The 456,805-nt window shown below is 65.4% G+C and carries 411 protein-coding genes, 7 tRNA genes, 1 other RNA gene, 2 pseudogenes, 2 riboswitches and 1 other annotated feature (2 of these 424 running past the window's edge); of the genes and pseudogenes, 212 read left to right on the top strand and 209 right to left on the bottom strand.

The window, feature by feature from the left end:
• The 4 genes from folP to ABC728_RS24255 form a co-directional block, all read left to right on the top strand.
• Nucleotides 1-626 carry the 3' portion of a dihydropteroate synthase gene (gene folP / locus ABC728_RS24270; protein ID WP_416620142.1) on the top strand. The gene continues 364 nt to the left of window position 1, outside the view, so only the last 626 of its 990 coding nucleotides appear in the window; its start codon lies off the left edge, out of view; the stop codon is at nt 624-626.
• Nucleotides 627-688: 62 nt separating this feature from the next.
• On the top strand, nt 689-2,059 hold the full coding sequence (gene glmM / locus ABC728_RS24265; protein ID WP_416620143.1) for a phosphoglucosamine mutase: 1,371 nt from the start codon (nt 689-691) through the stop codon (nt 2,057-2,059).
• A gap of 9 nt (nt 2,060-2,068) precedes the next feature.
• Nucleotides 2,069-2,869: a bifunctional hydroxymethylpyrimidine kinase/phosphomethylpyrimidine kinase gene (gene thiD / locus ABC728_RS24260; protein WP_416620144.1), complete on the top strand. Its 801-nt coding sequence runs from the start codon at nt 2,069-2,071 to the stop codon at nt 2,867-2,869.
• On the top strand, nt 2,866-3,300 hold the full coding sequence (locus ABC728_RS24255) for a DUF3293 domain-containing protein (RefSeq protein ID WP_416620145.1): 435 nt from the start codon (nt 2,866-2,868) through the stop codon (nt 3,298-3,300). Before thiD ends, ABC728_RS24255 begins: the two co-directional genes overlap by 4 nt.
• Here ABC728_RS24255 and ABC728_RS24250 read toward each other — a convergent pair whose 3' ends face one another.
• The 3 genes from ABC728_RS24250 to ABC728_RS24240 all read right to left on the bottom strand — a co-directional run bounded on the left by ABC728_RS24250 (nt 3,301) and on the right by ABC728_RS24240 (nt 7,437).
• Entirely contained in the window at nt 3,301-4,854 is a 1,554-nt protein-coding gene (locus tag ABC728_RS24250) for a PepSY domain-containing protein (protein WP_416620146.1), read from the bottom strand.
• Between the two features lie 3 nt (nt 4,855-4,857).
• Nucleotides 4,858-6,924 (bottom strand): TonB-dependent receptor family protein, encoded by a 2,067-nt coding sequence (locus tag ABC728_RS24245; RefSeq protein WP_445376524.1) that lies wholly within the window; start codon nt 6,922-6,924, stop codon nt 4,858-4,860.
• A gap of 117 nt (nt 6,925-7,041) precedes the next feature.
• Nucleotides 7,042-7,437 (bottom strand): hypothetical protein, encoded by a 396-nt coding sequence (locus tag ABC728_RS24240; RefSeq protein WP_416620148.1) that lies wholly within the window; start codon nt 7,435-7,437, stop codon nt 7,042-7,044.
• A 207-nt stretch (nt 7,438-7,644) separates the two neighbouring features.
• Between ABC728_RS24240 and ABC728_RS24235 the strand changes: the two genes are divergently transcribed.
• Together ABC728_RS24235 and ABC728_RS24230 are read left to right on the top strand one after the other, a co-directional pair.
• Entirely contained in the window at nt 7,645-8,346 is a 702-nt protein-coding gene (locus tag ABC728_RS24235) for an RluA family pseudouridine synthase (protein WP_416620149.1), read from the top strand.
• A gap of 27 nt (nt 8,347-8,373) precedes the next feature.
• Nucleotides 8,374-9,132, top strand: a complete 759-nt coding sequence (locus ABC728_RS24230; protein ID WP_416620150.1) for a sulfite exporter TauE/SafE family protein — start codon at nt 8,374-8,376, stop codon at nt 9,130-9,132.
• A gap of 43 nt (nt 9,133-9,175) precedes the next feature.
• Here the strand turns inward: ABC728_RS24230 and ABC728_RS24225 are convergent, their stop codons facing one another.
• Nucleotides 9,176-10,012, bottom strand: coding sequence for an MlaA family lipoprotein (locus ABC728_RS24225; protein WP_416620151.1), 837 nt, complete (start codon nt 10,010-10,012; stop codon nt 9,176-9,178).
• A 240-nt stretch (nt 10,013-10,252) separates the two neighbouring features.
• Between ABC728_RS24225 and ABC728_RS24220 the strand changes: the two genes are divergently transcribed.
• The 8 genes from ABC728_RS24220 to ABC728_RS24185 all read left to right on the top strand — a co-directional run bounded on the left by ABC728_RS24220 (nt 10,253) and on the right by ABC728_RS24185 (nt 20,462).
• On the top strand, nt 10,253-11,599 hold the full coding sequence (locus tag ABC728_RS24220; RefSeq protein ID WP_416620152.1) for a lipopolysaccharide biosynthesis protein: 1,347 nt from the start codon (nt 10,253-10,255) through the stop codon (nt 11,597-11,599).
• Nucleotides 11,596-12,747 carry a hypothetical protein gene (locus tag ABC728_RS24215; protein WP_416620153.1) on the top strand — a complete coding sequence of 384 codons (1,152 nt, stop codon included), beginning with the start codon at nt 11,596-11,598 and terminating at the stop codon, nt 12,745-12,747. Before ABC728_RS24220 ends, ABC728_RS24215 begins: the two co-directional genes overlap by 4 nt.
• Before the next feature lie 156 nt (nt 12,748-12,903).
• On the top strand, nt 12,904-14,637 hold the full coding sequence (locus ABC728_RS24210) for a fatty acyl-AMP ligase (protein WP_416620154.1): 1,734 nt from the start codon (nt 12,904-12,906) through the stop codon (nt 14,635-14,637).
• Entirely contained in the window at nt 14,618-15,583 is a 966-nt protein-coding gene (locus tag ABC728_RS24205) for an NAD-dependent epimerase/dehydratase family protein (RefSeq protein WP_416620155.1), read from the top strand. The genes ABC728_RS24210 and ABC728_RS24205 overlap by 20 nt, the downstream gene beginning before the upstream one ends.
• Before the next feature lie 213 nt (nt 15,584-15,796).
• Nucleotides 15,797-16,048, top strand: coding sequence for an acyl carrier protein (locus tag ABC728_RS24200; protein ID WP_416620156.1), 252 nt, complete (start codon nt 15,797-15,799; stop codon nt 16,046-16,048).
• Between the two features lie 2 nt (nt 16,049-16,050).
• Nucleotides 16,051-17,265: a serine palmitoyltransferase gene (gene spt / locus ABC728_RS24195; RefSeq protein ID WP_416620157.1), complete on the top strand. Its 1,215-nt coding sequence runs from the start codon at nt 16,051-16,053 to the stop codon at nt 17,263-17,265.
• A gap of 310 nt (nt 17,266-17,575) precedes the next feature.
• A complete protein-coding gene (locus ABC728_RS24190) occupies nt 17,576-19,762 on the top strand; it encodes a TonB-dependent receptor (protein ID WP_416620158.1) in 2,187 nt (728 codons plus the stop codon).
• A gap of 19 nt (nt 19,763-19,781) precedes the next feature.
• The gene (locus ABC728_RS24185; protein WP_416620159.1) at nt 19,782-20,462 is read left to right on the top strand and encodes a Fe2+-dependent dioxygenase; all 681 of its coding nucleotides are present in this window, start codon (nt 19,782-19,784) and stop codon (nt 20,460-20,462) included.
• Nucleotides 20,463-20,528: 66 nt separating this feature from the next.
• Here ABC728_RS24185 and ABC728_RS24180 read toward each other — a convergent pair whose 3' ends face one another.
• Genes ABC728_RS24180 through ABC728_RS24170 form a run of 3 tightly spaced genes read right to left on the bottom strand, consistent with a single transcriptional unit; the run spans nt 20,529 to nt 23,364 of the window.
• A complete protein-coding gene (locus tag ABC728_RS24180) occupies nt 20,529-21,536 on the bottom strand; it encodes a uroporphyrinogen decarboxylase family protein (protein WP_416620160.1) in 1,008 nt (335 codons plus the stop codon).
• Nucleotides 21,533-21,988, bottom strand: a complete 456-nt coding sequence (locus ABC728_RS24175; RefSeq protein WP_416620161.1) for an adenylyltransferase/cytidyltransferase family protein — start codon at nt 21,986-21,988, stop codon at nt 21,533-21,535. The genes ABC728_RS24180 and ABC728_RS24175 overlap by 4 nt, the downstream gene beginning before the upstream one ends.
• The gene (locus ABC728_RS24170; protein WP_416620162.1) at nt 21,985-23,364 is read right to left on the bottom strand and encodes a hypothetical protein; all 1,380 of its coding nucleotides are present in this window, start codon (nt 23,362-23,364) and stop codon (nt 21,985-21,987) included. The genes ABC728_RS24175 and ABC728_RS24170 overlap by 4 nt, the downstream gene beginning before the upstream one ends.
• Before the next feature lie 519 nt (nt 23,365-23,883).
• On the opposite strand from ABC728_RS24170, the gene ABC728_RS24165 reads away from it, so the two are divergent.
• A complete protein-coding gene (locus ABC728_RS24165; RefSeq protein WP_416620163.1) occupies nt 23,884-25,512 on the top strand; it encodes a DEAD/DEAH box helicase in 1,629 nt (542 codons plus the stop codon).
• A 10-nt stretch (nt 25,513-25,522) separates the two neighbouring features.
• Here the strand turns inward: ABC728_RS24165 and ABC728_RS24160 are convergent, their stop codons facing one another.
• Nucleotides 25,523-25,699, bottom strand: a complete 177-nt coding sequence (locus ABC728_RS24160; protein ID WP_445376523.1) for a hypothetical protein — start codon at nt 25,697-25,699, stop codon at nt 25,523-25,525.
• Nucleotides 25,700-25,791: 92 nt separating this feature from the next.
• Here ABC728_RS24160 and ABC728_RS24155 point away from each other — a divergent pair, with 92 nt between their 5' ends.
• Nucleotides 25,792-26,727 carry an IS110 family transposase gene (locus ABC728_RS24155; RefSeq protein ID WP_445376268.1) on the top strand — a complete coding sequence of 312 codons (936 nt, stop codon included), beginning with the start codon at nt 25,792-25,794 and terminating at the stop codon, nt 26,725-26,727.
• Between the two features lie 183 nt (nt 26,728-26,910).
• Here the strand turns inward: ABC728_RS24155 and ABC728_RS24150 are convergent, their stop codons facing one another.
• Both ABC728_RS24150 and ABC728_RS24145 read right to left on the bottom strand, forming a co-directional pair.
• Nucleotides 26,911-29,088 carry a TonB-dependent siderophore receptor gene (locus tag ABC728_RS24150; RefSeq protein ID WP_445376522.1) on the bottom strand — a complete coding sequence of 726 codons (2,178 nt, stop codon included), beginning with the start codon at nt 29,086-29,088 and terminating at the stop codon, nt 26,911-26,913.
• Between the two features lie 137 nt (nt 29,089-29,225).
• On the bottom strand, nt 29,226-29,561 hold the full coding sequence (locus tag ABC728_RS24145; protein WP_416620028.1) for a DUF1491 family protein: 336 nt from the start codon (nt 29,559-29,561) through the stop codon (nt 29,226-29,228).
• A gap of 90 nt (nt 29,562-29,651) precedes the next feature.
• Between ABC728_RS24145 and surE (ABC728_RS24140) the strand changes: the two genes are divergently transcribed.
• Nucleotides 29,652-30,482 carry a 5'/3'-nucleotidase SurE gene (surE, locus tag ABC728_RS24140; protein ID WP_416620027.1) on the top strand — a complete coding sequence of 277 codons (831 nt, stop codon included), beginning with the start codon at nt 29,652-29,654 and terminating at the stop codon, nt 30,480-30,482.
• Nucleotides 30,483-30,523: 41 nt separating this feature from the next.
• On the top strand, nt 30,524-34,015 hold the full coding sequence (dnaE, locus tag ABC728_RS24135) for a DNA polymerase III subunit alpha (protein WP_416620026.1): 3,492 nt from the start codon (nt 30,524-30,526) through the stop codon (nt 34,013-34,015).
• 52 nt (nt 34,016-34,067) lie between these two features.
• Here dnaE and ABC728_RS24130 read toward each other — a convergent pair whose 3' ends face one another.
• Nucleotides 34,068-34,694: an FMN-dependent NADH-azoreductase gene (locus tag ABC728_RS24130; protein WP_416620025.1), complete on the bottom strand. Its 627-nt coding sequence runs from the start codon at nt 34,692-34,694 to the stop codon at nt 34,068-34,070.
• Nucleotides 34,695-34,935: 241 nt separating this feature from the next.
• Between ABC728_RS24130 and ABC728_RS24125 the strand changes: the two genes are divergently transcribed.
• Together ABC728_RS24125 and ABC728_RS24120 are read left to right on the top strand one after the other, a co-directional pair.
• The gene (locus tag ABC728_RS24125) at nt 34,936-36,327 is read left to right on the top strand and encodes an amidase (protein ID WP_416620024.1); all 1,392 of its coding nucleotides are present in this window, start codon (nt 34,936-34,938) and stop codon (nt 36,325-36,327) included.
• Nucleotides 36,328-36,580: 253 nt separating this feature from the next.
• Nucleotides 36,581-36,883: a hypothetical protein gene (locus ABC728_RS24120; RefSeq protein WP_416620023.1), complete on the top strand. Its 303-nt coding sequence runs from the start codon at nt 36,581-36,583 to the stop codon at nt 36,881-36,883.
• Nucleotides 36,884-36,913: 30 nt separating this feature from the next.
• Here the strand turns inward: ABC728_RS24120 and ABC728_RS24115 are convergent, their stop codons facing one another.
• The 5 genes from ABC728_RS24115 to erpA all read right to left on the bottom strand — a co-directional run bounded on the left by ABC728_RS24115 (nt 36,914) and on the right by erpA (nt 41,044).
• The gene (locus ABC728_RS24115; RefSeq protein ID WP_416620022.1) at nt 36,914-38,086 is read right to left on the bottom strand and encodes a PQQ-dependent sugar dehydrogenase; all 1,173 of its coding nucleotides are present in this window, start codon (nt 38,084-38,086) and stop codon (nt 36,914-36,916) included.
• Nucleotides 38,087-38,217: 131 nt separating this feature from the next.
• On the bottom strand, nt 38,218-39,303 hold the full coding sequence (locus ABC728_RS24110; protein WP_416620021.1) for an isoaspartyl peptidase/L-asparaginase family protein: 1,086 nt from the start codon (nt 39,301-39,303) through the stop codon (nt 38,218-38,220).
• A gap of 99 nt (nt 39,304-39,402) precedes the next feature.
• Nucleotides 39,403-39,705: a hypothetical protein gene (locus ABC728_RS24105; RefSeq protein WP_416620020.1), complete on the bottom strand. Its 303-nt coding sequence runs from the start codon at nt 39,703-39,705 to the stop codon at nt 39,403-39,405.
• Between the two features lie 88 nt (nt 39,706-39,793).
• On the bottom strand, nt 39,794-40,579 hold the full coding sequence (locus ABC728_RS24100; protein WP_416620019.1) for an exodeoxyribonuclease III: 786 nt from the start codon (nt 40,577-40,579) through the stop codon (nt 39,794-39,796).
• Between the two features lie 84 nt (nt 40,580-40,663).
• Nucleotides 40,664-41,044, bottom strand: a complete 381-nt coding sequence (gene erpA, locus ABC728_RS24095; RefSeq protein WP_416620018.1) for an iron-sulfur cluster insertion protein ErpA — start codon at nt 41,042-41,044, stop codon at nt 40,664-40,666.
• Between the two features lie 105 nt (nt 41,045-41,149).
• Here erpA and dgt point away from each other — a divergent pair, with 105 nt between their 5' ends.
• The 7 genes from dgt to scpB all read left to right on the top strand — a co-directional run bounded on the left by dgt (nt 41,150) and on the right by scpB (nt 48,688).
• Nucleotides 41,150-42,472: a dGTP triphosphohydrolase gene (dgt, locus tag ABC728_RS24090; RefSeq protein WP_416620017.1), complete on the top strand. Its 1,323-nt coding sequence runs from the start codon at nt 41,150-41,152 to the stop codon at nt 42,470-42,472.
• Between the two features lie 154 nt (nt 42,473-42,626).
• A complete protein-coding gene (argS, locus tag ABC728_RS24085; protein ID WP_416620016.1) occupies nt 42,627-44,372 on the top strand; it encodes an arginine--tRNA ligase in 1,746 nt (581 codons plus the stop codon).
• A 12-nt stretch (nt 44,373-44,384) separates the two neighbouring features.
• Complete coding sequence (locus ABC728_RS24080; protein WP_416620015.1) at nt 44,385-45,617, top strand: SPOR domain-containing protein; 1,233 nt, start codon at nt 44,385-44,387, stop codon at nt 45,615-45,617.
• A complete protein-coding gene (gene nagZ / locus ABC728_RS24075; RefSeq protein WP_416620014.1) occupies nt 45,607-46,635 on the top strand; it encodes a beta-N-acetylhexosaminidase in 1,029 nt (342 codons plus the stop codon). The genes ABC728_RS24080 and nagZ overlap by 11 nt, the downstream gene beginning before the upstream one ends.
• A gap of 3 nt (nt 46,636-46,638) precedes the next feature.
• Nucleotides 46,639-47,325 carry a site-2 protease family protein gene (locus tag ABC728_RS24070; RefSeq protein WP_416620013.1) on the top strand — a complete coding sequence of 229 codons (687 nt, stop codon included), beginning with the start codon at nt 46,639-46,641 and terminating at the stop codon, nt 47,323-47,325.
• Nucleotides 47,322-48,107: a segregation and condensation protein A gene (locus ABC728_RS24065; RefSeq protein ID WP_416620012.1), complete on the top strand. Its 786-nt coding sequence runs from the start codon at nt 47,322-47,324 to the stop codon at nt 48,105-48,107. The genes ABC728_RS24070 and ABC728_RS24065 overlap by 4 nt, the downstream gene beginning before the upstream one ends.
• Nucleotides 48,104-48,688: an SMC-Scp complex subunit ScpB gene (scpB, locus tag ABC728_RS24060; RefSeq protein WP_416620011.1), complete on the top strand. Its 585-nt coding sequence runs from the start codon at nt 48,104-48,106 to the stop codon at nt 48,686-48,688. Before ABC728_RS24065 ends, scpB begins: the two co-directional genes overlap by 4 nt.
• 25 nt (nt 48,689-48,713) lie before the next feature.
• Here the strand turns inward: scpB and ABC728_RS24055 are convergent, their stop codons facing one another.
• Entirely contained in the window at nt 48,714-49,484 is a 771-nt protein-coding gene (locus ABC728_RS24055) for a GGDEF domain-containing protein (RefSeq protein WP_416620010.1), read from the bottom strand.
• Between the two features lie 186 nt (nt 49,485-49,670).
• Here ABC728_RS24055 and ABC728_RS24050 point away from each other — a divergent pair, with 186 nt between their 5' ends.
• The 8 genes from ABC728_RS24050 (at nt 49,671) to ABC728_RS24015 (ending at nt 57,552) form a co-directional block, all read left to right on the top strand.
• Nucleotides 49,671-50,585, top strand: a complete 915-nt coding sequence (locus tag ABC728_RS24050; protein ID WP_416620009.1) for a cell envelope integrity EipB family protein — start codon at nt 49,671-49,673, stop codon at nt 50,583-50,585.
• Nucleotides 50,586-50,631: 46 nt separating this feature from the next.
• On the top strand, nt 50,632-51,501 hold the full coding sequence (locus ABC728_RS24045) for a D-amino-acid transaminase (RefSeq protein ID WP_416620008.1): 870 nt from the start codon (nt 50,632-50,634) through the stop codon (nt 51,499-51,501).
• Nucleotides 51,498-52,229: an HAD family hydrolase gene (locus tag ABC728_RS24040; RefSeq protein ID WP_416620007.1), complete on the top strand. Its 732-nt coding sequence runs from the start codon at nt 51,498-51,500 to the stop codon at nt 52,227-52,229. Before ABC728_RS24045 ends, ABC728_RS24040 begins: the two co-directional genes overlap by 4 nt.
• Before the next feature lie 87 nt (nt 52,230-52,316).
• Nucleotides 52,317-52,568 carry an RNA chaperone Hfq gene (gene hfq, locus ABC728_RS24035; RefSeq protein WP_416620006.1) on the top strand — a complete coding sequence of 84 codons (252 nt, stop codon included), beginning with the start codon at nt 52,317-52,319 and terminating at the stop codon, nt 52,566-52,568.
• Between the two features lies 1 nt (nt 52,569).
• A complete protein-coding gene (gene hflX, locus ABC728_RS24030; RefSeq protein ID WP_416620005.1) occupies nt 52,570-53,889 on the top strand; it encodes a GTPase HflX in 1,320 nt (439 codons plus the stop codon).
• Complete coding sequence (locus ABC728_RS24025; RefSeq protein ID WP_416620004.1) at nt 53,886-54,704, top strand: inositol monophosphatase family protein; 819 nt, start codon at nt 53,886-53,888, stop codon at nt 54,702-54,704. The genes hflX and ABC728_RS24025 overlap by 4 nt, the downstream gene beginning before the upstream one ends.
• A gap of 76 nt (nt 54,705-54,780) precedes the next feature.
• Nucleotides 54,781-56,322 carry a CYTH and CHAD domain-containing protein gene (locus ABC728_RS24020; RefSeq protein ID WP_416620003.1) on the top strand — a complete coding sequence of 514 codons (1,542 nt, stop codon included), beginning with the start codon at nt 54,781-54,783 and terminating at the stop codon, nt 56,320-56,322.
• 102 nt (nt 56,323-56,424) lie between these two features.
• A complete protein-coding gene (locus tag ABC728_RS24015; RefSeq protein WP_416620002.1) occupies nt 56,425-57,552 on the top strand; it encodes an aldose epimerase family protein in 1,128 nt (375 codons plus the stop codon).
• Between the two features lie 61 nt (nt 57,553-57,613).
• Here ABC728_RS24015 and ABC728_RS24010 read toward each other — a convergent pair whose 3' ends face one another.
• Nucleotides 57,614-58,708 carry an extracellular solute-binding protein gene (locus ABC728_RS24010; RefSeq protein ID WP_416620001.1) on the bottom strand — a complete coding sequence of 365 codons (1,095 nt, stop codon included), beginning with the start codon at nt 58,706-58,708 and terminating at the stop codon, nt 57,614-57,616.
• A 235-nt stretch (nt 58,709-58,943) separates the two neighbouring features.
• Here ABC728_RS24010 and ABC728_RS24005 point away from each other — a divergent pair, with 235 nt between their 5' ends.
• Nucleotides 58,944-59,768 carry an FkbM family methyltransferase gene (locus ABC728_RS24005; RefSeq protein ID WP_416620000.1) on the top strand — a complete coding sequence of 275 codons (825 nt, stop codon included), beginning with the start codon at nt 58,944-58,946 and terminating at the stop codon, nt 59,766-59,768.
• On the opposite strand, the gene smpB is transcribed toward ABC728_RS24005, so the two are convergent.
• Complete coding sequence (smpB, locus tag ABC728_RS24000; protein WP_416619999.1) at nt 59,769-60,242, bottom strand: SsrA-binding protein SmpB; 474 nt, start codon at nt 60,240-60,242, stop codon at nt 59,769-59,771. It lies immediately after the preceding gene.
• 73 nt (nt 60,243-60,315) lie between these two features.
• The gene (dapA, locus tag ABC728_RS23995; RefSeq protein ID WP_445376521.1) at nt 60,316-61,191 is read right to left on the bottom strand and encodes a 4-hydroxy-tetrahydrodipicolinate synthase; all 876 of its coding nucleotides are present in this window, start codon (nt 61,189-61,191) and stop codon (nt 60,316-60,318) included.
• A gap of 129 nt (nt 61,192-61,320) precedes the next feature.
• Between dapA and ABC728_RS23990 the strand changes: the two genes are divergently transcribed.
• The 3 genes from ABC728_RS23990 (at nt 61,321) to ABC728_RS23980 (ending at nt 64,771) form a co-directional block, all read left to right on the top strand.
• On the top strand, nt 61,321-63,237 hold the full coding sequence (locus ABC728_RS23990) for a lytic transglycosylase domain-containing protein (protein ID WP_416619997.1): 1,917 nt from the start codon (nt 61,321-61,323) through the stop codon (nt 63,235-63,237).
• Nucleotides 63,238-63,330: 93 nt separating this feature from the next.
• Nucleotides 63,331-63,555, top strand: a complete 225-nt coding sequence (locus ABC728_RS23985) for a hypothetical protein (protein WP_416619996.1) — start codon at nt 63,331-63,333, stop codon at nt 63,553-63,555.
• A gap of 553 nt (nt 63,556-64,108) precedes the next feature.
• Entirely contained in the window at nt 64,109-64,771 is a 663-nt protein-coding gene (locus ABC728_RS23980; protein ID WP_445376520.1) for a helix-turn-helix domain-containing protein, read from the top strand.
• A gap of 365 nt (nt 64,772-65,136) precedes the next feature.
• On the opposite strand, the gene ABC728_RS23975 is transcribed toward ABC728_RS23980, so the two are convergent.
• Entirely contained in the window at nt 65,137-66,459 is a 1,323-nt protein-coding gene (locus tag ABC728_RS23975; RefSeq protein ID WP_416619994.1) for a tetratricopeptide repeat protein, read from the bottom strand.
• A 138-nt stretch (nt 66,460-66,597) separates the two neighbouring features.
• Here ABC728_RS23975 and ABC728_RS23970 point away from each other — a divergent pair, with 138 nt between their 5' ends.
• Entirely contained in the window at nt 66,598-66,825 is a 228-nt protein-coding gene (locus tag ABC728_RS23970; protein ID WP_416619993.1) for a 2TM domain-containing protein, read from the top strand.
• A 31-nt stretch (nt 66,826-66,856) separates the two neighbouring features.
• Here ABC728_RS23970 and rsmA read toward each other — a convergent pair whose 3' ends face one another.
• Genes rsmA through lptF form a run of 5 tightly spaced genes read right to left on the bottom strand, consistent with a single transcriptional unit; the run spans nt 66,857 to nt 72,338 of the window.
• Nucleotides 66,857-67,705 carry a 16S rRNA (adenine(1518)-N(6)/adenine(1519)-N(6))-dimethyltransferase RsmA gene (gene rsmA, locus ABC728_RS23965; RefSeq protein WP_416619992.1) on the bottom strand — a complete coding sequence of 283 codons (849 nt, stop codon included), beginning with the start codon at nt 67,703-67,705 and terminating at the stop codon, nt 66,857-66,859.
• Nucleotides 67,702-68,721, bottom strand: coding sequence for a 4-hydroxythreonine-4-phosphate dehydrogenase PdxA (gene pdxA / locus ABC728_RS23960; protein WP_416620032.1), 1,020 nt, complete (start codon nt 68,719-68,721; stop codon nt 67,702-67,704). The genes rsmA and pdxA overlap by 4 nt, the downstream gene beginning before the upstream one ends.
• Nucleotides 68,722-68,738: 17 nt before the next feature.
• On the bottom strand, nt 68,739-70,055 hold the full coding sequence (locus tag ABC728_RS23955) for a peptidylprolyl isomerase (protein WP_416619991.1): 1,317 nt from the start codon (nt 70,053-70,055) through the stop codon (nt 68,739-68,741).
• A gap of 53 nt (nt 70,056-70,108) precedes the next feature.
• Nucleotides 70,109-71,203 carry an LPS export ABC transporter permease LptG gene (lptG, locus tag ABC728_RS23950; RefSeq protein ID WP_416619990.1) on the bottom strand — a complete coding sequence of 365 codons (1,095 nt, stop codon included), beginning with the start codon at nt 71,201-71,203 and terminating at the stop codon, nt 70,109-70,111.
• A gap of 4 nt (nt 71,204-71,207) precedes the next feature.
• Nucleotides 71,208-72,338: an LPS export ABC transporter permease LptF gene (gene lptF / locus ABC728_RS23945; RefSeq protein ID WP_416619989.1), complete on the bottom strand. Its 1,131-nt coding sequence runs from the start codon at nt 72,336-72,338 to the stop codon at nt 71,208-71,210.
• A 225-nt stretch (nt 72,339-72,563) separates the two neighbouring features.
• Here lptF and ABC728_RS23940 point away from each other — a divergent pair, with 225 nt between their 5' ends.
• The 6 genes from ABC728_RS23940 to cysS all read left to right on the top strand — a co-directional run bounded on the left by ABC728_RS23940 (nt 72,564) and on the right by cysS (nt 79,346).
• Nucleotides 72,564-74,057, top strand: coding sequence for a leucyl aminopeptidase (locus ABC728_RS23940; protein WP_416619988.1), 1,494 nt, complete (start codon nt 72,564-72,566; stop codon nt 74,055-74,057).
• A gap of 86 nt (nt 74,058-74,143) precedes the next feature.
• The gene (locus tag ABC728_RS23935) at nt 74,144-74,653 is read left to right on the top strand and encodes a hypothetical protein (RefSeq protein ID WP_416619987.1); all 510 of its coding nucleotides are present in this window, start codon (nt 74,144-74,146) and stop codon (nt 74,651-74,653) included.
• A gap of 21 nt (nt 74,654-74,674) precedes the next feature.
• The gene (locus tag ABC728_RS23930) at nt 74,675-75,124 is read left to right on the top strand and encodes a DNA polymerase III subunit chi (protein ID WP_416619986.1); all 450 of its coding nucleotides are present in this window, start codon (nt 74,675-74,677) and stop codon (nt 75,122-75,124) included.
• 114 nt (nt 75,125-75,238) lie between these two features.
• Nucleotides 75,239-76,405: an adenylate/guanylate cyclase domain-containing protein gene (locus tag ABC728_RS23925; protein WP_416619985.1), complete on the top strand. Its 1,167-nt coding sequence runs from the start codon at nt 75,239-75,241 to the stop codon at nt 76,403-76,405.
• Between the two features lie 55 nt (nt 76,406-76,460).
• Complete coding sequence (locus tag ABC728_RS23920) at nt 76,461-77,819, top strand: glutamate--tRNA ligase (protein WP_416619984.1); 1,359 nt, start codon at nt 76,461-76,463, stop codon at nt 77,817-77,819.
• Between the two features lie 150 nt (nt 77,820-77,969).
• Nucleotides 77,970-79,346, top strand: coding sequence for a cysteine--tRNA ligase (gene cysS / locus ABC728_RS23915; RefSeq protein ID WP_416619983.1), 1,377 nt, complete (start codon nt 77,970-77,972; stop codon nt 79,344-79,346).
• A 440-nt stretch (nt 79,347-79,786) separates the two neighbouring features.
• Here cysS and tkt read toward each other — a convergent pair whose 3' ends face one another.
• Complete coding sequence (gene tkt / locus ABC728_RS23910; protein WP_416619982.1) at nt 79,787-81,775, bottom strand: transketolase; 1,989 nt, start codon at nt 81,773-81,775, stop codon at nt 79,787-79,789.
• A 345-nt stretch (nt 81,776-82,120) separates the two neighbouring features.
• Between tkt and ABC728_RS23905 the strand changes: the two genes are divergently transcribed.
• From ABC728_RS23905 to ABC728_RS23885, 5 genes are all read left to right on the top strand, one after another.
• Nucleotides 82,121-82,375, top strand: a complete 255-nt coding sequence (locus ABC728_RS23905; RefSeq protein ID WP_416619981.1) for a DUF4164 family protein — start codon at nt 82,121-82,123, stop codon at nt 82,373-82,375.
• A gap of 3 nt (nt 82,376-82,378) precedes the next feature.
• Nucleotides 82,379-82,717, top strand: a complete 339-nt coding sequence (locus tag ABC728_RS23900; protein WP_416619980.1) for a cell division protein ZapA — start codon at nt 82,379-82,381, stop codon at nt 82,715-82,717.
• Between the two features lie 13 nt (nt 82,718-82,730).
• Nucleotides 82,731-82,888, top strand: a non-coding RNA gene (gene ssrS, locus ABC728_RS23895) — 6S RNA.
• Between the two features lie 38 nt (nt 82,889-82,926).
• On the top strand, nt 82,927-83,547 hold the full coding sequence (locus tag ABC728_RS23890; protein ID WP_416619979.1) for a 5-formyltetrahydrofolate cyclo-ligase: 621 nt from the start codon (nt 82,927-82,929) through the stop codon (nt 83,545-83,547).
• Nucleotides 83,548-83,610: 63 nt separating this feature from the next.
• Complete coding sequence (locus ABC728_RS23885; RefSeq protein WP_416619978.1) at nt 83,611-84,453, top strand: TIGR00282 family metallophosphoesterase; 843 nt, start codon at nt 83,611-83,613, stop codon at nt 84,451-84,453.
• Between the two features lie 69 nt (nt 84,454-84,522).
• Here the strand turns inward: ABC728_RS23885 and ABC728_RS23880 are convergent, their stop codons facing one another.
• Genes ABC728_RS23880 through ABC728_RS23870 form a run of 3 tightly spaced genes read right to left on the bottom strand, consistent with a single transcriptional unit; the run spans nt 84,523 to nt 88,932 of the window.
• Complete coding sequence (locus tag ABC728_RS23880; protein WP_416619977.1) at nt 84,523-85,515, bottom strand: formyltransferase family protein; 993 nt, start codon at nt 85,513-85,515, stop codon at nt 84,523-84,525.
• Nucleotides 85,516-85,519: 4 nt separating this feature from the next.
• The gene (gene trpE / locus ABC728_RS23875; protein WP_416619976.1) at nt 85,520-87,034 is read right to left on the bottom strand and encodes an anthranilate synthase component I; all 1,515 of its coding nucleotides are present in this window, start codon (nt 87,032-87,034) and stop codon (nt 85,520-85,522) included.
• A 5-nt stretch (nt 87,035-87,039) separates the two neighbouring features.
• Nucleotides 87,040-88,932 (bottom strand): peptidylprolyl isomerase, encoded by a 1,893-nt coding sequence (locus ABC728_RS23870; RefSeq protein WP_416619975.1) that lies wholly within the window; start codon nt 88,930-88,932, stop codon nt 87,040-87,042.
• Nucleotides 88,933-89,222: 290 nt separating this feature from the next.
• On the opposite strand from ABC728_RS23870, the gene tpiA reads away from it, so the two are divergent.
• The 13 genes from tpiA to ABC728_RS23805 all read left to right on the top strand — a co-directional run bounded on the left by tpiA (nt 89,223) and on the right by ABC728_RS23805 (nt 103,166).
• On the top strand, nt 89,223-89,978 hold the full coding sequence (tpiA, locus tag ABC728_RS23865; protein ID WP_416619974.1) for a triose-phosphate isomerase: 756 nt from the start codon (nt 89,223-89,225) through the stop codon (nt 89,976-89,978).
• 195 nt (nt 89,979-90,173) lie between these two features.
• Entirely contained in the window at nt 90,174-90,500 is a 327-nt protein-coding gene (gene secG / locus ABC728_RS23860; RefSeq protein WP_416619973.1) for a preprotein translocase subunit SecG, read from the top strand.
• 172 nt (nt 90,501-90,672) lie between these two features.
• On the top strand, nt 90,673-92,301 hold the full coding sequence (locus ABC728_RS23855; RefSeq protein ID WP_416619972.1) for a CTP synthase: 1,629 nt from the start codon (nt 90,673-90,675) through the stop codon (nt 92,299-92,301).
• A 194-nt stretch (nt 92,302-92,495) separates the two neighbouring features.
• Nucleotides 92,496-93,332 carry a 3-deoxy-8-phosphooctulonate synthase gene (gene kdsA / locus ABC728_RS23850; RefSeq protein WP_416619971.1) on the top strand — a complete coding sequence of 279 codons (837 nt, stop codon included), beginning with the start codon at nt 92,496-92,498 and terminating at the stop codon, nt 93,330-93,332.
• Between the two features lie 110 nt (nt 93,333-93,442).
• Nucleotides 93,443-94,087, top strand: a complete 645-nt coding sequence (locus ABC728_RS23845) for a lysophospholipid acyltransferase family protein (RefSeq protein ID WP_416619970.1) — start codon at nt 93,443-93,445, stop codon at nt 94,085-94,087.
• 105 nt (nt 94,088-94,192) lie between these two features.
• Nucleotides 94,193-95,473: a phosphopyruvate hydratase gene (gene eno, locus ABC728_RS23840; protein ID WP_416619969.1), complete on the top strand. Its 1,281-nt coding sequence runs from the start codon at nt 94,193-94,195 to the stop codon at nt 95,471-95,473.
• 223 nt (nt 95,474-95,696) lie between these two features.
• Nucleotides 95,697-96,038 carry an FtsB family cell division protein gene (locus tag ABC728_RS23835; RefSeq protein ID WP_416619968.1) on the top strand — a complete coding sequence of 114 codons (342 nt, stop codon included), beginning with the start codon at nt 95,697-95,699 and terminating at the stop codon, nt 96,036-96,038.
• A gap of 198 nt (nt 96,039-96,236) precedes the next feature.
• Entirely contained in the window at nt 96,237-97,253 is a 1,017-nt protein-coding gene (gene pdhA, locus ABC728_RS23830; RefSeq protein WP_416619967.1) for a pyruvate dehydrogenase (acetyl-transferring) E1 component subunit alpha, read from the top strand.
• Nucleotides 97,254-97,275: 22 nt separating this feature from the next.
• The gene (locus ABC728_RS23825; RefSeq protein WP_416619966.1) at nt 97,276-98,667 is read left to right on the top strand and encodes a pyruvate dehydrogenase complex E1 component subunit beta; all 1,392 of its coding nucleotides are present in this window, start codon (nt 97,276-97,278) and stop codon (nt 98,665-98,667) included.
• 20 nt (nt 98,668-98,687) lie between these two features.
• A complete protein-coding gene (locus ABC728_RS23820) occupies nt 98,688-100,055 on the top strand; it encodes a pyruvate dehydrogenase complex dihydrolipoamide acetyltransferase (RefSeq protein ID WP_416619965.1) in 1,368 nt (455 codons plus the stop codon).
• Nucleotides 100,056-100,120: 65 nt separating this feature from the next.
• Complete coding sequence (locus ABC728_RS23815; protein ID WP_416619964.1) at nt 100,121-100,621, top strand: GNAT family N-acetyltransferase; 501 nt, start codon at nt 100,121-100,123, stop codon at nt 100,619-100,621.
• 22 nt (nt 100,622-100,643) lie between these two features.
• Nucleotides 100,644-102,044 carry a dihydrolipoyl dehydrogenase gene (gene lpdA, locus ABC728_RS23810; RefSeq protein ID WP_445376519.1) on the top strand — a complete coding sequence of 467 codons (1,401 nt, stop codon included), beginning with the start codon at nt 100,644-100,646 and terminating at the stop codon, nt 102,042-102,044.
• A 165-nt stretch (nt 102,045-102,209) separates the two neighbouring features.
• A complete protein-coding gene (locus ABC728_RS23805; RefSeq protein WP_416619962.1) occupies nt 102,210-103,166 on the top strand; it encodes an endonuclease/exonuclease/phosphatase family protein in 957 nt (318 codons plus the stop codon).
• Nucleotides 103,167-103,222: 56 nt separating this feature from the next.
• On the opposite strand, the gene ABC728_RS23800 is transcribed toward ABC728_RS23805, so the two are convergent.
• Together ABC728_RS23800 and ABC728_RS23795 are read right to left on the bottom strand one after the other, a co-directional pair.
• Entirely contained in the window at nt 103,223-103,405 is a 183-nt protein-coding gene (locus ABC728_RS23800; protein WP_416619961.1) for a hypothetical protein, read from the bottom strand.
• Between the two features lie 74 nt (nt 103,406-103,479).
• Nucleotides 103,480-105,306 carry an alpha-amylase family glycosyl hydrolase gene (locus ABC728_RS23795; protein ID WP_416619960.1) on the bottom strand — a complete coding sequence of 609 codons (1,827 nt, stop codon included), beginning with the start codon at nt 105,304-105,306 and terminating at the stop codon, nt 103,480-103,482.
• Between the two features lie 257 nt (nt 105,307-105,563).
• On the opposite strand from ABC728_RS23795, the gene lipA reads away from it, so the two are divergent.
• Nucleotides 105,564-106,523 carry a lipoyl synthase gene (gene lipA / locus ABC728_RS23790; protein ID WP_416619959.1) on the top strand — a complete coding sequence of 320 codons (960 nt, stop codon included), beginning with the start codon at nt 105,564-105,566 and terminating at the stop codon, nt 106,521-106,523.
• Between the two features lie 18 nt (nt 106,524-106,541).
• The gene (locus tag ABC728_RS23785; RefSeq protein WP_416619958.1) at nt 106,542-106,982 is read left to right on the top strand and encodes a type II toxin-antitoxin system RatA family toxin; all 441 of its coding nucleotides are present in this window, start codon (nt 106,542-106,544) and stop codon (nt 106,980-106,982) included.
• A 54-nt stretch (nt 106,983-107,036) separates the two neighbouring features.
• On the opposite strand, the gene ABC728_RS23780 is transcribed toward ABC728_RS23785, so the two are convergent.
• The 3 genes from ABC728_RS23780 to lipB form a co-directional block, all read right to left on the bottom strand.
• The gene (locus tag ABC728_RS23780) at nt 107,037-108,356 is read right to left on the bottom strand and encodes an NAD(P)/FAD-dependent oxidoreductase (RefSeq protein ID WP_416619957.1); all 1,320 of its coding nucleotides are present in this window, start codon (nt 108,354-108,356) and stop codon (nt 107,037-107,039) included.
• A gap of 87 nt (nt 108,357-108,443) precedes the next feature.
• Nucleotides 108,444-108,653 (bottom strand): hypothetical protein, encoded by a 210-nt coding sequence (locus ABC728_RS23775; RefSeq protein ID WP_416619956.1) that lies wholly within the window; start codon nt 108,651-108,653, stop codon nt 108,444-108,446.
• A gap of 1 nt (nt 108,654) precedes the next feature.
• A complete protein-coding gene (lipB, locus tag ABC728_RS23770) occupies nt 108,655-109,335 on the bottom strand; it encodes a lipoyl(octanoyl) transferase LipB (protein ID WP_416619955.1) in 681 nt (226 codons plus the stop codon).
• A gap of 172 nt (nt 109,336-109,507) precedes the next feature.
• On the opposite strand from lipB, the gene cimA reads away from it, so the two are divergent.
• Together cimA and ABC728_RS23760 are read left to right on the top strand one after the other, a co-directional pair.
• Nucleotides 109,508-111,133: a citramalate synthase gene (gene cimA / locus ABC728_RS23765; protein ID WP_416619954.1), complete on the top strand. Its 1,626-nt coding sequence runs from the start codon at nt 109,508-109,510 to the stop codon at nt 111,131-111,133.
• A 49-nt stretch (nt 111,134-111,182) separates the two neighbouring features.
• The gene (locus ABC728_RS23760; RefSeq protein WP_416619953.1) at nt 111,183-111,986 is read left to right on the top strand and encodes an RNA methyltransferase; all 804 of its coding nucleotides are present in this window, start codon (nt 111,183-111,185) and stop codon (nt 111,984-111,986) included.
• Nucleotides 111,987-112,097: 111 nt separating this feature from the next.
• Here the strand turns inward: ABC728_RS23760 and ABC728_RS23755 are convergent, their stop codons facing one another.
• Nucleotides 112,098-112,967, bottom strand: a complete 870-nt coding sequence (locus ABC728_RS23755) for an ATP-binding protein (RefSeq protein WP_416619952.1) — start codon at nt 112,965-112,967, stop codon at nt 112,098-112,100.
• Nucleotides 112,968-113,181: 214 nt separating this feature from the next.
• Between ABC728_RS23755 and yajC the strand changes: the two genes are divergently transcribed.
• The 4 genes from yajC to ABC728_RS23735 all read left to right on the top strand — a co-directional run bounded on the left by yajC (nt 113,182) and on the right by ABC728_RS23735 (nt 116,967).
• Nucleotides 113,182-113,529, top strand: coding sequence for a preprotein translocase subunit YajC (yajC, locus tag ABC728_RS23750; RefSeq protein ID WP_416619951.1), 348 nt, complete (start codon nt 113,182-113,184; stop codon nt 113,527-113,529).
• A 262-nt stretch (nt 113,530-113,791) separates the two neighbouring features.
• Entirely contained in the window at nt 113,792-114,166 is a 375-nt protein-coding gene (locus tag ABC728_RS23745) for an Mth938-like domain-containing protein (RefSeq protein ID WP_416619950.1), read from the top strand.
• Between the two features lie 158 nt (nt 114,167-114,324).
• Nucleotides 114,325-115,701, top strand: coding sequence for an adenylate/guanylate cyclase domain-containing protein (locus tag ABC728_RS23740; RefSeq protein WP_416619949.1), 1,377 nt, complete (start codon nt 114,325-114,327; stop codon nt 115,699-115,701).
• Between the two features lie 75 nt (nt 115,702-115,776).
• Nucleotides 115,777-116,967, top strand: coding sequence for a vWA domain-containing protein (locus tag ABC728_RS23735; RefSeq protein ID WP_416619948.1), 1,191 nt, complete (start codon nt 115,777-115,779; stop codon nt 116,965-116,967).
• A gap of 59 nt (nt 116,968-117,026) precedes the next feature.
• Here ABC728_RS23735 and ABC728_RS23730 read toward each other — a convergent pair whose 3' ends face one another.
• Nucleotides 117,027-118,697 (bottom strand): methyl-accepting chemotaxis protein, encoded by a 1,671-nt coding sequence (locus ABC728_RS23730; RefSeq protein WP_416619947.1) that lies wholly within the window; start codon nt 118,695-118,697, stop codon nt 117,027-117,029.
• Nucleotides 118,698-119,089: 392 nt separating this feature from the next.
• Here ABC728_RS23730 and ABC728_RS23725 point away from each other — a divergent pair, with 392 nt between their 5' ends.
• From ABC728_RS23725 to ABC728_RS23715, 3 genes are all read left to right on the top strand, one after another.
• Complete coding sequence (locus tag ABC728_RS23725) at nt 119,090-120,541, top strand: NADP-dependent isocitrate dehydrogenase (RefSeq protein WP_416619946.1); 1,452 nt, start codon at nt 119,090-119,092, stop codon at nt 120,539-120,541.
• A gap of 335 nt (nt 120,542-120,876) precedes the next feature.
• Nucleotides 120,877-121,182 carry a GcrA family cell cycle regulator gene (locus ABC728_RS23720; RefSeq protein WP_445376665.1) on the top strand — a complete coding sequence of 102 codons (306 nt, stop codon included), beginning with the start codon at nt 120,877-120,879 and terminating at the stop codon, nt 121,180-121,182.
• Between the two features lie 320 nt (nt 121,183-121,502).
• The gene (locus ABC728_RS23715) at nt 121,503-123,371 is read left to right on the top strand and encodes a methyl-accepting chemotaxis protein (protein WP_416619944.1); all 1,869 of its coding nucleotides are present in this window, start codon (nt 121,503-121,505) and stop codon (nt 123,369-123,371) included.
• Nucleotides 123,372-123,447: 76 nt separating this feature from the next.
• Here the strand turns inward: ABC728_RS23715 and hmpA are convergent, their stop codons facing one another.
• On the bottom strand, nt 123,448-124,659 hold the full coding sequence (gene hmpA / locus ABC728_RS23710) for an NO-inducible flavohemoprotein (RefSeq protein ID WP_416619943.1): 1,212 nt from the start codon (nt 124,657-124,659) through the stop codon (nt 123,448-123,450).
• 175 nt (nt 124,660-124,834) lie between these two features.
• On the opposite strand from hmpA, the gene ABC728_RS23705 reads away from it, so the two are divergent.
• Nucleotides 124,835-125,290: an RrF2 family transcriptional regulator gene (locus ABC728_RS23705; protein ID WP_416619942.1), complete on the top strand. Its 456-nt coding sequence runs from the start codon at nt 124,835-124,837 to the stop codon at nt 125,288-125,290.
• Nucleotides 125,291-125,559: 269 nt separating this feature from the next.
• Here the strand turns inward: ABC728_RS23705 and ABC728_RS23700 are convergent, their stop codons facing one another.
• Nucleotides 125,560-126,777, bottom strand: a complete 1,218-nt coding sequence (locus ABC728_RS23700; RefSeq protein ID WP_416619941.1) for an NADP-dependent isocitrate dehydrogenase — start codon at nt 126,775-126,777, stop codon at nt 125,560-125,562.
• A 162-nt stretch (nt 126,778-126,939) separates the two neighbouring features.
• Nucleotides 126,940-127,539, bottom strand: a complete 600-nt coding sequence (locus ABC728_RS23695) for an LOG family protein (RefSeq protein WP_416619940.1) — start codon at nt 127,537-127,539, stop codon at nt 126,940-126,942.
• Between the two features lie 259 nt (nt 127,540-127,798).
• Here ABC728_RS23695 and ABC728_RS23690 point away from each other — a divergent pair, with 259 nt between their 5' ends.
• The 3 genes from ABC728_RS23690 to ABC728_RS23680 all read left to right on the top strand — a co-directional run bounded on the left by ABC728_RS23690 (nt 127,799) and on the right by ABC728_RS23680 (nt 130,031).
• Entirely contained in the window at nt 127,799-128,263 is a 465-nt protein-coding gene (locus tag ABC728_RS23690) for a c-type cytochrome (protein WP_416619939.1), read from the top strand.
• A gap of 82 nt (nt 128,264-128,345) precedes the next feature.
• The gene (locus ABC728_RS23685; RefSeq protein ID WP_416619938.1) at nt 128,346-128,999 is read left to right on the top strand and encodes a cytochrome b/b6 domain-containing protein; all 654 of its coding nucleotides are present in this window, start codon (nt 128,346-128,348) and stop codon (nt 128,997-128,999) included.
• Between the two features lie 57 nt (nt 129,000-129,056).
• Nucleotides 129,057-130,031, top strand: coding sequence for a LysM peptidoglycan-binding domain-containing protein (locus ABC728_RS23680; RefSeq protein ID WP_445376664.1), 975 nt, complete (start codon nt 129,057-129,059; stop codon nt 130,029-130,031).
• 162 nt (nt 130,032-130,193) lie between these two features.
• Here the strand turns inward: ABC728_RS23680 and ABC728_RS23675 are convergent, their stop codons facing one another.
• The 3 genes from ABC728_RS23675 to ABC728_RS23665 form a co-directional block, all read right to left on the bottom strand.
• Nucleotides 130,194-130,658, bottom strand: a complete 465-nt coding sequence (locus ABC728_RS23675; RefSeq protein WP_416619936.1) for a GNAT family N-acetyltransferase — start codon at nt 130,656-130,658, stop codon at nt 130,194-130,196.
• Nucleotides 130,655-131,056, bottom strand: a complete 402-nt coding sequence (locus tag ABC728_RS23670; RefSeq protein WP_416619935.1) for a response regulator — start codon at nt 131,054-131,056, stop codon at nt 130,655-130,657. Before ABC728_RS23670 ends, ABC728_RS23675 begins: the two co-directional genes overlap by 4 nt.
• 131 nt (nt 131,057-131,187) lie before the next feature.
• Nucleotides 131,188-133,530, bottom strand: coding sequence for a response regulator (locus ABC728_RS23665; RefSeq protein WP_445376518.1), 2,343 nt, complete (start codon nt 133,528-133,530; stop codon nt 131,188-131,190).
• Between the two features lie 300 nt (nt 133,531-133,830).
• Between ABC728_RS23665 and ABC728_RS23660 the strand changes: the two genes are divergently transcribed.
• A tRNA-Ser gene (locus ABC728_RS23660) sits at nt 133,831-133,920 on the top strand.
• 189 nt (nt 133,921-134,109) lie between these two features.
• Here the strand turns inward: ABC728_RS23660 and ABC728_RS23655 are convergent.
• Nucleotides 134,110-134,946 (bottom strand): SDR family oxidoreductase, encoded by an 837-nt coding sequence (locus tag ABC728_RS23655; protein WP_416619933.1) that lies wholly within the window; start codon nt 134,944-134,946, stop codon nt 134,110-134,112.
• A 105-nt stretch (nt 134,947-135,051) separates the two neighbouring features.
• Here ABC728_RS23655 and ABC728_RS23650 point away from each other — a divergent pair, with 105 nt between their 5' ends.
• A complete protein-coding gene (locus ABC728_RS23650) occupies nt 135,052-135,945 on the top strand; it encodes a LysR family transcriptional regulator (protein ID WP_416619932.1) in 894 nt (297 codons plus the stop codon).
• A 353-nt stretch (nt 135,946-136,298) separates the two neighbouring features.
• Nucleotides 136,299-137,375 (top strand): PA0069 family radical SAM protein, encoded by a 1,077-nt coding sequence (locus ABC728_RS23645; RefSeq protein ID WP_416619931.1) that lies wholly within the window; start codon nt 136,299-136,301, stop codon nt 137,373-137,375.
• A 120-nt stretch (nt 137,376-137,495) separates the two neighbouring features.
• Here ABC728_RS23645 and rlmH read toward each other — a convergent pair whose 3' ends face one another.
• The 4 genes from rlmH to ABC728_RS23625 are packed head-to-tail and all read right to left on the bottom strand — an operon-like array spanning nt 137,496 to nt 140,351.
• The gene (gene rlmH, locus ABC728_RS23640) at nt 137,496-137,954 is read right to left on the bottom strand and encodes a 23S rRNA (pseudouridine(1915)-N(3))-methyltransferase RlmH (RefSeq protein WP_416619930.1); all 459 of its coding nucleotides are present in this window, start codon (nt 137,952-137,954) and stop codon (nt 137,496-137,498) included.
• On the bottom strand, nt 137,954-138,394 hold the full coding sequence (gene rsfS / locus ABC728_RS23635) for a ribosome silencing factor (RefSeq protein WP_416619929.1): 441 nt from the start codon (nt 138,392-138,394) through the stop codon (nt 137,954-137,956). Before rsfS ends, rlmH begins: the two co-directional genes overlap by 1 nt.
• Before the next feature lie 12 nt (nt 138,395-138,406).
• Nucleotides 138,407-139,096 carry a nicotinate-nucleotide adenylyltransferase gene (locus tag ABC728_RS23630; protein ID WP_416619928.1) on the bottom strand — a complete coding sequence of 230 codons (690 nt, stop codon included), beginning with the start codon at nt 139,094-139,096 and terminating at the stop codon, nt 138,407-138,409.
• Nucleotides 139,077-140,351, bottom strand: a complete 1,275-nt coding sequence (locus ABC728_RS23625) for a glutamate-5-semialdehyde dehydrogenase (RefSeq protein WP_445376517.1) — start codon at nt 140,349-140,351, stop codon at nt 139,077-139,079. The genes ABC728_RS23630 and ABC728_RS23625 overlap by 20 nt, the downstream gene beginning before the upstream one ends.
• A 99-nt stretch (nt 140,352-140,450) precedes the next feature.
• Between ABC728_RS23625 and ABC728_RS23620 the strand changes: the two genes are divergently transcribed.
• Nucleotides 140,451-140,696 carry a hypothetical protein gene (locus ABC728_RS23620; protein WP_416619927.1) on the top strand — a complete coding sequence of 82 codons (246 nt, stop codon included), beginning with the start codon at nt 140,451-140,453 and terminating at the stop codon, nt 140,694-140,696.
• Nucleotides 140,697-140,756: 60 nt separating this feature from the next.
• On the opposite strand, the gene ABC728_RS23615 is transcribed toward ABC728_RS23620, so the two are convergent.
• Complete coding sequence (locus ABC728_RS23615) at nt 140,757-141,959, bottom strand: pyridoxal phosphate-dependent aminotransferase (RefSeq protein ID WP_416619926.1); 1,203 nt, start codon at nt 141,957-141,959, stop codon at nt 140,757-140,759.
• Nucleotides 141,960-142,199: 240 nt separating this feature from the next.
• On the opposite strand from ABC728_RS23615, the gene ABC728_RS23610 reads away from it, so the two are divergent.
• The 3 genes from ABC728_RS23610 (at nt 142,200) to ABC728_RS23600 (ending at nt 145,784) form a co-directional block, all read left to right on the top strand.
• A complete protein-coding gene (locus tag ABC728_RS23610; RefSeq protein ID WP_416619925.1) occupies nt 142,200-142,838 on the top strand; it encodes a hypothetical protein in 639 nt (212 codons plus the stop codon).
• Nucleotides 142,839-142,924: 86 nt separating this feature from the next.
• Nucleotides 142,925-145,180 (top strand): excinuclease ABC subunit UvrB, encoded by a 2,256-nt coding sequence (gene uvrB, locus ABC728_RS23605; protein ID WP_416619924.1) that lies wholly within the window; start codon nt 142,925-142,927, stop codon nt 145,178-145,180.
• Nucleotides 145,181-145,352: 172 nt separating this feature from the next.
• Nucleotides 145,353-145,784 (top strand): OsmC family protein, encoded by a 432-nt coding sequence (locus ABC728_RS23600; RefSeq protein WP_416619923.1) that lies wholly within the window; start codon nt 145,353-145,355, stop codon nt 145,782-145,784.
• A 23-nt stretch (nt 145,785-145,807) separates the two neighbouring features.
• Here the strand turns inward: ABC728_RS23600 and purU are convergent, their stop codons facing one another.
• Nucleotides 145,808-146,680, bottom strand: a complete 873-nt coding sequence (purU, locus tag ABC728_RS23595; RefSeq protein WP_416619922.1) for a formyltetrahydrofolate deformylase — start codon at nt 146,678-146,680, stop codon at nt 145,808-145,810.
• 193 nt (nt 146,681-146,873) lie between these two features.
• Between purU and ABC728_RS23590 the strand changes: the two genes are divergently transcribed.
• From ABC728_RS23590 to ABC728_RS23575, 4 genes are all read left to right on the top strand, one after another.
• Nucleotides 146,874-147,308 (top strand): MerR family transcriptional regulator, encoded by a 435-nt coding sequence (locus ABC728_RS23590; protein WP_416619921.1) that lies wholly within the window; start codon nt 146,874-146,876, stop codon nt 147,306-147,308.
• Nucleotides 147,309-147,463: 155 nt separating this feature from the next.
• The gene (locus ABC728_RS23585; protein WP_416619920.1) at nt 147,464-148,606 is read left to right on the top strand and encodes a thiolase family protein; all 1,143 of its coding nucleotides are present in this window, start codon (nt 147,464-147,466) and stop codon (nt 148,604-148,606) included.
• A gap of 25 nt (nt 148,607-148,631) precedes the next feature.
• On the top strand, nt 148,632-150,974 hold the full coding sequence (locus tag ABC728_RS23580) for a 3-hydroxyacyl-CoA dehydrogenase/enoyl-CoA hydratase family protein (protein WP_416619919.1): 2,343 nt from the start codon (nt 148,632-148,634) through the stop codon (nt 150,972-150,974).
• A 391-nt stretch (nt 150,975-151,365) separates the two neighbouring features.
• A complete protein-coding gene (locus ABC728_RS23575; protein ID WP_416619918.1) occupies nt 151,366-153,159 on the top strand; it encodes an acyl-CoA dehydrogenase C-terminal domain-containing protein in 1,794 nt (597 codons plus the stop codon).
• A gap of 73 nt (nt 153,160-153,232) precedes the next feature.
• Here the strand turns inward: ABC728_RS23575 and ABC728_RS23570 are convergent, their stop codons facing one another.
• Complete coding sequence (locus ABC728_RS23570) at nt 153,233-154,924, bottom strand: hypothetical protein (protein WP_416619917.1); 1,692 nt, start codon at nt 154,922-154,924, stop codon at nt 153,233-153,235.
• A 147-nt stretch (nt 154,925-155,071) separates the two neighbouring features.
• Nucleotides 155,072-156,304 (bottom strand): MFS transporter, encoded by a 1,233-nt coding sequence (locus ABC728_RS23565; protein ID WP_416619916.1) that lies wholly within the window; start codon nt 156,302-156,304, stop codon nt 155,072-155,074.
• A 102-nt stretch (nt 156,305-156,406) separates the two neighbouring features.
• Between ABC728_RS23565 and ABC728_RS23560 the strand changes: the two genes are divergently transcribed.
• The 7 genes from ABC728_RS23560 (at nt 156,407) to ABC728_RS23530 (ending at nt 163,682) form a co-directional block, all read left to right on the top strand.
• Entirely contained in the window at nt 156,407-157,288 is an 882-nt protein-coding gene (locus ABC728_RS23560; protein ID WP_416619915.1) for a LysR family transcriptional regulator, read from the top strand.
• Between the two features lie 206 nt (nt 157,289-157,494).
• Nucleotides 157,495-158,154, top strand: a complete 660-nt coding sequence (locus ABC728_RS23555) for a hydrolase (RefSeq protein ID WP_416619914.1) — start codon at nt 157,495-157,497, stop codon at nt 158,152-158,154.
• Between the two features lie 88 nt (nt 158,155-158,242).
• Nucleotides 158,243-158,491 (top strand): DUF1427 family protein, encoded by a 249-nt coding sequence (locus ABC728_RS23550; RefSeq protein ID WP_416619913.1) that lies wholly within the window; start codon nt 158,243-158,245, stop codon nt 158,489-158,491.
• Nucleotides 158,488-160,440 (top strand): amidohydrolase, encoded by a 1,953-nt coding sequence (locus ABC728_RS23545; protein ID WP_416619912.1) that lies wholly within the window; start codon nt 158,488-158,490, stop codon nt 160,438-160,440. Before ABC728_RS23550 ends, ABC728_RS23545 begins: the two co-directional genes overlap by 4 nt.
• Nucleotides 160,441-160,444: 4 nt before the next feature.
• Nucleotides 160,445-160,864 (top strand): DoxX family protein, encoded by a 420-nt coding sequence (locus ABC728_RS23540; RefSeq protein ID WP_416619911.1) that lies wholly within the window; start codon nt 160,445-160,447, stop codon nt 160,862-160,864.
• Complete coding sequence (locus ABC728_RS23535; protein WP_416619910.1) at nt 160,861-162,441, top strand: MFS transporter; 1,581 nt, start codon at nt 160,861-160,863, stop codon at nt 162,439-162,441. Before ABC728_RS23540 ends, ABC728_RS23535 begins: the two co-directional genes overlap by 4 nt.
• The gene (locus ABC728_RS23530; protein WP_445376516.1) at nt 162,438-163,682 is read left to right on the top strand and encodes an alginate export family protein; all 1,245 of its coding nucleotides are present in this window, start codon (nt 162,438-162,440) and stop codon (nt 163,680-163,682) included. Before ABC728_RS23535 ends, ABC728_RS23530 begins: the two co-directional genes overlap by 4 nt.
• Here ABC728_RS23530 and ABC728_RS23525 read toward each other — a convergent pair.
• From ABC728_RS23525 to ABC728_RS23515, 3 genes are read right to left on the bottom strand one after another with little or no spacing between them, the layout of a single operon-like run.
• Complete coding sequence (locus tag ABC728_RS23525; RefSeq protein WP_416619908.1) at nt 163,645-165,249, bottom strand: peptide ABC transporter substrate-binding protein; 1,605 nt, start codon at nt 165,247-165,249, stop codon at nt 163,645-163,647. The genes ABC728_RS23530 and ABC728_RS23525 overlap by 38 nt on opposite strands.
• Nucleotides 165,246-166,586, bottom strand: coding sequence for a winged helix-turn-helix domain-containing protein (locus ABC728_RS23520; RefSeq protein ID WP_416619907.1), 1,341 nt, complete (start codon nt 166,584-166,586; stop codon nt 165,246-165,248). Before ABC728_RS23520 ends, ABC728_RS23525 begins: the two co-directional genes overlap by 4 nt.
• 57 nt (nt 166,587-166,643) lie before the next feature.
• Nucleotides 166,644-167,471, bottom strand: a complete 828-nt coding sequence (locus tag ABC728_RS23515; protein ID WP_416619906.1) for an alpha/beta fold hydrolase — start codon at nt 167,469-167,471, stop codon at nt 166,644-166,646.
• Between the two features lie 210 nt (nt 167,472-167,681).
• Between ABC728_RS23515 and ABC728_RS23510 the strand changes: the two genes are divergently transcribed.
• Nucleotides 167,682-170,174 carry an ATP-binding protein gene (locus ABC728_RS23510; protein WP_416619905.1) on the top strand — a complete coding sequence of 831 codons (2,493 nt, stop codon included), beginning with the start codon at nt 167,682-167,684 and terminating at the stop codon, nt 170,172-170,174.
• Nucleotides 170,175-170,199: 25 nt separating this feature from the next.
• On the opposite strand, the gene ABC728_RS23505 is transcribed toward ABC728_RS23510, so the two are convergent.
• Nucleotides 170,200-171,729 carry a YifB family Mg chelatase-like AAA ATPase gene (locus ABC728_RS23505; RefSeq protein ID WP_416619904.1) on the bottom strand — a complete coding sequence of 510 codons (1,530 nt, stop codon included), beginning with the start codon at nt 171,727-171,729 and terminating at the stop codon, nt 170,200-170,202.
• Between the two features lie 323 nt (nt 171,730-172,052).
• Between ABC728_RS23505 and ABC728_RS23500 the strand changes: the two genes are divergently transcribed.
• Both ABC728_RS23500 and ABC728_RS23495 read left to right on the top strand, forming a co-directional pair.
• The gene (locus ABC728_RS23500; protein ID WP_416619903.1) at nt 172,053-172,511 is read left to right on the top strand and encodes a (2Fe-2S)-binding protein; all 459 of its coding nucleotides are present in this window, start codon (nt 172,053-172,055) and stop codon (nt 172,509-172,511) included.
• Between the two features lie 3 nt (nt 172,512-172,514).
• The gene (locus tag ABC728_RS23495) at nt 172,515-174,755 is read left to right on the top strand and encodes a xanthine dehydrogenase family protein molybdopterin-binding subunit (RefSeq protein WP_416619902.1); all 2,241 of its coding nucleotides are present in this window, start codon (nt 172,515-172,517) and stop codon (nt 174,753-174,755) included.
• Between the two features lie 43 nt (nt 174,756-174,798).
• Here the strand turns inward: ABC728_RS23495 and ABC728_RS23490 are convergent, their stop codons facing one another.
• A complete protein-coding gene (locus ABC728_RS23490) occupies nt 174,799-175,581 on the bottom strand; it encodes a rhamnogalacturonan acetylesterase (RefSeq protein ID WP_416619901.1) in 783 nt (260 codons plus the stop codon).
• A 214-nt stretch (nt 175,582-175,795) separates the two neighbouring features.
• Between ABC728_RS23490 and ABC728_RS23485 the strand changes: the two genes are divergently transcribed.
• From ABC728_RS23485 to ABC728_RS23475, 3 genes are all read left to right on the top strand, one after another.
• Nucleotides 175,796-177,163, top strand: a complete 1,368-nt coding sequence (locus tag ABC728_RS23485) for an RsmB/NOP family class I SAM-dependent RNA methyltransferase (protein ID WP_416619900.1) — start codon at nt 175,796-175,798, stop codon at nt 177,161-177,163.
• 102 nt (nt 177,164-177,265) lie between these two features.
• The gene (gene lepB / locus ABC728_RS23480; protein ID WP_416620030.1) at nt 177,266-177,982 is read left to right on the top strand and encodes a signal peptidase I; all 717 of its coding nucleotides are present in this window, start codon (nt 177,266-177,268) and stop codon (nt 177,980-177,982) included.
• Nucleotides 177,983-178,247: 265 nt separating this feature from the next.
• A complete protein-coding gene (locus tag ABC728_RS23475; protein WP_445376291.1) occupies nt 178,248-179,183 on the top strand; it encodes an IS110 family transposase in 936 nt (311 codons plus the stop codon).
• Between the two features lie 106 nt (nt 179,184-179,289).
• Here the strand turns inward: ABC728_RS23475 and ABC728_RS23470 are convergent, their stop codons facing one another.
• From ABC728_RS23470 to ABC728_RS23460, 3 genes are read right to left on the bottom strand one after another with little or no spacing between them, the layout of a single operon-like run.
• Nucleotides 179,290-179,931, bottom strand: coding sequence for a GntR family transcriptional regulator (locus ABC728_RS23470; RefSeq protein ID WP_416622080.1), 642 nt, complete (start codon nt 179,929-179,931; stop codon nt 179,290-179,292).
• Nucleotides 179,928-180,572 (bottom strand): isochorismatase family protein, encoded by a 645-nt coding sequence (locus ABC728_RS23465; RefSeq protein ID WP_416622081.1) that lies wholly within the window; start codon nt 180,570-180,572, stop codon nt 179,928-179,930. Before ABC728_RS23465 ends, ABC728_RS23470 begins: the two co-directional genes overlap by 4 nt.
• Nucleotides 180,573-180,575: 3 nt before the next feature.
• Entirely contained in the window at nt 180,576-181,817 is a 1,242-nt protein-coding gene (locus ABC728_RS23460; protein WP_416622082.1) for a CaiB/BaiF CoA transferase family protein, read from the bottom strand.
• 264 nt (nt 181,818-182,081) lie between these two features.
• Here ABC728_RS23460 and ABC728_RS23455 point away from each other — a divergent pair, with 264 nt between their 5' ends.
• The 4 genes from ABC728_RS23455 (at nt 182,082) to ABC728_RS23440 (ending at nt 189,615) form a co-directional block, all read left to right on the top strand.
• Nucleotides 182,082-182,993 (top strand): hydroxymethylglutaryl-CoA lyase, encoded by a 912-nt coding sequence (locus tag ABC728_RS23455; RefSeq protein WP_416622083.1) that lies wholly within the window; start codon nt 182,082-182,084, stop codon nt 182,991-182,993.
• Nucleotides 182,994-183,053: 60 nt separating this feature from the next.
• Nucleotides 183,054-185,111 carry a hydantoinase/oxoprolinase family protein gene (locus tag ABC728_RS23450; RefSeq protein ID WP_416622084.1) on the top strand — a complete coding sequence of 686 codons (2,058 nt, stop codon included), beginning with the start codon at nt 183,054-183,056 and terminating at the stop codon, nt 185,109-185,111.
• A 28-nt stretch (nt 185,112-185,139) separates the two neighbouring features.
• Nucleotides 185,140-187,020 (top strand): hydantoinase B/oxoprolinase family protein, encoded by a 1,881-nt coding sequence (locus ABC728_RS23445; protein ID WP_416622085.1) that lies wholly within the window; start codon nt 185,140-185,142, stop codon nt 187,018-187,020.
• Between the two features lie 345 nt (nt 187,021-187,365).
• Complete coding sequence (locus ABC728_RS23440) at nt 187,366-189,615, top strand: TonB-dependent receptor (RefSeq protein WP_416622086.1); 2,250 nt, start codon at nt 187,366-187,368, stop codon at nt 189,613-189,615.
• 65 nt (nt 189,616-189,680) lie between these two features.
• On the opposite strand, the gene ABC728_RS23435 is transcribed toward ABC728_RS23440, so the two are convergent.
• The 3 genes from ABC728_RS23435 to ABC728_RS23425 are packed head-to-tail and all read right to left on the bottom strand — an operon-like array spanning nt 189,681 to nt 192,350.
• A complete protein-coding gene (locus ABC728_RS23435; protein WP_416622087.1) occupies nt 189,681-190,751 on the bottom strand; it encodes a phosphotransferase in 1,071 nt (356 codons plus the stop codon).
• A gap of 19 nt (nt 190,752-190,770) precedes the next feature.
• A complete protein-coding gene (locus ABC728_RS23430) occupies nt 190,771-191,556 on the bottom strand; it encodes an SDR family NAD(P)-dependent oxidoreductase (RefSeq protein WP_416622088.1) in 786 nt (261 codons plus the stop codon).
• Between the two features lie 29 nt (nt 191,557-191,585).
• A complete protein-coding gene (locus ABC728_RS23425; protein ID WP_416622089.1) occupies nt 191,586-192,350 on the bottom strand; it encodes a glucose 1-dehydrogenase in 765 nt (254 codons plus the stop codon).
• Nucleotides 192,351-192,659: 309 nt separating this feature from the next.
• On the opposite strand from ABC728_RS23425, the gene ABC728_RS23420 reads away from it, so the two are divergent.
• The 6 genes from ABC728_RS23420 to ABC728_RS23395 all read left to right on the top strand — a co-directional run bounded on the left by ABC728_RS23420 (nt 192,660) and on the right by ABC728_RS23395 (nt 197,088).
• The gene (locus ABC728_RS23420) at nt 192,660-193,226 is read left to right on the top strand and encodes a hypothetical protein (protein ID WP_416622090.1); all 567 of its coding nucleotides are present in this window, start codon (nt 192,660-192,662) and stop codon (nt 193,224-193,226) included.
• 134 nt (nt 193,227-193,360) lie between these two features.
• Nucleotides 193,361-194,515 carry an ABC transporter ATP-binding protein gene (locus tag ABC728_RS23415; protein ID WP_416622091.1) on the top strand — a complete coding sequence of 385 codons (1,155 nt, stop codon included), beginning with the start codon at nt 193,361-193,363 and terminating at the stop codon, nt 194,513-194,515.
• Between the two features lie 46 nt (nt 194,516-194,561).
• Nucleotides 194,562-195,482 (top strand): ABC transporter permease subunit, encoded by a 921-nt coding sequence (locus tag ABC728_RS23410; protein ID WP_416622104.1) that lies wholly within the window; start codon nt 194,562-194,564, stop codon nt 195,480-195,482.
• A complete protein-coding gene (locus ABC728_RS23405) occupies nt 195,482-196,315 on the top strand; it encodes an ABC transporter permease subunit (protein ID WP_416622092.1) in 834 nt (277 codons plus the stop codon). Before ABC728_RS23410 ends, ABC728_RS23405 begins: the two co-directional genes overlap by 1 nt.
• A 144-nt stretch (nt 196,316-196,459) precedes the next feature.
• Entirely contained in the window at nt 196,460-196,834 is a 375-nt protein-coding gene (locus ABC728_RS23400; protein WP_416622093.1) for a PRC-barrel domain-containing protein, read from the top strand.
• Nucleotides 196,835-196,884: 50 nt separating this feature from the next.
• Nucleotides 196,885-197,088, top strand: a complete 204-nt coding sequence (locus ABC728_RS23395; RefSeq protein WP_416622094.1) for a hypothetical protein — start codon at nt 196,885-196,887, stop codon at nt 197,086-197,088.
• Nucleotides 197,089-197,203: 115 nt separating this feature from the next.
• Here ABC728_RS23395 and parE read toward each other — a convergent pair whose 3' ends face one another.
• Entirely contained in the window at nt 197,204-199,195 is a 1,992-nt protein-coding gene (gene parE, locus ABC728_RS23390) for a DNA topoisomerase IV subunit B (RefSeq protein WP_416622095.1), read from the bottom strand.
• A gap of 102 nt (nt 199,196-199,297) precedes the next feature.
• Here parE and ABC728_RS23385 point away from each other — a divergent pair, with 102 nt between their 5' ends.
• Nucleotides 199,298-199,702, top strand: a complete 405-nt coding sequence (locus ABC728_RS23385; RefSeq protein ID WP_416622096.1) for an acyl-CoA thioesterase — start codon at nt 199,298-199,300, stop codon at nt 199,700-199,702.
• Nucleotides 199,703-199,745: 43 nt separating this feature from the next.
• Here the strand turns inward: ABC728_RS23385 and ABC728_RS23380 are convergent, their stop codons facing one another.
• The 4 genes from ABC728_RS23380 to ABC728_RS23365 all read right to left on the bottom strand — a co-directional run bounded on the left by ABC728_RS23380 (nt 199,746) and on the right by ABC728_RS23365 (nt 202,526).
• Nucleotides 199,746-200,432: an MOSC domain-containing protein gene (locus ABC728_RS23380; protein ID WP_416622097.1), complete on the bottom strand. Its 687-nt coding sequence runs from the start codon at nt 200,430-200,432 to the stop codon at nt 199,746-199,748.
• The gene (locus ABC728_RS23375; protein WP_416622098.1) at nt 200,429-201,085 is read right to left on the bottom strand and encodes a MarR family winged helix-turn-helix transcriptional regulator; all 657 of its coding nucleotides are present in this window, start codon (nt 201,083-201,085) and stop codon (nt 200,429-200,431) included. The genes ABC728_RS23380 and ABC728_RS23375 overlap by 4 nt, the downstream gene beginning before the upstream one ends.
• A gap of 71 nt (nt 201,086-201,156) precedes the next feature.
• Nucleotides 201,157-201,558 (bottom strand): GFA family protein, encoded by a 402-nt coding sequence (locus tag ABC728_RS23370; RefSeq protein WP_416622099.1) that lies wholly within the window; start codon nt 201,556-201,558, stop codon nt 201,157-201,159.
• A gap of 11 nt (nt 201,559-201,569) precedes the next feature.
• A complete protein-coding gene (locus ABC728_RS23365; RefSeq protein ID WP_416622100.1) occupies nt 201,570-202,526 on the bottom strand; it encodes an alpha/beta fold hydrolase in 957 nt (318 codons plus the stop codon).
• A gap of 136 nt (nt 202,527-202,662) precedes the next feature.
• Here ABC728_RS23365 and mnmA point away from each other — a divergent pair, with 136 nt between their 5' ends.
• A complete protein-coding gene (gene mnmA, locus ABC728_RS23360) occupies nt 202,663-203,799 on the top strand; it encodes a tRNA 2-thiouridine(34) synthase MnmA (protein WP_416622101.1) in 1,137 nt (378 codons plus the stop codon).
• A 184-nt stretch (nt 203,800-203,983) separates the two neighbouring features.
• Here the strand turns inward: mnmA and ABC728_RS23355 are convergent, their stop codons facing one another.
• The 3 genes from ABC728_RS23355 to ABC728_RS23345 all read right to left on the bottom strand — a co-directional run bounded on the left by ABC728_RS23355 (nt 203,984) and on the right by ABC728_RS23345 (nt 206,027).
• On the bottom strand, nt 203,984-204,262 hold the full coding sequence (locus ABC728_RS23355; protein ID WP_416622102.1) for a hypothetical protein: 279 nt from the start codon (nt 204,260-204,262) through the stop codon (nt 203,984-203,986).
• Nucleotides 204,263-204,277: 15 nt separating this feature from the next.
• A complete protein-coding gene (locus ABC728_RS23350) occupies nt 204,278-204,910 on the bottom strand; it encodes a pyridoxamine 5'-phosphate oxidase family protein (protein ID WP_416622103.1) in 633 nt (210 codons plus the stop codon).
• A gap of 181 nt (nt 204,911-205,091) precedes the next feature.
• Nucleotides 205,092-206,027, bottom strand: coding sequence for an IS110 family transposase (locus tag ABC728_RS23345; RefSeq protein WP_445376291.1), 936 nt, complete (start codon nt 206,025-206,027; stop codon nt 205,092-205,094).
• Between the two features lie 444 nt (nt 206,028-206,471).
• Here ABC728_RS23345 and mscL point away from each other — a divergent pair, with 444 nt between their 5' ends.
• Entirely contained in the window at nt 206,472-206,879 is a 408-nt protein-coding gene (mscL, locus tag ABC728_RS23340; RefSeq protein ID WP_416622256.1) for a large conductance mechanosensitive channel protein MscL, read from the top strand.
• A gap of 67 nt (nt 206,880-206,946) precedes the next feature.
• Here the strand turns inward: mscL and ABC728_RS23335 are convergent, their stop codons facing one another.
• The 3 genes from ABC728_RS23335 to ABC728_RS23325 all read right to left on the bottom strand — a co-directional run bounded on the left by ABC728_RS23335 (nt 206,947) and on the right by ABC728_RS23325 (nt 209,440).
• On the bottom strand, nt 206,947-207,894 hold the full coding sequence (locus ABC728_RS23335) for an ABC transporter substrate-binding protein (RefSeq protein ID WP_416622257.1): 948 nt from the start codon (nt 207,892-207,894) through the stop codon (nt 206,947-206,949).
• Entirely contained in the window at nt 207,891-208,661 is a 771-nt protein-coding gene (locus tag ABC728_RS23330; RefSeq protein WP_416622258.1) for an ABC transporter permease, read from the bottom strand. The genes ABC728_RS23335 and ABC728_RS23330 overlap by 4 nt, the downstream gene beginning before the upstream one ends.
• A complete protein-coding gene (locus ABC728_RS23325) occupies nt 208,658-209,440 on the bottom strand; it encodes an ABC transporter ATP-binding protein (RefSeq protein ID WP_416622259.1) in 783 nt (260 codons plus the stop codon). The genes ABC728_RS23330 and ABC728_RS23325 overlap by 4 nt, the downstream gene beginning before the upstream one ends.
• A riboswitch (TPP riboswitch) is annotated at nt 209,433-209,539 on the bottom strand. It overlaps the preceding gene by 8 nt.
• A gap of 98 nt (nt 209,540-209,637) precedes the next feature.
• On the opposite strand from ABC728_RS23325, the gene ABC728_RS23320 reads away from it, so the two are divergent.
• The 10 genes from ABC728_RS23320 (at nt 209,638) to ABC728_RS23275 (ending at nt 217,945) form a co-directional block, all read left to right on the top strand.
• Complete coding sequence (locus tag ABC728_RS23320) at nt 209,638-210,144, top strand: nuclear transport factor 2 family protein (RefSeq protein WP_416622260.1); 507 nt, start codon at nt 209,638-209,640, stop codon at nt 210,142-210,144.
• A gap of 52 nt (nt 210,145-210,196) precedes the next feature.
• Complete coding sequence (locus ABC728_RS23315) at nt 210,197-211,372, top strand: acetoin utilization protein AcuC (RefSeq protein WP_416622261.1); 1,176 nt, start codon at nt 210,197-210,199, stop codon at nt 211,370-211,372.
• A gap of 31 nt (nt 211,373-211,403) precedes the next feature.
• Nucleotides 211,404-211,898 carry a DUF192 domain-containing protein gene (locus tag ABC728_RS23310; protein WP_416622262.1) on the top strand — a complete coding sequence of 165 codons (495 nt, stop codon included), beginning with the start codon at nt 211,404-211,406 and terminating at the stop codon, nt 211,896-211,898.
• Nucleotides 211,899-212,026: 128 nt separating this feature from the next.
• Nucleotides 212,027-212,572, top strand: a complete 546-nt coding sequence (locus tag ABC728_RS23305; protein WP_416622263.1) for a hypothetical protein — start codon at nt 212,027-212,029, stop codon at nt 212,570-212,572.
• A gap of 257 nt (nt 212,573-212,829) precedes the next feature.
• Complete coding sequence (locus ABC728_RS23300) at nt 212,830-213,750, top strand: DMT family transporter (protein WP_416622264.1); 921 nt, start codon at nt 212,830-212,832, stop codon at nt 213,748-213,750.
• 85 nt (nt 213,751-213,835) lie between these two features.
• A tRNA-Pro gene (locus tag ABC728_RS23295) sits at nt 213,836-213,912 on the top strand.
• A 38-nt stretch (nt 213,913-213,950) separates the two neighbouring features.
• The gene (locus ABC728_RS23290; RefSeq protein ID WP_416622265.1) at nt 213,951-214,256 is read left to right on the top strand and encodes an ETC complex I subunit; all 306 of its coding nucleotides are present in this window, start codon (nt 213,951-213,953) and stop codon (nt 214,254-214,256) included.
• Between the two features lie 22 nt (nt 214,257-214,278).
• Nucleotides 214,279-214,355, top strand: a tRNA-Arg gene (locus tag ABC728_RS23285).
• Nucleotides 214,356-215,388: 1,033 nt separating this feature from the next.
• Entirely contained in the window at nt 215,389-217,323 is a 1,935-nt protein-coding gene (locus ABC728_RS23280; RefSeq protein WP_416622266.1) for a flagellin N-terminal helical domain-containing protein, read from the top strand.
• Between the two features lie 358 nt (nt 217,324-217,681).
• Nucleotides 217,682-217,945, top strand: coding sequence for a hypothetical protein (locus ABC728_RS23275; RefSeq protein ID WP_416621984.1), 264 nt, complete (start codon nt 217,682-217,684; stop codon nt 217,943-217,945).
• Between the two features lie 50 nt (nt 217,946-217,995).
• On the opposite strand, the gene ABC728_RS23270 is transcribed toward ABC728_RS23275, so the two are convergent.
• The 9 genes from ABC728_RS23270 to ABC728_RS23230 all read right to left on the bottom strand — a co-directional run bounded on the left by ABC728_RS23270 (nt 217,996) and on the right by ABC728_RS23230 (nt 224,670).
• Nucleotides 217,996-218,367 carry a hypothetical protein gene (locus ABC728_RS23270; RefSeq protein WP_416621985.1) on the bottom strand — a complete coding sequence of 124 codons (372 nt, stop codon included), beginning with the start codon at nt 218,365-218,367 and terminating at the stop codon, nt 217,996-217,998.
• A gap of 142 nt (nt 218,368-218,509) precedes the next feature.
• Nucleotides 218,510-218,950 carry a phosphoribosyl-AMP cyclohydrolase gene (hisI, locus tag ABC728_RS23265; protein ID WP_416621986.1) on the bottom strand — a complete coding sequence of 147 codons (441 nt, stop codon included), beginning with the start codon at nt 218,948-218,950 and terminating at the stop codon, nt 218,510-218,512.
• On the bottom strand, nt 218,947-220,155 hold the full coding sequence (metC, locus tag ABC728_RS23260) for a cystathionine beta-lyase (RefSeq protein ID WP_416621987.1): 1,209 nt from the start codon (nt 220,153-220,155) through the stop codon (nt 218,947-218,949). Before metC ends, hisI begins: the two co-directional genes overlap by 4 nt.
• Nucleotides 220,152-220,784 carry a GNAT family N-acetyltransferase gene (locus ABC728_RS23255; RefSeq protein ID WP_416621988.1) on the bottom strand — a complete coding sequence of 211 codons (633 nt, stop codon included), beginning with the start codon at nt 220,782-220,784 and terminating at the stop codon, nt 220,152-220,154. The genes metC and ABC728_RS23255 overlap by 4 nt, the downstream gene beginning before the upstream one ends.
• A 30-nt stretch (nt 220,785-220,814) precedes the next feature.
• Nucleotides 220,815-221,675 (bottom strand): 3-mercaptopyruvate sulfurtransferase, encoded by an 861-nt coding sequence (gene sseA, locus ABC728_RS23250; protein WP_416621989.1) that lies wholly within the window; start codon nt 221,673-221,675, stop codon nt 220,815-220,817.
• A gap of 43 nt (nt 221,676-221,718) precedes the next feature.
• Nucleotides 221,719-222,111 (bottom strand): DUF1801 domain-containing protein, encoded by a 393-nt coding sequence (locus ABC728_RS23245; protein WP_416621990.1) that lies wholly within the window; start codon nt 222,109-222,111, stop codon nt 221,719-221,721.
• A 15-nt stretch (nt 222,112-222,126) separates the two neighbouring features.
• Complete coding sequence (locus ABC728_RS23240; protein ID WP_416621991.1) at nt 222,127-222,855, bottom strand: alanyl-tRNA editing protein; 729 nt, start codon at nt 222,853-222,855, stop codon at nt 222,127-222,129.
• 26 nt (nt 222,856-222,881) lie between these two features.
• On the bottom strand, nt 222,882-223,883 hold the full coding sequence (locus ABC728_RS23235) for a cysteine synthase A (protein ID WP_416621992.1): 1,002 nt from the start codon (nt 223,881-223,883) through the stop codon (nt 222,882-222,884).
• A 109-nt stretch (nt 223,884-223,992) separates the two neighbouring features.
• On the bottom strand, nt 223,993-224,670 hold the full coding sequence (locus tag ABC728_RS23230; protein WP_416621993.1) for an NUDIX domain-containing protein: 678 nt from the start codon (nt 224,668-224,670) through the stop codon (nt 223,993-223,995).
• A 72-nt stretch (nt 224,671-224,742) separates the two neighbouring features.
• Between ABC728_RS23230 and ABC728_RS23225 the strand changes: the two genes are divergently transcribed.
• The 3 genes from ABC728_RS23225 (at nt 224,743) to ABC728_RS23215 (ending at nt 226,679) form a co-directional block, all read left to right on the top strand.
• Nucleotides 224,743-225,996, top strand: a complete 1,254-nt coding sequence (locus ABC728_RS23225; protein WP_416621994.1) for a bifunctional alpha/beta hydrolase/OsmC family protein — start codon at nt 224,743-224,745, stop codon at nt 225,994-225,996.
• A 90-nt stretch (nt 225,997-226,086) separates the two neighbouring features.
• Nucleotides 226,087-226,335: a hypothetical protein gene (locus ABC728_RS23220; protein ID WP_416621995.1), complete on the top strand. Its 249-nt coding sequence runs from the start codon at nt 226,087-226,089 to the stop codon at nt 226,333-226,335.
• Between the two features lie 92 nt (nt 226,336-226,427).
• Nucleotides 226,428-226,679 carry a hypothetical protein gene (locus ABC728_RS23215; protein WP_416621996.1) on the top strand — a complete coding sequence of 84 codons (252 nt, stop codon included), beginning with the start codon at nt 226,428-226,430 and terminating at the stop codon, nt 226,677-226,679.
• 59 nt (nt 226,680-226,738) lie between these two features.
• Here the strand turns inward: ABC728_RS23215 and ABC728_RS23210 are convergent, their stop codons facing one another.
• From ABC728_RS23210 to ABC728_RS23190, 5 genes are all read right to left on the bottom strand, one after another.
• Nucleotides 226,739-227,041, bottom strand: a complete 303-nt coding sequence (locus tag ABC728_RS23210; RefSeq protein ID WP_416621997.1) for an SCP2 sterol-binding domain-containing protein — start codon at nt 227,039-227,041, stop codon at nt 226,739-226,741.
• 99 nt (nt 227,042-227,140) lie between these two features.
• Nucleotides 227,141-227,752 (bottom strand): LysE family translocator, encoded by a 612-nt coding sequence (locus ABC728_RS23205; RefSeq protein WP_416621998.1) that lies wholly within the window; start codon nt 227,750-227,752, stop codon nt 227,141-227,143.
• Nucleotides 227,753-227,841: 89 nt separating this feature from the next.
• The gene (locus ABC728_RS23200; RefSeq protein WP_416621999.1) at nt 227,842-229,203 is read right to left on the bottom strand and encodes a sensor histidine kinase; all 1,362 of its coding nucleotides are present in this window, start codon (nt 229,201-229,203) and stop codon (nt 227,842-227,844) included.
• On the bottom strand, nt 229,193-230,623 hold the full coding sequence (locus ABC728_RS23195; protein ID WP_416622000.1) for a sigma-54-dependent transcriptional regulator: 1,431 nt from the start codon (nt 230,621-230,623) through the stop codon (nt 229,193-229,195). The genes ABC728_RS23200 and ABC728_RS23195 overlap by 11 nt, the downstream gene beginning before the upstream one ends.
• A gap of 155 nt (nt 230,624-230,778) precedes the next feature.
• The gene (locus ABC728_RS23190; RefSeq protein WP_416622001.1) at nt 230,779-231,312 is read right to left on the bottom strand and encodes a SixA phosphatase family protein; all 534 of its coding nucleotides are present in this window, start codon (nt 231,310-231,312) and stop codon (nt 230,779-230,781) included.
• A gap of 205 nt (nt 231,313-231,517) precedes the next feature.
• Here ABC728_RS23190 and ABC728_RS23185 point away from each other — a divergent pair, with 205 nt between their 5' ends.
• The 6 genes from ABC728_RS23185 to ABC728_RS23160 all read left to right on the top strand — a co-directional run bounded on the left by ABC728_RS23185 (nt 231,518) and on the right by ABC728_RS23160 (nt 240,854).
• Complete coding sequence (locus ABC728_RS23185; protein ID WP_416622012.1) at nt 231,518-233,644, top strand: RNA degradosome polyphosphate kinase; 2,127 nt, start codon at nt 231,518-231,520, stop codon at nt 233,642-233,644.
• 15 nt (nt 233,645-233,659) lie between these two features.
• Nucleotides 233,660-235,189 (top strand): Ppx/GppA phosphatase family protein, encoded by a 1,530-nt coding sequence (locus ABC728_RS23180; protein ID WP_416622002.1) that lies wholly within the window; start codon nt 233,660-233,662, stop codon nt 235,187-235,189.
• A 186-nt stretch (nt 235,190-235,375) separates the two neighbouring features.
• On the top strand, nt 235,376-237,685 hold the full coding sequence (locus ABC728_RS23175; protein ID WP_416622003.1) for a sensor histidine kinase NtrY-like: 2,310 nt from the start codon (nt 235,376-235,378) through the stop codon (nt 237,683-237,685).
• A 5-nt stretch (nt 237,686-237,690) separates the two neighbouring features.
• Nucleotides 237,691-239,097 (top strand): nitrogen assimilation response regulator NtrX, encoded by a 1,407-nt coding sequence (ntrX, locus tag ABC728_RS23170; RefSeq protein WP_416622004.1) that lies wholly within the window; start codon nt 237,691-237,693, stop codon nt 239,095-239,097.
• A gap of 136 nt (nt 239,098-239,233) precedes the next feature.
• Nucleotides 239,234-239,719, top strand: a complete 486-nt coding sequence (locus ABC728_RS23165) for a carboxymuconolactone decarboxylase family protein (protein ID WP_416622005.1) — start codon at nt 239,234-239,236, stop codon at nt 239,717-239,719.
• A gap of 154 nt (nt 239,720-239,873) precedes the next feature.
• Nucleotides 239,874-240,854 (top strand): arsenic resistance protein, encoded by a 981-nt coding sequence (locus tag ABC728_RS23160; RefSeq protein ID WP_416622006.1) that lies wholly within the window; start codon nt 239,874-239,876, stop codon nt 240,852-240,854.
• Between the two features lie 405 nt (nt 240,855-241,259).
• On the opposite strand, the gene ABC728_RS23155 is transcribed toward ABC728_RS23160, so the two are convergent.
• Nucleotides 241,260-242,915: a pectate lyase gene (locus tag ABC728_RS23155; RefSeq protein ID WP_416622007.1), complete on the bottom strand. Its 1,656-nt coding sequence runs from the start codon at nt 242,913-242,915 to the stop codon at nt 241,260-241,262.
• Between the two features lie 101 nt (nt 242,916-243,016).
• Entirely contained in the window at nt 243,017-243,172 is a 156-nt protein-coding gene (locus ABC728_RS23150; protein ID WP_416622008.1) for a hypothetical protein, read from the bottom strand.
• Nucleotides 243,173-243,206: 34 nt separating this feature from the next.
• On the opposite strand from ABC728_RS23150, the pseudogene ABC728_RS23145 reads away from it, so the two are divergent.
• From ABC728_RS23145 to ABC728_RS23125, 5 genes and pseudogenes are all read left to right on the top strand, one after another.
• Nucleotides 243,207-243,560: pseudogene (locus tag ABC728_RS23145) on the top strand (ATP-binding cassette domain-containing protein); the annotation flags it as partial.
• 448 nt (nt 243,561-244,008) lie between these two features.
• Nucleotides 244,009-245,241 (top strand): HlyD family type I secretion periplasmic adaptor subunit, encoded by a 1,233-nt coding sequence (locus ABC728_RS23140; RefSeq protein WP_445376515.1) that lies wholly within the window; start codon nt 244,009-244,011, stop codon nt 245,239-245,241.
• Nucleotides 245,238-246,065 carry a hypothetical protein gene (locus tag ABC728_RS23135; protein ID WP_416622010.1) on the top strand — a complete coding sequence of 276 codons (828 nt, stop codon included), beginning with the start codon at nt 245,238-245,240 and terminating at the stop codon, nt 246,063-246,065. The genes ABC728_RS23140 and ABC728_RS23135 overlap by 4 nt, the downstream gene beginning before the upstream one ends.
• A gap of 383 nt (nt 246,066-246,448) precedes the next feature.
• Nucleotides 246,449-246,958: pseudogene (locus tag ABC728_RS23130) on the top strand (IS5 family transposase); the annotation flags it as partial.
• Between the two features lie 1,060 nt (nt 246,959-248,018).
• A protein-coding gene (locus ABC728_RS23125) for an IS3 family transposase (protein WP_445376514.1) occupies nt 248,019-249,247 on the top strand; the annotation gives its coding sequence in 2 pieces (ribosomal slippage) (nt 248,019-248,313 and nt 248,313-249,247; 1,230 coding nt in all).
• Nucleotides 248,300-248,416 (top strand) — a sequence feature (AL1L pseudoknot). It overlaps the preceding gene by 117 nt.
• Nucleotides 249,248-249,803: 556 nt before the next feature.
• On the opposite strand, the gene ABC728_RS23120 is transcribed toward ABC728_RS23125, so the two are convergent.
• From ABC728_RS23120 to ABC728_RS23105, 4 genes are all read right to left on the bottom strand, one after another.
• Nucleotides 249,804-250,958, bottom strand: a complete 1,155-nt coding sequence (locus tag ABC728_RS23120; protein ID WP_416620365.1) for a site-specific integrase — start codon at nt 250,956-250,958, stop codon at nt 249,804-249,806.
• 168 nt (nt 250,959-251,126) lie between these two features.
• Nucleotides 251,127-251,378, bottom strand: a complete 252-nt coding sequence (locus ABC728_RS23115) for an AbrB/MazE/SpoVT family DNA-binding domain-containing protein (protein WP_416620366.1) — start codon at nt 251,376-251,378, stop codon at nt 251,127-251,129.
• A gap of 409 nt (nt 251,379-251,787) precedes the next feature.
• Nucleotides 251,788-252,531, bottom strand: coding sequence for a substrate-binding periplasmic protein (locus tag ABC728_RS23110; protein ID WP_416620367.1), 744 nt, complete (start codon nt 252,529-252,531; stop codon nt 251,788-251,790).
• An 86-nt stretch (nt 252,532-252,617) separates the two neighbouring features.
• Entirely contained in the window at nt 252,618-252,926 is a 309-nt protein-coding gene (locus ABC728_RS23105) for a hypothetical protein (RefSeq protein WP_416620368.1), read from the bottom strand.
• Between the two features lie 146 nt (nt 252,927-253,072).
• Here ABC728_RS23105 and ABC728_RS23100 point away from each other — a divergent pair, with 146 nt between their 5' ends.
• Entirely contained in the window at nt 253,073-253,966 is an 894-nt protein-coding gene (locus ABC728_RS23100) for a dienelactone hydrolase family protein (RefSeq protein ID WP_416620369.1), read from the top strand.
• A gap of 107 nt (nt 253,967-254,073) precedes the next feature.
• Nucleotides 254,074-255,051 (top strand): aspartate carbamoyltransferase catalytic subunit, encoded by a 978-nt coding sequence (locus ABC728_RS23095; protein WP_416620370.1) that lies wholly within the window; start codon nt 254,074-254,076, stop codon nt 255,049-255,051.
• 28 nt (nt 255,052-255,079) lie between these two features.
• Here the strand turns inward: ABC728_RS23095 and ABC728_RS23090 are convergent, their stop codons facing one another.
• From ABC728_RS23090 to ABC728_RS23070, 5 genes are all read right to left on the bottom strand, one after another.
• Nucleotides 255,080-256,696 (bottom strand): peptide chain release factor 3, encoded by a 1,617-nt coding sequence (locus ABC728_RS23090; protein WP_416620371.1) that lies wholly within the window; start codon nt 256,694-256,696, stop codon nt 255,080-255,082.
• Nucleotides 256,697-256,811: 115 nt separating this feature from the next.
• Nucleotides 256,812-258,260, bottom strand: a complete 1,449-nt coding sequence (locus tag ABC728_RS23085; RefSeq protein ID WP_445376513.1) for an NTP transferase domain-containing protein — start codon at nt 258,258-258,260, stop codon at nt 256,812-256,814.
• Nucleotides 258,261-258,411: 151 nt separating this feature from the next.
• Nucleotides 258,412-259,122, bottom strand: coding sequence for an XdhC family protein (locus ABC728_RS23080; RefSeq protein WP_416620374.1), 711 nt, complete (start codon nt 259,120-259,122; stop codon nt 258,412-258,414).
• Complete coding sequence (locus ABC728_RS23075; protein WP_416620375.1) at nt 259,119-259,451, bottom strand: XdhC family protein; 333 nt, start codon at nt 259,449-259,451, stop codon at nt 259,119-259,121. The genes ABC728_RS23080 and ABC728_RS23075 overlap by 4 nt, the downstream gene beginning before the upstream one ends.
• Nucleotides 259,452-259,520: 69 nt before the next feature.
• Nucleotides 259,521-259,973, bottom strand: a complete 453-nt coding sequence (locus tag ABC728_RS23070; RefSeq protein ID WP_416620376.1) for an SRPBCC family protein — start codon at nt 259,971-259,973, stop codon at nt 259,521-259,523.
• Between the two features lie 236 nt (nt 259,974-260,209).
• On the opposite strand from ABC728_RS23070, the gene ABC728_RS23065 reads away from it, so the two are divergent.
• From ABC728_RS23065 to ABC728_RS23045, 5 genes are all read left to right on the top strand, one after another.
• On the top strand, nt 260,210-261,424 hold the full coding sequence (locus tag ABC728_RS23065; protein ID WP_416620377.1) for an ABC transporter ATP-binding protein: 1,215 nt from the start codon (nt 260,210-260,212) through the stop codon (nt 261,422-261,424).
• A 97-nt stretch (nt 261,425-261,521) separates the two neighbouring features.
• A complete protein-coding gene (tatA, locus tag ABC728_RS23060; protein ID WP_416620378.1) occupies nt 261,522-261,740 on the top strand; it encodes a twin-arginine translocase TatA/TatE family subunit in 219 nt (72 codons plus the stop codon).
• A 6-nt stretch (nt 261,741-261,746) separates the two neighbouring features.
• Nucleotides 261,747-262,373: a Sec-independent protein translocase protein TatB gene (gene tatB / locus ABC728_RS23055; RefSeq protein ID WP_416620379.1), complete on the top strand. Its 627-nt coding sequence runs from the start codon at nt 261,747-261,749 to the stop codon at nt 262,371-262,373.
• On the top strand, nt 262,370-263,170 hold the full coding sequence (gene tatC, locus ABC728_RS23050) for a twin-arginine translocase subunit TatC (RefSeq protein ID WP_416620380.1): 801 nt from the start codon (nt 262,370-262,372) through the stop codon (nt 263,168-263,170). The genes tatB and tatC overlap by 4 nt, the downstream gene beginning before the upstream one ends.
• A gap of 325 nt (nt 263,171-263,495) precedes the next feature.
• Nucleotides 263,496-264,242, top strand: coding sequence for a DUF2189 domain-containing protein (locus ABC728_RS23045; protein ID WP_416620381.1), 747 nt, complete (start codon nt 263,496-263,498; stop codon nt 264,240-264,242).
• A 65-nt stretch (nt 264,243-264,307) separates the two neighbouring features.
• Here ABC728_RS23045 and ABC728_RS23040 read toward each other — a convergent pair whose 3' ends face one another.
• From ABC728_RS23040 to ABC728_RS22975, 14 genes are all read right to left on the bottom strand, one after another.
• Complete coding sequence (locus ABC728_RS23040) at nt 264,308-264,625, bottom strand: 2Fe-2S iron-sulfur cluster-binding protein (RefSeq protein ID WP_416620382.1); 318 nt, start codon at nt 264,623-264,625, stop codon at nt 264,308-264,310.
• Nucleotides 264,626-264,667: 42 nt separating this feature from the next.
• Nucleotides 264,668-265,468 carry an enoyl-CoA hydratase/isomerase family protein gene (locus ABC728_RS23035; protein WP_416620383.1) on the bottom strand — a complete coding sequence of 267 codons (801 nt, stop codon included), beginning with the start codon at nt 265,466-265,468 and terminating at the stop codon, nt 264,668-264,670.
• A 5-nt stretch (nt 265,469-265,473) separates the two neighbouring features.
• Complete coding sequence (locus tag ABC728_RS23030; protein ID WP_416620384.1) at nt 265,474-266,631, bottom strand: cytochrome P450; 1,158 nt, start codon at nt 266,629-266,631, stop codon at nt 265,474-265,476.
• 66 nt (nt 266,632-266,697) lie between these two features.
• Nucleotides 266,698-268,098, bottom strand: coding sequence for a sulfatase-like hydrolase/transferase (locus tag ABC728_RS23025; protein ID WP_416620385.1), 1,401 nt, complete (start codon nt 268,096-268,098; stop codon nt 266,698-266,700).
• Between the two features lie 20 nt (nt 268,099-268,118).
• Nucleotides 268,119-270,290, bottom strand: coding sequence for a TonB-dependent receptor (locus ABC728_RS23020; protein WP_416620386.1), 2,172 nt, complete (start codon nt 270,288-270,290; stop codon nt 268,119-268,121).
• A gap of 303 nt (nt 270,291-270,593) precedes the next feature.
• Nucleotides 270,594-271,274 (bottom strand): TetR/AcrR family transcriptional regulator, encoded by a 681-nt coding sequence (locus tag ABC728_RS23015; protein ID WP_416620387.1) that lies wholly within the window; start codon nt 271,272-271,274, stop codon nt 270,594-270,596.
• An 83-nt stretch (nt 271,275-271,357) separates the two neighbouring features.
• On the bottom strand, nt 271,358-272,023 hold the full coding sequence (locus ABC728_RS23010) for an RraA family protein (RefSeq protein ID WP_416620388.1): 666 nt from the start codon (nt 272,021-272,023) through the stop codon (nt 271,358-271,360).
• A complete protein-coding gene (locus ABC728_RS23005; RefSeq protein ID WP_416620389.1) occupies nt 272,016-272,693 on the bottom strand; it encodes an RraA family protein in 678 nt (225 codons plus the stop codon). The genes ABC728_RS23010 and ABC728_RS23005 overlap by 8 nt, the downstream gene beginning before the upstream one ends.
• Nucleotides 272,686-273,087: a RidA family protein gene (locus ABC728_RS23000; RefSeq protein WP_416620390.1), complete on the bottom strand. Its 402-nt coding sequence runs from the start codon at nt 273,085-273,087 to the stop codon at nt 272,686-272,688. Before ABC728_RS23000 ends, ABC728_RS23005 begins: the two co-directional genes overlap by 8 nt.
• A 17-nt stretch (nt 273,088-273,104) precedes the next feature.
• Nucleotides 273,105-274,124: a DODA-type extradiol aromatic ring-opening family dioxygenase gene (locus ABC728_RS22995; RefSeq protein WP_416620391.1), complete on the bottom strand. Its 1,020-nt coding sequence runs from the start codon at nt 274,122-274,124 to the stop codon at nt 273,105-273,107.
• Complete coding sequence (locus ABC728_RS22990) at nt 274,117-275,151, bottom strand: amidohydrolase family protein (RefSeq protein ID WP_416620392.1); 1,035 nt, start codon at nt 275,149-275,151, stop codon at nt 274,117-274,119. The genes ABC728_RS22995 and ABC728_RS22990 overlap by 8 nt, the downstream gene beginning before the upstream one ends.
• Before the next feature lie 19 nt (nt 275,152-275,170).
• Nucleotides 275,171-275,776 carry an RraA family protein gene (locus ABC728_RS22985; RefSeq protein ID WP_416620393.1) on the bottom strand — a complete coding sequence of 202 codons (606 nt, stop codon included), beginning with the start codon at nt 275,774-275,776 and terminating at the stop codon, nt 275,171-275,173.
• Nucleotides 275,777-275,874: 98 nt separating this feature from the next.
• Nucleotides 275,875-277,179, bottom strand: a complete 1,305-nt coding sequence (locus ABC728_RS22980; RefSeq protein ID WP_416620394.1) for an MFS transporter — start codon at nt 277,177-277,179, stop codon at nt 275,875-275,877.
• 72 nt (nt 277,180-277,251) lie between these two features.
• On the bottom strand, nt 277,252-278,898 hold the full coding sequence (locus ABC728_RS22975; protein ID WP_416620395.1) for an acyl-CoA synthetase: 1,647 nt from the start codon (nt 278,896-278,898) through the stop codon (nt 277,252-277,254).
• Nucleotides 278,899-279,101: 203 nt separating this feature from the next.
• Nucleotides 279,102-279,211: riboswitch (SAM-I-IV-variant riboswitch) on the top strand.
• Between the two features lie 74 nt (nt 279,212-279,285).
• On the opposite strand from ABC728_RS22975, the gene ABC728_RS22970 reads away from it, so the two are divergent.
• Entirely contained in the window at nt 279,286-279,561 is a 276-nt protein-coding gene (locus ABC728_RS22970) for a hypothetical protein (protein WP_416620396.1), read from the top strand.
• A 34-nt stretch (nt 279,562-279,595) separates the two neighbouring features.
• Here the strand turns inward: ABC728_RS22970 and ABC728_RS22965 are convergent, their stop codons facing one another.
• From ABC728_RS22965 to ABC728_RS22930, 8 genes are all read right to left on the bottom strand, one after another.
• The gene (locus tag ABC728_RS22965) at nt 279,596-280,219 is read right to left on the bottom strand and encodes a helix-turn-helix domain-containing protein (protein ID WP_416620397.1); all 624 of its coding nucleotides are present in this window, start codon (nt 280,217-280,219) and stop codon (nt 279,596-279,598) included.
• Nucleotides 280,216-280,563, bottom strand: a complete 348-nt coding sequence (locus ABC728_RS22960; RefSeq protein WP_416620398.1) for a hypothetical protein — start codon at nt 280,561-280,563, stop codon at nt 280,216-280,218. Before ABC728_RS22960 ends, ABC728_RS22965 begins: the two co-directional genes overlap by 4 nt.
• 26 nt (nt 280,564-280,589) lie before the next feature.
• On the bottom strand, nt 280,590-282,365 hold the full coding sequence (locus tag ABC728_RS22955; protein WP_416620399.1) for an ABC transporter ATP-binding protein: 1,776 nt from the start codon (nt 282,363-282,365) through the stop codon (nt 280,590-280,592).
• 103 nt (nt 282,366-282,468) lie between these two features.
• Complete coding sequence (locus ABC728_RS22950) at nt 282,469-282,810, bottom strand: PilZ domain-containing protein (RefSeq protein ID WP_416620400.1); 342 nt, start codon at nt 282,808-282,810, stop codon at nt 282,469-282,471.
• Nucleotides 282,811-282,812: 2 nt separating this feature from the next.
• On the bottom strand, nt 282,813-284,000 hold the full coding sequence (locus ABC728_RS22945) for a PP2C family protein-serine/threonine phosphatase (RefSeq protein WP_416620401.1): 1,188 nt from the start codon (nt 283,998-284,000) through the stop codon (nt 282,813-282,815).
• 8 nt (nt 284,001-284,008) lie between these two features.
• On the bottom strand, nt 284,009-284,770 hold the full coding sequence (locus ABC728_RS22940; protein ID WP_416620402.1) for an ATP-binding protein: 762 nt from the start codon (nt 284,768-284,770) through the stop codon (nt 284,009-284,011).
• Nucleotides 284,771-284,782: 12 nt separating this feature from the next.
• The gene (locus ABC728_RS22935) at nt 284,783-285,088 is read right to left on the bottom strand and encodes an STAS domain-containing protein (RefSeq protein ID WP_416620403.1); all 306 of its coding nucleotides are present in this window, start codon (nt 285,086-285,088) and stop codon (nt 284,783-284,785) included.
• Nucleotides 285,089-285,106: 18 nt separating this feature from the next.
• Nucleotides 285,107-285,937, bottom strand: coding sequence for a protein phosphatase CheZ (locus tag ABC728_RS22930; RefSeq protein ID WP_416620468.1), 831 nt, complete (start codon nt 285,935-285,937; stop codon nt 285,107-285,109).
• 505 nt (nt 285,938-286,442) lie between these two features.
• Here ABC728_RS22930 and ABC728_RS22925 point away from each other — a divergent pair.
• The 3 genes from ABC728_RS22925 to ABC728_RS22915 all read left to right on the top strand — a co-directional run bounded on the left by ABC728_RS22925 (nt 286,443) and on the right by ABC728_RS22915 (nt 290,754).
• The gene (locus tag ABC728_RS22925; RefSeq protein WP_416620404.1) at nt 286,443-287,435 is read left to right on the top strand and encodes a hypothetical protein; all 993 of its coding nucleotides are present in this window, start codon (nt 286,443-286,445) and stop codon (nt 287,433-287,435) included.
• Nucleotides 287,436-287,531: 96 nt separating this feature from the next.
• Nucleotides 287,532-288,692: a sialidase family protein gene (locus tag ABC728_RS22920; RefSeq protein WP_416620405.1), complete on the top strand. Its 1,161-nt coding sequence runs from the start codon at nt 287,532-287,534 to the stop codon at nt 288,690-288,692.
• Between the two features lie 103 nt (nt 288,693-288,795).
• Complete coding sequence (locus ABC728_RS22915) at nt 288,796-290,754, top strand: O-linked N-acetylglucosamine transferase, SPINDLY family protein (protein WP_416620406.1); 1,959 nt, start codon at nt 288,796-288,798, stop codon at nt 290,752-290,754.
• A gap of 95 nt (nt 290,755-290,849) precedes the next feature.
• On the opposite strand, the gene ABC728_RS22910 is transcribed toward ABC728_RS22915, so the two are convergent.
• From ABC728_RS22910 to ABC728_RS22900, 3 genes are read right to left on the bottom strand one after another with little or no spacing between them, the layout of a single operon-like run.
• Nucleotides 290,850-291,281, bottom strand: coding sequence for a RidA family protein (locus tag ABC728_RS22910; protein WP_416620407.1), 432 nt, complete (start codon nt 291,279-291,281; stop codon nt 290,850-290,852).
• A gap of 10 nt (nt 291,282-291,291) precedes the next feature.
• Nucleotides 291,292-292,455: a dipeptidase gene (locus ABC728_RS22905; RefSeq protein WP_416620408.1), complete on the bottom strand. Its 1,164-nt coding sequence runs from the start codon at nt 292,453-292,455 to the stop codon at nt 291,292-291,294.
• Nucleotides 292,455-293,894 carry an amidohydrolase family protein gene (locus ABC728_RS22900; protein ID WP_416620409.1) on the bottom strand — a complete coding sequence of 480 codons (1,440 nt, stop codon included), beginning with the start codon at nt 293,892-293,894 and terminating at the stop codon, nt 292,455-292,457. The genes ABC728_RS22905 and ABC728_RS22900 overlap by 1 nt, the downstream gene beginning before the upstream one ends.
• A 410-nt stretch (nt 293,895-294,304) precedes the next feature.
• Between ABC728_RS22900 and ABC728_RS22895 the strand changes: the two genes are divergently transcribed.
• Both ABC728_RS22895 and ABC728_RS22890 read left to right on the top strand, forming a co-directional pair.
• Nucleotides 294,305-295,333, top strand: coding sequence for a phosphoglycerate dehydrogenase (locus tag ABC728_RS22895; protein ID WP_416620410.1), 1,029 nt, complete (start codon nt 294,305-294,307; stop codon nt 295,331-295,333).
• An 84-nt stretch (nt 295,334-295,417) separates the two neighbouring features.
• Nucleotides 295,418-296,179 (top strand): GntR family transcriptional regulator, encoded by a 762-nt coding sequence (locus ABC728_RS22890; protein ID WP_416620411.1) that lies wholly within the window; start codon nt 295,418-295,420, stop codon nt 296,177-296,179.
• Between the two features lie 41 nt (nt 296,180-296,220).
• Here ABC728_RS22890 and ABC728_RS22885 read toward each other — a convergent pair whose 3' ends face one another.
• The 6 genes from ABC728_RS22885 to ABC728_RS22860 all read right to left on the bottom strand — a co-directional run bounded on the left by ABC728_RS22885 (nt 296,221) and on the right by ABC728_RS22860 (nt 301,644).
• A complete protein-coding gene (locus tag ABC728_RS22885) occupies nt 296,221-297,786 on the bottom strand; it encodes a methyl-accepting chemotaxis protein (protein ID WP_416620412.1) in 1,566 nt (521 codons plus the stop codon).
• Between the two features lie 182 nt (nt 297,787-297,968).
• Entirely contained in the window at nt 297,969-298,661 is a 693-nt protein-coding gene (locus ABC728_RS22880) for an ATP12 family chaperone protein (protein ID WP_416620413.1), read from the bottom strand.
• 5 nt (nt 298,662-298,666) lie between these two features.
• Nucleotides 298,667-299,335, bottom strand: a complete 669-nt coding sequence (locus tag ABC728_RS22875; protein WP_416620414.1) for an HAD-IA family hydrolase — start codon at nt 299,333-299,335, stop codon at nt 298,667-298,669.
• Nucleotides 299,336-299,342: 7 nt separating this feature from the next.
• The gene (locus ABC728_RS22870; RefSeq protein ID WP_416620415.1) at nt 299,343-300,380 is read right to left on the bottom strand and encodes an RluA family pseudouridine synthase; all 1,038 of its coding nucleotides are present in this window, start codon (nt 300,378-300,380) and stop codon (nt 299,343-299,345) included.
• The gene (gene crcB, locus ABC728_RS22865) at nt 300,377-300,757 is read right to left on the bottom strand and encodes a fluoride efflux transporter CrcB (RefSeq protein ID WP_416620416.1); all 381 of its coding nucleotides are present in this window, start codon (nt 300,755-300,757) and stop codon (nt 300,377-300,379) included. Before crcB ends, ABC728_RS22870 begins: the two co-directional genes overlap by 4 nt.
• Nucleotides 300,754-301,644, bottom strand: coding sequence for a hypothetical protein (locus tag ABC728_RS22860; protein WP_416620417.1), 891 nt, complete (start codon nt 301,642-301,644; stop codon nt 300,754-300,756). Before ABC728_RS22860 ends, crcB begins: the two co-directional genes overlap by 4 nt.
• Nucleotides 301,645-301,808: 164 nt before the next feature.
• On the opposite strand from ABC728_RS22860, the gene ABC728_RS22855 reads away from it, so the two are divergent.
• The 5 genes from ABC728_RS22855 (at nt 301,809) to hemB (ending at nt 307,437) form a co-directional block, all read left to right on the top strand.
• Nucleotides 301,809-302,288 carry a glutathione peroxidase gene (locus ABC728_RS22855; protein ID WP_416620418.1) on the top strand — a complete coding sequence of 160 codons (480 nt, stop codon included), beginning with the start codon at nt 301,809-301,811 and terminating at the stop codon, nt 302,286-302,288.
• 76 nt (nt 302,289-302,364) lie between these two features.
• The gene (locus ABC728_RS22850) at nt 302,365-303,753 is read left to right on the top strand and encodes an aspartate aminotransferase family protein (protein WP_416620419.1); all 1,389 of its coding nucleotides are present in this window, start codon (nt 302,365-302,367) and stop codon (nt 303,751-303,753) included.
• Nucleotides 303,754-304,043: 290 nt separating this feature from the next.
• On the top strand, nt 304,044-305,258 hold the full coding sequence (hemA, locus tag ABC728_RS22845; RefSeq protein WP_416620421.1) for a 5-aminolevulinate synthase: 1,215 nt from the start codon (nt 304,044-304,046) through the stop codon (nt 305,256-305,258).
• Between the two features lie 266 nt (nt 305,259-305,524).
• Complete coding sequence (locus ABC728_RS22840) at nt 305,525-306,292, top strand: Hpt domain-containing protein (protein ID WP_416620422.1); 768 nt, start codon at nt 305,525-305,527, stop codon at nt 306,290-306,292.
• Between the two features lie 137 nt (nt 306,293-306,429).
• Nucleotides 306,430-307,437: a porphobilinogen synthase gene (gene hemB / locus ABC728_RS22835; protein WP_416620423.1), complete on the top strand. Its 1,008-nt coding sequence runs from the start codon at nt 306,430-306,432 to the stop codon at nt 307,435-307,437.
• A 25-nt stretch (nt 307,438-307,462) separates the two neighbouring features.
• Here hemB and ABC728_RS22830 read toward each other — a convergent pair whose 3' ends face one another.
• The 4 genes from ABC728_RS22830 to ABC728_RS22815 all read right to left on the bottom strand — a co-directional run bounded on the left by ABC728_RS22830 (nt 307,463) and on the right by ABC728_RS22815 (nt 310,540).
• Entirely contained in the window at nt 307,463-308,059 is a 597-nt protein-coding gene (locus tag ABC728_RS22830) for a hypothetical protein (RefSeq protein WP_416620424.1), read from the bottom strand.
• A 59-nt stretch (nt 308,060-308,118) separates the two neighbouring features.
• Entirely contained in the window at nt 308,119-309,024 is a 906-nt protein-coding gene (locus tag ABC728_RS22825; RefSeq protein WP_416620425.1) for a YheT family hydrolase, read from the bottom strand.
• A gap of 79 nt (nt 309,025-309,103) precedes the next feature.
• Nucleotides 309,104-309,958 carry an alpha/beta fold hydrolase gene (locus tag ABC728_RS22820; protein ID WP_416620426.1) on the bottom strand — a complete coding sequence of 285 codons (855 nt, stop codon included), beginning with the start codon at nt 309,956-309,958 and terminating at the stop codon, nt 309,104-309,106.
• Nucleotides 309,959-310,057: 99 nt separating this feature from the next.
• On the bottom strand, nt 310,058-310,540 hold the full coding sequence (locus ABC728_RS22815) for a flavin reductase family protein (protein WP_416620427.1): 483 nt from the start codon (nt 310,538-310,540) through the stop codon (nt 310,058-310,060).
• Between the two features lie 167 nt (nt 310,541-310,707).
• Between ABC728_RS22815 and ABC728_RS22810 the strand changes: the two genes are divergently transcribed.
• The 4 genes from ABC728_RS22810 to ABC728_RS22795 all read left to right on the top strand — a co-directional run bounded on the left by ABC728_RS22810 (nt 310,708) and on the right by ABC728_RS22795 (nt 315,426).
• Nucleotides 310,708-311,871, top strand: a complete 1,164-nt coding sequence (locus ABC728_RS22810; RefSeq protein ID WP_416620469.1) for a flagellar motor protein MotB — start codon at nt 310,708-310,710, stop codon at nt 311,869-311,871.
• Between the two features lie 245 nt (nt 311,872-312,116).
• On the top strand, nt 312,117-313,670 hold the full coding sequence (locus ABC728_RS22805) for a circularly permuted type 2 ATP-grasp protein (protein WP_445376512.1): 1,554 nt from the start codon (nt 312,117-312,119) through the stop codon (nt 313,668-313,670).
• Between the two features lie 14 nt (nt 313,671-313,684).
• Nucleotides 313,685-314,656 carry an alpha-E domain-containing protein gene (locus ABC728_RS22800; RefSeq protein WP_416620428.1) on the top strand — a complete coding sequence of 324 codons (972 nt, stop codon included), beginning with the start codon at nt 313,685-313,687 and terminating at the stop codon, nt 314,654-314,656.
• Between the two features lie 23 nt (nt 314,657-314,679).
• The gene (locus tag ABC728_RS22795) at nt 314,680-315,426 is read left to right on the top strand and encodes an arginyltransferase (protein WP_416620429.1); all 747 of its coding nucleotides are present in this window, start codon (nt 314,680-314,682) and stop codon (nt 315,424-315,426) included.
• A 21-nt stretch (nt 315,427-315,447) separates the two neighbouring features.
• On the opposite strand, the gene ABC728_RS22790 is transcribed toward ABC728_RS22795, so the two are convergent.
• The 3 genes from ABC728_RS22790 to ABC728_RS22780 are packed head-to-tail and all read right to left on the bottom strand — an operon-like array spanning nt 315,448 to nt 318,934.
• Nucleotides 315,448-317,154 carry a GMC oxidoreductase gene (locus ABC728_RS22790; protein WP_416620430.1) on the bottom strand — a complete coding sequence of 569 codons (1,707 nt, stop codon included), beginning with the start codon at nt 317,152-317,154 and terminating at the stop codon, nt 315,448-315,450.
• Nucleotides 317,154-317,708: a gluconate 2-dehydrogenase subunit 3 family protein gene (locus tag ABC728_RS22785; RefSeq protein ID WP_416620431.1), complete on the bottom strand. Its 555-nt coding sequence runs from the start codon at nt 317,706-317,708 to the stop codon at nt 317,154-317,156. Before ABC728_RS22785 ends, ABC728_RS22790 begins: the two co-directional genes overlap by 1 nt.
• Nucleotides 317,705-318,934: a 3-keto-disaccharide hydrolase gene (locus tag ABC728_RS22780; protein ID WP_416620471.1), complete on the bottom strand. Its 1,230-nt coding sequence runs from the start codon at nt 318,932-318,934 to the stop codon at nt 317,705-317,707. The genes ABC728_RS22785 and ABC728_RS22780 overlap by 4 nt, the downstream gene beginning before the upstream one ends.
• On the opposite strand from ABC728_RS22780, the gene ABC728_RS22775 reads away from it, so the two are divergent.
• Nucleotides 318,933-319,130, top strand: a complete 198-nt coding sequence (locus ABC728_RS22775) for a hypothetical protein (protein ID WP_416620432.1) — start codon at nt 318,933-318,935, stop codon at nt 319,128-319,130. The two genes, ABC728_RS22780 and ABC728_RS22775, sit on opposite strands and share 2 nt — an antisense overlap.
• 75 nt (nt 319,131-319,205) lie before the next feature.
• Here ABC728_RS22775 and ABC728_RS22770 read toward each other — a convergent pair whose 3' ends face one another.
• The 7 genes from ABC728_RS22770 to flgB are packed head-to-tail and all read right to left on the bottom strand — an operon-like array spanning nt 319,206 to nt 324,843.
• Entirely contained in the window at nt 319,206-321,407 is a 2,202-nt protein-coding gene (locus ABC728_RS22770; RefSeq protein ID WP_416620433.1) for an ATP-binding protein, read from the bottom strand.
• Nucleotides 321,408-321,451: 44 nt separating this feature from the next.
• Entirely contained in the window at nt 321,452-322,531 is a 1,080-nt protein-coding gene (flhB, locus tag ABC728_RS22765; protein ID WP_416620434.1) for a flagellar biosynthesis protein FlhB, read from the bottom strand.
• A 16-nt stretch (nt 322,532-322,547) separates the two neighbouring features.
• On the bottom strand, nt 322,548-323,312 hold the full coding sequence (fliR, locus tag ABC728_RS22760; RefSeq protein ID WP_416620435.1) for a flagellar biosynthetic protein FliR: 765 nt from the start codon (nt 323,310-323,312) through the stop codon (nt 322,548-322,550).
• On the bottom strand, nt 323,312-323,602 hold the full coding sequence (gene fliQ, locus ABC728_RS22755) for a flagellar biosynthesis protein FliQ (protein WP_416620436.1): 291 nt from the start codon (nt 323,600-323,602) through the stop codon (nt 323,312-323,314). Before fliQ ends, fliR begins: the two co-directional genes overlap by 1 nt.
• Before the next feature lie 18 nt (nt 323,603-323,620).
• Complete coding sequence (gene fliE / locus ABC728_RS22750; protein WP_416620437.1) at nt 323,621-323,935, bottom strand: flagellar hook-basal body complex protein FliE; 315 nt, start codon at nt 323,933-323,935, stop codon at nt 323,621-323,623.
• Between the two features lie 41 nt (nt 323,936-323,976).
• Nucleotides 323,977-324,390: a flagellar basal body rod protein FlgC gene (flgC, locus tag ABC728_RS22745; RefSeq protein ID WP_416620438.1), complete on the bottom strand. Its 414-nt coding sequence runs from the start codon at nt 324,388-324,390 to the stop codon at nt 323,977-323,979.
• Between the two features lie 48 nt (nt 324,391-324,438).
• Entirely contained in the window at nt 324,439-324,843 is a 405-nt protein-coding gene (gene flgB / locus ABC728_RS22740) for a flagellar basal body rod protein FlgB (protein WP_416620439.1), read from the bottom strand.
• A gap of 358 nt (nt 324,844-325,201) precedes the next feature.
• On the opposite strand from flgB, the gene ABC728_RS22735 reads away from it, so the two are divergent.
• Genes ABC728_RS22735 through fliP form a run of 4 tightly spaced genes read left to right on the top strand, consistent with a single transcriptional unit; the run spans nt 325,202 to nt 327,002 of the window.
• Complete coding sequence (locus ABC728_RS22735; protein ID WP_416620440.1) at nt 325,202-325,570, top strand: EscU/YscU/HrcU family type III secretion system export apparatus switch protein; 369 nt, start codon at nt 325,202-325,204, stop codon at nt 325,568-325,570.
• Complete coding sequence (locus tag ABC728_RS22730; RefSeq protein WP_416620441.1) at nt 325,567-325,911, top strand: hypothetical protein; 345 nt, start codon at nt 325,567-325,569, stop codon at nt 325,909-325,911. The genes ABC728_RS22735 and ABC728_RS22730 overlap by 4 nt, the downstream gene beginning before the upstream one ends.
• On the top strand, nt 325,912-326,244 hold the full coding sequence (locus tag ABC728_RS22725) for a flagellar biosynthetic protein FliO (RefSeq protein WP_416620442.1): 333 nt from the start codon (nt 325,912-325,914) through the stop codon (nt 326,242-326,244).
• Entirely contained in the window at nt 326,241-327,002 is a 762-nt protein-coding gene (gene fliP / locus ABC728_RS22720) for a flagellar type III secretion system pore protein FliP (protein WP_416620443.1), read from the top strand. The genes ABC728_RS22725 and fliP overlap by 4 nt, the downstream gene beginning before the upstream one ends.
• A 71-nt stretch (nt 327,003-327,073) precedes the next feature.
• Here fliP and ABC728_RS22715 read toward each other — a convergent pair whose 3' ends face one another.
• The 3 genes from ABC728_RS22715 to recA form a co-directional block, all read right to left on the bottom strand.
• A complete protein-coding gene (locus ABC728_RS22715) occupies nt 327,074-327,925 on the bottom strand; it encodes an AAA family ATPase (RefSeq protein WP_416620444.1) in 852 nt (283 codons plus the stop codon).
• 106 nt (nt 327,926-328,031) lie between these two features.
• Nucleotides 328,032-330,707, bottom strand: coding sequence for an alanine--tRNA ligase (gene alaS, locus ABC728_RS22710; RefSeq protein ID WP_416620445.1), 2,676 nt, complete (start codon nt 330,705-330,707; stop codon nt 328,032-328,034).
• Between the two features lie 253 nt (nt 330,708-330,960).
• Entirely contained in the window at nt 330,961-332,037 is a 1,077-nt protein-coding gene (gene recA / locus ABC728_RS22705; RefSeq protein WP_445376511.1) for a recombinase RecA, read from the bottom strand.
• A 226-nt stretch (nt 332,038-332,263) separates the two neighbouring features.
• Between recA and ABC728_RS22700 the strand changes: the two genes are divergently transcribed.
• The 10 genes from ABC728_RS22700 to ABC728_RS22655 all read left to right on the top strand — a co-directional run bounded on the left by ABC728_RS22700 (nt 332,264) and on the right by ABC728_RS22655 (nt 341,091).
• Nucleotides 332,264-332,608: a hypothetical protein gene (locus ABC728_RS22700; RefSeq protein ID WP_416620447.1), complete on the top strand. Its 345-nt coding sequence runs from the start codon at nt 332,264-332,266 to the stop codon at nt 332,606-332,608.
• Nucleotides 332,602-333,420 carry a tetratricopeptide repeat protein gene (locus ABC728_RS22695; protein ID WP_445376510.1) on the top strand — a complete coding sequence of 273 codons (819 nt, stop codon included), beginning with the start codon at nt 332,602-332,604 and terminating at the stop codon, nt 333,418-333,420. The genes ABC728_RS22700 and ABC728_RS22695 overlap by 7 nt, the downstream gene beginning before the upstream one ends.
• Nucleotides 333,372-333,968, top strand: a complete 597-nt coding sequence (locus ABC728_RS22690) for a glycosyltransferase family 9 protein (RefSeq protein WP_445376509.1) — start codon at nt 333,372-333,374, stop codon at nt 333,966-333,968. The genes ABC728_RS22695 and ABC728_RS22690 overlap by 49 nt, the downstream gene beginning before the upstream one ends.
• Before the next feature lie 62 nt (nt 333,969-334,030).
• On the top strand, nt 334,031-336,691 hold the full coding sequence (locus tag ABC728_RS22685; RefSeq protein WP_416620449.1) for a PAS-domain containing protein: 2,661 nt from the start codon (nt 334,031-334,033) through the stop codon (nt 336,689-336,691).
• Nucleotides 336,688-337,119, top strand: coding sequence for a response regulator (locus ABC728_RS22680; protein ID WP_416620450.1), 432 nt, complete (start codon nt 336,688-336,690; stop codon nt 337,117-337,119). Before ABC728_RS22685 ends, ABC728_RS22680 begins: the two co-directional genes overlap by 4 nt.
• Nucleotides 337,116-337,877: a 5'-methylthioadenosine/adenosylhomocysteine nucleosidase gene (locus ABC728_RS22675; RefSeq protein ID WP_416620451.1), complete on the top strand. Its 762-nt coding sequence runs from the start codon at nt 337,116-337,118 to the stop codon at nt 337,875-337,877. Before ABC728_RS22680 ends, ABC728_RS22675 begins: the two co-directional genes overlap by 4 nt.
• An 84-nt stretch (nt 337,878-337,961) precedes the next feature.
• Complete coding sequence (locus ABC728_RS22670) at nt 337,962-338,507, top strand: hypothetical protein (RefSeq protein WP_416620452.1); 546 nt, start codon at nt 337,962-337,964, stop codon at nt 338,505-338,507.
• A 242-nt stretch (nt 338,508-338,749) separates the two neighbouring features.
• Entirely contained in the window at nt 338,750-339,229 is a 480-nt protein-coding gene (locus tag ABC728_RS22665; protein ID WP_416620453.1) for a Dps family protein, read from the top strand.
• A gap of 73 nt (nt 339,230-339,302) precedes the next feature.
• Nucleotides 339,303-340,193 (top strand): DUF481 domain-containing protein, encoded by an 891-nt coding sequence (locus ABC728_RS22660; RefSeq protein WP_416620454.1) that lies wholly within the window; start codon nt 339,303-339,305, stop codon nt 340,191-340,193.
• 31 nt (nt 340,194-340,224) lie between these two features.
• Entirely contained in the window at nt 340,225-341,091 is an 867-nt protein-coding gene (locus ABC728_RS22655; protein ID WP_416620455.1) for an alpha/beta hydrolase, read from the top strand.
• 10 nt (nt 341,092-341,101) lie between these two features.
• On the opposite strand, the gene ABC728_RS22650 is transcribed toward ABC728_RS22655, so the two are convergent.
• From ABC728_RS22650 to ABC728_RS22640, 3 genes are all read right to left on the bottom strand, one after another.
• Entirely contained in the window at nt 341,102-341,860 is a 759-nt protein-coding gene (locus tag ABC728_RS22650) for an ABC transporter ATP-binding protein (RefSeq protein ID WP_416620456.1), read from the bottom strand.
• Nucleotides 341,857-342,615: an ABC transporter permease gene (locus ABC728_RS22645; protein ID WP_416620457.1), complete on the bottom strand. Its 759-nt coding sequence runs from the start codon at nt 342,613-342,615 to the stop codon at nt 341,857-341,859. The genes ABC728_RS22650 and ABC728_RS22645 overlap by 4 nt, the downstream gene beginning before the upstream one ends.
• A 206-nt stretch (nt 342,616-342,821) precedes the next feature.
• Nucleotides 342,822-343,841 (bottom strand): ABC transporter substrate-binding protein, encoded by a 1,020-nt coding sequence (locus tag ABC728_RS22640; RefSeq protein WP_416620458.1) that lies wholly within the window; start codon nt 343,839-343,841, stop codon nt 342,822-342,824.
• A gap of 517 nt (nt 343,842-344,358) precedes the next feature.
• Here ABC728_RS22640 and ABC728_RS22635 point away from each other — a divergent pair.
• Nucleotides 344,359-344,616 carry a hypothetical protein gene (locus ABC728_RS22635; protein WP_416620459.1) on the top strand — a complete coding sequence of 86 codons (258 nt, stop codon included), beginning with the start codon at nt 344,359-344,361 and terminating at the stop codon, nt 344,614-344,616.
• Between the two features lie 122 nt (nt 344,617-344,738).
• Here the strand turns inward: ABC728_RS22635 and ABC728_RS22630 are convergent, their stop codons facing one another.
• The 5 genes from ABC728_RS22630 to ABC728_RS22610 form a co-directional block, all read right to left on the bottom strand.
• Nucleotides 344,739-347,423, bottom strand: a complete 2,685-nt coding sequence (locus tag ABC728_RS22630) for a valine--tRNA ligase (protein ID WP_416620460.1) — start codon at nt 347,421-347,423, stop codon at nt 344,739-344,741.
• A gap of 101 nt (nt 347,424-347,524) precedes the next feature.
• Nucleotides 347,525-348,094, bottom strand: coding sequence for a DUF2497 domain-containing protein (locus tag ABC728_RS22625; protein WP_416620461.1), 570 nt, complete (start codon nt 348,092-348,094; stop codon nt 347,525-347,527).
• A 209-nt stretch (nt 348,095-348,303) separates the two neighbouring features.
• Complete coding sequence (locus ABC728_RS22620) at nt 348,304-349,695, bottom strand: TolC family outer membrane protein (RefSeq protein WP_416620462.1); 1,392 nt, start codon at nt 349,693-349,695, stop codon at nt 348,304-348,306.
• Between the two features lies 1 nt (nt 349,696).
• Nucleotides 349,697-349,954 carry a rhodanese-like domain-containing protein gene (locus tag ABC728_RS22615; RefSeq protein WP_445376663.1) on the bottom strand — a complete coding sequence of 86 codons (258 nt, stop codon included), beginning with the start codon at nt 349,952-349,954 and terminating at the stop codon, nt 349,697-349,699.
• A gap of 101 nt (nt 349,955-350,055) precedes the next feature.
• Nucleotides 350,056-350,721 carry a protein-L-isoaspartate O-methyltransferase family protein gene (locus ABC728_RS22610; protein WP_416620464.1) on the bottom strand — a complete coding sequence of 222 codons (666 nt, stop codon included), beginning with the start codon at nt 350,719-350,721 and terminating at the stop codon, nt 350,056-350,058.
• A gap of 217 nt (nt 350,722-350,938) precedes the next feature.
• Between ABC728_RS22610 and ABC728_RS22605 the strand changes: the two genes are divergently transcribed.
• Nucleotides 350,939-351,012, top strand: a tRNA-Cys gene (locus ABC728_RS22605).
• Between the two features lie 96 nt (nt 351,013-351,108).
• Here the strand turns inward: ABC728_RS22605 and ABC728_RS22600 are convergent.
• The gene (locus ABC728_RS22600; protein WP_416620465.1) at nt 351,109-351,720 is read right to left on the bottom strand and encodes an NUDIX domain-containing protein; all 612 of its coding nucleotides are present in this window, start codon (nt 351,718-351,720) and stop codon (nt 351,109-351,111) included.
• A gap of 183 nt (nt 351,721-351,903) precedes the next feature.
• On the opposite strand from ABC728_RS22600, the gene ABC728_RS22595 reads away from it, so the two are divergent.
• Both ABC728_RS22595 and ABC728_RS22590 read left to right on the top strand, forming a co-directional pair.
• Nucleotides 351,904-351,979 (top strand) — tRNA-Asn (locus ABC728_RS22595).
• Between the two features lie 95 nt (nt 351,980-352,074).
• A tRNA-Asn gene (locus tag ABC728_RS22590) sits at nt 352,075-352,150 on the top strand.
• 206 nt (nt 352,151-352,356) lie between these two features.
• Here the strand turns inward: ABC728_RS22590 and ABC728_RS22585 are convergent.
• Nucleotides 352,357-352,848 (bottom strand): MarR family winged helix-turn-helix transcriptional regulator, encoded by a 492-nt coding sequence (locus ABC728_RS22585; RefSeq protein ID WP_416620466.1) that lies wholly within the window; start codon nt 352,846-352,848, stop codon nt 352,357-352,359.
• Between the two features lie 73 nt (nt 352,849-352,921).
• Between ABC728_RS22585 and ABC728_RS22580 the strand changes: the two genes are divergently transcribed.
• Nucleotides 352,922-353,818, top strand: coding sequence for a branched-chain amino acid aminotransferase (locus ABC728_RS22580; RefSeq protein WP_416620467.1), 897 nt, complete (start codon nt 352,922-352,924; stop codon nt 353,816-353,818).
• 154 nt (nt 353,819-353,972) lie between these two features.
• Here ABC728_RS22580 and ABC728_RS22575 read toward each other — a convergent pair whose 3' ends face one another.
• The 4 genes from ABC728_RS22575 to kynU all read right to left on the bottom strand — a co-directional run bounded on the left by ABC728_RS22575 (nt 353,973) and on the right by kynU (nt 357,881).
• The gene (locus ABC728_RS22575) at nt 353,973-354,908 is read right to left on the bottom strand and encodes an IS110 family transposase (protein WP_445376291.1); all 936 of its coding nucleotides are present in this window, start codon (nt 354,906-354,908) and stop codon (nt 353,973-353,975) included.
• 254 nt (nt 354,909-355,162) lie between these two features.
• A complete protein-coding gene (gene kynB, locus ABC728_RS22570; protein ID WP_416621192.1) occupies nt 355,163-355,798 on the bottom strand; it encodes an arylformamidase in 636 nt (211 codons plus the stop codon).
• Nucleotides 355,795-356,646, bottom strand: coding sequence for a tryptophan 2,3-dioxygenase (gene kynA / locus ABC728_RS22565; protein ID WP_445376508.1), 852 nt, complete (start codon nt 356,644-356,646; stop codon nt 355,795-355,797). The genes kynB and kynA overlap by 4 nt, the downstream gene beginning before the upstream one ends.
• Nucleotides 356,643-357,881: a kynureninase gene (kynU, locus tag ABC728_RS22560; RefSeq protein WP_416621194.1), complete on the bottom strand. Its 1,239-nt coding sequence runs from the start codon at nt 357,879-357,881 to the stop codon at nt 356,643-356,645. Before kynU ends, kynA begins: the two co-directional genes overlap by 4 nt.
• Before the next feature lie 141 nt (nt 357,882-358,022).
• Between kynU and ABC728_RS22555 the strand changes: the two genes are divergently transcribed.
• Nucleotides 358,023-358,487, top strand: coding sequence for an Lrp/AsnC family transcriptional regulator (locus ABC728_RS22555; protein WP_416621195.1), 465 nt, complete (start codon nt 358,023-358,025; stop codon nt 358,485-358,487).
• Between the two features lie 31 nt (nt 358,488-358,518).
• Here the strand turns inward: ABC728_RS22555 and ABC728_RS22550 are convergent, their stop codons facing one another.
• The 11 genes from ABC728_RS22550 to ABC728_RS22500 form a co-directional block, all read right to left on the bottom strand.
• Complete coding sequence (locus ABC728_RS22550) at nt 358,519-359,511, bottom strand: dipeptide epimerase (RefSeq protein WP_416621196.1); 993 nt, start codon at nt 359,509-359,511, stop codon at nt 358,519-358,521.
• Nucleotides 359,512-359,613: 102 nt separating this feature from the next.
• Nucleotides 359,614-361,017, bottom strand: coding sequence for a leucyl aminopeptidase family protein (locus ABC728_RS22545; protein ID WP_416621197.1), 1,404 nt, complete (start codon nt 361,015-361,017; stop codon nt 359,614-359,616).
• On the bottom strand, nt 361,014-361,994 hold the full coding sequence (locus tag ABC728_RS22540) for an asparaginase (RefSeq protein ID WP_416621198.1): 981 nt from the start codon (nt 361,992-361,994) through the stop codon (nt 361,014-361,016). The genes ABC728_RS22545 and ABC728_RS22540 overlap by 4 nt, the downstream gene beginning before the upstream one ends.
• Nucleotides 361,991-363,640 (bottom strand): dipeptide ABC transporter ATP-binding protein, encoded by a 1,650-nt coding sequence (locus ABC728_RS22535; RefSeq protein WP_416621199.1) that lies wholly within the window; start codon nt 363,638-363,640, stop codon nt 361,991-361,993. Before ABC728_RS22535 ends, ABC728_RS22540 begins: the two co-directional genes overlap by 4 nt.
• A 3-nt stretch (nt 363,641-363,643) precedes the next feature.
• A complete protein-coding gene (locus ABC728_RS22530; RefSeq protein ID WP_416621200.1) occupies nt 363,644-364,471 on the bottom strand; it encodes an ABC transporter permease in 828 nt (275 codons plus the stop codon).
• Complete coding sequence (locus tag ABC728_RS22525) at nt 364,471-365,484, bottom strand: ABC transporter permease (protein WP_416621201.1); 1,014 nt, start codon at nt 365,482-365,484, stop codon at nt 364,471-364,473. The genes ABC728_RS22530 and ABC728_RS22525 overlap by 1 nt, the downstream gene beginning before the upstream one ends.
• On the bottom strand, nt 365,481-367,049 hold the full coding sequence (locus ABC728_RS22520; protein ID WP_416621202.1) for an ABC transporter substrate-binding protein: 1,569 nt from the start codon (nt 367,047-367,049) through the stop codon (nt 365,481-365,483). The genes ABC728_RS22525 and ABC728_RS22520 overlap by 4 nt, the downstream gene beginning before the upstream one ends.
• Nucleotides 367,042-368,622 (bottom strand): class I adenylate-forming enzyme family protein, encoded by a 1,581-nt coding sequence (locus ABC728_RS22515; RefSeq protein WP_416621203.1) that lies wholly within the window; start codon nt 368,620-368,622, stop codon nt 367,042-367,044. The genes ABC728_RS22520 and ABC728_RS22515 overlap by 8 nt, the downstream gene beginning before the upstream one ends.
• Nucleotides 368,623-368,743: 121 nt before the next feature.
• Complete coding sequence (locus tag ABC728_RS22510; RefSeq protein WP_416621204.1) at nt 368,744-369,202, bottom strand: MaoC/PaaZ C-terminal domain-containing protein; 459 nt, start codon at nt 369,200-369,202, stop codon at nt 368,744-368,746.
• A gap of 50 nt (nt 369,203-369,252) precedes the next feature.
• A complete protein-coding gene (locus tag ABC728_RS22505; RefSeq protein WP_416621205.1) occupies nt 369,253-371,001 on the bottom strand; it encodes a CocE/NonD family hydrolase in 1,749 nt (582 codons plus the stop codon).
• Complete coding sequence (locus ABC728_RS22500) at nt 370,998-373,028, bottom strand: serine hydrolase domain-containing protein (protein WP_416621206.1); 2,031 nt, start codon at nt 373,026-373,028, stop codon at nt 370,998-371,000. Before ABC728_RS22500 ends, ABC728_RS22505 begins: the two co-directional genes overlap by 4 nt.
• A gap of 172 nt (nt 373,029-373,200) precedes the next feature.
• Between ABC728_RS22500 and ABC728_RS22495 the strand changes: the two genes are divergently transcribed.
• Entirely contained in the window at nt 373,201-373,914 is a 714-nt protein-coding gene (locus tag ABC728_RS22495; RefSeq protein WP_416621207.1) for a TetR/AcrR family transcriptional regulator, read from the top strand.
• Between the two features lie 60 nt (nt 373,915-373,974).
• Here ABC728_RS22495 and ABC728_RS22490 read toward each other — a convergent pair whose 3' ends face one another.
• Nucleotides 373,975-376,116 carry a TonB-dependent receptor gene (locus ABC728_RS22490; RefSeq protein WP_416621208.1) on the bottom strand — a complete coding sequence of 714 codons (2,142 nt, stop codon included), beginning with the start codon at nt 376,114-376,116 and terminating at the stop codon, nt 373,975-373,977.
• 480 nt (nt 376,117-376,596) lie between these two features.
• Nucleotides 376,597-379,080 carry a glycogen/starch/alpha-glucan phosphorylase gene (locus ABC728_RS22485; RefSeq protein WP_416621209.1) on the bottom strand — a complete coding sequence of 828 codons (2,484 nt, stop codon included), beginning with the start codon at nt 379,078-379,080 and terminating at the stop codon, nt 376,597-376,599.
• 228 nt (nt 379,081-379,308) lie between these two features.
• On the opposite strand from ABC728_RS22485, the gene ABC728_RS22480 reads away from it, so the two are divergent.
• Entirely contained in the window at nt 379,309-380,835 is a 1,527-nt protein-coding gene (locus ABC728_RS22480; RefSeq protein WP_416621210.1) for an alkaline phosphatase D family protein, read from the top strand.
• A gap of 14 nt (nt 380,836-380,849) precedes the next feature.
• Here ABC728_RS22480 and ABC728_RS22475 read toward each other — a convergent pair whose 3' ends face one another.
• The 10 genes from ABC728_RS22475 to ABC728_RS22430 all read right to left on the bottom strand — a co-directional run bounded on the left by ABC728_RS22475 (nt 380,850) and on the right by ABC728_RS22430 (nt 391,093).
• Nucleotides 380,850-381,902 carry an oxidoreductase gene (locus tag ABC728_RS22475; protein ID WP_416621211.1) on the bottom strand — a complete coding sequence of 351 codons (1,053 nt, stop codon included), beginning with the start codon at nt 381,900-381,902 and terminating at the stop codon, nt 380,850-380,852.
• 51 nt (nt 381,903-381,953) lie between these two features.
• Nucleotides 381,954-382,745, bottom strand: coding sequence for an MBL fold metallo-hydrolase (locus ABC728_RS22470; protein ID WP_416621212.1), 792 nt, complete (start codon nt 382,743-382,745; stop codon nt 381,954-381,956).
• Between the two features lie 4 nt (nt 382,746-382,749).
• Entirely contained in the window at nt 382,750-383,544 is a 795-nt protein-coding gene (locus ABC728_RS22465) for a TatD family hydrolase (RefSeq protein ID WP_416621246.1), read from the bottom strand.
• Nucleotides 383,544-385,094: a methionine--tRNA ligase gene (metG, locus tag ABC728_RS22460; RefSeq protein ID WP_416621213.1), complete on the bottom strand. Its 1,551-nt coding sequence runs from the start codon at nt 385,092-385,094 to the stop codon at nt 383,544-383,546. The genes ABC728_RS22465 and metG overlap by 1 nt, the downstream gene beginning before the upstream one ends.
• A 32-nt stretch (nt 385,095-385,126) precedes the next feature.
• Nucleotides 385,127-386,248, bottom strand: coding sequence for a DNA polymerase III subunit delta' (locus ABC728_RS22455; protein WP_445376507.1), 1,122 nt, complete (start codon nt 386,246-386,248; stop codon nt 385,127-385,129).
• Nucleotides 386,245-386,889, bottom strand: coding sequence for a dTMP kinase (gene tmk, locus ABC728_RS22450; protein WP_416621215.1), 645 nt, complete (start codon nt 386,887-386,889; stop codon nt 386,245-386,247). The genes ABC728_RS22455 and tmk overlap by 4 nt, the downstream gene beginning before the upstream one ends.
• Nucleotides 386,886-388,067 (bottom strand): D-alanyl-D-alanine carboxypeptidase family protein, encoded by a 1,182-nt coding sequence (locus ABC728_RS22445; RefSeq protein ID WP_416621216.1) that lies wholly within the window; start codon nt 388,065-388,067, stop codon nt 386,886-386,888. Before ABC728_RS22445 ends, tmk begins: the two co-directional genes overlap by 4 nt.
• Before the next feature lie 160 nt (nt 388,068-388,227).
• A complete protein-coding gene (locus ABC728_RS22440) occupies nt 388,228-389,178 on the bottom strand; it encodes a septal ring lytic transglycosylase RlpA family protein (protein WP_416621217.1) in 951 nt (316 codons plus the stop codon).
• Nucleotides 389,179-389,244: 66 nt separating this feature from the next.
• Complete coding sequence (locus ABC728_RS22435; RefSeq protein ID WP_445376506.1) at nt 389,245-390,240, bottom strand: lytic murein transglycosylase; 996 nt, start codon at nt 390,238-390,240, stop codon at nt 389,245-389,247.
• Between the two features lie 70 nt (nt 390,241-390,310).
• Nucleotides 390,311-391,093, bottom strand: a complete 783-nt coding sequence (locus ABC728_RS22430; RefSeq protein WP_416621219.1) for a YdcF family protein — start codon at nt 391,091-391,093, stop codon at nt 390,311-390,313.
• Between the two features lie 294 nt (nt 391,094-391,387).
• Between ABC728_RS22430 and ABC728_RS22425 the strand changes: the two genes are divergently transcribed.
• Nucleotides 391,388-392,728, top strand: coding sequence for a putative bifunctional diguanylate cyclase/phosphodiesterase (locus ABC728_RS22425; protein ID WP_416621220.1), 1,341 nt, complete (start codon nt 391,388-391,390; stop codon nt 392,726-392,728).
• A gap of 75 nt (nt 392,729-392,803) precedes the next feature.
• On the opposite strand, the gene ABC728_RS22420 is transcribed toward ABC728_RS22425, so the two are convergent.
• From ABC728_RS22420 to ABC728_RS22390, 7 genes are all read right to left on the bottom strand, one after another.
• On the bottom strand, nt 392,804-394,036 hold the full coding sequence (locus ABC728_RS22420) for a peptidoglycan DD-metalloendopeptidase family protein (protein ID WP_416621221.1): 1,233 nt from the start codon (nt 394,034-394,036) through the stop codon (nt 392,804-392,806).
• Entirely contained in the window at nt 394,033-394,689 is a 657-nt protein-coding gene (locus ABC728_RS22415; RefSeq protein WP_416621222.1) for a protein-L-isoaspartate(D-aspartate) O-methyltransferase, read from the bottom strand. Before ABC728_RS22415 ends, ABC728_RS22420 begins: the two co-directional genes overlap by 4 nt.
• Nucleotides 394,686-395,468, bottom strand: a complete 783-nt coding sequence (surE, locus tag ABC728_RS22410) for a 5'/3'-nucleotidase SurE (RefSeq protein ID WP_416621223.1) — start codon at nt 395,466-395,468, stop codon at nt 394,686-394,688. The genes ABC728_RS22415 and surE (ABC728_RS22410) overlap by 4 nt, the downstream gene beginning before the upstream one ends.
• On the bottom strand, nt 395,461-396,735 hold the full coding sequence (gene serS / locus ABC728_RS22405; RefSeq protein WP_416621224.1) for a serine--tRNA ligase: 1,275 nt from the start codon (nt 396,733-396,735) through the stop codon (nt 395,461-395,463). The genes surE (ABC728_RS22410) and serS overlap by 8 nt, the downstream gene beginning before the upstream one ends.
• A 111-nt stretch (nt 396,736-396,846) precedes the next feature.
• Complete coding sequence (locus ABC728_RS22400; RefSeq protein WP_416621225.1) at nt 396,847-398,169, bottom strand: ATP-binding protein; 1,323 nt, start codon at nt 398,167-398,169, stop codon at nt 396,847-396,849.
• A gap of 41 nt (nt 398,170-398,210) precedes the next feature.
• Nucleotides 398,211-398,915 carry a response regulator gene (locus ABC728_RS22395; protein WP_416621226.1) on the bottom strand — a complete coding sequence of 235 codons (705 nt, stop codon included), beginning with the start codon at nt 398,913-398,915 and terminating at the stop codon, nt 398,211-398,213.
• 87 nt (nt 398,916-399,002) lie between these two features.
• Nucleotides 399,003-399,848 carry a phytoene/squalene synthase family protein gene (locus ABC728_RS22390; protein ID WP_416621227.1) on the bottom strand — a complete coding sequence of 282 codons (846 nt, stop codon included), beginning with the start codon at nt 399,846-399,848 and terminating at the stop codon, nt 399,003-399,005.
• A 208-nt stretch (nt 399,849-400,056) separates the two neighbouring features.
• Here ABC728_RS22390 and ABC728_RS22385 point away from each other — a divergent pair, with 208 nt between their 5' ends.
• From ABC728_RS22385 to hpnE, 3 genes are all read left to right on the top strand, one after another.
• Nucleotides 400,057-400,683: a superoxide dismutase gene (locus ABC728_RS22385; RefSeq protein WP_416621228.1), complete on the top strand. Its 627-nt coding sequence runs from the start codon at nt 400,057-400,059 to the stop codon at nt 400,681-400,683.
• Nucleotides 400,684-400,908: 225 nt separating this feature from the next.
• A complete protein-coding gene (locus tag ABC728_RS22380; protein WP_416621229.1) occupies nt 400,909-402,663 on the top strand; it encodes a squalene/phytoene synthase family protein in 1,755 nt (584 codons plus the stop codon).
• Nucleotides 402,660-403,934 (top strand): hydroxysqualene dehydroxylase HpnE, encoded by a 1,275-nt coding sequence (gene hpnE / locus ABC728_RS22375; protein WP_416621230.1) that lies wholly within the window; start codon nt 402,660-402,662, stop codon nt 403,932-403,934. Before ABC728_RS22380 ends, hpnE begins: the two co-directional genes overlap by 4 nt.
• Nucleotides 403,935-403,995: 61 nt before the next feature.
• Here hpnE and ABC728_RS22370 read toward each other — a convergent pair whose 3' ends face one another.
• Complete coding sequence (locus tag ABC728_RS22370; RefSeq protein ID WP_416621231.1) at nt 403,996-405,405, bottom strand: class II 3-deoxy-7-phosphoheptulonate synthase; 1,410 nt, start codon at nt 405,403-405,405, stop codon at nt 403,996-403,998.
• A gap of 250 nt (nt 405,406-405,655) precedes the next feature.
• Between ABC728_RS22370 and ABC728_RS22365 the strand changes: the two genes are divergently transcribed.
• The 4 genes from ABC728_RS22365 (at nt 405,656) to ABC728_RS22350 (ending at nt 409,750) form a co-directional block, all read left to right on the top strand.
• Nucleotides 405,656-407,011 (top strand): AmpG family muropeptide MFS transporter, encoded by a 1,356-nt coding sequence (locus tag ABC728_RS22365; RefSeq protein ID WP_416621232.1) that lies wholly within the window; start codon nt 405,656-405,658, stop codon nt 407,009-407,011.
• A 1,941-nt stretch (nt 407,012-408,952) separates the two neighbouring features.
• Entirely contained in the window at nt 408,953-409,156 is a 204-nt protein-coding gene (locus tag ABC728_RS22360) for a hypothetical protein (RefSeq protein WP_416621234.1), read from the top strand.
• A gap of 77 nt (nt 409,157-409,233) precedes the next feature.
• Nucleotides 409,234-409,308, top strand: a tRNA-Met gene (locus tag ABC728_RS22355).
• A 163-nt stretch (nt 409,309-409,471) separates the two neighbouring features.
• Nucleotides 409,472-409,750 (top strand): hypothetical protein, encoded by a 279-nt coding sequence (locus ABC728_RS22350; protein WP_416621235.1) that lies wholly within the window; start codon nt 409,472-409,474, stop codon nt 409,748-409,750.
• Nucleotides 409,751-409,843: 93 nt separating this feature from the next.
• Here ABC728_RS22350 and ABC728_RS22345 read toward each other — a convergent pair whose 3' ends face one another.
• Nucleotides 409,844-410,791: a hypothetical protein gene (locus tag ABC728_RS22345; RefSeq protein ID WP_416621236.1), complete on the bottom strand. Its 948-nt coding sequence runs from the start codon at nt 410,789-410,791 to the stop codon at nt 409,844-409,846.
• A gap of 293 nt (nt 410,792-411,084) precedes the next feature.
• Between ABC728_RS22345 and ABC728_RS22340 the strand changes: the two genes are divergently transcribed.
• Nucleotides 411,085-412,881 carry an acyl-CoA dehydrogenase gene (locus ABC728_RS22340; protein ID WP_416621237.1) on the top strand — a complete coding sequence of 599 codons (1,797 nt, stop codon included), beginning with the start codon at nt 411,085-411,087 and terminating at the stop codon, nt 412,879-412,881.
• A 599-nt stretch (nt 412,882-413,480) separates the two neighbouring features.
• On the opposite strand, the gene ABC728_RS22335 is transcribed toward ABC728_RS22340, so the two are convergent.
• Nucleotides 413,481-414,017: a sigma-70 family RNA polymerase sigma factor gene (locus tag ABC728_RS22335; protein WP_416621238.1), complete on the bottom strand. Its 537-nt coding sequence runs from the start codon at nt 414,015-414,017 to the stop codon at nt 413,481-413,483.
• Between the two features lie 411 nt (nt 414,018-414,428).
• On the opposite strand from ABC728_RS22335, the gene ABC728_RS22330 reads away from it, so the two are divergent.
• On the top strand, nt 414,429-415,487 hold the full coding sequence (locus ABC728_RS22330) for a glycosyltransferase family 2 protein (protein WP_416621239.1): 1,059 nt from the start codon (nt 414,429-414,431) through the stop codon (nt 415,485-415,487).
• A 110-nt stretch (nt 415,488-415,597) separates the two neighbouring features.
• A complete protein-coding gene (locus tag ABC728_RS22325; RefSeq protein ID WP_416621240.1) occupies nt 415,598-417,223 on the top strand; it encodes an ArnT family glycosyltransferase in 1,626 nt (541 codons plus the stop codon).
• A gap of 68 nt (nt 417,224-417,291) precedes the next feature.
• On the opposite strand, the gene ABC728_RS22320 is transcribed toward ABC728_RS22325, so the two are convergent.
• From ABC728_RS22320 to ABC728_RS22300, 5 genes are all read right to left on the bottom strand, one after another.
• A complete protein-coding gene (locus ABC728_RS22320; RefSeq protein WP_416621241.1) occupies nt 417,292-417,600 on the bottom strand; it encodes a DUF4387 domain-containing protein in 309 nt (102 codons plus the stop codon).
• Nucleotides 417,600-418,985 (bottom strand): acyclic terpene utilization AtuA family protein, encoded by a 1,386-nt coding sequence (locus ABC728_RS22315; RefSeq protein ID WP_416621242.1) that lies wholly within the window; start codon nt 418,983-418,985, stop codon nt 417,600-417,602. Before ABC728_RS22315 ends, ABC728_RS22320 begins: the two co-directional genes overlap by 1 nt.
• A 145-nt stretch (nt 418,986-419,130) precedes the next feature.
• Nucleotides 419,131-419,898, bottom strand: a complete 768-nt coding sequence (locus tag ABC728_RS22310; RefSeq protein ID WP_416621243.1) for a class II aldolase/adducin family protein — start codon at nt 419,896-419,898, stop codon at nt 419,131-419,133.
• 33 nt (nt 419,899-419,931) lie between these two features.
• Nucleotides 419,932-420,966: an AbrB family transcriptional regulator gene (locus ABC728_RS22305; protein ID WP_416621244.1), complete on the bottom strand. Its 1,035-nt coding sequence runs from the start codon at nt 420,964-420,966 to the stop codon at nt 419,932-419,934.
• Nucleotides 420,967-420,984: 18 nt separating this feature from the next.
• On the bottom strand, nt 420,985-422,319 hold the full coding sequence (locus ABC728_RS22300) for a CitMHS family transporter (RefSeq protein ID WP_416621247.1): 1,335 nt from the start codon (nt 422,317-422,319) through the stop codon (nt 420,985-420,987).
• Nucleotides 422,320-422,719: 400 nt separating this feature from the next.
• Here ABC728_RS22300 and ABC728_RS22295 point away from each other — a divergent pair, with 400 nt between their 5' ends.
• Entirely contained in the window at nt 422,720-424,870 is a 2,151-nt protein-coding gene (locus ABC728_RS22295) for a TonB-dependent receptor (RefSeq protein WP_416621245.1), read from the top strand.
• Nucleotides 424,871-425,006: 136 nt separating this feature from the next.
• Nucleotides 425,007-426,083, top strand: coding sequence for a tartrate dehydrogenase (locus tag ABC728_RS22290; protein WP_445376505.1), 1,077 nt, complete (start codon nt 425,007-425,009; stop codon nt 426,081-426,083).
• A gap of 124 nt (nt 426,084-426,207) precedes the next feature.
• On the opposite strand, the gene ABC728_RS22285 is transcribed toward ABC728_RS22290, so the two are convergent.
• The 9 genes from ABC728_RS22285 to ABC728_RS22245 form a co-directional block, all read right to left on the bottom strand.
• On the bottom strand, nt 426,208-426,990 hold the full coding sequence (locus ABC728_RS22285; RefSeq protein WP_416621399.1) for an SDR family oxidoreductase: 783 nt from the start codon (nt 426,988-426,990) through the stop codon (nt 426,208-426,210).
• A gap of 3 nt (nt 426,991-426,993) precedes the next feature.
• Entirely contained in the window at nt 426,994-428,004 is a 1,011-nt protein-coding gene (locus tag ABC728_RS22280; protein ID WP_416621398.1) for a zinc-binding dehydrogenase, read from the bottom strand.
• A 58-nt stretch (nt 428,005-428,062) separates the two neighbouring features.
• Nucleotides 428,063-429,175: a CaiB/BaiF CoA transferase family protein gene (locus tag ABC728_RS22275; RefSeq protein ID WP_416621397.1), complete on the bottom strand. Its 1,113-nt coding sequence runs from the start codon at nt 429,173-429,175 to the stop codon at nt 428,063-428,065.
• 159 nt (nt 429,176-429,334) lie between these two features.
• The gene (locus ABC728_RS22270) at nt 429,335-432,034 is read right to left on the bottom strand and encodes a LuxR C-terminal-related transcriptional regulator (RefSeq protein WP_416621396.1); all 2,700 of its coding nucleotides are present in this window, start codon (nt 432,032-432,034) and stop codon (nt 429,335-429,337) included.
• 116 nt (nt 432,035-432,150) lie between these two features.
• Nucleotides 432,151-432,468: a 2Fe-2S iron-sulfur cluster-binding protein gene (locus ABC728_RS22265; protein WP_416621395.1), complete on the bottom strand. Its 318-nt coding sequence runs from the start codon at nt 432,466-432,468 to the stop codon at nt 432,151-432,153.
• Between the two features lie 294 nt (nt 432,469-432,762).
• Nucleotides 432,763-433,926, bottom strand: coding sequence for an acyl-CoA dehydrogenase family protein (locus ABC728_RS22260; protein ID WP_416621394.1), 1,164 nt, complete (start codon nt 433,924-433,926; stop codon nt 432,763-432,765).
• A 53-nt stretch (nt 433,927-433,979) separates the two neighbouring features.
• Nucleotides 433,980-435,137: an acyl-CoA dehydrogenase family protein gene (locus tag ABC728_RS22255; RefSeq protein WP_416621393.1), complete on the bottom strand. Its 1,158-nt coding sequence runs from the start codon at nt 435,135-435,137 to the stop codon at nt 433,980-433,982.
• On the bottom strand, nt 435,125-437,290 hold the full coding sequence (locus tag ABC728_RS22250) for a 3-hydroxyacyl-CoA dehydrogenase NAD-binding domain-containing protein (protein ID WP_416621392.1): 2,166 nt from the start codon (nt 437,288-437,290) through the stop codon (nt 435,125-435,127). The genes ABC728_RS22255 and ABC728_RS22250 overlap by 13 nt, the downstream gene beginning before the upstream one ends.
• 4 nt (nt 437,291-437,294) lie before the next feature.
• Nucleotides 437,295-438,497, bottom strand: coding sequence for an acetyl-CoA C-acetyltransferase (locus ABC728_RS22245; protein WP_445376504.1), 1,203 nt, complete (start codon nt 438,495-438,497; stop codon nt 437,295-437,297).
• 116 nt (nt 438,498-438,613) lie between these two features.
• Between ABC728_RS22245 and ABC728_RS22240 the strand changes: the two genes are divergently transcribed.
• The 6 genes from ABC728_RS22240 to ABC728_RS22215 are packed head-to-tail and all read left to right on the top strand — an operon-like array spanning nt 438,614 to nt 443,412.
• A complete protein-coding gene (locus ABC728_RS22240; protein ID WP_416621391.1) occupies nt 438,614-440,335 on the top strand; it encodes a class I adenylate-forming enzyme family protein in 1,722 nt (573 codons plus the stop codon).
• Between the two features lie 17 nt (nt 440,336-440,352).
• Entirely contained in the window at nt 440,353-441,162 is an 810-nt protein-coding gene (locus tag ABC728_RS22235; protein WP_416621390.1) for an SDR family NAD(P)-dependent oxidoreductase, read from the top strand.
• Complete coding sequence (locus tag ABC728_RS22230) at nt 441,159-441,608, top strand: hypothetical protein (RefSeq protein ID WP_416621389.1); 450 nt, start codon at nt 441,159-441,161, stop codon at nt 441,606-441,608. Before ABC728_RS22235 ends, ABC728_RS22230 begins: the two co-directional genes overlap by 4 nt.
• Nucleotides 441,605-442,006 (top strand): MaoC family dehydratase, encoded by a 402-nt coding sequence (locus tag ABC728_RS22225; RefSeq protein WP_416621388.1) that lies wholly within the window; start codon nt 441,605-441,607, stop codon nt 442,004-442,006. The genes ABC728_RS22230 and ABC728_RS22225 overlap by 4 nt, the downstream gene beginning before the upstream one ends.
• Nucleotides 442,007-442,043: 37 nt before the next feature.
• Nucleotides 442,044-442,547 carry a VOC family protein gene (locus tag ABC728_RS22220; protein ID WP_416621387.1) on the top strand — a complete coding sequence of 168 codons (504 nt, stop codon included), beginning with the start codon at nt 442,044-442,046 and terminating at the stop codon, nt 442,545-442,547.
• A 4-nt stretch (nt 442,548-442,551) separates the two neighbouring features.
• Entirely contained in the window at nt 442,552-443,412 is an 861-nt protein-coding gene (locus tag ABC728_RS22215) for an alpha/beta fold hydrolase (protein WP_416621386.1), read from the top strand.
• Here ABC728_RS22215 and ABC728_RS22210 read toward each other — a convergent pair.
• Nucleotides 443,379-444,494 (bottom strand): NADH:flavin oxidoreductase, encoded by a 1,116-nt coding sequence (locus tag ABC728_RS22210; RefSeq protein WP_416621385.1) that lies wholly within the window; start codon nt 444,492-444,494, stop codon nt 443,379-443,381. The two genes, ABC728_RS22215 and ABC728_RS22210, sit on opposite strands and share 34 nt — an antisense overlap.
• A 248-nt stretch (nt 444,495-444,742) precedes the next feature.
• On the opposite strand from ABC728_RS22210, the gene ABC728_RS22205 reads away from it, so the two are divergent.
• The 8 genes from ABC728_RS22205 to ABC728_RS22170 form a co-directional block, all read left to right on the top strand.
• On the top strand, nt 444,743-447,172 hold the full coding sequence (locus ABC728_RS22205; protein ID WP_416621384.1) for a TonB-dependent receptor: 2,430 nt from the start codon (nt 444,743-444,745) through the stop codon (nt 447,170-447,172).
• A 96-nt stretch (nt 447,173-447,268) separates the two neighbouring features.
• The gene (locus ABC728_RS22200; RefSeq protein ID WP_416621383.1) at nt 447,269-448,396 is read left to right on the top strand and encodes a nitronate monooxygenase; all 1,128 of its coding nucleotides are present in this window, start codon (nt 447,269-447,271) and stop codon (nt 448,394-448,396) included.
• Entirely contained in the window at nt 448,393-450,498 is a 2,106-nt protein-coding gene (locus tag ABC728_RS22195) for an acetate--CoA ligase family protein (RefSeq protein ID WP_416621382.1), read from the top strand. The genes ABC728_RS22200 and ABC728_RS22195 overlap by 4 nt, the downstream gene beginning before the upstream one ends.
• Nucleotides 450,498-451,280, top strand: coding sequence for an enoyl-CoA hydratase-related protein (locus tag ABC728_RS22190; RefSeq protein ID WP_416621381.1), 783 nt, complete (start codon nt 450,498-450,500; stop codon nt 451,278-451,280). Before ABC728_RS22195 ends, ABC728_RS22190 begins: the two co-directional genes overlap by 1 nt.
• Nucleotides 451,277-452,764, top strand: coding sequence for a hypothetical protein (locus tag ABC728_RS22185; RefSeq protein ID WP_416621380.1), 1,488 nt, complete (start codon nt 451,277-451,279; stop codon nt 452,762-452,764). Before ABC728_RS22190 ends, ABC728_RS22185 begins: the two co-directional genes overlap by 4 nt.
• A 79-nt stretch (nt 452,765-452,843) precedes the next feature.
• On the top strand, nt 452,844-454,532 hold the full coding sequence (locus ABC728_RS22180; protein WP_416621379.1) for a flavin-containing monooxygenase: 1,689 nt from the start codon (nt 452,844-452,846) through the stop codon (nt 454,530-454,532).
• Nucleotides 454,529-456,028: an aldehyde dehydrogenase family protein gene (locus tag ABC728_RS22175; RefSeq protein ID WP_445376503.1), complete on the top strand. Its 1,500-nt coding sequence runs from the start codon at nt 454,529-454,531 to the stop codon at nt 456,026-456,028. Before ABC728_RS22180 ends, ABC728_RS22175 begins: the two co-directional genes overlap by 4 nt.
• Nucleotides 456,021-456,805, top strand: partial view of a PQQ-dependent dehydrogenase, methanol/ethanol family gene (locus tag ABC728_RS22170; RefSeq protein ID WP_416621377.1) — the beginning only. Its footprint extends 1,309 nt past the window's final position; the window shows 785 of its 2,094 coding nt (coding positions 1-785); the start codon lies at nt 456,021-456,023; the stop codon falls past the right edge of the window. The genes ABC728_RS22175 and ABC728_RS22170 overlap by 8 nt, the downstream gene beginning before the upstream one ends.

Raw genomic sequence — 456,805 nt, 5'->3', positions numbered from 1 at the left:
TGCCTGTGGCGGTGGAGATCGCAAGGGTCGTGCCCGTCATCCGGGCGCTGGCGGCGGAGGGCGCCGTCATCTCCATCGATACGCGCCATGCCGCCGTGATGAAGGCGGCGGCGGTGGCCGGCGCCAGGATCATCAATGATGTCACGGCCCTGACGGGGGACCCCGACAGCGCGGAAGTCGCGGCGGCCACGGGCCTGCCGGTGGTGCTGATGCACATCCAGGGCGAGCCGCAGACCATGCAGGATGCCCCCCGTTACCATGATGTCACGGCCGAGGTGTTCGACTGGCTGGCAGCCCGGATCGCGGCAGCGGTTGCCGCCGGTATCGGGCGGGAGAGAATCGCCATCGATCCTGGCATCGGATTCGGCAAGGATCTGACGCACAATATTGACCTGCTGTCCCGTACCGGCGTGCTGCACGGGCTGGGCTGCCCGATCCTGATCGGGGTCAGCCGCAAGCGCTTCATTGCCGGCCTGTCGAGGGGGGAGGCACCCAGGGACCGGGTCGCCGGTTCCATCGCGGCGGCCCTTTATACGCTGGGGCAGGGGGCGCATATCCTGCGCGTGCATGACGTGGCCGCGACGGTGCAGGCCGTCGCCGTGTGGCAGGCCCTGCAATCGGCATGATATAGGTTTCGTAACATTCCGACCGGCCGGCTGCCTGCCGGCATTCCTGGGACGTAAAAGACATGTCGCGTAAATTGTTCGGCACCGACGGCATCCGCGGTACGGCCAACACCGATCCGATGACGGCTGAAACGGCGCTGAAGGCTGCCATGGCGGCAGCCCTGCATTTCCGCAGGGGTGATCATCGCCACACGGTGGTGATCGCCAAGGATACGCGACTGTCGGGTTACATGCTGGAACCGGCCCTGACGGCGGGCTTCGTCTCCATGGGCATGGACGTCATCCTGGTGGGGCCGCTGCCCACCCCCGCCGTGGCCATGCTGACGCGGTCGATGCGTGCCGACCTGGGCGTCATGCTGTCGGCCAGCCACAATCCGTTCCAGGATAATGGCATCAAGCTGTTCGGTCCCGATGGCTACAAGCTGTCGGACGAGATCGAGGCGGAGATCGAGGCGCGGATGGCACTGCCCTTCGCGCCCGATCTGGCATCCCCCCGCGATCTGGGACGGGCCCAGCGGATGGAGGATGCGTCCGGCCGCTATATCGAGGTGGTGAAGAGCAGTTTTCCCCGTGGCCTGCGCCTGGACGGGATGAAGATCGTCATCGATTGTGCCCATGGCGCCGCCTACAAGGTGGCGCCCCGCGTGCTGTATGAACTGGGGGCGGAGGTCGTAACGCTGTTCAACCAGCCCAACGGCTTCAACATCAACGACAAGTGCGGTGCCACGGCGCCGGCCGCCATGCGTGCCGCCGTGCTGGAACACAAGGCCGACCTGGGCATTTCCCTCGACGGCGATGCGGACCGCCTGATCCTGGCTGACGAAACGGGCACGCAGATCGACGGCGACCAGATCATGGCCCTGATCGGCCAGAGCTGGGCGGAAAGCGGACGGTTGCGTGGTGGCGGGGTGGTGGCCACCGTGATGTCGAACATGGGCATGGAGCTGCATCTGAAGAAGCTGGGCCTGACATTGGCGCGCACCGCCGTGGGCGACCGCTATGTTGTCGAGCATATGCGCGAACACGGGTTCAATGTCGGCGGGGAACAGTCGGGCCATGTGGTCCTGCCCGACTTTGCCACGACCGGCGACGGCCTGCTGGCCGCCTTGCAGGTGCTGGCCTGCATCCGGCAGTCGGGGCGACCCGCTTCCGATGTGCTGCGGGTGTTTCAGCCGTTGCCGCAGCTTCTGAAGAATGTCCGGTACGATGCCTCCACCGGTATCCGCCCGCTGGAGGCGGACGGCGTGAAAGCCGCGATCCGCGCGGGCGAGGAGAGGCTGGCCGGTTGCGGGCGCGTGCTGATTCGCAAGTCGGGCACCGAGCCCCTGATCCGCGTGATGGCGGAAGGCGAGGACAATGCCCTGGTCGCCCATGTCGTGGACGATATCTGCGACGCCGTGCGCCGCGTGACCCAGGCCGTGGCGGCGGAATAGGGGGCGGAGATGAAAGGGCGTGTTCTGATCGTCGCGGGATCGGATTCGGGCGGCGGGGCCGGCATACAGGCCGATATCAAGGCTGTGACGGCGCTGAACGGCTATGCCATGACGGCCATCACCGCGCTGACGGCCCAGGATACAAGTGGCGTGCATGGCGTGCTGCCGGTTCCCATCGATTTCCTGGTGCAGCAGATGCGTCTTGTTCTGGCCGATATTGGCGCCGACGCGGTCAAGATCGGGATGCTGGCCACCGCCGAGATCATCGATGCCGTCGCCGATACGCTGGCCGGATCAGCCCCCGGCGTGGCCATTGTGGCCGACCCGGTCATGGTGGCCAAGGGCGGGCACCGGCTGCTGGATGAAAGCGCCACGGGTGCGCTGATCCGGCGCCTGCTGCCGCTGGCCGCCATCGTCACGCCGAACGTGCCGGAGGCAGAGGCCATGACCGGAATCGCCATCAACGGTGTCGACGATATGCGCCGCGCGGCTGACATCTTGCTGCAATATGGCGCCGGGGCCGTGCTGATGAAGGGGGGCCACATGGACGGCCCCGTCCTGACCGACCTGCTGGTGACACGTCTGGGGGAAACGGCCTTCACGGGAAAAAGGGTGGAAACGCGGCACACCCATGGGACGGGCTGCACCCTGTCATCCGCCATCGCCGCGGGACTGGCCCAGGGGCTGGACGTGGTGGCGGCCGTGGATCGGGCGCGGCGCTATGTCGATATCGCCATCCGCACGGCACCTGGCTTCGGCCGTGGCCACGGCCCCCTGAACCATGCCCACACCGTCGGGGATTTCGCATGAGCCGCCTGGGACCCGCACTTCTGACCGCCTATCAGCAGACAAGCTATGTCGCCCTGGATGGCAAGCGCACGGCCACGGCCCGTATCATGGCCGATGGCCGGGAGATCGATGCCCTGCTGGAAAGACGGGGCGCGGCCGAAATCGTGTTCGTCACGGCCTGGAATCCCGGCAGCAGGGCGGCCGACGCTGCCGCCAACCAGGCAGCCCACGCCCGGCTGACCGATATTCTTGAGGATGAGGATCTGGACCACATACCGGCCGAGTTCAGGCCGGCCACCAGGGATTGGCCGGTGGAAAAGGGGGTAGCCATCTTTGACCTTCCCCCCTTCGATGCGCTGCAACTGGCCGAGATGCTGGGGCAGTACGCCATTGTCTGGCAGGGGCAGGGACAGCCGGCACAATTGCTGTTCACGCACCTGGCGCTCGGCTGATCACCGCCGCCTGACCAGCAGCGAAAGACCGACGGCTGACACGGCTGCAATCAGCAGTGCGGCGAGCATCAGGATGATATCCCGCGCCACCGGGCCGATGGCATCCATGAACCCGCCCTTGTGAAAGATGTCGAATACCCAGCCGGCACGCCGCAGGCCCGGATCGGTCGTGGCGGCGATTGTGGCGTCAGCCAGATCGACGAACAGGGCCCGATCTCCCGGAAGCTCCACGCGCCAGACGGGCAGGCGCTTGTTGGCAAAACCGTAATCGGCACCGAATCGGGTGACCAGACGGGTCTGCGCATCATCGGCGACAGGCTCCCCGCTGAGCGCGCGCGCCAGGGCGCGGGCCGCAGCCTCTTCATTCCCCGGCAGGGGACGCAGGTCGCCGGCGGTCAGCAGCACGCCCGAACCCCCGGTGGGAATGCCCCGGAACAGGGCCAGTCTCGCCTGATGGTCGTCATGCCCGTCCTGTGAGACGGGCTGGCCGTGCGCCCCATGGTCATGTTCCCCACCATGGTGGCCATCATGGCCGTGGTGAGCGCCCGACGCGGCCACCGGTGCCGCGGACCAGGTTGGCGGGGGCACCAGACGCAGCAGCGCGGACCCGTCCGGCGCCGCCAGGAAGGACAGGGCGACGGGTGCCGTATCGGGACCGAATCCCTGCCACAGGCCGGCCAGATCGCTGGAAAGCGTGGCAAGGTCCAGCGACTGGGCCCGCACCGCAGGTGTCGCATCGGTGCTGCCATCCTGGCCCAGCAGAAGATGCCAAAGGCCCGACAGGGTGAAGGCCAGGGCAGGCAGGGCCGCGGCATAGCCCAGCAGCCGATGCCAGTGCCGCCCGCCCGGTGCCGGGTTGCGCCGCCGGATCAACAGCAGCAGAACGATGCCCAGAAGGCTGGAAACGGCGATGCTGCCGACCAGCAGGGCGATGGCGGCCGCCCGCAGCGGCCCGGCTTCCCCAGGGATGAAGGACAGCGTGTGGATGGTGCGGAAAAGCGCCTGCATGCTGCGCTTGCCGGCATCGGTGATGGCCGCCATCCGGCCGCTGCCCGTGTCGACATAGGCGACCAGCCCATCGTCGCGCCCCAACTCGACCCGCCAGACCGGAAGCAGGCGGTTGACCGGGGTGTAATCATTGTCGAATGCCGTGACGATCCGCGCGTCGCGCACGGGCGTATCCGGATCCCCCAGGTAATGCCGCGCCAGTTCGATGGCCCGGTCCTGGTCGCCCCGCTGCCGTTCCTCTCCCGTTTCGGGATCGAAATAACGCCGGACGGGGTCATCGGCTTGCCTCACGGCGTAATAGGTATGGCCGGCCAGCACGATCGCCCGCATTTCGGCCACCTGGCCGGGCACCTTGTCCGCCAGCAGCGTGGCTGGCGGTTGTGCGTGCGTCAGGTCCAGCGGGGTCAGTGGTGGCATGCGGGTGGCGGCGACCGGACTGGTCCAGACCATGATGGGATGCAGCATGCCCGTCAGGGCCCAGCCGATGGCGCAGATGCCGGCCACCCAAGCCAGCTTGCGATGCCATTTGATCGACGCCACCCGCATGGATCAGAACTCCGCCTTCAGGCCGGCATAGAGCGAACGCCCTTCACCGGGATAATAGACATTCAGGTTGGCACCCGGCGCCGCCGCATTGGCCAGCGTGCTGACGGACGAGACATAGCGTTCCTTGAAGATATTGCGCATTTCCGCATAGGCCCGCAGCCCCGGGGCCAGCGTCAGCCCGGCATTGATGCTCCACACATCGTAGCCGGGTGCGCGCAGGCTGTTGGCATAATCGATCCAGGCGCCGTCCGGCACCCATTCGACGCTGGCGCCGATATGCCAGCTGTCGCCATCCTTCAGGGTCAGGCTACCCTGATACAGGTGGCGCGGTGCGCCGGCCAGGTCGCGGTTTCCGTATTGGGCATCGCCGTCAAAGAAGAAGTCGTTCAGCATGTAGACTTGGCTCAGCACGACGCTGCCCTGGCCCGACGCGAACAGCCCGCTGGCCAACGCGACGTCCAGCCCGGCCTCGACACCTTGGTGGATGGTCTTGTCGGCATTGAAGGTGCTGGCCGGAATATCGGGATTGGTCGTGAATTGCAGATATTCGCCGCGCAGCCATGAACGATAAAGCCCGATATCCCAGGTGAAAGCGCCGGCCGTGCCGCGCGTTCCGGCTTCCGCCGTCCAGGCCTTCTGCGCGCCCAGCGGCACGAATTGGGGCACCGGCGCCTGCACCAGCTCCGAGAAGGTCGGCGGCTCTTCCGAGCGTGACACATTGGCATAGAATTGCGGCCCGCCATCGGCCTGGTAGAGCACGCCCAGCTTGGGGTTGATGGCGTTGAAGCTTTTCTGCGCGTCCATGGCGGGGTTGATATTGTTGTCCAGTTCCCGCCGCGCCCCCATCACCTGCAGCCCCGCCACCAGCGCCAGTTCGGGCCGCAGATAGGTGCGGCTTTCCAGATAGGCTTCCGCCTGCTTGGCGTACTGGTCCACATCGGCCGTTCTGGCCCCGCGGCTGCCGCGCACATTGACATATTGCAGGGCATCGACATGGCCATAGCGGCCCTGCAGGCCCAGCACCAGTTCATGGCGCAGCGTTCCGATCCGGCCCGTGTCGGTATAGCGCAGATAGGCGCCCGCATCCTGGCTGTCCTGGTCAATGACCTGGAAGATGGGGTGGAACAGCGACTTCACGTTCAGATAGCCGCCCACATCCAACTGGGCATCGCCGTCCAACTGGAAACTCGTCCGGTTCGACAGGCGGATGGAATTGATATCGCGGCTGTAATCATTCTGATTGTTGACGGCCGGGGCCAGGCGCGGGCTGTCCAGGGCAGAGGACAGCGAGACCGTGCCCGGCACTTCCTGCTGGATATGGTTGGCCGAAAGGTAGAAGCGCGTTTCGATGCCTTCGGTCAGCTTGATGCCGACATTGCCGGCCAGACGGGCCGTCTGCTGCGCGCTCTGTTCACGGTAGCCGTCCGACCGGATGCCGTTGATGCTGATGAACCCGTCCACGTCAGGACCAGCCGCCGCACCCGTGGCCGCTAGGCGCAGTGTGCCGAAGCTGCCGCCATCCACCGACAGGCTGTAGGGGGAATTCACGGTGCGGCCCGTCGGGGTCGCGACATTGATGGCCCCGCCCAGGCTGGCGGCGCCATAGCGCAGGGCGTTGCCACCCTTGAAGACCTCCACATAGCGGGCCTGCCGGGGGTCGATCTCCTGAAAATCAGTGGAGCCGTCGGCCAGATTCACCGGCACGCCGTCGATCAGCAACTGGATGCCGCGCATGTGGAAGCCGCGCGACAGGCCGGAACCGCGGATCGATATCCGCACCTCTTCGGCAAAACGCTGCTGGGCGAAGACACCGGGGGTGTTGGCCAGCATGTCCTTGAAATTCAGGGCATACCGGTCCCGGAACGCTTCTGCGGTCACCAGGGCCACGCCGCCGGGTGTCTTTTCGATCTGCTGGCGGGCCTCCTCGACCGAGGGGGCCGTGGGGCTGCCGGAACGCAGGCCGACCACTTCCACCGCGCTGCCGGCATCAATCGACATTTCCGCAGCGGCGGGCAGGGACAGGCAAAGGGCTGGCAGGCAGGCGCCGGCCAGCAGGATTGAGCGGGACATGGGCTTTCCTTCATCTTGATCCAGGCCGGCGCAAGTTCATTCCGCTTACGGAATATCTTCCCTTGCGCAGGCATCGGGCAGGTCCGGCCATGGCGGTCATGGCCGGGAACAGGGGGATCAAGCGAAGGCGGGTGGCGCGCGCGGTGGCAGGTCGCCGGGTGGACGCAGATAGGATGGCGACAGGCGGTAAGAAGCCGGCTGTCGGACAAGGCGCGCAGGGATACGGAAGACCAGCAGCAGCGCCAGTGCCAGCAGCAATGGACCGGGCAGGGCGGCCAGGGCCGCGAACAGGCACATGGAATCGCCGGGCGCCGGCATGTCGGCGGTACGGAGCGGCTGTCCGTTCTTGTCGACCAGCAGGGTGCTGTCCAGGCCGCCGGTGCAGATGACGAGCGGCAGCCCCCCTTCTCCCATGGCCGACAGGTCAGGCATGTAGCCGGGCGGGATCATGGCACGCAGGAAAAGGGCAAGCAGCAGCAGGCCGGCAAAGAGCGTTCGCCCATGCCGCAACATCGTTCCCGTTCCCGTTGGTGACGCCTGCTTCCTCATCGCACCGGTTGATGCGCTGCATGTGGGATGCTGTCAAGTCGTGGGCTTGCGACCTGATGGCGCGCCTGACATCTGTGGCGGCGCGGCCATCCTCGCGGCGCTGATCGGTGTTTTCCCCGTGCGTGCGCATGTCGATGCGCTTATGAGGAAGCCGGACAGGAGGGAAATGGCATGCCCAATTCGGCGCAGCAATGGCGCGACCGTATTCTGTACCAGGACGATCAGGTCATCGTCCTGGACAAGCCATACGGGCTTCCTGTCCATTACGGAACCAAAACGACTGATCATCTGGAGCTGTACCTGCCGTTGATCGCCGGGGACCGGCCGGAACCGCCGCGGCTGGCCCATCGCCTGGACAAGGACACGGCGGGCTGTCTGGTGCTGGCCCGTGACGCGGCGGCGGCGGCGCGGCTGGGCGCCATGTTCCTGGATGGCCGGGTGCAAAAGACCTATTGGGCGGTGGTACTGGGCCGGCCCCGCGGGGATGGCGGCGTGATCGACATGCCCTTGCTGAAAGTCCGTGTGCCGGGCACATCGAAAATGCTGGTCGATGTGGCCGGCAAGCCGGCGCTGACCCGTTGGGAAAGACTGGACGGTGCGGATGGCCTGTCGCTGCTGGAACTTCACCCCCGTACCGGCCGGATGCATCAGTTGCGCGCACATTGCGCCTATATGGCCATGCCGATCCTGGGGGACCCCATCTATGGTGCGCAGATGCCGCCCCCGGTGCCGCTGCACCTGTTGGCCCGGTCCATCCGCTTTCCCCGGCTGGATTGTTCCGGAGCCGAAATTATTGCCACCGCACCGCCCCCGCCGCATTTTATGGCAACCTTGGCGCGAATGGGGGTGACGGGGAGCGGTGTTGCCGCCTAACCTGCGCTGTTTTTACCGGGAGGCTGGATGATCGAGGAGATCCTGCTGTTCGTGGCGGTCGGCTTCGCCGCACAGATGGTTGATGGCGCCATCGGCATGGCCTATGGCGTGACGGCCAGCACTGTCATGATGTCGATGGGCGTTCCCCCGGCGACAGCCAGTGCCAGCGTGCATGTGGCGGAAATGTTCACGACGGGTGCGTCGGGGCTGGCCCACTGGCGCCGGCGGAACGTGCGGCCGGAACTGGTCTGGCGCCTGGCGCTGCCCGGCATGTTGGGCGGCGCGGCCGGGGCCTATCTGCTGTCGGGCATTTCGGGTGAGATGATCAGGCCGCTGATCGCAATCTATCTGCTGGCCATGGGGGGGCTGATCCTGTGGAAGGCCATGCACCCGCCGCCGCCGCACGCGCTTTCCACACGCAAGGTGGCGGGGCTGGGCCTGACCGGCGGCTTTCTGGACGCCATCGGCGGCGGCGGCTGGGGACCCATGGTGGCCAGCACCCTGATCGGCGGCGGGACGACGCCGCGCTATGCCATCGGATCGACGAACCTGGCGGAATTCTTCGTCACGATGACGATATCCTTCACCTTCGTCTTCACCATCGGTCTCAGCCTTTGGCCGGCCATCCTGGGCCTGATCATCGGCGGGGTCGTCGCCGCCCCCTTCGCCGCGATGGTCACGCAGAAGCTGCCCGACAAGCCCATGATGATCCTGGTGGCTGTCGTCATCATGCTGCTCAGCCTGCGCAACCTGGTGGAGGTGGTCGAGCGCTGGCTGAGCACATGAGGATGCTGGATGGAGGGGAAGCTGCCAGGGCTGGAAGCTGGCATCAATCCTCGTAATCGGGAATTTCCGGCATCTGGTCCACGGCGGGCTTGCCATCGCGGATCCAGCCATCGCGGCGCTGACGGTACAGCGAGCGCATCGCGGCATAATAGTCGAAGCTGTTGCGCTTCACATCGTCGAGCGCGTCCATGTATTCGGCGCGGGTATCCAAAGCCGTCAGCCCGGCGCGGGTATAGTTGAACCAATCGCGGTCGGTGTTGGACGCATAGTTGGTGACCGGGTCGGCCATGAGCTCCCCGGCAAGACCCGTCGCGTCGCGCAGCGAGGATGAGCCCAGCAGCGGCAGCACCAGATACGGCCCCTCCGGAATGCCCCAGACGGCCAGGGTCTGGTCCAGGCTCTCATACTCGTAGGGGATGCCGTTATGACCCGCCACGTCGATCAGGCCGGCGATGCCGATCGTGCTGTTGATCATGAAGCGGGCCAGCACGTTGGCGGCGCCGTCGAAATCACCCTGCAGGAGCTGGTTGGCGAAATCCAGCGGCGAGCGAAGGTTGCGCAGCGCATTGCGCACGCCCTTCTGGGCGGGGGTGGGCAGGACGGCGCTATAGACCTGCGCCGCCGGCTTGATCAGCACCATGTCCACGCCTTCATTGAACCAGAAGATGGCCCGGTTCATGGGCTCCAGCGGGTCGTTGACATCCTCCGCCCCTTCGAATTCCACCTGCAGGGCAGGGGCTTGCGCCTGCGCCGCGTCGGGCGGGGGGGCACCGGCCGGCATGCTGTCCTGCGCCGCCACCGGCAAGGTCGCCAGCGCGGTCGTCATGAGCGTGACAAGCGCCGTGCGACGCAACAGGTGGTCAACGGACGGACGGAGCATGAGCGGGCCTCGGATGGTCACGGTGGATGATCACGGGGGAAATCTGGTGTGGAGAGTGCGAACCCTGTTCATTTAGGGCCGACGCGCTTGCAGCAAAGTGATAACAGTCACAGCTAATGGCGCCATTGCCAACGCTGCATTTCGTCTATTCCGGCATGCATGGCCTAGGCGTAGGACAAGCATGCTGCTAAATGGGCGGGAATACTCATTTCAGACAGTGCCTTGCCCGTGGCCCGACCCTTGCCCCGCCTTTCCATCGCCGGCTGGTTCCGTGACGACCGCCTGCGCCGCCTGTTCGGCAATGCCGGCATCCTTCTGGGCGGCAAGACGGTGAACGCCGTCGCCGGCCTGGCCGGACTGGCCATCGCCGCGCGCGCCCTGGGTCTGGAGGCTTTCGGTATCCTGATCCTGATCCATACCTTCACACAGACCATCGGAGAGATCGCCAAGTTCCAGTCCTGGCAGGCCGTGCTGCGATACGGCACACCGGCCTTGACGGAAGGGCGGGTCAGCGATTTCCAGCGCCTCCTGCGCTTCACAGCCCTGCTGGATGGCTGGAGTGCGCTGGCCGGCACGATCCTGTCGGTTCTGGTGGCCTGGGCGTTGGGCCCCTATTTCGACTGGCCGCCCGAACTCATGCCGGCGGCCCTGGTCTATGTCACCTCCGTGCTGTTCATGGTCCAGGCGACGCCCACCGGTGTGCTGCGCCTGATCGACCGGTTCGACATCCTGTCGGTGCAGAGCACGCTGGGCGCCATCATCCGCATGGTGGGCGGCGGCATCGCCTGGGCGATGGGTGGTGGCATTGTCGCCTTCCTTGTCGCCTGGTACATCGCCACGGCCTGGGCCGGCATCTATCTCATCGCCAAGGGCTGGTCCGAACTGCGCAAGCGCGGCCTGCTGGACGGGTATTCCTGGCGTGGCGATGGCCAGCCGGTGACACGTGGATTCGACGGGGTGTGGAGCTTTGTCTGGTCCACCAACCTGTCGGCGACGCTGGAACTGGCCTATACCCATATCGGCACGCTGGCCGTGGGCTGGATGCTGGGCCCGCGCGAAGCCGCCCTGTTCCGCATTGCGCGTCAGTTGGGCGAGGCGCTGGCCAAGCCGGCCAAGCTGCTGATCCCGGCGATCTATCCGGAACTGGCCCGTATGACGGCGGCCGGTGAGCATAAGGAGATGCGGGCCCTGATCGAACGGTCGGCCCTGCTGGCCGGGGCGGGGGCCATGCTGGCCCTTGTCGTCTGCTGGCTGATCGGGGAAATCGGTTTGCGGTTGATCGTGGGCGAGGAGTTCGTGGCCGCATATCCCGTCATGATGTGGCTGGTGGCAGCGGCGGTCGTCGGCATCTGGTCATTCCCCCTGGAACCCGTCATGGTATCGGCCGGGGAGGCGCACAAGGCCCTTATGGTGCGGGCCTGGACGACCGCGGTCTATATCCCCGTCCTTCTGGCGGCCATCCACTGGTTCGGCCTGATCGGTGCCGGGTGGGCACGGATGTTCTCCGCGGTGCTGGTCCTGGTGGCGTTCCTGGTGCCGGTCGTGCGGTGGTTCCGGCGGCGTTTGGCGGAGAACGAGGGGGCATGAGGGTCGGTTTCGTCTATAACAGCCAGAATCACCAGATCCTGCACAGCCTGCCCACGGCCCTGGAACTGTCCGTCCTGCGTCCCGACTGGCAGGTGGAGATCCTGGCCCCCAGCCGGGGGCACCTGGACTATATCGAGCAGTTTCTGCCGCTCTATCCCGGTGCCCGTGTGACCCTGACGCGGCTGTGCCAGCCACTGGCGGTCGATATCATGCGGCGGTTCCGGCCGCTGCCGGTTCCGCCGAAGGTCTGGTCCCTGCTGCATAACCGCACCCTGCTGAACGGGTTCGACGCGCTGGTCATGACCGACAAGACCAGCCTCTGGCTGCGCCGTTTCGGCGTCCACCGGCCGAAACTGATCAATACCGAACACGGGGCGGGCGACCGCGATGTGACGGTGGACGCCCGCGTCGCCAAATTCGACTTCAACCTGATCCCCAGTCCCAAGACGGCGGCCTGGCTGCTGGAGGCGGGGTATCTGCGGCCCGGGCATTATGCCGTCGGCGCCTATGCGAAGTTCGATATCATCCGGCGTCGGCAGGGCAGCCAACTCCCCCTGTTCGCCAATGGCCGGCCCACCGTGCTCTACAATCCGCATTTCGAGCCTGAGCTTTCATCCTGGCCCGGAGTTGGCATGCGGCTGCTGGACATCATGGCCCGGCAGGACCGTTACAATCTGGTCTTCGCCCCCCATATGCGCCTGTTCGATCCGCCCCGGCCGCATCACCAGGCGGCGTTCGCCCGGTATCGCGGTCTGGAGCATATACGGATCGATCCGGGCAGCGATGCCAGTTGCGACATGACCTATACGCTGGGGGCCGACCTTTATCTGGGCGATGTCAGCAGCCAGGTCTACGAGTTCCTGTGGCGGCCGCGTCCCTGCCTGTTCCTGAATACACATGACGTGGCCTGGCGCGACAATCCGCGCTACAGGTTCTGGACCCTGGGTGCCGTGCTGACGGGTGTCGAGGATATCGTTGCCCGCCTGGACCAGGCCTTTGCCACGCATGCGCAGTGGCGGTCGGCGCAGGAGGCCGCCTTTGCTGCCAATTTCGACCTGTCGGTGCCTGATCCCGGTCGCCACAATGCCGGTCTGCTGGCCGATTGGCTCGCCTCTGCCGGACCGGGGAAGGACCGGGGCACGGCATGAAGGGCGATGCGCCGATTGCCCGAACGCCCATGCTCTGGTAAGAGCGCGCTGAAGCGTGCCGCCAGCGGATGGGGGCACGATGTTGTTGCGTCCATCGTGAACGGCCTTCATTTTGCGATCGGGCGCCTGCCTCGTCTTTGTTCGGAACCGTCTGCCATGGTCACTGCCACCCCTTCCAAGCATGCGCTTTCCACCCGCCGGGCGGATTTCGCGACGGTGCCGGAGGCGATCGCCTATGCCGCCCGGGGGGAAACCGGCCTGAATTTCTATTCGGGCAAGGGGGAACTGACCGAAAGCCTGACCTATGCCCGGCTTTACGATGAGGCGCTGCCGCTGGCCCGCCGCATGCTGGCCAAGGGGCTGGTGAAGGGTGACCGGGTGGCCATCATCGCCGAGAGCGACGGTGATTTCATGCGGGCCTTCGCGGCATGCCAGTTCGCAGGCCTGGTGCCGGCCCCGATGCCGCTGCCAGCCGCTTTCGGCGGCAAGGACGCCTATATCGACCATATCCGCCGCATGATCCAGGGGGCCGATGCCGCCGCGGCGCTGTCCCCGGCGGCACTGGCGGACTGGCTCTGTGCCGCTGCCGACGGGTTGGGGCTGAAGGCGGTCGGCACCCTGGCCGTGTTCGACGGGGTTGAGGCCGGCAATATCGCGCTGCCGGTCGTGACGCCGGACGATCTCTGCTATCTGCAATTCTCTTCCGGCAGCACGCGCTTCCCGCTCGGGGTGGCGGTCACACAGCGGGCATTGATGGCCAATGCCCATGCCATCACCCATCACGGGCTGGGTATCACGGGGAATGACCGGTGCGTCTCCTGGCTGCCGCTCTACCACGACATGGGGCTTGTCGGCTTTCTGCTGACGCCGCTGGTCTGCCAGGTGTCCATCGACTACCTGCCGACGCGGGAGTTCGCGCGCCGCCCGCTGCTGTGGCTCAGCCTGATTTCCCGCAATGGGGGCACGCTTTCCTACAGCCCCAGCTTCGGCTATGAGCTGGCGGCCCGTCGTGCCGAAACGGCCTCCACAGAGGGGATCGACCTGTCCACCTGGCGCGGGGCCGGCATCGGGGGCGATATGGTGCGGCCGCGCGTGTTGCGCAAATTCGCGGAAACCTTCGCCCCGCGCGGCTTCCGGGCCGAGGCGCTGGTGCCGTCCTATGGCATGGCGGAGGCGTCGCTGGCCCTGTCCTTCGCGCCACTCGATACCGGTCTGGTCACCGATCTGGTCGACCTGGACCGGCTGGAGAATGATGCCGTGGCCGAGCGGCCGGGTGCCGGCACAGTGCGGTCGCGCGAATTCGTGCTGAACGGCCCCGTGCTGCCGGGTCATGCCCTGCAGGTGCGCGATCCGGACGGCGATGTGCTGGGCGAAAGGCAGGTGGGCCGCCTGTTCGCGCGCGGGCCGTCCCTGATGCGTGAATATTTCAACCGCCCGGAGGAGACGGCGGCTGTGCTGTCGCCGGATGGCTGGCTGGATACGGGTGACCTCGGCTACCTGTGCGATGGCCAGATCGTCATCACCGGCAGGGCCAAGGATCTGATCCTGGTGAATGGGCGCAACATCTGGCCGCAGGACCTGGAATGGTCGGCCGAACATGCCGTGGAGCAATTGCGCAGCGGCGATGTGGTGGCATTCTCCGTCGATGGGGAAGGGGGGGAGCAGGTGCTGGTGCTGGTGCAATGCCGGCCCACCCAGGCAGACGCCCGCGCCGCCCTGGCCACCCAGGTGCAGGGCGTGCTGCGTGCCGCCCACGGGCTGGAGGTGAAGGTGGTGCTGGTGCCCACCCATTCCCTGCCGCAGACCTCCTCGGGCAAGCTCAGCCGCACCAAGGCGCGGCAGATGTATCTGGCCGGCGCGTTCGGCCCCGATGCCACCGTCGCCGCCTGACATGCGGCTGGCCGCCATCACGGGTGGCACGGGCTTTCTTGGCCGCTATATCGTGGCGGCGCTGCATCGTGCCGGCTTCCGGGTCCGCATGCTGGTGCGGCAGGACCCGGTCCATCCGCTGCTGGCCGAATGCCGCCCCGAACTGGTGCTGGGCGATCTGCGCGACGCGCAGGCACTGGCCCGGCTGGTGGAAGGGGCCGACTGCGTCATTCACGCTGCCGGTCTGATCAAGGCCGTGGACCGCGTCACCTTCTTCGCCGTGAACGAGGGCGGGTCGGCGGCCCTGGGGCAGGCGGTGGCGGCACATGCCCCGGGGGCGCGCCTGCTGGTTCTTTCCAGCCTGGCGGCCAGCCAGCCGCACCTGTCGCACTATGCGGCCAGCAAGCGGGCGGGGGAGGAGGCGGCCATTGCCGGTTTCGCACGGGGGGACTGGGTGGTCGTGCGGCCACCGGCCATCTATGGCCCGTGGGACCGTGAAACCCTGTCGCTGTTCAAGGCTGCGGCCGGGCCGCTGGTGCCCGTTATGGGAGGGCCGCAGGCCCGCATCGCCATGATCCATGCGGCCGACGCAGCCGGCGCGGTTGCAGCCCTGGCCATGCCCGGCGGGCCGCGGGCCCGCATCTTCGCCCTGTGTGATGGTGTCGCAGGGGGCTATGACTGGAGCACGCTGCTGGATTGCGCGGCCGATGCTGTGGGGCGCCGTGCGCTGCGCGTCCGCATGCCCCTTGTCCTGCTGCGGGCAGCGGGGCTCGGCGGCAGTCTTCGCGCAGCGCTGACGGGCCGCGCCACCATGCTGACCTGGGCGAAAAGCCGGGAGATCAGCTTCCCGGACTGGTCGGTCGCGTCGCAGGAACTGCCGCCCGATACGCTCTGGCAGCCGCGGATTTCCCTGTCCGCGGGCTTCATGGAAACCGCCCGATGGTATCGGGAACAGCGCTGGCTATAGTGGGCGGGAACAAAACGCACAGCAAACTGTTGCGGAATTGCCTATCAATGTGTCATCTGTCACAGATGCTCCTCACGATCCGTGGTTTGTTCTTGCATCCTATCGCGTTGCAATTACCTTACCGGAACGTGACGCTTTTTTGCACGATGCGGGGGGGCACCGGCATCGTATTGGGCATGACTAACGGTTCGACTGATCCCTGGGGCACATTGAATGACCACCGACGTCAATGAAATCGTCGACGTAATCATCGCTGCCCTTGGGCCAACCCTGCCAACGCCGGTCACCATCACAACGGAGACCAGCATCACGCGCGATCTCGGCCTGGACAGCTTGGCCGTCATGGATTTCGTGATGGTGCTTGAAGATAAGTTCGACGTCTCGATCCCGCTGGAGCGGATCGCCGAAGTCGAAACCATCGGCGACCTGGCCAGGACTATCCAGGAACTCCGGGGGCGCGGCTGAGCATGACGATTCTTGCCAAATACACCCAGCTTCGTGAGCATTACCATCGCATCGCGGGTGCTGGCCGCGACCCATTCACCGTTCGCTTCGAACGGCTGATCTCCTCCACGGAAGGCGTGCTGAACGGCCGCCGGACCATCCTGCTGGGGACCAACAATTATCTGGGCCTGACCTTCGACCAGAGCTGCATCGACAAGGGGGTCGAGGCGCTGATCGAACAGGGGACGGGCACGACCGGTTCGCGCATTGCCAATGGCAGCTACAGCGGCCATGCCGACCTGGAAACCGAACTGGCCGATTTCTATGGCCGGCAGCATTGCATGGTCTTCACGACCGGCTATCAGGCCAATCTGGGGGTCATCTCCACCCTGGTCGGCAAGGATGACATCCTGGTCATCGACAGTGACAGCCATGCCAGCATTTATGATGCCGCCAAGATGACGGCGGGGCAGGTCGTGCGGTTCCGTCACAACGATCCCGACGATCTGCACAAGCGTCTGCGCCGTCTGGCCGACCATCCCGGCAACAAGCTGGTGGTGGTGGAAGGCATCTATTCCATGCTGGGCGATGTGGCCCCGCTGAAGGAATTCGCCCAGGTCAAGCGGGAGAATGGCGTCTATCTTCTGGTGGACGAGGCCCATTCCATGGGCGTGCGCGGCGATACGGGCCGCGGTGTCGCGGAAGAGGTCGGGGTGGAGGCCGATGTCGATTTCATCGTCGGCACCTTCTCCAAGAGCCTGGGGGCTGTTGGCGGGTTCTGCGTCTCCGACCTGCCGGACTTCGACGTGATGCGTGTGGCCTGCCGGCCCTACATGTTCACGGCCTCGCTGCCGCCGTCGGTCATCGCCAGTTCGCTGCAGGCGCTGAGGCGCCTGCGGGAGGAGCCGGGCCTGCGTCACCGCCTGACGGCCAATTCCCGGCGCCTGTATGACGGGCTGCGCAATCTGGGATTCCAGGTCGGACCGGATTGCAGCCCGATCGTGGCTGTCTCCCTGCCGTCCAAGGAACTCGCCATCGCCTTCTGGAACAAGCTGCTGGAATCCGGCCTGTACATTAACCTCGCACTGCCGCCGGCCACGCCGAACAGCCTGTCGCTGTTGCGTACCAGTGTCAGTGCTGCGCATACGCCGCAGCAGATCGATCAGGCGGTTGAGATGTTCGCGAAGGTCGGCCGGCAGTTGGGCGTGCTGCCCACGCTGGTCCAGGCCGCCGAGTAAGCCGGGCCAGGTCCGTCCCGCCCGATCTTGCATGATCAGAAAGCCCCACGAACACCGATGGTGTTCGCGGGGCTTTTCTGTTGGAGCTGAATCCCTCGGGACATGGACGCCCAATCTGGCAGACCCTGATTTCTGCCCTTCAATGAAGCATGGTCCCGGCCGCTTTCCCCGCCATCCATGACCTTTCGCAAGCTCCATGCGATTTTGCGGACAAATCATTATTGCGAGTTGTTGTCATTATCGATATCACCCCTTGTGAATTGACCGGGAGCAAGCCCGGCATCGACAAGGCAGTTGGAAGGGTGTTGAAATGATCCGTCGTCGCCTGATAAGCGCGATTACCACCGGTGCGACCCTGGCAGGGGGGAGTGCGCTGGCGCAGCCGGCCCAGCAGGCCATGACCGATGAGATCGTCGTGACCGGCCGTTACCAGGCCGACAAGCTGTCAACGCCCCAGCATGCCTTGCCGCTGGTCGATACGCCGCAATCGGTGACGGTGATTGCCGATGACATGATGGCCGAACAGGGGCGGCGTACCCTGCGCGACGCCATGCGCAACATCACAGGCGTCAGCTTCCAGGCCGGCGAAGGCAATCCGCCGGGCGGTTCGGATGCGTTCAATGTCCGTGGCTTTTCGGCCCGCGACGATATTTTCGTCGATGGCATCCGTGACCCCGGCAACTATTTCCGCGACCCGTTCTATGCCGAGCGGATCGAGGTCACCAAGGGACCGGCGTCGGCTTTCGCGGGGCGCGGCAATGTCGGCGGCACGGTGAATATCGTGACGCGCCAGCCCCAGATGAAGAACCGCATCGGCGGTGAGGTTGGGGTTGGAACCGCGTCGTTCTATCGCGGGACCGCCGATATCAATCAGGTGGTCAATGCCGATGCCGGGATTGCCGTCCGTCTGACCGCCATGGCGCACAGCGCCGGCGAACCCGGCCGCGACCATGTGGAGAACAAGCGCTGGGCATTGGCGCCGTCGGTGGGTTTCGGCCTGGACGGCGACACGAAGATCATCCTCAGCTATCTGCATCTGCGGCAGGATGACCGGCCCGACGCCGGCCTGCCCAACGGTCGTAACTTCAGCCTGGGCGGCTCCGGATTCGAAGGGCGGGTAGCGCCGGTGGACCGCAGTAATTTCTACGGCTACGCTACGGATTACCGCGATGTGGAGACCAACACCGTCACCGCCCGCATCGAACACAATTTCTCCGACAGCCTCTCCATTGGCAATATCACGCGCTATGCGCGGGTCCATAACGACCAGATCATCTCTTCCCCCCGGTTCGTCGGCACGGTGACCAGCCTGGGGCCGAATACCCAGGCTGTCGGCAACCGGAAGCCGCGCAACCAGGTCGACCAGCTTTTCATCAATCAGACGAACCTGACCGCCACGTTCGATACCGGCGCCATCAAGCATACGCTGGTCGTGGGTGGCGAATATGTGGACGAATCGAATGAGAACCGGCGGCGGCTCGATGCCAATGGGCCGGCCACCAGCCTGTTCAACCCCGTTCTCCAGTCAGCGGCGCCGATCGCCTATAACGGGACGCGCGCCCGCACCGATGTGGAAAGCGCGGCGCTTTATGTCTTTGATACGATCGAACTGACCGAGCAATGGAACATTGTCGCCGGGCTGCGGCACGATTGGGTGAAGACCCGGGCCCGCGGCTTCGATGATGTCGGCACCCTGCCGAACTTCGCCATCGATTACACGATCAAGGACAGCGAATGGAGCGGCAATGCCGGGCTGGTGTTCAAGCCGACCACCAATTCCAGCCTCTATGTCGCCTATGGCACCTCGTTCGAGCCCGGCAGCGGGGCGGAGGTGGTGCAGCTTGCCGGTGGCAACAACAACCCGCCTGTGACCGGCGCCAACTTCTTCGTCGAGCCGGAGACGTCGCAGGCCTGGGAAGCGGGTGCCAAGGTCGAACTGATGGATGGTGCGTTGCAGCTTTCCACCGCGCTGTTCCAGATTATGCGGGATAATGCCCGCACGCCCGGCGTCAATCCAGGTGATCCCGCCGTGGTACTTGACGGCGCGCAGCGTGTGCGCGGCCTGGAAGTGCAGGCGGTCGGCCGCGTCACGGCACGCTGGAACCTCTTTGCCGGCTATACCCATCTGGACGGCAAGGTGACCAGGTCCAACCGGCCGTTCGAAGTGGGGCAGCGGCTGGATGGCGCGCCTGCCCATTCCGCATCGGTCTGGACCAGCTACGCTGTCACGGATGATCTGCTGGTGGGTGGTGGCATGCAATATACGTCCAGGCGCAACAGCAATGTCCGCGCCTCGGCCACTGCCGATTTCGTCATCGTGACACCGTCCTATACGGTGTTCGATGCGTTTGCCGAGTATCAGTTGACGGACAGGGTCAGCCTGCGGGCCAATGTTTACAATATCGGTAATGAAACCTATTTCTATTCCTTCGCCAGCGGCCAGTCGATCCCCGCGGCCAGCCGTTCGGGGACGCTGACGCTTTCGTTCGAGATGTAACCCCAAGGGGCCGCTTCACATGATGCTTGAGCTTGAAGCGGTCCTGGATGCGGATGCGGTTCGCCGCATCCGCGCCCTGTTCGAGACGGCCCCCTGGGTCGATGGCAAGGTTACCGCCGGTTATCAGTCCGCCCTGGTCAAGAACAATGAGCAATTGCCCGGGGATTGTCCGCAGGCGCGGCAGGTGGGGGCGGAGATCCTGACGGCCCTGTCGCGCAGCCTGCTGTTCCAGTCGGCCGCACTGCCCAGGGCTGTCTTTCCACCTCTTTTCAACCGCTATAGTGTCGGGCACGGCTTTGGCGCGCATGTCGATAATGCCTGGCGACCCCTCGCTGACGGGCGCCGGATCAGGACTGATCTTTCCGCCACCCTGTTCCTGTCCGACCCGTCCGACTATGATGGCGGAGAACTGGTGATCGAGGATGGTCACGACAGCAAGCGGGTCAAGCTGCGCGCCGGCAGCATGTTCCTTTATCCGGCTACCACCCTGCACAGCGTCACCCCGGTGACCAGGGGCGTGCGCTTGGCCTCCTTCTTCTGGATTGAAAGTCTGGTGGCCGACGCAGGCCGGCGCGACATCCTGTTCGATATGGATATCGCCATCCAGTCCCTGCGCCAGCGTGTGGGCGATGACGACCCGGCGATGATCACACTGACCGGCTGTTATCACAATCTGCTGCGCACCTGGTCGGTCGGCTGACCGGCAACTGACGCCGCACCGCTTGTGCGGCGTCGCCTGGCCGACGGATGTTGGCGCAAAACGGTATCAGGGGCGATCGTGCCGGGGGGTGCGGGCCATCTGCACAAGCATGTCCAGATTGGCGGCGGGAACCGACAGGGGCAGGGAACAGCCGGGCGCCAGGACGAAACCCGGGCCCTTCAACCGGGCCAGCAACCCGGCCACCTCATCCGTGCATCGGGCGGCGGTGCCATGGGTGATGGCGCCATCGGGTCGCGGCCCAGTGGAGAGGCTGCCGCGGCTGGCCAGCAGGCTCTCCGGTGCCGGATTGCCGGGCGACGGATCATAATGCAGCAGGGCCTGCCGCGCCGTGGCGAACAGTTCATGATGTATCCCGTCACCATGCAGGTGCAGGATGTTGAAGGGCAGGGCCGACGCTGCCGCCAGGCAGGCCAGGTCTCCTGACAGGCACAGGCTGGCATAGTCATCGGCCGTGAACAGGGGCTTCCGCGCCGTCTGAACGGCCAGGAAGATGCCATCGGCCCCCGCATCGGCCAGGGCCGTTACCAGCCGCCGGCAATTTTCCGTCAGGATGGCGAGCCCCTGTGCCACCGCGTTCGGATCAGCGTGGCGGTGCCGGTCAAACATGCCCGGTGGCGCCAGTTTCACGGCCAGACTGGCCGGGCCGTACAGTGTGGTCAGCAAGGGTATGCCGGCGGGCAGCCGCCGGCGGATCAGCCGCGTGGCGGCCACGATGCGCGCCGCAAAGCCGCCGCCGGGATTCAGCAGCGGCAGGCGGCCCCAATCCGACATTGTTTCCACGATTGTCCGTGTGATGCGCCGCCGGCCCAGGGCGTCGGCCGGATCGGGCGCATCCTCCACCCCGTAATCGCGCAATTGCCAGGTCGATGCCGGTGTCAGCTTCACAAGGTCCAGGTCGAACCGCGCCTGCCAGGCCAATGTCGCGTCGGCCAGCATCCCGGCATCCTGATCGGCGGCCGGATGATGGTGATGGGCGAAGACCGGGCATATGGGCGCGGGCGTACCGGCCAGCACCAGACCCAGCAACTCCCCATGGCGTGGCAGGATTGTCATGCGGAAGGGGGAACCGGGTTCGGGCCCCGTCGCAGGCGGGTGCTGGAAATGCCGGCAGCACGTGGCAGGAAATGCACGGTGATGCCGCGCGCCAGCAGGGCGGGTTCCAGCCTTTGCCAGCGCGGCGTGTGCTGCCAGTCGGCGCCGATGAAGGCGGCATTCACCCCATGCGCCTCCAGAAAGGCGGCGAAGGTGCTGGTATCGTCCATGGACACCGACACGGCCAGCGCCTCTCCCACACAAGCCAGGCCCGCGACGAGTTCACGCCGCTCGGCCTGGGACACAAGGGGAGGGTGCCCCTTGACGCGCATGATGATCTCGTCGTCGGGGATGCCCACCAGCAGGCGACGACAGCGCGCGGCGGCGGCCTGCAGATAGCGCAGATGCCCCACATGCAACAGATCGAACGCACCCGATGCATAGCCCAGTGCCGGCATGCGGATATCCGTCATGTCCCGTCCCCCGTAAGGCGCGCGGCGATATCCCGCGCCAGCCCGTGCGCGGCCAGCCTTTGCGCCAGATGCCGGGCCATGTCGGTCCGTCCCGCCATCAGATTGTCGGCCAGCCGGATGGCGGCCACACTGCCCAGATAGGCGGTGAAGCCGCGCAGGTTGGGGGCGGCCACCAACGTGTCGAAACACGGGTCCGGTGTGCGCCAGTCGCCATAGGTCGCGGATAGCAGGGCGGCCGGATCATCCGGCTGCGGCAGCCGGCGACCCAGTGCCGGCACATCGACCAGCCGGGAGGTGAAGGCGGGCACCGTGGCTTCGCGAAGAATGACGCCCGACGGATGCCGCCAGCGAGAAACGAACCTTTCCCCCTCCCGCCCATATTCGGTGATGTCGACCGTCAGCCCGGTGGGCTGGTGGACCAGGGCGCGGAAGCCCCCGCTGTCCACCCCATGTGGCTGGGGCCTGAAATCGCCCGTGCTGACGAGTGTTTCCGCGACCTGTGCGCTGGTGGCGGGCGGCATGACCGCAAGGTCGATATCCTGGTCCCCCGGCAGAAGATCGCCATCGCGGGCCAGCCCCAGAAGGGTGCCGGCATGGATCACGACGGGCAGGCCCCGCGTCAGCACCAGCCGTTCGATCACGGCCAGGATGCGGGACTGGCGGCGGCGGGTATTAATACGCGCCGTCATGGCCTTGTCGCCCACGGGTGCCTGATGTGCTGTCAGATGCGACGCAAGCGACAGCGCGATGGCCGTGCTTTCGGCAAAGCGCAGCCCCCCATGCAGTGCCATGGCCTGCTGAAGCTTCAGAAGATGATGCACCGCCACCTGTCCGGCCGGTACCGCCCTCACCAGGCGGGTGATTTCCGCAAGGACCTGTTCATGCTGGCCCAACAGGCATTGAATCTCCCAGCGTGGCGGCAGCAGGGATAGGGGGATCTGCGTCAGCCCGCGCTCGCGCTGGCGCATCCAATGCAGTTGCGCGGCGGGATCGGCTTGCCGCCCTGCAATGGCGACCATCAGTGCCATCCCGGTATCCGGCCTGTCCGGCAGGGACATCAGCCGTTCGGCGCAGCGCTGCGCCTGGTCCAGATAACCGGCGCCCAGCGCCAGCACCCCCTCGCAGCGGGCAAGATGGTGTGGCTGGAACAGGCTGCCCAGGTCGGCAAGCACTGTCAGCGCCTCCTCCCACCGTTCCCCGACGGTGGCGGCATTGACCAGCAGGTCGGCCAGCACGGGTGCCGGCTGCTGGCGGAACGCCAGCAGCACATCGGCATAGGCTTCCTGGACCTGTCCTTCGGCCAGCCGCCGGTTCACACGGGCAACGAGATCGGCAGGCCCCTGACCGGGTGGCGACGGGGTGGTGGATGCCGGCAATGATCGATCCCCGATTGGGCGACAAGGGAAGCTGAATATCGGTTGAAGCCTGCCACAGTGGCCGGGCCAGGGTGAAGCGGAAATGGTTGTCCGGGGATGGGGTGCAATGTATGGGTGCGGGTGTCGATGCGCGGGCAGGTTCCCTGGTCCGCGGCAGTATCGTCCGCATGCCCTGCGCCGGGCGCTGCCCAGCCTTGTCGGCGCCATTGCCGATTTTTGTGGCGCCAGGGGGGCGGGGCCCCCATATTCCGCAGCGTACCGAGTGGCTGTGGGGCCCCCGGTGGCCCATGATGCGCCACCATTAAGATACGCCCCGTTGATGAAAGTCGGGTCGTGTCGCTGCCCATCGCCTGATGGTGCCGCCCTTCGCTTTCCGAACCAGTCGAGCCGCTCATGCGCAACCGTCGGCGACGGGGTCCTCCCGCCGTCCGTCATCCCTTGCGCTCTCCCCGGCGTCAGGCCCTTTCTGCGGCCTTGCGCGGGTGGTGCGCTCGTCTGTTGTTTGAAGAAGGCATCTCCTTGACCATCACCTTTTCCGAACTCGCCCTTCCCAGCCACCTGATGCAGGCCGTGGCCGAACTGGGCTACACCACCCCCACCCCCATTCAGGCCCAGGCCATTCCCGCCGCCCTTGCCGGCAGCGATGTGGTGGCTTCCGCCAATACCGGCACGGGCAAGACGGCGGCCTTCGTGCTGCCGGCGCTTGCTCGCATCGCCGCATCGCCCCGTCAGGCCGGGTCCTGGGGTCCGCGCGTGCTGGTGCTGACACCGACCCGCGAGCTGGCCAGCCAGGTGCTGGACCAGGTTCGCCTGCTGTCGAAGTTCGGCCGCATCCAGACGGGTTCGGTGCTGGGCGGCATGCCCTACCGCGCCCAGATCGAGATGCTGCGCCGGCGCGCCGACCTGATCGTTGCCACGCCGGGCCGTCTGATCGACCACCTGGAAAATGGCAAGGTCGACCTGACCTGTGTCGAGATGCTGGTGCTGGACGAAGCCGACCGTATGCTGGACATGGGCTTCCGCGATGCGGTGGAACAGATTTCGGGCGCCTGCCCGGAAGGCCGTCAGACGCTGCTGTTCACCGCCACCCTGGATCGTACCGCCGAAAAGCTGGCCAGCGCGCTGACCCGCGACCCCGTGCGTGTCGACGTGGCCGGCAAGGCCGTGACGAACACCGCCATCGAACAGCGCTGGCTGCGCGCCGACGGGCTGGACCACAAGCACAAGCTGCTGGGCCGCCTGCTGGAGGATGAGGCGTTCGGCAAGGGCATCGTCTTCGTCGCGACCAAGGCCGATTGCGACAGCATGGCCGATCTTCTGTCGGAACAGGGCCATCGCGCCATGCCGCTGCATGGCGACATGCAGCAGCGCGAGCGCAACCGCGTCGTGCAGTGGCTGCGTGACGGCCGCATCAATGTGCTGGTCGCCACAGATGTGGCCGCCCGTGGCATCGACATTTCCGACCTGTCGCACGTCATCAATTTCGATCTGCCGCGCGTGGCGGAGGATTATGTCCATCGCATCGGCCGTACCGGCCGGGCCGGTGCGACCGGCGTGTCCTACAGCCTGTTCACCCGCACCGACCGCAATCTGGTCCGTGCGATCGAACAATATACGGGCCAGCCGCATGTCCAGACCACCCTGCCGGGCCTGGAACCCCTGCCGGAGCAGGACCGCAAGCCCCGCTTTGGCAACAAGCCCTATGGCAACAAGGGCGGCCATGGCGGCAAGCCGTTCGGCAAGGGCGGCTGGAACGGCGAACGCCGGGAAGGCGGCTGGCAGGGTGAGCGCCGCGAGCGTCGTCCCGACCGGTTCCACGGCGATGCCGCCCCGGCTCAGGCCGAGGGCGACCGTCCGCAGCGCGCCTGGCGCCCCGACGCCAATCCGGTTGGCGGGGGAGAGGGCTTTGCCGGTGGGGAACGCGGCCAACGCGGTCCGCATCCCCACAAGGCCAATCCCTACAAGCCGCATGCCGGGAAGGGCCGGCCGCATGGCCATGGCGGTGAGGGCCGCGCCGACTTCCGCGGCGATGGCCACAATGCCGGCGAGGGCCGCCGCGAGTTCCGCGGCGAACGCCGTGGCGGTGAGAACCGTGAGGCCAATGGTGGGCAGGCACCGGCGCGCCGGCCGTTCCGTCAGCCGGGCTGACGCTTTCCGGTCACTGGAGCGTGTTTCCGGTGACCGGAAACCGCTCCAGGCTTTCGTTTTCCGCAAGCGCCAGCGCCGCATCCGCGGCTTGTGTTTTCGAAATGTCAGTAAGATGTGTGATCGCCGGCCGGGGCATGCCCCGGCCGGCGATCCGTCCGGAAGACCGCTCCGTGGAAAGGTAGATCATACACCGTAGCCAAGCATGGTTCTCCGGTCGGCCCCTTCATTGACCCGAACAGTTGCTTGGGGTTGCAGCCCCGTACGTGCAAGGCAGGGAGTATGAAGATGGCACAACAGGACTTTATCATCGCCCTGGACGTCAGCAAGGCCCGTCTGGACGGGTTGGATGCCGAGACAGGAGAGGCTTTCCAAGTCGAGAATGCCGAGGCTGGTTACAGTCTCCTTCGGCGACGGTGTGGCAAGCGCGCCGTGCAGGTCGTCCTGGAAGCCAGTGGTGGCTATGAGCGGCCGGTCATGGAGGCTTTATCGAAAGCCGGCATTCCCGTCCGCCTCGTCGATCCTCGCAAGGTCCGGCATTTTGCCAGGGCGCATGGACGCTGGGCCAAGAATGACCGGCTGGATGCCCGGATGATCGCCGCCTATGCCCAGGCGATCCCCGGAGCCGCCTACCAACCCGATCCGGAACGGGAGGTCCTGGCGGAACTGGCCACCTACCGGCGCCAGTTGCTCGACGAGCAGACCATGGTCAGGAACCAGGCCCAGACCCTGGCGGATCCGGAACTGCGCCGCTTGGCCAAGCGGCGCCTGGATGCCATCGCCCTGCTGATCCTGCGCCTCGACAAGCGCATTGCCGAGCAGATCGCGGCATCCAAAACCTTGAAGGTCAACGACAACCTGCTCCAGTCCATTCCTGCTGTCGGGCCGGTGCTGGCGGCCACCCTGCTGGCCCATATGCCGGAGTTGGGCACACTGACACGACATCAGGTCGCCGCCCTGGCCGGCGTTGCCCCGATGGATAACCAGAGCGGCAAACGCGATGGCCCGCGCAGCATCTACGGTGGAAGGCCCGTTGTCCGAACCGTCCTTTACATGGCTGCCGTCGTCGCCAGTCGGCGAAATCCACCCTTGGCCGCCTTCTATAAAAAACTCATCGCCGCTGGAAAGAAGCCAAAGGTTGCCCTCGTTGCCATCATGCGAAAGATCGTCGTCCTCGCCAATGCCATCATCCGCGATCAGAGAACTTACGCCGCATGAAAACAGTTGCTTGGCTGACGCGCCACAAGGCGCGTAGCGGCAGTCGCCGCCCTACCAACTTGGCGATAGGTTCTATTCATCGCCAAGTCGGTGCAAGGCAATGAAAAACGCCGCAGGGGAGATGATCCCCTGCGGCGTTTCTTTTGGAACCGGGCGGCGGCGGTTGCCGGAAGGGAAGGACGGTCAGAACCGTACTGTGCCCGTCATCACCCATTGCCGCGGGGGCTGGGGATAATAGGCATAGGGGCCGTCATTATTGGCGGCGATGAGGTTCACCTTGCGGTCCAGCAGGTTGCGCCCCGTCAGTGTCAGGTCGACATCTTCCAGCCCCGTCCAGGTGACGGCACCGTTCAGCAGGGCATAGCCCCCGGCCCGACGGCTGTTGGCGCCATCATAGGCGTAATCGCCTGAAATATCGGCCCAGCCGCGCAGGATCAGGTTGGCCGGGGCGACGACCTGCACCAGTTCCACCCGGCCGGCATGGCGCGGCACGCCGGCCACGTCCTTGCCCGTGAAGTCGAAGGGCCGGTTGGTGTCTGGTTCCAGGAAGGCGTTTTCCGTCCAGACGGCGCGGGTATAGCCATAGGACAGGATCAGCGTCAGCCCCTCGTCCAGGGTGGCATTGGCGTCCAGTTCGATGCCACGCGACCGTTGCCGCCCGTTATTGATGGTACGCGCGCTGCCGCCGACGGGCAGCAATTGCAGAAGATCGCTGCGCCGGAGCTGGTAGGCCGTGACGCTCGCCGTGAAGCGCCCATCCGCGCTGCTGCCTTTCAGCCCGGCCTCGATATTACGGGCGATTTCGGGGTTCAGGCTGGTGTCGCGATTGCGGAAGGACCAGATCGGGCCGTAACCGGGGCTGAATCCCTCGCCATAGGTGGCATAGGCGGTCACATGATCCGTCATCCGCCACAGGGCCGAGGCCTTGGGGCTCAACCGGCTGTCGGTATCCTTGACGGTCGTTTCCGGGTCGGGGCCATAGCCGCTGCCCGACGGACCGTAATGCACGCGGCGCTGGAACCGGTCGAACCGCGCGCCGGCCGACAGGGCGACGCTACCCCAGTCCGCATCCACCTGTGCAAATCCGGCCTGGGTCCGGTTGCGGGCCCGGGCGTCCAGCAGCCGGTCGGACTGCCAGAGCCCGGTATCAACCGGGGCGCCTGTGGCGATGTCGCGCCGTTGCATGTAGAATTGCGGCCCGAAATCGAATTCACCTGTCCAGGTCTCGATATGGTGTGCCTTCACCTGTTCCGCACTGGCCCCGGCCAACAGGCGCCAGGCGTCATCAAGCCGGATGTCGACCTGCTGCTCGGCGAACCAGGTGTCGGTGCTGCCATCCACGCGGAACCCCGTGAAATCCACGGTGCCGGCCGCCGGATCGAACGGGTTGAAGAATCCCTGTCTGCCGGCGGTGTTGGCGTGGCGGGCATGCAGGCGGGTCGTGCCCGTCACGGCGTCCGACCATGCGCCGCTCAGCACGGCCGTCCCCGTCCACATGCGCTTGTCAAACCCGGCATCATCCTGGTTCCAGTTGGCCTTGCGCCCGCCAGGCAGGGGGATGGGAATGCCGTCGGCGTCGGTCGGCAATTCCCCGGCCAGACCCTGTTCGGTGTTCACATAGGTGCCGGTCAGGTTCAGCACCATGGTCTCGCCCATATCCAGGCGCTGCTTCACGAACAATGTCTGCTCGCGCCGGTCGGTCCGGTCGCGCCAGCCATCGGACCGCTGTGCCTGGGCCGATATCAGGATGGCGCCGGCATCGCCGGTGGGCCGCTGTACCATGGCGGCGGCATTCCACCAGCCATGCGACCCAATGCCCGCCTGCGCCTGGGACAGCGGTTCATCCATCACCGCGCGGGTGATGTAGTTGATGGTGCCGGCGATGGCACCCCGGCCATAAAGCGCGCTGGTCGGTCCGCGGACGACATCCACCTGCCCGACGACGCCGAAGGGCAGTTGTTCCATATCCACCTCGTCATCACCGGTGACGAAGGGAACGCCGTCCATCAGAATGGTGATCGTATCGTTATGGACGCGGTTGGGGACACCGCGGATGGTGATGTCGGTATAGGTGCCCTGGTCGTTGGTCTTCACGACAAGACCGGGCAACCCGCGCAGTTCCTCGCCGATGAAACGGGTGGCCCTGGCCTCGAAATCATCGCGGTCCACGCGGGACACGCTGGCCGGGGTATCGCGGATGGTGCCGGCCCGGCGCGACGCGGTGACGATGATCTCGTCCAATGCGGTCTGGCCGGCCGGGGAAGTTTCCACCGCCCAGCCCGTCCGGCTGGGGATCGACAGCGCCAGCAGGGCGGTCGCGGTGAACAGAATACGGGCGTGACGGGAGTGGGATGTGTTCATGGGTTGCGGAACCAATGTCTGGGGTTCGATCCGGGTTCCGCGCCTGAATTCACGAAATTGCCCGCCGGCGCAAGGAAAAGCCGGGGGCGGATGGCTGCATTGCGTGTGCCGGGCGTGCGCCGGGGGGACGGGCGGGATCAGTCCTCCTCCAGCTCGAACGGGTTCGACCCGTCGCGGGTTTCCACCTCGATCACCCAGAGATCGGGGTCGCGCCGCACATGGCGATCGACAAAATCCCGCGCTTCGCCTTCATCGATCATGGCACCGGCGGCACCGGGCACCCAGCCCAGCCGGCCATTGATGTCGCGGCCCTGGCTGAACATGCGGCACCCCTGGAAGGGAACGGTGACCTTCAGCAGCACCAGGCCGCTTTCCCGCTCCCCCTTGCGCAGTACATAGGCGGGCACACCAGCGGCGCTCAGCCGCCACAGGTGACCCTGCACGAACAGATGGGTGGGCAGACGTTCTTCCATGGGCCGGCACCTTCGTTCTTTCTCGACTTCAAACGCCTGTTCGATTTGAATGGGCGGCAGGAACCGACAACCAACACGAAGGACCGGCCGATGCAAGCCCCCGCATCCCCGCTTTTCACCCGCGCCCTGCTGACCAATGACGACGGGATCGATGCACCCGGCATGGCGGCCCTGGTGGAGGCGGTGACGCCGTTGGCCCGTGAGGTGTGGGTGGTGGCGCCCGAACACGACCAGTCGGGCGTTTCCCGTGCGCTCAGCCTGCATGCTCCGCTGCGTCTGCAGGAGCGGGGTTATCGCCGCTATGCCGTGTCGGGCACGCCCAGCGACTGCGTGGTCGTAGCACTGCGCCATGTATTGCGCGACCAGCCGCCCGATATCGTCTTCTCCGGCATCAACCGTGGCGCCAACATGGGGGAGGAGGTCGGCTATTCCGGCACGGTCAGCGCGGCCCTGATGGCGCGGCTGTGCGGTGTGCCGGCCTATGCCGTCAGCCAGGCCTGGCGCGACCGCCGCCACATCCGCTGGCACAACGCCATCACGCATCTGGCTGCCGTTGTCGAACGGTTCGGCACGGCACCGCAATCGGTGCTGAACGTGAATTTTCCCGATGTGGAGCCGGAGGAGGTGGCGGGCATCGCCGTGACGCGGCAGGCCGGGCCGGGCAGCATGGTGCTGGATGTGGACACGCGGGAGGATACGCGCGGCTTCCCCTATCACTGGCTGTCCATCCGCCGGCAGCCGGGGCAGGGCGGGGAGGGGAGCGATATCGATGCCCTGCGCCAGCGCCGGATCAGCGTCACGCCGCTGGGCTTCGACCTGACCGATCCGGTCGTGCTGTCGGCCCTGGCCGCAGGCGGCGTGGCCCCCGTCGCACCAGCGGCCGAACCGGCAGAGTCGCAATCCGGTCCCCATCTGCGTTAGGGTTCCGGCATCCCGCCCCACCGCCGGAACACAAACGCCCCATGCCCGCCGATCCCGGTTTCATCCATCTGCGCGTCCATTCCGCCTATTCGCTGGCCGAAGGGGCCATCAAGGTCAAGGAACTGGTGAAGCTGTGCCGCAAGCACGGCTATCCGGCCGTGGCCGTGACGGATACGGGCAACCTGTTCGGCTGCCTGGAATTCGCCATGGCCGCGTCGGACGAGGGGGTGCAACCCATCATCGGCTGTCAGGTCTGGGTCACGCCCTTCGGCCCCATGAAGAAGGTCGGGGGGCGTCTGCTGGGGCCGGGGGCGGACCAGCTCGTACTGCTGGTGCAGGATGAGCAGGGCTATCGCAACCTGATGCGGCTGGTCTCCGTCGCGTTCATGCAGACCGAGCCGGGCCTGCTGCCGCAGGTCTCGCTGGAGGATATGGAGGGGCTGACCGACGGCCTGATCTGCCTGACCGGCGGGGTCGGCGGCGGTCTGAACCGGTTGCTGCTGGACGGGCAGAAGAGCCATGCCCTGGATCTGCTGGAACGGCTCAAGGCCCTGTTCCCCGGCCGGCTCTATATCGAACTGATGCGCCATGTGGAAGGTCCCCTGGCGCAGGCGGAAGGACGGGTGGAGCCTGATCTGGTCGATATGGCCTATGCCCACGACATTCCGCTGGTGGCCACCAACGACGCCTATTATGCGACGGCGGACATGTACGAGGCGCACGACGTGCTGCTGTGCATCGCCGACGGCGCCTATGTGATGCAGGAGGAGCGCCGCCGCGTCTCCCCCCACCATTATTTCAAGTCGCCGCAGGAGATGCGGGAACTGTTTGCCGACCTGCCCGAGGCGGTGGACAACAGCGTCGTGATCGCCCGGCGCTGCGCCTACATGCCGCGCAAGGTGAACCCCATCCTGCCGCCGTTCGCCAGCGCCAACGGGCGGGAGGAACCGGACGAGCTGCGCGCCCAGGCCCATGACGGGCTGACCTACCGCCTGAACAGATATGTCTTCGCCAGCACCATGGCAGCGGACGAGAAGGAGAAGATCGAGAAGGAATACCGGGCGCGCCTGGATTTCGAGCTGGATACCATCATCAAGATGAAGTTCCCCGGCTATTTCCTGATCGTGTCGGACTTCATCAAATGGGCCAAGGACCAGGGTATCCCGGTGGGGCCCGGCCGTGGCTCGGGCGCTGGTTCCCTTGTCGCCTGGTCGTTGCTGATCACCGACCTTGACCCCATCCGCTATGGCCTGCTGTTCGAACGCTTCCTGAACCCCGAGCGCGTATCGATGCCCGACTTCGACATTGATTTCTGCCAGGACCGGCGGGAAGAGGTGATCAAGTATGTGCAGGGCAAGTACGGCATCGACAAGGTCGGGCAGATCATCACCTTCGGAAAGCTGCAGGCCCGCGCCGTTGTGCGCGACGTGGGGCGCACCTTGCAGATGCCCTATGGCCAGGTGGACCGTATCTGCAAGCTGATCCCCAACAACCCGGCCAATCCCGTCACCTTGCAGCAGGCCCTGGACGGGGAACCCCAGTTGCAGGAGATGAAGCGCAGCGACGAGACGGTCGACCGCCTCATTTCCATCGCCCTGCGCCTGGAAGGCCTTTACCGCCATGCCTCCACCCATGCGGCGGGCGTGGTGATCGGTGACCGGCCGCTGGACCAGCTTGTGCCCATGTACCGCGACCCGCGATCCGACATGCCGGTCACCCAGTTCAACATGAAATATGTGGAACTGGCGGGCCTGGTGAAGTTCGACTTCCTGGGCTTGAAGACGCTGACCGTGCTGAAGACGGCGGTGGACCATGTCCGCGACCTGGGCCCGGAACTGGATCTTCTGGACCTGGATATGGAGGACAAGAAGTCCTACGACATCCTGGGGCGGGCGGAAAGTTCCGGTGTCTTCCAGCTTGAAAGCTCGGGCATGCGCGACGTGCTGCGCCGCATGAAGCCGAACCGGATCGAGGATATCATCGCGCTGGTGTCGCTCTACCGTCCCGGCCCGATGGACAATATCCCGAAATACATCAAGGTGAAGTTCGGGCAGGAGGCGCCCGATTACATGCACCCGGCCCTTCAGCCCATCCTGGAGGAAACCTTCGGCATCATGGTCTACCAGGAACAGGTGATGCAGATCGCCCAGGTCCTGGCCGGCTATTCCCTGGGCGGTGCCGACTTGCTGCGCCGTGCGATGGGCAAGAAGATCAAGGAGGAGATGGAGAAGGAGCGGGCCAAGTTCATCACAGGCTCGGCTGCGACCCTGGCCGTACCGGAGGAACAGTCGGGCCTGATCTTCGATCAGGTGAACAAGTTCGCGGGCTATGGCTTCAACAAGTCGCACGCCGCCGCCTATGCCCTGGTCGCCTATCAGACGGCGTTCATGAAGGCCAATTATCCGGTTGAGTTCATGGCCGCGACCATGACCTACGACATGGGCAATACCGACAAGCTGAACCAGTTCCGCCAGGAGCTGGTCCGGCTGGGCATCCGCCTGCTGCCGCCCGACGTCAATGCCTCCGGCCCCCGATTCAAGGTGGAGACGCTGGCCGATGGCGGCCGTGCCGTGCGCTATGCGCTGGCCGCCGTGAAGGGTGTCGGCATGCAGGCCATGGACGCCGTGGTCCGGGAACGGGAGGCCAATGGGCCCTTCAAGGACGTGTTCGATTTCGCCCGCCGCGTCGATGGCACCGTGCTGAACAAGCGCCTTCTGGAAAAGCTGGTCTGTGCCGGTGCCTTCGACAGCCTGTCCCGCAACCGGCAGCAATTGTTCGCCGGTCTGGAAACCGTGGTCCGTTACGCCCAGGCGGAGGCGCAGCAGCGCGACAGCGGCATGGCCAGCCTGTTCGGCGCCACCGACGCGATGAAGCCGCCCGACCTGCCGAAGGTGCCGGACTGGGACCCGCTGGAACGGCTGCGGCACGAGTTCGAGGCCATCGGCTTCTACCTGTCGGCCCACCCGCTGGACAGTTTCGCACCCGCCATGACCCGCATGCGCGTCGTGAAATTCTCCGATCTGGCGCGACAGGCGCGTGACGCCAAGTCCAGCCGCTTCAAGATGGCGGGCATCGTGGTCGCCCGGCAGGAACGCACGGCCAAGAGCGGTAACCGCTTCGCCTTCGTGACCCTTTCCGACGCCTCCGGCGTCTATGAGGTGACGCTGTTCGCCGAAACCCTGGCCCAGAGCCGGGAGATGCTGGAAGCGGGCAAGGCCGTTCTGTTGAGCGTGGATGTGCAGCGCAATGGCGAGGAGATGCGCCTGACCTGCCATGGCGTGCTGTCGCTGGAGGATGAGGTCTCCAAGAGTGCTGCGGGACTGCGCATCCTTCTGGACGATGTGAACGCCCTGCCATCCATCAAGACCACCATCGGCCGGCTGCCCGCGGGCCGGGGAAAGGTGACCCTGGCCGTGGAACTGGACGCGCTGCGGGAGGTGGATATCACCCTGCCGGGCGGTGTGATGATCAATGCCGCCAGCCGCGGGGCCTTCAAATCCATTCCCGGCGTGGTCGAGGTTCAGGAACTCTAGACATGGCGGTATGGTCCCGGCCGGTGACGGCGGCGCCACCGGCCGGTCATGCCTATGCGGCCTTGCTGTCCAGGCTGGCGATGATGCCGGCCAGCTTTGCCCGCGCCCCGTCGATGGCGGCGGCGCGCGCTTCCGGACCAAAGCCGATCTTCTCCGCATGCACGAAGGTCACGTCGGTGATGCCGGTGAAACCGAAAAGCTGGCGCAGATAGGGTTCCTGGAAATCGATGGCCTGGGCCGGGCCCTCGCTGTAGAGGCCGCCGCGCGCCTCGATCACGATGGCGCGCTTGCCGTCCAGCAGACCCTTCGGCCCCGCCTCGGTATAGCTGAAGGTCAGGCCGGCGCGCAGCACATGGTCGAACCAGGAACGCAGGACCGTGGGGACGCTGAAATTATACATGGGCACGCCCATCAGGATGATGTCGGCTGCCTTCAATTCGGCCACCAGCGTGTCGGACAATGTGCGGGTGGCCTTTTCCGTTTCCGTCACGGGTTCTCCGCGCACACCGGCCAGATTGGCCGTGGTGACGTGCGGGACCGGGGATGCGCCCAGATCGCGATGGATGATGCGCGCGCCGGGATGGGCTGCCAGCAGATCCCGCAGCGCGTCCTTCACCAGCAGGCCCGAAACGGAACTGTCACCGTTGGCTGAGCTTTCAATCACCAGGATGGTGGTCATTTTTCCAACCCCAAAAGTGGAAGATCACATGGGGTGGAAGGTGGCGCGGCAGCCATGGTCCCGGTAGAGGGATTGTCAGCGAAAGACTGTTGAGGAAAACGGGACAATGCTGCCGGGGCGCTCCTATGGCCCAATGGCATTGTATGTCCGGCGGCCGGGCGGCATCATGGCCCTTATATACCAAGTTGCGGTGAATTGAACTTACCGCAACTTAAAAGGAATGACAGGCGGGGTGGAGAGGATGGCAGAGCCGTGTGATCTGGATGCCGTGTCGCTGCTGGACGCCTATCGCCGCGGCGCCTTGTCGCCGGTGGAAGTGATGGCCAGCGTCCTGGACCGGATGGAACGGGCCGAACCCCTGCTGGCCGCGACCTGGGCCGCGACATCTGAGGATGCGATGGCGGAAGCCGGGGCGTCGGCGGCGCGCTGGCGGGCCGGCCGGCCCTGCGGCGTCCTGGACGGCGTGCCCGTGACGCTGAAGGAACTGATCGCGACGCGCGGCCTTCCCAAGCCCATGGGCACGGCCGCGGCGGACATGTCCCCGCAGCCGGCCGACGCGCCGCCCACCGCGCGGCTGCGGGAGGCGGGCGCCATCATCTTCGCCCGCACCACGGTGCCCGATTACGGCATGCTGTCGTCCGGTCTGTCCAGTTTCCACCGCCTGTCGCGCAACCCCTGGGATGTCACCCGCACGCCGGGCGGGTCCAGCGCGGGGGCGGGCAGCGCGGCGGCGGCCGGCTATGGGCCGCTGCATGTCGGAACCGATATCGGTGGATCGATCCGGCTGCCGGCGGGCTGGTGCGGCATATTCGGGCTGAAGCCCAGCAATGGCCGCATCCCCATCGATCCGCCCTATTATGGCCGGGTGGCCGGCCCCATGACGCGCACCGTGGCCGACGCGGCCTTGCTGATGGCGGTGCTGTCACAGCCGGACGGGCGGGACCACATGTCCCTGCCACCGGCCGATCTTCCCTGGCATGATCTGGATATCGATCTGCGCGGCCTGCGCATCGGGCTGATGCGGGATGCCGGCTGCGGTCTGGCGGTCGACCCGGCCGTGATGGAGGCCGTGACCGCCGCGGCTTCCGCCCTGGCCGACCAGGGCGCCATCGTGACGGAGGTGGGGCCTGTCATCACGCGCGACATGCTGGACGGGCTGGACCGGTTCTGGCGCACCCGTTTCCTGGCGGAAATGGAGGCGTTGCCGCCCGCACGGCAGGCGCTGATCCTGCCCTATATCCGCGCATGGGTGGGTGCTGCGCGGGATTACGGGCCGCTGGACGTCTATCACGGCATGGACCAGATGATGCGGATGAAGCTGGCGGCGCGTGATCTCTTCGGCGGGCTGGATTTCATCCTGTCGCCCACATCTCCCGTGCCGGCCTTTCCGGCAGAATGGGCCAGCCCGGTCAACGACCCGGCACGCCCTTTCGAGCATATCGCCTTCACCGTGGCCTGGAACATGTCGGAACATCCGGCCGCCTCCATCAATTGCGGCTATACTGCCGATGGGCTGCCCATCGGATTGCAGATCATCGGCCGGCGGTTCGATGATGTCGGGGTGCTGCGCCTCTCCCGCTTCTACGAGGCGGTGCGTCCCGCCGCCCGGCCCTGGCCCACACCCTGGCTGTAATGCCAGTTCCCGGTGAATACACCTTATCGGGACTTGGCCCGGCGGCGACTGCCGCAAGGGGACCCGGCTGACGGCCCCTCCTGATCGGTCGGCGCATCCTTGGGAGCGGGCCGGTTCCGCCCGGCGGAACGTCCAGCGGCATTGCCGCGTTACCCATCTGCCCGGCCTGCATCGTGTCTCACCCAGCCCCGGGTGGTTCCCTGGTTGATTTGTGGAGTTGTGGATGCCTCGCACGAAAGATGGTGAGGAGCAGTTGAACCAGGCGTTCGATCGGCTGGAGGAGGAATTGCCCTCGCCGGCGGCGCGCTTCCTGGAATGGCTGCGCAATCCCAAGGTTCGCTACATCCGTCTGTTCATCGGCTTTCTGCTGATCCTGGCCAGCTTCTTCTGGTTCTTGCCGGTCATCGGTCTGGAGTTGCTGCCTATCGGTCTTTTAATCATCGCCATAGACGTGCCGTTCCTGCAAAAGCCGATCGCATCTTTTGTGATGTGGGGGCTGCGGAAATGGGCGGCGCTGCGCGCCTGGTGGCGCCGGCGCAGGCGGAAGGGACGCTGAACCGGTGCGCCGCTTCCGTCCCGATACCGGTCAGCGCCGGTCGATGCGTACCAGCTTGCCCTCCGGTCCCGGCGCCTCGATCAGGGCATAAAGCCGGCCGTCGGGGCCTGTGGCCACGTCGCGGGTGCGGGGCAGCTCATCGACCAGCAGCCGTTCGGCCGCCACCACCGTCTCACCCTCCACATCCAGCCGCGCGATACCGCCGGCCAGCAGCCCGACGATCAGGTCCCCGCGCCAGAAGGGCAGGGCGCCGCCTTCGTAGAAGGTCATGCCGGCCAGGGCCAGCGACGGGGTGAAATACAGTTCCGGCTGGGCCATCCCCGTCTTTCCCGTCCCTTCGCCGATCTTCAGCCCCAGACCATAGGTGCGGCCATAGGTGATGACGGGCCAGCCGTAATTCACGCCGGGACGGATGATGTTGATCTCGTCCCCGCCCTGCGGCCCATGCTCGCTCTCCCAGATCAGGCCCGTGCCGGGCTGTACGGCCAATCCCTGCGGATTGCGGTTGCCATAACTGAACACCTCCGGCAGCGCGTCGGGCCGGCCCGCGAAAGGGTTGCCGGCCGGCACCGTGCCGTCACGGTTCAAGCGGAAGACCTTGCCCGCCGCATCCATCAGGTCCTGCGCCCGGTCCTGCTGGCCGCGTTCCCCGATGCTGAAATAGATGTGGCCATCCTTGTCGAACACGAAGCGGCTGCCGAAATGCAGGCCGCTATCCACCAGCGCCCCCCGATACAGCACCTTCATGTCCTTGAAGGCGGTGCCGTCATCGGTGAAGCGGGCGATGATCGTGCGATAACCCTTGCGCTGGTCGCGCGGCTTGGCATCGGCCCCGCCCTCCGCCTTCTCCACGAAGGACAGATAGACGTGCCGGTTTTCCGCATAGTCGGGGTCCAGCGCGATATCCAGCAGGCCGCCCTGTCGGTGTTCCTCGATGCGGGGCAGGCCGGCGATGGGGTCCGGCAGCAGCCTGCCATCCTTGATGATGCGGACCTGCCCCGTCCGCTCGGTCACCAGCATGCGGCCATCGGGCATGAAGGCGATGGCCCAGGGCGTATCCAGCCCTTCGGCGATCACGGTGACCTTCACGTCGTGCCGGGCCTTGGGGGCCGGATAGGTGGTGAATTCCTTCGGCGCGGCCATGGCGGTCGTGCTGGCCAGAAGGGTCAGGGCGGCGGCCAGGGCGGCGGAGCGCAGGGACATTGGCGGGCTTCTCCAGCAATCTTTCAGGGGTCGCCCCCAAGATGGGGGCGATGGCAACCGTTGCCAATCCCTTTCAAGGATATGAGACCGATCAGGGGTGGCCGGATCAGGGGCCGTCAGGCACGGGCGGGTCAGGGCTCGCCCTGGAAAATGCCGACCATGGGGGTGCCGCCCGCCACCTGCCGGGCGCGATACATGCCGGAGGTGTTGAAGGACCAGGCGACCTGACCGTCCGGTGTGACGGCGACGACACCGCCATCACCGCCCAGCGCCGTCAGGCGCGTGCCGACCACTTCGTCGGCGGCCTGTTGCAGGGACAGACCCTTCAAGGCGACCAGATCGCATATGGCGCGGGCCACGCCCAGACGGATGAAATATTCACCCGTGCCCGTGGCCGACACCGCGCAGGAAAGGTTGTTGGCATAGGTTCCGGCCCCGATGATCGGCACATCACCGACGCGGCCCCACAGCTTGGCCGTGGTGCCGCCCGTGGAGGTGCCGGCCGCGACATGGCCAGCGCGGTCCAGCACCACCACGCCCACCGTTCCGAATTTTCGATCGTCGAATGCCGGCGCGGCAGCGGTCGAAGCCGGCTCCGGTCCCACGCCCGCCGGGCGGGATGGCAGCGGCAGGCCCCTGTCGGCCAGCGTCTTCTTCAAGGATTGCCAGCGGCGCTCGGTGAAGAACCAGGCCGGATCGGCCTGTTCGACGCCCGCCTGCCGGCCGAACCGTTCCGCGCCGGCGCCGATCAGCATGACATGCGGACTTTTTTCCATGACGGCGCGGGCCAGGGTGATGGGGTTGCGCGTACCCGTGATGCCCGCCACGGCCCCGGCCTTCAGCGTGGCACCATCCATGATGGCGGCGTCCAGTTCGTTCCGGCCATCGGCCGTGAAGACGGCGCCGCGGCCGGCGTTGAACAGCGGATCATCCTCCAGCCCGCGTATCACGGCTTCCACCGCGTCGAGCGCACCGCCGCCCCGGTCCAGCACCGCGCTGCCCCTTTCCAAGGCGGCGTGCAGTGCGGCGCGGTAGGCCGCCTCCGTCTCCGGTCCCATGGTTTCCCGATCCATTACGCCGGCGCCGCCATGGATGGCCAGCGCCCAGGCGGGGCGGTCAGGTCCGGCCGTCCCCTGTTTCGCCTGGGTACAGCCTGTCAGGCTCAACCCCAGCAGCAGGACGGCGAGATGAACGGGCCAGCGGACGGGACGTTTCATGCCTTGCCTTCTCCCCTTGCACGGCACCGGCATGGATACCGGCCCATACCGGAACTGATAGCAATCCCGATCCGGTCGTGCCAGGGGAGAAGGAGGACATCAATCCTGCGGCACGCCCTGGGTTTCAGTCCTTATCAGGGGCTGTTCCTCATCGGTCGTGATGTCGCGGCCCCGTCGGTCGATCGGCGGCTGCGTTTCCTCGCGTCCTTGAAAAAGGCGGCCGGGTTTGGTCTTGAGGCCGGGCGGTGCCGTGGCCGCGTCCTCGGCCTTTGCGTCACGCAATGCCTCCAGGGCGCACTCCTCGCGCGCCTGTTCCAGGCATTCGTTCAGCACGCCTGGCTGGCGGCCCTTCATCTCCCACAATTCGAAGGCGCGGTCCCGCACCCGGCTTTCGTCGGTCATGGTTTCCCTCCTTTCGTGCATGGGTATTGATGAAACACCATATGCCACGAATTGTTCCCCGGCAGGGCCGGGGCAGGAGGTGTTCTGGTCAGGCGTTGATTTCCAGGATGACGGGCGTGTGGTCGGACGCCTTCTCCTTGCCGCGGGGGGCCTTGTCGATCTCACACCCCATCAGCCGGTCGGCGGCCTGGGGCGACAGCAGGAAATGGTCGATGCGCAGCCCGTTGTTCCGCGGCCAGGCGCCGGCCTGGTAATCCCAGAACGTGTAAGCGGGATGCCGGCCCGGATGCAGCGACCGGAACGCCTCGGTGTAGCCCAGTGCCAGGATCTCCTGGAACTTCAGCCGCGTTTCCTGCCGGAACAGGGCATCGTTGCGCCAGCCGACGGGGTCGTACACATCTTCCGGCGCGGGGATGACGTTGTAGTCGCCACCCAGCACGACGGGCGCGCCGGCTTCCAGAAGGCCCTTTGCATGCAGGCGCAGCCTTTCCATCCAGCGCAGCTTGTACCGGTACTTGTCGCTGTCGCCGTCGCCCGGCGGATTGCCGTTGGGCAGATAGAGGCTGGCGATGCGCACACCGCCGATCGTGCCTTCCACATAGCGGGCCTGCGGATCTTCCTCCTCATCCCCCGGCAGGCGGGTGAGGAGGTCGGTCACGGGTTGCCGTGACAGGATCGCCACGCCGTTATAGGCCTTCTGTCCCACGGCATGAACCTCGTACCCCAGTTCCACGAAGGCGGCGGCGGGAAAGGCCGCCGTTTCGCACTTGATCTCCTGAAACAGCACGACGTCGGGCGCGGCGGCGGTCAGCCATTCCGTGATGTTAGGCAGGCGGGCCTTGGCGGAGTTTACGTTCCAGGTGGCGATTTTCACGGGGGGGGCTGGCCTTCTGCTCGGGCGTTCGGACGGGATTACACCAAAGGTCAGATATTCTGACCTTTGGTTCAGCCGCTGGGATCAGACGGAAAAGGAGGTGCCGCAGCCGCAGGACGATGCGGCATTGGGATTGCCGACCTTGAAATAGCTGCCCATCAGATCCTCGACATAGTCCAGTTCGGCCCCGGCCAGCAGGTCCAGCGACACATCATCCACCACCAGCCGGGCGCCGGCATGGGTGAAGACATGGTCGTCCTCGTTCACCGTGACATCGAAATCGAAACCGTACTGGAAGCCCGAGCAGCCGCCGCCCGAGACGGACAGGCGCAGCATCTGGTCGGGATTGCCTTCCAGTGTGGCCAGCTTCACGATCCGGCGGGCCGCGCTGTCTGTCAGGGTCATGGCGCGGCCATCGGCCGGCGGGGGGGTGGCGCCATCGGGAATGGCTGTCGCGGTGGACATGGGGCAGGTTCCTGTCTGTTAACGGCTAGACAAACGCTTACACCCTATGTAAGCGGCGAGCGGGCCGACGTCAAAGCAGGCGTGCCCAGCGATGGAGACGTGGCGATGATGCATTGGCAATCCCTGTTGTCCCGGCAGCGCCTGGCAAAGCCCGGCATCAACCCGGAACTGCCCTATCGCAGCGCCTATGAGATCGATATCGACCGGATCACCTTTTCCACCAGCTTCCGGCGCCTGTCGGACAAGCAGCAGGTGCATGGCATCGGCGGGTCCGATTACGTGCGTTCCCGCCTGACCCATTCGATGGAGGCGGCGCGCGTCGGCCGCTCGCTTGGAAGCTGGGCGGGGGCAGAGATCATCAAGCGCTTCGGTCAGGATGCGGTCCCCGCCACGCCGGCCGATATCGGTAATGTCGTGGCTGCAGCGGCCCTGGCCCATGACCTTGGCACCCCCTGCTTTGCCCATACGGGGGAGGATATCATCTCCGACTGGTTCGAGGGCACGGTGCTGGGCCGGGAGATCCTGTCGGGCGTGGATGCGCAGCAGGCCAGCGAATTGTCAAATTTCGAAGGCAATGCCCAGGGATTCCGCGTCCTGACCCGCCTGCAGGGCTGGCGCGCGCAGGGCGGGCTGCAGCTCACCGCGGCCACCCTGGGCGCCTACAGCAAATATCCATGGTCGGCCCCCGCCTTCGCGGGCGAGGCGCGGCCGCACAAGCGCAAATACGGCTTCCTGGGCAGCGAGACCGAATTGATGGCGGAAGTGGCGGACGAATTGGGACTGGTTCCCATCGGCCGGGACGCCTGGTGCCGGCACCCGCTGGCCTATCTGGTGGAGGCGGCGGACGATGCCTGCTATTCGGTGGTGGATATCGAGGACGCGGTGAAGATGCGCATGCTGTCCTTCGATCAGGCAGAAGAACTGCTGGAACCGCTGATCGATTGGGACCGCGCGGAATATGAGGGGATCGAGGACGAGGACCGCCGCCTGATCTATCTGCGCGCCCGTGCCATCGACCGTCTGGTCAATGATGCCGCCGCCGCCTTCCTGGACAAGCTGCCGGATATCATGGAAGGACGGGCCGTCGGCCCGCTGCTGAACATGATCGAGCGGACCGACGCGCTGAAGGATATTTCCGAAGTCTCCTATACCCAGATCTATCGCGGCCAGCAGCGGTGCGAGACCGACATCGTCGCGGCCCGCACGGTGACGGCCCTGCTGGATGCCTATGGCGAGGCGCTGCTGGCGCGCGAAAAGGCGGGGCCGGACGCCGATCTGCCGCGGCGCTATGCGTCGTTGCTGGAGACAGTCCCCGGCATCCGGCAGATGCCCTATGACCGGGCAGGCTGGACCCGGTCGCTGCTGGACTATATCGCCGGCATGACCGACCGGTTCGCCATGCGCCAGGCGCAGTTGATCACCGGATAAGAGCAAAAGGCGGCTTTCGCCACATTCCCGCCCTTCATTTCTGCATGCTGTGCGGCAAATGGGTTCGGTGTAGGGTGCCCGCTCCGCTCCGGGGGGTGGGCGGCGCCAAGATGCCCGCCGCGTTTGTCCGGATGCGACCGAAAAGTTTGGAAGAATGAACGTTTTCAAGGACTTCGAAGGGACGATCCACGCCGCGCTGGACCAGATGGTCACAGCCGGCGATCTGCCGTCCGGGCTGGATTTCTCTCGAATCACGGTCGAGCCTCCGCGTGATGCCAGCCATGGCGACGTTTCCACCAATGCGGCCATGATCCTGGCCAAGCCGGCGGGCAAGCCGCCGCGTGTCATCGCAGAGGCGCTGGTGGCCCGGCTGAAGGATGCGCCGGCCGTGGTGCAGGCGGACATCGCGGGCCCCGGTTTCGTCAATCTGCGTATCGACGCCGGCTGGTGGCTGGTCCGCATGAAGGCCATCCTGACCCGGGGCGCGGCGTTCGGCAGTTCCGACAAGGGCGCCGGCCGGCCCGTGAATGTGGAATATGTTTCGGCCAATCCCACGGGTCCCATGCATGTCGGCCACACCCGCGGTGCCGTGGTCGGCGATGCGCTGGCCCGCCTGCTGGCCAAGGTCGGATACAAGGTCACGCAGGAATATTACATCAACGACGCGGGCGCGCAGGTCGATGTGCTGGCACGGTCGGCGCATCTGCGCTATCGCGAGGCGTTCGGCGAGACGATCGAAATTCCCGCCGGCCTTTATCCCGGCGACTATCTGGTTCCGGTGGGGCAGGCGCTGAAGGAACTGCACGGTGACAGGTACCTGAATGCCGAAGAGGCAGAGTGGCTGCCTGTTTTCCGGGAATTTGCCGTCGCCAGCATGATGGTCCGCATCAAGGAAGACCTGGCGCAGATGGGCGTGAAGCACGATGTCTTCTCGTCGGAGCGTGCGCTGGTCGATGCCGGTGCCGTCGATCTGGCCTTGAAGACGCTGGAGGCGCAGGGGCTGATCTATACGGGCGTGCTGGAACCGCCCAAGGGCAAGAAGCCCGACGATTGGGAGCCGCGCCCCCAGACGCTGTTCCGCGCCACCCGGTTTGGAGACGATGTGGATCGCCCGCTGAGGAAGTCGGACGGGTCCTATACTTACTTCGCCAACGACATCGCCTATCATTTCGACAAGTTCCGTCGCGGCGGCGGCGACCTGATCGATATTCTGGGTGCCGACCATGGCGGTTATGTAAAGCGCATGCAGGCCGCCGTGAAGGCCATCACCGGGGGCAAGGGCGCACTGGATGTCAAGATCAGCCAGCTTGTCAATCTGATGGATGACGGGCAGCCCGTGAAGATGTCGAAGCGCGCCGGCCGGTTCGTCACATTGCGCGATATCGTGGATGAGGTGGGGGCAGGGGTTGTCCGCTTCATCATGCTGACCCGCCGCAACGACCAGACGCTCGATTTCGACGTGACCAAGGTTACCGAACAATCGAAGGAAAACCCCGTCTTCTATGTGCAATACGCGCATGCGCGCTGCCATTCGGTGCTGCGCTACGCGGGGGAGACGGGGGCGGACCTGTCTCCCGCCGCGCTGGCCGGCGCCGATCTGTCACGCCTGACCGCGGAGGAGGAGGTTGCGATCGTGAAGCTGATGCTTGCCTTCCCGCGGCTGGTGGAATCGGCGGCCGATGCGCATGAACCCCATCGTGTGGCCTTTTATCTCTATGATCTGGCGTCCGCCTTCCATGGTTTGTGGAACAAGGGCAAGGATCAGGCCACGATGCGCTTTCTGATCGAAAGCGATGCAGACCTGACCCGCGCCCGTCTGGCGCTGGTTACCGCCGTGGCCCAGGTCATCGCCTGCGGCCTGGATATCCTGGGCGTCGAGCCCGTCACCGAAATGCGTTGAGGCGATCCGCCGATGACCTATTACGATGATGAGGAAGAGAACGGACAGCAGCAGCCCCGGCCGGCCCAACGGCCTGGTCAGCGGGGGGAGTTCCGCGCCGATCCTTCTTTCAGTCCGCGCGCCGGCTACCATCAGCCGCCGCCCGACGATGATGCCTATGCGCAGCCGCAGCCTGGCCAGCCCCAGGCCGAGCCTGATGCCTATGCCGATCCGGCTGCGCCCGGTTACCGCCAGTCCGCACCGCCGCCGCCGCCCGATCCCTACGGCGCCGATCCGCAGCAGCAGGCCTATGGCGGCTATGCCCAGGGTCCATCGGCCCAGCAGGCGCAGGATGCCTATTACCAGGACTATGAACAGCAGCATTACGGCCAGCATTCCCAGGGCGAGCCGCCCCGCCGCCGCAATCTGGTGAATATCGGCGTGTTCGCCGGGGCGATCCTCGTGTTCGGCGGTATCATCTTCTACGCCTATAATCAGGGCATGCGGGCCGGGACGGAAAGCGTGGCGCCCATCCTGCGCGCTGACGAGAACCCGACCAAGATCCGCCCCGACCAGCCCGGCGGCATGCAGGTGCCCCATCAGGACAAGCTGATCTATGACCGGCTGAACCCGTCGGGCAACCGCGCGCCGGGGGAGGTGGAACGGTTGTTGCCGCCGCCGGAAGCACCGATGGAGCGTCCGCGCGCGCAGGAAGCCTATCCGCCTGAACAGGCCATGCCCATGGCGGAGGAGGGGGAAAGCCAGGTGGCCAACGCACCGCCGTCGGAACCTGAGCCGACGCCCGCCCCGGTGCCACAGCCGGCCCCGACCTATGCCCCGCCCCAGACGGCACCGCAGCAGCAGCCGGCACAGCGCCCCCCCGCTCCGGCGCCGCAACCGGCCCAGCAGCAGGCGTCAGGTGCGCCGGTTCCCCTGACACCGCAGGCCACGGCCCCCGCGCCGCGGCCCGTGGCCCCGCCGCCTGCCGCCGCTGCACCGGCACCGGCACCGCGGCCGGCCGCCACGGGCAGCGTGCGTGTGCAGGTCGCCGCCGTGGATAGCGAGGCCAAGGCAACGGCCGAATGGCAGCGTCTTCAGAAGAAGTTCCCGGCTGAACTGGGCAGCCTGCCCATGCGCACGACGCGCGTGGAACTGCCCCGCGGCACCTTCTTCCGCATTCAGGCCGGTCCGATGGAAGAGGCGCAGGCCCGGCAGATTTGTGCTGCCCTGTCGGCACAGGGCGCCGGGTGCAGTCTTGTGCGCTGATATCGCCGCCCTGGTTCTGGGGTGCGAGGGGACGGCCCTGACGGCGGCGGAGCGGGATTTTTTCCGCGATGCCAACCCGTTGGGTTTCATCCTGTTTCGCCGCAATATCGACGATCCGGATCAGGTGCGGGGGCTGGTCGCCGATCTGCGTGACTGCGTTGGCCGGAAGGCACCTGTCCTGATCGACCAGGAAGGCGGGCGTGTGGCCCGTCTGCGGGGGCCGCACTGGCCGGAACTGCCCGCTGCCCGCGCGGTGGGGAACATTCCCGATGCTGCGGCCGCCATCCGGGCCGCCTGGCTGCATGGCCGGCTGCTGGCGGCCATGCTGGCCGATCTTGGCATCGATGTGGATTGCGCGCCCGTGGCCGACGTGCCCGTGCCGGGCGCCCATGATGTGATCGGTGACCGCGCCTTCGCCATGGAACCGTCCCGCGTGGCGGATATGGCCGGGGCACAGGCGGCCGGCCTGATGGCCGGTGGGGTGCTGCCCGTTGTCAAGCATCTGCCCGGTCACGGCCGGGCCTTCGCCGACAGCCATAAGGAACTGCCCGTCGTTGCGACCCCGCGGCCGACATTGGACGTCTGGGATTTCGCGCCCTTCAAGGCCCTGTCCGCCTTGCCGGCTGGCATGGTGGCCCATGTCGTTTTCAGCGACATCGACCCCGACCTGCCGGCCAGCGTGTCGCCGCACGTGATTACGTCGATCATCCGGGACCATATCGGTTTCGACGGGCTGTTGTTCAGCGATGACCTGTCGATGCAGGCCCTGTCCGGCACGGTCGGCCAGCGGGCCGCCGCCGTGCTGGCCGCCGGTTGCGACATTGCGTTGCATTGCAACGGCCAGATGGCGGAAATGCGCGACGTGGTGGATAATGCCCGTCCGATGGACGGGGCCGCCCAGCGCCGCTGGACCGTAGCGGCCGGTGCGATGGCGGTGCCGGCGGATAGGGTGGACATGGGTGCGCTGCGGGTGGAGCTGGACGGGCTTCTGTCCACGGGGCGCGCCGGGGAAGGGTAAGGAATGCCGGATTTCCAGGAAATCCTGTTCAAGCTGTCGATCATGGCGCTGCCCGCCCTGTTCGCCATCACCCTGCATGAGGTGGCGCACGGCTGGGCCGCCCTGAAGCTGGGCGACCGCACGGCGCAGATGCTGGGCCGGCTCAGCCTGAACCCCCTGCGCCATGTCGATCCCGTGGGCACCGTTCTGCTGCCCATGACGATGTTCATCTTCACCGGCTTCATGTTCGGCTGGGCGAAGCCGGTGCCGGTGGATGCCCGTAACCTGGCCAATCCCAAGCGGGACATGATGTGGGTGGCGCTGGCCGGTCCGGCCGTCAATTTCGTGCTGGCCTTCATATCGGCGCTGCTGCTGCATCTGGTGCCGATGACGCCGGACTTCATGTCTGACTGGCTGGCCAACAACCTTGTCGTCTCCATTCAGTTCAACATCCTGCTGGCGCTGTTCAACCTGATCCCGCTGCCGCCGCTGGATGGCGGCCGTGTTGCCGTGGGGCTGCTGCCCATGCGGCCGGCCATCGCGCTGGCGCGGCTGGAACGCTATGGCATCGGCATCCTGATGCTGGTCGTGTTCCTGATCCCGTTTGCCGCCAGCCATGCCGGATACAATTTCAATCCGCTGTTCATGGTGCTGGGGCCGGCCATGGAGAAGACGGTCCATTTCGTCCTGATGCTGGCCGGACTGACGTGAGCGATGCGTTCGACGCCGCCGCGCCGTCCCCGCCCGCCGGGGACGCGCTGCTGCTGGATATCGACGGGTTCGAAGGGCCCATCGATCTGCTTTTGACCCTGGCGCGGGAACAAAAGGTCGATCTGACCCGCGTTTCCATTCAGCAGCTTGCCGAACAGTTTCTGGCCTTCGTGGCGGAAGCCCGGCGGATGCGCCTGGAACTGGCGGCTGATTATCTGGTGATGGCGGCCTGGCTGGCCTATCTGAAGTCGCGCCTGCTACTGCCCGACCCGCAGCCGGAAGAACCATCGGCGGAGATGCTGGCCGCGGCCCTGACCCTGCGATTGCAGCGGCTGGAAGCGATGCAGGGGGCTGCGGCGCGCCTCCTGGCCCAGCCCCGCCTGGGCCGTGACCGCTTCGGGCGCGGCGCACCGGAGGACCTGCCCATTTTCGCCCGCCATCGGCATGATTTGTCGCTGTACGACCTGTTGAAGGCTTATGGCGATATCAGCGGCCGGCAGGCCCGCCAGTCGCCCTTCACCATTCCCGTGACGGACCTTTATTCGATCGAGGAGGCGGTGGCCCGGCTGGAAGCCATGCTGGGCCGTATCCCCGACTGGTCGTTTCTGTCCACCCTTTTGCCGGCCGGCTGGCGCGGGGATGGGGTCAAGGCGCGCTCCCTGCTGGCCAGCAGCTTCGTCGCGGCCCTGGAACTGGCGAAGGCCGGCCGGCTGGAACTGCGGCAGGACATGGCCTTCGCGCCCATCCAGTTGCGGGCGCGCGACCGGGAGAACGGAAAATGACGGATCTGTTCGGCGCCGACAATCAGTTGATCCGGCTGCTGGAAGCCATTCTGTTCGCCTCTGCCGAGCCCGTGTCGGAGGAGGCGCTGCAGGCGCGCATCGGCCCCACGCCCGTGCGGCCTCTGCTTCTGCAACTGGAAAATCTCTACCGGCACCGGGGCGTGAACCTGGTCGCCAGTGGCGGGCGCTGGGCCTTGCGGACCGCACCCGACCTGGGCGACCAGCTACGGACGGAGGTGGAGGTCTCGGCCAAGCTGTCGCGTGCCGCCGTGGAGACGCTGGCCATCATCGCCTATCACCAGCCCGTGACACGGGCGGAGATCGAGGCGATCCGTGGCGTGGCGACCAACAAGGGCACGCTGGACATTCTGATGGAAGCGGGCTGGGTGCGGCCAGGGCGGCGGCGGGAAACGCCGGGCCGGCCCTTGACCTGGGTGACGACCCCGCGCTTCCTTGATCATTTTGGACTGGAAACGCTGCGTGACCTGCCGGGGGTGGACGATTTGCGAGCGGCCGGCCTGCTGGACAAGGGTGCATCCATGCCCGTGCTGCCCGGACTGGCGGACCCGGAGGGGCAATAGCCGCCGCGTGATCCGGGCGGCGGGCTTACCGCCGGGCCGCCTTGCCCGCCCGCTTCGCACGGTACATGCCCATGTCGGCGCGCCGCATCACCTCTTCCTCCTGGTCGGTGGCGGCGAAGGCTTCGGCGCCGAAGCTGCCGCGCAGGGGCAGGCTCGTCATTTGCCACTGGCAGGACTGGGCGTTGAATTCGGCGGCCAGTGTCTCGGCACGGGCGAAGCCCTGTGCTCTATCCGTGCCCGTCAGCAATACGGCGAATTCATCGCCACCCAGCCGGGCGACGATGTCGTGCGCGCGCACCATATCCTTCAAGACCTGCCCCACCTGGCGCAGATACCAGTCACCGCACTGGTGTCCGTGGCTGTCATTGATGGATTTGAAACCGTCGAGGTCGATCATGACCAGCACGCCACCCACGCCGCTGCGGCGACCGGCGGCCAATTCACGCCGGAAGGCATCCATGAAGCCCCGGCGGTTCAGCAGGCCCGTCAACTCATCCGTGACAGAGAGGGTTTCCAGATGGTCGATCCGCTCCTGCTGCCGGGCGATCCGCGCCTCCGCTTCCCGCAGACGCATGATCGTATCCTGCAGAAGGAAGACATAGGCGTCGGCCGACATGGCCACGGGACCCAGGTCAACACCGGGTCCCATGCCGCCCATCATGTCACGGGCCATGCCATGCAGGCTGTTCTCCCGCGTGAGGCCGCCCATGCCGGGGGGGAGCGCCGCCCAGCGCGACCGGTCCTGTCCCGCATTGCGGGACATTGCAGTGGCCTGAATGGTGTCGAACGCGCTCATGGTCGGGTCCTTCCGCATGGGATGTCGGATCGACCCAACCGAAGCAATGGCTGTGCCAGCAATATATTTGTTATAATTCAATGTATTAAAGGAAATTGTCGTCCAGCCTGCTTGGGGAGGAAGGCAGGTTTTGCCGGGTCCTGCGGGCAGAAGCTGCCGCTAGACCAAAGGGGAAGCGAAAGGGCGTTGCGTCCCGGCCCTGCGCAGGCGCAAGATAAGGCGTCCGTCACGATCCAGGCCCGCCCCGCCGTGAATTTTCCCCTGTTCGTTCCGCGGTCCCGTTCCCGCTCCATCGCCAGCCGCGCCGCCGCACTGTTTTGTGCCGCCCTGCTGGCTTCAGTATCGATGCTGCCGGTCCAGGCGCGGACAACGGTGGATGTCGCCCCGCATCGGGCCACCTACAAGCTGCGGCTGGATCATGCACGCCTGCAAAGCGGCATTTCCGATGTCGAAGGCCAGATGAGCTTTTCCTGGAACGATGCCTGCGACGGCTGGACCATCGACCAGCGCTTCCAGGTCCGCTTCTCCTATCTGGAGGGAGAGGATGTGAACCTGGTCACCAACTATGCGACCTGGGAGGCGAAGGATGGTTCGGCCTACCGTTTCAATGTCCGCAAGCTGGTGAACGGGGAGGTGGATGAGGAGTTGAGCGGTGGAGCAACGCTTGACCAGACCGGTGGCGGCACCGTCACCTATGACAAGCCGGAAGCGCAATCCATCGATCTGAAGCCGGGCACCATGTTCCCCACGGCCCACACCCTGCGTGTCCTGCGCCAAGCGGGCACGGCGGACAATCTTTTTTCCGTCCCTGTGTTCGATGGGGCCGAAGCCGAAGGGGCCAGCCCCGTCAACACCATCGTCGGCAAGCTGCGCAGCCCCGCCGCGACGAAGGTGAAGGACGCGGACCTGCTGGCTGCCAGGGCGTGGCAGGTGTCCCTGGCCTTCTTCCCCGTCAATCCGGGCGAGGCGTTGCCGGATTATGAGACCAGCATGGTCTTGCAGGAAAACGGCGTGGTGCGTTCCATGCTGGTCGATTACGGCGATTTCCGCGTCTCCATGGAGTTGGAGACGCTGGAAAAGGCCATGAAGCCGCCCTGCTGACCGGCCCCACCGCCGCTTGATCCGACGCCGTTTCAAAGGTCCCTTCATGCCCCGCATTGCCTATGTCAATGGCCGCTATGTCCCGCATGGACAGGCGTCGGTCCATATCGAGGATCGTGGATTCCAGTTCGCCGACGGTGTTTACGAGGTGGTGACCATCGTTGCCGGGCGGCTGGCGGATGAACAGGGCCATCTGACACGGCTGGCGCGATCGCTGAAGGAACTGTCCATTCCCTGGCCCGTGAAGCCGCGTACCCTGCGCATGATCATCACCGAGATGGTCCGCCGGAACCGAGCGGTGAATGCGCAGCTTTACATCCAGATCACCCGTGGTGCCGCCCCGCGCGATTTCCGCTTTCCCGTCAACCCGGCTCCGACCCTGGTCATCACCTGCCGCCGCACCGCCTTTCAGCCGCCGGCCCTGCTGGACAAGGGGATCGCCGTGGTGACCATGCCGGACATCCGCTGGCAGCGGCGCGACATAAAGTCGGTGTCCCTGCTGCCGCAGGTAATGGGAAAGCAGAAGGCACACGAAGCCGGGGCGTTCGAGGGCTGGATGGTCGATGACGAGGGGCAGGTGACGGAGGGCTGTTCGTCGAATGCCTGGATCGTCACGGCCGACGGTGTGCTGGTGACACGCCAGCCGTCCAATGCCATCCTGAACGGCATCACGCGCCTTTCGATCCTGGAGGTCGCTCGCGAACAGGGGATCGGCTTCCAGGAGCGGCCCTTCACCGTGGCGGAGGCGCTGGCAGCGCGGGAGGCCTTCATCTCCAGCGCCACGACCTTTGCCCTGCCCGTGACACGCATCGACGGGCAGATGATCGGCGATGGCCGGCCGGGGCCGCTGGGCCGCCGCCTGCGCCGTGCCTATATGGATCATCTCGGGGTCGCCGACCCGCTGGTGGTGGCATGATGGCCGCGGACGATCCCATCCTGGCGGTGTCGGTACCGCCGTTCGACCGGCTGCCGCAGGCCATCCTGTTCGACTGGGACAATACGCTGGTTACCAACTGGCGCTGCATCCACGCTTCCATCAACGCCGCGCTGAAGGCCTTTTCCCTGCCCGAATGGACGCTGGAGGAAAGCTATGGCCGGGTCCGCCGGTCGCTGCGGGACAGTTTCCCGGAGATTTTCGGTCCCGAATGGCCAAAGGCCCGTGACATCTTCTATGCGCATTTCGAAGCGCACCATATGGACTATCTGGACGTGATGCCGGGTGCGGAGGACATGCTGCGTGATCTGCATGCGCGGGGCATCCGCCTGGCTGTCGTCTCCAACAAGACGGGCCGCTTCCTGCGGGCGGAGGCACTGGCCCTGGGCTGGGCGCCGCTTTTCGATGCGCTGGTCGGCGCCAATGATGCAGCGGCCGACAAGCCGGACCCGGCACCGGTCGCCCTGGCCCTGGCACCCAGCGGAATCACGCCAGGCACGCATGTCTGGTTCGTGGGCGACGCGGATGTCGACATGGAGATCGCGCACCGCACCGGCCTGACGCCCGTTCTGGTGGGCGATACACCGCATGTCGATGATGGTTTGGGGCGTTTTCCCCCCGCCATAAGTCTGAACGGATGTGCAGCGATTTCATCCTTGGTAAAGCGGATTGCTGCTACCATATCGCAGGATATTCGCGTGTCTGGCTGAACGGCCGGATGTCGGATATCCTGTGCAAACTTGGGCCCCCGTCGGATGGGATGCCCCAATAACCCGAGCAAAAGCGAGGCTGCTCCAATGTCAGAAAAATCCCAGAACGTTCAGGACGTGTTCTTGAACCATGTCCGAAAGAGCAAGACACCGGTGACCGTGTTCCTGGTCAACGGCGTGAAGCTGCAGGGCATCATCACCTGGTTCGACAATTTCTCCGTCCTGCTGCGTCGGGACGCCCATTCGCAGCTTGTCTACAAGCATGCCATTTCCACCGTGATGCCGGCGCATCCGATCCAGTTGTTCGACCCGCCGGCCAAGGAGGCTGACCACGACTGAGTTGAGTGATAGCGAACGGCGCGGGACACCCACCCGCGCCTTCGTCCTGCATCCGGTCCTGCCCGAGGACCGGAACGACGCGCGCGAGCCGGAGGCTCGCCTGGATGAGGCGGTGGGGCTTGCCGCCGCCATCGAGCTTGACGTCGTCGCCGCCCGCACCATCCGCGTGACCCGCCCGCGTCCGGCCACCCTTCTGGGGGGCGGCGCGGTGGAGGAGGTGGCTGCCCTGATCGAGGAGGGGGACATCGGTCTGGTCATCGTCGACCATCCGCTTTCCCCCATCCAGCAGCGCAACCTGGAGCGCGATTGGAAGACGAAGGTCATCGACCGGACCGGCCTGATTCTGGAGATTTTCGGCAAGCGTGCCCGCACGCGCGAAGGCCAGCTTCAGGTGGAACTGGCGGCGCTGACCTATCAGCGGTCCCGGCTGGTCCGGTCATGGACACACCTTGAACGCCAGCGTGGCGGTTTCGGCTTTCTGGGTGGTCCCGGCGAAAGCCAGATCGAAATGGATCGCCGCCTGATCAGCGACCGGATCGTCAAGCTGAAAGGCGAACTGGAGGAGGTGCGCCGCACCCGTGGCCTGCACCGCAAGGCGCGGGAAAAGGTGCCTTATCCCGTGGTGGCGCTTGTCGGCTATACCAATGCGGGCAAGTCCACGCTTTTCAACCGCATGGCCGGTGCGGATGTCTTTGCCAAGGACCTGCTGTTCGCCACGCTGGACCCCACCATGCGGTCGATCATGCTGCCGTCCAACCGCAAGATCATCCTGTCCGACACGGTGGGCTTCATTTCCGACCTGCCGCACGGGCTCGTGGAGGCGTTCCGCGCCACCTTGGAAGAGGTCATGGCCGCCGACATCATCCTGCATGTCCGCGACGTGTCCCATCCCGATACGGAGGCCCAGCGGGCCGATGTGGAGGGGGTGCTGAAGGATCTGGGCATCGACGCCCAGACCGATGGCCGCGTCATGGAGGTGCTGAACAAGCTGGACCGCCTGCCGGAAGAAGATCGGCAGACCCTGCTGCGCCAGGCCCGGCGGACGGGCGGCATCGCCATCTCCGCATTGACCGGGGCCGGCATCGATACGCTGTTCGACGCCATCGACCGCCGCATGGTGGCCGGGCGGGAAGTGGTGGAGATCGATATCGACGTTGCCGACGGTGCCGCAATCGCCTGGCTCTATGGGAAGGGGGAGGTGCTGCACCGGGAAGATGATGAGACCAGCGCGCATCTGCGCGTGGGTCTGGACCCGGCCGATCTGGCCCGATTCCTGGGCCGCTTCCCCTATCGGGCGAAGGAACAGGCGCTGGCATCATGATCCTGCCCGATCCGGACAAGGTGGCCGCCATCCTGCGGGAGGTGGCGGCGGCAGAGATCGTGCCGCGGTTTCGGACCCTGGCGGCGGGCGATATCCGCGAGAAGGGGCCGGGTGACCTTGTCACCGTGGCGGACGAGGCGGCCGAGCGGCTGCTGACCGCCCGCCTGACCGATCTTCTGCCCGGATCACTGGTGGTGGGGGAGGAGGCGGCCGCCGCCGACCCCGCCATCCTGTCCCGCCTTTCCATGGGTTCCGACCCCGTCTGGATCATCGATCCCGTGGACGGCACCTATAATTTCGCCCATGGCAGGCCGGTTTTCGCCGTTCTGCTGGCCCTGGCGGTGGGGGGGCGGACATTGGCCGGCTGGATCTATGATCCGATGGGTAAGCGCATGGCCATCGCACAGGCGGGTGAAGGTGCCTGGATGGCGGGCAAGCGGCTGCGCGCCCTGCCGGGGGCGCCGCTGCCGGACCTGCGCGGTTCACTGTCCACCAAATTCTTCGATCCGGGGGAACGTGCCCGGATCGAAGCCCTTCGCCCCCTGTTCGCCGGCACCTACCGGCTGTTCTGCGCCGGTCATGAATATCTCAATCTGGTCACGGGGCAGGGGCAGTTCGCCCTTTACAACCGCACCATGCCCTGGGATCACGCTGCCGGTGCCCTGGCCTTCGCGGAGGCGGGCGGCCATGTTGCCCGCTGGGATGGCAGCCCCTATGGGCCGGCTGATGTGACGGGTGGCATCCTGCTGGCACCCGACCCGCAAACCTGGACGGATCTGCATGCGTTGATTTTTCCGCCTGCCGGGGCGGGGTGAACGCTTCCGTCGCTTGCCGCACTGCGGTATGTCAGTGGCGGAGACGTGATCGAGACAGCGACGGAATCCACGCCGCGTGAACGCAAAGCCCAAGGCCCCCCGATCCCCCCGCCCCGCGCGTGAGGTGGAGATCAAGCTTCTGGCCGACCCGGCCGATCTGCCGCGCATCGCCGCGCTGGCCTTCGTGCGCGACAGGCTGGTCAGCCAGGCTGATCCCGTGCGCCAGCACACGACCTATTACGACACGCCGGGGCTGGTGCTGGCCCGGCGCGGTCTTGCCCTGCGCCTGCGCCGGCAGGGCATGAAGCGGGAGCAATCCATCAAGACCCTGGCCAGCGGAGAGGGGGCCGATGGTGCCGGCATCGCCGTGCGCCGGGAATGGCTGTGGCAGGTGGAGGGTGACGGGCTGGATGCCGACCTGTTGCGCCGGGGCGATCTGGCCGAACTGCTGCCGGCCGACCTGCCGGACCAACTGGTGCCGCTGTTCGCCACCGATGTGCAGCGCACGGCCCTGCTGCTGCGCGTCGGGGCGGAGGGGCGGGTCGAACTGGCACTGGACCTGGGTCAGGCACAGGTCATGGCGCCTGACGGCACCCCATCGGCCCGCCTGACCATCAGCGAGGTGGAACTGGAACTGATCCAGGGACAGGTGGCGGACCTGTTCCGCCTGGCCGCGGAAATCCATGGTCGCATCCCGTTGCGCCTGTCCACGCGCAGCAAGGCCGATCAGGGTCTGGCCTTGCTGACGGGGGCGCAGCCGCGGGCCCATCCCGTGCGCCCGCTGGGCATCTCTCCCATCACGACCGTGACGGAGGCTTTCCGCCATATCGGCCGCAACGGCTTGGCCCACCTGCTGGATAACCAGCCCGCCTTCAGCGACGGCATGGGCGATGCTGCTGCCTTGCGGGAGATGGCATCGGCCGTGCGCCGGTTGAACACGGGCTATGGCCTGTTCGCCGACCTGATCCATACCGACCAGGGTGATGAACTGCGTGACAGGCTGCGCCGTCTTGGCCGTCGGCTGGAACGGGCGCGGGACTGGCAGAAGGTGGCGGTCGCCCTGACAGAATTGCCGCCGGAAACCCGGCGCGGTGCCGTGGGTGCCGTCTCGACGGCACGGGCCAAGGCGCTGGACAAGGCGCTGAACCTGCTGGAGGCGCCGAACTGGACGGGCTGGCAGCTTGATTTCGCGGCCTGGCTGGAAGGCGGTGACTGGGCGGCCCAACCGCATGGCTGTCCCTTCGGCACGACGCTGGCCGAAATTGCCGGCGATATGCTGCGAGTGCGGCTGGATAAGGTGCGCTCGGCCGGGCTTCCCGACGATGTTGATACGGCGGTAAAGGCGCACAAGCGCTTGCGCAAGCTGCGCTACGCGCTGGATTTCTGCCGCGCCGTCTGGCCGCCGGAGCGGGTGGCGCCGTTGCTGCGCGCGGTGGAGGCGCTGCGTGATCCGTTGAAGCAGGTGGCCGATGATATGAAAGCGGCGGAAATGCTGGACGAAATCGGCCAGGAGGGACCGGCGCTGGCACTGCGCAAGCGCGCTGCCAGCGCATTGAAACCCTTGCCGCCGCTGTGGACAACCTTCATCAACGCTGGCACCGGTCTGTCCGCCGCCTGACGGGTCTGCGGTTTTGATAAGGGGGCTTTCCCCGTCTCCCTTGCCTGAACGGGCCGGTGAGTGTCAAATTGACACCGGTTACCGATGGGGGAGTGCCGCAGGATGCTGTCGCGCCGTCAAATGCTGCTAGGCCTGTCCAGCCTGCCGCTCGCCGGTTGTGCCCCTGGCATGACCCGGCGGGGAACGGTGACGGCCTCACCGTTCGGCCAGTTGCCGGATGGAGAGGGGGTGACCCTTTACACCCTGGCCAATGCCGGTGGTGCCGTGGCGCGGGTGATGACCTATGGCGCGGCGGTGACCAGCCTCACCATGCCCGACCGCAACGGGCGGCTGGCGGAGATGGTGCTGGGGCTGGACGATCTGGAGGCCTATCGTACCCGCTCGCGCAATTTCGGCACGACGGTCGGTCGCTATGCCGGCCGGATCGCCAACGGCCGTTTCATGCTGGATGGACGGGAGGTGCGGCTGGAAACCGGGAACAGCCGCCATTCCTCCCATGGTGGCCCGATCGGATTTGCCAGGCGTAACTGGCAGGCACGCGCCGCGGCCACGGGGGCAGCCTTGCGCCTGACCCTGGTGAGTGCCGATGGTGATCAGGGTTTCCCTGGGGAATTGACCATCGATGTGACTTATAGCCTGACCGACGACAATCGCCTTTGCCTGGATTTTCAGGCGCGCACGACCCGGCCCACCGTGCTGAACCCAACCCATCACAGCTATTTCAACCTGTCGGGCGTGCCGGGCGCACTCATCCATGATCATCTGCTGATGGTGGAGGCGGACCGGTTCACCCCGTTCGGGCCGGACAAACTGGTGACGGGTGAATATAGGTCTGTGGCCGGCACCGCGCTGGATTTCCGGCAGCCCAAGCCCCTGGGCCGTGATATCGCCGCGACAGAGGAGCAGATGCGCATCGGCGGCGGCTATGATCATTGTTTCGAGATCAGAGGGATGGCCGGGCGATCTATGCGCCGCGCCGCGCGCCTGGAACATCCGGATAGCGGCCGGGCCATGGAATTATGGACGACCGAGCCCGGGGTTCAGCTTTTCACGGCCAACAGTCTGGATATGGTGGGGCGTGGCGGCGTGGTCTACCGGCCGCATTGTGGTGTGTGCCTGGAACCCCAGCATTTCCAGGACAGTCCCAACCGGCCTGAATTTCCGTCCACTCTTCTGCGGCCGGGCCATGTCTTCCGCTCGCGCAGCGAATATCGTTTCATGACGATATGAAAAAGCCGCCGGCGGATGGTTCCGCCGGCGGCTGCCCCTCAAGTCAACCCGACGCGGCCGCTCAGCGGCGCGTCTTGATCCGCGTCCAGGACCGGGTACGCTCGCGCTCGGCCTTCTGGCTGATCTGGGTCACGGTGAACATCTTGGCCATCACGTCGGCCGGGGGGAAGATGGCCGGGTTCTTGGCCACTTCCGGGTCCATCAGCGGCCAGGAGGCCGGGACGGCGTTGGCATAGGCGACATAGTCGCTGATACCGGCCATGACCTTCGGTTCCAGCACATAGTTGATGAAGGCGCTGGCGGTTTCGACATTGGCGCCGGCCGGGATGGTGGCCACGTCGAACCAGACCTGCGCCCCTTCCTTGGGGATGGAATATTCGATGGTGAACTTCGCCTCGGCCTCGGCCGCACGGGCCGCGGCCTGGAACACGTCACCCGAATAGCCCACGGCCACGCAGGCATTGCCCGTCGCCAGCGGGTCGATGATGGACGGCGCGAAGGTCTTGATATAGGGGCGGATGGCCAGCATCGCCTCTTCCGCCTTCTTGGTGTCTTCCGAGCTTTCGGTATTGGGGTCAAGGCCGATCGCCTGGAACACCGACGGCATGACATCGGTCTGGCTGTCCAGGAAGACGATACCGCAGGCGGCCAGCTTCTTGGCGTTCTCCGGATTGAAGACCAGTTGCCAGCTATCGGTCGGGGCGTCGGGCAGCAGCTCCTTCACCTTCTCGACATTGTAGCCGATGCCGATGGTGCCCCATTGATAGATGACGCCATATTCATTGCCGGGGTCCGTCGACTGGACCAGCTTCATCAGGGCGGGATCGACATGCTTCAGATTGGGAATCAGGGCCTTGTTCAGCTTCTGGATGGCCCCGGCCTGGATCAGCTTGCGCATCGTCGGCTCGGCGGTCGGCACGGCCACGTCATAGCCGGAATTGCCGACCAGCAGCTTCGATTCCAGGGTTTCCAGATCGGTGAAGACGTCATACTGCGTGCGGATGCCGGTCGCCTTCGTGAAATCGTCCAGCGTCGTCTCGCCGATATAGTCGGCCCAGTTGTAGATGTTGACCTTCTTTTCCTGGGCCATGGCCGAATGGCCAAGGGCGACGGCGGCAACCATGCCGATGGCGCCAATCACCTGCTTCATCTTCATCAAGGACCCCCCAATCAGATCGGACGCCCCGCACCACACGGGGACCGCACCGGGATGACAGATGCCGCCTGCCAGCGGCACCCTGGACGCCACGCATTGCACATAGTGGTTGCCGCCTTGTCAATGAAGATGGATTTGCATTGCGGCATAAGGGGATGCAGCCCGCCGCCCGCTTGTGGCATAAGCATCACAGCCCGTTCCACAAACCAGCTTCACGGAAGCGGAGACCGCACCCTTGCGCCATGATCCCGCAGCCCCTTTCGGCTTTCACGCGCCCGGTACGCTGCCCCGCGCCCTTATCGGCTTCTGCCAGGCGCAGCCGTTGACGCCGATGGGCCGGCGGCTGGCCCTGTGGCTGCGGCGCGTGGCCATGCTGCTCCAGGGGCCGGTATTCGATGTAGCGGTCCGCGGCATCAATCTGCGCCTTTATCCCGACGATAATGTCGGGGAGCGCAAGTTCCTGTTCATGCCGCAATTTTTCGATCCGGCGGAAATGGCGCTTCTGGCCGACCGGTTGCCGCGTGACGGCACCTTTGTCGATATCGGCGCCAATGTCGGGCTTTATACTCTGAATGCGGCTCGCCTGCTGGGGCCGGCCGGCCGCATCCTGGCCATCGAACCGGGGCCGGAGGCGGCGCGGCGGCTGCGCTTCAACCTGTCCATCAACCGGACCGACGCCGCCATCACCCATGTCGATTGCGCGATCGGGGCGGAGGAAGGGGTGCTGGGCCTTTATCTGGACAATTCCAACCTGGGGGGCTCGTCCCTGGTCCGCGACCATGGCGGGGCCAGCACGCCCGTTCGGGTGCGCCCGTTGCTGGACGTGCTGGGGGGGGCCGGGGTCACCGGCATCGACGTTCTGAAGATCGACATTGAAGGGGCGGAGGACAAGGCCCTGCTGCCCTTCTTCGCGGCGGCCCCGGAAAGCCTGTGGCCGCGTGTCATCATCATCGAGCGTTCGCAGGAAAGCTGGGGCGGCGACCTTCTCGGCCGGCTGAAGGCGGCGGGTTACCGCGCCTTCGGGGACAGCCGCATGAACTGGCTGTTCGAGCGGGGGTGATCACCCCCGCGCGCGCATCAGGCGGGCCTTGTCGCGCTGCCAGTCGCGTTCCTTCTCCGTCTCGCGCTTGTCGCCCTTCTTCTTGCCCTTGGCGATGCCGATCTCGACCTTGGCCTTGCCACGGTCGTTGAAATAGATGGACATGGGCACCAGGGTCATGCCCTGGCGGGCGATGGCGTTCAACATGCGCTCCAACTCGCGCTTGCGGACCAGCAGCTTGCGCGGGCGCTTCGGGTCATGCTGCAGCCAGGCGCCGGCCTGCCCGTATTCGGGGATGTAGGAATTGATCAGGAACAGCTCGCCCCCGACATCGCCGGCATAGCTTTCCAGGATGGAAGCCTTGCCGCCCCGCAATGATTTGACCTCCGTGCCGGTCAGCATGATGCCGGCCTCGATCGTATCCTCGATGAAGTAGTCGAAGCGGGCCCGGCGGTTCTGTGCCGCCATTTTGCGCTCGGGCGCGTTGTTCGCCATTGCCGGTGTGATCCGATCCCAAAAGAAAACGTCCCCCCTGTTATGGGGGGACGTTCCGTGGAGTTCAATGAAGTCAGTTGATCAGGCCGGCCTTGCGCATCGCATCCTCCACGACGGCACGCCCCTCGGCAGAGCAGGGGACCAGCGGCAGGCGCACGTCCGGGGTGGACTTGCCGAGCAGACTGGCGGCGTATTTCACCGGGGCGGGGCTGGTCTCCACGAACATGGCATGGTGCAGTGGCATCAGCAGGTCGCGGATGCGGGCCATCTCCGTCATGTTGCCGGTGGCCCAGGCATTCTGCATCTGCGCGCACAGGGCCGGCGCCACATTCGCCGTAACGGAGATGCAGCCCACGCCACCCTGGGCCAGGAAGGCCGCTGCCGTGCCATCCTCACCCGAAAGCTGGCAGAAATCGGGGCCGATCTCCACCCGCGTGCGCAGGGGGCGGACCAGATCGGCAGTCGCATCCTTCACGCCGACAATGTTCGGCAGCTTGGCCAGCCGTGCCATGGTCGCAACGCTCATGTCGATGACGCTGCGGCCGGGAATATTGTAGATGATGATCGGCAGGTCGACAGCATCGTGGATGGCCTTGTAATGTTGATAAAGGCCTTCCTGCGACGGCTTATTGTAATAAGGTGTCACGATCAGGGCGGCGTCGGCGCCGATCTGCTTGGCATGGCGGGTGAGGGCGATGGCCTCTTCCGTCGAATTGGAACCGGTACCGGCGATGACGGGGACGCGGCCATTGGCCACCTCCACCGCCAGGGAGATGACGATACGATGTTCTTCATGCGAAAGGGTGGGCAACTCGCCGGTCGTCCCGACCGGAACAACCCCGTGCGTCCCCTGTTTGATCTGCCAGTCCACAAAGTCCTGGAAGGCGGGCTCATCCACCTTCCCGTCGCGAAAAGGCGTGATCAATGCGACGATGGAACCCTTGAACATGGCGGGACACTCCGGTCAGAACCAATGAAGGCGCGAACATTAATCAGCCCCAATCCCCGAAACAAGCTGGCAGGCCGTGCCCTGGCGGCGATGCTGCTTTGCCTTGGGATCGGGCTCGGGGCGCCCGGCATGGCATGGGCGATCAGCTCTTCCGACATTGCCATCTACAAGCAGGCTTTCAGCGCCGCCGATCGCGGCCGGCTGGAGGAGGCGCACCATGCGGCGCGGCGTGCCAAGGAGGCGTTGCCGGCGCAGGTGCTGCTCTGGATCGACCTGACGCGGCCCAATACCGATGCCAGTTGGGAGGCGCTGGTGGCCTTCATGGCCCGTCATCCGGACTGGCCGAACCAGGCGGCCCTGCGGCGCAATGCCGAGGCCCGGATGCCGGCAACCCTTTCCTCTCCGGATGTCAGGGCGTGGTTTGAGCGTAATGCGCCCCTGACCCATGCCGGATTCGATCGCTACATCGTGGCGCTGATGGAGACGAAGGCGTCGGACAAGGCCATCGCGCTGGTCCGTGACCGCTATGTCAATGGCTCCTTCGGCGCGGTGGAGGAACGGGATTTCCGCGGCCGGTATGTCAGCCTGCTGCGCCCGGAAGACCATGTGGCCCGGCTGGATCGCCTTTTGTGGGCTGGCCGGACCGACGAGGCGCGGCGGGTCATGCCGCTGGTCAGTGGTGGTCAGCGGTCCCTCGCGGAAGCACGGATCGCGCTGGCCGCCATGTCGCCCGGCGTGGATGGTGCTGTCCGGCGCGTGCCGGCGGTCCTGGCCGGCGATGCCGCCCTGGCTTATGAACGCACGCGCTGGCGCCGGCGCAAGGATATGGATGACGGCGCACTGGAGCTGCTGGCCGTCAAGCGCCCGGCGGAGGAACAGCGCACGGCGGAATGGTGGGTGGAGCGCCATATCCTGGCCCGCCGCCTGATGGAGCAAGGCAAGTTCAAGCGGGCCTATGATGTCGTGGCGGCCCACGCGGCCAAGGATGGGCTGGCGTTCGCGCAGGCGGAATTTCTGGCCGGATGGCTGGCGCTGCGCCGCCTGGACAAGCCGGAAGCCGCCTTGAAGCATTTCGAGGCGCTGTTCCGGGGGACCAGTTCACCGCTCAGCAAGTCGCGCGGCGCCTATTGGGCCGGCCGTGCGCTGGCGGAGATGGGGGACAGGCAGCGTTCCACCCAATGGTTCCAGACGGCGACCAGCTATGGCGGCACTTTCTATGGGTTGCTGGCATCGGACCATCTGGACCTTCCTGCCGGCAGCACCCTGCCCGCACAACCGGAAGTCACCGATGATCACCGCAAGGCGTTCGAGCGTCAGGAGATGGTGCGCGTCGTGGAACTGCTGACCCGTATCGAGGGGGCGGACAGTGATCGTGTGGCCCTGTTCCTGCGTAAATTGACCGTGGATGCCCGGACCGGTGAGAATTACCGGCTGATCGGCGATCTGGCCAACCGTATCAAGCGGCCCGATCTGGCCGTCATCACCTCGCGCGCGGCCTGGCAGGATGGTTTCGTGCTGGCGGGGGAGGGGTTCCCGCTGCTGCCCGGCAAGCCCCCCTCCCGGCCGGAGGCGGCGCTGATCCACGGCATCATACGGCAGGAGAGCAATTTCAAGACAGATGCCGTCAGTTCGGCCGGCGCCCGCGGCCTGATGCAGGTCATGCCCGCCACGGCGGGCGGTGTCGCTAAGCAGCAGGGGCTTAAGCGGCATACCGCCGACCGGCTGCTGACCGATCCAAGGCACAATGTCGAGATCGGCTCCATCTATCTGGCGGACATGATCGACCGTTTCGGCGGTTCTTATGTCCTGGCCATCGCGGCCTACAATGCCGGGCCCGGCCGGGTGAATGGCTGGCTGAGGGCCTTCGGCGACCCGCGGGGGAATGGCGTGGACGTCATCGACTGGATCGAAACCATGCCGATCTACGAGACGCGCAACTATGTACAGCGCGTTCTGGAAAACATACATCTGTACCGTGCGCGCCTTGGCGGTACGCCCAGCCGTATGACGACAGACCTGGATAGGGGAGCTTCTACCAACGGCTGAGCACGAAAGTGCTAATCCCTATTTTCGCACGCAAAAAGCCGGGTGACGGGTGATGATATCCCGTCGTTTCATCTTGTCGCCCGGAGTGCTCCGATGCCGGATTTCACTGTCGATGCCCATATTCGTCAGGCCGCGTTTGTCCATGCCCGTTTATTGGACAGGCTGATCAACGATACGGAAGCGGAATTATCCCAGCCCCATCATTGCTTCGTCCATGAAAGTTTACGGGAATGGCTGATGGTTTTGCGGGCGGAACGACAGACCTACGGTGAAATCGCCGCCATCATGCTTCCCGACCAGATCGGAAACGCGGCTTAGGGCGGTTTGTTCCCGGCATACCTGTGACATTTTCGGGGTAGCTCGATTCCTTGCCGAAAGGCGGGGCGTTGAGCGATTCGGCGTCGTTGACATCCTGGGCCCTTACGGCAATAAGGATGGAGAAATCCCCAGGGCGCGATGGTTCGGGCGACCGGAGCCAAAAAAGGAAACGCAAAAAAGCGTTTTTAAACTCCCAGTAGTAATAATTGTCGCGCAACCCCTTATTTCTCTTTGGGGGTGGCCAGAAACGCACCAAATTTTATCTTATTTTGCGTTAATCTTTAGCTAAGCCTGTTTCGCTTTTTGGGATATGGCATACAAGTTATGGACAGTCTCAATGAAACTGCTAATATTGCCATACGATGGCATGAAGCAGTGCGTGGTTGAGGTTGTGACAGTCGGCGGGACGCAGTGCAGGCTGACCGTTGATTTGACCAGCAAGCGGAAATGTCCGATTGTTCTGCATAGGAATGTTAGGGATTTGCCCTGTTTTCGGGCTGATGGCTTGAAAGAGCATGGGCGTAAGAATGCGCAGAGGGGGCAATAGGGTTCTATGCCGAGACGAAGCAAAAACGCAGCCGTTGCTGCGCTGGAGACAGTGATCGAGAATCACGTGGCTGGCCGTATCAGGCTTCGTCGCGGCCTTTTAGGGATGAGTCAGTCTGATCTGGCAAAGGCGCTGGGTATTACTTTCCAGCAAGTCCAGAAATACGAACGGGGTTCCAATAGGGTTTCCGTTGGAAAGCTGTACCGTTTGGCGGATATTCTCGACGTTCCGCTGACTTTCTTCTTCGATGGCCTGGACGTGCCCGACATGCGCCGGCCGCCGGAAAGCTTCGCGGCCACGGCTGAGGGATCGTCCCCCATCCTGTCCCGTCGCGAACTGGACCTGTTGCGCGCCTGGAAATCCGCACCGGAAGAGGTGGCGGACGCTGTCGGATCCCTGCTGCGGGCCGTTTCTCCCAATGCCGGCTATGACGAGGAGGCGGCGGCCGCCGCCGCCGCAAACCGTCAATATACGGCCACCCCGGAGGAAAGTCCTGCCACGCCGATGGCGATGGAAGCGCCGCGCCGGCGCGGGCCGGTTCCGGGGACGAAACGGCAGCCGAAGGCCGCTGCCGCCCCAAGCGCGGCCAGCAATGCCAATCGCCGTCGCCGTGGTGCCGTTTGGGACCCTGCCGATATCCGCGACTACAATGAAGGCGAAAAGGATTGATCCTTTTCCGTCCTGCTGTTTCCCGGCCCCGGCGATGATGTCATCGCCGGGGCTTTTTTTATCACCTAGGAAACAAGGTGATGAGCCCCCTCATACCTTATCCTATTTTGCGGTGACCAGAACCTATTGGTTCTGGTCACCGCCCTCAATTGCCGGCGCCACCATTCGTTGGCGCGGGCGACGCCGCACGAGCGGCGCGTTGAGCGCCCGCGCGTCCACGCGCGCGCAAGCCCAGCCGCCGGATGGCGGCGCCCGGCGCATGAGGGATGCATTGATCAGGGCCATAGGGTCTGATCAATGCAGATACGGATAAGTGTCAGAATAGTATAAAGCATCGAAGTAAAATGAAAATTTCCTGACAGGCGCTAAGGACGAAAGGACAGCCAAACATTGTAGCTGTCATGGTAACCGTCGATGTCGACAACCTTTCCGGGAGAGACCGGGAAGGGGGCGGGCGGCAGGAAGAAACCCGGCTGCCAGCCGCTGGCCGGGCTGTCCACGAAGGGGCTGTTTTCGAAAAGGATACCTTTGCCGAAATCCAGCCAGACCCATTGGGCCAAGGCCACGCAGTGGCCGATGGCGTTCGCTGTCAGGCTGAAGCGGACCTGCTCGCAAAGCGGCACCGGTCCGGCCGTGAAATCAAAGCTGAACGGATCGATGGCGGAAGACAGGGCCACGGGCTGTACGGTGCGCGCATCATAGCGCACGGTACGCGGGTAAAGCCGGTTGAAGGGGGTCAGGTCGAAACCGTTGGTCGGCCCGGTGAACAGATGCCGTTCCAGAATATCACCGCCAGCCAGGGCACACCGCACGCCGCCGCGTTCCGGCAGGATGCGGGCATCCGGCCGGAGCAGGCGGGCGCGAGCGTCCGCCACGGCCGGGATGATCCGCTCGGACAGGAAATCGCTGGCCACGATCTCTGACAGCAATATGTCGGCCCGGCGCGGCAACACGTCACCCACCTGCAGGGCTGTCGACAGGGTGTTGACCACCGTGACCCGGTCGGACAGGCCGTTGGCGGCAATGACGGCACGGGCCGTTTCCGCGATCCAGGGCACAGCCTCGCAGGTTACGACGGTGGCGCCGGCCCGGGCTGCCATCATGGCCAGCAGGCCGGAACCGGTGCCGATCTCCAGCACCAGATCGCCCGGCCGGACCTGTGCCTTGATGGCGGCTTCGTAGGCATCATTGCGGGGGGCATCATTCACCATGGGCACGTGCCAGATGGGCAGCATGCGGGTCCGCAGCTTTGATTGCAGCAATTGCGCTTCGACAAAATCGGGGTTCAGCGCCAGCGACCTGTCCACGGCGGCTACTGCCTTCTCCAACTGGTCCAGCTCGCGATAGGCGGCAGCCAAGTTGAAAAGACCGACATGGTCGTCGGGCTCCGCCGCCACGGCCTTCTCGAACGCCTTGGCGGCAGCCTCCATCCGGCCCAGCTTCTGCCAGCAAAGCCCGATATTGAACAGCAGGCCACGGAAATCGCCACCGGCCTTGTCCGCCTTCTCAAAGGCACGCAGGGCGTCATCCCACTGTTCCTGTGCCTTCAGCACAATGCCCAGGTTCCAGTTCACAGGCCCCAGCCCCGGCCGCGCCTTGTCGATCTTGCGGTAAAGGGCCGCAGCCTCGGCCCACCGGCCTTCATTCTGATGGGCGACGGCATCGGCAAACAGGCGATTGATGTCCATGGTCTTGGCTTTGATCCATAAGGGCTTTCGCCATCTTTGCCTGCCTGGCCGCCATCAATCAAGTTCGCGCTTGGCCCTGTCGCCGTTCCCGTTATGGTAGGGGCTGGCGCCCGAACGGCAAACAGCAAGGACAGGAACATGGCAGACCCGTTGCCCGATAGTCACCCCACCGTGAAGCGGCGGCGCAGCCAGTTGCTGAACCACCTGCTGGCCTATCTCCTGGCCGCGGTGGTGCTTGTGCCGCTCAACTTCATGCTGACGCCGGACCGGGTCTGGTTCTTCTATCCGCTGGTGGCCTGGATGGCTCCGCTAGCGCTGCACACGGCCTATGCCATGGGGCTGTTCGACCGGCCGTCCGGCGCCTGAACCGGGTTTGACTGGCGGATGGGACCGGTTGTCAGGCGCGCGCCGCCAGCCAGGCCCTGGCCAGGGCGACGAAGCCGGCCACGCTGATTTCCTCCGCCCTGGCCGTCGGGGCGATACCGACGGACAGCAGCAGCGGTTCCGGCTCCCGGATCACCGATTTCAGGCTGGCACGCAGCATCTTGCGCCGCTGGCCGAAGGCGGCACCCACCAGCGCTTCCATGCTGGCGAAGTCGGGATCATCGGCCGGGCGTTCGCGCGGGGTCAGGTGGACCACGGCGCTGTCGACCTTGGGCGGCGGCGTGAAGGCGCGGGCCGGCAGATCGTACAGCGTGCGGCATTCCGCCAGCCACTGGGCCATGACGGACAGCCGGCCATAGGCGTCGGTGCGCACGCCGGCCACGATGCGGTCCGCGACCTCCTTCTGGAACATCAGGGTCAGCGACCGGTATTCCCCGATCCGCCGAAGCCAGCCGATCAGCAGTGGCGTGCCGACATTGTAGGGCAGGTTGGACACCACGGCGCGCGGCCCCGGGACCAGATCCACAGGGTCCACGGTCAGCGCGTCGGCTTCCACCAGCCGCAGCCGGCCGGCAGAGGCGGCAACGACATCGGCCAGGGCAGCGGCGAAGCGCGGATCGCGTTCCACCGCCGTGACGCTGGCAGCGGAGCTTTCGACCAGGGCGCGGGTCAGCCCGCCGGGTCCGGGCCCCACCTCCACCACATGCACGCCCGTGAAATCACCCGCCTCGCGCACGATGCGCCGGGTGACGTTCAGGTCCAGCAGAAAATGCTGGCCGAACGCCTTCTTGGCGGCCAGATCATGGGTGGCGATCACCTCGCGCAGGGGGGGCAGATGGGACAGGTCGCGTCCGTCGGTCATGTCGATCCATTTTCGCGCCGGCGGGCGGCAATGCGGCTGGCCGCATGCAGGGCGGCGATCAGGCTGGAGGCGCTGGCCTGTCCCGTTCCGGCCAGCGACAGCGCCGTGCCATGGTCGGGAGAGGTGCGCACGAAGGGAAGGCCCAGGGTTATATTGACGCCCGTGTCGAAATCCAGCGTCTTCAACGGGATCAATCCCTGGTCGTGATACATGCAGACCACCGCATCGTACCGTGCCCGCGCGCCGGCATGGAACAGCGTATCGGCGGGGAAGGGACCGGTGGCGTCGATGCCCGCGGCCTGCAGGGCGGCAACGGCCGGGGCGATGATCTCGATTTCCTCCCGCCCCATGGCGCCATCCTCGCCGGCATGGGGGTTGAGCGCCGCCACGGCCAGTCGTGGCCGGGTGATGCCGAAATCATCCGTCAGGGCGGCGGCCGTGACGCGGGCGACATGCAGGATGGCATCCGCCGTCAGGCAGGCCGGCACATCCTTCACGGCGACATGGATGGTGGCCAGCACGACGCGCAGGCCGCCGCCTTCCAGCAGCATCACCGTGCCATCGTCAGGCAGACCCGCCAGATGCGCCAGATATTCGGTGTGGCCCGGCCAGCGGAAGCCGCAGGCGTAAAGCGCGCTTTTCTGGATGGGGTTGGTCACCACACCCGCCAGCGCGCCGCGGCGGGCCAGGGCGACAGCATGGTCGATGGACTGGATCACCGCGGGGCCGTTGGCCGGGTCCGGCCGGCCCTGCGTGACGGGGGCGGTCAGTTCCACGGGCAGCAGCGGAAGGCTGTGCGCGAAAAGGCCGTTAGCCGTGTCGAGATCACCTTCCGTGACGATGCGAAGCGGCACGTCCAGGCCCAGTCGCGCCGCAAGGACCGCGATCCGGGCCGGATCATCCAGCAGCACGAAGGGCGGAACCTGCGCCGTTTCCCGCTGAGTCCAGGCCTTCAGGGCAATGTCGCCGCCGATGCCCGCCGGCTCCCCCATCGTCAGACCCAGCGGTGCCGCCATCATGGCCGCCCCCCGGATCACATGCGGGTTTCGATCGTGGCCTGACGGCGCAGGTCGCGCAGATAACGACGCTGCTGCAGGTCCATGCGCTCCTGGAACAGGGCGGAGCGCACCTGATCGGCCGGGGGCAGGCTGCCCTCGGGCACGACACGGTCGCAGACCATCAGCAGCATGGCGCCGCGATCGGTCATCAATGGCGCCGTCGCCTGGCCCACACCCAGCGAACCGACCAATGCCGCGATCTGCTCGGGAACGTCACCAAGCCGGCTCAAGGGCTGGCTGAAGACCTGGGCGCCCGGCACGGCCTGCGTGGCCTGTTCCAGCGCCTCGCAGCCGCGGGCCTGCTCGCTCACCTGCTTGGCGGCTTCGAACGCGGCGTTCTGCTGGCTTTCATCGGCGAAGGGGACGACGAACTGGCTGATGGCCACCTGGATGTTCTTCGGATCGCCGGCCGCGACGATGCGCTGTTCACGCAGCCACAGGATATGATAGCCGGCGGCCCCGCGGATGGGCCGTGAGAACTGGCCGGGCGTCATCTGCTGCAGCGCGCGGTCCAGGTTCTCTTCCAACTGTCCCTGCTGGATCCAGCCCAGGTCGCCGCCCTGTGCGGCGCCGGCCGACTGGGAGAACTGGGCCGCCACGGCGGAGAAATTGGCGCCACGGCCGATCTGTTCGACCAGCCGCTCGCCAAGGCGCTGAACCTCGGCCTCGTTCGTATTGGTGTCGACGGCCAGGAAGATTTCCGCGACATGGTATTCCGGCTTGCCGGCATTGGCGCGGATACGCTCGATAAAGGCATTGACCTCGCTGTCGGGCACGTTGACCTGCTGGCGCACGACGCGCTGCACCACCTTGCCCCAGGCGATCTGCGCCAGCATCTGCTGTCGCATGGTGGTCCAGGGCACGCCTGCCTGTTCCAGGGCGCTGCGCAACTGCTCCAGATCCATCCGGTTGCGGTTGGCCGCCGCTTCGAGGTCGTCCGTCAACTCATCCTCGGTGACGGTCAGGTTGCGCTCCCGCGCTTCCTGGATCTGCAGCGCCTCGTCCGTCAGCAGGCGCAGAACCTGCGGCAGCAGGCGCTGGCGGGTCTCCGGATTGTCCGGCAATCCGGACGAGACGATGGCGAGCTGCAGGCGCCCCTCGACGTCGGCGACGGTGATCGGCTCCTCATTGACCACGGCGGCGATACGGCTCAACGGGACCTGCGCCCCCTGCGCGGCCTGCGCCCAGGCGGCAGAGGGGCCAGCCAGAACAGCGAAGGTGAGGGCGGTGGCCATCAGCAGGGCCGGACGCGCTATGCTTTTCATGGTCGATCGGATCACTGTCTCGGTCATTGCAGGGGGTCTTATAGAGGCTTGCACGGGCAAAGGCAAAATCTACCGGTGTTTCAACCATCCTCCGTATGCAGCAGTGCCGCCATGGACAGCAGCGCCGTCACGCCCGCCGGCCCCCAGGCGGCCAGCAGCACGGGCACGGCACCCGAAAGTCCCAGCGCCACGATGACATCCTTCAGGATGAACAGCACCAGCGCGCTGATGATGCCGCCGGTGACCAGGGTCAGCGTACCGCCGCCGCGCATCTGCCGCAGCGAAAAGGCGGCGGCCAGCAGCACCATGGCGGCATAGAAGGCGGGTTGCGCCAGCAGCGTGTGCCAATAAAGCCGGTGGCGCACGCTGGACAGGCCCGTCTTCTCCAGCGTGTCGATGAAGCCGGGCAGGGCCCAGAAGGACAAGGTGTCGGGCGGGGCGAAACTGTCCTGGATGCGCTGTTCGGTCAGTTCGGTGGGCAGGCGGTAGCGGGCCAGGAACCTGGCCGGTTCGCCGGGCTTGTTGTACCAGACCTCGGTCAGGTCCCAGTGACCGGGTGTCAGCACGGCCGAGGCCGCATCCATCCGCGCCGACAGCCGGTTGGCCGGCGTGGAGAGCAGAACCGTCACCTGCCGCATCTCAACCGTGCCGGGCACCACCGAATTGGCATGGATGCGATAGGCCCCCTCTTCGGTCAGTTGGGTCAGCCACAGACCCGACCGTCCGACCACGAAGGAGGATGTCTGACCCCGAAGATACCGGTTCTCCATGCGTTCGAACCGGGTCAGCATGGCAGCAAAGATGGGGTTGAGCACCATGATCAGCACCAGGCCGATGATGATGGCCCAGGCCAGCACAGGGAAGGTGAACTGCCAGACGCTGATGCCGCTGGCCCGCGCCACGACGAGTTCCTGCGTCCGCGTCAGCCGCCAGAACGTGTACATGGCACCGAACAGCACGACGAAGGGGAAGACCTCCTGCCCGATCTCCGGCAGTTTCAGCAGCCCCATGGTCACGATCACGTCGAAGCCCGCTTCCGGCCGGTTGGCGGCGCGGCGCAGCAGTTCCACCGTATCCAGAAGATAGACGAGCGCCAGCAGCGACGCCAGGCCGGCCCCGAACCAGAGCAGGAACTGCCGGCCGATATAGCCGGAAAGCGTGGAGGTCAGGCGCAAATTCTCATCCTCCCGGCGAGGGGGCGGGTGTGTGTGCCGTGGCTCTTGGCCTTCCCTGGCCCGGGCGTAGCAGCAGCCAGAGACCGATGGGAAGCGGGGCCAGCACCGCCAGATACAACAGTGCCGTCAGCGCCGGCACCTTGCCGATCAGGTTGACGATTCCCAGCACGGCGGCCTGAAGCACCAGTCCTCCCACGGCGGCGATCGTGATGCGACGGGTCTGGCCGCGGCGAGAGAATTCGCCCGGCAACAGCGCCGCCAGCGCAATCACGGCGAAGGACAGGGCCAGCAAAGGCGAGGCCAGACGGTTGTGCAACTCCGCCCGGATGCGGCCGCTGAACCGCTGGTCGGTCGCATCGTTGCGCGGGGTCCACAGTTCCGCCATGGTCCGCTCGCGCGGCTCCGTCCACCGGGCCGGCAATTCGCGGCGCAGGGTCAGCAGGTCGATGGCATAACGCTCGAACTCCAGCCACTCGGTCTTGCCCGTGGCGGCGGTATATTTGCTCTGCGTGCCGTCATTGACCAGGACCCGGGGCACGCCGTCGCTGTCGGTCAGCGTGCCGCTGGCGGCGACCACCGTCGTGGTCACCCCTTCCTGCCGCTGATCATGGATCAGGATGTCCTGCAAGGTGCCGTCCGGCAGCCGGTCGCGGACATAGATGGTCAGGTCGTCGCCCATCTCGTTGAACGTGCCCTCGCGCAGCAGGGCGACCGACATGTCGGACCGCACCGACTGGCGCAGGGATATAAGCTCGCGCTGGGCCGCCGGGCCCAGATACATGGACAGCAGGTAGCAGAGCAGGGAAACGATGGCCGCCAGCAGCAGCACGGGCCGCGCCAGGGCCACCGGGCCCAGGCCGGCGGCACGCATCACCACCAGCTCGCTCTCCTGCGTCAGCTTGTTATAGGTGAACAGCACGGCGGCCAGCACGCCGAAGGGCAGGACGAGCGACAGGAAGGTGGGCAGCGACAGGACCGCCAGATGCAGGAAGACACCGAAACCCGCCCCGCCATCGACGACCAGTTCGACCAGGCGCAGCGATTGGGTCAGCCAGATGGCGGCCGACAGCGCCACCGTCACCACCAGCGTGGCGACGACCAGATTGCGGAAAAGGTATCGGTTGATCTGGTTCATCTTATCCAAAAAGACCGGTCACAGGGCCGGTCCCAAGCCGGAGCATACCCGATGACGGGTAAAATAGCCCGTAACGGGTGATTGCGTCCTGATCGTGGCGGGCCGACGGTTTTTGGCCCAGCCCAACCTTGACATGGGTCCGAGGCTGTTCTTTATCAACTCCCTGCCATGCACACAACCGCCGGCGCCCACCGGGTGCCGGATGCACAAAAAGAGAGACCCGGAATGAAGATCGCCTTCGCCTCGCCCGGCCTGCCCAAATCGGGCATCCTGGCTGTCACCGTTGCCGCCGACCGCGCCCTGGGTGCCCTGGGCGGGGAGATTGACCAGAAGTCCGGTGGCTTCCTGACCCGCGCCATGGCGCAGGGCCGCTTCAGCGGCAAGGCGGAGGAGGTGCTGAATCTGGTAGCCCCGCCGGGTCTGGATGTGGCGCGCCTGCTGCTGGTGGGAATCGGTGCCGCGGGCGAGTTCGGCGCCAATACCGCCAACGGCGCCGGTGCTGCATCCTATGCCGCCGTGCAGAATGCCGGGGAGGCCGATCTGGCCGTGGTGCTGGACAGCCATGATGGTCTGGCCGGCGATGCCGGCGAGATGGCGGCCGAACTGGCCTTCGGTGCTGTCCTGCGTTCCTACCGCTTCGACAAGTACCGCACGACGCTGACCGACGACAAGAAGCCGTCGGTCAAGAAGCTGACCGTGCAGACCGGCGCGGCCAAGGCCGCCAAGAAGGTGTGGGAAAAGCTGGAGAAGGTGGCCGAGGGTATCTTCGTGACGCGCGACGTCGTGTCCGAGCCGCCCAACACCATCTATCCGGAGACGCTGGCCGACCGCTGCGTGGAATTGTCCAAGCTGGGCCTTGAGGTCGAGGTCCTGGACGAGAAGAAGATGAAAAAGCTGGGCATGGGCGCGCTTCTGGGCGTGGGCCAGGGCTCGGTCAAGCCGCCGCGACTGGTGGTGATGACATGGAATGGCGGGGCCAAGGATGCCGCGCCCGTCGCCTTCGTGGGCAAGGGCATCACCTTCGACACGGGCGGCATCTCCATCAAGCCCGCTGCCAATATGGATGACATGAAGTGGGATATGGGCGGTTCCGGCACCGTCATCGGCCTGATGGCCGTGCTGGCCGGCCGCAAGGCCAAGGTCAACGCCGTGGGCGTCGTGGCCCTGGCCGAGAACATGCCGGATGGCAATGCCCAGCGCCCCGGCGATGTCGTTTCCACCATGTCGGGCCAGACGATCGAGGTGTTGAACACCGACGCCGAGGGCCGGCTGGTGCTGGCCGATGCCCTCTGGTACACGCAAGACCAGTTCAAGCCCCAGTTCATGGTCGATCTGGCCACCCTGACCGGTGCCGTCATCGTCAGCCTGGGCAACGAGCATGCGGGCCTGTTCTCCAACGATGACGCGCTGTCGGCCAAGCTGGTGGAAGCTGGTCTGGCCACGGGTGAGAAGCTGTGGCGTCTGCCCCTGTCGCCCGCCTATGACAAGGATATCGACAGCGATGTGGCCGATATGAAGAATATCGGCCGCCCCATGAATGCCGGTTCCATCATCGGGGCGCAGTTCCTGCAGCGCTTCGTGAACAAGGTCCCCTGGGCGCATCTGGACATTGCCGGCACGGCCTGGTCCCGCGCCGACAAGGGGATGGTGCCGAAGGGGGCCACGGCCTTCGGCGTGCGCCTGCTGGATAAGCTGGTCGCCACCCATTACGAGGGGTAAAATCCCCCGATTAGGGGCGGCCGGGGATGACAAACATCCCCGGCCGCCCTATTTCATGCATGAAGAATGATACGGAGTCGGCCCCCATGCGTCGTTTGTCGATCGCCCTCGTCCTGGCCCTGCTGACAGCCCCGGTGCTGGGTATGGCCGCTTCGCCGGCGGCCCATGCGCAGACGCGGGCGCCCAACAGTTCCATGAGCAATGTTCTGCCCGACGAGCCCGACGGCTGGCAGATGAGCGAGATCAGGCCGGCCAAGGGCGCATTGCCCATGTATTCGGCCGCGACCGCGGAGGCCAGCTACAAGCGTGGACCCGTGGAGGTCGTGGTGGGTGCGGCGCGCAGCCCGACCCTGTTCAAGGCTGTGTCCGGGTCCATCAAGGTGCCGGCCACCCTGCCGCCCAATGGCACGGTGGAGGTGGTGAACGGCTACAGGGCCATCATCACGCGCTTTCCGGAGGCCAAGGTTCCCCTTTACCAGATTCAGATCCCCGTGGGGGCCGATGGCATCATCATGCTGACGACGCGCACCGGCACGGTCGACCATCTGCTGGAACTGGCGCAGGAACTGAATTTCTCTCCCTTCCCGCTGCGCTGATTTGCGGCGCCGGGGGTGAGGATGACTGAACTGCGCTTCTACCACCTGACCCGGCGCACGTTGGAGCAGGTGCTGCCCGGTCTTCTGGAAAAGTCGCTGGAGCGGGGCTGGCGCGTGCTTGTCCGCACGGACAGCGACGAGCGCGCGCAGGCGCTGAGCCAGCATCTCTGGACCTTTCGGCCGGACAGTTTCCTGCCGCATGGCACCCCGGCCGATGGCCATCCCGAACATCAGCCCATATTGGTCCAGGCCGTCGACAGCCGGCCCAACGGGGCGAATGTGCTGTTCCTGACCGATGGCGCGGACAGCATGGCCAAGCAGGAATATGACCTGGTCTGCGACCTGTTCGACGGCAACGATCCCGATGCGGTCGCCGCGGCGCGGGACCGCTGGCGCCAGGCCAAGGCCGATGGGCACGACCTGACATACTGGCAGCAGTCGGAGCGCGGAGGCTGGGAAAAGAAGGCGTGAACGCACGGCGCCACCGCTTGACGATATCGATACCCTCCCCGGCAAATCAGGCTCTTGCGCGTCGTCCCGCCGCACCCCACTCTAAAGCCTGTCCGTTGCCGGAGTGTCCGCCCCTTGCCGTCCGTCCTGTCAGACCGCGTCCGTTCGATTGCCGACTGGCTGCTGCTGGAAGGCAACACGCTTTACGATATCGACCTGCTGTTCACGCAGTTGGTGGACCGGGTGGAGCGGGCCGGCATCCCGATCGGCCGTGTTTCCCTGAACCTGGAATTGCTGCATCCGGAAGTGGTGGGGGAAGGGCGGGTCTGGCTGCATGGCCAGACGACGGGTTTCCACCGGTTGAACCGGGTGGACACCGACATGGGGGAATATCTGCAAAGCCCTGTGCGCCGGGTCGATGACACGGGCCAGCCGTTCCGCGTCGATCTGCTGCGGCAGGATGCGGACATGCCGCTTCTGGCACGGCTGCGGCGTGAAGGTTACCTCGATTATTACATCGTCCCCATCCAGGTGCAGGACCGGCACCGTTCCGCCGCCATGTCGTTCGCGGCGCGCCTGCGGCCGTTCAACGAAGAGGATATCCGCGACCTGGGGCATGTCGTGGCACTCGTCTCCCCCATCCTGGAAGCACGTGTGATCCGCAATCTGGCCCGCGACCTGCTGGCCACCTATCTGGGGCAGGGGGCGGGCGACCGGGTCTATGCCGGTCAGATTTCCCGCGGCGATGCCGACAGCATCTTCGCGGCGATCCTGTTCTGCGACCTGCGCAATTTCACGCGCTTCACGGCCGACAACCTGTCCTCGGCGGTGGTGGAACGGCTGAACCACTGGTTCGACCTGGCCGTAGACGCGGTGGAGGCGCATGGCGGTGAAGTGTTGAAATTCATGGGGGATGGCATGCTGGCCATCTTCCCGGCCGACATGCTGAACCCGCGGGAGGCGTGCGGCCATGCGCTGGCGGCCGCGGCCACCCTGCATCTTGCCGTGTCTGACTGGAACATGCGCTGCCCGCCGGGGCAGCTTCCCATCGATTACGGGTTGTCGCTGCATCTGGGCCATGTGGCCTTCGGCAATATCGGCGGCCGGCGCCGGCTGGACTTCACGGTCGTGGGTCCCGCGGTCAACCTGGCCAGCCGCCTGCTGGACGTGGCCAAGGCCCTGGACAGCCATTTCGTAGTGTCCACGGCGTTCGCGGGCTGTTCGGGCCGGCCCATGCGCTCGCTGGGGGTGCATCCTGTCCGCGGCCTGGATCAGCCGGAAGAGATTTTCGTGCCCTGTTGACTTCCGTCATGCTATCGCTGGCCCGCCTTTCATACCGTTGCGTCCGATCCCGCCCATGACCATCGCCGTCCGTTTCGCGCCCAGCCCTACGGGGCACCTCCATATCGGCAATATCCGCACGGCCATCGTGAACTGGCTGTTCGCGGCCCGGCATGGTGGCAGCTTCATGTTCCGTCTGGATGACACGGACGAGGAGCGGTCCACCCAGGCCTTCGCGGACGCCATCGCGGAGGATCTGGTCTGGCTGGGCCTTACCTGGGACCGCCAGGCCCGGGAGTCCGACCGTTATGCGCGCTATGCGGCGGCGGCGGCGGCGTTGAAGGCGGCCGGCCGGCTCTATCCCTGCTACGAGACGCCGGAGGAACTGGCCCTGAAGCGCAAGGCGCTGCTGGCCCGGCACCGGCCACCCATCTATGACCGGGCCGCATTGGCACTGGGTGATGCGGACCGTGCCCGGCTGGAGGCGGCGGGCCGCCGCCCGCATTGGCGCTTCAAGCTGGCGCACGCCGATATCGCCTGGGACGATCTGGTGCAGGGGCCCAAGCATTTCCGCGGCGCGGACCTGTCCGACCCCGTGCTGATCCGCGAGGATGGGCGGCCGCTCTATACGCTGACCTCGGTTGTCGATGATCTGGATTTCGCCATCACCCATGTCGTGCGGGGGGAGGACCATGTCACCAACACGGCCGTGCAGGTGCAGCTTTTCCAGGCCCTGATGGGGATCGAGGGGCAGGGTGCGGTGCCCGCCTTTGCCCATCTGCCCCTGATCGCCGGATCGGAGGGGGAGGGGCTTTCCAAACGGCTGGGCTCGCTTTCCGTCCGTTCCCTGCGGGAGGAAGAGGGGGTGGAGGCCATGGCGCTCAACGCCTATCTGGCGCGGCTGGGCACGGCCGATCCCATTGCCGCCGCCGCATCCCTGGGGGAACTGGCGGCAGGGTTCGATTTCGGGAAATTCGGGCGCGGCACACCGAAATTCGATGCCGACGAACTGATGCGCCTCAACGCCCAGGTGCTGCACGCCGCCCCCTTCGATGCCGTGGCCGATCGCCTGGCCGCCATGGGAATGGCGGGGGTGGAGGAGGCGTTCTGGCTGGCCGTCCGTCCCAACCTGTCACGCCTGTCCGACGCCCGCGAATGGTGGGCGGTGACGCGCGAACCCGTCACGCCGCTGGTCGATGATGCCGCCTTCCTGGCTGGGGCCGCGGCGTTGTTGCCCGCCACGCCGTGGGACGAGACGACCTGGGGCGTGTGGACCAAGGCCGTCTCGGCGGCCACGGGGGCGAAGGGCAAGGCCCTGTTCCTGCCGCTGCGCCGTGCGCTGACCGCCCGCGACCATGGGCCGGAATTGAAGACCCTGCTGCCCCTGATCGGCCGCGACCGCGTCCTGGCCCGGCTTGCGGGCGAGGTGGCGTGATGCGGGGGCGGCCCCCGCTCCACGGGGATGTCATCCGTGTCTGGCGGGGTCGTCTGGATGGGCGATGTCGCCAGCAAGCCGTCGTTCTTCCCCGCCGCGCCTGATATTATCGTCGTCTGACGCATCAAAGCACCCGGAAAGCCTGCTTCCATGACCCTGTCGTTCTACAATACGCTTCTGCGCGCCAAGGAACCCTTTGCGCCGATCGACCCGGATCATGTGAAGCTCTATGTCTGCGGGCCCACGGTCTATGATTATGCCCATATCGGCAATGCCCGTACCTTCAGCGCCTTCGACCTGCTGGCCCGCCTGCTGAAGCATCTGTATCCGCGCGTCACCTATGCCCGCAACATCACCGATGTGGATGACAAGATCATCGAGCGGTCGCACCAGTCCGGGGAGCCGATCGACAGCGTCACCTCCCGTACCACGGCGCAGTTCCATGCGGACATGGATGATCTGGGCCTGCTGCGCCCCGATATCGAACCGCGGGCCACGCGCCATATCGGCGACATGGTGGCGATGATCGGCACGCTGATCGACAAGGGCTATGCCTATGCCGCACAGGGGCATGTGCTGTTCAATGTGCCGGCCATGGCGGATTACGGCCAGTTGTCCCGCCGCAGCCAGGATGAACTGATTGCCGGCGCGCGGGTGGAGGTTGCCCCCTACAAGCAGTCGCCCGCTGATTTCGTGCTGTGGAAGCCGGCCAAGCCCGGCGAGCCCGGCTGGGATAGCCCCTGGGGCACGGGCCGCCCCGGCTGGCATATCGAATGCTCTGCCATGACGGCGGCGCATCTGGGGCAGGTGTTCGACATCCATGGCGGCGGCCTGGACCTGATCTTCCCGCACCATGAGAACGAGATCGCGCAGAGCCGCTGCGCCCATGGCACGGCCGTGATGGCAAATGTCTGGATGCATTCCGGCTTCCTGACCATCGCCGGCGACAAGATGTCGAAATCGCTGGGGAATTTCTACACGGTGCGCGAGCTGCTGGACGAAGCGCCGGGCGAGGCGCTGCGTCTGGCCATCCTGTCGGCCCATTACCGCCAGCCGCTGGATTTCAGCAAGGACAAGGTGGCGCAGGCCCGTGCCACGCTGGACCGCTGGTATGGCGTGCTGCGCGCGGCCGGGGCCGTGCCGGCGGTGCGGGTGCCGGCCGACCTGCTGGCGGCCCTGACCGACGATTTGAACACGCCACTGGCCATCAGCGTCCTGCATGAACTGGCCAACGCCTATCACAAGGCCGCTGATGATGCCGCCCGCACCGCCGCCGCCGCGTCCCTGAAGGCCGCCGCCGGCCTGATGGGCTTCCTGCAGCAGCAGCCCGAGGCCTGGTTCCGCTGGCAACCCGCCGGTGCCGCCGGGGGGCTGGACGCCGCCGCCATCGAACAGGCCATCGCCGACCGACTGGCCGCTCGCAAGGCCAGGAACTTCACCGAAGCCGACCGCATCCGCAACGACCTGGCCGCCCAGGGGGTGATCCTGGAAGACGGGCCGAAGGGCACGACCTGGAAGCGGGGGTGACGGGCGGGGGCGTTCATTACGCCAGGAAGGTCGCCATATCGTTTCGTACAGGACATGGCGCCCCATTGATGCACAATAGGAATCCAGTTGCCCATAGTGCCCGAAGGGAGCGCTTATCCCAGCTTGCGATGAGTTCTACTCATCGCAAGCTGGTCTAACGGTGCGACCTTCACCCGCAAGAACGCGCCATGCTGGGCGCACAACGAAAAACGGCGCCAGGGGAAAAACGGCGCCAGGGTATACCCTGGCGCCGTCCGCGTTACATTCGTTCCAGATGGAAGAGCAGAGCTGATACGATGGGTCATGCGCCATGACCCATCGTATGTGCCTGGTCTCTCACGCGCCGGGCGCCGCCATCCGGCGGTTTTGGCTCACGCGGGCACGTACCCGCGCGCCGGCCGTCACTGGCCTTCAAGGGTCATGGCGCATGACCCCTGATATTACACTCGTTCCTTCGCCGCCTTCACGATGGCCTCGGCCGTGATGCCGAAATGCTTGTACAGTTCCTGATAGGGCGCGCTTTCGCCGAAGCCAGGCATGCCGATGAATACGCCCTTTTCGCCCAGCCAGCGGTCCCAGCCGAAGCGGACCATGGCTTCCACTCCGATGCGCAAGCCGTCGCCCAGCACGGCCTTCTGATAGGCCTCGGGCTGTTCGGCGAACAGTTCCCAGGACGGCATGGAAACCAGCGCCGTCGGAATGCCGTCGGCTTCCAGCTTCTCCCGCGCCTCGTTGGCGATCTCCACTTCCGAACCGGTGGCCAGCAGCGTCACCTTGCGGGGGCCGGACGCCTCGCGCAGGACATAGGCGCCCCTGGCGGACAGGTTCTCGTCCGTATGGTCGATGCGCAGGGTGGCCAGGTTCTGGCGGGTCAGCGCCAGGACGCTGGGCCGCGTCTTGGCATCCAGTGCGATTTCCCAGGCCTCTGCCGCTTCCACGGCGTCGGCCGGGCGCAGAACCAGCAGGTTGGGGATGCAGCGCAGCGCCGGGACATGTTCCACGGGCTGGTGGGTCGGACCATCCTCGCCCAGGCCGATGCTGTCATGGGTCATGACATGGATGACCCGCTGCTTCATCAGCGCCCCCAGGCGGATGGCCGGGCGGTTATAGTCGGAAAAGGCCAGGAAGGTGCCCGAATAGGGGATGACGCCGCCATGCAGGGCCATGCCGTTCATGATGGCGGCCATGCCATGCTCGCGCACGCCGTAATGGACATAGCGGCCGGCCCAGTCATTCTTCTGCACGGCCTTGGCCACGACCTTGACGCGGGTATTGTTGGACCCGGTCAGGTCGGCGGAGCCGCCCATCATTTCTGGTACCAGCGGGACGATGACATCCAGCGTATTGCCCGACGACTGGCGGGTTGCGATCTTCGGCCTGGTCTCCGATACGGCCTTCTTGTGGGCATGCAGGGCGGCGCGCGCCTCGGCCGAGAGGTCACCGGCGATGGCGGCCTTGAAGGCCAGTCGGTTCTCGGATCGGGCCAGACGCTTCACCCAGGCATCGACCGTGGGATGGCCGCGGTCGCCATAGGCGCGCCAGGCATTCAGGATGGCGTCCGGCACCTCGAAGGCGGGATAGGGCCAGTTGAGCGCCTTGCGCGTGCCCTCGATCTCGGCGGCGCCCAGGGGGCTGCCATGGCTGCCGGCGGTGTTGGCCTTGGTGGGGGCGCCATAGCCGATCGTGGTGCGGCAGGCGATCAGCGACGGCTTGTCGGTTGTCCTTGCGGCCTCGATGGCCTTGGCCACGGCGACGGGGTCATGCCCGTCCACGGCGCTGACATCCCAGTTATAGGCACGGAAGCGGGCCTGCACATCCTCGGTGAAGGACAGGTCGGTCGATCCGTCGATGCTGATCTTGTTGTCGTCCCACAGCACGATCAGCTTGGACAGGCCCAGATGGCCGGCAAGCGAGCAGGCCTCGTGGCTGATGCCTTCCTGCAGGTCGCCGTCGGAGGCGATGACATAGGTATTGTGATCGACCAGATCATCGCCGAAGCGGGCATTCAGGATACGCTCTGCCATGGCGAAGCCGACGGCGGTGGAGATGCCCTGGCCCAGGGGGCCGGTCGTCATCTCGATCCCGCGCGCCATGCCATATTCGGGGTGGCCGGCGGTGCGGGCACCCATCTGGCGGAAGCGCTTGATCTCGTCCAGCGTGATGTCCTCGTATCCGGTCAGGTACATCAGGCTGTACTGCAGCATGGAACCATGGCCGGCCGACAGGATGAACCGGTCGCGGTCGGCCCAGTCGGGACGCTTGGGATCGAACTTCAGGAACTGCGTGAACAGCACGGTCGCGACGTCGGCCATGCCCATCGGCATGCCGGGATGCCCGGACTTGGCGGCTTCCACCGCGTCCATGGACAAGGCACGGATGGCGTTGGCGAGATCGGCGTGGGAGACGCCAGCGGTCAGATCGGACGACATTGCGCGAAGGGCCTTTCATGCGGGGCGCCGGCCTTGGGCTTTGCGGCCGGACATTGCTCGTAGAAGCGCTGCACCTTGGGTCCCATGCGGAAAAGGCCGGTCGCCCCGGTCCGGCGCCGGTCCCCCCCGTGATGGTGGCCGCAAATTGGCCAAATCCGGCGGGGGGGTCAAGCGACAGGCCCGCATGGCGGGCACCCGGCGGCGGCGCATCGGACCCGCACCGATTCCTGGCTGTTTTTGCGGTGCGAATATTGACGGCGGGGGAGGGGGGACCCTACTGTCTGTCGTCTCGTGCCGGCAACGGTGCCGACGGCCCGTTCATCCGCCCACCGAAGAGCCCTTACCTTGGACAGTCTGACCGCCGCCTTGGAGCGTCTGGATACGGCCATCAGCCTGTTGGACCGTGCCTTGACACGCCGGCTGGAGAAGCTGGACGCCTCGGCAGGGGGGCAGGACTGGATGGCGGAAAGGATGCGGCTGGAGGCTGAACTGGCCGCGGCCCGCCATGGCGAACGTCAGGCACAGGAACAGGCCCGTGTCATGAAGGTCCGTCTGGACGCGGCCATTTCGCGCCTTCAGGGCGTTCTTGAGGAAGGTTGATTGATGCGTCGCGTGGATTTCACCCTGAATGGCCGCAGCCATTCGCTGAACTGCGAGGAAGGCCAGGAACAGCGCCTGCTGGAACTGGCCGCCTATGTCGACGCCCGCATGCAGGAACTGACGGGCGGGGCCGCGGGCCACGAGGTGCAGAACCTTATCGCCACCTGCATCGTGCTGGCGGACGAGTTGATGGAGACGCGCGCCCAGGTCAAGGCGCTGCGTGGCGGCCATGTGCCGGCCCCGGCCGCCCCTGCCGCAGCTGATGAGACAAAGATGGCGACGGCTGTCGATACATTGGCAAAGCGCATCGAAGACATTGCAGCGCGGCTTGAACGCGCCTAAATAAGTGTCTGGAAGCTGGCTGCCTGGTGCGTCAGGTCGCTTTATCCCCGGGGCCGATAATCATTCCTCGAGGGGGCTGTCCCTGCCGGTGCCGTGGTGCCGGTATATGGCTCCCACCTGCTTGTGCAGGTCACGAGGGATAGCAACACCAACGGCCAAGGCGGCCATCTTCCGCCCGCTTTTCCCCTGAACCGCAGCAGGGTCGACCCATGTCCGACAGGGATGCCGGTCCCGTGGCGCCCGACGCCATGGCGCAGGCCAAGCAGGCCGCCCGGATCACGGCGCGTGCGGCGCGTGCGCAATGCCACGAACGGATCGGCCCCGCGGCGGCGCCTGCCATCACCACCCATCTGCTGTCCCTGCTGCCCGCCATCGCCCCGCACGGCCATCCGCTGGTCATCGCCGGCTATTGGCCGAAGGGGGACGAGGTGGATGTGGGGCCAGCCCTGTCGGCCCTGGGTGCAGCCGGTCATGCCACGGCCCTGCCCGTTGTCACCGGGCGTGCCTGGCCGTTGATCTTCCGTTTGTGGCGGCCGGGACATCCGCTGGTGCCCGGCGCCTTCCGCGTCATGGAACCCATGTCAGAGGCGCCGGTGGCACAGCCCGACATCGTGCTGGTCCCCATGCTGGCTTTTGACGATCGCGGCTATCGCCTGGGCTATGGCGGCGGTTTCTATGACCGGACGCTGGAAGTGCTGCGGGCCGAGGCGCCGACGGTTGCCGTGGGCATCGCCTATGCCGGACAAAAGCTGGAAAGCCTGCCGGTTGACGCTTACGATCAGCGGCTGGACTGGATCGTGACCGAGGTGGGCGTCAACCGCCCGGCCTGACGGCTTGTCATCCGGATATTCATGGGCCTGGCGGCAACCCGGCCCGCGCTTTGGGGATCACATATGCGTTTGTTGTTTCTGGGTGACATTGTCGGCCGCAGTGGCCGGGAAGGCGTGCTGCGCCATCTGCCGCAACTGAAGGCGAAGCTGAAACCCGATTTCATCACGGTGAACGGGGAGAATGCGGCCGGTGGCTTCGGCATCACCGAAAAGATCGCCCAGGAACTGTTCGCGGCCGGCGTGGATTGCGTGACGCTGGGCAACCACGCCTGGGACCAGAAGGAATTGCTGTCGCAGATCGACCGGATTCCCCAGCTTGTCCGGCCCATCAACTATCCCGACGGCACGCCGGGCCGCGGCCATACCATCCTGCCCGCCAAGAACGGGCGGCACAAGGTGATGGTGATCAATGCCATGGGCCGCGTCTTCATGGACCCGCTGGACGACCCGTTCCCGCCCGTCGAAAAGGTGTTGAACATCCATCGCCTGGGTGGGGCCCGCATGGGGCCGGCGGGCGTGGATGCCATCATCATGGACATGCATGCGGAGGCCAGCAGCGAGAAGATGATCATGGGCCATGTGCTGGATGGTCGTGTCAGCCTGGTTGTGGGCACCCATTGCCATGTGCCCACGGCCGACCTGCAGATCCTGAACGGGGGCACGGCCTATCAGACCGATGCGGGCATGTGCGGCGATTACGATACCGTGATCGGCATGAAGAAGGATGCTGCCATCTACAAGATGCTGCGCAAGGTGCCCGGTGAGCGTTATTCACCGGGGGAGAACGATGCCACGGTCACGGTCTGCGGCCTGTTCGTTGAAACCGATGACCGGACGGGTCTGGCCAGACGAGCCGAACCGGTGCGCATCGGCGGCCGGCTGGGGCAGAGCCTGCCGGAGGCCTGACCCTTCGCGGAGGCGCGCGCCGCCGCACCCGTTGGCGCGGATACGAAGGGGCATTCTCCATGCCTCTCATTAACCGGTATTCGGCAGCAGCAGGGGGCCGCCGGGCAGGCGGCGCCATTCGTCGTCGGGCAACAGGATTTCCAGCTGCCGTGCCGTTGCGGACAGTTGCGCAAGGGGCAGGATGAAGCCGCAATTCCCATCGCCATGGCCCGCATCCGCCACGTCCCGCCGCTGCCCGTCCGCGATCAGGTCGGCCACGGGGTATCCGTCGGCTTCCACCCGGATGCGGGTGCGGTGGGCAGGTTCCGTCGGATCATATGCCCAGCCGCGCACCGTATCCCCGATAATGCCATCGACCCAGCCTTTGATACGCCCGCTGGGCTGATAGGGCTGCCAGGTGCCGTTGCGCTCGAAAAGTAAGGCGCTGTCGGGGCCGTCGCGGAACGCACGGTGCCGGCGCGCCGCCTCCGCCGGGGTCAGGTCCTGGCCGATCCGCGTCAGATCCATCACCCGGGCCCGCCGGCTGGCCGGTCCTCGCCAATGTTCCCCCGACGGCCTGTCCGGCCAGGGGGCGAGCCCGCGCAGGCAGGGGGACAGCCGGTGCAGCAGTCGCAGCAGTGCGGGCCAGGTCAACTCGTCCAATCCGCGATGGCCGATGCCGGGCGGAATGTCGAAACGGTCCACCGCCAGGATGGGGCCGGAATCGACGGCCGGCTCCATCAGATGGGCGGTCACGCCGAAGCGGGTCGCCCCCTCATAGAGGGCGAGGTGGTTGACGGCTGATCCGGGATAGTCGGGCGGGGCCGGATGCAGATTGATGGCCCCGGCCCCGCAACGGCCCAGCGTCGATAAGGACAGGACATGCCCGAAACCAATGCAGACCAGGCGCACGGAGACGGTCTTGTCCGCGGTCAGCAGATGGTCGACCCCGCTGGGGCTGGTGGCGATCTCCGCCGCCGGTAAGAGCGGGGCCAGAACCGGCGCCAGGACAGCCGAGGTGGCCAGAACCAGCCGGTCGGGCCGGATCGACAGAATATCGGCCGCCGCAAGGGGAGGGGCCACGGGGTCAGGCTCCTCCCCGCTCCTGCGCATAGCGCACAGCTTCCTCTGCCGCCTTGAACAGGGCCATCGCCTTGTTCACGGTCTCCTGATACTCGGCTTCCGGCTCGCTGTCGGCCACGACCCCCCCGCCGGACTGCACATGCATCACCCCATCCTTCAGCACGGCCGTGCGCAGGGCGATGCAGGTATCCATGGTGCCGTTGGCCGCGAAATAGCCGATGCAGCCGCCATAGATGCCGCGTCGGGTCTTCTCCAACTCGTCGATGATCTCCATGGCCCGCACCTTGGGCGCACCCGATACGGTGCCGGCGGGAAAACCGGCAACCAGGGCCTCGATCGGTGTGAACTTCGGGTCCAGCTTTCCTTCCACGTTCGAAACGATGTGCATGACGTGGGAGTAATACTCGATAGTGAACTTTTCCGTTACCGTAACGGTTCCCGTCTGCGACACCCGGCCCACATCGTTGCGCCCCAGGTCCAGCAGCATCAGATGCTCGGCCAGTTCCTTGGGATCGGACAGAAGGTCGGCGGCCAGTTCCTGATCCTCCGCCGCGGTCTTGCCCCGCTTGCGGGTGCCGGCGATGGGGCGGATGGTCACGGTATCGTCGCGCAGCCGCACCAGGATTTCCGGGCTGGAGCCCACGACGGCCAGATCGCCGAAATCCAGGAAGAACAGGAAAGGCGAGGGATTCAGCCGGCGCAACGCCCGGTAAAGGGCGAACGGCGGCAGTTTGAAGGGCACGGAGAAACGCTGGCTGGGCACCACCTGGAAGATGTCGCCGGCCCGGACATACTCCTTCGCCTTCTCCACCACCCCATGATATTCCTGCCGGGCCATGTTGGATGCGGGCGGGGGCAGGGCGGCGATATCCAATGTCGTCTCATGTACCGCCGGTACGGGGCCTTCCAGGTCGGCCACTGATTCCGCCAACCGGGCCTTCGCTGCCGCCAGGGCCGCCTCCGCCGATACGCCTTCCTGCGGGCGCACGGGGGTCACCACGGTCACGACATTGTCGATCCCGTCGAAAATGGCCATCACGGTCGGACGGACCATGATGCTGTCATCAAGGCCCAGATCGTTGTTGTTGCTGTCCGGCAGCTTCTCCATCAGCCGGACCATGTCATAGCCCAGATAGCCGAACAGCCCCGCCGACATGGGCGGCAGTTCGGCCGGCAGGTCGATGCGCGACTCCTCCAGCAACGCTGCCAGCACCTTCAGCGGATTGCCTTCGCACGGGGTGAAGCGGGCCGGATCGACGGCAGCCTGGCGGTTGATCTCCGACCCGGTGCCGCGGCAGCGCCAGATCAGGTCCGGCTTCAGCCCGATCATGGAATAGCGGCCGCGTATCGACCCGCCCGTCACCGATTCCAGCAGGAAGGCGTTGGGACGGTCACGCACCAGCTTCATCATGGCGGAAACGGGTGTGTCCAGGTCACTGACCAGCCGGGTCCACAGCACCTGCGCCGCCCCCGACTGATAGGTGCGGGCAAAGGCGCTTTCATCCGGAAAGGTGCGCACGGCCGTTACTCCTGGCTGCTGCCGTAAAGCTGGTTGATCAGCGTCTGGTTGATCGTGACGCCATAGCGGGTACGCAATGCCGACAGGTACTGCAGGGCCAGCTCCTCCTGCATCGACTGCTGGGTGATGTTGGAAAGCTGCGCGATCTGTGCCGCGGCCTGCACCGTGGCGGGGTCGGCCGGCGTGATGCCGGTCAGCTTGGCAACGACCTGGGCTGCGGGACGCTCGGCCGTGGTGACCGTGCCGATCGGGGCCTTGAACAGGGTCTCCAAGGCGGCCGCCGGAACGATGGCGCTGGCCGCACCTGCCCGCATCAGCGGGTCGACATTCTGGACGATCGCCCCCGTGATCCCGGCGGCGGCATCCTTCGCGGATGCGCCGGCCCTGATCTTTTCCGCCACCTCCTCGGCCTTCTGGCGTGCGGCGGCCTGCTTCTGCTCGGCCTGCCAGTCACCCAGCACCACGGACTTCACCTCTTCCAGCGGTCGCAGCGCCGCCGGCGTCACGGACTGCACATGGACGGCGAAGAAGGCCTCGGTGCCCGCCTCTTCAACGCTGCCGGTCTGACCGGCGGACAGGGAGAAGGCGGATGCCAGGATCTTCTCCCGTTCAGGCAGGGCAGCCCCCTGCTCGGTGCCGTCCGCGTCGGTGCCGCGGCTGTCGATCCCGCCCAGCGTCACCAGACGGGCGCCGACGGCCTGCGCGGCCTCTTCCAGCGGGGTGCCGCCGGCCAACTGGTCCTCCAGCCTGGTCGATACCTCGAACAGCTTGTCGATGGCGCGATCCTGGCGCACATGGGCGGCGATTTCGTCCTTCACGCTATCCAGGCTGCGTTCGCCGCCCGCCTGGATATTGGTGACGACCAGCACATGAAAGCCGAAGTCACTCTGCACGGGGCCGGCCGGCTTGTTGGGTTCCGCCGTGAAGGCCGTATCGGCCAGTTCGGCCGGCAGGTCGGTCTTCAGCATGTCGGGCAGGGCGACGGCTTCCGTACCGGCATCCCTGGCGACATCCGCGATCGGGCGGCCGGCGGCGATGTCCGCCAGAGCCTTGTCGGCGGCGGCCTTGTCGGTGAACACGGCCTGGGTCAGGCTGCGCCGCTCGGGCGTCACATATTCGCCGGCATGGGCGTCGTAATATTCGGCCAGATCCTCGTCGCTGACCTCCACCTCGCCGGCCAGCGCCGCGGCTTCCAGCAGGGCCACCTGCACCGTGCGGTATTCGGGGGCGGTGTAGCGGACCGCCTTGTCCTTGTGGAACGCCTCCAGCGTGGCCTGGTCGGGGGCCGGGGCGTCGGGCATGGCGGTGTTCGATATGGTCACCGCTTCGAAGGTACGGGCCTCGAAACGGTAACGGAACAGCGCTTCCGCCAGGGAGCGCGGCGCCGTGGCGCCGCCGGTGATGGCGCCGATCAGGTCACTGCGCGCCAGATCGCCCCGGACATCCTCCACGAACCCCTGCTCGGTCATGCCGTTCTGCAACAGCAGGGCGCGCATCAGGCCGACATCGAAGTTTCCAAAGGCGTCCTTGAAGGCCGGAACCTTCAATACCTCTTCCATCACCGTACCGTCGGCGATGCGCAAACCCAGGTCATCCGCGGCCTGTGCCAGCAATTCGCGCTGGATGAGCTGTTCCAGCGCGCGTTCGCGCAGGCCGAACTGCCGGGCCTGTTCCTCCGTGAACTCCGGCCCCAGCATCTGGCGCATGCGGCTGAGTTCGGCGCGGTAGGCGCTGTCCAGTTCCTGCGGGGTGATGTTGCGTTCCCCGACCTGGGCGACGCCGGACCGCACGCCCTGCGTGATATCGCCGATGCCCCAGACGGCGAAGCTGATGATCAGGAGGACGAACAGGATCTTGACGACCCAGGAGCCGACGGTGCTGCGGATGATCTGGAGCATGGGGGACGCTTGTGTTCCATCGTATAATCGGCCGCGCACGGGCGCGCGGGCCGTCCGGAGATGCCCGGAAAGCGCGGCATCATAGGGAACCGATCCGACCGGGGCAAGCCCGGGTGGCCGAACAGGCCCATGTCGCGGCCATGCGCGCCCGCGCGCCGCTTGGCGTTTGGAACAGCGGTGGCATCCCCGCATAATGCGCCGGCAACGATCAGGGCCGGCTGACCGGGGGCAACCCGGCCGGGAACGGCGCCTTTCGACAAGAATGTGACAAGAAGATGATGAGGAACGAAATGACCGCACGCCGCTATCTGATCGCCGGTAACTGGAAGATGCATTGCCGGCGCGCCGACGGCACCGCCCTGGCCATCGACCTGGCGACCCGGGTGGGCGCAAAGGCCGACCCGCGATTCGATCTGGTGTTGTGCCCCCCGGCCACGATCGTGGCTGCGGTGGCCCATGGCGTGGCCGGGTCGGCTGTCGCGGTCGGCGGTCAGGATTGCCATGCCGAAATCCAGGGTGCCCATACAGGCGATGTGGCGGCGGAGATGCTGGCCGATGTCGGGGCAAGCCATGTCATCGTCGGCCATTCGGAACGCCGGACCAATCACGGGGAAACCAGCGCCCAGGTGCAGGCCAAGGCTGCCGCCGCCCTGCGGGCCGGGTTGACGGCCATTGTCTGCGTGGGCGAGACGGAGGGCGAGCGTGACGCCGGCCGGGCGGAGACTGTAGTGGCGGAGCAGCTTGCCACCTCGATTCCCGCCGGTGCGACCGCCGGCAATTGTGTCGTGGCCTATGAACCCGTATGGGCCATCGGCACGGGACGCACCCCGACGCTGGCCGACATTGCTGCCATGCATGCCATGATCCGCGGCCGTCTTTCGGGCTTGGTGGAACAGCCCGACGCCGTGCGCATCCTCTATGGCGGTTCGGTGAAGCCGGGCAATGCCGCCGAAATACTGGCCGTGGCGGACGTGGATGGCGCGCTGGTCGGTGGTGCCAGCCTCAAGGCTGATGATTTTTGGGGCATCGCGCAGGCCTGCCCCTGACACTTCGCTCTGGCGAACTGGGGCGGGACCGGTTAAGAAGCGCGACAGATTGATGACGCGGGCGCCGCCGCCTTCCCTGCATAAGGGGAAGCGGGCGGCCTTGCGTTTGGGCGCTTGATGCGCCATCTGCTTGTTGGTTTTCGGCGGTGCGGGTTCCCGTTGCCGTTTTCGACGCGGTTTGCAGGGATTGTTGGGATGCAAGAGATAGTCCTGGTCGTGCATCTGCTGATCACGCTTGCGCTGATCGGTGTGGTGCTGGTGCAGAAGTCCGAGGGCGGTGGCCTGGGCATCGGCGGCGGCACGATGGGCGGCTTCATGTCCGCCCGTGGCAGTGCCAATCTTCTGACCCGCACGACGGCCATCCTGGCCGCCCTGTTCTTCTGCACCAGCCTGATCCTGGCCATCCTGGCCGGCGGTGGTGGCGGCGGCAAGAGCCTGTTCGACAACCTGCCGGCCCCCGGCAGCGAGGCCCCCGCGACCCCTGCCGCCCCGGCCGAACCGACGGTCCCCGTCGGCGAGTAATGCCTTGGCGTCAGGCCCGGTTGATATGGCGAGAGGCGGCAGACATGCCGCCTCTTTCCGTTCGGGCATGAATATGGTGGAATGGGCATCCGTGCCCCGATGTGAAATCCGATAGCAGGATTGGGCCGGAAGGGCCCAACCCGTTGGCATGTTTGGCGAAGGTTAGGGTTCCATGACGCGCTTCATCTTCATCACCGGTGGTGTGGTTTCGTCCCTGGGCAAGGGGTTGGCTTCCGCTGCCCTGGGCGCGCTGCTGCAGGCGCGTGGCTACAAGGTCCGCCTGCGCAAGCTGGACCCCTACCTGAATGTCGATCCCGGCACGATGAGCCCCTATCAGCACGGGGAAGTGTTCGTCACCGATGACGGAGCGGAAACCGACCTGGATCTCGGCCATTACGAGCGTTTCACCGGCGTCCACGCCACCAAGTCGGACAACATCACTACCGGCCGCATCTATTCCAATGTCCTGGCCAAGGAACGCCGCGGCGACTATCTGGGCGCCACGGTACAGGTCATTCCGCACATCACCGACGCCATCAAGGAGTTCATCGCGGCCGACCTGGACGGCGAGGATTTCGTGCTGTGCGAGGTCGGCGGCACGGTCGGCGACATCGAATCGCTCCCCTTCCTGGAGGCCATCCGCCAGTTTGGCAACGAGCGTGGCACGAACAATGTCCTGTTCTGCCATGTCACCCTGGTGCCCTACATCCCGGCGGCCGGCGAGTTGAAGACCAAGCCGACCCAGCATTCGGTCAAGGAACTGCTGTCCGTCGGCATCCAGCCGCAGATGCTGCTGTGCCGCGCCGACCGCGACATTCCCGACAATGAGCGGCGCAAGATCGCCCTGTTCTGCAACATCCAGAAGGAGCGTGTGATCGCCGCCCTGGATGTGGACACGATCTATCAGGTGCCGATCTCCTACCATGAGCAGGGGTTCGACACCGAGGTGCTGAAATATTTCGGGCTGCCGACCGAGAAGGCGCCCGACCTGTCCCGCTGGGAAGAGATCGTGCGCCGCGTGCGCAACCCCGAAGGGGCGGTCACCATCGCCGTAGTCGGCAAATATACGAGCCTGCTGGACGCCTACAAGTCGTTGGGCGAGGCCTTGACCCATGGCGGCATCGCCAACAACGTGAAGGTCAGGCTGGACTGGATCGATGCGGAGATTTTCGAGACCGGCGAAGCCCTGGAGCGTCTGGAAGGGGTTCACGGTATCCTGGTGCCGGGCGGTTTCGGCGAACGCGGAACGGAGGGGAAGATCCGCGCCGTGCAGTTCGCGCGGGAGCACAAGATCCCCTATTTCGGCATCTGCTTCGGCATGCAGATGGCCGTGATCGAAAGCGCCCGGCATCTGGCCGGGCTGGACCATGCCGGTTCGACGGAGTTCGGCAAGCCTGATCCGGCCGTTGTCGGCCTGATGACGGAATGGTTGCAGGGCAACGAATTGGTCCAGCGCCAGGAGGGCGGCGATCTGGGCGGCACGATGCGTCTGGGCTCGTACAATTGCCACCTGGTGGCGGGCTCGCGCGTTGCCGACATCTATGGCGATGAGCAGATCGTCGAGCGTCACCGCCACCGTTACGAGGTGAACATCAATTTCAAGGACAAGCTCGAGCAGGTCGGCCTGAAATTCTCCGGCCTGTCGCCCGACGGTATCCTGCCCGAGATCGTGGAACTGCCCGAGCATCCCTGGTTCGTGGGTGTGCAGTTCCATCCGGAACTGAAGTCCAAGCCCTTCGACCCGCATCCGCTGTTCACCAGCTTCATCGGTGCTGCCATCGCGCAGAGCCGGCTGGTTTGAAGTCTGATACCAACTTGCGATGAGTGAACTCATCGCAAGTTGGCTCGGGGGACAGCAATCCGCTGTTCCATCGATAACACCAGCCTTGTCCGGGAAATGATCGATTTCGTGAAGGTGGAGATTCTCCCCCTTGTAACGCTTGTTCTGGGTTTCTATTTCGGTCGTTTAGAGAGCAACAGGAAAGATCAGGAAAAGTGACCCGCACCGTTACCGTCGGCTCCCTGGCGATCGCCAATGACAAGCCCTTCGTCCTGATTGCGGGCCCGTGCCAGTTGGAAAGCCGCGACCATGCTTTCACCATGGCGGGGGCGCTGTCGGAACTGACGCGCAGGCTGGGTATTGGCCTGATCTATAAGACCAGCTTCGACAAGGCCAACCGCACTTCGGTGTCGGCGCAGCGCGGCCTGGGCATGGACAAGTCTTTGCCGATCCTGGCCGATATCCGGGAGACTTTCGGCTGTCCTGTGCTGACCGACATCCATGCGGCCGAACAGTGCGGGCCCGTGGCAGAGGTGGTGGACGTGCTGCAGATCCCCGCTTTCCTGTGCCGCCAGACCGACCTGCTGCTGGCTGCGGGAGAGACGGGCAAGGCCATCAATGTCAAGAAGGGCCAGTTCCTGGCGCCCTGGGACATGAAGAACGTGGCGGCCAAGATCGCATCGACCGGCAACCACAACATCCTGTTGTGCGAGCGGGGCGCCAGCTTCGGCTATAATACCCTGGTCAGCGACATGCGGTCCCTGCCGATCATGGCGCAGACGGGATATCCCGTGGTCTATGACGCCACCCATTCGGTGCAGCAGCCGGGCGGGCAGGGGACGAGCAGCGGCGGACAGCGGGAGTTCGTGCCCGTACTGGCGCGCGCGGCTGTTGCCATCGGTGTCGCCGCCGTCTTCATGGAGACACACGAGAATCCGGACTGCGCACCCAGCGACGGGCCCAACATGGTGCCGCTGGATCAAATGGAAGGTGTTCTGACCACGATGCTGGCGCTGGACCGCATCGCCAAAGCCGATCCCGTTCGCGTCTAGCTGCATCGGCCGGCCCTCGCCGGCGGCCCCGGTTTGACAAGGCTTCCTGCTTCCCGCACCATCGGATTATAACCAACGGGGTAATCCCCGAAAAAGTGAAGGAAGCATCCATGTCCATTCCGGTGCCCGGCGCCCGTGTGCCGCGGCGGGGCGGGCCAATCTCCCGCGCCGTGGGACGGGTGGGGCTGCGGCTGATGGGCTGGCGGATCGAGGGGGAATATCCCGATCTGCCGCGTTTCGTGACCATCGGTGCCCCGCACAGTTCCAATTATGATTTCATCATCGCCATGGCGGCCGTCCTGGCGTTGGATGTGCGTATCCGCATCCTGGGCAAGCACACGCTGTTCAAGGGACCCCTGGGTCCCATCATGCGCTGGTGCGATGTGCTGCCGGTGGACAGGCGGTCCCCGAACGGTGTGGTGGGCGACTGCGTGGCGGCCATCCGCGACAATGCGCAGACCGTCATCGGCATCGCGCCGGAGGGTACACGCAACCCGGCGCCGGATGCCGGCTGGAAGACAGGCTTTTGGCATATTGCGCGACAGGCCGGCGTCCCGATCATACCTGTCGCGCTGGATTATGCGTCGCGCACGATCCGGATCGGCGCGCCATGGTGGCCCAGCGATGACATGGCGGCCGATTTCGCCTTGCTTTCCGCCTTCTATGCAGGTGTGCAGGGGGCAAAGCGCCGTCTGCCTGATGCCATCGTCCCGCGCCAGCCGGGCAATGCCGGCCCGTCCGGCACGGCGGGGTAGCGGAACTGTCCCTTGTCGCCGGTGACGGTCGGCGTTATCCCCTTCATCCCGTGCTCATGCCCCTGAAAAGGGTTAACGCGATCCTTGCCGAGGAGATTAAGGCCCATGTCCGCCATCATCGACATCCACGCACGCGAAATTCTGGACAGCCGTGGCAACCCGACCGTTGAGGTGGAGGTTCGCCTGGAATCCGGCGCCCTCGGTCGTGCTGCTGTTCCCTCGGGTGCGTCCACGGGTGCGCATGAGGCGGTCGAACTGCGCGATGGCGACAAGAGCCGCTATTTGGGCAAGGGCGTGCTGAAGGCCGTGGAAGCGGTGAACGGCGAAATCTTCGACACGCTGTCGGGTCTGGAATCGACCGACCAGGTCGCCATCGATCAGGCCATGATCGACCTGGACGGCACGCCGAACAAGGCGCGTCTGGGGGCCAATGCCATCCTGGGCGTATCGATGGCCGTTGCCAAGGCCTCCGCCGACGAATTGGACCTGCCGCTCTACCGCTATATCGGCGGTGCCAATGCCCGGATCCTGCCGGTGCCGATGATGAACATCATCAATGGCGGTGCGCATGCCGATAATCCGATCGACATCCAGGAATTCATGATCATGCCCGTGGGGGCGGAGACGGCGACCGATGCCATTCGCGTCGGGGCCGAGATTTTCCACGCCCTGAAGAAGAAGCTGAAGGCTGCCGGGCACAATACTGCCGTGGGCGACGAGGGCGGCTTCGCCCCCAACCTGTCATCGGCCACCGAGGCGCTGGACTTCATCGTGGCCGCCATCGACGATGCCGGCTACAAGGCAGGCGAGAATGTGCTGCTGGCGCTGGACGCCGCCTCCACCGAGTTCTTCAAGGGCGGCAAGTATGAGCTGGAAGGCGAGGGCAAGAGCCTGACCCCGGCCGAGATGGTCGCCTATTGGGCTGATCTGGTTGCCAAATATCCGATCGTCTCCATCGAGGACGGCATGGCCGAGGATGATTGGGATGGCTGGAAGCTGCTGACCGATACGATCGGGTCCAAGGTGCAGTTGGTTGGCGACGATCTTTTCGTTACCAACCCGGCCCGTCTGACCGATGGGATCAAGCAGGGCGTGGGTAATTCCATCCTGGTGAAGGTCAACCAGATCGGTACCCTGACGGAAACCCTGGAAGCCGTCCGCATCGCACAGAATGCCGGCTATACGGCCGTCCTGTCGCACCGTTCGGGCGAGACCGAGGACAGCACCATCGCTGATCTGGCGGTGGCCACCAATTGCGGACAGATCAAGACCGGCTCGCTGTCCCGCTCCGACCGGATCGCCAAGTACAACCAGTTGATCCGTATCGAGGAAGGCCTGGGCGGTGCCGCCGTCTATCCCGGCCGCGATGCGTTGAAGCGCGGCTGATCCTGCCATTACAGCCGATGTGAAGGGGCGGTCCCGTCGGGGCCGCCCCTTTTTTTCCGACGATCGGAGAACAGCCTGCCGGGTGGTCTATCCCGGCCCAGCCCAATGGGTTGGTGCCGTCTCCTCCTTTCGGTCATATTTGCCTGATTTTAAGGGGTTTTCGCGGCTGGCGCTCCTTTTCCCGTTGACCGCGCGACTCGCGCTGTGATTCCATCCCTTCATCATGATGATGCTCTATACACTTCGCTCTGCGCTGGGACGTGCTGTCCGACAGATTGTCGGTCCGGTGATCGGCGTCTCCGTCGTGGCCTACTTCGCCTATCACACCGTGCATGGCGATCGTGGCCTGGTGGCATTGACGCATCTGCAAAGTGAAGTGGCCCGCGCCCAATCCACACTGGATCAGGTGCGCGCGGAACGGGAGGAGCTGGAGCGCCGGACCCGCCTGCTGCGCCCCGACAGCCTGGACCCGGACCTGCTGGATGAGCGCGCCCGTGCCGTGCTGAACCAATCGCACCCGGACGACCTGATCATCCTCCTCCCGCGACGTGCTGCCCCGCAGTGAACGCAGGTCAGCCCCGACCAAGGTCGGTAAGTGCCTGAAATGGCGACGATTAGCCTAAAATGAGTTAAGGCTGATTTTCTCAAGTAAAACAATCTTTTGCACTGCACACCGCTTGCCAAGGTCGGCGTGGGGCGATACCTCTTTATCGCATCGCACAGCGATGGACCTATCGCATCCCCATTTCCTTGGGAGGAGCCAGTGGCAGTCACCAAGCGCCGCACCACCCGTAGCACGGCCCCGAAGGCCCCGGCGCTGCCGGGCAAGGACGAGCTTATCCGCTATTACCGCGACATGCTGCTGATCCGCCGCTTCGAGGAGAAGGCCGGGCAGATGTACGGCATGGGCCTGATCGGTGGCTTCTGCCACCTTTATATCGGGCAGGAAGCCGTCGTGGTCGGCATCCAGGCCGCGATGCGGGAAACCGACAGTGTCATCACCAGCTATCGTGACCATGGCCACATGCTGGCCTGCGGCATGGATGCCAAGGGCGTGATGGCCGAATTGACGGGCCGGGCCGGCGGATATTCCAAGGGCAAGGGCGGCTCCATGCACATGTTCAGCCGCGAGAAGAAGTTCTATGGCGGCCATGGCATCGTCGCGGCGCAGGTGCCGATCGGGGCCGGCCTGGGCTTTGCCCACAAGTATCTGAACGATGGCGGCCTGAATGCCTGCTATATGGGTGACGGCGCGATCAACCAGGGTCAGGTTTACGAGACCTTCAACATGGCAGCACTCTGGAAGCTGCCGACCCTGTTCGTGATCGAGAACAACAAGTACGCCATGGGTACGGCCCAGGCCCGCGCTTCGGCCGGTGAGCTGTATGAGCGCGGCAGCGCTTATGGCATCCCCGGCTATCAGGTGAACGGCATGGACGTGCTGGAGGTGAAGGAGGCGGCCGACAAGGCCATCGCCCATATCCGCGAAGGCAACGGCCCCGTCATCCTGGAGATGAAGACCTACCGCTATCGCGGCCATTCCATGTCGGACCCCGCCAAGTACCGCACCAAGGAAGAGGTCAACAAGATGCGGTCGGAAAGTGACCCGATCGACAATCTGAAGAAGCTGCTGCTGGACAAGGGCATCACCGACGAGGACGCCCTGAAGGTCATCGACCGCGAGGTGAAGGATATTGTCACCGAGGCGGCCGATTTCGCCACCACCAGCCCCGAGCCCGATCCGTCCGAGCTGTGGACGGACGTACTCGTGGAAGCCTGAGCCAGCAGCGGAGGATAATGACATGCCCGTACAGGTCCTGATGCCGGCCCTGTCGCCGACCATGACGGAAGGCAAGCTGGCCAAGTGGCTGAAGAAGGTGGGCGACGCCGTGAAAAGCGGTGACGTGCTTGCCGAGATCGAGACCGACAAGGCGACCATGGAGGTCGAGGCGGTCGATGAAGGCACCATCACGGCGCTGCTGGTGGAGGAGGGCACGGAAAATGTCGCCGTGAACACCCCCATCGCGACCATCGCGGAAGAGGGGGAGGATGCATCGGCCGCTGCATCCCCGGCCTCCCCGCCGCCGCCGCCGGCAGCGGTGAAGGAGGAGGCGCCGGCCGCTTCCGCCCCCGCCGCGGTGGACGCCGCGCCGAAGAAGAAGGAAAGCCCGGCACCGGCCGCGTCGGATGAAGATAAATGGTTCAAGTCCACGCAGACCATGACGGTGCGCGAAGCCCTGCGCGACGCCATGGCCGAGGAAATGCGCGGTGACGAGACGGTTTTCCTGATGGGTGAGGAAGTAGGCGAATACCAGGGCGCCTACAAGATCAGCCAGGGGTTGCTGCAGGAATTCGGCGCCAAGCGCGTCATCGACACGCCGATCACCGAACATGGCTTCGCCGGTCTGGGCGTGGGTGCCGCGTTCGGCGGCCTGCGGCCCATCGTGGAGTTCATGACCATGAACTTCTCGATGCAGGCCATCGACCATATCATCAATTCGGCTGCCAAGACGCTGTACATGTCCGGCGGCCAGATGGGCTGCCCCATCGTGTTCCGCGGTCCCAACGGTGCCGCCGCCCGCGTCGGTGCCCAGCACAGCCAGTGCTATGCCTCGTGGTATGCGCATGTTCCCGGCCTGAAGGTGCTGGCCCCTTACAGCGCCGCCGACGCCAAGGGATTGCTGCGCGCCGCCATCCGTGACCCGAACCCGGTCGTGTTCCTTGAGAACGAGATCATGTACGGGCAGAGCTTCGAAGTGCCGACCGACCCCGACTTCATCCTGCCCATCGGCAAGGCGAAGGTGGAGCGCGCCGGTGCCGACGTGACCATCGTCGCCTATTCGATCTGCGTCGGCCATGCGCTGGCCGCAGCCGAAAAGCTGGCCGAGGACGGGATCGAGGCGGAGGTCATCAACCTGCGCACCATCCGTCCGCTGGATGTCGACACCATCGTCGAAAGCGTCAAGAAGACGAACCGCCTGGTCTCCGTGGAGGAGAGCTGGCCGTTTGCCGGCATCGGTTCGGAGATCGCGGCGGTGATGATGGAACATGCGTTTGATTATCTGGATGCGCCGGTGGTCCGCGTCTGCGCCAAGGATGTGCCGCTGCCCTATGCGGCCAACCTTGAAAAGCTGGCGCTGCCGCAGCCCCACGACATCGTGGCCGCCGCCAAATCCGTCACCTACCGCAAATAAGGCAGAGGGAGGCTAGAGAGATGCCCGTTGATATCCTGATGCCGGCCCTGTCGCCGACCATGACGGAAGGCAAGCTGGCCAAGTGGGTGAAGAAGGAAGGTGATCAGGTCAAGGCCGGCGATGTGCTGGCCGAGATCGAGACCGACAAGGCCACCATGGAGGTGGAGGCCGTGGACGAGGGCACGCTGGGCAAGATCCTGGTGGCTGAAGGGACCGAGGGTGTGGCGGTGAATACCCGCATCGCCGTCATCCTGGAGGAAGGCGAGGACGCAGCCGCGCTGGACGCGGCACCCAAGGCCGCGACCGCCAGGGGGGAGGCGCCCAAGGAAGAGGCTTCCAAGCAAGGGGCGGCCAAGGACGATGCCGGTAAGGCGGCAGCGCCCGCCCAGCAGGAGGCAGCCGCCCCGCAGGTCCGCAAGGACGAGGCCGCATCCACGGGGTCCGACGACCGCGTGTTCGCCAGCCCGCTGGCCCGCCGCATGGCGGCCCAGGCCGGGCTGGACCTGTCGGGCGTGGCCGGTTCCGGCCCGCATGGCCGCATCGTGAAAAGCGATATCGAGGCGGCCCTGTCCAAGGGGACGGCCCCGAAGAAGGCGGATGCCGCGCCGGCTGCCGCCTCTCCGGCCCCGGCCACCGCGCCGGCCGCCGCCTCTCCGGCTGGCGCGCCCAAGGGTGTGGACGCCAAGGCGCTCGCCGACAAGCTGGGCATGAAGTACAAGGTCCTGCCCAACAGCGGCATGCGCAAGACCATCGCCAAGCGCCTGACCGAAGCTTGGCAGACCATCCCGCATTTCGGTCTGGCCGTCGATTGCGAGATCGACAATCTGCTGAAACTGCGCGCCGAACTGAACCAGAAGTCGGGGGAGAAAATCTCCGTCAATGATTTCGTGGTGAAGGCAGTGGCCATCGCGCTGGCCCGCTTCCCGGCGGCGAACGTGTCGTGGCACGAGGATGGCATCCTTCAGTACGAGAATGTCGACGTTTCCGTCGCCGTTTCCACCGATGGCGGCCTGATTACGCCCATCGTGAAGAATGCCGACCGCAAGGGTCTGGCAACCATCTCTGCCGAGGTCAAGGAACTGGCCAGGAAGGCCAAGGAAGGCAAGCTGAAGCCGGAAGAGTTCCAGGGTGGCACGTTCAGCGTGTCCAACCTGGGCATGTTCGGCATCAAGAGCTTCACCTCCATCATCAACCCGCCGCAGAGCTGCATCCTGTCGGTCGGTGCGGGTGAGAAGCGCCCCGTGGTCAAGGGTGACGCCCTGGCGGTTGCCACCGTCATGTCCCTGACCCTGACTGTTGACCACCGTTCGGTCGATGGTGCCGTGGGGGCGGAGTTCCTGAAGCTGCTGAAGGGCCTGATCGAGGACCCGATCACGCTGATGCTGTGACGTGACGTCCGGACGAGGGCAGGGTTTTGACAACGCTGCCCTCGTCCGGCTTTTCAGGGGGCAATGTGGTTGAAGAACACGAAAGGCCCTGTCTGCGTGACGCCACCCCCGCAGACCTGGCCACCATCTTCCGCTTCGTCCGCGACCTGGCCGACTATGAGAAGCTGGCAGACCAGGTCGTGGCGACGGAGGCGGATTTCGGTGCGGCGTTGTTCGGTGACAATCCCCGTGCCTTCGCGCTGATCATCGAAGTGGGTGGCATCCCGGCGGGCTTTGCCCTGTGGTTTTACAATTTCTCCACCTTCCTGGGACGGCACGGCATCTGGATCGAGGATGTCTATGTGGCCCCGCAATTCCGGGGCAGGGGCCTGGGCGGCATGGTGTTCCGCCATCTGGCGCGGCGCGTCGTGGACGAGGGGCTGGGCCGCCTTGAATGGTGGGTGCTGGATTGGAACGAGCCGGCCATCGATTTCTATCAGGGGATCGGGGCCGTGCCGATGGATGAATGGACGGTGCAGCGGGTGACGGGCGAGGCGTTGCTTCGTCTGGCCGGCCAGGCACCCTGACAACGAAGGAAAGCGACAGATCATGGCCGAGAATTTCGACCTCATCGTCATCGGCGCCGGCCCCGGCGGTTATGTCGCCGCCATCCGCGCTGCCCAGTTGGGCCTGAAGACCGCGGTGGTGGAGCGTGAGCATCTGGGCGGCATCTGCCTCAACTGGGGCTGCATCCCGACCAAGGCACTGCTGCGCTCCGCCGAGATCGCGCATTACATCCAGCATTCACAGGCCTATGGCATCAAGGTCGAGGGCAAGGTGACGCTGGACGTGGAAGCCATCGTCAAGCGGTCACGCGGTGTTGCCAACCAGCTTTCGGCCGGCGTGAAAGGCCTGCTGAAGAAGAACAAGGTCACCGTGCTGGACGGTTCGGCCAAGCTGCTGGGCAAGGGCAAGGTCGCCGTCACCGCCAAGGATGGCAAGGTGACCGACGCTGCCGCCAAGCACATCATCATCGCCACCGGTGCCCGTGCCCGCGTGCTGCCGGGGCTGGAACCGGACGGCAAGCTGGTCTGGACCTACAAGGAGGCCATGGTGCCGGCGGCCACGCCGAAGAGCATGCTGGTCATCGGCACCGGCGCCATCGGCGTGGAGTTCGCCTGCTTCTACAATTCCATGGGCGTTGACGTGACCCTGGTGGAGGTGGTGGACCGCATCCTGCCGGTGGAAGACGAGGAAATCAGCGCCTTCGCCGCCAAGGCCTTCACCAAGCAGGGCATCAAGATCAAGACCGGCGCCAAGGTCGTGAAGCTGGACCGCAAGGCCGACAGCGTCACGGCCCATATCGAGGTTGCGGGCAAGGTGGAGACGGTCACGGTCGACCGCATCATCTCCGCCGTCGGCATCGTCGCCAATACCGAGGGGTTGGGCCTGGAGAATACCAAGGTCAAGCTGGATCGCGGCCACATCGTCAATGACGGTTATGGTCGTACCGACGAGCCGGGCGTCTATGCCATCGGCGACGTGGCCGGTGCCCCCTGGCTGGCGCACAAGGCCAGCCACGAGGGTATCATCTGCGTGGAGAAGATCGCCGGCCTGGAGGATGTCCATCCGATGGACAAGACCAACATCCCCGGCTGCACCTATTCCTTCCCGCAGGTGGCCTCGGTCGGCCTGACGGAGGCCAGGGCCAAGGCCGCCGGGCATGAGGTGAAGGTGGGCCGCTTCCCCTTCATCGGCAATGGCAAGGCCATCGCGCTGGGTGAGCCGGAGGGCCTGGTCAAGACCGTGTTCGATGCCAAGACCGGCGAATTGCTGGGCGCACACATGATCGGCGCGGAAGTGACCGAACTGATCCAGGGCTACACGATCGGCAAGACGGCGGAACTGACGGAAGCGGAATTCATGCATACCGTCTTCCCGCACCCGACTCTGTCGGAAATGATGCATGAATTGGTACTGGCCGCCTATGGCCGCGCCATCCATTATTGATGGCTCGCCAGCTCGCAAGCGGCGTTGAGCTTTGCGGTGCTGGATGGTTTTATTGACAGGGGCGGTCGCAGGACCGCCCCTGTTGCTTTTCAGATGGCGGAAGAGGGCGTGCGGTTCCGTGATGCCTGCTTGGATATCGGTGCCGGCCGCCGGGCGGCCGCACGCATGACCGGGTTCACCCGCGCTTGCCTGCTGCTGCTCCGGGCCAGCATCTTGCTGCTGCTGGCATGCAGCCTTTTGCGCTGGGTGCCCGGTGGCTGGGGCGTGCCGGATCATCTGCGGATCGGCCTGTTATGGCTTGCCCTGCCGCTTCTGGTCGTGACGATGACGGCGCGCCGCTGGCTGTTGCTGGTCCCGCTGGGTTTGTCGGTGCTGGTCAATGCTGCCCTGGTGTTCCCGACATGGCTTTCACCGGCGGCCGGGCAGGGAGCATCCGTCACGTTGCTGCACACCAATGTCTGGAACCAGAACCCGTCGATGGACGCCTGGGCGGCGCTGGTGCGCGAACGGCGGCCGGATCTGGCTGTCGTGCTGGAGCGCCATTACCACCATCAGGCCTATGCCTGGGCGGTCCAGCTTGCCGAAATCCTGCCCTACCACGCGGATTGCGGCATATCCGACTGCGGCAACAATGTTCTGTCCCGCTGGCCCCTGCGACAGATCGGCGTGACCACCAGCCCCTGGCACGATGCGCCGACACGGCCCAGCTTCCTGGCCGTCAGGGTGGAACGGCCGGAAGGGCCGTTCACCCTGGTCACGGCCCACCTTTCCCGCCCCTTTGACCGGCCGGTGCAGGAGGCGCAGGTGGATTGGCTGCTGGACCGGTTGCGGGAGATGCCGCCGCCCGTCCTGCTGGCGGGTGATTTCAACGCGGCCCCCTGGTCCCCGCTGATGCGCCGCATCATGCGCGACGCGGGTTTGGTCCGGCTGTCAGTCACGGGGCCGACCTGGCCCAGCGGCTGGCTCCTGCCGTTCGGTATCCCGATCGACCATGTTCTGGGCGGATCGGGGATCGGGGCGGGCGGGCAGGTGCTGGTCCTGCGCGATGTCGGGTCCGATCACCGCCCGGTGCTGGTCCGGTTCACGCTGCCGGCCGCCGATGCGGGCACCCGCAGCGATTGACAGCCGGCTTCACCCCACCCCTGCCCTGGCCAGGGCAGGGGGATCAGGCAGGGGGTTCAGGGCAGGGGGGCGGTGACGATGTCCGCGGTGGTGGATACGGCCGTCGCTGCCACGTCGACAGTGGCCCCCGCGACCGTCCCCACAGCCGATGCCGTCGTCGTCACGACGGAGCATCCGCCCAGCAGGCCGGCAGCCATGCAGGACAGAAACAGAAACCGCCACCGTGTCCGCCGCATCATGCCGCCCCGCCAGAAATGTTCCCCGCTGATCTATCGCGGTTGCCCGGCTGTGGCAAACCCCAATCGCGCCGGGCTCATCGGGCCTTGCAGACCAGATAACCCAGTGCCGGTACGGTGACGCGATAGCTTCCGGGGGCCGCACTGCGAGGCGCGCATTCTCCATGAAGCGCCTTCCAGTCCATCGACGCCGTTTCCACCTGCAAGGTGGCCGACAGCGGTTCCTTGGCGCTGTTGAACACGACCAGCGTTTCCCCGGACCCTTCCAGCAGGCGGGAGAAGCCGAACAGGCCCGGCCCCTTTTCCGTTGCAATGCGGGTGACCTGATCGCCCCGGCGCAGGGCGGGATCGGCATGCCTGGTGCGCGCCATCGCGGCGATGGCTTGGTACAGCGGGTGCTGTCTGTCGAAATTCGATACGGCCGTGCTGCCGGTCGATCCGATCAGCCGGTTGTCGTTGTAGCTGTCCACCCGGCTGGGGAACATGTCCTCCCGCGAGGGCTGGTCACCCTCGCCCTCCCCGGTGAAGCCCTGTTCGTCACCGTAGTAAAGGGCAGGCACGCCGCGGCTATGCAGCAGCATGGCATTGGCCAGGATGGTCCGGTTCAGCAGTTCGGCTTCCGATGCATCGGGGTTGGCGCTGCGCAGCGTGCGGCCAAGACGCAGCACGTCATGGTTGCCGATCAGTGTCACCAACTGCCGGGCTGTCGCCTCGCCTTCCTTGTAAAGCGCGTCGCCCCGGAACACCTGCGCCAGTTGCTCCGTCGGCGCGCCCTTGGCCACAACGTCGGCAATGGCCTTCTGCAAGGCGAAGTCATTCACGGACGGCAGCCCATCCACATGGGTGAAGCGCGCCAGTTCACCGGGGTCGAATTCCATCACCTCGCCGAAAATGTGGAAATCCTTTATGCCGCGTGCCGCGGCCCGCGCCTGCATGGCGGGGATGAAGGCCTGCCAGAATTCCGGGTTCACATGGCGGGCCGTGTCGATCCGGAAACCATCGATGGCGAACTCGTCGATCCACTGGCCATAGATGTCGATGAAACCCTGTACGACGCGGGGATGTTCGGTCATCACATCATCCAGGCCCGCGAAATCGCCGAACAGCGAACTCTCACCCTTGAAAGTGCTTTCGCCGCGATTGTGGTAATAGGCGATATCGTTGAGCCAGGCCGGGTTCTTGGCATTCTTCTCCGCCTCCGGCACGAAGGGGGTGTAGGCGTAGTCCATGCGTGTCAGACGGGCGAAATTCGCTGCCGACTGGCCACCGGCCCCCACACCCGTGAACCCGTCATTGATCGGCGCGCCCGCCAGCCCGCCCCGCCGGCTGTAGGGGAATTCCGCATGGTCGCGGTAGGCGCAGCCGGTGTCCGGACATTCACGATAGCTGATGACGTCGGCGGTATGGTTGACGACGATGTCCAGATAGATCTTGAAACCCTTGGCGCGGGCGGCATCGACGAATGCCTTGTAATCGGCCTTGGTGCCCAGATGCGGATCGATATCCAGGAAATCCAGCGCCCAATAGCCGTGATAACCGGCCGATTGCGCATCGCCCAGCCCCTGCACGGGCTTGTTCTTGAATACGGGCGTCAGCCAGATCGCCGTCACGCCCAGATCACGGATATAATCCAGCCGCTGGATGACCCCCTGCAGGTCGCCGCCATGGTAGAAACCCTTATGGGTCGGGTCATAGCCCGTCACGTCGGGGCCGCCGGTCAGCCCGCCGCGATCATTGGACGGGTCGCCATTCTCGAACCGGTCCGGCATGATCAGATAGATGATTTCATCTTCCGGTACGCGCTGGGCCGGCGGGGCCGGATCGGCCAGGCCCGGCATGGGCAGGGCGTGCAGCATCAGGGCCGCCGCGGCAATCGCGGCGGAACGGCGGGTTCCGTATGTCATGCGGTTTCTCTCCCAGTTTCTCGCCGGCCTTATCGGGCCGGTCCTGCCGCCCCCATGGTTGGTGTCGGGGACACCGCCCGTCAAGCCGGCATCGCCCCGGCTTGGACTGAATTCGTATGTGTCGCGGTGCAAATCGGTAATTTCGTTACAATCGTCCGCCTTGCAGGCCAAGCGGGGGAGGGTGGCGACACGCCGCGCTTGGTTCAGGGCCAAGGGCGTCTTATGTTCGGGGGGCAGGCAATCCCAAGGTCAGGCCCATGACGATCGAAGACACCCGCGTCCGCCATCCGGAAAAGGCCAAGCGCCCGGACAATCCGATCCTGCGCAAGCCTGAATGGCTGCGCGTCAAGGCACCGACCAGCCGCGAATATGCCGAAACGCGCGACCTGATGCGCGGGCTGAAGCTGCATACCGTGTGCGAGGAGGCGGCCTGCCCCAATATCGGCGAATGCTGGAAGAAGAAGCACGCCACCTTCATGATCCTGGGCGCCATCTGCACCCGTGCCTGTGCCTTCTGCAACGTGGCCACGGGCAAGCCGCTGTCGCTGGACCCGCACGAGCCGGAGAAGGTGGCCGATGCCGTGGGCGGGCTTGACCTGGAGCATGTCGTCATCACTTCGGTCGATCGCGACGACCTGCCCGATGGCGGTGCGGAGCATTTCGCCCGCACCATCCGCGCCATCCGCCAGACGGCCCCGCGCACCACGATCGAGATTCTGACGCCCGATTTCATGCGCAAGCCCGGCGCCATTGAACTGGTGGCGCAGGCGCGGCCGGATGTGTTCAACCACAATCTGGAAACCGTGCCGCGCCTTTATCCGACCATCCGCCCCGGTGCGCGTTATTTCACCTCGCTGGCCTTGCTGCAAAGGGTGAAGGAGGTGGACCCGACCATCTTCACAAAGTCCGGCATCATGGTCGGCCTGGGCGAAACGAAGGACGAGGTGGGGCAGGTGATGGATGATCTGCGCGCCGCTGACGTGGATTTCCTGACCATCGGCCAGTATCTGGCGCCCACGCCCAAGCATGCCCCGGTGGACCGGTTCGTGACACCTGACGAGTTCGCCAGCTATGCCACCATGGCGCGCGGCAAGGGCTTCCTGATGGTGTCCAGCAGCCCGCTGACCCGCAGTTCCTATCATGCCGGGGACGATTTCCGTAAATTGCGCGCTGCGCGGGAGGCCAAGCTGGCCGGTGCCCGTCCGGCCGCCGAATGACGCGGTCCTGACCCACCGATGCCGACGCATGCCGAGCGGCGCATCCTGCCGCACACGCCGGAGCAGCTCTACGCGCTTGTCGCCGATGTGGAGCGCTATCCCGAATTCCTGCCCTGGGCCGTGGCCTGCCGCGTGCGCAAACGGCAGGACAATGTCATCTGGGCCGATCTTGTGATCGGGTTCAAGATGGTTCGTGAGCGCTTCACCTCCAAGGTGACGCTGAACCCCGATCTCCTGCGCATCGATGTGGAATATGCCGAGGGGCCGTTCCACTACCTGAACAACCATTGGGTCTTCGAACCGCATCCGGACGGCTGCGTCGTTGATTTCTATGTGGATTTCGAATTCAGGAACAAGGTGCTGCAGACCATCATCGGCGCCCTGTTCAACGAAGCCGTGAAGCGCATGGTGGCCGCGTTTGAGACCCGGGCCAAGCAGCTTTACGGCGCCAGGGACTGAAAGCGGCGGCCGGCATCGACGCTTGCGTCCGGTCTGGTCCGGCTCACCCTCCGCTCAATGCCGGCTGGGCATGATCGTGTCGGCTTCCTGCTCCACCCGGATGCGCGGACGCACGGGTGCCGCGAATGCATCGGACAGCCAGAGCGAGGCGGCCCGCCAGGGACCATGCAGCTCCATCTGGTGCAGCCGATAGAGAAGGGCATGGCCCAACTGTGCCAGCCGGCCTTCGATGAATCCCCCCTTGAACAGGCCGTCGCGGCCCAGGGTGCCGAATGTATTGTAATGGCCCAGCGACACCAGCTTGCCCTGATCCTGGAATTGAAACGGTTCCGGGGGCCGGCCGTCAAGGAAGGCGGGAAACTGCCGGGCCAGATGCAGCGCCTGCTGCCTGGCCACCTGCGCGGTAGGCGGCAGGGGGCGTTCAGCGCCGGCCGGGGTCAGGCTGGCGCAGTCGCCCAGCGCGAACACATCGTCGCGCACCGTGGTCTGGAGGGTGGGCCGCACGATGATCTGGCCGGTCGGGCTGTGCTCGAACATATTCCCCGTCTGCACGGCTTCCGACGCCTTCACGCCGGCGGCCCATACCCGCAGCGTGGCGTCGATCCGTGATCCGTCCTCCAGCGCAAAGCCGTCGGCATCCGCCTCGGCCACACGGACATTCTCCCGCACCTCCACACCGATGCGGCGCAACTGGCGGGTTGCGGCCTGTGCGACCTCCTCGGGGAAGGCGGCCAGGATGCGGGGGCCGCTTTCCAGCAGCATCAGGTCCAGTTGCGGGCGCAGATCACCGATGCCATAGGAACGGGCGACTTCCAGCAGACGGGCGATTTCCGCCGCCAGTTCCACACCTGTGGCCCCACCGCCGACGATGGCGACGCGCAGCGGGCGGCCTTGGTCCAGCATGCGCAGCAGTTCCTCGTAAAGCCGCTGATTGAATGTTTCCGCCTGAGTCAGGTCATCGATGAACAGACAGTGGCGGGCGACGCCGGGCGTGTCGAAATCATTGGCCTTGCTGCCGGCGGCCAGGACCAGTGTGTCGTAATGGTGCTGCCGCTCACTCAGCAGCACCTGCCCGGCGGGGTTCAGCAAGGGCTGTACCGTCACGGACTGCGCGTCCGTATCGATCTCGCCCAGCGCACCGGGCAGAAAGCGAAAGCCCGTTTGTGCGCCATGGGTCACGAAGGGGATGCGCCGTTGCTGCGCGTTGGCCGTGCCCGCCGCGAAGGTATGCAACATCGGCTTCCAGACATGGGACGGCGCCTTGTCCACCAAGGTCACATCGGCCAGTTCGGCCCGGCCCAGCCGGGTTGCCAGCAGCAATCCGGCGATGCCGCCGCCGACGATGATGACGTGGTGCTTCGGGCGTCGCGTCATGGCTTTACTCCGTTCAGGCAGGATCAGGCCTGAAGGAAACACCGTCGGCCATGGGCGGTTCCGCCCGCGCCTTTCCCGATGGTGCCGTTATCCGCGCCCTTCCATCAAATCGCGGATGCGGGCCAGATGCTGGCAGGCCCGGCCCACGCCCAGCAGCAGCACCCCCAGCAGCAGGCCGACCAGCGCCGGTCCGTAGGTTTCCGGCGTCGGCGCGATCAGCATGAACAGCGAAACGATCAGTGCCGCTGCGCCGAAGAAGTAAAGGACCAGGGCGGTGATGGAACGGCGTTGCTCCATCTCAGCCCTCCATCGCGCAGGCGGCGGGCGCTCGCGGCGCCGCATCGGCGGCGAAAACCTCCTCGAACGCCGCCCTCATGGCCATATCCACTTCGACCATGCTCACCATATGCCCCAGGGCGGCAAGGGATGTGACGCCATGTTCGCGGATGCCGCAGGGCACGATACCACCGAAATGCGTCAGGTCGGGCTCCACATTCAGCGATACACCATGGAAGCTGACGCCCCGCCGCACGCGCACGCCGATGGCGGCGATCTTGTTCTCGACGCCGGGCTGTCCATAGGGGGCCATGTCGACCCAGACGCCGACCCGGCCGCACCGCCGTTCACCCTTCACGGCGAACTGGGCCAGGGTGCGGATCAGCCATTCCTCCAGCCGCCAGACGAAATCATGCAGGTCGCCGCCGCGGGCCTGCACGTCCAGCATAACATAGCCGATGCGCTGGCCGGGGCCATGATAGGTATATTGCCCGCCGCGTCCCGCCTGGAACACGGGAAAGCGCATGGGCGTCAGCAGGTCGCCTGCCCTGGCCGAGGTGCCGGCCGTGTAAAGGGGGGGATGTTCCAGCAGCCAGACCGTCTCCGGCGCGATGCCGGCCCGGATATCGGCCACGCGGGCTTCCATGAAGGACAGGGCATCGGGATATTCGACATTCCGGTCGCTGATCCGCCACTCGATCATGATCTGGCAATTTCCGAAGCTGGGGGCAGGCTCGCTGCCTATTTAGGCGAATTTCCCGCCATCACCAATGGGCAATCCCGGCAATGGCAGCCGCCCCATGCGCGCATGACCATTGATCCGCAGGGCGTGATGCGCCACATTCGGCAACGTCATTGCTATCTGGCCCCTGATTATGAACGAAATGAACCGCGTCTATCTCTATGATACCACCCTGCGCGACGGTGCGCAGACCTCTGGCGTTGATTTCACGGTGGCCGACAAGATCGCCATCGCGCAGGAACTGGACGCGCTGGGCATCGATTATGTTGAAGGCGGCTGGCCGGGCGCCAATCCCACCGACGACGCCTTTTTCGCCGATCCGCCGAAGCTGGGTCGCGCCATCTTCACGGCGTTCGGCATGACGCGGCGTCCCGGCCGCAGTGCGTCCAACGATCCGGGTCTGTCCGCCCTGCTGGACAGCCCGGCCGACGCCGTCTGCATCGTCGGCAAGACCTGGGATTTCCATGTCGATGTGGCCCTTGCCATCCCGCGGGATGAGAATGTGTCCCTGATCGCCGACAGCATCCGGGAGATCAGGGCGCGCGGGCGGGAACCTCTGTTCGATGCCGAACATTTCTTCGACGGGTACAAGGCCAATCCGGAATACGCCCTTTCCTGTGTCCAGGCCGCCTATGAGGCGGGAGCCCGCTGGGTCGTGCTGTGCGACACGAACGGCGGTACCCTGCCGCACGAGGTGGAAGCCATCGTGGCCGAGGTGGCCCGCCGCATCCCCGGCGACCGGTTGGGCATCCATACCCATAATGACACGGAAAATGCCGTCTCCAACTCCATCGCGGCCGTGCGGGCCGGTGTGCGGCTGGTCCAGGGCACCCTGAACGGCCTGGGGGAGCGTTGTGGCAATGCCAATCTGCTGTCGCTGATCCCGACCCTGTCGGTGAAGATGGGCTTCGATGTCGGGATCAAGCCGGAAGGTCTGTCCCGGCTGGTTCATATCAGCCGCATGCTGGACGAGCGGCTGAACCGCACGCCCAATCGCCATGCCGCCTATGTCGGTGAAAGCGCCTTCGCCCATAAGGGTGGGCTGCATGTCTCCGCCGTGGAGAAGGACCCCAGTTCTTATGAGCATGTCGACCCGTCGCTGGTGGGCAACCGGCGCCATGTGCTGGTGTCCGATCAGGCCGGGCGGTCCAACATCCTGGCCCGCCTGCGTGAGGTGGGGGTGGATGTCGATCCCAGGGATGCCCGCGTCGGACAGCTTGTCGATATCGTGAAGCAGAAGGAGTTCGAGGGGTACGCCTTCGACGGGGCGGAGGCAAGCTTCGAGCTTCTGGCCCGCCGCGCGCTGGGCGAGGTGCCGGATTATTTCCGTCTGGCCGCCTTCCGCGTGCTGGATGAACGCCGCTGGAACGCCAGGGGCGAGCTTGTGACCCTGTCGGAAGCCACCACGAAGGTGGAGGTGCCGGGCACGGCCGGCGCGGAATCGGTGATGACGGTGGCGGAGGGCAATGGCCCCGTGAACGCGCTGGATCAGGCGCTCCGCAAGGCCCTGATCCCGGTCTATCCCGCCCTGGAGGGTATGCGGCTGGTGGATTACAAGGTCCGCATCCTGAATGCCCAGGATGGTACCAAGGCCGTGACGCGCGTGATGATCGAGACGGCCGACCGCCACGGAAACCGCTGGGCGACCGTCGGCGTGTCGGCCAACGTCATCGATGCCAGCTTCAATGCCCTGTCGGACAGCATTACCTATTGCCTCTACCGGTCAGGTGCCGTTATCGACAAGCCCGTCGCGGCCTGATCCAGGGCCGTGCCTGCCAGGCGTTCCGGTTTCAGGTCACAAGGTCTCCATGAGCGGCACCAACAAGCGTCAATTGTCCAAGAGCTTCGCGGAGGGGGATGGGGATGGTCCCGCCGTCATCCTGATCGAACCGCAGATGGGCGAGAATATCGGGGCGGTGGCGCGGGCCATGCTGAATTGCGGCCTGACGGACCTGCGCATCGTCAACCCGCGTGACGGTTGGCCCAACGAGAAGGCGGTATCGGCGTCGGCCGGGGCGACGCTGGTGCTGGATCAGGCGCGCGTCTTCGACAATACCCGCGACGCCATCACCGACCTGCATCGCGTCTTTTCCACCGCGGCCATCGTGCGCGGGATGGTGAAACCCGTGGTCACCCCACGGGAAGCCGCGAACGAGATGCGGGGGCACTGGTCCGCGGGGCGCAAGGTCGGACTGATGTTCGGGCCGGAGCGCACGGGTCTGGTCAACGAGGATATCGCGCTGACCGATACGCTGATCTCGGTCCCGTTGAACCCGGGCTTCTCCTCGCTCAATCTGGCGCAGGCCGTCTTGCTGATCGCCTATGAATGGTGGATTTCCGGACAGGATGTGGAGGACCGGTATTTCCACGCTTCCGCCGGCCAGCCAGCCAGCAAGGGCGACCTGCATAACCTGTTCGACCATCTGGAAGGGGAGTTGGAGGAGGCCGGTTTCTTCAGCAGCGAGGACAAGCGCCCGTCCATGGTCCGCAACATCCGCAACATGCTTCAGCGCACGGCCCTGACGGAGCAGGAGGCGCGGACCTTCCACGGCATCATCACCGCGCTGGCGGGGCGCAAGAAACGGCGCAAGCCCGACCACGGCGGGGAATAGGCCGGCAGGAGGATGGGGAGCCGCCCCGTGCCCCTGTGAAGAACCGGCCGCTCCCCGTCGGCCCGCCCGTCATACCATGTCCCGGTGAATTACACTCACCGGGATCCGGTATCAGTCCAGTTTCACGCCTGTCCGCCCGGCCAGGTCCTGGATCAGTTGCCAGGCTACGCGGCCGGAACGGTTGCCGCGGGTGACCGACCATTCCACGGCGATGGCACGCAACTGTTCCACGGACATCGCGATGCCATAGGCGGTGGCATAGGCCTCCACCATGGCGAAGAAATTGTCCTGGTCGCAGGAGTGGAAGCCCAGCCACAGACCGAACCGGTCGGACAGGCTGATCTTCTCCTCCACCGCTTCGGACGGGTTGATGGCCGTCGACCGTTCATTGTCGATCATGTCGCGCGGCATCAGGTGGCGGCGGTTGGACGTGGCGTAGAGGACGACATTGCCGGGCCGCCCTTCGATCCCGCCTTCCAGCAAGGCCTTTAACGATTTGTAGTTGCCGTCATCATGGCTGAAGGACAGGTCGTCGCAGAACAGCACGCAGCGCCGGTCGCTGCCGCGCAGCACCTCCAGCAGGCGGCCCAGCGTGGGGATGTCGTCGCGGTGGATTTCCACCAGCGCCAGCGACCCCGGCCGGTCCCGGTTCACACGCGCATGCACCGCCTTCACGATGGAGCTTTTGCCCATGCCGCGCGCACCCCACAGCAGGGCGTTGTTGGCCGGCAGGCCGCGGGCAAACCGTTCCGTGTTCTCCAGCAACTGCGCCTTCTGCCGGTCGATGCCCTTCAACAGGTCGTAATCGACATGCGATACCCGCGCCACCGGCGCCAGCGACAGCGTGTCGGCATGCCAGACGAAGGCATCGGCGGCGGAAAGATCGCCCGTGGGCCGGGCCGGCGGCGCCAGCCTGTCCAGGGCATCGGCAATGCGGGACAGTACGGGCAGCAGCGGATGGGAAACAATGGTATCGGCCATGGTTGTGTCTGTCGCTTTTGGGAGGGGCGCACCCCTTGCGCAATGGCAGGGGCGGGGCCAGATGAGAGCCCGGATACGCTAGCATGGGCCCGTTGCCGGCCCGAAGCCCGCTTGCCGCATGGCAGCGCCCGGTTTCGGTTGCAACGGGGCCGCCGGCTTGTATAGTCCCCGCGTCCGGCACGTCGCCGGGAGCAATCAAAGTTAGGAGCTGTTGATGTTCATTTCCACGGCCTATGCCCAGGCCGCTGCCGGTGCGCCGGGTGGTGGCGGGATGGAAACCCTGATGTCGCTGGCCCCGCTGGTGCTCATTTTCGTGGTCTTCTACTTCCTGCTGATCCGTCCGCAGCAGAAGAAGCTGAAGGAACACCGCTCCATGCTGGAAGCGCTGCGCCGGGGTGACAGGGTCGTCACGGGTGGCGGCATCGTCGGGTCCATCGTCAAGGTCGGTACCGATGACGAGGTGACCGTGGAAATCGCCGAGGGCGTGCGCGTGCGCGTCCTGCGTTCCACCATCACCTCCGTCCTGGCCAGGACGGAGCCGGCCAAGGGCGACGACAAGTAATACTATTTTGCGGTGATCAGAACCTATTGGTTCTGATCACCGCCCTCAATCGCCGGCGCCAACATTCGTTGGCTTGGCTACGCCGCACGAGCGGTGCTGTGGCGGTCGCCGCCGGACCCACTTGCGATGAGTTCCACTCATCGCAAGTGGGTATAAGGCGGGATCGGGGCTGCACGCCCCGGGAACGGTCGCAGGATGGATGCGTTCATCCTGCGACCGTTCCCCCTTGAAACCCCGTTGACCGACAGCGGAAGGCCGATCCATGGACATCACGCCGATCATCCCGGCTGACCGTCAGGTCATCGATACCTATGGCCCCGGCCGGTTTCGCGTGGCCAATACCCTTTACGAGAGCGCGGTCATCGTCTTTCCCGATCAGACCGTCATCTGGGATGTCCCCGGGCTCGCCGGCCTGACGGCCGATCATTTCGCGCCGGTCGCCACGGCCGATCCCCGGCCCGAGATCCTGTTGCTGGGCACGGGTGCCCGTATGGGCCTGTTGCCCTCCGCCCTGCGCCGCGCACTGAAGGAACAGGGCGTTGTGGTCGATGTCATGGACAGCCCCGCCGCCTGCCGCACATACAATATCCTGCTGGCGGAAGGCCGCCGGGTCGCCGCAGCACTGCTGCCGGTCTGACACCGCGTTTTCCCGCCGCCGCCATGTCGCTTTCACAATCCTGGGGCATCGTGCCCGCCACCCTGACGGGCATATAGTCTGAAAATCCATCCCGGATTGCGCTATAGCTGTCATTGGGGTTTCGTCCGTGGCAGGGCTGCGCGGCGGGGAAGGTGCGCATGGATCATCTGGCGGATCGCAATCAGGCGATGGCGGCACGGCTGAAGGCCGTGTTCGCGCGTGAGCAGACGCGCGGGATCGAGGTGGCGACCTGGGCGCGGCTGATTGCACTGGGTGCCATCCTCGCCTGGCTGTCCATGCTGGACCAGACCGGGGAGAACGTGTCGGGCTATCTCGGCATCGTCCTGCTGGCCTGCAACGGTCTGTCGCTGTGGGCGCTGAACCGGACGCGCTGGTTCCGGCCCTGGCACATGTTCGCTTCCGTCGCCTTCGACCATATTGCCATCGCCTGCGTGATGGTGACACCCATTACCCTGGCCGGGGAAAACCTGTCCCCGGCCATGAACACGCGCACGGTCTGGTTCGACGTCTATTTCCTTGTTATCGCCGGGGCGGTGCTGGTGCAGCGGCCTGGCCTGGTGGTGTGGAGCGGTCTGATGGCCGCCGCATCCTGGTCCGCGGTGGTGATCCATGTGCTGCGCCAGCCGGGCACCTTCACCATGCCCATGACCTGGATGTGGGAAGGCGTCAGTGCTGACGACATCGTCCGTGTCATGCAGAACCCCCGCTATGTCGACCTGACCAACTGGATAACCCAGGTTCTGCTGCTGCTGCTGGTCGCCCTGACACTGGCGGCGGCTGTCAGGCGGTCCAAGATGCTGCTGGCCAGTCAGGCAGCGACGGAGAGCGAGCGCGCCAACCTGGCCCGTTATTTCTCGCCCGACATGGTGGAACGGCTGGCGGCCAGCGACAGTCCGCTGTCGCGCCCCAACACGCGCGTCGTCTCCGTGCTGTTCGCCGATCTGACGGGCTTTACCCGCCTGTGCGAGAATGCGCCTGCCGGAGAGATCATCGACCTGCTGCGCCAGTTCCGCATCCGCATGGAACGGGCCGTGTTCACCCATGGCGGCACGGTCGACAAATATATCGGCGACTGTGTCATGGCGACCTTCGGCCTGCTGTCGCCCAGCGGCCGCGACCCCGCCGCCGCACTGGCCTGTGCCCATGACATGCAGGCCGCCATCGGCGACTGGAACCTTCAGCGGGCCAATCGGGGCCTGCCCGCCGTGGGGCTGGGCATCGGCGTCCATTACGGTGCCGTCGTGGCGGGCGATATCGGGTCCGACCAGCGGCTGGAATTCACCGTGATCGGTGACACGGTCAATGTGGCCAGCCGCCTGATGCATCTGACCCGCACGCTGGAGGCGGGCATCGTCATTTCCGACGAGGTGGCGGGGGCGGCCCTGCTGACGGACGGCGAGCAGGCGCTGGCCGGCTATCAGCGGGTGGAGAACATGCCGCTGCGCGGCCGGGACGGAACCATCGCGCTCTGGTATCGCCCCCTGGCCGCCAATGAAGCATGCGCGGCCGAATAGCGGACCGTGCTATAACACCCATGGCCGGAATATTCCGGCCCGTTCCAGTGCCGGACGAAACCGACGGAAGGCCCCATGTTCACCGGTTTTTTCTATGATCTGCGCAAGGCCGGCGTGCCCGTCAGCCTGAAGGAGTACCTGGCCCTGATGGAGGCGATGCAGGCCGGTGTCGCCGGCTATGCGGTCGATGATTTCTATTATCTTTCCCGCGCCATCCTGGTGAAGGATGAACGTAACCTGGACAAATTCGACCGCATCTTTTCCACGGCGTTCAAGGGGCTGGAAGGTGCCGGCAGCGTCGGAGCGGAGGAACTGACGGCGCAAATCCCCGAGGAATGGCTGCGCAAGCTGGCCGAGAAATTCCTGACGGAGGAGGAAAAGGCGCAGATAGAGGCGCTGGGCGGCTGGGACAAGCTGATGGAGACGCTGGCCAAGCGTCTGGCCGAACAGAAAGAACGCCACCAGGGCGGCTCCAAATGGATCGGAACGGCCGGCACCAGCCCGTTCGGCGCCTATGGCTACAATCCCGAAGGGGTGCGCATCGGCCAGGAGGGCAGCAGGAACCGCCGCGCGGTCAAGGTGTGGGACAAACGCGACTTCAAGAACCTGGACGACAGTGTCGAACTGGGGACGCGCAACATCAAGGTGGCATTACGCCGGTTGCGGAAATTCGCGCGCGCAGGGGCCGCCGACGTGCTGGACCTGCCCGATACCATCAGTTCCACCGCCCGCAACGCCGGATATCTCGATATCAAGATGGTGCCGGAACGGCACAATGCCGTGAAGGTCCTGTTGTTCCTGGATATCGGCGGATCGATGGATGACCATATCCGCCTTTGCGAAGAATTGTTCAGTGCTGCGCGCACGGAATTCAAGCATCTTGAATATTATTACTTCCATAATTGCGTCTATGAAGGCGTGTGGAAGGATAATCGGCGCCGGCACGTGGAGAAATTATCCAGTTTCGACGTCATGAATACGTATGGTTCCGATTACAAGCTGGTTTTCGTAGGGGATGCCGCGATGAGCCCCTATGAGATCACCCAGCCCGGCGGCAGTGTTGAACATTTCAACGAGGAGGCGGGCATCGTCTGGATGCGGCGCCTGCTCGACAAGTTCCCGCATGCGGTCTGGCTGAACCCGACCGAGGAGCGATACTGGCAATATACGCAGTCCATCGGCCTGATCCGCAAGATCATGGAAGACCGCATGTATCCCCTGACCCTGGCCGGCCTGGATGGGGCGATGCGCGAACTGAACCGCTGAAGCCCCCCCTTTGACCGGGCTCCACCGCAAACGGACACCCGGTCAAAAAGGGGGGAGGGTCATGCCACCTGCTTCAGGCCGTGGGTCAGTGCGTCGAACGCTTTCCGGAAGCTTGGTGTCGCGGTATCCGCAGCCTCGAATTTAACATGGACCAGGTCACGTTCCTGTCCCAGGACGCGGAAGCGCATCGTCAGGCCGGGCAGGCGGGGCAGGGACAGGGTGCCTGTGCTGCCGACCGCGGGGGCCGGGCCATCCATCCGCAGCATGGCGCCGCCCTCCGAGATATTGACCAGCCGCGCCTTGGCGGACCCGCCCGGCTGTTCGATCAGGCCGCCTTCATCGACCATATAGCGCGGCTTGCGCCGACGGTCCGCCTCTTCCGTGCTGGTTCGGACGACGCGCACCAATACCCGGCGAAGCTCCTCGATGCTGCCGGCGACCTCCGCGGAGCCGGCCTTCACCCGGGAGGCCTGCTCGCCCGTGCGTTGAGCTTCATCGGACACGGCGGCGATATTGTTGGCCACGTGGCTGACGGCGGCGGAGGTGGCGGCAACATTGCGGCCGATTTCCTGCGTCGCGGCGGATTGCTCCTCGATGGCGGCGGCGATGGCGGCGGAGACATGGTCGATCTCGTCGATGGTTGATCCGATCTCCGACATGGCAGCCACCGCCTGACCCGTCACATTCTGGATTTCGGTGATCTGCCGGCCGATCTCCTCCGTGGAGCGGGCGGTCTGGGTGGCGAGGTTCTTCACCTCTCCCGCCACAACCGCGAACCCCTTGCCGGACTCCCCGGCCCGTGCGGCCTCGATCGTTGCATTGAGCGCCAGCAGGTTGGTCTGGCCGGCAATGTCGGAGATCATTTGCGCCACTTCGCCGATCCTGCCAACCGCATCGGACAAGGTGCGGATGGTGGCGGCCGCCTTGTCGCCCGTTTCCACCGCGCGGCGGGTTACCGTGCTGGAATGAACCACCTGGGTGGAAATCTCGCGGATGGAGCCGACAAGCTGCTCTGTGGCGCTGGCGACGGTCTGGGCCGTGGTCAGGGCTTCACGGGCGGAGTCGGCCACGTCCTGGGCGTTGGCACCGACCCGCCCGGCTGATCCGGCCATGCCTTCCGCCTCGCGGGCCATGCCGCCGGTCCGGGTGGCCACCTGTTCCACGGCGGCGCTGGCTTCCCGCTCCACCGTCTCGGCCATATGGACCAGCGCGTGTGACCGGGTGGCCTTTTCGGCCTCCGCGTAGGTTTCCAGCAACAATTCCAGGTCCAGCCAGACGATGCGGGTCAGTGCGTCCCGCATGGCGCGCCGGCGGGCCGATGCACCGCGGCCGAACAGGCCGTCGGAGCGGCCGTCATCGGTCAGGTCCAGCGCCTCCACAATCCCGTTCATCACGGTATTGTGGCAGATGGCTACGGCATAGCCTGGGACATTATTGTCGTAAAATGCCTGGGCAAGCCGTTTGGCCGATGACAGGAACTCCGCGTCCAGCCGGCCGGATACGGCCCGGGTCCAATGGGCCACGCGAACCGCATGGACATCGTCGCTGGCCAGGGCTGATTGTATTTCCGGCCATGCCGCAAAACGGGAATGCCACTGACGCAGCAGGCCGGGCAGCCGGGCCTGCGCGAAATCTGCCAGTTCCCCCGCCAGCGCCAGATCACGCTGCGTGATCTTGAAGACCGCGAGACGGCGGGCGTGGGCGTCCTGTTCATCAATGCCAAGTGCCATTGTCGTTCCTTTGTTATGAGCATATCCGCGCGACGTATGGTTGCCGGCATGAGCGTCGCTGGCGGTGGAACTCTGCGCCCATATGATCGATGGAAAATTCATGCTGATTGTGCGGTGCATCAATTCTGGAGCAAAATCGATCGGCGGGCAACATGCCCTGGTATTCCTTGGGCAAGATTTTGATCCGCGGGCGCCTGTCTGCTTGCCGGATCATGCCGGCCCCGTCATCGGGCAGACACAAAAGTGTTTTATTGTCCGGCACTTGCCTCGCACTGGCAGACCGGCCCCGACCATTGGTGCGATTGCGCGCAAGGGGCAGCGGGATTAGGTTGCCGCCACATGCCCGGCCAACCCCGCTGAAGGGGACGGGCGTTGATGACAAGGACCCAGACATGACTGAACCCACCCCCATCACCATCGCCCGCGGCGATGGTATCGGCCCCGAAATCATGGATGCCACCCTGGAAGTGCTGCAGGCTTCCGGAGCCAATCTCGCGGTCGAGGAAATCCAGATCGGCGAAAGCGTCTACAAGCGCGGCATCATGAACGGCATGGAGCCCAGCGCCTGGGAAAGCCTGCGCCGCACCAAGGTGTTCCTGAAGGCCCCCATCACGACGCCGCAGGGGGGCGGGTACAAATCGCTGAACGTCACCATCCGTGGTGCGCTGGGCCTTTACGCCAATATCCGGCCTTGCGTCTCCTATCACCCCTATGTCTCGACCAAGCACCCCACCATGGACGTGGTCATCGTGCGCGAGAACGAGGAAGACCTTTATGCCGGCATCGAATACCGCCAGACGCAGGAAGTGACGCAGGCCGTCAAGCTGATCACCCGTCCCGGTTCGGAAAAGATCATCCGCTACGCCTTTGAATATGCCCGCGCGAACCATCGCCGCAAGGTGACGGCCTTCGTGAAGGACAATATCATGAAGATCAGCGATGGCCTGTTCCATCGCACCTTCGATGAGATCGCGGCCGAATATCCCGATATCGAGCATGAAACCATGATCGTCGATATCGGCGCGGCCCGTCTGGCCGACACGCCCGAGCAGTTCGACGTCATCGTCACGCTGAACCTCTATGGCGACATCATCTCGGACATCGCGGCCCAGATCACGGGCTCGGTCGGTCTGGCCGGTTCGTCCAATATCGGCGACCAGTGCGCCATGTTCGAGGCCATCCACGGTTCAGCCCCCACCATCGCCGGCAAGGGCATCGCCAACCCGTCGGGCCTGATCCTGGCTTCGGTCATGATGCTGGTCCATATCGGCCAGGCGGAAGCGGCGGAGAAGATCCACAATGCCTGGCTGAAGATGATCGAGGACGGCATCCATACCGTCGATATCTTCAAGCGTGGTGTGTCAAAGGCCCGTGTCGGCACCCGCGACTTCGCCGCGAACCTGATCGACCGGCTGGGTGAGCGCCCCGTCCAGCTCACGCCTGCTTCATATCAGGTGGGCGAGAAGGCCAGCTTCGCGGGCATCGCGCTGAAGGATACCGTCCGGCAGGAAAAGAAGCTGATCGGCGTTGACCTGTTTCTGGATCACAAGGGCGGCACCGGCGACGACATGGCAGCCCGCGTGGCTGCGCTGATCGGGGATGACCTGAAACTGACCATGATTTCCAACCGGGGGCAGAAGGTCTGGCCGGACGGCGCGCCGGAGACCTTCTGCACCGACCATTGGCGTCTGCGGATGATGGGCGATGGCAAGAGCCCCGTCGATCCGGCGGCCATCGTCGCCACCCTGGGCCGCTTCACCCAGGCTGGGCTGGATGTGGTGCAGACGGCCAGCCTCTACAGCTTTGATGGGAGCAACGGCTTCTCCCTCGCGGCCGGGCAGTAAGGGCGGGGATCGGCCAAACGGGTGAGGGGCGGCATAGTCCGCCCCTCACTCTCGTATAGGTAAGGAAGTTACCCACAGGAATCCGTGGCCGCCCCCCTACCCAACGCGAATCAAATTTGGTAGGTTTGGAATCAAGCGGCCACCATATTTAGTGGCCATACAATGGATAAGACGTTAATTCGCAGGCAGATTGCAACTTGTTGCCTTCTGAAGGGTTAACGTTAATCCAAGCCGGTTATTGCCATACCAATAAGGGGATATGGAGCGTGGAAGCGACGGAAAGCACCTGGAGCGAAGAGCGCGTTGAAAAGCTGCGCCAGCTTTGGGGTCAAGGCATGAGTGCCAGCGAAATCGCCGAGCTGCTGGGCAATGTCACCCGCAACGCCGTTATCGGCAAGGCGCACCGGCTGGGGCTGTCGGGCCGGCCATCTCCCATCAAGAAAAAGCCGACCAAGGGCGCCACCATCCTGTCCCTGACCGAACGGATGTGCAAGTGGCCGGTCGGCGATCCGAAGTCGCCGGATTTCCATTTCTGTGGCAAGCCCTCGCTTAATGGCCTGCCTTATTGTGCCGAACACGCCGCTATCGCCTACCAACCCGCCCGCAAGCGGGAGGATGAGCGCAAGTTGGGCGTCGCCTGATCTTACGCCCCTGGCGGATTTCGAGAACCCCGGTGCCTTCGCGGTGCCGGGGTTTTTTTCTTGGCGCGCTATTGAAGGCCTTCCATCCGATACCAGTGCAAACGGATAGTTTCCAACAAATCAACTGCAAGGCTTAACCATATTAAATTATAGGTAATCTTGTCGAATGCATCCTGCTTCCAGTGAACGAGTGTCAGGGTGAGGGGGAGCACGTCATGATTGCCCGGTTTTCAGATATACCCGTTATTGGCAAGATGGGACTTGCCTTTGGTCTTCTGGTGACTGTTGTCACCGGTGCCGGTATCGGCATGAGCATGTTCATGCAGAATACGCACCAGGCCGTGGATCTGAATACGAACAGTTATCAGGTTCTGGACGAGGTTGGAAACCTCCAGCAGGCCATACAGCAGCAGGAATCGGCTCTTCGCGCTTTCCTGATCACCGGTGACAAGTCCTTCCTGGATACGGTGACGGAAGGTCAGAGCCGTTTCGCCGCCGCCATGTCGAGGGCCCGGCAATATAGCCGCGAGGGCGGGGTGCCGCAGGATCAGGTTTCTTTCCAGGTCGTGGAGGAAGCCGCCGCTGACTGGAAGCGAGAGGTTGCGGATAGGGAGATTGCCCTGGCCTCGCAGCCGGATGGGCTGGAGGCGGCACGCCAGATGGTGGCCAACCGGGCAAGCGCGCCGATCATCGAGCGTCTGCACCGTGAACTGAACACCATCGAAACGCGCGAGCGCGGCCGCCTGGAGCAGCGCTCCGCCATTGCCGATGAAGGCTTGCACGGGATCAATGCCGTGTTGTGGACGGGCGTCGGTGTCGCCGCGCTGGCTGCCCTCCTTTGCGCGCTGCTGCTGGCCAGGATCATTGTCACGCCCCTGAACCGCATCAGTCTGGCCATGGCCGAGCTGTCCGAAGGCCGGGCGACGGGACCGATGCGACTGGACCGCAAGGACGAGCTGGGCCGCATGGCGGCAGCCTTCGACCAGTTGCGCGAGACGGTTTCCCGCGCCTTTGCCCAGGCACAGATGATTGCTGACCTGCCGCTGGGGGTCATGACCTGCGACCCGTCCAACGATTTCAAGATCGATTACATGAACAAGCGGAGCCTGGAGGTCCTGAGGACCGTCGAGCATCTGCTGCCCTGCAAGGCCGACGAGCTGGCCGGCAAGTCCATCGACATCCTGCACCGCCACCCCGAGCATCAGCGCCGCATCCTGTCCAACCCCAATGCCCTGCCGCATCGGGCCAAGATCAAGCTGGGCAATGAGGTGATGGATTTGCGCGTCACCGCTATCCGCGACGATCAGGGACGCTATGTGGCCCCGATGCTCACCTGGTCGCTGATCACAAGGCAGGTCCAGTTGACAGACGATTTCGAGCGCAACGTCAAAAGCGTCGTCGATCTGGTCAGCCAGGCGGCGGAGGAGATGGCGCAGGCCGCCGATGCGTTGAGCCGCACGGCGACCGATGCCAACGGCCAGTCCACCGCCGTGGCCGCCGCCGCGGAAGAGGCCAGCACCAACGTCGCGGCCGTGGCCAGCGCCACGGAGGAACTGTCAGCGTCCATCCAGGAGATCGGCCGCCAGGCAGAGGTTTCGAACAACCGCACCAGCCAGGCGGTGACCGATGCCGCCAAGGCCGACCAGTTGATGAACCGCCTGGTGGAGGCCGCGCGGGAGGTGGGCGAGGTGGTGGACCTGATCACCGCCATTGCCAGCCAGACCAACCTGCTGGCCCTGAACGCCACCATCGAGGCCGCCCGTGCGGGGGAAGCCGGCAAGGGCTTTGCCGTGGTGGCATCGGAGGTGAAGGGGCTGGCGAACCAGACCGCCCAGGCCACCGACCGTATCCGGTCCAAGGTGGAGGAAATCCAGGGGGCGTCCAACAGCGCCGGTACCGCGCTGCGGGGGATCACCCAAGTCATCCGCGAAATCCACGAGACCGCTGCCGCCATCTCCGCAGCCGTGGAACAGCAGCAGGCCGCCACGCGGGAGATTGCCGGCAACATCACCCAGGCCGCCATCGGCACCCGTGACGTGACGGAACACATCACGGGTGTCACCCAGGCCACGGGTGAGACAGGATCGGCCGCCCAGCAGGTTCGCGGGTCTGCCGCCGAACTGAGCCAGGGGGCCGGACGGCTGGCGGTGCAGGTCGACAATTTCCTGCAGGAAGCGCGGGCGGCCTGACGGGACAATGTGCTGTGCCGGAGAGTTTTCCGGGGCCGTATCCGCCATGGATACGGCCCCGCCTTTTTGTGAAATCTCAGCCGATCAGATCCTGCTCATGGGAGCCGAAGAATTCATAGCTGATCCGGTCGGCGGCGACGCCGCCGGCCCGCAATCCGCGGATCATGCTGGCCATGAAGCCCTTGGGACCGCAGACCATGTAATGGGTGTCGGGCGACCGGGAGACAAGGGCGGCAGGATCGATGCGACCGGCATGGTCATAATCATGGCCCTGCACGTCACGCTCGCTCACCGTTTCATAGAAAATTCCGGCCGTGATGTTGGCATGCGTGGCTGCCAGCGTCCGCAGGCGCGGCCCGAATGCATGGTGGGCACGGTCGCGAACGGCGTGCATCACCCGCATCTGCCGGCGGTCGCCCCGTTCTGCCGCGTCTTCCAGAATGGACAGGAACGGGGTGATCCCGATACCTCCCGCCAGCAGGATCAGCGGCCGGCCATCATCCGGGGCCAGGAAATTGCCGGCGGGGGGTGCCACCTCCACGATGTCGCCCTCTGCCAGATGGCGATGGATGTACCCTGACCCAAGCCCGTGGGGAAGGCCGGCACCGGGCGCATCTTCGCGTTTCACGGAAATGCGGTAGCCGCCGGCACGCGGCGCATCCGACAGGCTGTAATGCCGCAACAGCGGTCCATGGCCGTCCACGGGCAGGCGCACAGTCAGATATTGTCCGGGACGGAAGGACAGGACGGCGCCCCCATCCTGCGGTTCCAGATACAGGCTGCGGACCGGGCCCCCCTCTTCCACGATTCGGGCCACGCGGAACGGCCGCCAGCCATACCACCCGCCCGGCGCGCCCGCATTATCGCGGTACCTGGCCTGTTCGACCTGCACGAAGATATCGCGCAAGGCAACCCAGGCTTCCGCCCAGGCCCCCATGATCGCGGGCGTGGCGGTCTCGCCCAGAATGTCCTGCACCGATTCCAGCAGGTTGGTGCCCACGATATCGTAATGGTGCGGCTGTACGCCAAGGGCCACATGCCGTTCCGCGATACGCTCCACCGCCGGTCCCAATGCAGGCAGATTGTCGATGTTGTCGGCATAGGCGGCTACAGCTGCCGCCAGGGCCCGGGCCTGGGTGCCATTGCGCTGGTGCGTGGGATCGAACAGGGCGCGGATGGCTGGTGCGCGCAGCAGCTTGTCATACATGTGCCGCGTAATGGTCTCGCCATGCCGGTGCATGACGGGGGCGGTGGCCTTTACGATGGCAATGGTTTCCTGGCTCAACATCGGGAACGCTCCGTTATAAAGATGTTTATGAAATACACCTTATCTTGGCTCGATGAATTTAAAGCAATATATATAATGCATCTTTTGGTCGGCCGGATTGTCGCATGGCAGGCGTCGGCCCATGGGCCTTGCCCTGCCGAGGCGTGGATGGCATGGGGAAGGGGGTGTGGAAGGAATGACGATGCGGCTGACCCGCTATACCGATTACGGCCTGCGTGTACTGCTTTACCTGGGCATGAAGCGCGAGGGGCTGGCCACCGTGCCGGAAATCGCGGCACGATACGGCATATCGGAGAATCACCTGACCAAGATCGTCCATGAACTGGGCCGGTTGGGTCATATCCGCACGGTTCGCGGACGCAATGGCGGTCTGGCCCTGGGACGGGAGCCGGCGGACATCAACCTGGGCACACTGGTCCGGCAGTTGGAATCCGACATGTCGCTGGTGGAATGCTTCGAGACGGGCAACACCTGTCCCATCACCAGCGATTGTCGCCTGCAAAAGGTACTGGGCCAGGCGTTGGCCGCCTTCCTGGCGGTGCTGGACGGGGTGACGCTGGCCGACCTGCTGGCGCGACCGGCCGGCATGATGCAGGTGCTGGGGCTGGAACCGGCGCCACCGGTTCCTTGACCTGCGGGCAGTACCTGCTCCGCTCCGGATTGGCCGGACCTGATGCGCAAAAGAAAACCCCGGCGCGTGTCATCCACGGCCGGGGCTCCTGAACTTCTTTTCTGACGTCCCTGTCGCGGGATCTTATCCTATTTTGCGGTGACCAGAACCAATTGGTTCTGGTCACCGCCCGCAAATGCCGGCACCAACATTCGTTGGCTTGGCTACGCCGCACGAGCGGCGCGGCGGCGGTCGCCGATACCAACAGTCAAATATTTCGACCGTTGTTATCACTTGGCGCGCGCGGCCTGCAGGTTCTCGTCCAGCTTGGCCAGGAAGTCCTGCGTGGTCAGCCACTTCTGGTCCGGGCCGATCAGGGTGGCTAGGTCCTTGGTCATGTAGCCGGCTTCAACCGTGTCCACGCAGACGCGCTCCAGCGTCTTGGCGAAATCCACCACGTCCGGCGTATCGTCGAACTTGCCGCGATAGGTCAGGCCCTGCGTCCAGGCGAAGATGCTGGCGATGGGGTTGGTTGAGGTGGGCTTGCCCTTCTGATGTTCCCGGTAATGGCGGGTCACGGTGCCATGGGCGGCTTCCGCCTCCACCGTCTTGCCGTCGGGGGTCATCAGGACGGAGGTCATCAGGCCGAGGCTGCCGAAGCCCTGCGCCACCAGATCGGACTGCACGTCGCCGTCATAGTTCTTGGCGGCCCACAGGAAGTTGCCAGACCACTTGAGCGCCGAGGCGACCATGTCATCGATCAGGCGGTGTTCGTAGGTGATGCCGGCTTGCGTGAACTTGTCGGCGAATTCCGTCTCGAACACTTCCTGGAACAGGTCCTTGAAGCGGCCATCATAGGCCTTCAGGATCGTGTTCTTGGTGGACAGATAGACCGGATAGCCGCGCAGCAGGCCGTAATTCATGCAGGCCCGGGCGAAACCGCGGATCGATTCGTCCACGTTGTACATGCCCATCGCCACGCCCGGCCCGTCGAAATCGAAGACCGTGTGGCGGATGTTGCTGGTGCCGTCCTTGCTGGTGAAGGTGATGGACAGGCGGCCGGCACCGGGAATGATGAAGTCCGTGGCCTTGTACTGGTCGCCGAAGGCATGGCGGCCGATGACGATCGGCTGCGTCCAGCCCGGCACCAGGCGCGGCACGTTCTTGCAGATGATGGGTTCACGGAACACCGTGCCGCCCAGGATGTTGCGGATGGTGCCGTTCGGCGAGCGCCACATCTGCTTCAGGTTGAATTCCGTCACCCGCGCTTCGTCGGGGGTGATGGTGGCGCACTTGACGCCAACGCCGTAGTGCTTGATGGCCTCGGCGGCTTCGACGGTGACCTTGTCGTCGGTGGCGTCACGATATTCGACGCCCAAGTCGTAGTATTTCAGATCCACGTCCAGGTACGGAAGGATCAGGCGGTCCTTGATGAACTGCCAGATCACGCGGGTCATTTCGTCGCCGTCGAGTTCCACGATCGGATTGACGACTTTGATCTTCGTCATGGAGGCGCTCTCCCATGGGTGAGGGGTGCCGGCGGCGATCCAGCGGCCGGTCCGGCGGTTGTCAATAAAGCCTATTCGCAAGCCGGTCGCAACCGGACCGGCCCTGGTAATTTTCGTATCGATCCGCGTGGCTGGGCTGCGGCATTGGCAATGCCCGGCCCCTTACATCTTTTCACTTTTGACTTTATGCGCCGCCTCCGTCAGGCGGGCAAGCAGGGGCGGCACCTCTTCCACGCTGTCGACCACGTGGTAGAGGCGATCCTCCGCGCCCGGCAGGTTGGGCTTGCGCATGAAACCCGTCAGCGTCATGTGGTCCAGCAGGGCCAGCAGCGGGTCCCAGAACCCGTCGATATTGACGATGATCACCGGCTTGCCATGCAGACGGAGCTGTCGCCAGGTGATGATCTCGAACATCTCATCCAGTGTGCCGATGCCGCCCGGCAGGATGACGAAGGCGTCGGACCGCTCCACCATCATCCGCTTGCGGGTGTGCATGCTCTCCACGACGATCAGTTCGGTCAGGCCCAGGTGATCGACCTCGTAGCGCTTGATGTGATCGGGGATGATGCCGGTGACCTTGGCACCGGCCGACAGGCCGGCATCGGCGACGATCCCCATCAGGCCGACCCGGCCACCGCCATAGACAAGGTCGAATCCGCTGCGGGCCAGCAGCGTACCGGTCTGGCGCGCGGCCTCCTTGAAACTGTCGGCAACGAAGTCGGAGGAACCGCAATAAACACAGACGCTACGGATGGACGACATGGTGGTGCTGCTTTCCTCTACAGACAATGCCGCGACCCCTTGGCAGCGGCTTGCAAATTGACCCCGACAGCGGGCACTCTGCTCGCGGTTGCGATCAGGATGCGCCATCGATCCCTTCGGCCCTACACCATCTGTTGACGGGACACAAGCGCACCCCATCTCACCCGATGGTGTTCCCGAGGCGGATCGGGCCGCCGTTACCCCCGGCCGGGCCGACCCACAGGGCGTCCGCGGCACCGCATGACGGAGGAGTTGAGTGATGAAGCATCGTTTCGGCACCATGGTGGCCGGCATTGTCGCAGCGGCCAGCCTGGCCGGTTTCGTGGCCGGCGCGCAGGCCCAGCAGGACCCGCTGGCCGTGGTGGAGGCCCGCAAGACCGAATTGAAGAAGGCCGGCGACGCCATGAAGGCCGCGGCCGGCTTTGTGCGCGACGGGCGCGGCACGGCGGCCGATGTGCAGGCCGCCGCCGCCACCATCGATGCCGTGGCGAAGGCATTCCCCGGCTGGTGGCCCGAGGGCACGGCCGCCGGTCTGGGCAAGAGCGAGGCGAAGCCCGGCATCTGGACCAACCCGGACGATTTCAAGGCCAAGACCACGGCGTTCCAGACTGAGGCGGCAGCCTTCGTCGTGGCGGCGGCCGGCGGCGACAAGGCGGCCATCGGGGACCAGGTCGGCAAGCTGGGGGGAAGCTGCAAGGCCTGCCACGACGCCTATCGCGAGTAATGTGCCGGCGCGGGCGGTCCTCCGCAATCCGGTAGGGGGCCGCCCGCGGTAGCATGAAGGCATGTGTCAAGGAGGCCGCAGGATGCGCAAGACGCTGGTTTGGGATCTGCCGACCCGCCTGTTCCACTGGTTGCTGGTGCTTTGCATCGCCGGCGCCTGGATCACGGGGGAGGAAGGGGCGTTCGACTGGCACATGCGCTTTGGCTATGCCGTCCTGGCGCTGGTCCTGTTCCGCCTGATCTGGGGGCTGGTCGGGTCCCAGACGGCGCGGTTCGCCAGCTTCGTGCGCGGTCCGTCGGCCATCATGGGGCACCTGCGGGAGTTGCGGGCGCCCGGTCGCCTGCCACCCCATGCCGGCCATAATCCGCTGGGTGCGCTGTCGGTGCTGGCGCTGCTGGCCGTGGTGGCGGTGCAGGCCGGGTCGGGCCTGTTCACCAGCGATGGCATCCTGACCGATGGCCCGCTGGTTCCCTATGTCACCGGGTCGGTGTCGTCGCTGATGCGCACCATCCACATGACCAATTTCGATATCCTGCTGATCATTGTCGGCCTGCATGTCGCGGCCATTCTGCTCTATGCGCTGTGGAAGCGGCTGGATCTGGTTCGGCCCATGGTGACGGGACGCATGAACCTGCCCGGGAACATTCCGGCTCCCCGGATCGTTTCGCTTGTACGGGCCGCGCTTGTCGCGGCAATATCCATTACCGCCATATGGGGACTGGTCAGCTTCGCCTGACCCTCGGGGCCTCTCTTCCCCCTTCCTTCACCCCCGCCCGGCAAGATCAAGGTGACCATGCCCGTGGACCGCAAGATTCTTATCCCCCTGGCCGCTCTTGCTGTTGTTGCCATCGGTGCCGTGGCATGGCAGATGCGACCGGCGGCGGATGGTCCCGCAGGCACACCGGCTGCGCAGGCGCCGGCTGCCCGATCCGTCAGCCTGCCTGCCTTCGATGTGGTCCGGGTGGAGGTGAACGGATCGGCCGTGATCGCCGGCCGGGCCCTGCCCGGGGCCACGGTGCGCATCCTGGATGGCGATACGCTGTTGGGCGGCGTCGTGGCCGATGGCAGGGGGGAATGGGTTTTCCTGCCGTCCGACCCGCTGGAACCCGGCGCACGGGAATTGCGGCTGGAGCAGGTGGCCACGGATGGCACCCTGACCAGGGGTGAGGCCACGGTCGTCCTGGCCGTGCCGGACCGTGACCGTGATCTGGCCGGTCGGCGTGCAGAGGGTGGGGCCCTTGCCGTGTTGTCCGACGGCGGTGGTAGCCGCGTGCTGCAGGCCCCGCGCTCGGGCGAGCAGGATGGTGCCCCGCGGCCTGCGGGCGAAGTGACAATCGATACGATCGATTATGATCGCGGCGGCAAGGTGACGGTGGGTGGCAAGGCCAAGCCGGGGACGGAGGTGATGCTCTATCTCCAGAACACGCTGATCGGCCGGACGACGGTGGGCGAAGACAGCCGCTGGGCCCTCACGCCGGAACGCGGGCTGGAGGATGGACAATACAGCCTGCGTGTCGATCAGGTCGGTCCCGACAGCAAGGTGGTCAGCCGGGCCGAGGTGAATTTTGACAAGAAGCCGATCCCCGAACAGGCATTGGCGGGTCGGGCCGTGGTCGTTGTGCCGGGTAACAATCTCTGGGCCATTGCCCGCCGCACCTATGGCGAAGGACTGCAATATACCGTCATCTTCGATGCCAATCAGGCCCAGATCCGCGACCCCGACCTAATCTATCCCGGTCAGATATTCCTGCTGCCATCTGGTGGATGATGGAATGGTGGCGTAGAGGGCAGGGGGCCTTCGGGTAAAGCCTGACACCAAATCTCGCTGATCGTGTTCGATCACCGCCCTCCTTTGCCGGCGCTGCCGTCTGGCAGCTTGGGCGACGCGGCACGTCCGGGTGGCGGCAGTCGCCGCCGAACAAGGTGCGGCCTATCCCTTTAATCCGTGCCACATTGTGACGTGGGCGATGCCCCCATCGTCATAAGGTGCGCCCATCGTGCGGAAACCGAAGCTTTCATAAAATCGGGCCAGATGCTGCTGCGCGCCGATGCGGATCGGCTGGCCGGGATGCTGCCCGGCCATGTGGCGCATACCCTCCGTCACCAGACGCCGTCCCAGCCCGCCCCCACGATGGGCAGGGGCGATGGCGATGCGGCCGAGGAAAGCCGGCTGCCCGGCATGGGGTCCGCAGGCGCGCAGATAACCGGCAATGCGGCCATCGGTGTCCCAGGCCAGCAGGTGATCGCAGGCCGGGTCCAGCCCGTCCAGGTCCGGATAGGCGGAATTCTGTTCCACGATGAAGATGTCCTGCCGGAATCGTAGCATGTCGTACAAGGACAGGGCATCGAAGCCGTCGAACCCCTGCCAGTGGAACCGCACCACCGGTTGCGTCATCGCCGCGAGCCCAGCAGCACGGCCAGTTTCTCCCGCAGGCCGATCACGGTCACGGGCTTGGCGATGAAAGCGTTCACGCCCAGGTCGCGGGCCTTCAGCACCATGTCCTTCTGCGCGTGGTTGGTCAGGAAGATGACAGGGGTGCGGCGGCCCAGTTCCTCCTGCTGCCGCAGATTCTGCAGGAAGGTGAGCCCATCCATGGGCGCCATCTCGATATCGCAGATGATGATGTCGGGCTTGCGCTCCAGTGCCAGGCCGAGCCCGGTCGTCCCTTCATCCGCTTCCCATATCTGATTGAATTCCAACTGCTTCAGAATGCGGGACACGACCGTCCGGATGAAGGCCTGGTCCTCCACGATCAGGGCGTTCATCCGGCTGAAGGTGACATAGACCGACATGAGCCCTCCCAAATGGTGTCTGTACTTTCAGCATGGCGCGCACTTCCCGCACGGGACAGCGCGTGCCATGCCCGCCGACCCACGCCATGCTTGTGCCGCGCTGCACTCCTGCAACCCGCTCGCCTAGTTGACTACAGCGTGCCGATCGCGGCAACAACCTCATCAATCATACCGGGTATCTTTATGGCATCGATACCCGCCTCGGTCGTCCTTCCTTCCTTCAGGGCGGCTTCGACCCGGTCGGCCAGCACCCCCAGCGCCGGGGCGCCGCCATTCTTGGCCACACCGGCCAGGGCATGGACGCGACCGCGCGCCTTTTCCCTGTCCCCGTCCTGCAGCGCGCGCAGGGCTGCGGTGGACAGGTCGCGCAAGGATCGGCGGAATTCTTCCAGGAAGGCCGCGGCCTCCCCGTCCAGCCCGCCAAACAGGTCGATGGTGATGGCGGGGTCGAAGATGGCCGGTGCCGGTGGGCTGTCGGGGCCGGTGGCCCGCGCTGTGTCCGACGGCTCGGGGACGGGACCCATCCAGCGTTCCAGACAGCGCTGAAGCTGAGCCAGATCCACCGGCTTTGCCAGGAAATCATCCATGCCGGCATTCAGGCAGCGCTGGTCCTCTCCTGCCATGGCGTTGGCGGTCAGCGCGATGACGGGCATGCGGGGCAGGGTGCCGGCCGCTTCCCGCGCGCGGATGGCCGCCGTCAGTTCATACCCGTCCATGTCCGGCATGTTGCAGTCGGTCAGCAGCAAGCCATGGGCGCCCGGCTTCCAAGCGGCCAGGGCGGCAACGCCATCGCCATGGATTTCGCAGGCATGGCCAAGCTGTTCCAACTGCCGGCGGATGACCATCTGGTTGACCTTCTGGTCCTCCGCCACCAGGATCAGGCGGCCGCTGGCCGCGGCCTCCGCCGGGCCGGGAACCGGCGGACGGTTGACAGGGCCGGTCCGGAGGGCGGCCGGTTCCGCCACCGGTTGCCCTGCCGCCACGGCGACAGCCCGCAGCAGGGCTGCGCGGCGAATGGGGCGGGACAGCAGAAGCCGGCCATCCGCCACCAGCCCCTCGCAGGGCCATCGCGCCTCCCCATCGGCGATCAGGACGAGTGCGGGGCCGCCGCCGGAAGGTGCGGGAATTGTTTCGGACAGCGCGAGGGCACTGGTCGAGGATGGCAGGGGGCCTGTGCCGGCCATGGCGATCCGCACCTGCACATCCGGCCGGTGGGTATCCAGCAGCACGGCCCCGTCCCGCACCAGATAGGCGGCCAGCGTTTCCGCCAAGTCCGGGTCGGTTATGTCCAGCCCCACGCCCAGCCCGGCCAGTGGCGGGGCGGCAAGCGCAGCCGTCCCCGCCTGCACCCCCTCGGCCGCATCCAGCTCCAGCGTGAACCAGAAGGTGGAGCCGCGGCCGGGCACGCTGTCCAGCCCGATGGCACCGTGCATCAGGTGGACCAGCCGCTGGCTGATCGACAGGCCCAGGCCCGTACCGCCGAAGCGCCGGCCAATGGAGGTTTCCGCCTGCACAAAGGGTTGGAACAGCCGGGCCTGGTGTTCGGTGCTGATGCCGATGCCTGTGTCGCGCACCGTGAAACGCAGTCGAACCCGGCCGGGCGCCGGGTCCGGTGTACGGTCCGCCCGGATATGCAAGCTGCCATGGTCGGTGAACTTCACGGCATTGCCGGCCAGGTTGAACAGGATCTGGCGCAGCCGCACGGGATCGCCCAGCAGGCAAGGCGGGATCGCCGGATCGACATGGATATCCAGGACCAGTCCCTTCTTGCGGGCCTGCAGGGCCAGCATGTCGGCCACCCCCTCCACGATGGCGGGGATGTCGACGGGCTGGTGGTCGATATCCATACGGCCTGCCTCGATCTTCGAGAAATCCAGGATATCGTCGATGATGCGCAGCAGGGCGCCGGCCGATACCTGGGCCGTGGACAGCATTTCCAGTTGGTCGCTGTCCAGCCCCGTCAGCGACAGCAGTTCCAGCATGCCCAGGACCCCGTTCATGGGCGTGCGGATTTCATGGCTCATGGCGGCCAGGAAGCTGGATTTCAGCCGGCTGGCGCTTTCCGCCATGCGCGCGCTGCGGATATTGTCGAAAGAGCGCAGGCCCGTGATGATGGTGATGAACAGCTTCTCGGCCGTCAGCTCGGTCTTCGACTTGTAATCGTTGATGTCGTAATTGACGATCACGTCGCGCACGGGCGCCTGGCCCGGCTGGCCCGTGCGCAGGATCAGACGCACGTCGCTGTTGGCGAAATCGTCCCGGATGCGCCGGGCAAGGCGCAGGCCGGCATCATCGGTCTCCATGACGATATCCAGCAGTGCCACGGCGATATCGTCGCGCCGACGGAATATGGCATCCGCTTCCACACCTGACCGGGCCGACAGCAGTTCCAGCGGCCGCCCCTTGTAGGTCAGCCGGCCCAGCACCAGCCGGGTCATGATATGCACTTCCTCGTCATCATCGACGACAAGCACGGGCCAGGGCTGCTCCCCCCGGCCCCGGCGGCCGGGCCGGCAACCTCATCCTCTGGTGCGAAGAGGTCATCCGCGTCGTCACCATGCATGGGTGCATAACCCCTTCGTGCAGCCGCGCCCTACCGCGCCGCAATAGCGTAAACAGTATATTAACCCTAAGGCAAGGGCGACCAGCGACCCCGCCGGGGCGCTCTCCCACCCGCCATGCCGGATGTCGCCCGGAGATGAAACTGGGGCTTGCCCTGGCCCGCAAGTTCGGCTAGCCCTGTGCACCACATCCGGCCCCGTCCGGATAATTGCGGAAGAGTGGCCGAGTGGTTTAAGGCACTGGTCTTGAAAACCAGCGACGGTGCGAGCCGTCCGTGGGTTCGAATCCCACCTCTTCCGCCATCACCGCCACTTTCCCCTCTATGGCGCGATAGTGGGTGCGATAGTGCCGCCGATCGCCGCACCTCCCCAATTGGCATGCAGAACCGCTGGCTCTACGCGACAGCCCGCTAAATCCTGAAGGCCAGAGCCCACGCATGGGGGGCTGGCGATTGGGCATGAAACTGAAGGGCATGAACGAGTGGCCAAAGGTCAGTCATTCATGCCGGCGATATCAGTTGCGATCGGCGGACTGCGCGATCTCCTTCTGCAACTGGTCGAGTTTCGCGCCGACCCACTGCCGGGCGTCCTCGCCGAACACGAACCGCGACGGTGCCTCGCTCTGCGAAGCAAGCGCCACAATCCGCGCGGCGAGCAGCTTTGGATCGCCCGGTTGGTTGCCGTGGGCCCGTCCACGAACGCGCGATACTGCGCGATCGCCTCGGCATAGTCTGGAATGTCGATGCTGCCGAAGCGCGCCGATTTCTGGTCCATGAAGTCGGTGCGCAGCATGCCAGGCTCGACCAGAAGCGAGCGGACACCCAACGGTGCCAATTCCTGCGCAAAGCCCTCCATCCATCCCTCGACCGCGAACTTCGATGCTGAGTAGACCGCCCCACCGCCGTTGGAAACCAGCCCGCTGACCGACGAGATGGTGACGATTAGCCCTGAGCGCTGTGCGCGCATCTGAGGAACCACGGCGCGCGCGACGTTCATCGTGCCGAACAGATTGACCTCGAACTGGCGCCGCACCGCCTCATCGGTGAAGGTCTCAAAGAACCCCAGTTCGGCATAGCCGGCATTGTTGACCAGCACGTCGATAGCACCGAAGCGCTCTGTGGTCTCTATGGCGACCGCGTTCGCCGCGTCGGCATCGGTTATATCGAGCGCGAGGGGGTGGAGGCGATCGGGTTTGCCCCCGAAGGCATCGCGCATTGCATCGGCGGAGCGCGCCGTTGCCACGACCGTGTCGCCTGCATCGAGTGCCGCCCGCACAATCTCGCGTCCAAGCCCCCGGCTTGCGCCCGTCACCAGCCAGATCTTGCCCATGGCCTGCTCCTCGCTCCTTCTTCCACTGTCGAGGGTCATGTAGCTATGCTAATTGATCAAGATAATTGGCTAATAAGTAATGGGCCCAAGTAGCAGGATTTATCAATGCGTCCGGATCAGCTCGGCGACCTCGCCGTTTTCGCGGCAATCGCCTCCGACCGCAGCTTCACACGTGCCGCGCGGCGTCTCGGCGTCACGCAGTCGGCATTGAGCCAGACCATGAAGCGGCTGGAGAGCCAACTCGGGTTTCGTCTGCTTTCCCGCACGACGCGAAGCGTCGCCCCGACCGCTGCCGGCGAGCGCCTGCTTGCCACCCTGTCGCCGGCACTGGCCGGGCTGGACGAGGAGATCGAGGCGCTGTCACAGGCACGAGGCGCCGCGATCGGCACCGTCCGGATCACGACAGGCAAACATGCAGCCGATACAGTGCTGTGGCCGATGCTGCCCGCCTTCATGCGCCTCCACCCCGGCATCGAGGTGGAGGTGTGCGTGGAGAGCGGGATGACCGATGTCGTCGCGGGCCGCTACGATGCGGGTATCCGGCTTGGTGAGCGGCTGGAGAAGGACATGATCGCGATGGCCGTCGGCCCGCCGCTTCGCGTTGCGGTTGTGGCCGCCCCCGGCTATCTCAACGACCATCCGGCGCCGAAGGAGCCGGCCGATCTGGTGGCGCATCGCTGTATCGCCTACCGCGATGCGTATGGCGAGCTGTCTTGCTGGTCGTTCGAACGCAACGGTCATGCGATGAAGATCAGCCCGGGGCGCGGGCCGGTGTTCAACGACGCTGACCTGCTGGTGGCTGCCGCCCTGGAGGGTTTCGGCATCCTCTACGTTCTGGAGGATCTGGTTGCCGCGCCGATGGCCGATGGTCGTCTCATCCGCCTGCTGGAACCCTGGTGCGAGCCGTTCGCCGGCTACCATCTCTATTACCCCGCTCGGCGGGGTACGACGGCCTTCGAATTGTTCAAGCAGACGCTTCGGGCTCGCAGGGCCGTGTGAGGGCTTGGCCCAATATCGCTTGACACCCGAACCTGATCCCTTGCGGGACGGCAGCAGCCTTCTTCAGCCAACACCGATCGTTTCGGTGCGGATAACGACGCCGTGCAGATGACAGTCCGCGACCGTTTTCATCGCGGGAACTGCCAACCGGGTTCACTATGCCGGCCATTCGCCCGTGTCTCCATCTTGGAGGGTCCGGCTGGCGATTTCTCCGCAATATCATCAAGACCTGGCGGCAGCGGGCCGGTGGTGCTGTCGCCCTGCTGTGGAGGCGGGCCGCTCGCCACGGGGCCCCTGGCGCTCCCGCCGGCTATCTGATATGTTCACTTTATGTTCTTAAATGGGGGTGCCGGATGGATGAGTTGCAGGGCACGCCGGTCAAGGGGCGCGCTGCGGTCAGCAACGAAAGCTCCCGGTTCGAGCGGGAAAAGCGGGTGCTGGTGGATGATGGCTGGTCGCGCGCGCATGAGCCGGAGCCGCCGCTGCGCACGACCGTCCTGCCCGACGATGCGCGCCGCGTGATCAACAGCAATGAATCCCCCGATGTCCCGTTCGATTTCTCCCTGAACCCCTATCGCGGTTGCGAGCATGGCTGCGTCTATTGCTTTGCGCGGCCGACGCATGCCTATCTGGGCCTGTCACCGGGCCTGGATTTTGAAACGCGGCTGTTCGCAAAGCGCGACGGGGCGGCCTTGCTGGCGCGGGAACTGCGGTCCCGCTCCTACCGCTGTCAGCCGCTGGCTTTGGGGGCCAACACCGATCCTTATCAGCCGATCGAGCGGGAAGAAGGCATCACCCGCCAGATCCTGGAGGTTTGCCGCGATTTCAACCAGCCCGTCGGCATCATCACGAAATCGGCGCTGGTCACCCGTGATATCGACATCCTGGCCCCTATGGCGGCCATGGGGCTGGCGCGCGTCGCCCTTTCCGTGACGACGCTGGACCGTGATCTGGCGCGTCGCATGGAGCCGCGGGCCAGCACGCCGGGGCGGCGGCTGGAGACCATGCGCACCCTGGCGGCGGCCGGCATCCCCGTGACCGTCCTGGCCAGTCCGATGATCCCGGCCCTGAATGATCATGAGTTGGAAGACATCATGGAAGCGGCAGCCGGGGCGGGGGCCGGTGGCGCCAGCTACATCCTGCTGCGCCTGCCATTGGAAATTGCCGGACTGTTCGAGGAATGGCTGCGGGCGCATTATCCGGACCGGGCAGAACGGGTACTGTCCCTGATCCGGCAGTCCCGTGACGGCGCGCTCTACCGGTCCGCATTCGGAACCCGCATGAAGGGGACGGGCCCCTATGCCGAACTGTTGCGTCAGCGGTTCAGGCTGGCGGCGAGGCGGTTGGGTCTGAATGCCCGCCGCTGGGACATGGACTGTTCCCGCTTCCGTGTGCCACCGGCGGTGGGTGACCAGCTTCAGCTTTTCTGAATGGCCCGGCGCCCTTGTGCCTGGACGGGAAGAGTGGCAGGCGGACTGTCATGCCAACGGCGGCAGGTGGAACTCCTCATCCGCCACCTGATTGGCGTGTTGAGCGCCCATGCGCGCGTATCAGGCGCGGTGGTAGGGATGACCGGCCAGGATCTGCTGGGCGCGGTAGAGCTGTTCGGCCAGCATGCCGCGCACCATCATGTGCGGCCATGTCATGGGGCTGAAGGCCAGCACCAGGGCGGCCCTTTGCCGGATGCCGGCATCCAGCCCGTCCGCCCCCCCGATCACGAAAGCCAGATCCCCTACGGCGGCATCGCGCCACTGGCCCATGCGGGCGGCGAAATCCTCCGATCCCATCATGCGCCCGCGCTCGTCCAGCGCCACCAGCGTGGCGCCGGCGGGAAGGGCGGCCAGCAGAAGCTCGGCCTCTGCCCGCTTCAACTCGTCCCCTTCCAGCCGCTTGCGGCTTTCCACCTCGCGCAGGGTGAAGGGCCACGCGATCCGGGCCTTGTATTCCTCGAACAGGTCGCGGGCAGGGCCAGGTCTTGCCTTGCCGACGGCGGCCAGCCAGAGGCGCATTACTGCGCCGGCCCGCCGTCGAACCCGGCCGTCAGCGCCTTCAGCGAGGCCGGCGGCTCCACGCCCCACATCTTTTCGATGCAATAGAAGGCGCGCACTTCCGGCCGGAACAGATGCACGATCACGTCGCCGCCATCGACCAGCACCCAGTCGCACTGAGGATAGCCTTCCGGATTGCCGGCATGGATGCCCAGGTCGCGCAGGCGGCGCACCAGATGGTCGGCCATGGCGCCCACCTGGCGGGCCGACCGGCCCGTCGTGACGACCAGATAGTCGGCCATGCTGGTCTTGCCGCGCAGGTCGATGGTGATCGTGTCCTCGGCCTTGTCCTCGTCCAGTACGGACAGGATCAGTTCAAGGGTGCGCTCCGGCATGTCTTGGGCGGCAACGGCGCCGGCCACCGGCTGCGGGGTATTTTCTGCACTCACGATCTGGGTCACCTACATCAATCCTTAGCGGGTCTCAACTGCCTGGGTCCCGGCCGCCCGTTGTTGCCGGATGGCCGTTGCCGATGCGGGATGCAGCGGGGCTTCCAGGAAGACCCAGGCGGGCGGCGGCAGGTCGGCCAGACCGGGCGCCCGCCGCGCATCGACACGCATAGCGGCAAATCGCCGGGAAGCCTTGCCGCCCAGCGCCTGCGTAGAATAGGGATGTCTGGGGAAGACTGCAACCGGCACCGTGGTGAATATCCGGGTCCAGGACCGCCAGCGCGGCACCTGGACCAGATTGTCGGCCCCCATCAGCCAGACGAAGCGGGTGGCCGGAAAACGGGTCTTCAGCGCGGCCAGCGTGTCCACCGTGAAGCGGGTGCCCAGCCGCGTTTCGATGTCGCTGACAATAATGCGCGGATGGGCGGCCACGGCGCGCGCGCGGGTGATGCGGTCCTGCAATTTCCCCATCCCGTCCAGGGGCTTGAGCGGATTCTGCGGGCTGACCAGCCACCAGACCTGATCCAGCCCCAGCCGCTTCAGCGCCATCAGCGACATGTGCCGGTGGCCTTCATGGGCGGGGTTGAATGACCCCCCCAGCAGGCCGATCCTCAAGCCCCGCCAAAGGCCGTTGGCCAGCGGTCTGGGCGGGGTGCGGCCGGTGCCGCCATGCGTGGCGGGCGGGGCAGGGCGGTCAGGGCCGCGTATGCCCATCGCCCCGCACCACATACTTGTAGCTGGTCAACTGCTCCGCCCCCACGGGGCCGCGGGCATGCAGCTTGCCCGTGGAAATGCCGATTTCCGCCCCGAAGCCGAACTCCCCGCCATCGGCGAACTGGGTGGAGGCATTATGCAGCACGATGCCACTGTCCACCCGCGACAGGAAGCGGGCGGCAGCGGTATCGTCCTCGGTCACGATGCTGTCCGTATGGTGGCTGCCATGCCGGGCGATATGCTCGATGGCCGCGTCCACATCGTCCACGACCTTCACCGACAGGATGGCATCCAGATATTCGGTGTCCCAATCCGTATCGGTCGCCGGCTGGACGCGCGCGTCCAGCGCCTGGACGGCCGCATCGCCGCGGATCTCGCAGCCGGCCTGGAACAGGTCCGCCAGCACGGCGGGCAGCAGGGTGGCCACCACATCCTTGTGAACCAGAAGCGTTTCTGCCGCACCACAGATGCCCGTGCGGCGCATCTTGGCGTTCAGCGTGACGCGCCGCGCCTTATCGGCATCGGCCGCCCGGTCGAGGTAGACATGGCAGATGCCATCCAGGTGGTAGATCACCGGCACGCGCGACTCGGCAGCGACCCGCCCCGTCAGCGACTTGCCACCGCGCGGGATGACGACATCGATCCAGCGGGTCATGGTCAGCATCGCACCCACGGCGGCACGGTCGGTGGTGGACGGCATCTGGATGGCGTCACGGGGCAGCCCGGCCGCATCCAGCCCGGCATGCAGTGCCGCCAGGATGGCGCGCGCGGTGTGAAAGCTCTCCGACCCGCCGCGCAGGATGGCGGCATTGCCGGATTTCAGGCAGAGGCCCCCGGCATCGGCCGTCACGTTGGGCCGGCTTTCGAAGATGATGCCGATCACGCCCAGCGGCACGCGCACCTTTTCGAACCGCAGTCCATTGGGGCGCTCCCAGCGTTCCAGGACGGTGCCCAGCGGATCGGGCCGGTCGGCGATTTCCTCCAGTCCGCGGGCGATGGCATCCACCCGGGCGGGGTTCAGCATCAGCCGGTCCAGCATGGCGGCGGACAGGCCCTTTTCGGCCGCGGCGTCCATGTCCATGGCATTGGCGGCCAGGATGTCGGCCTGCGTTTCACGCAGCCGGGCGGCCGCAGTGCGCAGCGCGTGGTCCCGCGTCGCGGCCGGGGCGGCGGCCACGATGGCGGACGCGGCCCGGGCGCGGCGGCCCAGCGCATCCATGGCGGCGGCGATATCCTGGCGGTCGATGCTGTCCATGGCGGTGGTTTCCGTTACGGTTGTGCGACTGACCCTACCCTGTCGGCGGGTTGCTTTCATCCCTGACGCGGTGATGCCGGCCATGCTATGCTGTCGCCCATGTCGATCAGCAGCATCACCAGCAGCATCACCAGCGCACCTTCCGACCTGACCCGTGCCGGACTGCAAGGCTTCACGGGCGCACAGGCCGATATGCAGGCCGCGGCGGCCCAGGTGGCCGCCGGCAATCTGGACCCGGCCGTCATCCTGGACGTGAAACAGGCGGAAGTGGCGGCCGGCGCCAGTGTGGCCATCATGAAGACCGATCAGCAGAATTTCCAGCGGCTGCTGGACATCCTGGCCTGACCGCTTTTCCTGTGACCGGCGCGCCGTTCCCCCGGTTCTGCGGGGGAACGGCGGCGGCTTTTACGTCAAGCTGGCGCAGAAGCGCTGGATGCGTGTGCAGGCTTCCTCCAGCACTTCGGTGCTGGTGGCGTAGGAGATGCGGAAGAAGGGCGACAGGCCGAAAGCCGCGCCATGCACGACCGCGACGCCTTCCGCTTCCAGCAATTCGGATGCGAAATCCTCGTCCGTTTCAATCACCTTGCCCGTCGGGGCCGTCTTGCCGATGGTGCCGGCGCAGGACGGATAGACGTAGAACGCGCCTTCCGGGTTGGGGCAGGACAGGCCGGCGGCCTGGTTCAGCATGGAGACGACCAGATCGCGGCGCTTCTGGAACACACCGGCCCGTTCCTTGATGAAGTCCTGCGGACCGTTCAGCGCTTCCACGGCAGCGGCCTGGGAAATGCTGGTCGGGTTGCTGGTCGACTGGCTCTGGATCACGCCCATGGCCTTGATCAGGGCCTTCGGGCCAGCAGCATACCCGATGCGCCAGCCCGTCATGGAATAGGATTTGGACACGCCGTTGACCGTCAGCGTGCGGTCATAGAGTTCCGGCACCACCTGGGCAATGGTCGTGAAGGTGAAATCGTCATAGACGAGATGTTCGTACATGTCGTCGGTCATGACGTACACATGCGGGTGCTTCAGCAGCACGGCCCCCAGCGCCTTCAGCTCGTCACCGGTATAGGCGGCGCCGGTCGGGTTGGAGGGGCTGTTCAGGATCAGCCACTTGGTTTTCGGCGTGATGGCCGCTTCCAGGTCGGCGGGCAGCAGCTTGAAGCCGTTCTCGGCCGGGCAGGCCACGGATACGGGCGTTCCCTCGGCCAGCAGCACCATGTCGGGGTAGGACACCCAGTAGGGCGCGGGGATGATCACCTCGTCGCCGGCATTCAGGGTGGCCATCAGGGCATTGTACAGCACCTGCTTGCCGCCCACGCCCACCGTCACCTGATCCGGGGCATAGGTCAGGCCGTTCTCGCGCGCGAACTTGGCGCAGATGGCCTTCTTCAGTTCCGGCGTGCCGTCCACGTCGGTGTAACGGGTCTGGCCCTGCTCGATGGCGCGGATGCCGGCGGCGCGGATGTTTTCCGGCGTGTCGAAATCGGGTTCACCAGCGCCCAGACCGATCACATCGCGGCCTGCGGCTTTCAGCGCGCGGGCCTTGCTCGTCACCGCGATGGTGGGCGAGGGCTTGATGCGGGACAGGCGGTCGGCAAGGAACGGCATTCATTTTCCCCTGGTTGGGACAGCCCCTGATCGGGACATATTGTGACCGGGCAGGGACCTTAAAGCGGTCGATCATTGTCGCCAAGCACAGGATTGTTATAGGACGCGCGCGTTTTGAACAGGGGTGGGCGGCACCCTTTCCGGGTGGATTGCCGGCCTCCCACCCGTGACAAAACGGCGATATTGCGGTATCCCCCCTTTATGCTGACGGAGATATCGACATTCCTGGGGGTCCCGGTCGTGGACCTGATCACCTTTTCGGCGATCGCCCTCGTGGTGATCACCCTGGTGGTCACCTTCGCGCTTTCGGTCAAGCCCAAGCGGGTGAAGCCGGTTTCCGCCCGCCAGTACAATGCCGAGCTGTTCAAGCGCCGTATGGAGTTGGAGGAACTCTCCTACCCCATGCTGAACGACATCAAGGTGAATGGCGGCAAGGCGGGGCTGATCCGCGTCGATCATGTGCTTCGCCTGCCGGCCAGCATCCTGATGATCACCTCCGCCCCGGCCGATGTGGCGGGGCAGGTGCGGTGTCCCCAGAACGCCGGCCATTGGAAATATGTGCGCCCGGACCATACGGTCGGTGCCTTCATCAATCCCGTTCTGCAGCTTCATCCCCTGATCTCCGCCATCCGCGGCCGGTTTCCGCTGGTGCGGGTCCGGGTGATGTGCGTCTTTCCGCGGGCGGCGGAATTCGTCAGCGCCAATGTCAAGACGGCCTGCGTACCCGACGATCTGATCCGTCTCGTGCGGGAGATGGTGGCGGAGGACGGGGCCCAGAACCAGGGGATGGACGCCGCCTGGGAAAGCCTGTCACTGGCGCTGAAGCAAAGCTCGGCCGCCGCCGCCACGCCCGCACCCAAGGGCCGGCGGGCGGGATGATCCCGTCACCGGATGGATGGTGATGGGGAACAAAAACGGATCATACCCCCTTCCACCGGGGCACGGGGCGGCATAGATTACGGGGCATGAGCCAGAAAGCCACCCCCGCCGCCGCCCCGTCCGCCGCCGCCCCCGATGCCGCGCTGCCCTGGCGCATCACGGTGGAGGAACGGCCGTTCCTGGAACCGCTGACCGTGGTGTCGGAATATACGCCGGCCGGCGACCAGCCGCAGGCGATCGGGGAACTGACCGCGGGGCTTTTGGCGGGGGAGAAGGATCAGGTCCTGCTGGGCGTCACGGGATCGGGCAAGACCTTCACCATGGCCCATGTCATCCAGCGGGTGCAGCGGCCGACCCTGATCCTGGCCCCCAACAAGACATTGGCTGCCCAGCTTTACGGGGAGATGAAAAGCTTCTTCCCCAACAATGCCGTGGAATATTTTGTCAGCTATTACGATTACTACCAGCCGGAAGCCTATGTGCCCCGGACCGACACCTATATCGAGAAGGAAAGCTCGATCAACGAGCAGATCGACCGCATGCGCCACGCCGCCACCCGCGCACTGCTGGAACGGCGGGACTGCATCATCGTGGCGTCGGTTTCCTGCATCTATGGCATCGGGTCGGTGGAAACCTATTCGGAAATGACCATCCCGCTGAAGACGGGACAGGATTTGAACCGGCAGGCCTTCCTGCAAAGGCTGGTGGAGTTGCAGTACCGGCGCACCGATCTGGGATTCGGGCGTGGGTCGTTCCGGGTGCGCGGCGATACGGTCGAGCTTTTCCCCGCCCACCTGGAGGACCGCGCCTGGCGCCTGTCGCTGTTCGGGGACGAGTTGGAGGCCATCCACGAGATCGACCCCCTGACGGGCGAGAAGCTCGCCGCCATGAAGGAGGTCCGCATCTATGCCAACAGCCATTATGTCACGCCGAAGCCCACCCTGTTCCAGGCCGTTGAACAGATCAAGCGCGACCTTAAGCTGCGGCTGGACGAGTTGGTGCCGCAGGGCAAGCTGCTGGAAGCCCAGCGCCTGGAACAGCGCACCACCTTCGATATCGAGATGATGGTGGCCACCGGCTCCTGCGCGGGGATCGAGAATTATTCCCGCTACCTGTCGGGCCGCAATCCCGGTGAGCCGCCGCCGACCCTGTTTGAGTATCTGCCGCCCGAAGCCCTGCTGATCGTGGATGAAAGCCACGTGATGGTGCCGCAGGTCGGCGGCATGTACAGGGGCGACTTCATGCGCAAGTCGACCCTGTCGGAATATGGTTTCCGCCTGCCTTCCTGCGCCGACAACCGGCCGCTGAAGTTCGAGGAATGGGACGCCATGCGGCCCCAGACGGTCTTTGTTTCCGCCACCCCGGGCGATTGGGAGATGGAACGGACCGGCGGGGTCTTCACCGAACAGGTGGTGCGTCCCACGGGGTTGGTCGATCCGGAGGTCATCATCCGGCCCACCGATACCCAGGTCGATGACGTGATGGCGGAGGTGCGGGAGGTCACGGCCCGGGGCTTGCGCGTGCTGGTCACGACGCTGACCAAGAAGATGGCCGAGGCGCTGACCGAATATATGATGGAGGCGGGGATCAAGGTCCGCTACATCCATTCCGACGTGGAAACGCTGGAGCGGATCGAGATCATCCGCGATTTGCGGCTGGGGGTGTTCGATGTGCTGATCGGCATCAACCTGCTGCGCGAGGGGCTGGACATTCCCGAATGCGGCCTTGTCGCCATCCTGGATGCCGACAAGGAAGGGTATCTGCGCAGCCGGACCAGCCTGATCCAGACCATCGGCCGGGCCGCGCGCAACGTGGAAGGCAGGGCCATCCTTTATGCCGACCGGGAAACCAACAGCATGAAGGCGGCGCTGGAGGAAACGGCGCGCCGCCGGGCCAGGCAGTTGGCCTACAACGCCGAACATGGCATCACGCCGGAATCGGTGAAGAAGAACATCGCCGACATCCTGGGCAGCGTCTATGAGCGTGGCGACCGGGTGGAGGTCGATACCGGTGCCGCCGAAGGTATCGGCCTGGCCGGCAAGGATATCAAGACCATCATCGCCGAACTGGAAAAGAAGATGCGTGCGGCCGCGGCCGATCTGGAGTTCGAGGAGGCGGGCCGCATCCGCGACGAGATCCGCCGGCTGGAAGCCATCGATCTGGGCCTTGCCCCCGGTTCCAGCCCCATCCGCGCGTCGGCCCAGGGGGAACGTCCCCGCGGCCCGGCGAAGCCGGAAAGGAAACCGGGCGGCCGCACGAAAGGGGCGGCCAAGACCAAGGATGGCGGCCTGAATGTGGGCGGGATCGAGTTCGGCGGCAAGAACACGAAGAAGCGGCGTTAGCTGTTTTCGGTTGCCCGGAAACGGCTCCGGCGGCGCCTGCGCGACCCCAATGTCCTTCCAGCCAAAGATAAAATACGTCCGATTGCGATAAAAACCGCTTTCGGCCGCTGCCCCCTGTCACGAACTGGTGCTACCCTCATCCCACACAACCTTATCGCGGGGAGACGCGGGTATGGCCCAGATCAAGCGCACCGCCAATGCCGTCTGGCATGGCACGGGCAAGGATGGCAGCAGCACCTTGTCGACGCAGAGTGCCACATTGTCCAATGTGCCCTACAGCTTCGTCGCACGCTTTGGCGACGGCAAGGGCACCAATCCGGAAGAACTGATCGCCGCGGCCCATGCCGGCTGCTTTTCGATGCAGCTTTCCTTTCTTCTGACCGCGGCCGGCTTTCCGCCCGACGAGTTGAAGACCGGGGCCGTGCTGATCATGGAAAGCGAAGGCGGCGGCTGGAAGATCGCGGCGGTGGAACTGACCCTGTCGGCCAGGGTGCCGGGCATCGCGGCCGACAGGTTCCAGGAGGTGGCGGGGCAGGCCAAGGCCATGTGCCCCGTGTCCAAGGTGCTGAACGCCGAGGTGCGGTTGAACGCGACGCTGGCCTGAACCCCGGCCTGATCCGCCGCCGGTCAGCGGAAGATCACGGTCCGCTTGCCGTCCATGATGATGCGATGTTCAAGCTGCCACTTCACGGCGCGGGCCAGCACGGCACATTCCACGTCGCGCCCCATGTTCACCAGGTCATCCGGCGTGTGGCTATGGTCCACACGCTGGATGTCCTGTTCGATGATGGGGCCTTCATCCAGCGCCCTGGTCACGAAATGGGCCGTGGCACCGATGATCTTGACGCCGCGGTCATGCGCCTGATGATAGGGCTTGGCACCCTTGAAACTGGGCAGGAAGCTGTGATGGATGTTGATGCAACGCCCTTCCAGCACGTCGCAGAATTCCGGCGACAGGATTTGCATGTAGCGCGCCAGCACGACAAGATCGGCGCCGCTATCCTTGATGATCTGCGTGAAGCGGGCCTCCTGCTCGGCCTTGTTGTCCCGGCCGACGGGCAGGTGGTGGTATGGGATGCCCGACCATTCGACAAAGCTGCGCATGTCATCATGGTTCGATACCACGGCCGGGATATCCATGCGCAGGATGCCGGACCGCTGCCGGTGCAGCAGATCGTAAAGGCAATGGCCGAATTTCGACACGGCAATCACGACCTTGGGCTTCACGCCCATGTCATGCAGTTCCCAGCGCATGTCATGGGCAGCCGCGATGGGGGCGAACCCTTCCTTCAGCGCTGCCAGATCGGGAAATTCCGGGCCGTCGGCGCGGAACACCGTGCGCATGAAGAACAGGTCGTTGATGGCATCGTTGAAATGGTTCGATTCCGTGATGGAAGCATCGTGCCGCGCCAGATAGGTCGACACCGCCGCCACGATGCCCTTGCGGTCCGGACACCGGACCACCAGCACATAAGGACCTTTTTCACCCGTCACAGACATCGCGCGAACCCATCGAAATCGAAAAAAAGCCAGGGGCGGGGAGAGTTGCGGTTGGCAGTGGCACTTGTCCACCCCCAGATGTAGCATCAGGGCCGCACAGATGGCCGCCATGCAAAAACCGCTTGACGTATTGGGAAGGGTGACTTACCTTTTACGTAAACGTAAGCTTCCTGTCAGTGACAAGGGCCGTTGCATGCTGAACACCATCGAACAGGCCAAGCCGGCCGACGCCGGGGCGCAGACCTTCACGATCGGCCAGTTGGCGGAGGAATTCGGTCTGACGCTGCGGTCGCTGCGTTTTTATGAGGATGAGGGGCTGATCTCCCCGGCGCGTGTCGGCCAGACCCGCGTTTACGACCACCGCGACCGCGCCCGGCTGAAGCTGATCTGCCGCGGCAAGCGGCTGGGCTTCTCCATCGGCGAGATCAAGGATTTCCTGGACCTGTACGACACGGACGAGGCGCAGGTGGAGCAGATGACCTATCTGCTGCGCCGGGCGCGCGACCGTATCGTGCATCTGGAGCAGCAGTTGCGCGATGTGCAACAGACGCTGAAGGAATTGCATGAGATCGACGGCATGATCGTGACGCATCTTCACGCCAAGGGCGTGCCGGTGCAGACCGAATAGGCCGGGCAGGGAACAGGCCGCCCGGAACGGTTTCCGAGGCGGAACGATCACATCACCATCATCGATCCTGGGTTACCTTATTTTCCATAAACGTGACGGCACCGTCCGACGAAGACGGGCCACAGCCACCTTAGAAGGCGAGGAGTGCCCCTGACATGAAGAACGTCGTCATTGCCGGTTATGCCCGGTCCCCTTTCCATGTGGCCCACAAGGGCGAGCTGACGAAGGTCCGTCCGGATGACCTGGCGGCCGCCGTCGTCAAGGAATTGCTGGCCCGCACCGGCGTTGACGGCGCGGCGGTGGAAGACCTGATCGTCGGCTGCGCCTTCCCGGAAGGGGAGCAGGGCTTCAACGTCGCCAAGCTGATCGCCATGATCGCGGGCCTGCCGCAGTCGGTGGCCGGCACGACCGTGAACCGTTTCTGCGGATCGTCCATGCAGTCGATCCATCAGGCCGCCGGCGCCATTGCGATGGGTGCGGGTGACTGCTTCATCGCCGCCGGCGTGGAAAGCATGTCCCGCGTGCCGATGGGCGGCTACAACCCGATGCCCAACGCGGCCCTGCATGCCGCCAACCCCGGTGCCTACATGGCCATGGGCATCACGGCCGAAAATCTGGCCAAGAAGTTCGGCTTCTCCCGCGCCGAGCAGGAGGCCTATGCCGTCCAGTCCCATGCCAAGGCCGCCAAGGCCCAGGCCGAGGGCCGGCTGGAAGCCGAAATCGTCTCCATCACCACGCCCGGCGGCAAGGTGGTGAGCCAGGATGGCTGCATCCGCCCCGGCACCACGGCGGAAACCCTGTCCACCCTGAAGCTGGCCTTCGATGCGGAGAACGGTACCGTTACCGCCGGCACCTCTTCCCCCCTGACCGACGGGGCATCGGCCACGCTGGTCTGTTCGGAGGATTTCGCCAAGGCCCATGGCCTGAAGGTTCTGGCCAAGATCCGTTCCATCGCGGTTTCCGGCTGTGATGCCACCATCATGGGCTATGGCCCCGTTCCGTCCACCCGCAAGGCGCTGGCCCGCGCCGGCCTGACCATCGCCGATATCGACATCGTGGAAAGCAACGAGGCGTTCGCCGTGCAGTCCATGACGGTTGCCAAGGAACTGGGCTTCGACCCGGCCAAGGTTAACCTGGATGGCGGCGCCCTGGCGCTGGGCCACCCGCTGGGCGCCACCGGTGCCCGCATCACCGGCAAGGCCGCCAGCCTGCTGGTGCGGGAGGGCAAGTCCCTGGCGCTGGCCACCCAGTGCATCGGCGGCGGCCAGGGCATTGCCACCATCCTGGAAGCGGTCTGATCGGCAAGGCGGGAGGAACAACCCCATGACCATCAAGAAAGCCGCCGTCATCGGCGCCGGCGTTATGGGCAGCGGCATCGCCGCCCATATCGCCAATGCGGGTATCCCGGTCTATCTGCTGGACATCGTTCCGCAGGCCGTGAAGGACAATGGGGGCGACCGGTCGGTCGTCGCCAAGACGGCCATCGAGAAGATGCTGAAGACCGATCCGGCCCCCTTCATGCACAAGAAGGCGGCCCGTCTGGTCACCCCCGGCAATATCGAGGACGATCTGGAGAAGCTGGCCGACGTCGACTGGATCGTCGAGGCCGTGCTGGAAAACCCGAAAATCAAGCACGACCTGTACCAGAAGCTGGACAAGGTGCGCAAAGACGGCTCCATCGTCTCGTCCAACACGTCCACCATTCCGCTGTCCATCCTGCTGGATGGACAGTCCGAACGGTTCGCGTCGGACTTCTGCATCACCCACTTCTTCAATCCGCCGCGCTATATGCGCCTGCTGGAAGTTGTGAAGGGCCCGAAGACCCGGTCGGATGCCTTTGAAACCGTCAGTGCCTTCTGCGACAAGGTGCTGGGCAAGGGCGTGGTGGAATGCAAGGACACGCCGGGCTTCATCGCCAACCGCATCGGCACCTATTTCATGGCCGTCGCCGTGAACGAGGCGATGGATGGCGGCCTGACGGTGGAAGAGGCGGATGCCATCACCAGCCGTCCCATGGGCATTCCCAAGACCGGCACCTTCGGCCTGATCGATCTGGTCGGTCTGGACCTGATGCCGCTGATCTCCAAGTCGCTGCTGTCGACCCTGCCGGCCGACGATGATTATCGCCGCATCCACCGCGAAAGCCCGGTGATCGCGAAGATGATTGCCGACGGTTATACGGGCCGCAAGGGCAAGGGCGGCTTCTACCGCCAGACCAAGACGGCGGATGGCCGCCGCATCAAGGAAGCCCTGGACCTGTCCACCGGCGCCTACCGCGCGTCGGAAAAGGCCAGCCTGGCATCGGCCTCCGCCAAGGGGCTGAAGGCGCTGGTGGAGACCAACGACAAGGGCGGCGAGTACGCCTGGCGCGTGCTGTCGCAGGCCTTGTCCTATGCTGCCGACCTGGTGCCGCAGATCGCCGAGCAGATCACCGCCGTCGATGAGGCCATGCGCCTGGGCTATAACTGGAAGGCCGGCCCGTTCGAGCTGATCGACCAGTTGGGTACCGGCTGGTTCGCAGAGAAGCTGAAGGCCGAGGGCAAACAGGTCCCGCACATGGTGGAGGTGGCGGCCGGCCGTCCCTTCTACAAGGTGGAAGGCGCCAAGCTGCTGTTCCTGGGCACCGATGGCGAGTATGCTGAGGTTCGCCGGGCCGAGGGCGTATTGCTGCTCACCGACATCAAGCGCGGGTCCAAGCCGGTCGCCAGGAATGGCTCGGCCAGCCTGTGGGATATCGGCGACGGCGTGCTGTGCCTGGAATTCACCTCCAAGATGAACGCGCTGGACGCCGACATCATGGCCATGATCCGCAAGGCCATGGGCATCATCGGCGATGGCAAGTCGGGCTCCTACAAGGCGCTGGTCGTCCATAACGAGGCGGCGAACTTCTCTGTCGGTGCCAATCTGGGTCTGGCCCTGTTTGCCATCAATATCGGTCTCTGGCCGCAGATCGAAGCCTCGATCGCCGATGGTCAGCAGACCTACAAGGCCTTGAAATACGCACCGTTCCCCACCGTGTCGGCCCCGACGGGCATGGCGCTGGGCGGCGGCTGCGAGATGCTGCTCCATTCGTCCGCCGTGCAGGCCCATGCCGAGACCTACACCGGTCTGGTGGAGGTTGGCGTCGGTGTCCTGCCGGGCTGGGGTGGGTCGAAGGAGATGGTCATCCGCCATCTGGCCAACAAGCGCCGTCCGGGCGGCCCCATGCCGGCCCTGTCGGCGGCCTTCGAGGCCATCAGCACGGCCAAGGTCGCCAAGTCGGCGTTCGAGGCGCAGGACATGCTGATCCTGCGTCCCACCGACGGCATCACCTTCAACAAGGATCGCCTGCTGGCCGATGCCAAGGCCAAGGCCCTGGAACTGGCGGCGAACTACACCCCGCCGCAGGAACCGGAAATCCGCCTGCCGGGTCCGGCCGCCGCCACCGCCTTCTCCATGGCGGTCGAAGGCTTCGCCGGTCAGGGCAAGGCCACCAAGCATGATGTGGTCGTCTCCAACGCCGTGGGCTTCGTCCTGTCCGGCGGCAACACCGACATCACCCAGGTGATGACGGAAGACGATCTGCTGACGCTGGAGCGGGAGGGGTTCCTGGCCCTGACCAAGACCAGCGGCACCATCAACCGCATCGAGCATATGCTGGAAACCGGCAAGCCGCTGCGGAACTGAGGTTGAGGGGGCGGTGGGCTCAGGCTCTCCGCTCCCAATTTCTCTTACCTGTCTTTCTCGTGAAACTCTTTGATACCCTCTTTATCGCTTCTTTATCGTCATTCCCGCGCATGCGGGAATCCAGCGCAAGGCGCGGTCAGCGCCGATATGGCCCATGTCGCGGCATGCGCCGCGTATGCTGGATCCCCGCTTTCGCGGGGATGACGGTTGAGGCAGTTGAGCGTCTGGTGCCTGAGAGTTTTCGCAGGGAAAGTGCCGTTATTCCCCTTCCGTCCACCCTATCGACGCCCCGAGGTGCCCCGTCTGCCGATATGTCCCGAATCCTGAACCGGTGCCGGGCTTATGGGGGGATGAAGGTCTGCCGCGGTAGCGGTCCACACGGAGAGTTCCCATGCCCGTCTACAAAGCCCCGCTTGAAGACATCAATTTCGTCCTCAACGACGTCCTGAATGCCGAGCAGCTTTCCCGGCTGCCGGGCTTCGAGGATGCGACGCCCGACCTGATCGCGTCCGTCCTGGAAGAAGCGGCCAAGCTCTGCGAGAACGTGTTGCAGCCGCTGAACCGTTCCGGTCATGAGGAAGGCTGCCACTACGAGAACGGCGTGGTCCGCACGCCCAAGGGCTTCAAGGAAGCCTACGAGACCTATCGCGAAGGCGGCTGGCAGGGTCTGGCCTTCGATCCCGATTATGGCGGGCAGGGGCTGCCGCACACGGTCGGCTTCGTGCTGGAGGAACTGATGTGTTCCGCCAACATGGCGTTTGCCATGTATCCCGGCCTGACCCATGGCGCCATGAACGCCATCCGCGCCCATGCCACCGACGAATTGAAGGCCCGGTACCTGCCCAAGATGGTCTCGTCGGAATGGTCCGGCACCATGTGCCTGACCGAGCCGCATTGCGGCACCGATCTGGGTCTGATGAAGACCAAGGCCGTCCCCAACGATGATGGCAGCTACAACATCACCGGCACGAAGATTTTCATCTCCGCCGGCGAGCATGACCTGACCAGCAACATCATCCATCTGGTGCTGGCCAAGCTGCCCGACGCCCCGCCGGGCATCAAGGGCATCAGCCTGTTCCTGGTGCCGAAATTCCTGCCGACCGAGGATAACGAGCCCGGCCAGCGCAACGGCGTCATGTGCGGGTCCATCGAACACAAGATGGGCATCATGGCCAATGCCACCTGTGTCATGAATTTCGACGACGCCAAGGGCTGGCTGGTGGGCGAGCCGCACAAGGGCATGCGCGCCATGTTCACCATGATGAACAGCGCCCGCCTGGGTGTGGGCATGCAGGGGCTGGGCGTGGGCGCCGTCGCCTATCAGAACGCCGTCGCCTATGCCAAGGACCGTATCCAGGGCCGTTCGCTGTCGGGCGTCAAGGCGCCGGACAAAGCGGCGGACCCGATCATCGTCCATCCCGACGTGCGCAAGAACCTGATGCAGGCCAAGGCCTTCACGGAAGGCGCCCGTGCGCTGGGCTACTGGGTCGGCATGATGATCGACCTGGTGGAAAAGCACCCGGACCCGGTGGTTCGGCAGGAGGCTGACGATTTCGTGGCCCTGCTGACCCCTGTGGTGAAGGCCTACTTCACCGACATGGGGTATGAGGTCGCTACCAACAGCCAGCAGATGTATGGCGGTCACGGCTATATCCGCGAATGGGGCATGGAACAGTTCGTGCGCGATGCCCGTATCGCCATGATCTATGAAGGAGCGAACGGCATCCAGGCCCTGGACCTGGTCGGCCGCAAGCTGCCGCAGAACCTGGGCCGTCTGCTGCGCCGCTTCTTCCACCCCATGCAGGCGGAACTGGAGCAATCCCAAGAGAACCCGGCCCTGCTGGAATTCGTGATCCCCGTCGCCAAGGCCTTCGGCAAGTTGCAGCAGGCCACGGCCATCGTCGCCCAGAAGGGCATGGCGCGTCCCGACGAGGCGGGGGCTGCCTCGGCCGACTATCTGCGTATGTTCGGCCTGGTCGCCCTGGGCTGGATGTGGCTGAAGATGGTGAAGGTCGCGCAGGACAAGCTGGCCAATGGCGCCGACGGCAAGGAAGCCTTCTTCGACGCCAAGATCAAGACGGCCCGCTTCTTCGTGGAGAAGATGCTGCCGGAGGTGGATTTCCGCTTCAAGAGCCTGATGGCCGGCGGCAAGTCCATGATGGAAATGGACGTGGAGCAGTTCTGACCGGCTGCCGCACGGGCCCAACAGACCGAAGGCCGCCGGCATCGCCCGGCGGCCTTCTTCCGTTCCGGCATCATCAGCGGCCGGGCACCCGTTCCCACTGCCAGGCATCCACCGTTTCGCCGCGTGGCTGATAGCGGATTTCCATCCGTTCTCCGCCGCGCCTGACGTCCAGCACCAGCCAGCCATCCTGGCGGCCCTGCAGCCCGTCCTGGCCCACGGGCTTCATGATCTCGTCCCCGTCGCGCAGGCCCGCCTTGTCGGCGGCCGAGCCGGGGATCAGTCCGGAAACGATGCGCGGGCTGCTGGTCAGGGCGGTCGGCGCGAAGCCCAGTTCGTATCGCCGCAGCTTGCGCGTTGTCCGCCGGAATTCCGCTCCAAAGGCGTCGGATGCCGGCAGCACCAAGGCCCCGCCCAGCATGGCGGTGAAAGCGGCCACACCCTTTTCACCCAGTTCGCGGCGGACCAGCGCTTCCCAGTCGCCGCGTGTCAGCGGGTGGCCGGCCTTGCGCCGGGTCAGCATCTCCTGCACCAGGTCGTCCAGGGACCGTTCTCCGCCCGACCGGCTGCGGACTTCATGATCGACGCTGGCGAAATACATGGAGCCCCGATCATAGGGCAGCACGCGCACCCGCGTATCGGCCCAGAACTGCCGGGGGATGTCGTCATTGGGCGTGCCGGCCAGGGCATTCGTGTAATAGCGGCCGGCATGGTAGTTCAGGTCGGCCAGGAACTGGTCGGCATCGATCATGCCGGCACGATAGGGCAGGGCGCGCTGGTAGAAGACAGCCAGCCCCTCCCCGAACCAGGAGGATAGCAGCCCCTTGGGCTCGTCCAGCGAGTTGACCCAGGTGTGCAGCATCTCATGCGCCAGGGTCAGCTTCAGGTCGTCCAGGTCCGTCTTGTCGTCGAAGGTCAGGGCGAAGGAGTTGGTCATCTCCACCCCGCCGCCGGGATTGACCGGATTGGGGCGCATGAACACGCCATAGGCGCCGGGCGTGCTGTCGCCGAAGAACCGGGAATAGAAACCATGGAGCTTGTCGCCCCAGGCCAGCAGCCCCCCGGCATCGAATGGCGGCGTTCCCTGCCAGCCGCCGAAATACCCGTCGGAGCGGCCATAGGTTCCGACCGTGCCGGCCATGTAATAGGCGTCGCTCAACCGTTCGGCCGGCTGATCGGAAAGGGTCGCGTCACCGATGCCAAGGCTGGACAGGCCCACGGCCCCGGCCGGCTGTGCCGACAGGTCCCAGCGCAGCGACAGGTCGTAATGCTGCCCGTCATCGGCCGGCAGGATCAGGAAGGCGTTGCCCGCCGCCGAAAAGCCGCCCGTCTCGCTGCGCAGGTTGAAGGGCGGGGCGGCGCCGCGGACCAGCGGCGCGTTGGTGACGGGTGCGCGGTATCGCACGGTGACCGGTCCCTGCACATCACGCGCCGCGTGCCAGATGCGATAGGCCGTCAGGCCCTGTTCCGGCTCGTCCCGGCTGCTGACGGGCAGCGGGCCCCGGCTGTCATTGACCGTCAGGTCCTGGATATCGTCGGCCACGGTGACGACATTGCTGGCCACGGTGGGCAGGCGGAACAGGGCGGCGCCTTCTTTCGCCTGTGAACCCTGCAGGACCAGTTCCACATCCACATGCGGGACATGACCCGCTGTGTCCGCCATGCCGGGTTTCAGCACCAGCGACAGGGTGGAAGGATCGGCCGCCCCCGCCACCGGAGCGGCCAGGATGGTGGAGATCAGGAGCGTCTGGCGCAGCAAGGCACGCATCTGGATGGATACCCTATTCCGGTTCACGATCTGGACTGTTCCATGATCGGCCTGGCGCCTGGAACGCGGCAATGGCGCTTAACGGCATTCTGTGGAATATCCATTCTGGTTCGGGGCTGCTTTGGCATAAAAATGCCGGTGCCCCTTTCAGATGCCGTGGCGCCGGTATGGGGCCTGTGACAACACGGCCAGAACCGACAGGCCACTGGCCAGCAGGCAGACAGCTGCCCAGCCGCCAAGGTGCCAGGCCTGCATGGCGGTGGCGGACCCGAAGGCACCGCCCAGGAACATGGATCCCATGAAAAGCGTGTTCAGCCGCGCCCGTGCCTGGGGACGCAGGGCATAGACGATGTGCTGGTTGGCGACCAGGGCCGCCTGCACGGCCATGTCCAGCACCAGCACACCGATCACCAGCCCGGTCAACCCTGGCAACAGGCCGAAGATGATCCAGGCCGCAAGGGTCAGCACCGCGCCGGCCAGAACCACGATGCCGGGACCCCGGCCATCGGCGATGCGGCCGGACAGGGGGGCGGCCAAGATGCCCACCACGCCCAGGACGCCGAACAGCCCCGCAGCATCCGGCCCCAGCGCGAAGTCTGGTTCTTGAAGCCGCAGCGCCAGAACGGTCCAGAAGGCGCTGAAGGCGGCGAAAAGCAGCGCCTGTGTGGCTGCCGCCCGGCGCAGGGCCGGAAATTCCCGCCACAGATGAACCAGCGACGCCAGGGCCGCACCGTACCGCAGGCCACCTTCCGGCCGGCTGTGCGGCAGGCGCAGGGCCATCCAACCCGCCATGGCCAGTGCCACGGGCATGGCCGCCAGGAACATCAGCCGCCAGCCGCCATGGCTGGCCACAAAGCCGGCGACCGTCCGGCTCAACAGGATGCCGCACAGCAGGCCCGACATCACCGTGCCCACCACCGCACCCCGGCGGGCCGGCGGGGCCAGATGGGCCGCAAGCGGCACGACCTGCTGCGCCACGGTACTGAACAGCCCGACCAGCAGCGATGCCGCTAGCAGCGCGCCGGCCCCCGGCGCCAGCCCGGCAGCGGCCAGGGCCAGCGCAAGTGCCGCGAAGCTGGCCACGATCAGCGACCGGCGTTCGACCATGTCGGCAATGGGTACCAGCAGGAAAAGGCCCGCCGCATAGCCAAGCTGTGTGGCCGTGGGGATCAGGCTGGTGATCCCGGTTCCCAGTTCCGCCGCCATCAGGCCCAGCATGGGCTGGTTGTAATAGATGTTGGCCACGGCCAGCCCGGCCGCAGCGGCCAGGGCGAAGATCAGCCCGCGTTTCGGACCCTGGGTTTCACCCTGGTTTTCCGCCGGGCTGTCGGACGGCATGGATGCCGTGGGGGTGGGGGCTGCGGTCGACCTTGGTTCCATCTCTGCGTACTCTGCCGTGGGATATGACTGATGACAATCTGGATTGGATCGCCATCGGGCGGTAGTCTGCCGGATCGATATGTCAGTATATCGGAAATCGATATGATAGATCTGGGTGATGTCGAAGTGCTGGTCGAGGCGGTGACAGCGGGCAGTCTGGCTGCCGCCGCCCGCCGGTTGGGTATCGCGCCGATGGTCGCGTCCCGCCGGCTGGCGGCGCTTGAAGCGGAACTGGGTGTCCGTCTGGTCCATCGCACGACCCGGTCTCTGTCCCCGACCACGGCGGGAGAGGCGTTTCTGCCCCATGCCCGCGCCCTGCTGGAAGGGGAGGCGGGGGCCCGGGCGGCCCTCCGCCCGCAGGGGCAAGGGGCAACGGGCCTGTTGCGCCTGACCACCTCCAGCGCCTTCGCGCGCAAGGTGGTGGCACCCATGCTGCCTGCCTTCCTTGCGGCGAACCCGGCGTTGAAGCTGGACCTGCTGATTTCCGACCACCGTATCGATATCGCGGCCGATGGGGTGGATCTGGCCATCCGCATCGGCCATCCGCTGGAAAACAGCCTGGTGGCCCGGCGGCTTGCGGACAGTCCCCGCCAGCTTTATGCAGCGCCCGCCTATCTGGCGGCGCGGGGGAATCCCCGGCGGCTGGCCGATCTGGCCGGCCATGACTGCCTTGTCCTGTCGGATAATCCCTATTGGGATTTCCTGGTCGGTGGCCGGCCATTGCGCCACCACGTTGCCGGTCGTGTAGCCACAAACGCCATGGAAACGCTTTATGCCACCTGCGTCAGCGGCATCGGCATCGCCTGCATGGCGGATTGGAACGCAGCCGGGGCGGTGGCGGCCGGCGCGCTGGTGCCATTGGCGCTGGAGGATGCGGACGTTGAGCCTTATGGCATCTGGGCGGTCACCCCCACGGCCCGCTTCGTCCCGCCAAAGGTCCGCCTTTTCATCATGGCGCTGCAGGCGGTGCTGACCGACCGTTAACCAGGTTAAAAGTTCTAAAAGCCGGCAATCCATGCATGCAAAGCTGTGCCGGCGGTGTCTAGGATCGGGCTTGAAAGCCAAACCATAAGGCACTTTCGCATCCATATCTTCCGCTTCCCAACTCCACGGATCATGCCGGCGCGGCCCTGATGATGCGGCGCGCCTGCGCTGTCAGTTCCCTTGCGCCGACAGAAGGAAAAAGACCCATGCCCATCGTTGCCACCCCGACCCCCGGCCCCCTGCTGGTGTCGCCGCAGGACCACACGCTGATCCTGATCGATTTCCAGTCGCAGATGGCATTTGCGACCAAGTCGATCGACGCGGTTCAGCTTCGCAACAACGCGGCCCTGGTATCCCATGCCGCCGCAGGCTTCGGTGTTTCCACCATCCTGACGACGGTGGCGGAGAAGAGCTTCTCCGGCCCGATGTTCTCTGAGATCACCGATCCGTTTCCCGGTCAGAAACTTCTGGACCGCACCTCCATGAACACATGGGAGGATGCGGGCGTGATCGAGGAGGTGAACCGCATCGGCAAGGACCGGCTGGTCTTCGCGGGCCTGTGGACGTCGGTCTGCATCGTCGGCCCCACCCTTTCGGCGCTGGCCCAGGGGTATGAGGTCTATGTCATCACCGACGCCTGCGGCGATGTCACCGACGAGGCGCACGAGCGGGCGGTGCAGCGCATGGTGCAGGCCGGCGTGCGCCCCATGACCGCGCTCCAGTACATTCTGGAGCTGCAGCGTGACTGGGCGCGCGGCGAGACCTACGACCTGACCACCGGTATCGCCCGGAAGTTCGGTGGCGCCTATGGCCTGGGCATCACCTATGCCAAGACCATGTTCGGCGCATCCGAAGGCGGCCACTGACCTCCACCTGTGCAATGCCGGCCGCCGGGGGGTGTTGTCCCATCCCCTGGCGGTCCCCTTTTCCTTGATGGCCGGGGAGTTCGTTTGCATGAAGCCCTATCTGCTGTCCCTCGCCGCCGGCCTGCTGGTCGGTGTCATCTACAGCCTTCTGAACGTCCGCTCCCCCGCGCCGCCCACCATCGCGCTGGTCGGTCTGCTGGGCATCCTGCTGGGGGAACAGATCGTGCCGCTGGCCAAGCGTCTTTACGCCGGAGAGCCTGTCACCGCCTATCTGCGCGAGGATTGCGCCCGGCATGTCATGGGTCGCCTGCCCGGCGATGAAAGCCCCAAGGCATGAGCCGCCCGTCGCGCCGCAGCACCCTGCAGGGGGCGGCATCCCTGCTGACCATCCCGTTTCTTGCCCCTTCTGGGAGAGCCGCCATGCCCGGCACCGATCTTATCCTGATCAACGCCAAGGTCACCACGCTGGACCGTGCCAACCCGCAGGCGCAGGCCGTGGCCATCCGTGATGGCCGCATCCTGGCCGTGGGTGCCGAGGGGGACGTGCGCAAGGCGGCGGCCCCTGATGCGGTGATCATTGATGCCCGGGGCCGCCGCATCCTGCCCGGCCTGATCGACAGCCACATGCACATCATCCGCGGCGGCCTGAACTACAACATGGAATTGCGCTGGGACGGCGTGCCGTCGCTGGCCGACGCAATGGCCATGCTGAAGCGGCAGGCCGACATCACCCCGCCGCCGCAATGGGTGCGCGTGGTGGGCGGCTTCATCGAACACCAGTTCGCGGAAAAGCGTCTGCCGACCCTGGATGAATTGAACGCCGCGGCGCCCGACACGCCCGTTTTCATCCTGCATCTCTATGACCGGGCGCTGCTGAACCGGGCCGCCCTGCGCGCCGTGGGCTATACCCGCGACACGCCGGACCCGCCGGGGGGCGAGATCCAGCGTGACGGGAACGGCGATCCGACGGGCCTGCTGCTGGCAAGGCCCAATGCCACCATCCTTTATTCCACACTGGGCCGGGGACCGAAGCTGCCGCCCGAATACCAGATCAATTCCACCCGCCATTTCATGCGGGAGATGAACAGGCTGGGCGTCACGGGGGTCATTGATGCCGGTGGCGGCTTTCAGAACTATCCAGAGGATTATCAGATCATCGAGAAGCTGCACGCCGACGGTGAACTGACGCTGCGCATCTCCTACAACCTGTTCACGCAGAAGCCGAAGCAGGAACTGGCCGATTTTGCCGGCTGGGCCGCCCAGGTCTCCCCCGGCCAGGGCGACGACACCTATCGCCATAATGGCGCCGGGGAGATGCTGGTCTATTCCGCCGCCGATTTCGAGGATTTCCGGGTGGAGCGGCCGGAGATGCCCCCCAATATGGAAACCGACCTGGAACCGGTCGTGCGCCTGCTGGTGGAGAACCGGTGGCCCTGGCGCCTGCATGCGACCTACAACGAGACCATCACCCGCGCGCTGGACGTGTTCGAGAAGGTGAACCGCGACACCCCCTTCAACGGGCTGCACTGGTTCTTCGACCATGCGGAGACCATCGACCAGCGCAATATCGACCGGATCGCGGCACTGGGCGGCGGCATCGCCGTACAGCACCGCATGACCTATCAGGGTGAATATTTCGTGGAGCGCTATGGTGCCAAGGCGGCGGAGGCCACGCCGCCCATCGCGCGGATGCTGGCATCGGGCGTGCCGGTGGGGGCGGGCACCGATGCCACGCGCGTCGCCAGCTACAACCCCTGGGTCTCGCTGTCCTGGATGGTCACCGGCCGGACGGTCGGCGGCACCACGATCTATCCCCCTGCCAACCGGCTGGACCGGGAAACGGCGCTCCGCCTGTGGACGGAGGCCAATACCTGGTTTTCCAACGAGCAGGGAAAAAAGGGACAGGTGAAGGTTGGACAACTGGCCGACCTGATCGTGCTGTCCGACGATTATTTCAGCGTGGCGGAAAGCGACATCCCGCATATCACATCGGTGCTGACGCTGCTGGGCGGCCGGGTGGTGCATGGGTCGGGCGACTATGCCGGGTTGGCGCCCGACCTGCCTCCGCCCATGCCGGACTGGTCGCCGGTGCGCCGTTTCGGCGGCTATTGGCAGCCGGCCCGCGACAAGGACGGCAAGCTGTTGAAAATGGGGGCGCTGTGCGGCTGTGCCTCGTCCTGCGCGGTGCATGGGCATGATCATGCCGCGGCCTATGCCAGCCCGGCCCCCGCGGCGGACGAAGCCGGATTCTGGGGGGCGTTCGGGTGCGGATGCTGGGCGGTATGATCCCATGACCGCGCCTTCTCCCATCGCCACGATCCTTGAAACGCCCGCCGTCCATCTGGCGGCGCGCATCCTTCTGACCCTGCCATTCTGGACCAGCGGCATCGCCAAGCTGCTGGACCTGGATGGGGCGCTGGCGGAGGCGGCGCATTTCGGGCTGCAGCCTGCCTGGGCCACGGTCATCGCCACGCTGGCCGTGCAACTGGGTGGGTCGGCGGCCGTGATCGCCGGCCGCCTTACCTGGTTGGGGGCCGGGGCGCTGGGTGTCTTCACGGTGCTGGCGACGCTGATCGCGCATCCGTTCTGGACCATTGCCGACCCGATGGCCCGGTTCCATGAACGCAACATCTTCCTTGAACATGTCGGGCTGGTGGGCGGGCTGATCCTGGCCGCCATCCTGGCCCACCGCAGGGGGCGCCACCCATGACCGACACGGCCGCCGGCCCGCCGCCACATCCGTTGCGCCTGCCCCTGTTCCGCGCCCTGTGGATCGCCACCATCGTGTCCAATGTCGGCACCTGGATGCATGATGCCGGGGCCGGCTGGTTGATGACGGGATTGTCGGACGCGCCCATCATGGTGGCGCTGGTCCAGGCGGCGACCACCCTGCCCATGTTTCTTTTCGCGCTGCCCGGCGGGGCGCTGGCCGATATCGTTGACCGGCGCCGCCTGCTGATCCTGGCGCAGTTCTGGGCGCTTATCTGTGCCGGGCTGCTGGCAATGGCGACGTTCCAGGGCATCACGGGCCCCGGCCTGCTGCTGGCCCTGACCTTCGCGCTGGCCACCGGGGCTGCCCTGTCCGCCCCGGCCTTCCAGGCCATCGTGCCCGAACTGGTGCCCCGGCCCAGCCTGGCGGAGGCTGTGGCGCTGAACAGCCTGGGGATCAACATCTCCCGCGCCATCGGGCCGGCGCTGGGCGGGTTCATCATTGCCGCCGCCGGCCCCGCCGCCGTTTTCGCCCTGAATGCCTTGTCCGTGCTGGGTGTCTGGCTGGTGCTTTTGCGCTGGAAGCGGCAGGTGTCGCCGACCACCCTGCCGGCCGAGCATTTCACGGCTGCGCTGCGGGCCGGTGCCCGCTATGTCCGCCATTCGCCCGCCTTGCGCACGGTGCTGATCCGGTCGATGGGCTTCTTCCTGTTCGCCAGCGCGCTGTGGGCCTTCATCCCCATCATCGCGCGCCGGGAACTGGGGTTGAGCGCGGCCGGCTATGGCGCGATGCTGGGCAGCATGGGGATGGGCGCCATCGTCGGAGCGGTGCTGCTGCCCCACCTGCGGCGGCACCTGTCCGCCAATGGCCAGACCATCGCGGCCAGCCTTCTGTTCGCCGTTGTCGCCGTTGGCCTGGCGTTCGCGCAGAGTTTCGCACAGGCCGCCGCTGCCATGGCCCTGGCCGGCATGGCCTGGATCGCCATGCTGTCCAGCTTCAACGTGGCGGCACAGATGGCGGCACCGTCCTGGGTGAAGGCGCGGGCGCTGGCCATCAACCTGCTGGTCTTCCAGGGTTCCATGGCGGCGGGCAGTGCCGGCTGGGGCTGGGTGGCAGGCCGGATCGGCATCCAGCCTACCCTGCTGCTGTCTGCGGCGGGACTGGTGCTGGCCCTGGGGCTCGCCTTGCGGTGGCGGATCGGGGGAGACATGGCCGGCAATGTCTCCCCATCCTCCCACTGGCCTGCTCCCGTCGTGGCTGTGGACAGTCCCACCGATCGCGGCCCCGTGATGATCACGGTGGAATATCGGGTCGATCCCGCCCGGGTGAAGGATTTCACGGCCGCCATGGCCAGCCTTCGCCGTATCCGCCATCGCGATGGGGCCATCAACTGGGGGCTTTACGAGGATGCAGCCGACCCCGGCCGCATGGTGGAGAGCTTCGTGCTGGAAAGCTGGCTGGAACATCTGCGCCAGCATGAGCGGGTGACCCATGCCGACCGCGAGGACCAGGAAACCGTCAGGGCCTTCCATCTCGGTCCTGAACCGCCTCTGGTCCGACACCTGATCGCGCCATGAGGCGCCGTGCCGCCGGCCTGCTGACCGCGCTGTTGCTGGCTGTGCCATCCATGGCGGCGGACGATGCCGTGACGGCGGGTCTGGACCTCCGTTTGCGTTGGGAAAGCCTGGATCATGGCGACTGGGCCGATGGCGGCGATGCCCGGCTCCTTCATCGGGCCATGCCATGGCTGGACGTGTCGGCGCAGCCGCTGCATGTGCGGCTGCGCGGTATCGCTGCCGGCGTGGAGGGCATGCGCGACAGGCCCGGCCCGCCCGACCGCACGGGACTGGACCTGCTGGAAGCCGCTGTCGGCATCGATCTGGCACAGGGCGGCGATATCGACCTGATGCTGACGGTTGGCAGGGCATTGCTGGGCCTGGGGTCGGAACGGCTGGTCGGCCGGCGCTATGGCGCCAACGTGCCACAGCCCTTCGATGGTGCCCGGATGCGGGTTGCCGGTGGCGGCTGGCAGGTGGACCTGCTGGCCCTGCGACCCGTCATCGCCGGTTCCGGTGATCTGGATGACGCACCCGGTCAGGGCCGTTTCCTGCGCGGTGCCTATGCCACCATCGATGCAGGGCAGGGGACACTGGACGCCTATCTGCTGGCCACGGGGCAGGATACAGCGCGTTATGCACAGGGTGCCGGCCGGGAAAGCCGCCGCACGGCCGGTCTTCGCCTGGCCGGGTCCGATGGAAACTGGACCTGGAACGGGGAAGGGATGTGGCAATGGGGCCGGTTTGCCGGTACGGAGATACGGGCCTGGTCCCTGGCCAGCGAGGTCGGATATCGCCTGCCCGGTCCGGGTTTGTCACCCCGCCTGCTGCTGCGCGCCAACATCGCCAGTGGCGACGCCAGCCCGGCCGATGGGCGGCTGGGAACCTTCAACCCGCTTTATCCGCGTGCCAAATATTTCGGTGAGTTGACCCCCATCGGTCCCCGCAACATGGTGAACCTGCATCCGGGCCTGGAACTGGATCTGGGGGCGGGGTTCCAACTGTCGGCGGCCGGGGTGTTCTATTGGCGGCAGCGGCGGGCCGACGGGCTCTATGGCCTGTCCGGACAGGTCCTCCGGCCGGCTGAGCCTGACGCCGGCCGCTTCGTCGGCCGGCAGGGTGAACTGGTACTGGGCTGGGAAGGACGCGGGCTGACCGCTGCCGCCTCCTTCTCCCTGTTCCGGCCGGGCCAATTCGTGCGGGGGACGGGGCCGGCGCGGACCATCACCCTGGTGGGTCTGGAACTGGGCTGGTCGCTGTGACGGGCGGTGCCAGCGACAGGGTGCGCAGCGGGTGGATGTCATGGACATTGTCCTGCCAGCCGTGGACCGCCGGCGCCACCATGTGCCGCGAACTGCCGAACATCAGCGGGATGACCAGCCGGCTGTCCAGCACCATCCGTTCCAGCCCGCGCAGCGCGGCCGCATATCCCGGCCCGTCCAGTGTTTCCGGCGTCCGGCCAGGCGGCAGGAACGGCGACAGGGCATAGAACGGGGAATAGGATATCCAGGTACTGAACACGAAACCGTCATGGGCGCCCAGCGCCGCCCGGCTGACGACCAGCCGCGGCTCCACGCCCACCAGATCGGTTTCCACCCCCAGCACCTGCTTCCATTGGGCGGCGATCGACACGACGCGGTGGCGCACACCGTCCACCGCCGCATGCAGAATCTCCACACGCGGCGGCGGCCGGCCCGGTCCGAAGCCGGCGCGGGCCAGTGCCGCGCGTGCGGCCGCCTGCCGGGCGGGGCTGGCCGCCGCCGCGGCATCGTCCGGTCCGGTGGGCTCGGCCGGCTCCGCTTCGGGTAAAAGGCCGGGTGGGATCAGGTGCCGGGCCGGGATGAACATACCGTGCTGGTCGCTGGTCAATTGCTCCCGGTCAAGTGCCAGTTCCAGCGCTTCCAGGAAGGCGGGGTTGTCCCGCCAGGCCGGAGCGTCGGGCCGGGCGTGCAGATAGGACAGGTTTGTCCAGGGGTGGACATGCAGCGCATCAGGCCGTTCCCGCCGCGCCCAGGGCACCAGCGGCAGCGGCACGGTGCTGGTGACATCCACCTGTCCGGCGCGGAAAAGGTTCATCTCCCTTTCGGCGCTGTCGGTGACCAGCAGGTCGATCCGGTCGATCGCCACCCCGGCACGGTCATGAAAGAACGGGCTGCGTTCCAGGCGGTAATGTTGCTGCAACCTGTGTTCGGTCAGCCGATAGGCGCCGTTGCACATCAGGCTGCGCGGCGTGGCGAAGCCGGCGCCATGCGCGGCCAGGGTGGGGCCGTGAACCGGCAGGGTGATGCGGTGGGACAGCAGCATCTCCATGTCCGCTACAGGCCGGGCCAGTTGCACGACTAGCGTGGTCTCTCCCAGGGACTGGATGGCGAGCCGTTCGGGCGGGAGCTGGCCGGTGCGGATCGCCGCAGCATTCTTCACCCCGTCCAGCAGGTCGGCGATACCGGACCCCGTGGCGGGATCCACGGCACGGCGCCAGCCCGTCACGAAATCCTGTGCCGTTACCCTGTCGCCATTCCACCAGCGGGCGTCGCCGCGCAGATGGAAGGTCCAGGTCAGCCCGTCGGGGGACCGGTACAGGCGGTCGGCCACCCCCGGTATGGGCTGGCCGGCGGCGTTGCGGGTCAACAGCCCCTCGCACAGGTCCAGAAGCAGCCGGGCCGTGCCCAGCCCCTGGCCCCGGTGAGGGTCCAGCGTTTCCGGCTCCGGCCCCATGGCAATGCGCAGCGGTTCGGCCGCTGACGACACCGTCACGCCCAGCAGCAGTCTGGTCGGCAGCAGTCCGGCCAGCAGCAGTCCGGCCAGCAGCAGCCGGCACCGCCCTCTCACGATCCCGCCACGGTGTTGCGGGCCCCGGCGCGTACCAGCGGGTTCAGGGAGAACCGGTCGCCATGGCGATCCAGCATCGATTTTTCCAAAAGCCCGCCCAGCCATTGACGAGCCCCGCCGCCGGCCAATGCGCGATCCGCCTCATCGGCGGTGAAATCCCCTGGCAGCCGGGATAATGCCAGCAGGGCCTGCCGTTCATCGCCGGTCAGCAGGTCCAGTGCCCAGCCCATGGCGGCGGCAACGGACCGGTGCCGCGCCGGACCGGCGCGCCGGATGCCGGGAAGACTGCGCACCGGGTCGCGGCAGGCATCCGCCGTGGCCCGCAGGCCCAGCAGGCTGGCGGCCCGCGCCGCGATTTCCACCCCCAATGGCACCCCGCCCAGATTGCGGCAGATGCCGGCCACGGCGTCGGCGGTCTGGCCATCAATGCCGATATCGAGTCCGGCCGCCGCCGCGGCCTGCATGAACAGGCCGGGTGCGGCCGGTGCCAGCGCATCGCCGCCGGGCAACGACAGGGGGGACAGGCGCACGCAATATCGCCACAGGCGCCGGTGCGCCACATGCGAGGTCAGCAGCAGCCCCACCTGCGGACAGCGCTCCAGCAGCCTGTACACCAGGCTGACGGCCCCGTCGCCCAGCAATTCCGCCCCATCCAGCAGCAGCAGGCAGGCCCGCCCCTTCAACAGACCCAGAAGGGAAGCCACCGGCTCGCCCGCGAAGGCCGGGTCCACCACCATCAGGATACGGGCGGCCAGGGTTTCCGCATCGGCGATGACGGCACCGCTGACCGGTACCAGCCATTGCCCGTCCGGATGGTCCGCGGCCAGGGCGCGGGCGGCGGCGCAGGCCAGCAGCGTCTTGCCGGTGCCCGACAGTCCCGTGATGACCAGCAGCCGGTCCCGCCGCATCAGCCTGGCGGTATTGGCCAGTTCCACGGTGCGGCCCGCCAGGGGCGCCAGTGTCAGGGGTATGTTGCCGATGCTGCGGACGGGGGCGGCCACGGTTGGGGTCGCCAGACGATAGCCCCGCCCATGAACGGTCAGGATCACCGATCCGTCGCTGTCACCGATGGCGGCCCGCAGGCCGGATATCTGGACGGCGACATTGGCGGGGTCGACGATCTGGCCTGGCCATACACGGTCCAGCAACTGGCCGGCCGACACGTCCCGCCCGGCATGTTCGGCCAGGATGGACAGCATCGCCGTGGCGCGCCGTCCCAGCGGCACGGCTGCGCCGTTGCGGCAGGTCAGGCGACCGCTGTCGCGATGGAAACGATAGGCGCCGACCGCCAGTTCCGCCGCCGTTTCCTGTGCGAGATGTCCAGCATCGGGCTGCATGCAAACGCCTCCCGTCAGGGGGGAACGCCCGGATCGGCGACCCCCTGGATGTTAGCGTCAACCTTTCACGAACGCCAGAAGGTCGGCGTTCAGCCTGTCCTTATGCGTGTCTGTCACCCCATGCGGCCCGCCTTCATAGACCTTCAGCGTGGCATGCGGCACCAGCCGGGCCGTGGCGCGCCCGGCGGCGTCGATGGGCACCACCTGATCGTCGTCACCATGCACGATCAGCGTGGGCAGCCCCTCGAACGCCGCCAGGTCCTGGGTGAAGTCGGTTTCCGAGAAGGCCTTGATGCAGTCGTAGGTGGCCTTGTGACCGGCCATCATGCCCTGCATCCAGAACGTGTCGATCAGGCCTTGCGACGGCGTCGCCCCCGGCCGGTTGAACCCGAAGAAGGGACCGCCCGCGATGTCCTTGTAGAGCTGGGCACGGTTGGCCAGGCTGGCGGCACGAATGCCGTCGAACACCTCCATCGGCAGGCCGCCGGGATTGGCCGGTGTCTTCAGCATCAGGGGCGGAACGGCGCCGATCAGTGCCACCTTGGCCACACGCGCCTTGCCATGCCGGGCGATGTAGCGTGTGACTTCGCCCCCGCCGGTGGAGAAGCCGACCAGCACCACGTCGCGCAGGTCCAGGCTCTCCAGCAGTTGCGCCAGATCGTCGGCATATGTGTCCATGTCGTGCCCGTGCCAGGGCTGGCTGGACCGCCCATGGCCACGGCGGTCATGGGCGATGGCGCGCAGGCCGTTGTCAGCCATGTGCAGCATCTGGCTTTCCCAACTGTCGGCGTTCAGCGGCCAGCCATGGCTGAACACCACGGGTTGCCCGCTGCCCCAGTCCTTGTAGTAAATCTGCGTGCCGTCATCGGTGATGATGGTGCCCATGGGATGTCTCCGGTTTGGCGCCGGCCGGTGGCCGAGGACCCGCAAGGCCCTTCGGCATGATCGGCACATGAACTATTCGGGCAGAAGCCGGGATCTGGCATGTTAAAAGACATAAAATCCCGCCCTGGCCGTTCCATACGGGGCTATTCATCTCGAAACGCCGACCCGATCCCCGTAGAGCCCATGATTTCTGGCCGCGATGACCGTTTGTTGCTGGATAGCGTACACCGCCGGGTGCTGCGCAACGGCATTCCGCTGACCCTGGGCGACCGCGCCTTCGACCTGCTCGTGGCCCTGGCCGCCGCCGATGGCGCGCCTGTCGCGGCCGGGCCGCTGATGGCCCGGGTCTGGCCTGGTGTCACGGTCAGCGCCGGCAATCTGCGTGTGCAGGTCCGTACCCTGCGCCGGATATTGGGTGATGATGCCGTTGAAAGCGTGCCGGGGGCGGGATATCGGCTTGCCATGCCGCTGATCGCCGCTGAGGCCGCCGTGCAGCCGGTCGTAACGGGGCGCCCGCCATTGGTGGGCCGGGACGCTGAACTGGCCCGGTTGCTGGGTCTGCTGGAACAGTCCCGGCTGGTCAGCGTCGTCGGACCGGGCGGTGTGGGCAAGACCTGTCTGGCCCTGGTCGCGGCGGCCCGATGCGGGGGGATGCGTGTCGTCCATGTTGAACTGGCGCCGGTGCGCCAGGCGGGGCTGGTGCCCGTCGTCGCGGCATCGGCCCTGGCTGTCCGGCTGCCGGGGCCGGATGTGATGGGCGCCATCCGCGAGGCCCTGGGGGAGGCGCCGGCCCTGCTGTTGCTGGACAATGCCGAACATCTGCTGGACGAGGTGGCGGAGTTTGCCGATAGCCTGCTGGGCGGCTGTCCGGGTGTACGCCTGCTGCTGACCAGCCGGGAGCCGCTGGGGATCAGCGGGGAAAGGCTGCTGCATCTCTGCCCGCTGCCCGTGCCGCCACAGACGGAAATGGACGCGGCCGCCATCCGGACCTGGCCTGCCGTGCAACTTGTGCTGCGCAACCATGAAGCGGCTGGCTGGCCACCGCTGGATGATGCGCAGATGCCGGCACTGGCTCGCCTGTGCCGGCATCTCGACGGGTTGCCCCTGGCCTTGACCCTGCTGGCCGCCCGCCTGCGTGACTGCACGGTGGCGGCCGTGGCCCGGTCGCTGGAAGGGCGCCTTCAGGACCTTCCCCTGCCGGACGATGCCGGATACCGCCATGCGAGCCTGTCGCGCATGCTGGATTGGAGCATAGACCCCCTGTCGGCGGAGGAAAGGTTGCTGCTGGGCCGCCTGACATTGTTTGCCGGCACCTGGCCGGTTGGTGCGGCCGTGGCCGTATGCGGCGCCCCGCCTCTGGACCCGGCGGCCATACCCGGTCTTGTGGCCGGGCTGGTCGGGCGTTCCCTGGTGGTGGGGCCCGTGCAGACGCAGGAACAGGGACTGCGCCTGTTGGAGACAATCCGGCAATATGTCGTGTCCCGCGATCCCGGTCTGGTGGACCGGGAAGGGCTGCGCGCACGGCTGTCCACCTGGCTGGGTGACGCGATGTACCAGCGCATGGAGACGCTGGCCCGCCGCGACGCGGTGCCGGATGGGGGCGAGGTTGAAATGGCCGATGTCCGCGCCGTGCTGGATTGGGCGTTCGGTCCGGACGGCGACGTCCTGCTGGGGCAGCGGCTGGTGATCGATGCCTACCGCACCTGGAACAGGCTCGGCCTTTACACGGATTCCGTCGCCTGCCTGACGCGGGCGTGGGAACGGTGCGACGACACCACCCCGCCCGAGATCCGGGCCCTTCTGGGCCTGTTGTTGCATGGGGAGGGGCTGCCCATCCGCCTGTCCTATCAAATCGACCGGCCCCGTTACGTGCGCGAGGAACTGGGGCCGGCAGTACAGGTCTTCCACTCGCCCGATGTGCCGTTACGCTGGAGGATCGAGGGGCTCTATCTTGCCGGCTATCTCTACGAGGTGGTGGGCAACACCGCGGCCTGCCTGGATTTGTGGGCACAGACGCTGGCCCTGGCCGATGATCACGGCCGGGTCCTGGACAAGATCAGCCTGCTGTCGCACCGCGGCTGGCTTCTGTCCAATCATGCGGACATGCCGGGCGCGCGGCGCGATCTGCTGCACGCGCTGGACCTGGCTGAACGGCATGCCTATGTCGCCAGCCTGATCCTGCTGCGCCTGGCCGATGTGGAGTTCAATGGCGGGGATACCGGCCGCGCCATCGAACTGACCCATCAGGCGCTGGCGTCGGGGGAAAGGATGTCGCCGGCCCTGCGGCAGACGCTTCATGCCAATCTTTCCTCTTATCTGCTCATTGACGGGCATCTGCCCGCGGCGCTGTCCAATGCGCGCGAGGCGCTGCGCCTGACACGGCAGCACAGCTACGCCTTTGCCTATCCCTGGTCGCTGGAACGGGGCGCACTGACAGCGTTGCGGCTGGGGCGGCGCGATCTGGCGCTGTCCCTGGCCGTGATCGGCGATGGCCTGCTGCGTTCCGCCGGTGTGACGCGCAAGGGGCCGGAACGGGAAATCCGCCGCCTTCTGGTCACGGAACTGGGCGATGTCGGTTCTTCCGGTCCCGACCTGCCAAGGGCGGAGGAGATGCTGGCCGTACTGGCCGCTTTCTATGATGGTTTTGCGCTGGGTGATGATGGCTGGCCGGACGGGGAGGGGAGAGGCGCTGTCCGGCACTGACGGGGACGCCGGTGGCGCGTCCGCCCTATCGCCCCGGTGCCACGCGGCGATAGGACAGCGCCTCCGCCACATGCAGGCGGCGCACCCCGTCGGCACCGTCCATGTCGGCCAGTGTGCGGGCCACGCGCAGGACGCGATGATAGCCACGGGCCGACAGTTTAAGCCGCTCTGCCGCGTCGGTCAGCAACTGCCGGCCCGGCGCGTCGGGTCCGGCCACCCTTTCCAGTATTTCCCCATCGGCCTCCGCATTGGTGCGCACGGGCTGCTGGCCGGTGGCGGGCGTGGCATAGCGTTCCCGCTGGCATTGCCGCGCGGTGGCCACGCGCGCCGCCACTTCCGTCGACCCCTCACGCGGGGGTGGCAGGGACAGGTCCGCGGCGCTGACGGCGGGCACATCGACATGCAGGTCAATACGGTCGAACAAGGGACCGCTGATCTTGCTTTGATAGTCGGCCGCGCATTTGGGCGCCCGGCCGCAGGCCAGCGACGGATCGTCCAGATGGCCGCAGCGACAGGGGTTCATGGCGGCCACAAGCTGGAAACGCGCGGGATAGGTGACATGATGGTTGGCACGGCTGACCGTGGCGCGGCCCGTCTCCAGCGGCTGGCGCAATGCTTCCAGCGTCCCGCGGGAGAATTCCGGCAATTCGTCCAGGAACAGCACGCCCTGGTGGGCCAGGCTGATCTCCCCCGGCCGGGCACGTGTGCCGCCGCCGACCATGGCGGCCAGGGTGGCGGAATGATGCACCTCGCGGAAGGGCCGCGTGCGGATCAGCCGCCCGCCTTCCAGCCCGCCCGCGATGGAATGCACCATGGACACTTCCAGCGCCTCGGCCGGGTCCAGCGGCGGCAGAAGACCGGGCAGGCGGGCCGCCAGCATGGATTTTCCCGATCCGGGCGGGCCCAGCATCAGCATGTTGTGCCCGCCGCTTGCCGCCACCTCCAGGACCCGCTTGGCGGTTTCCTGGCCCTTCACGTCGCGCAGGTCGCGTGCGATGGCCAGTGCCTGGCTTTCCAGCCGGGGCGTCGGGCGGGTCAGGACCTGCATACCCTTGAAATGGTTGATCAGGGAAAGCAGCGTCGGTGGTGCCAGGATATCCAGGCCGTCGCCGGCCCAGGCTGCCTCTCCCCCGGTGGCGGCCGGGCAGATCAGCCCCTTGCCGCCGGCCAGGGCGTTGATGGCCGCCGGCAGCACGCCGGCCACGGGGGCGATGGAACCGTCCAGCCCCAGTTCGCCCAGCGACTGGTATCCGGCCATGGCATCACCGGGCAGGATGCCCATCATCACCAGCAGCGCCAGCGCGATGGGCAGGTCGAAATGGCTGCCTTCCTTCAGCACGTCCGCCGGGGCCAGATTGACCGTGAGCCGCTGCGGGGGCAGGGCGATGCCCAGCGCGTGCAACGCGCCGCGCACCCGCTCCCGGCTTTCCCCCACGGCCTTGTCGGGCAGGCCCACGACCGTAAAGGCCAGGGGGCCGCCGGTCATCTGGACCTGCACATCGATATCCAGCACATCAATACCTTGAAATGCCACCGTCCCAACACGCGCCGCCACGCATTCCCCCACCCGCCATGCTCGCTGGAACGAGTATAGGGGATGAGACTTGCAGGCGAAAGGCGTCGAACGCTGTGCGGGCTTTGCAGCTTGCATCTTCCCGCACAGCGGTGCCGGCCGGCACTATCCAGCCGTTATATTTATAAGAATATCACGTTGGCGGGCGAAAGGATCAAAATAGTCGCAAGCCGCCGCAGCGTCGAAATGTCGGCCTGTGAAATGATCGAAATCTGGAAGACTTCCATGTCGGGATGGGGTCATTCTGCAACGGATGCCGGCCCTGGCGGGGACCGGCGCTATTCATTTCATGATTGGGGTGAGCGATGATTCGCCTGGATATCAATGGGCAGGTCCGTGAAGTGGACGTGCCGGAGGACATGCCGCTTCTCTGGGTCCTTCGTGACGAACTGAATATGACGGGAACCAAGTTCGGTTGCGGCATCGCGCAGTGCGGTGCCTGTACGGTGCATGTGGACGGCCAGCCGACCCGTTCCTGCCAATTGCCGGCCTCTGCCGCCGAAGGCATGAAGATCACAACCATCGAGGGGTTGTCCGGCAAGGCTGCGGCCGCGGTGCAGAAGGCCTGGGCCGATCTGGACGTGGTGCAATGCGGCTACTGCCAGTCGGGCCAGGTGATGGCGGCGGCTGCCCTGATCGCGGAGAACGCCGATCCCAGCGATGCCGACATCGAAGCGGCGATGGACGGCAATGTCTGCCGCTGCGCCACCTATGTACGGATCAAGGCGGCTGTGAAGCAGGCTGCCAAGCTGGCGAGGACCTGAACCATGATGATGCGTCAAATGCTGCGTCAGGCCGCCGGCAATGTGGCCGTTCCCGCCCCCAGCCGCCGTTCCTTCCTGAAGGGTGCCGGCGGTGCCCTGGTCATCGGTGCCGTGGTGCCGCTGGGGGGCTTTGCGGCGGAACCCGCGGCCCCCGGGCTGGTCGGACCGGCCGATCCGCGGCCCAACATCTTCGTGCGCGTGGCGCCCGACAATACGGTGACCGTGCTGGTCAAGCACCTGGACAAGGGCCAGGGCATCATGACCGGCCTGACCACCATCGTGGCGGAGGAACTGGACGCCGACTGGGCGCAGATGCGCGGGGAGCATGCACCGGCCGACAGCAAGCTCTACGCCAATCATTTCTTCGGCATCCAGGGCACGGGCGGATCGACGGCCGTTGCCAATAGCTGGGATGAATTGCGCATGGCCGGTGCGGCTGCGCGTGCCATGCTGGTGGCCGCCGCCGCCCAGCAATGGAAGGTGCCGGCCGCGCAGGTTACGGTCGCCAAGGGCGTGGTCGCTCACAAGGCATCGGGCCGGTCGGCCACCTTCGGGCAACTGGCCGAAGCCGCATCGAAGCAGCCCGTCCCGGCCCAGGTGGCCCTGAAGGACAGGGGCGATTATACCCTGATCGGGAATGAGACGCTGCACCGTCTGGACCACCAGTCCAAGACCAACGGCACGGCCATCTTCTCCATGGATATCCGCCGTCCCGGCCAGGTCACGGCGGTCATCGCCCGCAGCCCGCGTTTCGGTGGCACCTTGAAATCCGTCGATGACAAGGCGGCCCGCGCCGTTCCCGGCGTGCTGGAGGTGCTGACCCTGCCCGTGGGCGTGGCTGTGGTGGCCCGGAATACCTGGTCGGCGATGAAGGGGCGGGAGGCACTGGCCATCCAGTGGGACGACGCCAAGGCGGAGAAGCGCGGCACCGCGCAGATCCTGGCCGATTTCCGGGAACAGGCGCGCAAGCCCGGCGCCAAGGCCGCCCGCAAGGGCGATGTCGCCGCGGCTTTCAAGGGTGCGGCCAAGGTGGTGGAGGCGGAATACAGCTTCCCCTATCTGGCGCATGCGCCGATGGAGCCGCTGAACGCCACGCTGGAACTGACCGCCGACGGCGGGGCGGAAATCTGGGCCGGCGCGCAGTTCCAGGGCATCGAGCAGGCGGTCGTCGCCAAGGTGCTGAACACCACCCCGGAAAAGGTCAAGATCAATACCCTTTGGGCCGGCGGCAGCTTTGGCCGCCGCGCCACGCCCGGTGCCGATTACATGGCGGAAGTGGCCATGGTGGCCCAGGCACTGGCGGCCAAGGGCACGAAGGCACCCGTGCATCTGGTCTGGACGCGGGAGGATGACATTCAGGGCGGCATGTACCGGCCCCTGGTCGTTCACCGGCTGAAGGCCGCGCTGGACAAGTCCGGCAAGCTGACAGCCTGGGAACAGGCTATCGTCAGCCAGTCCTTCATGGTCGGCACGGCGTTTGAAGGCATGATGATCAAGGACGGGGTCGACGCCGCCGCGGTGGAGGGCGCTTCCGACATGGCCTATGACGTGCCGAATCTGGCCGTGGATTTCCACCTGATGCGGTCGCCGGTCACCACGCTCTGGTGGCGGTCGGTCGGTCACACACACACGGGCTATGCCAAGGAGGCGTTCGTCGAGGAATTGGCGGCGGCGGCTGGCAAGGACTCTCTCGCCTTCCGCCTGGAACTGCTGGGTGATGCCCACCCGCGTCTGTCGGGCGTGTTGAAGCTGGCGGCGGAGAAGGCCGGCTGGGACAAGCCCCTGGCCGCCGGGCCGGCCGGCACGAAGCGGGCGCGCGGTCTGGCCGTGCATGAAAGCTTCAGCAGCTTCGTCGCCCATGTCGCCGAGGTGACGGTCGATGCGGGCGGCAAGATAAAGGTGGATCGCGTCGTGGTGGCGGTGGATTGCGGCATCGCCGTCAATCCCAACGTCATCAAGGCACAGATCGAAGGCGGCACCGGTTTTGGCATCGGTCATGCCCTGCGCAACCAGATCACCCTGACCGACGGGATTGTCGACCAGAACAATTTCGACGGGTTCGAGCCCATGCGCCTGTCCGACATGCCTGACATCGAAGTGCATATCATGCCTTCCCAGGCGCGCCCCACGGGTGTGGGGGAACCCGGCGTGCCGACGGCGGCTCCGGCTGTCGCCAATGCCGTGTTCAGGGCGACGGGTCAGCAATTGCGCGATCTGCCCTTCTCCAACGCCGGCGTGGTGTGATCCAGGCCGTGCGGAAAGGATAGGGGAGGGCCCGCCTGCAATCTCAAGAGCAGGCGGGCCCTCCCCGCGTCGCGGGGTTGCCCGGCGGCAGGGGGCGGACATGGGCGGAAACGGGCAGGTTCAGCCCCTTCAGCCGCCATGCGACCAGGGACGCGACGGCGCGCGCACCCGTCTCGTTGAAGTGCACGTCGTCCTGAATGCCGTCCGGCCAGCGCGGGTGCCCGTATTCCTTGCCGTAATGCAGGAAATACCCTTTCGACGGGCCCTCTCCCAGCATCTGGAAATAGGCACGGCTGTCGGCATTCAGGTCGATCAGCGGCGTCGCCGTTTCCCGCGCCACGGCGCGCGTGGCATTTGCATAATCGGCCAGGCTTTCCAGCATGACACCCTGGTCGAACCGTCGGATGGCCACGGGCGTCAGCAGCACGGGCTGCGCGCCCTTGTCCCTGGCCATGGCGATGAAGCGCAACAGGTTGATACGGAAATCGGGCACCGGCGTATAGCGTTCGGGCTTGGCGATGGTCTCGTCATTATGCCCGAACTGGATCAGCAGCGTGTCGCCGGGGGCGAGATCGCGGGCGATGGCATCGAATCGTCCCTCGGCGATGAAGCTTTTCGTGCTGCGCCCGCCGGCGGCCCGGTTCTCCACCGCTATCCCGCCTTCCAGATTGCAGGCCAGCACCATGCCCCAGCCCATCTGCGGATAACGGTCGGGACCATACTGCGCCGCCGTGCTGTCACCGGCGATGAAGATGCGCGGCGCCTGTGCCGGGGCCGGCACGGCCACCAGGAAGGCCAGCGTCAACCATGACGTGATCAGTGTCATCGGACGCCGCATCCTGTTTCTCCCTGCACTTGTTTCTCGTTGGACTTGCCCGGTAACCGGTGTCATCGGGCCGATGATGGCGTGGCGGACCGTTTGGCGCAAGACCGGACGCCCATGGGGCAGGGGGCAGCCATGGCAGGCCGGCACTTCCCCCCGGCGGGTCCCGGCCCTATATTCCCGCGCTTTATCAGTGCCCCTGCCGGAAGACATCAGAATGACGCCCGCCGCCCGTCTGGCCACCGCCATCGACCTGCTTGCCGAGGTGATGGACACCCCCCGCCCGGCCGATGCCGTGACCAGCGCCTTCTTCCGCGCCCGCCGGTTCATCGGGGCCAAGGATCGGGGGGAGATCGCGGCGCTGGTCTATGGTGTCATGCGCCATTGGGCACGGCTGCACTGGTGGCTGGAGCGGGTGAACCACATGCCTGACCCCCGCGCCCTGGTGATCGCCGACTGTATCCTGTCGGGCGGACGCACGGCCGATTCCGTGGCGGGCCTGTTCAACGGCGCCAAGTTCGCGCCGGCCCCGCTCTCCGACCGCGAGCGCAAGCTGATCCGGGCGCTGGACACCCATACCCTCGACCATCCGTCACAGGATGAGGTCGTGCGGGCGGAAGTGCCGGATTGGGCAGAACCCGCCATGCGCGCCACCTTTGGCGACCGTTTCCTGGCAGAGGCGTCGGCCATGCTGGGCGAGGCGCCGCTGGACCTGCGTGTCAACCCTGTGAAGGCCACGCGCGACGAAGCGCTGAAGGCCCTGGCCGATGCCGGCATCAAGGCGACACCGACCAGCCTGTCGCCCGTGGGCCTGCGCCTGGCCGGACGCGCACCCATCATGGCGCTGGATGCCTATAAGTCCGGCATGATCGAGATCCAGGACGAGGGCTCGCAACTGGTCGCCTTCATGGCTGATGCCAGACCCGGCATGCAGGTTGTGGATTTCTGCGCCGGGGCGGGCGGCAAGACGCTGGCCATTGCCGCAATGATGGATAACAAGGGCCGCGTCGTGGCCACCGACGTGCTGGAGGGCCGGCTGATCCGGGCCAAGGAACGGTTCCGCCGCGCCGGCCTGCACAATATTGAAACCCGCGCCATCAAGACCGAGCGCGACCCCTGGGTCAAGCGGCACAAGGGGAAGTTCGACCGCGTTGTGGTCGACGCGCCCTGTTCGGGCACGGGCACATGGCGGCGTAATCCCGACAGCCGCTGGCGGCCGATGGGCCCCGGCCTTGGCGATCTGGTGCCATTGCAGGCCAGCATCCTGGACAGCGCCGCGCGTCTGGTGCGGCCGGGTGGGCGTTTGGTCTATGCCACCTGTTCCCTGCTGCGGGAAGAGAATGAGGGGCAGGTTGAAGCCTTCCTGGCCGCCCACGCCGACTTCACCCTGCTGCCCGTGGCCGATGCCTGGCCGGCCGCATGGGGGTCGCCGCCGGTATCGACCGACATGCTGCGCCTGACCCCGCTGCGCCATGACACGGACGGGTTCTTCGCCGCCGTGCTGGAACGCCGGGCCGATGTTGCGGAAGCCGATGTTGCCGAAGCCGATGCAGCGGAACAGGTGGACGAAGCTGCCGGCGCGTGAAATGGCCTCACCCGGCGGTGTGCAGGCGGCAATTGACCCCGGCCTGCCCACCGGGCATGGTGGCGGCGATTGTTCGAGCAGGGAGTATGCGTCTTGCGTGCAGTGATCCGTGAATGGGCGGGCCTGGTCGGCTTCGTGGCCGCCTTCTATGTCACCATCAACACATTGCTGTTCGCGGGATTTCACGTACCATCGGAAAGCATGCTGCCCACCTTGAAGGTGGGGGACCAGTTCTATGCGGCCAAATACGCCTATGGCTACAGCCGCTTCTCCACCAGCTTCGTTCCGCTGCCCTTCGGCAGCGGCCGCTTCCCCGACATCACGCCTGAGAGGGGCGATATCGTGGTCTTCCGTCTGCCCACGACGGAGGAGGATTATGTGAAGCGCGTGATCGGCCTGCCCGGTGATCGTATCCAGGTGGTCGATGGACGGCTCTACATCAACGGCCAGATGGTGCAGCGGGAAAAGACCCGTGATTATGCCTATCGCGACAATGGCGGTTCCGTGGTGCAGGTGACCGAATATCTGGAAACCCTGCCGGGCGGGCGCCAGCACCTGATCATGGAACAGCGTGACGACGGTTTCGCCGACAACACGCCGGAATACAATGTGCCGGAAGGCCACCTTTTCATGATGGGCGACAATCGCGACAATTCGCAGGACAGCCGCTATCTGCGTCAGGTCGGCTATATCCCGGTCGAGCGGGTGCTGGGCCGTGTCTCCATGGTCGCCTTCGCCCGCAAGTCCTGCCAGGAGGAACCGGGCCTGATCTGCCCCGGCGGAAGCTGGTGGGATCGCCTGTTCCGCTGGGTGGACTGACACCAGCGGCCGAAAATCTTGACCGATGGTCAAGGTTTTCGGCACCTCAAGCGCCGGTGCCCACATCCGTGGGCTTGTGTTTTCGAAATGTCAGTAAGATGTGTGATCGCCGGCCGGGGCATGCCCCGGCCGGCGATCCGTCCGGAAGACCGCTCCGTGGAAAGGTAGATCATACACCGTAGCCAAGCATGGTTCTCCGGTCGGCCCCTTCATTGACCCGAACAGTTGCTTGGGGTTGCAGCCCCGTACGTGCAAGGCAGGGAGTATGAAGATGGCACAACAGGACTCTATCATCGCCCTGGACGTCAGCAAGGCCCGTCTGGACGGGTTGGATGCCGAGACAGGAGAGGCTTTCCAAGTCGAGAATGCCGAGGCTGGTTACAGTCTCCTTCGGCGACGGTGTGGCAAGCGCGCCGTGCAGGTCGTCCTGGAAGCCAGTGGTGGCTATGAGCGGCCGGTCATGGAGGCTTTATCGAAAGCCGGCATTCCCGTCCGCCTCGTCGATCCTCGCAAGGTCCGGCATTTTGCCAGGGCGCATGGACGCTGGGCCAAGAATGACCGGCTGGATGCCCGGATGATCGCCGCCTATGCCCAGGCGATCCCCGGAGCCGCCTACCAACCCGATCCGGAACGGGAGGTCCTGGCGGAACTGGCCACCTACCGGCGCCAGTTGCTCGACGAGCAGACCATGGTCAGGAACCAGGCCCAGACCCTGGCGGATCCGGAACTGCGCCGCTTGGCCAAGCGGCGCCTGGATGCCATCGCCCTGCTGATCCTGCGCCTCGACAAGCGCATTGCCGAGCAGATCGCGGCATCCAAAACCTTGAAGGTCAACGACAACCTGCTCCAGTCCATTCCTGCTGTCGGGCCGGTGCTGGCGGCCACCCTGCTGGCCCATATGCCGGAGTTGGGCACACTGACACGACATCAGGTCGCCGCCCTGGCCGGCGTTGCCCCGATGGATAACCAGAGCGGCAAACGCGATGGCCCGCGCAGCATCTACGGTGGAAGGCCCGTTGTCCGAACCGTCCTTTACATGGCTGCCGTCGTCGCCAGTCGGCGAAATCCACCCTTGGCCGCCTTCTATAAAAAACTCATCGCCGCTGGAAAGAAGCCAAAGGTTGCCCTCGTTGCCATCATGCGAAAGATCGTCGTCCTCGCCAATGCCATCATCCGCGATCAGAGAACTTACGCCGCATGAAAACAGTTGCTTGGCTACGCGCCAGATGGCGCACGGCGGCGGTCGCCGCCGTGCCAGATCCCGGTGAGTTGCACTCACCGGGATCTGGTATGAGGGACTATCCGCGTCATCCGGTCGGAGGACGCATGCCAGCGGCCCAGCTATGCCACGCATTGGCGATGTGGGAACGCATGACATGGGCGGCCCATTGCGGGTCGTGCAGCCGCAGGGCCGCGACCAGTTCGCGGTGATGCTGGTTGCTGCGTTCCAGGGCGGACCGGTCATAGGCGTGGAAGGTTCGGTGGACCACCGGCATTTCCACCACATGCGGCATCAGCCGTTGCAGCAGCCGGCTGCCGGCTGCCGACAGGATCGTACCGTGGAAATCGGCGTTCAGGCCGATATAGCCGCTGCCCTTGTGGGCGACGCAGGTTTCCATCCTGTCGGCCAGTTCCTGCAGGCGATCAACCTCCGCCCCGCCGATGCGGGTTGCCGCCAGGGTCGCGGCCTGGGCCTCCAGCATGCCGCGCAGGTGGAACTTCTCCTCCAACTCGTCGAATGACAGGTCGGGCACCAGCGCGCCGCCGCCCCGCTCGGGCCGTCCGGCCAGGCCTTCCGACACCAGCCGGCGCAGCGCCTCACGGATGGGGGTGCGGCTGACGCCGACCCGGTCGGCCAGTTCCTCTTCCTTCAGCCGGCTGCCCGGCGGCAGGGTTCCGTCCAGGATCATGTCCCGGATGGACTGGTAGGCCCTGGCCGCCGCGTTCATCCCGGCCTTCCGCGCGCGGCCAGATGGTCGATCGCTTCCGCCAGGTGGATCACATCGGCATATTTCGCGTTGAGGTCGAACAGGTTCGCCTCATGCACGCGGGAATCCCGATCACCCACGGCGTCACGCACCACCAACGGTATGAAGCCGTTCTGGCAGGCATCCAGCGCCGATGCCCGCACACAGCCGGACGTGGACAGGCCGGCGATCAGTACCGTGTCGATGCCATTGGCCGCAAGAGTGGATGCCAGGGAGGTGCCGAAGAAGGCGCTGGCATATTGCTTGGTGACCACAGGTTCGCCGTCCGCCGGTTCCAGCCCGTCGGCGAAGGCGGCCCATTGCGGGTGCAGGCCGCGTTCGAAGCAGGATAGCGCCTTCACCTTGCGGAAGAAGATGCCGCCATCCATGCCGCCCGGCGTGTAGGCCACGTTGGTATGGATGACGGGTATGCCGGCCGCCCGCGCGGCGGACAGCAGGTCGGCGGCGGCATCGCGGGTCTTTTCCACCCCGGCATAAAGCGGGCAGGCTGGGTCCAGGTAGGCCTTCACGAAGTCGATGATCAGCAGGGCCGGGCGCTGGCCCCAGCCCAGCCGGTTGCCGAAGCCCGCCTGTGCGTAATCGGTATCCAGATCCTTGGCCATGGTTCAGATGATCCCCGCTTCCTTCAATTCAGCCAGCCGGGCGGCGTCCAGGCCCAGGATGCCGCCCAATATCTCCTGCGTGTGCTGGCCCAGTTCGGGGCCGGCATGCACCACGCCGCCCGGTGTATCGGACAGGCGCGGTGCCACGTTCTGCATGGCCAGCTTCCCGAAGACGGGATGGGCCACCTTGATGATGTTCTGCCGGGCCTGGAAATGCGGATCGACCATCATTTCCGGCGCGCGATAGATGCGGCCCGCCGGCACCCCATGCTTTTCCATGCGTTCCAGCAGCGGGCCGGCATCGATGGTGCGGCTCCAGTCGCTGATCAGGTCGTCCAGTTCCTGCTGTACGGCCCCGCGTGCCGAATGGGTGGCATAGCGCGGGTCGGTGGCCAGTTCCGGCCGCTCCATCGCCTCGGCCAGGCGCTTGAACACCGTGTCCTGGTTGGCGGCGATCAGGATCATCTGGTCGTCGCGCGTGGGATAGACATTGCTGGGCGCCACGTTGGGCAGGATCGGACCCGTGCGCTCGCGCACATAGCCGGTCTGGTCATATTCGGTGACCAGGCTTTCCATCATGGCCAGCACGGCCTCATAGATGGCGCTGTCCACCACCTGGCCACGCCCCGTGCGCTCGCGCGCATGGATGGCCATCAGCGCGCCCAGCGCGGCATAGGTGGCGGCCAGACTGTCGCCGATGGAAATGCCCATGCGCGACGGCGCCGTCGACGGGTCACCCACGACATAACGCAGCCCGCCCATCGCCTCGCCGATAGAGCCGTAACCAGCCTGCGCGGAATAGGGGCCGGACTGGCCGAAGCCCGTGACGCGCACCATCACCAGCCTGGGATTGATCTTCGACAGCACGTCATAGCCCAGGCCCCAGCGCTCCATGGTCCCGGGGCGGAAATTCTCCACCAGGATGTCGGACTGGGCCACCAGGTCGCGGACCATCTGCTGGGCCACCTTGTCCCGCAGGTTCAGGGTCACCGACTTCTTGTTACGCGCCACCACGGGCCACCAGAGTGACTTGCCATGCGGCTTCTCCCGCCCCCATTCGCGCATGGGATCGCCAGCACCCGGCTGCTCAAGCTTGATCACCTCCGCCCCGAAATCGGCCAGTAACTGGCCGCAGAAGGGGCCGGCCAGCAATTGGCCCATCTCGATCACGCGCAGATCCGTCAGGGGGCCCTGGCGCTGGGCGACCTGTCCCGTGGCATTGGTTTCCATGGCTTGGTCGGTCACTGTGACACTCCTGCATTATGTATACATTGTTCTTTTGGGTGTGGCGCTTCCAAACAGGGCGAGAATGCGCCATTGAAGGAAAGAATGCATACTATCCTTGGTCTTTGCAAGCGCGCCTTGGGCGGTAAGGTTCAGTATTTTGACCGTGCAAATAGCGCTTGCCCGGCCTTCGCAAACCATGTTTGTATACAGAAGAAACGGGATTCGCGTTCAATCCCGCGCGGTCCACCCCGCGCCGACAAGCGCGCTTACAGGATGATGCCGATGGTCGCGTCGATCGAGATCGTGGAGGTCAGCCCGCGTGACGGGCTGCAGAACGAAGCCGTTCTGGTCTCCACCGAGGACAAGGTGGAACTGATCCGGCGGGCCATCGCCGCCGGGCTTCGCCGGATCGAAGTGACGAGCTTCGTCAATCCCCGTCGGGTCGTGCAGATGGCCGACGCCGAGGCGGTGCTGGCCGCGCTGCCGCGGGACAATGGCGTCTCCTATATCGGGCTGGCGCTGAACGGCCGCGGTTTCGACCGTGCCCTGGCGGCCGGGGTGGGAGAGGTGAACTATGTGCTGGTCGCCTCCGACACCTTCTCCCAGCGCAACAACGGTTCCCCTACATTGGAAACATTGAAGGATTGGGCGGAGGTGGCGGCGGCCGCTCGTGCCGCCGGGGTGCCGACCAGTGTCACCATCGGTGCGTCCTTCGGTTGCCCGTTCGAGGGGGAGGTGCCTGTCGCGCGGGTCGTGGAGATCGCCCGGCGCGCGGCCGAACATGGCACGGATGAGATCGCGCTGGCCGACACGATCGGCGTGGCCAGCCCCGCTGACGTGTTTGAGCGGTTTGGCGCGGTGGCCGCCGCCCTGCCGGGCATCCGCCTGCGCGCCCATTTCCACAATACCCGCAACACCGGCATCGCCAACGCCTATGCGGCCGTTCAGGCCGGCGTGACGGTGCTGGACAGTTCGCTGGGGGGGATCGGCGGCTGTCCCTTCGCGCCCGCGGCGACGGGCAACATTCCGACAGAGGATCTGGTCTACATGCTGGACCGGATGAAGGTGGCGACCGGCGTGCAACTGCCGGCCGCGATAGAGGCGGCGAAATGGCTGGAAGGCGTCATCGGACGTCCTAATCCGGCCATGCTGGGCCGCGCCGGCATCTTTCCGCCGGCGGCCCGGGCCTCATAAACGGCCGGATATAACCGCGCCGGGACAAAGCAGAAAATCATCGGGAACAGGAGATTTTTTATGGCTTACAGGCTTGGCGTGGATGTGGGAGGGACCTTCACGGACCTTCTGCTGATCGAAGACGGCACGGGAGAGACCTTCCGCGACAAGGTCCCGTCCACGCCGCATGATCCGTCCGTCGCCGTCGTCAACGGCACCTTGAAGATCTGTGCCAAGGCCGGCATCGATCCAGCCGATGTTCAGCTTTTCATGCATGGCACAACGGTGGCCACCAACACCGTGCTGACCGGCACCGGCGCCCGTGTGGGCCTGGTGACGACGGACGGATATCGTCAGGTGCTGCATATCGCGCGCAGTTTCGTGCCCGGTGGTCTGGCCGGCTGGATCGTCTGGAACAAGCCCCCCCTGATCGCCCCCCTGGAATGCACGGTGGAGGTGCCGGAGCGCATCGGGGCGGATGGTTCCATCGTCACCCCGCTGGATGAGGGGGCGCTGCGTGTCGCTCTGGAGCGGTTGAAGGGGGAGGGGATCGAGGCGCTGACCATCGCCTTCATCAACGCCTATCGCAATGATGTGCATGAGCGCCGCGCGGGCGAGATCGCGCGCGAGGTCTTCCCCGCGCTGCCCATCTCCCTGTCGTCGGAGGTGCTGCCGGAAATGCAGGAGTATGAGCGTGCGTTGACAACGGTCGCCAATTCCTATGTCCGTCCCCGCGTCGCCAATTACGTGCGCAACCTGAAGGCGGAGTTGAACAGGGCCGGCATGAACGGGCAGATGAACCTGCTGCGCTCCGACGCCGGGCTGATGAGCTTCGAGAAGGCGCAGGACCATCCCGTCAACCTGCTGATGAGCGGTCCGGCCGGCGGTGTGGCCGGTGCGCTGTGGGTCTGCGGCAAGTCGGGATACAGGAACCTGCTGACCGTCGATGTCGGTGGCACCTCCACCGACGTGGCCCTGATCGAGAATGGCGAGCCACGCCTGGCGCGGGAGACCGAATGCGGCGACCTTAAGGTGCGTGCCACCTCGCTCGACATCCGGACCGTGGGGGCCGGCGGCGGGTCCATCGCGTTCGTGCCGGACCTGACGGGGGCCCTGCGCGTCGGCCCGGCATCGGCCGGCGCCGTGCCGGGTCCAGTCTGCTATTCGCGTGGCGGCGACAAGCCCACGGTGACCGATGCCAATGTCGTGCTGGGTTATCTGCCGGAGGAGCTGCTGGGCGGGGCCATGCATCTGGACCGGCCGGCGGCGGCGGCCTCGGTCCAGGCCATTGCCGACACGCTGGGGATCGGCCTGGCGGAGGCGGCTCACGGCATCTATTCCATCGCCAATGAAACGATGATGGGCGCCCTGCGCCTTATTTCCGTCCAGCAGGGTTACGATCCGCGTGATTTCGCGCTGGTGGCCTTCGGTGGGGCCGGACCGCTGCACGCCAATGCACTGGGTCGTCTGCTGGGAAGCTGGCCCGTCATCGTGCCGCCCAGCCCTGGCGTACTGTGTGCCTTCGGCGACGCCACGACAAGGCTGCGGTCGGAACGCGCCCGGTCCATCGGCAAGCCATTTGCCGAAATCGGCAACGATGCCGTGGCGGCCGTGCTGCGCGAACTGAAGGCGGCCGTTGTCAGGGAACTGCTGGCCGAGGGTGTGCCGGAGACGGACCAGGAGATCGGGTTCGAGGCGGGTGTGCGTTATTCCGGCCAGGCGTTCGAGGTATCGCTGCCCCTGTCGCTGGATGGGTTCGAGACCGGCGGGCTGGAAAGCCTGGCTGCGGCGTTCGACAAGGAGCATGAACGGCTTTTCACCTTCTGTCTGGAATCCGACCGCGAACTGGTGACTGTGCGCGTCACGGCCCTGGGCAAGGCGTCGGCCATCCGGCTGGAGAAGCTGCCGCGCGGCGATGGCGACCCCGCGGCCGCGCGTGTGCGCGACCATATGATGTGGGCCGACGGGCGGGAACACCCGGCCGTCATCTATGACCGGGCGCGGCTGAGGGCCGGCGACCGTGTGACGGGCCCTGCCATCATCGCCGAGATGGACAGCACGACGGTGTTGCTGCCCGACCATGTGGCCGAGGTCGACGATTACGGGCTGATCCTGATCCGCCCCGCCGCTGCCCACTGACGCCCGTTCTGGAAAAAGGGACAGACCCATGGTTGCCAAGATCATCGAGACCAACCCGACCCCGTTCCAGAAGGTCGCTGTCGACCCGATCACGCTGGACATCATCGAAAACGCGCTGCGTAACGCGCGCACCGAAATGGACGCCACCCTGTTCCGGACGGCCATGTCGCCGGGCATCCGTGAGCAGGGCGACGCCTTCCCCCTGATCGCCAACCATGAAGGCAAGATGGTGGTGGGGCAGTTCGGCTCCTTCCTCGGCGGGTTCCTGAAGAACTATAAGGGCGCCATCGAGGAAGGGGACGTCATCTGGCTGTCCGACCCCTATTCGGTGGAAGGCGCCATCAGCCACCTGAACGACTGGCTGGTGATCCTGCCCGTGTTCAAGGACGGACGGCTTGTGGCCTGGACCTGCCATTTCGGCCATCAGACCGATGTCGGCGGCAAGGTGCCGGGCTCGCTGCCCACCGACGCCACCTCCATCTTCCAGGAAGGCATCCGCATCCCGCCCGTAAAGCTGTTCCGCAAGGGCGTGTTGAACGAGGATCTGCTGGAACTGGTGCTGAACAATACCCGCACCCGCGACTGGTGCCGGTCGGACCTGAATGCCATCATCGCGTCCTGCCGCATCGCGGCCCGGCGTGTGGGCGAGCTTTGCCACCGGTTCGGCACCGACATGTTTGTGTCCGCCACCGATGAGTTGCTGGCCCGCAACCGCCGCGCCATGGCCCGGCTGATCGAAAGCTCGATCAGCACCGACAAGGTCAGCTTCGAGGATTACATCTGCGACGATGGCCGCGGCTATGGTCCCTACAAGCTGAAAGCCACCATGTGGCGGGAAGGGGACAAGGTTATCCTTGACTGGGAGGGCACCTCTCCCCAGTCGGAAAGCTCGATCAATTTCTACCTGAATGAAAACATGCTGAAGATGTTCTTCGGCATCTACATGATCATGGTCTTCGATCCCCAGATTTTGTTCAATGACGGCTTCTATGACCTGGTCGAAACGCGCATCCCGGAAGGGTCGCTGCTGAAGCCGAGATATCCGGCGGCGCTGTCCTGCCGCACGCATGGCATCGGCCGCGTGTTCGACGTGCTGGGTGCGCTGCTGGGCCAGAGGACGCCGGAATTCCTGAACGCCGCCGGCTTCTCCTCCTCCCCGCACCTGATGCTGTCGGGCACCTATCGCGGGTCCGGGAAATATTACCAGCTTTTCCAGATCGGTTTCGGCGGCATTCCCGGCCGGCCGTTCGGCGATGGTCCGGACGGCCATTCCCTGTGGCCCAATTTCACGAATGTGCCCAACGAGTTCCTGGAAGCCTATTTCCCGCTGCGTATCGAACGGTACGAGACCATTCCCGACAGCGGCGGTGCCGGTCTGCATCGCGGCGGCAACGGAGTGCGTATCGCCTATCGCTTCCTGGAGCCCGGTGCCATTGCCATTCATGACGACCGCTGGTTCACCTATCCCTGGGGGGTGAATGGCGGGGAGCCGGGTTGGCGTTCGCGCCGCATGCTGGTCCGCGCCAATGGTGAACAGGTCGTGCTGGCCGCCAAGATCGATGATGTGCAGGTTCGCCCCGGCGACCTGCTGGTCTTCGATACCTGGGGCGGCGGCGGCTGGGGTGACCCGCTGGCCCGCGACCCGTCCCTGGTGGCTGCCGATGTCAAGCGGGGCCTGGTCACGATGGATGGTGCGGCGCGTTATGGCGTCGTCCTGGCGGCTGACGGCACGGTCGATACCACGGCGACGGCCGGTCTGCGTGAAAGGCTGGCCAAGGCGCGCGGCGATGTGGGCCTGTTCGATTTCGGGGGAGGGATCGAGGAACTGCGCGATCGTTGCCAGACGGAAACGGGATTGCCGCCGCCGCGGGATCCGGCCCTGCAGGAAAGCGTGGCGTCGGCCACCTGACGCACGCCACCTCCCGTCGCCTACACCGTCGATTGTATGCGATCCGCTTGGCCTGGGCCGTGACGGAACGGTCAGACAGTTGCCGGCCGCCTTTCCAAAGGGCGGCCGGCCTGCGCTTATCAGGCGCGTCATTCACATCACACCTTATGTTTAAGTATACAATAACCAAATCAGCCCCTTGCTGACCGGGCGATCTCCTATATGATTTCAGGTGAAGCGCGTGGGGGCGATCCCTTTCCGATCCCCCAGAAAATCAAGCAAAATGACTAGAACAGCGGAGAACACGTGATGCGGAACGGACGTTTCTTGCCCGCCCTGCTTTGCAGTTCGGCATTATCAGCGCCAATGATTGTATTCAACCCTGTGGCCATGGCCCAGGGCAGCGCCGCGGCGGCAGGCAACCCGGGCATGCTGGAAGAGATCGTGGTGATCGCGCGCCAGCGCAACGAGACGGCGCGCGAGACCCCCGTGGCGGTATCGGCCTTCACGGCGGACACGATTGAGAAGGCGGGCATCACCGGCCCTGCGGACTTTCTGTCCCTGACCCCGAATGTCAGTTTCCTTCAGACAACCAATGTCGGTGAAACGCAGGTGCATATCCGCGGCGTCATCCAGCCGCGTGATACCGAGCCCCCCTTCGCCTATGTGCTGGACGGGGTGCTGGTGCCAAACCCCAGCGCCTTCAACCAGGAAATGGTTGATATTGAGCAGATCGAGGTGATCAAGGGCCCGCTGGGGTCCATCTATGGCCGCAATGCCGTGGGTGGCGCCATCCTTGTTTCCACCAAGAAGCCCGGTGACACGCCGGAGGGAGAGGTACGGGCCGGTTATGAGTTTGCCGGCAACGAATACAAGCTGAGCGGCTATGTCGGCGGCCCGCTGGTGGAAGACCGGCTCTATGGCCGCATCACGGCAGTCTATAAGGATCGCGAAGGTTATTATGACAATGTCACGCTGAACAAGAAGGAGGATGGGTTCAGCGAGGGGCAGTTGCGCGGCCGTTTTGTCTACAAGGCCACGGAGAATATCGAGGTCGATCTGTCGGTTGGCTATGCCGAGATCGATGGCTATGCCTTCAATTTCAACAACCAGACGGCGGGCACGCCGGGGTTCGAGAATGGCGTGGACATCACGGACACTTCCATCCCCTATTCCGGCAATGTCGAAAGCTTCAACAACCAGAAGCGTTTCGACTTCGCATCGAAGATCGACTGGACGTCGGAAGCGGGTACGCTCAGCTTCACGGCCGCCTATCATGATCTGAAGGAGAATATGGGCGGCGAGGGGGCGGTGGACCTGGCCCTGTTCGGCGTGCCGTTCCCCGGTGCGCCGGCGCCCGGCGATTTCTTCACCGATCCCAGCCTTTATGAAGGCTATGGCCCGACCCTGCGTGACGGGACGCAGTATCAGGAACGCAATCAGGACGATACGTCCTTCGAATTGCGCTTCACCTCTCCCGGTGAGAACCGGCTGCGCTACATCGCTGGTGCCTATTATATCGAGTTCAACCGCGAGGTCGTGCTGAACCGCGGTGACGATCTGGGGCAGGGTGTCGTGGTCGCCAACCCGCTGGGCGGGCCGGAGAACCCGCTTGTTGCCGTTACCTGGACCGACAATGCCAACAAGGCATGGGCCCTGTTCGGACAATTGGCTTATGACATAACGCCCGACCTGGAAATCTCCACCGCCCTGCGCTACGACAAGGAGAATCGGTCATCCGAGAATCTGACCCCGGCCGCCTACTCCCCCATCCCCAATGTGGAAGGGCTGGTGCGCAAGGAGAATTTCAGCGACCTTCAGCCCCGCGTCTCCCTGCGCTGGAACGCCAGTGAGGAAGTGTCCGTCTATGCCACCTATGGCGAGGGTTTCCGGTCCGGCGGCTTCAACCCGCTGGGCAGCCGTTTCAACATCATCAATGTCGATGGCGTGACCAACACCACGGTGCAGGATGCCTTCGACAAGGAGACCTCTGTTTCCTATGAGGCCGGGGTCAAGACCCGCCTGCTGGATGGACGCCTGACCCTCAATCTGGCGGCCTTCACGACGAAGGTGGAGAACGCGCATTTCTTCCAATTCTTCCCCTTCTCCCTGTCGCGCGTGATCTCCATCGTGGATCGCAACGATATCAAGGGCTTTGAGGTGGACGGCGTGGCCCGCGTGGCCGAGGGGCTGGACCTGTTCTTCGGCTATGGCTACCTGGACAGCGAGATCAAGGCGAATGCCGAACTGCCCCAGACGGTGGGCAACCGCTTCCCCTTCACGGCCAAGTACGATCTGATGCTGGGCGGACAATATACGACGCCGGTGACGGGCGATTACGACATGCTGGCGCGTGTCGAATATAACCGCACGGGCCCGATGTTCTATGACACACTGAACACGCCTGGCACCGAACGGCCGGCCATCAATCTCGTCAATGCCCGACTGGGCATCGAGAATGAGCGCTGGGGCGCCACGCTGTTCGCCCGCAACCTGTTCGACAAACGGTACAATGTCGACGGTGTGGTACTGGTCGTTCCCAATACCACCGTCTTCAATTTCACGACCAAGGCGGCCCCGCGGACCTGGGGCCTGGAATTGAAGGCCAGGTTCTGATACCGGGCCGGGTCCGGGGCAGGGGGCATCGGCCGCCTGCCCCGGACCCTGGCTTGACGTTCCCGTCAGGTCCGGTCCGACACGAAGGACCAGCCCGTTTCCGCTGCGGCGCGGGCAACCTCTCCATAGGCCAGGGCCTTGCGATCGGCGGCATTGCCGGCCAGCGCGCGGGCATAGACGCCCTGACAGATTGATGAGATGCGGAAAAAGGCGAAGGCCAGGTAATAGGGCCAGTCGGGAATGCCCGACCGCCCCGTCCGCCGGCAATAATCCGCCACATAGTCGGCTTCCGACGGGATGCCCGTGCCCGCAATATCCACGCCCCGTAATCCGGGAAACTGCTTGATCCCGGCCGGCAGGTGCCAAGCCATGCAATTATAGGCCAGGTCGGACAAGGGATGGCCCAGCGTGGCCAGTTCCCAATCCAGGATGGCGACGACCTTGGGCTCGTCCTTGTGCAGCATGAGGTTGCCCAGACGGAAATCGCCATGGGCGATCGTCGTTTCCTCCCCCGCCGGCAGGGCGCGGGGCAGAAACGCCATCAGCCGGTCCATGGCGGGAATGTCGCTGTCGCCCTTGGCGGCCTGATATTGTTTGGACCAGCGTTCCACCTGCCGCGCGATGTAATTTTCCGGCTTGCCGAAATCAGCCAGCCCGGCCGCCTGCCAATCCACCTTGTGCAGGGCTGCCAATGTCTTGTTCATGCTGTCGTAGATGGCGGCCTGTTCATCCGGCGTGAAGCCCGACAGCGCCACGTCTGACAGCACGCGGCCATCGATATGGTCCATGACATAGAACGAGGTGCCGATGATCTCGGGCTCATCGCACATCAGCCGCACGACGGGCACCGGCGCGTCCGTGCCGGCCAGCGCCCGCATGACGCGGAACTCCCGTTCGATCAGATGCGCGCTGGGCAGCAGCTTGCCCGGCGGCTTCTTGCGCAGCACATAGCGCCGGCCAGCCGCGTCGGTGACCAGGAAGGTGGGGTTGGATTGGCCGCCCTGGAACTGCTGGACCGCGGCCGGCAACTGGAATCCATCCAGATGCCCGGCCAGATAGCGGGTCAGTGCCGCCTCGTCGAACCGGTGTTGCGGCAGCACGTCGATCAGGACGGCGGCCCCCTGCGTCTCACTCATCTCCGGTTACCCTTTCCGATCAGATGATGGTGGGATCGGCGATGGTGGCGCCGCCATCGGCAACCAGCACCTGTCCCGTGACGAAGGCACCGGCCGGAGCGGCCAGCATCAGCGCCACGCCCGCGATCTCGTGCGGGCGACCGAACCGGCCCAGCGGCGCGCGGCGCATGACAGCCTTGGCAATGTCGGGATTGTCGGTCAGAGCCTTGGCGAAGTCTGTCTCGATGATGCCGGGGGCGATGGCATTCACCCGGATGTTGGCCCGCCCATATTCCACGGCCAGATTGCGGACCAGCGCTGTCTCCGCGGCCTTGGAAACGCCGTAGGCGCCGATGACGGGATTGCCCCGCAGCCCCGCGATGGAGGACAGCACGATGACACTGCCGTCCTTGCGCTCCGCCATGCCCGGCAACACCATGTTGCACAGCCACCAGGTGCTGCGCAGGTTGCTGCCCATGATCTTGTCCCAGGCATCGTCGGAGACGCTGTTCAGGGGGCCATAGACCGGGTTGATGGCGGCATTGGCGACCAGGATGTCGATCCGGCCCCATTGACCGATCGTCGTGTCGACCAGGGACTGGAGATCTTCCTTGCGGCTGATATTGCAGGGGACGGCGATGGCGTCGCCGCCGGCCGCGTTGATCTCGTCCCGGACGGCGACGCAGGCGTCCATCTTGCGCGAGGAAATGACGACCTTGGCCCCGGCACGGGCATATTCCTGGGCGATCGACTTGCCGATCCCACGGGAGGAGCCGGTGATCAGCGCCACCTTGCCCGACAGGTCGAACAGTGGATGCGTGGTCATGAAGGAAATTCCTTGAAGGTTGTGGGGTGTCACTGCGCCGTGGCGCCACCGTCGACGACAAATTCCGCCCCCGTCAGGAAGGGGCTCTCGTCGGACAGCAGGAACAGGATCATGTTGGCCGCATCCTCCGGCTGACCCATGCGGCCCAGGGGGGAGGTGCGCTCCAGCCGGCGGCGCATCTTTTCCCCGTCCGGGGCGATGTCGATCATCGACTGGACCATCGGGGTCTGCAGGAAGGACGGGTGAATGGAATTGCAGCGGATCTCGTATTTCTGCTGCGCACACCACATGGCCACCGACTTGGTCAGCAGCCGCACGGCCCCCTTCGATGAGCAATAGGCGGGCAGGTCCGGCGCGCCCACCAGGCCGGCCACGGACGACACGTTGACGATGGACCCGCCGCCCGTGTGCTTCATGGCCCGGACCCCATGCTTGCAGCCGAGAAAGACCGATTCGGTGTTCACCGCATGGACGAAGCGCCAGCCCTCCAGCGTCTCTTCCTCGATATTCCGCAGGGAGCCGCAGCCGGCATTGTTGACCAGCCCGTCCAGGCGTCCGTGACGGGCCGTGATATGGTCGATCACCTCGATCCAGCGGTCCTCCCGCGTCACGTCCTGGACCAGGAACTCCGCGCTTTCGCCCAGTTCGGCCGCCGCCGCTTCCCCGCCCGCGACATTGCGGTCCGTGATCGTAACGCGGGCACCTTCACGCACCAGTGTCCGCGCCGTCGCCAGGCCAATGCCCGATGCGCCACCGGTGACCAGGACGACCTTGCCCTGCATCCGTGCCGTCATGATGTTCCCTCCCACCCTTATCGCCGGCCATGCCGGACATTCTATAGTGACCGGTCGATGGACCGGGTATCTCAAACGCTTGTTTGAGTGTAGGGGCAGGGACGCGGCAGGGCAATGGGAAAGGCAAGGGGGAAGGAGATCAGGAGAAGGCATCGCAGATTGAGCCGGCGGACCCCGCCTTGTTCCTGTGATAGCGGGCGCCCAACATTAGACATAGACAATATTCCCGTTATATATGTATTACGATATAGTTATCTCTGAATAGATTTGTAGTCCCGGATGGATATCCACATGCGGCGCCTTGCGAAAATGACCCTGTCTGCTCTGGCTCTCATGGCTTTCCTGCCCGGCTCGGCCATTGCCCGGCCCTGTCCGGTGGCCGGCGAACAGGACCCGTTCGACCTTGTCGCCGAATTCGTGGGAAAGACCTGGCGGGGGGAGGAGCTCAGGCGGGGGGGGGAGGAGCAGGGAAGCGCCCTGATCGATGTGGCCGCATGGGAATGGGCGCTGGGGAAACGGGCCATTCGTATCACCCATATGCTGCTGAGCGGCGGGCCCGGGCCGGGGCCGCATGGCGGGGAAACCCTGATCCTGCGCGACGCCGACACCGGTGCGTTGGTTTCCCAATATGTCTCGCTGTCCGGCCTGCGCACGCAGGGCCGTGTCTGTGTGGAACGCCATGGTCGCCTTGTCATGGAGGAGGACGTGACCAACCACCCCCATTTCAGCAAGATCAGGTCCACCATGACCCTATCCGGTGATGTGATGACCAGCCAGGCGGAAACCTTCAGCAACGGCAAGTGGTCCCGGATCAGCACCATGCTTTACAAGGTCACGGACCCTGCGTCCCGGCCGGAATTTCCGCCGGCCCAGTAGGGGATTGCCCGAAAAAAGCCGGTCGGGCCATGCTCCCCCTATCCGTGCGCCCTGTCTCGCGTGTAGGATTGTGCGGTGCGTGAAACGGTGCGCACCCAACCGATGATGGCAACTGGACAGGGGCAGATAAGGACATGGCCACGGCACAGCCCTCGCGGACCCAGACCAAGCTGGAACCTTGGCGGGACCCGAATGAGAAGCCTTATGTCCGTATCGAAAAGGTGACCAAGAAGTTCGGCGATTTCACAGCCGTCGATGACGTGTCGCTTTCCATTTACCGGGGGGAGTTCTTTTCCCTGCTGGGCGGGTCCGGCTCGGGCAAGACGACGCTGCTGCGCATGCTCGCCGGTTTTGAACGCCCGACCGAGGGCAGGATATTCATTGATGGCGTGGACATGTCGAACGTGCCGCCCTATGAGCGGCCCGTGAACATGATGTTCCAGTCCTATGCCCTGTTTCCACACATGAGCGTGGAAGGCAACATCGCCTTCGGCCTGCATCAGGACAGGGTACCGGCGGCAGAGGTCCGCGATCGGGTGGCCGAAGCCTTGAACCTCGTGCAGCTTTCCCAGTTTGGCAAACGCAAGCCGCACCAGCTTTCCGGCGGCCAGCGCCAGCGCGTGGCCCTCGCCCGCGCCCTGGTGAAGCGGCCCAAGCTGCTGCTGCTGGATGAACCGCTGGGCGCGCTCGACAAGAAACTCCGCGAACAGACACAGTTCGAACTGGTGAATATCCAGGAAAAAGTGGGCATCACCTTCGTCGTCGTCACCCATGACCAGGAAGAGGCCATGACGATGTCATCACGGATTGCCGTGATGAACAGGGGCTATATCGCCCAGATCGGCACGCCGACGGAAATCTATGAATATCCGAACAGCCGGTTCACGGCGGAATTCATCGGGTCTGTCAACATGTTCCATGGTCGCGTGCTGGAGTCGGAGCCCGATCATTCGCTGATCCGGTCCGACGAGGCCGATTGCGACCTGTATGTCAGCCATCCCGGCCATCTGGCGCCCGGCACGGAATGCTGGGTGGCGGTGCGGCCGGAGAAGGTTACCATCTCCAAGGATGAACCCCCCGGTGGCGACGGTCGTAACCGGGCCGTCGGGGTGGTGAAGGAAATCGCCTATCTGGGCGATGTCTCCATCTACGAGATCGAGCTGGATACGGGCAAGCGCGTGCGTGTGACGGCCCCGATGGTCACGCGCCGCACAGAAATGCCCATCACCTGGGAAGACCGGGTCCATCTGACATGGCGACCCTTCGCCGGCAGCGTGCTGACCAACTGACGGGCGGGAAGGGGGCTGATCCATGGCCGAAACGGTCCAAAGCGAAATGCGCCACACGGGCTTTCTGGGCCTGTTGCAGCGTATCGGCCTGTCGGGGCGGGCGCTGGTCATCGCCGTGCCCTATGCCTGGCTGCTGCTGTTCTTCTTGATCCCGTTCCTGATCGTGCTGAAGATCGCGCTGGCCGAGGGCCAGATGGCGATACCGCCCTTCACGCCGCTGGTCGAGGCGGTGGGGGACCTCAAGTATCAGATCACTGTCACCTTCTATAATTTTCATTATATGGTGACAGATAATCTCTATGTCATTGCCTATCTCAACAGCCTGAAGATCGCCTTCATTTCCACGGTCTGCTGTCTTCTGCTCGGCTATCCGGTGGCCTATGCCATCGCCAGGGCCGATCCGAAATGGCGTGCGCCGCTGCTGATGCTGATCATCCTGCCATTCTGGACCAGCTTCCTGATCCGGGTCTATGCCTGGATCGGCATCCTGTCGAATAACGGGGTGCTGAACAATTTCCTGATGTGGCTGGGCATCATCGACCAGCCGATCCAGATTCTCTACACCCCGGTGGCGACCTATATCGGCATCACCTATTCCTATCTGCCGTTCATGATCCTGCCGCTGTACGCGACGCTGGAGAAGATGGACAATACGTTGCTGGAGGCGGCGGCCGACCTTGGCTGCCCGCCATGGAAGGCGTTTCTGACCATCACGCTGCCGCTATCGATCCCGGGCATGATCGCCGGCTCGCTGCTGGTCTTCATTCCGGCCACGGGCGAGTTCGTCATCCCTGAGCTGCTGGGGGGGCCGGACACATTGATGATCGGCCGCACGCTGTGGACGGAGTTCTTCAACAACCGCGATTGGCCGCTGGCCTCGGCCGTGGCGGTCGCCCTGCTGCTGTTCCTGGTGGTGCCGATCATGCTCTTCCAGAATGTGCAGGGCAAACAGGGGGAACAGCGCTGATGCCGAAATCCTGGTTCCTGCGCGTTGGCCTCGTTGTCGGCCTGCTGTTCCTCTATATCCCGATCATCCTGCTGGTCATTCTGTCGTTCAACGACAACCGGTCGGTTTCGGTGTGGAGCGAATTTTCCTTCCGCTGGTATGGCGAGTTGATGCGCGACAGACAGTTGCTGTCGGCGGCCTGGCTGTCGGTGCAGGTGGCTTTCATCTCCGCCTCGGTGGCGGTGGTGCTGGGCACGCTGGCCGGCATGATGCTGGCCCGGTTCGGGAGCTTCAAGGGCAGGGCGCTGTTTTCGGGTATGGTGTCGGCGCCGCTGGTCATGCCGGAGGTCATTCTGGGCCTGTCACTGCTGCTGCTGTTCGTCAGCATGGAGCAGATGTTCGGCTGGCCGGCCGGACGCGGCATGCTGACCATCATCCTGGCCCATATCACCTTCACCATGTCCTTCGTCACGGTGGTGGTGCAGTCTCGTCTCGTCTCGATGGATGCCAGCCTGGAAGAGGCGGCGATGGACCTGGGTGCCCGTCCGGCCAAGGTGTTCTTCGTCATCACCCTGCCGCTGATCGCCCCGGCCATCGTTTCCGGCTGGCTTCTGGCCTTCACCTTGTCGCTGGATGATCTTGTCGTTGCCAGTTTCGTTTCGGGGCCCGGTTCCACGACACTGCCGCAGATCGTCTTCTCCTCCGTGCGGCTCGGCCTCAGCCCCAAGGTGAACGCGCTGGCCACCATCGTCGTGGGCATTGTCGCGGTCGGCATCATCTGTGCCGGCATCTATCATGCCCGCCAGGAAAAGGCCCGTAAGCGCGACGAGCAAATGGCCCAGCAGGGCGGCTGATGACTGCCTGCCCTTGTTTTTCCAATTCGTAAACCCTGCCGACAGCGGTGCATCCTTCTCCGGTGTACTGCTTTCGGGCGGGGAACCTTTCCGCCGCCCACGGGTTATTTCCACGTAACCCACGACGGAATATGGAGTGGAAAAATGGCCACCAGCAATGTCGAACGCAACGAATCCGCTGTCTGCATCAGTGCCACGAAGGTGAACGGCACCGATGTCTATAGTTCGGAGGGCGAAAAGATCGGCCATGTCGACGACATCATGCTGAACAAGCGCACCGGCAGTGTCGCCTATGCCATCATGGGCTTCGGTGGCTTCCTCGGCATGGGGGAGCGTTACCATCCGCTGCCCTGGTCGGTGCTGACCTACGACACGGAACGTGAGGGCTATGTGGTGCCGCTGGCAAAGGCGCGCCTGGAGGAAGCCCCGTCCTACACGCCGGCCGAGCTTGGCAAGGATGACCGTCGCTGGCGCGACATGGTCTTCACCTACTACAACGTCCCGCCTTACTGGATGTAACGGAGCCTTGCCCCGCTGACCGACAGAAAAGCGTGACAAAGGAGGAAGCCATGGCACAGCCATCTGCTCGCCCGGCCCCGAAATCCCCATCCAGGCCGCCGGACGATACCCACAAGACCTCGGAGCGCGAACTGGATCGCGATCTGGAAGATACGTTTCCCGCCAGCGACCCCATTCCGGCCCAGCAGCCGGTGACGGCCCGGCCGGAACGCCATGATGATGAGCCGCAACGCGACAAGCCGCGGACTCATTGAAGAGGCCCCAAGTGCGAAGTCCCAAGTCCCTTGGCTTTCCGCCACCCCCGGTCCATTGGGCCGGGGGTTTCTTTATCATCCCGGAAAAGCCGGTGCCAAGGACGGGGCCATGGGATCAAACATCCAGATCCTGCGCGAACTTCGCATTCTCCGTGATGAACTTGAAGCGCAATTCGGGCTTGCGGCCCATCAGGCTTTCCACCAGCGATTTCGTGGCCAGCACGTCATCCTGCTGGTCCGGATCGCGTTGGTCGGGCACGACGACGCGCAACAGGGTGCGCTTATTCTGATTCATCGTCGTTTCCTTCAATTGCGCGGGCGGCATTTCGCCCAGGCCTTTGAACCGGCTGATCTCCACCTTGCCCTTCACCGACTTGAAGACGGTCTTCATCAACTCGTCCTTGTGGGCATCGTCACGCGCGTAACGCACATTGCCGCCGCCGGCCAGCCGGTAAAGCGGGGGCAGGGCAAGATAGAGATGGCCATGCTGGATCAGGCCCGGCATCTCGCGATAGAAGAAGGTCATCAGCAGCGAGGCGATGTGGGCGCCGTCCACATCGGCGTCCGTCATGATGATCACGCGCTCGTACCGCAGCTTGTCCAGGCTGAACTCCTTGCCCGTGCCGCAACCCAGCGCCTGGGCCAGATCGGCCAGTTCCTGGTTGCCGCGCAGCTTGTCCACACTGGCCGAGGCGACATTCAGGATCTTGCCGCGCAACGGCAGGATGGCCTGCGTCTCACGCGAACGGGCCTGTTTGGCCGAACCACCGGCCGAATCGCCCTCCACGATGAAGATTTCGGTATCTTCCGCGCTCTGGCGCGAACAATCGGCCAGCTTGCCGGGCAGGCGCAGGCGGCGGGTCGGCGTCTTGCGCGCCATCTCCTTCTGCGCACGCTTCCGGGCGCGCTCGTCGGCCTTTTCGATCAATCGTTCGATCAGGGCCTTGGCCGCGTCGGGTGAACCGGACAGCCAATGGTCGAAATGATCCTTGATGGCGGCGTCGGTCAGCTTCTGCGCGTCGGCACTGACCAGTCGTTCCTTGGTCTGACCCTGGAAATGCGGTTCCCGGATGAAGACGGAAAGCAGGATCGTCGCGCCCTCCATCACGTCATCGGCCGTGATGTTCGACACCCGCTTGTTGCCCAGCATGTCGCCATAGGACTTGATGGCACGTGTCAGGGCGCCGCGCAGCCCCAGTTCGTGCGTGCCCCCCTGGGGCGTGGGAATGGTGTTGCAGTAGGTGTGGCTGAAGCCCTCGTCATCCTCTGGCCAGGCGATGGCCCATTCCACGCGCCCGGCATCACCGGGGAAATCCGCCTGCCCGGCAAAGGGCTGGGGCGTCACGGTGGCCCGCGCCTTCAAGGTGGCGGTCAGATAGTCGAGCAGCCCATTGGGGAAATGCAGCACCTCCGCCGCCGGGATGCCGCTTTCCGTCGTAATCAGCGACGTGTCGCATGACCACCGGATTTCCACCCCGCGATAGAGATAGGCCTTGGATCGGGCCAGACGGTAAAGCCGTTCCGGCTTGAACCGAGCCTCCGCCCCGAAAATCTCCGCATCCGGATGGAAGCTGACGGTCGTGCCGCGCCGGTTCTGCACCGTGCCGGCATGGGCCAGCGGCGCCAGCGGCAGCCCCCGGGAAAATGTCTGGGTCCAAAGCTGTCGGTCGCGCGCCACTTCCACATGCAGCCGGTCGGAGAGCGCGTTGACCACCGCCGACCCCACGCCATGCAGACCGCCCGATGTGGCATAGACCTTGCCGGAAAACTTGCCACCCGAATGCAGTGTGGTGAAGATGACTTCCAGCGCAGACTTGCCGGGATATTTGGGATGCTCATCGGTCGGGATGCCGCGCCCGTTGTCGCGCACCGTCACCGTACCATCGGCCGAAAGGTCCAGGTCGATACGGCTGGCATGGCCCGCCACCGCCTCGTCCATGGCATTGTCCAGCACCTCGGCCACCAGATGATGCAGCGCACGATCGTCCGTGCCGCCGATATACATGCCGGGCCGGCGTCGGACAGGCTCCAGCCCCTCCAGAACCTCGATGTCCTGGGCGGAATAGCTGTCCTGCTTAGGGGCGGTATTCTGGAAGAGATCGCTCATGCCCCATTATAGGGAGGGGAAACGTCAAGGTTCAAGGAGATGCAGTGTCTCCGAACGATATAGACCACCACATTTTGATATTTGCCCGGGGAGGGCAACGTGATGAGCGAGAAGATACCCGATTTCGACCGTGACGCCCCATCCATGCGCACCTTCGCGATGCCGAAGGACCTGAACGGCAACGGCGATGTCTTCGGCGGCTGGGTGATGTCGCAGATGGATCTGGCCGGTGCAGCCCCCGCCGTGCGCGTCGCGCGCGGGCCCGTGGCGACGGTTGGGGTGGAAGCCATGAAGTTCCACCGGCCTATCGCCGTCGGCGACGAGGTCAATTGCTATACCGCGGTGGAGCGGGTCGGCAATACATCGGTCCGGGTCCGCGTGGATGTGTGGGTACGCCGGGTGGACGGCACCGCCTACAAGGTCACGGAAGGCGTGTTCACCTATGTCGCCATGGACAAGCAGGGGCGGCCGCGTCCGGTCGTGCCACCGGCGGTGACCAGCGCCTGACGCAGCATCCGGAATGGCGGCGGGGCAGGGTGCGCGGCCCTTGTCATCCGCCCAGCCGCCGCTCCCAATCCTCCACCGTGGCGTTGGCCAGGCGGTTGGCGGCCAGCCGCCGCAACCCGGCACTGGCCCCCTTCAGTTCCGCCAGTTCCGCCAAGGCGGCCTGGTCCAGCGTGTCGACATAGAGCACGCGCAGGGTACGGGCCAGGGTCCAGGCCGGATTGGGCCGGTCCAGCAACCGGATGGCGTCGCCGGCCCGCATCTCGCCTTCCTCCAGCACGCGGTAATACCAGCCCGTCCGCCCGGTCTTCTGCACCAGGCGCGGCAGCGCGGGCAAACCGAAGCGCACACCCAGCTTCCAGCAGGGCTGACGGGACTGCGCCAGTTGCAGGCGTGCCGTGCCGATGGCGATGATGTCGCCAAGGCACACGTCGGCTTCCGTCACCCCCGCCACCGACAGATTTTCCCCGAACGCCCCCGGTTCGGCCAGATGGGGGGCCATGCCCGGCTGTTCGCCGGCCCAGGTGGCGTAATGGTCGCGCGGGTAGAGGTGGATGGCCTTGTCGGGCCCGCCATGCACCTTCGTGTCGCCCACCGCATCGCCGGCCAGACCCAGCGTGCCGGCCCGCACAGGGGCGGTGACGGGCCGGCGGGTGGCGATGCTGCTGAGCGCCTGCCTGTCGCCCAGCGGCTGTGGTCTGCCGACCAGCAGATGGTCCAGGACAAGGTTCATCGCGCCCCTCCATGATCATTCAGGAAATCGGCCCAGACCTGCTGCGCCACGTCGGGCGGGGCCGGTATCTGTTCCGGGCAATCCAGTCGCAAGTGTCGGTCACCCAGCGGGGCATCCACGAACCGGCAATGATGCGGTTGCTCTGAATCAGGATGAAGATTCGGCTGGAAGTATTTGCAATTCAAGCACATTCTAGTGATTGAAATATGCCCTTCCCCTTGCAGCCCATGAATGAGGCGCAGCATCACGCGCAGCAAAGCCAACTGGTCGGCCGCTGGCAGGCCGGCCAGCGTATCGATCAGGAAAAGCGGTCCGCCGCCGAAACGGTCGGCAAGGGCAAGACCTGCCGGGGAGGCCAGCACGAGATGGCCGCGCCCGTCATCCGGGGCGGCGGTCCGCAGCACCAGCCCTTTGTGCACCAGGGTTGTCGTCGCCTCGCTGGCTGTCGGGGCCTTCACACCCAGGCGGGCGGCGATGGCGACAGGGCGCAGGCCCTCGGGATTCTCCCGCAGCAGCGACAGGATGCGGGCCTGCGTTGCCGTCAGCCCATGCGGCGTGGCATCACGCCATTCATTGGCCTTCAACGCCGCCGCGATCCGCACGAACCCATCGGCCAGCCGATTGGCCACGGGCTCGCTCAACCGATCAAACATGTCGTTGATCACAATGCCTCCATGCCAGGATGAAGTCCCGATTTATATTCGGACTCCGATCTTTTTGCAAATCACGGACGATGTTCCTGGAACTGCGGCAGATTGTCGGTGATGTTGTACCAGGGGGCTTTGGAACCCACGAAGATATGTTCGGTCGGGCGGATGGTTGGCGTGTCAACCAATGTGCCCAGGGTGACATGCACATAGGCCCCGTCGCGCACCAGGGAATAGAGCAGCGAGCCACAGGTCGGGCAATGGGCGTCGTGGCAAAGCGCGTCGCCGTAAATCCGTATCTGGCCTTGGGTGATGCTCAGGTGCCGCGCCTCGATCCCTGCGAAGGGCTTGAACGCCGAGCCCGTGGCGCGGCGACAGCCGGAACAATGGCAATTGGCGGCATAGGCAAAGGCGTCCGTCACCCGGTAACGCACGGCACCGCAATAGCATTGCCCCGCAAGTGACTGAAATTCCGTCATTTGCTTCAGCCTCACAAGCCCGCCAGAAACATGGTCAGTGCCCTGTTCACCGCATCAGGCGCTTCTTGCTGCACCCAATGCCCGGCCCCGTTGATCAATGTCGAGCCGCGGAAATCGGTGCAGGTGACACCATCCATGGCCCGCATGGCCTTATCCATGCCCGGCATGCGCAGGACACCGTCCAGCGAGCCGGCGATGAAGCAGGCGGGCACCTTGATGGGGGCGCCGTGCCAGGGTGCCGTCAGGGCCCAGTTGCGATCCAGGTTGCGATACCAGTTCAGCCCTCCGCGATAGCCCGTGCGGCGATAGGTGGCGGCATAGGTCTGCATATCTGCTTCCGTCAGCCAGTGGGGCAGGCTTTCCGCAGGCGGGCAGGCATCGACCAGGCCCTTGCCCGGCGGGATCATCAGGGGCCAGCCGGCGCCGCTTGCCGCCGCCGCACCGGAAGCGCCGACCAGCAGGCGGCGCTGGGTTTCATAGGGATCATGTTCCAGATCGGCCTCCGCCACGCCGGGTTCCTGGAACCAGACCATGTAGAACCGGTCCAGTCCCTGGGCGCGGGCCATGCCGACCAGGCTGCCATGGGAACCGCGCGGCGACCAGGGGACCGACAGGCCGGCCACGGCACGGAACCGGTCTGGCCGCATCAGGGCAGCGTGCCAGGCGACGGGCGCCCCCCAATCATGGCCGATGATGGCGCAGGCATCGATCCGCAGCGCATCCAGCAGACCGACCATGTCGCCGACCAGATGCAGGATCGTGTAATCCTCGACCGCATCCGGCGCGTCGGTGTCGCCGAAGCCGCGCATATCCGGGACAATGACGCGATATCCCGCCGCGACAAGGGCGGGAACCTGTTGCCGCCAGCTATGCCCCAGTTCCGGCCAGCCATGGCAGAGCAGAATGGCCGGTCCCTGTCCTTCGTCCCGGCACGCAATGTTGATGCCGTTGGCCTTGATGATGGGCACTTGGACGCTCCTTTGGCTCCGTTCATTCAAACAAATGTTTTAGCCGAGAAGGGCGCCCCGGGCCAGTGGGCTGCGAATGGCGGCCCCGCAAGGCTTGCGCGATTGCCAGGACCGCATTTGCGGCTATATATCGGCCATGAACTCTCTTGGCATCGATAAGGCCCCGGCCGATACCCGTGTCGTTGTCGCCATGTCGGGCGGCGTCGACAGTTCCGTCGCTGCGGCCATGCTGAAGCGTGAAGGCTATGACGTCGTCGGCATCACGCTGCAGCTTTACGATTATGGCATGACCGTCGGCAAGAAGGGCGCCTGCTGTGCGGGGCAGGACATCTATGATGCCCGTCGTGTTGCCGACCAGATCGACATTCCCCATTACGTGCTGGATTATGAAAGCCGGTTCAAGCAGTCGGTGATGGATGATTTCGTCGATACCTACCTGAAGGGGGAAACGCCGATCCCCTGCGTGCGCTGCAATCAGACGGTCAAGTTCAAGGATCTGCTGGATCAGGCGCGTGAGTTGGGGGCGGATTGCATGGCAACCGGCCATTATGCCCGCCGCGCGCCTGCCGCCGATGGGCGTGCGGCCATGCTGCGCGGGGCAGACCATCACCGCGACCAGTCCTATTTCCTGTTCGCCACGACGCAGGAACAGCTTGATTTCCTGCGTTTTCCGCTGGGTGACAAGCCCAAGACGGAAACCCGCGCCATCGCCGACGCCCTGGGGCTGGCCGTGGCCGACAAGCCCGACAGCCAGGATATCTGCTTCGTTCCCACCGGGGGTTATGCCCGCGTGGTGGAAAAGATGCGACCCGGTGCCGTTCGGCCGGGACAGATCGTGCATGTCGACGGGACCGTCATGGGCCGCCATGACGGGGTGATCCATTACACGGTCGGTCAGCGCAAGGGGCTGGGCATCGGCGGGCGCCGTGTCGATGGCGGGGAGGATGTGGACCCGCTTTATGTCGTGCGTGTCGATCCCGTGGCCAATCAGGTGATCGTCGGGCCGCGCACGGCGCTGGCCCGTGACCGTGTGACGGTGCGCGAGGTGAACTGGCTGGGCGCACCCGCCGCCGGCGTGCCCATGCCGGTGGCGGTCAAGCTGCGTTCCGCCCAGGCTCCGGCTGCGGCCACCCTGCTGTTGCATGGGGATGGCAATGCCGTGATCGACCTGGACACCGCACAATATGGTATCTCGCCAGGGCAGGCGGCGGTGTTCTATGACGGCGACCGCATGCTGGGTGGCGGCTGGATCAGCGGCACGGGCTGCCGCTGATCCGGTTCGCCGGACGGGCGGACGGATGTCATACTATTTTGCGGTGATCAGAACCTATTGGCTCTGGTCACCGCCTTCAATCGCCGGCGCCAACATTCGTTGGCTCGGGCGCGCCGCACGGGCGGCGCGGCGGCAGTCGCCGCCGGACCAGCTTGCGATGAGTTCTACTCATCGCAAGCTGCTTTCAGGTGGTGCGTCGGCGCCACAGCCACCGTACCGCCTCCACCATCAGGGTCAGGATGGCGACCTGTGTCAGCAGGCTGGAAAGCTGAAACAGCGGCTGCTGGTCATAGCGGTTGAAATATTGCCACCAGAACCCGTTCACCGGTGTGCGCAACGGTTTCACCAGCGCATCCCACATCTCGAACAGCGCATCGGGCACCGCATCGCGCAGTACTATGGGCAGGGTCAGGAAAAGCAGGGCCAGGATGGTCACGGTCGCCAAGCGCGCAAATGTCCACATTATCCGTCCTTCCCGTCACCACAGTGTCTTGCGCTGGCGGTCGGCCAGGGCTGCATCATAGGCGGCACCGCCCTCCCGCCCCAGGCTGGCATCGGCGATCATCTGCCCGGGGGTGGGCACGCCGGCCGGCCGGCCCAGCGCCCCTTGCGCCCAAAGGTCGGAACGCAGCAGTGACCGGGCGCACTGGAAATAGACGGCGCGGATGGAAATCCAGACCACGCTGCGCGGCGCCTGTCCTTCCCGCGCCAGTTCCGCGCACAGGCCGGGATCGATGCTGACAGCCGCCAGGCCGTTGATGCGCAGCGCCTCGTTCACACCCGGGATCAGGAACATGCAGGCCACGCGGGGATCGGCCAGGATGTTGCGCAGGCTGTCGATGCGGTTGTTGCCGCGCCGGTCGGGCAGCAGCAGCGTCCGTTCATCCCGCACGAAGATACAGCTTCCGGCATCGCCGCGTGGCGACACGTCAAGCCCGTCCGGCCCCACCGTGCCCAGCGCAAAAAAGGGGGATGCCTCAACCCAGGCGCGATAGGCGGGGGTCAGGTGATCGGCTTCCTTGGCAATCGCCGGGGCGGAAGGATGACCGTAGAGCGCTTCCAACCGGGCGATGTCGTCCACCTTGCCGGGTGGGTTCGGGTATGGGTCCATGCAATGGCGCTTTCCGGCTGATCGATCGTCGGGATACAAAGTCTGCCAAATGCCCGGTTCCGGCAAGTCTCTCCGGCAGAAGGCCTAATACGTATCTACATTGATCAGGACCCATGGTCCTGATCAATGCGACCCCGATGCGCCGCCGCGCCGCACGTGCGGTGTAGCCAAGCAACTGTTTTCATGCGGCGTAAGTTCTCTGATCGCGGATGATGGCATTGGCGAGGACGACGATCTTTCGCATGATGGCAACGAGGGCAACCTTTGGCTTCTTTCCAGCGGCGATGAGTTTTTTATAGAAGGCGGCCAAGGGTGGATTTCGCCGACTGGCGACGACGGCAGCCATGTAAAGGACGGTTCGGACAACGGGCCTTCCACCGTAGATGCTGCGCGGGCCATCGCGTTTGCCGCTCTGGTTATCCATCGGGGCAACGCCGGCCAGGGCGGCGACCTGATGTCGTGTCAGTGTGCCCAACTCCGGCATATGGGCCAGCAGGGTGGCCGCCAGCACCGGCCCGACAGCAGGAATGGACTGGAGCAGGTTGTCGTTGACCTTCAAGGTTTTGGATGCCGCGATCTGCTCGGCAATGCGCTTGTCGAGGCGCAGGATCAGCAGGGCGATGGCATCCAGGCGCCGCTTGGCCAAGCGGCGCAGTTCCGGATCCGCCAGGGTCTGGGCCTGGTTCCTGACCATGGTCTGCTCGTCGAGCAACTGGCGCCGGTAGGTGGCCAGTTCCGCCAGGACCTCCCGTTCCGGATCGGGTTGGTAGGCGGCTCCGGGGATCGCCTGGGCATAGGCGGCGATCATCCGGGCATCCAGCCGGTCATTCTTGGCCCAGCGTCCATGCGCCCTGGCAAAATGCCGGACCTTGCGAGGATCGACGAGGCGGACGGGAATGCCGGCTTTCGATAAAGCCTCCATGACCGGCCGCTCATAGCCACCACTGGCTTCCAGGACGACCTGCACGGCGCGCTTGCCACACCGTCGCCGAAGGAGACTGTAACCAGCCTCGGCATTCTCGACTTGGAAAGCCTCTCCTGTCTCGGCATCCAACCCGTCCAGACGGGCCTTGCTGACGTCCAGGGCGATGATAGAGTCCTGTTGTGCCATCTTCATACTCCCTGCCTTGCACGTACGGGGCTGCAACCCCAAGCAACTGTTCGGGTCAATGAAGGGGCCGACCGGAGAACCATGCTTGGCTACGGTGTATGATCTACCTTTCCACGGAGCGGTCTTCCGGACGGATCGCCGGCCGGGGCATGCCCCGGCCGGCGATCACACATCTTACTGACATTTCGAAAACACAAGCCAACGGATGTTGGCGCCGGCGCTTGAGCCCGGTGATCGGTTGTGATCACCGGGACTGGGTATCTTGGTATTTAGTTCACGCGCGCATGGACGCGCGGGCGCTCAACGCGCCAACCAATGTTGCGATGAGTTCCACTCATCGCAACATTGGTATAACCCGCAATCCGGGCTTTCCAATCCGGCCGCGATGCATGATCCTTCTTGCGGACCGTTCGGTCGGCCGGGGGGCCGCCGCCATGGAGTGGGAAAAACATGCTGAACGAATTCAAGACTTTCATCAGCCGCGGCAATGTCGTGGACTTGGCGGTCGGTATCATCATCGGGGCCGCCTTCACCGCCATCGTCACCTCGCTGGTCAACGATATCCTGATGCCGCCTCTGGGCTATGTCCTGGGTGGCATCGATTTCTCCGACTATTTCGTCAGCCTGTCGGGGGGTGAATATCCCACATTGCAGGCGGCCAAGGATGCCGGTGCCGCGACCGTGAATTACGGCTTGTTCATCAATGCGATCCTGAAGTTCCTGATCGTGTCCTGGGCAGTGTTCATCCTGGTCAAGCAGGTGAATCGCTTCAAGAAGAAGGAAGAGGCGAAACCCGCCGCGCCGACGAAGAGCGAGGAATTGCTGACGGAAATCCGCGACCTGCTGCGCAGCAGGTAAGCCGGGGCCCGGACAGGGGGAGGGCCTCTCCTTCTGTCCGGGCCGATCGCCCTCATTCGATGTGCGGTCAGTCGATGTGCGATGTGTAGCTTTCCACCGCCGGCACGGCCTTGATCAGGCCGCGTTCATGCAGGAAGCGGGCGAACCGGTCGTAGCGCGCACGGTCCAGCGCGCGCGGACTGTGCGCGAAACGGGCCACGGTGTCGACCCAGGCCCGACGGTTCAGTTCGGTATCAAGGTCCGCCCGGCCCTTGACGAACAGGCGCCACGCCTCATCCGGATGGTTGACAAGATAAAGGGTTCCCCGTTCCACGGCATCCAGGAACCGGCCCAGCCGCGGGTCGGCCGCCTTGTTCCGGGCGGTGATGAAGACAAGCTCGTCATAGGCGGGAACACCCTCCTCCTCGGGGAAGAAGGCCCGTCCTTCCTTCTTCTCGATCTCCATCTGGTTCAGCTCGAAATTACGGTAACCGCCGACGATGGCATCCACCTGCCCCGCGAACAGGGCCGGGGACAACGAGAAATTGACGTTGATAAGGGTGACATCCTTCAATGTCAGCCCATGCCGTTCCAGCATGGCCCCCAGCAGCGCATCCTCGAACCCGCCGACGGAATAGCCGATCTTCCGTCCCTTCAGATCCCTGATCGACTTGACGGGACCGTCCTTCATCACGATCACCGTGTTCAACGGCGTGGCCACCAGCGTGCCGATGCGTGTCACAGGCAGCCCGGCATCCACCTGCAGGTGGAGTTGCGGCTGATAGGAGATGGCCACATCGCCCCGGCCCGCGGCGACCAGACGTGGCGGGTCATTGGGATCGGACGGGGCGATCAACTCGACGGCCAGGCCCGCCTCCTTGAAATATCCCTGTTCCAGCGCGACGTAGAGCGGGCCATGGTCGGGGTTCACGAACCAGTCCAGCAGCACGGTCAGCTTTTCTTCCGCGGTGGCGGGCAGGGCGCAAAGCGCCAGCGATGCGGCCATGGCGGCCGCACGCAGCCAGTTCTTGCTCATGCGTTGGGTTCCTTGGTTATCACGCTGTCGGGTAGCCAGGGCATGGCCCGGCGAAGGATCAGATCGACCAGAAGCCACAGGCACACGGCCAGCAGCGCCAGGATGAACAGGGCGGCGAAGGTCAGGTCCGTCTGGACCCGTGCCGTCGCATGCAGCATCAGAAAGCCAAGGCCGGCGGATGCGCCAACCCATTCGCCCACCACGGCCCCGATGGGGGCCACGGCGGCGGCCATGCGCAACCCGGACCCGAAAGCGGGCAGCGCGGCCGGCAGCCGGATATGGCGCAGGATGGCCATGGGACCGGCACCCATGGTCCGGGCCAGGTCCAGCCAGCCCGGATCCGTGCGCCGCAACCCGTCATAGAAGCTGGCAGTGACGGGGAAGAAGATGATCAGCGTGGCCATCGCCACCTTCGACGCCATGCCATAGCCCAGCCACAGCACCAGAAGCGGCGCTATGGCGAAGACCGGAACGGCCTGGCTGGCCAGCAGCAACGGCAGAAGCCAGCGCCGCGCGGCGGCCGACGCCGTCAGCGCCAGGGCCGCCAGCGCACCGCAGAAGGTGCCCAGCACCAGCCCCAGGACGATTTCCAGCAATGTGTGGCCCGCATGCTCGGCCAGCAACGCACGGTCAGACCACAGGCGGGCGGCCACCCGGTCCGGTCCCGGCACGATATAGTGCGGGAGATCGGCCAGATGGACCAGCAGGCCCCAGGCCAGCACCAGCCCCGCCAGCGTCACACCGCCGCGCAGCAGCATGCCCATCATGCCGCGTCCTCCCCCACCGCGCCGCGCAACTGCGCCAACAGGCGTCCCTGCAGGGACAGCAGGGCCGGGTGGTCGGGGGGGCGGGGGCTGTCGCCCGGCGGCTGAATGGGATTGGACAGGCGTGCCGGCCGGCCGGACAGGACAAGCACCTGATGGCCCAGACGCAGCGCTTCCATCGGATCATGCGTGACCATCAGCACCGTGCGTCCCGCCAGCAGGCCGGCCGCGAGATCCTGCAGGCGCAGCCGCGTGATGGCGTCCAGAGCGGAAAAAGGCTCGTCCATCAGCACGATGGGCCGATCCTCGAACAGGGTGCGCGCCAGGGCCACACGCTGGCGCATGCCGCCCGACAGGGCGTCCGGCCGGCAAGCGGCACGATCGGCCAGCCCGACATGGGCAAGCAGGGCCAGCGCCCGGTCGCGTGCCGCCGGCCCGGCCCGGTTGCCCCGCAGTTTCGCACCCAGCATCACATTGTCGAGAACGCTGGCCCAGGGCAGCAGCAGATCCTGCTGGCCCATCCAGGCGATACGGCCGGCCACGGGCTGCCCGTCATCAGCCAGGATTTCACCCTCGCCTGTGGCCAGACCGGCGATCAGGCGCAACAGGCTGGACTTGCCGGCCCCGCTGGGGCCCAGCAGGCAGGTGATGCGGCCCCCGGCCGCCGCCAATGTCAGGTGCCGGAAAATCATCCGGCCGCCGAGCATCAGGCCGCCATCGCGCAGATGAATGGCAGGGGAAGGGGCGGACGGGGCCGGACGCGGCCCCGGGTCGTTGCTCATGGTTCACTGTCCCTACGCCGGCATCATCCGGATCAGGTTCCAGGGGTCGTCCCGTTACAGGACCTCTCAGCCGACCATCGGGCTCCCCCCAGTGAGGTTTTTCCGTTATGACAAAGCCATGACAGGCCCGCAAGGGAATAGGCATCGGACAGGGCGGACGGTTTCCGCGGCCGGCCATCAGAGGGGTGGGACAAGATATGGGCTTCAGACACAAGATTGCCGCCGGGACCGCCGTTTTTTTCCTGTCGGCAACGGCCGGTGCGGGCGGTTTGCCGGAAGGGCCGGCACTGAACCGGATGGTGGAAACGCTGGACGCCGATTTCTTCGCGCTGTTCTTCCAGGGCTGTGATCCGGACCGGCTGGCCACCATGCTGACCCCGGATTTCGAGATGTATCACGACAAGGATGGGGAGGTGGCACGGTCGGCCGCCCCATTCGTGGCCAGTTATGCACAGAGATGCGCGACGCGGCAGGCGCCGGATGCCTGGCGTTCCCGCCGCGAACTGATCCCCGGCAGCATGACGGTGCATCCCATCGGCACGATCGGCGTGCTGGAGCAGGGGGAGCATTTCTTCTATGAGCGCCGGGGGGATGGACCGGAAACGAAGGTCGGCCGCGCCCGCTTCACACAGCTCTGGCGGCTGGAGGCCGACGGCTGGAAACTGGCCCGCATCTTCTCCTACGACCATGAACCGGTGAAATAGCGTCGCAGGTGCAAGCGGGGTGCTTGTCGGTTTCCGCGCTGCGGAATAAACTATGTTCATTATGCCCGACAGCGCCACGATCAACGACCTGACCGCTGCTGCGTCGCCGAAAAGCGCGACGAACCGCCCGCTTTATCTGGGGGGCGAGATCTATCGGCATTCCAGTTATGGCCGCAAGCACCCATTGTCGATTCCCCGCGTCAGCGTGGCGACCGACCTGATCCGGGCCATGGGCTGGCTGGACGATGACGCCTATGTCGACAGTCCGCTGGCCACGGCAGAGCAGCTCGCCCGTTTCCACGACCGCGACTATATCGCCGCCGTGGCGCGGGCAGAGCGGGACCAGAGGGTCGATCTGGACACCGCGCTGCGTTACGGGCTGGGCAAGCTGGAAAATCCCGTCTTCCCGGAAATGTACCGGCGGCCGGCCATCGCCGCGGGGGCGGCCCTTCTGGCGGCCGATCTTGTCCGCGATGGCGGGGTCGTGCATTCGCCTGCCAGCGGCACCCATCATGCCCGCCCCGGACGGGCCAGTGGCTTCTGCTTCTTCAATGCGCCCGTGCTGGGCCTGCTGGCCTTGCTGGATCAGGGGCTGGACCGCGTTCTCTATGTCGATCTCGATGCCCATCACGGCGATGGTGTACAGGACGCCTTCCACGATGATGAACGGGTTCTGACCATTTCGGTGCATGAGGAAGGGCGCTGGCCCCATACCGGCCTGCTGCACGACCGCGCCGGCGGCATGGCCCGCAACGTGCCCCTGCCGGCCGGCCTGAACGATGCGGAATTCCGGCACGTGGTGGAGGAGGCGATCATCCCCCTGGCTGTCGCGTTCCGCCCGCAGGCGATGATGATCCAGACCGGCGCCGATGCGCTGGCCGATGACCCGCTGTCGCGCCTGTCCCTGTCCAACCGGGCCCTCTGGCGGGCGGTGGGTGATCTGGTGGGGCTGGCACCGCGCACGGTGGTCGTGGGCGGCGGCGGATACAATCCCTGGTCCGTGGGCCGTGCCTGGGCCGGCATATGGGCCGTGCTGAACGGCATCGACCCGGCGCAGGCCGACCTGACGCCCGCGGCGGCGGCGGTGCTGAAGGGGCTGACCTGGGATCGCCGTCAGGGCCGCAACCCGCCGGCCCGCTGGTTCGACGGCCTGGCCGACGCCCCGCATGAAGGCCCCGTGCGCGATGATGTGCGCCACGCGGCGGCAAGTGTGCGCGACCTGTGGTAGGGTGATCCGCTGCCACCTGACGGGATCCATCATGCTGCGCCGACTGGCCCTTGCCCTGCTTCTGTCATTGCCCCCCCTTCTCCTGCCCTTGGCGCCGCCGGCGATGGCGCAGATGCCACCGGGCCCGCAGATGGGGTTGAACCGTGACACGATCGTGGTGGAAACCCGCAATGGGCAGCGCCACAGCTTCCATGTCGACCTGGCATTGACCCCGCAACAGCAGGCCCACGGCCTGATGTTCGTCGAACGGATGGAGGATGATCATGGCATGCTGTTCCTGAACGAGCAGGAAGGCCGCCTGTCATTCTGGATGAAGAACACCCTGATACCATTGGATATCATCTTCGTTGATGCTGCCGGCTATATCGTCAATATCCAGCATGGCAGGCCCCGTGACCTGACGCCGCTGCCATCTGCCGGCCCCGCGCTGGCGGTGCTGGAGATCAATGGCGGGCTGTCGGCGCGGCTGGGCATCCGCCCCGGCGACCGTCTGTTGCACCCGGCCTTCGGCGTGAAGCGGCCATAGCGCAGGCCGGTGCGCAGGGCCTGGGCGGGCGCTTGTCCCCCGCCCCTGATGCTGCGCACCCGTGACCATGTTCCCGGCCCCGCAATCGGTGGATTTCCGGCAGGATGACCTGTGTGTTAGCATGGAGCATGGTCCTGTATACCCCACCTTTGCCGCCCTTGCAGCAGCCGGTCACGCCGCCGTCCCGTGACCGGCAGGTTACGGGCGTGACCCGGATCGAGCCGCGTCAACGGCGGGAAGAGGGTGGGGGCGGCCGGCGCAGCCTGCGCCATCGTCTCATCGATCTGGTGATGGAGGAGGTGGAGGGACTGCCCGACCTCTCCACACCCCAGAAGCAACGCATCCGGCACAGCCTTGACCGGTTCGCCGACCGGCCCGCTATGGTGCCGCCCCCAACGGACGAGCCCGCCCAGCCGTCCCCTTCACCGCCACCGCCACCGACGTCCGAGCAGGTCGTGGAGATGGTGGCGGGACTGGCCGATGATGGTCCCGACCCGCCGGACACCCCCGATGCGGACCCGGACCTTGCCCGCGAGGAAGCAAGGCAACTGGCGGCCCAGATGCGGTCATTGCTGGCCCTGCATACCGAGGAGGCGACGAAGATCGCCACCTATGTCCAGGCATTGATGAACAATGTGGGACCGGAAGCCCATCAGGTGGACCTGGACATCTGATGGCGCTTCGGGGGTGTCGTGTCCGTCTGTGCCGGTGACCGCGCCGGCAATCTGGTCCGGCGGCAACCGCCACAGCACCGCTCGTGCGGCATCGCCAAGCCAACGGATGTTGGCCCCGGCATTTGAGGGCGGTGATCAGAGCCAACAGGTTCTGGTCACCGCAAAGCAGTATAATGTCTCCGCCACAACATCTGCGTTGGAAGCCCCACGGGGCAGGTCTATAGGCTGGTCGATCCTGTTTGCGGTGTTGAATCCCCATGTCAACCAATGTCGTCCTGTTCCTTGCCACCACGCTGATCTGGGGCTCCACCTGGTATGCCATCACGTTCCAGTTGGGGGCGGTGGATCCGGCTGTGTCGGTGGCCTACCGCTTCCTGCTGGCAGGGTTCGTCCTGCTGGCTTTCCTGGCGGTGCGGCGACAGCCGGTCATGCCCCGGCGGGACGGCTGGTGGCTGATCGGTCTGGCCGGACTTTTCAATTTCGCGCTCAACTATCTGCTGGTCTACAAGGCCACAGCGCTCCTGCCTTCCGGCCTGGTGGCGGTGGCCGGTTCGGTTCTCAGCCTGATGAATGTCGTCAATGCCCGGCTGTTCCTGGGCCAGCCCATCCGCCCGTCGGTGCTGGGGGGTGGCATCATGGGGGTGACGGGCGTGCTATTGCTGTTCATGCCGGAAATGGCGGGCGGGGTGCTGACGGGGGGGGCGGCCGTCGGATTCGGGCTCATGATGCTGTCCAACTATTCAGCATCGCTGGGCAACATGGCGGTTTCGCGGATGCGCCGGGCGGAAATGCCGCTGATCGGTTCCACCGCCTGGGCCATGCTGGTGGGGGCCGGCCTGATGGCGCTGGTGGCTGCCCTGCAGGGCGCCAGTTTCCGGGTGGACGCGACGCTGCCCTACCTTTTGTCGCTGGTCTACCTGTCGCTGGTCGGCTCCATAGCGGCCTTCCTGTGCTATTTCACGCTGCTGGGCCGCATGGGACCGGGGCGCGCCGGTTACATCGCCATCATGACGCCCGTTCTGGCCCTGGTCGTTTCCACCCTGTTCGAGGATTACCGGTGGACACCGTCCGGTGCGCTGGGTCTGGGTCTGGCGGTGGCGGGCAATCTGCTGGTCATGGCGCCAGGTGGCATGGCCGGCCTGTGGCGTGGCCTTCGTCCGCGTCCGCGGGCCGCATGAGACGGTTTCGGCTTTTCGACGCATGGATGCTTGCGGGCATGCTTGCCCCCGCCGTCCGTGTGGTGTATTCCCACCGCCTGGGTGGCGGAGCGTAGCGCAGCCTGGTAGCGCGGCTGGTTTGGGTCCAGCAGGCCGGAGGTTCGAATCCTCTCGCTCCGACCAATCCCCACGGGACAACTCTTGCAGTCACAGGGTTCGCCATGAAGGTCCGGATTTACCAGCCCTCCAAGACCACCATGCAGTCCGGCCGCGGCAAGGTCGGTGACTGGGTCCTTGAATATGAACCGGCGACCCCGCGCCGTCCCGAACCGCTGATGGGTTGGACCAGTTCCGGCGACACGCTCAACCAGGTGCGCATCAAGTTCCCGACCAAGGAGGCTGCCCTGGCCTTCGCCGCCCGCAAGGGCTGGGACGCCGACGTCGCCGAATGGCACGAGCGCCGGGTGATCCCCAAGAACTACGCCGACAATTTCCGCACCGACCGGCCCCGTATCGGCCGCTTCTGACGGCTCACGCTCTGACAACAAAGGCCCCATAGCTCAGCTGGATAGAGCACTCGCCTTCTAAGCGAGCGGTCGCAGGTTCGAATCCTGCTGGGGTCGCCATACCCTTCCCAAAAAGCAGCGGGTTGGTGGATTCAAGTCTTCCGGAGAAGACTGTTATACTAGCATGAGCGGCGTTGGCCGCGATATGGGCGTATGCCGGTCACTGACCGGGCGTCTCGCTGGCTTCTGCTTGCGCGGGAATGCCGGGAGAGAAGGCTGCAACGGAAGCCAGTCGAGACTCCATCTCGCATGCGTTTGTATGAAGTTGGAAATGTTCTTCATATGTTCTAATATGCAGCTTCCGGTCATGGAGGCTGTGATGAAGACGAACAAGGTGCATTTGCCGGCGCCCCAGGAATTTGACGGGTCGCCATTCAAACTGCTGGTGAAAAGACACGGGCGTCTGGTCAGACGGTGCCGGGACATGGCTACCGATGACGGGCAGCCGGCCCGGCCGGGGCCGGTCCCACCCGTTCCATCGGAACGGCCGATGATATGGGACTGGGGCTGACGGCGGCCCCGACAGGCCGGCAGCTTATCGCCGGCGACTGATCATCGGAAATCAATTTCCAAAAACCGTGGACAGAGCCGCCATCCAGCCGGATCGGCGGCTTTTCCATGTCCGTCCACCATCGACGACCCGCATCGTCCGCCCGGCAGGAAATGCCGCGCTAGGCAAAAACATCCCATTTCCCTGAACCTGACCGGCCTCCGACTGGGAAGAAAAGGGGTCGGGAGGGCCGGTTGACGGCCGCATTGTACCTCTTAAGTACAGGTTTTGAGCGTTATCCCGGGTTGGCACGCTTCCTGCTTATACGGGGTCGAACCCATTCGTGTTCCACCCTCAGGAGGAAGAGACCGAAGCTCTGGACAAGGCGTTGAGCGGAAAGCGGTGCAGACCAGCCTTAAAAGGCGAAAGCCAAGCAAGACTGATGCCGCGATCAGCAAAACGGATTGCCCGATCCGAAACGAAACTGCCGGTCATGCACCGCACCCGGCGTCTTCCACGGTAACGGCGACGTCCTTCCTGAAGGTCCACGAGTATCGATTGCGGCCGAAACGGCCCCTCTAACGGCTCAAAAGGAGATACCCCATGTCGAGCAGTGATGTTCAGTTGACCGCAGGGATGCGCAATAACCTGCTTCTGCTCCAGAAGACCAACAAGCAGGTTGAGACGATCCAGAACAAGCTTGCCACCGGCAACAAGGTGAACAGCGCCCTGGACGGCCCCACCAACTACTTCGCTTCCAAGAGCCTGAGCACCCGGGCGACCGACCTGTCCAAGCTGAAGGAAAGCATGGGCCAGTCGATCAGCACGATCCAGGCCGGCGACAAGGGTATCACCGCCATTGAAAGCCTGGTCGAGCAGGCCAAGGGCCTGACGACCACCGCCTACAGCAACCTGGGCACGGACGAAGCCAGCATCGCGACCCGCAAGTCGCTGGCCGAGCAGTTCAACCGCATCAAGGACCAGATCGACAAGATCGCCCAGGACAGCGGTTATGCCGGCAAGAACCTGCTGGTCGGCAATGGCATGACGCTGGACAGCACGGCCAACAGCCGCAACGCCGTCAACTCCATTGCCGGCATCTCCAGCAGCCGCGTGACCAATGTCGTCAAGGCGGACACCTATTCGGTGCGCATCAGCGGCACCGGCGACATCAGCGGCAACCTGGGCGACATCGCCAAGGCCGAAGATGCCCGTGGTCTGACCTCGCTGAAGATTTCCGGCTCCATCTCCGCAACGGCCGGCAACTTCTCCGACATCCAGATCGAGATGCGCGGCAATGTCGGCCGTGAACGCACCGTGGTCATCACCGAAAATGGTGAAAGCCGCACGGTGAAGTTCTTCGACAACACCCAGTCGATGCAGGCCAGCACCACAACCGCCGGCAAGTCGGGCGTGTCGCAAACCTCGAAGGTCACCATCTCCGGTGCGGTCGATGTGGGCGACACCTTCACGGCCACTGTCAACGGCAAGTCCTATTCCTATACGGTGACGCAGGACGATCTCGACGCCTTCACCGATGGCTCGGTGACCGGCGCCGGCGACAATCCCGAATATCGCCGCCGCGTTGTGGCCGAGGGCCTGTACAACGCCATGCGGGACGATACCGCGATGTTCGAGGACCAGGGCACGGCGCTGACCGGCGGCAATGGTGACGACAGCGGTCCGCGGTTCAACCTGGCCTATGACCCGGCGGATGATTTCATCACCATCCAGTCGGACGTGACGGTGGGTACCGGCGTGACGTTCAATGTCGGCGCCTCGGCCACCAACGCGATGGAGAAGGACATCTCCATCACCTTCTCTTCCGGCACGACGGTCAGCTTCACGATCGATCGCGAATCCCTTGAAAATCTGGGGCCGGCCGGCAATGGCACCTCCACCATCGAAAAGATGGTCGATCTGACGGTCTCTGCCACCAACCTCAACGGCGTGACGGTGGAACGGTCGGGGATGAATGCCCGCGGTTCCGGCAAGCTGTCGGATGGCGAGAACTCCCTGTCCTTCGATAGTGGTACCGTCCGCTTCGATGTGGACCCCAAGACCCTGCGTCAGGCCGCATCCGCCCAGCTTTCCGCCAACCTGATCACGGTGCAGCGGACCGATGCGAATACCGAAAATGATCTCGCGGTGCAGTTCAACGAGAACAATACCAGCGCGATCACGGTGACCTCGCAGAATGTCCAGACGGACGGGCAGGGGCTGCGTCTCGACTATGCGCAGAACGGCTTCCTGGATCGTGCGGACATCGACCGCGCCGTGGCCAGCCTGGATTATGCGACGTCGCGGCTCCGTTCCACCTCGCAGGCCCTCTCCACGAACCTGAACGTCATCCAGACGCGCGAGAATTTCACCTCCGAATTCTCCAACGTCCTGACCGAGGGATCGAACAAGCTGGTCCAGGCCGACCAGAACGAGGAAGGTGCGAACCTGCTGCTGTTGCAGACCCGTCAGCAGCTCGGCACCATCTCCCTCTCACTGGCCAACCAGTCGCAGCAGGCCATCCTGCGGCTGTTCTAAGCCGGTCCGCCCCTGGCGGCGTGAACAGCGGCGACCCTCTGGTCGCCGCTGTTTCATTTTGAATTGCTTTGCACAATGCAATAGTAAAGCAGATATAGGTAAAATTTGCCTAAAAAGCAAAATTCATCGAAGCCGATACCCGTCCGCGACATATCATACTATTTTGCGGTGACCAGAACCTATTGGTTCTGGTCACCGCCCTCAATTGCCGGCGCCAACATTCGTTGGCTTGGCTGCGCCGCACGAGCGGCGCGGCGGCAGTCGCCGCCGGACCAACTTGCGATGAGTTCTACTCATCGCAAGTTGGTATCACATGCCGCGGCTTGCGCGCTCTCAAAGGATGGGATAGAGCGGGGTTATGCGCCTCATCCTTTCCCTTCTGTTCTGGTCGCTGGTCGTCGGACTGGTCATGGCCTGGCTGGGCTGGTCCCCCGCCGACCTGGCTGACCATGCGCTGGATATGCTGCGCACGCTGTTGGACTGGATGGATGGGTTGTTGGGCTGGACATGGCCCTATGTCAGACAGGGAGCAATCGTGGTGCTTCCGGTCGCCGGCCTTTGGCTGCTTATGCGCTTTCTGCGCCGCCGGCATGGCGCCCGGCGTGACCTGCGCGGCCCCTGAACCGGACCTCTGTCCGGTTCACTGCGGCCCCTGACAATGGGGCGCGGGGATCAGTTGAGCATTTCGCGCTTTTCGGCGGCGGCGACATGCACAAGTCGGGCAGCCTTGTTGAAGTTCATCGTGATCATCAAGGTGATACGCCCGCGGATCAGATAGATGCTCTTGTCCGCATCCACAGGCAGCGGGACATTGCGCGCGATGCAGTGTGAAAGCAGGGCCGCCTGCAGTTCATGTTCCGGCACCGACAGGGTTTGACGGCCATTGTCGAAGACGATGGCGCATTTGACCTCATCCTCGCCCTTGTCCAGACGCAACCCGGTAATCTGGCCGTCGGGCAGAGCCTCGCGCAGCCGACGCTTGCGGTCCAGAACGGAGGACAGAACCTCGCGGTCGGTGAACAGGATGCAGCGCAGTTCTTTCATGGGGCAACGTCTGGTAGCGGTCAAAGCATGACGCACCATAAACGACGTGGGCAGCCCCGACCAGTGGCCAGCCTATGAACTAAGGGATGGGGTAACCGTCCTTGCCGTCATAAGGGGCGGACCGGTGGCGGCCGCCATCCGCCTAAAAGCCAGGCCCCTTGTCCCCGCCATAGAGCGCATCGGGTGACATCAGGACGGGGTCGGTAACCTGCAGCCCGTCATTCGCGGCCCGGCGATAGAAGCAGGAGCGCCGGCCCGTGTGGCAGGCCACCCCCAATTGGTCGACACGCAGCAGGATGGTGTCACCATCGCAATCGATGCGGAACTCCACAAGATTCTGCACCTGTCCGGACGTGTCCCCCTTGCGCCAGAAAGCCTGGCGGGACCGCGACCAATAGCAGGCCCGGCCGCTGCGCAGCGTCTCGCGGATGCTGTCGCGGTTCATCCAGGCCATCATCAGGATCTCGCCGCTGTCATGCTGCTGTGCAATGGCGGGAACCAGCCCATCGGCGGTGAAGGCTACGGCGTCCAGCACGCCGTCGATGGTGGTGTCGGACAGGGGGGTGAAGGATATCTCGGTCATGGATTGGCCAGGGCTACGGCAAGCCGGTCAAAGCCGGCCTCCAGGTCACGGATCAGGTCTTCGGGATCTTCCAACCCGGCATGCAGGCGGATCAGTTCCCCGCCGTCCCATGGGACGGCCGTGCGGATGCTGTTGGGGGTGGAAGGCAGGATCAGGCTTTCAAAGCCGCCCCAGCTATATCCCATACCGAAATGCCGCATCCCGTCCACCATGGCAGCCAGGGCAGGGCGGGGGACGGGCGCGATTTCGAACGCGAACAGGCCGCAGGCGCCCGTGAAGTCGCGCTTCCAATATTCATGGCCGGGGCAGCCGGGCAGGGCTGGATGACGCATGCGCGTCACCTCCGGCCGCTGCGCCAGCCAGCGCCCCAGGACCAGCCCCGTCTCCTGGTGCTGGCGCATGCGGGTCGGCAGGCTGCGCAGGCCCCGCAGACCCAGAAACAGGTCATCCGGCCCGGCGCAGGCACCCAGTTCAACGGCTGCCTTCTTCAGGCGCAGCCAATGGTCGGGCCGGGCACAGATGGCCGCCCCCAGGCTGGCGTCGGAATGGCCGGCGACATATTTGGTGGCCGACTGGATGCTGACATGGACACCGTGCAGCAGCGGACGGAACAGCAGGCCGGCAGCCCAGGTATTGTCGATCATCACGATGATTTCGGGATCGGCGGCGGCCACGGTGCGGGTGATGGCCGGCACGTCCTGCACCTCGAAGCTCAGCGATCCCGGCGATTCCAGGAATACCACGCGAGTCCGTGGCCGCAGCAGGTTGCGGATGCCGTCCCCGATACAGGGATCGAAATATTCCACGACGATGCCGGCACGGGCCAGAATGCCGTTGGCAAAGCTGCGTGTGGGCGCATAGGCTGTATCGGCGATCAGCACATGGTCGCCCTGGCGGGTGAAGGCCAGCAGGCTGGTGGTGATGGCCTGGACACCTGATCCGAAGGAGACGGCGCCATGGCCCTGCTCCAGTTCCGCCATGGCTTCCTCGAACGCATGGCTGGACGGATTGCCCGTGCGACCATAGCGCACGGCACGCATCTTGGGGTCGTAATTGTCCAGTTCCGCCAGGGTGGGGAACAGGATCGTGGAAGCCCGGAACGGTGGGATGTTCACGGCCCCGCCGAACCGGTCCGGTGCGCGGCCGGCATGGATCAGCCGGGTGGCCTCGGCATCGGCGGGGCTGTCATCGGGGTGGCGGTTCATTCGGTCCTGGTCTTTCCGGGTGCCAGCAGGGGCTGATCGGGCAGGGTGATATGGGGCGCGGCATCACGGCGGATCAGCCCGGCCAGCCGTGGGTCCGGATCAAACCGCACCTCCTGCCGCACCGGATGGAACCCCGCCTTCTGATAGGTCATCAGGGCCCGCGGATGGTCCAGGTCGCAGGTGTTGACGGTCACCTTCTCCACCCCGGCGCCGTTCCACGCCGCCTCGATGGCCCAATCCAGCAGCCAGGGACCGATGCGCATGCCGATGAATTCCGGCACCAGCCCCAGATACTGGATTTCGCAACAGCCCGGCGTCCGGCGGTCGAGTTCGACATAGCCGGCCGGCACCCCCGCGACATGGGCCACGTAAATCTCCACCCTTGTGTCGGCCAGGATGGTGCGCAGTTCGGTAGCCGGCAGGGCCCGGCGGAACCACCAGAGCCACTCCTCCCCCACCGTGTCGTAAAGGTAGCGATAGAAGGAAAGGGTGCAATTCTCCGCCCGCAGCAGCGACAACCGTTCATGCGGGTGCGGACGCTGTCGCCGGACCGGCCTTGCCGTCATTTCAAGGTAGGTGACGGTGACCTTGAGATGGCCGGGCGGGGGGAGGGATGGGGTGTCCGTCATGATGCGTCTCCGGGTCGGGGGCGGCGGCCCTTACCCCGCGGCGGCCGCGCCCGTTTCCACGGGCAGGTCTGCGCGGCCGCCCCATTCGGTCCAGGAACCGTCATAGACCGCGGTCTGTGTGGCGCCCAGCCGATAGAGCCCCAATGCAAGTACGGCCGCCGTGATGCCGCTGCCGCAGGAAGTGGCGACGGGCCGCGACAGGTCGATGCCGGCACGGGCGAAGCGGGCGGCCAGGGCATCGCCGGTCAGCATCAGCTTGCTTTCCGGGTCCAGCAACTCGCCGAAGGGCAGGTTGCGGGCGCCGGGGATGTGACCGCCGCGCAGGCCGGCGCGGGGCTCTGGCGCGGTGCCCTGGAACCGCCCCTCGGTCCGGGCATCCAGCACCTGATCGGCCTGTGTTTCGAGATTGGCGCGCATCTGTTCCACCGACCGGACCAGTTCGGCCCGGAAGGACGGTGTGAAACGGCCGCGTGCCGGTATCGCCGCGGAGCCGGTCTCCAGGCCGCCGCCGATACGTTCCCAGGCCGGAAGCCCGCCATCCAGCACGAAGACCTTGTCATGGCCGAAGACCCGGAACATCCACCATGCGCGGGCCGCCGTCGACAACCCCGTCGTGTCGTAGACGATCACGGTATCGTCCGATCCGATGCCCAGCGCCGACACGGCCGCCGCGAACCCGTCCGGTGTGGGCAGCATGTGGGGCAGGTCGGTGCCGGGATCGGCAATGCCATCGATGTCGAAGAACTGTGCCCCGCGGATGCGTTTCTGCACGAATTCGGCATGCGGGTCGCGGCTGGCCGCCGGCATGTGCCACGAAGCATCCAGGATGCGGATGGCCGGATTATGCAGTTCCGTTTCCAGCCACAGGGGGGAGACCAACGGGTCCGTCATCGCTCACTCTCCGATCCCGGAATGATTTCAATATGAAAGGGCATCAGCCTTTCGTACCGCGCGCCTTCGGCTTGTTCAATGCGGCAGCCGCGCGCATCAGGTCCCTGAAGGCCGCCTCGTCGATGCCGTGATCCTTGAAAAGATCGATGGCCCGTCTGGCGTTGCCGTCCAGGCTGGCATTGAACAGACCGGCCGGGTCGTCCAGCGACGCCCCCTTGGCGAAGGTCAGCTTCACCTTGTCCTTGTAGGTTTCGCCCGTACACAGGATGCCGTTGCGTTCCCATACCGGTACGCCACCCCATTTCACGGTCTCCACCACATCGGGCAAGGCCTCGTGGATCAGGGCGCGCAGCCGGGCCAGCACGGGTCCGCGCCAATCCCCCAGCCCGGCGATCCGTGCATCGATCCGCTGCGTGGGGGACGGTTCTTCTGTCATGGCCGATGTTTCCCGTCAGTCGCGCAATGCCAATTGCACGCGCCGGTTCTGTTTGCCCTTGTTCTCGATCTTGACGATGGTCACGGGCCCGATCTCCCCCGTGGCGACGACATGCGTGCCGCCGCAGGGTTGCAGGTCGATGATCGCATCGTCCGTGCCGATCTGGAGAAGGCGCACGCTGCCCGATCCCATGGGTGGCTTGACCGACATGGTACGCACCAGTTCCGGCATGGCCTCCAGGTCCGCATCCGTTATGGTGCGCTCCCGCACGGGATGGTCGGCGGCGATCAATTCGTTCAGCGCCGTCTCGATCTCCTCCTTGTCCAGGCTGGCCGAGGGCACGTCGAAATCCAGACGGGACCGGTCGGCCCCGACCTGTCCGCCCGTCACGGCACCCGGCACAACGGCACAGACAAGATGCAGAGCGGTATGCATGCGCATGTGCCGGTGCCGGCGGGCCCAATCGATCTTCTGCATGACCCGGGCACCCACCGGCGGCAGGACGGCCGCGGAGTCGGGGATGTGCAGCACCTGTTCCCCGTGTTCGACCAGCGGGTCCGCCTTGCGGGTATCGATGATGGGGGTGCTGCCCCCCTCCCAGGTCAGGATGCCGGTATCCCCCGGCTGACCGCCGCCACTGGGATAGAACAGAGTGCGATCCAGGCGGATACCATCGTGCCCTGCCGCCAGGACCACCGCATCGGCTTCCACCTGATACGGATCTTCACGGAATAGCAGGGTCATGGCACATCACCTTTATTATGATCGGTTCAGTCGAGCCAGTCGGGGACCGGCAATCCTTTTTCGCGCAGGAAAGCCGGATTGAACAGCTTCGATTGATAGCGGGTTCCACCGTCGCACAGGATGGTCACCACCGTATGGCCCGGCCCGAGGTCCCGCGCGACCTTGATGGCCGCGGCGACATTGATGCCCGTGGACCCGCCCAGCACCAGCCCTTCATCCTTCAACAGGTCAAAGATGATGGGCAGCGCCTCCTCATCCGTCACCTGCACGGCATCATCGATGGGGGCATCGGCCAGATTGGCGGTGACGCGCCCCTGGCCAATGCCCTCGGTGATGGACCCGCCCTCCGCCTTCAATTCGCCCGTCTTCTTCCAACTGTAAAGGGCCGACCCCATGGGATCGGCCAGCACGATGCGGACATCGGGCTTGTGCGCCTTCAATGCCATCGCCACGCCCGCCAGCGTGCCGCCCGTGCCCGTGGCACAGGTGAAGGCATCGATCCGCCCGTCAAGCTGGTCGTATATCTCCGGCCCCGTGGTAAGACGGTGGCCTTCCCGGTTGGCCAGGTTGTCGAACTGGTTCGCCCAGACGGCGCCGTTCGGCTCCGTCGCGGCCAGTTCCTCGGCGATGCGGCGGGAGACATGCACGTAATTGCCGGGGTCCTTGAAGGGAACGGCCGGCACCAGCCGCAGATCGGCGCCGCACAGGCGCAGCATGTCCTTCTTTTCCTGGCTTTGCGTTTCCGGCATGACGATGACAGTACGGAAACCCAGGGCATTGCCCACCAGGGCCAGGCCGATGCCGGTATTGCCGGCCGTCCCTTCCACGATCGTGCCGCCGGGACGCAACTGCCCGCGCGCGATGGCGTCCTGGACGATGGCCAGGGCCGCCCGGTCCTTCACGGACCCGCCGGGATTGAGGAACTCGGCCTTGCCATAAATGTCGCATCCCGTCAGTTCCGACGGGCCTTTCAGACGGATCAGGGGGGTGCGGCCGATGCTGTCCAGAAATCCGTTGCGTACATCCACGGCAAAGAACCTTTTGTTGCGTGTAGAACCTGATCGCGGAATATGGCGTGATCGCTGTGTAATGCCATCATTCACATCCGCACCACAGAACCGCGCCGGACGCATTGCGTCAAGGCAAAGCGGCGTCGCCCGGGCCATCATGCCCGTCACCCGCCTCGGCGCGCAGCCGATCCCGATGGCGCGCGAACCAGGCCAGGCCCAGCAGCGTGAAGCCGCTGGCCACCTGATTGGCATCCAGCATGGCGATGGCGGTGTCGGCGGGCACCAGATGCACGCGGATATCCTCCACCTCCTCCGCCAGGCCATGGATGCCGCCAAGCCCGGTGCTGTCTACCAGCCCCGCATAAAGATGCACCACTTCCGTCGAACCGCCGGGACTGGGCAGCATGCTGTGGATCAGGCGCACGGCACGCGGGGTGCAGCCGGCTTCCTCCTGCGTCTCCCGCGTGGCGACCGCGGCCGGGTCCTCCCCCGGCTTCACCATGCCGGCCACGAATTCCAGAAGCCAGGGATTGACGCCGGCCGCATAGGCGCCGATGCGGAACTGTTCGATCATGACCAGCAAGTCTGCCGCCGGATCATAAAGGATGATGGCCACGGCCACGCCCCGGTGGCAGATATCCCGTTCGATCTCCGGCGTCATGCCACCGGCGAACCGTTCATGACGCAGCCGCATGACGGAAAAATCCATGAATCCCCTGTGGATATGGCGGTGATCCACAACCGTCACCGCCGTGGGGCTTTGGATACCGGGCAGGACGGGGTAATCGGGCAGGGGCGAGGTCATGGCGGGTCCGGTATGGTGGCGATGGGGCTTGCGTCGGATGCCCGGCCTGTTCCAGCTTAGGCAATGACTGGCATGGACGGGCAGACGGGGACCACGATGGCGCGCGTAACGCAGGATTTCAACTTCGCCGGATCGACGGGTGCGCAGCTTGCGGGGCGCATTGATCTGCCCGAGGGACAGCCGGTGGCAACCGCGATCTTTGCCCATTGCTTTACCTGCAATAAGGATTACCACGCCTCCGCCCGCATCAGCCGGGGGCTGGCCGAACGGGGCTGGGCCGTCCTGCGGTTCGATTTCACGGGCCTTGGCGGCAGCGGCGGGGCTTTCGACGAGACGAATTTTTCCACCAACATCGCCGACCTTCTGGCCGCCGCCGCCGCCCTGACGCAGGAGATCGCCGCACCTCGCCTGTTGATCGGGCACAGCCTGGGCGGGGCGGCCGTGATGCGCGCCGCGCCGGACCTGCCCAGCGTGGGGGCTGTGGCCACGCTGAACGCGCCGTCGGGCCCGCACACGCTGTTGGGCAAGATCGCGGGGCGCGAGGCGGAAATGCAGCGTGACGGCCGCGTGCAATTGAATGTCGGCGACCGTGAAATGCCTATCACGGCCGATTTCGTGGCCGACATGGAACGGCATGACATGGCCACCGTCATCGGCAATCTGGGCCGGCCGCTGCTGGTCATGCACGACCCCAAGGACCCCGTCGTGCCTTTGTCGGAGGCGGACCGTATCCTGTCGCTGGCCCGGCACCCGAAAAGCTTCGTGGCGCTGGACGGGGCCGGCCATCTGGTGGCGGATCAGCGCAATACGGGCTTCGTGGCCGGCATGGTCGATGGCTGGGCACGCCGCGCCCTGCGGCTGGATACGCCGGCTGCCGGCAAGCGGGAAGGCGTAGCCCATGAAGGCCCCGTGACGGTTGCAGAAACGGGGGAGGGAACCTTTCACAATCTTGTCACCGCCGCCGGCATCCGCTTCACGGCGGACGAGCCGACAGACGTGGGCGGGACGGGGCAGGGCCCCAACCCCTATGAATTGCTGCAGGCCGCGCTGGGGGCCTGCACCTCCATGACCATCCGCATGTATGCCAACCGCAAGAATATCCCGCTGGCCCGCGTGCATGTCACGGTGACACATGAGAAGCGGGACCCGCAGGAGGGGGAGGTGACGGAGAATGCCGGTGGCAAGGTGGACCATTTCACCCGCGCCATCACGCTGGAAGGTGATCTGGACGCGGCCCAGCGCCAGCGGCTGCTGGAGATCGCCGGCAATTGCCCGGTGCATCGCACCCTGCGCAGCCGGGCCAGCATCGACAGCCATCTGACCTGATACGGGTCCGGATCGCTGCGGGAGGGGGGAACCAACACCCTTCCGGCTCCGTTATCCTTTCCCCTAGGCGGATAAACGGAGCAGAAGAACATGGCCATCCGCAATGATGAGGAACTGGAAGCCGCCGTACAGGAATACCAGCGGCTGCGCAATGCGCCCAAAGGGTCGGACAGTGCCGCCCGGCTGGAGTCCCTGAACGCGGATATCCAGACCTATTATCATCAGAACAGCCAGAAGTTGCGGCCAGCCAAACCGGCCCATGAGGCGTTGCCGGACGCGACCGCGCCGGCGGAACCGATCGAGAATGCGCCCGGCGCGGTCCGCCATCGCGGGCCTTGATCAACGGGCGGCAGGGATCCTGCCGCGTTCCATCCTCACCATCCCCATGGTAGCTTGCCGGAACCAGGTTCCATTGGGGGGAGAGGCCGATCTTGCGCCGGGGCGATAATTGCTATAGCTGCCGTTACTGGCTCGGGCAGGGTGTGCGGGAACGGGGGCCCCGCGGCACATGCCGGCGGTTTCCGCCTGTCGTGACGGACCGTTTCCCGTCGGGGGCCATGCCCGTCACCAATTTCACGGATTGGTGCGGGGAATGGCAGCGCCATGCCGGGCAGCGCGAGCAGGCCGACCCCACGTCTGGCACCCCGTCGCCGGGCGGTGGCACCCTTTACGATGATTTGTAGGAACGGTTCCTGGGATTTTGTCATGGAGAGACGTGGCGGTTGTTCCGCCACGCTTCCCATCAATCCTCCAGCATGTTCGCCAGTTTCAGGGCGATGCCCATATTGCCGCTGACCTTCAGCTTGCCCGTCATGAAGGCCAGCGTCGGCGCCAGCTTGCCCTCTGCCAGCTTCACCAGGTTCTCTGCGGAGATGGTCAGCGTCGTGTCCGGCGTGCCGCCCGTGCGCGAAATGGCCGGCGGCATGCTGTGCCCGTCGATGAACAGCGCCTCGCCCCCGCCGAAATCGAACTTCACCAGGGCGCCCAGGCCGGTAAAGTTGATCGCGCGGGACTTCATCTGCGCTTCGATCTGGTCAAGGGTCATGATGGTCCTCGATAAGAGAGAGTTACGTTTACGTAAGCGTAATTATACGCTACTTACAGCGTTGTAGGCAAGAGAAAGGGGCGAAGCGATCTCAGCCGTTTACCGGGCGGCGACGGCCAGCGCCACGCCCGCCATCACCCCGCCCGTGGCCCGGTTCACGGCCTGCATACGTTGCGGCGTGGCGATGAAACGGCGGGCCTGCGCGGCCAGCATGGCATAGCCCGTCATGACCCCTGTCAAGACCACCACCATGCTGAAACACAGTTCGATCAGGGCCAGGGAAGTCATGGTGCGCAGGGCGAGAACCTGCGGCATAATGGCCAGGAAGAAGACCATGGTCTTGGGATTGCCCAGGGTCAGTGCAAGGCCACCCAGCACCAGCTTCACCCCTTCGCCCTTGATCTGCGGCTGTTCCTCGACCGGCCGGGCCGGTGCGCGCCACAATTTCCAGGCCATGTACAGCAGATAGGCCGCACCGGCATATTTGATGATGGTGAAGACGATCTGGAAGCTTTGCGCCAGCACGGCCAGCCCGCCCAGGACCAGTGCGAACCAGGCAAGATCGCCCAGCACGATGCCCGCGATGAAGGGGAGGGTGCGCCGGGTGCCGGTTCCCATGGCACGGGCCACCACCGCGGCCACGCCGGGACCGGGGGAGGCGACGGCGACGGCATAGATGCCGATGAACAGGAGAAGGGCGGTCAGGTCCAAGGGCGCACCGGTATGGAAAGCGGGTGAAATCTTCCCGCAGCGTATCACACCCCCGCGCCGCTGTCGCATGCGCGGCATGGACGGAAGGGTCAGAAACGCAGCGTGAAGACGGTGCCGCCATCAGGGTCGGGAGACATGTTGATGCTGCCGCCATGGGCCAGCATCACCTGCCGTGCCAGCGACAGGCCCACGCCGGACCCCTCGCGCTTGGTCGTGTAGAAGGGGATGAAGATTTTCTCCGCCACCTCCGACGGGATGCCGGGGCCGTTGTCGCCGACATTGATGACGACATGGCCGCCCTCATCCAGATGCGCGGTCAGGCGGATGCGGTGCCCGCCGCGGCGCGGTTCCATACCTCTCATGGCCTCCACGGCATTCTTCAGCAGGTTGATCAGGACCTGTTCCACCATGTCCGTATCGGCCTGCAACTCCAGTTGCGGCGGCAGGACAAGGACTTCCAGGCCGATACCATGGTCCTGCGCAGCCGGAGCCATCAGGCGTTGCAGGCGCTCCGTGATCTCCTTGACCTTCATGCGTGACAATTGCGGCTTGGGCACAGAGGTGAACTGGCGGTACCGCTCCACAAAGCGCAGCAGGCTGCCGCTGCGCCGGGCGACGGTATCGACCGCCATCTCGGCGTCGGCAATCTCCTCCGCCAGTTCGGGCTGGTCGGCCGCCTTCTCGCGCAGGTCCGTCAGCACGCCCTGCGCCGTGCGCGTCAGCGATGCGATGGGGGTCAGCGAATTCATCATCTCGTGCGTCAGTACGCGCACCAGATCCTGCCAGGCCCTGACCTCGGTGGCCTCCAGGTCGCCTGCGATGTTCTGCAGGGACAGCAGCAGCCGGGATTCGCCCCCCAGGATCAGGCGCGTGGCCGTGACGGTCAGTTGCTGCGGCCCGACACTGCTGCCGGCTGCCACGCGAATCAGGCTGCGGCTGCCGGGCGCCAGCTTGCACAGCGCATCGGTCAGCAACTGGCCGTCCGTGGTCCGCCGGCTCAATTCCTCCGGGCCCAGCAGCCGGTGGGCGAAATTGTTCAGCAGTTCCACCCGCCCGTCCTCATAGACGGCGGCCAGCGCCACGGGCACATGGTTCAGCATGGCGTGCAGATAATCCGCCTGCTGTTCCGATGTCGCCCGGCTGCGCCGGAACTTCTCCATCACCTGGTTGATGGCGGTGCCCAATTCCTCGAAGCCCGCCCCCTGCCGGCCCAGCGCGAAGGTCTGGGTGAAATCGGAATGCGCGATGGCGCCCAGGAACCGGGCAACCTCGCGATTGGTGCGGGTCACGGCCCGCAGCAGCCCCCCCACCTGGGCCAGGATGGCCAGCCCCACCAGAAAGCTGGTGGCGCGGAAACTGGTCTCCACCAGCATGATGCCCAGCAGCATGGATGAAAGCGCCAGCAACGCCACCCGCACCGTGACATTCAGCTCGAAGCGCTTATAGCCCATGCTTTTCCATCCGGCGGTAGAGGGAGGCGCGGGTGATGCCCAGATCCTGGGCCGCGTGGCTGATATTGCCCTGATGCTTGGCCAGCGCCTTGCGGATGGCCTCCCGCTCCACCGCTTCCAGGTCAAGCGTGTCCAGCACCAGCGCCGCGTCCGCCCCCTGTCCCCGGCCGGCAACCGCCAAGGCGGGTGCAGCGGCCGGCGGTGTCTGGCCGGCGGTGGAGGGCAGGGAGAAATCGTCGGCTTCCAGCACCGGCCCGGCCGACAGGATCATGGCCCGTTCCACCGCGTGGCGCAGCGCGCGCACATTGCCCGGCCAGCGATAGGCCAGAAGCCGGGGAAGGGCCGCCGGCGACACCTTTTTCGGCGGCATGTTGTATTTGCGGGCATAGATCGCCACGAAATAGTCGATCAGGGCCGGTATATCCTCCGCCCGGTCGCGCAGCGGCGGCAGGTGCAGTTCAACCGTGTTGATGCGATAGAGCAGGTCCTGGCGGAACACGTCCTCCCGCGACAATTGTTCCGGCGGCATGTTGGTGGCACTGACCAGTCGCACATCGATGGCAACCGGCTTGGTGCCACCCACGGGGATCACCACGCGCTGTTCCAGGACGGACAGCAGCTTGGATTGCAGGTAGAGCGGCAGGTTGCCGATTTCATCCAGGAACAGGGTGCCGCCATTGGCCGCGACCAGACGGCCGACCCGGTCCTCCTTGGCATCGGTGAAGGCGCCTTTCTTATGGCCGAACAGTTCACTTTCAAACAGGCTCTCCGACACCGATCCCAGATCGACAGAGACGAACACCCGGTCGCGCCGGCGCGACCGGCGGTGGATTTCCCGCGCGATCACTTCCTTGCCGGTGCCGTTCTCGCCCAGGATCAGGACATTGGCTTCCGTCGGTGCGGCCCGGTCCAGCAGGGCGAAGATGCGGGCCATGGCCGGGGCGCCGCCGATGATGGCGTTAGGTGTGCCATCCAGCGTGGCGGACGCCAGTTCCTTAGTGGTGGCATTGGCCTGCTCGGCTTCCCGCCGTGACGCCGTCAGCTTCAGCGCCGATGACAGGGTGGCCAGCAGCCGTTCATTCTGCCACGGCTTCAGCACGAAATCGGCGGCCCCCTGCTTCATGGCCTCCACCGCGGTGCCGACATCGCCATAAGCGGTGATCAGCACGACCGACAGGGCGGGGTCGAGTTCCACGATGCGTTTCAACCACTGGAACCCTTCCCGCCCCGTATTGGCGCCGATGGCGAAATTCATGTCCAGCAGCACGGCGTCGAACGCGCCTTCCTGCAGCAATTGCGGAATGCGATCGGGCCGCGGTTCGGTGTGGCAGAGAATGCCTTCGCGTTTCAACATCAGCCGGGCGGCGACGAGGATATCCTCGTCATCATCCACGACCAGCACACGCGGCTGCTTCGTCATTGTTTCTTCCATGGGCTGCGACTGTTCGGAAACGTACAGTTTTTATGGGCCGATGGCGAGGATGCTGGGCGCCGGCAACTGCCGGCGGCGGGACCAATCAGTCCGCTGCCGGACAAGCCGGTGGTACGCGCATCATTCCAGGTCATGAGGCCCGGTCATGGAGCCAGATCGCGGGGGCGGGTCAAACCCGTCAGCGTGGCAAGGCCCCAGCGCAGGTCGCGCCATGCCGTTGGTGCGGGAATGGATATCTCCACGAAGGAACAGGTCGGAAGCTTTTCGGCCAGGGCGGCCCGCAACACGGAATCGCCCCGGTCGCACAGGTCACGGGCCAGAAGCTGGAAATCGGGATTATGCCCCACCATCAGCACGGCACCCGTCTCCTCCCCCAGCGCCTTCAGCCGGTCCAGCAGCGCTTCCTCTCCGCACAGATAAAGGCCGCGTTCGAAATCCACGGCGGGCAAATCGTCCTTCCAGACCGCCGATACGATGTCCAGCGTGGCGCGGGCGCGCACAGCCGTGGAGCACAGAACCCGGTCGGGGCGGGGCGGCCCGCCCTTGCGCACCGCCCAATAATTCGCCATCGTCGCGGCAGCCTTCTGGCCACGCGGGTTCAGGGGACGGTCATGATCGGGCAACCGCGGGTCGGTCCAGTCCGATTTCGCATGCCGCAGCAGGTAGAGTGTTTTCATGACGACTTCGCGCAAGGGAACGGGAAACGGGACGACAGGGCAGGTTCGCCGCCGGCGCAGGCCGGCTGTCAAGGGCGTACCCGAAACCGTCACACAAACAACATATACTGACGCCGTTCCCCCGGACCAGAAGGACGAAAAGACCGTGAACGCCGTGCCCCATGCGTTGCCCGCCGAAGCCGCCGCCGCATCCGCCGACGGCCCGGTGCCCGGCAGCATCCCGCATAACAGCCCGGAACGCTTCATCAACCGGGAGCTTTCCTGGCTGGCCTTCAACCAGCGTGTGCTGGAAGAGGCCTATAACGCCCAGCACCCGCTGCTGGAACGGCTGCGCTTCCTGTCCATTTCGGCCAGCAATCTGGATGAATTCTATATGGTGCGCGTGGCCGGCCTGAAAGCGCAGGTGGCGGCCAAGGTGACCACGCCTTCGGACGACAACCTGACCCCGGCCCAGCAACTGGCCGCCATCAATTACCGGGTGACGGAGGTCATGCGCGACCAGCAGGCCTGTTGGCTGATGCTGCGCCAGGCGCTGCGCGCATCGAGCATCGCCGTCATCGACCCCGAAGAACTGACGGCCGCCGAGCATGACTGGCTGGAAGCGCGGTTCATCGACGAGATCTTCCCCGTCCTGACGCCCATCGCCGTGGACCCGGCGCACCCGTTCCCCTTCGTTCCCAACAGCGGATTTGCCCTGGCGCTCCGGCTTTTCGACCCGCAGAAGGGAACGAACCTGGATGCGCTGGTGCTGCTGCCGCAGCAATTGGAACGGTTCATCCGCCTGCCCGGCAACGATGTGCGCTATGTGCTGCTGGAACAGGTGGTGCTGACCTTCATCTCCCGCCTGTTCCCGCCCTTCTTGCTGAAGGGCCATGGTGTGTTCCGGGTGCTGCGCGACAGCGAGATGGAGATCGAGGAAGAGGCCGAAGACCTTGTCCGCACGTTTGAAAGCGCGCTGAAGCGCCGCAAGCGCGGCAGCGTGATCCGGCTGGCGGTCAATGCCGGCATGTCGAAGGAACTGCGCGCCTTCCTGATCGATGAATTGAAGGTGAGCGCCGATGATGTGTTCGTGCTGGACGGGCTGATCGGGCTGGCCGACACCAAGCAGATCATCAGCGACGACCGTCCCGACCTGCTGTTTCCGCCCTACAATGCCCGCTTCCCCGAACGTATCCGCGATTTCGGCGGTGATTGCTTCGCGGCCATCCGGCAGAAAGACATCGTCGTCCATCACCCGTTCGAAAGTTTCGACGTGGTGGTGCAGTTCCTGCGCCAGGCGGCGGCCGATCCCAATGTGCTGGCCATCAAGCAGACGCTCTACCGTACCTCCAAGAACAGCCCCATCGTGGCGGCGCTGATCGATGCGGCCGAACAGGGAAAATCCGTGACGGCCCTGGTGGAACTGAAGGCCCGTTTCGACGAGGAGGCCAATATCCGCTGGGCGCGCGACATGGAACGGGCCGGGGTGCAGGTCGTCTACGGCTTCGTGGATCTGAAGACCCATGCCAAGGTCTCGCTGGTGGTGCGCCGCGAAAGCCATGGTCTGCGCACCTATGTGCATTTCGGCACCGGCAACTATCACCCGATCACGGCCAAGGTCTATACCGACCTGTCCTTCTTCACCTGCGACGTGGCGCTGGGCCATGATGCCGCGCACATGTTCAACTACATGACCGGCTATGCCACGCCGCGCGCCCTGGAGAAAATCTGCATCGCGCCCATCACCTTGCGCCAGCGGCTGGTCGATCTGATCGACGCGGAGATCGCACATGCCAAGGCCGGCCGTCCCGCCCATATCTGGGTGAAGCTGAACAGCCTTGTCGATGCGAGGCTGATCGACAAGCTGTACGAGGCATCGCAAAAGGGCGTGAAGATCGAGCTGGTCATCCGGGGCATCTGCTGCCTGCGGCCCGGCGTGCCGGGCCTGTCGGAGAATATCCACGTGAAGTCCATCGTCGGCCGTTTCCTTGAACATGGCCGCGTCATGTGCTTCGGCAACGGCCATGGCCTGCCGTCGGCACAGGCGAAGATCTACATCTCCTCGGCCGACTGGATGCCCCGCAACCTGGACCGCCGTATCGAGACCCTGGTGCCGATCGAGAACCCCACGGTGCATCAGCAGGTGCTGGACCAGATCATGGTCGCGAACCTGAAGGACAATACGCAAAGCTGGGTGCTTCTGCCCGACGCGACATACCGCCGCGTCGAGCCCTGCCTGGAAAGCTTCAACGCCCATACCTATTTCATGACAAATCCCAGCCTCTCGGGCCGTGGTAGTGCCACGACGGAGGCACGGCTTCCACCGAAACTGGTATTGAGCAATTCCCTCTAAGCCGGCATTTTACCGATGTTGTCACTGAAAGCGGATCGCCTGAACGTGGATCACGCCCATGCCGACGATCGCCTCGCGGTCATTGATGTCGGTTCCAATTCGATGCGCTGCGTCGTCTACGAAAAGCTGACCCGGTCCCCGGTTGCACTTTTCAACGAGAAGGTTCTGCCCAGCCTGGGCCGGACCGTGGAGCGCACGGGCCGGCTCAATCCGGAAGGGGTTGTGCTGGCGCTGGACAATCTGGTCCGGTTCCGGCGGCTGCTGGAAGGAATGCAGGTCCGGCGCATCGACGTGCTGGCCACGGCCGCCGTGCGCGACGCAGCGGACGGACCCGATTTCGTGGCGGAGATCACGCGCCGCACGGGCTTCCATGTCGATGTTCTTTCAGGAGAGGAGGAGGCACGGCTGGCCGCCATGGGCGTTCTGTCCGGCGCCCCCAATGCCGAGGGGCTCGCCGGCGACCTTGGCGGCGGCAGCCTGGAACTGGTGTTGCTGGAGAAGGGGGAGATCGGGGCCCAGGTGACGACCCCGCTGGGGCCGCTTCGCCTGATGGAGGCAACGGACGGCAAGCCGGGGCCCGCAGCCAAGCTGATCGACCAGCATTTGTCGCGGCTGGATTGGCTGTCACGGGGCAAGGGGCGCACCTATTATCCCGTGGGCGGGGCCTGGCGCGCCCTGGCCAAGATGCATCTGGAGCAGGTCAACCACCCGCTGCATATCATTCACCAGTACGGTGTCGATGGCGCCGCCATGGCGGATTTCGCCGGCACGGTGGCCCGCGCCGGCCGCAGCAGCCTAGAGAAAATGCCCGGCGTGTCCAAGCGCCGCCTGGACATGCTGCCGCTGGCGGCCCTGGTCATGGAACGGGTGCTGAAGGCGGTGCAGCCGGGCAGGGTGGTCTTTTCCGCCTATGGCCTGCGTGAAGGCCATCTCTACGATCTGCTCGACCCGGCCGAGCGCCGGCAGGACCCGCTGATAACGGCATGCGAGGATGTGGCCGAGCGGATCGGCCGCTTCGGCCATGCGGAAATCCTGTCCGACTGGACGGCCCCGCTGTTTGCAGGTGAGGACCCGGCCGCCCGGCGTCTGCGCCAGGCCGCCTGTCTCCTGTCGGACCTGGGCTGGGCCGAACATCCGGATTACCGTGCGGAGCATGCCTTCCTGCGCATCCTGCGCATGCCCTTTGCGGGGGTGGACCATGCGGAGCGTGCCTTCCTGGCCACTGCCGTCCATGTCCGCTATGCTGGCACCATGGAAAGTCCCATCCTGTCCACGGCGCGCAGCCTGCTGAAGGAAGGGGCGCTGGCCCGGGCCTATATTCTGGGGCTGGCACTGCGGCTGGCCCATACGCTGACAGGCGGTGCTGCCACGCTTCTGCAGCGTACATTGCTGCGGCTGGGCGATGCCCGGCTGACCCTGCTGCTGCCGGAGGATGCCGCCATGCTGACGGGCGATTCGGTGCAGCGCCGCCTGGATGCATTGGCCCGGTCATTGAACCGTACCGGTGAAATCACGGTGCAGACGGGACCCAAACTGGCCCGATGACCGGTTGTGATGGTGCAATGGGATACGCTGTTGCAGCTTTATCACGTTGCGGGCTGGCGCGCGGTGTAGCTTTCTGGTAACAGTTTTGACCAGACAAGCCGTTCCGCCAACCCAAGGTCGTGCCTTGCCCCAGTTCGGATCGTCCCTTTCCCAGGATCGGACCCCATGGCCGCAGGGGGGACGCGCATGACCACGACGGTGTCCGGCATGTCCTCCCGGCCGGAAGGCCCCAGGCCGGAGGGCTTGTGGCGACGGGCGCTTCATTGGTCGCGCGGCCGGCACATTTCCATGATGCTGGGCATTGCGCTGACCATCGCCGCCATCGCGGCCGGGGCGGCCACCTATGCGGCACTGACCGAAACGCTGCCCGTCGCCATCGACCAGAATACCCTGATGCTGTTGCTGACGCTGGACGGCGTGCTGCTGCTGCTGCTGGGGGCCGTGGTCGCACGGCGCATCGTGGCTTTGTGGGTTGAAAAGCGGCGTGGTCTGGCCGGCTCGCGCCTGCATATGCGGCTGGTGGCCGTCTTCTCCATCCTGGCGGTGGCGCCGGCCATCATCATGGCCATATTCTCGGCCTTGTTCTTCTATGTCGGCCTGCAAAGCTGGTTTTCCGACCGTGTCCGCCTGGTCGTGGACGAATCGCTGGCGGTGGCCGAGGGCTATCTGAAGGAACATCAGCTCACATTGTCCCGCGATGCGGAGGTGATGCGCAACGATCTGGCCCGCCTGCCTCTCAACATCTATTGGGACCCGCCGCGCTTCCGGCAATATTTCCAGTCACAAGCCCTGATGCGCAACGTGACGGAGGCTGTGATCTTCGACGGCACCGGTCAGGTCACGGCCGTGTTCGGCCTGGGATTCGCCTTCGATTTCACCACCGTCCACGCCGAGGATCTGGAGCGCGCCCGCAAGGGCGAGGTGGTGCTGATCGTCAGCGAAGGTGGCAACCGCGTGAATGCCATCGTCCTGCTGGACCTGGATTTCGACCGGTTCCTGTTCATCGGCCGGCCCGTGGAAAGCCGCGTGCTGGAACATATGGACGTCACGCAGAGCGCCGTTCAGGAATATCGCCATATGGAGGAGCAGCGCTTTGCGCTGCAGACCCGCATGGCGGTGATCTTCGTGGGCGTGGCCGTGCTGCTGCTGCTGGCCGCCATCTGGCTGGGGCTGAATTTCGCAACCTATCTGGTCTCGCCCATTTCGGCCCTGATCGCCGCGGCGGAACGCATCCGTGCCGGTGACCTGACGGCCCGCGTGCCCGACAGCGCGCTGGAGCCCGAGGACGAGCTGGTGACGCTGTCCCGCGCCTTCAACCGCATGACCAGCCAGTTGGAAAGCCAGCGGTCCGAACTGGTGGAGGCCAACCGGCAACTGGATCTGCGCCGCCGCTTCACCGAGGCGGTGCTGGCCGGCGTGTCGGCCGGCGTGCTGGGCCTGGACCAGCAGGGGCGCATCAACCTGCCCAACCTGTCGGCAGCCACGCTTCTGTCGGTGGGCGATCCCGCCTCGCTGATCGGGCGCGACCTGCTGGAGGTGGCGCCGGAACTGGACGAGTTGATGGGCAATATCCGCCGCCGCGGCAGCCGGCAGGTCGAGGGCCAGGTTCAGTTGCGCCGGGCGGGGCAGTTGAAGACCCTGCTGGTCCGTGTCGCGGCCGAAATCGTGGCGGGGGAGGTGAAGGGCTATGTCGTCACCTTCGATGATGTGTCCGAGCTTCTGTCGGCCCAGCGCAAGGCGGCCTGGGCCGATGTCGCACGGCGCATCGCGCACGAGATCAAGAACCCGTTGACCCCCATCCAGCTTTCGGCGGAGCGGCTGCGCCGCAAATACCTGAAGGAAATCAACAGCGATCCCGATACGTTCAAGGCGATGACGGACACGATCGTACGCCATGTGGACGATATCGGCCGCATGGTGGACGAATTCTCGGCCTTCGCCCGCATGCCGCAGCCCGTGATGAAGCCGACGGCCATGCAGGATCTGACGCGGCAGTCGGTGCTTTTACAGGCCAGCGCCTATCCGGCGATCCGGTTCAATTGCCTGATGCCCGACGCGCCGCTGGTGCTGACCTGCGACAGCCGGCAGATCGGTCAGGCGCTGACCAATCTTCTGAAGAATGCCGGCGAGGCCATCGAAGGCCGGCTGGAGGAAACGCCGCCGGGCGCCGATCGCGTGCCCGGCGAAATCACGGCCCGCATCCAGGTGGATGATGAACGGGTCCTTCTGGCGGTTGAGGATAACGGCAAGGGCCTGCCGGACACGGAGGAGCGTGACCGGCTGACCGAGCCTTATGTGACCACGCGGGTCAAGGGCACGGGCCTTGGTCTCGCCATCGTGAAGAAAATCATGGAGGACCATGGCGGCGCGCTGCTGCTGGAGGACCGGCCGGGCGGCGGCGCCCGTGTCACGCTGGTCCTGCCACGCAACATCGCGCCCAGTGCTACCGCACCGGTCCCTCCTGAACAGAACGCCGCACAGGCGCGGAAGGGTTGAAGAACATGGCGCACGACATTCTCATCGTCGATGACGAAGCGGACATCCGCATGCTGATCGCCGGCATCCTGGAGGATGAAGGCATGAAGACGCGGGAGGCGGCGGATGCCGACCAGGCACTGGCCGCCGTTGCCGCCCGCCGGCCCAGCCTTGTCATCCAGGACATCTGGCTGCAGGGCAGCCGGCTGGACGGGCTGCAGGTGCTGGCTGAACTCAAGCGCGACCATCCCGACGTGCCCGTCGTCATGATCTCCGGCCATGGCAATATCGAGACGGCCGTGGCGGCCATCAAGTCCGGCGCCTATGACTTCATCGAAAAGCCGTTCAAGGCCGACCGGCTGCTGCTGCTGGTGGAACGCGCCATCGAGGCGGCGCGTCTCAAGCGGGAGAATCGTGAACTGCGCGTGAAGGTGGGCGCCGATTTCGAGTTGATCGGCCGGTCCCTGCCCGTGAACCAGTTGCGCCATTCGGTGGAGAAGGTGGCCCCGACGGGCAGCCGCGTGCTGGTGTCGGGACCGCCGGGGGCGGGCAAGGAAGTGGTGGCCCGCATGCTGCACGCCAAGTCGCGCCGTGCCGATGGCCCCTTTGTGGCCCTGAACTGCGCCACCATGCGGCCCGACCGGCTGGAAGTGGAACTGTTCGGTACGGAGCATGGGTTCGAGGGCGGGGGTCGCAAGGTCGGCACCTTCGAACAGGCCCATGGCGGCACCCTGTTCCTGGACGAGGTTGCGGACATGCCGCTGGAAACCCAGGGCAAGATCGTGCGCGTCCTTCAGGAACAGACGTTCGAGCGGGTCGGCGGCGCCTCGCGGGTGGAAGTGGATGTGCGCGTCATCGCCTCCACCAACCGCGACCTGACGGCGGAGATCGAACAGGGCCGGTTCCGCCAGGACCTGTTTTACCGCCTGTCCGTGGTGCCGCTGAAGATGCCGCCGCTGCGCGACCGGCGGGAGGATATCCCGCTGCTGGCCCGGCACTTCATGCAGCGCACGGCCGAAAGCGCCGGCCTGCCCGTGCGCGTGTTCGGAGAGGATGCAATGGCCGCGCTCCAGGCGTATGACTGGCCCGGCAACGTGCGGCAATTGCGCAATACCGTGGAATGGCTGCTGATCATGGTGGCCGGCGATCCGGGAGAGCCGATCCGCGCCGACATGCTGCCGCCGGAAATCGGCGCCATCACCCCCACTGTGCTGAAATGGGACAAGGGCGGCGAGATCATGGGCCTGCCCCTGCGGGAAGCACGCGAGGTGTTCGAGCGCGAATATCTCCTGGCCCAGGTCACGCGCTTCGGTGGCAACATCTCCCGCACGGCCAGCTTCGTGGGCATGGAACGTTCCGCCCTGCACCGCAAGCTGAAATCGCTGGGCGTGCATGGCAATGACAAGAACGGCCTCAAGCTGACGGTGGAGTGATCATTCCCTCCCTTTCTCATGAGATTGGTTAGCCGTTCTTACCGGTTTGGAAAGAACGGGGCGGCTTCCCCGTGATGGCAGCCTGGCCCATCCTGTCCCCCGTCCGGCCAAGGGGCCGGCTTGCAAGGAGGCAGAAATGGGTGTTCGCAGCCGGATTTACCGTCAGGCATTCCATGGGGCCGTTGCGGTCGGGTTGTTATCCGCGGGTCTTTGCGCTGCGGCACGCGCCCAGCCGGAAGACGAGCGGCAACAGCGCGGTGCCGCGATCATCGCCCGGTTGAACAAGGACCGGCCCCAGCCGGCCCTGGAAGCGATGCGCGGGGAGTTCCCGTTTCTGGCCGATGCCACGCAGGGCTATGCGCTGGGCGATGTCTGGTCGCGGCCGGGGCTGGATGACCGAACGCGCCAACTGGCTGCCGTTGCCGTCTTCGCTGCGATGGGGGAGCGGGCATTCATGACCATCCATGCCGGCTATGCCCTCAACCTTGGCGTGACGGAGGATGAATTGAAGGAGATCATTTACATGGTCACCGTGCCGGCCGGTTTCCCCCGTGCCATCGCCGCTTCCCAGGCGCTGTCGTCCCTATTCGCCGAACGCCGGGCCGCGGTGGAGAGGCCTTGAAGGTGTGAAACCTTCCCCCGGGACGAATTGAGCCCCCGCGCAGACGCCGATCCCGTCTCGATATATCGCCTCCATTGTCTCGCCCCCGCCATCAGTATGCTACAAACCCGCTGCCCGCCCGCGTGGCGGCCCCGCAGGGATCCGGATCGGGTGGATGATGGTGACGGATATTCGTGGCTGGCTGGAACACCGGCAGATCGGGATTTACGTCGCGGCCGTCGCGGCGGCAGCAGGCGCAGGGCTGGTGTCGGGCGGGCTGGCGGGACTGGAGGGTGCCATCAACCCGGCGCTGGCCCTGATGCTGTTCGTGACCTTCCAGCAGGTGCCCGTGGCGGAAATGGGCCGGGCCTTTGGGCAGGCACGGTTCCTGGTGGTGCTGCTGTTGGTCAACTTCATCCTGCTGCCGTTGCTGGTGGCGTTGCTGGTTCGCCTGTTGCCGGATGATCCGCTGGTCCGGTTAGGGGTGATGCTGGTGCTGCTGACACCCTGCATCGATTATGTCGTCACCTTTTCCCATCTGGGCCGGGGTGACGCGCGGCTGTTGCTGGCATCCACGCCTGTGCTGCTGGTGGTGCAGATGTTGCTGCTGCCCCTCTATCTCCGGCTGTTCCTGGGGCAGGGGGCCGCCGGCCTGGTCCAGGCCGGGCCGTTCCTGCATGCCTTTCTGTGGCTGATCGCTGTGCCGCTGTTGCTTGCCTTTCTGGTGCAGGTCGGGGCGGCGCGCAGCCGGAGGGGGGAGCAGCTGGCCCAGGGGCTGGGCTATCTGCCTGTGCCGGCGACGGCACTGGTCCTGTTCATCGTTGTGGCGGCGGTCGTGCCGCAGCTTGGCGCGGCCATCGAAGGGGCGTGGCGGGTGGTGCCCGTCTATATCGCGTTCGCCGTGCTGGCACCGGCCATCGGGTGGGGGACCGGGCGGCTGTTCGGGCTGGCGGCACCGGCCGGCCGGGCGGTGGCCTTCAGCGCCGGCACACGCAATTCGCTGGTCGTGCTGCCGCTGGGGCTGGCAGTGCCGGGGGCGGTGCCGCTCCTGCCCGCCATCATCGTCACGCAGACGCTGGTCGAACTGCTGTGCGAGCTTGCCTATATCCGCATCATGCCGGGACTGGGGCGCGCGGACGGGCAGACGCAGTCCTGATCCGTGTATCCCGGCATTCCGGCCCGCCGGGGCATTAAACTATTTTGCGGTGATCAGAACCTGTTGGTTCTGATCACCGCCCTCAAATTGCCGGGCGCCACCATTCGTTGGCTTGGCGACGCCCCACGAGCGGCGCGGCAGCAGTCGCCGCCGGACCAACTTGCGATGAGTACTCCTCATCGCAAGTTGGTATTATACCAATCTCCCTTGATCGTGACCGATCAAGGGAGATTTAGTGTTCCCTCAATTGCCGGGCGGCGGCATCCGCCGCCTTGGCTCACGGCGCATGAGCGCCGGGCTGGCAGTCGCCAGCCTCCAACCTCCCTAAAGGTCAACCTTTAGGGAGGTTGGTATTATACCCCGGCGGGCCGGCTTTCAGGTCTGGCCCGTTTGCCGGCACCGGCATTACCGGCCCAGCGCCTTGATGAGTTCGCCCATATTATGGACGAACAATTGCGTGGAGATGCCCTCCACGGGATAGTCGGTTGTGTAGGGTGAGGTGTCGCTGGGGTCCCCCACACGGGTTGTGCGGTATTCGCCGCCCACGGGTGTGCCGGGGCCGTCGCCGGTATAGGGGTTGGAGGTGGTTGTCAGCAGGCCCGGCCAATAACCACGATCGTTGAGCCCGGCCAGAATCTGCGCAATCTGCGCGGGATCGGGGACCGTGATCGCCGCATCCGGCCGGATCATGTCGAACACGTCCACATCGCGCAGGCTGAAATAGCGGGGCAGGGCATAGGTGCCGGGTTTGGCCAGCAGCGGGGACCCGCGCGAAACCTCCGGCCCGGGTATCGCGGCCAGCCGTTCATATTCGGCCCGCAGGCCGGCCGTATCGATGCTGCGGAACGATCCGTAATGGCCGACCAGTTCGGTCGGATTGCCATCGGCGTAATATTCGCCATTGATCACGTTCGATCCGCGCCGGTGCAGGTAGAGCGGTCGTCCCTCACCGATGGTGATGAAGGTCGGATGGGTGCGCCCGCCCGCCCGCAGGTTGGCGGGGGCCTGCACCTTGTCCAGCCACTCCAGCGCCTCGGGCACGCGGGACAGGTATTTGCCATCACCCGTCAGCCGGTAGAAGGCGAGCAATTGCTTGATATTGCTGGCTGTCGTGTGGGTGGCGAAGGCTTCCGGCTCATAGGTGCGCGCTCCCGCCGGCTTCAGGCTGTCCTGGAAATGCTGCAGGCCCCAGGCCGGCTGCGGTTGCGGCTGCTGTGTGGCCAGGAAAATATCCATGCCGCGCCGGATCGGATCCAGCAGCTTGCGGTCGCCCAGTGTCTGATAGGCGAAGATCAGCACCTCCAGATTCTCCCCCGCCACATCATCGTTGAAAGTGATGTAGCCGGTATAATCCGGGCGCCCATGCACCCCGCCATCCTCGACCAGGGGGAATCGCTGAGGCCAGCCGCCATTGGGATATTGCGCATCCAGGATGAAGCTCAGCGCCTTGTTCAGCGCCGTGTGCACCGTCCTGTCCTTGCGGTCCGCCAGATGCAGGCGCAGCAGCAATTGCGCCGCTTCGGCTGTGCCCGCGTCATCAAAGGTGCCATTGCCGTAATAATGATGGAATTCCTCCATCCGCCACGCATTCCGGCCATAGGTGGCGTACCAGCGCTGCTCCGCTTCCGGTCCCGCCGTGTCGATGACATAGTTCCAGCCGCCGCTGGGCAATTGCCCCTTGATCAGGGCGCCGGCCGCCGTGCGGGCCGCATCCAGATACCATTTATCGCCCGTGGCCTGATATGCATCCAGAAACAGGTGTCCAACCGTGGCCGTGCCGGGCGGCTGCACCCAGATCATGGTCGGGCTGGCCTCCAGTTCCCCCCAGCGGCGGGAGAAATCAGGCAGATACTGCCAGACATAGCCGCCATTGACGGCCGCCTCCTCTGTCATGAAACGGGCCGCACGCTTCATCGCGGCCTCTATCACTGCACGGGCGGGTGCTTGCACCTGCTGCTGCGCGGTGGGGGATGTGGCTGGCGGCTGGGCCAGGGCAGGGCCTGCCAGCAGCAGGGCGGTGCAAGCGCAGAAAAGAGTACGCCTGAAAGCGGCGATCGACATGGCGAGGGTCTCCGGGGCTTCTTCCAGGATGGCTCTGACGGCCACCTCATGTCGAGTTTAAGCATATATGACACCGGTTTCCTAGGGGGGCTTGGGCGCCTTCATAAAAAAATGTCACCGGTGTCAAAGCCGCTGGCGCATGGTTTGGAGAAATATCGTGCCGCAACCGCATCCAGAAATTTCCAAAGGCTGCAGAAGATCGGGCCATGCGGGTGCCCATTCATCCCCACCAGTTCCATCCGCTGCGGGCTCTGCATATGATGACGTTCCGCACTGATCCGGCCCGGGGAGGTGCTGGGCATCGTCGGTCCCAGCGGGTCCGGCAAATCCACCCTGACGAAGCTGGTCCAGCGGCTTTACGTGCCGGAAGCCGGGCGGGTGATGGTGGACGGGGTTGACCTGTCCATGGTTGACCCGGCCTGGTTGCGCCGGCAGGTGGGCGTGGTCCTGCAGGAGAATATCCTGTTCAACCGGACCATCCGGGAGAATATCGCACTGGCCGACCCGGCCATGCCGATGGAGCGGGTGGTGGCCGTGGCACGGATGGCCGGCGCCCATGAATTCATCTGCGAACTGCCCCAGGGTTACGATACGCTGGTGGAGGAGCGGGGCGGCAACCTGTCGGGTGGCCAGCGTCAGCGGGTCGCCATCGCGCGGGCGCTGGCGACCGACCCGCGTATCCTGATCTTCGATGAGGCGACGAGCGCGCTGGATGCGGAGAGCGAGGCCGTGATCCAACGCAACCTGGCCCATATGGCCAAGGGCCGCACGGTGCTGATCATCGCCCACCGGCTGTCTGCCATCCGCCGCTGTCACCGCATTGTCACCATCGAGAATGGTGCGGTGACGGAAATGGGCGACCATGCCGCCCTGCTTCAGCGCGGTGGACGCTATGCGGCGCTGTGGCGCGAGCAGATGCGCGGGGGGAAGCATGATGGGCAGCCTGCGCCTGCATCTCGATATGCTGGCCGACAGTTGGAGGGCCGAAACGGAGCGGCGGCGCACGCAGCGCCGGGAGCGGCTGGAGACGGATTTCCTGCCCGCTGCGCTGGAGGTCACGGAAACGCCGCCTCCGCCGGCCGGGCGCGCGGTGATGTGGCTGATCATCCTGGCGGCCGCGGGGGCCATCGCCTGGGCCTTCCTGTCGGAGGTGGAAATGGTGGCCGTGGCGGAAGGGCGCATCATCCCGACGGCACGCCTGCAGGCGGTGGAAGCGGCGGAGGCCGGAATTGTCCGCGCCATCCTGGTGACGGAGGGACAGCGCGTGGCGCGGGGACAGCCGCTGGTCCGGCTTGATGCCACGCTGTCCGATGCCGATGAGGCGGCGGCGCGGGCGGATTTGTCGGCCGCCCTGCTGCAACGCGCTCGTGCGGTCGCCCTGCTGGCGCATTCCCTGGGCGGGGAGGCACGGTTCCACCCGCCACCCGGCGCAGCGCCGGACGCGGCGGCGGCGGAAGAACAGGCGGTGACCGCCCGCATTGCCGAGCATCTTTCGCGCCGCGCCGGCCTCGCGCAGCGGCGGGCGGGGGCGGCCCATGCCGTGGCGGAAGCGGAACTGGAGAAGCTGGAGCAATTGCTGCCTCTGATCGAGGCGCAGCACGCGGCCCAGGCCGAACTGGCGGCCAAGGGGCTTTCCCCGGCGCTGCGTGTGCTGCAATTGCAGGAACGGGTGGTGGCGGTCCGCCAGGACAAGGCGGTGCAACAGGCCCGCGCCAGGGAGACGATGGCGCAGGCGGCCATGCTGGACCGGGAGATGGCCCAGACCGACGCGGAGTTCCGCGCCCGGGCGGCGGCGGAACAGGCGGAGGCCGAAGCCGTGATCGCCACCCGCAGCGAACTGGTGAAGAAAGCCGAGCAACGTACCACTTTACAGGTATTGACCGCCCCTACCGATGGCGTAATAAACGAAATATCAGTCACTTCCACGGGTGAGGTGCTGGAGGTGGGCGCGCGTGTCGCCACACTTGTGCCGGCGGACAGTGCGCTGGTGGTGGAAGCCCTGGTGCTGAACAAGGATGCGGGCCATGTGCGACAGGGGATGGAAGTGGCGGTGAAGATCGAGAGCTTTCCCTTTACGCGGCATGGCATCCTGCATGGCACCGTGGAGCATCTGTCGGCGGATTCGGTGCTGGATCAGGCCCGTGGCTTGGTCTTCCCGGCCCGCATCCGCCTGACGGCAGGGGGCGTGACGGACCGCGGAGAACATCTGCACCTGTCCCCTGGACTGACGGCAACGGCCGAGATTGTCACGGGTTATCGTACCGTGGCCGATTATGTGCTGTCGCCGATCGCCAGGGCAGCCAACGAGGCGGGGAGGGAGAGGTGAGAGCAATAATCGGACTTGTCATAATCAACTGGGTGCTTTGTGCAACGGCTGCCGCTGGCTCTTTGAACGAGAGTATCGCTGCGAGCTTGTCAAGCTTTGGACTCTGTGAAATAAATTTCCATACAGCGAGGTACGAATGTAGATCAAAGGAAGAATCAGGATACTTTTTTGGGATTTTTCCGCAGTATGCACACATGTGGGGAGAGAAGGCCGGAGAAGTTTCACATATACCAGATATAGTCGCATATAACAATTTCGATAGAAATGTTACAGTAAACAATATTTATAAATGTGATAAAGAAAAATACTGGTGCGAATATTTTAATAATCAGCATGATGTTGAGCGGATATTTCAGAGGAATATTAATGATAGCAGAATAAGTAATGACGAAATTATAGCTCATATTGTTGCAATTGGGTATATGTACAGAATAGATGAATATGTAGATTTTATTTCTGGATATGATAAAACAATTAAATCAGAATTCAATTCAGATGCAACTGTATATGATATTTCTCGCAAAATAGCGTGCTCTGTGCGAAAGAGTATGTGCGACTCAGAGTATATTGAGGCCATCTCAGGTATGCCTGTTATAGGAATGGCTTATGAGTATCTTCGATCCTCGCTCCTAAGTACGGTCTATTTGAATTCTATCAAAAGTGGTATATGGTTTGATCTTCCGGATTTAAATTACTTTGGGTGGGGCACTCTTGAGATGTTGAGTTTCAAATATGGGCATTTCCGCAACGCAGAGATGGCTGCACGAGAAAGTATCAAGTTAAGTAAGCTTTCCGCTGATGCAATTAAAGAAAGGAGAAAGTAGATGTCGACAGCATGCTATGATAGTGATTCTGGAAATGTTATCCTTCCAGGTAGAAATATTGGGACTTATTAAGTCCCTTAATTCATTGAAATAACAAACAAAAATTCAGTTTTTCATGTGTCATTCATAGAAAATGCAATTAACTTTATATTTGATCCATCGTTTTATAATGCAAACCCAATACGACAAATGCTATGATGATAGAAGTGTTGGTTCATACAAAATTGATTTTATCTATGATGTCGACGGACCAAACAAACTTTATGCTGGAATTTGGCTTAGAGCCTGATCCGAAATTAAGTTGAGTGTTATCAGTGGGTTATCTTGACAGCGCTCCCTATCGGTGATTCAGGGGTTTCGCCAAAACCAACCGTGCATCTTTGATGTGGACTGATACCACCCGCGCCCTTCATGCCCGCAACGGCCTTGCTTTGCCAAGCGATTTGACCGAAGCGGAGTGGTCTTTGCTGGAACCGCTGCTGCCTGCTGCGTCCTCTGTCGGGCGTCCGCGGAAATGGCCGTTGCGCCGGATTGTGGAGGCGATCCTTTATCTGTTGCGCGGCGGCCTGCCTTGGCGGATGCTGCTGCCTTGTTTCCCGCCGGTCTCGACGGTGCGGCGCTGGTTCTACCTGTGGCGTGACAATGGTCTGTGGCTCACGGTCAACCATGTCCTGCTGATGGCGATGCGTGAGCAACAAGGCCGTGATGCCAGCCCAACCGCTGGCGTGATCGACAGCCAGAGCGTCAAAACCACGGAATCCGGCGGTCCGAGGGGATATGACGCCGGGAAGAAGATCAGAGGACGCAAGCGCCATAACCTCACCGACACCCAAGGCAATCTCGTCCATGCCCTCATCCACACTGCCGACATCCAGGACCGCGACGGCGCGCCGAAGTCTTCCGAACGTCGTCGATCGAGGCCGTTCTCGAAAAATGCGAGCAGTTCTTCAAGCTGATGCCAAGCCCATCGCAGGAAGCAAGCGCACCGTCAGAGATTTGAACCGTGTTGCGGTTTACTCCAGAGCCTACAAGCCCAGCCTGCGGCTGGGTCCTGGTCAGATCGAAACGTTGTGCGGCGACGACCGGTCCCGGCGCGCTTGCGTCGCGTAGGCGCCGCGCGCCGGACCTCGGTCGCGCATGCCAACCATCGTGGACACTACGGATATCAATGTTCACGACGTGCCTGGATGTGCCAGAATCGCAACGTCGTTTACGTCCCTTACACAGCCAAAACCGCTCCGGGTATTTCCAATTAAGGCGATTTCGCTTAGTGTTGCGTAAATGCAGGCCCTTGATAAGGTAAAAAATTCAAGCAGATAGCTTGTTTTGCTTTGATGCGAGTGCTGTGGCACTGTTATATGGTGTTGCAAGCTAACTAGATACAGCTGTTGCACCTCTGATGGTGCTGGAGCCCAAAAATTTTCCGTCGACGCCGGTCAATCTCCACGTACTTACTGATCCAAGTCGCCTCGCTCCTGCCAGAATGTTCCAGGCGATGACGTGCATCCGTTTGCCCTGGAGGCGCAGGAAGTCGAGTACGTTGGTGCGGCCGGCAGACCGGTTGACGTGGATGAGGCAGCCCAGGCTCTCTGTCTCGTTGGAACGACGCCGCGTGTCCTGAAAGGGCACGGGGACGTTGGCGGGATGGGTGTTCCATGAGCCTATCTCAGCGTTTCATATCCGGTTGATCGGAGGATTATGATCTCGTTGCATCATACGGGAGATCAGATCACCCAAGGCAGAGCGTCGGATGCGCCTTTCTCGCGGCCTCCAATCTGAGAGCAGCCCCATCGCGAGCAGGTCGGGGCCGACGGAGATCATATCCTCACCGGTCTCTTCTCGAACAAGTTCATTTATGAAGTCGAAGTCCTTCCCATCATAGAGGTCCAAAAGCTGTAGGTGAACCGGTCCGGGATTGTCGGCGGCTCCAACTCCTGAGAGGATGGGGCTACGATGAGCAAGACAACGAACAAATTTTCGGCTGAGGTCCGCGAGCGGGCTGTTCGGCTGGTGCTGGACCACGAGAAGGATCATCCGTCGCGATGGGCGGCAGTTTCATCCGTGGCATCCAAGATCGGGTGTTCGGCGCACACGCTGAATGAATGGGTCAAGAGAGCCGAGGTAGAAAGCGGCAGCCGTGCTGGCATTCCGCTGGATGTGCTGGAGAAGTTGAAGGCGCAGGAGCGGGAGATCCGTGAGCTGCGCCAGGCGAATGAGATCCTGCGCAAGGCATCGGCATATTTCGCGATGGCGGAGCTCGACCGCCGACAGAAATGATGCTGGGCTTCATCGATGCCCACCGCCAGGAATACGGGGTCGAGCCGATTTGCGAGGTTTTGCCAATCGCCCCGTCAACTGTGCGTCGGCATGCGGCCCGCGCCGCTGATCGGGCCAAACTGCCGGCGCGGGCACAGCGCGATATCGGCTTGAAGGCCGCTATCCGCCGGGTGTTCGAAGAGAATTTCCAGGTCTATGGGGTGCGCAAGGTGTGGCGGCAGTTGCAGCGCGAGGGCATCCAGGTGGCGCGCTGCACGGTCGCGCGGCTGATGCGGGAGATGGGCCTGCGCGGTGCCATCCGTGGAAAGCCGGTGAAAACCACCATTGCCGACAAGGCCTTACCCTGTCCGCTGGATCGGGTGAACCGGCAATTCCGGGCGGACAGGCCCGATCAACTGTGGCTTTCTGATTTCACGTATGTGTCCACCTGGAGCGGGTTCGTCTATGTGGCTTTCATCATCGACGCCTTTGCCCGGCGGATCGTCGGCTGGCGAGTGTCCCGGACGGCCGACGCCGGTTTTGTCCTGGATGCCCTGGAGCAGGCCCTGCACCAGCGCCGACCGAAGGGGAAATCCGGACTGGTTCACCATTCGGACCGGGGCAGCCAATATTTGTCCATCCGATACACCGAGCGGCTGGGGCTGGCCGGCATCGAACCGTCGGTCGGCAGCGTCGGCAATTCATACGACAATGCCTTGGCCGAAACCGTCAACGGCCTCTACAAGGCGGAGGTCATTCACAGGCGAGGACCGTGGAAATCCTTTGAAGCCGTGGAATACGCAACCCTCGAATGGGTCGACTGGTTCAACAACCGACGCCTGCTCGAGCCTATCGGAAATATCCCGCCCGCAGAGGCCGAACAACGCTATCATGACGCCGTGAGCATTCAGCAAATGGCAGCATGACTCACGAACTTTTGCCGCCGACAATCCCGGCGCGGTTCAGTTCTATAAACATCAGATTTGACAACAGGTAGCTGTGCTATGTAATTTTCTAGGCCAATTTGCCAGGATCCGATGTGCAATGTACAAAACGATCTAAGCATAGACTTAAGTGCGTTTGCCTCAACGCTAGATAATGCTGGGGATATTTTCTCCATCCAGTATGATCTAAATTTTGGAGGCGTAAGAATTATACAATTTAATAGGAGTTCGTCCCCCAACTTTTCAATGGATCTCGACATTGAAGAAAACAGAATGGTGACGTAGGTCACGTCTGATTTTCCCAGAAAATCCACAATTAAATGCTTGAATAGATGTCGAAATGGTTCTGATAGCCGTCTGAAATCCAACATAGATGTCTGACCATCACAGTGGATAGGCCAACATTTCTCGTCTGCAAGATCACGCAAGGAATGCATTTCATCCAAGTAGTCATCATGGTAGCGCAGGGCAGAGGGAAGGGGCGGCAGAACCTGCAAGACTGACCCTACGCGGTCCAACAGTTGGTTGGGCAGACCGGTCATGGGGGCACTCCGTCGATGGTTCGGATCGTCTCGACGAACGTGTCATAGCTGTCTTCCCAGACCTCCTGGAGACTGGTCTCAAAGTATGACCGGGCGTAGTGCCGCGGCATCTCGGATGTGGGCGACCAGCCGAAGAAAACGCGAAGTTTCTCGATTGCGGTATCCATGTCGTCTCCCTGGCCGCGGTAGCGTGCAAGCCGGTAGACTGCGCAGGTGTGTCGCAGATCATGCGCCGTTACACTGGTTTTGCCACGGTTAGCCAGTGCCTTGCGGGAACGATCCGACAGAGCGGAACTCACCTGCTCAAAAATACTGGTCGCGGAGCGGATGGCGAGTGGCTTGCCTTGCTGCGAGGAAAACAGAAAGGGATGCAACGCCTTGAACCGATGGTTGACCGCGACACGATCTGCCAGGGCGACGATCACCTTGGAAACCGGCAGCTGACGTCGAGAATGTTTGGTTTTCAGGCTCGGGGCGTCAAACCGGCTATCTTCATCGAGGGTCTCGTCGACATTCATCCAATAATGGGTCAAGCCAGATGTTGGATCGTAATCCTCCTTCACCGCATTGACTGGCAGAATCAGAACTTCGCCCCGGCGAAGCCCAAGGTGCAAAAAGACGAGGAAAATCAGAAAATTACGCCATCTTAGATCCTCCGATCGGAACGGATTGTCAGGTGAGGCTGGCGCGAACAGGCGGTGGAGATCCTCAATTACGACCGCAGGCAATGCCCTAATTGGTGCTGCTGGTTTTGGATGCGTCGGCGCAATCTGGGAATATAGCCTGTCCAGACGCACCAGATTGGCGTCGATCGCGCCCATCCGTTGATCGGCAACGGGCCCCATATGCGTCATGACGTCCTGGACGAACATCAAAGCGTACTTCCACGTTGCTGCTCGATCTGCACCATCGACAGCGCTGCTGTTTCGCAACGACGTCAAAAACCCTGACAAAGCCGCTTCAACACCACGGAAGTCCTGCCTGGCAAGCATGCAGTCTAGGCAATCTTCGCCGGACTGATTGATGACAGACTGATAAAGGCGCTCGACGGCGGCGAGATAGACACTCCGTGTGCCATCTTCGATTCCGGCCTTCAGCACGTCCGCCCAGATCGTCGCCCAATAGCGGGGCAGCCCGAGCGCGTCTACCAAGATATAGCCGCGGAGCGATGACGGAACTGCGGGATGTCGAAGTCTGAGTCTTGCCATAGGTAAATATGGTCGCACAAAACACAAACATCGCAACGTTTAAGTTCTAATTACCCGTAGTGGTCCGTGGGGATGCAGGATTTCAGAAATGGAAAGCAGAGCATCCGAAGGCTAGTCTCTCCATTCAACGATCTCCGCACCAACTGGCTTATCCAAGAAATACTCGTCATGCTGATTTTCAGGCCGCATCTGCGCCACGAGCTCCTCCAGGCTGAAACGCTGTTGCACAGGCGTAACTCTCAAGCCTGTCGGGGATGCGGCTATTTCCACCGGTGTTCCTTCCTTCAAATTCATTTCCTGCACAATGGCCGCAGGAATCTGAATGGCATAGCTATCCCCAAGTTTGATAACGGTCGCGCGCATTTCCATCTCCGTTAGACCACCCGCCCAAGTCTACAAGCCCAGCCTAACGGCTGGGTCCGGTCGCGGTTTACAACACCGTGCGGCGACGACCGGTCCCGGCGCGCTTGCGTCGCTGAGGCGCCGCGCGCCGGTTTTCGGTCGCGCATGCTAACCATCATGAGCACTATGAGTATCCATGTCCACGGCGTGTCCGAACATGGCAATATCTTCATGCCGTTTACGTAATAGGCCGATTGCGCTGATCAGGTGATCAGATCACCCAGAACGCAACACTTTTAAAATTGCCTTAAATTTCCATAATACACATTATCAATCTTTCCCGTTTGGGCGACACCCGTTTGGGTGAGGTGGATTCTATTCTGAAGTGCGACTCTTCTTTATAATCAGACGGTTAATCTGCACCCGTCTATCATGGCTCAATGCCGGGTAGCCCGAGATAGGGCCGGAAGGCTGGGTCGACGTCCTGCGGAAGGCGGATGGAAGCTGTGGCGATCAGCAGTTCAGCCTCACCGATCGGGCCGCTTCGTGGCACGCCCACTGTGATGTTGAAACGGTAGGCATGCCCCTTGATGGCCATATCCTGATTGTGGCCTGCGAAATAATGGAACGTGTATTCCGGTACGATCCCATAGGCCATGCGGCCATACTGGATGAGGCGGAAAACATTTTCTTCCGACCGGACATCGCGTCGGGCCGACCGTCCGCTGGCAAAAGCCATGTCCACCCGTTCCCCGTAATCGGAGCCGATGACAGTCGCGACTTCCCGCGGAATGGCGCATTCTTCGCAGACCGGTTCGGCGTCGCGTGCTGCGATGAAGACATTGTCGGCACTGTAGAGGCGCCGGCCGAACCACATCTCTTCCGGATAGGGATACCAGTTGGGGGAGACATGGCAAAGCATGTCCGCTTCCCCTGCCCGCATCAGTTCAGGCACGCGCTTGGGCGGTGCCACGCGAACACTGGCGCCGTAACCCAGGCGGGCGGCAACCTTCCGGCACAGATCAACGGTCAGGCCTGTCGGCTCCGCCTCCCCTTCCAGTTGGATGAGATAGGGCGGCGGCAGGCTTTCGGACATCAGCAGCCGCAGGACATCACCGGCCGCCGCCGCCGGCACTAACACCGAAAAGGCTGTCAGCAGCCAGACGCACGCCATGGCTGCTGCACGACCGGTTGGGGATGATGAGGCGACAGGCGTCCGCCGTGTCATTGCGATCGAGCCCGGATACATGCAGCCAGGCTTCAGATGCGTCGGCCGCCGGGGCGGGTCGCGGGAGACGGCTTGGCATAGGCCTTGGCCGCCGCGTCCGGCTTGCGCAAATTCTCCATCAGTGCCATGGCGAACCGGCCGCCATCGTTGCGGGCGCGCAGGAAGCTGGCCACCACCTCACGCGCGGCATCCTTGTCATAGGGCACCTGGTCGGGCGGCACGGTGCGGGCCGCCTCCGCCGCCTGGGCGGCGCGCTCGGCCCTGGCCAGCACATCGGGATCGATGCGGCGGCGGATGGCGCGGATCTGGCGCAACAGCTCTGATTTCGCGTCGGCGGTCATGTTGTGTTCCGCGGGAAGTCCAATGCCACAATGCGCGCAACCGGCATCGGACGGCAAGCCCAATCGGCCTAATGACCGGTTGCGTAACCGTTCCCATGTCCTATCCTGCCTGCCCATTGCCAGCCATGGATCACGGGAGGAGCCCGATGGAGCGTATCCACGCCGAAGCCCAGTGTCTTCTGTCGCCGCTGAACCCCACCCTTACAAGACGGATATTCGCCATGACCACCCTGGCCAGTGGCTTCGCCCTGTCCACGCTGCCGGTTTCCGCGCAGACCATCACCACACCGGCCGATGGGCTGGCGGCGGGAGAAGTCGCCATTCCCGTCGCCGACGGCAGCCTGCCGGCCTATCGTGCCAAGCCGGCGGGCCAGGGCCCCTTCCCCATCATACTGGTCATCCAGGAGATCTTCGGGGTCCATGAATATATCAAGGATGTCTGTCGCCGCTTCGCCCGGGAAGGCTATCTGGCTGTGGCGCCGGAAATGTTCGCGCGACAGGGCAATGCCGCCGCCTATACCGATACCGCCAAGCTGATTGCCGACATTGTCAGCAAGGTGCCGGACGCGCAGGTCATGGCCGACCTGGACGCTGCCGTCGCCTGGGCGGCCGGGCAGGATGGTGGCGATGCTTCCCGCCTGGGCGTCACCGGCTTCTGCTGGGGTGGTCGCGCCACCTGGCTTTATGCTGCCCACAGCCCGGACGTGAAGGCGGGCGTAGCCTGGTACGGCCGGCTGGCGACGCCTGCCACGGCATTGCAAACCATGGTGCCGGTGGAACTGACCGACCGGATCAAGGCCCCGGTTCTGGGCCTTTACGGCGAAAAGGATGGCGGCATCCCCGTGGAGGATGTGGAAAAGATGCGCGCAGCCCTGGCCGCTGCCGGCAAGACAGAAAGCCATATCCACCTTTACCCGGAAGGCCCGCACGGCTTCCATGCCGATTATCGCCCCAGCTACCGGCCGGAGATGGCGGCCGATGGCTGGAAGCGCTGCCTGGAATGGTTCCGTGCCAATGGGGTGGCCGGCAAAGCGGGCTGAACCCCGCGCCATTCATGCCGGACCGGTCTTTCTGACGCTTGCCAGGGGCGGGGCGTGCCACCATAGTCCCGCCCCGCCGATCCACGCCGCCGGAGAGCATGTTACCCATGGCCGCCCATCCGCATGACATCGATGCCCGCGCCGACCGCTTCAACCATCGCCACCTTCTGGGTATCGAGGGATTGACGGCGCCGGAGATCAATTTGCTGCTGGACACGGCCGACCGCTATGTCGAGCAGAATCGCTCCGCCAACAAGGTCAACGGCAAGCTGGCCGGCAAGACGATCGTCAACCTGTTCTTCGAGAATTCGACGCGCACGCGCACCAGCTTCGAACTGGCCGCGCGGCGGCTGGGTGCCGATGCCATCAACATGGCAGTGGATGGCAGCTCGGTGAAGAAGGGCGAGACCCTGATCGACACGGCCACGACCCTGAACGCCATGCACCTGGATGCGCTGGTCGTGCGCCACCAGGATTCGGGGGCGCCGAAGCTTCTGGCCGACAAGGTGAACTGCGCGGTGATCAATGCCGGGGACGGCCAGCACGAGCATCCGACCCAGGCCTTGCTGGACGCCCTGACCATCCGGCGCAACCTGGGCACCCTGAAGGGCCTGACCGTGGCGATCTGCGGGGACATCCTGCACAGCCGCGTGGCGCGGTCCAATATCCACCTGCTGAACATCATGGGCGCCCATGTCCGCGTTGTCGCCCCCCCCACATTGCTGCCGGGTGCCGTCGACCGGATGGGGGCGGAGGTGCATCACAGCATGAAGACGGGCCTGAAGGATGCGGACATCGTCATGATGCTGCGCCTGCAGCTTGAACGCATGCAGGGGCAGTTCCTGCCCAGCCAGCGGGAATATTTCCGCTTTTTCGGGCTGGATTACGACAAGCTGGCGCTGGCCAAGCCCGGCGCACTGATCATGCATCCCGGTCCCATGAACCGCGGCGTGGAGATCGACAGCCTTGTGGCCGACGATATCCACCGTTCCGTGATCCTTCAGCAGGTTGAACTGGGCGTGGCCGTGCGCATGGCCTGCCTGGACCTGCTGACCAGTGACGGTGCCGCTGCAAAGGCGGCCTGATGCGGCCGGATGGTCCGGTGGCTGCGCGTCAGGCAGCCACCGTGGTGACGGTCTTGTTCTGCTCGCGCGTCTTCAGGAAACGCAGCGCGGGAAAATCCTCCTGCGCGCGGTTCAACTGCCAGCCGTTGCGGGCCAGATAGACCAGCGCGCCATCATGATCCTCCGCGATGTCGGCGCGGCGGCTGTCGATGAATGCCTTCAGCGCCACCGGATCGTCGCTTTCCACCCAGCGGGCGGCGTCATAGCCGGCGGTTTCGAACCGCGCCTTCATGCCATACTCAGCCTCGATCCGGGCGGCCAGTACCTCGAACTGGAGCTGTCCGACAACGCCGACCACCCAGTCGGCGCCGATGACGGGCTTGAACACCTGTGAAGCCCCCTCCTCCGCGAAATGCTCAAGCGCCTTGCGCAGGTGCTTGACCTTCATCGGATCGTCCAGGCGCACGCGCTGCAACAGTTCCGGCGCGAAGCTGGGTACACCGGTATAGCGCAGATCCTCCCCCTCGGTCAGCGTGTCGCCGATGCGCAGGGTGCCGTGGTTGGGAATGCCGATGATATCGCCGGGAAACGCATCCTCGGCCAGTTCCCGGTCGCGGGCCAGGAACAGCACGGCGTTGTTGACCGCCAGCAGCTTGCCGGATCGCATATGCTTCAGCTTGGTGCCGCGCTTGAAATGGCCCGAGCACAGGCGGAAAAAGGCGATGCGGTCGCGATGGTTGGGGTCCATGTTGGCCTGCACCTTGAACACGAAGCCCGTGACCTTGCCCTCCGCCGGGTCCACTGCGCGGCCATCAGCCTTTTGCGGGCGCGGTGGCGGTGCGTACTCGGCCAGGCCCAGCAGCAATTCCCGCACACCGAAATTATTGATGGCGGACCCGAAAAAGACCGGGGTCTGGTGACCCTCCCGATAGGTTTCCAGATCGAAGGGCGGACACAGTTCGCGCACCATGGCCACATCCTCGCGCAGCTTGGCGGCCTGGTCAGCGGGGATCAACTCATCGATCCGGGGATCATCGACGCCATGGCATTCGATGCCGTCGGTGGCCACGTCGCCAGACCGGCGATCCATCAGGATCAACCGATCGCGGATCAGGTCGTAGCAGCCGCGGAAATCGGAACCGGAGCCGATGGGCCAGGAGGCCGGCGTGACCTCAAGCTGCAGGTCGCGCTCCACCTCATCCATCAGTTCGAATGGATCGCGGGCTTCTCGGTCCATCTTGTTGACGAAGGTGATGATGGGCACGTCGCGCATGCGGCACACCTCGAACAGCTTGCGCGTCTGCGCCTCGATGCCCTTGGCGGCGTCGATCACCATGACGGCGCTGTCCACGGCGGTCAGCGTGCGATAGGTGTCCTCGGAGAAATCCTCGTGGCCCGGCGTGTCCACCAGGTTGAAGGTCCGGTCGGCATAATCGAAATTCATCACCGATGCGGTGACGGAGATGCCGCGTTCCCGTTCCACCTTCATCCAGTCCGAACGCGCACGCCGCTGTTCCCCGCGGGCCTTCACGGCGCCGGCCATCTGGATGGCGCCGCCGAACAGCAGCAGCTTTTCCGTCAGCGTCGTCTTGCCCGCGTCGGGGTGCGCGATGATGGCGAAGGTGCGGCGCTTGGCGACTTGCGCTTCAAGGATGTTGGCGGGCATGGGGTATACTCTGCACGGGGAAACCGACGGGATCAGCCGCCTCAATACCTGATTTGGGCCCCCAGCAGGACGGAAACTTTTGCAGGCGACCTGTGAAGCGGCACTTTCGGGGCGGTTACAGGCCCGCCAGCGCCTCCGGCGTGTCGACATCCAGCAGGATGCCCTCGTCCTCCACCGCCACCTCGCACAGGGCGGCGGCATGGCGGATCAGCAGGGAACGGGCCCCCGTATCGCCTGTCAGAGCCTGCATTTCCGGGAGAAAGGACCGGTCCCACAGAATGGGGTTGCCGCGCCGCCCGCCGCAAGTGGGCACGATGATGGCCCGCCCATCCTCCGGCGAAAAGGCGGCCACCAGACGGTCTATGGTGGCGGACCCGATGCGGGGCATGTCACCCAGCAGCACCAGAACGCCATCGATATCGTCGGACAAGGCTGCCAGCCCGGCCTTCAGGGTGGCCGACAGGCCCTGTCCATGGTCGGGCGCGTGGGTGAAATCCACGCCTGTTCCTTCCAGCGCGGTACGGACCTCTGCGGCCTGATGGCCGGTCGCCACGCTTACGGCACAGAGCTGGGCGCCCATTGCTGCTTCCACCACATGCCGGACCAGGGGCTTGCCCCGCCAGGGACGCAGCAGCTTGTTGCCCTCTCCCCCCATGCGCCGGCCGAACCCGCCGGCCAGCACAAGGCCGGCGATGCGCGGTGCGCGGGGTGTGGATGTTGCCATGGCGCGCGGCAGGGGCCGGCCCGGCATCTCCGCCAGCAATCCGCCAACACCCATGGCCATGATGGCGGCGGCATCGACGGGCAGGCCGGCCCCCAGCCTTTGCAGCACCCAGTCAACGCCGTTCAGCTTTGGCGAACGTGCGCAGCCGGGCAGGCCCAGCACGGGCCGCCCGTTCAGTTCCCCCAGCAGCAGAAGGTTGCCCGGATCGACGGGCATGCCGAAATGCCGGACCGTGCCCCCCACCCTTTCCAATGCTGCGGGGATCACGTCCCGACGGTCGGTGATGGCCGATGCACCGATGACCAGTACCAGATCGCCTTCCGCCTCACGCAGGGCGCTGGCAAGCGCCCCCACTTCATGCGGGACACGCATCTGTTGCGCCAGATCCGCCTCGATCCCCGCCAGCCTGTCGCGCGTCACCTGAACACTCTTGTCCAGCACTGCCGGTTTCGTGCCCGGCAGCATGGTCTGTATCAGGCTGGCCGACAAGCCGGCCCAGGGGGCCACACCGACCGGCCCGGCACCCGCCAGCATCCATTCCAGGGCCGAAACGATGGCTTCGGGCACGGCGAAGGGAATGATCTTGATGGTGGCCAGCATCTGCCCGGTGCGGACGGGTGTGAAGGGGGGCAGGGTGGCGATGGTCACCGCCTCATCGGTGCGGTTCAGGGCATGGATCGTCGCGGCATCGATGGTCGCCAGCCCATCTTGGGCAGCAAACAGGTTGACCCGGCCCGTATAGGCGGCACTGATCGTCAGATGAGGTCCAGCCAGCCGGGCGGCGATGCGTGTCGCGGCCGCATCCTCCGTGATGTCACCCGCATCGAGGCGCGCCACCATAATCGTTTCGATTCCGGATTGTATTAGCCTTTCGATGTCTTCCCGGCCCAGGACACGCCCCTTGGCAAATCGGCCGGCGGCATGGTGGACAGCATGGGCCAGAATGGCGCCTTCGGCCTCGGCCACGGCAAGGGACCCGAACCACATCGGCTCAACCTGCCCTGTGCTTGGGGCCGCGCAGGGCCAGGGTCATTTCCGCCAGGATCGATACCGCGATTTCCCCCGGCGTCACGGCACCGGTGTCCAGCCCGACGGGACCATGGATGCGGGTCAGGGCATCATCAGCCAGCCCCTGCGCCCGCAGCCGCTCCAGCCGGGCCGCGTGGCTTTTGCGGCTGCCCAGGGCACCGATATAAAAGGCCGGGCCGGCCAGCGCGCGGACCAGGGCCGGATCATCGAACTTCGGATCGTGCGACAGGGTGACGATGGCCGTTCGCGCGTCCGGTGCCAGCATGTCCAACGCCTCATCCGGCCATTCCAGCACCAGGCGTGTGTCGGGAAAGCGTTCCGGCGTGGCAAAGCTGCGACGTGGATCGATCACCGTGACATCATAGCCGGCCAGCCTTGCCGCCGGCGCCAGCGCCTGTGCCAGATGCACCGCGCCGACGATCAGCAGGCGCGATGGCGGGGGAAAGATATTGATGAAGAAACGGCCATCGTAGAATTCCACGATGCCACGGCGGTCACGCCGGATGGCATCCAGCACGCCGGGCAGGAATTCCTCCTCCAGCCCGGCATCGCCTTGCTGGCGGCCATCGGCGCCGACCAGGGTCTGGAAGCCCGTTCCCAGGTCGGTGACCAGCGCCACGGGCCGGCGATCGGCCTGAGCCCGGCGCAATGCTTCCAGAATGCGCCGCTTCATGCCAGGGGCTCCAGATAGACATCCAGCTTCCCGCCACAGGCCAGCCCCACTTCCCACGCCATGTCATTGCTGATGCCGAAGGACAGGATGCGTGGCTCCCCCTCCTCCACCACCTTCACGGCTTCCAGCGCAACGGCACCTTCGATACAGCCGCCGGAAACGGAACCGGCCATGGCACCGTCGGTCGTGACGGCCATCAGGCTGCCCACCGGTCGTGGGGCCGATCCCCATGTGGCGATGACGGATGCCAGCGCCACGCGCGATCCGGTAGCCAGCCATTCTGCGGCCTGGGCAAGGATGGCGGCGCTGTCGTCGGGTTCAGGGGACATGGGGGCTGTTCTCAGGGCGGGACCAGGGTTTCACATAGGCAGCCGGATATGGATTTGCCAGAGGCCGTCCTATGCCGGGTCGTCGGCCATGGCCTGGGCGAAGGCCGCGAAGAAATCATCGGCCAGCTTGCGGGCCGCCCCCTGGACCAGGCGGGACCCGATCTGCGCCAGCTTTCCGCCCACTGTCGCCTCGGCGGTGTATTTCAGCAGCGTGCCGCCGTCACCGGTATCTTCCAGCGTGACCAGCGCGCCGCCCTTGCCGAAGCCGGCGGCCCCGCCCTGCCCTTCGCCCGTGATGCGGTAGCCGTTGGGGGCGTCGATATCGGACAAGGTGACGCGGCCGGCGAACCGGGCGCTGACGGGGCCGATCTTCACCTTCACCTTGGCCGCCAGTTCGGTGTCCGACAGCCTTTCCAGTTCCTCGCAGCCCGGAATGCAGCGATGCAGCATGCCTGTATCGTTCAGGGCCGCCCACACCGCGGCACGTCCGGCCGGAAGTCGGTATTCGCCAGCCATATCCATGGGATGCTTCCGTTCCTGTCGTCTTCACTGCGGCGCACAGTGCCACAAACCCGGTGCAGAAGGGAAACCCCGCTGATCGGACCCGCACCGGACGGGCCGGAACGACCACATGACGGGCAGGCAGTTAATAACGGTTTGCAAAGAGGGTGGCGGCATCCTAAGTATGACCCATCACTTTTGGGCCCCTTGCGGGCGACGCCTCACGGGGCGACGATGGAAAGAAAGCGTCGGCCAGGATGGATACGACGATCAGCGACAGGACAAGCGGGGCCGGGGTCCCGCCGCCGCGCAGCGATGAGAAGGACGGGGGACGGACCGGCCACGGGCCGCACGGCCGCCCGCCGCCGCTGGACGCCGCCAGCCCGCATCATCCGCCCGTCGCCCTGCCGGCACTGTCCCTGGACAAGGTGACACATCATTATGGGGCCAAGCGCGCCCTGGATGATGTTTCTGTATCGATCGCGCCGGGGGAGATCGTCTGTCTGGTCGGGCCTTCCGGCTGCGGCAAATCCACCCTGCTGCGGCTGGCGGCCGGGCTGGAGATCCTGCAGGACGGCGCCGTGGCCATCGGCGGCCAGATGATCGCCCGGCCGGGCCAGTCCCTGCCGCCGGAGCGGCGCGGTATCGGGCTGGTCTTCCAGGATTATGCCCTGTTCCCGCATCTGACCGTGCTGGACAATGTGCGGTTCGGCCTGAACCGCCTGCCCGCCGCCGACCGGACCGGGCGCGCCATGGCCGCGCTGGAACAGGTGGGGATGGAAGCCTATGCCAAGGCCTATCCGCATGCCCTGTCGGGTGGGCAACAGCAGCGCGTGGCGCTGGCCCGGGCCATGGCGCCACGCCCGTCCGTGCTGTTGCTGGACGAGCCTTTTTCAGGGCTGGACACGCGGCTGCGGGAAAGCGTGCGCGACGAAACGCTGCATGTGCTGAAGCGCAGCGGTGCGGCCACCATGATCGTGACCCACGATCCGGAAGAGGCCATGTTCCTGGCCGACCGCATCGTCCTGCTGCGTGACGGCCGGCTGGTGCAGGTGGGCTCGCCGACGGCGCTTTACACAAAGCCCGTCGACGCTTTTGCCGCCAGTTTCTTCGGCGAGGTGAACGTGCTGGAGGGACGGGTGTGCCGGGGCCGGGTCGATACGCCTGTCGGCAGCCTGCCGGCCCCGCGCATGGGGGAAGGCCAGGCGGTGGAGGTGCTGATCCGCCCGGAGGCACTGCGCCTGGCCTTGACAGGAGAGGACGAGGGTGCAGCCAGCGTGCCCAACCTGGCACAGGTGGAGGCGTCGCGCCTGCTGGGCCGCACCAGTCTGGTGCATCTGCGGGTCACGGACCGGGAAGGCCGGTCCCATCACCTGCACGCCCGCGCGCCGGGTCATTTCCTGCCAGCGGATGGCAGCCATGTGTCCGTCATGCTGGAGCCGCGGCAGGCTTTCGTCTTTGCTCGGCCATGACAGCCGGCCCGATTGCGGCAGTGTTTCGTTTCTGCCATGATCCCGCGCCTTTCGGCCGGGCCCCGGTCTTGCCGTGTCGCATGAGGTGGAGTGATCCATGGGTGGATTGAACGTCTGGGAAATCCTGGTGATCCTTGTGATCATCCTGATCATTTTCGGCGCCGGCAAGCTGCCGAAGGTCATGGGCGACCTGGGGCGGGGCATCCGCAGCTTCAAATCCGGCATGTCGGACCCGGAAGGTGACGTGGCCAGGGATCGTCCGGCCTCATCGCCACCGGCCCCGGTCCGGATCGACGAAACGACGACCAAGGTCTGATCGGACATGTTTGATATCGCCTGGTCGGAATTTCTGATCATTGCCGTGGTGGCGCTGGTCGTCATCGGTCCGAAGGACCTGCCCAAGGCGCTCAGCACCTTGGGCAAATGGATCGCGCGGGCCCGGTCCATGGCCCGCGACTTCCAGAACAATGTCGACGACATGGTCCGTCAGGCCGAACTGGAGGACCTGCGCAAGCAGGTGCAGCAGGCCCGGAACTTCAACCTGAACGACGAACTGGAGAAGAGCATCGATCCCGACGGCGGCCTGCGCAAGTCGCTGACGGTGGACGACTTCACCAGCCCGGCCAAGGGTGATGCCCCCCAGCCCGCAACAACCTCCACCGAGGCCATCGGCGCGCGCACGCCGGCAAGCGGAGCGGCGGTGGATACGGCAAGCGGAGCGGCGATGCATACGGCAAGCGGAGCGGCGATGCATATGGCAAGCGGAGCGGCGATGGACAGGTCAAGCGGAGCGGCGGCTAATATTTCAAGTGAGGCGGCGGCGGATATGGCCAGCATCGCGTCGCCGCTGCCACCGATGCCCCGTGATGAGCCATCCCCGGACACGCACACACAGCCGGCCCCCGCCCCCATTGCATCGCCGGACCCCACCAAGGATAAGCAACCTTGAGCGAACCCACCGAACAGGATGAACTGGACGCCGGCAAGATGCCGCTGCTCGAACATCTGATCGAGTTGCGGAACCGGTTGATGTGGAGCCTGGGCGCCCTGTTCCTGGCGTTCATCGCGTGCTTTGCCGTGGCCGACCATATCTATCAGTTCCTGATGCATCCGCTGGTCCAGGCGCTGGGCGTGAAAGCCAATGAACGGCGCATGATCTTCACGGCACCGCAGGAATTCTTCCTGACGCAGATGAAGGTGGCGTTCTGGGCCGGGACGATGGTGGCCTTCCCCATCATCGCCTCGCAATTCTGGAAGTTCGTGGCGCCTGGCCTTTACAAGCATGAACGCCGGGCATTCCTGCCCTTCCTGGTGGCCACGCCCGTGCTGTTCCTGCTGGGGGCGGCGCTGGTCTATTTCTTCATCATGCCGATGGCGCTGAAATTCTTCTTCAGCTTCGAGGCGGAGGCAACGGCCACGACCCTGGCTGTGCAGGCCGAGACACGGGTGGCCGATTACCTGTCATTGATCATGGCGCTGATCTTCGCCTTCGGGCTGGCGTTCCAGCTGCCCGTGGCGCTGACCCTGATGGCCCGCGTCGGGCTGGTGACGGCAGACGGGCTGGCGTCAAAGCGGCGCTATGCCATCGTCGGCGTGTTCATCGCCGCTGCCATCCTCACGCCGCCCGATGTGATCAGCCAGATCGGCTTGGCCGTTCCCTTGCTGCTGCTCTACGAGGTGTCGGTGTTCATGGCCCGGCGGATCGAGAAGAAGCGCGCCGAACAGGAAGCCGCCCTGGAAACCTGACACGGCGAAGCATGGTAGCCGGTGGTTTCGCGCCGACGTATTTTTCCGTGCAGGGATGGGTGTTGGTGCTATAATTTGTCGCACCTGGTTCGACCGATCGCCCACCGATCATCCGTTGCGCGATGGATAATGGCGCCATCGCGGCCCCCTGCCGGGCTTCCCGGCCGAACCGTCCCGCCGGCCCTTCCGCCGTGGCACATGACTGCCCGGACCGGGATCATTGGGCCGGCCTGTCGGGAGGGTCGACGCGATGGCTTACCGGATGGCCGCCGATCGGGCGGTACTGAATACGGACCGATCCCTGAATCAGGATCGCTCCCTGTCTATGCCGGGCATCCGGCGCATTGGCGTGCAGGACCTGATGCAGGCCCTGTCGCTGGGCGTGCAGGATTTCATGGCCGCACCCACGCAGCTTCTGTTCCTTGGCATGATCTATCCGCTGGTCGGGGTGCTGGCCGCCGCCACCGCGGCCCAGGCCGACCTGTTCCCCCTGCTCTACCCGGCGCTGGCCGGCATTTCCATCATGGGGCCGCTGGCGGCGCTGGGGATGTACGAGTTGAGCCGGCAACGGGAACTTGGCGCCGACGTAACCTGGCGCAATGCGCTGGACGTGCGGCATTCGCGGTCGCTCTGGTCCATCGCGTGGCTGGGGGCCGTGCTGCTGGCGGTATTCATCGCCTGGCTGGCCGTGGCGGAAAGCATTCATGCGGCGACGATGGCCACTCTGCCCCATGCCGGCATGGCCGATTTCATCGCCAATCTGCTGAGCACGCGCGAAGGCTGGACGATGATCATCGCCGGCAATGGTGCCGGCCTGCTGTTCGCGATGCTGGTCCTGACGCTGACCGTCGTATCCTTCCCCATGATGCTGGACCGTGACGTGGGCATGCTTGATGCCATCGTCACCTCGTTCAGGGCCGTGTGGCACAATCCGTTTCCCATGGCCATCTGGGGACTGATGGTGGCTGGATTGCTGCTGCTGGGCAGTCTGCCGCTGTTCGTCGGCCTGGCCTTCATCATGCCGATCCTGGGGCACGCCACCTGGCATCTTTACCGGCGTATGGTGGTCTGACGGCAACCGGCATCATATAATCGCACCGGCGATCGTTCAGTTCGCCGGCGGGATCAGTGTCGAGATCAGTCCTCCGGTGCGATGGTGACGCGCATGCCGTTCAGGGCCGTGTCGAAGCGGACCTGACAGGACAGGCGTGACGTCACCCGCCGTTCCGCCGCGCAGTCCAGCAGGTCGCCCTCGTCCGTTTCAACCGGCGGCAACCGGTCGATATGGGCAGGATCGATATAGACATGGCAGGTGGCGCAGGAACAGGAACCACCGCAGAGGGCCTGCATTTCATCGATACCGCTGTCACGCACGATTTCCATGACAGACAGGCCGGCCTCGGCTTCCACGGCACGTTCCCGGCCGTCGCGGGTGATGATGATAAGGGTGGGCATGATAGATCGACTTCCCCTAAATTAAGGTCTTGCACGCTCTTTTCAGACGGCGGTGAAATCCGGCAGGCGTTTGGCGAGGAAGGCGGCAACCCCTTCCCGTCCGTGGGCCGTTCGCGCGCTGGCCGAAATGGCGCGGGCTTCGGCGTCCAGATGGGCCTCCAGCGGCTGGCTGGCATCCAGCAGCAGGCCACGCATGCGCCCCAGGGCCCCGGTGGCGCAGGAGGACAGGGTCCGGGCCTGTTCCAGGGCTGCGGCTTCCAGATCGTCTTCCGTCAGGATGCGCGTGGCCAGACCGATGCCGACCGCTTCCTCCGCCGTCAGGGCGCGGTTGGCCAGCAGGATTTCCTGAGCCCGCCGCAACCCGACCAGCCGCGGCAGCAGCCAGGACAAGCCGCCATCGGGTGTATAGCCCAGGGCGCCATAGGCCGGGATGAAGCGGGCGCGGGCCGATGCCAGCACGATGTCGCCCGCCATGGCCAGGCTGAACCCCGCCCCCGCGGCCGGGCCATTGACGGCGACCACCAGTGGTTTCGGCATGCGCAGCAAGCGGATGATCGCGGCATGCAGGCAGGCCGTCACCTCCTTCAGATAGGCGCCGATGCCGTCACCGGCCACCGCGAACTCATGGATGTCGCCGCCGGCGCAGAACAGGCGCCCACGGCCCGTCAGCAGCACGCAGCGCACGGTTTCATCCTCGTCCGCCGCGATGGCTGCCCGCATCAGGGCCCGCGCCATGGCTAGGCTGATCCCGTTTCCCGCCTGCGGCCGGTCCAGCACCAGCCGCAGCACCGCCCCATCCCGTTCCACCAGCAGGGGAACGGGCTGTTCCGCCTCGCCGCCCATGCCGGTCACCAGGACAGGGGCAGATTGGCGAAGCCGCGCACCATGATGTGACGCACGCGGGTGGCACGCGCGATATCCAGTTCATATTCGCCCAGGAACGGCATCAACTCGCGCATCACTTCCTTCAGGATGGTGCGGGCGGCATTCGCCCCCGCGCAGAAATGCGGCCCCATGCCGAAGCCGAAATGACGCACGCGCGCCCGGCCGATATCGAACCTGTCGGGATCGGGGATCACCCGCTCGTCACGGTTGGCCGAAGCGTAGAACACCACCGCCCGGCTGTCGGCCGGGATGCGCGTGCCATCGATCTCCACCTCCTGCACGATCTGCCGGGCGAAACACTGGGTGGAGGTGTCCCAACGCACGGACTCCTCGATCGCCGCGGAGATGCGGCCGGGGTCCTCCAGCATTATCCGCCGCTGGTCCGGATGACACCAGAGCGCATGGATGAGGTTGGGGAAGAAATGGCCGATGGAGGCGTTGCCCGCCATCAGCACGGTGGAGACGTTGGCCACGATCTCCTCGTCGCTCAAGGGGGCCCCATCCTCCTTCGCATCCAGCAGGACGGAGATCAGATCGTCGCCGCGCTCCTGGCGCCGGTTATCCAACTGATCGCGCAGGAAGGCGGCGATGTCCTGGAAGGTTTCCGGTGCCAGGACCGACCCGAAGGGCCCGTCATCCTGATGGAACAGCCCCTTGGTCAGTTCGGTGGCCCGCACGGCGGCATCGGCATCCAGGCCCAGCATGCGCCCCAGCGCGCCGAACAGCACCGGCTGGCTGATGTCGGCGATGAAATCACACTCCCGCCTGTCGGACAGGACCGCCATGCGCTCTGCCAGTTCGGCCCGGATGCCGGGCAGCATGGCCTCGATCCGGGCATTGCCCAGCCCGCGCTGGATGATACGCCGCAATTCGTCATGGCGCGGCGGGTCGATGGACCCCAGGGTCTTGCCGACCCGCGTCGGGCTGTCCTGCACGACATTGCCATGGGCGGACGAAAAGACGGGATAGTCGGTAACGGCCCGCTCAACTCCCGAATAGCGGGTGATCAGCCACAGGCCGCTGTCCGGGTCCTGATATACAGGCGCCTCGTCCCGCAACCGGCGATAGGTGGGGTATGGATCGGCGATGAAGGCCGGATCGGCGGGGTCGAACATGAACATCGTCATCATCTCCCTGTAGGGTGCGGAGCGATTGCCGGACGGCCGGAACCGCTTCCAAGCCGGCTCTTACGGCCGGTCCATCGCATACGCGCCGGCATCATAGCTGTAGGTGGTTTCGGTATAGGGCAGCATGGTGCCGTTCCATTCGTGGAACCGCTTTTTCAGGTCGGCGGTGATGGCGGATTCCACAGCCAGCCGGTCGGCCCGTTCCCGTTCGTCTGCCGACAGGTCGAACAGGGCCTCGCGCGTGCCGCGACGCAGATATTTCCAGTCGCCATGACGCACGGCCACCTGCTCCCCCTGCTTGTGGCGCCAGAAAAGGGTGCGCGGGATATCCGGTTCCGCAGCGGTCAGCACGGGCAGCAGGTCGATCCCGTCCCATTCCCCCGCCCCGCCATCCGGCGCCCCGGCGGCGGCCAGCAGCGTGGGCAGCCAGTCCATGCTGGCGGCCACCTGCCGGCTGGTGCCGGCCGCCTTGATGCGGCCGGGCCAGGAAACCAGACAGGGCACGCGGATGCCCCCTTCCAGCAATTCACCCTTCATGCCGATCAGGGGCCAGACATCGGAGAAACGCTCCCCCCCATTGTCACTGGTGAAGATGACGATACTGTCATCGGCCAGCCCTGCCTGCCGCAGCGCGTCCATCACCCGCCCGACCCCACGGTCCAGGCTGTCCAGCATGGCGGCATAGGTGGCGAGGCTGCCGCCATCATGATGGCGTATGTCCGTGAGCGTCCGGGCCACCGCCTCATCCTCCGGCCCCTCCCAGGGCCAGTGCGGGGCGGTGTAATGCAGGCTGAGGAAAAGGGGCTGTCCGGCTGTCGCGGCGGCCTGCACCTCCGCCACGGCCCGGTCGGTCAGCAGATCGGTCAGGTAACCGGCATCACCGGACCGCACATCCCCGTCGAACAGCCCGTCTTCCCCCTTTGCCGGCGTGCCATAGGCCAGATGGGTGAAATAGTCCGCCCCACCCTTCTTGATGCCGTAGAAATGCTGGTAGCCGGTTTCCAGCGGACCGGGGAACGGCGCTTCTCCCAGATGCCACTTCCCGACCAGTGTGGTCCGGTACCCACGGGCGGCCAGAAGTCCGGGCAGGCTGGCGATGCCGGATGGCAGACCCACCTGCGCCCTTGTCAGCGGTTCCTCCAGCCCCAGCGGCAGGCGGTACTGGTACCGGCCGGTTAGCAGGGCCAACCGGGTCGGCGAACAGACGCATGAATTGGCATAGGCCTGCGTCAGACGGACCCCACCGGCGGCGATGGCATCGATATGCGGGGTCGGAACGATACGCCCGCCATAGCAGCCGATATCGGCATAGCCGAGATCGTCCGCCATGATGAAGATGATGTTCGGTGGGCGGCGGTCCGTTGCCGCCACCACGTTCCAGCCCGGCATCGCGGTGGCGGCCAGGGCGGCGGCACCCCCCAGCCATTGCCGGCGGCTGATCCCTTCATCGGACGGGCGCATGCTTCCCTTATCCCCTATTGTCAATGCCGGATGGAGACCTGCAGGCCGATGGTCCGCGACGGGTCGGTGGAGATGATGGCCGCCCCGGCCTGGGCGAAGGCGTTGTAACCATAATTCACCACACGCCGATCCGTCAGGTTCTTGCCCACCAGCGCCAGTTCGATACCCGACGGATCATGCGCAACGCCGACACGCAGGTTCATCTTGGCATAGCTGCCGGATGTCGGGATGACGGCGTTGGCCAGGTCGATGATATGCTGACGGGTGCGGAATTCCACCAGCGCATTGGCGTTCAGGGAATAGTGGTCGTCCAGCGCCGTGTCATAATTGACCTGCACCGTGCCGGTCAGCTTTGGGGCGAAGGGGATGCCGCCGATCGAATTGGCCGGCAGCGCCCCACGCTTTTCAACGTCGGCATAGGTGACGCTGGTGGCAAAGGACAGGTCCGGGGTCAGGGCCAGGTTCAGTTCGGCATCCACGCCGCGCGACTGGATCTGGTCATTGCGGACCACGAAGCCAGCACCCGTATTGATGGCGATCTGGTAATCGGAAATGCGGGTCTGGAACAGGGCGACGTTGAACACGGTGCCGCGTCCGAAGCTGAACTTGCCACCCAGTTCGACCGTCTTGGCCCCTTCATCACCGAACTCGGCCGTGGCGATCGTGCTGGGCGACGCCTGGAAGCCGCCACCCTTGCTGCCCGTGGCATAGGATGCATAAAGCATGGCATCCGGCGTCAGCTTGTAGCTGAGCGAGGTGGAGTAATCGACGAAATCATCCTTGCGGCTCATCCGCGTCGGCACAAAGGCGGGATAGGCCGCCGTCGCCAGCAGCCCGGGCCGCACGATGGTGCGCGTGTAATCGACCCGCTTCTTCTGGTTGTCGCTGCGCAGGCCCAGCGTCAGGTCCAGAGCGTCGGTGACGGCATAATTCACCTGGCCGAACAGTGAAATCGCCTCCGTCTTGTATTCCTGGTTGGTGGCCACGGCGCCGTTCAACGGCGTCCCGACCTGGGGCAGGACATCCAGGTAATCGAAGTTCCCCCATTTGTCATGGTAGTAATAGGCACCGGCGATGTAGCTGAACCGCTCATATTCGGGGGAGGTCAGGCGCAGTTCCTGGCCGAAGCTCTCATTATGCTCGGTCGCGCCGCGCAGCACGGGCGCCTGGCGCACACCCGCCGGGTTGATCAGACGCTTCATGTCATATTCGGCATAACCGGTGACGGCCGTCAACGTGTGGTCGCCCAGCGCCAGATTGATGGTCGAGTTGGTGCGCCAGCCCTGGGTATAATCGAAAATCTTCTCGAAACCCGGACGTACGGTCCCACGGCTGACATCACGGATGGCGGCGGTGAAGGCCGGGTCGCCGTACATGGCGGCAGTTTCGGCCAGCCGGCCCAGCGTGTCCGCCCCGGCATAGAAGGTCTGGCCATCGCGGTCGATCCAATGCGCCTGGGCTGACACGGTCCAGTCCAGCACGTCGTTGGGCTCCCACCGTGCCGTGGCGCGGATGGCCTTGCGGTTGCTGGACTGTTCGTCCTGCCCCGTCAGCGCATTGCGTATCCAGCCGCCCTCGTCGGCGAACTGGCCCGCCACGCGGATGGCGAAACTGTCATTGACGGGCAGGTTCACCGCGGCATTCAGAATGTCGGAACCCAGTTCGAATTCATGCATGTAGCTGGCTTCATAGCCGAACTGCGAACCGGGCTTCTTCGTGGTCAGGGTCAGCGCGCCAACGGACGTGTTCTTGCCCAGGATGGCTGCCTGCGTGCCCTTGACGATCTCCACCCGTTCCACATCGAACAGGGCGGCGGCATAGTCGCGGGCATGGCCGGCAAACACGCCATCGACGAACAGGCCGATGGTCTGCTCGAAACTGTCATTGGAGGAACTGGTGCCCAGCCCGCGCACGACGGGATTGATCGTGCCGCCCGGTGCCGACTGCATGCGGATGCCCGGCACGACCTGGGTGATCTGGTCCAGAGACACGATGGCAGTGCGCGCCAGCGCCTCACCCTGCACGACGGTGACCGATGCCGGCACCTCCTGCAGGGGCTGAGACCGTTTCAGCGCCGTCACGATGATCTCTTCCAGCACGGCCTGACCGGCCGCGCTCTGTTCCTGGGCCAGGGCTCCCTGGCTGGTGCTGGCCAGCAGGCCGACCAGAATCACACGCGAAAATCCGCGCATCACTTTCCTCCCCATTTTCGTTTGAACAGCGCCCGCATCGGCGCCGGATGTTTCTTGGCCCATCGCATCGGGCACAGGCTTTATTTATTCCAAGTGGACTAAATAGTAAAGCCCATTGTGCCGTTTGGTGAATAATTTTGCCTACGATGGGATGCCAGACAGCAGACGGGCAAAAGGGTTCGCGCCAGGGGATTTCCCCAGGGCGGCGGTTGTTTGCGGATGGATCGCTCGGCAGCGGTCAGCCGCCGCCCGCTGGTCCGGAACCCGGTGGTGAAACGGCGGTGGGGGACGGTATTGTCCCGCTCACACGCTGCGGCGACCCTTCTTTTCTGGCAGGTCGCGGAAAAACAGGGCCAGGCAGCGTTCGACATGACTGTCGATGAAGGCCGGTTCCAGCGGTGAGCGGCCCAGGATGCGGGTCACTTCCGCCGATTGCATGAAGATACGGGTGGCCGCGCCGATGAACAGATAATGCAGGTGATGGGCGTCGCCTTCCACGAACTGTCCCTTGGCCTGGCAGGACCGGATCAGGTCGGCGACCAGATCGAAATAGCCCTTCAGGTAATCGGTGACCATCGCATCCAGTTGCGGGCTCGCCTCGCTGGACGAATGGGTCATCAGGCGGTGGACATTGAGGTTTTCCGCGCTGTAACGCACGAAATCCTCAAGCACCAGCCGCAGTTTGATGACATCATCCACCCCGTGCAGGCCCGCCAGCCTGTCGCGCTGCTTGGTGGTGAAGGCCCGGACCGTGCGGTCCATCGCCGCCTGCCACAGGCCTTCCTTGCCATTGAAATGATAGGTGACAAGGGTGTGCTTGGCGTCCGCGGCATCGGCCATGGCCCGGGTCGATGCAGCCTCGAACCCGCGCGCCGCGAATTCGACGATTGCGGCTTCGATGATCCGTTCCCGCGTGTCGATGGCGCGCTGTTGCTGCCGGCGGCGCGGGGGTTTGGCTTCTGGCGTCTGGGTCTCGGTCGACATGACCCTATCTATACGGGATCAAAGGGTTTTCGCCAGTCCATTCTATGTCTGCCAGCCTCCGCCCCGCGCCGGGGCCCGATCGCTCAATGCTGTGCCGCCGCGCGGGTCTGAAGGCTGTGATAGTTGGCGGCGCGGCGCGCTTCGTCCAGGCGCATGCCGCCGGCCACGGCCGTGCGGATACGGTCCTCGGCCGCTTCGATCTCCTCTGCGATGGCCAGCACGGCGACCAGCTTGTCAGCGGGTATGGCGATGACGCCGTCCGCGTCACCTACCAGCCAGTCGCCTGGCGCCACACGAACGCCCGCGACCTGCACCGGCACGTTGTAGGCGTCCGCCGTGACGCGGTCCTTACCGGTGCGCATCGTATTGCCGCGGGCAAAGACGGGATAGCCCAGTTCCACGCAGCGGTCGCTGTCACGGCAGACCCCGTCAATGACGGTGCCGGCGACGCCCTTGGCATGGGCCACGAAGGTCAGGATGTCGCCCCAGACCGTCTGATCCGGGCGTCCGTCATTGTCGATGACCACGACAGTGCCGGGGGCCACCTCGTCGATATAATCGCCGACCACGCCGCCCGTCAGGCCCACAGGCAGCATGCGGATGGTGAAGGCCGGGCCGGCAAAGCGCATGGTGCGGGCCACGGGCATGATGCCCACGGCCTGACCTTCGATACCCAACCTGTCCAGCGCATCCGACAAGGCCGTGACACCGGCCTTTTTCAGCCGTTCGACCAGTTGCGGATCAGTCATCCTGCTTCTCCGTTCGTTTCAGCATGTCTTCGTAATTGGCCCCCATCACCTGGCCGATGGGCACGCCGGCATCGATAGCGCGGGCCATCAGGGTTTCGCGCGCCAGGATGTCCTCGGCCACGGCGATAACCTGTTCCAGCCTGGCGGCGGGAATGAAGACCACGCCGCTGCCATCGGCGACCAGCCAGTCGCCCGGCGACACGGCCAGCCCCGCGATGGTGATGGGGCAATTGTAATCATGTTCGGCCACCCGGCCGCGCGCCGTGACCGGCACGGCGGCGCGGGCGAAGACGGGCAGGCCCAGGTCGCGGCTTTCATCCACGTCGCGACAGGCGCCGTCGACGATCACCGCCGCTACGCCCTTGCCGACCGCGCCCCGGCTCAACAGCCCGCCCCAGCCCGACACATCGGTCCGGCCACGATGTTCCACGACGATGATGTCGCCCGGTTCCGCCGCCATCACCGCGCCGGCACCCAGATGCCGTTTCGGAAGGGCCGGCAGCGGCGCGCCCAGCTTTACCGTCACGGCCCGGCCGGCAATGCGACGGCCCGGCAGGGTCAGGGGCGACAACCCGCTGACAGCACCCGTCAGGCCCAGCTTGTCCAGGGCATCCGACACGGTGCAACTGTCGAAGTGCTGCAGCCGCTTCACGATTCCCGCATCAGCCATTGTCGGTCACCATCGCGATGGCGTCGCACTGCACCAGCATGTTGGCGGGCAGATGCTCATAGGTCAGGGTGTGCCGTGCGGGGCGGCTTTCCGGGTCCGGGAAGGCCTTCAGCCATTCGGCATTCACGGCGGCCCGTGCTTCGGGCACCTTGGCATAGATGGTCATGCGGGCGATATCCCCCATGCCCGCCCCGGCCGCGGCCAGGACCCGCTGCAACTGCCAGAACATCAGCCTGGCCTGCGCCGCGACGTCATCGGGTAATTTGCCTGTATCCGGGTCCAGGCCATAGATGCCGCCCGTCGCCACCAGCCCGCCAACGCGCGATGCGGCGGGGATGGGCTGGGCGCCATGATTGAAACCATCGACATTGATGCTGCGCCTTGCACTGCTCATTGCTTCCCCCCTTTCTCTCATGCGCCAGGGTTGCCGGCCGGGGATGCTCCCCAGGCCGCGAAACCGACGCCGATGCCGGTTCCGGCCGGCGTGCGCCGGATGGGTTCATATTCGGTCCAGGACAGCGGCAGATGGTCGGCCGCACCCGCCGTCATCACCCAGTTCAAAATCTCCGAGGAGCCGGAATTGAGCGCTTCGGGCGGAATGGACCGCAGCAAATCCCCGGCACCCGGCTCCAGGCCCGCCAGAACGCGGCGGTCCAGTTCCTCATCCACCACGAAATGCGACAGGCCGCCCGACGCCACCACGGCCACCCGCGCGTCGGACGGGCTGTCCTCGATCGCGCTGCGCAGCAGGCGCCCGATATCGAACGCGCGCGCCGCCGTCATGACATTGGGCGGGAAATAGGTATTCAGCAGGACGGGCAGCATGGGGATGGCACGGTCCCGGAACAGCCGCTCGGCCACGAAGCCGAAGGCATGGCCGAACCCGGCCTTTACCGGATCATCCACCTTCGACGCAGCACCGATATCGACATGCCGGCGGATCAGCCCGGTGATGACCTCGCGGGCCAGCTCCGGCGCTCCGGGAAAGCGATGGACGCGGTCCATGGCATAACCTCGGGCCATCTGATGCATCCAGGCCGGCTTGTCGTCACGCCCCCAGACATCGTTGGTGGCGATCTCCGCCCCGTAATAGACCGAGATGGCCGGCGTGTTCGACAGGGGGAACAGTTCCCCCTGATCATCACCGATGACCATGACGATGTCCGGCGCGGCGGTCAGCAAGGCGTCGGCCAGCCTGTCCAGCCCGGCCTGACAGCGCACGGCCGCACTCTCGAACGCCTGCGGGGTGGCGATGGCCGCATAGGCATCGCCGCGCTCTGCCTGCAACTGGGCATAGGATACGAAGCGCCCGTCCGACAGGTTCAGCTTGTCATTGGACAGGTCGGCCTGCGCCCGGTGCTGCCATTCGCCCCAGTCGATGGTCAGCAGGGGGCTGTGCGAGGCGGCAAGCCCCAGAACGATCTCAGCCATGACCGGTCTCCGGCAGGCCCCGGAACAGGCGCCTGGCATTGCCCTCGAATATCTTGTGGCGATCCTGGTCCGTCAGGAAGCCCATGGCCTCGATATCGGGCTTCATATCGTCATAGGAACGACCGGTATCGGGATTGATCTGGCTGCCGCTGCCGATGCGTTCGGTTCCAAAACAGACATTGTCCGTGCCCACCACCTTCAGCAAAAGTTCCACCGACAGGGGGGAGTGCAGGCAGGTGTCGAAATGGAAGGCGCGCAGCGCATCGTCGAAGCTGCCCGGCGCCTCCGACAGCTTGCCCTGCACCCCATCCTTGCCCAGGTCGGGGAAGGCGCCGCGTTCGGCACGCCAGCGCCCGACCTGGTAGGGAACGGAGCCGCCGCCATGCGCCACAATGATCTTCAGCTTGGGGAAGCGCTGCATCACCCCGGCCTTGATCATGGACAGGAGCGCAATCGAATGCTCGGTGATGAAATGGTTGGCATAGGTTTCCCGCCCGTTGCAGCAGGAGCAGGCATGGATCAGCGCAGGCACATCATGCTCGCACATCTTCTCATAGAGCGGATACCAGTAGGGATCGCCCATGGGCGGCACATATCCCGTCCCCTCCGCCGGATCGGGATTGATCAGGATGGAGTTGAAGCCCAGTTCCCTGATGCAGCGTTCCATCTCCGGGAAGACCCGCTCGATGGGTTCGCCCGGCACCTGCGGCAAGCCGGCCATGCCTGCGAACCGGGTCGGAGCCAGGCGCACCTGCTGGGCGATGGCGTTGTTGGTCCAGCGGGTCCAGATATCGACAAGCCGGCTTCCGCGCGAATGCAGCATGGTGAAGGGCCGGGGCGAGACCATCTGGAAGTCGGTGCCCACCATATCCAGCGCCTTGAACAGGGTCTGGAGATAGTCAAGATACCGGTCGTCGGAGATTTTCGGCTCCATTCCGGAATAATGCCCGTCGCTGCCGACCAGCATCATGCCGCCGGCATTGAATTCCGGTGGTGCCCAGAGATGGGAGTGGACGTCGATGATCACGGAGATGTCTCCCGTTTCTTCAGAGATTGTAGACGTCGAGCGTCAGGGCACCGGCGCGCACACGCTCCAGAATGCCGGCTTCCTTGGCGTCGCGGTCGCGCGCCGCCTGCACCAGGGCGGGGCCGTCCGCCGCCGGCAACACGATCACCCCGTCGGCATCAGCCACCACAAGGTCACCGCGGCGCACCGTGACGGCGCCGATGCGCACCGGTTCCCCCACCGCGCCATCGCCCTTGGGGTCCTTGCCCGTGCCCTGGATGCAGATGGCGCCGGCGAAGGTCGGCAGGCCCAGGTCAACCAGTTGCAGGCTGTCGCGCACCCCACCGGTGATCACCAGTCCGGCCGCCCCCAACGCAATGGCAGAGGTCGCCATGATCTCTCCCCAATAGCCGAACTCGGTCCCGCCGCCGCAATCCACGACCAGCACGTCACCGGGCTTCACGGCCCTCAGGGCACGATGGATCCAAAGATTATCGCCCGGTGGACAGCGCACGGGCAGCGCCGGCCCTTCCACATTCATGCGCCGGTCGATCGGCTTTATCGCCGAAGGCAGCGCGCCACGACGCCCAGCCGCTTCATGCAGGCTGGCGCTAGAGATCGTGGCGGCATAGGGCCATGCCGTCATTCGATCCTCCCCCGGATTGTCGGATTTCGTTATGGCTACAAATTATACAGTTGGAAGATTTTATCAAGCAAAATCTTCCAATAACCAATGCGTACCCATCACCTGTTCGTTGCGATCCAGGTCGCAACGGCTGCGCGGGACACAGTGAAAAGCACAACGCCCGCCAGCCCGGCGACAGCGCAGACCGTCATCAGGCCCAGCGCCAGCGGGTTGCCCGCCCCTTCCGCCAGCCCGGCGAAGAAGGCGGCCGCCACGGGGCCCACGCCCAGCGCCAGCGTGCTCATGCAGATCAGCAGCAGTGCCGTCATGGTGGCCTGCATGGCGGGCGGCACGATGGAATGGATGGCGGCCAGCACATTGTTGCCGCCGCCGCCGGCCAGGAACAGCCCGGCCGAGGCCATGGCCAGGAAGCCCGACGGTGTCGATTGCAATGGAGCCGCCAGCAGGAACAATCCGCCGGCCATGCCGCAGGCGGCCGAAACGACGGGCAGGGCATCCGGCCGTTTCAGCCGGCGGGTCAGCATGGGTACCAGGATCGTCCCGCCGACCAGCGCCAGCATGTTGAACAGCCCGTATATGCGTCCCCCTTCCGCCACGGGAATGCCGTAGGTGCGCAGCAGGAAGGTGGGGCCCCAGGCCAGATAGGCGTTGGTCATGATCTGCAGACAGCCCGCCCCCAGGAACAACGCGAAATAAAGCCGTGAATGGCTCGTAGCGTGGCGCAGAACGTCGCGCAGCGTGACGGCCGTACCCGCCTTGGGTGTCGCACGGCGGGCCGGCTCCCGCGACACCAGGGCGAACACAGCCGCCAGAACCAGCCCCGGCACACCGACGATGATGAAGATCACCTGCCACAGCCGCAGTCCGCCCAGTTCGCCCGACGGCTCCACCGCATAGATCCAGCCGATGGCGAAGGCCGCGACGATATAGGCACCCGATGCCCCGAACATGCCGCAGGCATTGTAGATGCTGGCCGCCAGCCCGCGCCGCTCCGGCGGCAGCACGTCGCCGATCAGCGAATAGGTGGCCGGTGTCAGCACCGCCTCCCCCACCGCCAGCCCGATGCGCAGCAGCACCAGCATGGCGAAGGTGGAACTGAAGCCGGACAGGATCGTGCAGCAGGACCAGAGTATGACACCGGCCAGGATCAGCCGCCGCCGGTCCCCGCGATCGGCAAGGCGGGCTACGGGAATGCCGACGACACCATAGAAGACCGCAAACGCCGTGCCGAACAGGAATCCGATCTGCAGATCGGACACACCCAGATCGGCCTTCAGCGGCCCGACAAGCAGGCCCAGCACGAAACGATCGACGAAGGAGACGATGTAAAGAAGCGACAGGATGGCCACCATGGACCAGGCGCGCAGCGTCCCGGTCGCGGCGCGCGATGCGTCCGCGTTCATTTTACCTCCGATGAATGTGATCGGCATCGGGTGGGGCGGATGGTGTTCCTCGCGCCCCACCGGATGCCGGGATCAGCCGGCGTCCGCCATCTGCCGCAGGTCGCGTTTCAGGATCTTGCCGCTGGCGTTGCGCGGCAGGTTCTGCACGAACACCACCCGTTTGGGCACCTTGAACCCGGACAGGTACGCGGCGCAGTGGGCCAGCACCTGCGCCGCGGTCAGGTCTGCTCCGGCTTTCGGCACGATGAAGGCGGTGACGGCCTCGATCCAGCGCGCGTCGGGCAGGCCGACGACAGCCACCTCCGACACGTCGGGCAGGATGTAGATAGCTTCCTCCACCTCCCGCGAGGCGACATTCTCGCCACCCGTCTTGATCATGTCCTTCTTGCGGTCCACGACGGTGATGTAGCCCTCGGCATCCATCATGCCCAGGTCGCCGCTGTGGAACCAGCCGCCGGCGAAGGCTTCCGCCGTCCGTGCCGGGTCCCGCCAGTAGGCGGTCATCAGTTGCGGCGACCGGTGGACGATCTCTCCCACCTGGCCCGCGGGCAGGTCGTTCATGTCGTCATCCACGATGCGGGTCTCCACATGCAGCGTGGGCCGCCCGGCCGCCCCGGCCTTGCGCTCCTGATCCTCCGGCTGCAGCACGGCTGCCACGGGCGCAATCTCCGTCTGGCCATAGCAGTTCCACAGACGCACCCAGGGAAGGCGTTGCCGCAGTTCCTTCAGCACCTCCACCGGCATGATGGAGGCGCCGTAATAGCCATGGGTCAGGCTGGTCAGGCGGGCCGGATCGAACAAGGGTGACCGCAAAAGGGCTATCCACACCGTCGGCGGCGCGAAGAAGGAAGTGATGGCATGCTTTTCGATCAGCGGCAGCACGATGTCGGGCGTGGGGGCCGCGGCGATGATGTTGCGCGCGCCCACCTGCAATGCCGGCCCCAGGAAGGCATCCAACTGTGCGCAATGGAACAGGGGCAGCACATGCAGGGCAACGGCGTCCGCGGTCCAGCCGCAGTCGGCGACGCAGCTCTGATACTGCCATATCACGGCTTCATGGCTCAGCATCGCGCCCTTGGGCCGGGATTCGGTGCCGCTGGTATAGATGATCTGGACGATGGAGCGCGCATCGATGCAGGCCGGGTCCGGCCGGGGAGCGCCCGTGCCCAACAGGCCCCGAAAATCGCGGGTTCCGTCGATCGGTTCCATCCCCACGTCGCCAAAGCCCCCCTCACCGGGAATGCCATAGCGCAGGGCCAGCCCCACCTTGTCCGCCGCGGCCAGCGCCGTGGCGGCACAACCGGCATCGGTGAACAGCACCGAACTGCGGCTATGATCCAGGATATAGGCGACGTCATCACTGTTCAGCATGAAGTTGACCGGCACCAGTACGGCGCCGGCCCGCGCCACGGCGAAGCGCAAGGCCGCGAACCAATGGCTGTTGCGCGACATCAACGCCACCCGGTCACCCGGAACGACCCCGGCGGCTGACAATCCGGAGGCCAGGTCATCCACCACATTGTCGAACTGCGCATAGGTCCAGTGATGTGCCCCGCATTCGATGGCGCGCTTGTCCGGAAAGCGCCGGACACTGCGTGCCAGCATGTCGCCCAGCGTCTGGCGCCGGCTGACCGCATCGAACATGCCGGCCGGCCGCAACAACTCGGCCTGTGCCGGTTCCAACGCCATCGGGACGGGTTCCCGCGATACAGGTTCCATGCCCTGTTCCTCCCATTCTTGCGTGCCACCTGGTTGATCGGCGGCATCATCGGATGGGAAGCTGTATATCGTATTATTTGATCCATGTGGAAAATTTTTATCGACTGAACTGCCTGCCCCGGCATCTGGGCGGGGGGCACCTGCGGCGGGCGCACTTGCCATCCTGCTGGCTCCTGTTCTAAAAGCGGGGCAGGAAGGGTTCCTTCCAGCATCCAGAGCCGGACATCGTCCGGCGCCAACCTGCCTGCCCGGGCAAGGTGGCGGCCCCCGACGGGGCGATGCGGCCGGTCAGCCGGCAACAAAGCGGGTGGTCTGTGCCTCCTGTCATGCCCCGTCGATCCGCCCGCCGGCCCCCGGTCAGGCCGCTTTTTGATCGTGGAGTGGACGATGGAAAATGACGCCTGTTTCAGCCCCGGTGACGAATGGCTGCGTGATCTGATTGCAGCACCGGGGGACCTCATCGTGCCCGCCAGCCCGCCTGACGGTGCGCATGGCGCCATTTTCACCGTACTGCATCGCAGCCGCGGCTTGTGGACACATGTCTACCGGGTGGAACGCCAGCCGGGACGCACGGGCGGTCTGGTCACCTTGTTGCGTGTGCTGGAAGGCAACTGCCTGGACATGGCCCTTGCAGGCATGCCAGCCGAAGGCAGTCACGCATGAAGACAACAATTTGCCTTCGCCGCCCGTCGCCGTTTCAGTCCACCTCGTTGCCGCGGGTCGGCAGGTCCTGCGCAACGATCAGCATGGCCAGACAGTTCCGGGTGCCCACCCGCCGCAACTGGTGGCGCAGATGCCCGTCGAAATGCACGGCATCGCCCTTTTCCAGCGATACGATACGGTCGGGAAAGACGACTTCCAGCGACCCTTCCAGCACGTAAAGAAATTCGTCCCCGGGATGGTCGGCATTCTGCGTGTGCCGGCCGTCGCCGGGTTCCAGCATGAAGACGCTGAGGCGGCGATGATCCCCGGCCGGCAGCACGGCGCGCAGGGCCGCACCCGGTCCCATGTCGGATGTATCGCTGATATCGACATGCGCGTCACGGCGGATAACGATGATGGAGTCGGCGTCGGTATTTTCCCCGAAAAGGTGCCCGACGGGAACGCTCAACGCCTCCGCGATTTTCAGCAGCGTGCCGACGGACGGTGATTTCTGCCCCCGCTCCACGCGCGACAGATACCCCTTGTCCAGTTCCGTGCGCTCCGCCAGTTCCGCCAGGGTCAATCCCTTGCGGCGGCGTGTCGTGCGAATGGAACTGGCGATGACATTGGCATCCGGCACCGGCATGGCGCCCCGGGCGGACGACTTCTTCTCCCTCATGACAATTTCCGTCCTGGCATTCCCTTATCGCGAACTGAATGCCTGATAAGCAACAAATTGTCCACTAAAACCAACCCATTGAAACCACTGGAGAACGGGCCGGGGAGTGCGTCCCCGGCCGGGGCGAAACCAAAGCTGTCCAGGAAGGACACGCCGCTCTGGATATATTGCCTGTCCGTCAGGTTCTTGCCGTAGAGCGCGATTTCCAGGTCACCATCCTGCAGACGCAACGCCGTGCGGGCATTCAGCAGGCCGTAGCCCGGCTGGGCGATGGAGACGGCATTCTGCGGATCGTACCGGACTTTGCAGCGGGGGCTCGTGACGGGTCCCCGGCCGTTTTGCACGCCTGTGCTTCGCGGGCGGCTTCCACCTAACCGCCCTGCAGGGCCTGGAACCGCGCATAGGCACCGGCCCTGACCAGCAATTCCTCGTGCGTGCCTTGTTCCACCACCTTGCCCTGGTCCATGACATAGATGCGGTCCGCATCGGCGATGGTGGAAAGCCGATGGGCGATGACCAGCGTCGTCCGGCCGGCCTGCAAGCGACGCAGTGCCTCCTGCACAGCCCGTTCCGACGCGCTGTCCAGGGCCGATGTCGCCTCATCCAGCAACAGGATCGGGGCGTTCTTCAGCATGGCACGGGCAATGGCGATACGCTGGCGCTGTCCCCCGGACAGTTTCAGCCCCATCTCGCCCACCATCGTATCGTACCCTTCCGGCAGATCCATGATGAAATCATGGGCAGCGGCATCGCGGGCGGCCGCCTCCACCTCCGCCCGGCTGGCACCGGGACGGCCATAGGCGATGTTGGCATGGACCGTATCATCGAACAGCGCCGTTTCCTGGCTGACCAGGGCGATGGAAGCCCTGAGCGAAGCCAGCGTCACCTCCCGCACATCGTGACCGCCGACCGTCACGCTTCCGCCCGACACATCGTAGAAGCGCGGGATCAGGTTCAGCACGGTGGTCTTGCCGGACCCGGAAGCGCCCACCAGCGCCACGGTGCGGCCGGCCGGGATTTCGATATCCACGCCGTCCAGCGCCGCCTTCTCCCCGTCATAGGAGAAGCGGACATTCTGGAAGCGGATATCGTGGCGCGTGCCGGCCGGCAGGGCACGGGCGCCGGCCCGGTCGGTGATGGCCGGCTTGGCATCCAGCACGGTCAGCACCCGTTCCGCCGCCGCCAGCCCGACCTGAAGCTGGGCGTTCAGCTTGGTCAGCGCCTTCATGGGCTGATAGGCCAGCATGAAGGCGCCGATGAAGCTGACCAACTGCCCGGCCGTGCGCGTGCCTTCGGCGATGGCCAGTCCGCCATAGATGATCACGCCCACCACGGCCATGCCGCTGAAAATCTCGTTGATGGGCAGCATGGAGGCGCCGGTGCGGTAGCTTTTCGCCGTCAGCTTGCGCAGACGGTCGATGGTCCGGCCGACCCGCTCCTCCTCGTAATCCTCCATGCCATAGGCCTTGACATGGCGCGCACCCTGGAAGGTCTGGCTGAGCACGGCGGAAAAATTACCCAGTTCCGCCTGTGTGCTGGCGGCGATGCGGCGCAGGCGCTTGCCCAGGCGCGACAGGAACCAGCCGGACAGGGGAAAGACCGTGAAGGCGATCAGTCCCAGCCGCCAGTCCTGATAGAACATCAGGCACACCAGCACGACGAGGGTCAGGCCGTGGTTGACGGCCCCCGTAAGACATTCCGACACGGCCAGCCGCATCTGATTAACGTCGTTGACCAGATGCGATATCCATTGGCCGGAGGCACGACCGTGCAGATAAGCCAGATCCGACCGGATCAGATGGGCATAGACCTGCCCCTGAATGCGGGCCACAATACGCTGACCCACATGGTTGACTAGCACGGAATGCCCGTAGGCGGCCGTACCGCGCACGATGAAGGCCGCCATGATCAGCGCCGCGAATGGCAGCAGGAACCCCTGATTGTCGGGCTGGAACGCACGGTCCAGCAAGGGCTGGAACCCCCAGGCCACGGCACCGGTGCCCGCCGCCTCCAATGCCATCAGCAGCAGCGCCGTCGCCAGCTTCGGCTTGAACGGGCCCAGATAGGCGGCCGACAGCCGCCGCAGCAGGGCACGGGTGCGGGTGGCCTTCGGTGCGGCGGCGGGTACGGCTTGGGTCAGGGACAAGACGGGTCTTTCAGACGGTGACGGGCGGGAAAGCAGTTCCCAGGAAATGGACCGCCCCGGAGCAGGGCGCAAGGGCAAGCGTCAATCGCAGGGCGAAACCCTTCTATTCCGATGCGCCGCTTTGCCCCCTGGCCCAACCGGCGATGATGGCGCCGACGCCATCCTTGGAAAAGGCGATGCCGATACCGGCATCGACATGGCGCACGACACGGGCTTCCGCTGCCAGCGCGATCTGAGGTATTTCCAGCATCACGGGCGTGCCCACCGGCAGGGCGGGTACATCCACGAGCAGCGCGCCGCTGGGGGATACGTCGCGCATGCGGCAATCATGTGCCGTCCCCTGCACCGACAGGCGCACACCGTAATGCACGGCATGCCGGTCATAGAGGCGCCGGTTGGGCTTGAAAAGAGCAGTGATCCACGAAGGAAGCGAGAGCGCCGGCATCGTCACACCCTGCTGATGCAAATGGCCGTCAGGTCGTCGGCCAGCGGCCGCGTCACCATAGTGTCGAAGGCGGCGAGCAATCGCGCAAGCCTGTTCTCGCCGCCGGGGAAGGTTTGACGGACCAAGGCCTGCAATCCACCCTCTCCCACCAGGTGGCCCTGCCTGTCCTCCGCCTCCGTCATGGCGTCGGAATAGATCAGGAGGGAGGATCCGCGGGGAAAGGGCACGGTATCGGCCGTCAGGAAAGGATTGTTGGACACACCCAGCATGACCCCGCTGGCATCCAGCATATCCACCTGTCCGTCCTGGAACAGCATCGGCCCCGGCGCCCCGGCCGCCGCATAGGACAAGGTGCCTTCCCCGGCGTCGATGATGGCATAGAAGCAGGTGGCGAACTGTCCGACGGGCAACAGGTCCTTCAGCGGCCGGTTCAGCATGGTCAGCCATTCCGCCGCGTCGAACCCTTGCGGGGGAATGCGTTCGATCAGCGTGTGGAGGCGGAAGGTATTGATCGCGGCGGAAATGCCATGACCGGAAAAATCGGCCGACAGCACGCCCAGCCGGTCCCCGCCAAGATCGAACAGGGTCCAGAAATCCCCGCCCAGTTCGTCCGACGGCTCGAAATGGCCTTCGATCGACAGGCCGTGACGCAGGCCGGCCGCCGCCAGCGTCCGCGCGTCCGGTATCAGGGATTTCTGCATGCTGCGCGCCAGCTTCAGATCATTCTGCAGGCGCTTGTGGAAATCCGTCAGGTTTCGCAGAAAGAACTGCTTTTCCAGATGCAGGCGGACGCGCGCCATGCATTCGCCGGGATTGATGGGCTTGGTGACGATGTCGCTGGCCCCGGCCTCGAAACATTTGACGCCGGCGGGGTCACCGGCCGGCGATGTCTGCATCAGCACCGGCAGGTCAGCCCAGGCCGGCTCCTGCCGGATGTGCCGGCACAGGGTCAGCCCGTCCATGACCGGCATATCGATATCCAGCAGTACAAGGTCGTAGTTTCCGGCACGCAGCAGTGCCAACCCCTCCTCCCCGTTGCCGGCACTATCAATCCGGCCAACCCCGACCCACTGCATGAAGCGCGTCAGGATCTCCCGGTTGAACCGGCTGTCATCGACGATCAGTATCCGGCAGTCCGGAAAGCTGATGCGTCGTGGACCTGATCCCCCGTCGGGTGGCGCCATGGTCATGGCTGGTGTCATGGCTGGAAATGCAGGTGGACCCGCCGCCCGCCGTCGGAAAACCGTACATGATCGGCAAGGTCGTGCATGATGCGGATGCCGCGGCCGGACTTGGCGGTCATCTCCACGGGACGCATGACCAGCCCCGCATGACCATCCCCCTGGTCCATGACGCTGAGATGCAGCCCGTCCCCTGCCCTTGCGGTGACCATGATACGCCGGCTGGCATGCCGACGGTCCGCGAGGCGCGCATGGACAAGGGTGAAGAAACGCTCGAACGATGCGGCATCCCCGACCGAGCCGGCATCGACCGACAGATTGCCATGGATCACGGCGTTGCTGAGTGCCTCCTGCAGGCAAATCTCCGCGTCCGCGCGCCGGGGCGCTGCCAGCCAGCCGCGCGACAGCAGGACGTCGCAAAGTACGGGCGTCATGTCCAGGCTGAAGGCTGTCGCGGTCGACAGCGACAGGTGCAGCCCGCCATCTGCCTTCAGCCGTAACGGCAATTCAACCGGCAGGGCCGTTTCGTCGTCACCGATCTCGATGATGGCGCGGGAGCCGAGGCCAAGGGCGAGGCGCATTTCCCGCTCGGTGGCGCGCAGGGTCAAAAGGATGGAGGGCGCGGACTTCACCGTTCCCGCCTCCGCCCCGTCCGCCGACCAGTCACAGACCGACAGGCCATGCGTGGCCGCGATACGGGCCAGCAGGGCAGCCGCCACTTCCCCGCCCACCGTCAGGCGATCGTCCGGCACGGAAGGGAGGGCGGCCAGCGGTTCCAAAGCCCGGACCCGTCAGGGCCGGACGCTGAACAGCGTCTGGAACTTCGCGATCTGCAGGATACGCTTGACCCCGTCCTGCGCACCGGAAAGCTCGATCTCCATGCCCTTGGGCAAGGCCACGTCACGGGCGATCAAAAACATGCCCAGTCCCGAACTGTCCACGAATTCCAGCCCGGAAAGGTCGAAAACGCATTTCGAGCCGGTGGACTTCTCGATCGCATCAACCACATTGCGGAACTTTTCGTGGTCGATCAACGTCATACGGCCCTTCAGGGTGACATGCAGCCCATCGGTGGCGGTTTGGACGGCGTAGTCCATCAGAAAATCTCCGTTGGATCAGTCGAAAAGGTTGTCGATCTCGGATTGATCAAGGGGGTCGGGCACATCGTCCGCGTCCGCGGCCACCTTCGCCGGTGGGCGGGCCGGGGCAGGTTTGGACGCCGGTGGTGACGGCCGGGGGGCCGCACCCGCCATCAGCGCATCAACCTCGCTCTGGTCCACCCCGTCGCTGCGCGGGCCGGTCAACAGATGGGCGTCAGGCCGGGCATCCGCCGGTTCCCCGTCCAACGGGGGCTTGACGCCTTCGACGCTCCAGATGGAAATCATGGCATTGATGCGCTGCTCGACATAGCGCAGGGCATTCACCACCTTGCTGGTGCGCTGTCCCGTCAGGTCCTGGAAGGAACAGGCGGTGAAGATGTTCGTGACCTCGTTCTCGATGTCGGACACCAGATCGCCATCCACGCCCAGGCGCTTCAGCCGGCCCGCCACTTCCATCAGCCGCTCGGCCGATTGCAGAATCTCGATGGAGGCGCGTTCTGTGGTGGAAACGATGGCATCCAGCTCATTGGTGGCGATGTCCAGCCGGTTGTTGGACGTATCCTTGGGCCGCAGGGCCGCAATCTCCCGCCGCGCCTGTTCGATGGACGCCGCCATCTCCAGCAGTTCGCTCCGAAGGGCATCCGCCCGGCCGGCCGTCTGGTGCAGGCTGGCCTGCTGCTCGAACAGGGCCCGGAGGTCACGCAAGGTGCCGTCAAGCTGGCCCTGCCCCACATCGGCCGCACGGCGCGCATGTTCACGCAGGAAGGCAAGACCTTGCGGATTCTGCGCGATACGGTCGTAGAGGCTGGCGTAATCGGCCTCCGACAGGCCTGCTATGTTTCCCATTTCGTGCAAGATACGCACTCTTCCACCGTGGCCGATCGCCGCCCGGCCCGCCGCCCCACGCGACGGGCATCCTCGACACCGGGGTACATTGCTACCATCATAAGGGTAAAGCCAGCAATGTCGCACCAGCGCCTTCACCGGCTTTTTATCGGTCACCGCAAATGCCCGATCGCCTTTGGTCAATCCCGAGTCCTGTCAATATTGCACAGGCCGGGACGTCCGACCGGACATGTCCCGATAGTCGGATGGCCAGTGTTGACAAAGTCATGACAATGCGTTTGCGAACCTTATCGCCGGCATGGCAATGCCTGGCATTTTATGCATGGCCATCCACCTGACGTTGCCAGACATCAAGCGCGCGATTGTCCGCCGGACCGATGATCGCGATTCGACCGATCAGTTTGCTGCGCCGGGTGGGCGGTCTTTCTCATCAAAGGGCTAAAGCGTCCAAACTGGACAAGTCAGGGTGGCCTGCTATCCTGACCGTCCAATATGGACGATGCAGATGCTGGATCTGGTGAAGCTGGGCAAGGTGCTGGCGCTCGTCGACAGCTCTAACGAGGGCGAAGTTGCCGCAGCCGTACAAAGCGCGCGACGGCTTCTGGCGCGCGATGGAAAACGGCTGGCCGATCTGGCCACCATGCTGATGGAATCCAGCCTTGCCCCGTCGGCTGCCGCCGCCCCGCCCCCACCGGCACCACCCCCGCCCCCGGCACCGGCCGCCACCCCGGCGGATGCCCGGCCCCGCATGCGCCGCCATGCGGCACCGGACCTGCAATCGGTGTTGTTCCGCCATGGGGGCCGTGCGGCCGTGCTTGCCCCCTGCTCGCGCGAAAAGCTGCTGCGGGCCGCCGTGGCCCGCTGGTCCCAGGCTCAGGATGCCCCAAACGAGCGCTGGACGCGCAGCCTGTCGGGCTGGACGCGCAGCAGCCTGCCGCGCCATATGCCGCCGGAAATCCGCCGGGCCGTGGAGACGGCCTATTCCCTGCCGACCACGGTGGCCGGAGCCATCGCCGAACTGGAATATTGGGAACGGCGCGGGCAGGAGATCGCGCTGATGCGCGAGGATACAAGCGATGCCGCCCCCATCCTGGACGAATATGCCGATCCCGCCGGCCATCTGGACCTGCCTGCCTATGCCCGCGCCATCGTCATCCGGCGGCTGGTCGAACATGGGCTGCGCGCCGTCACCATCCAGGATGCCCTGGCCAGGGCCGAATATTGGCGGGCGCATAGCGGCCGGGGAAGCTGGCTGGAAGCGGCGATCCTGGCCGACCTGCGCCATCTGGCCGGCAAGCGGGTAACCGGCACCGACGATGATCACACCGCTGCCACCGGCCAGCCGACCCATTTCCGCACGGCATCGGAAAGGCGGGAAGAGGTGATGCGCATCCTGTCCGATCCGGTGATGGCTGCCCTGCCCGACCGGGAAATCGCCCGGCGTGTCGGCGTATCGCCGCAGACCGTCGGCAACCTGCGCCGCCGGGTTGGGGGGTGACAATCTCATCTGACACCGGTTACCATCCCCTGCAGAATAAACAGAATCCGGCAGGGGATCATCATGCTTTCCATTTCGATCAGGACATGTCTGGCAATGGCCATGTTGCTGTCGGGGAGCCTTCTGGCAGCCCCGGCTGATGCGGATGCACCCTTCACGGTGGCTCCCGGCCTGTTCGATCCATCCAGGCCGGGGGATCTGGGGCTGGAACCGGCGCCGGGCACACAAACCTTCACGATCTTCGCACCGGATGAGGACAGCGACAAATTCCACAATGGCGCGGTGCTGATCGGCTTCAAGGGACGGCTTTATGCACAATGGCAGGTGTCCGAACGGGACGAGGACACGGCCGACACGTGGGTTGCCTATAGCCACAGTCCGGACGGGGAAAACTGGGCACCGCCCGCCATCCTGTCGCCACGCGGTGACACCGCGACCCAGATGCGGTCCAACGGTGGCTGGTGGACGGACGGCAATGTGCTGGTCGCTTTCATCAATGTCTGGCCCACCGGATTCCAGTCGGGCGATGGCGGCTATGCCGAATACAGCGTCAGCAGCGACGGAACCCACTGGTCCCCGCCAAAGCGGGTGATGGGCCGGGATGGCCAGCCCGTGGAGGGTATCATCGAGCAGGACCCCCACCACCTGCCCGATGGCCGCATCGTCACGGCCTTTCACCTGCGGCCGGGCATGATCGTCGCTCCCTTCCATACCGACGATCCGCTGGCCATCGGCGGCTGGACGCGCGGCCGGATGGAGAACCTGCCCCATGACGGCAAGGTCAGCCGCGAACTGGAACCCAGCCTGTTCATGCGTGCCGATGGCTGTGCCGTCATGGTATTCCGCGACCAGGGCGAAAGCTTCCGGCAACTGGCGTCGGAAAGCTGTGACCGGGGTGAAAGCTGGACCCTGCCGGTGCTGACCGGCATGCCCGATTCCCGGTCGAAGCAGAGTGCGGGAAACCTGCCCGATGGCACGGCCTATCTGGTCAACGCCCCCAATGACAGCCGTGTGCGCATACCGCTGACCGTCACCCTTGGCGGGAATGGCCGGCATTTCGATCGTGCCTTCCTGCTGCGCGGCGGCGATGACCTGCAACCGCTGCGCTTTGAAGGCCGCTACAAGCGCCCCGGTTACCATTATCCCAAGAGCATTGTCTGGAACGGTCATCTCCATGTCGCCTATACGACCAACAAGGAAGATGTGCAGGTGACGCGGGTCCCCCTGGCAGCGCTGACCGCCGCCCCACAGCCATAGATGCCGGCCTGTGTGGGAAGAGGCTGAATGGGAACAGGGTTGTGGAGATTGCGGCTAACAAGTCCTAAGGTAGCGTGCATGTCCGGAGTCTTGAGGAACCAGCATGCCCCCCTCTCCCCGCGCCGACCTGTCCGACGCGCTTGCCCATCATCGTCAGGGTCGACGGGACAGGGCCGAACGGCAATATCGTGCAATCCTGGCGCGCGAACCCGGCCATGCAGACGCCCACCACCTGCTGGGTGTGCTGCTGGGAGAGAAAGGCGAATATGAAGCGGCTGCCACTCATATCCGCCGGGCACTGGCCCTTGCGCCGAAGGCTGCGGCCTTCCATCACAATCTGGGGCTGGTGCTGCGGCAGGCCGGCCGGCTGCCGGAAGCGCTGGAAGCGCTGACCCAGGCAACCAGCCTGCTGCCGGATGATGCCAGCCTGCATCTGGCCCGGGGCAATCTGTTGCACCGGATGCGCCGCCCACAGGAAGCGGGGGACGCCTATCACCTGGCCCTGGACCTGGACCCGGCCCTGGCGCCCGCCCATTCCGACCTGGGGGTGCTGCTGATGGAAGTGGGACGGCTGGACGATGCCATTGCCAGTTTCAGCCAGGCCATCCGGTGCAAACCCGACATGGCAGAGGTTCATGCCAACCTGGGAAGCGCGCTCCAGGCGACGGGCAGGCTGGGGGAAGCCGCGGCGTCGATGGCAACGGCACTTCATTTCCGCCAAGACCCGGTGACACAGACCAATCTGGCCAACCTGGAAAAGGAAATGGGCGATCTGGACGGGGCCATCGCCCGCTACCGGCATGTACTGGCTGGTCATCCCGGGAACCGGGCGGCTGACAGCAATTTGCAGATGGCCCTGCATTACGCAACCAGCCAGGGCAATGCGGATTTCCTGGCCGCCGCACAGGGTTGGGCAGCACGCCAGGTGCCGGGGGCAATGCAAACCACCCCCCTTCCACCCCGCCCGGCCGCGGCCGATGGCCGTGTGCTGCGCATCGGCTACATCTCCGGCGATTTCAAAAGCCACCCTGTGGGCTATTTCCTGGAAAGCGTCCTGGCCAGCCATGACAGGCGGCAGGTGCATATCACATGCTATTGCAACAACGACCGGTATGACGGGCTGACCGATCGGCTGCGGGCCGCAGCCGATGGATGGGTCGATATCGCAGCGATGGATGACGATGCGGCGGCTGCCCGCGTGCGGCAGGACGGGATCGACATCCTGGTCGACCTGTCCGGCCACACCGATCGCAACCGGCTGCCACTGTTTGCCCGCCGGCCGGCACCGGTACAGGTCACCTGGCTTGGTTATTTCGGCACGACGGGTCTGCCGCAGATGGATTGGGTGATCGCCGACGAAACCGTGCTGCCGCCGGCGGAAAGCCGCTTCTTCACCGAGAAGGTCTGGCACCTGCCGGGCAGCTATCTATGCTTCACCCCGCCTGAAGAAGCGCCGCCGGTGGCCCCGTCCCCATTGCTGAATACGGGCAGCCTGACCTTCGGGTCCTTTCACAACCGGGCCAAGATCACGCCGGACACGGTCCATCTCTGGTCACGGACATTGCTGGCCATTCCCAACGCCCGGCTTCTGGTGAAGGGCCGGCAGTTTGGTGATATCGGCGTGCGACGGGGCCTGCGCGATCAATTCATGGCCCAGGGCGTGGCACCCAACCGGCTGCGGATCGAGGGGGCGGCTGTCAGGTCGGAATATCTGAAAAGCTACGACATGGTCGATATCGTGCTGGATACCGTGCCATTCGGAGGCGGAACCACAACGGCGGAGGCCCTGTGGATGGGGGTGCCCACCCTGACCCTGCATGGTGACCGCTGGGCAGGGCGGATCGGCCAGGGATTCTTGCGGGCGCTGGGACTGGAAGACCGGCTGGTGGCAGCCGATCCGGCGGATTTCGTGGCCAAGGCCACCGCCCTGGCCGGCGATCCCCCGGCCCTGGCCACCCTGCGCCAGGAACTGCGCGACCGGTTCCGGCAGTCCCCGCTGTGCGATGCGGCGGGCTTCACGCGCCGGCTGGAACAGGCCTATCGCGCCCTGTGGGCGGCCTGACGCCGGGGCCCGCGGCGCATGACCTGTCAGGTCCGCCCCCAGGGTGGCCCCGGGAACAGACCTGATGCGTCGTCAATCACTGAAGAGGGTGCCCGTCAGCGAAGCTTCGCCATGCACTCCACCTCCAGCAACGCGCCCAGGGCCAGCCCGCTGGCGCCGAAGGCCGACCGGGCCGGCAGGCGATCGGGCTTGAAATAGGTGACGTAAATCTTGTTGAAGTCGCCCCACTGCGCCATGTCGGCCATCATGACGGTGCATTTGAACACATCATCCATGGTCAGCCCTCGCCGCTCCACTGCGGCCTTGATGTTTTCCATGGTCTGGCGGGCCTGCGCCTCCATGCCATCGGGCAGCTTCATGTCGGCGTCGTTGCCGATCTGGCCCGACAGGTAGAGGATGCCGTTCACCTCCGTGGATTCCGCGAAGGGCGCGCCCGGCCAGGCCTGATGGAACCGGATGCCGTCCTTTGCCAGAGCGGTTGTGGCCAGCAGGGCGGTGGCCAGCACCGCGATCGTCATCTTCAGCATTGTATGGTCCTTATCCCCAGGTATCTTGCGCGAAACGGATGAAGTTGCGGCCCAGGATCTTTTCCACCTGCCCCGTCTTCAACCCCCGCGCCATCAGCAGGTCGGCCAGCTTCTGGAACTGCCCGGGACCGCGCAGGTCCATGATGAAGGGTGTCGTCGTGGCCGTTTCCCCAGCCGCCGCGATGCCCTTGGCGACGCGGTCGGCATTTTCCTTGCGCAGTTCCTCCATATAGGCATCCATGTCGTCATAGCTGGTGATGCCCCCGTCGGTGCCGATGCCGACATGGTCCTCCCCCGCCACCTTCACGGCGTGCAGGATATGCTCCACCACGTCATTGGCGGTGGCGACACGGTTGCGCGCCAGGAACGGCATGAAATAGATGCCGACGAAGCCGCCCTTCTGCGCCACAGCCCGCATTTCGGCGTCGGTCTTGTTGCGCGGCAGGTCCACCAGGGCACGGCAGCCCGTATGGTTGATGGAAAGCGGCCGCGTGGATGCGTGGATGGCGTCCAGACAGGTCTGCCGGTTGGAATGGGAGAGGTCCACCATCACGCGATTCTGCTCGATCCGGGCCAGAACCTCGCGGCCGAAATCGGTCAGACCCTGATCTTCCGGCATGATGCTGCCGGAACCAAGCTGGTTCTTCACATTATAGGTCAGTTGCATGACGCGGATGCCCATGTCCGCGAAGATATCGACGCGGGAGGCATCGTCGCCGAACATGGCCCCGTTCTGGAAACCCAGGATCATGCCGATCCGGTTTTCCGCCTTGGCCCGGGCGATATCGCCGGCCCGCAGGACCAGGGCCAGTTCCTCCGGCTGGGCGCGCACCTGGGCCAGGGTTTCCGCCGTTTGCCGGACGCTGAATTCGAACGGCTCGTCGGGGCCGGCCACCCAGCCGATCGTGACATTCACGGCCGTCAGCCCGGACCGCCGGGCATCGGCGACCGCCCGATCATCAATGCGGTAACGCACCTCCCGCGGGGCATCCTCCGGAGGCCTGGCGTTGGGATTGCCGATCCCGCCCAGTGTATTGACGATGGTCATGCCCCGGATCGTCGTGGCACCGGCCGGGCCGTCGATCGGCGTCACGGCGGCATGTGCAGCCGTGACGGGCAACAGGAAGGTGGCTGCGGATGCCAGCAGCAGGTGGCGGCGCGCGATATCCGTCATCACGGCATCTCCTCGGCGGTGATCGGGCGATAGTCGGTGCGGTCCAGGCGCGCCCCGCGCTTAACAGTGAAACGCAGGGTCCGCAGGTTGGACAGGTCGGCCAGCGGGTCCTTGTCCAGCACCACGAAATTGGCCAGCTTGCCCGGCTCGACAGAGCCCATTTCCGCTTCCTGCCCCATGGCCCGCGCACCGTCCAGCGTGGCGGCGCGGATCACGGCGGCGGTCGACATGCCAGCCCGGTCGTGAAGCAATTCCAATTCGTCGTGAAGGGCGGGCCAGGGATGGGCCGCCGGCGGCACGCCGTCGGTGCCCGCCACAACCGTCACACCCGCCCGCAAGGCCTGTGCCGTCAGGGCGGCCGCCACATCCAGCGAGCAATGGGGGCGCGGTTTCATGTCGGGATTGGCCGCCAGCCGCCGGTCATATTCGCGATAGACCCACAAGGTGGCATCCAGCAGGATACCCTTGGTGGCCATCTCGCCGAACAGCTTCGCCATCTCCGGATTGTCGCCGCCGATCAGCTTCGCCGCTTCCACAGGCCGGCGGTCCTTGTAGGTCGTCGGGCGTGGGTCGGAAATCTGATAGGCCAGGTAACAGGTGTGTGAAATGGAATTGACCCCGGCCGCCACCACGGCGTCCGGCGGGGTCGGGAACACCATGCCGTGGGCCCAGACCATCATCCCCTGCCGGTGCGCTTCCGCCGTGATGCGCTTCACGTCCTGCGGACGCAGATTGTCATAGAGCTTGACCGCGACGGCCGACGTGCCGCGTGCCAGTGTCACGGCCTCGGCCAGATCGGTGTCGTCGTCCACGGCGCGCATCCATGGGGCGCTGCCCGGCTTCACCCCTTCCGCTGCGGCGGCGGTGCGGGGATCATCGAAGAAATCCGGTCCCGCGAAGATGGCGCCGGCAAGGATGTCGGGACCCGGTATCTCGCCCATCCGTGCGGCCCGTGCATATTCGTTCACGGCCCGCAGATCGTCCGCCATGTCGCGCACGGCCGTGATCCCACCGAACAGGTCGCGGCGCATCTGCGCTTCGGCCCGGGGGCGGTTGGGCGGGGTCGCCATGTGCTGGTGGCTGTCGATCAGACCGGGAATGACGAAGGCACCATCGATATCGATGATGGCGGCCCCGGCACGCCGGGCCGGGTCCAGGTTCGCGGCGGGCAGCACCTCCACGATGCGCTCACCGTCGGTGATGATCGCCATGCCGGCCTGCGCCGGTCCGCCACGTCCGTCGATCAGGGTCGCACCGGTATAGATCACGCGCACGCCTGGGGCCGCGGGGGCATAGGGGCGCGGCACACCGTCGGCCGCCACAGGTATGGCGGGCACCGCCAGCGCCGCCGCCAGCAGCAGGAAACGCCACGTCCGGCCCCACCCCCGAGGGTGCCGCGCACCACGCGGCCCGCCGCCATTCTTGCCAGGATAATGCATGTTGTCCGACCGTCCTTGTTCAACTGGATTGCTAGCCTAATACTGCCTTGCGGTAATCAGAACCTGTTGGCTCTAATCACCGCCCTCAAATACCGGCGCCAACATTCGTTGGCTTGGCTACACCGCACGAGCGGCGCGGCGGCGGTCGCCGCCGTACCAGATTGCGATGAGGTCCATTCATCGCAATTTGATATAAAGGGTCCGGCAAGCCAAGCATGGTTGCCGGCCGCTGAACAGCCCCCGGTTTCACTCATTCTCCACGCACAGCCTCTGATCGCGCGACGCCCGTGGACCCTGGCAGGGATACCATCGATATCGACGCAACAATGAATTTCTTATTTCATTTTTTGGATGCAAATATTTAGAATACGGATAAACATCCATGACCCCGCCACAAACCAGAGTGCAACATGGCTTCCGCTTCTCCCCGCAAGATCGTCGTCACCCAGCGATTCTTTGATGATCGTTCGCTGGCCTATCTGCGTGCCCATGGATGCACCGTCGAACTGGCCCCGCCGCCGCCTGGCATGGGCGAGGGCGATATGGATGTGGAAACACTGCGCCGGCTGCTGACGGGTGCGGCGGGCTGGATCGTCGGCCACGCCCATGTGACGCGGGCCTTGCTGGCGGCATTGCCCGACCTGCTGGTGGTCGCCCGCCGCGGGGTGGGATATGAGCGCGTGGATGTGGAGGCGGCGCGCAGCCTGGGCCGGGTCGTGACCATCGCCGCCGGCGGCAATGATGCCTCCGTGGCCGATCATGCCATCGGGCTGATGATCGCCGTGGGCCGGCGGTTCCGCCAGTCGCAGGCCGGCATGCTGGACGGCGACTGGTCGATCCTGACCGGTTCGGACCTTTGCGAGAAGACGGTCGGCCTGGTGGGGCTGGGCCGTATTGGCCGAAGCGTCGTGCGTCGCCTGTCGGGCTTCGATGTCCGCGTTCTGGTCCATACAAGCAGCCCCGATGCCGATTATGCGCAGCGGACAGGCATCGAATATACCGACCTGCCCGAACTTCTGCGCCGTTGCGATTATGTCAGCCTGCATGCGCCGCTGACCCCGCGGACGAAGGGCCTGATCGGCGCTTCGGCCCTTGCCGCCATGAAGAAGGGTGCCTTCCTGATCAATACCGCGCGGGGTGGTCTGGTCGATGACGCCGCCCTGCTGGATGCGCTGCGGTCGGGCCATCTTGGCGGTGCCGGGCTTGACGTGTTCGCCAGCGAGGCCGACCCCGCCCTGCGCCCCGTCACAGAGGCGCTGCTGGCCTTGCCGAACGTCGTGGCCACGCCGCACGCCGCCGCCTCCACGCATGAGGGACTGGCCCGAACCAATCTGGTTGCGGCGCGCTGCGTCGTGTCCATCCTGGACGGCAAATCCCCCCCGCCCGGCACCGTGATTGCCGACGGCCGGGACACCTTGCCGCTGCCGGCCGGCGGCTGATCATTCGGGGTTGCACGACGGCCACCCGGCTGGTGTAAGAAACCAGGTGGCTCGCGGCGCAGGGCGGAGTGGCAGGTGGCGGAAATGGCAAGCACGGACGATATTGAACAGGATGAGAGCCTGACCGATCACCAGCGGACGGAGCCGGCCACCCATACCGTGCTGACGCGCCTGCGCGAACTGATCGTGACGGGTAAGATCGCGCCGGACACCAAGTTGCGGGCCGAAGCGCTGGCCACGCTGCTGAACGTATCGCGCACACCCATTCGCAGCGCCCTGGCCGTGCTGTCGGCCGAGGGGCTTGTCAGCTACAGCGTCAATCGCGGTTATACTGTCCGTCCCGTCACGATCGGCGATGTGTTCGACAGCATCGATGTGCGGGCGTCCCTGGAAGGGATCGCCGTGCGCACGACCGTCGATCACGGCTGGGAGGCGGACGCGCTGGCCGAACTGGCCGAAATCGTGCGCCAGGGCCGGGTGATTGTCGATCGGGGCGTCTGGTCGGAAGAGATCGAGCTTGACTGGTATCAGCTCAATTTCCAGTTCCATCGGGCCATCCTGTTCGAATCCCGGAACGAGGTGTTGCGCGCAGCCATGCGCATGACCCTGATCTATCCCGTGCTGGGCGATGCTGCACGCCTGTGCCCCAGCGTGGCGGCCTGTGTCCCGCCGCGGCACCGGCAAATCCCGTCGACCCCGCCGGCCCATATTCTGGGCTCTCAGCAGGACCACGAGGAGGTGCTGGCCGCCATCCGGCGGGAGGACAGCACAGAGGCGCAGCGGCTGATGCACGCCCATGTGCTGGCCACCAAGACCCGCCTGCACGCCGTCGTCATCCCCCGATAGGGGGCGGGGCGCGTGCGCCCTCCCGAACCCTTTCCCCCCCCTCAGAAGCCCGCGGCGATGGCAATGGCGGCGTCACCCGCCTCATTCTGCAACCGGTCCAGTTGAGCCACGACCTGTTCGGACGCGGCCTCCACCTCGGCAATTTCCGCCATCGCGCCGTCCAGATCACCGGCATTGAACAGTTCGACGGCGCGGATGCCATGTTCATGCACCGACCGGTGCGGGGCTTCCAGCGCTGCATAGGCGGGGTGGGAGCGCAGCGGCATCGACGCCGCACCGTAATACCATTTGCCCAACCGGCACGCATCATGGCGGGCCAGTTCGTCGGCCCGCAGCGTCTGCAGCCCGACCACCATGTCCGCCAGGCGTTTCTTCCACATGATGTGGTCGACCTTGGCGATCTTCACGATCTTGTTGGGGATGTCCTGCTTCATCAGGTCGGACAATTGCCGGCCCAGAAGGGCCTCCACCCCCTTTGTCGCTTCCACATTGCGCATGATGGCCTGGCTGTTGGAAGCGGCACGGCCCGCGATGTCGGTCACGCCATGCGCCACTTCCTGGGCAGCCGCCGTTTGCTGCTGCAGGATGGCCGCGATTTCCGCCATGCGTTCCGTGGTGGTGTCCACCCGCTGGGTCACGTCGTCGATTCGGGAGGAGACGTCCCGCATCTGGTCCTGACCCGCAGCCACAGCACGGGTACCCTCCTGCATGGACCCGACGATGGCGCCCATCTCATTGCGCAGATGGGACAGGCGGGCGCGGATATCCTCCGTCGCCTTGGCCGTCTGGTTGGCCAGGGACTTGACCTCCGACGCCACGACGGCAAAGCCCTTGCCGGCCTCCCCCGCCCTTGCCGCCTCGATCGTGGCGTTCAGGGCCAGCAGGTTGGTCTGGGCGGCAATAGCCTCGATACTGCCCAATATGTCCTGGATGCGGTCGGACGCCTCGGACAGTTCGGAAACGCGCGACGCGCTGTCGGCCACGGCCTGAGCGATGGCATCCATGCCGCGGACGGCGCTGGCCACGGCCTGCCGCCCGCCTTCCGCCACGTCATGTGCTTCCGATGCCAGACGGGCCACATCCTGACTGCGGGCCGAAATCTCGTTCACGCCGGCAACCGTTTCCTCCGTCGCCGCCGCGATGGCCTGCGCCTGGGCATCGACGGCGCGCAACTGCCCCACCATTTCCGCATTGGCGATGGAGGCGTCGTTGATGGCGGTGGCCACATCGACGGTACGGTCCATCAGCCCGGTCGCGAAGCCTTTCAGATCGGTGGGAACGGCCGCAGGTTTGCCGGCCTCCGCCGCCACCGGCGCGGGCGGCGCCAGCAGGCGGTCAAGGGCGGCCGAAAGCATGCCGCCCAGCGCGCGCACCTCCTGTTCCGCGACACCGATGCGCCAGCGATTGGCCCGCATGATGGCGGCCACCATTGTCGCCTGCGCATCCATGAAAGCGGCACTGGCCGCCGCGGGGCTCATGCCCGCCGCGCGATAGGCACCGGCCAGACGGGCAACATCCGCCTTCTCCAACTCACCTGCAATCAGGGAGCGCAGTGCCGCGACGGTCGCGCCGTCGGGATGGGCGCCATTGCCGAGACGGCGGTGCAAAACTTCGGCAGCGGAACCAAATACTCCTCCAAGCCGCCCCAAAACCGCGCGCCCCGCCGCAAAAGCCTGACCATGCATTTTCTGTCACCTGTTGCCGCATCGACCTAACGGGCTGTGTGTAACAGGTTTGTCCTTATTGGAAAATGCTGCCTGAACTTTTGCGCAGTGCAAAAATTATTGCTTCATTGCAGCAATGTCAGGAACCGAACGGTTGAAGACAAATCGTTGCGTTGCACGGCGCGCCGGTCGGCCGCCTCCCAATCCTCGCCCCATTTCTCGATCTGGTAGTTCTCGTCCAGTTGCGCCAGATCGAAGGCCTGTTCGGGCGTGAGATGTCCGTCGACCAGGGCCAGCGACACCAACAGGGAACCCGTGATGCCGATGCAGTTCTGCAACGCCGTCAATCGCCATTCATCCAGTTCGCCGACGGCGGCCCCCAGGGCCTTCAGCGCCCCCTCGGGCTGGGGCCTGTGGATGATGCCGCTTGTGATCAACAGGTGTGCGTCATGGCGCCGGGCTGCCCAGTCCAGCAGCGGGTTCCACAGCCTCGCCTGCCGTTCCACCAGTTCTTCCGGCTCTTCCGCGCGGTAGCAGACCAGTTCGCTTTCGCCATAGGCGGCGGATGCCGCGGCCACGTCGGCCAGCCGCCCGCGCACGCCGTCGATGCTGGTGCTGGCCAATTGCGTCAGGGGCATGGTGGCGGGTTTGACCTCCTCCCCCTGCGCCGTCCATTCGGCGGCGATGGCATCCGCCAGGGCCTGAGTTGGCACGGTCAGCGGCAGTTTGGCAGGCGTGCGCACGGGCTTGCCATCCAGGGCGATGCCGAATCCATCCTCGACCGCAACCACATCGACCTGCTTGTAGAAGCGCTTCATCCTTTTCAACCCTTGTCCAACAGGCCGGCCACCGCGTCGGGCAGGGCGGCATAATCATGCACCAGCCGGTCGGCCCCCGCCGCCAGCAGTTCGGCCCCGTCATGGTAGCCCCAGGCCACGCCGACGGACCGCACACGCGCATTGCGCGCCATCAGGATGTCGAAACTCGTATCGCCGATCACGACCGTGCCGCTTGCGTCCGCCCCGCTTTCAGCCAGGGCGGCATGGACCATGTCGGGGCTGGGCTTGCCTGCCACGCGGTCGCTCGTCTGCAAGGTCACGAAGCGCGGGGCAAGCCCGTGATGGGCCAGGGTGGCATCCAGCCCGCGCCGGCTCTTGCCCGTGGCGATGCCCAGCGCGAACCCCGCCGCCTCCAGCCTGTCCAGTGCTTCCAGCACACCATCGAACAGCGGTTCCGGATGGGTGCCGGCCAGCCGGTTGTGGTAAAAGGCCGCCTTGTAGGCCTCGGCGATGGCCTCATGCGCGCTTGCATCCAGCAGGGGCGCCAGTTGGGCAACCGCAGCGACCAGCGGCAGGCCGACGACGCGGCGCACCGCCATGGGCGGCGGCGATATAACGCCGTGAGCGGCGAACCCCGCCTCCATGGCGGCGATGATGGCATGCTGGCTGTCAACCAGCGTGCCATCGCAATCGAACAGGGCGAGTTTCAGCACATCGACCTCAATCCAGCGCCGTAAACGGGTCTTCCTTCAGGTTCTGGCTGAACCCGAAATAGTCCCAGGCGGGGCGCATATGGTCGGGCAGCGGGGCTGTCACGTCGATCATCCCGCCGCGCGGATGCGGAATGATGATGCGCCGCGCATGCAGGTGCAGTTGGCGCTTCATGTCCGCCCCGTCCAGGAAGGCGGCCTGTCCGGCATATTTGCCATCGCCCAGGATGGGGGTGCCGATGGCATTCATATGGACACGCAACTGGTGCGTGCGCCCCGTGCGGGGCCACAGCGCGACGAAGGCCGCCTTGCGGTGGGCATGTTCCAGCACGGTATAATAGGACTGGGCACGCTGGCCATTGCGTTCATCGACCATCATGCGCTCGCCCCCCGCCGCCATCTCCTTGGACAGCGACAGGTCGATGCGGCCCTGGTGCGGTTCCGGCACGCCCACCGTGATCGCCCAGTAGATCTTGCGCGCATCGCGGCCCCGGAAGCTTTCGGTCAGGCGCGTGGCAGCAAAGCCGTTGCGGGCCAGGACCAGACAGCCGCTGGTATCCTTATCCAGCCGGTGGACCAGCTTGGGCCGGCCCTCGGCGTCGAATTTCAGCAGGTCCAGCATGGCGTCCAGGTGCTTGGCCTGGCCCGTGCCGCCCTGAACCGCCAGGCCGGCCGGCTTGTCCAGCACGATGACGTCGGCATCGCGGTAAAGCACGCAGGCGCGAAGGGCCGCGACATCCTTGTCGCTGAAGACGGGTCTGGGCGTTTTCGCGGCCCCCTGCGCGTCCGCCGGTACCGGTGCCGGGGTGGCGTCGGGCAGCGGCGGAATACGCACGGTCTGGGCCGGTGCCAGCCTTGTGTTGGCATCGGCACGCTTGCCGTCCACCCTCACCTGACCCGTACGCAGCAGCTTCTGCAGGGCGCCATGGCCCACGGCCGGGAAATGCCGCTTGAACCAGCGGTCAAGGCGCATGTCCGCCTCGTCCTCGGCAACCATCCTCGTCTCGACGGCCTTAGCGGGGCCGCGCGCGTCACCGGCATCACTCATGCCGTCACCATCCGTACCAGATAAAGCCCGGCGAACAGGCCGCCGATGCCGACAATCACGGACGACAGCACATAGGCCGCCGCCAAACCGACATCCCCCCTTTGCAGCAGGGCCGCCGCATCCAGGGAGAAGGTGGAAAAGGTCGTGAACCCGCCCAGAACGCCAACCGTCAGGAAGGCCCGTACCTCTGCCGGTGGTGACCAGACATGAGCCATCAGCCCCACCAGCAGTCCCATCACCAGCGACCCGACGATGTTCACCGTCACGGTCGCCCAGGGAAAGCCCGTGCCGAACAGCCGTCCGAACCCCACCGCTGTGAGATAGCGCGCCACGGAACCGAACGCACCCCCGATTGCGACATACAACACCATCTTCATGCGCCGACCCCGAATATCCAACCCTCGCGGCGGGCGGTTTCTGCCGTCATGCCGGACGGGTTCCAGACGCCCGGCTTCGCCGCCAGGCGCGACAGCCCGGCCGCGGTGATGATGGCATCGCCGAGATCATCATTGTAGTCGAGCAGATCGTTCCACGCCAACCGGCAACCGAAAGGAGCCAGACATCGCTCAAGCTCGGCCTTTTCCCTGATCTTGTTCACATTCCCGTTCACCTGCTTGCGGAACAGGGTCGGAAACACCTCGACAATAACGCTCTGATCCGGCCCCGGCGTTTGCGCCGGCCATACCGCCAGCCTGTCACCCAGCAGGTTGCGCAACCGCCGCAATGTCAACATGCCGGCCAGCGACGCCTTGCCGACCTGCTTCGACCCGATGAGCTTGAACAATGATTCCGGCCGGCCAAGCCCGCCCGCCGCGGCCGCGATCTCCGTCTGTCGCCGCTTGCCCGTCCCGTCCCCCCAATGGGCCGGTCGCGTTCCCCTTATCCAATAGCTCGGCTGGAACAGGGGGTGGGAAACCGCGGCGCCACCGAAATCATCGGCGGCACCGTTGGCAGCCACATGCACCAGGTTCCACAGATCGAACATGTGGTCCTGATCGGTCCGGCCGTCGAGATAACCGACACCCTCCAGCCACGGCAGGGAGAATCCGAAATCGAAGCCGACAAGCAACCTCTCACCGCGTGCGACCCGTTCGGCGATCCAGTACGCCACCGCTTCCCGGCGCCAATGTCCTGCAACCGCAACGGCCGGATGGACGATACTATCCTGCCCGCAATGCGCGACGGTCACGCCTTTGTAATTTTTCTCCCGCCCCGACCAGTCGATGCCGACGAACCGGTCGAAATCCCTGCATATTTCCTGCATGCAAATCATATCCGCCTCTGATTCGGTATCCGTTCCTGACTTTATGATGTCCTGTGATGCGCCGGAAAGCGGGGCACCGGAAGTTTTCCTGCGAGGATGTTCGGCCATTGCCCAATCGCCGGTCCCGTCGCATCATCGTTCCCTGCAACCGGGAGGCAATATCGATGACCAGCATTTACGATTTCACAGCCAGGACGCTGGATGGCAAGGACGTATCGCTGGGCGAATGGCGGGGCAAGGTGATGCTGATCGTCAATACTGCCAGCAAATGCGGCTTCACCTATCAGTACCAGGGGCTGGAGGCGCTGTACCGCGATTATGGCGAGCGGGGGCTGGCAGTGCTGGGCTTTCCCTGCAACCAGTTCGGCCAGCAGGAGCCGGGGGATGCGGCGGAAATCGCCAATTTCTGCTCGCTGACCTATGATGTCAGCTTTCCCATGTTCGCCAAGATCGATGTGAACGGCGACGATGCGCATCCGCTCTACAAGTGGCTGAAGACGCAGAAGCGCGGTCTTTTGGGAACCGGCGGCATCAAGTGGAACTTCACGAAGTTCCTGATCGACCGGTCCGGCAATGTGACAGGTCGCTACGCGCCCACGACCAAGCCAGAGCAATTGACGGCCGACATCGAAAAGCTGCTGTGACGATACCGGTGCCGCCCCTTGCCTTCCGGCGGGGGCGGGCCCACCATGCGTCCGACCTGCAACAGGACGCATGATCATGACGCATCAGGGAAATTCCGCCGCCAGCCGCGACATCGCCTTCCATCTGCACCCCTATACCAACCTGAAGGCCCACGAGACGGTCGGACCGCTGGTCATTACCAGCGGCAAGGGTGTGACCGTCACCGACGAGACGGGCAAGGATTATATAGAAGGGGTTGCCGGCCTGTGGTGTACGTCCCTGGGCTTTGATGAGCCGCGGCTGGTGGATGCCGCCATCGGGCAGATGCGCCGTCTGCCCTTCTACCACGCCTTCGCCCATAAGTCGCATGAGCCAGCCATCGATCTGGCCGAGCGCCTGATCGCGCTGGCGCCCGTACCGATGAGCAAGGTGTTCTTCGCCTGTTCGGGGTCGGAAGCCAACGACACGGCCGTCAAGCTGATCTGGTACTACAACAATGCGCTGGGCCGTCCGCGGAAGAAGAAGATCATCGCCAGGGCCAAGGCTTATCATGGCGTCACCGTGGCGGCGGCCAGCCTGACGGGCCTGCCGAACTGCCACCGTGATTTCGATCTGCCCCTCGCCGGCATCCTGCACACCGACTGCCCCCACCATTACCGCCATGCCGAGCCGGGAGAGAGCGAGGAGGCGTTCGCCACCCGGCTGGCCGCCAACCTGGAAGCCCTGATCCTGCGCGAGGGGCCGGAGACGGTGGCCGCCTTCTTCGCGGAACCGGTGATGGGGGCCGGCGGCGTGATCCTGCCGCCCGCCACCTATTTCGAGAAGGTGCAGGCCATCCTGCGCAAATATGACGTGCTGCTGGTGGCGGATGAGGTGATCTGCGGCTATGGCCGCACCGGCAACATGTGGGGCAGCCAGACCTTCGGCATGAAGCCCGATATCCTGACATCCGCCAAGGCCCTGACCTCGGCCTATCTGCCCTTGTCAGCGGTGCTGGTCTCCGACGCCATCTACCAGGCCTGTGTGGATGAAAGCGCCAGGATCGGCACCTTCGGCCACGGCTACACCTATTCGGGCCATCCGGTAAGCTGCGCCGTGGCGCTGGAAACCCTGAAGATATATGAGGAGCGCGACATCGTGGGCAGGGTGCGTGCCCTGGCGCCGCGCCTGCAGGAGGGGTTGCGCGCCTTCCGTGACCATCCGCTGGTCGGGGAGGTGCGGGGCACCGGCCTGATCGCCGGGGTGGAACTGGTGGCCGACCGGGCAACGAAGCGGCCATTCGACGCGGCGCTGGGCGTAGGCACCAGACTGGTTTCCTTCAGCCACCAGCATGGCGCCATCCTGCGACCCATCGGCGACACGATCGGCTTCTCCCCGCCCCTGATCATAACGGAGACGGAAATCGATACGCTGCTGTTCCGGTTTGAAAAGTCGCTGGCCGACACGGCGGACTGGCTGGTCCGCGAAGGTGTCAGGCTGGATTGATGCCGCATGCCGAAGGCGGTGTTGCCGCCGCGTGTCCGCCAGATGGGCAGGGAAATCAGGAATACGCCCGCAAACCCCTTGCGGCGAAATGATGAATTGACCGAAATCAAGGCGATGTTAATCGTTACCCGTCATGTTTGCCCCCGATGGCCCGTCGGCAATGTCGGGACCCTGCGCGACAAGCCGTCGCGTGGGGTTTTGTGAAGCCAACCTTTGGAGTAATAAACAAGGGTGGACAAACGGCATGGCCGGCGTGACACTTATTGGTGGCGTCAACGGGACAGTGGCCCATGGATTACGAGAGCTTCTTCAAGAGCCAGATCGACGGTCTGAAGCGTGAGGGCCGTTACCGCGTCTTCGCGGATCTGGAGCGTCGTGTCGGGGAGTTTCCCACCGCCACCTTCCATGGTGAGGATGGGGTGCCCAAGGATGTCACGGTCTGGTGCTCCAACGATTATCTGGGCATGGGCCAGCATCCGGTCGTCATCGGCTCGATGATTGACAGCCTGCATAAATGCGGGGCCGGGGCCGGTGGCACGCGCAACATCTCCGGCACCAACCACTACCATGTGCTGCTGGAACGCGAGCTGGCCGACCTGCACGGCAAGGAAGCGGCCCTGCTGTTCACCTCGGGCTATATCAGCAACCAGGCCACGCTTTCGACGCTGCCACGGCTGCTGCCCAATTGCGTCGTTTTCTCCGACGCGCTGAACCACAATTCGATGATCGAGGGCATCCGTCATTCCGGCGCGGAGAAGCATATCTTCCGCCATAATGATGTGGAGCATCTCGACGCCCTGCTGTCGCGCTATCCGAAGAACCAGCCCAAGCTGGTCGCCTTCGAAAGCGTCTATTCCATGGATGGCGACATCGCCCCCATCGCGGAAATCTGCGACGTGGCCGAGAAGCATGGCGCCATGACCTATCTGGACGAAGTGCACGCCGTTGGCATGTACGGCACCCGTGGTGCCGGTGTCGCCGAACGCGACGGTGTCATGGACCGTCTGACGGTGATCGAAGGGACGCTGGGCAAGGCGTTCGGCGTCATGGGCGGCTATATCACGGGATCGACGGCGCTGGTCGATTGCGTGCGCAGCTTCGCGCCGTCCTTCATCTTCACCACCTCGCTTGCACCCGTGCTGGCGGCCGGGGCGCTGGCTTCCGTCATGTTCCTGAAGGAACATAACGAAATCCGCATCCGCCACCAGGAGCGTGCCGCCACGCTGAAGCGCCGTCTGGCCCAGGCTGGCCTGCCCGTCATGCCGTCGGTCAGCCACATCGTGCCGCTGCTGGTCGGTGACGCCCATCTGTGCAAGCAGGCCAGTGACGACCTGCTAAAATACCACAACATCTATGTTCAGCCGATCAATTACCCCACGGTGCCGCGTGGCACCGAACGGCTGCGCCTGACGCCGACACCGTTTCATGACGATCGCAAGATGGACCAGCTGGTCGAAGCCCTGCTGTCGGTCTGGCAGAACCTGGAACTGAAGCGCGCAGCCTGACGCAGCCTGATGGTGAATATCCGTCGCGGCGGCTGACCGGTCGCCACGCGGACAATATGGACAGGGCCCGGAAACGCAAACGGCGTTCCGGGCCCTTTCTGCGTTCGGGCCGCATCACGCGGGGGGGGGGGGGGCGGCGACCTGCCCGTCCGTTGTGGAGATGTTGTAACCCATTGGTCATTGCAGCCCCCTTGATGACAACCTTCCGGCGCGGTACAGGGGGATGAAATGGAAACGTTCAGCCGATAATGACGAGGAACGCAGGGATGGCAGAGGTCGATATGGATGAGCTGATGGCTCAGCTCAAATCCGAATTCAGCGATTACATGAGCGACCGGCTGTCCACCATCTACAATGCGCTCGACCTGTTGAAGAAAGGCCAGGCGCATGCTGCCGACACGCTGCGCGAGGTGCGGCGGGAAATCCATTCCCTGAAAGGGTCCGGCACCACCTTCGGCTATCCCATCGTCTCCCTGATTGCCCAGCGGCTGGAGACCTATGTCAATGATCTGAAGGATCTCGACGAGAAGCAGATTGCCGACCTGCAGACATTCGCCGACCGCATGGCGGAAATGGCGGAGCTTGATGAACAGCCGGATATCGCCTCCACGAACCTGATTATCCGCCGCCTGCCCACGCGGTACGAATTCGACATTACCGACGTGGAAATCCAGGATGTCGAAATCATGCTGGTCACGCCGAACAAGCTCGTCGCCCGCCGCGCGGCCACAGAGCTGGCGGCTTGCGGCTACCGCGTCAATATCATCCCCGACCCGATCGAAGCCATTTCCATCGCCGTGCGCATGCCGCCGGACATGATCATCGCGTCGGCCGTCATGGATGGGCTGGGCGGGATCGACCTGATCCGCGGCCTGCGGGCCATGTCGGTCACCGCCCACGTGCCGGCGGCCCTGATGACCAGCATGGGCGCCGACCAGTTGCGCGGCGTGCCGGAGGAAGCGGCCATCATCCGCTTGGGCGCCACCTTCAGCGACGACATCGCCGCAACGATCACCCGGTTCAACCTGGGGTGACGACCGGTCCCGCGCGCCCTTCCCCTGTGCGCGCATTCCTGGGGCCGTAGGTCGCAGCCGATGCTGTTGCCGGGCCGGGTGGTTGGGGCGTAGCATCCCGGCCAGCCTTCATCGTCTTTCCCACCAGGGCCGGCCCCATGTCCCACAGCCAACCGCACACCGCCTTTCCCCGAAGCCGTCCCCGCCGCAACCGTGTGGATGGCTGGACACGCCGGCTGGTGGCGGAAAACCACCTGACCACGTCCGACCTGATCTGGCCCGTCTTCGTGGTGGAGGGCGAGAACCAGCGCCAGCCCATTGCCAGCATGCCCGGTGTTGAACGGCTTTCCCTGGACCTGCTGGTGCCGGCCGTGGCGCAGGCCCGTGACCTGGGCATTCCCTGCGTCGCGCTGTTCCCCGTCATACCGGTGGAGCGCAAGGACCCGGCCGGCAGCCTGTCCGGCGATCCCGACAACCTGATGTGCCGTGCCATCCGCGCCATCAAGCAGGCAGTGCCGGATATCGGCATCCTGGGCGATGTGGCGCTGGACCCCTATACCAGCCACGGCCATGACGGCATCGTGCGCGACGGTTATGTCCTGAACGAGGAGACGGTGGATGCGCTTGTCCGCCAGTCCCTGGTCCAGGCCGACGCCGGTTGTGACATCGTGGCCCCGTCGGACATGATGGACGGGCGCATCGGGGCCATACGCGATGCGCTGGAAGGGCGCGGGCACACATTGACGCGCATCTGCGCCTATGCCGCCAAATACGCCTCCGCCTTCTATGGGCCGTTTCGCGATGCCGTGCAGACCGGCGGCCTGCTGAAGGGGGACAAAAAGACCTATCAGATGGACCCCGCCAACGCCGAGGAGGCCTTGCGCGAGGTCGCCCTGGACATTGCCGAAGGGGCCGACATGGTAATGGTCAAGCCCGGCCTTCCCTATCTGGACATCGTGCGCCGGGTCAAGGACGGCTTCGGCGTTCCGACCTTCGCCTATCATGTCAGCGGCGAATACGCGATGCTGCGTGCGGCTGGCGGCCATGGCTGGCTGAATTACGATGCGGCCCTGCTGGAAACCCTGCTGGGCTTCAAGCGTGCCGGCGCGGATGCGGTGCTGACCTATGGCGCGGTGGACGCAGCCCGCCTGCTGCGCGGGAATTGACGGGTCCGTCGCTCCCCGTCCCCTTTCAGGCCGGCGGCCGCCAGGGCTTGACCTCAACCGCCCTATCCTGATCCAGCCGGCCGATGCAGGCGATGTTGGACGGACCATTGCCGAACGCATCGGCTTCCGGCACACGCAGGGTCACCTCCAGCAGGACCATGTCGGCCAGCATCTCCCCGAACGGTTCCGGCCGGTCGCCGCCCGTGCCGCGCGCATCGGAGCCGAAGATGCGTTGAAGATACCAGGACGCACCGGAAAGCCCCGTGGGGGCCCCGGTCAGCAGATGGCTGCGAAGCATGCCGTAAAGTTCCTGGCACTGCGCCAGGGTGCGGCTGCGGGCCGGCATGGGCAGGGAGACATAGGCAACGACCCGCCGGTCGAAATGACGGAACGATGTACCGGTTTTCACCAGTCCGTCGCGCCCGTCGGTGAGATCCAGGGCCATGGTGGCCTGCCGCACCTCCCGATCCAGCCGCAGCATGCCCCAGTCCAGCAGGGTGACGGGTGTTTCCAGCAGCCAGGCATGCAGCCGGGGGTCGGTTCGCCGGTCATCGCCCCCTTGCTGGCCCAGCGCGGCGGGCACAAGAAGCGACAACAAGCACAGCCAGCCCAATACCCGCATCGCCGGTCCTCCCGCATTTCAAGAGGGGCCAAGCGTAGCGCCAGGGTATGACCCTTATGTTACAGCGCGTCCAGGAACCGTTCCAGGCAGCGGTCGGACCACACGCCGTTGCGTCCATGAAAGCCGACATGTCCACCCGACCGGCTGATGGCCGGGACCAGACAGGGATGGCGATCCCATGGAAAACCGGTATAGGCGTCGGGCGGTATCCAGGGGTCGTCCAGCGCATGTACCAGAAGCGTGGGCACCCGGATGCGCGGCAGGAAGGCCAGGCCGGAATTGACGGCATAATATTCCGCCGCCCCGGACCAGCCGTTCCACGGGGCCACGACCTTGTCGTCGAAATCCCACAGGTCGCGGGCGGCCATCGCCGCATCGGCCCAGCGCGCACCCAGCCGGGCACGATTGTCACGCATGTCCCGCTTCATCTGGCCCAGCAGGCGGCTATGGTACAGCCGGTTACCGCGCGCGCAGAACAGCCGGCTGCCGGCCGCCAGATCGATCGGCGCGGATATGGCAGCCCCGGCCCGAACGGTTGTGGGGAAATCCCCCTCACCCAGGAACTTCAGCACGCAATTGCCGCCCAGCGACCAGCCGACCACGATGACGCCCCGTGCCGTCAGTGCCGATGGCAAGTCAGCCAGCACCGCCCGCAGGTCCGCCGACCGGCCGGCGTGATAGCGCTGCCGGCAGGTGGCTGCGGATGGCCCCGCGCCACGCAGGTTCAGGCGCAGCACGCCATGGCCACGGTCCAGCAAAATCCGCGCCGTAGCCCGCATGTAATAGCTGTCCTGACTGCCCGTCAGCCCATGCAGCAGGACCGCCAGAGGTTGTTCGGATGCCGACGCTTTATCCGGCATGTCGAGTGCGCCCAGCAGGATATCCCCGCTGCCATCCCGCATCGTGAAGCGCATTTCGCGGGCAGGCGGCAGCAGCACCTTTGGATCGACCAGCGTGTTCCGCATGGTTTGAAGGTGCGCGCCATACCACGGGAAACGCGGTCTGAAGTATGGAAAATCAATAACTTGCGGCAGGTTTCCGCAGTCAGTCATGAGCCAGGAAATTCCGCACGGCCGTCACCTGGTCATCCGCCAGCAAGGCCGGGGCATGCCCGGCGTCCGGCACCAGATAGAGGGAGGCGCGCGGCCCTTCCTTCGTCATGCGCTCCGCCGTGTCGGCCAGCAGCAGATCGGACTGTGCGCCCCGCACGACCAGCACCGGCTGACGGATGGCGGCCCAGACCGGCCACAGGTCGACATCGGTGACGGCACTGTTCTTGAATATGCGGGCGATATCGGGATCATAGGCCAGCCGGAAGCCGCCGCCGGGCTGCGCATCGCTGCTGGTTTCGGCCATGCGGCGCCATTGGGCGTCCGTCAGCGCGCCGAACCCGGCATAATGGCTGCGGAAATAGGCCTCCACCCCGTCCATGTCGGCGAAGAACGGGTCCTGGCCGACATAATCGCCGATCCGTTCCAACGCCTGGCGCGGAATGAAGGGGCCGACATCATTGATGACCAGGCGACCGATCGGGCTGTTCGGCTGTGCCGCCAGCATCATGCCGATCAGCCCCCCCATGGAGGTGCCGACCCAGTCAACCTGCTCCGTATCCAGCCGGGCCAGCAGCACGGCCATGTCGGCCAGATATTGCGGGTAGCCGTAATTGTCGGGGTTGGCCAGCCGGCCGCTGCCGCCGCGTCCGACAATGTCGGGACAGACCACCCGTGCCCCCAGCCTGTCAGCCAGATCGGCTGCCAATATGTCGAAATCCCGCCCGTTGCGCGTCAGGCCATGCACGCAGACGATGGTACGCGCGCCGGTTCCCCATTCACGATAGGCGATGCGGTGGAACCCGGTCGCCGACAGTCCCTGGCAGGATTTATCGACAAAGCTGGTCATTCTCGGGCGGTCTCCGGCTGGCATGCGGGCGACCTGCTTAGCATGCGGAACCGGGGGACCGGAACCCGGAAACAGCCGGGCCAGCCGCCGGGCACCGCATCATTCCGCTTCCAACGCGGCATAGGTGCCACGATAATAGAGGAGCGGTGTGCCGGCGCGGCTGGCAAAGCGCAGGACGCGCCCCACGATGATCATATGGTCGCCGCCTTCATGGACGGCATGGCGGGCGCAATCCATGACCGCCAGGGCGCCGGGCACGATGGGCGCCCCGCTTTCCCAGCGTTCGGCCGGCATCCCGTTCCAGCGGCCTTCCGACGGGCCGGAGGCAAAATTCCGCGACACTGCCTGCTGTTCGGCGCCCAGAATGGCCAGGGAGAAGCCACCGGACAACAGAAAGGCGGCAAGGCTTTCAGACCTGTTGTCCAGGCAGAACAGGACCAGCGGCGGGTCCAGCGACACGGACGTGAAGGAATTGATTGTCAGGCCGACATCATGCCCGCCCGGCCCCGTCGCAGCCGCCACGCAGACGCCGGTGGCAAAGCAGCCCAATGTGTCGCGGAAGGCGCGCTGATCGAAGGTCATGCTCTGGTCGGCTCCTTTCGGCTGGCGTCATGGACGGTTACCCGACCCCGTTCCGCCACGCAAGGCCGGAGGTCACGGGTCTGCGACCAAAGGCGTGGCGATTGCCGGTTTGCGGGGGGGCACCGCACTTGCTACAGTGCGGGCTTCTGACGGCGGATCGGACTGGCATCGTGGCAGGCGGCGAAGAAAAAGCCCCCATCATCATCAAGAAGATCAACAAGGGCGGTGAAGGGCACCATGGCGGCGCCTGGAAGGTGGCCTATGCCGACTTCGTGACCGCGATGATGGCCTTCTTCCTGCTGCTCTGGCTGCTGAACGTCACGACGGCCGAGCAGAAGATGGGTATCGCCGATTATTTCAGCCCGGCCAGCGCATCCAAGCAGACCAGCGGGTCCGGCGGCATCCTGGGCGGGCAGACCATCCGCGTCGATGGCGCCATGGTCAATGCCAGCAGCCCGCCCGGCATCACGGTTCCCACCCCCACCATGCCGGCCGCCGCCAATTCCCAGGAACAGACAGACGACAGCCAGGACAGTTCCAGCGGCCGGCCGACCGAACAGGACGTGACGGGCAAGGGTGCGGGCGAGCGCGAAGGCGGATGGACACGCGGCGACGTGGTCAATGGCCTGGCCGTTCTGGAACGCAATGGCGGCACGCAGGAGGCCGACCGCAACGGCGACGGCAAGGTTGACGAGGCCGAACTGCGCAATGCGCTGGCCCGTCATGAGGAACAGCAGTTCGCCCAGGCGGAGGCGGAGCTGCGCCAGGCCATCCAGCAGATCCCCGAACTGCGCGACCTGGCACAGAACCTGATCATCGACAAGACGCCGGAAGGCCTGCGCATCCAGCTTGTCGACCAGGAAGGCTATTCCATGTTCCCGTCGGGCAGCGCGCGCATGCTGCCGCAGACGGCCCAACTGATGTCGCAGGTGGCGCAGGCCGTGGCCAAGCTGCCCAACAAGCTGTCGATCAGCGGCCATACCGACAGCATTCCCTTCAGTGCCGGCGCTTCCTATACCAATTGGGAATTGTCGACCGACCGCGCCAATGCCACGCGCCGCGCGCTGGAAGCCACGGGAATTGCCGACAACCGGTTTGAAACCGTGGTGGGCAAGGCGGACCGCGATCACCTGTTCAAGGATGATCCGAACTCCCCGCGCAACCGCCGCATTTCGATCGTGCTGCTGCGGGAAAACCCGCTGCTGGCCTCCCCGCCGGCCGGCGGTGGCGGCCCTGCCGGCGGTGATGCACCGGCATCCGCGCCCACCCCGCCTTCCCGCACGCCACCCGGCGTCCTGCCCGCTCCCTCCACGCTGAGCACCACGCGCTAGCTTCTGTTCGGTTCAGCCGTTCGCACCGCACCCATCGCCGGCGGATGGGTCCCTTTTGCGGCAACCGCGCCACAGCCGGCAGACCGCAGCGCCAAGGAACCGAATTACCCACAGAATTGCATCACGGCCCCCCTGTTCAAACCTTTACGATCTGTTAGTCTCTTTTGTGCGGATGCGAAACGAAACCGCCGTCGGCACCGCCCTCGACGACGGATCGCATGGCACGAAGGGCGCAGGGGGCTCTGTTGAGCGGGTCTGGAAAAGGTGTTGACGACCTGTTGTCGTCCTATGATGCCAACGGTTTCTATGACGAGCTGTTCGGCACGGCCAGTCATCCGGCATTGCATACCGAGGCGGTGAAGGACCGGCTTCGACAACTTGACTATGACGACCTGCGGCGGCGCGCTTCCGATGCGGAACGCGAGCTTTACAATCTGGGCATCACCTTCCTGGTGTATAGTGATGCCAAGGCCGTCGACCGCATCCTGCCGTTCGACGTGATTCCGCGCATCATCTCCGCCCCGGAATGGACGCATCTGGAAAAGGGCGTGCAGCAGCGCATCGCGGCGCTGAACATGTTCCTGCACGACATCTATCACGACCAGAAGGTGCTGAAGGACAAGATCATACCGGCGGAACTGGTATTGGGGAACGCCAACTACCGGCCGCAGATGCAGGGCATCACCCTGCCCTTCAAGACCTATATCCAGATCATGGGCGTGGATCTGGTGCGTGATCATGACGGCACCTTCCGGGTGCTGGAGGATAATGGACGGGTGCCGTCCGGCGTGTCCTATGTGGTGGAAAACCGCCATATGATGCAGCGCGCCTTCCCCGATCTGATGGGCGATATCGGCATCCGCAGCGTCGATAATTATGGCGCCAAGCTGCTGGAGGCGATGTGCGAGATCGCACCGCAACGGCCGGAGGGGGACAATACCGAGCCCCAGGTCGTGCTGCTGTCGCCAGGTGCCTATAATTCCGCCTATTTCGAGCATATCTTCCTGGCACGCGAGATGGGCGTGCCGCTGGTGGAAGGCCGGGACCTGACCGTGCTGGACGACAAGGTCTATATGAAGACCACCGGCGGGCTGCGCCGCGTCGACAGTATTTATCGCCGTATCGGTGATGATTTCCTGGACCCCCTGGCGTTCAATCCCGACAGCCTTCTGGGTGTGCCCGGCATTTTCGAGGCCTACCGCAAGGGGAATGTGGCATTGGCCAACGCCATCGGAACGGGTGTGGCCGATGACAAGGCGGTCTATGCCTATGTGCCGCGCCTGATCAAATATTACCTGGGGGAGGAGGCCATCATCCCCAATGTGGAAACCCATATCTGCCGTGAACCGGACGCCCTGAAATACACGCTGGACAATCTGGACAAGCTGGTTGTCAAGCCCGTGGGCGAGGCTGGCGGCTATGGCATCACCATCGGCCCCCGTGCCAGCCAGGCCGAACTGGATGATTGCCGCGCCAAGCTGCTGGACGACCCCGCCAATTACATCAGCCAGCCCATGATCCCGCTGTCGGTCTGCCCCACCCTGACCGAGGAAGGGATCGGGCCGCGGCATGTGGACCTGCGTCCCTTCGCCATCACGGCAAGGAACACCTGGGTGCTGCCGGGCGGGCTGACGCGCGTCGCGCTGAAGAAGGGGACGCTGATCGTGAATTCAAGCCAGGGCGGCGGATCGAAGGATACCTGGGTGCTGACCGAAGGCCCGGTGGAGGAACCGCCGCCGCCCGATGCCAGCATCGATCCCTTCCAGTCGCAATCACAGTCCCAGACCCAGAGCCAGTAAGGGGAGAAACGGACATGACAGCCCTTCTCGCCCGCTATGCCGAATGCATCTTCTGGATGGCCCGCTATATGGAGCGGGCCGAGAATCTGGCCCGTATCCTGGACGTACACGAAACCTTTGCCCGCGACAGCTTCGGCGCGACCAACTGGCTGCCCATCCTTCGCCTGAACGCCGACGAGAAGCGGTTCTTCGAATTCTATCCCGTGGCGTCGGTCAAGAATGTCCTGAACTTCTATGTGCTGGATCAGCAGAACCCGACATCGATCGTCGCAGCTGTTTGTGCAGCGCGGGAGAATGCGCGGCAGTTGCGCCCCCTGATCAGCACGGAGATGTGGACGCAGATCAACGTCTTCTACAACCGTCTGCTGGCCTGGAGCCCGGCTGATCTGGCCCAGCACAATATCCAGCGCCTGTGCAACTACATCAAGGAGGCCTGCCAGACCCATACGGGCATCACGGAAGGAACATTCTTCCGGGATCAGGGCTGGCATTTCTACAATCTGGGCCGCAATCTTGAACGGGCCGACCAGACGACACGCCTGCTGGACATCAAGTATCACACGCTGCTGCCCAGCCCGCGTGACGTGGGCACCCCCATCGATATCAGCCAGTGGAACAGCCTGTTGCGCTCCGCCGCCGGTTACCACGCCTTCCGCCGTGTCTATCCGCGGGGCATGACGCCCGCCGCCGTGGCCGGCTTCCTGCTGTTCAATGACAATTTCCCGCGCTCCGTCCAGGTTTGTGTGCGGGAAGTGGACAGCCTGCTGACCCGGCTGAACAGCAAGTACCGGCTGCGCCGCGGCACCCTGCCGCTGGAACGGTCGGATGAGTTGCGCGGCGACCTCACCAACCAGACCATCGATGCCGTCATCGCCCAAGGGCTGCACGAATATCTGGACGGGCTGCAGATAAATTTCGGCAAATTGTCGAACGATATCGCACAGGCCTTTTTCATGGTGGACCAAAACGGTAGCCTGTCTGCCTGAAACCAGATCGGCTGAAAGGCCCCATGAGCGTCATCCCGCCCCTGCACCGACCGCTGCAACAGTTCTTCCGGTCCGGACCCATGCCCTGCCCCTATCTTTTGGGCCGGGTGGAACGAAAGCTGTTCACACGTCTTGTCGGCCCGCAGGCGGCGGAGGTGAATTCCGCCCTGTCACGCGCCGGGTTCCGGCGCAGTCACGACATCGTCTACCGCCCCGTCTGCCCCGGCTGCTCGGCCTGCGTGCCGGTGCGGGTGCCGGTGGGCCGGTTCACACCCAACCGCACCCACCGCCGCGTGCTGCGCGCGAATGAGGATCTGTCGCTGGATCTGGTGGCCACGCCGTCCAATATGGAACAGTTCCAGCTTTTCGCCGCCTATCAGGATGCACGGCACAGCGACAGCGACATGAACCGCATGACCCCCGGCGATTTCGCGTCGATGGTCGATGAAGGGCGGGTCAACACCTTCATGGCCGAATTGCGGGACGCGGATGGGATCCTGCGCGGGGCCATGCTGGTCGACCGGCTGGATGACGGCTATTCCGCCGTCTACAGCTTCTATGATCCGGATTTCCCCCAGCGCAGCCTGGGCACACACCTGATCCTGGCCATGATCGAGCGGTGCCGGCAGGAGCGGCTGCCCTATCTCTATCTGGGCTACTGGATCGAAGGCAGCCGCAAGATGGCCTACAAGGCCCGCTTCCAGCCGCTGGAGGCCCTGGGCCGGGACGGCTGGATTCCCCTTCCCACCCCGCGGATGGCGGAGTTCTGATCTCCCCCGGACGCCCAGGCGCTACAGACGGCCTTCGCGCAGCAGTTCGACCGCATGGCCGGCTGCGCGCGCCGTCAGCGCCATGTAGGTCAGGGACGGGTTCTGTGTGCCGCTGGATGCCATGCATGCCCCATCGGTGACGAACAGGTTCGCCACCTCATGCGCCTGATTCCAGGCGTTCAGGACGGAACTGGCCGGATCGCGGCCCATGCGCGCCGTTCCCATCTCGTGGGTCTTGGACCCGACGGGCATGTCGAACCGGGCACCGGCCGTCACATCCTCGCAGCCACCGGCGGTCAGGATCGCTGCCGCCTCCTCCCGGCCGCGCGCGATCATGGCCTTTTCATTGGCGCGCAGGGTGCAATCCAGATGTGCCAGGGGGATGCCCCAGCGGTCGACCTTGGTGGGATGCAGGGTCAGGCGGTTGTCGGGATGGGGCAGCATTTCCCCGAACATGTCGATGCGGATGGTCCAGGGACCATATTCCAGCGCCGCCTGCTTGGCCGCCTTCCCGATGCCGGGCCGCAATCCCGCCGCATCCAGCGGCCGGCCGCGGTTCGCCGATCCCTGGAAGCCGAAGCCGCGGATGAACCCGTCACCGGGACGCTGGCTGTCCGTGCGGTAATTGGGGATATAGATATCGTTGGGCCGGCGGCCATAGGGGTAACGGTCCAGCAGCCCGGGCACCCGCCCGGCGGCCCACGCCCCGCCGACATGGTCCATCAGATGGCGGCCCAGCGCGTCCGATCCGTTGGCCAGCCCTCGTGGGTGGGCGTCACTGCGGGAATTCAGCAGGATATGGGCAGACCCGATGGCGGACGCGCACAGAAAGACCAGCCGGCCGCGATGGATGGTTGCTTCCAGGCTGCCGGCATTGATCACGCGCACGCCCACCACACGACCCGTGGCCGGATCGACCTCCAGGCTGTGGCAGATGGCGTCGGTCATCACGGTCAGGTTGCCGGTGTTGCGCGCTGCTGGCAGCGTGGCGGAAAGGCTGGAGAAATAGGCACCGTAGGAGCAGCCGCGGCTGCAATGCGACCGGGCCTGGCAGGGTCCGCGGCCCAGCGCCTGCTGTTCAACGGTGGGGGCGGTCAGGTTCGCCGTGCGTCCCATGATCATGGGTACGTCCGGCATGGCACGCTTCAGCGCGGCCGCCACCTGCCTTTCGGCACAGTTCATCTCGAACGGCGGCTGGAACACCCCGTCGGGGACGGCATCCAACCCATCCGCCGATCCGGCAATACCCGCGAACCGTTCCACGTGATCATACCAGGGTGCCAGATCGCCATAACGGATGGGCCAGTCCACCCCATGTCCGTCGCGGGCATTCGCCGTGAAATCCGCCTCGCCCCAACGATAGGATTGCCGCCACCAGGTCAGTGACCGGCCTCCAAGCTGATAGCCCCGTGTCCACATGAAGGGCCGGTCATCGGGATAGGAGAAGGGATAGGTCTGTGTGTCGGCAAAGAACTGCAGATGCTGCATCCGGTAGATCCAGTCACCCTTGTCCTTCATATATTGCCAACCCTGGCCGGCATAGGATTCCGGAACCAGATTGCGGAACTCGATCTCCCATGGGGCCTCGAAATCCGTATAGTCGGGCCCCGCATGTTCCACCTGCCGGCCCCGTTCGATGACCAGGGTCTTCAGCCCCTTCTCGCACAGTTCCTTGGCCGCCCAGCCGCCCGTAATGCCGGACCCGACGACGATGGCATCCCAATCCATCAGCGATGCTCCTCCACCAGCCGCCGATAGTCGGCCTGTGACAGGTCGCCGTGATAGGCGCCGGGCACGGCGACATAATCGGGGTCTGCCCCCTGCGAGGTGAAATAGGCGTAATAGACAAGCTGTTTCAGCCGGCGGTAGGGCTGTGTCGCCGGCAGCGCATCTGCCGCAAAGGCGGCATGGTCGATACCAGCCAGCAGGGTGGCGCGGCCGGCGGCCGGGCGCGACAGAAAGCCGTCCGCTCCTGCCTGCCGGTCAATCCCGGCCAGCGCGGCCCGGAACTGGGCCTGTGTCGCCGGCGACGCCCAATCCAGCATCAATGCATCCATCACCCCATGCACATTGGCAGCCCTGGCACCAGGTGTGCCGGTGGGCGGGATCATGATATCCGCCAGTTCGGCCAACAGGGCCATCTCCGGGCCGGTGAAAAATCGGCCGGCCGCACCATCCGGCACCTGCGTGCCGTCATAGGCGCCGGCCGGCACCGCCGCCAGCAGCAAGGAACCGCCAACCAGACGGATGGCACCGGCCAGGGCCTCTCGCCGGTTCATCATCGGCTCCCGCCCTCAAGCGGAAGGATCCGGATGGAACGGAAGCGCATGGCACCCTGGCCGGGCAGCAGGACGATCGGACCGCTTTCCGGCAGGTTCAGTGCCGCCCGGTCCTCAGCAACCAGCAGCGAACCGTTGAGCCAATGTTCGATCCGGTCACCGGTGACACAGATGCGCACCCGGTTCCAGTGGCCCACAGGCTTCATGGCCGGCTTGTCCGGGTTGGGGTCTGTCAGGTTCCTGGCTGCAATCCGGCCATCCATGCTGCCGCTGGCCGTCATCCCCTGCCCGGCCGGCCCCTGCGCCAGGCGGTAGGTGGCGCCATCCAGATAGAGGATGCCGCCTGCCGCTCCTTCTTCCTCGGCTGCGACGTCCATTTCCAGTTCGAAGGCTGCCAAGCCTTGTGTAGCGATGAGGGGTGCCGATGTGGCATCCCGCCGGATCGTTCCGTCATCAATCCACCAGCCACCGGGCGACCATCCCACCCAGCCGGCTTTGTCCGTGCCATTCCAAAGCAGGCGCCAGCCCAAGGCATGGCGTTCGGCCGTCAGATGGTTGGCGATGTGATCCTGTTCATCGCGCGCATCGACCGGACTGGCGAAACGGGCAGGATCATCGGTGATCACGCGGATATCGCGGAACCGCACCTCCATCCCTTCATTGGCCGGGTCCGGCCCCACATCATGCACCTGGAGGCCGAAAAAGCCGCGGGCGGTCAAGTCATCGACCAGATTGGCCGCCGGCTTCCCGTTCAGCCAGGTGCGGATGCGCGGACCGATCGCCTCCACCCGCAGGTGGTTCCAGCCGCCGGGACGGAACGTGGCCTGCGTTTCCGGCCGATGGGCCGGGCTGGCCAGCCACAGGCGCCGTTCCTCATCATAGATGCCCCCGGTCCAGCGACGGTCGGAGGGGTCGATCTCAACCTGATAGCCATGGACCACGCCGTCGCGATAATCCGGCCGGCTTTCGGACCGGATCATCACACCTGTGTTCAGACGCGGATCGGTCTTCACATCGAATTCCAGGATGAAATCACCGAAAGTTTCCCGTGTCGTCAGGAAACTGTTCTTCGACGCGGCCACCGACCGGCCGACGATCTCTCCGCCTTCCAGCGTGAAGGGCGCGTGCCCGCCCAGCGTTTTCCAACCGGGCAGGCCGCCATCGGCCGCCGGTCGATCCGGGATCAGGCGGCGCCAGGGCGGCGGCGGCGGCGCGGCCCGCACCGGCATGAAGGGCAAGCCCAAGGATCCGGCCATGAAACCAAGCGCCGTGCGACGTGACAACGTGCAGCGTGACAGCGGCATCGCCATCTGTACCCTCCCGATCCTGTTCGTGCCGGGCTTGTCATTGGAGAAGGCGCCCGGTTATCTGACAACCTTGTCATATATCATCGGTGCAAGCCGGGGAAGACCAATCATGCAGTGAATGGTCAGAACCCGATGGGGATACGCAAAGAAACACCGACGCACGCTGCTCAAGCAGGGCCGTCCACACATGGTATCAGGTGTCGTCGTCCATCACTTCCTTCACCTTGCCGGCCAACTGCTTGAGACTGAACGGCTTCGGCAGGAACTCCACCGCCTCGCCACCGCCGACGGCGCTGCGGAACCGTTCCTCCGCATAGCCGGAGATGAAGATCACCTTCACATCGGGCATGAATTCCCTTACGGCGCGGATCATGGCTGGCCCGTCCAGTTGCGGCATCACGACATCGGTGATGATCAGGTCCACGGCCGGCCGGTCCGGTGCGCGCAGGATTTCCAACGCTGCCTCCCCGCTCTTGGCTTCCACCACCTCGTACCCTTTGTTGCGCAGGGCGCGGGCGGAGAAGATGCGCACCGCGTCCTCATCCTCCACCAGCAGGATGCGGCCCACGCCGGTCAGGTCGGCGGCCCCCTTCTCTCCCCGTTCCGGCGCGGGGGGGCTTCCTCCCTCCTCCCGGTGGCGTGGCAGATAGATGGAGAATTTCGCCCCGTCGCCGGGCGCGCTGTCTACAAAGATGAAGCCGCCGGTCTGGCGCACGATGCCATAGACGGTCGAAAGGCCCAGCCCTGTGCCGGAGCCCAGTTCCTTGGTGGAAAAGAAGGGCTCGAAGATGCGTTGCAGGTTTTCCTGGGGGATTCCGATGCCGGTATCGATAACCTCGATCACGACATAATCGCCTGCGGGCAATGTTTCCGTGGCCCGTTGTACCGGGGCGGCGACCGGCAGGTTGGACGTGACGATGGTCAGTTTCCCCCCCGTCTCGACCATCGCATCACGCGCATTGACGCAGAGATTGATGATCACCTGCTCCAACTGTCCCTGATCCACCTTGACCAGGCCCAGGTCGCGCCCATGCATCATGCGCAGTTCGATATTCTCGCCGATCAGGCGCCGCAGCAGGTTCGACAGTTCGGCCAACACGTCGGTGACAGACAATATGCGCGGCTGCAATGTCTGCTGACGTGAAAAGGCCAGAAGCTGGCGGACGAGATTGGCGGCCCGATTGGCATTCTGCTTGATCTGCATGATATCGGTGAAGGAATGGTCCCCCGGCTTGTGCCGCAGCAGCAGCAGATCGCAAAAGCCGATCATGGCGGTCAGCAGATTGTTGAAATCATGGGCGACGCCACCCGCCAGCTGGCCGATCGCCTGCATCTTCTGCGATTGGACGAACTGTGCCTCCAGGTTTTTCTGGTTGGTCATGTCCACCAGATAAAGGATCAGTTCGGGCCCCGCCACGCCGTCCAGCCGCCGGGCATAAAGATGCACGATGGGGCCGGGACTGCCCCGCAGCGCCACCTCGTGCGGGGCGGGGGCTACCCCGCCATCATGCATGATGGCGGCCAGACGCTGTTGCACAACAGATCGCTGATCACGCCGGAACAGATTGATGACCGGCCGGCCCTGGGCATCGGCCATGACCATGCCGGCCAGGGCCAGCACCGTGTCGTTGCATTCCAACAGCCGGTATTCGGCATCGACCAGGGCGATACCCATGGGCGCATAATCGAAAAACCGCTGGAAGCGCGCCTCCATCGCCGCCAGCGCGGCATTCAGGCAATCGGTATCCACGGCCGGCAGGGGGGAAGGCGGCGCCACCTCTTCCGCCCCTGCCGACATGGTCGGCGCCGGCTGCGCCGGCGGGGCCTCCACCACCTGCCAAAGCATGTAGCCGGGGCATCCGTCCAGCGGCTGTACAAAAAGGCGGCGACGCCGCTCGCCCGGGAAGGTGATATCCACCTGTCCGCCCTGCCCGCGCTCTGCCGCGGCCTGCAACCGTTTGATCTCCAGCGGCGCCAGCCCGCCGCCCGCCGCGGCACCCAGGGCATCCAGCGGCAATTGCCGGCCGGGTGTGGCAAGGTCCCGGAAAGCGGGATTGTACAGGACGCCCCGGCCGTCGGGCCCCAACAGCAGCGACGGTACCGGCGATGCCTCCAGCGTGCGGGCCAGCAGGTGGCGGCGCCACTCGGTCTCGCCGCTGCGGGCCGCCACCGCCCGGATCAAAAACAGGGCGCCGAAGGCCAGCACCCCACCGGCCAGCCAGACCACCAGGCCTCCGCGCAGGCCCGCCGCCCATTCGGCCGGCGGCGGGCCGTCCAGCCGGGCCAGATAGAACATGGCCGCCAACGCCACCGCGACCAGCGCCCCCAGCCCCAGGGCGGCAACGCGGGCCGTCGGATTCAGGCCGGACAGGGAAACGGGTGTGCTTTTGCGCATGGGCATTCGACCGGTGTCGGAAGATGTTGACGGATCGGGCGGGATCAGCGCGACAGGGGACGCCGCTTCATCTTGAACACATAGGAGATGATCTCGGCGACGGCCTTGTAATGGTCGGGCGGAATTTCCTCGTTCACTTCCGCCGAGGCGTATAGCGCGCGGGCCAGGGCGGGGTTGGCGATCAGCGGCACGTCATTCTCCTCCGCCACCTCACGGATACGCTGCGCCAGATGGTCGACACCCTTGGCGACGACGGTTGGCGCGCCCATGCTGGCCTGATCATATTTCAGGGCCACAGCATAATGGGTGGGGTTGGTGACCACCACATCGGCCGACGGGATGTTGCCCATCATGTTGTTGCGCGCACGCTCCATGCGCAATTGCCGGATCTTGCCCTTGATCAGCGGGTCGCCTTCGGCCTGTTTGAACTCGTCCTTGATCTCCTGCTTGGTCATGCGCATCTGCTTCATGAAAGCATAGCGCTGATAGACATAGTCGGCACCGGCGAGCGTCAGCAGCACCAGCAGGACGGCGAAGATGACCTTGGCCGCCAGTATCTGGGTCTCTGAAACGATGTCAATGATGGCCATGGCGATGAAATGATCGACCGATTGCCAAAGCGGCCGCAACATGATGTAGACGACAATCCCGACGATAATCAGCTTTGCCAGCGACTTCAGAAACTCCACAAGGTTTTTCATGGAGAATTTCTGTTTCAGCGCCGAAAGCGGGTTCAAACGGTTCAGGTCGAACTTGAACACCTTCTCCGTCGTCACCAGAAATCCAACCTGCACCACCGACGCCATGACGGCGGCAATCAGCAGGATCACCAGCGGCACGACCATCGAAACCAGAACCGAGGTTACCAGATCGATCAGCACAACCCCCAGCGCCCCACCATCCATCAGGATGGCGTGCGGCTGTTCGATGAAGGGCGTGATGGAAAGGCTGATGCGCCCGAAGGACCAGGGCAGAACCAGCAGGATCAGCACCAGTGCGGCGCTCAGCACGAATAGATGGTTGAATTCCTGGGATTTGGGAACCTGGCCCTTGTCGCGCGCCTCCTGCAGGCGTTTGCCGGTAGGTTCTTCTGTTTTACTGTCTTCATCCTGATCCTCGGCCATGCGCTCCCTCCCCTGCTCACGGCTGCAGGATGTTGATGAGCTGACCCTCGAACCGGTTCAGCCAATAGGTCATCAGGGCCGTCAGGCTGAGCCCCAGCAACAGCAGCCCCAGCACGATCTGGATGGGGATGCCGACGAAAAACACCTGGATCTGCGGCACCAGCCGCGCAATCAGGCCCAGCCCCAGATAGAACAGCAGACCGATCACCACAAAGGGTGCCGCCAACTGCATCCCGACCAGGAAACTGTCGCCAAGAACGCGGGCCAGATGCTGGGCGGCGTCCCCCAGGGGCAGCCATTCCCCCGGTCGGAACAGGCTGTAACTGTCCACCACGGCCAGCAGCAGCAGATGATGCAAATCCGTGGCGAAGATCAGCATCAGCGCCAGCATGGACAGCACGGCCGATACGGCATTGCCCGCGCCCGACATGGCGGGATTGAAAGACTGGGCCGCCGACAGGCCCACCTGATTGGCGATCAGCATGCCCGCCGTCTCAAGCGCGGCCATCATGAACCGGGCGATCGTGCCCAGGAAGATGCCGATCAATGCCTCTGCGATGACCAGCAGCGCCAGGTCACCCGGCCGGGATGGGGCCGCCGGCATGTCGGGCAGCATCAGCGGCATCAAAATGAAGGAAATCAGCAACGCCAGCAGCAACCGGATGCGCGGCGACACGAACTGTTCGCCATAGCCTGGCATGATCAGAAACGCCGAGCCGACGCGCACGAAGATCATCAGAAACACATAGACGGAACCGCCGAGAAGGGCGTCCAGCGACATCAGCCGCCATCCCCTTCAGGCCCGGTGCCCAGCGCCACGATACGGTCCATGATCCGCTCGGTGAAGCTTTGCAGATGCCCGTTCATGAAGGGCAACAGGAAAACCATGGCCGTGAACAGGATCAAAATCTTCGGCACGAAGGTCAGCGTCTGTTCCTGAAGCTGGGTCAGCGCCTGGAACAATGAGATGACAAGCCCCACCACCAGCGCGATCAGCATCAGGGGCATGCTGACGATGATCGTGGTGAAAAGCGCGTCGCGCACAATTTCGATGGCCTCGGCCTCGTTCATGATGGACGGTCCGGCTCGTCACATCGGCATGCGCAGAATTTCCTGATAGGCAGAGATCACCTTGTCGCGCACGCTGACCACGGCCTGCAGGGTCACCTCCGCGTTGGTGACGGCATTGACGACATCGGCCAGATCCGCCTTGCCAACAACGCCTTTTGCGGTCATCTCCTCACCGGTGCGCATGGTCTGCACCGACTGGGAAACCGCCTCTTCCAGCATGTCGCCAAAGGACGGTCCGTCGGTCGGCGCCGCGGCGCGCCCGCCGGGAACATTGAGCCCGCGCGTGGCCGCGTTGGTATAGGCGGCGGCGGCGTTGCTGAACGGGATGGCCATGGTTCGTCTCTCTCCACATCAAAACCGGGCGGTGGAACGGATCAGTTCGACCGCAAAAGATCCACAGTGCGCATGATCATCTGCCGGGTGGCTTCCAGCGTGTTCAGGTTCGCCTCGTAGGAACGCTGCGCCTCGCGCATGTCCATGCTTTCAACCAGCGAGCTGACATTGGGCAGCAGCACATAGCCGTCGGCATCGGCGCTCGGATGGCCGGGGTCGTAGCGGCGCTGGAAATCGCTGCGATCCACATCGATCTTGCGCACCTTCACCAGATCGGTATCCAATTCACGGTCCAGGACATTCTGGAACATCACGACCTTGCGGCGATAGGGAAGGTCGCCTGGAGAAGGGGCGGTGGAATTGGCGTTCGCCAGATTTTCGGCGATGACGCGCAGGCGCGTGCCCTGCACCTTCATGCCCGCGGCCGATGCCGCCATCGAATTCAACAGATCCATTCCCGCTCTCCCTCACACCCACAACTGCCCCAGCCGGGGACGCCATCATCAGCGCGGCGCCGCCAGCGCCGTCTTCAGCATGGCAACCTGCTTGCGGTAAAGATTCGTCACCGTCTGATATTCCATCGAGTTCTGACCGACTTTCATGAGCTGTTCCTCCAGCACCACGGCATTGCCGCCAGGCGCGGTCTCATAGGGGCTGCGCTCCTTGCCGTCCTGGAAACCGGACTTCACCGGCAGGGTGCCGGACATATGCCCCGAACCCGAACCCGCGACCTGCATCTGCGAGGCGACGCGAAGCTGCTTCTTGAAATCGAACTCGACCAGATCGCTTGGGCGGTAGTTGGGCGTGTCGGCGTTGGAGACGTTCTGGGCCAGAACCTCCTGCCGCTGGTTGTGCCAGGCCATCTTGTCCGACATCAGGCGGAACAATCCGCTGTCCTTCAGATCCATGGCATATCCTTTCCATTCCCGAACAAGCCGCCGACCGGCAGTTTCCGCCGCCGGCAAAGACAAGAGAAGCAATTTCCGCGCCATTTTCGGCAATATCCCCGCGCCGGGCGGGGAATTCATGTCCCGCCTTGTGCGGGACGGGGTTTGCCGGACCGGGACGCCAAGCCGGCAAACTCTTCGTCAGCATAGCGCATCGTCGGCCCGGATATAAGGTGATTTTATCGCCGGGGCCGGCTGCACAGGCTTCAATGATCTGCTAAGCTGCTTTTCGTCGCAAGGGTGGTTTCGTGGCCGGAACGGGTGCCACGATCCCCTGTCACCGGCGGCACCGATCCAGGATTGTGATGCGTTGAGCCCGATGAGCGATACCCCGCCGACGCCCGCCCGCCGACAGGTGGCCGTGGCCCTGCGCCACGAGCAGGGGGATCCCTCCCTGCCCCGCGTCGTGGCCAGCGGCAAGGGGGCCGTGGCCGAACAGATCCTGGAACTGGCCTTTGCCCATGGGGTGAAGGTGCGCACCGATGCCGACCTGGCGGAAATCCTTGCCGCCATCGACGTGGACAGCGAAATTCCGATTGAAGCCATCGCCGCCGTGGCGGAAATCCTTGCCTATGTCTATCGTGCCAACGGCACCTATACTGCTGAAGATGTTGGCAGGCACGACAGCGCCGCCACATCCGATGCCAGTACCCCTGATGTGACCACAGACGAGCCGCCCGCGTCATGACAGAGCCCACCATTCCCGCCCGGCCCGATGCTGCCGATGTCGCCCAGACACTGGACAGCCTGCTGGAACTGCTCGCCCGGGGTGAGGAGGCACTGGCCAAGGGCGAGATGGTCGACCTCGCCGGGCTGGAGCGCGAGGTGAAGCCCATTCTGGAAGCCGCCACATCACTGCCCCCCCCGGACGCCAGGAGCCTTCTGGATCGGCTGGAGGCGGTGAGCGGCGCGCTGGACAAGGTGGCGGCAACGCTGGAGCGGGTGCATGGCGACAAGCTGGGCGGACGGGAGACCCATGCGACCCGCATCCGTGCCGCCCAGGCCTATCGCACGCCCAAGGATTATTGAATGGACGCCACGCAATATCTGCGCCTGTTCATGGCGTTGGGCCTGGTCCTGGCGCTGATCGGGATCTGCGGCCTGTTGCTGCGCCGCTATGGCCCTGCCGCAGGGTTGACAGCCAGGCGCAAGGGCGACCGCCGGCTGGGTATCGTGGAGGTGCTGACGCTCGATGCCCGCCGGCGTCTTGTGCTGGTGCGCCGTGACGGGGTGGAGCATCTGCTGTTGCTGGGCCATGGCGAGGACAGGGTGGTGGAAACCGGCATCGCGCCGCCATCCGCCACCCCTCACGATTTCAAGGCGGTGCTGGGCCGCCAGGACATGACGGACACAACCCCATGACGGGCAGGCCGATCCTCCCCCTTATCCGCCGCGTTGGTCTGCCGGCCGGGCTGCTGCTGGCCCTTGTCGCCGCACCGGCCCTGGCACAGAGCTTCTCCCTGGACCTGGGTGATGAAGGGCCCAGCAGCACGGGCCGCATCGTGCAGTTCGTGGCGCTGCTGACGGTACTGTCACTGGCGCCCAGCATCCTGATCATGATGACCTGCTTCGTGCGCATCATCATCGTGCTGAGCTTTCTGCGGTCGGCGTTGGGCACCATGCAGGTGCCGCCGAACCAGGTGATGGTCAGTCTGGCCATGTTCCTGACCTTCTTCATCATGGCCCCCACCCTGCAGACCGCCTACGATGTCGGGGTGCGCCCGTTGATCAATGAGGAGATCGACGAGGTCACGGCCTTCCGCCGCACGGCGGAGCCGTTCCACGCCTTCATGATGCGCCATGTGCGCGAGCGCGACCTTCAGCTTTTCATGGACATGTCCAAGACCCCGCCCGTGGCAGAGCCCAAGGACATACCGATCCATGTGCTGATCCCGTCCTTCATGCTGTCGGAACTGAAGCGGGCATTCGAGATCGGGTTCCTTGTCTTCGTGCCCTTCCTGGTCATCGACATGGTGGTGGCCAGCGTGTTGATGTCCATGGGCATGATGATGCTGCCGCCGGCGATGATCTCGCTGCCGTTCAAGCTGATCTTCTTCGTGCTGATCGACGGCTGGTACCTGATCGTCGGCAGTCTGGTGCAAAGCTTCGGCGAAGTGTAGCGCCGCGAAATGTAGCGCGGCCAGACCAGGCCCGTGGCGGCGGTTTTGCGCCGTCACGGGTCCCGCCGGCCTCAACCCTGGTTGTTGCGCCGCGCCATGAAGGCCAGCCGCTCGAACAGGTGAACATCCTGTTCATTCTTCAAAAGCGCGCCATGCAGGGGCGGGATCAGCTTCTTCGGGTCACGCTGGCGCAGCGTTTCCGGCGAAACATCCTCCACCAGAAGCAGGCGGATCCAGTCCAGCAGTTCCGACGTGCTGGGCTTCTTTTTCAGCCCCGGCACCTCACGCACCTCATAGAACAGGGTCAGCGCATCGCGCAGCAATTCCGCCTTCAGGTCGGGGAAATGCACCTCCACGATGCGGGTCATCGTGTCGGCGTCGGGGAAGCGGATATAGTGGAAGAAGCAGCGGCGCAGGAAGGCGTCGGGCAGTTCCTTCTCATTGTTCGAGGTGATGATGACGACGGGCCGCCTGGCCGCCTTGATGGTCTCCCCCGTCTCATAGACGAAGAACTCCATGCGGTCCAATTCCTGCAGCAGGTCGTTGGGGAATTCGATATCCGCCTTGTCGATCTCATCGATCAGCAGGACGGGCGGTTCTTCCGCCTCGAACGCCGTCCAAAGGGGGCCCTTACGGATGTAATTGCGGATATCCTTGACGCGCGGGTCACCCAACTGGCTGTCGCGCAGCCGGCTGACGGCATCATATTCGTAAAGGCCCTGCTGGGCCTTGGTCGTCGATTTCACGTGCCAGGCCAACAGCGGACGGCCCAGGGCCCGGGCCACCTCCTGTGCCAGCACGGTCTTGCCCGTGCCGGGCTCGCCCTTCACCAGCAGGGGCCTTTGCAGTGTGATGGCCGCGTTGACGGCGACACGAAGATCATCCGTGGCGACGTAATCCTGGGTGCCTTCGAAACGGGTCATTGGGAATACCTGTCAGGGAGGTTTGACGATACCGGCGTAAACGGACCGGCGGTTCGGCAGGCCAGGGCACAGCGCGCCCCGCCTTGCCTTGCCGCCTTGACGGGTGTCACCCCGCCAGGGCCGCTTCCACCGCCGCGATGGCATCATTGGCCCTGGCGCCATCGGGGCCACCGGCCTGGGCCATGTCGGGGCGGCCACCGCCGCCCTTGCCACCCAGGGCCGCCGCCGCCACCCGGACCAGATCAACGGCGCTGGCCTTGGAAACCGCATCCTCCGTCACGCCGACCACGACGGATGCCTTGCCGTCGGCCACGGCGATGGCCACGACCACGCCGCTGCCCACCTGCTTCTTCAATTCATCGGCGAAGGGCTTCAGATCCTTGGCCGGCAGGTCATTGACCACCCGGCCGATGAAACCAAGGCCGCCAACCTGCCTGATCTCTGCGGCCCCACCGGAACCGCCGCCGCCAAGCGCGACCTGGCGGCGCAGGTCGGCCAACTCCTTCTCCATCCTGCGGCGTTCATCCAGCAGGCTGGTGACCTTGGCCACCACTTCCCCCGCCGGAACCTTCAGGGCCTGGGCGGTATCCAGCAGGCGCCCCTCCTGCTGTTCCAGATAGGCCAGCGCCCCCGCCCCGGTCAGCGCCTCGATCCGGCGGATGCCGGCGGCAACCGCCCCTTCCGACACGATCTTGAACAGGCCGATATCGCCCGTGCGGCGGACATGGGTGCCGCCGCACAGTTCGACGGAAAACTCCTTGTTCCCCCCCTCATCGGCACCACCCATCGAGACGACACGGACCTCTTCGCCATATTTCTCCCCGAACAGGGCCATGGCACCGACGGCAATGGCGGCATCGGGCGTCATCAGGCGGGTCGTGACCTCGCTGTTGCCGCGGATGCGGCTGTTGACCGCCTCTTCCACGGCCGACATGTCGCCGGCCGCCAGCGGTGTCGGCTGGGAGATATCGAAGCGCAGACGATCGGCACTGACCAGCGACCCCTTCTGCGTGACGTGGTCGCCCAGACGGCGGCGCAGCGCCTCATGCAGCAGGTGGGTGGCGCTGTGGTTGGCGCGAATGGCCGAACGGCGTGTGCCGTCCACCTTCAATTCCACATTGTCGCCTACGGCCAACGTGCCCTTGGTAACGGTGCCGACATGGGCGAAGACCGCACCCAGCTTCTTCTGCACGTCGCGCACAGTCACTTCCGCGCCCTTGGCCGATATCAGCAGGCCGGCATCACCAACCTGGCCGCCACTTTCGCCATAGAAGGGGGTCTGGTTGACAACGACAAGCACCTCGGTGCCCTCGCCGACGCTGGTCAGCCGGTTGCCGGCCATGTCCAGGATGGCGGTGACGGCCCCTTCGGCCGCCTCGGTGTCATAGCCGAGGAACTCCGTGGCACCCAGTTCATCCTTCAGTTCGAACCAGACGCTCTCCGTCGCGGCCTCCCCCGAACCGGCCCAGGCGGCGCGAGCCTTGCGGCGCTGCTCCTCCATCGCCGCCTTGAACCCGTCCACATCGACGGGCCGGTTGCGGGTGCGCAACACGTCCTGCGTCAGGTCCAGCGGGAAACCATAGGTATCGTAAAGCGTGAAGGCGACATTGCCGGGCAACGCCTCCCCCCTGGCCAGACCACCCTCTGCCTCGTCCAGCAGCTTCAGCCCGCGATCCAGCGTCTGCTTGAAGCGGGTTTCCTCCAGGCGCAGGGTCTCGGTGATCAGGGCCTGGGCTCGCACCAGTTCCGCGTAATGGCCGCCCATCTCGCGCACCAGGGCCGGGACCAGACGGTACATCACGGGTTCCTTGGCGCCCAGCATGTGCGCATGCCGCATCGCGCGACGCATAATGCGACGCAGGACGTAACCACGCCCTTCATTCGACGGCATGACGCCGTCGGCAATCAGGAAGGAGCAGGAGCGCAGATGGTCGGCAATCACGCGGTGCGAGGTCGCATGCGGCCCCCGCAGGCTGGCGCCCGTGGCTTCCGCCGATGCCTCCAGCAGGCCCTTGAACAGGTCGATATCGTAATTATCATGCACGCCCTGCAGTACGGCGGCCAGACGTTCCATCCCCATGCCGGTGTCGATACTGGGCTTGGGCAGGGGCACGCGCTGGTACCCGCCATCCTTGGCAGGGAACTGCTCGTACTGCATGAAGACTAGGTTCCAGATCTCGATGAAGCGGTCGCCATCCTGATCCGGGCTGCCCGGCGGCCCACCGGGAATATGCGCCCCATGGTCATAGAATATTTCCGAGCAGGGGCCGCAGGGACCCGTATCGCCCATCATCCAGAAATTGTCGGACGTGGGGATACGGATGATGCGATCGTCCGGCAGGCCGGCGATCTTCTTCCACAGGCCGAACGCCTCGTCATCATCATGGAAGACGGTGGTCGTCAGCTTGGACGCCGGGATGCCGAATTCCTTGGTGATCAGGTTCCAGGCCAGTTCGATGGCATCAGCCTTGAAATAATCACCGAAGGAGAAATTGCCCAGCATCTCGAAGAAGGTGTGATGGCGGGCCGTGAAGCCGACATTGTCCAGGTCGTTGTGCTTGCCACCGGCGCGCACACATTTTTGCGAGGTGGTCGCGCGGGTATAGGGTCGTGGCTCCTGCCCCGTGAAGACGTTCTTGAACTGCACCATGCCGGCATTCGTGAACATCAGCGTCGGGTCATTGCGCGGCACCAGCGGCGAGCTGTCGACAATGGCGTGGCCATTCTTCCCGAAATAATCGAGGAACGTGGAACGGATTTCGTTGACGGTCTTCTTGGACATGGGATGACGACCTGACTGCTGCATTGAACGCGACATGGGGTACGGGTTGTACCGTGGCAAGCGGCGGCCTGTCCATGCCCGCTTGGGGCTGGGGGGTCATGCCCGCTTGGGGCCGGGGTTCAGGCCGGCACCGTGTCCGGTCAGCGCGTGCAACCCCCTCTGATGATGGTCACGGGCCGGACAGCAAAACGGGGAAGGCAAGCGCCTCCCCCATCTTCGCATGCAGCGCCCCCGTGCGGGGAACGCCCGTCCATCAATCCGGGCTGGAAGCGTCGCCATCGGTCTCCGGCGTGCCCATCATGGCACCGGCCACGATGCCGGCATTGGACCGGATCTTCTGTTCGATGCTGTCGGCCACGGCCGGATTGGTGCGCAGGAAGGTCTTGGCGTTCTCCCGCCCCTGGCCGATCCGCTGCCCATCGTAGGAGAACCAGGAGCCCGACTTGTCAACGACACCGGCCTGGATGCCGAGGTCGAGCAGTTCACCCACCTTGGACACGCCCTCGCCATACATGATGTCGAACTCCACGACGCGGAAGGGTGGCGCCATCTTGTTCTTCACCACCTTCACACGGGTCTGGTTGCCCGTCACCGTGTCCCTGTCCTTGATGGAGCCGATGCGGCGGATATCCAGGCGGACGGAGGCATAGAATTTCAGCGCATTACCGCCCGTGGTCGTCTCCGGATTGCCGAACATCACGCCGATCTTCAACCGGATCTGGTTGATGAAGATGACGAGGCAGCGCGACTTGGAGATGGAACTGGTCAGCTTGCGCAGGGCCTGACTCATCAACCGGGCGTGCAGGCCGACATGGCTGTCGCCCATCTCCCCTTCCAGTTCGGCGCGTGGCACCAGGGCCGCGACGGAATTGACCACCAGCACGTCGATCGCCCCGGAGCGCACCAGCGTGTCCGCGATCTCCAGCGCCTGTTCGCCGGCATCGGGCTGGGAGATCAGCAATTCATCCACATCCACGCCCAGCTTGCGGGCATAGGAGGGGTCCAGCGCATGTTCGGCATCCACGAAGGCGCAGACGCCGCCATTCTTCTGGGCCTGGGCGATGGCATGCAGCGCCAGCGTCGTCTTGCCCGAGCTCTCGGGCCCGTAGATTTCGATGATGCGGCCCCGGGGGAAGCCGCCGATGCCCAGCGCGATGTCGAGGCCCAGGGAGCCCGTGGACACCACCTCCGTCTCGGAGATGGCCTCCTTGGCGCCGAGCTTCATGATCGAGCCCTTGCCGAACGCGCGTTCGATCTGACCCAGCGCGGCATCGAGAGCTTTTTGTTTGTCCATGGGTGTTTCAACCAGACGGAGTGGAGCTGCCGACATATCTGTCCCCTTCCTTCTCGCACGGATAGGCATGCGCGTTCAACTGCACCTGTTGTACCTTTTTTGTTCTCGCCCGCCAAGTGCTAATGTTCCCATTACGTTCACATTCGTCGCCTGTTCAGCCATGGCAATGGCGTGCGGATGCGCGGATGGTGCAAAGGACAGGAGTGTTCGTGGCGGAAATCGCCTATGCTGTCCTGTCCGCATCCTGCCTGCCGGTCCATCCATGCCGATCGCCGTGGGGAATCACCCCGCCCGACCATTGCCCTGTGCCGTTCTGGCCCTGTTGCTGCTGGCACTGCCGGCCCCGGCGCAGGACCCCGGCGCGGCGCGCCTGCCGCCAGCTGCCACCCCCGCCATGGAGCAGGAGGTGATCGTGACCGGCCGCCGCGATGGCGAGCCTGATTTCCAGGAACAGCAGGAATATCACGACCATGAATATCGCCGTCTGAAGCAGGTCTATGATCCCGATCCGCTGCCGCCCATCCGCGGCGACCGGCTGGTCCGCATGCCGGAGGCCATCAGCAGCACGGTGCAGGGCAAGCCGACCCTGACGGAGAAACAATGGTGAGAACCGGTTCATCGACAGCACCCGCCGCCCCCCTTCTGGCGCGACAGGCCATGGAGGCCGCCGCCCGCGGCGATGCACACGCCGCGCTGGCCCTTTGGCAACGGGTGCTGGCGGCGGCACCCGACCATCCCGGCGCATTGCTGAGCCTGGGTGATGCAGCCCGCCGGGATGGCGACGAGGTGACCGCCCTGCGGATGCTGTCACAGGCGGTCAGCGTTGCCCCCAACCTTCTGCCCGCCCGCTGCGCGCTGGCCAACCTGTTGCTGCATACGGGGAACGAGGCCGAGGCCGGCCCGCATCTGGAGACCGCGCAGCGCCTGGGCCCAGACCAGGCCTATGTCTGGCGTGATACGGGCCTGTTCCGGCGCGTCACGGGCGATCCGGCCGGCGCGCTGGAGGCATTCGAGCGCTGTCTGGCACTGGCCCCCGGCGACACATCAGCCGCCCTGGGCCGATCGCTTGCCTTGCTGCGGCTGGGCCGATGGGCGGAGGGATTTGCCAGCTACCGGCACCGCTGGTCGGTTTCTGCCCGGCCGCCCCGGCACCAGTCCATCCCGGCCTGGCAGGGCGAGCCGGCGGCCGGTCGGCGCATCCTGGTATGGGATGAACAGGGGGCCGGCGACACCATCATGTGCGCGCGCCTGACCCGCCCGCTGATCGACGCGGGGGCGGATGTGGTGCTGGAGGTACCGCCCGCCCTGGCGCCCCTGTTCGCTGACGGGCACCATGGCCGCATGCTGGTGCGTGGAGAGCCCCCCCGCCCGTGGATTTCCAGGTGCCGCTGCTGGACCTGCCGGGATTGCTTGGCCTGACCCCGCAGACCATTCCCTGGACCGGCCCGTATCTGGCTGCCGATCCGGACCGCGTCGCGGCATGGGCGCCGCATCTGCCCCGCCGCCCCGGCCGGCCGCGCATCGGGTTCAGTTGGGCCGGCAATCCCGCCCATCCGGGCGACCGCTGGCGTACACCGGGGCTGGCGCCGCTTCTGGCGCTGCTGGCCTGCCAGGGGGCCGACTGGTACGCGATGCAGGTGGCCGCCGGCCATGCCGAACTGGCCGCCGCCGCGCTGCCCGGTTCCGTCACCGATCTGGCGCCCCGGATCACGGGCTGGACCGACAGCGCCGCCATTCTGCCCCATCTGGATCTGCTGATCACGCCCGACAGCGCCCTGGCGCATCTGGCCGGCGCGATGGGCCGGCCCGTCTGGACCCTGATCGCGACCGACACGGACTGGCGGTGGCTGGAGAAGTCGGCGAAGACGCCCTGGTATCCTTCCATGCGCCTGTTCCGCCAGCAGCGCTGCGGCGATTGGGCCGGCCTGATCACCCGGCTGCGGGCCGCCCTGCCCGTGACGGCTTGACAGCGGCCGGGACCAAGGCACCATCACCACAGGAAACGGCCCGCAAGCCCAAGGACCCGGCCTTGACCCTGGACAGCCTGAGCATCGCCTTCGACATGCTGACGGACGGGGCCGCCCTGTTCGATGCGCAGGAAAGGCTGATACGCGCCAATCCCGCCTTCCGGGCGCTTTTCCCGGCCACGTCGCCCCAGATGGTGCCCGGCGTGACCTTCGAAGCGCTGCTGCGCGCCGGGATTCGGGTGGGGGAGAACCCTTCCGCCCGTGGCCGCGGGGAAGAGGATTTCGTCGCCGAACGGCTTTGCGAACTGCGCCGTGCCGATGGCCGGCCGGTGGAGTTCCGCCTGCCCGACGGCCGCTGGATTCGCGTGCAGGACCGGCGCCTGCCCGATGGCGGCATCCTGTGCCTGCGCACCGAGATCACCGAACTGAAACGCCGCGAGGTGGCGTTGAGCGACAGCGAGCAGCGCTATCGCCAGTTGGTCGATCTGTCGCCCGACGGCATCGCCGTGCACGATCTGCAAGGCTGGGGACGGTTCATCAACAAGGCCGGCAGGACCATCCTGGGCCTGGCCCCCGACCTGGAAGCGCGGGGGGTCCATATCCTGTCCTTTGCCAGCCCCGAGGCGCGGCCCCTGGCAGAGATGCTGTTCCGGCGGGTCACGGGCGGAGAGCCGGTGTCTCAGATGCGTATCGGCCTGCAAAGCTGCGATGGCAGCGAGAGACTGGCGGAAATGTCCGCCGTCCCCTTCCAGACGGGGGAGGAACGGCTGGTGCTGTGCCTGTTCCGCGATGTCACGCACGAGGCGGCGGCCAGTCTGCGCCTGCGCGAGAGCGAGGCGCGTGCGCGTTCCATCCTGGATACGGCCATGGACTGCATCGTGTCCATCGACGGTGACGGAACGGTGCTTGAATTCAATCCCGCCGCCGAACGTACATTCGGATGGACCCGGGCAGAGGCCGTGGGCCGGACACTGGTCGATCTGATTGTGCCGCACCATCACCGGGACCCGTCCGATACGGGGCTGGCCGCGCTGCTGGCCGGGCGGAACGATACGATGCTGGGCCGCCGCATGGAGACGGAGGCCAGGCGGCGCGACGGCAGCACGCTGCCCATCGAACTGGCCGTCACGGCCGTGCCGCTGGGACCGGGCCGGCGCTACACGGCCTATCTGCGCGACATCACCGACCGCCGGCAGGCCGAGCACGAGATATGGGAGAAGACCCGCATCCTGGACAGCATGATGGACAATGTCGGGATCGGCATCGAGGTGTATGACGCCGATGGCCGGCTGCTTGTCGCCAATCGCCGCGTGTCGGAGCTTCTGGACATTCCACCGGGTTTCATGCGCCCGGGCCTGAAGGACCATGACCTTGTCGTGTTGCTGGCCCGGCAGGGTGAATATCCAGGCGAGACGGTCGAGGAAAGTCTGGCCGACTATGACCGCATCCGACGGCTGGGCGTGCATTTCAGTGAGCGCCAGCGGCCTAACGGCGCCTGGCTGCAGGTCCGGCATTTTCCCATGCCGGGCGGCGGCTTCGTCGTGCTGTTCGCCGACGTGACGGAACAGAAGCGGCTGGAAAGCCAGTTCCTGCAGGCCCAGAAGATGGAGGCGCTCGGCCAGCTTGCCGGTGGGATCGCGCATGATTTCAACAATATCCTGTCGGTCATCGGCGGTTATGCCGGCATGGCCCGCATGGGTGTGGCCGCGGACAGCCCCTTGGCCGGCTATCTGGCCAAGATCGGCCAGGGCGTGGACCGGGCCGCCGCCCTGACGCGGGAGTTGCTGACTTTCTCGCGCCAGAAGGGCGTAACCCCGTCGCGCCCCATCGACCTGGGCGGGGTGCTGCGGGGGCAGGAATTCCTGCTGAAGCCGCTGCTGGGCGCCACCATCGACCTGACCCTGTCGGTGCCCGACGATCCGGTCTGGGTTGCCATCGACCCGGATATGGTGGCCCAGGCGCTGCTGAACCTGGCCATCAATGCCCGCGACGCGATGCCTGGCGGTGGCCCGCTGTCGGTCGTGCTGGAAACAGTGGAAACCGGGTCCCCGCCCGCCGGTCTGGCGCCGGGCGCCCATGCGCTGCTGTCGGTCACCGACCGGGGCACGGGCATGCCGCCGGAACTGCTGGACCGCATCTTCGACCCGTTTTTCACGACGAAGCCGCCGGGCCAGGGCACCGGCCTGGGGCTGGCCATGGTCTATGGCACCGTCACCCAGGCCGACGGCACCATCCTGGTGGACAGTCAGCCCGGCCACGGCACCCGCTTCACCCTGTGGCTGCCGCTGGCCGTACCGCCGGTGGCGGCAGCCGTCACCGGTGCCGACCCCCGCCCCGGGGCCGCAGTTGCGCCGGCAACGATCCTGGTGGCGGAGGATGAGCCGGAGTTGCTGACCCTGGTCACGGCCTTCCTTGAACAGGACGGCCATCATGTGCGCGGTGCCGCCGATGGGGTGGAGGCGCTGGAACGGTTCGAGGAGGGCGGGGTCGACCTGTTGCTGACGGACCTTGTCATGCCCGCCCTGGGCGGGGTGCGGCTGGCCCATCTCGTGGGCGAGCTTGATCCAACGGTTGCCGTGCTGTTCATGACCGGCTATCCCGGTCGCGGCCACGCGGAAGTGACGGATTTGCCGTCCGGCATTCCCGTGCTGTACAAGCCCATCGACCCGGACGGCCTGCGGCGGGCCGTCGCCGATGCCCTGGCAGCGAAGAGAAGCACATGAACCGGCATTACATGCCCGAGGACCCGATCCGGTCCCTGCGCATCATGGTCGTGGAGGACCAGCCACAGACCCGGATCTGGATCGCCGATGTGTTACGCCAGATGGGAATCCGCGAGGTGCTGGCCGCCAATGATGGCAGCGATGCGCTGGACATGATCCAGAGCAACCCGCGCGGTATCGACCTGATCATCTGCGACTGGGCCATGCCGCGCATGAACGGGATGGACCTGCTGACGGCCGTTCGGGCCATCCGGCCGGACCTTCCCTTCATCATGGAAACGGGGCACGGCACCAAGGATCATGTGCTGGCGGCCCGCGCCCAGGGGGTGGATGCCTTCATCGTCAAGCCCTACAGCGCGGCCCAACTGGAGGTGCGGATACGCACGCTGGCCAAGAATATCCGCAATCGCAGCACAGGCGCGCCATGACCCCGCCCCGCCGGACCGCCCCCCTGGGCCTGATCTGCGCCATACCGGAGGAGATGGGCGAATTCTCACCCCTGTTCCGGCAGGAGGGAGAGGAACGGATCGCCGGTTTCCGCTTCCTGAACGGCCTGCTGGACGGGCAGCCCGTGGTGATGGTGGAAGCGGGGATCGGCAAGGTGAACGCGGCCGTGGTGGGGACGCTGCTGCTGCACCATCTGGGTGTGCGCGGGCTTTTGTTCTCCGGGGTGGCGGGCGGCATTGACCCGTCGCTGGCCGTGGGCGACGTGGTGATCGCCGACCGGTTGATCCAGCATGATTACGGGGCCCTGGCGGGGGGAGCGCTGAAACCCTATCAGCCGGGCGTGCCGCCGCTGCCGGGCTTCGACGAACGGTTCGGCTATCCGCTGGCCGACGGGCTGCACGATACGATCCGGGCGGCACTGGCCGGGCTGGACCTGTCCCCGGCGCCAGGGGCATCGCGCCCGGCACAATGGCGGTTCGGTACGGTGCTGACGGGCGACCATTTCCTCAATTGCGCCAGAACCAGGGCCGGGCTGTTCGACCGGTTCCAGGCACAGGCCATCGAAATGGAAGGAGCGGCACTGGCCCAGGTGGCGGCCCGGTTCGGGGTGCCGCTGGTGGTCGTGCGCGCCCTGTCCGATCTGGCGGGAGAGGAGAGCCACCTGGATTTTCCCGCCTTCGCCCGCAATGCCGCCGGCAACGCCGCCCGCATCATCCGCCGCATTGCCGCGGTGATCTGAAAAATCGCCCATGGCCCGACAGGCAGGGGCCGGCCCGGCCGTTGATAGGACGGGTCCGGCAACCCTGTCCCTGTAGGAGCGACCATGAGTATCAGCAGCATCAGCAGCGCCAACATCTATGCGCCGTCCGCCGCCGCCCGGCAGCAGCGGGCGCAGGAAAAATTCCAGGCCGCCGACGCGGACGGTTCCGGTGGCCTTTCGCTGGAGGAGTTCAGCGCTGCCGGTCCGAAGGGAGCGGACGCCAACGCCCGTGCCGCCGGCAGACCCAGCGCGGAGGACATGTTTGCCTCCCTAGACAGCGATGGTGACGGCAACCTGACCCAGGCAGAAATGGAAACCGCGTTCCAGCGCATGGGTGACGGCACGCGCCGCACCCTGCTGGATGCCCAGGAACAGGCCGGCGGTGCTGGTGGGCCCCCGCCGGGCGGTCAGCCCGGTCCCGGTGGACCACCGCCCCGGGCCAGTGCTGGCAATGACCTGAGCGGCCTGACCACCGGTTCCACACAGGATGACAGCGCGGAAGAAGACCCGATCAGCGCCCTGATCAGCCAGTTGCAAAGTGCCATCGCCAGCTATGGTCAGAAGACGGGCACCAGTCAGGCCGCAAGCAGCCTTGCCGCCACCGCCTGACATATCCGCACCGGTCCCGCCGGCAATCGCATGCCGTCGGCGGGATCTGTCGGGGAACCCGACGGTTCCTCGCACCTTGCGGGGGGGACAAGGTGGCAACCAAAGGTCATAACCCATGTCCTCCCCGAATTTTTTAGACCATTATCAATTGGTTATAGGGCTAAGCTTCACTTGCCAGCCTTTACCTTTGTCGTCACTATCCCCATGTCTCCTGACGACAACCACAAGGGATGAGGCGAGAAATGGCCACCGCACCGGCGATCAATATCGGCATCACCGACGAGAACCGCGCCCGCATCGCGGACGGGCTGTCGCGCCTGTTGGCCGACAGCTACACGTTGTTTCTGAAGACCCACAATTTTCATTGGAACGTCACCGGGCCGATGTTCAACACGCTGCACACCATGTTCATGGCGCAGTACACTGAACTGTTCACCGCCGTGGACGAGGTGGCGGAGCGTATCCGCGCGCTGGGGTTCCATGCGCCCGGCAGCTACAGCCAGTTCGGCAAGCTGGCCTCCGTGAAGGAGGAAACCGAGGTGCCGCGCGCCCAGGACATGATCCGCCAACTGGTGGAAGGACATGAGACCGTGGCCCGCACGGCCCGCACGATATTCCCGCTGGTGGAGGAAGCCGGCGACGAGCCAACCGCTGATCTGTTGACACAGCGTATGCAGGTGCATGAAAAGACTGCCTGGATGTTGCGTTCCATGCTTGAGTAACCGAACGGAGTTCGACGGAACAATGACAGGTTTGAAGACAGCGCCGCGTATCGCGGCGCTGACCTTTTTCTTGATGTCCACGCCTGCGGCCCTGGCCCAGGTTCCCCAGACCTCCCCCCTTCCCGAAGGTATAGAGGTGATGATCCGTCAGGCGGCAACGCGGGACGGTACGGCGCTGGACACGGTCGAATCACTGGCTCTGGATGCCTATCCCGACCACGCCGAGGCCATCGGCGCGCTCACCAGGGACCTGCGTGATCAGCGCAAGAAGGCCGAGCGGGATGCCAAACGGGCCGCCGGCAGCAGCGTCATCGCCGGCTGGAGCGGCGATGGCGAACTGGGCGCTTCCCTGTCCTCGGGCAATACCGACGACCGGTCGCTCGCCATCCGCCTGAACCTGGTGAAGGAGACGCTGCGGTGGCGTCATGAGATCACCAGCAGCGCCGACCTGCAGCGGGCGTCAGGCGAAACCTCCAAGGAACGTTATACGGCCGGGTACAAGCCCAATTATTTCATCAATCCCCGGCTTTACGCGGCCGGTGAGTTCACCTGGGAACGCGATCTGTTCGCCGGGTACCGCCACCGGCTGACCGAAACGGTCGGTATCGGTTACCTGATCCTGGACAGCGACGGCAAGCGCCTTTCGGTGGAGGGCGGCCCCGGTGCCCGGCACAGTTTCCAGGTCCGCGCGCCCGGCGTGTCGGCCGTGGAACATGAATTCGTGTTCGGCGCCAACGCCAATTACACCCAGGAATTCAACGAAAACATCAAGTTCGCGCAGACCATCAAGACATTGACCGGCGACCAGAACCAGACGCTGGAAAGCAGTTCCAGCCTGACCGCGCGGATCAATTCGCTGTTCTCCGCCCGCATCGGCTTCACGCTGCGCCATGAGACGGAGCCGCCGGATGACCGCAAGCAGACCGATACATTGAGCCGGGCGACGCTGGTCTATACATTCTGATCGATGAGGCAGGCGGCAATGGGGGGAACGGGTGGCTTACGTCTTGTTCCCCCTGCTGCTCTGGATTGCCTACGCGCTCTGGTTCCGGTTGCGGCAGGACACACTCCTGTTCCGCCCCTCTGCGCGTGCCACACCCCTGGCCGATGCCGGGCTGGGTGATTTCCAGCCCGTCTGGGCGCAGACGGCCGACGGGCTGCTGCTGGAAGGCAGCCTTCGCCCGGCGGACGGGCTGACCAAGCCCACCATCCTGTTGCTGCATGGCAGCCGGGGACAGGCGGCGGACCGGGCCGACCGGGCGCGGGTCCTGGCCGATGCGGGGTTTGGCGTGCTTCTGGCCGGTTATCGCGGCTATGCGGGCAATCCAGGCCGGCCGGGCGGGAACGCCCTGATGCTCGATGCCCGCGCCTGGGCCGACCTTCTCGTCACGCGCGGAATTTCCGGGGGAAGGCTGGTTCTTTACGGACAGGAAATGGGAGCGGTTCCGGCTGCCATGCTGGCGGGGGAGCGTGCAACGGCCGCCCTGGTCCTGGAAGCGCCCTGCCCCAGCATGGCCGGGCGGATGGGCAGGCGCTTCCCGCTGCTTCCCGTGCAGGCTCTGTTACGCCACCGGTTGAGCGTGACGGGCCTGCTGCCCATGGTGCGTGCCCCCACACTGATCCTGGGCAGCGCGGATGCGGAACTCGGAAAGCCGGCGGCGGCACCGCTGACGATTGTTCCCATGCCCTCCGGGCATGAAGATGGTGAATTGCCGCCGGACCAGTGCCGGGCACTTCTGGCCTTCCTGGGCGGCGAGGCGGCACGGACCAGGGCACGGCCCACACTGGAGCAGAAGACCCCCGCCGCCGGTGGCAGGGCCGTGGCCATTCGCCGCCCGGACAGCCCCGGGCCAGCGGGGTGACGGAGCAACCCTAGATACCCTCGCCCGCCTCAACGACATCAGACAGACGGTTGCGGATGGCATTGGCCGTGCTGCGGGCCGACGCATCGTCACGATGGCGCGGGCGCGGTGCGGCGATCCGGTCGGCAGAGCGCACGCCGGCCGGCGTGCCCGCCAGCAGGACGACGCGGTCGGCCAGATAGACGGCTTCGTCGATGTCATGGGTAACGAACAGGATCGTCTTGCCCGTGCGCTGCCACAGATCGACCAGTTCATCCTGCAAGGCCTGGCGCGTGATGGCGTCAAGCGCGCCGAACGGCTCGTCCATCATCAGCAGGTCGGGGTCAACGGCCAGTGCGCGGGCAATGGCCACGCGCTGGCGCTGGCCACCGGAAAGCTGGTGCGGCCAGCGGCCCGCCTTGTCGGCAAGGCCCACCAGGTCCAGCGCGTTCAGGGCCCTGCGGCGCTTCTCCGCCCGGTCCAGTCCCAGCCCCTCCAGCCCGAATTCCACATTCTTCACGACGCGCCGCCATGGCAGCAGGCGGGCATCCTGGAACACCATGGCATAAGGCCGCCGGCCCGGCGTTTCCGGGTGATCGCGCGTTACGGTGCCGGCGGAAGGTTTGACCAGACCAGCAATGACGCGCAGCAGCGTGGATTTCCCCACGCCCGATGCCCCAACCACCGCCACGAATTCCCCATCCTCGATATCCAGATGGAAATCCCTGAGAACGACGGTGCGGCCGCGGTCACTATCGAATGACAGCGTCAAATCCTTGATCGAAATCATGCTTTCCACGCCAGCAGACGGTCGCGCAGGGCGACGAAGATCATGTCGACGATGCCATACAGCAGCGCCATGGTGATCATGTAGACAACGACAATGTCGGTGGCCAGCAGGGACGAGGCCTGCATCATGCGCTGGCCCAGACCGGCCACGCCGAACAGTTCGGCCGCCACCACGGCCATCCAGGCCTGCCCCAGCCCTGTGCGCAGCCCCGCCATGATCGGCTGGATGGATGCCGGCAGAATCACCTTGAATAGCTTGGCGATGGGGGAGCGATGGCCGAAGGCGTCGGCCAGTTCGATCAGGTCGCGATCCACGGCCTGGACAGCCCCCAGCGCCGCGAAATAATTGATCCAGAAAACGCCGATGATGATGATGAAGTTGGCCGCCGTCGGCGACACGCCGAACCAGATGATGGCGAACGGCACCCAGGCCAGACCGGGAATGGGGCGCAGCAGGCGGACGATCCAGTTCGTCAGATCTTCCAGCGTCCGCGACATGCCGGTCGCCACGCCCAGCCCGACCCCCAGCGCCGAGCCCAGGAACAGGCCCGAAATATAATGGCCCAGGCTCTCCAGCACCGCGGAGTGCCAAGCGCCGGAACTGATCTCCCGCCAGAAGCTGGCCGGTATTTCGCTGGGTGCCGGCAACAGCATGGGCTTGACCACACCCAGGCGGGGCATGGCCTCCCAGATGGCCAGGAAGGTGATCACGCCCAGCAGGGAAAGCAGCAGGCGGCGGGTCTTGGAATGGGGCATGGGGGATCGTCGGCGTTTTACACAGCGTCGGCAAGATTGCCCGGCCAGAATTCCACACAAAAACCATCAGGTATCAATGGGAATTGTCGCAACCGTGCTGTCCGGTCCGCATCAGTTGCAATGAAGTGACTTTAAGAGATTTCCGTAACCAATTGAATGAAATGCAATGCCGTCCCCAGAACGGGGACGGCATTGCCCGGTGATCCTCAGCGGCCAGCGGCCTTCTGATAATAGGAAAGATCGAAGAGCTGCTCGACCGGCAGCGCCTCCTTCACCGTTCCCAGCTTCACCTGATAATCCTGAACGGTAGCCGTCTCGTTCAGGATGGCGGCCGGGTCGGTGTTGAACTTCACGGCCGGCGACTTCAGGGCCTGTTCGATCACGGCGCGCGGGATCAGGCCCTTGCCGATGGCCGATTCGACGGCGGCCACTGCGACGTCCTTGTCCGTGCGCAGCACTTCCGTCGCACGCGCCGTCAGTTCGACCAGCTTCTGCGCGATGTCGGGATGCCTGGCGGTGAAATCATCGGTCAGGGCGATGACATTGCCCGGCTGGTTCTTCAGGATGTCCCCACCATAGGCCAGCACCTTCACGTCCGGGTTGCGGCCGGTGATGATGGTCAGGGCCGGTTCGCGGATGATGGCGCCATCCACAGCCCCGGCCAGCAGGGCCTGCTGCGTTGCGTCGATGCCTTGCGGCACCAGTTCGACATGGGCTTTGTCGACCTTCGCCACTTCCCACAGCCAATATTGCAGGAAGGTGTTGGGGACGGAGCCGGCCGGCTGGGTGGCCAGCTTCAGCGGGCGGCCCAGCTTCTTGGACAGGGCGGCGATGGCCTCTGCCGGGCTGCCCGCGGTGGCGGCCAGGGCGGGACCGGCAGCAACCACCAGTTCTTCAACGGCCGTGGCGGCCACCACCTTGATGCCCACACCGCGGCCGCGCGCCACGATCACTGGTGCCACCCCGGCGATATAGGCATCCAGTGTTCCCGAGGCGACGGCCTGGATCATGTTCGGGCCGCTGTCGAACTGCTTGAGCTGCAGGTCGAAGCCGTTTTCCAGATCCCAGCCCTGGCTGTCGATGACGAAGGCCTGCGCGGCCCCCAGCACGGGGATATAACCGGCGCGCACCACCACCGGATCGGCAGCCTGGGCGGAGCCGGTGAAGGCCATGCCCACCAGGGCGGTGGCGGCGGCAAGGCGGGTGGCGAAACGCTTGAACGACATCGGGCAGGGCCTCCTTGAAACGTCGAAAACTTCTCTGGGCATTACGTCGGCTTGGATGAACCGTCGGGCTGAGGGTTTTACATCCCGAGGTTTTCGTCAATTATTATTGTGGTTTCTATTAAATAACATTATTCATGTGTGATATGCAAAATTGAACATACCAATTTTTCTTGGGGTTTTTCCTTGACAGTGGCGCCATGATCACCAAATCTGAACCCAAGATCGCATGGTCCGGGTTGCCCTTCCCTGCAGGGGCCGCGGGAATTTGACGAACAGCAGCTTGCGCCGCGTCATCAAACGCTAAAGCGCCACGAAGCCCCTTCGTGGTTTGGTTCAAACCATCGGTGATGAGAGGGCAGTAAAATGCACAAGAAAACCAAGTTCAGCATTCAACGGACCCCTCCCCGCTGCGGCCGAATGTCCGGGTGTTGACGCAGAACTTTTTGCGTCCTCCAGCATTATTACAGCGTTGTGCGGCAAGGCGATGAGCTTTGCCGTTGATGGGAGCAATTTTGACATGACGAACCAGGCTTTCAGTATCGAAACCAGCCGGTATACTGCCGGCATTGCCGTGGCCGATGGCCAGGGATTCCGCTTCTTCTCCGCCCATCCCCTGTTCGCCAGCCTGGATGGCCGGCATTTCAGCAGTGTGGCCGCCGCCGAGAAGGCCGCCCGCCGGCGGGAGAACGAGGCGCGTAACGGCATGCGCCGTCAGGACAGCCGCGGGCAGGTATTCCGGTCCTGGGGATTCAAGCCTGAAAGGGCCCAGGCCTGACAGGCCGGCATTGCCACAGCCCCGCGACATAGGCCGTAGCCGATAAGAATGAGGCCGGCGGGATGATCACCCGCCGGCCTTTTCATATCCGTCTTCCGTGCCCCTTCCGGGCCTGGGCGGAACTATCCCAGGCGGGCCAGCGCGTCGGCCAGCTTGGCCCGGGTGGTCTCGGCATCTGCGCGGCGCTCGCGCTGTTCCTCGATCACCTCTTCCGGTGCGCGATCGACGAAGTTGCGGTTCGACAGCTTGGCGTCGATCTTGCCGATCTCCTGCTCCAGCTTGGCGATCTCCTTGGCCAGCCGGGCCTTTTCCTTTTCCACATCGATGAAATCGGCCAGCGGCAGGATCAGCGTCGCCTCATCCAGCACAGACTGGGCCGACCCCTTGGGCGCGTCCTGCATCGTTGCCTCCACGCCCGACAGGCGGGCCAGGCGCAGGATCAGGTCGCGATGGGTGGCCAGCCGCGCCTGGGAAACCACGCTGGCATCCTTCAGCAACAGGGGAAGCTGGGCAGAAGGCGGAACGTTCATTTCGGCACGGACGGTGCGGATCGTGGAGATCAGGCGCACCACCCATTCCATCTCGTCGCCGGCCGCGGCATCGATCAGCCCTTCCTGGGCCACCGGCCAGGGAGCGGAAATCAGGGTCTGGCCCTGGCCGCCCAGCTTCTCGTTCAGTTCCTCGGTGATGAAAGGCATGATGGGGTGCAGCAGGTGCAGGATGCGGTCCAGCACCCAGGCCGTGGTGGCGCGGGTCTCGGCCTTGGCGGCCTCATCCTCCCCATTCAGGATGGGCTTGGTAAATTCCAGGTACCAGTCACAGAAGCTGTTCCAGGCGAACTGATAGATGCCGTTCGCCGCCTCGTTGAACTTGTAGGCGTCCAGCGCTTCGGTGACCCGGGATGCCGCCTGCTGCACGGCACCGACGATCCACTTATTGACTGTCAGCGTCACCTGGGACGGGTCGAAGCCCGGTACGGCGGCAACCTGGTTCATCTCCGCATAGCGCGCCGCGTTCCAAAGTTTCGTGGCGAAGTTGCGATAGCCTTCGACGCGGTTGACGGCCAGCTTGATGTCGCGGCCCTGCGCCGCCATGGCGGTCAGGGTGAAGCGCAACGCATCACAACCATACTGGTCGATGACGTTCAGCGGGTCGATGACGTTGCCCTTCGACTTCGACATCTTCTGGCCCTTCTCATCACGGACCAGGGCGTGGATATAGACAGTCCTGAACGGCACATCGCCCATGAAATGGATGCCCATCATCATCATCCGGGCCACCCAGAAAAAGATGATGTCGAAGCCGGTGACCAGGACATCGCCGGGGTAGTAGCGATCCAGTTCCGGCACCTTCTCCGGCCAGCCCAGGGTGCTGAACGGCCACAGAGCGGACGAAAACCAGGTGTCCAGCACGTCGGCATCGCGGGTGAGCGCCACACCAGCCCCGGCCAGGGCCTGCGCCTCTTCCTGCGTCTCCGCCACGAACACATTCCCGTCGGCATCATACCAGGCGGGAATTTGATGACCCCACCAGAGCTGACGCGAGATGCACCAGGGCTGGATGTTGCGCATCCATTCGAAATAGGTGTTTTCCCAATTCCTGGGCACGAACACGGTCTTGCCGGTTTCCACGGCCTCGATGGCCGGCTTGGCCAGCGTGGCGGCGTCGCAATACCATTGATCGGTCAGCCAGGGCTCGATCACCACACCGGACCGGTCGCCGTGCGGCTGTGTCATCTTGTGCGGGACGATCTGTTCCAGCAGTTCCAGTGCCTCCAGATCGGCCACGACACGCTTGCGTGCCTCATACCGGTCCAGGCCGCGATAAGCGTCGGGCACCGGCTCGCTGAACGCCTCCAGGCGACCATCGGCACCGGGCTTGTAGCCTTCAAATTCCTGCACGATGCGGGCATCGCGGTCCAGCAGGTTGATCAGCGGCAGCTTGTGGCGCCGGCCAACCTCGAAATCGTTGAAATCATGGGCCGGCGTGATCTTCACCGCGCCCGACCCCGTCTCCGGGTCGGCATAATCGTCCGCGACGATGGGGATCAGGCGACCGACGAGCGGCAGGCGCACGAATTTGCCGATCAGGTCCTTGTACCGCTCATCCTCCGGATGCACGGCCACAGCCGTGTCGGCCAGCATGGTCTCGGGCCGCGTCGTGGCGACAACGATATGGCGGCCTTCCTGGCCGTCGATGGGATAGCGGAAATGCCAAAGGTTACCGCTCACCTCCTTCTGCTCCACCTCCAGATCGGAAATGGCGGTGTGCAGCTTGGGGTCCCAGTTGACCAGGCGCTTGTCGCGATAGATGAGGCCCTGGCGGTACAGTTCCACGAACACCTTGCGGACGGCCTTGTTCAGGCCCTCATCCATGGTGAAGCGCTCCCGGCTCCAGTCGGTGGAAGCGCCCAGGCGGCGAAGTTGGCGCGTGATCGTGCCCCCGGATTCCGCCTTCCATTCCCAGACCTTCTCCAGGAATTTCTCCCGTCCCAGATCCTGGCGCGAAATACCCTCCTTCCCCAGGTTGCGTTCCACCACCATCTGGGTCGCGATGCCGGCATGGTCGGTGCCGGGCTGCCACAACGCATCCTTGCCGCGCATGCGCTGATACCGGGTCAGGATATCCTGCAAGGTGAAGGTCAGCGCGTGACCCATGTGCAGGCTGCCCGTCACGTTCGGCGGCGGCATCATGATGGTATAGGGCGTCTGGTTCGAATCGACATGCGCGGCGAACGCGCCCGTCGCCTCCCAACGCTGGTAATGGTTGGCTTCCACTTCCGAGGGGGAGAACGTCTTTTCCAACATGGCCGGGCCTTCCGGGTAAAAGGGATTGGGTTAGATAAAGGAAAAGGGGCGGCACCAGCAAGGCGCCGCCCCTTTTGTTCATGTCAAAGCAGGCAAGCGCGTCAGTCGAGCCCGCGCCGTACAACCCGCTCGATCTCCCGCTTGACCATGCGTTCCACCATGGTGGGAAGATTGTCATCAAGCCATTCACGGATCATCGGACGAACGATCTCGTAAACGATCTGCTCCAGCGTGACATCGCCACGCCCGACCGGGCCATCGCCTGTCAGGCTGGGGCCGCCACGGCGGAACCCGGCCAGACCCGATGCAAAGGCACGGCTGGCCGCATCGGCGGCATAATCGGAGATCAGCCCGCCATCATCCTGCAGGGGGGGTGGCGGACGGCGTGGCGGCGGTGGCGGCGCATAGAAGGGTTCCGGATCTTCCTCCGGCAACACCTGCGTCAACTCCAGCGGCTCGTCCTCTTCCTCATAGGACGGCAGCTCCGGTTCCGGGTCGAGTTCGGGCTCCGGCTCGAACATCGGCGGGGGTGGCGGCGGTGGCGGCGGGGGAGGAGGGGGTGGTGGCGGCGGCGGGGGAGGCGGCGGCGGCGCAGCAGCCGGCGCTTCCTCCGGTGGCGCCTCGCCATCTTCGGAAATGATCCTGCGGATGGAAGCGAGAATCTCTTCCATCGATGGTTCTTGTGAGGACCCTTTGTCGGCCATTGCGCGCGTAACCTGACCTTCCACGAATGTGGCGCCAAGCCTAGGGCAGAACGCTGCAAATTTCCACGAACTTGTTAATGGCGTTAAGAAAACGCCCCTGCCCGCCCCAAAAGGGACAGGGGAGGCGTCGCCGCCTCCCCTGTCCCGTTCGACACCGGCCGGTCAAGTCCACCGAATCAATCGATGGACAGGCCCCAGAACTTGTTGGACGCCCGGTTATAATGGCCTTCCACATCATAGACCTGAACCGCCAGTTCCAGCGTGTTCGCCGACAACTGACCGATGGCCGCCATCACCTGGAAGCTGGCCACGATCTCGTCACGCTGCGACCGGACCAGTTCGACCTGGGCGTTCAGCAATTCCTGTTCGGCATCCAGGGTATCCAGCACGGTGCGCGAGCCCACCGTCGCTTCCTGACGCACGCCTTCCAGCGCGATATTGGCGGCGCGAACCTGTTCCTCACGCGACTTGATGGATGCACGCGAGGTCACCAGTGCTTCCCATGACCGGATGGCGGTCTCGCGCGCCTGGCGTGTCGCCTCATCGATCTGGATGCGGCGCTGGGAGGCCGTCTGCTTGGCTTCACGCACACGGGCCGTCGTGCCGCCGGCCTCGTAAATGGGAATCGAGACGCGGGCCGTGATCGATCCGGTATCGTAGTCACCCAGCGTGCCGGGGCGATCCCAGGTACGGCTGTAAGTGCCGACCAGCGACACGGTGGGCAACAGTTCGCCGGCGACCTGATCGACGGCGGCATCGGCCGCGCGCTCGGCGAAACGGGCCGCAACGACCTGCGGATTGTTCTGTTCGGCCAGGGCGATCGTGGCCTCCAGCGAGGCCGGCAGGCCCATCAGGGGGGCCGGTTGCTGCAGGTTCTGCGGCGGTGCGCCGATCAGGCGGGTAAAGGTCGCGCGGCTGGCATTCAGCAGGCCTTCAGCCGCGATACGGTTGGACCGCGACAGGGCCAGACGCGACTCGGACTGGCTGACATCGGTGCGGGTGATCTCGCCCACCCGGAACCGGTCGTTGGAAGCATCCAACTGGCGCTGCAGCACCTGGACATTGTTGACATTCAGGTCCAGCACGGCCTGATCACGCACCACGTCGCTATAGGCCGTGGCGGCGGTCAGCAGCACGCTCTGCTCGGTCGCAAGCAGGGTAGCGCGCTGGGCCTGGACGAGGGCTTCCGCGCGGCTCATTCCCGCAACGGTGCGGCCGCCGCGAAACAGCGGCTGGACGACGGTGGCGCTGGCCGTCTTCTCATTCCAGTACGTGTCGGACGGTCCGTTCTTCTGTACGTTTCGGCCGACCTGGCCTTCGGCGGACAGGGTCGGCAGATAGCCGGCGCGGGCCTGCGGCACCAGTTCGTCGGTGGCACGCAACTGGGCGCGCGCGGCGTCGAGGGTGGGGTTGGATTCATAGGCCTGGGCCAGCGCATCCTGAAGGGATTGCGCCTGGGCGGGCGACAGGCCCAGCCCGAAGGCCAGCGCCACGGCCGGCAGGGCAGCACGCGCCGCATGGCGCAGGAACGGGCTGGTGGAAGTCGGCTTCTGACGGGTGGCGTCCATGTCAATACACCTTCATGGTCGGATCGATACGCCGGGCCCAAGCGTCGATTCCGCCCGCAAGATTGATGGCCCGGTCAAAACCCTGGGTACGCAGCCATTGTGTGGCGTGCGCGCTTCGCATGCCGTGATGGCACAGGACCGCGATATCACGATCCCGCGGCAATGCCGCCACGGCGGTCGGCAATTGTCCGAGGGGAATGTGAAGGCTTCCGCCGATATGGCAAAGTTCCACTTCCCAGGGTTCGCGCACGTCCAGCACAACCAACCCGTCATCCCCCCGGAGCCTCTCCGCCAAATCCTCCACCGTCACTTCATTGTCTGTGATGGGACGCACAGGCGGGGCTCCGTTCAACCGAAAGATCAGAAGCGGAAATCGGGCTTTGCCTCCAGCCCCGGCAGCAGCGCGGCGGAAGCGTCGAACAGGATGCGGCTGGAAACCTGGCCGCCGGACTTCTGATAGAGCCGGGCGACGCCCTGGCCGCTTTCGGGAATGACGACGGTGACCAGGCGGCCACCCTCGGCCAACTGGTCAAGCAGAACCTGTGGCACGGCGGCGACGGCCCCCTGGATGACGATGACATTGTAGGGGGCCTGACCGGCCCACCCGGCGTTCAGCGGGCCGCGCATGATAGCGGCATTGTCCACGCCCAGCGTCTGCATGGCCTGATCGGCCTGCGCCGCCAGATCGCCATCCGCCTCCACGGCCACGACGGTGGAGGCCAGACGGCCCAGAACGGCGGCGGAATAGCCCGTGGCCGTGCCGATATCCAGAACGATGTCGGTCGCCTCGATACGGGCTTCGTTCAGCAGGCGCGCCAGCACCATGGGTTCCAGCAGGAAGCGGCCGTTGCCAAGCGGAATGCTCTTGTCGACATAGGCGACGCCGCGCAGCCCGGCGGGCACGAACCGGTCGCGCGGAACGGCCAGAAAGGCATCGACCACACGCTGGTCGGTCACCTTGTTCGGCCGGATCTGGCCTTCGACCATGTTCAGACGGGCGGCGCTATATTCGGTGGGGGCCATCATGGACGGGTCTGTCGCGCTGGGGAAAACGAAGGGTGGCGTGAATCCGCAGAAGGAATTCCACGCTGCTATATATCCGCCCCGACCGCGGAACACAATGTTGCGCCTGCACCCTGAAAGCATCCGACGGAATAATTGCAGCAGACCCTTGACCAGCCCCTTTCCAGCCGTCTATATACCGGCCCCACCCCGGACGGCGAGAGCCGGAAGGCGGGCCATCGGCGCGGTGGCAGAATGGTGATGCAACGGACTGCAAATCCGTGAATCCGGGTTCGATTCCCGGCCGTGCCTCCAAGTTTTCAAGCCTGTCCGCCAGGTCAGAAGGCCCGCCCCAAACGGCGGGCCTTTTCGTTTTCCGGGGTCGATCCAGAAACTGGAAACGACCGGTTCTCAGCCCGCCGCCTCCAGTCCAATCGCCAGCAACCGGCGCAGTTCGGCTGGAGTCGCCGGGTCGGACACCAGAAGCGGCAGACGCAGCAGCGCGATCAGCGACAGGCTGTCGGTAATCTCACCCGACAGGGCCATGTGCAGCGCCTGGCGCAGGGGAAGACGCCGGACACGCAATTCCTCGGTATCGTCGGGCGCTGCCTCCCCTTCCGTCAGCCCCCAGGCCAGGAACAGGCTGCCCTCTTCGTCCGATACGCTGTTTGACAGCGCCACACGCTGGATGGGCAACAGATGGGCCGCCGTCACGCCTGTTTCCTCCCGCAATTCCCGCCGGGCACCGTCGACCGGGTCCTCCCCCATCGGAACACCACCCTCCGGGATCTCCCAACTGTAGCGGCCCAGCGGCAGCCGGTACTGGCCCACCAGCCAGGTGGAACCATCCGCTGCCACCGGTACGACCCCGACGGCATGATTGCGGAACCGGACCATGCCATAGACCCCCGGCGCGCCGCCGGGCTTCAGCACCTCGTGATGCTCCACGGCGATCCAGGGATTCTCATAGACGTTCCGGCTGGCCAGGATACGCCAGGGATTGCGGTCGGGATCGGGGAGCATGGGCCGCCTGCCAAAGGAGCTGGAAGACTTCAGGCTACTGGAAACAAAGGGTTTTTCCAAGATGGCCAAGAAAATGCGCCAAAATGCGAAACAGGGGTTTACAAACGGTGACCGGGTTGGCTATAAGCCCGCCCACCGCACGATGCGGCGCCCCGGAAGCGGTGTTCGTATCGTGAGCACTGATCCCAGGTAGCTCAGCCGGTAGAGCAGGCGGCTGTTAACCGCCCGGTCGGGGGTTCGAGTCCCTCCCTGGGAGCCAATCGGCAGGGCCGGATGTCAAAAGCATCCGGCCCTGTTGTTTCAGGTGAGATTGGCTTTATAATATGTGACGTTCCGGCATCTGAAATGGCCTGATCCCAGGTAGCTCAGCCGGTAGAGCAGGCGGCTGTTAACCGCCCGGTCGGGGGTTCGAGTCCCTCCCTGGGAGCCATTTCCGGATCATCGGGCGTGTCGCGCCCTCCTCTCCCCTGTCATTCGATCCTGAATGAAACCACCCGTCGCCGACTGGTGGGCGGCAACCCGCCTTGTTAAACGGATTGGGTCATACTGTCCGGATCATGCAGCCTGACAGGCCGTCATGGCCGGTCAGAGAAGCGGGATCACACGCCCGCTCCCCGTTCCCCCCCCCCGACCCCGTCAGCGCTTGCCGGCATTGGGAAACTTGGCGCGGTCCTCCGCATCGATGATGCCCAGCATGACGGTGCGGAACCCCTCCACCGCCGCGGCCCCGGCCGCGCGATAGGCCTGCGCGATGCGGGCGCGCTGGGCGTCCGACAGGGTGCGCTCCAGTTCCAGCCCCTTGTCGGTGAGGGTCAGCAACCGTTGGCGCCGGTCCCGCGTCCCCGGCCGCTGCGCGATATATTCCTGTTCCACCAGATCGGACAGCACGCGCGACAGGCTTTGCTTGGTGATCTGCAGGATACCCAGCAGCTCGGTCACCGTGATCTCGGGATAGCGGCCGACGAAATAGACGACGCGGTGATGAGCCCGTCCCAGACCGATCCGGGCCAGCATGGCATCCGGCTCCGCGGTGAAGTCGCGATAGGCATAGAACAGCAGCTCGATGCCCTGGCGAAGGTCCTCTTCACGCAGGAAGAGCGGGTTGGGTCCGGATTTTATGTCAGCCATGTTGACTTATTTCTGCAATTCTGTAACGTTAAGGCTACTCATAGGGACATAAAGTAACAAGGAAGCCCCAGCAATGTCGATCATCCCCTTCGATGACCGTGACGGTCATATCTGGTTCGATGGCGCGCTGATCCCGTGGCGCGACGCGAAGGTCCACGTCCTCACGCACGGCCTGCACTATGCAAGCTGTGTATTCGAGGGGGAGCGCATTTACAACGGTTCCATCTTCAAGTCCCGTGAACACAGCGAGCGGCTGAGGCGGTCAGCGGAACTGCTGGGCTTCACCATCCCCTTCAGTGCGGAGGAGATCGACGCGGCCAAGCTGGCCACGTGCCGCGCCGCCAATCTCACCAACGGCTATCTGCGGCCCGTCGCCTGGCGCGGCAGCGAGATGATGGGCGTGGCCGCACAGCAGAACAGGATTCACATGGCCGTTGCCTGCTGGGAATGGCCCAGCTACTTCAGCCCGGAAGCACGGATGAAGGGCATCCACCTGCAACTGGCGCGCTGGCGCCGCCCGGCCCCCGACACGGCCCCGTCGGAGGCCAAGGCCGCCGGCCTTTACATGATCTGCACCCTGTCCAAGCACGAGGCGGAGCAAAACGGTTTCCAGGATGCCCTGATGCTGGATTACCGCGGCTATGTGGCGGAGGCGACGGGCGCCAACTTCTTCATGGTGAAGGACGGCGTTCTGCACACGCCGACGCCCGACTGCTTCCTGGACGGCATCACCCGCCGGACCATCATCGATCTGGCACGCCAGCGCGGCTATCAGGTGGTGGAGCGTCACATCCTTCTTGAGGAGGTGCGGGACGCCACGGAGGTCTTCCTGACAGGATCGGCAGCGGAAGTCACCCCGGTGGGACGCATCGGCGACTGGACCTATATACCGGGCCAGGTGTGCCGCACCCTGATGCTGGATTATGACACGCTGGTGAACGGCCGCCCCCTGGCCGTGGCGGCGGCATAGCGGCCGGAGGGGGTACCGGCTGGTGCCACCGTCAACGGGCCAACGGGCGGGCGGCGGCGGGGGTGTCATAGCAACGGTCGGAATATTTGGCCGTTGGTATCGGCGGCGACCGCCGCCGCCGCGCCGCACGTGCGGCGTAGCCAAGCAACTGTTTTCATGCGGCGTAAGTTCTCTGATCGCGGATGATGGCATTGGCGAGGACGACGATCTTTCGCATGATGGCAACGAGGGCAACCTTTGGCTTCTTTCCAGCGGCGATGAGTTTTTTATAGAAGGCGGCCAAGGGTGGATTTCGCCGACTGGCGACGACGGCAGCCATGTAAAGGACGGTTCGGACAACGGGCCTTCCACCGTAGATGCTGCGCGGGCCATCGCGTTTGCCGCTCTGGTTATCCATCGGGGCAACGCCGGCCAGGGCGGCGACCTGATGTCGTGTCAGTGTGCCCAACTCCGGCATATGGGCCAGCAGGGTGGCCGCCAGCACCGGCCCGACAGCAGGAATGGACTGGAGCAGGTTGTCGTTGACCTTCAAGGTTTTGGATGCCGCGATCTGCTCGGCAATGCGCTTGTCGAGGCGCAGGATCAGCAGGGCGATGGCATCCAGGCGCCGCTTGGCCAAGCGGCGCAGTTCCGGATCCGCCAGGGTCTGGGCCTGGTTCCTGACCATGGTCTGCTCGTCGAGCAACTGGCGCCGGTAGGTGGCCAGTTCCGCCAGGACCTCCCGTTCCGGATCGGGTTGGTAGGCGGCTCCGGGGATCGCCTGGGCATAGGCGGCGATCATCCGGGCATCCAGCCGGTCATTCTTGGCCCAGCGTCCATGCGCCCTGGCAAAATGCCGGACCTTGCGAGGATCGACGAGGCGGACGGGAATGCCGGCTTTCGATAAAGCCTCCATGACCGGCCGCTCATAGCCACCACTGGCTTCCAGGACGACCTGCACGGCGCGCTTGCCACACCGTCGCCGAAGGAGACTGTAACCAGCCTCGGCATTCTCGACTTGGAAAGCCTCTCCTGTCTCGGCATCCAACCCGTCCAGACGGGCCTTGCTGACGTCCAGGGCGATGATAGAGTCCTGTTGTGCCATCTTCATACTCCCTGCCTTGCACGTACGGGGCTGCAACCCCAAGCAACTGTTCGGGTCAATGAAGGGGCCGACCGGAGAACCATGCTTGGCTACGGTGTATGATCTACCTTTCCACGGAGCGGTCTTCCGGACGGATCGCCGGCCGGGGCATGCCCCGGCCGGCGATCACACATCTTACTGACATTTCGAAAACACAAGCCCACGGATGTGGGCGCCGGCGCCTGAGGCCGGTGATCGGTTGCGATCACCGGAAGTTGGTATCACGCCTCCCCGATGCTTCTCAGCACCGCGCGCACGGGCGACGCATCGGCCGTGGACAGGCGCAGCGGCAGGGCGATCAGTTCGAACACACCCTCCGGTACCCCGTCCAGCACCAGCCCTTCCAGGATGGCCATGCCATGGCGACGCACAGCCATGTGGGCATCCAGCGTCTTGCTGGTCTCGGGGTCCAGGGAGGGGGCGTCGGTGCCGATCAGACCGATGCCCTGCCCGGCCAGCCAGTCGATCGCGTCCGCTGCCATGGCGGTGAAGCGGCTGTCCCAGGCCTCATGCGGAAACCGGTCATAGGTCCGCAGCAGCACGCGCCGCGTGTCCGCCGGCACCCGGCCCGCCAGATGTTCCACCTCCACCCGTTCCAGGCCGGATGGCAGATGCAGGACCAGCGCCGGCCCCATATAGGTTTCCAGCCCCACGTCACCGATGGGCACGCCCCCCGCATCGTAATGCAGCGGCGCGTCGGCATGTGTGCCCGTATGGGTGGACAGGGTCAGCCGGCTGACATTGACGGGACAGGGCGGATCGATGGTCCAGACCCTTTCCTCCCCATAGGCCGTGTCCCCCGGCCAGACGGGAATACCCGTCCGGACGGGCTGGGTGATGTCATAGATCCGCCTCACAGCGATGTCCTCAGGCTCAACAGCTCGGGGAAGAAGCCGATATCCAGTGCCTTCACCAGATATTTGACACCGCTGGTGCCGCCGGTTCCCGACCGGTAGCCGATGATGCGCTCCACCGTCTTCATATGGCTGAACCGCCATTGCTGGAACCGGGTTTCCAGATCGACCAGCTTTTCGGCCAGTTCGTACAGGTCCCAGTGCCGGCCGGTATCGCGATAGACCGCGCGCCATGCCGCCTCCACCTCCGGGTGCGGCTGATAGGGCCGGCTGAAATCACGTTCCAGGCACTCATCGGGCAGGGAAAAGCCGCGGCGCGCCAGCAGGCGCAGGCTTTCATCGTAAAGCGACGGCTCCGCCAGTGCGGCGGCCAGCGCGGCATAGGCCGGCGGGTCGGCGCGATGCACCTCGATCATGCTGGCATTCTTGTTGCCCAGCATGAATTCCAGCAGGCGGTACTGCCAGGACTGGAAGCCGCTGGACTGGCCCAGATGCGGCCGGATGCGGGCATAGTCGGCCGGCGTCATGGTGGTCAGCACGTCCCAGCTCTGGATCATCTGCCGCTGCACCTGCGCCACGCGGGAGATCATCTTGAAAGCGGGGCCCAGTTCGTCCTTGCGGATCTGCTCGCGCGCCGCCTTCAGTTCATGCACGCACAGCATCATCCACAATTCGCTGGCCTGGTGGATGATGATGAACAACAGTTCGTCATGTTCGGGCGACAGCGGATGCTGTGCCGACAGCAAACGGTCCAGGCCCAGATATTGGCCATAGGATATGTCCGGGCGGGCATGGAATTTGTCGCCACCGGCCGTCACGCCATCGGGATTGCCTTTTTCCTGTTCGCTCATGTCACGGCCGTCTTGGTCTGGAAACGTTCCTGCCGGTATTCACCGGTCCGCATGATATCCGCCAGATGCGCCACCGCGTCCCACAGGTCGGCATGGCGCAGGTAAAGCGGGGTGAAGCCGAAGCGCAGCGCGTCGGGCGCGCGGAAATCACCGATGACGCCGCGCGCGATCAGCGCCTGCATGATGGCATAGCCGTCGGGATGGGACAGGCTGACATGGCTGCCACGGATGCGGGCATCCCGCGGGCTGATCACCCCGAAACAATCGGGTCCGCACATCTGCTCCACCAGAGCCAGGAACAGGTCGCCCATCCGGGATGATTTCTCCCGGATACGGCCCATGTCGGCCCTGGCCATCACGGCCACGCCTTCTTCCAGCGCGGATAGGCCCAGGATGGGCGGCGTGCCGCACAGGTGGCGGCGGATGCCGGGGGCGGGCCTGTAATCATCGCCGAAGGCGAAGGGTGCGGCATGCCCCATCCAGCCCGACAGGGGCTGCACCGCCTGATCCTGATGCCGGCGGGCCACGAACAGGAAGGCCGGCGCCCCCGGGCCGCCATTCAGGTACTTGTAACCGCAGCCGACGGCGAAATCGACCCCGGCACCATTCAGGTCGACCGCCAGGGCGCCAGCACTGTGCGACAGGTCCCACAGGGTCAATGCCCCCACGGCATGGGCCCGTGCCGTCAATGCCGCCATGTCATGCACATGACCCGTCTTGTAATGGACCTGGGTCAGCAGCAGCAGCGCCACCTCGTCCGTCAGCGCGTCCGCCATGGCATCGGCCGGAACGGTGCGCAGTTCAATTGCGCCGCCAAGCAGGCCGGACAGGCCCTGCAGCATGTAAAGGTCGGTCGGGAAATTGCCGGGTTCCGACAGGATCACCCGGCGGCCGGGGCGCATGCGCACGGCGGCGGCGGCCAGCTTGAAGAGGTTGACCGATGTGCTGTCGGCAACGGTCACCTCATCTGCCGCGGCCCCGACCAGGCCGGCGATCATGCCGCCCACACGCGACGGCAGATCGATCCAGCCGGCATCGTTCCAAGACCGGATCAGGCCCCTGCCCCATTCATCCTCCACCACCCGGCGCAGGCGCGCCTTGGCGGCAACGGGCAGCACACCCAGCGAGTTGCCATCCAGATAGATCGTGTCCGGCGGCAGGTCGAATTCCGCCCGGAACGGAGCCAGCATATCGTCCCTGTCCAGGGTTTCCAGCATGGCACGGGTAATGGTCATGGTCCCTCCCTTCAGACCCCTCCCTTCAGACATTGTGCATGATATCAGGGATCGGCCCGAACATTGTCGGATTTTGGCTTGCCATTGGCCGGATTTTTGGAACAATGTTCCTCTAAATCGTAATATATAGGAACGTCTTCGATGGATCAGACCGACCGGCGCCTGTTGTCCCTGGTGGAACGGGACGGGCGCGCCTCCTTCGCCGATATCGCCGGAGCTGCTGCGATGTCCAAGACCGCCTGCTGGAACCGTCTGCAGGGGCTGGAAAAGGCGGGGCTGATCCAAGGCTATGGCGCGCGGCTGGACCGGGAACGGCTTGGATTGTCCATTCTGGCCTTCGTCAGCGTCACCATCGACCTTGGGCGGCATGATGAATTCGAACAGGCCGTGGCCACTGTCCCGGCCGTGCTGGACTGCTACACCACAGCCGGGGAGTTCGATTACATGCTGCGCGTGGTCGCGGCCGACGTGGCGGCGCTGGACAGGCTCTTGCGGTCGGAGATGGGGCGGCTGCCGGGGGTCCGCTCCTTCTCCACGCGCATCTGCCTGAAGAAGGTCCTGGAACAACGTCCCCTTATGGGGGCTTTGACAGGAACGGCACCATGATGACCGCACCGCAAGGCCGCCACGCATCCGGTCAGTTGCGCGACGCCCCCCAGGAGGCTTCAGGCACAAATATGTGTCCGTCCTCATAGATTGCGGCGGGATCGCGATCCCCGGCCAGGGCCAGCGGCCCGTCCAGGTCGCAGAAGTCGCAAAGCTGGCCCAGCAGGAAGGCCGGCGCCATGGCCAGCGTCGTCCCGACCATGTTGCCGACCATGACGCCCAGCCCCAGCCGCCGCGCCTCGGCCGCCATCAGCAGCCCTTCGGTCATGCCGCCGCACTTGTCCAGCTTGATGTTGATGATGTCGAAGCGGCCGGGCATGGAAGGCAGGTCGGCCAGCGACTGAACGCTTTCATCGGCGGCCACCGGGATGGGCAGGTCCAGTCCCTCCAGGTCGGCCTCCCGCCCGATGGGAAACGGCTGTTCGATCAGCCCGACCCCGCATTCCAGCAGCGTGGGCAGCAGGGCGCCCAGGCTGGCCGGTGTGAACCCCTGGTTGGCATCCACGCCGATCCAGGCATCGGGCCGCACATGGCGGATGGCCCGCACCCGATCCGCGTCGATCGGCTCCCCCGTCAGTTTCAGCTTCAAGGCCCTGGCGTGGGGATAATCCCGCAGCGTGGTGGCGACGATCACCTCCGGCCGCTCCGCCCCCAGCGTGTGGGTGGTGACAAGGGGCCGTGGTGCCGCCAGCCCCGCCAGTTCCCAGACCGGGCGCCCGCTTTCCAGCGACAGCAATTCCCACAGGGCGGCGTCCAGCGCATTGCGTGCGCAGCCGGGTGGCAACAATTCCCGCAGCCGCTGCCGTGTCAGCCCGTCGCCCAGGGCCTGCGTCAATGCCGACAGTTGGGCGGCAGCCTTGGGGGGGGTGTCCTGACGGTAATAGACGCCCGTCGCCTCCCCCCGGCCCGTGCGGCCATGGCGAGACAGGCGGGCGACCAGGAAGTCGAAGCCCGTAAAGGTATAGCCCGTGATGCGGATCGGTTCCTTGAAGGGCCAGTTCTCGATCGCTGTTGCCAGATGCATGATGGCTTTCTCCCCGCGTCCTGGACGTGGAAGGGATGGAAGGTCGAAGCTGGACCGATGCCAGCCCGCCGGAAGGCGGTGCCCGGCGTGTGTGGGAGGGCGTCAGCCCGCCTCCGCCAGCGCCGTCAGCAGGCGCACGCCATAGCCGGTAGCGCCTGGAACACCAGCAGAGCCCCGGTTCCACGCCGGCCCGAAAATATCCAGGTGTGCCCAGGGCACGCCCCCCACGAACCGGTGCAGGAAGGCGGCGGCCGTGGCCGTGCCGCCCCAGCGCGTCTTGCAGATATTGCCCAGGTCGGCGACGGGACTGTCCAGCATGCGGGTGAACGCCGGGTCCAGCGGCAGGCGCCACAGTCGTTCCCCCACTCCGTCACCCAGCCGTGTCAGGCGCGCGGCCAGTTCATCGTCATTGGCATAAAGCCCGCCGAACCGGTCGGTCAGCACCGATGTCAGTCCGCCCGTCAGCGTGGCGATATCGATGATCGCGCGCGGATTGAACCGGTCGATGGCATAGCTCAGCACATCGGCCAGCAGAAGCCGCCCCTCCGCGTCGGTATGCAGCACCTCCACCGTCAGCCCGGCATGGCTGGTGACGATGTCGCCCGGCCGTTGCGCGCCGCCGGACGGCATATTCTCCGCCAGGCCCACGATGCCGACCACGTCCACGGGCGACCGGCGCAGCGCCAGCGCACGGATCGCGCCGGCCACGGCGGCGGCACCGGCGCGGTCATACTTCATGTCCCACATTTCCTCCGCCTGCTTGGGCAGCAGGCCGCCGCTGTCGAACGTCACTCCCTTTCCGGCCAGGACCAGCGGGGCACCTCCATCCGCCACACCCTGCCAGCGCAGGATGGCGATGGCGGGCGGGGCCGCACTGCCCTGCCCCACCCCCAACAGCGCCCCCATGCCAAGACGGCGCAGTTCCGCCTCCTCCAGCACTTCCACCGTCACCCCCAGATCGGCCAGGGCGCGGCATTCCTGGACGAACAGGGCCGGCACCATGGCATTGGGCGGGGCATTGGACAGGTCGCGTGCCCATTCCACGCCCTCGGCAAGGGCCGCCAGCCCCTCGAACGCGGCGGCATCGCCATGCGGCAGGTTCAATCCGGCCGGCCGGGCGGGACCCTTGGGCGGGCTGGTCCGGAACCGGGTATAGCGGTAGGCGGACAGCCGCGCCCCCAGTGCCACATGACCGGCCAACACAGGGCAAGCCGGAACCAGCAGGTCGAGGACATCCGCCCCCGCGGCGACCGGCAGCCCCGCGATGCGCGCACCCAGCGCCTCTGCCGCCAGGGGCGTCGCGCTGTCCGCCCTCAGGACGATGATACGGCGCATTCCGCCCTCGGTCGGCAGCAGCAGATCGACCGGCTGGTCCTTGTCCCGGCTTGCCAGTAGCGGGGCCAGCGGTTCGGCAATGTCGGGGGTCACGCCCTGGACATCCTTGTCCGCGAACAGGGCCAGGACCAGGGTACGGCGTGCGTCCCCTGCCTCGAAACTGATCTTCATGGTGTCTCCTCCCACAGCAGGCGGATATCGCCGACCTGCCGCCCTTCGGCATTCTTCACGGATGGGTGCGACCAGTCGTGCAGCGCGTCCAGATCAGCCATCAACCGGGACAGAAGCCCCGCGATAGCCACCTCGGCGGCACGCTTGGCGCCATCCTCCACTTTCAGGGCAAGGCCCAGGCCCGTGCCGGCGATGCCGGCGACCCAGACACCTTCGGCCCCGCCCTTGACGATCACCCGGCCCGGCCATGCCTGCATGGCGGCGGTATCGAACCGGTCGCGCCCGGCCACCAGATAGGGTTCTCCGGCCATGGCGTCGAAGATGCGGCGGGATGGCCCGTTTCCCTGCGACGCCAGCCGGGCGAAGGCGCCGGCCAGGGTCCGCAGCGGCACGGCCGGGTTCGGCGCCCCGCAGCCGTCGATGCCCCAGGGAACCGCTTCCAGGTCCAGGCCCAGGAACGGTTCCGCCGCCCGCCGCATGGCCACCTGCACCGGATGGTCCTGGTGCGTATATCCGGCAGGATCCACGCCCAGATGCCGGGCCAGGGCCAGGAAGCCGCAATGCTTGCCCGAGCAATTATTGTGCTGGCGCCCGCATGCACAGCCCGCCGCGTCCAGCGCGCGGGCGGTCGGGGTGTCGATCGGGTCGTGCGCGCCGCATTCCAGGGCCCCGGCACCCAGCCCGAGATCGGCCAGCCAGGCCAGCGCCAGTTCGGTATGCACCGCTTCGCCATTGTGCGAGGCGCAGGCCAGCGCCAGCCGCCGCCGGTCCAGGTCGGGCTGGTGGTCCAGCAGGGCCAGCGCCTGCAGCGGCTTCAGCGCGGACCGGCTGTAGACGGGGGCATCGACATCACCCCAGGCGGCGACCGGCCCGGACGGGCCGACAAGCGACACGGCGACGCGGTGCCTGCTTTCGATGCAGCCGCCGCGGGTCACGGCCACGCTCAGCAGCGGGTGGTTTCCGGTCAGGAACGTCATGCAGCACCTTCCAGGGGCAGCACCGGCGCCGCCGCAAGCAGGGATCGGGTATAGGGATGGGTGGGGGCGGACAGCACTTTGTCCGCCGCCCCCTGTTCCACCAGCCGGCCGCCGCGCATCACCGCCACATGGTCGCACATGTGCCGGACAACGCTGATATTGTGGCTGATGAAGACATAGGTCAGGCCATGGCGGCGCTGCAGGTCGAGCAGCAGGTTCAACACCTGCGCCTGCACCGACACATCCAGCGCCGATGTCGGTTCGTCCAGGATCAGGATGGACGGATCGGCGGCCAGCGCGCGGGCAATGGCCAGGCGTTGCCGCTGCCCACCGGAGAATTCGTGCGGGAAACGGTCCAGATGTTCCGCCGCCAGACCCACCTGCCGCAGCAGCCCGACCGCCCCGGCCCGGCGACCGGCCCGGTCCACCCCGCGGATGGCCAGCGGTTCGGTGACAAGATCCCAGGTCCGCAGACGCGGGTTCAAGGCGCTCTGCGGGTCCTGGAAGACGATCTGGGCCGGTGGTACCGGCGGCTGGCCCCATGACCAGCGTCGGGGCGGCACCAGCGGGCTTCCATAAAAGACGATCCGTCCGGCACTGGGGGGCAACAGCCCCACCAGCGCCTGGGCCAGCGTACTCTTGCCCGATCCGGACTCCCCCACGATGCCCAGCGTGCTGCCGGCCGCAACCGACAGGTCGACCCCATCCACGACGGGGGTTGCCCGGCCGGGATAGTGCAGCGTCAGCCCGGCGACACGGATCGCTTCCCCGGCAGCCCGCGCGGGTGCCGGGAGGGCTTCGCCATCGCAGACCGGCTCCGCCCCGATGACGGGCAAGGGGCTGCGCGGCGGCTTGCCGTCCGGCAGGGCCGCCAGCAGCGCCGCCGTATAGGGGGCGGCCGGCCGGGACAATATCTGCCGGGCCGGGCCGTTTTCCTTTATCACGCCCCGGTGCAGCACATAAAGCCGGTCGCACAATTGCCCGACCACGGCCAGGTCGTGGCTGATGAACAGCACGGCGGTGCCCGTCGCCCTGGCATGGTCGCGGATCAGGTCCAGCACCTGGGCCTGCACCGTCACGTCCAGCGCGGTGGTGGGCTCGTCGGCGATCAGGATGCGCGGACGGCAGGCGAATGCCATGGCCAGCAGGACCCGCTGGCGCATGCCCCCGGACAGGGCGGAAGGATAAAGCCCGGCCACGCGGGCTGGATCATCGATGCGCATGTCCGACAGAAGCCGCAGCACATCGGCCGTCACCGCCGCCTTGTCCATGCCGGGCCGATGGCGGCGGATGATGCCGGCCACCTGCCGCCCGACGCGGATCGACGGGTTCAGCGCGTTCATGGGCTCCTGGAACACCATGGCCACCTGCCCGCCGCGCAGGGTCGCCAGTTCGGCCTGCTTCAGGCTCATCACGTCGCGACCCAGTACCTCCAGCGAGCCGCCGGCCACATGGAAGGAGCCGCGCGGCAGCAGGCGCAGAGCCGACATGGCGGCCACCGACTTGCCGGAACCGGACTCCCCGACCAGCCCGACGATCTCGTTGGGGCGGAGTTCCAGGTCGATGCCGTCCAGCACGCGGCGCGGGCCGTCCGGCGAGGGGAATTCCAGGCTGAAATTCCGATAGCGCAACAGGGCGTCTGTCATGGGTCAGCTCACCAGCGAACGGTTGCGGGCCTTGGGGTCCAGCAGGTCGCGCAGCCCGTCCCCCAGCAGGTTGAAGCCCAGGACGGCCACCATGATCAGCAGTCCCGGCAGGACCGAGTACCACCATTGTTCCAGGATGAAGCGCCGCCCCGCATTGACCAGCATGCCCAGTTCCGCCATCGGCGGCTGGGCGCCCAGCCCGATGAAGCCCAGCGCCGCCACGGCCAGGATGGACGACCCGATATGCAGGGTCATGACCACCAGCACCTGCGCCGCGATATTGGGCAGGATGTTGATGCGCAACTGACGGCCCAGGCCTGCGCCCATGGTGGCCGACGCCCTGACATAGTTCATGGATGCCACCTCCATGGCCTGGGCACGGGCCACACGGGCATAATAGGGCACCGAGAGGACCGCCAGGGCCAGCACGGCATTGCCCAGGCTGGCGCCCAGCGCCGCCGTCAGGGCCATGGCCACGACCAGGCCTGGCAGCGACATCACCATATCCATGGCCCGCATCAGGACCATGTCGACGTTCCTGCCCAGCGTGCCGGAAACGGCGCCGATCAGCGTTCCCGTCAGGCTGGCCGCCAGCACGATGGAAAGCCCGGCCAGCAGCGAGGCGCGCAGGCCCCACAGCATGCGGGACAGGATGTCCCGCCCCACCTCGTCGGTCCCCGCCCAATGGCCGGGACCGGGCGGCAGCAGACGCATGTCCAGCGCGATGACATCGGGGGGATGCGGGGCCAGCCACGGCCCGGCCAGGGCCGCCAGCAGCACCAGCGCCACGATGGCGCCACCCAGATGCAGGGAAAGCGGAAACCTGTTCATCACCCCACCTCCGCCATCCGGGGGTTCAACCAGCGGTAGGCCAGGTCGGTCAGGGCGTTGATCATCACATAGGCAACCGAGACGATGACCGTGAAACCCATGATCACGGGAAAATCCAGGGTGAAGATGGCGTTCAGCACGTAGGAGCCGGCACCCGGCCAGACGAAGACGCTTTCCACGATGACGGCACCGAACAGCAGGCCCGCCGCCTCCATCCCCAGCAGGGTGACGACGGGGACGAGCGCGTTGCGCAGGGCGTGGTTGAACACCACCTGCCCCCAGGACAGGCCGCCGGCCACGGCGGTGCGGATGTAATCCTGATGCAGCACTTCGATCATCGCAGTGCGGGAAACCCGGATCATGCTTCCCACCGACACCAGGGCCAGCGTCGCCGCCGGCAGCGCCAGATGCCGCAGCACGTCGCAGAACAGGCGGAAATCCCCCGTGGTCAGCGCATCGACCAGGAAGAAGCCCGTGACGGTCGGCGGCGGATCGAAATCCACCCCGATCCGCTCGTCACCGGGCAGCAGATCGAATTGCCCGTAGAACAGCAACAGCATGACCAGGGCCAGCCAGAAGGACGGCATGGAGATCGAAGCCGATGCGACCAGCCGCACGGCATAATCGAAAGGACCCTCGCGGAACACGGCCGCCAGCGTACCCAGCATGATGCCCGCCGTCGTCGACAGGGCCAGGGCCACCAGCACCAGTTCGATGGTGGCCGGGAAGACGGCGGCCAGATCGGCGCCCACGGACCTTCCCGTCACGATCGACGTCCCGAAATCGCCGCGCAGCAGATCGGCCAGGTAGCGTCCATATTGGATAAGCATCGGCTGATCCAGGCCCAGCGTATCGCGGATGCGGGCGATGGCCTCGGCACTGGCGCGCGGACCGGCCAGCATCTGTGCCGGGTCGCCGGGGATCAGGCGGGAGATGATGAAGGTCACCATGGTGACGCCCAGCACCACCGCGACCAGCCCGATCAGGCGTTTGATAACGGGATGAACCCTCATGCCGCACCTCCCCGCAGCCGGCCCATGCGGGCGGCATTATAAAGACCGGGCTGCCAGAAACTGTATTCCAGCCCGGACAGGTCGCGGCGATGGGCCATCAGCCCATGCGGCGCGAACAGCGGCACGAACGGCTGGTCCATGATGGCCAGGCGCTGGGCCTGGCCGTAAAGCGCCACGCGCGGGGCCTGTTCCATCGTGGCTTCCGCCTGTTCCAGCAGCGCGTCCACGGCCGGGTTGGCATAGCGCGCGAGGTTCAGCCCCTCCCCCTTGTTGGCGGAATGCAGCGCGAACTTCAGGATGGGCCAGGGATCGGGAAAATCGGCGTACCAGCTGAAGATGGTCAGGTCGAAATCCCCCTTCACCACCTTGGCCATGGCGCTGGGGGCCAGCACTTCCAGCCGCAGGTCGATACCCGCTTCCGCCAGTTGGCTTTGCAGGGCCAGCGCCACGGCGTCGCTGGCCGCCGAAGCCTGCACATACGACAGGGTCAGGCGCAGTCCTGGCCCGACCCCCTCGGCGTCCAGCAGGGCGCGGGCCGCCGCCACGTCGCGCATGATGACAGGAATGCTGCTGTCCTGGCCCGGCACGCCATCGGGAAGCAGCCCGTGGATGGGCGAGGCGCGACCCGCCATGATGGTATCGGCGATGCGCGGCGCATCGACCGCAAGCGCCAGCGCGCGGCGCACGGCCGGCCTGTCCAGCGGCGCGCGTTCATTGTTGGGGATCAGGGCGATGACGGCCGGCGTCGGCCGTGACAGCAGCGTCACACCGTCCAGGCGGGACACGGGCGCCGCGGCATCGGGGGCCACATTGTCGAAAATGTCCAGGTCGCCCTTGCGCAACTGCGTGCGCCAGGCCGCCTCGTCCTTCACCACCTTGATGACCACGCGATCGAAATGACGCGGGGGGCGGAGGCTGTAAGGGTTGGCGGTCAGGACCACGCGCTGTCCGCGCGTCCAGCTTTTCACGCGATAGGGGCCGCTGCCGGCGGTCCGTTCGGACAGATAGCCGCGCGCCAGATCGCCACCGCGTTCATGCGCCATCACCGCCGGGTTGATGACGGCCATGGGCAGCAGGGCTAGGATATAGGGGAATACCGGGTTGGGGCCCCGCAGGGTGAAACGCACCCGCATGTCGTTCAGGGCCTCCACCCTGTCCAGCCCGTCCAGCGCCTGGGCCACGCCGCGCCCGATGCGCAGCGCGCGGTCGAATGAAAACCGCACGGCCTCGGCCGTCACCTGTGTACCATCATCGAAGGCATGGCCGGGCGAAAGGGCGAACAGCCAGGACCGGCCCCCATCCTCCCCCTGCCAGTCGGCCGCCAGTTCGCCGTCCAGCCCGCCCGTAGGCTGTCCGTCCTGCATCCGGAACCGCAGCAGCCGTTCATAGGCCAGGCCGATGGGCGCGAAATCGTTGGCCTGCACCGTCACGGCCGGGTCCATGCCGGAGAGATCGCCGGCCTTGCCGATGACCAGCGTGCGCCTGGCAACCGCTGCCCGGTCGCCGCCACAGCCCGCCAGCAGCAGCAACCCGCCCGTGCCGGTGATGAAGCCACGCCTATCCATTGGCGGCTTCCCGCTTCAGGGCCGGCTTGTCGATCTTGCCCACGGGCAGCATCGGCAGGCTGTCCCGGACATGGAACCGCTTGGGCACCTTGTAGTTGGCCAGGCGCTCCCGGCACCAGGCGGCGATCTCGTCCGCCGTCAGGGCACTGCCGGGCCGGCGCAGGACATGGGCTTCGCCGACCTCGCGGAAAAGCGGGTCGGGCACGCCGATCACCCCGGCGAGCGCTACGTCGGGATGGGCCTCGATCACGTCCTCGATCTCGCGCGGGTAGACGTTGAAGCCGCCGGACTTGAACATCTCCGACTTGCGGGACACGAAGACCAGGTTGCCATCGGGCCGGAACCAGCCGATATCGCCCGATCTCAGCCAGCCATCGGGCGTGAACGCATCCCGCGTGGCCTCGGGGCGGTTGAAATAGCCCAGCATGACGTAGTCGCCCTTGAACTGGATTTCCCCCTGTTCACCCGGCGGCACGGTGTTTCCGTCCTCGTCGACGATGCGGCACGGATATTCCGGGCAGGGCCTGCCCACGGTTTCCGCCAGTTCATCGTTGCTGGCGTCCGGGCCGGTGAAGGTGGTGTCCGTCGTGGTTTCCGTCAGGCCATAGAGCGTGACCAGCCGCACCCCCAGCCGCCGGTAACGCGCGATGTAGTCACGCGGCATGGCCGCCCCGCCCCAGACCACGGACCGCAGGCTGGACAGGTCGCGTGCGTCGAAATCCGGCCGGTCGGCGGCGAGGATGAACATGGTCGGCACCCCGATCCACAGATTGATGCGTTCCGCCTCGATCGTGTCCAGGACCGTGCCCGCGTCGAAACGCGGCAGCAGCACCAGCGTACCACCCCGGATCAGGGTGGTGCAGCAGGTATCGCCCACGCAGGCCACATGGTTGATGGGAAACGGACAGACGGCGCGCGGCACGTCCACGCCGAAGGCCCGCCCCTGGATGGCATTGCCGAAGCAAAGCCCGTGATGGGACAGAAGCGCCCCCTTGGGCTTGCCGGAGGAACCGGAAGTATAGACGACCAGCGCCGGATCGAACCGGCCCACCGCGTCCCGCCGTGCCGTCAGCGCCGCGTCGGGAACCCCGTCCCCCGATGCCAGGAAATCGTCGAAGCCGCCATCGGCGTCCAGGTCGACCCAGGTCCGCACGCAGCCAAATTCCCCGGCCAGCCGGTCCAGGTCGGCACGATAGTCCCGCCCCTCGAACTCGCGGATGGAAAAGACGACTGACGGGCGCGCATCACCCAGCAGATAGCGGTATTCATCGATCTTGTAGCGGGGCGACAGGCCCATCCAGATGCCGCCGATGCTGGCCGTGGCCAGGAATACCACCAGATATTCGGGCGTGGCGTTGCCCAGCAGCGCCACACGGTCCCCCTTCTCCACCCCCGCCGCAACCAGGGCGCGGGCACAGCGCGTCACCAGCGCCTCCAGATCGGCATAGGTCAGCCGCCTGGCACCCGCGACCACAGCCTCACGGTCGGGAAAGCGGGTGGCGTGTGCGCCGACATAGTCACTGATGCGGGACAGCACGGGGGCCGCCTCGATCGGTTCTCCTGACGCCGTCATGGCTGTCCTTTCACTGACGGCCCTGACGGCCGTGGCTTCATTGACCTGTGCTGTTTTAATACGTATCGGCATCGATCAGGACCGTAGGTCCTGATCGATGCCGTCCTCATGCGCCGGGCTGTCACTCCTGCACCACCACCATGGCCAGCCATTCGGCAATCAGGGCCGGCTTGTCCTCCCCTTCGATCTCCACCTCCACATCGATGGTCAGCAGGTACTTGCCGGCCCCCTTGTCGGCGAAATCCCTCAAACTCATGTGCGAACGGATGCGCTTGCCCACGGGCACGGGGGTTATCAGCCGGTGGCGGTTGAAACCATAATTCAGGGCATAGAAATGCCGGCCGGTCTGCTCGCCGAACGCCTCGATGAAGCCGATATCGTGCGACATCGTGATCAGCATGGAAGTGGTCCAGAAACCGGCGGCGATGGACCCGTCGAACGGCGTGTTGGCGCGTGTCCAGTCGGGGTCCAGGTGCATCGGATCCTCGTCCAGCGTCGAGGCGGAGAACTGGTTGATCAGGCCCTGCGTCACGTCGAACCAGCGGGAGGTGCCAAGCTTCTGGCCAATCTTGTCTTGCATTGTCTTTTTCTCTTGTCATGGGTCCGGCCCCGGTCGGGGCCGGCGTCTCCTCAAAGACCGATCAGCGGCAGTTCCAGCGCGGAGGCATGGATATCGTCGCGATGAAAGGTGAAATGTGCACCGTCGGAACCGGTGACAGGTGCGAACGTGTCGGCATCGGCCCCGGCCAGTGCCAGGCGCAGGCGGAAGCCGGCGGGAATGCGGATGGAGATGGGAAGCAGCCGGACCACGACCTGCATCACCTCCCCCGGCATGACGGGCAGCGCATCGCATGCGCGGTAGCCGTGGGCGGGATCGGCCTGGAACGAATGCTCGCCGGGCGGCAGGACCCTTCGGTGCATCAGGCGCAGCACCCCCTCGGTCAGCAGCGCGACGCGGCCCTGGCTGTCCACCATCTCCAGATACGCGAACAGGGCGGCGTCCGGCCGGTCACAGGCCATCCACAGGTGCAGCACGGGCGCGCCCGTGATCTCCACCGCCCTGTCCAGCGGTGCGCTGTCATAGGTTTGCAGCAGCGCGTCGGCCGGCGCGCGATCGGGATGATGGACAGGTGCGCAGCCGATCTGTGTCCACCAGCGGTTCTGCCGGCCGGTGCTGGCATCGGCCCGGACGGCGTGGACATCCGCCCCGCCATCGACGGGCGGCACTTCGGACAGAAGCCCGTCGCCTGCCAGAAACAACCGGCACGATTGCTGACCGTCGGGCGGCCAGACCGTCGTGGTCCGCCATTGATCGGCCCCCAGCGTGTAGTAATGAAGCCGCCTGGCCGTCGGCGGACAGGCGGCGGCAGACAGCAGGTCGTCCAGGTTTTCCGATGCCGGCAGGGAACGGGGTGTCTGTCCGATGGCGAACGGGTCCTGATGCCAGCGCCTTCCATGGCTCCAGGGCCCGATGAAGACCTCCATCGGGCCGTCGACGCTGTTGAACAGTTCCAGCGCCCCTTCCGCCGTGCCGGCGTCGAACCAGCCGGCCCAATAGGCAATGGGCGTGCCCGCCGCCTCCATGGCCGGGCGCAGGGCATGGATGGACAGTTTCTCGCTGTCCATCACAAGGTCGGTGTCCCAGCCCGCGTTCAGCCGTGCGGCATCATCGATGAAGGTGACGCTGCGGGCCGTGGCACCGATGTTGAAATTGCCGGCATGCCCGGCGATGGCACGCGCCGGGTCCTCGCCCCCCACGGGGGCCGGACCCCGCACGAGCCGGCGGAACAGTGCCTTGTCGATGCCGGGCAACTGGTCGGCCACGCCTTCCACGTCGCCCCGGTCCTGCGCGGCCGTCAGGGCCGCCCAGCGGTCGTTCAGGAAGATATTGGCGACCCCGCCGGGAAACAGGTTGTGGCGATAGATGTCAAAATCGGCAAATTGCGGTGCTGTCAGCACCAGAGCCTTGCGCCCCGTGGACGCCGCCATGAAGGCGGTGTTCCCGCCATAGGAATAGCCGGTCGCCACGATGCGGCCATCCGACCAGTCGCGAGACGCGATCCAGTCGATGACAAGACCCAGGTCGTCGCGTTCCTGCGGCGACCATTCGCAAGCCCGCTGTCCGAATGATGCGCCGGACCCGCGGCTGTCCACCTCCACCAGGGCATAGCCACGGGCCGCCAAATGGCCCGCCATCGCGAATGCCGGCTGGTATTGCGGATCCCCTTCGACCAGATCGAAGGCCCGCCAGTAACGGGTGGACAGCAGGAAAGCCGGAAGACGCCCGTCCATCTCAATCGGCAGCCAGACATCCAGGGCCAGCCGCACCCCATCAGGCATCGCGATGTAATGGGAACGGCGTATCACGGGCGCGGTCATGGCAGATGCACCCCGAGCAGGTTGAAAGTGCCCAGAAAGGCCAGAAGGTAAAGGGACGCGACGGCGATCAGGCTGTAGAAGCCGCGCCGGACCAGTCCGCCGCGCCCCTGCCCCCACCAGTCCCCGCGCCAGGCCAGGACCGATGCCGCGATGATGCCCAGCGCCAGCATGCCGGCCAGATTTGCGATCAGGATGGTGGTGACGAACCGGGCCGGCCGGCCTTCCAGCAGATGGTACATCAACCCGTCGTCCGGACCGTAGAAGCCCAGAAGAGCAAAGGGCAGCGCCACCATGGTCGCCAGCAGGGCCACAGGCATCACCCGCGCGGCCCGTTCGGCACGGCTGCGCCCCGTGCGCCAGAACAGGCACCATGCGCCGCCCAGGAACAGCAGCAATGCCGGCGGCAGGCCCAGCCCGGCCGTGGCCGGGTTCCAGACATCGCCACAGCGCTCCCAACTGTCGACCGACAATTGCGGGGCCAGGGCGACTGCCCGGCCATCGGCGATGGTGAAGGCGTAAACGGCGGAGACATCGGGGTCGCCCTGGCGGGCGGGCGTCGCCGCCGGGTTCCAGAAAACGCCCGGCGCCACCTGCCGGTAACCGGCCACGCCCCGGATGGTCAGCGTTCCGTCGGCGCCGGCCGCCACCTTGTGGACGCCATAGCCGGCATTGAAGAAATCGAAGACCGCCTCGATCGTGCTGTGCGACCGGCGCTGCCGGCAATAGGAACCGGCGAACAGGGACGCCGCCGGCCCTTCCGCGCCCGCCACGGGCCGGTAGGCGCCCAGCAGCAGGGCCAGCGCCTCTTCCCGCACCACGGAGGAGGAGAGGACCGGTTGCGTGGTGACCTTAGGATCGGGGGTCAGGCGGGTGCGGGTGACCAGTGTGGCAAGCTGTTCCTCCAGCCCCACGACAGGTCCCTCCCCGACGATGGACGCGAAGACACCCATGCCGCGTTCAGGGACCATCAGCATGACCGTCTGAAAGCCGGGCCAGCCACCGCCATGTTCGACCACATGGGCGCCGTTCCAAAGGCTTTCCAGGAACACCATGCCGACGCCACTGACGGCGGGATGGTTGGTCGCATCGCGCGCATGCATGCGGCGGAAACCTTCCGGCGTCAGGATGCCCGCCTTTCCTCCCTCCCCGGCGATGTGGGCATTCATGAAACGCGCCATGTCCAGGCCCGTGGTCGTGATGCCGCCCGCCGGCGCGATGAACGGATGCATGGGGATGAAGCCGATCTTCTGCCAATCCCCGTTGGGCAATGCCGCATATGGGATGGCCATCCGTTCGGACGGCTGCATGCGCAAATCCAGGCGGCTGTCGGCCATGCCCAGCGGATCGAAGATGTGAGCCTTGAAATAGGCATCGATCGGCTGTCCCGACACGTCTTCCACGATCAGGCCCAGCACGGCCGTGCCGAAATTGGAATAGACGATGGTGGCACCAGGCGGGCGCACCAGGTCGGGCATGTACCGACGGATCAGGTCGGCATCCACCGGATGTGCCACAACCCGATCGGTCCCCAGCGAGAAGGCGAAATCCTCGAACCCCGCACGATGGGTCAGCAGGTCGCGTACCGTGATCTCCCGCCCCTGCCAGGAGGGCAGTTGCACCCGCTTAAGATAGATGTTGGCGTCATCGTCCAGCGATGCGATGCGGCCCTGCTCCAGCAACTGGGCGATGGCCGTGGCCGTCACGGACTTGGTGGTCGATCCGATCCGCACTTCTGTTGTCGCCGGGTCCATGGCCCGGCCCGTGGCAGGGTCGGCCAGGCCGTATCCCCTGGCGACCAACACCTCCCCGTCCTTCACCACCACGATCTCCGCCCCCGAGAACCGGCGCGCCGCCAGTGCCGGACCGAACAGGTCATCGGCCCAGGCAGCCACCGTTGCGGCATCAGGACGGGGATCGGTCACAGCGGTTGGGGACATGGGCGCCATCGGCGCGTCCGCCCGGGCCGACAGGACGGGCAGGCACAGCAGGCCGGTCAGCGCCACGCGGAAAGCCAAGGGAACACGCATGGTTCATCGCCCTTATTTGGATGAATTAATATTCAATGAGTTAGAATTCATAACCAATCTCCTGTCAATAACCAAAAGGGGTCGACGCAGAAATTCATTGAACCTGAGTTCAGGATACCCTAGCTATTAGCGGGAGAAAAATGGCGATACCGCAATCACAGGGAATTTGACGATGTCCGAAAAGGGAACGCCGCGCACTGCCCGGGCACCGGCAAAAAGCCGCAAGGAACAAGCACAGCAAACCCGCGCGCGGCTGAAGGATGCGACAAGGTCCGTGCTGGGTCGCATCGGATACCGCCAGATGCGCATTGCCGATATCACGACGGAGGCGGGCGTTGCTGTTGGCCTGTTCTACCATTACTTCCCAGACCTGAAGGCCATTACGGCAGAGGTTCTTTCCGACTTCATGGCGGGCATGACGCAAAAAGCCCGCCAGATCCCACAGGGTGGCGACCTGTTCGACACGCTTTACGAGCAGTACAAGATTCTGATCGGCCATTTCGAAGAACATCCCGGCCTGGTACGCTGCATGCTGCAGGCATCCGACGAGATCCCCGAATTCGGGCAGATATGGGACAGTTCCAACCGCCAATGGACTGCCAGCTTTGCGCGCTATCTGGGGGAATGCTGCAAGCCGGCACGGCTGGACGACGCCACCCTGACCATGATGGCCTACTGCCTGGGCTCCATGTCCGACGGGGTGCTGCAGGAATATTATGTGCAGCGCAATCCCGACCTGCTGGCCTGCACCCCATCCATCGATGCGCTGTCGGAAATGCTGGCCGTCCTGACCTATCGCGCGGTGTTCCTGACCAACCCGCCCCCGGAAAAGCTGGCTGCCACGAAGGAACTGCTGGCCGTACCGGGCACTGTGCCAGCCCCCTGACCCCAGGTCACCGGCCGGTGCGGGGCACCTGCGCCCGGCACCGGCCCGCCTCGGGCATGGTCAGAACTTGCGCATGACATTCACGCCGATCGTCCGCGGACGGTTAACATTGACGCGGGCATCGCCCAGCGTGCGATCCACGAACAGTTCGGCCCGCTTGTCGAACAGATTGTTGGCGAACAGGCTGATGTCCGTTTCGCCATAGATCACGCCGACCTTGGCGTTGGCCAGTTCATAGCCGCGCTGCCGGTCGGGGGCCGGCACGCGGCTGGTGAAGCCGTTATAGCTGGCGCCCACATGCTGAAGATTGGCCTGGGTATAGGCCGACCAGCCCGCCGTCATGTCCCATTCGTACCGGCCGAACAAATCATAGGTGAAGCGCGGCACCGCGGGAATCCGGTCGCCCTTCCGGCCGGCACCACTGCGGCTGTCGGCTGACAGATAGGCATCGGTATAGGCGGCAGCCACCCCGATTTCCAGACCCGCCATGGGCCTGACGGAGAATTCGCCTTCCAGCCCCTTGCTGACCGCCTTGTCACCGTTGGTAACGTAGGAGAAGCCGTCGGCGCGCGTCACCGTCACCTGGATGTCCGTCCAGTCGATATAGAAAGCGGAAAGGTTCAGCGTGGCGCGACCGTTCCACAAGGTGGACTTGAAACCGACCTCATAGTTCCACAGGCTGTCGCTGTCGAACGAGGATGGCGCCGCCACGCCGTTCAGCGGCGGCAGGGTTGAATTGGGTCCGCCCACGCGAAAGCCCTGCGCCGCCTGGGTATAGAGCAGGATGTCTGGTGTGGCCTGGAAAGAGAGGTTGACCTTCGGATTGATCTTCTTTTCCGAACTGTCGCTCATATCAGTGGAATAACCGCCGGCGATCAGGCCATCGGATAGCTTGAAGACCTTTTCCTTCACCTGGAAGGCCCGCAAACCACCCGTCACCTTCAACCGGTCGTCCAGGTATACGGTCAGTTCGCCGAACGCGGCCTTCTGCGTCAGCCGGCTGCGGATGGTGCTGTCCAGCAAGGGCGTACCCACCGGCACACCAAACACGCCGCCATGCCATGCATATTGGTTCAGCACGCTCTTGCGACGGGAATAGAAAAGGCCGGCAATCCATTCCACGCTGTCGGACGGGGCCGAGGCCAGACGGATCTCCTGCACGAAATTGCGATCGGGCACGACATTGTTCAGCCAGACCGGCGCCGGAGCGCCCAGGAAGGCCATTACGTCGCGCACATCATCGAATATGCGGTCCAGATAGGAGGTGGAGGAGGACAGTTCCGCCCAATCCAGATCATAGGTCAGGCCCAAACTGTAGAGATCCAGATCGTCGTTGCGCACCTCCGGCACGGCCCGGCTCTGGGTCAGGCCCGGCAGGGCGGGGTTGATCTCCTGGCTGCCGCCCACATCGGTGCGCTGGATCAACAGGCTGGCCGTCGCCGCGAACCGTTCCGACAGGGCGAATTTCGCAGCGGCACGGGTGCCCCAGGTCTCGTTGTCGTTCACATCCCTGCTGGACAATTGCGCATTGTCGATGAAGCCATCCTCGTTCCGGTAATACCCGACGATGCGGATGGCGGCCTTGTCCTGGGCCAGCGGCACATTCACCATGCCGTTCAGGGCATAATTCTCGCCGCCCTTGCGCGTGCTGGACAGTTGGACCGATGCGGCGCCCGCGACCCTGGTCAGATCCGGCTTGGCCGTGATGATCTTGATCGTGCCGCCCATCGACCCCGCACCATACAGCGTCCCCTGCGGCCCGCGCAGCACCTCCACCCGTTCCACGTCAAACAGGCGCAGATCGGGTTCGTTGCTGGGATAGGACACGGGCGTCTCGTCGATATAGATGCCGACGGGCGATTGATGGTTCTGGTCGACGCCGGTGGAGATGCCACGCAGCGTCACCTTGTTCTTGCCCGCGCCACGATCGACGAAGGACAGGCCCGGCACGGCACGGGCATAGTCCGTGAATTCATCCATGCCGCGCTTTTCCAGCGTTTCGGCCGCGACGGCGGAGATGGGCAGCGGCACTGCCTGCAGGGGCTGCTGCCGCTTCTGCGCCGTCACGATGATCTCTTCCAGCACCAGGCGGCCACCATCGCCAGTGACCGGCTGCGCCGTCGCCACGGCCGCCGGTGCCAGCGCCAGGACCACCAGGCTGGCCGCCCACCGCAGATGCCCACACCGACCATTCCCGCTCATGTTTCCTAAGCCACGCATTTTTACGGCTCCCTGCCATATTGAATTTTTGCTCATTGAATATTAATTCACTGTAATGCGGGAAGTCAACGGTCCCAAGCACGGCCCTTTGCGCATTCCGGTCGCAGGCACGGGGGTACCGGTCGCGCACTGTCACCAGCCGCGTTGGCGTCGAAAATTGGAGTGGAAAGCATGGGGGCCCCGGGCGCGCTCCGCGCCTCTGGGGAAAATCCACGGAATATCAGGGCGATGGTGGCTGGCGTAAAAAGGCTGGCCCGGCGGGCGTCATGCCTTGTCCCGGCGATTCGAACTCACTCGGGACAGGTATCATACTATTTTGCGGTGATCAGAACCTATTGGTTCTGATCACTGCCCTCAATCGCCGGCGCCATCATTCGTTGGCTTGGCGACGCCGCACGAGCGGTGCTGTGGCGGTCGCCGCCGAACCAACTTGCGATGAGTAGAACTCATCGCAAGTTGGTATCAATCCGCTTCGCCCGCCATCGGCAGCACCGGCGATACGTTCCAGATGTCGCGGGCATATTCCATGATGGTGCGGTCGGAGGAGAACCAGCCCATGCCCGCCACATTCAAGATGGCCTTCTCGGCCCAGTCGCGGGGGGTGCGATAAAGGGCGGCGGCGGCGGCATGCGCGTTGCGGTAATCCTCGAAATCGGCGGTGACCAGGAAATGGTCGCCATTCAGCAGGCTGTCCACGATGGGACGGAAACGGCCGGGATCGTCGGGGGAAAAGGCACCGGTGGCGATCATGTCCAGGGCGCGCTTCAAATGCGGATTGGCCGCCACGACCTGACGGGGATCGAACGCGCCGCCCTGCCGAAGATCCTGCACCTCGGCCGCGGTCAGGCCGAAGATGAAGATATTGTCGGCTCCCACATGCTCGCGGATTTCGACATTGGCGCCGTCCAGGGTGCCGATGGTCAGGGCACCGTTCAGGGCCAGCTTCATGTTGCCGGTGCCCGATGCCTCCATCCCCGCCGTGGAAATCTGTTCCGACAGGTCGGCCGCCGGCATGATGATTTCCGCCTGACTGACATTGTAGTTGGGCAGCATCACCAGCTTCAGGCGCCCGCGCACCTGCGGATCATTGTTGATCACGCCGGCAATGTCGTTGGCCAGCTTGATAATCAGCTTGGCCTGATGATAGGCCGGGGCCGCCTTGCCCGCCAGGATCTTCGTGACGGGAACGAACTCCCCCAGGGGATTGTCGCGGATCTGGTTGTAGAGGGCGACCGTCTGCAGAAGATTGAGCAATTGCCGCTTATATTCATGGATGCGCTTCACCTGCACATCGAACAGACTGTCCACATCGACATCGATCCGCAGATGCCGGGCGATGTAGGCCGCCAGCCGTTTCTTGTTCTGCCGCTTGGCACGGCGGAACTCCTCCACGAACACCTCGTCATCCACGCGATCGCGCAGGCTGGCCAATTGTTCAAGGTCGGTGATCCACCCTTCCCCGATGCGGCTGGTGATCAGCCGGGACAGGGCCGGATTGGCCTGGTGCAGCCAACGGCGCGGCGTGATGCCATTGGTCTTGTTGGTGATGCGGTCGGGGAATTCCCGATGATAATCCGCGAACACGGTCCGCTTCATCAGGTCGGTATGCAGGGCGGATACGCCATTGACCTTGTGGCTGCCCAGAAAGGCCAGCCCGCCCATGCGCACCCGCCGTTCCCCATTCTCATCGATAAGAGACAGACGGCGGATCGTTTCCATGTCGTACCGACCCCAGGACTGCTCCAGGAACCTGGCGTTGATATCATAGATGATCTGCATGTGGCGCGGCAGAACCCGCTCCAGCATCGAAACGGGCCATGTCTCAAGTGCTTCCGGCAGCAATGTATGGTTGGTATAGCTGAAGGTACGCCGCGTCAGGTCCCAGGCCTTGTCCCAATCAAGCCCGTGAATGTCCAGAAGGATGCGCATCAGCTCGGCGATGCCGATGGCCGGATGCGTGTCGTTGAGCTGGATGGCCGCCTTCTCCGGCAGCGCATCGAAATTCTGGTGATGCTGCATATAGCGGCGCAGGATGTCCTGCAAGCTGGCACTGGTGAAGAAATATTCCTGCTTGAAGCGAAGCTCCCGCCCGACCGCCGTCGCGTCGTTGGGGTACAGCACGCGCGACAGGTTCTCCGACAGGACCTTGCTTTCCACCGCCTTCATATAGTCGCCGTCGTTGAAGTGGTGGAAATCGAAATCGCTGGTGGCGCGGGCCGACCAGAGGCGCAGCGTATTGATCGTTTCGCCACCGAAACCGACCACCGGCGTGTCGAACGCCATGGCATGGACGGTTTCGGTATCCACCCAGCGCCGTCGCTCCTGGCCTTTGGTGTCGATGAAATTCTCAACCCGTCCGTGGAAATGGATGGGATAGAGAACCTCCGGCCGCGCGAACTCCCACGGATTGCCGAAGCGCAACCAGTTGTCGGGGAACTCGACCTGCCAGCCCTGGTCGAAGCGCTGCTCGAACAGGCCATATTCATAGCGGATGCCATAGCCGTAGGCGGGCAGGTTGCGGGTCGCCATGCTGTCCAGGAAACAGGCGGCCAGCCGTCCCAGCCCGCCATTGCCCAATGCGGGATCGGGTTCCGCCTCCAGCACCTCTTCCAGCCGCAGGCCCAGCCGGTCCACCGCCTCCCGGCAGGCGTCCGTCAGGCCCAGATTGGCCAGGTTGTTGGACAACAGCCGGCCGATCAGAAATTCCATCGAGAAATAGTAGATGCGCTTGGCATCGCTGGCATAGACACCACGTGTCGTATCCATCCAGCGGTCCACGACCCGGTCGCGTACCGACAGGGCACCGCTGGCGAACCAGTCGCGCCGCGTCGCCGTCTTGGAATCCTTGCCCACCGAATAGACCAGCCATTCCAGGAAGGAGCGTTTCAGTGCATCGACATCGACGGCCTTGCGGCCGAGGTCACGGGAACGGTAGCGGGCATCCATGGGGGAAGGGCTTTCACTGCAATCAAAGGCCGTAAAGCTTGTCATTCCGCCCTGACAATGCCCAATTGGCAATGAAAATATGAAAACCTGCCGATAAGGTTCCGGCTATTCCTCCACCCCGGACGGCATAGGCGTTTCCGGAAATTGCGGCAGGACAGGCAAAACACTTACCATCCCCCGATGACCGACCGATCCATTGCCAGACGCAAGTCCAGACCCCGGCAGAAAGTGGCCCCGCCCCAAATTCTGCTCGGCCCCATCCTGCATGCCCGCGGCGCACAGGGGCCGACGGGGTCAGGACCACGCTGGCGCCTGTCCGCCGTCTTCCTGCTGGGGGGAGAACAGGAGCCGCCGGACCTGCAGGTGGCGGGCGTCAGCCTGCCTGTTCCCCCGCGTTTCATGCAGGAATGGCGCGACCTGCCCCCCGTCGGCCCGGTGGGGGAGCCCTGTCCCGGCGGTCTGCTGCGCCTGTGGCGTTATGATTTCGCCGTGCCGCGCGGATTGCAGGATGGACGCATCGCCTATGGCTTCACAGGGGATGAACGGCGCTGGCAGGTCTGCGTACCGGGCATCGCCATCCCGCCCCGCATCGCCTACACGGCCTGCGGCGGCTGCGAGGATGAAGCGCATATCGAAGAGGCGGGCCTGAAGCGCAACAGCCTTTGGGCCCGGCTGTTGAGCCGTCATCGCGCCACGCCGCAGCACCTGATGCTGATGGGGGGCGACCAGATCTATGCCGACGGTTTGTGGGAACGGGTGCCCGCCCTGCGTCCCGCCACCGAACTGAAGCCGATGAAACGGTCGGCTGCCATCGCCGAGCCGGATTTGGAACGGCAGCTCGACGCCTGGTTCATCGCCAGCTACCGCCACGGCTGGAACCAGCCGGAAACAGCGGCCATGCTGGCCTCTGTCCCCGGCCTTCGCATGTGGGACGACCATGACATCATCGATGGCTGGGGCTCCCACCCGGCGGAGATGCTGGACAGTCCCGTTTATAAGGCCATCTATGCCGCGGCCCGCCGGGCCTTCCGGCTGTTCCAGATCGGCATGACCGACGACGACCCGGCCGACACGCTGCTTTCCGACCAGCCGCCCTCCTTCACCCTGGGCATGCGCCTGAACGGCATCGGCATCTTTGCCCCCGACCTGCGCAGCGAGCGGCGGCTGGACCGCGTGATGGACCCGGCTACCCTCGACAAGCTGCCGGAATGGCTGGCGGATTTCGCACCCTGCGCCCACCTTCTGGTCATGTCGAGCGTGCCGCTGCTGTTCCCCAGCTTCGCGCTGGCAGAGCGGCTGCTGAACCTGCTGCCCGGCCGCCAGGCGATGGAGGATGATCTCCGCGACCAATGGCGCAGCCCGGCACACCACGCACAATGGCAGACCATGCTGCGCCATCTGGTCGATTTCGCCGGCCGGACAGAGACCCGCGTCACGATCCTGTCGGGGGAGGTGCATCTGGCGGCGCACGGTCAGCTTACCGGACCCGGTGTCGATATCCATCAATTGGTCAGTTCAGGCATCGTGCATCCGCCGCCTGCCATGCTGGCGGTGGAGATGATGGAAAGGCTCACGCGCAAGCAGGAGGACCTGTTCGACCGGCTGCACCTGTCCATGCTGCCCATGCCCGGCACCGACCGCTGCCTGCTGGCTGCCCGCAACTATCTGACGCTGACCGGACGCGACGATGGCGGCATCATCGCCGAATGGCATGCCGAGGGGGTGGACAACCCCATGGTGGTGCCCATCGGATGACGGGCATTATCTGCTCAGACCGGTTCCGACAGGTCGATTTCCCGCCGTTGCCCGGCACTTTCGATCCCCAGCGCCAGAAGCTGCATGACCTGGATGGCTTCCGCGGCGGTTACCGGGTTGGGGCCGTCGCCCGTTATCGCGTCGCGCACCCCGGCATAGTACCGGCGATAATCGCCAGCCGGCCCCGCATGCGGACCGGACCGCAGACCATCCGGTGCCGGGCGTGTCAAACAGGCCGGCAGGGGATCGACGCCCCAATCGTCACACCCGGGCGGAAGCCCCGCCTTCAACTGGTCTTCCTGCCGGTCCAACCCATGTTTGATGAAGCTGCCGCCATCGCCATGCACGGCAAAGCGCAGCCCGCTGTCGGGGATCAGCATGCTGCCGTGCAGAATGATGCGCAAGCCATCAGGATAGCGCATCAAGGCATGAAAATAATCCGCGGCCCCATCGCCCGCGCGCTGGGTCGCGATGTCGACGAAGATGGAAAGTGGCAGCCCGAACAGGAACAAGGCCTGGTCCAACAGGTGCGATCCCAGATCGTACCAGAGGCCGGCGCCCGCCACATCGGCCCGTTCCCGCCAACGATCACGCCGTTCGGACCGGAACCGGTCGAAATGGCTTTCAAACTGTGTCACCCGGCCCAGGGCACCCTGCCGGATCAGTGCCGACAGGGCGAGAAAATCCGCGTCCCACCGACGATTATGGAAAATTGAAAGCACCCGGCCGCTGGCGCCCGCCTGTCGTTCCAGGGCCTGTGCATCGGCCAGCGCTACGGTGAACGGCTTGTCCACGACAACATGCTTGCCGGCGGCCAGCGCCAAGCTTGCCTGTTCGGCATGAAGGCTGTTCGGCGTGGCGATGACAACCAGATCGATGGTGGGATCGGCCAGCACCTCGCCAATCTGCGCCCTGACGGGAACCCTGGGCCAGTACGGTGCCACCTTTGCCGGGTTTCCCGACACGATGGCGGCCAGTTCCAAACCGGCCGTCGCGGCGATCAACGGGGCATGGAAGGTCTGCCCGGCATACCCGAACCCGACGAGTGCGGTGCGTATCGATCCCATTTCAATGTCCTTTCAGAACAATAATTTATAGGCCGATACTGTCCGGAAACGTCAATCCCCCCGCCCGCCCGGCACGATGACCATTCCATCATGGCCCGGTTCCACGCCCGCCGGCAACAGGGTGCGCAGCGTGGCATAGTCCATCGTCTGGTTCATATGGGTCAGAATGGCGCGACGCGGGCGCAATCGTTCGATCCAACCGCGCGTGATCTCCCAATGCGCGTGGACCGGATGTGGGGGCGCCAGCCGCACGCAGTCAACGATCCAGGTATCTACCCCCTCCAGGACAGCGAAAGCCGTGTCATCCAGATGCACCACGTCGGTGGAATAACCGATGGGCCCGAAGCGGAATCCTAAGCTCCGGGAATAGCCGTGATCCTGAGAGAAGGGAAGAATATCAATGGAACCAATGGATAAGGGCCCATTGATGATGTTCGGCACCAGCACGGGGCGCGGATAGTGCGGCGGCTTTGCCGGCACCGGATCGAAGCAGTAATCGAACCGCCGGGTCAGGATTTCCATCGTCGCGGCGTCACCATAAAGATGGACCGGTGCATTCTGCAGCCAGTTCACGGCGCGCAGATCATCGATACCATGCGCATGGTCGGCATGAGCATGGGTGTACAGCACCCCGTCCAGCCGGGAAACGCCGGCATCATTCAACTGCTCCCGCATATCGGGACCGGTATCGACCAGGATGGTCGTGTCGTGGTTCTGGACCAGGATGGACGGGCGGCGGCGGCGGTTGCGCGGTTCAGCCGGATCGGCATCGCCCCAGACATTGCCGACCAGCGGCACCCCGCCGGAACCGCCGCAACCCAATATCGTGACACGCAGGTCCAATCGCTTAGGCCGCCTTCACCGCTGATTGGGGCACCTTGTTGAAAAGGCGCAAGAAATTGCCGGTCGACACCTGGGCCATCACGGCTGCATCAACCCCCTTCACGGCGGCCAGATGCCGGGCCGTATGGGCCACGAACGCGGGCTCGTTTCGCTTGCCCCGCATGGGCACGGGCGCCAGATAGGGCGCATCGGTTTCCACCAGCAGCCGATCCATGGGGACGATTGCCGCGGTTTCCCGCAGATCCTCCGACTTCTTGAAGGTCACGATACCGGACAGGGAAATGTAAAAGCCGATTTCCAAAGCTTGTTCAGCCAGTTGCCGGCTGCTGCTGAAGCAGTGCAGCAGGCCGCGCAACCGCCCCTGACCTTCTTCCTTCAGGATGCGGATCGTATCTTCGTCCGCGTCGCGGGTATGAACGATGATGGGCAGGTCGGTTTCCAGGCAGACCCGGATATGCCGGCGGAAGCTTTCCTGCTGAACATCGCGGGGCGACTTGTCATAGAAATAATCCAGCCCCGTCTCCCCGATGCCGACGACCTTCGGCCGCTGCGCCAGGCGAAGCAGCTCCGCCTCGTCGCAAAGCGCAAACTCCTCCTCCGCATTGTGCGGGTGGACACCCAGGGTGCAATAGACGTCGTCATAGGCCATGGCCACGTCATGCACCTGGCCGAACCGGCTGATATGGGTACAGATGGTCAGCATCAGCCCAACGCCGGCATCACGGGCCCGCTGCACCACGGCATCGCGCTCGGGCGCGAAGTCCGGAAAGTCCAGATGGCAATGGCTGTCGACCAGCATCATTTCCCCTCCTCCGGCACCACAAGGCGCGGGAAGGCCGGGGCCGGGGCCGGCAGCAGCGTGCCGGGCACCAGCGGGTGGGCGCCCAGATCGCCGAAGCCCCGCTGATCAGCGGGGACGACCAACTGATCCAGGATACGGTTGCTGGCATCAGGCATGAAGGGCTGGGTCAGGATCGCCAGTTGGCGGATGACCTCTGCCAGATTGTACAGCACCGTGCCCAGGCGCGTCTGATCCGTCTTGCGCAAGGTCCAGGGCGCCATCTCGTCGACATAGCGGTTGGCATCGCCGACGACACGCCACACGGCATCCAACGCCTTGTTGAAGGCCTGCACGTCCAGCTCGGAACGCACGGCATCCAGCATGCCGGCGGCGGCACCCAGAAGGGAACGATCCGCATCCGTCAGGGCATCGGGCACCGGCACCCTGCCCTCGTGGTATTTCTGGATCATCGACAGAACACGTTGGCACAAATTACCGTAATCATTGGCCAATTCGCCATTGATCCGCTGCACCATCGCGCGCTTGGAGAAGTCGCCATCATTGCCGAACGGGATTTCCCGCAGCAGGAAGTAGCGGGTCTGGTCCAGACCATAGGTTTCCAGCAGGTCGCCAGGCTTCACGACATTGCCCAGCGACTTGGACATCTTCTCCCCCTCCACGGTCCACCAGCCATGGGCGAAGACACGCTTGGGCAGCGGCAGGCCGGCGGCCATCAGGAAGGCGGGCCAATAGACGGTATGGAAGCGCAGGATATCCTTGCCGACCATGTGCAGATCGGCCGGCCACCAGGTCTTGAAGGCGGGATTGTCCGTGTCCGGGTAGCCGATGGCAGTGACGTAATTCACCAGCGCATCCAGCCAGACATACATGACATGCTTTTCGTCACCGGGAACCTTGATCCCCCAGTCGAAGGTCGTGCGGCTGATCGACAGGTCCTTCAGGCCTCGCTTCACGAAAGCCATGACCTCCGACCGCTTGCCAGACGGCATGATGAACTGCGGCTGCTCCTCATAGAGCTTCATCAGCTTGTCGGTATAGTCCGACAGACGGAAGAAGTAGCTGGGTTCCTCCACCCATTCCACAGGCGCCCCGGTCGGGGCGAAGCGCTGTCCGTCGCGCTCGCTCAGTTCGTCCTCGCCGTAGTAAGCTTCGTCGCGAACGGAATACCAGCCATTATAGCTGCCCAGATAGATGGCGCCGTTTTCGACCAGTTTCTGCCAGATGGCCTGCGCCGAGCGAATGTGGCGCGGTTCCGTCGTGCGGATGAAGTCATCATTGCTGATATTAAGAAGTTTCGCCAAGTCCCTGAAATTCTGGGAATTCTTATCAGCAAGCGCCTGTGGCGTCGTGCCGAAATTCTCGGCAGATTTCTGCACTTTCTGGCCATGCTCGTCCGTGCCGGTCAGAAACTTGACGTCGAAACCATCCAGCCGCTTGAAGCGGGCCATCACGTCGCAAGCGATCGTCGTGTAGGCGTGGCCGACATGCGGCGCATCATTCACGTAATAGATCGGCGTGGTGATGTAGTAGGGCGGGCGCCCGGACATGAGATTTCTCCGCAGCAACGGAACGGTTGGTATCAGCCGGCAGCCGCCTCGATCCGCGCCAGCGCGGACATCAGCGTCTGCCGGCGGTCGAGATTGGCGGATTCCGCCTTGGCAAACATATGGTTGGTGTTCTCCCACACCTCCACCCACCGATCAAGGGCACCGGCCCGGTGGCTCCCCTGCATCAGGCGATGGACAAGGGCGGCTTCCCCCGGCACCACTTCGGCCGGGATGGTGCCGCGCGCGGCAGCGCGGGCAATGCGGCCCAGCCACCAGCCGATCAGTTCGGTGACGGCAATCCAGTTCGCTTCCTCGTTCCCGCCGCGCAGCGTGGCGTCGGCAAAGGCATAGGCACCCAGGACGTCCAGACGCGGCAGGCTGTCGAACACACCCAGCATGGCCTTATACAGGTCCAGCCCCCCGGCTGTGTGCAACTCGATGGCGCGGCCGATGCTGCCCTCCGCCAGACGCGCCAGGGCCGTGCGTTCCGCATCGTCCAGATCCGGCAGGTAACGGAACAGCAGGGAGCGCACCTGCGCCTCCGTCAACGGCTCCAGCGCCAGCTTGCGCGTGCGAGACCGGATGGTCGGCAGCAAGGCACCGACATTGTCCGCAACCAGTAAGATCAATGTCTTGGAAGGTGGTTCCTCAAGTATTTTCAGAATGGCATTCTGGCCACTGCTGTTCAATTGGTCGGCACCATCGACGATGACGACCCGCCACCCGCCCTCCGCCGAGGTCAGGCGCAGGAAAGGGGCGATCTTGCGCACCTCCTCCACGGCCAGATCACGCTTGAAGCGCCGGCGCTTTTCATCCCATGTGCGCTGGATGGTCAGCAGATCGGCATGGCCGCCGGATGCAACGCGGTGGCTGACAGGCCCTTCCGGATCGACAGTCAGGCTGGTCGGGTCCGGTGGAGGGCCGAACAACCCCATCTCCTGCTCTCCCGGCAGCCCCCTGGTCAGCACGAAACGCGCCATGCGGAAGGCCAGCGTCGCCTTGCCGATACCGGGTGGCCCGCCGATCAGCCAAGCATGATGCATACGGCCGGAATTCCAACTGTCCAGCAGTAATTTCTCTGCTGTTGCGTGGCCTTCCAGAAAGTTATTGCGACGGGGGTTGAATACCTCCGGGTCGAAACCACCCCCGCTCACCACACCACCCCCAGCCGTAATGCCAGCGTGGCACGGATATGGCCCTGGATGGTGTCGATCCCTGCGCTGGCATCGATGACGGCGCAGCGGACAGGGTCGGCCGCCGCAATGGCACGATAGCCGTCGCGCAGGCGTCGATGGAAATCCACCTGCATGCGTTCATACCGGTCCTCGCCGCCGCGCCGCGCCGCTGCCCGGGCCAGCCCCTGGTCGGGATCGATATCCAGGATCAGGGTCAGGTCGGGCACCGTGTCGCCTATGGCAATGTCACGCAGCCTGTCCAGCACGCCGCGGTCCATGCCATGGCCGTAACCCTGGTAGGCCATGGTGCTGTCGGCAAAACGGTCGCACAGCACCCACCTCCCCACCTCCAGCGCCGGGCGTATGGTGCGGGCAACATGGTCATGCCGGGCGGCAGACAACAGCAAAGCCTCGCTGACGGGCAGCCAGCGGCCGGGGTCACCATTGACCAGCAGGTTGCGGACAGCCTCCGCGCCCTGCGATCCGCCCGGTTCGCGCGTGGTCACAACATCGATCCCGATCCCGCGCAGCGCATCGGCCAGAAGGCGGATCTGGGTGGATTTTCCCGCCCCTTCCCCGCCTTCCAGGGTGATGAAGCGCCCGCGCGCCGGGGGGGTCATGGCTGCGTCGGGGCGGCCGGGGCGCCGCCGCCGAACATGCTCGACAAGGCGGCGCCGACACGCCCGAAGAGACCCTTCTCCTCCACATCCACGGCCGCCAGAAGGGGGAGTTCCACGTTCTGCATGCCGGGCGCGGAGATCACCAGGGTCGCCACCGGCGCACCCTTGGCCACGGGCGCCGGGATGGGCGCATTGGCCAGCACGGCCACCTTCATCTTCTGGCGCTGCTCGTGGGTCATGGTGATCTTGACCTGATCCTGAATGACCACGGGCACGGTTTCGCTCGTGCCCAGCCAGACAGGCAGATTGTCCACCGTCTCCCCGGCCTTGAACAGGGTGAAATTGTCGAACTCCCGCCAACCCCATTCCAGCAGCCGCGCACTTTCATCGGCGCGGGCCTGCATGTTCGGCAGACCATTCACGACCAGGACAAGCCGGCGGCCATCACGCTCGCCACTTGCGATCAGGCCATAGCCGGCGGCTTCCGTGTGCCCCGTCTTGATCCCATCCACACCCATGTTGCGGTAAAGAAGGGGATTTCGGTTGCCCTGCTTGATGTTGTGGTAGGTGAATTCAGTTTCCGCATAATAATGGTAGAATTCTGGAAAGTCGCGGATCAGGTGCCGGGCCAGAAGGGAAAGATCCCGGGCCGTGGAATAATGGTCCGGATCGGGCCAGCCGGATGCATTCATCAGGTTGGTGCCGTGAAGGCCGATTTCCTTCATCCGCTTCGTCATCGCCGTGGCAAAAGCCGGCTCCGTGCCCGACAGGCCCTCGGCCAGCACGACGCAGGCGTCATTGCCGGATTGGATGATGACACCGCGGATCAGATCCTCCACCCGGATGCTGTTACCCAGTTCGACGAACATCTTGGACCCCTGCACGCGCCAGGCGCGCTCTGATACGGGGAACGTGTCGTCCAGCGACAGGCGGCCTTCCTTCAGCCGCTCGAACACCATGTAGGCGGTGGCCACCTTCGACATGGAAGATGTCGGCATCCGGTCGTCCGCGCTCTTCTCGAACAGGACGGTATTCGTCTCGGCATCGACCAGGATCGCCTGGGCGGCGATGGTCTCCAGATCGGCCGCCGTCGCGGGCAGCGCCGCCACGGTGAACAGCAGGGCCGCCGTCAGGCGACGGGCGGCACCCTTCATCCGATGTGCGATCCGAATATCCATGTCAGCAATCAATCCTTTACAGTAACGGGACAGACGGGGAACAAGGCCCCGGCGACCAGCGGCACACTCACCATCGCCATTCTTCCAGGGCGGCGGGGGCCAATGCAACCTTTGCCGACACGGGGATCCGGCGCGGCATCACGCTCCGATGGGCAAGCCGTCAGTCGATGAGAATGCGCGCCTCGCTGGTGCCGACCTGCAGAACCTGGGCCAGCACGGCGTCGGCGCGCTCCACCTGATCGAACGGGCCCAGCCGCACGCGATAGAATTGCTGGCCGTTGACCGTGGCGTCGGAAACGGCTGTCGGTGCGATGGAACTCAACTTCGCCCGCAGACGGCTGGCATTGTCATAGTTCGTGAAGGCACCGGCCTGGACATAGATGCGGCCGGGCCGGGCGGGTAATGCCTGTTGCTGCACCACGGGTGCCGGAAGGAACCGGCCGTCGGGCGAGGTGCTGCCGGCCAGCGTCGTCGGCGGTGCCACGGTACGGGCCGGCGGCGGGCTTGCCGGCGGCGGCACGCCTTCAACGGTAACCGACGGGCGTGGTGCGGCCTGCGGCACCGGGCCGCCATCGGGCGACCCCGCAACCTGGGTGCCGGCATTCATGGCCGCCGCGGCGATGGCACGGCTTTCATCGGCCAGCACCTCCACCCGCACCTTGGCCGTGCCTTGCTGGTCGAAGCCCAGAAGCTGGGCACCGCGCCGCGACATGTCGATGATGCGCCCCGACACGAACGGACCACGGTCATTGATGCGCACGACGATGGACCGGCCATTCTCCAGGTTGGTGACGCGCACCAGACTGGGCATTGGCAGCGTCTGGTGCGCAGCCGTCAGTTCGTTCTCGTTATACAATTCGCCATTGGCCGTGACCTTGGCATGGAAGCCCGGACCATACCAACTGGCGATGCCCGTTTCGTTGTAGCCGTAATCGACGCGCGGATAATACCACACGCCGCTGATCTGATAGGGGTTGCCCACCTTGTAGCTGCCGCCGGGGATGGCAGCCGGCTGCTGAGGCGCGGCGGGAGCGGCCGGCGCCGGGGCTGGCGGCGGGGGAGCGGACGCACAGCCGGACAGGCCGGCGATACCAAGACCCAGGACCGCCATTCTAACAAGATTTGCCCGCGCCATACTTCCCTACCCCAACCGATTGTGGCCGCAGCCTACATCAACTCATTTGCCCGCGCCAATATGGTCGGCAAGAATTCCGACCGCAGTGGCGAAGTAGGTCGACCGGTTCCAGTTCATGATGGTGCGGTAATTGCCATAGACCAGGAAGGCCCGGCCTTTCGCCCCATCCGGTGTGACCAGCCAAGCCTCCATGTCCGCGCGCGGCAGCGGTCCGCCATCGGCGTTGCGCACGCCGCGCCGGGACCAGACGGACAGGGGCTGCGGCTTGTCCCAACCGGTCCAGGCGGCCGAATTGGCCCCCTTGGGCAGGCGCACGGCGCGGCCCCAGGTCTGGTTGGCATTCCATCCCACAGTGCGCAGGTAATTGGCCGCCGACGCGAAGACATCGGCATGCGTGCCCCAGATGTCGCGCCGGCCATCACCGTCGAAATCCTGGGCATAGCTCAGGAAGCTGCTGGGCATGAACTGGCACTGGCCCATGGCCCCGGCCCAGGATCCCTTCATGTCCTCCGGTGCGATATGGCCCTGCTCCAGGATGGTCAGCGCCTTCAGCAACTCCCCCCGGAAAAAGGCGCTGCGCCGCCCGTCATAGGCAAGCGTCGCCAGGGCATCGACCACCTTGAACCCGCCCGTGTTGCGCCCGAAATCGGTCTCCATGCCCCAAAGCGCCACGATGAAGCGCGGCTGCACGCCATAATGCGCCGCGACGCGATCCAGCAGGGCGCGATGGGTCCGCATCATTTCCCGCCCCCTGTTGATGCGCGTCTGATTGACGGCCCGGGACAGGTAGGTGTCGAAGGTAACGGTCCGTTCCGGCTGTCTTGTATCCAGTTCCAGAATGCGGGCGATGGGTTCCACCCCCGTCAGGGTCGCGGAGATGATGGGCTCGCTTATCCCCTCACGGCGTGCCTCTGCCCGCAATTCGGTCAGCCATTGCTGGAAATCCGGGGCAGCCAGGACTGACGGGCTCCAGGCCAGGGCCAAAAGGCTGGCGGCCGCCAGGTGCCGGAACCGGATTTTCAGGGACGGTCGCGTCATATCCGATGGGGCCTTTCCTGATGCAGCGCTGCCTTCGCTTGTGGCATGCGCCCCCTTACCCCCGCAAGCCTCATGGCGCTGGCAAAAGGGTGGCAATCCGTCCGGAGAGGCGATAGGCCAGCAACCCCCGCCACTCGTGGGCGGCCGTCTCCATCACCGTGATGTTGCGGGACAGGTTGAGCCCGAAACGCCAGGCCTCCGACCGGCTCGCCTCATACCCGACGGGGAAGGCAACGAAGGTCACGCCGGGCATCACCTGCCGGAAGACGCCCATGGATCGCGGCATGTGCGCGGCCGAAGTCACCAGCAGCCAGCGGCCGCCCGCAACCAGGGGGCGGCTGTTCACGGCATTCTCCCATGTGTTGCGCGACGCGCCCTCATAGAACAGCCGCCCCTCGTCGAGCCCCCAGTCCCGAAACAGGGCGGCAGCGAAGGGGGCTTCCCTCGCATCGGGACGGCGCGGATCACCGCTGCCCCCGGTGAAGACCACGGGTATTCCCGGCAATTGGCGCATCAGGCCGGGCAGGACCGTCATCCGTTCGGCATCGCGCGTCAGTTGGGGGCTGCCATGCTCGGCAGAGGCCACCGGCATTATGGCGCCCCCCAGCACGATGACGCCATCGATGCCCGTCAGCGCCTCCGGGCCAGGCTGCGGGAAACGCTGTTCCAGGGGCAACAGCAGCCACGTCGCCAAGGGCGTCACCGCAATGGTCATGAAGCCGGCCACCGACAGGAACAGCAACCCCCGCCCCCATCGCCGGCCCATGCCCAGCACACCCGCCAACGCCAACAGCAGCAGCAGATTGGCCGGTGACGTCAACGCCGCAAGTGCCTTTCCAAACGCGAAATCCATCGACCGGCTTCCCCAGATAATACCCATTTACATAAAAGATACGAACGATCGGCCGCCCCTCGACAGGGGTGAAAAATGCCGCGTGGCATCAATGATGCGTTCCAAGTCCGATGGGTTTGTGCAATCATATCAAGTGCTGTCGGGTTTGCATTTGGGAAAGCGCGTGCGCTTCTCCTGGTGCAGCGCCGGACCAGTGGCTGAAGATGCGTGCTTCGTCGCCTGTTCGGGGCGGCATAGCCGGCTTTGGCCGGTTGATCCATCCAGTTTTTGCCGGGACCACAGAATTAGGCCGTCGTGACATTGCCCCAGATTATGACGCCGGATGGCATCCTGGCTGCCGACCCTGTCCCCCGTGACGCCGTCACCGGCGTGTGGGAGATGCGGCCTTTCGTAAACCGCGTCACGGAAATCCTGCAATCCCATGAAGGTCAGTTGATCGCCGGCCTGCTGGTCGTCGAGATCGACCGGATGACCCAGCTTTTCCGGGTCCATGGGCAGGATGCGCTGGACAAGGCGATGGCCACGCTGGTCAAGCGCCTGACGCCCATTTGCGGTTCCAACGACCTGATCTGCCGATTCGCACAGACGCAGTTCGCGCTGTTCCTGCCGGGCCTGGAGCATGCCGGCAAGGCGCTGTTCGCGGCATCGGCCATCGCCAATGCAATGGGCGACCCGATCATCGTGGGGGGGCAGCAGCTTTTCGTATCGGCAAAGATCGGCGTCGCCGTGTCGCCCAACGATGCCACCGATGGGCCTGCCCTGATCCGCAATGCCTGTGTGGCACTTGAATGCGCGATGAAATCGGGTACGGCCAATTATCTGCATTTCGTGCGCTCGATGCGCGACGATCTGAAGGACCGGCTGGACCTGGAGGATGAGTTGCGGGCCGCCATCCGCGACGACCAGCTTCTTCTGCATTATCAGCCCAAGGTCGCCATCAAGGGCGGACAGCCCGTCGGCGGGGAGGCGCTGCTGCGCTGGCGCCATCCCAGGCGCGGCATGGTGGCGCCGGGTATCTTCGTGCCCACCGCCGAAGAGACCGGGCTGATCGTACCCATCGGCGAATGGGTGCTGCGCACGGCGATCAAGCAGATACGCGATTGGCTGGATGCCGGTTATCCCCCCACCCAGATTGCCGTGAACGTCTCGGAACGGCAATTCCGCTGGGGCCATCTGCCGGCCCTGATCGATGTGCTGCTGGCCGAAAGCGGCATTCCGCCACATCTGCTCCAGCTTGAGATCACGGAAACCATCCTGCCCGACGACCTGGAAGGTGCGTTGCAGCAGATGCGCTGGATCGCCGACCGGGGCGTGGCCCTGGCCCTGGACGATTTCGGCACGGGCTATTCGTCCCTTTCCTATCTGCGCGAACTGCCGCTGGATTGCCTGAAGGTCGACCGCAAGTTCGTGATGGACATGGAGCGGGACCAGAGCACCCGTCACATTGTGGAAGCCATCGTTGCCATGGCCCAGGCCATGGACCTGAAGGTGGTCGCAGAAGGCATCGAGACTCCGGCCCAGTGGGAAATCCTGAAACGGCTGGGGGTGGAAGAGGGCCAGGGCTATCTCTTTGCCCGGCCGATGCCCGCCGACGCCTTTGCCGAGTTCATCCGTCACGCTGCCGAAAAGGGCTGATACCGGCCCCGCGGCTGAGACGTACAAGAAAGGGCGGACCGCCCCCCACCTGCACCCGATCAGCCAGCCCCCGCTTCAGCGTTCCAACTGATCCAGCGGGTTCAGCACCTGTTCGCCCTTGCGCACGGCGAAATGCAGTTGCGGCGAGCGAACATTGCCGGTCTGGCCGACCGTGCCGATCCCCTGCCCGCGCGTCACGCGCTGTCCCTGCTCCACAGCGACATCCTCCAGATGGGCATAGACGGTGACCCAGCCGCCCTCATGCCGGATGAGCACCAGGTTACCGAAGGATTTCAACTGATTGCCGGCATAAGCGACGATGCCGGCATCCGCCGCGGCAACGGCCGTGCCGCGTGCCGCCCCGATATTGATCCCGTCATTGCGCAGGCCGCCCGGCTTCTCCCCGAAACCCGATACGACCGGCCCCTTGACCGGCCACAGGAACCGGCTGCCGGCGCGCGGCGGCGGGGTATCGGGACGGGGCGGCGGCGTGGTGGGAGCCGCGGCGATCTGTGTTGGCGGCGCCTCTATCACGGCAGGCGGGGGCACGGCAGGCAGGGGCACGACCGGTGCAGCCGCCGGCGGCGGGGAAACGGATGTTGCCGGACCGGCGGCGGGGGGCGGGGGCAGGCTCTCCGCCTCGATGCTGCGGCGGCCGGCCGCGCTGCCGGCGCCTGTCACCGGTGCCGGGGCGGGGGGAACCGGTGCCGTCGTAACGGGCGGTGGGGGCGCCGTAACGACCGGACGGGGCGACCGTTCGACAGGAAGGGATGTGGCCGGCGGCTGCTCGGGCTTGCGGGCAGGCGGTGGCGGGGCAACCCAGGCCGTGGTGGTGGATGGCGGGGGGGCCGAAACGGATGGCGGCGGAGCCGCAACGGGGGCGGCCGGCATGGGGCTCTGCCCCGGCAGCCGCAGATTCTGCCCGACATGAAGGGTATAGGGCGGCTGGATATTATTCATCCGCACCATTTCCGACATATCGACGCGGAATTGCCGCGACAAGCCATAGAGCGTGTCGCCGGGCTTCACGGCATAGGTGCGGGGAACCGGCAGGGTCAGACGCTGACCGGGCTGGACAAGATAGGGCGGGGCCAGGCGGTTCGCCTCGATCAGGTCGCGTAGCGGAACGCCATATTGCTGAGAGAGGCGGTAAAGCGTATCGCCACGCGACACGAAAATGCTGTTGGCGGGCGCGGCGGGGGCGCGCATGGCCGGGGTCGGCAAATCCCCCTGGGTGGAACAGCCGGCCAGCGGCAGGCCCGCCAGGATTGCCGCCAGCAACCATGTCCGATGCCGACGGCCCGTCATGCCGACACCGGGTCCGGAGCGATCTCCGGCAGCAGGGGAACGAACCTGACAGGCCACAATGTCTCTCGCTTCAATCCAGTCTCGTCGCGCCGGATGCGCACGACGTTCAACGCGCGATGATCCGGCCCCAGCGGGATGACCATAATACCGCCCACCGCCAATTGGTCCACAAGATCGGGGGGCGGGTTGCCTATGCAACCGGCGGTAACCAATATCCGCTCGAACGGGGCGGCCTCCGGCCATCCCTTGATGCCATCGCCGACCCGCGCCGTGATATTGTGCAGGCGAAGCGCCGTGAAACGCTGTTCGGCCTCCTGCGCCAGCGGGCGATGGCGTTCGATCGTGTAGACCCGCCGGGCAATCCGGGCCAGGATCGCGGCCTGATAGCCGCTGCCGGTTCCGATCTCCAACACCTTGTGCCGGTCGCCCAGTTCAAGGGCCTGGGTCATCAGGCCCACAACCTGTGGCTGGCTGATGGTCTGTCCATTGCCGATGGGCAGCGCCGTATCCTCATAGGCCTGATCGCGGAAAGGGCGCGGCACGAAGAATTCCCGCGGCACCAGCTCGATCGCCCGCAGCACATTCACGTCCGTCACCCCCTGGCGGCGCAGGAGCATCAGCAGCCTGATCTTCCGCGCCGCGCCGCTTGTCATGCGAACGCCCCCTTCAGCCCCTCCAGGCAGCCATAATGGGTCAGGTCCAGGAAGATGGGCGTCACCGCGATGCCGCCATGGTTGACCACATGCACATCGGTGCCATGGGGTACATCCGCGTCCCCCCGCACGGGGCCAATCCAGAAATAACGCCGGCCGCGCGGATCGACCCGCTCGTCCAGTTCATCCCCGACCTTGCGGTTGCCATGGCGCACCACCTGGATACCCGTGACATCGGCCACCGCACGGTCGGGATAGTTCACATTCATCAGGACCAGCCGGGGCCAATCGGCCATCGACATGATCTTTCGCACCACATCGGCGCCATAGGCTTCCGCCACGGCCCAGTTGGGCGGGCCATCCTGGGGCAGGCGCTGGCTCATGGCGATGGCGCGCACCCCCAGCAGCGTCGCCTCCATGGCACAGGCAACGGTCCCGGAATAGGTCACATCCTCGCCCAGGTTGCTGCCATGGTTGATGCCGGACAGGACCAGGGTCGGACGCTTGTCCGCCAGCAGGTGGTTGATGGCCAGCAGCACGCAGTCGGTCGGCGTGCCATCGACGGCGAACCGCCGGGGTCCCAGTTCGCGCAGGCGCAGGGGCCGGTGCATGGTCAGGCTGTGACTGGCCCCCGACTGTTCCAGTTCCGGCGCAACCACCCAGACATCATCGGTCAGTTGGCGTGCGATCTTCTCCAGGACGGCAAGGCCGGGGGCATGGATGCCGTCATCATTGCTGATCAGGATGCGGGCATCGCTGAAATCGAAGGGCTCAACCATGGGCCGAAATCCGCTCCACCCCGCCCATGTAGGGCACCAGCGCGTCGGGGATCAGGATGGACCCGTCGGCCTGCTGGTAATTCTCCAGCACGGCGATCAGGCAGCGACCGACCGCCACGCCCGACCCGTTCAGCGTGTGCAGGAACTGCGTCGCCTTCTCCCCCCTGGCGCGGAACCGGCCCTTCATGCGGCGGGCCTGGAAATCCCCGCAGTTGGAGCAGGAGGAGATTTCGCGATAGGCCCCCTGCCCCGGCAGCCAGACCTCGATATCGTAGGTCTTCTGCGCGGCGAATCCCATGTCGCCCGTGCAGAGCGTGACGGTGCGGAACGGCAGACCCAGGCGCTTCAGCACGGTTTCCGCCGCATCCGTCATGCGCTCATGCTCGGCCTGCGACTGGTCGGGCCGCGTGATGGAAACCATTTCCACCTTGTAGAACTGGTGCTGGCGGATCATGCCGCGCGTGTCGCGGCCGGCCGATCCCGCCTCGGAACGGAAGCAGGGCGTGCGGGCCGTCAGCCGCAGGGGCAGTTCCTCGGCATCCAGGATGGCATCATTGACCAGATTGGTCAGCGGCACCTCTGCGGTGGGGATCAGCCAGAAACCGTTGGTGGTCTGGAACAGGTCCTCTGCGAATTTCGGCAACTGGGCGGTGCCGAAGGCGGCGTCATCCTTCACCAGCAGCGGCGGCGACACCTCCTCGAACCCGTATTCGTTCGTGTGGATGTCCAGCATGAAATCGCCCAGCGCCCGTTCCAGCCGGGCCAGCTTGCCGCGCAGCACCGTGAAGCGCGCGCCGGACAGCTTGGCCGCGGCATCGAAGCTCATCAGGCCCAGCGCCTCGCCCAGTTCGAAATGCTGCTTCGCGCCGGCGATATCCGCCGGCGTGCCGACGCGGCGGATTTCGACATTGTCATGCTCGTCCTTGCCCTCGGGCACGTCGGCGGCCGGCAGGTTGGGAATACCGGCCAGGATGCCGTCCAGTTCGGTGGCAAGCTGGCGTTCCCGCTCCTCGATCCGCGGCATGCTCTCCTTCAGGCCGGCGACCTCGTCCAGCAGGGGCTGAGCGTCCCTGCCTTCCTTCTTGTAGCTGCCGATCAGCTTCGACGCCTCGTTCCGGCGGGCCTGCAATTCCTGGAACTGTGTCTGGCAGGCGCGGCGCTCCTGATCCAGTTCCAGGATGCGGGAGGAAAGCGGTTCCAATCCGCGCCGGGCCAGGCCGGCATCGAAGGCAGCGGGATTGTCGCGGATGGAACGGATATCGTGCATGGAAAACCAGATGGATAGGGGTTCAGTCTGTGCCCCCGTTTATAGGGGCGGATGGGGGACCGCGTCCAGAGAGGGGATCAGCCGGGAATGGAAGCGGGATATAGCCGGGCATCACAGGGGCAGTCGCAGCACGGCGCGCAGGCCACCCTGCGGGCTGTCGCGCAACAGAACGTCGCCGCCATGCCGGCGCGCAATGTCGCGGGCGATGGTCAGGCCCAGGCCGACGCCGCCCGTCTTCTGGTTGCGCGACGGCTCCAGCCGGTAAAATGGCCGAAAGACATTCTCGCGCTGTTCCTGCGGAATGCCCGGCCCGTCATCATCGATGAGGATTTCCACAAAACTGCCCTTGCGCTCCAGGCTCAGCCAGACATGGCGGCCATAGCGCGCGGCATTGCCGATCAGGTTGGACAGGCAGCGCCGCACCGACAGAAGCCGCAAGGGCAGTACCACCGGGTCGCCCTGTGTCACCATCGGGTCCAGCGTCAGCCGCGCCCCCTCGCGCCGGGCATTGCTGGCCATCTCGGCCAGCAGCAGCGACAGGTCGATGTTGCGCTGTTCCTCCTCCCCATCCCCGCGGGCAAAGGAGAGATAGCCGTCGATCATCACCTGCATCTCGGCCACATCGGCCTTCAATTCCTCCACCTCCGCCATGTCGGGCATCATGGCAAGCTGCAGCTTCATGCGCGTCAGGGGGGTGCGCAGATCGTGGCTGACGCCGGCCAGCATTTCCGTCCGCTGGGCGATCTGGCGCCGGATGCGGTCGCGCATCAGAAGGAAGGCATGGGCGGCCTGCCGCACCTCCAGCGCGCCCTCGGGCCGGAAATCGGGGATGTCGCGCCCCTTGCCGAAGGCATCGGCAGCAATGGCCAGCCGGCGGATGGGCCGTATCTGGTTGCGCATGAACAAGGTGGCGATGGAGAACAGCACCAGCGAGCTGCCCAGCATCCAGATGATGAACAGATAGCTGGTGAAGCTGTACAGCCGCCGTTCCGGCGACAGCACCGACAGAACCCCGTCGGGCAGTTGCACCCGGATCTCGATCCATTTATGGGCGACATTGCTGTTGATGCGCCAGGGCCGGCGGACCCGGTCGTCCAGCGCCTGGCCCAATGTCTCCTCCAGCGCGCCGCGCAGGCGCGGCGGGGGCGGGGGCAACTGCTCCCCCGGCGTCCAGGTGAACAGGATGTCGGTGTTGCGGGCCGCCATGGCCAGCGTCTGTTGTTGCGCCACCTCGTCGGTGTCGCGGCCCAGTTGCTCGATGACGAAGGCGATCTCGCCGGCCACACTGTTGGCGAGCCGGTTCGTCATCGTATCCCAGTGCCGGTCATAGAAGACGAAAGTGGCGATGGCCTGGGCCAGCACGACGGGCGTCATCATGATCAGCAGCGAACGCGCGAAAAGCGTCGCCGGCACATAGCGCTTCAACAGCCGCATCGGCCGGGGACGTTGGTTCCAAAATCGGCGCAGCGCTTCGCTCAATCAGGCCTCAACACGTAACCTTCGCCCCGGACGGTCTGCAGATAACGCGGTTCGCGCGGATCATCCTCCAGCTTGCGGCGCAGGCGGGTGACCTGCACATCGATCGTGCGGGCGTTGGCGGCATCCGCCCCCGCCTTTTCCACCAGCGTTTCGCGGCTCAGCACCACATCGGGCTCGGCAGCCAGGGCGCGCAGCAGGCCCGCCTCCATCGTGGTCAGGCGCACCACCTCATCCCCCGACCGCAATTCCTCCCGCGCCGGATCGAACAGGAACCGGCCCAGGCGGATGGCTTTCTCCGTCCCGCTATCCGGGGCGGGGCGGGCCCGGCGGCGCAGGATGGCGTGCAGGCGCAGGACCAGTTCGCGCGGCTCGAACGGCTTGGCCAGATAATCATCGGCCCCGGCTTCCAGCCCCTGGATGCGCTCCTCCGCCTCCGCACGGGCGGTCAGAAGCAGGATGGGGGTATCACCCTGGGCCGACAGGTGACGGCACAGGTCCAGCCCGCTTTCCCCCGGCATCATGACGTCCAGCACGATCAGGTCGAACACCAGGCCCGCCAGACGGGCGCGGGCATCCGCCGCATCCGCCGCCGCCGTCACCAGGAAGCCGTTCTGGCCCAGATAGCGGCGCAGCGCCTCACGCAGGCGCGTGTCATCGTCGACGACAAGGATGTGGGGCTGTTCGGCAACGTCGTTCATCATGGCCCTGACATAACATGCCCGGCGGTCCGGGTCATTCGTGCCGCAGCGTGCTTACAAAGGGGGAAGCCCCGCGCCCGCCCGCCTGTCCTACCAGCGCCCCACGGTTGCGGCCCACCCCACCGACAGGGGACGGCCCAGTGTGGGACGCAGAAGCGTGGAAGACATCACATCATGGCCGGCCCTGGCCAGCCGTCCCAGATAATGATCCGCCAGGATGGCCGGCAACAGGGCCGGCAGGGCGGCCTTCGGCACCTCGCGCCGCAACGCGCGCGCGCGGACAAGCAGAGCGCGCGCGCTTTCTGCGACCTCTGCGGCAACCTTGGCGAGACCCGGCTCCGGTTTCAGTTCGAAAAGCGCGGGCTCGGTCACGCCATGATCGATCATCAGCGTCATCGGCAGGCGCGAACGGCGTCCCCGCGCCAGGAAGGGCGTGGCACGCAGGATGCCGGTCAGCGCCCAGGCGGTACCCACCAGCCGGGCCGCCTCCATCGCCGCCGGGTCGCGGGCGCCCAGCACCTGGCAGGCCAGCCCCACCACGGGGGCACCCGTGACCTGTGCATAATTGACCAGACATTCCATGTCGGCCGGCGCCTCGTCGTCCATGTCCGCTTCCCGACCGTCGATCAGCAGGTCGAACTGCCGGCGTTCAAGATCGTGGCGGGCGATGGCGGCGGCCAGCGGTTCCACCACCTCATGCCGGCGCGGGGCGCCCTGGAATGCTCCTTCGATGCTCTCCCGCCACCATTGAAGACGGATTTGGCCCAACATGGGTTCGGTCACCACCTCTCGGGTCTTGGCGACCTCGTGGTTGAAGGCATAGAGCGCGAACAGATCCTCCCGCCGGTCGGCGGGGGCGAACAGCGCGGTCAGGAACCGGTCATTGTCATGCTTGCGGACCGCCTCGGCGCAGGCGGACAAGGCGGGGGTCGCCATGATACTCGTCCAATCCAAAGGTATGCCGCCTTATAGGCCTTCCTGTCTTTGCCGGAAAGCATATCGGTTCCATATGGTTGGTAGACCGAATATTCAGGGGTCGTTCGGGTTGACCCGTGCCCTTGGCGGTCGTATTCCTCATCCCCGTGTCCGGCTGCCCCCGCGTCAGGGGCGGCTTCAACCCTTCGAGAGAACAGGAGCCATCACCATGGCCTTCACCCTGCCGGCACTGACATACGACACCGCGGCGCTGGAGCCGCATATCGACGCACAGACCATGGGCCTGCACCATGGCAAGCACCATCAGACCTACATCACCAACCTGAACAATGCGCTTGCCGACCACAGCCAATTGCAGGGCCTGTCGCTGGAAGACCTGCTGAAGCGTCTGGGCGAACTGCCGGAAGGCATCCGTACCGCCGTGCGCAACAATGGCGGCGGCCACGCCAACCATTCCATGTTCTGGTCCATCATGGGGCCGAACGGCGGTGGCGACCCGACCGGTGAGGTGGGGCAGGCCATCACCCGCGATTTCGGCTCGTTCGAGGATTTCAAGAAGAAGTTCAACGAAGCCGGCACGAAGCAGTTCGGCTCCGGCTGGGTGTTCGTCACGGCCGACACCGCCGGCAAGCTGGCCATCGTCGCCCAGCCCAACCAGGACACGCCGCTGTTCAACGGCACACCGGTCCTGTTCGGCAATGACGTGTGGGAACACGCCTATTACCTGAAGTACCAGAACCGCCGCGCCGATTACCTGGCCGCCTGGTGGAACGTGGTGAGCTGGGACGCCGTGAACGACCGTCTGGCCAAGATCAAGGCCGGCGCCGTCATCTGATGATAGCCTGCATCCCGGTGGGCGAGCCCGCCGGGATGCAGGCTATGAGGGCTTCCGGCAGGAAAGCCTTGGTGTGCCAGAAAACCCCGCCGGCAGGCCGCTGGCGGGGTTTTCTTTGATCGGCATGACGGGGGGCGTGGGCGTTTGCCGCATTATCGCCACTTCTACAACTATGCTGGACGTGGCAAACTATCGTCCCGATCGAAGACAGGGCCCGTTCCTCCCATGGCCGACTTCCACCTGTCCGTCCAGACCCCGGCAAAACCGGGCGAACCCACCGCCCGCAAGGGGATGGAGGGAGAGAATTTCCCGGTTGCCTCCCGTCTGATCCCGGCCCCCTACCGGCCACATGTTCTCGCCTTCTATGCCTTCGCCCGGCTGGCCGACGACATCGCGGACGACCCCCATGTCGAACCCGACATGAAGATCGCACAAATGGACGCGCTGGAACGGGCGCTGGTCAGCGGCATCGGCAACCAGCCCTGGCTGGCACCAGCCCTGACACTGAAGGCGACGCTGACGGCCACCGGCGTCTCCGGTGTCCATGCGCGCCAGTTGCTGCAGGCCTTCCGCCGGGACGCCATGGGCAGCCATTGCAAGACCTGGCAGGATCTGGTGCTTTACTGCCGCTATTCGGCCAATCCGGTCGGCCGGTTCCTGCTTGAACTGCACGGCGAGGGGATCACGGCGTCCCCGGCCTCTGATGCGCTCTGCACAGCCCTGCAAATCCTCAACCACATTCAGGATTGCCGGAACGACTGGGTCGAACTGGGGCGCTGCTATCTGCCGACCGACTGGTTCAAGGAAGCCGGCGGGTCGGTGGAACATCTGGTGGAGATGGAGGCGACGCCGCCGGTACGCGCCGTCATCGATCGCACGCTGGACAATGTCGACTCGCTGCTGCGCCGGGCGGGGTCCCTGCCCCGCCAGATCGCCAATCCCGGCCTGCGGCTGGAAGCGGCAGTGATCGTTGAGATGGCCATGGCCCTGTCGCGCCAGTTGCGCCGCCGCGACCCGCTGGCCGGCAAGGTGCAGGTGGGACCGGTGGGCCGGCTGGCCGCCGTTCTGACCGGCGTGCTGCGCGGCATGTCGCGCCGGCCGCCGCGCCTGACACCGGAAAGCAGCCTGGCCAGGGCGGGCAGTTGCGGCACCTCCACCTTCTACTGGCCCCTTCGCCTGCTGGGGCAGCGGCGGCGCCGTGCCATGTTCGCGATCTACGGCTTCTGCCGCGCCGTGGACGATATCGCCGACGGCCAGGAAAAGCAGGATGTGAAGCGCGGCGCGCTGATCGACTGGATGCGCCGTATCGATGCCATGTACGGGCTGCCTGGCCCTGGCCGCCATCACGGCCGGCTGCGCGACCTGGCAGCCGCCATGCGCCGGTACAACCTGCCCCAGGCCGAATTCCATGCCGTGATCGATGGCATGATGATGGATGTGGATGGTCCCATCCGCGCGCCGTCGGTTGGCACGCTGGCCCAGTATTGCCGGCGGGTGGCGGGTGCTGTCGGGCTATTGTCGATACGTGTGTTCGGGCGCGGCGATGCCGGCGCCGATGCCTTCGCGCTGGCGCTGGGAGAGGCGCTGCAACTGACCAACATCCTGCGCGACGTGGAAGAGGATGCGAAGGATGGCCGATGCTATCTGCCCGAAGAGATGCTGGAGGACGCCGGCATCGATGTGGAAATGGTGCAGGCCGACCCCCAATCGGTGCTGACCCATCCCGCCCTGCCCGTGGTCTGCGATGCCCTGGCCGACCGCACCCAGGCGGCCTTTGAACAGGCCCTGTCCCTGATCGGCAAACCGAATCGTCGCCTGTGGCCGGCGTTCGCCATGATGATGCTGTATCACCGGCTGCTGGTCCGCCTGCGTCAGCGCGGCTGGTCGCCGGATGTGCTGGGACAACGCACCCGTCTGAGCGGGGTGGAGAAGATCGGCGTGGCCCTGGCCTGCGCCCTGGGCCGTTCGCCGCGCCTGTGAGCCTTTCCGGCGTCACCCACGTCGTCGGGGCCGGCCTGTCCGGGCTGGCCTGCGCCACCCGTCTGGCCACGGCCGGTCATACGGTCATCCTTTACGAGGCGACGGACCACGCCGGCGGTCGCTGCCGAAGCTGGCACGACACGCTGCTGGAAAGGATCATCGACAATGGCAACCACCTGATCCTGGGCGCGAACCAGGAATGCATGACCTATCTGGCGCGCATTGGCGGGGCTGGCGAGCTTTTGGCTATCGATCCCGTGGCGCTGCCGTTCCAGGATCTGGCGGACGGCAGCGCATGGACCCTACGTCCGGGCGCGGGCCGGATCCCGTTCTGGCTTGCCGACCCGGCGCGGCGGGTGGCGGGTGCAGGACCGATCGATCATCTGGGCGTCCTGGCACTGGCCTTGGCAGGGCCGTCGCGCACCGTGGCCGACATGTTGCGGGCCGATGATGTGATCACCCGCCGGCTTTGGAAACCGTTGGCTGTCTCGATCCTGAACACACCGTGGGATACGGCATCGGCCCGTCTGCTATGGGGTGTCCTCCGCCGCACTTTGCTTGGGGGAAGCGATGCCTGCCGGCCGTTCATCGCCGGGCCCGGCGGCCTGTCGGGGGCACTGGTCGGCCCTGCCTTGACCGTGCTGGCCCGGTCCGGCGCGGCAGTGCGGTTCGGCCATCGGCTGCGGGCGGTCGAGCGGGCCGGCGATGGAACGATCGCAGCCCTTCGCTTCACCGACGGCCGGCAGGTGGCCCTGGACCGGGCGGACTGTGTCATCCTGGCCCTTCCGGCCGATGCCACGGGCGCATTATTGCCGGACATTCCGGTCCCCGATGCCTTTCATGCGATCCTGAATGCCCATTTTCGCCTGGGTGCGCCTGTCCGCCTTCCAGCGGGAATGCCTTTGGTGGGACTGGTCGGCGGCGTGACGGAATGGCTGTTCGCGCGCGGCGATGTGCTGTCGGCAACGGTCAGCGCCGCCGACGTCCACATGGACCGGCCGAACGACGATCTCGCCCGTCTGCTGTGGGCGGAAGCGGCACGGGTCCTGGACCTTCCGCCGGCACCGGTTCCACCCTGCCGCATCGTCAAGGAAAGGCGTGCCACCTTTGCCGCCACACCAGCCCAGAACCGGCGGCGGCCCGGCCCGGCACAGGGCCGCAACCTGATCCTGGCTGGCGACTGGACCGCCACGGGCCTGCCGGCCACCATAGAGGGCGCCATCCTGTCCGGACACCGCGCAGCCGAACTGGCGATGCGAAGGCCGGTTTGAAATAGAAAAGGGGCGACGGCCGGACAGGCCGTCGCCCCCAACTATTCCCGAAAGGTCAGGGTTACTCCGCCGCGACGCGCGGGCGCGGCTGCCCCATGCGCACAGCCTTCAACCCCTCGGCGATCAGGAAGGCCAGTTCCAGCGACTGGCTGGCATTCAGGCGCGGGTCACAGGCCGTATGGTAACGCAGGGCCAGCGCATGGTCGGTGATGGCCTGCGCGCCGCCGGTGCATTCCGTCACGTCCTGCCCAGTCATTTCGAAATGCACGCCGCCGGGGTGCGCCCCCTCCGCCCGGATGACATCCATGAAGCCACGGACCTCGGCCAGCACCCGGTCGAACGGGCGCGTCTTGTAACCGGTGGAAGATTTGATGGTGTTGCCGTGCATCGGGTCGCAGGACCACACGACGGTCCGCCCCTCGCGCTGTACCCTGCGCACCAGCGGGGCCAGCTTGTCAGCGACCTTGTCGGACCCCATGCGCACGATCAGGGTCAGGCGCCCCGCCTCGTCCAGCGGGTTCAGCGTGTCGATCAGGCGGATCAGGTCATCCCCGTCCATGCTGGGGCCGCATTTCAGGCCCACCGGGTTCTTCACCCCGCGCAGGAATTCCACATGCGCGCCATCGGCCTGGCGGGTGCGGTCGCCGATCCACAGCATATGGGCTGACACGTCGTACCATTCGCCCGTGGTACTGTCGATGCGGGTCAGCGCCTGCTCATAGGGTAGCAGCAGCGCCTCATGGCTGGTGAACAGTTCCGTTTCGCGAATCTGGGAGATGTTGTCGCCCGTGATGCCGCAGGCCGCCATGAAGGACAGCGCCTCATCCAGCCGGTTGGCCAGATCCTGGTAGCGCTCGCCCTGCGGGCTCTTCTCCACAAAGCCGAGGTTCCACTGATGCACCTTGTGCAGGTCGGCATAGCCGCCCTGGGCAAAGGCACGCAGCAGGTTCAGCGTGGCGGCCGACTGGTTATAGGCCTGGACCATGCGTTCGGGATCGGGCACGCGGGCCTCGGCCGTGAAATCGAAGCCGTTGATGATGTCGCCGCGATAGCTGGGCAGTTCGACACCCTCGATCACCTCGGTGTCGGCCGAGCGCGGCTTGGCGAACTGGCCGGCCAGACGGCCCACCTTCACCACCGGCGTGGCGGCGCCAAAGGTCAGCACGACCGCCATCTGCAAAAGCACGCGGAACGTGTCGCGGATATTGTTGGGATGGAATTCAGAGAAGCTTTCCGCGCAGTCGCCCCCCTGCAACAGAAAGGCCTCCCCGCGCGCCACCTTGCCCAGATGTTCCTTCAGGCGCCGCGCCTCGCCCGCAAAAACCAGCGGCGGATAGGCCGCCAGCTTGGCTTCCGCGGCCTTCAACCGGGCTTCGTCGGGATATGAGGGAACCTGCCGGATCGGCTTGGCGCGCCAGCTATCAGGCGTCCAGCGCCCGGCGGTCCCCACCTTCTGCGTATCCGTTGGCATGATCCTTACCTCATCCTTCTCTCTAATCCCGTCCCGGCCATGGCTCCCTTGCCGGCGGGCATCAGCATTTTGGGTTCCCCGCAATGGGCTCTCACCCACGGGTCGACTTTTGTAAGCGACTCGGGGGGGTATTTTCCAGTCCAATCAACCTGCGTTTTGCGCAATGTTCGTGCGCAAATAGGCCGCGCGGCCAGACCGCAGCTTGCCTATACTCGCGCCGAAGCCCTTCGACTGCCAGCAGGATTTGCCGATGACCAGCGCCCAGACGCCGCCGAAAGCACCGCCCGCCGCCGCCGGCTGGCGGCAGGTGATGCGGGCCCTGGGGCGGCCGAAGGTCCTGGTGATGCTGCTGCTGGGTTTCTCCTCCGGTCTGCCGTTCCTGTTGACGGGCAATACGCTGGGATTCTGGCTGCGAGAGGAAGGGGCCGATCTGGCGACCATCGGGTTCCTGTCGTGGATCGGCATCGTCTATTCACTGAAGATGTTCTGGGCACCCATCCTGGACCGGATGGACGCCCCCCTGCCCGGCCGCCTGGGCCGGCGGCGAAGCTGGATGCTGCTGGCCCAGCTCATCATCGGTGCCGGCCTGCTGGGCATGGCCAGTGTGGGGCCGGGCGGGGGCGACCTCTGGGCACTGGGCGGATTCGCGCTGCTGGCGGCCTTCGCCTCCTCCACGCAGGATATCGTGGTGGATGCCTGGCGCATCGAAAGTGCGGCCAATGGCGAGGAACAGGGCCTGTTGTCGGCCTCCTATCAGATCGGCTACCGGGCGGCCATGCTGGCGACCGACAGCCTGATCCTGCTGCTGGCAGCCGGGATCGGCTGGCAATCCTCCTACGGGGTTGCCGGGGCCGTGATGGCGGTGGGCATCGCCGCCACGCTGATGGCGACCGAACCGGTGCGTCAGGTGCCGGCCGGGGGCGTCACCACCGCCCCGCTCTGGACGCGGGCCGGGTTTGTCGATGCCTTCATCGGGCCGTTGACGAGTTTCCTGCGCACACATGGGCAATTGTCCATGCTGATGCTGGCGGTCGTCATGCTGTACCGGCTGGGTGATTTCCTGATCGGCCCCATGATCAACCCTTTCTATGTCGATCTCGGCCTGACCAAGGAGGTGGTGGGCACGGTGCGCGCGTCGGTCGGCCTTTGGGCATCGGTTGCCGGTATTGCCCTGGGCGGGATCAGCTCGGTCAGGCTGGGATTCCGGCGCACGCTGATCCTGGGTGCCATCCTCGGTCCCTTCTCCAACCTCGCCTTCTCGGCCATGGCCATGGCCGGGCCGGACATCGGCGTGTTCACGGTGGCCATCATCGTCGACAACATCGCCACCGGCTTTGCGGGCGTGGCGCTGACGGCCTATATGTCCAGTCTGACCAGTATCGGGTACACGGCCACGCAATATGCGCTGCTTTCGTCGCTCTATACCGTGTTGGGCAAGGTGCTGAAGGGCTTCTCGGGTCAGGCAGTGGAAGCGATGGAACCCTTGGTGGGGCAGATGTCGGCCTATGCGCTGTTCTTTGCGGGGACGGCGGCCGTCGGTGTTCCCGTCGTGGCGCTGTGTCTGTTCCTGGACCGTGTCGCACGCCGCCATCGGGGCACCCCCTGATCCCCGCCCATCAAAGTTGGGCAGGGCCGCGATGCACGTCTAGAATCCGCACGGGCAGGTACACATAGGCGGATTCGTCCCACCACCGGGGTTCGTCTCACCACCGGGGTCCGTCCCGCCACCGGGGTCCGTCCCGCCACCGGGGTTCGTCTCACCACCGGGGTTCGTACCACCACCGGGATTCGTGCCACCGCCGGGGTCCGTACCACCACCGGGGTTCGTACCACCGCCCGGATTCGTCCCGCCACCGGGGTTCGTGCCACCGCCGGGGTTCGTCCCGCCACCGGGGTTCGTGCCACCGCCGGGGTTCGTCCCGCCACCGGGGTCCGTCTCACCACCGGGGTTCGTCCCACCACCGGGGTTCGTCTCACCACCGGGGTCCGTCCCGCCACCGGGGTCCGTCCCGCCACCGGGGTTCGTGCCACCGCCGGGGTTCGTCTCACCACCGGGGTTCGTGCCACCGCCGGGGTCCGTCTCACCACCGGGGTCCGTCCCGCCACCGGGGTTCGTCCCACCGCCGGGGTTCGTCCCGCCACCAGGGTTCGTTCCACCACCGGGGTCCGTCCCACCGCCCGGATTCGTCCCACCGCCGGGATTCGTGCCACCACCGGGGTTCGTCCCGCCACCGGGGTTCGTCCCGCCACCGGGGTCCGTCCCGCCACCGGGGTTCGTTCCACCGCCGGGGTTCGTCCCACCGCCGGGGTTCGTCCCGCCACCGGGGTTCGTCCCGCCACCGGGGTTCGTCCCGCCACCGGGGTTCGTCCCGCCACCGGGGTTCGTGCCACCGCCGGGGTTCGTTCCACCACCGGGGTTCGTTCCACCGCCGGGGTTCGTCCCACCGCCGGGATTCGTGCCACCACCGGGGTTCGTTCCACCACCGGGGTCCGTCCCACCGCCCGGATTCGTTCCACCGCCTGGGTTCGTGCCACCGCCAGGGTTCGTGCCACCACCAGGGTTCGTTCCACCGCCGGGGTTCGTCCCACCGCCGGGATTCGTGCCACCACCGGGGTTCGTCCCACCACCGGGATCCGTCCCGCCGCCGGGGTTCGTGCCACCGCCTGGGTTCGTCCCGCCGCCACCGGTCGTGCCGGCGATGACCCCACCCACACCCGCAGCGATGCCGGCAACCGTGCCGGCGCCGACCGTGGTTCCCCCCCGCCCCCCAGCGCAGAGGCGGCACCGCGGTCATCCTGTCCCACCAGTTCCGCCACCTGCCGGTCGTCGTCACGGGGCCTGCCGATATTGGTCAAGGTGTCGTCACCCAAGGCGACAACAGTATGGCTGGCGGGATTGATCACCTCCCCCCCGACAAGCTGGATCTGCGTTTGCAGGCCCGTAGCGGCACTGATTGCCGTAGCGATGGCGCCCAGGTTCAATGGCTGGTCTGCGAAGATGACAGGGTTCTGCACCATGGCAACCAGCACAACCCGTCCCCGGGTGATGCTTTCGATCAGGTTCACACCCACACGCACCACCGATGCCGTCATGGCCGTCGCCGTGCCCGACTGCGTCGTCACCCGAAGGTTGCGTATCTCCAGTTCCGGCGGGAAGCCCCGCACCGTCTCTGGCAGGGCATGCACCCGCATCCCCCGCAGCCCGCTGTCATTCACTGCCTGAAGGACCCGTTCCGCCCGTCCCGGTATGTCGAAGGCGAAAGGGGCCAGCATGATCAGGAGCGTGGCAATGGCCACGCCATACAGCACGAAGCGGAAGAACCAGCGCAGCGGTGTCAGGACAAGGCGCAACATGGAAGACCAACCGGCAGGGCATGGACAGGAACCCCATTCTACCGTGAGCAACCTATCAAAGTCTTGTGGTCACTGCACCGCTTGCCTACCAGAACTGGCATGTGCCGACAGCACAACCTTAGGGTCGTGGACAGCGTCCACCCGGCACAGCATTGTGTTGCCAGGCGCTTTGCGTTGACGAGACCCAGGAAGCATGTCGGAAGCCTCCCCCGCGCTCTACGAATTCTGCTGGATGGACGGCACCGGAAAGGTCACGGCCGTGTCCTGCTGGGCCCGCGGCCGGCCAGAGGCGGAAGATGCTGCCCGCCGGGCAGGCTGGCCCGGCCATGACGGCACGCGGCTGGGCCGCTACCGCGCGGAATTGGAACGGCTGATGCGGATCGACGATATTTCTTGAAAATGGCTGTTGACAGGGTCGGCGCATTTTCATAAATAGCGGCTCCCGTTCGACGGTAAGCCGGATGACGGACCTGAGGCACTGTAGCTCAGCGGTAGAGCAGGGGACTCATAAGCCCTTGGTCGGGTGTTCAAATCACCCCAGTGCCACCATTCCAAAACCCCCGCCGGTCAACCGGCGGGGGTTTTTGCTTTCCGGTCACCATGCCTGTCCCCAAAATGGGCCTGTCCCCAAAATGGGCCCAAGGAACGGCCGGGCAATGGCAGGTGTTACCCGGAGAAGATTGCCCCTTGCGCTGAGGAAGGACCACACCCCATGAAATTCGATGCGAAACCGGTGATGCGCGCCGCCATGCTGCTGCTGTTGGCCCTGTCCGTCACGGCCTGCGCCAACCAGCCATCCCCGGACGTGGTGCAACCCCTGCCCGGCCTGCTCTGGGGCGTCGTACATGGGTTCCTGGCGCCGCTTTCCTTCATCGGCAGCCTGTTCCTGGATATAAGGATGTATGCGTTCCCCAATGACGGGCTTTGGTACGATGCCGGCTTCGTCCTGGGGTCCGGTATCCTGTTCGGCGGTGGCAGTCGTGCCGTCTAGTGCGTGTTTCCGGTCAACGGAAAGACGCTGCCCCTCGCCCGGTCCGGCCGCAATCTGGCGGGCGGTGATGATCCGCTTACCGGCGGCTTAAAATCAGGCCGCAACCAGATCGCCACCCGTCATGCTGGGCCCCACCTGGGAATTGCCGCCGGCCTGGCGCCTGGCCTCCTCTTCCCGGTTGCCGCCACGGGCGCCGTTGCCGGTGGACCGCTTGCGCTCCTCCTCGTCTTCGGACGGCAGGGCCAGGCTGTCCAGCATCATGATGGTGAACGTGGAGATCGGTTCCTTGCCCGACACGGCCGACCGCATGCCCGTCAGCCAGGGCTGGGAGGAGGTATCGGCCGCCTGGATGGTGCCAAGCACGCTGCTATCGGCAAATTGTGCCGGGCTGTCATCGAACTTGGCCGCAAACCGGTCGAATATCTGACCGACCGACTTGGGCCGCGTGCCGTCGTAGAAGACGTTCAGGTTTGCTTTCGCGGCATCGGGCAGCAGGCTGGCGGCCGGCTGGTTGGGATTGCGGTCCAGCGCCTTCAGGAAGCGGGAGGCGCCGCCGGCCCCCAGGAAATGGGCCATGTACAGCTCGGTATTGCCCACGGGCCGGCCCAGTTCCCCTTCCAGATAGCGCTTGTTGTCATTGGCCAGTTCAGCGGCGAAAATGGCGGAAAGCCGCGGATCCTTGCGCAGGTTCAGGATTTCCCGCCGGGTGGCCGGGTCCGATACCCGGGCCTGCCCGTCGGCACCGCGTGACACCTTGTCGGCATAGACACCCAGGCCGTGCTTGGCCCCGTGCTGTTCGATCATGCTGAGCCAGGTTCCTTCGGTAAACTGGAACAGCCCCGTGGCACTGCTGGTGGCGGCCTTCACATCGGTGCGATAGCCGCTTTCAACCCCCGCCTTGTCCATCAGATAGGCAAAATTGACCCCGGTCGCCGCGCTGGCCTGCTGGACAGCACGAACGACCTGCGCCGGCGCATGGCGTGCCGCACCTTGGGTTTCGGCGGGGCGGCCCTGGTTCAGGATGGCGAGGCTGTTGGTCACGGGGCGAACTCCACTGGTACTGATCTGCCGTTGCTGGTTTGGGAAAGCAATCAGCGTGCCAACCTGCCCGGCCCTGCGTGATCGGCGCCTGCACGCGCGGAAGGCGATGACAATCGCTTCCTATTACGTTAACGTAATGCCCAAAATAACCACGCTGCGGGACGCAACTAATTTTGACCGGACATATTAAACGGCAAGGCTTGCCGTGAAGGATGTTTGGCGCAATCTTGTGCCCATGCCCGCTGCCGGGATTCTGCTTGTTTGTTGAACCCTTCTTGGGAGGATAAGGCGAAATGACCGCTTACAACGCGCCCCTTCAGGACATGCGTTTCACCCTGAACCATGTCGTCGGCCTGCCGCAGGTGGCCACCCTGCCGGGGTTCGACGTGGTTACGCCCGACCTCGCCGACCAGGTGCTGGACGAGGCGGCCAAGCTGGCGCGCGATGTGCTGGCCCCGCTGAACCGCGTCGGCGACCAGGAAGGCGCCAAGCTGGACAATGGCGTCGTGCGCACCGCCAGCGGCTTCAAGGACGCCTATTGGAAATATGCCGAGGGTGGGTGGAACGCCGTTCCCTTCGACCCCGAATATGGCGGCCAGGGGCTGCCCTGGACGCTGGCCCTGCCCATCCAGGAAATGTGGGCCTCCTCCAACATGTCCTTTTCGCTGTGCCCCATGCTGAACCAGGGCGCGGTTGAACTTTTGCAGGCCCATGGATCGGACCAGCAGAAGAAGCTGTATCTGGAAAAGCTGATCAGCGGCGAATGGACGGGCACGATGAACCTGACGGAGCCGCAGGCCGGTTCCGACGTGGGTGCGGTACGGACCAAGGCCGTGCCGCAGGATGACGGGACCTGGCTGATCACAGGCCAGAAGATCTTCATCACCTATGGCGAGCATGATTTCACCGACAACATCATCCATCTGGTGCTGGCGCGCACCCCGACCGCCCCGCCGGGCGTGAAGGGCATCAGCCTGTTCGTCGTGCCGAAATTCATGGTGAACGAGGATGGCAGCCTGGGGCAGCGCAACGATCTGCGCTGCGCCGGCCTGGAACATAAGATGGGCATCCATGCCAGCCCGACGGCCGTCATGGCCTATGGCGACAATGGCGGTGCCATCGGCTACCTGGTCGGTCAGGAGAATCGCGGTATCGAGTACATGTTCACGATGATGAACAATGCCCGCCTGGGCGTGGGCCTGCAGGGCGTCTCCATCGCCGAGCGCGCCTATCAGCAGGCGGTGGACTATGCCAAGGGCCGCGTGCAGAGCCGGGCGCTGACCGGCAAGGATCCGGCACCGGTGGCCATCATCAAGCATCCCGATGTACGCCGCATGCTGATGACCATGAAATCCCAGATCGAGGCAGCCCGCGCCCTGGTCTATTTCACGGCGGCAGCCCTGGACAATGGCCACACCAACCCCGACGAGGGTGCGCGCAAGGCCGCGGCAGCCTTGAACGACCTGCTGACCCCCGTCACCAAGGCCTGGTGTACCGACCTGGGCGTGGAATTGAGCAGCCTGGGCGTGCAGATCCATGGCGGCATGGGTTTCATCGAGGAAACGGGTGCCGCCCAGCATTATCGCGATGCCCGCATCGCCCCCATCTATGAGGGGACCAACGGCATCCAGGCCAATGACCTGGCCTTCCGCAAGGTGCTTCGTGACGGGGGTGAGGCGGCGTTCACCCTGATCAAGGATATGCGTGCCGTCGCGGCAGAGGCCGCCGCCCAGCCGGGTGATGACCTTGCCACCATGGCGGCCAACCTGACTGATGCCATCGACGCCGTCGAAACGGCATCGAAATGGCTGCTGGACACCGGCAAGGCGGACATGACGGCCGTCGCGGCCGGTGCCGTGAATTACCTGCGCATGTTCGGTGTTGCCATCGGCGGCTACCTGACGGCCAAGGCGATGATCGCCGCCAATAATCTGCTGCGTGAACCCGGTGCCGACACCAGTTTCCTTGAAGGAAAAATCATTACCGGTCGTTTCTATGCCGACCAGATCCTGCCGTCGGTGCGCGGCCTGCTGAAAATCGTCACCGATGGACACCGCAGTGTCATGGGGCTATCCGACGATCAGTTCTGAGCGGACGGACAAAGGGCTTTTCACCAAGGGTTTTCCAGATGTCGGGGGTGGCTCGGGCCGCCCCCGGCCGACGGACATGCCATTGGTCATAACCCGGTCATAATTCCATTGTCGGAACCGGGCTGGCAATCGGGCCAAATGGACATGACGGCGCGTCAGGCTCCAAATAGCGGGGCCAAGACAACCTCTTGCGCTGGAGAGGAAACGCCGAGATGAATGACAATTCAACCCTGGAACTGCGAAGCCTGGCAGCCAGGATCGCCTCAGCCTACAGCAAGGCCAACCCCACACCGACGGAAAACATCGCGAATGTCATCCAGTCGGCCTATCACGGGCTGCAGCGCTGCGTTAATCCCCCTGCCCCACCATCGCCATCCCCATCGGCAAGACGGCGGCGGAGAACGGTAGCGGACTGATCGGCGGCGGGAAACCCATCCCGGAATGGCCATGCCTGTTCGCATGCGTGGCCATATCTGCCGGCCCCATACCGGCCTGTTCCCACCTGCCCTGTCCCTATCTGCCCTGTTCCTATCTGCAATGTCCGCTGATGCGCACCTTCTGTCCCGCAGACTGTTCCCGCAGGTGCGCTTTGCCGGACATCAGACCGCATGCATCCCGGCTTCGCCATCCATCAGGCGGCGCAGGGTGCCGCGGGCACGCGACAGGCGGGACTTCACGGTGCCCACGGACACCTGGGCGCGCTGGGCGGCCTGTTCATAGCTGATGCCCTGCAGGCCGACCATCACCACCATGTCGCGCTGGTCGGACGGCAGGCGGGCCATGGCACGGCGAAGGTCACGCAACTGCATACGCTCCATCTGCCGGGCCGGAAGACCGCCGATGTCCGAGGCGCTGCAATCGTCCAGGGCGACATGCGAGCGGTTGCGGCGCAGGCCGTTGATGTACAGATTGCGCAGCATGGTGGACAACCAGGCCCGCAGGTTCGTCCCCTCTTCCCACAGATGCAGGCGGGTCAGGGCACGCTCGACACATTCTTGCGCCAAGTCGTCGGCAAGAACCGGGTCGCTGCAAAGGCTGAGAGCGAAGCGGCGCAGATAGTCACGTTCGGCGGCAACGCGCATCGACAGGCTGGCGTTCACCTTCACCTGCGAAGGAAACTGCTGAGTGCTGGCCATGATCATCTCCTTTTCTCAAAGGAAAAGACGACATAACAAAGGATATGCATCGATTTTAGAAATGATGCCAGTACCACCAGAAGTCGGTGTTACCGTCCTTAAAAGTTTATCGTCGATCCCCACTCTTGATGGTCTGAATTCTTCCAACAGACGATGTTTAGATTGTGGCAAAACCGTTCACAATCCAGGAAACTTTCGGCCAATTCCGGGGGACTTATGGCCTATCCTGCCTATTGCCTGATCGGTATTATAACGACCGGCCGCCAGCACTATACCCTCCGGACAGGATAGCCAGGGGTGATGCTGCCGACCCGCGACGCCTAACCATCCGGTTGGATAGCGGATAGGTCGGGTCGGTACTAATGTGCAGGTTCACAACCCAGACCGGCCCGTCTGTCAGGAACCAGCACCATGCCGACACCGCAGGAAACGACTGTGCCACCTACCCCTTTTCGCCCGCTGACCGAGGCGACGGTGCTGTCCGTGGTGCTGCCCATGCATAACGAAAGCGCCAATATTGCTGCGCTTTTCCAGCGGCTTCAGCCGGTTATGGATCGTTTGGGCGTGCCTTACGAGGTGGTTTGCGTCGATGACGGATCGCGCGACGACACGTGGCTGCGGCTGCTGGTGGTCCATGCCGCCAATCCCCGTATCCGCCTGCTGCGCTTCAGCCGCAATTTCGGCAAGGAAATGGCGATGACGGCCGGCCTGCGCCACAGCACGGGACGCGCAGTCGTGCTGATGGACAGCGACCTGCAGCATCCCCCCGAGCTGATCGAGACGTTCTATGCCCAATGGCAGGCCGGCGCGCAGGTGGTCTATGGCGTCCGCCGCGACCGGGACACCGATCCGCCCCTGCGCCGCATCCTGACCCGCAGCTTCTACCGGGTGCTGGATCGGATGTCCGAAGTGCCGCTTCCCCGTGACGCCGGTGATTTCCGCCTCATGGACCGGGCCGTGGTGGATGCGTTGAACCGGATGGGCGAACGCACGCGCTTCATGAAGGGGCTTTATGGCTGGGTCGGGTTCCGCCAGGTCGCCGTGCCCTTCGACACGGCGGCACGTCATGCCGGCAGCACCAGCTTCAGCACATGGAAGCTGTTCCGGTTCGCCATGGATGGAATCGTGTCCTTCTCCACCCTGCCGCTGCGGGTCTGGTCCTGGCTGGGGCTGGGCGTGGCGGCCATCGCCGTGCTCTACGGCGCCCTCGTCCTGCTGAAAACCCTGATTTTCGGCATCGACGTTCCGGGCTACGCCTCCTTGATGGTTGCCTTGCTGTTTCTGGGTGGTGTTCAATTGATCTGCCTGGGCGTGCTGGGTGATTATCTGGGACGGGTCTTCACGGAGGTGAAGGGACGCCCCCTGTATCTCATCGCCGACGCCCTGGGTTTTCCGGCCGCCGGCAGCAGCACCGGGGAAGAGGCGAAGGGCCAGACATCCGCGTTCTTTCCGACCGGCGCGACGGGTTGAAGCGGTTATCATGGCAAGTTTGTGGGAGAAGCCAGGCGACTGAGGTATATCCGGAGCCGCATGACGCTTCTTGCGAAGGCCGGGCTTCGTTCCGGCTCGAAGGGTATGGCATGACGGTTGAGGGCGGAAACGGCTCGTCGTTCTGGGAAGGCGTGGGGCAGATGGCCCTGGCGGCCGCCATCCTGTTCGTGGCGGTGACCTTCAAGGATTACGGCATTACCTGGGACGAGCCGCTGCACCTGGAAAATGGCTGGCTGGCCCTTGAATGGTATCTGTCATTGGGGGAGGACCGTCGCGTCCTGGCCTTTCAGAACCTCTATCTCTATGGGGCGCTGTATGATTCGGTGTCGGCCATGGCCGGCGCCGCTCTGCCTTTCGATGCCTATGAAACGCGGCGGCTGGTGGGTGGTCTGGTCGGCGTGGCGGGACTGGCGGCCGTGCGGGCCCAGGCGCGGGAACTGGCCGGCCCGCGGGCCGGTGCCCTTGCCATCGTGCTTCTGCTGCTGACGCCCGAATGGATGGGCCAGGCGTTCAGCAATCCCAAGGATGTGCCCTTCGCCACCGCGGCCGCCTGGCTGGGTCTGTTCCAGATCCGGCTGCTGCGGGAATTACCGCGGCAGCGCCTGTCGACATTGCTGTGCTTTGCGCTGGCCTTTGGCGCGGCACTCGGCATCCGCGTGGGCGGGGTGGTTCTGGCCGGTCCGCTGGCGGTCGGCTGCCTTTATTGGCTGGCACGGCACATGCGCGTGCATCCACCCGCCACCGCCCTGCGCGAAGGGGCCTGGGCCGCCGCGCGGCTATTGCCGGCCTTTGGGCTGGCCTGGCTGCTGATGCTGGGTTTCTGGCCATGGGCACAGCTGGAACCCGTGACCCGTCCCTTCCAGGTACTGGCCGGCTTTGCCCATTTCCCCCTGGAATTCAGCTTCCCCTTCGCGGGGCGCACGCTGGTCTCCACGGACCTGCCCTGGTGGTATGTTCCCGTGGGCTTTGCCGTGAAGCTGCCGGAGATGACGCTGCTAGGCCTGGGCGTGGCCACGCTGGCTGGTCTGCGCGCGCTATGGCGCCATCCGATGGCGCTGACACAAGAACGGGTGGGCCTGGCTGCCGCCATCCTGTTGCCGCCGGCGATCGTCATCGTCGCGGGCACCGTTCTTTATGACGGTATCCGGCATCTGATATTCCTGCTGCCGCCCCTGTCGGTGGCGGCGGCATTGGGGCTTGACCGGCTGGCCGCAGCGCTGACGGGACCGAGCCTGCGTGAACGCCTGCCACAGGCCGCGATCCTGGGTGCTGCCCTGCTGATCGTGTGGGCGGGGTCGCAGGTGGTGACGATGATCCGCCTCCACCCTTATGAGGCCATCTGGTACAACCGGCTGGCCGGAGGTGTGGCGGGGGCGGCCGGGCGGTTCGAGCTGGATTACTGGGGCAGCCCCCTGTCGGAAGCCGCCAGCCGGTTGCGCAACCATGTCGTGGCCCGCGAAGGCAGCGCCGCCCTGGTCCGCCCCTATCGCGTCCGTATCTGCGGGCCGCATGCCTCTGCCCTCTATTTCCTGCCCCCGACCTGGAAGGCGGTTCCCGATGGCAAGGGAGAGGCCGATTTCTACCTGTCCTTTACGCGCAGTTCCTGCGGCGCCGTGCCACCGGGACGGGAGATTCTGCGCGTGAAACGCATGGGGGTGACACTGGCCTATGTGTTGGACCTGCGTGAACAGGGGATATCTTCCGATCCGCCATAGGACCAAGCTTCCGACGGGTGCAACCCATCGGAAGCCTGACCGCCCCCCTTCCGATGGCGCCGCCGGTCTCAGCCCAGTTCCACATCCAGCAGACGGACGAACTGCTGCCCGCAATGCATGTCGCGTTCCACCACGCCGCCCTGCGGTGCTGTGCGGGCATGGGAGATCTTGACCATGTTCAGCCCCGGCACGGGATAATGCCGGACCAGCGCCGGGTCCGCACCATACAGGCGTTCAAACAGGTCCGGACCCAGCGCGGGGTGGTTGTGATATTTGCCAAAATTCTCCGGCCCGTTGAAGAACAGGTCGAAGGTAACCCAGAAAGGGCCGGCATTCTTGGACCGGACATGCCGGCAGACTTCCTTCAACTTGACCATCACACCTTCTCCCCTTCCCCCAGGTCGATCCACACCGTGCGCACCAGTTCCATCGGGTCATCGACCTCGACCACATGGTTCAGCAGGAACTCATAGACAGGGCCCCGGTCGATATCGGCGGGGCTGAAAGCGAAACCGTAGCTGGGCAGTTCCTCGTCCAGCACGACGGGGAAATGGAAGAAATAGGGGTTGCAGGCCTTGGCGATCTGGGAGGCCATTTCCTGACTGTCCGCCGTGGCGACGAACAGAACGCCGATTTCCCGCGGGGCCGGCGTGCCGGGGGGCGGACGATCGCCCGACACGGCGTTCCAGCCATAAAGCCGCAATGAAATATGAAAATCGCCCGCCGCCGGCCCGATGGTCTTGTGAACCCGGTCGTAAAGCGCAGCCAGCATCCTGTCGTGGAACGTGTCCACCGCCTCCAGCACATGCGGGTCCTGGATGCCGATCAGCATGACGGTCTGGAAACGACGGCTGCCCGCCCCCTCCAGCTTCATCGTATAGGGCTGGTTCTTCCAGACAGAGCCCGTGACCTTCACCGTGCGGTCGTCAAGCTGGCGATATTCCGCGTCCGTCACGTCCAGCACACCGCCGGGTTCGGTCAGCAGGAAGGGATTGCTGTTCTCATACAGCATGTGGGCCGATACGCTTTCGGGGCTGCAGCGGTTGCCCATGGACAACGGCTCCACCTCGAACCCGTCCGGCCCGATGCTGATCAGCACGCCGGCCCCGCTGACCGGCTTGACGGTGCATTGGACACCGCATTCCGCGATCTTCGCCGCATGCCAGGACGGGCCGGCGGGCGCGCCCTTCATCAGGGCGAAACATGCCAGGACGGCCGTGTCCGTGGTACGCCCGCCCAGGATGATGTCCGCCCCGCCCTGCAGGGCGGCGATATAAGGCTCCGGCCCCATGGCGGCCACGATATGGTCGCAGGCATCGATCGTCGCATCGTCCAGCGCCCCCAGCGGCGGCAGCGGACGGACCTTGCCCGCCTGATTATATTGCTTCAGCCGGTCCTTGTCCTGCTCGCAATAAAGCAGGGCGATCCGGGGCCGCAGCCCCAATTCGCCTGCCACCTCCAGCACGATATCGCGCGTCCAGTCCAGGTTCAGGTCACCGCCGGCCTGACCACTGGTGCCGACGATCAGCGGGATGCCGGCATCGGCACCGGCGCGCATCAGAATGGTCAGGTCGCGTTTGACGGAACCACGATTGTTCTTGGAAATGCCGAGCGCCAGATAGGCGGCGCCGCTGTCGGTGGAACCGGCGTCGGTGGCGATCGCATGCGCCCCCTGGGCGATGCCGTACCGCACCTCCTCCTCCCGTGCGCCAGCACCCAACGACCCGGTTGGAACCAGGATTTTGATCGGACCGTCCAACATGTCTGCTTAATCCAGTGATTGGGAGGGCCTGTCTGCAAGGCCCATGATGGAAGCTTGATTTAATGCATCCATATAGTCAAGTTTTGGATGCAAAAAAAATCGATGACGTTTGCATCTGACTGCCGGCAAACCCCCAGGAGCCGCATTACTGGCGGAAACCGGGATCGATACGGTCCAGTTTGCGCAGCAGGGCCGGCCAGGCCAGTTTCTCCGCCGCCATATCGGCCAGGGGTCCGGTTGATTGCACCCGCACCTTGTCCACTGCGTCGGGCGGCGGCTCATGCAGATTGTCGCGACCGGCCGCCAGCATGTGGACCTGCGCCTCGCATGCCCGCTCCAGCATGTAGATGCGCATGAACGTCGTGGGGATGGAGGAGCCGACCGCAAGCGTGCCGTGATTGCGCAGCAGCAGGATGTTCTTCGTGCCCAGGTCGGCGACCAACCGTTCGCGTTCATCCAGATCGGTGGCGATACCCTCATATTCGTGGAAGGCGATGTCATGATGCACGGTCATCGCCGTCTGCGTGTGCGGCAGCAACCCCTCGCGCATGGCGGATACGGCCTGGCCATAGGGGGTGTGCAGATGGATGACGGCCTGCGCATCGTCACGCGCCATGTGGATGGCGGAATGGATGGTGAACCCGGCCGGATTGACCATATGGGGCGTCGGCTCCACCGCCCGGCCCTCGACATCGATCTTCACAAGGGACGAGGCCGTGATCTCCCCGAACAGCAGATTGAAGGGGTTGATCAGGAAATGATGCTGGGGTCCGGGGATGCGCACGGACATGTGGGTGAAGATCAGATCGTCCCAGCCATGGTGCGCCACCAGCCGGAAGGCCGCGGCCAGATCGACCCGCAGGCGCCATTCCTCCGGCGGGATACCGGTACGCAAATCGTCATTATTCGACATCGGGTTTTCCTCCCTTGGAAGATTGTGCAGCCATCAGCCCAGATGGCGGGCGACGAAGGCGGCAAGCGACGGACCGGCCAGCAGCACCAGCAGCACGCGCACCACCTGCGCTGACAGGATGAATGGAAGGTCGACGGGGACCGTGGTGGCGATGATCAGAATCGCGTCGATGCCGCCCGGCGTGGTGGCCAGATAGGCCGTCAGCGGATCGACATCGCAGAAGATGCCGACCAGCAGGCCCATGCCGGCACAAAGACCGATCAGGGCGAACGCCGCCGACAGGATGCGGGGAAGGGCCTGCACGCAATCGCGCAAGGTCGACCGGGTGAAGCCCAGGCCGATGTTCCAGCCGATCAGCGCATAGGCCGCCGCCGCCAGCAGCGGCGGCACCGACGGTCGCGCCAGCCCCATGCTGATCAGCGCGGCACCGGCCAGACCCGGCAGAAGAAAGGCCGCGGCCGAAAACCCCAGCCGGTGGGCGACAAAACCGCCCAGGCCGGCCAATGCCAGCGTCTCCGCCAGCGACCGGCCTTCCAGCGGAGGAAACCAGTCAGCCACAGGCAGGGTTCCGGATGGTCCCGTCATCGCGTGGGCCAGGGCGATGGCCGCACCGGTGACCATCAGGATGCGCAGATACTGCATCACGGCCACCAGACGGCCGTCCCCGCCCCGCTCCTGTGCCATGGCCACCATCCCGGCCGCCCCGCCCGGTGCCAGCCCCCAGACGGCCGTGGAGCCGGGGAACCAGCCCCGCCGCGCCAACGCCCAACCCAGGCCGGCGCTGATCAGCAGGGTGGATGCTGCCATCAGCAGGAAAACCGGCATCCAGGCCAGCATGGAGGGTCCCACCGCCCGGGCCAATGCCACCGCGACCATGCAGCCGACGATGGTATAGGCGCCCAGCAGGACCGACTTCGCGGGCCGTACCACAGCACCGCCGAGGCCGAAGGCAATGCCGGCCAGAAGCGGGCCCAGCAGTAGGGCAGCCGGCACGGAGGCGGCCTTGAGACCGGCCACCAGCCCGGCCGTTACGACGGCCAGCACCAGCCACTGCCCGAATTTGCGCATCCCCGACCGTTCCATCGGTCAACCGGCGTACAAGGGGATGGCACCCGTGGCCAATGCCGCCACCAGCACCACCAGCGAGACCAGAATGGCCCATTTCAGGGCGAAGCGCTGGGCGTCCGCCACATCGACCCCCAGAAGCCCGCACGCCAGGTAGATCGGCGCCAGCAGCGGGCTCAGCGCATGGACCGGCTGGCCGATCAGCGAGGCGCGGGCAATCACCTCCGGCGCGATGCCATAGCCGGCGGCGGTGCTGGCCACCACGGGCACCACGCCGAAATAATAGGCGTCATTTGACATGACGAAGGTCAGCGGCATGCTGGCCAGAGCCGTGATGGGCGCCAGATACGAACCGATCGACGGCGGGATCACCGACAGCGCGGCGCCGGCCATGGCATCGGCCATGCCCGTACCGTTCAGGATGCCGGTGAAGGCACCGGCGGCGAAGATCAGCACCACGACATTGACCACATTGTCGGCATGGGCGGCGATGCGGGCTTTCTGATCCTTGAGGCGCGGATAATTCACCGTCGCGGCAATGGAAAAGGCGCCCATCATCATGACCGGCAGCGGGGCCAGCCCCAGCACCATGCCCAGCACCAGCGCCAGGGTCAGGGCCAGATTGAACCAGAACAGCCGCGGCCGGCGGATACCCTCCTCTACCGGCGGCGGAACGGGGGCATTGCCGCCCGCCTGCGGACCGGTGATGCCACCATTGGTGACATGCCCCGCCACTGCCAGCCGCCGCCGTTCGGACCGGCCGAACATCCAGGCCAGCAGGAAGATGGTTGCGAATCCGGCCAGCATGGCCGGGATCAGGGGGCCGAAGACATGCATCAGATCCACACCCACGGCAGCCGCGGCGCGGGCCGACGGGCCACCCCAGGGGATATAGTTCATCAACGAATTGCACAGGCCAAGCAATGTCGCCAGGATCAGCGGATTCATGCCGATCCGGCGATAGACAGGCAGGAAGGCCGTGATGATGATCAGCGCCGTCGTCGTGCCGTCACCGTCCAGCGACACCACAGTCGTCAGCAGGGCGGTACCCAGAGCGATGCGCACGGGGTCATCCCCCACGGCGGCCAGCACGCGCCGCACCAGCGGATCGAACAGCCCCGCATCCATCATGATCGCGAAATAGAGAACGGCGAAGGTCAGCATCAGCGCCGTTGGCGCCACCTGCAGGACGCCATCCAGGATCATGCGGCCCAGGCCGGCACCCGCCCCGGCCATCAGGCCGAACAGGATGGGCACCGCCAGCAGGGCGGTGATCGCCGACATCCGCTTGGTCATGATCAGCACCATGAAGGTGGCGATCATCAGCGTGCCAAGCATGGCGGGCGAGAGCATCATTTCAATCAAGGCACTGTCTCCCGTGACCGCAACAGGGTCCGGCCGGTACGGGCCGGTTGCCTGTCGCCTTGGGCCTGGTTGGGTGGGAAATGCCGCCCGCCGCATGCGGGCGCCGGAAAGCCTGGCAATGGCCAGGAAGCAATGACCAGGAAAGGCAGGCGCCCTTGCAAAGCACCGCCGGCCCCGACCATGCGTATCCGGGCCCCAGCGCATTCCGCCTGCGACCGTCGCAATTCAATGGGCGTCATACTGTGTGGATGGCTTCGTTTCGTCAATAAAAACATCCACAGAATAAAATTTTGCATCCAATCCATTGACCGTGCGTATCCAGTCTGCCTAATCTCCCGTCCTGCCAGGCGATAAGAGACCGGCATAAGAAACCCATAGGGAGGAGGAAGGAATGCGTGCGATCAGCCGCCGGGCCCTGGCCTGCGGAACATCCGCCATGATCATGCTGTCGACGGGCGCCGCCATGGGCCAGGGGGCCGCGCCGCCCGGCGATCTGGAGGAGATCATCGTCACGGCGCAGCGCCGCAGCGAGCGCCTGCAGGACGTGCCCGTCACCGTCACGGCCTTCAGCGCCGAAGAGATCGAACAGGCCCGCCTGCGTCAGATAGACGATATCGCCAGCCGCACGCCCGGCCTGAATTTCGATGCATTCCCCGCCTCGCAGCCGCGCATCACGATCCGCGGCATCGGGTCCAGCGACCGCGGGGCTGCCGGTGATCCCAGTTCCGCCGTCTTCCTGGACGAGGTGTATCTGGGCCGCCCGGCCGCCGTGGCCTTCGATGCGTTCGACGTGTCGCGGATCGAGGTGTTGAAGGGCCCGCAGGGCACCCTTTACGGCCGCAATGTCGTGGGCGGCGCCGTGAATGTCGTCACCAACCGGCCGCAACTGGACCGGACGGAAGGCGGCGTGGAACTCACGGCCGGCAATTATGAGCGGCTGGAGGCGGCCGGTGTCGTCAATGTGCCGCTGGTGGACGGGAAATGGGCGGCCCGCGCCAGCGGGGCGTGGCGTACCCATGACGGCTACGTCCGCAACACCTTCACCGGCGGCCGGGTGGAGGATCAGGATACAAGGAGCGGACGGCTGCACCTTTACGGCGAACCGTCTGAAGCGGTGCGTCTGCTGCTGACCGTGGATGGCACCCGCGATCGGGCCACCGGCCCGGCCCAGCATGTTCTGGACCTGGACCCGACCGATCCCATGTCGGCACTGTGGACCGTGGATCGCAATCGCAAATACACGGCCGGTTCCGAGGAGGGCTATCAGGACCGCGATACCTGGGGCGTGCGCGGCCAACTGGATTGGGATCTGCCATTCGCCACCGTGACCTATCTGGGCGCCTGGCGTGATCTCGACTACCACGCCGCCTATGATTTCGATGGTGGCAATTCCAGCACGAACCCGGTCGGCATCAGCGGCGGGAATGATGAGGCGAGCAGCTTCTCCAGCCACGAATTGCGGCTGGGCGCCCTGCCCGAGAGTCGCATCCAATGGGTGGCCGGCCTCTACAATTTCAACAGCGATACCGATCGCGTGGATTCGCTTGTCATCGACATGGGCAGGCCGGCGACCGAGATTTACAATCAGGCCGCCAAGCTGAACAGCTATGCCGCCTTCGGCGACGTGACGGTGCCGCTGGACGACCGGTTCTCCGTGATCGCCGGCTTGCGCTATTCACGCGACGAGAAGGAATACACCGTCTCCAACACGGCCGGCACGGCGGTTCTGCGCGGGTCGGAACGGTTCGCCGTCAGCGTCTCCGACACCTACAACGCCTGGACCTGGCGAGCCGGCGGACAATACAAGCTGGATCGCGACCATCAGTTCTACGGCATGGTCTCCCGCGGGTTCAAAAGCGGCGGCTTCCAGGATACGCCAGGCTCGGCGGCCGAGGCAGCCGACGGGTTCGAGCCGGAATATGCCACCCAGTATGAGCTGGGTCAGAAAGGCAGCTTCCTCGACGGGCGGGTGGTCTGGAACAATACCATCTATCTGATGAAGTACACGGATCTGCAGACACGCCGCACCCTGCCCAACCTGTCCATCGTGACCGAGAATGCCGGCAAGGCGACCATCAAGGGGTACGAAACCTACCTGTCCTGGCGGCTGTTCGCCGGTGCCCGCATGACCGCCACCTATGGCTATACCGACGCGACCTTCGACCGGTTCGAGCCGGAACCGGGAGAAGATTACGCCGGCAACCGCCTTTCCCGCACGCCCAAGCACAAGATCGTCCTCTCCCCCTCCTACGAGACGGGGTTTGCCGATGGCAGCAGCCTGCTGTTCGCGGCCGATTACCGGTATGAGAGCATGATCTTCGACGACAATGCCAATGACGGGCCGGAACGGCGTCCCGCCACCCATTTCGTGGATGGGCGCATCGTGTACACGGCGGCATCGGGACAGTGGACGGCCTCGCTCTGGGGCAAGAACCTGACGAACGAGGTCACGCGCACCTTCCAGGCCGTCTTCCTGGGCGCCAATTTCGGCGCCTACAACCCGCCCCGCACCTACGGCGCCACGCTGGGCTGGCGGTTCTGACGCCACGTCCGCGTTGCATCCGGAAAGCGGGCCGGACGATGGCCGGTCTTTCACCCGCCATCGTCCGGCCCGCACCACCGGTTGGCTTCACGGGGGGACCCGGCCCCGGTCGTGACAATCGAACAAGGAACATGTAATGAACAAGAACCACCCCTATCGCATTGCCGTCATTCCCGGTGACGGCATCGGCAAGGAAGTGATGCCCGAGGGGTTGCGTGTGCTGGAAGCCGTATCGGCCCGTTTCGGGTGCCGCTTCCAGTTCGACCATTTCGATTTTGCGAGCTGCGACTATTACCAGCAGCACGGCCGGATGATGCCGGAGAACTGGAAGCAGCTGATCGGCGGGCACGATGCGATTTTCTTCGGCGCCGTCGGCTGGCCGGAAGCCGTGCCGGACCATGTGTCGCTCTGGGGTTCGCTGATCCAGTTCCGGCGGGAATTCGACCAGTATGTCAACCTGCGGCCCGTCCGGCTGATGCCGGGCGTGCCCAGCCCGCTGGCCGGCCGGCAGCCGGGCGACATCGATTTCTATGTCGTGCGGGAGAATACCGAGGGCGAATATTCCTCCATCGGCGGCAAGATATTCCCCGGCACGGACCGCGAGGTGGTGGTCCAGGAAACCGTGCTGACCCGCATCGGCACCGACCGCATCCTGAAATATGCCTTCGACCTGGCGCAGCGGCGGGACAAGAAGCATCTGACCTCGGCCACCAAGTCAAACGGCATCTCCATCACCATGCCCTATTGGGACGAGCGGGTGGAGGCCATGGCCGCGCATTATCCCGACATACGCTGGGACAAGTACCATATCGACATCCTGACCGCCCATTTCGTGCAGCATCCGGACTGGTTCGACGTGGTCGTCGCCTCAAACCTGTTCGGCGACATCCTGTCCGACCTGGGGCCCGCCTGCACCGGCACCATCGGCATCGCCCCCGCCGGCAACATCAATCCGGAACGCAAGTTCCCCTCGCTGTTCGAGCCCGTCCACGGTTCCGCCCCCGACATCGCCGGACAATGGATCGCCAATCCCGTCGGCCAGATCTGGTCCGCTGCCCTGATGCTCGACCATCTGGGCGAATACCAGGCCGGGGCGGCCATCGTAACGGCCATCGAAACCGTCCTCGCCCAGCCGCATCTGCGCACCCGCGACCTCGGCGGACCGGCGGATACCGTCACTTGCGGCAAGGCAATCGCAGACGCCCTGCGCTGATATCCCCGTTGCCGGAGAACCAGCCCCCGCCTTCATCCCCTGGCCTTGTCGGCAAATCGGCTGGGGTCCCGGCGTTTCAGCCGACAACCGGCGCAACGTTGATCAGGCGACGGGGGCGCAGGGATCAGCGGCAGCCGATGATGCCGCCATCGACCGGCATCTCGGCCCCCGTGACATAGGCACCAGCGCGCGAACACAGGAAGATGACCATACCGGCAATGTCATCGGGCCGGCCCAGGCGGGCCAGCGGGATATGGCCCTGAAGCGGGCCCTTGGGCGTCTGCTCATCATCCCGCAGATGGGCCGTCATGGAAGTGGGGAAGAAACCCGGCAGCACGGCGTTCACCGTGATGTTGCGGCTGGCCAGGTCCTTGGCCAACTGCCGGCTCAACTGGTGGATCGCGGCCTTGCTGGCACCATAGGAATAGGCCTGCAAAGGCTCGATGGCCACGCCGGCCACGGACCCGATATTGATGATGCGGGCCGGGTCGCCGCCCGCCCCGCTGGCGGTCAGTTCGGGCAGGAACTGCTGCACCAGCTTGAACGGCGTCTGGACATTGACGGCCATGACCGATGGCCATGCCTTGTCGGGAAAGCTTTCCAGCGGGGCGCCCCAGGTCTTGCCGGCATTGTTGACCAGGATGTCCAGCCCGTCCGCCCGTTCGCGGTAGCGTGTGGCCAGGTCCTGGGCGGCCTCCGGTGTCGACAGATCGGCCGGCAGGGCCAGGCACGGACCCAGTACCGACATTTCATCGGCGGCACGGGCACAGATGTCGGGCTTGCGCGAGGTGATGGCCACCTGTGCCCCGGCCCGCAGAAGCCCTTCGGCGATCATGCGCCCCAGACCCTGGGCACCGCCCGTCACCAGGGCGCGCCGCCCCTGCAGGCTGAACAGGTCCACGGCCATCCCTCAATCCTCCCCGATGTCGATGACGATCTTGCCGAAGCCGTGCGCCGTCTCCAGTCCGGCCAGCGCCTCTCCCGCGCGGGCCAGGGGAAAATGCCGGTCGATGACGGGCACCAGGCGCCGGGCCGCGATGAATGCCACCATGGCTGCGAATTCGGCCGGGTTGCCGACATTGGTGCCCAGCAGGCGCAGGTTCTTCAAGAACAGTTCCGGCGCATTCACGGGAAAGGACATGCCGCCCGTCGACCCATAGACGACGATCCTGGCCCCCATGGCCAGCGCCCGTCCATAGGCGGGATAGGCGGCGGCCGGCGCCCCGTCGAACACGACATCAATGCCGCCGGACTGCTTCGCCAGCGCCTTGCCCCAGCCGTCCTGGCGATAATTGAAGCCGGCCTTCGCCCCCAGGGCGATGGCCTTTTCCAGCGTGGCGTCTGAACCGGAGGTGACATGGACCTCCGCCCCCATGGCGAGACCGAACAGCAGGGCGAAGGTGGCGACCCCGCCACCGACACCGGTGATCAGCAGCCTGTCACCGGCCTTCAGCCCGGCCTTGGTGACCAGCCCGCGCCAGGCCGTCAGGCCGGCCAGCGGCACGGCGGCGGCCTGCGCGAAATCCAGGTGCGGCGGCAACGGCACGGCACTGGCGGCCGCCACACACACCGCGTCGGCCAGCGTACCCGGCCCGGGCATGCCCAGCAGCCCGAAGGCCGGCGCCGGATGGGCGGGATCATCCCCCCAGCACAGACCCGGATAGAGCAGCACCCGCTGCCCGATCCGGTCCGCCGGCACACCATCCCCCACGGCGTCGATAATGCCGGCCCCGTCCGCCCCCAGCGTAGCCGGCAGGCTCATCCCCGGATATTGGCCGCGCGCGATCCAGAGTTCACGATGGTTGAGCGAAGCGGCCCGCAGGGATACCCGCACCTCCCCCGCGGCGGGCAGGGGCAGGGGCACTTCCTCCAGTTTCGCGGCTTGCAGCCCATCGGCCGCGCGCAGGACCATCGCACGCATGACTTCTCCTGATATCTGAACGGTTCCGGAAGCAGGCTGCCCTTCCCTCCCTTTGGTTTCACCTGTCCGCCGACAGGGACCATCGGGCCAGGGCCGCTTGCAGCGACAGGTCGACCCCGGCCGGCCGCACCGCGCCCGGCGTGCCGGAAAAGCGCGGGGCCGGCCCCGGCTGCGCCACCCCATCCAGCGTGACGAATGTGCCGCGTGCCCGGTTGTGCGGATGGTCGCGCGCCTCTGCCAGCGACAGCACCGGTGACACGCAGGCATCGGTATCCGCGAAATGCAGGGCCCAGGCATCACGCGAGCGGGTCCGGAAGATGTCGGCGAACACCTCCCGCATGGCGGGCCAGCCAGCCTGGTCATATTGCACGAACCGCCCCGTGGGCAGCCCCAGCCCGGCCAGCAGCCGGGCGAAGAAGGGCGGCTCCAGCGCGCCCACGGCGACATGCCGGCCATCGGCACATTCGTAGCAACGGTAGAAGGGCGCCGCCCCGTCCAGCAGATTGGCCTCCCGCCGGTCCTGCCATTGGCCGGTAGCCAGGAAGGCATGGAACAGGCTGCCCAGCAGGGCGGTCCCGTCTGTCATGGCGGCGTCCACCACCTGGCCCCGTCCCGTGCGGGCGGCAGACAACAAGCCCGACAGCAGGCCCGCCACCAGGAACATGGCCCCGCCGGCATAATCGCCGATGATGTTCAGCGGCACGACCGGCGGCGCATCGGCCGGACCGATGGCATGCAGAATGCCGGCGACGGCGATATAGTTGATATCGTGCCCCGCGCGCGGCGCCAGCGGCCCCGTCTGCCCCCAGCCCGTCATGCGGCCATAGACCAGCCGCGGATTGCGGGCAAGGCAGGCTTCGGGCCCCAGCCCCATGCGTTCCATGACGCCGGGCCGGTAGCCTTCGATCAGTGCATCCGCCCCGGCAACCAGCGTCAGCACGGCATCGCGCCCCGCCTCGGATTTCAGGTCGAGTGTCAGGCTATGCCGCCCGCGATGCAGGATGGCACCGCCCACATCCTCCCACGCAGACCCCGGATGCGGCGGTCGGACGACGCGCAGCACATCGCAGCCGAGATCGGCCAGAAGCGTGGCAGCCAGCGGCACCGGCCCGATGGCATCCATCTCCACCAGACGGAACCCGGCCAGCGGGCCGGGATGGGTAGCGGCCATGAACAATCCTTTCCATGAAGAGGGAGGCCGGCGGGGGCTTCGGGATAAAGCGCAGCCGGCCAGCTTCTACACCCCGGGAGCATGCACCGCCCCGCCCGCCAGCCCCGGTGGCAGCCCGGCCGGGAACCTCACAGGCCCCGGTCCGTGACAAAACAGAAGCTATACCATCAGACCCAGTTGCCGGGCCTTGATGACGGTCTGCGGCCGGCGGCGGACACCCAGCTTGTCATAGACCTGCTGCATGTACCATTTGACCGTCCCCTCCGTCAGGCCGAGGCGGTTGCCGATCTCCTTGTTACGCAGGCCGGCCCCGACCATGGTCAGCACCTCCAGTTCGCGTCGGGACAGGCGGCTGCTGGGCTGGCTGTCCCCCTCCTCCTCGTCCTCTTCCTCCAGGAAGGGGATGATGCCCGTGAAGGATGCCGCCAGCCTGGCAGCGAACCGGTCGACCGGCGTATCCATGACGGGTCCATGACCATAGGCATCGACCAGCAGGGTGCCCACCGCCTCCCCCTCGTCCAGGAAGATGCGGGTCCAGCCCGCGGGGGCGGCCAGCGTCACGGCCTCCCGCACGGCGCGGCGCGCCTCCGACCGGTCCCCCTCCAGCAGCGCGATCTGGGCCAGCAGCAGTTCGAAGGCCACTGTGGAACGCACGGCACCGGCCCGGCGCACAAAGGCATTCCAGCGCTTGGCCACCTTGCGCGCCCGAACCAGCCGGTGGTTCTGTATCTCCAGCCGCAGCCAGGCGACGGCGATGCTCTCCTGCCGGCGGGTCGGGTTCAGGGTCGGCAGCGGCTCCACCTCCGGCGACAGGTCGCCGGCCTCGAACGCCGCGGCGGCCTTGTGCGGCTGGCCATCGCGCAACAGCAGCCGCACCTGTTCACCGACCACATAGGCGCGCAGCCGATCCAGGCCGCATTCGATGGCCACCAGATGCGTTTCCTCCAGCGCGGCCAGCGCCGCCGGCACCTGGCCGCGCGCCGCCAGCAGCCGCGCATGGACCAGATGGCCGGCCGCAAGCTGGTCCAGGAAGCCAAGCTGGCGGGCCAGACCCAGATGCCGTCGCACCAGATCGTCGGCTTCCGACAAATCCCCGCAATCATAGAGGAGTTCGGCCAGCGGCAGGGCCGGCAGCGCGGCCAGGGCCGACCCCTTGCCGGCGAAATCCTCCGCCAGGTCCAGCGCCTCGCGCAGCAGGGTCCGGGCCGCATCCACCTTGCCCTGCACCATGAAGGTAGGGGCAACCGAGGATTTCAGCGCGATGGAGGCGAAGCGCGCGCCGGGCTGTTCCAGGGCGCGGCGCGTCTCCGCCTCCAGCTTCAGGATGTCGCGGAAATGGTAGAGTTCGCGTCGCGCCGCCATGAGCTGGGCCAGCATGGTGCAACTGAGATAGGGATAATCGTCCCCCAGTTCGACGAGCAGCGCCTGTGCCCTGCCCTCCACCAGCGCCATCTGGTCACGTGCGGCCGCCATGGTGATGTACCGGTGTTCGACCAGCCGGCGCAGATGGGTGACCTGATGGGAAGGCATGGTCCCCGCCGCCTCGTGGGCATCGATGCAGGCGGCGGCGGCATCGATCATCTGTTCGGCCGGCGCCAGGGCAAGGGCCCGGATGCGCCGCCAGGCAAGCGACAGCAACAGGACGGGCCGACCTTGCAGCAACGGCCAGGAAAGGACGTTCGCCACCTCGTCCAGATGCAGGAGGTGGCCCGCATAGGTGGCCGATTCAGCCACCGATTCCAGGCATTCGGCCAGGAATTCCAGATCACCGCTGGACCTGGCATGATCGATGGCCGGCAAAGGCTGGTTCTGCGACACGAAATAAAGGCTGGCGCGGCGATGAAGCTCCGATGCCCGTTCCGGCGCATCTTCCGTCAGCCGCCGCCGCAACAGGTGGCGGAACAGCGGGTGCAGGGCGTAACGGGCCGCATCGATATCGACCAGGGACACGAACAGCCCCGCCGCCTCCAGTTCCATCAGCAGATGGCGGCTGTCGGTACGGCCCGTCACCGCGTCACAGGCCGCCGGCGTCAATGTCTCCAGGACGGCCGTGTCGATCAGGAAGGCCCGACGGTCACCATCGATGCCGGCCAGCACCTCCTCCTCGAAATAGTCGCCGACCTCCAGCGTGAAACGGGTCCAGCGCTCGGCCGCATCGATGCCGGTCACCCGCTGGCCCATGACAAGCCCGCCGGCCCAGCCGCCGGCCCGTGCCATCAGGGGGGCGGCGACGGTATCCGCATCGGCATCCACACCTGTGCTCCCGGCCGTGGCCTCTGCGATGGCTGCCTGCCAATCAGCGATCTCCGTCGGTGTGAACCGCAGATCGGCCGGCCCCACCTCCAGCAGCATACCCAGGGACCGCAAGCGGGCGACGGGCACCTTGTTGCGGCCGCGCGCGCTGATGATCGTGGTCAGGGCGTCGCGCGCGCTGGCAATGATCCGCTCCACAACCAGCAAAGCATCGGGCGGCAGCAGGTGGGCATCATCCAGGATCAGGACGGGATAGGGGCCGCCATCGGTGACAAGATGGGCCAGCAGTTCATCCATCGGGCTGTCCAGCCCGAAGGCGGGCCAGTCCAGGCCCGCCCGCGTGGCGGCCATCCACAGCCAGGACCACATGTCCTCCGGCCGCGCCATTCCGGCCCGCGCAGCCAGCCACAGGACGGGTCGGCCACGGTGGCGCAGTGCCTCGCCCCAGAAGCGCAGAACGGTGGTCTTGCCATAGCCCGCCGGCGCCTGCACCAGCGTGACACGGGATGCGTCCACGCCATCCAGCAGCGCATCCAGACGGGAACGTCTGACCAGCGGCCCGCTGCGCAACCGCGCCGATCCGACCAAAGTGGGAATGATGCCCATGTTCTTCCTCCTCCCAATGCCACACGGTTTTTGTTGTTGTGTTGGGGTGTGAACTTTTTGTTTCGTGCTGTCCGCTGTGCCTTTTCTCCCTCTTCCTCTTCAGATGGCGGTGCCCGTCAGCCTTCCGGCGCGACGGTCAGGCGCAGACCGGCCAGGGCATCCGTCATGGACAACTGGCAGGACAGGCGGGAATGGGGTCGGCGATGGCCGGAACCCTCCAGCAACTCATCCTCGTCCGCTCCGATGGGCGGCAAGCGGCCGGCGAAGGCCGGATCGACATAGACATGGCAGCTTGCACAGGCGCAGCATCCGCCGCAAAACCCTTCAAGCTCATCGATCCCGGCATCGCGGGCAGCCAGCATCACCGACTGCCCCTCCGCCCCGTCAACGGGGCGGGTTTCGCCACTGCGCATCACGATCATGATCTCGGGCATGGCCTTTCCCTGCTTGGGCGGGAACATGGGGTCAATCTATGTTCCGCCACGTCGTTCGGCCCCTATCCAAGGATAGGGTACCCCCTATCGGAACGGCATTCCATAGTGTGTAGCCGCCGCGACAGGTAATCAGCTGGCCGGTGATGTAACCGGCTTCGGGCAGGCAGATGAGATAGACGGCACCGGCCGCATCGTCGGGCGTGCCGGCCCGTCCCAGGGTGATGGCGCGGCCGATGCCGCGTCCCGCCCCCCCCCCCGTAATGAAGGCGAAGCGGTCCCATGGCCCGTCCCCCGTCAGAAGGATCGGGGCAGGCCGAGGCTTTCGGCCAGTCCATTGCGCACCATCTCGTTCGTGATGGGTCCGATGCGCCACAGGCGGCTGTCGCGCCAATAGCGCTGCATGTCGGTTTCCGCCGAATAGCCCATGCCCCCCAGAATCTGGATGCCCAGGTCGGCCGCCTTGTTGGCATTCTCCGATGCGATCAGCTTCAGCATGTTCGCCTCGTTGCCCACCGGCTGTCCGGATGCCTGCTTCCAGGCGCAGTAATGCAGCATCAGTTCGGTGGTCACCTGCATGGTCGCCACGTCGGCGATATAATGCTGTATGGCCTGGAAACTGCCGATGGGACGACCGAAGGCATTACGCTGTCTGGCATAATCCAGCGCATCCTCCAGCACGCCATCGATGACGCCCAGGCAAAAGGCGCCGACCATGATGCGTTCGTTGTTCAGTGTCGGCAGCAGCATGTACCAGGCCTTGTCGGGCTCCCCCAGCACGTTCTCATCCGCCACGAAGGCATCGTTGAAATGCACCGTGCAGGACCCCATGGACCGCATGCCCAGCTTGGCCAGCGGCGTTATGGTCACGCCCTCCGTCTTGGCCGGCACCCAGAAAAGGGTCAGCCCCTGGTGTTTCTTGGTGACGTTCCTGTCCGTGCGCGCGATGACCAGCAGATAGTCGGCGACATGGGCCGACGAACTCCAGATCTTCTCCCCGTTCAGCTTCCAGCCGCCTTCCACCCGTTCCGCACTGGTGCGCATGCCGCCCAGCAGGTCGGTGCCGCCGGAAGGTTCGGTGAAGGCGATGGCCGCCTTCAACTGTCCGGTGGCGATCAGGGGCAGATATTTCTTCTTCTGCGCCTCACTGCCGTAAAGACCGATCGACTTGGACCCTGCGAAGGAGGTGATGCCCCAGATCCAGGCCAGGCCGCCCAGCGAACGGGCCAGTTCGCGGGCCAACAGCATCTGCATCAGCACATCGCCGCCCTGGCCGTCGAATGCCTCCGGTATGCCCACGCCGTGGAAGCCGGCTTGCGTGAACTTGTCCCAAAGCGCGTAGGGATAATGATGCTCGTCCTTCTCCAGGTCGCGGGCCCAGCTTTTCGGCACCTCGGTATCGACCCAGCGCCGCACGCCATCGCGGAAGGCGCGGTATTCCTCGGGAAGATTGAAATCCATGTGAAAGCTCCTCGGGGATTTTATTGTCTCAAGGGGAAAGGTGGCCGATGGCCCTACCCCATCTTGCGTTCGTCCAGGCCAAGGCCCCGGCCGATGATTTCCTTCATGATCTCGCTGGACCCGGCGAAGATGCGCGACACGCGGGCATCGGTGAAAAGCCGGCTGATCCGGTATTCCTCCATATAGCCGGCGCCGCCGTGGAGCTGTACGCAGGCATCAACCACCCGCCCTTCCAGTTCCGTCGCCAGCAGCTTACATTCGGCCGCCTCCTCCGGCGCCAGGGCGCCGTCGTTCAGCAGCATCACGCACTGGTCGATGAAGGTCTGGATGGCGTCGATTTCCGCCCTCAGACCCGCCAGGACGAACCGGCTGTTCTGAAAGGCACCGATGGGCCGACCGAAGGCGCGGCGTTCCTTGACATAGTCCAGCGTCAGGTCGAAGGCCGCCTGCGCCGCCGCCAGCGAGCCGATGGCCGCCACCATCCGTTCCTTGGCCAGGAAACGGGTCAGGTAGAAGAAGCCCTGCGTCGCGTCCCCCAGCACATTGGCCTTGGGCACCTTCACGTCGTGGAAGAACAGTTCCGCGGTGTCCTGCGCATGCAGCCCCATCTTCTTCAACCGCTGGCCGCGGGCGAAACCTTCCATCCCGGCTTCCACCATGAACAGGCCCAACCCATGCTTGCGGTCCGGTACGGTGCGGGCCGCAACGATGACCAGATCGGCCAGGATGCCGTTGGAGATATAGGTCTTCGCCCCGTTCAGCAGCCAATGGTCACCCTTGTCCTCCGCCCGGGTGCGCATGCCGGCCAGATCGGAGCCGGCGCCCGGTTCCGTCATGGCGATGGCCAGGATGCGATCCCCGCTGACACAAGCGGGCAGCAGGCGCTGCCGCTGCTCCTGGGTGCCCAACGCATCGATATAGGGGGCAACCAGGTTGGAATGCAGGTTGATGTAGAAACCGATCTCACCATGGATGATGTTCTCCTCGATGATGATCTGCTCGAACCGGAAATCGGTGATGCCGGAACCGCCGAACCCTTCCTCCGCCCAGGTAAGCAGAAGACCCGCCGCGCCGGCCTTGCGGTAGATGTCCCGGTCCACATGGCCCTGGGCGCGCCAGCGCTCCGCATGCGGGGCCACCTCCTTCTGGAAAAAGCGCCGGGCGCTGTCGCGGAACTGGTCATGTTCGGGCAGGAAGATCAGGCGGCGCATGGCGTTGCCCCCGCCGGCGGATAGAACCCCTCGCCCCTGGCCGCCCGTTGCCGCAGCCAGGCCGACGGGGCATAGCGCGGGCCATGGGCCTGGGCCAGCCGGTCCGCCTCCGCCACGAACACCTCGATGCCGACCGTGTCGATATAGGACAGGGTGCCACCGGTCCATAACGGAAAGCCCCAGCCATAGACGGCGCCAAGGTCGGCATCCTGTGGCGTGATCAGCACCCCTTCTTCCAGACAGCGGGCCGTTTCCATGGCCTGGATATAAAGGAAGCGGCGCGTCAACTGCGCCCCATCCACGTCGCTGCGGGCGGGGAAATGCCCGGCAAGACCGGGCCACAAATGCTTGCGCCCGCCGGCCGGATATTCATAGAAGCCGCCGCCTGCCTTGCGGCCGCCGCGCCCCAGCACGTCACGCATGTGGCGCAGGACCGGTACGCCGGGCGGCGGGGTATAGCGGTCACCTTCCTCCGCGATCGTCTGGTCCACGATCTTCAGCGGCAGGTCGAGCGTGACCTCGTCCAGCAGGGCCAACGGTCCGACGGGCATGCCGGCGGCACGCGCTGCATTCTCGATCACCGCCGGGGGCACGCCCTCGGCCAGCATCGCCGCCCCTTCATGGATGAAGGTCTGGAAGACACGGCTGGTATAGAAGCCGCGGCTGTCATTGACGACAATCGGCGTCTTGCGCAACTGCGCCACGAAATCCAGCGCCCTGGCCAGCGTTTCGGGGCTGGTGCGCCGGCCCATGATCACTTCCACCAGCCCCATCCGTTCGACGGGCGAGAAGAAATGCAGTCCGATGAACTGCTCCGGCCGCGCCGATGCCTCGGCCAGTTGCGTGATGGGCAGGGTGGAGGTGTTGGAGGCGAAGATCGCACCGGCCGGGATCACGGCTTCGGCCTTTGCCGTCGTCGCAGCCTTCACGGCGGTATCCTCGAACACGGCCTCCACCACCAGATCCACACCGTCCAGGCCGGCGAAATCGGTCGTGGCGTGGATGCGGGCCAGGATGGCAGCAGCATCGGTGGCGGTGCGCCGTCCCTTCTCCACCTCCCGCGCCAGCACTCCGGCGGCATGGCCCCTGCCCTTTTCGGCCAGTTCGGACGTGCGGTCGATCAACACCACGTCGATCCCTGCCTGGGCCGACACGAGGGCGATGCCGGCCCCCATCATGCCGGCCCCCAGCACGCCGACCTTGGCCACCCGCGACGGCGGCACGCCGGCCGGCCGGCGCAGGCCGCGTTCCGCCGCCTGTTTCGACAGGAAACTGGTGCGGATGATGTTACGGGCCACGGGATCGGTCAGCAGGCGCGCGAAATATTTGGATTCCACCGACAAGGCACGGTCGAAGGGCAGTTGCATGCCTTCGAACACGCAGGACAGGATGGCGATGGGTGCGGGCAGGTTGCGCCCGGCCTTGGCCGCGCCGGCCGTGGCCGTCGTGAACAGGACGGCCGTTTCCGGCACCAGCACGCCCCGCGCCTCCGCCGCCTGATACCCCTTGCGGTCCCAAGCCCGCACGGGGTCGGGCCCCGATTGCAGCCAGGACCGGGCCGCGTCCAGCAGTTCGGCGCCCGGTACCACCTCGTCCACGATCCGCAGCCTCAGTGCTTCGTCCGGCTTGACCGCCCGGCCCGACAGCAACAGGTCCACGGCCGCCCTCGCCCCAGCCAGGCGCAGCAGGCGTTGCGTGCCGCCGGACCCCGGCAACAGGCCCACATTCACCTCCGGCAGGCCGACGACGGCCCGCCTGTCATCCACCAGGATGCGGTAATGGCAGGCCAGCGCCAGTTCGAACCCGCCGCCCAGCGCCAGCCCGTTCAGGGCGGCGACCCAGGGCTTGCCACCTTTCTCGATGGCGCGGTGCATGGCCGTGGCCCGCTGGCTGAATGCATAGGCCTGACGCCGGTCCATGGTCTCGAACCCGTCGACCAGAAGCTTCAGGTCCGCACCGGCCATGAAACCCTTTTTGGCGGATGTCAGGATGACCCCTGTCACGGCGGCATCGGCGGTCAGGTCGGCGATGGCCTGCTCCATCTCCGCCAGCCAGGACGCAGAGACGAGGTTCACGCTTTCATCAGCATTGTCGAGCGACAGGACGGCGATGCCATCGGCACCCTTTGCGATGGAAATATGACGCATGTTCATGGCTTCACACCCGTTCGATGATGGTAGCCGTGCCCAGGCCGTTGCCGGCGCACAGGGTGACCAGGGCTGTCTGCTGGCCGCGACGCTCCAGCTCGTCCAGCGCCGTGCCCAGGATCATGGCGCCCGTGGCCCCCAGCGGATGGCCCAGCGCGATGGCGCCACCACAGACATTGATCCGGTCATGCGGAATATCCATGACCTGCATGTAGCGCAGCACGACGCTGGCAAACGCCTCGTTCAATTCGAACAGGTCGATATCGCCCTTCTGCATGCCGCAATTCTTCAGCGCCTTTTCGCTGACGGCGGCCGGCGCGGTCAGCATGATCGACGGTTCCGACCCGATGGAGGCGAAGCCGCGGATACGCGCACGGGGCGTCAGCCCCGCCTTCTTCCCAAAGGCGTCCGAGCCCACCAGCACGGCCCCCGAACCATCCACGATGCCCGATGAATTGCCGCCGGTATGGACATGGGCCAGGGCCTCGATCTGCGGATAGCGGGCCAGCGCCACCTGGTCGAACCCCAGCGCCGCCAGGCCGGTGAAGGCCGGCTTCAGGGCGCCCAGCCCCTCCAGCGTCGTGTCGGGACGCGGATATTCGTCGCGGTCCAGCACCACCTCTCCCAGCACATCGGTGACGGGGATGATGGAGCGGGTGAAGCGCCCCTCCCGCCAGGACTGCGCGGCACGCCGCTGGCTTTCCAGGGCATAGGCATCGACCTGGGTGCGGCTGAAACCGTCCAGCGTCGCGATCATGTCGGCGCCGATGCCCTGCGGGATGAAGTAATTGTGGTAGGCGACGCGCGGATCAGCGCTCCAGGCGCCGCTGTCGGCACCCATGAATACCCGGCTCATGCTTTCCACGCCGCCGCCGATGCCGGCCTGGCTCATGCCGGACATCACCTGGGCCGCGACATTGTTCACGGCTTCCAGGCCCGACGCACAGAAGCGGTGGATCTGCTGCCCGGCCACCGTCTGGGCATAACCGGCGTTCAGAACGGCGGCACGGGCGATGACGCCGCCCTGTTCACCGACCGGCTGGGCACAGCCGATGACGACATCGTCCAGAAGGCCTGTGTCCAGGCCGTTGCGGTCGCGCAGGCTCCGCAGGATCTGGGTCAGCAACTCGACGGCCGTGATCTCGTGCAGCGACCCGTCGGGCCGTCCCCGGCCGCGCGGCGTGCGCACATGATCATAGATGAAAGCTTCCATCGTGATCGGTCCACAATTCGGAAATGGGAAGATGCCCCGTCTTCCCATGCCACCCCCACCCGGACACCTATCGATGGACAGGTGGAAACCGCGTTCCGGCCCGGCATCGTCACGCCATGATCAAGAATGTCGTGCAAGGGAGTGGAACGGCAGTGGAACGGACGGGTGAGGATCTGGCCCTGATGCGGGTGTCGGCGACAACGCTGGGCGACCTGCTGCTGGGCGCATGCGACCGGGCACCGGACAAGGAAGCCCTGGTATTTCCAGATGCGCGGCTGACCTATGCCGCGTTGGCGGGGCGGGTCATGCGGCGGGCACGCGGTCTGTGGGCGCTGGGCGTGCGCCCGCGTCAGCATGTGGGGCTTCTCTATCCGTCGGGCATCGATCTGGTGACCGACCTTTTCGCCGTGGCCCTGTGCGGCGGGGTCAGTGTGCTGATGAACGCCCGCTACCGGCCGGCCGAACTGGCCTATGTCGCCGCCAATGCTGATCTGACGACCATCCTGACCACGGCGGACACGCCCGAGCAGGTGGATTTCACGGCCCGGCTGCGCGAAGCCTTTCCGGGGCTGGCGGATGCTGTGGATGCCGCCGCCCTGTCACTGCCCGACACGCCGCATCTGCGGCGCATCGTGCTGACGGGAAAGACGGGACCGGTTCCCGGCTTCATCGATGCGGCCCGGTTTGAGGCCGGAATCGACGGCGTGGCGGAACGGACGATCCATCATGCCAGGCTCTGCGTGCGGGTGCGCGACACCTGCATGATCCTTTACACGTCCGGCACGTCTGCCAATCCGAAGGGCTGCCTGCTGAGCCACGAGGCCATCGTGCGAGAGGCGGCGAACCTGGGCCGCTATCGCTGGGGCTTCACCGGCCGGGACCGCATGTGGTCGCCGCTGCCCCTGTTCCACATCGCCGCCCTGTCGGGTCTGCTGCTGGCCATCGATGCCACGGGCACCTTCATCGGGCTGCCGCATTTCGAGGCCGGGGCCAGCCTGCGTCAGATCCGGGAGGAAAGGCCGACCATGGTCTTCCTGCCCTTCGTCACCTTCCATCAGGCCATGATCGCGCATCCCGACTTCGAGGATACGGACATGTCCTGCGTCCGGCTGATGAATAGCTGTTTCGTGATGATGCCGGAGGCGGTGGGGGCCGTTTACCGGCGGAAGATGCCGAACGCCCTGCAGTGCGGCACCTATGGCATGACGGAGACCAGCGGCATCGCCTCCACCGGCGGGTTCTCCATGGAACCGGAACTGGGTTTCCAGCGGCTGGGCTTCGCCCTGCCCGGCGTGGAAATCCGCATCACAGATGCCGAAACCGGTCAGGACCTGCCGGAGGGACGGCATGGCGAAATCCTGGTGCGCGGCTACAGCCTGTTCGATGGCTATTACAAGGACCCGGACAAGACGGCGCAGGTTCTGGACGCGGACGGCTGGTATCATTCCGGCGACATCGGGTCGCTGGACGACCATGGGCATGTGATGTTCCATGGCCGGTTCAAGGAGATGCTAAAGGTCGGCGGCGAGAACGTGGCCGCGGCGGAGATAGAGGCCGTGCTGGCCCGTCACCCTGCGGTGCAGCTTGCCCAGGTGGTGGGCCTGCCCGATGCGAGGCTGGTCGAGATACCCGCCGCCTTCATCGAGCGGACACCCGACAGCACGGTCACCGCGGAAGAGCTGACGGGCTTCGTCCGCCAGCAACTGGCGGGCTTCAAGGTGCCGCGCCACATCCGCTTCATCGGCGAGTTCGTGCCGCAATGGCCCATGTCGGCTTCCAAGATCCAGAAATTCAAGCTGCGCACCGCGCTGATGCGCGAATTGGACCTGAACGACTGACGGCGGGGACCGGAACCATGCGTGTCATCATCACGGGCGCGGCCAACGGCATCGGCCGCGCCACCGCCGAACGGCTTCTGGATCAGGACCTGATCCGCGGCGACCATCGTTTCCTGCTGGTGGATCGCGACAGGGACGGGCTGGCGGCGCTGGCCGATGAAATCGGCCCGGCTGCCGCCACGCTGGCCATCGATGTCGCGGCCGCGGACAGCGCGGATCGCATCATGGTCACCGCCCTGGCCCATATGGGCGGCATTGACGGGCTGGTCGCCAATGCCGGCATGATCGCCGGCGGCGGCCTGACCGACATGGGCACAGAGGATTACGACCGGCTGTTCGCCGTCAATACACGGGCCGTCTGGCTGCTGGCCCGCACCGCCCATCCCCATCTGAAGGCAAGCCGGGGTGCCATGGTCGCCACCGGTTCCATTTCCGCCACGCAGCCCACGCCCGCGCTGGGCGCCTATGCCCCGGCCAAGGCGGCCCTGCTGATGCTGGTGCGGCAATTATCGGTCGAATGGGGGCCGGACGGCATCCGCTGCAATTGCGTGTCGCCCGGTCCGACCCTGACGCCCATGACGGCCGCCGGCTATGCCGACCCGCAGCGGCGGGCGCAGCGTGAAGCCGGCATCCCCCTACGCAAGCTGGGCACGGCCACCGACGTGGCCAACGCCATCCTGTTCCTGCTGGGGCCCCATGCGGGGCAGATCACCGGCATCGACCTGCCCGTCGATGGCGGGCTTTCCAACTGCCTGATGATCGCCAGCGGCGCCGGCAGCGGTCAGGCCCGACCCGCCAGCCACGGAGGTTCATACGGAGGTTCATGATGACCTATCCCCCCGCCCCGCCCGTTGCCGGCCACAGGCTGGACGGTGACGGCACCTATGTCATCGACAAGGCTGAAAACGCGGCCCTGTGCCGGTCCACGGGCGTGGAGCCGGCCACCGATGGCACGGCCCATCCGGCCTATTATTACATCGCGACCCAGGTGGCCATGGGCCAGACCGTCGCCGGCCTTTGCGCCCTGTGCGATTTCGATATCGAACAGGGGCCGATGATGGCCAGTTCGCGGGTCGATTTCCAGGATGCGCTGCGCACGGGCGTGGCCTACCGCGTCACGGGGGAGATCATCGGCCTGACCCGCAAGCCCAGCCGCAAGCTGGGCCTGATGGACATGCTGGAATATCGCCTTCGCCTGCACGGCCCCGATGGCACGGTCGTGCTGGAAGCCACCAATGTCTGGGTGCTGCCGCGCCGGGAGCTGCTGTCATGACCATGCCCCCACCCACCGTGGGCAGCGAATTGCCCGCCTTCACCGTCACCGTCAGCGCCCGGACCATGTGTGACTGGGCGCTGTATCTGCGCGACCCGAACCCCATCCATCTGGACCCCGATTTCGTCAGGGCCAGGGGGTTGGGCGACCGGGTCATCAACCAGGGGCCGGCCAACCTGGCCTATATCATCAACATGCTGGCGGGCGCCTTTCCCGGTGCGCGGATCGCGTCGCTGGAAAGCCGCTTCGTCGACAATGCCTATGACGGTGACCGGCTGACAGCCGGTGGGCGGGTCGTGGAGACCGACGGGCGGCAGGCCATCTGCGACGTCTGGCTGACCGCCGACGGCGACCGCCCCATCATCCAGGGCCGGGCCGTGATCCTGCCGCCCCCCTGACAGCAAGCCCGATACACCGGAAATCTGAGGAACCCCCATGCCCAGCGGCCCCTTCGCCCATGTCTGCCTTCTGGTCCGCGACCTGGACCAGGCCATCGCGGACTGGACCACCCTTCTGCGCGTGCTCGACCCCGATGCCCTGAAGGAACCGGTCGTGCGTTACGACGGCTTTTCCAGTGGTGCCGACCAGGACATGCGCTGGGCGACCTTCGTCGCCAACCATTCGACGGAAATCCAGCTCATCCAGCCGGCACCCGGCACACCCCTTGGCGACCGGCTGGCCGCCAAGGGAGAACATGTGCATCATCTGTGCTTCACCACCACCGACGTTCCGGGCAGCCTGGCGCGGCTGCGGGCGGAAGGCATGCAGGTGCTGGGCGACGGGACGACCAACCGCGACCCGGACATGACATGGCAGGAATGGGGCTGGGTCGGCCCGAAAAGCGCGCATGGCGTGCTGATCGAGGTGGCCGCCCCTTATGAGAGCCGTGGCGACGGGCGGTGGTATCCGGCTTCCACCCCGGCCAACACAAACGGCTGATCCCATGGTGTTCCGCACGATATTCCTGCCCGGCGAGGGGGTCCGGCTGGTGGCGGACGCCGTCGGCGATCCGCACGCCCCGCCCGTCCTGTTCCTGCATGGCGGCGGACAAAGCCGCCGGTCCTGGCGCGGGGCCGCCCGCCGGGTGGCCGAGGCCGGATACCATGGGATCAGCATCGACATGCGCGGCCATGGCGACAGCGAATGGGCGCCGGACGGGCGCTATGACCTGGACAGCATGGCGGGGGATCTGCGCTGCGTCCTGCGTCATCTGGGCCGGCCCACGGTTCTGGCCGGCGCGTCGCGCGGCGGTCAGGTGGCCCTGGTGGCGGCAGCGGACCTGCCGGACCATGCGGCGATGCTGCTGCTGGCCGATGTGATCCCACAGGTGGACCCGGCCGGCGTGGCGCCCATCAGCCGCTTCATGCAGGCCAGCACGGACGGCTATCCCGACCTGCAGGCCGCGGCCGATGCCCTGGCCGGCCTGCCCGGCCGCAAGCGCCCAGCCGATCCGGCCACGCTGGCGCGTGTCATGCGGCGGGGAGACGATGGGCGCCTTTACTGGCAATGGGACCCGCGCATGGCCAATCCCGCCTTCATCAACCCGCCGGCCGAACGGTCCCTCATGGAACGGGCGGCGGCCCGGCTGCGCTGCCCCGTGCTGCTGGTCCGGGCCGAACATAGCGAAATCATGACCGACGCGGGGGTGGCCGCCTTCCACCGGCTGACCCCTCAATTGCAGGTAAGGCTGGCCAGGGGCGTGGGCCACATGTTCACCAGCGACCAGAACGACCTGTTCGCCCTGCCCCTGCTGGAAAACCTGAAAGCCCTTCATTCCAGCCTGTCCAGCACGTCACGGCCATAGGGGACCAGATCGTCGAACCGGCCGGCCCGCACCTTGCCGCACCATTGCGGGTCGGCCAGCAAGGCACGGCCCACGGCGATCAGGTCGAAATCCCCGCGTGTCAGCGCGTCCGCCAGCGGCGCCGGGTCGAAGGCGACCGAAGCGTCAGCCCCATGTTCGGTCACCGACATCGGCGTCCCCAGCCCGACGCTGCCGACGCTGATCACGGGCCGGCCCGTCAGACGCTTGACCCAGCCGGCCAGGTTGAGGGGTGATCCGGGAAATTCCGGCTCCCACCAGCGGCGCTGGGAACAATGGAAGACATCCACCCCGGCCGCCGCCAGCGGCTGCACGATGGCCGCCAGTTCGTCGGGTGACGTGGCCAGCCGCGCCGCATAATCCTGCTGTTTCCATTGCGACAGGCGCAGGATCAGCGGAAAATCCGGCCCGATGGCGACCCGCACGGCGGTGACGAGTTCCACGGCGAAACGGTTGCGCCCGTCAAGGCCGCCGCCATAGGCATCCGTACGCCGGTTCAGGGCATCCCACAGGAACTGGTCCACAATATAGCCATGGGCACCGTGGATTTCGATCCCGTCGAATCCCAGCCGCCTGGCATCCAGGGCCGCCCGCACGAAGGCATCGATGACAGCCGTGATCCCCGCTACCGTCATCGGGTCGGCGATAGGGCGTCCGCCGGGCTTGGCGATCCCGGAGGGGCTGGAAACAGGCAGGTCGCGGTTGGGCGCATCATAGGAAGGCGGGCGCATGGCGCCGACATGCCAAAGCTGGGGCACGATCCGCCCGCCCGCCGCCTTGACCGCCGTCACGACATGCTGCCAGCCTTCCAGCGCGCGGCCGTGGAATGCCGGCGTCCGTTCCGAATGCGAGGCGACGGGATGATCGATGGTCGTCCCCTCGGTGATGATCAGGCCCACCCCATCCTGCGCGCGGCGGCGGTAATAGGCGGCGATGTCGGCCCCTGGATACTGGCCGGGCGCACGCCAGCGCGTCATCGGCGCCATGACGATACGGTTGGGCAGGTCCAGGCCGCCCGCCCGGAACGGCCGGAACAGGGGGGCGACGGAAACGGGCATGTTCATCGGGGAAACTCCTGCTGACGGACATGGGCGCCATCCTGTGGTTCCCGGCGCCCCGTCGTCGCCTTCCGGCGGATAGGAAAGACCTGAACCGCCCGGCCGTCAGGGGGCATACCCCCTCCACGGATAGGTTCGCCCCCTGACGCTTTCAGCCAGACAGGAATGGATGCAAGGCGGGATCTACCCGCTGCTCCGAACAGACACCCGCCCTTCCGGCCGGCGCTGTTCGGCCTAATGAACGGGAGGAAACAATGATCTTTGGAAACAGGCCCGGAATCCGTCGGCGATATCTGGCCGCCGGCTGCGCCGCACTGGCAATTCTGGCGCTGGCCCCGATGCCGGGTGCCCATGCGCAGGCTTCCGACCAGGGCGGGCAGGCCGACACGGCCAGACAGGATTTCCTGGGGGAAATCATCGTCACGGCCCGCCGCCGGGCGGAAACGCTGATTTCCGTACCCGTCGCCGTGTCGGCGATCAGCGACGAAACCTTGCAGAATTTCGGTGTCACCGACATCCGCAGCATCGCCAACTATTCCCCGGGCCTGTCGATGGACCGCGTGTCCAGCGGCGGCGGGGCCACCATCACCCTGCGCGGCATCGGCACGTCCCCCGGCCAGGCCGGGTTCGAGCAGACCGTTTCCCTGAATATCGACGGGGTCCAGACGTCCCGTGGGCGGGCCATCACCCAGGGCCTGTTCGATGTGGAAAGCATCGAGGTGCTGAAAGGTCCGCAGGCCCTGTTCTTCGGCAAGAACAGCCCGGCCGGCGTCATCTCCATCACCTCTGCCGGGCCGACCGACACGGTTACGGGCTATGCCCGTGTCGGGTATGAGACGGTGGCCGACGAGATCATCACCGAAGGCGCCATCGCAGGCCCGCTCAGCGACACCGTCGGTGCGCGGCTGGCCGTGCGCTATCGCAACATGGACGGCTGGCTGCGCAATATCGGCGGGCCCGTGCCCACGTCCGTCCCCGGTGTGCGCCGTCCCGGTGACGAGGAGGTGCTGGGCCGCCTGACCCTGACCTGGAAGCCGGAGAACAGCAATTTTGACGCGACGCTGAAACTGTCGGCCAGCGATTACAGCGATGACGGCCCGGCGGCCGGCCAGCAATTGTTCTATTGCGGCGCCCGGCCCGCCGGGGGCGTGTCGGGGATGGTTGATCCCTATGGCGAATGCAAGCTGGACAAATATTATTCCTCGGCCGGGCTGGCGGATGGTGTGGCCGACAACTGGCCCTATGCCAAACAGCAGCCCTATAGTGACGTGAAGGTCTACCTGGCCTCCCTGTCGGCAAATTACACGATGGAGAATCTGGCCCTGACCTCGGTCACGGGGTTCTTCAGCACACGGTCGCGCTACAGCGACAGTTTCGATGCCACCTCCTACTACATCATCGGAGCATCGGAACGGGAGGATTTCGACAGTTTCAGCCAGGAGTTCCGGCTGCTGTCCTCCTTCGACGGGCCGGTGAACTTCCTGCTGGGCGCCTATTACGGCGATACCGATCTTTATTTCGAGAATAACAGCCGCATCCTGCTGCTGCCGGCCGACCCGGCGACGGGCAAGTACCATACCTGGGAAAAGCCCAGCGGCACGAAGGGCAAGGCCTATTCCGTGTTCGGACAATTGATCTGGGACGTGACGGACACCGTGGAACTGGCCGGCGGCGTGCGCTACACGCGCGAGACCAAGGATTCCTACCTCTACAATTCCTATGTCCAGCCGGCCCTGTCGGGCACGGTCTTCCTGCCCCCCACCTCTGTCCTGACCGACAATTTCCGCGACAGCAACTATTCCCCCGAGGCGACGCTGAGCTGGCGTCCCACGTCGGAGGTCACGACCTACATCGCCTACAAGACCGGCTACAAATCCGGTGGTCTCGGCCTTTCGGCCGTGCTGACCCCGGCCTCAGTCACGGCCGACGACTTCAACTTCGAGGCGGAAAAGGTGAAAGGCCAGGAAGTGGGCGTGAAGGCCCAGCTTCTGGACCGGCGCCTGACGCTGACCACAGCGGCCTATTCCTATCTCTACAGCAATTTGCAGGTGAACGCCTTCAATGCGGCGCTGGCATCCTTCACGGTCGCCAATGCCGCCAGCGCCCGCTCCAAAGGCTTTGAACTGGATGCGAATTTCCGCATCACGCCGGATTTCTCTATCTACGGCTCCGTCGCCTATAACCGCAGCCGCTACAAGGACTATATCAGCAGTTGCTATGGCGGGCAGACCTTCGCCATGGGCTGCAACGTGTCCTTGAGCGCCGGGCCCGACGGGATCACAGGCACCGCCGACGATAGCTATGGCCAGGAAATGGCCGGCCGGCCGCTGACGCGCGCGGCGGACTGGTCGTTGAATGGCGGCTTCAACTACACCGTGCCGGTGGCCGATCTCTGGGACCTGGGCCTGTCGGGCAATGCCCGCTACACCAGCAAGATCAATGGCACCGACAATCACAATCCCGGCGGCGTCCTGAAGGGCTATTGGGTGCTGGACGCGGCGGCACGGCTGGATTTCGACCGTTCGTGGGAAATCTCGCTGATCGGCCGCAACCTGACAAACGAGTTCTACGGCTATTTGCAGGAAAAGCCCGGTGCGCCCACCACGGCCGGCACGCCGTCGCAGGTGATGGCCATCCCGACGCGCGGCCGTCAGGTGATGGTGCAGGTCGGCTACACCTTCTGATAGCGCCCCCCGGAACGGGCCGACCCGTTCCGGGGGCAAGGGTGACCCGAAATGCCGGGCAAGGGGGCCGCCCCCTCCCGGCCAGCGGAGTGGCATATGAACAGCATCAAGGACCTGATCGGCGTGGATTTCCCGCTATTCGCCTTCAGCCATTGCCGCGACGTGGTCGCGGCGGTCAGCCGGGCCGGCGGCTTCGGCGTGCTGGGCGGCAGTAGCTTCACGCCGGAAAGCCTGGAAACCGAACTGCGCTGGATCGACGAACATGTCGATGGCAAGCCCTATGGCATCGACATCCTGATCCCGGAACACCAGACGTTGGGTGGCGAACTGAACATGGACAGGCTGATGGGGCAGATCCCCCCCAAGCATGTCGATTTCACGGTGGACCTGCTTCAACGCCACGGCATCAATGCCGGGCCAGGGGATGTCGTCACCCGGCAATTGCCTGCCACCCTGCCGGAGGTGGGTGAAGCGCTGATGGATGTGGCGTTCCGCCATCCGATCCGGCTGATCGTCAACGCGCTGGGCATCGCCCCGCCTTCCATGCTGTCGCGGGCCAGGGCGCATGGCGTTCCCGTCGGCGCGCTGGTGGGGGCCAAGGAACATGCCATCCGGCAGGTCCAGGCCGGCGTTGACATCATCATCGCGCAGGGCGGCGAGGCCGGCGGCCATTGCGGCGAGGTATCGACCCTGGTCCTGGTGCCGGAGGTGATCCGTGCCATCGCCCCCATCCGGCCCGTCCCCGTGCTGGCGGCCGGCGGCATCATGACGGGCGCGCAAATGGCCGGGTGCATGGCCATGGGTGCCGCCGGCGCCTGGACCGGTTCCGTCTGGCTGGCCACCACGGAGGCGGAGACCAGCGAGGTGTTCCGCGAGAAGATGGTGGCCGCCACCTCCCGCGATACGGTGCGTTCACGCACCCGCACGGGCAAGCCGTCGCGGCAGTTACGGTCCGGCTGGCATGCGGCCTGGGACAGCACCGGCAGCCCCGGTGCCCTGCCCATGCCGCTGATGGCCATGATCTCCATCCCCACCTTCGAACTGATCGACAAGGCGGCGGAGCGGCCGGAGGCACCGGCCCGCGACCTGGTCACCTATTTCGTCGGACAGGGCGTCGGGCTGGTGGAAAACGTCCGCTCCGCCACCGCTGTCGTGCAGGAATTCAAGGAGGATTTCGCCGACGCCGTGGGCCGCATGATGGCATTCGTGGAGGACGACCGATGAGCATGCAGGCCCACCCACTGAGCCCGCTGCTGGCGCCGCGTTCCGTGGCGCTGGTCGGGGCGTCGGAGAAATCGATCTGGACGATCCTGATCCTGCGCAACTTCAAGGATTTCGGGTATCAGGGCGCGCTGCATGCCGTCAACCGGACCGGTGTCGACACGTTCGGCGTCAAGGGCTACCGCTCCTGCCGGGACATCGGCGCGCCGGTTGATGTCGCCTTCATCTTCGTACCCATCGATGCCGTGCCCGATGCCCTGGCCGATGCAGCGGCGGCGGGCATCCGTTATGCCACCATCCTGACATCCGGCTATGCGGAGGTAGGAGAAGAGGGACGCCGCCGGCAGGACGCGCTGGTCGCCCAGGCCGAGGCGCTCGGCGTCACCCTTTGGGGACCCAATTCGCTCGGCTACAACAATGTCGAAGCCGGCATCCCGGTGTCCGTGATCCCGGTCGTGAAGCCCTTCCTGCCCCCGTCCATCGCCATCCTGTCGCAAAGCGGGGCGACCGCGGCCGAACTGGCCGAATATGCGCATGGTCAGAATATCGGGACCAGCTTCGTGGCCGCCACCGGCAACGAGGCGCAGGTCAGTCTGGCCGAAATCATCGATTACCTGGTCGATCATGAAAGCACCAGGGCCATTGCCGTCTTCGCCGAGACCATCCGCAATCCGGCCGCCTTCGTCCGGGCCGCCGAACGGGCCCGGACGAAGGCCAAGCCCATCGTCGTGCTGAAGATCGGCCGCAGCCAGTTGGCAACGCAGGTGGCGCAGGCCCATACCGGTTCACTGGTCGGCGATGACGCGGTTTTCGATGCCGTCTGCGACCGTCTGGGCGTGATCCGCGTCGCTTCGACGGAGGATCTGATCAACACCGCCGGGCTACTGGCCGCCACGGGCCGCCTGTCGGCCGACGGGCTGGGTTTCCTTTCCATTTCCGGCGGGGCCTGCACCCTGGTCGCCGATGCGGCGGAGGCGCATGGCGTGCGGCTGCCACCCAACGACCCCGGCACCGTCGCTGCCCTGCGCGGCGTGCTGTCCGACCTGGGGTCGACGCTTAATCCGCTGGACGTGACGGGGGCCGCCATGCGTGACCCCGACCTGTTCGGCCGTGTCATTCCGCTGGCAGCGGGTGCGCCGGGCATCGGGCTGCTGGGTGTCGGCATCGCCGTGCCGACGGCGGAAGGACAAAGCCTGCCGCCGGCCCTGACCGCCATCGGGCGCGCCGCCGCCGCCATCGAGACGCCGAGCGTCGTCGTTTCCACCTGTGGCAAGTCGCTGAATGATTATGCCCGCCAATCCATCGCCGAGCATCGGCTGCCGCATGTCATGACGGGCATCGACGCCTTCCTGCGTGCGGCGGGCAACGCCATCCGCTGGTCGGCGCGGGTGGACGAAACCGGCGTGGCGCCGACCCTGGTGCAGGACAAGCTGGACCAGCCGCCGCCCCTGGACACCGAACAGGCCGTTCTGACGTTCCTGGAGGGTCGGGGCGTGCCCGTGGTGCCGCAACGCCTGGCACGCAGCGCCGGCGAGGCGATGCGGCATGCCGGTGATATCGGCGGGCCGCTGGCCTTGAAGATCGTCTCCCCCGACATCGCCCACAAGACGGAGGTGGGCGGCGTCCGCCTGAACGTGCAGGCAGCGCAAGCCGGAGCGGTCTTTGAGGCCATCATGGCCGACGTGATCCGCGCGCGGCCCGGCGCCCGCCTGGAGGGCGTGTCCATCGCCCCCATGCGGGGTGGCGGCGGGCTGGAACTGCTGATCGGCGTCCGCCGCGATCCGACCTGGGGGCCGGTGATCGCCGTCGGCTTCGGCGGCGTGCTGGTGGAGGTGCTGGCCGATCTGGCCATCGCCCCCCTGCCCGTGACAAGGACCCAGGCCGCCGGCCTGCTGCGCGGCCTGCGCGGGGCGCGTCTGCTGGACGGGTTCCGGGGCACGGCGCCGGCCGACATCGACCGGCTTGCCCAGGTGATCGTCGATATCGGCGATGCCGCCCTGTCGCTGGGTGGCGGGCTGGCCGAACTGGAAGTGAACCCGTTGCGTGTGGCGGGCGCGGAAATAGAGGCGCTGGACGGGCTCATCGTCTGGCGGAAGGAGACGTGATGACCGAACAGACACCCGCCCCCGTGACCTTGGAACGCCGGGGCCATGTCGCCATCGTCACCCTGAACCGCCCGGCGGCGCGCAACGCCATCAGTGCTGCGATGGCGGAAACAATCGAAGGCTTCGTGCAGGAGATCGAGGCCGACAACGCCATCCGCGTTGCCATCCTGCGGGCCGAGGGTCCGATCTTCTGCGCCGGGGCCGATCTGGCAGAGGTCGCGGCCGGCCGGGGCATGTCGCTGGCCCGGCCGGAAACCGGCTTCGCGGGCTTTGTACAGGCACGGCGGTCCAAACCCTGGATCGCGGCCCTGCAGGGACCGTCCCATGGCGGCGGCACGGAGATGATACTGACCTGTGACCTGATCGTGGCCGCGGAAACGGCCGCACTCGTGCTGCCAGAGGTGAAGCGTGGGCTGATTGCCGGGGCCGGCGGCTCCTTCCGCGTCGCCCGCTACCTGCCCCGCCCGCTGGCGATCGAGATGCTGGTGACGGGCCAGCCGCTGCCGGCCCCACGTGCCCATGCGCTGGGTATCGTCAACCGTCTGGTCCCCACCCCCGCAGAGGTGCTGGACGAGGCCCTGCGCCTGGCCGAACTGGTGGCCTCCATGTCGCCGCTGGCCGTGCGGCAGAGCCTGCGTGTCGTCCGCGCCGCCGCGGACCAGGGAGAGGCTGAGTTGCTGGCCCTGCAGGATGATGCGAACGGCATCGTCCTGTCCGGTCCCGATGTGAAGGAGGGGGCCGGCGCCTTCATCGAGAAACGCCAGCCGGAGTGGCGGACATGACGCGGGCGGCTCTGGTGCCCGTCATCATCGGTGTCGGCCAGGTCAATGACCGGCCGGGACCGGAGGAGCCGGGACTGGATTCCGCCGGGCTGATGCTGGCAGCCCTGGCCGCAGCCGAGCAGGATGCCGGGGTGGCGCTGCTGGGCCGGCTGGACTGGCTGGGGGTGGTAAACCAGATATCCTTCCCCGACCCGGCCATCGACGCGGCTCTGGCCGACCGCCTGCCCGCCCGGCCCGGCCACCTGCATCTGACCGGGGACGCAAGTGGCCATGGGCCAGTCGAACTGTTGAACCGCGCCGCCAACGCCATCGGCCGGGGCGAGGTGCGTATCGCCGCCATCACGGGGGGCGAGGCCCTGCGCACGGCTGCGCGGCGGGATGGCGGCGGTGCCATGGCCAACGCCCTGGCCGCCGCGGCGGAGGCCGGGGCCACACCCCTGGCCCGCCGCTATGGCCTGGTTACGCCGGCCGATGTCTATCCGCTTTACGAGAATGCGACGCGCGCCGCCTGGGGACAGACCCTGGCGGAGGCGCAGGCCGAAACGGCCCTGATCTGGTCCGGCATGTCAAAGGTGGCGGCGGCCAACCCGAACGCCTGGTTGCATCAGCCCGTGGATCCAGCCGGCATACTGGCCGAAGGCCCCGCCAACCGCATGATCAGCTTTCCTTATACCAAGCTGATGGTCGCCAACAGCGCGGTGAACCAGGGAGCCGCCCTGATCGTCACCAGCCTGGCCATGGCCCGTGAACTGCGCGTGCCCGAACATCGCCTGATCTTTGTGGGCGCCGGTGCGGCCGCGCATGAGCCGGCAGATTTCCTGCGGCGCGACGGCTTCACGGCATCGGCCAGCCTGAACGCCACCATCGACGGCACCCTGGCCGCCAACGGTCTGGTGATGGGGATTCTGGACCATGTGGAGCTTTACAGCTGCTTTCCCTGCGTGCCCAAGATGGCCCGCCGCCGCCTGGGCTGGCCGGTGGACCGGCCGCACAGCGTCTATGGCGGCCTGACCTTCGGCGGCGGTCCCATCGGCAATTGCATGACCCATGCCGCCGCCGCCATGGTGGAAAGGTTGCGGGCCGGCGCCGGTACGGGGCTGATCGTGGCCAATGGCGGCTATGCCACCCACAACCACGCCATTGCCTTGTCCAGCCGCCCGCCGGCCGCCAACCCCTTTCCGCAGGAATACGATGTCCAGGCCGATGCCGATGCGTTGCGCGGCCCGGCACCGGACCTGCTGGAGATGTATGAGGGGCCGGGCGTGCTGGAAAGCTTCGTCATGCCCTATGGACGGGAGGGTACGCCGCGCGGGGCCACCATCGTGGCCCGCACACCGGAAGGCGCCCGTTTCCTGGCCGCCGTGCCGGGTGATGACGGGGAAACCCTGTCCTGGCTGTCCACACCTGACGGTCCGGGTCCTGTCGGCGGCAGGGGCCGAAGCCTTGCCCTGGGCGATGGCCGCTGCCGCTGGGTACGGGAATGACCCCGGACCCTGTCGGCGGATAGGGGACAGGGCATCGCCCGCCCCTATCATGGAAAATAAAGTGTCGGGGAGGAAAACAGTGACGATCAGCAGCACCGGCCAGCCCCCCGGGGCAGCGCCGGACACCCTTGACGCCATCATCGTCGGGGCAGGATTCGCGGGCCTCTACATGCTCCACCGTCTGCGCCAGTCGGGCCTGCGGGCCATGGTGCTGGAAGCCGGGCCGGATGTCGGCGGCACCTGGTACTGGAACCGCTATCCCGGTGCGCGCTGTGATGTGGAAAGCGTGGTCTATTCCTATTCCTTTTCGGATGAACTGGTCCGGGAATGGAACTGGTCGGAGAAATTCGCCACGCAGCCGGAAATCCTGGCCTATATCCGCTTCGCGGCCGACCGGCTGGACCTGCGTCGCGACATCCGCTTCAACACCCGCGTCACCGCCGCCCATCATGACGGGGCCGCCAACCTGTGGCGTGTACAGACAGAGGACGGGCGGGAGATCGCGGCGCACTTCTGCATCATGGCGACAGGGTGCCTGTCTTCCAGCCGCCTGCCCGACATTCCCGGCATCAGCGCCTTCAAGGGACAGGTGATCCAGTCCGCCCATTGGCCCGATGAACCCGTCGATTTCACCGGCAAGCGCGTCGGGATCATCGGCACGGGATCGTCGGGCATCCAGATCATTCCCATCGTCGCGGCACAGGCCGGGCACACCCATGTCTTCCAGCGCACCGCGGCCTACAGCGTGCCGGCCCGCAACGCGCCGCTGGCCCCGGATTATCGCGCGGCGGTCAAGGTCGGCCATGGGGAAATCCGGCGGCAGTTGCGTGCCGGGCTGATCCATGGCAACAGCGACCTGCGGGTACCGGGGGAGGAACCGGTGCCACCCGGCCGGACAGCAGCCGAAATGACCCCGGCGGAACGGGAGGCGGCGCTGGAGGAACGCTGGCGGCGCGGCGGCGCCTGGTACATGTTCACCTTCTCCGATCAGGTCGTCGACCGGCAGGCGAACGAGATCGCGGCCGATTTCATCCGCCGCAAGATCCGGCAGATCGTGAAGGACCCCGCGGTGGCGGAGAAACTGTGCCCCACCTCCTATGCCATCGGGGCCAAGCGCATCTGCGTGGATACCAACTATTACGCCACCTTCAACCGGCCCGACGTGACGCTGGTCGATCATGCCGACGCGCCCATCCGGGCCGTGACGGAAAAAGGCATCCGCACGGATGGCGGTGAATACGAACTGGATGTCATCATCTTCGCCACGGGCTTCGATGCCATGACGGGCGCCTTGCTGGCCATGGATATCAGGGGGCGCGACGGGCTTTGCCTGCGGGACAAGTGGCAGGATGGTCCACGCACCTATCTGGGCCTGGGACTGGCCGGGTTCCCCAACCTGTTCACCATCACGGGGCCAGGCAGCCCGTCCGTCTTCAGCAATGTCGTCGTTTCCATCGAACAACATGTCGAATGGATCGGCGACTGTCTGGACCATATGAAAAGCATCGGCGCCACCCGGATTGAGGCGACGGAGCAGGCGGAAACGGATTGGGTCCGCCATGTGGGCGAGGTGGCGCACGCCACCCTGATCCCGACCACCCGGTCCTGGTATGTCGGGGCCAACATCCCCGGCAAGCCCAATGTCTTCATGATCTATGTCGGCGGCGTCGGACCGTACCGCGACATCTGCAACAGGGTTGCAGCCGCGGGCTATGCGGGCTTCACCCTGTCCGCCACCGACAGCACCGGCAAGGAAGGTGCGGCATGAGCATGATGGCAGCGGCCGGCCCGCAGGCCGGAGAGCGTTTTCTGGAACAGCGGCACGCCCAACTGATCGGCGGTGAATGGCGGCCCCCCGCCACCGGCCGTGTCCTTGACGTGCTGGACCCCGCCACGGGCGAGGTCATCGCCCAGGCCCCGGATGGCGATGCGGCCGATATCGATGCGGCCGTGACGGCGGCGCGCGCAGCGCATGAAGGTGAAGCATGGCGCGGCCTGACATCGGATGCACGCGCCCGCATTCTGTGGCGATATGCCGACCTGATCGAGGCGAACGGCGAGGAACTGGCCTGGCTGGAGGTACGCAACAACGGCATGCCGCTGGGCTTCGCCAATTGGGCCATCGGCGCCGGCGCATCCTGGCTGCGCCATTATGCCGGGCTGACGGCCAATATCTTCGGCCGCAACGCCTCATCCGCCCTGTCGGGCGGCGGCCAGCATGTGCATGCCTATACCCGGCGCCAGCCGGTCGGCGTCGCCGGGCTGATCCTGCCCTGGAACGGGCCGATCGGCGCCTTCCTGATCAAGGTGGCGCCGGCACTGGCCGCCGGCTGCTGCCTGGTGGTGAAACCGGCGGAGAACACGCCGCTGACGGCCCTGCGCCTGGGTGAACTGGCGCTGGAAGCCGGGCTGCCGGCGGGGGTGCTGAACATTGTCAGCGGCCACGGGGCGACGGCGGGTGCCGCCCTGGCCGCCCATCCCGGCGTCGACAAGATCTCCTTCACGGGATCCACCGCCATCGGCCGGCAGATCGTGGCGGCATCGGCCGGCAATCTGAAGCGGGTGACGCTGGAACTGGGAGGCAAGTCGCCCTGCATCGTCTGCGACGATGCCGACATGGACCAGGCCATCCCCGGTGCCGCCATGGCCATCTTCGCCAATAGCGGCCAGGTCTGCTTCGCCGGGTCCCGTCTGTTCGTCCAGCGTCGTTCCTTCGACCGGGTGGTCGACGGCATCGCCGGTTTCATGAAGGGGCTGAAGGTCGGGTCGGGCCTGGACCCCGATACCGTGATCGGCCCCCTGATCTCCGCCCGGCAGCGCGACCGGGTGCGCGATTTCATTGACAGCGGCCGGGCGCAGGGGGCGGAACTTGTGGCCGGCGGCGGTGCGCGCGACGGGGCCGGCTTCTTCCTGGAACCCACCCTGTTCGCCAATGTCCGCGCCGACATGCGGATCGCGTCGGAGGAGATTTTCGGCCCCGTGCTGGTGGCCACCCCCTTCGACGACCTGGACGAGGTGGTACGCGCGGCCAATGGCACGCGCTATGGCCTGGGTGCCGGCATCTTCACGGGTGACGTCAACAAGGCACACCTGCTGGCCGACCGGATCGAGGCCGGAAACATCTGGATCAACAGCTATGGCCTGATGCACCCGACCATGCCGTTCGGTGGCTTCAAGGAGTTTGGCTGGGGCCGGGAAATGGGAACAGAGGGGATGGAGGCGTTCCTTGAAACCAAATCCGTCTATGTGCAGCTTCATGGCTAGGCATACCCTGCCCTTTCTGCTGCTGGCCGGCCTGTTTCTGGCCGGTGGCGGTGCCCCCGCATCGGATCGCGTGCTGCGTGCCGATGAGCAGGCGCAGGACTGGCCCAGCCATGGCCGTACCTATGGGGAACAGCGCTATTCCCCGCTGGACCGGATCAGCCCGGCCAATATCGGCCGGCTGAGGCTGGCCTGGTATCACGACCTGGATACCAACAGGGGACAGGAGGGCACGCCGCTGGTCATCGACGGCGTGCTTTACACGACTACGGCCTGGAGCAAGCTGGTGGCCGTGGACGCGGCCACGGGACGACAATTATGGATCCATGATCCCGAGGTGCCGGGGCCGGCCGCCTTCAACAGTTGCTGCGACGTCGTCAATCGCGGCCCGGCCTATGCCGATGGCAAGCTGTACCTCGCCACGCTGGACGGCCGGCTGCAGGCGGTGGATGCGAGGACGGGCACGCTTCTCTGGTCGGTACAGACCACCGATCCGGACAAGCCCTATACCATCACAGGTGCCCCGAGGGCGGCCAAGGGCAAGGTCTATATCGGCAATGGCGGTGCCGAATATGGCGTGCGCGGCTATGTCAGCGCCTATGACGGTGCCACGGGCGGGCTGGTCTGGCGCTTCTACACCGTGCCGGGTGATCCGACGCGCAAGGACGGGGCGGCATCGGACACCATCCTGGAAAGGCTGGCCCGCGAGACATGGAGCGGTGAGGATTACTGGAAGAAATATGGCGGCGGCGGCACGGTTTGGGACAGCATCGTCTATGA

The organism is Niveispirillum fermenti (assembly GCF_052474395.1).
The sequence above is the reverse complement of the archived record's forward strand: the minus strand, read 5'-3'. Positions and strand labels throughout refer to the sequence as shown.

Bases quoted from the DNA above. Each gene is read 5' to 3' on its own strand.
- glmM (WP_416620143.1), top strand. From the start codon at position 689: ATGTCGCGTAAATTGTTCGGCACCGACGGCATCCGCGGTACGGCCAAC.
- thiD (WP_416620144.1), top strand. From the start codon at position 2,069: ATGAAAGGGCGTGTTCTGATCGTCGCGGGATCGGATTCGGGCGGCGGG.
- ABC728_RS24255 (WP_416620145.1), top strand. From the start codon at position 2,866: ATGAGCCGCCTGGGACCCGCACTTCTGACCGCCTATCAGCAGACAAGC.
- ABC728_RS24250 (WP_416620146.1), bottom strand. From the start codon at position 4,854: ATGCGGGTGGCGTCGATCAAATGGCATCGCAAGCTGGCTTGGGTGGCC.
- ABC728_RS24245 (WP_445376524.1), bottom strand. From the start codon at position 6,924: ATGTCCCGCTCAATCCTGCTGGCCGGCGCCTGCCTGCCAGCCCTTTGC.
- ABC728_RS24240 (WP_416620148.1), bottom strand. From the start codon at position 7,437: ATGTTGCGGCATGGGCGAACGCTCTTTGCCGGCCTGCTGCTGCTTGCC.
- ABC728_RS24235 (WP_416620149.1), top strand. From the start codon at position 7,645: ATGCCCAATTCGGCGCAGCAATGGCGCGACCGTATTCTGTACCAGGAC.
- ABC728_RS24230 (WP_416620150.1), top strand. From the start codon at position 8,374: ATGATCGAGGAGATCCTGCTGTTCGTGGCGGTCGGCTTCGCCGCACAG.
- ABC728_RS24225 (WP_416620151.1), bottom strand. From the start codon at position 10,012: ATGCTCCGTCCGTCCGTTGACCACCTGTTGCGTCGCACGGCGCTTGTC.
- ABC728_RS24215 (WP_416620153.1), top strand. From the start codon at position 11,596: ATGAGGGTCGGTTTCGTCTATAACAGCCAGAATCACCAGATCCTGCAC.
- ABC728_RS24210 (WP_416620154.1), top strand. From the start codon at position 12,904: ATGGTCACTGCCACCCCTTCCAAGCATGCGCTTTCCACCCGCCGGGCG.
- ABC728_RS24205 (WP_416620155.1), top strand. From the start codon at position 14,618: ATGCCACCGTCGCCGCCTGACATGCGGCTGGCCGCCATCACGGGTGGC.
- ABC728_RS24200 (WP_416620156.1), top strand. From the start codon at position 15,797: ATGACCACCGACGTCAATGAAATCGTCGACGTAATCATCGCTGCCCTT.
- spt (WP_416620157.1), top strand. From the start codon at position 16,051: ATGACGATTCTTGCCAAATACACCCAGCTTCGTGAGCATTACCATCGC.
- ABC728_RS24190 (WP_416620158.1), top strand. From the start codon at position 17,576: ATGATCCGTCGTCGCCTGATAAGCGCGATTACCACCGGTGCGACCCTG.
- ABC728_RS24185 (WP_416620159.1), top strand. From the start codon at position 19,782: ATGATGCTTGAGCTTGAAGCGGTCCTGGATGCGGATGCGGTTCGCCGC.
- ABC728_RS24180 (WP_416620160.1), bottom strand. From the start codon at position 21,536: ATGACAATCCTGCCACGCCATGGGGAGTTGCTGGGTCTGGTGCTGGCC.
- ABC728_RS24175 (WP_416620161.1), bottom strand. From the start codon at position 21,988: ATGACGGATATCCGCATGCCGGCACTGGGCTATGCATCGGGTGCGTTC.
- ABC728_RS24160 (WP_445376523.1), bottom strand. From the start codon at position 25,699: ATGATCTACCTTTCCACGGAGCGGTCTTCCGGACGGATCGCCGGCCGG.
- ABC728_RS24155 (WP_445376268.1), top strand. From the start codon at position 25,792: ATGAAGATGGCACAACAGGACTTTATCATCGCCCTGGACGTCAGCAAG.
- ABC728_RS24150 (WP_445376522.1), bottom strand. From the start codon at position 29,088: ATGAACACATCCCACTCCCGTCACGCCCGTATTCTGTTCACCGCGACC.
- ABC728_RS24145 (WP_416620028.1), bottom strand. From the start codon at position 29,561: ATGGAAGAACGTCTGCCCACCCATCTGTTCGTGCAGGGTCACCTGTGG.
- surE (WP_416620027.1), top strand. From the start codon at position 29,652: ATGCAAGCCCCCGCATCCCCGCTTTTCACCCGCGCCCTGCTGACCAAT.
- dnaE (WP_416620026.1), top strand. From the start codon at position 30,524: ATGCCCGCCGATCCCGGTTTCATCCATCTGCGCGTCCATTCCGCCTAT.
- ABC728_RS24130 (WP_416620025.1), bottom strand. From the start codon at position 34,694: ATGACCACCATCCTGGTGATTGAAAGCTCAGCCAACGGTGACAGTTCC.
- ABC728_RS24125 (WP_416620024.1), top strand. From the start codon at position 34,936: ATGGCAGAGCCGTGTGATCTGGATGCCGTGTCGCTGCTGGACGCCTAT.
- ABC728_RS24115 (WP_416620022.1), bottom strand. From the start codon at position 38,086: ATGTCCCTGCGCTCCGCCGCCCTGGCCGCCGCCCTGACCCTTCTGGCC.
- ABC728_RS24110 (WP_416620021.1), bottom strand. From the start codon at position 39,303: ATGAAACGTCCCGTCCGCTGGCCCGTTCATCTCGCCGTCCTGCTGCTG.
- ABC728_RS24105 (WP_416620020.1), bottom strand. From the start codon at position 39,705: ATGACCGACGAAAGCCGGGTGCGGGACCGCGCCTTCGAATTGTGGGAG.
- erpA (WP_416620018.1), bottom strand. From the start codon at position 41,044: ATGTCCACCGCGACAGCCATTCCCGATGGCGCCACCCCCCCGCCGGCC.
- dgt (WP_416620017.1), top strand. From the start codon at position 41,150: ATGATGCATTGGCAATCCCTGTTGTCCCGGCAGCGCCTGGCAAAGCCC.
- argS (WP_416620016.1), top strand. From the start codon at position 42,627: ATGAACGTTTTCAAGGACTTCGAAGGGACGATCCACGCCGCGCTGGAC.
- ABC728_RS24080 (WP_416620015.1), top strand. From the start codon at position 44,385: ATGACCTATTACGATGATGAGGAAGAGAACGGACAGCAGCAGCCCCGG.
- ABC728_RS24070 (WP_416620013.1), top strand. From the start codon at position 46,639: ATGCCGGATTTCCAGGAAATCCTGTTCAAGCTGTCGATCATGGCGCTG.
- scpB (WP_416620011.1), top strand. From the start codon at position 48,104: ATGACGGATCTGTTCGGCGCCGACAATCAGTTGATCCGGCTGCTGGAA.
- ABC728_RS24055 (WP_416620010.1), bottom strand. From the start codon at position 49,484: ATGAGCGCGTTCGACACCATTCAGGCCACTGCAATGTCCCGCAATGCG.
- ABC728_RS24045 (WP_416620008.1), top strand. From the start codon at position 50,632: ATGCCCCGCATTGCCTATGTCAATGGCCGCTATGTCCCGCATGGACAG.
- ABC728_RS24040 (WP_416620007.1), top strand. From the start codon at position 51,498: ATGATGGCCGCGGACGATCCCATCCTGGCGGTGTCGGTACCGCCGTTC.
- hfq (WP_416620006.1), top strand. From the start codon at position 52,317: ATGTCAGAAAAATCCCAGAACGTTCAGGACGTGTTCTTGAACCATGTC.
- ABC728_RS24025 (WP_416620004.1), top strand. From the start codon at position 53,886: ATGATCCTGCCCGATCCGGACAAGGTGGCCGCCATCCTGCGGGAGGTG.
- ABC728_RS24015 (WP_416620002.1), top strand. From the start codon at position 56,425: ATGCTGTCGCGCCGTCAAATGCTGCTAGGCCTGTCCAGCCTGCCGCTC.
- ABC728_RS24010 (WP_416620001.1), bottom strand. From the start codon at position 58,708: ATGAAGATGAAGCAGGTGATTGGCGCCATCGGCATGGTTGCCGCCGTC.
- smpB (WP_416619999.1), bottom strand. From the start codon at position 60,242: ATGGCGAACAACGCGCCCGAGCGCAAAATGGCGGCACAGAACCGCCGG.
- dapA (WP_445376521.1), bottom strand. From the start codon at position 61,191: ATGTTCAAGGGTTCCATCGTCGCATTGATCACGCCTTTTCGCGACGGG.
- ABC728_RS23990 (WP_416619997.1), top strand. From the start codon at position 61,321: ATGGCATGGGCGATCAGCTCTTCCGACATTGCCATCTACAAGCAGGCT.
- ABC728_RS23985 (WP_416619996.1), top strand. From the start codon at position 63,331: ATGCCGGATTTCACTGTCGATGCCCATATTCGTCAGGCCGCGTTTGTC.
- ABC728_RS23980 (WP_445376520.1), top strand. From the start codon at position 64,109: ATGCCGAGACGAAGCAAAAACGCAGCCGTTGCTGCGCTGGAGACAGTG.
- ABC728_RS23975 (WP_416619994.1), bottom strand. From the start codon at position 66,459: ATGGACATCAATCGCCTGTTTGCCGATGCCGTCGCCCATCAGAATGAA.
- ABC728_RS23970 (WP_416619993.1), top strand. From the start codon at position 66,598: ATGGCAGACCCGTTGCCCGATAGTCACCCCACCGTGAAGCGGCGGCGC.
- rsmA (WP_416619992.1), bottom strand. From the start codon at position 67,705: ATGACCGACGGACGCGACCTGTCCCATCTGCCCCCCCTGCGCGAGGTG.
- pdxA (WP_416620032.1), bottom strand. From the start codon at position 68,721: ATGGCGGCACCGCTGGGTCTGACGATGGGGGAGCCGGCGGGCATCGGC.
- ABC728_RS23955 (WP_416619991.1), bottom strand. From the start codon at position 70,055: ATGACCGAGACAGTGATCCGATCGACCATGAAAAGCATAGCGCGTCCG.
- lptF (WP_416619989.1), bottom strand. From the start codon at position 72,338: ATGAACCAGATCAACCGATACCTTTTCCGCAATCTGGTCGTCGCCACG.
- ABC728_RS23940 (WP_416619988.1), top strand. From the start codon at position 72,564: ATGAAGATCGCCTTCGCCTCGCCCGGCCTGCCCAAATCGGGCATCCTG.
- ABC728_RS23935 (WP_416619987.1), top strand. From the start codon at position 74,144: ATGCGTCGTTTGTCGATCGCCCTCGTCCTGGCCCTGCTGACAGCCCCG.
- ABC728_RS23930 (WP_416619986.1), top strand. From the start codon at position 74,675: ATGACTGAACTGCGCTTCTACCACCTGACCCGGCGCACGTTGGAGCAG.
- ABC728_RS23920 (WP_416619984.1), top strand. From the start codon at position 76,461: ATGACCATCGCCGTCCGTTTCGCGCCCAGCCCTACGGGGCACCTCCAT.
- cysS (WP_416619983.1), top strand. From the start codon at position 77,970: ATGACCCTGTCGTTCTACAATACGCTTCTGCGCGCCAAGGAACCCTTT.
- tkt (WP_416619982.1), bottom strand. From the start codon at position 81,775: ATGTCGTCCGATCTGACCGCTGGCGTCTCCCACGCCGATCTCGCCAAC.
- ABC728_RS23900 (WP_416619980.1), top strand. From the start codon at position 82,379: ATGCGTCGCGTGGATTTCACCCTGAATGGCCGCAGCCATTCGCTGAAC.
- ABC728_RS23890 (WP_416619979.1), top strand. From the start codon at position 82,927: ATGTCCGACAGGGATGCCGGTCCCGTGGCGCCCGACGCCATGGCGCAG.
- ABC728_RS23885 (WP_416619978.1), top strand. From the start codon at position 83,611: ATGCGTTTGTTGTTTCTGGGTGACATTGTCGGCCGCAGTGGCCGGGAA.
- ABC728_RS23870 (WP_416619975.1), bottom strand. From the start codon at position 88,932: ATGCTCCAGATCATCCGCAGCACCGTCGGCTCCTGGGTCGTCAAGATC.
- tpiA (WP_416619974.1), top strand. From the start codon at position 89,223: ATGACCGCACGCCGCTATCTGATCGCCGGTAACTGGAAGATGCATTGC.
- secG (WP_416619973.1), top strand. From the start codon at position 90,174: ATGCAAGAGATAGTCCTGGTCGTGCATCTGCTGATCACGCTTGCGCTG.
- ABC728_RS23855 (WP_416619972.1), top strand. From the start codon at position 90,673: ATGACGCGCTTCATCTTCATCACCGGTGGTGTGGTTTCGTCCCTGGGC.
- ABC728_RS23845 (WP_416619970.1), top strand. From the start codon at position 93,443: ATGTCCATTCCGGTGCCCGGCGCCCGTGTGCCGCGGCGGGGCGGGCCA.
- eno (WP_416619969.1), top strand. From the start codon at position 94,193: ATGTCCGCCATCATCGACATCCACGCACGCGAAATTCTGGACAGCCGT.
- ABC728_RS23835 (WP_416619968.1), top strand. From the start codon at position 95,697: ATGATGATGCTCTATACACTTCGCTCTGCGCTGGGACGTGCTGTCCGA.
- ABC728_RS23825 (WP_416619966.1), top strand. From the start codon at position 97,276: ATGCCCGTACAGGTCCTGATGCCGGCCCTGTCGCCGACCATGACGGAA.
- ABC728_RS23820 (WP_416619965.1), top strand. From the start codon at position 98,688: ATGCCCGTTGATATCCTGATGCCGGCCCTGTCGCCGACCATGACGGAA.
- lpdA (WP_445376519.1), top strand. From the start codon at position 100,644: ATGGCCGAGAATTTCGACCTCATCGTCATCGGCGCCGGCCCCGGCGGT.
- ABC728_RS23805 (WP_416619962.1), top strand. From the start codon at position 102,210: ATGACCGGGTTCACCCGCGCTTGCCTGCTGCTGCTCCGGGCCAGCATC.
- ABC728_RS23800 (WP_416619961.1), bottom strand. From the start codon at position 103,405: ATGATGCGGCGGACACGGTGGCGGTTTCTGTTTCTGTCCTGCATGGCT.
- ABC728_RS23795 (WP_416619960.1), bottom strand. From the start codon at position 105,306: ATGACATACGGAACCCGCCGTTCCGCCGCGATTGCCGCGGCGGCCCTG.
- lipA (WP_416619959.1), top strand. From the start codon at position 105,564: ATGACGATCGAAGACACCCGCGTCCGCCATCCGGAAAAGGCCAAGCGC.
- ABC728_RS23785 (WP_416619958.1), top strand. From the start codon at position 106,542: ATGCCGACGCATGCCGAGCGGCGCATCCTGCCGCACACGCCGGAGCAG.
- ABC728_RS23780 (WP_416619957.1), bottom strand. From the start codon at position 108,356: ATGACGCGACGCCCGAAGCACCACGTCATCATCGTCGGCGGCGGCATC.
- ABC728_RS23775 (WP_416619956.1), bottom strand. From the start codon at position 108,653: ATGGAGCAACGCCGTTCCATCACCGCCCTGGTCCTTTACTTCTTCGGC.
- lipB (WP_416619955.1), bottom strand. From the start codon at position 109,335: ATGATCGAGTGGCGGATCAGCGACCGGAATGTCGAATATCCCGATGCC.
- cimA (WP_416619954.1), top strand. From the start codon at position 109,508: ATGAACGAAATGAACCGCGTCTATCTCTATGATACCACCCTGCGCGAC.
- ABC728_RS23760 (WP_416619953.1), top strand. From the start codon at position 111,183: ATGAGCGGCACCAACAAGCGTCAATTGTCCAAGAGCTTCGCGGAGGGG.
- ABC728_RS23755 (WP_416619952.1), bottom strand. From the start codon at position 112,967: ATGGCCGATACCATTGTTTCCCATCCGCTGCTGCCCGTACTGTCCCGC.
- yajC (WP_416619951.1), top strand. From the start codon at position 113,182: ATGTTCATTTCCACGGCCTATGCCCAGGCCGCTGCCGGTGCGCCGGGT.
- ABC728_RS23745 (WP_416619950.1), top strand. From the start codon at position 113,792: ATGGACATCACGCCGATCATCCCGGCTGACCGTCAGGTCATCGATACC.
- ABC728_RS23740 (WP_416619949.1), top strand. From the start codon at position 114,325: ATGGATCATCTGGCGGATCGCAATCAGGCGATGGCGGCACGGCTGAAG.
- ABC728_RS23735 (WP_416619948.1), top strand. From the start codon at position 115,777: ATGTTCACCGGTTTTTTCTATGATCTGCGCAAGGCCGGCGTGCCCGTC.
- ABC728_RS23730 (WP_416619947.1), bottom strand. From the start codon at position 118,697: ATGGCACTTGGCATTGATGAACAGGACGCCCACGCCCGCCGTCTCGCG.
- ABC728_RS23725 (WP_416619946.1), top strand. From the start codon at position 119,090: ATGACTGAACCCACCCCCATCACCATCGCCCGCGGCGATGGTATCGGC.
- ABC728_RS23720 (WP_445376665.1), top strand. From the start codon at position 120,877: ATGAGTGCCAGCGAAATCGCCGAGCTGCTGGGCAATGTCACCCGCAAC.
- ABC728_RS23715 (WP_416619944.1), top strand. From the start codon at position 121,503: ATGCAGAATACGCACCAGGCCGTGGATCTGAATACGAACAGTTATCAG.
- hmpA (WP_416619943.1), bottom strand. From the start codon at position 124,659: ATGTTGAGCCAGGAAACCATTGCCATCGTAAAGGCCACCGCCCCCGTC.
- ABC728_RS23705 (WP_416619942.1), top strand. From the start codon at position 124,835: ATGACGATGCGGCTGACCCGCTATACCGATTACGGCCTGCGTGTACTG.
- ABC728_RS23700 (WP_416619941.1), bottom strand. From the start codon at position 126,777: ATGACGAAGATCAAAGTCGTCAATCCGATCGTGGAACTCGACGGCGAC.
- ABC728_RS23695 (WP_416619940.1), bottom strand. From the start codon at position 127,539: ATGTCGTCCATCCGTAGCGTCTGTGTTTATTGCGGTTCCTCCGACTTC.
- ABC728_RS23690 (WP_416619939.1), top strand. From the start codon at position 127,799: ATGAAGCATCGTTTCGGCACCATGGTGGCCGGCATTGTCGCAGCGGCC.
- ABC728_RS23685 (WP_416619938.1), top strand. From the start codon at position 128,346: ATGCGCAAGACGCTGGTTTGGGATCTGCCGACCCGCCTGTTCCACTGG.
- ABC728_RS23680 (WP_445376664.1), top strand. From the start codon at position 129,057: ATGCCCGTGGACCGCAAGATTCTTATCCCCCTGGCCGCTCTTGCTGTT.
- ABC728_RS23675 (WP_416619936.1), bottom strand. From the start codon at position 130,658: ATGACGCAACCGGTGGTGCGGTTCCACTGGCAGGGGTTCGACGGCTTC.
- ABC728_RS23670 (WP_416619935.1), bottom strand. From the start codon at position 131,056: ATGTCGGTCTATGTCACCTTCAGCCGGATGAACGCCCTGATCGTGGAG.
- ABC728_RS23655 (WP_416619933.1), bottom strand. From the start codon at position 134,946: ATGGGCAAGATCTGGCTGGTGACGGGCGCAAGCCGGGGGCTTGGACGC.
- ABC728_RS23650 (WP_416619932.1), top strand. From the start codon at position 135,052: ATGCGTCCGGATCAGCTCGGCGACCTCGCCGTTTTCGCGGCAATCGCC.
- ABC728_RS23645 (WP_416619931.1), top strand. From the start codon at position 136,299: ATGGATGAGTTGCAGGGCACGCCGGTCAAGGGGCGCGCTGCGGTCAGC.
- rlmH (WP_416619930.1), bottom strand. From the start codon at position 137,954: ATGCGCCTCTGGCTGGCCGCCGTCGGCAAGGCAAGACCTGGCCCTGCC.
- ABC728_RS23630 (WP_416619928.1), bottom strand. From the start codon at position 139,096: ATGGGCATACGCGGCCCTGACCGCCCTGCCCCGCCCGCCACGCATGGC.
- ABC728_RS23625 (WP_445376517.1), bottom strand. From the start codon at position 140,351: ATGGACAGCATCGACCGCCAGGATATCGCCGCCGCCATGGATGCGCTG.
- ABC728_RS23620 (WP_416619927.1), top strand. From the start codon at position 140,451: ATGTCGATCAGCAGCATCACCAGCAGCATCACCAGCGCACCTTCCGAC.
- ABC728_RS23615 (WP_416619926.1), bottom strand. From the start codon at position 141,959: ATGCCGTTCCTTGCCGACCGCCTGTCCCGCATCAAGCCCTCGCCCACC.
- uvrB (WP_416619924.1), top strand. From the start codon at position 142,925: ATGAGCCAGAAAGCCACCCCCGCCGCCGCCCCGTCCGCCGCCGCCCCC.
- ABC728_RS23600 (WP_416619923.1), top strand. From the start codon at position 145,353: ATGGCCCAGATCAAGCGCACCGCCAATGCCGTCTGGCATGGCACGGGC.
- purU (WP_416619922.1), bottom strand. From the start codon at position 146,680: ATGTCTGTGACGGGTGAAAAAGGTCCTTATGTGCTGGTGGTCCGGTGT.
- ABC728_RS23590 (WP_416619921.1), top strand. From the start codon at position 146,874: ATGCTGAACACCATCGAACAGGCCAAGCCGGCCGACGCCGGGGCGCAG.
- ABC728_RS23585 (WP_416619920.1), top strand. From the start codon at position 147,464: ATGAAGAACGTCGTCATTGCCGGTTATGCCCGGTCCCCTTTCCATGTG.
- ABC728_RS23580 (WP_416619919.1), top strand. From the start codon at position 148,632: ATGACCATCAAGAAAGCCGCCGTCATCGGCGCCGGCGTTATGGGCAGC.
- ABC728_RS23575 (WP_416619918.1), top strand. From the start codon at position 151,366: ATGCCCGTCTACAAAGCCCCGCTTGAAGACATCAATTTCGTCCTCAAC.
- ABC728_RS23570 (WP_416619917.1), bottom strand. From the start codon at position 154,924: ATGCGTGCCTTGCTGCGCCAGACGCTCCTGATCTCCACCATCCTGGCC.
- ABC728_RS23565 (WP_416619916.1), bottom strand. From the start codon at position 156,304: ATGGAACCAAGGTCGACCGCAGCCCCCACCCCCACGGCATCCATGCCG.
- ABC728_RS23560 (WP_416619915.1), top strand. From the start codon at position 156,407: ATGATAGATCTGGGTGATGTCGAAGTGCTGGTCGAGGCGGTGACAGCG.
- ABC728_RS23555 (WP_416619914.1), top strand. From the start codon at position 157,495: ATGCCCATCGTTGCCACCCCGACCCCCGGCCCCCTGCTGGTGTCGCCG.
- ABC728_RS23550 (WP_416619913.1), top strand. From the start codon at position 158,243: ATGAAGCCCTATCTGCTGTCCCTCGCCGCCGGCCTGCTGGTCGGTGTC.
- ABC728_RS23545 (WP_416619912.1), top strand. From the start codon at position 158,488: ATGAGCCGCCCGTCGCGCCGCAGCACCCTGCAGGGGGCGGCATCCCTG.
- ABC728_RS23540 (WP_416619911.1), top strand. From the start codon at position 160,445: ATGACCGCGCCTTCTCCCATCGCCACGATCCTTGAAACGCCCGCCGTC.
- ABC728_RS23535 (WP_416619910.1), top strand. From the start codon at position 160,861: ATGACCGACACGGCCGCCGGCCCGCCGCCACATCCGTTGCGCCTGCCC.
- ABC728_RS23530 (WP_445376516.1), top strand. From the start codon at position 162,438: ATGAGGCGCCGTGCCGCCGGCCTGCTGACCGCGCTGTTGCTGGCTGTG.
- ABC728_RS23520 (WP_416619907.1), bottom strand. From the start codon at position 166,586: ATGCAGCCCGATGCTGGACATCTCGCACAGGAAACGGCGGCGGAACTG.
- ABC728_RS23515 (WP_416619906.1), bottom strand. From the start codon at position 167,471: ATGGGCACCATCATCACCGATGACGGCACGCAGATTTACTACAAGGAC.
- ABC728_RS23500 (WP_416619903.1), top strand. From the start codon at position 172,053: ATGATTCGCCTGGATATCAATGGGCAGGTCCGTGAAGTGGACGTGCCG.
- ABC728_RS23495 (WP_416619902.1), top strand. From the start codon at position 172,515: ATGATGATGCGTCAAATGCTGCGTCAGGCCGCCGGCAATGTGGCCGTT.
- ABC728_RS23490 (WP_416619901.1), bottom strand. From the start codon at position 175,581: ATGACACTGATCACGTCATGGTTGACGCTGGCCTTCCTGGTGGCCGTG.
- ABC728_RS23485 (WP_416619900.1), top strand. From the start codon at position 175,796: ATGACGCCCGCCGCCCGTCTGGCCACCGCCATCGACCTGCTTGCCGAG.
- ABC728_RS23475 (WP_445376291.1), top strand. From the start codon at position 178,248: ATGAAGATGGCACAACAGGACTCTATCATCGCCCTGGACGTCAGCAAG.
- ABC728_RS23470 (WP_416622080.1), bottom strand. From the start codon at position 179,931: ATGAACGCGGCGGCCAGGGCCTACCAGTCCATCCGGGACATGATCCTG.
- ABC728_RS23465 (WP_416622081.1), bottom strand. From the start codon at position 180,572: ATGGCCAAGGATCTGGATACCGATTACGCACAGGCGGGCTTCGGCAAC.
- ABC728_RS23455 (WP_416622083.1), top strand. From the start codon at position 182,082: ATGGTCGCGTCGATCGAGATCGTGGAGGTCAGCCCGCGTGACGGGCTG.
- ABC728_RS23450 (WP_416622084.1), top strand. From the start codon at position 183,054: ATGGCTTACAGGCTTGGCGTGGATGTGGGAGGGACCTTCACGGACCTT.
- ABC728_RS23445 (WP_416622085.1), top strand. From the start codon at position 185,140: ATGGTTGCCAAGATCATCGAGACCAACCCGACCCCGTTCCAGAAGGTC.
- ABC728_RS23440 (WP_416622086.1), top strand. From the start codon at position 187,366: ATGATTGTATTCAACCCTGTGGCCATGGCCCAGGGCAGCGCCGCGGCG.
- ABC728_RS23435 (WP_416622087.1), bottom strand. From the start codon at position 190,751: ATGAGTGAGACGCAGGGGGCCGCCGTCCTGATCGACGTGCTGCCGCAA.
- ABC728_RS23430 (WP_416622088.1), bottom strand. From the start codon at position 191,556: ATGACCACGCATCCACTGTTCGACCTGTCGGGCAAGGTGGCGCTGATC.
- ABC728_RS23425 (WP_416622089.1), bottom strand. From the start codon at position 192,350: ATGACGGCACGGATGCAGGGCAAGGTCGTCCTGGTCACCGGTGGCGCA.
- ABC728_RS23420 (WP_416622090.1), top strand. From the start codon at position 192,660: ATGACCCTGTCTGCTCTGGCTCTCATGGCTTTCCTGCCCGGCTCGGCC.
- ABC728_RS23415 (WP_416622091.1), top strand. From the start codon at position 193,361: ATGGCCACGGCACAGCCCTCGCGGACCCAGACCAAGCTGGAACCTTGG.
- ABC728_RS23410 (WP_416622104.1), top strand. From the start codon at position 194,562: ATGCGCCACACGGGCTTTCTGGGCCTGTTGCAGCGTATCGGCCTGTCG.
- ABC728_RS23405 (WP_416622092.1), top strand. From the start codon at position 195,482: ATGCCGAAATCCTGGTTCCTGCGCGTTGGCCTCGTTGTCGGCCTGCTG.
- ABC728_RS23400 (WP_416622093.1), top strand. From the start codon at position 196,460: ATGGCCACCAGCAATGTCGAACGCAACGAATCCGCTGTCTGCATCAGT.
- ABC728_RS23395 (WP_416622094.1), top strand. From the start codon at position 196,885: ATGGCACAGCCATCTGCTCGCCCGGCCCCGAAATCCCCATCCAGGCCG.
- parE (WP_416622095.1), bottom strand. From the start codon at position 199,195: ATGAGCGATCTCTTCCAGAATACCGCCCCTAAGCAGGACAGCTATTCC.
- ABC728_RS23385 (WP_416622096.1), top strand. From the start codon at position 199,298: ATGAGCGAGAAGATACCCGATTTCGACCGTGACGCCCCATCCATGCGC.
- ABC728_RS23380 (WP_416622097.1), bottom strand. From the start codon at position 200,432: ATGAACCTTGTCCTGGACCATCTGCTGGTCGGCAGACCACAGCCGCTG.
- ABC728_RS23375 (WP_416622098.1), bottom strand. From the start codon at position 201,085: ATGTTTGATCGGTTGAGCGAGCCCGTGGCCAATCGGCTGGCCGATGGG.
- ABC728_RS23370 (WP_416622099.1), bottom strand. From the start codon at position 201,558: ATGACGGAATTTCAGTCACTTGCGGGGCAATGCTATTGCGGTGCCGTG.
- mnmA (WP_416622101.1), top strand. From the start codon at position 202,663: ATGAACTCTCTTGGCATCGATAAGGCCCCGGCCGATACCCGTGTCGTT.
- ABC728_RS23355 (WP_416622102.1), bottom strand. From the start codon at position 204,262: ATGTGGACATTTGCGCGCTTGGCGACCGTGACCATCCTGGCCCTGCTT.
- ABC728_RS23350 (WP_416622103.1), bottom strand. From the start codon at position 204,910: ATGGACCCATACCCGAACCCACCCGGCAAGGTGGACGACATCGCCCGG.
- ABC728_RS23345 (WP_445376291.1), bottom strand. From the start codon at position 206,027: ATGAAGATGGCACAACAGGACTCTATCATCGCCCTGGACGTCAGCAAG.
- mscL (WP_416622256.1), top strand. From the start codon at position 206,472: ATGCTGAACGAATTCAAGACTTTCATCAGCCGCGGCAATGTCGTGGAC.
- ABC728_RS23335 (WP_416622257.1), bottom strand. From the start codon at position 207,894: ATGAGCAAGAACTGGCTGCGTGCGGCCGCCATGGCCGCATCGCTGGCG.
- ABC728_RS23330 (WP_416622258.1), bottom strand. From the start codon at position 208,661: ATGATGGGCATGCTGCTGCGCGGCGGTGTGACGCTGGCGGGGCTGGTG.
- ABC728_RS23325 (WP_416622259.1), bottom strand. From the start codon at position 209,440: ATGAGCAACGACCCGGGGCCGCGTCCGGCCCCGTCCGCCCCTTCCCCT.
- ABC728_RS23320 (WP_416622260.1), top strand. From the start codon at position 209,638: ATGGGCTTCAGACACAAGATTGCCGCCGGGACCGCCGTTTTTTTCCTG.
- ABC728_RS23315 (WP_416622261.1), top strand. From the start codon at position 210,197: ATGTTCATTATGCCCGACAGCGCCACGATCAACGACCTGACCGCTGCT.
- ABC728_RS23310 (WP_416622262.1), top strand. From the start codon at position 211,404: ATGCTGCGCCGACTGGCCCTTGCCCTGCTTCTGTCATTGCCCCCCCTT.
- ABC728_RS23305 (WP_416622263.1), top strand. From the start codon at position 212,027: ATGGTCCTGTATACCCCACCTTTGCCGCCCTTGCAGCAGCCGGTCACG.
- ABC728_RS23300 (WP_416622264.1), top strand. From the start codon at position 212,830: ATGTCAACCAATGTCGTCCTGTTCCTTGCCACCACGCTGATCTGGGGC.
- ABC728_RS23290 (WP_416622265.1), top strand. From the start codon at position 213,951: ATGAAGGTCCGGATTTACCAGCCCTCCAAGACCACCATGCAGTCCGGC.
- ABC728_RS23280 (WP_416622266.1), top strand. From the start codon at position 215,389: ATGTCGAGCAGTGATGTTCAGTTGACCGCAGGGATGCGCAATAACCTG.
- ABC728_RS23275 (WP_416621984.1), top strand. From the start codon at position 217,682: ATGCGCCTCATCCTTTCCCTTCTGTTCTGGTCGCTGGTCGTCGGACTG.
- ABC728_RS23270 (WP_416621985.1), bottom strand. From the start codon at position 218,367: ATGAAAGAACTGCGCTGCATCCTGTTCACCGACCGCGAGGTTCTGTCC.
- hisI (WP_416621986.1), bottom strand. From the start codon at position 218,950: ATGACCGAGATATCCTTCACCCCCCTGTCCGACACCACCATCGACGGC.
- metC (WP_416621987.1), bottom strand. From the start codon at position 220,155: ATGAACCGCCACCCCGATGACAGCCCCGCCGATGCCGAGGCCACCCGG.
- ABC728_RS23255 (WP_416621988.1), bottom strand. From the start codon at position 220,784: ATGACGGACACCCCATCCCTCCCCCCGCCCGGCCATCTCAAGGTCACC.
- sseA (WP_416621989.1), bottom strand. From the start codon at position 221,675: ATGACGGACCCGTTGGTCTCCCCCCTGTGGCTGGAAACGGAACTGCAT.
- ABC728_RS23245 (WP_416621990.1), bottom strand. From the start codon at position 222,111: ATGACAGAAGAACCGTCCCCCACGCAGCGGATCGATGCACGGATCGCC.
- ABC728_RS23240 (WP_416621991.1), bottom strand. From the start codon at position 222,855: ATGACCCTGCTATTCCGTGAAGATCCGTATCAGGTGGAAGCCGATGCG.
- ABC728_RS23230 (WP_416621993.1), bottom strand. From the start codon at position 224,670: ATGACCTCGCCCCTGCCCGATTACCCCGTCCTGCCCGGTATCCAAAGC.
- ABC728_RS23225 (WP_416621994.1), top strand. From the start codon at position 224,743: ATGGACGGGCAGACGGGGACCACGATGGCGCGCGTAACGCAGGATTTC.
- ABC728_RS23220 (WP_416621995.1), top strand. From the start codon at position 226,087: ATGGCCATCCGCAATGATGAGGAACTGGAAGCCGCCGTACAGGAATAC.
- ABC728_RS23210 (WP_416621997.1), bottom strand. From the start codon at position 227,041: ATGACCCTTGACCAGATCGAAGCGCAGATGAAGTCCCGCGCGATCAAC.
- ABC728_RS23200 (WP_416621999.1), bottom strand. From the start codon at position 229,203: ATGGGCTATAAGCGCTTCGAGCTGAATGTCACGGTGCGGGTGGCGTTG.
- ABC728_RS23195 (WP_416622000.1), bottom strand. From the start codon at position 230,623: ATGACGAAGCAGCCGCGTGTGCTGGTCGTGGATGATGACGAGGATATC.
- ABC728_RS23190 (WP_416622001.1), bottom strand. From the start codon at position 231,312: ATGAAAACACTCTACCTGCTGCGGCATGCGAAATCGGACTGGACCGAC.
- ABC728_RS23180 (WP_416622002.1), top strand. From the start codon at position 233,660: ATGTTGTCACTGAAAGCGGATCGCCTGAACGTGGATCACGCCCATGCC.
- ABC728_RS23175 (WP_416622003.1), top strand. From the start codon at position 235,376: ATGACCACGACGGTGTCCGGCATGTCCTCCCGGCCGGAAGGCCCCAGG.
- ntrX (WP_416622004.1), top strand. From the start codon at position 237,691: ATGGCGCACGACATTCTCATCGTCGATGACGAAGCGGACATCCGCATG.
- ABC728_RS23165 (WP_416622005.1), top strand. From the start codon at position 239,234: ATGGGTGTTCGCAGCCGGATTTACCGTCAGGCATTCCATGGGGCCGTT.
- ABC728_RS23160 (WP_416622006.1), top strand. From the start codon at position 239,874: ATGATGGTGACGGATATTCGTGGCTGGCTGGAACACCGGCAGATCGGG.
- ABC728_RS23155 (WP_416622007.1), bottom strand. From the start codon at position 242,915: ATGTCGATCGCCGCTTTCAGGCGTACTCTTTTCTGCGCTTGCACCGCC.
- ABC728_RS23150 (WP_416622008.1), bottom strand. From the start codon at position 243,172: ATGCAGAGCCCGCAGCGGATGGAACTGGTGGGGATGAATGGGCACCCG.
- ABC728_RS23140 (WP_445376515.1), top strand. From the start codon at position 244,009: ATGTGGCTGATCATCCTGGCGGCCGCGGGGGCCATCGCCTGGGCCTTC.
- ABC728_RS23115 (WP_416620366.1), bottom strand. From the start codon at position 251,378: ATGCGCGCGACCGTTATCAAACTTGGGGATAGCTATGCCATTCAGATT.
- ABC728_RS23110 (WP_416620367.1), bottom strand. From the start codon at position 252,531: ATGGCGTGCGTCTGGCTGCTGACAGCCTTTTCGGTGTTAGTGCCGGCG.
- ABC728_RS23105 (WP_416620368.1), bottom strand. From the start codon at position 252,926: ATGACCGCCGACGCGAAATCAGAGCTGTTGCGCCAGATCCGCGCCATC.
- ABC728_RS23100 (WP_416620369.1), top strand. From the start codon at position 253,073: ATGGAGCGTATCCACGCCGAAGCCCAGTGTCTTCTGTCGCCGCTGAAC.
- ABC728_RS23095 (WP_416620370.1), top strand. From the start codon at position 254,074: ATGGCCGCCCATCCGCATGACATCGATGCCCGCGCCGACCGCTTCAAC.
- ABC728_RS23090 (WP_416620371.1), bottom strand. From the start codon at position 256,696: ATGCCCGCCAACATCCTTGAAGCGCAAGTCGCCAAGCGCCGCACCTTC.
- ABC728_RS23085 (WP_445376513.1), bottom strand. From the start codon at position 258,260: ATGGTGGCGCGCCTCGATGCGGGTGACATCACGGAGGATGCGGCCGCG.
- ABC728_RS23080 (WP_416620374.1), bottom strand. From the start codon at position 259,122: ATGAAGCGGCGCATTCTGGAAGCATTGCGCCGGGCTCAGGCCGATCGC.
- ABC728_RS23075 (WP_416620375.1), bottom strand. From the start codon at position 259,451: ATGTCCCCTGAACCCGACGACAGCGCCGCCATCCTTGCCCAGGCCGCA.
- ABC728_RS23070 (WP_416620376.1), bottom strand. From the start codon at position 259,973: ATGGATATGGCTGGCGAATACCGACTTCCGGCCGGACGTGCCGCGGTG.
- ABC728_RS23065 (WP_416620377.1), top strand. From the start codon at position 260,210: ATGGATACGACGATCAGCGACAGGACAAGCGGGGCCGGGGTCCCGCCG.
- tatA (WP_416620378.1), top strand. From the start codon at position 261,522: ATGGGTGGATTGAACGTCTGGGAAATCCTGGTGATCCTTGTGATCATC.
- tatB (WP_416620379.1), top strand. From the start codon at position 261,747: ATGTTTGATATCGCCTGGTCGGAATTTCTGATCATTGCCGTGGTGGCG.
- ABC728_RS23045 (WP_416620381.1), top strand. From the start codon at position 263,496: ATGCCGGGCATCCGGCGCATTGGCGTGCAGGACCTGATGCAGGCCCTG.
- ABC728_RS23040 (WP_416620382.1), bottom strand. From the start codon at position 264,625: ATGCCCACCCTTATCATCATCACCCGCGACGGCCGGGAACGTGCCGTG.
- ABC728_RS23035 (WP_416620383.1), bottom strand. From the start codon at position 265,468: ATGGGCGGCGAGGCGGAACAGCCCGTTCCCCTGCTGGTGGAACGGGAT.
- ABC728_RS23030 (WP_416620384.1), bottom strand. From the start codon at position 266,631: ATGTTCATGTTCGACCCCGCCGATCCGGCCTTCATCGCCGATCCATAC.
- ABC728_RS23025 (WP_416620385.1), bottom strand. From the start codon at position 268,098: ATGCGCCCGTCCGATGAAGGGATCAGCCGCCGGCAATGGCTGGGGGGT.
- ABC728_RS23020 (WP_416620386.1), bottom strand. From the start codon at position 270,290: ATGCGCGGATTTTCGCGTGTGATTCTGGTCGGCCTGCTGGCCAGCACC.
- ABC728_RS23015 (WP_416620387.1), bottom strand. From the start codon at position 271,274: ATGTCGACCGAGACCCAGACGCCAGAAGCCAAACCCCCGCGCCGCCGG.
- ABC728_RS23010 (WP_416620388.1), bottom strand. From the start codon at position 272,023: ATGACTGATCCGCAACTGGTCGAACGGCTGAAAAAGGCCGGTGTCACG.
- ABC728_RS23005 (WP_416620389.1), bottom strand. From the start codon at position 272,693: ATGGCTGATGCGGGAATCGTGAAGCGGCTGCAGCACTTCGACAGTTGC.
- ABC728_RS23000 (WP_416620390.1), bottom strand. From the start codon at position 273,087: ATGAGCAGTGCAAGGCGCAGCATCAATGTCGATGGTTTCAATCATGGC.
- ABC728_RS22995 (WP_416620391.1), bottom strand. From the start codon at position 274,124: ATGGCTGAGATCGTTCTGGGGCTTGCCGCCTCGCACAGCCCCCTGCTG.
- ABC728_RS22985 (WP_416620393.1), bottom strand. From the start codon at position 275,776: ATGACGGCATGGCCCTATGCCGCCACGATCTCTAGCGCCAGCCTGCAT.
- ABC728_RS22980 (WP_416620394.1), bottom strand. From the start codon at position 277,179: ATGAACGCGGACGCATCGCGCGCCGCGACCGGGACGCTGCGCGCCTGG.
- ABC728_RS22975 (WP_416620395.1), bottom strand. From the start codon at position 278,898: ATGGAACCTGTATCGCGGGAACCCGTCCCGATGGCGTTGGAACCGGCA.
- ABC728_RS22970 (WP_416620396.1), top strand. From the start codon at position 279,286: ATGGAAAATGACGCCTGTTTCAGCCCCGGTGACGAATGGCTGCGTGAT.
- ABC728_RS22965 (WP_416620397.1), bottom strand. From the start codon at position 280,219: ATGAGGGAGAAGAAGTCGTCCGCCCGGGGCGCCATGCCGGTGCCGGAT.
- ABC728_RS22950 (WP_416620400.1), bottom strand. From the start codon at position 282,810: ATGCCGGCGCTCTCGCTTCCTTCGTGGATCACTGCTCTTTTCAAGCCC.
- ABC728_RS22945 (WP_416620401.1), bottom strand. From the start codon at position 284,000: ATGACCATGGCGCCACCCGACGGGGGATCAGGTCCACGACGCATCAGC.
- ABC728_RS22935 (WP_416620403.1), bottom strand. From the start codon at position 285,088: ATGGACTACGCCGTCCAAACCGCCACCGATGGGCTGCATGTCACCCTG.
- ABC728_RS22930 (WP_416620468.1), bottom strand. From the start codon at position 285,937: ATGGGAAACATAGCAGGCCTGTCGGAGGCCGATTACGCCAGCCTCTAC.
- ABC728_RS22925 (WP_416620404.1), top strand. From the start codon at position 286,443: ATGCTGGATCTGGTGAAGCTGGGCAAGGTGCTGGCGCTCGTCGACAGC.
- ABC728_RS22920 (WP_416620405.1), top strand. From the start codon at position 287,532: ATGGCCATGTTGCTGTCGGGGAGCCTTCTGGCAGCCCCGGCTGATGCG.
- ABC728_RS22915 (WP_416620406.1), top strand. From the start codon at position 288,796: ATGCCCCCCTCTCCCCGCGCCGACCTGTCCGACGCGCTTGCCCATCAT.
- ABC728_RS22910 (WP_416620407.1), bottom strand. From the start codon at position 291,281: ATGCTGAAGATGACGATCGCGGTGCTGGCCACCGCCCTGCTGGCCACA.
- ABC728_RS22905 (WP_416620408.1), bottom strand. From the start codon at position 292,455: ATGACGGATATCGCGCGCCGCCACCTGCTGCTGGCATCCGCAGCCACC.
- ABC728_RS22900 (WP_416620409.1), bottom strand. From the start codon at position 293,894: ATGCATTATCCTGGCAAGAATGGCGGCGGGCCGCGTGGTGCGCGGCAC.
- ABC728_RS22895 (WP_416620410.1), top strand. From the start codon at position 294,305: ATGGCTTCCGCTTCTCCCCGCAAGATCGTCGTCACCCAGCGATTCTTT.
- ABC728_RS22890 (WP_416620411.1), top strand. From the start codon at position 295,418: ATGGCAAGCACGGACGATATTGAACAGGATGAGAGCCTGACCGATCAC.
- ABC728_RS22880 (WP_416620413.1), bottom strand. From the start codon at position 298,661: ATGAAGCGCTTCTACAAGCAGGTCGATGTGGTTGCGGTCGAGGATGGA.
- ABC728_RS22870 (WP_416620415.1), bottom strand. From the start codon at position 300,380: ATGAGTGATGCCGGTGACGCGCGCGGCCCCGCTAAGGCCGTCGAGACG.
- crcB (WP_416620416.1), bottom strand. From the start codon at position 300,757: ATGAAGATGGTGTTGTATGTCGCAATCGGGGGTGCGTTCGGTTCCGTG.
- ABC728_RS22860 (WP_416620417.1), bottom strand. From the start codon at position 301,644: ATGCAGGAAATATGCAGGGATTTCGACCGGTTCGTCGGCATCGACTGG.
- ABC728_RS22855 (WP_416620418.1), top strand. From the start codon at position 301,809: ATGACCAGCATTTACGATTTCACAGCCAGGACGCTGGATGGCAAGGAC.
- ABC728_RS22850 (WP_416620419.1), top strand. From the start codon at position 302,365: ATGACGCATCAGGGAAATTCCGCCGCCAGCCGCGACATCGCCTTCCAT.
- hemA (WP_416620421.1), top strand. From the start codon at position 304,044: ATGGATTACGAGAGCTTCTTCAAGAGCCAGATCGACGGTCTGAAGCGT.
- ABC728_RS22840 (WP_416620422.1), top strand. From the start codon at position 305,525: ATGGCAGAGGTCGATATGGATGAGCTGATGGCTCAGCTCAAATCCGAA.
- hemB (WP_416620423.1), top strand. From the start codon at position 306,430: ATGTCCCACAGCCAACCGCACACCGCCTTTCCCCGAAGCCGTCCCCGC.
- ABC728_RS22830 (WP_416620424.1), bottom strand. From the start codon at position 308,059: ATGCGGGTATTGGGCTGGCTGTGCTTGTTGTCGCTTCTTGTGCCCGCC.
- ABC728_RS22825 (WP_416620425.1), bottom strand. From the start codon at position 309,024: ATGCGGAACACGCTGGTCGATCCAAAGGTGCTGCTGCCGCCTGCCCGC.
- ABC728_RS22820 (WP_416620426.1), bottom strand. From the start codon at position 309,958: ATGACCAGCTTTGTCGATAAATCCTGCCAGGGACTGTCGGCGACCGGG.
- ABC728_RS22815 (WP_416620427.1), bottom strand. From the start codon at position 310,540: ATGACCTTCGATCAGCGCGCCTTCCGCGACACATTGGGCTGCTTTGCC.
- ABC728_RS22800 (WP_416620428.1), top strand. From the start codon at position 313,685: ATGACAGCCCTTCTCGCCCGCTATGCCGAATGCATCTTCTGGATGGCC.
- ABC728_RS22795 (WP_416620429.1), top strand. From the start codon at position 314,680: ATGAGCGTCATCCCGCCCCTGCACCGACCGCTGCAACAGTTCTTCCGG.
- ABC728_RS22790 (WP_416620430.1), bottom strand. From the start codon at position 317,154: ATGGATTGGGATGCCATCGTCGTCGGGTCCGGCATTACGGGCGGCTGG.
- ABC728_RS22785 (WP_416620431.1), bottom strand. From the start codon at position 317,708: ATGATGAACCGGCGAGAGGCCCTGGCCGGTGCCATCCGTCTGGTTGGC.
- ABC728_RS22775 (WP_416620432.1), top strand. From the start codon at position 318,933: ATGAAGGGCAAGCCCAAGGATCCGGCCATGAAACCAAGCGCCGTGCGA.
- ABC728_RS22780 (WP_416620471.1), bottom strand. From the start codon at position 318,934: ATGCCGGTGCGGGCCGCGCCGCCGCCGCCGCCCTGGCGCCGCCTGATC.
- ABC728_RS22770 (WP_416620433.1), bottom strand. From the start codon at position 321,407: ATGCGCAAAAGCACACCCGTTTCCCTGTCCGGCCTGAATCCGACGGCC.
- flhB (WP_416620434.1), bottom strand. From the start codon at position 322,531: ATGGCCGAGGATCAGGATGAAGACAGTAAAACAGAAGAACCTACCGGC.
- fliR (WP_416620435.1), bottom strand. From the start codon at position 323,312: ATGTCGCTGGACGCCCTTCTCGGCGGTTCCGTCTATGTGTTTCTGATG.
- fliQ (WP_416620436.1), bottom strand. From the start codon at position 323,602: ATGAACGAGGCCGAGGCCATCGAAATTGTGCGCGACGCGCTTTTCACC.
- fliE (WP_416620437.1), bottom strand. From the start codon at position 323,935: ATGGCCATCCCGTTCAGCAACGCCGCCGCCGCCTATACCAACGCGGCC.
- flgC (WP_416620438.1), bottom strand. From the start codon at position 324,390: ATGGATCTGTTGAATTCGATGGCGGCATCGGCCGCGGGCATGAAGGTG.
- flgB (WP_416620439.1), bottom strand. From the start codon at position 324,843: ATGGATCTGAAGGACAGCGGATTGTTCCGCCTGATGTCGGACAAGATG.
- ABC728_RS22735 (WP_416620440.1), top strand. From the start codon at position 325,202: ATGAGCGATACCCCGCCGACGCCCGCCCGCCGACAGGTGGCCGTGGCC.
- ABC728_RS22730 (WP_416620441.1), top strand. From the start codon at position 325,567: ATGACAGAGCCCACCATTCCCGCCCGGCCCGATGCTGCCGATGTCGCC.
- ABC728_RS22725 (WP_416620442.1), top strand. From the start codon at position 325,912: ATGGACGCCACGCAATATCTGCGCCTGTTCATGGCGTTGGGCCTGGTC.
- fliP (WP_416620443.1), top strand. From the start codon at position 326,241: ATGACGGGCAGGCCGATCCTCCCCCTTATCCGCCGCGTTGGTCTGCCG.
- ABC728_RS22715 (WP_416620444.1), bottom strand. From the start codon at position 327,925: ATGACCCGTTTCGAAGGCACCCAGGATTACGTCGCCACGGATGATCTT.
- alaS (WP_416620445.1), bottom strand. From the start codon at position 330,707: ATGTCCAAGAAGACCGTCAACGAAATCCGTTCCACGTTCCTCGATTAT.
- recA (WP_445376511.1), bottom strand. From the start codon at position 332,037: ATGTCGGCAGCTCCACTCCGTCTGGTTGAAACACCCATGGACAAACAA.
- ABC728_RS22700 (WP_416620447.1), top strand. From the start codon at position 332,264: ATGCCGATCGCCGTGGGGAATCACCCCGCCCGACCATTGCCCTGTGCC.
- ABC728_RS22695 (WP_445376510.1), top strand. From the start codon at position 332,602: ATGGTGAGAACCGGTTCATCGACAGCACCCGCCGCCCCCCTTCTGGCG.
- ABC728_RS22680 (WP_416620450.1), top strand. From the start codon at position 336,688: ATGAACCGGCATTACATGCCCGAGGACCCGATCCGGTCCCTGCGCATC.
- ABC728_RS22675 (WP_416620451.1), top strand. From the start codon at position 337,116: ATGACCCCGCCCCGCCGGACCGCCCCCCTGGGCCTGATCTGCGCCATA.
- ABC728_RS22670 (WP_416620452.1), top strand. From the start codon at position 337,962: ATGAGTATCAGCAGCATCAGCAGCGCCAACATCTATGCGCCGTCCGCC.
- ABC728_RS22665 (WP_416620453.1), top strand. From the start codon at position 338,750: ATGGCCACCGCACCGGCGATCAATATCGGCATCACCGACGAGAACCGC.
- ABC728_RS22660 (WP_416620454.1), top strand. From the start codon at position 339,303: ATGTCCACGCCTGCGGCCCTGGCCCAGGTTCCCCAGACCTCCCCCCTT.
- ABC728_RS22650 (WP_416620456.1), bottom strand. From the start codon at position 341,860: ATGATTTCGATCAAGGATTTGACGCTGTCATTCGATAGTGACCGCGGC.
- ABC728_RS22645 (WP_416620457.1), bottom strand. From the start codon at position 342,615: ATGCCCCATTCCAAGACCCGCCGCCTGCTGCTTTCCCTGCTGGGCGTG.
- ABC728_RS22640 (WP_416620458.1), bottom strand. From the start codon at position 343,841: ATGTCGTTCAAGCGTTTCGCCACCCGCCTTGCCGCCGCCACCGCCCTG.
- ABC728_RS22635 (WP_416620459.1), top strand. From the start codon at position 344,359: ATGACGAACCAGGCTTTCAGTATCGAAACCAGCCGGTATACTGCCGGC.
- ABC728_RS22630 (WP_416620460.1), bottom strand. From the start codon at position 347,423: ATGTTGGAAAAGACGTTCTCCCCCTCGGAAGTGGAAGCCAACCATTAC.
- ABC728_RS22625 (WP_416620461.1), bottom strand. From the start codon at position 348,094: ATGGAAGAGATTCTCGCTTCCATCCGCAGGATCATTTCCGAAGATGGC.
- ABC728_RS22620 (WP_416620462.1), bottom strand. From the start codon at position 349,695: ATGGACGCCACCCGTCAGAAGCCGACTTCCACCAGCCCGTTCCTGCGC.
- ABC728_RS22610 (WP_416620464.1), bottom strand. From the start codon at position 350,721: ATGATGGCCCCCACCGAATATAGCGCCGCCCGTCTGAACATGGTCGAA.
- ABC728_RS22600 (WP_416620465.1), bottom strand. From the start codon at position 351,720: ATGCTCCCCGATCCCGACCGCAATCCCTGGCGTATCCTGGCCAGCCGG.
- ABC728_RS22585 (WP_416620466.1), bottom strand. From the start codon at position 352,848: ATGGCTGACATAAAATCCGGACCCAACCCGCTCTTCCTGCGTGAAGAG.
- ABC728_RS22580 (WP_416620467.1), top strand. From the start codon at position 352,922: ATGTCGATCATCCCCTTCGATGACCGTGACGGTCATATCTGGTTCGAT.
- ABC728_RS22575 (WP_445376291.1), bottom strand. From the start codon at position 354,908: ATGAAGATGGCACAACAGGACTCTATCATCGCCCTGGACGTCAGCAAG.
- kynA (WP_445376508.1), bottom strand. From the start codon at position 356,646: ATGAGCGAACAGGAAAAAGGCAATCCCGATGGCGTGACGGCCGGTGGC.
- kynU (WP_416621194.1), bottom strand. From the start codon at position 357,881: ATGACCATTACCCGTGCCATGCTGGAAACCCTGGACAGGGACGATATG.
- ABC728_RS22555 (WP_416621195.1), top strand. From the start codon at position 358,023: ATGGATCAGACCGACCGGCGCCTGTTGTCCCTGGTGGAACGGGACGGG.
- ABC728_RS22550 (WP_416621196.1), bottom strand. From the start codon at position 359,511: ATGCATCTGGCAACAGCGATCGAGAACTGGCCCTTCAAGGAACCGATC.
- ABC728_RS22545 (WP_416621197.1), bottom strand. From the start codon at position 361,017: ATGAAGATCAGTTTCGAGGCAGGGGACGCACGCCGTACCCTGGTCCTG.
- ABC728_RS22540 (WP_416621198.1), bottom strand. From the start codon at position 361,994: ATGACGTTCCTGACCGGAAACCACCCGCTGCTGAGCGTGGCCGTGACC.
- ABC728_RS22535 (WP_416621199.1), bottom strand. From the start codon at position 363,640: ATGACAGACGCCCTGTTGCGCTATCGGAATTTCAGCCTGGAATTCCCC.
- ABC728_RS22530 (WP_416621200.1), bottom strand. From the start codon at position 364,471: ATGAACAGGTTTCCGCTTTCCCTGCATCTGGGTGGCGCCATCGTGGCG.
- ABC728_RS22525 (WP_416621201.1), bottom strand. From the start codon at position 365,484: ATGAGGGTTCATCCCGTTATCAAACGCCTGATCGGGCTGGTCGCGGTG.
- ABC728_RS22520 (WP_416621202.1), bottom strand. From the start codon at position 367,049: ATGGATAGGCGTGGCTTCATCACCGGCACGGGCGGGTTGCTGCTGCTG.
- ABC728_RS22515 (WP_416621203.1), bottom strand. From the start codon at position 368,622: ATGACGGCGTCAGGAGAACCGATCGAGGCGGCCCCCGTGCTGTCCCGC.
- ABC728_RS22510 (WP_416621204.1), bottom strand. From the start codon at position 369,202: ATGCAAGACAAGATTGGCCAGAAGCTTGGCACCTCCCGCTGGTTCGAC.
- ABC728_RS22505 (WP_416621205.1), bottom strand. From the start codon at position 371,001: ATGACCGCGCCCGTGATACGCCGTTCCCATTACATCGCGATGCCTGAT.
- ABC728_RS22500 (WP_416621206.1), bottom strand. From the start codon at position 373,028: ATGCGTGTTCCCTTGGCTTTCCGCGTGGCGCTGACCGGCCTGCTGTGC.
- ABC728_RS22495 (WP_416621207.1), top strand. From the start codon at position 373,201: ATGTCCGAAAAGGGAACGCCGCGCACTGCCCGGGCACCGGCAAAAAGC.
- ABC728_RS22490 (WP_416621208.1), bottom strand. From the start codon at position 376,116: ATGAGCGGGAATGGTCGGTGTGGGCATCTGCGGTGGGCGGCCAGCCTG.
- ABC728_RS22485 (WP_416621209.1), bottom strand. From the start codon at position 379,080: ATGGATGCCCGCTACCGTTCCCGTGACCTCGGCCGCAAGGCCGTCGAT.
- ABC728_RS22475 (WP_416621211.1), bottom strand. From the start codon at position 381,902: ATGGGATCGATACGCACCGCACTCGTCGGGTTCGGGTATGCCGGGCAG.
- ABC728_RS22465 (WP_416621246.1), bottom strand. From the start codon at position 383,544: ATGCTGGTCGACAGCCATTGCCATCTGGACTTTCCGGACTTCGCGCCC.
- metG (WP_416621213.1), bottom strand. From the start codon at position 385,094: ATGTCCGGGCGCCCGCCCTACTACATCACCACGCCGATCTATTACGTG.
- tmk (WP_416621215.1), bottom strand. From the start codon at position 386,889: ATGACCCCCCCGGCGCGCGGGCGCTTCATCACCCTGGAAGGCGGGGAA.
- ABC728_RS22445 (WP_416621216.1), bottom strand. From the start codon at position 388,067: ATGGATATTCGGATCGCACATCGGATGAAGGGTGCCGCCCGTCGCCTG.
- ABC728_RS22440 (WP_416621217.1), bottom strand. From the start codon at position 389,178: ATGGCGGTCCTGGGTCTTGGTATCGCCGGCCTGTCCGGCTGTGCGTCC.
- ABC728_RS22435 (WP_445376506.1), bottom strand. From the start codon at position 390,240: ATGACGCGACCGTCCCTGAAAATCCGGTTCCGGCACCTGGCGGCCGCC.
- ABC728_RS22430 (WP_416621219.1), bottom strand. From the start codon at position 391,093: ATGGATTTCGCGTTTGGAAAGGCACTTGCGGCGTTGACGTCACCGGCC.
- ABC728_RS22420 (WP_416621221.1), bottom strand. From the start codon at position 394,036: ATGACGGGCCGTCGGCATCGGACATGGTTGCTGGCGGCAATCCTGGCG.
- ABC728_RS22415 (WP_416621222.1), bottom strand. From the start codon at position 394,689: ATGACAAGCGGCGCGGCGCGGAAGATCAGGCTGCTGATGCTCCTGCGC.
- surE (WP_416621223.1), bottom strand. From the start codon at position 395,468: ATGGTTGAGCCCTTCGATTTCAGCGATGCCCGCATCCTGATCAGCAAT.
- serS (WP_416621224.1), bottom strand. From the start codon at position 396,735: ATGCACGATATCCGTTCCATCCGCGACAATCCCGCTGCCTTCGATGCC.
- ABC728_RS22400 (WP_416621225.1), bottom strand. From the start codon at position 398,169: ATGCGGCTGTTGAAGCGCTATGTGCCGGCGACGCTTTTCGCGCGTTCG.
- ABC728_RS22395 (WP_416621226.1), bottom strand. From the start codon at position 398,915: ATGATGAACGACGTTGCCGAACAGCCCCACATCCTTGTCGTCGACGAT.
- ABC728_RS22390 (WP_416621227.1), bottom strand. From the start codon at position 399,848: ATGGCGACCCCCGCCTTGTCCGCCTGCGCCGAGGCGGTCCGCAAGCAT.
- ABC728_RS22385 (WP_416621228.1), top strand. From the start codon at position 400,057: ATGGCCTTCACCCTGCCGGCACTGACATACGACACCGCGGCGCTGGAG.
- ABC728_RS22380 (WP_416621229.1), top strand. From the start codon at position 400,909: ATGGCCGACTTCCACCTGTCCGTCCAGACCCCGGCAAAACCGGGCGAA.
- ABC728_RS22370 (WP_416621231.1), bottom strand. From the start codon at position 405,405: ATGCCAACGGATACGCAGAAGGTGGGGACCGCCGGGCGCTGGACGCCT.
- ABC728_RS22365 (WP_416621232.1), top strand. From the start codon at position 405,656: ATGACCAGCGCCCAGACGCCGCCGAAAGCACCGCCCGCCGCCGCCGGC.
- ABC728_RS22360 (WP_416621234.1), top strand. From the start codon at position 408,953: ATGTCGGAAGCCTCCCCCGCGCTCTACGAATTCTGCTGGATGGACGGC.
- ABC728_RS22350 (WP_416621235.1), top strand. From the start codon at position 409,472: ATGAAATTCGATGCGAAACCGGTGATGCGCGCCGCCATGCTGCTGCTG.
- ABC728_RS22340 (WP_416621237.1), top strand. From the start codon at position 411,085: ATGACCGCTTACAACGCGCCCCTTCAGGACATGCGTTTCACCCTGAAC.
- ABC728_RS22335 (WP_416621238.1), bottom strand. From the start codon at position 414,017: ATGGCCAGCACTCAGCAGTTTCCTTCGCAGGTGAAGGTGAACGCCAGC.
- ABC728_RS22330 (WP_416621239.1), top strand. From the start codon at position 414,429: ATGCCGACACCGCAGGAAACGACTGTGCCACCTACCCCTTTTCGCCCG.
- ABC728_RS22325 (WP_416621240.1), top strand. From the start codon at position 415,598: ATGACGGTTGAGGGCGGAAACGGCTCGTCGTTCTGGGAAGGCGTGGGG.
- ABC728_RS22320 (WP_416621241.1), bottom strand. From the start codon at position 417,600: ATGGTCAAGTTGAAGGAAGTCTGCCGGCATGTCCGGTCCAAGAATGCC.
- ABC728_RS22315 (WP_416621242.1), bottom strand. From the start codon at position 418,985: ATGTTGGACGGTCCGATCAAAATCCTGGTTCCAACCGGGTCGTTGGGT.
- ABC728_RS22310 (WP_416621243.1), bottom strand. From the start codon at position 419,898: ATGTCGAATAATGACGATTTGCGTACCGGTATCCCGCCGGAGGAATGG.
- ABC728_RS22305 (WP_416621244.1), bottom strand. From the start codon at position 420,966: ATGCGCAAATTCGGGCAGTGGCTGGTGCTGGCCGTCGTAACGGCCGGG.
- ABC728_RS22300 (WP_416621247.1), bottom strand. From the start codon at position 422,319: ATGATGCTCTCGCCCGCCATGCTTGGCACGCTGATGATCGCCACCTTC.
- ABC728_RS22295 (WP_416621245.1), top strand. From the start codon at position 422,720: ATGCGTGCGATCAGCCGCCGGGCCCTGGCCTGCGGAACATCCGCCATG.
- ABC728_RS22290 (WP_445376505.1), top strand. From the start codon at position 425,007: ATGAACAAGAACCACCCCTATCGCATTGCCGTCATTCCCGGTGACGGC.
- ABC728_RS22285 (WP_416621399.1), bottom strand. From the start codon at position 426,990: ATGGCCGTGGACCTGTTCAGCCTGCAGGGGCGGCGCGCCCTGGTGACG.
- ABC728_RS22280 (WP_416621398.1), bottom strand. From the start codon at position 428,004: ATGCGTGCGATGGTCCTGCGCGCGGCCGATGGGCTGCAAGCCGCGAAA.
- ABC728_RS22275 (WP_416621397.1), bottom strand. From the start codon at position 429,175: ATGGCCGCTACCCATCCCGGCCCGCTGGCCGGGTTCCGTCTGGTGGAG.
- ABC728_RS22270 (WP_416621396.1), bottom strand. From the start codon at position 432,034: ATGGGCATCATTCCCACTTTGGTCGGATCGGCGCGGTTGCGCAGCGGG.
- ABC728_RS22265 (WP_416621395.1), bottom strand. From the start codon at position 432,468: ATGCCCGAGATCATGATCGTGATGCGCAGTGGCGAAACCCGCCCCGTT.
- ABC728_RS22260 (WP_416621394.1), bottom strand. From the start codon at position 433,926: ATGGATTTCAATCTTCCCGAGGAATACCGCGCCTTCCGCGATGGCGTG.
- ABC728_RS22255 (WP_416621393.1), bottom strand. From the start codon at position 435,137: ATGCGCCGCCTGATCTTCCTGCCCGAACATGACCAGTTCCGCGACAGC.
- ABC728_RS22250 (WP_416621392.1), bottom strand. From the start codon at position 437,290: ATGAACATGCGTCATATTTCCATCGCAAAGGGTGCCGATGGCATCGCC.
- ABC728_RS22245 (WP_445376504.1), bottom strand. From the start codon at position 438,497: ATGGAAGCTTTCATCTATGATCATGTGCGCACGCCGCGCGGCCGGGGA.
- ABC728_RS22240 (WP_416621391.1), top strand. From the start codon at position 438,614: ATGATCAAGAATGTCGTGCAAGGGAGTGGAACGGCAGTGGAACGGACG.
- ABC728_RS22235 (WP_416621390.1), top strand. From the start codon at position 440,353: ATGCGTGTCATCATCACGGGCGCGGCCAACGGCATCGGCCGCGCCACC.
- ABC728_RS22230 (WP_416621389.1), top strand. From the start codon at position 441,159: ATGATGACCTATCCCCCCGCCCCGCCCGTTGCCGGCCACAGGCTGGAC.
- ABC728_RS22225 (WP_416621388.1), top strand. From the start codon at position 441,605: ATGACCATGCCCCCACCCACCGTGGGCAGCGAATTGCCCGCCTTCACC.
- ABC728_RS22220 (WP_416621387.1), top strand. From the start codon at position 442,044: ATGCCCAGCGGCCCCTTCGCCCATGTCTGCCTTCTGGTCCGCGACCTG.
- ABC728_RS22215 (WP_416621386.1), top strand. From the start codon at position 442,552: ATGGTGTTCCGCACGATATTCCTGCCCGGCGAGGGGGTCCGGCTGGTG.
- ABC728_RS22210 (WP_416621385.1), bottom strand. From the start codon at position 444,494: ATGAACATGCCCGTTTCCGTCGCCCCCCTGTTCCGGCCGTTCCGGGCG.
- ABC728_RS22205 (WP_416621384.1), top strand. From the start codon at position 444,743: ATGATCTTTGGAAACAGGCCCGGAATCCGTCGGCGATATCTGGCCGCC.
- ABC728_RS22200 (WP_416621383.1), top strand. From the start codon at position 447,269: ATGAACAGCATCAAGGACCTGATCGGCGTGGATTTCCCGCTATTCGCC.
- ABC728_RS22195 (WP_416621382.1), top strand. From the start codon at position 448,393: ATGAGCATGCAGGCCCACCCACTGAGCCCGCTGCTGGCGCCGCGTTCC.
- ABC728_RS22190 (WP_416621381.1), top strand. From the start codon at position 450,498: ATGACCGAACAGACACCCGCCCCCGTGACCTTGGAACGCCGGGGCCAT.
- ABC728_RS22185 (WP_416621380.1), top strand. From the start codon at position 451,277: ATGACGCGGGCGGCTCTGGTGCCCGTCATCATCGGTGTCGGCCAGGTC.
- ABC728_RS22175 (WP_445376503.1), top strand. From the start codon at position 454,529: ATGAGCATGATGGCAGCGGCCGGCCCGCAGGCCGGAGAGCGTTTTCTG.